348 protein-coding genes, 12 tRNA genes, 1 rRNA gene, 11 pseudogenes and 1 riboswitch (1 of these 373 only partly in view) are annotated in these 413,276 nt (G+C 49.4%); of the genes and pseudogenes, 299 read left to right on the top strand and 73 right to left on the bottom strand.

Annotation, left to right across the window (positions count from 1 at the left end):
• Nucleotides 1–19: 19 nt before the first annotated feature.
• The 14 genes and pseudogenes from LK436_RS16890 (at nt 20) to recJ (ending at nt 8,552) form a co-directional block, all read left to right on the top strand.
• A 23S ribosomal RNA gene (locus LK436_RS16890) occupies nt 20–2,905 on the top strand.
• A gap of 120 nt (nt 2,906–3,025) precedes the next feature.
• Nucleotides 3,026–3,098 (top strand) — tRNA-Asn (locus tag LK436_RS16885).
• Nucleotides 3,099–3,190: 92 nt separating this feature from the next.
• Nucleotides 3,191–3,262: transfer RNA gene (locus LK436_RS16880), tRNA-Glu, on the top strand.
• Nucleotides 3,263–3,270: 8 nt separating this feature from the next.
• Nucleotides 3,271–3,343: transfer RNA gene (locus tag LK436_RS16875), tRNA-Thr, on the top strand.
• A gap of 9 nt (nt 3,344–3,352) precedes the next feature.
• A tRNA-Ile gene (locus LK436_RS16870) sits at nt 3,353–3,426 on the top strand.
• A 54-nt stretch (nt 3,427–3,480) separates the two neighbouring features.
• Nucleotides 3,481–3,554 (top strand) — tRNA-Asp (locus LK436_RS16865).
• Between the two features lie 28 nt (nt 3,555–3,582).
• Nucleotides 3,583–3,655: transfer RNA gene (locus LK436_RS16860), tRNA-Val, on the top strand.
• Between the two features lie 30 nt (nt 3,656–3,685).
• A tRNA-Leu gene (locus LK436_RS16855) sits at nt 3,686–3,771 on the top strand.
• Nucleotides 3,772–3,855: 84 nt separating this feature from the next.
• The gene (locus tag LK436_RS16850) at nt 3,856–4,665 is read left to right on the top strand and encodes a GNAT family N-acetyltransferase (protein ID WP_008399032.1); all 810 of its coding nucleotides are present in this window, start codon (nt 3,856–3,858) and stop codon (nt 4,663–4,665) included.
• Between the two features lie 146 nt (nt 4,666–4,811).
• Nucleotides 4,812–4,885: transfer RNA gene (locus tag LK436_RS16845), tRNA-Arg, on the top strand.
• Nucleotides 4,886–5,060: 175 nt separating this feature from the next.
• Nucleotides 5,061–5,529, top strand: a pseudogene (gene tnpA, locus LK436_RS16840) (IS200/IS605 family transposase).
• A gap of 358 nt (nt 5,530–5,887) precedes the next feature.
• Nucleotides 5,888–6,196: a hypothetical protein gene (locus tag LK436_RS16835; protein ID WP_227910106.1), complete on the top strand. Its 309-nt coding sequence runs from the start codon at nt 5,888–5,890 to the stop codon at nt 6,194–6,196.
• Nucleotides 6,150–6,743 (top strand): M48 family metallopeptidase, encoded by a 594-nt coding sequence (locus tag LK436_RS16830; RefSeq protein WP_021966855.1) that lies wholly within the window; start codon nt 6,150–6,152, stop codon nt 6,741–6,743. Before LK436_RS16835 ends, LK436_RS16830 begins: the two co-directional genes overlap by 47 nt.
• Before the next feature lie 99 nt (nt 6,744–6,842).
• Complete coding sequence (gene recJ, locus LK436_RS16825; protein ID WP_008399028.1) at nt 6,843–8,552, top strand: single-stranded-DNA-specific exonuclease RecJ; 1,710 nt, start codon at nt 6,843–6,845, stop codon at nt 8,550–8,552.
• Nucleotides 8,553–8,711: 159 nt separating this feature from the next.
• Here the strand turns inward: recJ and LK436_RS16820 are convergent, their stop codons facing one another.
• On the bottom strand, nt 8,712–9,941 hold the full coding sequence (locus LK436_RS16820; protein WP_015574561.1) for an argininosuccinate synthase: 1,230 nt from the start codon (nt 9,939–9,941) through the stop codon (nt 8,712–8,714).
• A gap of 270 nt (nt 9,942–10,211) precedes the next feature.
• Between LK436_RS16820 and LK436_RS16815 the strand changes: the two genes are divergently transcribed.
• From LK436_RS16815 to LK436_RS16800, 4 genes are all read left to right on the top strand, one after another.
• Nucleotides 10,212–10,370: a hypothetical protein gene (locus LK436_RS16815; RefSeq protein ID WP_008399025.1), complete on the top strand. Its 159-nt coding sequence runs from the start codon at nt 10,212–10,214 to the stop codon at nt 10,368–10,370.
• Nucleotides 10,371–10,494: 124 nt separating this feature from the next.
• Nucleotides 10,495–11,823, top strand: coding sequence for a substrate-binding domain-containing protein (locus LK436_RS16810; RefSeq protein WP_008399023.1), 1,329 nt, complete (start codon nt 10,495–10,497; stop codon nt 11,821–11,823).
• Nucleotides 11,824–11,966: 143 nt separating this feature from the next.
• Nucleotides 11,967–13,475: a sugar ABC transporter ATP-binding protein gene (locus LK436_RS16805; protein ID WP_008399022.1), complete on the top strand. Its 1,509-nt coding sequence runs from the start codon at nt 11,967–11,969 to the stop codon at nt 13,473–13,475.
• 18 nt (nt 13,476–13,493) lie between these two features.
• A complete protein-coding gene (locus LK436_RS16800; RefSeq protein WP_008399021.1) occupies nt 13,494–15,149 on the top strand; it encodes an ABC transporter permease subunit in 1,656 nt (551 codons plus the stop codon).
• 386 nt (nt 15,150–15,535) lie between these two features.
• Here LK436_RS16800 and LK436_RS16795 read toward each other — a convergent pair whose 3' ends face one another.
• Nucleotides 15,536–16,711 carry an IS110 family transposase gene (locus LK436_RS16795; protein WP_044930339.1) on the bottom strand — a complete coding sequence of 392 codons (1,176 nt, stop codon included), beginning with the start codon at nt 16,709–16,711 and terminating at the stop codon, nt 15,536–15,538.
• Between the two features lie 387 nt (nt 16,712–17,098).
• On the opposite strand from LK436_RS16795, the gene LK436_RS16790 reads away from it, so the two are divergent.
• From LK436_RS16790 to LK436_RS16720, 15 genes are all read left to right on the top strand, one after another.
• Nucleotides 17,099–17,374 (top strand): hypothetical protein, encoded by a 276-nt coding sequence (locus LK436_RS16790; RefSeq protein ID WP_008397206.1) that lies wholly within the window; start codon nt 17,099–17,101, stop codon nt 17,372–17,374.
• A 102-nt stretch (nt 17,375–17,476) separates the two neighbouring features.
• A complete protein-coding gene (locus LK436_RS16785) occupies nt 17,477–18,202 on the top strand; it encodes an AzlC family ABC transporter permease (RefSeq protein ID WP_008397207.1) in 726 nt (241 codons plus the stop codon).
• 33 nt (nt 18,203–18,235) lie between these two features.
• The gene (locus tag LK436_RS16780) at nt 18,236–18,559 is read left to right on the top strand and encodes an AzlD domain-containing protein (RefSeq protein ID WP_008397208.1); all 324 of its coding nucleotides are present in this window, start codon (nt 18,236–18,238) and stop codon (nt 18,557–18,559) included.
• A gap of 107 nt (nt 18,560–18,666) precedes the next feature.
• Nucleotides 18,667–19,533 (top strand): bifunctional 5,10-methylenetetrahydrofolate dehydrogenase/5,10-methenyltetrahydrofolate cyclohydrolase, encoded by an 867-nt coding sequence (locus LK436_RS16775; protein ID WP_021966857.1) that lies wholly within the window; start codon nt 18,667–18,669, stop codon nt 19,531–19,533.
• A 202-nt stretch (nt 19,534–19,735) separates the two neighbouring features.
• Nucleotides 19,736–20,482, top strand: a complete 747-nt coding sequence (locus LK436_RS16770; RefSeq protein WP_227910104.1) for an SIMPL domain-containing protein — start codon at nt 19,736–19,738, stop codon at nt 20,480–20,482.
• Between the two features lie 86 nt (nt 20,483–20,568).
• Entirely contained in the window at nt 20,569–21,003 is a 435-nt protein-coding gene (locus LK436_RS16765; RefSeq protein WP_021966859.1) for a DMT family transporter, read from the top strand.
• A gap of 113 nt (nt 21,004–21,116) precedes the next feature.
• Nucleotides 21,117–21,911 (top strand): helix-hairpin-helix domain-containing protein, encoded by a 795-nt coding sequence (locus LK436_RS16760; protein ID WP_008397212.1) that lies wholly within the window; start codon nt 21,117–21,119, stop codon nt 21,909–21,911.
• Between the two features lie 22 nt (nt 21,912–21,933).
• Entirely contained in the window at nt 21,934–22,632 is a 699-nt protein-coding gene (locus LK436_RS16755; protein WP_008397213.1) for a response regulator transcription factor, read from the top strand.
• 234 nt (nt 22,633–22,866) lie between these two features.
• On the top strand, nt 22,867–23,355 hold the full coding sequence (locus LK436_RS16750; protein WP_008397215.1) for a GNAT family N-acetyltransferase: 489 nt from the start codon (nt 22,867–22,869) through the stop codon (nt 23,353–23,355).
• A gap of 38 nt (nt 23,356–23,393) precedes the next feature.
• A complete protein-coding gene (locus LK436_RS16745) occupies nt 23,394–25,322 on the top strand; it encodes a DUF6320 domain-containing protein (RefSeq protein ID WP_008397216.1) in 1,929 nt (642 codons plus the stop codon).
• Nucleotides 25,323–25,441: 119 nt separating this feature from the next.
• Nucleotides 25,442–26,605: an alpha/beta hydrolase gene (locus LK436_RS16740; protein ID WP_008397217.1), complete on the top strand. Its 1,164-nt coding sequence runs from the start codon at nt 25,442–25,444 to the stop codon at nt 26,603–26,605.
• Entirely contained in the window at nt 26,571–27,050 is a 480-nt protein-coding gene (gene rlmH, locus LK436_RS16735; RefSeq protein WP_021966863.1) for a 23S rRNA (pseudouridine(1915)-N(3))-methyltransferase RlmH, read from the top strand. The genes LK436_RS16740 and rlmH overlap by 35 nt, the downstream gene beginning before the upstream one ends.
• Before the next feature lie 107 nt (nt 27,051–27,157).
• Nucleotides 27,158–28,204, top strand: coding sequence for a DUF4062 domain-containing protein (locus LK436_RS16730; RefSeq protein WP_008397219.1), 1,047 nt, complete (start codon nt 27,158–27,160; stop codon nt 28,202–28,204).
• Nucleotides 28,205–28,264: 60 nt separating this feature from the next.
• A complete protein-coding gene (locus tag LK436_RS16725; protein ID WP_015574551.1) occupies nt 28,265–28,873 on the top strand; it encodes a GDSL-type esterase/lipase family protein in 609 nt (202 codons plus the stop codon).
• Nucleotides 28,874–28,943: 70 nt separating this feature from the next.
• Nucleotides 28,944–30,302 carry an MATE family efflux transporter gene (locus tag LK436_RS16720; protein WP_008397221.1) on the top strand — a complete coding sequence of 453 codons (1,359 nt, stop codon included), beginning with the start codon at nt 28,944–28,946 and terminating at the stop codon, nt 30,300–30,302.
• Between the two features lie 122 nt (nt 30,303–30,424).
• Here LK436_RS16720 and LK436_RS16715 read toward each other — a convergent pair whose 3' ends face one another.
• On the bottom strand, nt 30,425–31,069 hold the full coding sequence (locus tag LK436_RS16715; protein WP_008397222.1) for a GNAT family N-acetyltransferase: 645 nt from the start codon (nt 31,067–31,069) through the stop codon (nt 30,425–30,427).
• Between the two features lie 311 nt (nt 31,070–31,380).
• On the opposite strand from LK436_RS16715, the gene LK436_RS16710 reads away from it, so the two are divergent.
• From LK436_RS16710 to recQ, 11 genes and pseudogenes are all read left to right on the top strand, one after another.
• A complete protein-coding gene (locus LK436_RS16710; protein WP_008397224.1) occupies nt 31,381–32,400 on the top strand; it encodes a transglutaminase domain-containing protein in 1,020 nt (339 codons plus the stop codon).
• A 66-nt stretch (nt 32,401–32,466) separates the two neighbouring features.
• Nucleotides 32,467–33,633, top strand: a complete 1,167-nt coding sequence (locus tag LK436_RS16705; RefSeq protein WP_008397225.1) for an aldo/keto reductase — start codon at nt 32,467–32,469, stop codon at nt 33,631–33,633.
• A 5-nt stretch (nt 33,634–33,638) separates the two neighbouring features.
• Nucleotides 33,639–33,764, top strand: a complete 126-nt coding sequence (locus LK436_RS18395; protein WP_015574548.1) for a hypothetical protein — start codon at nt 33,639–33,641, stop codon at nt 33,762–33,764.
• Between the two features lie 210 nt (nt 33,765–33,974).
• Nucleotides 33,975–34,199: a helix-turn-helix domain-containing protein gene (locus LK436_RS16700; protein ID WP_008397227.1), complete on the top strand. Its 225-nt coding sequence runs from the start codon at nt 33,975–33,977 to the stop codon at nt 34,197–34,199.
• A pseudogene (locus LK436_RS16695) lies at nt 34,192–34,821 on the top strand (N-6 DNA methylase); the annotation flags it as partial. The gene LK436_RS16700 and the pseudogene LK436_RS16695, both read left to right, overlap by 8 nt.
• 418 nt (nt 34,822–35,239) lie before the next feature.
• Entirely contained in the window at nt 35,240–36,520 is a 1,281-nt protein-coding gene (locus LK436_RS16690) for a DUF4272 domain-containing protein (RefSeq protein WP_008397229.1), read from the top strand.
• A 145-nt stretch (nt 36,521–36,665) separates the two neighbouring features.
• Nucleotides 36,666–36,830, top strand: a riboswitch (cyclic di-AMP (ydaO/yuaA leader).
• Nucleotides 36,831–36,981: 151 nt separating this feature from the next.
• Complete coding sequence (locus LK436_RS16685) at nt 36,982–38,115, top strand: ABC transporter ATP-binding protein (protein WP_015574544.1); 1,134 nt, start codon at nt 36,982–36,984, stop codon at nt 38,113–38,115.
• Nucleotides 38,115–39,695 carry a glycine betaine ABC transporter substrate-binding protein gene (locus LK436_RS16680; RefSeq protein ID WP_008397231.1) on the top strand — a complete coding sequence of 527 codons (1,581 nt, stop codon included), beginning with the start codon at nt 38,115–38,117 and terminating at the stop codon, nt 39,693–39,695. Before LK436_RS16685 ends, LK436_RS16680 begins: the two co-directional genes overlap by 1 nt.
• Nucleotides 39,619–40,008: a hypothetical protein gene (locus tag LK436_RS16675; RefSeq protein ID WP_166460498.1), complete on the top strand. Its 390-nt coding sequence runs from the start codon at nt 39,619–39,621 to the stop codon at nt 40,006–40,008. The genes LK436_RS16680 and LK436_RS16675 overlap by 77 nt, the downstream gene beginning before the upstream one ends.
• A 144-nt stretch (nt 40,009–40,152) precedes the next feature.
• A complete protein-coding gene (locus tag LK436_RS16670; RefSeq protein WP_044931070.1) occupies nt 40,153–41,133 on the top strand; it encodes a tRNA dihydrouridine synthase in 981 nt (326 codons plus the stop codon).
• A 44-nt stretch (nt 41,134–41,177) separates the two neighbouring features.
• Nucleotides 41,178–43,193, top strand: a complete 2,016-nt coding sequence (gene recQ / locus LK436_RS16665) for a DNA helicase RecQ (RefSeq protein ID WP_021966235.1) — start codon at nt 41,178–41,180, stop codon at nt 43,191–43,193.
• Here recQ and LK436_RS16660 read toward each other — a convergent pair.
• Together LK436_RS16660 and LK436_RS16655 are read right to left on the bottom strand one after the other, a co-directional pair.
• A complete protein-coding gene (locus tag LK436_RS16660) occupies nt 43,123–44,553 on the bottom strand; it encodes an MATE family efflux transporter (RefSeq protein WP_021966234.1) in 1,431 nt (476 codons plus the stop codon). The genes recQ and LK436_RS16660 overlap by 71 nt on opposite strands.
• Nucleotides 44,554–44,710: 157 nt before the next feature.
• Nucleotides 44,711–45,547, bottom strand: a complete 837-nt coding sequence (locus LK436_RS16655; protein WP_008397237.1) for a MerR family transcriptional regulator — start codon at nt 45,545–45,547, stop codon at nt 44,711–44,713.
• Between the two features lie 426 nt (nt 45,548–45,973).
• Between LK436_RS16655 and LK436_RS16650 the strand changes: the two genes are divergently transcribed.
• The 6 genes from LK436_RS16650 (at nt 45,974) to LK436_RS16625 (ending at nt 51,181) form a co-directional block, all read left to right on the top strand.
• Nucleotides 45,974–47,362 (top strand): replication-associated recombination protein A, encoded by a 1,389-nt coding sequence (locus LK436_RS16650; RefSeq protein ID WP_044931191.1) that lies wholly within the window; start codon nt 45,974–45,976, stop codon nt 47,360–47,362.
• A gap of 62 nt (nt 47,363–47,424) precedes the next feature.
• Nucleotides 47,425–48,507 carry a 16S rRNA (cytosine(1402)-N(4))-methyltransferase RsmH gene (rsmH, locus tag LK436_RS16645; protein ID WP_044931193.1) on the top strand — a complete coding sequence of 361 codons (1,083 nt, stop codon included), beginning with the start codon at nt 47,425–47,427 and terminating at the stop codon, nt 48,505–48,507.
• Between the two features lie 186 nt (nt 48,508–48,693).
• Nucleotides 48,694–49,851: a stage III sporulation protein AA gene (gene spoIIIAA, locus LK436_RS16640; RefSeq protein ID WP_147594695.1), complete on the top strand. Its 1,158-nt coding sequence runs from the start codon at nt 48,694–48,696 to the stop codon at nt 49,849–49,851.
• A complete protein-coding gene (locus LK436_RS16635; protein WP_083794749.1) occupies nt 49,739–50,197 on the top strand; it encodes a stage III sporulation protein AB in 459 nt (152 codons plus the stop codon). Before spoIIIAA ends, LK436_RS16635 begins: the two co-directional genes overlap by 113 nt.
• Nucleotides 50,198–50,375: 178 nt before the next feature.
• Nucleotides 50,376–50,570, top strand: coding sequence for a stage III sporulation protein AC (gene spoIIIAC, locus LK436_RS16630; protein ID WP_008397243.1), 195 nt, complete (start codon nt 50,376–50,378; stop codon nt 50,568–50,570).
• 164 nt (nt 50,571–50,734) lie between these two features.
• The gene (locus tag LK436_RS16625; protein ID WP_008397244.1) at nt 50,735–51,181 is read left to right on the top strand and encodes a hypothetical protein; all 447 of its coding nucleotides are present in this window, start codon (nt 50,735–50,737) and stop codon (nt 51,179–51,181) included.
• A gap of 205 nt (nt 51,182–51,386) precedes the next feature.
• On the opposite strand, the gene spoIVB is transcribed toward LK436_RS16625, so the two are convergent.
• Nucleotides 51,387–52,688, bottom strand: a complete 1,302-nt coding sequence (spoIVB, locus tag LK436_RS16620; RefSeq protein ID WP_044931199.1) for a SpoIVB peptidase — start codon at nt 52,686–52,688, stop codon at nt 51,387–51,389.
• 551 nt (nt 52,689–53,239) lie between these two features.
• Between spoIVB and LK436_RS16615 the strand changes: the two genes are divergently transcribed.
• Nucleotides 53,240–53,821, top strand: a complete 582-nt coding sequence (locus LK436_RS16615; RefSeq protein ID WP_008397246.1) for a 50S ribosomal protein L25 — start codon at nt 53,240–53,242, stop codon at nt 53,819–53,821.
• A gap of 294 nt (nt 53,822–54,115) precedes the next feature.
• Here LK436_RS16615 and LK436_RS16610 read toward each other — a convergent pair whose 3' ends face one another.
• Both LK436_RS16610 and LK436_RS18605 read right to left on the bottom strand, forming a co-directional pair.
• On the bottom strand, nt 54,116–61,426 hold the full coding sequence (locus LK436_RS16610; RefSeq protein WP_227910227.1) for a reverse transcriptase domain-containing protein: 7,311 nt from the start codon (nt 61,424–61,426) through the stop codon (nt 54,116–54,118).
• Nucleotides 61,427–61,600: 174 nt separating this feature from the next.
• Nucleotides 61,601–61,720: pseudogene (locus LK436_RS18605) on the bottom strand (CHC2 zinc finger domain-containing protein); the annotation flags it as partial.
• Between LK436_RS18605 and LK436_RS16600 the strand changes: the two are divergent.
• The 13 genes and pseudogenes from LK436_RS16600 to LK436_RS16540 all read left to right on the top strand — a co-directional run bounded on the left by LK436_RS16600 (nt 61,670) and on the right by LK436_RS16540 (nt 74,319).
• On the top strand, nt 61,670–61,945 hold the full coding sequence (locus LK436_RS16600) for a hypothetical protein (protein WP_008397250.1): 276 nt from the start codon (nt 61,670–61,672) through the stop codon (nt 61,943–61,945). The pseudogene LK436_RS18605 and the gene LK436_RS16600 sit on opposite strands and share 51 nt — an antisense overlap.
• A 19-nt stretch (nt 61,946–61,964) precedes the next feature.
• A pseudogene (locus tag LK436_RS16595) lies at nt 61,965–62,648 on the top strand (IS3 family transposase); the annotation flags it as partial.
• A 112-nt stretch (nt 62,649–62,760) separates the two neighbouring features.
• A complete protein-coding gene (locus LK436_RS16590; protein ID WP_008397252.1) occupies nt 62,761–63,705 on the top strand; it encodes a restriction endonuclease in 945 nt (314 codons plus the stop codon).
• A gap of 79 nt (nt 63,706–63,784) precedes the next feature.
• Entirely contained in the window at nt 63,785–64,135 is a 351-nt protein-coding gene (locus tag LK436_RS16585) for a hypothetical protein (protein ID WP_008397253.1), read from the top strand.
• Between the two features lie 256 nt (nt 64,136–64,391).
• A complete protein-coding gene (locus LK436_RS16580; RefSeq protein ID WP_008397255.1) occupies nt 64,392–65,309 on the top strand; it encodes an AraC family transcriptional regulator in 918 nt (305 codons plus the stop codon).
• Between the two features lie 74 nt (nt 65,310–65,383).
• Nucleotides 65,384–65,623 carry a hypothetical protein gene (locus LK436_RS16575; protein ID WP_008397256.1) on the top strand — a complete coding sequence of 80 codons (240 nt, stop codon included), beginning with the start codon at nt 65,384–65,386 and terminating at the stop codon, nt 65,621–65,623.
• 78 nt (nt 65,624–65,701) lie between these two features.
• Complete coding sequence (locus LK436_RS16570; protein WP_008397257.1) at nt 65,702–66,301, top strand: HD domain-containing protein; 600 nt, start codon at nt 65,702–65,704, stop codon at nt 66,299–66,301.
• Between the two features lie 141 nt (nt 66,302–66,442).
• Nucleotides 66,443–67,246 carry a Cof-type HAD-IIB family hydrolase gene (locus tag LK436_RS16565; protein ID WP_008397258.1) on the top strand — a complete coding sequence of 268 codons (804 nt, stop codon included), beginning with the start codon at nt 66,443–66,445 and terminating at the stop codon, nt 67,244–67,246.
• A 274-nt stretch (nt 67,247–67,520) separates the two neighbouring features.
• A pseudogene (locus tag LK436_RS16560) lies at nt 67,521–67,589 on the top strand (IS200/IS605 family transposase); the annotation flags it as partial.
• A gap of 143 nt (nt 67,590–67,732) precedes the next feature.
• Nucleotides 67,733–69,145, top strand: coding sequence for a Wadjet anti-phage system protein JetA family protein (locus LK436_RS16555; RefSeq protein WP_008397260.1), 1,413 nt, complete (start codon nt 67,733–67,735; stop codon nt 69,143–69,145).
• Nucleotides 69,142–69,783, top strand: coding sequence for a DUF4194 domain-containing protein (locus LK436_RS16550; protein ID WP_008397262.1), 642 nt, complete (start codon nt 69,142–69,144; stop codon nt 69,781–69,783). Before LK436_RS16555 ends, LK436_RS16550 begins: the two co-directional genes overlap by 4 nt.
• A complete protein-coding gene (locus tag LK436_RS16545) occupies nt 69,780–73,097 on the top strand; it encodes an SbcC/MukB-like Walker B domain-containing protein (protein ID WP_008397263.1) in 3,318 nt (1,105 codons plus the stop codon). Before LK436_RS16550 ends, LK436_RS16545 begins: the two co-directional genes overlap by 4 nt.
• A 10-nt stretch (nt 73,098–73,107) precedes the next feature.
• The gene (locus LK436_RS16540) at nt 73,108–74,319 is read left to right on the top strand and encodes a Wadjet anti-phage system protein JetD domain-containing protein (protein ID WP_227910103.1); all 1,212 of its coding nucleotides are present in this window, start codon (nt 73,108–73,110) and stop codon (nt 74,317–74,319) included.
• 153 nt (nt 74,320–74,472) lie between these two features.
• Here LK436_RS16540 and LK436_RS16535 read toward each other — a convergent pair whose 3' ends face one another.
• Together LK436_RS16535 and LK436_RS16530 are read right to left on the bottom strand one after the other, a co-directional pair.
• On the bottom strand, nt 74,473–75,018 hold the full coding sequence (locus LK436_RS16535; protein WP_008397269.1) for an IS110 family transposase: 546 nt from the start codon (nt 75,016–75,018) through the stop codon (nt 74,473–74,475).
• Between the two features lie 5 nt (nt 75,019–75,023).
• Nucleotides 75,024–76,388, bottom strand: coding sequence for an alpha-glucosidase/alpha-galactosidase (locus tag LK436_RS16530; RefSeq protein ID WP_008397270.1), 1,365 nt, complete (start codon nt 76,386–76,388; stop codon nt 75,024–75,026).
• 155 nt (nt 76,389–76,543) lie between these two features.
• On the opposite strand from LK436_RS16530, the gene LK436_RS16525 reads away from it, so the two are divergent.
• A complete protein-coding gene (locus LK436_RS16525; protein ID WP_044931090.1) occupies nt 76,544–77,332 on the top strand; it encodes an AraC family transcriptional regulator in 789 nt (262 codons plus the stop codon).
• A gap of 42 nt (nt 77,333–77,374) precedes the next feature.
• The gene (locus LK436_RS16520; RefSeq protein WP_008397272.1) at nt 77,375–77,782 is read left to right on the top strand and encodes a hypothetical protein; all 408 of its coding nucleotides are present in this window, start codon (nt 77,375–77,377) and stop codon (nt 77,780–77,782) included.
• Nucleotides 77,783–77,993: 211 nt separating this feature from the next.
• On the opposite strand, the gene coaBC is transcribed toward LK436_RS16520, so the two are convergent.
• Complete coding sequence (gene coaBC / locus LK436_RS16515) at nt 77,994–79,211, bottom strand: bifunctional phosphopantothenoylcysteine decarboxylase/phosphopantothenate--cysteine ligase CoaBC (protein ID WP_008397273.1); 1,218 nt, start codon at nt 79,209–79,211, stop codon at nt 77,994–77,996.
• A 222-nt stretch (nt 79,212–79,433) separates the two neighbouring features.
• Here coaBC and LK436_RS18600 point away from each other — a divergent pair, with 222 nt between their 5' ends.
• From LK436_RS18600 to LK436_RS16485, 7 genes are all read left to right on the top strand, one after another.
• Nucleotides 79,434–79,691, top strand: a complete 258-nt coding sequence (locus LK436_RS18600) for a hypothetical protein (RefSeq protein WP_015574526.1) — start codon at nt 79,434–79,436, stop codon at nt 79,689–79,691.
• The gene (locus LK436_RS16510; RefSeq protein WP_416207811.1) at nt 79,654–80,544 is read left to right on the top strand and encodes a site-specific integrase; all 891 of its coding nucleotides are present in this window, start codon (nt 79,654–79,656) and stop codon (nt 80,542–80,544) included. The genes LK436_RS18600 and LK436_RS16510 overlap by 38 nt, the downstream gene beginning before the upstream one ends.
• 321 nt (nt 80,545–80,865) lie before the next feature.
• Nucleotides 80,866–81,234, top strand: a complete 369-nt coding sequence (locus tag LK436_RS16505) for a TnpV protein (RefSeq protein WP_008397276.1) — start codon at nt 80,866–80,868, stop codon at nt 81,232–81,234.
• A gap of 518 nt (nt 81,235–81,752) precedes the next feature.
• Nucleotides 81,753–82,949, top strand: coding sequence for an IS256 family transposase (locus LK436_RS16500; protein WP_008399502.1), 1,197 nt, complete (start codon nt 81,753–81,755; stop codon nt 82,947–82,949).
• A 218-nt stretch (nt 82,950–83,167) separates the two neighbouring features.
• Nucleotides 83,168–84,067: a Fic family protein gene (locus LK436_RS16495; protein ID WP_008397279.1), complete on the top strand. Its 900-nt coding sequence runs from the start codon at nt 83,168–83,170 to the stop codon at nt 84,065–84,067.
• 86 nt (nt 84,068–84,153) lie between these two features.
• Nucleotides 84,154–85,500: a restriction endonuclease subunit S gene (locus LK436_RS16490; RefSeq protein WP_008397280.1), complete on the top strand. Its 1,347-nt coding sequence runs from the start codon at nt 84,154–84,156 to the stop codon at nt 85,498–85,500.
• 123 nt (nt 85,501–85,623) lie between these two features.
• Nucleotides 85,624–86,085 carry a low molecular weight protein-tyrosine-phosphatase gene (locus LK436_RS16485; protein ID WP_044931093.1) on the top strand — a complete coding sequence of 154 codons (462 nt, stop codon included), beginning with the start codon at nt 85,624–85,626 and terminating at the stop codon, nt 86,083–86,085.
• Between the two features lie 128 nt (nt 86,086–86,213).
• Here LK436_RS16485 and LK436_RS16480 read toward each other — a convergent pair whose 3' ends face one another.
• A complete protein-coding gene (locus LK436_RS16480; protein WP_008397282.1) occupies nt 86,214–87,542 on the bottom strand; it encodes a Na+/H+ antiporter NhaC family protein in 1,329 nt (442 codons plus the stop codon).
• Nucleotides 87,543–88,243: 701 nt separating this feature from the next.
• Here LK436_RS16480 and LK436_RS16475 point away from each other — a divergent pair.
• The 22 genes and pseudogenes from LK436_RS16475 (at nt 88,244) to LK436_RS16370 (ending at nt 113,337) form a co-directional block, all read left to right on the top strand.
• On the top strand, nt 88,244–89,521 hold the full coding sequence (locus LK436_RS16475; RefSeq protein WP_008397285.1) for a DNA polymerase Y family protein: 1,278 nt from the start codon (nt 88,244–88,246) through the stop codon (nt 89,519–89,521).
• Nucleotides 89,522–89,618: 97 nt separating this feature from the next.
• Nucleotides 89,619–89,861, top strand: coding sequence for a hypothetical protein (locus tag LK436_RS16470; protein ID WP_015573235.1), 243 nt, complete (start codon nt 89,619–89,621; stop codon nt 89,859–89,861).
• Nucleotides 89,858–90,037: a DUF4250 domain-containing protein gene (locus LK436_RS16465; protein WP_008397287.1), complete on the top strand. Its 180-nt coding sequence runs from the start codon at nt 89,858–89,860 to the stop codon at nt 90,035–90,037. The genes LK436_RS16470 and LK436_RS16465 overlap by 4 nt, the downstream gene beginning before the upstream one ends.
• 112 nt (nt 90,038–90,149) lie before the next feature.
• On the top strand, nt 90,150–91,670 hold the full coding sequence (cls, locus tag LK436_RS16460; RefSeq protein WP_008397288.1) for a cardiolipin synthase: 1,521 nt from the start codon (nt 90,150–90,152) through the stop codon (nt 91,668–91,670).
• Nucleotides 91,671–91,894: 224 nt separating this feature from the next.
• Nucleotides 91,895–92,665: a lysophospholipid acyltransferase family protein gene (locus tag LK436_RS16455; protein WP_008397289.1), complete on the top strand. Its 771-nt coding sequence runs from the start codon at nt 91,895–91,897 to the stop codon at nt 92,663–92,665.
• Nucleotides 92,625–93,752: a prephenate dehydratase gene (gene pheA, locus LK436_RS16450; RefSeq protein WP_008397290.1), complete on the top strand. Its 1,128-nt coding sequence runs from the start codon at nt 92,625–92,627 to the stop codon at nt 93,750–93,752. The genes LK436_RS16455 and pheA overlap by 41 nt, the downstream gene beginning before the upstream one ends.
• A 182-nt stretch (nt 93,753–93,934) precedes the next feature.
• Nucleotides 93,935–95,344: an ATP-binding protein gene (locus LK436_RS16445; RefSeq protein WP_008397291.1), complete on the top strand. Its 1,410-nt coding sequence runs from the start codon at nt 93,935–93,937 to the stop codon at nt 95,342–95,344.
• The gene (locus tag LK436_RS16440) at nt 95,334–96,899 is read left to right on the top strand and encodes an HD domain-containing protein (RefSeq protein ID WP_008397292.1); all 1,566 of its coding nucleotides are present in this window, start codon (nt 95,334–95,336) and stop codon (nt 96,897–96,899) included. The genes LK436_RS16445 and LK436_RS16440 overlap by 11 nt, the downstream gene beginning before the upstream one ends.
• Nucleotides 96,900–96,901: 2 nt before the next feature.
• A complete protein-coding gene (ppk1, locus tag LK436_RS16435; RefSeq protein ID WP_008397293.1) occupies nt 96,902–99,100 on the top strand; it encodes a polyphosphate kinase 1 in 2,199 nt (732 codons plus the stop codon).
• A gap of 345 nt (nt 99,101–99,445) precedes the next feature.
• Nucleotides 99,446–100,150, top strand: coding sequence for a response regulator transcription factor (locus tag LK436_RS16430; protein WP_008397295.1), 705 nt, complete (start codon nt 99,446–99,448; stop codon nt 100,148–100,150).
• A gap of 31 nt (nt 100,151–100,181) precedes the next feature.
• Nucleotides 100,182–101,276 (top strand): sensor histidine kinase, encoded by a 1,095-nt coding sequence (locus LK436_RS16425; RefSeq protein ID WP_347476057.1) that lies wholly within the window; start codon nt 100,182–100,184, stop codon nt 101,274–101,276.
• Nucleotides 101,277–101,371: 95 nt separating this feature from the next.
• On the top strand, nt 101,372–103,867 hold the full coding sequence (locus LK436_RS16420; RefSeq protein ID WP_044931098.1) for a hypothetical protein: 2,496 nt from the start codon (nt 101,372–101,374) through the stop codon (nt 103,865–103,867).
• The gene (locus LK436_RS16415; RefSeq protein WP_008397298.1) at nt 103,867–104,829 is read left to right on the top strand and encodes an ABC transporter ATP-binding protein; all 963 of its coding nucleotides are present in this window, start codon (nt 103,867–103,869) and stop codon (nt 104,827–104,829) included. The genes LK436_RS16420 and LK436_RS16415 overlap by 1 nt, the downstream gene beginning before the upstream one ends.
• Nucleotides 104,807–105,811, top strand: a complete 1,005-nt coding sequence (locus LK436_RS16410; RefSeq protein WP_008397299.1) for an ABC transporter permease — start codon at nt 104,807–104,809, stop codon at nt 105,809–105,811. The genes LK436_RS16415 and LK436_RS16410 overlap by 23 nt, the downstream gene beginning before the upstream one ends.
• Nucleotides 105,804–106,637 (top strand): deoxyribonuclease IV, encoded by an 834-nt coding sequence (locus LK436_RS16405; RefSeq protein WP_015573241.1) that lies wholly within the window; start codon nt 105,804–105,806, stop codon nt 106,635–106,637. Before LK436_RS16410 ends, LK436_RS16405 begins: the two co-directional genes overlap by 8 nt.
• Before the next feature lie 109 nt (nt 106,638–106,746).
• Nucleotides 106,747–107,229 carry a hypothetical protein gene (locus LK436_RS16400; protein ID WP_008397301.1) on the top strand — a complete coding sequence of 161 codons (483 nt, stop codon included), beginning with the start codon at nt 106,747–106,749 and terminating at the stop codon, nt 107,227–107,229.
• A gap of 92 nt (nt 107,230–107,321) precedes the next feature.
• Nucleotides 107,322–108,743, top strand: coding sequence for a uracil-xanthine permease family protein (locus LK436_RS16395; RefSeq protein ID WP_015573243.1), 1,422 nt, complete (start codon nt 107,322–107,324; stop codon nt 108,741–108,743).
• A 123-nt stretch (nt 108,744–108,866) separates the two neighbouring features.
• A pseudogene (locus LK436_RS16390) lies at nt 108,867–109,442 on the top strand (polysaccharide deacetylase family protein); the annotation flags it as partial.
• Nucleotides 109,443–109,659: 217 nt separating this feature from the next.
• The gene (gene spo0A, locus LK436_RS16385) at nt 109,660–110,466 is read left to right on the top strand and encodes a sporulation transcription factor Spo0A (protein ID WP_008397304.1); all 807 of its coding nucleotides are present in this window, start codon (nt 109,660–109,662) and stop codon (nt 110,464–110,466) included.
• 185 nt (nt 110,467–110,651) lie between these two features.
• A complete protein-coding gene (gene glgA, locus LK436_RS16380) occupies nt 110,652–112,097 on the top strand; it encodes a glycogen synthase GlgA (protein WP_015573244.1) in 1,446 nt (481 codons plus the stop codon).
• Nucleotides 112,098–112,317: 220 nt separating this feature from the next.
• Nucleotides 112,318–112,836 carry an HD domain-containing protein gene (locus LK436_RS16375; protein WP_008397307.1) on the top strand — a complete coding sequence of 173 codons (519 nt, stop codon included), beginning with the start codon at nt 112,318–112,320 and terminating at the stop codon, nt 112,834–112,836.
• A gap of 42 nt (nt 112,837–112,878) precedes the next feature.
• Nucleotides 112,879–113,337: pseudogene (locus LK436_RS16370) on the top strand (divergent PAP2 family protein).
• A gap of 29 nt (nt 113,338–113,366) precedes the next feature.
• Here the strand turns inward: LK436_RS16370 and LK436_RS16365 are convergent.
• The 9 genes from LK436_RS16365 to LK436_RS16325 all read right to left on the bottom strand — a co-directional run bounded on the left by LK436_RS16365 (nt 113,367) and on the right by LK436_RS16325 (nt 122,404).
• The gene (locus LK436_RS16365; protein WP_008397310.1) at nt 113,367–114,443 is read right to left on the bottom strand and encodes a tetratricopeptide repeat protein; all 1,077 of its coding nucleotides are present in this window, start codon (nt 114,441–114,443) and stop codon (nt 113,367–113,369) included.
• A gap of 63 nt (nt 114,444–114,506) precedes the next feature.
• Nucleotides 114,507–115,241 (bottom strand): DUF5714 domain-containing protein, encoded by a 735-nt coding sequence (locus tag LK436_RS16360; protein ID WP_044931102.1) that lies wholly within the window; start codon nt 115,239–115,241, stop codon nt 114,507–114,509.
• A 216-nt stretch (nt 115,242–115,457) separates the two neighbouring features.
• Nucleotides 115,458–116,582: a sodium/glutamate symporter gene (gene gltS / locus LK436_RS16355; RefSeq protein ID WP_044931104.1), complete on the bottom strand. Its 1,125-nt coding sequence runs from the start codon at nt 116,580–116,582 to the stop codon at nt 115,458–115,460.
• Nucleotides 116,583–116,722: 140 nt separating this feature from the next.
• Nucleotides 116,723–118,261, bottom strand: a complete 1,539-nt coding sequence (locus LK436_RS16350) for an LTA synthase family protein (protein ID WP_008397314.1) — start codon at nt 118,259–118,261, stop codon at nt 116,723–116,725.
• Nucleotides 118,245–118,628 carry a hypothetical protein gene (locus LK436_RS16345; RefSeq protein WP_044931106.1) on the bottom strand — a complete coding sequence of 128 codons (384 nt, stop codon included), beginning with the start codon at nt 118,626–118,628 and terminating at the stop codon, nt 118,245–118,247. The genes LK436_RS16350 and LK436_RS16345 overlap by 17 nt, the downstream gene beginning before the upstream one ends.
• A gap of 123 nt (nt 118,629–118,751) precedes the next feature.
• Entirely contained in the window at nt 118,752–119,948 is a 1,197-nt protein-coding gene (gene bioA, locus LK436_RS16340; protein ID WP_044931107.1) for an adenosylmethionine--8-amino-7-oxononanoate transaminase, read from the bottom strand.
• A gap of 84 nt (nt 119,949–120,032) precedes the next feature.
• Nucleotides 120,033–120,794: a dethiobiotin synthase gene (gene bioD / locus LK436_RS16335; protein ID WP_008397318.1), complete on the bottom strand. Its 762-nt coding sequence runs from the start codon at nt 120,792–120,794 to the stop codon at nt 120,033–120,035.
• The gene (bioB, locus tag LK436_RS16330; RefSeq protein ID WP_008397320.1) at nt 120,778–121,806 is read right to left on the bottom strand and encodes a biotin synthase BioB; all 1,029 of its coding nucleotides are present in this window, start codon (nt 121,804–121,806) and stop codon (nt 120,778–120,780) included. The genes bioD and bioB overlap by 17 nt, the downstream gene beginning before the upstream one ends.
• 16 nt (nt 121,807–121,822) lie before the next feature.
• Nucleotides 121,823–122,404 (bottom strand): biotin transporter BioY, encoded by a 582-nt coding sequence (locus tag LK436_RS16325; RefSeq protein ID WP_008397321.1) that lies wholly within the window; start codon nt 122,402–122,404, stop codon nt 121,823–121,825.
• A 404-nt stretch (nt 122,405–122,808) separates the two neighbouring features.
• Here LK436_RS16325 and LK436_RS16320 point away from each other — a divergent pair, with 404 nt between their 5' ends.
• From LK436_RS16320 to LK436_RS16305, 4 genes are all read left to right on the top strand, one after another.
• Complete coding sequence (locus LK436_RS16320; protein ID WP_008397322.1) at nt 122,809–123,273, top strand: Hsp20/alpha crystallin family protein; 465 nt, start codon at nt 122,809–122,811, stop codon at nt 123,271–123,273.
• Nucleotides 123,274–123,649: 376 nt separating this feature from the next.
• Nucleotides 123,650–125,041 (top strand): sodium/glutamate symporter, encoded by a 1,392-nt coding sequence (locus tag LK436_RS16315; protein WP_008397324.1) that lies wholly within the window; start codon nt 123,650–123,652, stop codon nt 125,039–125,041.
• 107 nt (nt 125,042–125,148) lie between these two features.
• On the top strand, nt 125,149–126,603 hold the full coding sequence (locus LK436_RS16310; RefSeq protein ID WP_008397325.1) for an amidohydrolase: 1,455 nt from the start codon (nt 125,149–125,151) through the stop codon (nt 126,601–126,603).
• A 23-nt stretch (nt 126,604–126,626) separates the two neighbouring features.
• On the top strand, nt 126,627–127,799 hold the full coding sequence (locus LK436_RS16305) for a M20 metallopeptidase family protein (protein WP_008397326.1): 1,173 nt from the start codon (nt 126,627–126,629) through the stop codon (nt 127,797–127,799).
• Between the two features lie 12 nt (nt 127,800–127,811).
• Here LK436_RS16305 and LK436_RS16300 read toward each other — a convergent pair whose 3' ends face one another.
• Nucleotides 127,812–129,116: a winged helix-turn-helix domain-containing protein gene (locus LK436_RS16300; protein ID WP_044931109.1), complete on the bottom strand. Its 1,305-nt coding sequence runs from the start codon at nt 129,114–129,116 to the stop codon at nt 127,812–127,814.
• Between the two features lie 308 nt (nt 129,117–129,424).
• Between LK436_RS16300 and LK436_RS16295 the strand changes: the two genes are divergently transcribed.
• From LK436_RS16295 to LK436_RS16225, 15 genes are all read left to right on the top strand, one after another.
• Nucleotides 129,425–130,738, top strand: a complete 1,314-nt coding sequence (locus LK436_RS16295; protein ID WP_008397329.1) for a putative ABC transporter permease — start codon at nt 129,425–129,427, stop codon at nt 130,736–130,738.
• A 139-nt stretch (nt 130,739–130,877) separates the two neighbouring features.
• Nucleotides 130,878–131,663 carry an ABC transporter ATP-binding protein gene (locus LK436_RS16290; RefSeq protein ID WP_008397330.1) on the top strand — a complete coding sequence of 262 codons (786 nt, stop codon included), beginning with the start codon at nt 130,878–130,880 and terminating at the stop codon, nt 131,661–131,663.
• Nucleotides 131,650–132,450, top strand: coding sequence for an ABC transporter permease (locus tag LK436_RS16285; RefSeq protein ID WP_008397331.1), 801 nt, complete (start codon nt 131,650–131,652; stop codon nt 132,448–132,450). Before LK436_RS16290 ends, LK436_RS16285 begins: the two co-directional genes overlap by 14 nt.
• A 430-nt stretch (nt 132,451–132,880) precedes the next feature.
• A complete protein-coding gene (locus LK436_RS16280; RefSeq protein ID WP_049932146.1) occupies nt 132,881–135,424 on the top strand; it encodes a hybrid sensor histidine kinase/response regulator in 2,544 nt (847 codons plus the stop codon).
• A complete protein-coding gene (locus LK436_RS16275) occupies nt 135,402–136,262 on the top strand; it encodes a carbon-nitrogen hydrolase family protein (protein WP_008397334.1) in 861 nt (286 codons plus the stop codon). The genes LK436_RS16280 and LK436_RS16275 overlap by 23 nt, the downstream gene beginning before the upstream one ends.
• A 45-nt stretch (nt 136,263–136,307) precedes the next feature.
• Nucleotides 136,308–136,832, top strand: a complete 525-nt coding sequence (locus LK436_RS16270) for a nitroreductase family protein (RefSeq protein WP_008397336.1) — start codon at nt 136,308–136,310, stop codon at nt 136,830–136,832.
• A 298-nt stretch (nt 136,833–137,130) separates the two neighbouring features.
• Entirely contained in the window at nt 137,131–137,598 is a 468-nt protein-coding gene (gene rimP / locus LK436_RS16265; RefSeq protein ID WP_008397338.1) for a ribosome maturation factor RimP, read from the top strand.
• A gap of 24 nt (nt 137,599–137,622) precedes the next feature.
• Complete coding sequence (gene nusA, locus LK436_RS16260) at nt 137,623–138,849, top strand: transcription termination factor NusA (RefSeq protein WP_008397340.1); 1,227 nt, start codon at nt 137,623–137,625, stop codon at nt 138,847–138,849.
• Between the two features lie 66 nt (nt 138,850–138,915).
• Nucleotides 138,916–139,185, top strand: coding sequence for an RNase P modulator RnpM (gene rnpM / locus LK436_RS16255; protein WP_008397341.1), 270 nt, complete (start codon nt 138,916–138,918; stop codon nt 139,183–139,185).
• Nucleotides 139,172–139,507: a L7Ae/L30e/S12e/Gadd45 family ribosomal protein gene (locus LK436_RS16250; RefSeq protein ID WP_008397343.1), complete on the top strand. Its 336-nt coding sequence runs from the start codon at nt 139,172–139,174 to the stop codon at nt 139,505–139,507. The genes rnpM and LK436_RS16250 overlap by 14 nt, the downstream gene beginning before the upstream one ends.
• Nucleotides 139,494–142,481, top strand: a complete 2,988-nt coding sequence (infB, locus tag LK436_RS16245) for a translation initiation factor IF-2 (RefSeq protein WP_008397344.1) — start codon at nt 139,494–139,496, stop codon at nt 142,479–142,481. Before LK436_RS16250 ends, infB begins: the two co-directional genes overlap by 14 nt.
• A 49-nt stretch (nt 142,482–142,530) precedes the next feature.
• On the top strand, nt 142,531–142,923 hold the full coding sequence (rbfA, locus tag LK436_RS16240; RefSeq protein WP_044931212.1) for a 30S ribosome-binding factor RbfA: 393 nt from the start codon (nt 142,531–142,533) through the stop codon (nt 142,921–142,923).
• A 119-nt stretch (nt 142,924–143,042) separates the two neighbouring features.
• Nucleotides 143,043–144,014: a DHH family phosphoesterase gene (locus LK436_RS16235; protein ID WP_008397346.1), complete on the top strand. Its 972-nt coding sequence runs from the start codon at nt 143,043–143,045 to the stop codon at nt 144,012–144,014.
• A complete protein-coding gene (gene truB / locus LK436_RS16230; protein WP_008397348.1) occupies nt 144,014–144,940 on the top strand; it encodes a tRNA pseudouridine(55) synthase TruB in 927 nt (308 codons plus the stop codon). The genes LK436_RS16235 and truB overlap by 1 nt, the downstream gene beginning before the upstream one ends.
• A 2-nt stretch (nt 144,941–144,942) precedes the next feature.
• Complete coding sequence (locus LK436_RS16225; RefSeq protein ID WP_008397350.1) at nt 144,943–145,884, top strand: bifunctional riboflavin kinase/FAD synthetase; 942 nt, start codon at nt 144,943–144,945, stop codon at nt 145,882–145,884.
• A gap of 105 nt (nt 145,885–145,989) precedes the next feature.
• On the opposite strand, the gene LK436_RS16220 is transcribed toward LK436_RS16225, so the two are convergent.
• Nucleotides 145,990–146,517, bottom strand: a complete 528-nt coding sequence (locus LK436_RS16220; RefSeq protein WP_021966324.1) for a GNAT family N-acetyltransferase — start codon at nt 146,515–146,517, stop codon at nt 145,990–145,992.
• A gap of 178 nt (nt 146,518–146,695) precedes the next feature.
• Nucleotides 146,696–147,139, bottom strand: coding sequence for a DUF3842 family protein (locus LK436_RS16215; RefSeq protein WP_008397353.1), 444 nt, complete (start codon nt 147,137–147,139; stop codon nt 146,696–146,698).
• A gap of 283 nt (nt 147,140–147,422) precedes the next feature.
• On the opposite strand from LK436_RS16215, the gene carB reads away from it, so the two are divergent.
• The 5 genes from carB to LK436_RS16190 all read left to right on the top strand — a co-directional run bounded on the left by carB (nt 147,423) and on the right by LK436_RS16190 (nt 153,561).
• Complete coding sequence (gene carB, locus LK436_RS16210; RefSeq protein ID WP_008397354.1) at nt 147,423–150,638, top strand: carbamoyl-phosphate synthase large subunit; 3,216 nt, start codon at nt 147,423–147,425, stop codon at nt 150,636–150,638.
• Between the two features lie 277 nt (nt 150,639–150,915).
• Nucleotides 150,916–151,404: a sigma-70 family RNA polymerase sigma factor gene (locus tag LK436_RS16205; protein ID WP_008397355.1), complete on the top strand. Its 489-nt coding sequence runs from the start codon at nt 150,916–150,918 to the stop codon at nt 151,402–151,404.
• Nucleotides 151,404–152,285 (top strand): RsiV family protein, encoded by an 882-nt coding sequence (locus LK436_RS16200; RefSeq protein WP_008397356.1) that lies wholly within the window; start codon nt 151,404–151,406, stop codon nt 152,283–152,285. Before LK436_RS16205 ends, LK436_RS16200 begins: the two co-directional genes overlap by 1 nt.
• 4 nt (nt 152,286–152,289) lie before the next feature.
• A complete protein-coding gene (locus LK436_RS16195) occupies nt 152,290–152,910 on the top strand; it encodes a hypothetical protein (protein ID WP_044931116.1) in 621 nt (206 codons plus the stop codon).
• 9 nt (nt 152,911–152,919) lie between these two features.
• Nucleotides 152,920–153,561 carry a hypothetical protein gene (locus tag LK436_RS16190; RefSeq protein WP_008397359.1) on the top strand — a complete coding sequence of 214 codons (642 nt, stop codon included), beginning with the start codon at nt 152,920–152,922 and terminating at the stop codon, nt 153,559–153,561.
• Nucleotides 153,562–153,641: 80 nt separating this feature from the next.
• On the opposite strand, the gene LK436_RS16185 is transcribed toward LK436_RS16190, so the two are convergent.
• Nucleotides 153,642–154,973, bottom strand: coding sequence for a hypothetical protein (locus LK436_RS16185; protein ID WP_008397360.1), 1,332 nt, complete (start codon nt 154,971–154,973; stop codon nt 153,642–153,644).
• A 279-nt stretch (nt 154,974–155,252) separates the two neighbouring features.
• Between LK436_RS16185 and dcuC the strand changes: the two genes are divergently transcribed.
• From dcuC to LK436_RS16085, 20 genes are all read left to right on the top strand, one after another.
• Nucleotides 155,253–156,611, top strand: coding sequence for a C4-dicarboxylate transporter DcuC (gene dcuC, locus LK436_RS16180; RefSeq protein WP_008397361.1), 1,359 nt, complete (start codon nt 155,253–155,255; stop codon nt 156,609–156,611).
• Between the two features lie 17 nt (nt 156,612–156,628).
• Nucleotides 156,629–157,753 carry a M20 family metallopeptidase gene (locus LK436_RS16175; protein ID WP_008397362.1) on the top strand — a complete coding sequence of 375 codons (1,125 nt, stop codon included), beginning with the start codon at nt 156,629–156,631 and terminating at the stop codon, nt 157,751–157,753.
• Between the two features lie 7 nt (nt 157,754–157,760).
• The gene (locus LK436_RS16170; protein WP_008397364.1) at nt 157,761–158,936 is read left to right on the top strand and encodes an NAD(P)-dependent malic enzyme; all 1,176 of its coding nucleotides are present in this window, start codon (nt 157,761–157,763) and stop codon (nt 158,934–158,936) included.
• A gap of 376 nt (nt 158,937–159,312) precedes the next feature.
• Nucleotides 159,313–159,960 carry a sulfurtransferase-like selenium metabolism protein YedF gene (gene yedF, locus LK436_RS16165; RefSeq protein ID WP_044931214.1) on the top strand — a complete coding sequence of 216 codons (648 nt, stop codon included), beginning with the start codon at nt 159,313–159,315 and terminating at the stop codon, nt 159,958–159,960.
• A 295-nt stretch (nt 159,961–160,255) separates the two neighbouring features.
• Complete coding sequence (locus tag LK436_RS16160) at nt 160,256–160,639, top strand: GrdX family protein (RefSeq protein WP_021966329.1); 384 nt, start codon at nt 160,256–160,258, stop codon at nt 160,637–160,639.
• A 125-nt stretch (nt 160,640–160,764) separates the two neighbouring features.
• On the top strand, nt 160,765–160,959 hold the full coding sequence (locus tag LK436_RS16155) for a hypothetical protein (protein WP_044931119.1): 195 nt from the start codon (nt 160,765–160,767) through the stop codon (nt 160,957–160,959).
• A 93-nt stretch (nt 160,960–161,052) separates the two neighbouring features.
• Complete coding sequence (locus LK436_RS16150) at nt 161,053–162,333, top strand: glycine/sarcosine/betaine reductase component B subunit (RefSeq protein ID WP_008397373.1); 1,281 nt, start codon at nt 161,053–161,055, stop codon at nt 162,331–162,333.
• A 9-nt stretch (nt 162,334–162,342) separates the two neighbouring features.
• Complete coding sequence (gene grdB, locus LK436_RS16145; protein ID WP_083794752.1) at nt 162,343–163,656, top strand: glycine reductase complex selenoprotein B; 1,314 nt, start codon at nt 162,343–162,345, stop codon at nt 163,654–163,656.
• A 187-nt stretch (nt 163,657–163,843) separates the two neighbouring features.
• Nucleotides 163,844–164,785: a thioredoxin-disulfide reductase gene (gene trxB, locus LK436_RS16140; RefSeq protein WP_008397376.1), complete on the top strand. Its 942-nt coding sequence runs from the start codon at nt 163,844–163,846 to the stop codon at nt 164,783–164,785.
• Between the two features lie 32 nt (nt 164,786–164,817).
• Nucleotides 164,818–165,135, top strand: coding sequence for a thioredoxin TrxA (gene trxA / locus LK436_RS16135; protein WP_008397378.1), 318 nt, complete (start codon nt 164,818–164,820; stop codon nt 165,133–165,135).
• Between the two features lie 150 nt (nt 165,136–165,285).
• Nucleotides 165,286–165,759 carry a glycine/sarcosine/betaine reductase complex selenoprotein A gene (grdA, locus tag LK436_RS16130; RefSeq protein ID WP_083794753.1) on the top strand — a complete coding sequence of 158 codons (474 nt, stop codon included), beginning with the start codon at nt 165,286–165,288 and terminating at the stop codon, nt 165,757–165,759.
• Between the two features lie 177 nt (nt 165,760–165,936).
• A complete protein-coding gene (grdC, locus tag LK436_RS16125; protein ID WP_008397383.1) occupies nt 165,937–167,484 on the top strand; it encodes a glycine/sarcosine/betaine reductase complex component C subunit beta in 1,548 nt (515 codons plus the stop codon).
• A 28-nt stretch (nt 167,485–167,512) separates the two neighbouring features.
• Nucleotides 167,513–168,631: a glycine/sarcosine/betaine reductase complex component C subunit alpha gene (gene grdD, locus LK436_RS16120; RefSeq protein ID WP_008397384.1), complete on the top strand. Its 1,119-nt coding sequence runs from the start codon at nt 167,513–167,515 to the stop codon at nt 168,629–168,631.
• A gap of 316 nt (nt 168,632–168,947) precedes the next feature.
• Nucleotides 168,948–169,041: transfer RNA gene (locus LK436_RS16115), tRNA-Sec, on the top strand.
• Nucleotides 169,042–169,083: 42 nt separating this feature from the next.
• Nucleotides 169,084–170,556, top strand: a complete 1,473-nt coding sequence (gene selA, locus LK436_RS16110; RefSeq protein WP_008397386.1) for an L-seryl-tRNA(Sec) selenium transferase — start codon at nt 169,084–169,086, stop codon at nt 170,554–170,556.
• A 4-nt stretch (nt 170,557–170,560) separates the two neighbouring features.
• Nucleotides 170,561–172,474 carry a selenocysteine-specific translation elongation factor gene (gene selB, locus LK436_RS16105; protein WP_008397387.1) on the top strand — a complete coding sequence of 638 codons (1,914 nt, stop codon included), beginning with the start codon at nt 170,561–170,563 and terminating at the stop codon, nt 172,472–172,474.
• A 153-nt stretch (nt 172,475–172,627) separates the two neighbouring features.
• Nucleotides 172,628–173,716: a YedE family putative selenium transporter gene (yedE, locus tag LK436_RS16100; RefSeq protein WP_008397389.1), complete on the top strand. Its 1,089-nt coding sequence runs from the start codon at nt 172,628–172,630 to the stop codon at nt 173,714–173,716.
• Between the two features lie 46 nt (nt 173,717–173,762).
• Nucleotides 173,763–173,969 (top strand): sulfurtransferase TusA family protein, encoded by a 207-nt coding sequence (locus LK436_RS16095; protein WP_008397390.1) that lies wholly within the window; start codon nt 173,763–173,765, stop codon nt 173,967–173,969.
• 183 nt (nt 173,970–174,152) lie between these two features.
• The gene (locus tag LK436_RS16090; RefSeq protein ID WP_044931217.1) at nt 174,153–174,389 is read left to right on the top strand and encodes a DUF3343 domain-containing protein; all 237 of its coding nucleotides are present in this window, start codon (nt 174,153–174,155) and stop codon (nt 174,387–174,389) included.
• Between the two features lie 98 nt (nt 174,390–174,487).
• Nucleotides 174,488–175,636 carry an aminotransferase class V-fold PLP-dependent enzyme gene (locus LK436_RS16085; protein ID WP_008397392.1) on the top strand — a complete coding sequence of 383 codons (1,149 nt, stop codon included), beginning with the start codon at nt 174,488–174,490 and terminating at the stop codon, nt 175,634–175,636.
• A gap of 256 nt (nt 175,637–175,892) precedes the next feature.
• Here LK436_RS16085 and LK436_RS16080 read toward each other — a convergent pair whose 3' ends face one another.
• Together LK436_RS16080 and LK436_RS16075 are read right to left on the bottom strand one after the other, a co-directional pair.
• Nucleotides 175,893–177,494 (bottom strand): Na+/H+ antiporter NhaC family protein, encoded by a 1,602-nt coding sequence (locus LK436_RS16080; RefSeq protein ID WP_008397394.1) that lies wholly within the window; start codon nt 177,492–177,494, stop codon nt 175,893–175,895.
• Between the two features lie 373 nt (nt 177,495–177,867).
• Nucleotides 177,868–179,589 carry a sigma-54 interaction domain-containing protein gene (locus tag LK436_RS16075; RefSeq protein WP_008397396.1) on the bottom strand — a complete coding sequence of 574 codons (1,722 nt, stop codon included), beginning with the start codon at nt 179,587–179,589 and terminating at the stop codon, nt 177,868–177,870.
• A gap of 465 nt (nt 179,590–180,054) precedes the next feature.
• Between LK436_RS16075 and LK436_RS16070 the strand changes: the two genes are divergently transcribed.
• The 4 genes from LK436_RS16070 (at nt 180,055) to LK436_RS16055 (ending at nt 185,441) form a co-directional block, all read left to right on the top strand.
• Complete coding sequence (locus LK436_RS16070) at nt 180,055–180,852, top strand: SDR family NAD(P)-dependent oxidoreductase (protein ID WP_044931122.1); 798 nt, start codon at nt 180,055–180,057, stop codon at nt 180,850–180,852.
• Between the two features lie 125 nt (nt 180,853–180,977).
• Nucleotides 180,978–182,369 (top strand): aminomethyl-transferring glycine dehydrogenase subunit GcvPA, encoded by a 1,392-nt coding sequence (gcvPA, locus tag LK436_RS16065; protein WP_044931220.1) that lies wholly within the window; start codon nt 180,978–180,980, stop codon nt 182,367–182,369.
• 23 nt (nt 182,370–182,392) lie between these two features.
• Nucleotides 182,393–183,958 carry an aminomethyl-transferring glycine dehydrogenase subunit GcvPB gene (gene gcvPB / locus LK436_RS16060; RefSeq protein ID WP_008397400.1) on the top strand — a complete coding sequence of 522 codons (1,566 nt, stop codon included), beginning with the start codon at nt 182,393–182,395 and terminating at the stop codon, nt 183,956–183,958.
• 352 nt (nt 183,959–184,310) lie between these two features.
• Nucleotides 184,311–185,441, top strand: coding sequence for an ATP-NAD kinase family protein (locus tag LK436_RS16055; protein ID WP_008397401.1), 1,131 nt, complete (start codon nt 184,311–184,313; stop codon nt 185,439–185,441).
• Nucleotides 185,442–185,651: 210 nt separating this feature from the next.
• Here LK436_RS16055 and LK436_RS16050 read toward each other — a convergent pair whose 3' ends face one another.
• Nucleotides 185,652–186,473 carry a YwaF family protein gene (locus tag LK436_RS16050; RefSeq protein ID WP_044931128.1) on the bottom strand — a complete coding sequence of 274 codons (822 nt, stop codon included), beginning with the start codon at nt 186,471–186,473 and terminating at the stop codon, nt 185,652–185,654.
• 412 nt (nt 186,474–186,885) lie between these two features.
• Between LK436_RS16050 and LK436_RS16045 the strand changes: the two genes are divergently transcribed.
• The 3 genes from LK436_RS16045 (at nt 186,886) to LK436_RS16035 (ending at nt 189,276) form a co-directional block, all read left to right on the top strand.
• A complete protein-coding gene (locus LK436_RS16045) occupies nt 186,886–187,734 on the top strand; it encodes a basic amino acid ABC transporter substrate-binding protein (RefSeq protein WP_044931131.1) in 849 nt (282 codons plus the stop codon).
• A gap of 110 nt (nt 187,735–187,844) precedes the next feature.
• Entirely contained in the window at nt 187,845–188,537 is a 693-nt protein-coding gene (locus tag LK436_RS16040) for an amino acid ABC transporter permease (protein WP_008397408.1), read from the top strand.
• 4 nt (nt 188,538–188,541) lie between these two features.
• Entirely contained in the window at nt 188,542–189,276 is a 735-nt protein-coding gene (locus LK436_RS16035) for an amino acid ABC transporter ATP-binding protein (protein ID WP_008397409.1), read from the top strand.
• 259 nt (nt 189,277–189,535) lie between these two features.
• On the opposite strand, the gene LK436_RS16030 is transcribed toward LK436_RS16035, so the two are convergent.
• Complete coding sequence (locus LK436_RS16030; RefSeq protein ID WP_347476059.1) at nt 189,536–190,183, bottom strand: tyrosine-type recombinase/integrase; 648 nt, start codon at nt 190,181–190,183, stop codon at nt 189,536–189,538.
• Between the two features lie 416 nt (nt 190,184–190,599).
• On the opposite strand from LK436_RS16030, the gene LK436_RS16025 reads away from it, so the two are divergent.
• Complete coding sequence (locus LK436_RS16025) at nt 190,600–191,796, top strand: IS256 family transposase (RefSeq protein ID WP_008399502.1); 1,197 nt, start codon at nt 190,600–190,602, stop codon at nt 191,794–191,796.
• 206 nt (nt 191,797–192,002) lie between these two features.
• Here the strand turns inward: LK436_RS16025 and LK436_RS16020 are convergent, their stop codons facing one another.
• Nucleotides 192,003–192,926 carry a tyrosine-type recombinase/integrase gene (locus tag LK436_RS16020; protein WP_008399500.1) on the bottom strand — a complete coding sequence of 308 codons (924 nt, stop codon included), beginning with the start codon at nt 192,924–192,926 and terminating at the stop codon, nt 192,003–192,005.
• Between the two features lie 323 nt (nt 192,927–193,249).
• On the opposite strand from LK436_RS16020, the gene LK436_RS16015 reads away from it, so the two are divergent.
• Nucleotides 193,250–194,890, top strand: a complete 1,641-nt coding sequence (locus tag LK436_RS16015) for a cell wall-binding repeat protein (protein ID WP_021965377.1) — start codon at nt 193,250–193,252, stop codon at nt 194,888–194,890.
• 197 nt (nt 194,891–195,087) lie between these two features.
• On the opposite strand, the gene LK436_RS16010 is transcribed toward LK436_RS16015, so the two are convergent.
• The 3 genes from LK436_RS16010 to LK436_RS16000 form a co-directional block, all read right to left on the bottom strand.
• Nucleotides 195,088–196,473 carry an ATP-binding protein gene (locus LK436_RS16010; RefSeq protein WP_008399498.1) on the bottom strand — a complete coding sequence of 462 codons (1,386 nt, stop codon included), beginning with the start codon at nt 196,471–196,473 and terminating at the stop codon, nt 195,088–195,090.
• 290 nt (nt 196,474–196,763) lie between these two features.
• Nucleotides 196,764–198,395 carry a hypothetical protein gene (locus tag LK436_RS16005; RefSeq protein ID WP_008399497.1) on the bottom strand — a complete coding sequence of 544 codons (1,632 nt, stop codon included), beginning with the start codon at nt 198,393–198,395 and terminating at the stop codon, nt 196,764–196,766.
• A gap of 264 nt (nt 198,396–198,659) precedes the next feature.
• Complete coding sequence (locus tag LK436_RS16000) at nt 198,660–199,121, bottom strand: MarR family winged helix-turn-helix transcriptional regulator (protein WP_008399495.1); 462 nt, start codon at nt 199,119–199,121, stop codon at nt 198,660–198,662.
• Between the two features lie 722 nt (nt 199,122–199,843).
• Here LK436_RS16000 and ftsH (LK436_RS15995) point away from each other — a divergent pair.
• The 4 genes from ftsH (LK436_RS15995) to guaA all read left to right on the top strand — a co-directional run bounded on the left by ftsH (LK436_RS15995) (nt 199,844) and on the right by guaA (nt 207,823).
• Entirely contained in the window at nt 199,844–201,706 is a 1,863-nt protein-coding gene (gene ftsH / locus LK436_RS15995) for an ATP-dependent zinc metalloprotease FtsH (RefSeq protein ID WP_008399493.1), read from the top strand.
• 749 nt (nt 201,707–202,455) lie between these two features.
• Nucleotides 202,456–205,296: an excinuclease ABC subunit UvrA gene (uvrA, locus tag LK436_RS15990; RefSeq protein WP_015573091.1), complete on the top strand. Its 2,841-nt coding sequence runs from the start codon at nt 202,456–202,458 to the stop codon at nt 205,294–205,296.
• A gap of 39 nt (nt 205,297–205,335) precedes the next feature.
• Nucleotides 205,336–205,983 carry a GNAT family N-acetyltransferase gene (locus LK436_RS15985; protein WP_208924446.1) on the top strand — a complete coding sequence of 216 codons (648 nt, stop codon included), beginning with the start codon at nt 205,336–205,338 and terminating at the stop codon, nt 205,981–205,983.
• Nucleotides 205,984–206,281: 298 nt separating this feature from the next.
• Nucleotides 206,282–207,823: a glutamine-hydrolyzing GMP synthase gene (gene guaA, locus LK436_RS15980; protein WP_044931906.1), complete on the top strand. Its 1,542-nt coding sequence runs from the start codon at nt 206,282–206,284 to the stop codon at nt 207,821–207,823.
• Nucleotides 207,824–208,043: 220 nt separating this feature from the next.
• Here the strand turns inward: guaA and LK436_RS15975 are convergent, their stop codons facing one another.
• Together LK436_RS15975 and LK436_RS15970 are read right to left on the bottom strand one after the other, a co-directional pair.
• Complete coding sequence (locus LK436_RS15975) at nt 208,044–208,649, bottom strand: hypothetical protein (protein ID WP_008399485.1); 606 nt, start codon at nt 208,647–208,649, stop codon at nt 208,044–208,046.
• Nucleotides 208,650–208,664: 15 nt separating this feature from the next.
• A complete protein-coding gene (locus LK436_RS15970) occupies nt 208,665–209,195 on the bottom strand; it encodes a helix-turn-helix domain-containing protein (RefSeq protein ID WP_008399483.1) in 531 nt (176 codons plus the stop codon).
• Nucleotides 209,196–209,530: 335 nt separating this feature from the next.
• Here LK436_RS15970 and LK436_RS15965 point away from each other — a divergent pair, with 335 nt between their 5' ends.
• The 6 genes from LK436_RS15965 (at nt 209,531) to LK436_RS15940 (ending at nt 212,908) form a co-directional block, all read left to right on the top strand.
• Nucleotides 209,531–209,719 carry a transcriptional regulator gene (locus LK436_RS15965; protein WP_008399482.1) on the top strand — a complete coding sequence of 63 codons (189 nt, stop codon included), beginning with the start codon at nt 209,531–209,533 and terminating at the stop codon, nt 209,717–209,719.
• On the top strand, nt 209,719–210,810 hold the full coding sequence (locus tag LK436_RS15960) for a site-specific integrase (protein WP_008399481.1): 1,092 nt from the start codon (nt 209,719–209,721) through the stop codon (nt 210,808–210,810). The genes LK436_RS15965 and LK436_RS15960 overlap by 1 nt, the downstream gene beginning before the upstream one ends.
• Entirely contained in the window at nt 210,800–211,135 is a 336-nt protein-coding gene (locus LK436_RS15955) for a plasmid mobilization protein (protein WP_008399480.1), read from the top strand. The genes LK436_RS15960 and LK436_RS15955 overlap by 11 nt, the downstream gene beginning before the upstream one ends.
• Nucleotides 211,125–212,267: a helicase RepA family protein gene (locus LK436_RS15950; RefSeq protein WP_008399479.1), complete on the top strand. Its 1,143-nt coding sequence runs from the start codon at nt 211,125–211,127 to the stop codon at nt 212,265–212,267. Before LK436_RS15955 ends, LK436_RS15950 begins: the two co-directional genes overlap by 11 nt.
• Nucleotides 212,268–212,363: 96 nt before the next feature.
• Nucleotides 212,364–212,597 carry a complexin-2 gene (locus tag LK436_RS15945; protein WP_083794792.1) on the top strand — a complete coding sequence of 78 codons (234 nt, stop codon included), beginning with the start codon at nt 212,364–212,366 and terminating at the stop codon, nt 212,595–212,597.
• Nucleotides 212,598–212,680: 83 nt separating this feature from the next.
• A complete protein-coding gene (locus LK436_RS15940) occupies nt 212,681–212,908 on the top strand; it encodes a DUF5348 domain-containing protein (protein WP_044931899.1) in 228 nt (75 codons plus the stop codon).
• A gap of 411 nt (nt 212,909–213,319) precedes the next feature.
• Here the strand turns inward: LK436_RS15940 and LK436_RS15935 are convergent, their stop codons facing one another.
• Nucleotides 213,320–214,495 (bottom strand): IS110 family transposase, encoded by a 1,176-nt coding sequence (locus LK436_RS15935; RefSeq protein WP_044930339.1) that lies wholly within the window; start codon nt 214,493–214,495, stop codon nt 213,320–213,322.
• 252 nt (nt 214,496–214,747) lie between these two features.
• Between LK436_RS15935 and LK436_RS18595 the strand changes: the two genes are divergently transcribed.
• The 11 genes from LK436_RS18595 (at nt 214,748) to LK436_RS15890 (ending at nt 221,440) form a co-directional block, all read left to right on the top strand.
• Nucleotides 214,748–215,092 (top strand): hypothetical protein, encoded by a 345-nt coding sequence (locus LK436_RS18595; RefSeq protein WP_008399644.1) that lies wholly within the window; start codon nt 214,748–214,750, stop codon nt 215,090–215,092.
• A complete protein-coding gene (locus tag LK436_RS18590; RefSeq protein ID WP_008399646.1) occupies nt 215,089–215,520 on the top strand; it encodes a hypothetical protein in 432 nt (143 codons plus the stop codon). The genes LK436_RS18595 and LK436_RS18590 overlap by 4 nt, the downstream gene beginning before the upstream one ends.
• Nucleotides 215,511–216,176: a hypothetical protein gene (locus LK436_RS18585; RefSeq protein ID WP_008399647.1), complete on the top strand. Its 666-nt coding sequence runs from the start codon at nt 215,511–215,513 to the stop codon at nt 216,174–216,176. Before LK436_RS18590 ends, LK436_RS18585 begins: the two co-directional genes overlap by 10 nt.
• A 17-nt stretch (nt 216,177–216,193) precedes the next feature.
• A complete protein-coding gene (locus LK436_RS15925) occupies nt 216,194–216,571 on the top strand; it encodes a TnpV protein (RefSeq protein WP_008399648.1) in 378 nt (125 codons plus the stop codon).
• A 53-nt stretch (nt 216,572–216,624) separates the two neighbouring features.
• The gene (locus LK436_RS15920; RefSeq protein WP_008399649.1) at nt 216,625–217,086 is read left to right on the top strand and encodes a Fur family transcriptional regulator; all 462 of its coding nucleotides are present in this window, start codon (nt 216,625–216,627) and stop codon (nt 217,084–217,086) included.
• Between the two features lie 33 nt (nt 217,087–217,119).
• Nucleotides 217,120–217,419 carry a hypothetical protein gene (locus tag LK436_RS15915; protein WP_044931946.1) on the top strand — a complete coding sequence of 100 codons (300 nt, stop codon included), beginning with the start codon at nt 217,120–217,122 and terminating at the stop codon, nt 217,417–217,419.
• 103 nt (nt 217,420–217,522) lie between these two features.
• On the top strand, nt 217,523–218,524 hold the full coding sequence (locus LK436_RS15910; protein WP_008399653.1) for a metal ABC transporter substrate-binding protein: 1,002 nt from the start codon (nt 217,523–217,525) through the stop codon (nt 218,522–218,524).
• An 8-nt stretch (nt 218,525–218,532) separates the two neighbouring features.
• Nucleotides 218,533–219,222 carry a metal ABC transporter ATP-binding protein gene (locus LK436_RS15905; protein WP_008399655.1) on the top strand — a complete coding sequence of 230 codons (690 nt, stop codon included), beginning with the start codon at nt 218,533–218,535 and terminating at the stop codon, nt 219,220–219,222.
• 4 nt (nt 219,223–219,226) lie between these two features.
• The gene (locus LK436_RS15900; RefSeq protein ID WP_008399656.1) at nt 219,227–220,054 is read left to right on the top strand and encodes a metal ABC transporter permease; all 828 of its coding nucleotides are present in this window, start codon (nt 219,227–219,229) and stop codon (nt 220,052–220,054) included.
• A complete protein-coding gene (locus LK436_RS15895; protein WP_008399657.1) occupies nt 220,051–220,662 on the top strand; it encodes a hypothetical protein in 612 nt (203 codons plus the stop codon). Before LK436_RS15900 ends, LK436_RS15895 begins: the two co-directional genes overlap by 4 nt.
• A gap of 346 nt (nt 220,663–221,008) precedes the next feature.
• Nucleotides 221,009–221,440, top strand: a complete 432-nt coding sequence (locus LK436_RS15890) for a hypothetical protein (protein ID WP_008399658.1) — start codon at nt 221,009–221,011, stop codon at nt 221,438–221,440.
• 67 nt (nt 221,441–221,507) lie between these two features.
• Here the strand turns inward: LK436_RS15890 and LK436_RS15885 are convergent, their stop codons facing one another.
• A complete protein-coding gene (locus LK436_RS15885) occupies nt 221,508–222,887 on the bottom strand; it encodes a transposase (RefSeq protein ID WP_008394736.1) in 1,380 nt (459 codons plus the stop codon).
• A gap of 134 nt (nt 222,888–223,021) precedes the next feature.
• Here LK436_RS15885 and LK436_RS15880 point away from each other — a divergent pair, with 134 nt between their 5' ends.
• From LK436_RS15880 to tnpC, 6 genes and pseudogenes are all read left to right on the top strand, one after another.
• A complete protein-coding gene (locus LK436_RS15880; RefSeq protein WP_156796975.1) occupies nt 223,022–223,543 on the top strand; it encodes a hypothetical protein in 522 nt (173 codons plus the stop codon).
• Nucleotides 223,544–223,592: 49 nt separating this feature from the next.
• Nucleotides 223,593–223,997, top strand: a complete 405-nt coding sequence (tnpA, locus tag LK436_RS15875; protein ID WP_008397851.1) for an IS200/IS605 family transposase — start codon at nt 223,593–223,595, stop codon at nt 223,995–223,997.
• A 17-nt stretch (nt 223,998–224,014) separates the two neighbouring features.
• Nucleotides 224,015–225,118: pseudogene (tnpB, locus tag LK436_RS15870) on the top strand (IS200/IS605 family element RNA-guided endonuclease TnpB).
• Between the two features lie 425 nt (nt 225,119–225,543).
• On the top strand, nt 225,544–225,900 hold the full coding sequence (gene tnpA / locus LK436_RS15865; RefSeq protein ID WP_015544368.1) for an IS66 family insertion sequence element accessory protein TnpA: 357 nt from the start codon (nt 225,544–225,546) through the stop codon (nt 225,898–225,900).
• Nucleotides 225,901–225,914: 14 nt separating this feature from the next.
• On the top strand, nt 225,915–226,247 hold the full coding sequence (gene tnpB, locus LK436_RS15860) for an IS66 family insertion sequence element accessory protein TnpB (protein WP_083794763.1): 333 nt from the start codon (nt 225,915–225,917) through the stop codon (nt 226,245–226,247).
• 298 nt (nt 226,248–226,545) lie between these two features.
• A complete protein-coding gene (gene tnpC / locus LK436_RS15855; RefSeq protein WP_227910101.1) occupies nt 226,546–228,183 on the top strand; it encodes an IS66 family transposase in 1,638 nt (545 codons plus the stop codon).
• Between the two features lie 594 nt (nt 228,184–228,777).
• Here tnpC and LK436_RS15850 read toward each other — a convergent pair.
• From LK436_RS15850 to LK436_RS15825, 6 genes are all read right to left on the bottom strand, one after another.
• Nucleotides 228,778–229,986 (bottom strand): MFS transporter, encoded by a 1,209-nt coding sequence (locus tag LK436_RS15850; RefSeq protein ID WP_008395591.1) that lies wholly within the window; start codon nt 229,984–229,986, stop codon nt 228,778–228,780.
• Entirely contained in the window at nt 229,979–230,839 is an 861-nt protein-coding gene (locus tag LK436_RS15845; protein WP_044930546.1) for a helix-turn-helix domain-containing protein, read from the bottom strand. Before LK436_RS15845 ends, LK436_RS15850 begins: the two co-directional genes overlap by 8 nt.
• A gap of 125 nt (nt 230,840–230,964) precedes the next feature.
• Nucleotides 230,965–231,813, bottom strand: coding sequence for a class I SAM-dependent methyltransferase (locus tag LK436_RS15840; protein ID WP_008395588.1), 849 nt, complete (start codon nt 231,811–231,813; stop codon nt 230,965–230,967).
• 35 nt (nt 231,814–231,848) lie between these two features.
• On the bottom strand, nt 231,849–232,400 hold the full coding sequence (locus tag LK436_RS15835) for a TetR/AcrR family transcriptional regulator (RefSeq protein ID WP_008395586.1): 552 nt from the start codon (nt 232,398–232,400) through the stop codon (nt 231,849–231,851).
• Between the two features lie 363 nt (nt 232,401–232,763).
• Complete coding sequence (locus LK436_RS15830) at nt 232,764–234,107, bottom strand: MATE family efflux transporter (protein ID WP_008395583.1); 1,344 nt, start codon at nt 234,105–234,107, stop codon at nt 232,764–232,766.
• 33 nt (nt 234,108–234,140) lie between these two features.
• Nucleotides 234,141–234,743 carry an AAA family ATPase gene (locus LK436_RS15825; protein ID WP_008395581.1) on the bottom strand — a complete coding sequence of 201 codons (603 nt, stop codon included), beginning with the start codon at nt 234,741–234,743 and terminating at the stop codon, nt 234,141–234,143.
• A gap of 1,086 nt (nt 234,744–235,829) precedes the next feature.
• On the opposite strand from LK436_RS15825, the gene LK436_RS15820 reads away from it, so the two are divergent.
• Both LK436_RS15820 and LK436_RS15815 read left to right on the top strand, forming a co-directional pair.
• The gene (locus LK436_RS15820; protein WP_008395575.1) at nt 235,830–236,885 is read left to right on the top strand and encodes an inorganic phosphate transporter; all 1,056 of its coding nucleotides are present in this window, start codon (nt 235,830–235,832) and stop codon (nt 236,883–236,885) included.
• 39 nt (nt 236,886–236,924) lie between these two features.
• Nucleotides 236,925–237,548: a DUF47 domain-containing protein gene (locus tag LK436_RS15815; RefSeq protein ID WP_008395574.1), complete on the top strand. Its 624-nt coding sequence runs from the start codon at nt 236,925–236,927 to the stop codon at nt 237,546–237,548.
• 179 nt (nt 237,549–237,727) lie between these two features.
• Here LK436_RS15815 and LK436_RS15810 read toward each other — a convergent pair whose 3' ends face one another.
• Nucleotides 237,728–238,597, bottom strand: a complete 870-nt coding sequence (locus LK436_RS15810) for a phosphoribosylaminoimidazolesuccinocarboxamide synthase (RefSeq protein WP_008395572.1) — start codon at nt 238,595–238,597, stop codon at nt 237,728–237,730.
• A 345-nt stretch (nt 238,598–238,942) separates the two neighbouring features.
• Complete coding sequence (locus tag LK436_RS15805) at nt 238,943–240,148, bottom strand: class I SAM-dependent rRNA methyltransferase (protein ID WP_008395570.1); 1,206 nt, start codon at nt 240,146–240,148, stop codon at nt 238,943–238,945.
• 245 nt (nt 240,149–240,393) lie between these two features.
• On the opposite strand from LK436_RS15805, the gene LK436_RS15800 reads away from it, so the two are divergent.
• Nucleotides 240,394–241,965: a S1C family serine protease gene (locus LK436_RS15800; protein WP_044930544.1), complete on the top strand. Its 1,572-nt coding sequence runs from the start codon at nt 240,394–240,396 to the stop codon at nt 241,963–241,965.
• A gap of 332 nt (nt 241,966–242,297) precedes the next feature.
• The gene (gene clpX, locus LK436_RS15795; protein WP_147594706.1) at nt 242,298–243,821 is read left to right on the top strand and encodes an ATP-dependent Clp protease ATP-binding subunit ClpX; all 1,524 of its coding nucleotides are present in this window, start codon (nt 242,298–242,300) and stop codon (nt 243,819–243,821) included.
• A gap of 552 nt (nt 243,822–244,373) precedes the next feature.
• On the opposite strand, the gene LK436_RS15790 is transcribed toward clpX, so the two are convergent.
• Nucleotides 244,374–246,116, bottom strand: a complete 1,743-nt coding sequence (locus LK436_RS15790; protein WP_008395565.1) for a S8 family peptidase — start codon at nt 246,114–246,116, stop codon at nt 244,374–244,376.
• 42 nt (nt 246,117–246,158) lie between these two features.
• Between LK436_RS15790 and LK436_RS18390 the strand changes: the two genes are divergently transcribed.
• The 3 genes from LK436_RS18390 (at nt 246,159) to LK436_RS15780 (ending at nt 248,363) form a co-directional block, all read left to right on the top strand.
• Nucleotides 246,159–246,290 (top strand): hypothetical protein, encoded by a 132-nt coding sequence (locus LK436_RS18390; protein ID WP_265586101.1) that lies wholly within the window; start codon nt 246,159–246,161, stop codon nt 246,288–246,290.
• Nucleotides 246,291–246,345: 55 nt separating this feature from the next.
• A complete protein-coding gene (locus tag LK436_RS15785; protein WP_008395562.1) occupies nt 246,346–246,807 on the top strand; it encodes a signal peptidase II in 462 nt (153 codons plus the stop codon).
• A 212-nt stretch (nt 246,808–247,019) separates the two neighbouring features.
• On the top strand, nt 247,020–248,363 hold the full coding sequence (locus LK436_RS15780; protein ID WP_008395561.1) for an HlyC/CorC family transporter: 1,344 nt from the start codon (nt 247,020–247,022) through the stop codon (nt 248,361–248,363).
• Nucleotides 248,364–248,532: 169 nt separating this feature from the next.
• On the opposite strand, the gene LK436_RS15775 is transcribed toward LK436_RS15780, so the two are convergent.
• Nucleotides 248,533–248,892 (bottom strand): TIGR04086 family membrane protein, encoded by a 360-nt coding sequence (locus tag LK436_RS15775; RefSeq protein WP_008395560.1) that lies wholly within the window; start codon nt 248,890–248,892, stop codon nt 248,533–248,535.
• A gap of 186 nt (nt 248,893–249,078) precedes the next feature.
• Between LK436_RS15775 and scfA the strand changes: the two genes are divergently transcribed.
• From scfA to LK436_RS15720, 11 genes are all read left to right on the top strand, one after another.
• Complete coding sequence (gene scfA, locus LK436_RS15770) at nt 249,079–249,225, top strand: six-cysteine ranthipeptide SCIFF (RefSeq protein ID WP_008395558.1); 147 nt, start codon at nt 249,079–249,081, stop codon at nt 249,223–249,225.
• Nucleotides 249,226–249,373: 148 nt separating this feature from the next.
• The gene (gene scfB, locus LK436_RS15765; RefSeq protein ID WP_044930402.1) at nt 249,374–250,801 is read left to right on the top strand and encodes a thioether cross-link-forming SCIFF peptide maturase; all 1,428 of its coding nucleotides are present in this window, start codon (nt 249,374–249,376) and stop codon (nt 250,799–250,801) included.
• Nucleotides 250,788–252,980: a protein translocase subunit SecDF gene (locus LK436_RS15760; RefSeq protein ID WP_008395556.1), complete on the top strand. Its 2,193-nt coding sequence runs from the start codon at nt 250,788–250,790 to the stop codon at nt 252,978–252,980. The genes scfB and LK436_RS15760 overlap by 14 nt, the downstream gene beginning before the upstream one ends.
• A 172-nt stretch (nt 252,981–253,152) precedes the next feature.
• A complete protein-coding gene (gene tgt, locus LK436_RS15755; RefSeq protein ID WP_008395555.1) occupies nt 253,153–254,292 on the top strand; it encodes a tRNA guanosine(34) transglycosylase Tgt in 1,140 nt (379 codons plus the stop codon).
• Nucleotides 254,293–254,336: 44 nt separating this feature from the next.
• A complete protein-coding gene (yajC, locus tag LK436_RS15750; RefSeq protein ID WP_008395554.1) occupies nt 254,337–254,609 on the top strand; it encodes a preprotein translocase subunit YajC in 273 nt (90 codons plus the stop codon).
• A 247-nt stretch (nt 254,610–254,856) separates the two neighbouring features.
• A complete protein-coding gene (gene leuB, locus LK436_RS15745) occupies nt 254,857–255,942 on the top strand; it encodes a 3-isopropylmalate dehydrogenase (RefSeq protein ID WP_008395553.1) in 1,086 nt (361 codons plus the stop codon).
• A 216-nt stretch (nt 255,943–256,158) separates the two neighbouring features.
• A complete protein-coding gene (ilvD, locus tag LK436_RS15740) occupies nt 256,159–257,832 on the top strand; it encodes a dihydroxy-acid dehydratase (protein ID WP_021966129.1) in 1,674 nt (557 codons plus the stop codon).
• Nucleotides 257,833–257,857: 25 nt separating this feature from the next.
• A complete protein-coding gene (gene ilvB / locus LK436_RS15735; RefSeq protein ID WP_008395550.1) occupies nt 257,858–259,546 on the top strand; it encodes a biosynthetic-type acetolactate synthase large subunit in 1,689 nt (562 codons plus the stop codon).
• 112 nt (nt 259,547–259,658) lie between these two features.
• Complete coding sequence (serC, locus tag LK436_RS15730) at nt 259,659–260,747, top strand: 3-phosphoserine/phosphohydroxythreonine transaminase (RefSeq protein ID WP_008395549.1); 1,089 nt, start codon at nt 259,659–259,661, stop codon at nt 260,745–260,747.
• Between the two features lie 35 nt (nt 260,748–260,782).
• Nucleotides 260,783–261,946: a phosphoglycerate dehydrogenase gene (locus LK436_RS15725; RefSeq protein ID WP_008395548.1), complete on the top strand. Its 1,164-nt coding sequence runs from the start codon at nt 260,783–260,785 to the stop codon at nt 261,944–261,946.
• A gap of 136 nt (nt 261,947–262,082) precedes the next feature.
• Nucleotides 262,083–263,402, top strand: coding sequence for a uracil-xanthine permease family protein (locus LK436_RS15720; RefSeq protein ID WP_008395547.1), 1,320 nt, complete (start codon nt 262,083–262,085; stop codon nt 263,400–263,402).
• A gap of 123 nt (nt 263,403–263,525) precedes the next feature.
• Here the strand turns inward: LK436_RS15720 and LK436_RS15715 are convergent, their stop codons facing one another.
• Nucleotides 263,526–264,953 carry a M23 family metallopeptidase gene (locus LK436_RS15715; RefSeq protein ID WP_008395546.1) on the bottom strand — a complete coding sequence of 476 codons (1,428 nt, stop codon included), beginning with the start codon at nt 264,951–264,953 and terminating at the stop codon, nt 263,526–263,528.
• Between the two features lie 67 nt (nt 264,954–265,020).
• On the opposite strand from LK436_RS15715, the gene LK436_RS15710 reads away from it, so the two are divergent.
• A complete protein-coding gene (locus tag LK436_RS15710) occupies nt 265,021–265,527 on the top strand; it encodes a PaaI family thioesterase (protein ID WP_008395545.1) in 507 nt (168 codons plus the stop codon).
• Nucleotides 265,528–265,589: 62 nt separating this feature from the next.
• On the opposite strand, the gene LK436_RS15705 is transcribed toward LK436_RS15710, so the two are convergent.
• Nucleotides 265,590–266,444 (bottom strand): MBL fold metallo-hydrolase, encoded by an 855-nt coding sequence (locus LK436_RS15705; RefSeq protein WP_008395544.1) that lies wholly within the window; start codon nt 266,442–266,444, stop codon nt 265,590–265,592.
• A 241-nt stretch (nt 266,445–266,685) separates the two neighbouring features.
• On the opposite strand from LK436_RS15705, the gene LK436_RS15700 reads away from it, so the two are divergent.
• The 3 genes from LK436_RS15700 to LK436_RS15690 all read left to right on the top strand — a co-directional run bounded on the left by LK436_RS15700 (nt 266,686) and on the right by LK436_RS15690 (nt 269,029).
• Nucleotides 266,686–267,171, top strand: a complete 486-nt coding sequence (locus tag LK436_RS15700; RefSeq protein ID WP_008395543.1) for a DUF1700 domain-containing protein — start codon at nt 266,686–266,688, stop codon at nt 267,169–267,171.
• Nucleotides 267,172–267,327: 156 nt separating this feature from the next.
• A complete protein-coding gene (locus LK436_RS15695; protein ID WP_008395542.1) occupies nt 267,328–268,314 on the top strand; it encodes a DMT family transporter in 987 nt (328 codons plus the stop codon).
• A 208-nt stretch (nt 268,315–268,522) separates the two neighbouring features.
• Nucleotides 268,523–269,029: a hypothetical protein gene (locus LK436_RS15690; protein WP_008395541.1), complete on the top strand. Its 507-nt coding sequence runs from the start codon at nt 268,523–268,525 to the stop codon at nt 269,027–269,029.
• Between the two features lie 295 nt (nt 269,030–269,324).
• Here LK436_RS15690 and LK436_RS15685 read toward each other — a convergent pair whose 3' ends face one another.
• A complete protein-coding gene (locus LK436_RS15685; RefSeq protein ID WP_008395538.1) occupies nt 269,325–269,777 on the bottom strand; it encodes a GNAT family N-acetyltransferase in 453 nt (150 codons plus the stop codon).
• Between the two features lie 497 nt (nt 269,778–270,274).
• On the opposite strand from LK436_RS15685, the gene pth reads away from it, so the two are divergent.
• From pth to LK436_RS15670, 3 genes are all read left to right on the top strand, one after another.
• Nucleotides 270,275–270,874, top strand: coding sequence for an aminoacyl-tRNA hydrolase (gene pth, locus LK436_RS15680; protein WP_015545098.1), 600 nt, complete (start codon nt 270,275–270,277; stop codon nt 270,872–270,874).
• Nucleotides 270,875–270,992: 118 nt separating this feature from the next.
• Nucleotides 270,993–274,550, top strand: a complete 3,558-nt coding sequence (gene mfd / locus LK436_RS15675; RefSeq protein ID WP_044930395.1) for a transcription-repair coupling factor — start codon at nt 270,993–270,995, stop codon at nt 274,548–274,550.
• Between the two features lie 84 nt (nt 274,551–274,634).
• A complete protein-coding gene (locus LK436_RS15670; RefSeq protein ID WP_044930537.1) occupies nt 274,635–275,435 on the top strand; it encodes a pseudouridine synthase in 801 nt (266 codons plus the stop codon).
• Nucleotides 275,436–275,622: 187 nt separating this feature from the next.
• Here LK436_RS15670 and LK436_RS15665 read toward each other — a convergent pair whose 3' ends face one another.
• Entirely contained in the window at nt 275,623–276,189 is a 567-nt protein-coding gene (locus LK436_RS15665; RefSeq protein ID WP_008395532.1) for a nitroreductase family protein, read from the bottom strand.
• Between the two features lie 348 nt (nt 276,190–276,537).
• On the opposite strand from LK436_RS15665, the gene LK436_RS15660 reads away from it, so the two are divergent.
• The 5 genes from LK436_RS15660 to LK436_RS15640 all read left to right on the top strand — a co-directional run bounded on the left by LK436_RS15660 (nt 276,538) and on the right by LK436_RS15640 (nt 282,399).
• The gene (locus tag LK436_RS15660) at nt 276,538–278,412 is read left to right on the top strand and encodes a BglG family transcription antiterminator (protein WP_044930392.1); all 1,875 of its coding nucleotides are present in this window, start codon (nt 276,538–276,540) and stop codon (nt 278,410–278,412) included.
• A gap of 20 nt (nt 278,413–278,432) precedes the next feature.
• Entirely contained in the window at nt 278,433–278,837 is a 405-nt protein-coding gene (locus LK436_RS15655; RefSeq protein ID WP_008395530.1) for a PTS sugar transporter subunit IIA, read from the top strand.
• 161 nt (nt 278,838–278,998) lie between these two features.
• Nucleotides 278,999–279,475: a PTS system mannose/fructose/N-acetylgalactosamine-transporter subunit IIB gene (locus tag LK436_RS15650; protein WP_044930534.1), complete on the top strand. Its 477-nt coding sequence runs from the start codon at nt 278,999–279,001 to the stop codon at nt 279,473–279,475.
• Between the two features lie 11 nt (nt 279,476–279,486).
• Nucleotides 279,487–280,719: a M24 family metallopeptidase gene (locus LK436_RS15645; protein WP_008395528.1), complete on the top strand. Its 1,233-nt coding sequence runs from the start codon at nt 279,487–279,489 to the stop codon at nt 280,717–280,719.
• Between the two features lie 42 nt (nt 280,720–280,761).
• On the top strand, nt 280,762–282,399 hold the full coding sequence (locus tag LK436_RS15640) for a PTS system mannose/fructose/sorbose family transporter subunit IID (protein ID WP_008395527.1): 1,638 nt from the start codon (nt 280,762–280,764) through the stop codon (nt 282,397–282,399).
• A 21-nt stretch (nt 282,400–282,420) separates the two neighbouring features.
• Here LK436_RS15640 and LK436_RS15635 read toward each other — a convergent pair whose 3' ends face one another.
• From LK436_RS15635 to rlmD, 7 genes are all read right to left on the bottom strand, one after another.
• Nucleotides 282,421–282,987 carry a prolyl-tRNA synthetase associated domain-containing protein gene (locus LK436_RS15635; protein WP_008395526.1) on the bottom strand — a complete coding sequence of 189 codons (567 nt, stop codon included), beginning with the start codon at nt 282,985–282,987 and terminating at the stop codon, nt 282,421–282,423.
• 472 nt (nt 282,988–283,459) lie between these two features.
• Entirely contained in the window at nt 283,460–284,518 is a 1,059-nt protein-coding gene (locus LK436_RS15630; protein WP_008395523.1) for a PDDEXK nuclease domain-containing protein, read from the bottom strand.
• A 355-nt stretch (nt 284,519–284,873) separates the two neighbouring features.
• Nucleotides 284,874–288,035 carry a type I restriction endonuclease subunit R gene (locus tag LK436_RS15625; RefSeq protein ID WP_008395521.1) on the bottom strand — a complete coding sequence of 1,054 codons (3,162 nt, stop codon included), beginning with the start codon at nt 288,033–288,035 and terminating at the stop codon, nt 284,874–284,876.
• Between the two features lie 55 nt (nt 288,036–288,090).
• Nucleotides 288,091–289,353 carry a restriction endonuclease subunit S gene (locus LK436_RS15620; protein WP_227910099.1) on the bottom strand — a complete coding sequence of 421 codons (1,263 nt, stop codon included), beginning with the start codon at nt 289,351–289,353 and terminating at the stop codon, nt 288,091–288,093.
• Nucleotides 289,343–290,845, bottom strand: a complete 1,503-nt coding sequence (locus tag LK436_RS15615) for a type I restriction-modification system subunit M (RefSeq protein ID WP_008395516.1) — start codon at nt 290,843–290,845, stop codon at nt 289,343–289,345. Before LK436_RS15615 ends, LK436_RS15620 begins: the two co-directional genes overlap by 11 nt.
• The gene (locus LK436_RS15610) at nt 290,835–291,008 is read right to left on the bottom strand and encodes a helix-turn-helix domain-containing protein (protein WP_008395515.1); all 174 of its coding nucleotides are present in this window, start codon (nt 291,006–291,008) and stop codon (nt 290,835–290,837) included. Before LK436_RS15610 ends, LK436_RS15615 begins: the two co-directional genes overlap by 11 nt.
• Before the next feature lie 402 nt (nt 291,009–291,410).
• A complete protein-coding gene (gene rlmD / locus LK436_RS15605) occupies nt 291,411–292,796 on the bottom strand; it encodes a 23S rRNA (uracil(1939)-C(5))-methyltransferase RlmD (RefSeq protein ID WP_008395511.1) in 1,386 nt (461 codons plus the stop codon).
• Between the two features lie 567 nt (nt 292,797–293,363).
• Between rlmD and LK436_RS15600 the strand changes: the two genes are divergently transcribed.
• The gene (locus tag LK436_RS15600) at nt 293,364–293,801 is read left to right on the top strand and encodes a cytidine deaminase family protein (RefSeq protein ID WP_008395507.1); all 438 of its coding nucleotides are present in this window, start codon (nt 293,364–293,366) and stop codon (nt 293,799–293,801) included.
• Nucleotides 293,802–293,809: 8 nt separating this feature from the next.
• On the opposite strand, the gene LK436_RS15595 is transcribed toward LK436_RS15600, so the two are convergent.
• Complete coding sequence (locus LK436_RS15595; protein WP_083794718.1) at nt 293,810–294,550, bottom strand: Crp/Fnr family transcriptional regulator; 741 nt, start codon at nt 294,548–294,550, stop codon at nt 293,810–293,812.
• A gap of 323 nt (nt 294,551–294,873) precedes the next feature.
• On the opposite strand from LK436_RS15595, the gene hcp reads away from it, so the two are divergent.
• The 6 genes from hcp to LK436_RS15565 all read left to right on the top strand — a co-directional run bounded on the left by hcp (nt 294,874) and on the right by LK436_RS15565 (nt 304,402).
• A complete protein-coding gene (gene hcp, locus LK436_RS15590) occupies nt 294,874–296,583 on the top strand; it encodes a hydroxylamine reductase (RefSeq protein WP_044930528.1) in 1,710 nt (569 codons plus the stop codon).
• Nucleotides 296,584–296,780: 197 nt separating this feature from the next.
• Nucleotides 296,781–300,182 (top strand): UvrD-helicase domain-containing protein, encoded by a 3,402-nt coding sequence (locus tag LK436_RS15585; protein WP_008395502.1) that lies wholly within the window; start codon nt 296,781–296,783, stop codon nt 300,180–300,182.
• Nucleotides 300,183–300,351: 169 nt separating this feature from the next.
• On the top strand, nt 300,352–301,056 hold the full coding sequence (locus LK436_RS15580; protein ID WP_015573563.1) for a Maf family protein: 705 nt from the start codon (nt 300,352–300,354) through the stop codon (nt 301,054–301,056).
• On the top strand, nt 301,053–301,841 hold the full coding sequence (locus tag LK436_RS15575) for a Cof-type HAD-IIB family hydrolase (protein WP_008395500.1): 789 nt from the start codon (nt 301,053–301,055) through the stop codon (nt 301,839–301,841). Before LK436_RS15580 ends, LK436_RS15575 begins: the two co-directional genes overlap by 4 nt.
• 45 nt (nt 301,842–301,886) lie before the next feature.
• Nucleotides 301,887–302,885 carry a peptidylprolyl isomerase gene (locus LK436_RS15570; RefSeq protein WP_008395499.1) on the top strand — a complete coding sequence of 333 codons (999 nt, stop codon included), beginning with the start codon at nt 301,887–301,889 and terminating at the stop codon, nt 302,883–302,885.
• On the top strand, nt 302,885–304,402 hold the full coding sequence (locus tag LK436_RS15565) for a glycoside hydrolase family 3 protein (protein WP_008395498.1): 1,518 nt from the start codon (nt 302,885–302,887) through the stop codon (nt 304,400–304,402). The genes LK436_RS15570 and LK436_RS15565 overlap by 1 nt, the downstream gene beginning before the upstream one ends.
• Before the next feature lie 275 nt (nt 304,403–304,677).
• On the opposite strand, the gene LK436_RS15560 is transcribed toward LK436_RS15565, so the two are convergent.
• On the bottom strand, nt 304,678–305,973 hold the full coding sequence (locus tag LK436_RS15560) for a M18 family aminopeptidase (protein WP_008395496.1): 1,296 nt from the start codon (nt 305,971–305,973) through the stop codon (nt 304,678–304,680).
• A 334-nt stretch (nt 305,974–306,307) separates the two neighbouring features.
• Here LK436_RS15560 and LK436_RS15555 point away from each other — a divergent pair, with 334 nt between their 5' ends.
• A complete protein-coding gene (locus LK436_RS15555) occupies nt 306,308–306,805 on the top strand; it encodes a DUF5721 family protein (protein ID WP_021965914.1) in 498 nt (165 codons plus the stop codon).
• 139 nt (nt 306,806–306,944) lie between these two features.
• On the opposite strand, the gene LK436_RS15550 is transcribed toward LK436_RS15555, so the two are convergent.
• Nucleotides 306,945–308,132: a M14 family zinc carboxypeptidase gene (locus tag LK436_RS15550; RefSeq protein ID WP_008395492.1), complete on the bottom strand. Its 1,188-nt coding sequence runs from the start codon at nt 308,130–308,132 to the stop codon at nt 306,945–306,947.
• 337 nt (nt 308,133–308,469) lie between these two features.
• On the opposite strand from LK436_RS15550, the gene htpG reads away from it, so the two are divergent.
• From htpG to LK436_RS15520, 6 genes are all read left to right on the top strand, one after another.
• On the top strand, nt 308,470–310,470 hold the full coding sequence (htpG, locus tag LK436_RS15545) for a molecular chaperone HtpG (RefSeq protein WP_008395490.1): 2,001 nt from the start codon (nt 308,470–308,472) through the stop codon (nt 310,468–310,470).
• 297 nt (nt 310,471–310,767) lie between these two features.
• Entirely contained in the window at nt 310,768–312,393 is a 1,626-nt protein-coding gene (locus LK436_RS15540; RefSeq protein WP_008395488.1) for an ABC transporter substrate-binding protein, read from the top strand.
• Between the two features lie 177 nt (nt 312,394–312,570).
• Complete coding sequence (locus LK436_RS15535) at nt 312,571–313,539, top strand: ABC transporter permease (protein ID WP_008395486.1); 969 nt, start codon at nt 312,571–312,573, stop codon at nt 313,537–313,539.
• A gap of 5 nt (nt 313,540–313,544) precedes the next feature.
• Nucleotides 313,545–314,480 (top strand): ABC transporter permease, encoded by a 936-nt coding sequence (locus tag LK436_RS15530; protein ID WP_008395484.1) that lies wholly within the window; start codon nt 313,545–313,547, stop codon nt 314,478–314,480.
• An 11-nt stretch (nt 314,481–314,491) separates the two neighbouring features.
• Nucleotides 314,492–315,484 carry an ABC transporter ATP-binding protein gene (locus tag LK436_RS15525; protein ID WP_008395482.1) on the top strand — a complete coding sequence of 331 codons (993 nt, stop codon included), beginning with the start codon at nt 314,492–314,494 and terminating at the stop codon, nt 315,482–315,484.
• 38 nt (nt 315,485–315,522) lie between these two features.
• Entirely contained in the window at nt 315,523–316,518 is a 996-nt protein-coding gene (locus tag LK436_RS15520) for an ABC transporter ATP-binding protein (RefSeq protein ID WP_008395481.1), read from the top strand.
• A 63-nt stretch (nt 316,519–316,581) separates the two neighbouring features.
• Here LK436_RS15520 and LK436_RS15515 read toward each other — a convergent pair whose 3' ends face one another.
• Complete coding sequence (locus tag LK436_RS15515; RefSeq protein ID WP_015573574.1) at nt 316,582–316,854, bottom strand: helix-turn-helix domain-containing protein; 273 nt, start codon at nt 316,852–316,854, stop codon at nt 316,582–316,584.
• Between the two features lie 112 nt (nt 316,855–316,966).
• On the opposite strand from LK436_RS15515, the gene LK436_RS15510 reads away from it, so the two are divergent.
• From LK436_RS15510 to LK436_RS15495, 4 genes are all read left to right on the top strand, one after another.
• Nucleotides 316,967–317,389, top strand: coding sequence for a hypothetical protein (locus tag LK436_RS15510; protein ID WP_008395478.1), 423 nt, complete (start codon nt 316,967–316,969; stop codon nt 317,387–317,389).
• 355 nt (nt 317,390–317,744) lie between these two features.
• Nucleotides 317,745–318,797 (top strand): CPBP family intramembrane glutamic endopeptidase, encoded by a 1,053-nt coding sequence (locus LK436_RS15505; protein WP_021965919.1) that lies wholly within the window; start codon nt 317,745–317,747, stop codon nt 318,795–318,797.
• Between the two features lie 141 nt (nt 318,798–318,938).
• Nucleotides 318,939–319,793 carry a DegV family protein gene (locus LK436_RS15500; RefSeq protein ID WP_008395475.1) on the top strand — a complete coding sequence of 285 codons (855 nt, stop codon included), beginning with the start codon at nt 318,939–318,941 and terminating at the stop codon, nt 319,791–319,793.
• Between the two features lie 21 nt (nt 319,794–319,814).
• The gene (locus LK436_RS15495; protein WP_227910097.1) at nt 319,815–321,044 is read left to right on the top strand and encodes a CapA family protein; all 1,230 of its coding nucleotides are present in this window, start codon (nt 319,815–319,817) and stop codon (nt 321,042–321,044) included.
• Here LK436_RS15495 and LK436_RS15490 read toward each other — a convergent pair.
• Complete coding sequence (locus tag LK436_RS15490; RefSeq protein ID WP_008395472.1) at nt 321,026–322,063, bottom strand: TIGR01212 family radical SAM protein; 1,038 nt, start codon at nt 322,061–322,063, stop codon at nt 321,026–321,028. The genes LK436_RS15495 and LK436_RS15490 overlap by 19 nt on opposite strands.
• Nucleotides 322,064–322,340: 277 nt before the next feature.
• Between LK436_RS15490 and LK436_RS15485 the strand changes: the two genes are divergently transcribed.
• From LK436_RS15485 to queA, 11 genes are all read left to right on the top strand, one after another.
• Nucleotides 322,341–323,633, top strand: coding sequence for a galactokinase (locus LK436_RS15485; RefSeq protein WP_021965922.1), 1,293 nt, complete (start codon nt 322,341–322,343; stop codon nt 323,631–323,633).
• Between the two features lie 80 nt (nt 323,634–323,713).
• Nucleotides 323,714–324,418 carry a DNA alkylation repair protein gene (locus LK436_RS15480; protein ID WP_008395469.1) on the top strand — a complete coding sequence of 235 codons (705 nt, stop codon included), beginning with the start codon at nt 323,714–323,716 and terminating at the stop codon, nt 324,416–324,418.
• Nucleotides 324,419–324,487: 69 nt separating this feature from the next.
• Nucleotides 324,488–325,135: an AAA family ATPase gene (locus LK436_RS15475; RefSeq protein ID WP_008395468.1), complete on the top strand. Its 648-nt coding sequence runs from the start codon at nt 324,488–324,490 to the stop codon at nt 325,133–325,135.
• 128 nt (nt 325,136–325,263) lie between these two features.
• Nucleotides 325,264–326,643 carry an MATE family efflux transporter gene (locus tag LK436_RS15470; protein WP_008395466.1) on the top strand — a complete coding sequence of 460 codons (1,380 nt, stop codon included), beginning with the start codon at nt 325,264–325,266 and terminating at the stop codon, nt 326,641–326,643.
• Between the two features lie 184 nt (nt 326,644–326,827).
• Nucleotides 326,828–327,577, top strand: a complete 750-nt coding sequence (locus tag LK436_RS15465) for a glutamine amidotransferase (protein WP_008395465.1) — start codon at nt 326,828–326,830, stop codon at nt 327,575–327,577.
• Between the two features lie 76 nt (nt 327,578–327,653).
• Complete coding sequence (locus LK436_RS15460) at nt 327,654–328,568, top strand: ribokinase (protein ID WP_008395463.1); 915 nt, start codon at nt 327,654–327,656, stop codon at nt 328,566–328,568.
• Between the two features lie 306 nt (nt 328,569–328,874).
• Entirely contained in the window at nt 328,875–331,436 is a 2,562-nt protein-coding gene (locus LK436_RS15455) for an AAA family ATPase (protein ID WP_147594712.1), read from the top strand.
• A 24-nt stretch (nt 331,437–331,460) separates the two neighbouring features.
• Nucleotides 331,461–332,756: an McrC family protein gene (locus LK436_RS15450; RefSeq protein ID WP_008395458.1), complete on the top strand. Its 1,296-nt coding sequence runs from the start codon at nt 331,461–331,463 to the stop codon at nt 332,754–332,756.
• A 115-nt stretch (nt 332,757–332,871) separates the two neighbouring features.
• Nucleotides 332,872–333,696 carry a hypothetical protein gene (locus LK436_RS15445; RefSeq protein ID WP_147594711.1) on the top strand — a complete coding sequence of 275 codons (825 nt, stop codon included), beginning with the start codon at nt 332,872–332,874 and terminating at the stop codon, nt 333,694–333,696.
• Nucleotides 333,693–333,848: a hypothetical protein gene (locus tag LK436_RS15440; RefSeq protein ID WP_008395455.1), complete on the top strand. Its 156-nt coding sequence runs from the start codon at nt 333,693–333,695 to the stop codon at nt 333,846–333,848. The genes LK436_RS15445 and LK436_RS15440 overlap by 4 nt, the downstream gene beginning before the upstream one ends.
• A 3-nt stretch (nt 333,849–333,851) precedes the next feature.
• Complete coding sequence (gene queA / locus LK436_RS15435; RefSeq protein ID WP_008395453.1) at nt 333,852–334,877, top strand: tRNA preQ1(34) S-adenosylmethionine ribosyltransferase-isomerase QueA; 1,026 nt, start codon at nt 333,852–333,854, stop codon at nt 334,875–334,877.
• Nucleotides 334,878–335,100: 223 nt separating this feature from the next.
• Here queA and LK436_RS15430 read toward each other — a convergent pair.
• Nucleotides 335,101–335,172 (bottom strand) — tRNA-Gln (locus LK436_RS15430).
• A gap of 268 nt (nt 335,173–335,440) precedes the next feature.
• On the opposite strand from LK436_RS15430, the gene LK436_RS15425 reads away from it, so the two are divergent.
• From LK436_RS15425 to LK436_RS15385, 9 genes are all read left to right on the top strand, one after another.
• Nucleotides 335,441–336,157 carry an acyl-[acyl-carrier-protein] thioesterase gene (locus LK436_RS15425; RefSeq protein WP_044930391.1) on the top strand — a complete coding sequence of 239 codons (717 nt, stop codon included), beginning with the start codon at nt 335,441–335,443 and terminating at the stop codon, nt 336,155–336,157.
• Nucleotides 336,158–336,262: 105 nt separating this feature from the next.
• A complete protein-coding gene (locus tag LK436_RS15420; protein WP_008395450.1) occupies nt 336,263–337,096 on the top strand; it encodes a S1 RNA-binding domain-containing protein in 834 nt (277 codons plus the stop codon).
• Between the two features lie 94 nt (nt 337,097–337,190).
• A complete protein-coding gene (locus LK436_RS15415) occupies nt 337,191–337,565 on the top strand; it encodes a RidA family protein (protein WP_008395449.1) in 375 nt (124 codons plus the stop codon).
• 296 nt (nt 337,566–337,861) lie between these two features.
• The gene (locus LK436_RS15410; protein ID WP_008395447.1) at nt 337,862–338,656 is read left to right on the top strand and encodes a DeoR/GlpR family DNA-binding transcription regulator; all 795 of its coding nucleotides are present in this window, start codon (nt 337,862–337,864) and stop codon (nt 338,654–338,656) included.
• A 650-nt stretch (nt 338,657–339,306) separates the two neighbouring features.
• The gene (locus LK436_RS15405; protein ID WP_044930517.1) at nt 339,307–340,419 is read left to right on the top strand and encodes an ethanolamine utilization protein EutH; all 1,113 of its coding nucleotides are present in this window, start codon (nt 339,307–339,309) and stop codon (nt 340,417–340,419) included.
• Nucleotides 340,420–340,525: 106 nt separating this feature from the next.
• Nucleotides 340,526–342,043 (top strand): glycerol kinase GlpK, encoded by a 1,518-nt coding sequence (gene glpK / locus LK436_RS15400; protein ID WP_008395445.1) that lies wholly within the window; start codon nt 340,526–340,528, stop codon nt 342,041–342,043.
• Complete coding sequence (locus tag LK436_RS15395) at nt 341,998–343,512, top strand: NAD(P)/FAD-dependent oxidoreductase (RefSeq protein WP_227910226.1); 1,515 nt, start codon at nt 341,998–342,000, stop codon at nt 343,510–343,512. The genes glpK and LK436_RS15395 overlap by 46 nt, the downstream gene beginning before the upstream one ends.
• A gap of 64 nt (nt 343,513–343,576) precedes the next feature.
• Nucleotides 343,577–344,899 carry an NAD(P)/FAD-dependent oxidoreductase gene (locus LK436_RS15390; protein WP_008395443.1) on the top strand — a complete coding sequence of 441 codons (1,323 nt, stop codon included), beginning with the start codon at nt 343,577–343,579 and terminating at the stop codon, nt 344,897–344,899.
• A gap of 3 nt (nt 344,900–344,902) precedes the next feature.
• Nucleotides 344,903–345,259 carry a DUF1667 domain-containing protein gene (locus tag LK436_RS15385; protein ID WP_008395442.1) on the top strand — a complete coding sequence of 119 codons (357 nt, stop codon included), beginning with the start codon at nt 344,903–344,905 and terminating at the stop codon, nt 345,257–345,259.
• Nucleotides 345,260–345,511: 252 nt separating this feature from the next.
• Here the strand turns inward: LK436_RS15385 and LK436_RS15380 are convergent, their stop codons facing one another.
• Nucleotides 345,512–345,667 carry a hypothetical protein gene (locus LK436_RS15380; protein ID WP_008395440.1) on the bottom strand — a complete coding sequence of 52 codons (156 nt, stop codon included), beginning with the start codon at nt 345,665–345,667 and terminating at the stop codon, nt 345,512–345,514.
• 556 nt (nt 345,668–346,223) lie between these two features.
• On the opposite strand from LK436_RS15380, the gene LK436_RS15375 reads away from it, so the two are divergent.
• Nucleotides 346,224–346,799: a biotin transporter BioY gene (locus tag LK436_RS15375; protein ID WP_021965931.1), complete on the top strand. Its 576-nt coding sequence runs from the start codon at nt 346,224–346,226 to the stop codon at nt 346,797–346,799.
• Between the two features lie 79 nt (nt 346,800–346,878).
• Nucleotides 346,879–347,319, top strand: a complete 441-nt coding sequence (locus LK436_RS15370; protein ID WP_008395434.1) for a DUF1284 domain-containing protein — start codon at nt 346,879–346,881, stop codon at nt 347,317–347,319.
• 172 nt (nt 347,320–347,491) lie between these two features.
• Here LK436_RS15370 and LK436_RS15365 read toward each other — a convergent pair whose 3' ends face one another.
• Nucleotides 347,492–349,054, bottom strand: coding sequence for a putative polysaccharide biosynthesis protein (locus LK436_RS15365; RefSeq protein WP_008395432.1), 1,563 nt, complete (start codon nt 349,052–349,054; stop codon nt 347,492–347,494).
• A gap of 151 nt (nt 349,055–349,205) precedes the next feature.
• Between LK436_RS15365 and nifS the strand changes: the two genes are divergently transcribed.
• The 5 genes from nifS (at nt 349,206) to LK436_RS15340 (ending at nt 353,822) form a co-directional block, all read left to right on the top strand.
• Complete coding sequence (nifS, locus tag LK436_RS15360) at nt 349,206–350,387, top strand: cysteine desulfurase NifS (RefSeq protein WP_015545017.1); 1,182 nt, start codon at nt 349,206–349,208, stop codon at nt 350,385–350,387.
• 186 nt (nt 350,388–350,573) lie between these two features.
• Nucleotides 350,574–351,011, top strand: coding sequence for a Fe-S cluster assembly scaffold protein NifU (nifU, locus tag LK436_RS15355; protein WP_008395429.1), 438 nt, complete (start codon nt 350,574–350,576; stop codon nt 351,009–351,011).
• A 5-nt stretch (nt 351,012–351,016) separates the two neighbouring features.
• Entirely contained in the window at nt 351,017–352,096 is a 1,080-nt protein-coding gene (gene mnmA, locus LK436_RS15350) for a tRNA 2-thiouridine(34) synthase MnmA (protein WP_008395428.1), read from the top strand.
• Nucleotides 352,093–353,628, top strand: coding sequence for an N-acetylmuramoyl-L-alanine amidase (locus tag LK436_RS15345; protein WP_008395427.1), 1,536 nt, complete (start codon nt 352,093–352,095; stop codon nt 353,626–353,628). Before mnmA ends, LK436_RS15345 begins: the two co-directional genes overlap by 4 nt.
• Nucleotides 353,629–353,732: 104 nt before the next feature.
• Nucleotides 353,733–353,822: transfer RNA gene (locus LK436_RS15340), tRNA-Ser, on the top strand.
• Nucleotides 353,823–354,119: 297 nt separating this feature from the next.
• Here LK436_RS15340 and LK436_RS15335 read toward each other — a convergent pair.
• Nucleotides 354,120–354,293, bottom strand: a complete 174-nt coding sequence (locus tag LK436_RS15335; protein WP_021966503.1) for a hypothetical protein — start codon at nt 354,291–354,293, stop codon at nt 354,120–354,122.
• A 502-nt stretch (nt 354,294–354,795) separates the two neighbouring features.
• Between LK436_RS15335 and LK436_RS15330 the strand changes: the two genes are divergently transcribed.
• The 13 genes and pseudogenes from LK436_RS15330 to LK436_RS15270 all read left to right on the top strand — a co-directional run bounded on the left by LK436_RS15330 (nt 354,796) and on the right by LK436_RS15270 (nt 368,064).
• Complete coding sequence (locus LK436_RS15330; protein ID WP_008395422.1) at nt 354,796–355,257, top strand: VanZ family protein; 462 nt, start codon at nt 354,796–354,798, stop codon at nt 355,255–355,257.
• Nucleotides 355,258–355,344: 87 nt separating this feature from the next.
• Nucleotides 355,345–356,172: a tRNA pseudouridine(38-40) synthase TruA gene (gene truA, locus LK436_RS15325; RefSeq protein WP_008395421.1), complete on the top strand. Its 828-nt coding sequence runs from the start codon at nt 355,345–355,347 to the stop codon at nt 356,170–356,172.
• 45 nt (nt 356,173–356,217) lie between these two features.
• Complete coding sequence (locus tag LK436_RS15320) at nt 356,218–356,802, top strand: RNA polymerase sigma factor (RefSeq protein WP_008395420.1); 585 nt, start codon at nt 356,218–356,220, stop codon at nt 356,800–356,802.
• A 2-nt stretch (nt 356,803–356,804) separates the two neighbouring features.
• The gene (locus LK436_RS15315; RefSeq protein ID WP_008395418.1) at nt 356,805–358,295 is read left to right on the top strand and encodes a hypothetical protein; all 1,491 of its coding nucleotides are present in this window, start codon (nt 356,805–356,807) and stop codon (nt 358,293–358,295) included.
• 559 nt (nt 358,296–358,854) lie between these two features.
• On the top strand, nt 358,855–359,127 hold the full coding sequence (locus tag LK436_RS15310) for a type II toxin-antitoxin system HicB family antitoxin (RefSeq protein WP_021966506.1): 273 nt from the start codon (nt 358,855–358,857) through the stop codon (nt 359,125–359,127).
• Between the two features lie 93 nt (nt 359,128–359,220).
• Nucleotides 359,221–359,292: transfer RNA gene (locus tag LK436_RS15305), tRNA-Gln, on the top strand.
• A 473-nt stretch (nt 359,293–359,765) separates the two neighbouring features.
• The gene (locus LK436_RS15300; protein ID WP_008395415.1) at nt 359,766–360,875 is read left to right on the top strand and encodes an ABC transporter ATP-binding protein; all 1,110 of its coding nucleotides are present in this window, start codon (nt 359,766–359,768) and stop codon (nt 360,873–360,875) included.
• Between the two features lie 296 nt (nt 360,876–361,171).
• A complete protein-coding gene (locus LK436_RS15295) occupies nt 361,172–362,260 on the top strand; it encodes a PucR family transcriptional regulator (RefSeq protein WP_008395414.1) in 1,089 nt (362 codons plus the stop codon).
• Between the two features lie 317 nt (nt 362,261–362,577).
• Nucleotides 362,578–363,234 (top strand): annotated as a pseudogene (gene ftsE / locus LK436_RS15290) (cell division ATP-binding protein FtsE); the annotation flags it as partial.
• A gap of 311 nt (nt 363,235–363,545) precedes the next feature.
• Nucleotides 363,546–364,454 carry a permease-like cell division protein FtsX gene (gene ftsX, locus LK436_RS15285; RefSeq protein WP_008395410.1) on the top strand — a complete coding sequence of 303 codons (909 nt, stop codon included), beginning with the start codon at nt 363,546–363,548 and terminating at the stop codon, nt 364,452–364,454.
• Nucleotides 364,455–364,466: 12 nt separating this feature from the next.
• Nucleotides 364,467–365,666 (top strand): murein hydrolase activator EnvC family protein, encoded by a 1,200-nt coding sequence (locus tag LK436_RS15280; RefSeq protein WP_021966394.1) that lies wholly within the window; start codon nt 364,467–364,469, stop codon nt 365,664–365,666.
• Nucleotides 365,667–365,776: 110 nt separating this feature from the next.
• A complete protein-coding gene (locus tag LK436_RS15275; protein WP_008395408.1) occupies nt 365,777–367,087 on the top strand; it encodes a S41 family peptidase in 1,311 nt (436 codons plus the stop codon).
• 500 nt (nt 367,088–367,587) lie between these two features.
• Nucleotides 367,588–368,064 (top strand): hypothetical protein, encoded by a 477-nt coding sequence (locus LK436_RS15270; protein ID WP_044930384.1) that lies wholly within the window; start codon nt 367,588–367,590, stop codon nt 368,062–368,064.
• Between the two features lie 191 nt (nt 368,065–368,255).
• Here LK436_RS15270 and LK436_RS15265 read toward each other — a convergent pair whose 3' ends face one another.
• The gene (locus LK436_RS15265) at nt 368,256–369,323 is read right to left on the bottom strand and encodes a threonine aldolase family protein (RefSeq protein ID WP_008395405.1); all 1,068 of its coding nucleotides are present in this window, start codon (nt 369,321–369,323) and stop codon (nt 368,256–368,258) included.
• Nucleotides 369,324–369,480: 157 nt separating this feature from the next.
• Here LK436_RS15265 and LK436_RS15260 point away from each other — a divergent pair, with 157 nt between their 5' ends.
• The 9 genes from LK436_RS15260 (at nt 369,481) to LK436_RS15220 (ending at nt 377,736) form a co-directional block, all read left to right on the top strand.
• The gene (locus LK436_RS15260; RefSeq protein ID WP_008395403.1) at nt 369,481–369,708 is read left to right on the top strand and encodes a hypothetical protein; all 228 of its coding nucleotides are present in this window, start codon (nt 369,481–369,483) and stop codon (nt 369,706–369,708) included.
• Between the two features lie 693 nt (nt 369,709–370,401).
• On the top strand, nt 370,402–371,061 hold the full coding sequence (locus tag LK436_RS15255; protein ID WP_044930515.1) for a DUF3990 domain-containing protein: 660 nt from the start codon (nt 370,402–370,404) through the stop codon (nt 371,059–371,061).
• Nucleotides 371,062–371,071: 10 nt separating this feature from the next.
• Nucleotides 371,072–371,518, top strand: a complete 447-nt coding sequence (locus LK436_RS15250) for a hypothetical protein (protein WP_008395399.1) — start codon at nt 371,072–371,074, stop codon at nt 371,516–371,518.
• Between the two features lie 18 nt (nt 371,519–371,536).
• Nucleotides 371,537–372,031 (top strand): NADAR family protein, encoded by a 495-nt coding sequence (locus LK436_RS15245; RefSeq protein WP_044930382.1) that lies wholly within the window; start codon nt 371,537–371,539, stop codon nt 372,029–372,031.
• 26 nt (nt 372,032–372,057) lie between these two features.
• Entirely contained in the window at nt 372,058–374,049 is a 1,992-nt protein-coding gene (gene uvrB, locus LK436_RS15240; protein WP_008395397.1) for an excinuclease ABC subunit UvrB, read from the top strand.
• 144 nt (nt 374,050–374,193) lie between these two features.
• The gene (locus LK436_RS15235; protein WP_008395395.1) at nt 374,194–374,439 is read left to right on the top strand and encodes a FeoA family protein; all 246 of its coding nucleotides are present in this window, start codon (nt 374,194–374,196) and stop codon (nt 374,437–374,439) included.
• Nucleotides 374,436–376,439, top strand: a complete 2,004-nt coding sequence (gene feoB / locus LK436_RS15230; protein WP_008395394.1) for a ferrous iron transport protein B — start codon at nt 374,436–374,438, stop codon at nt 376,437–376,439. Before LK436_RS15235 ends, feoB begins: the two co-directional genes overlap by 4 nt.
• Nucleotides 376,440–376,546: 107 nt before the next feature.
• Complete coding sequence (locus LK436_RS15225; protein WP_008395392.1) at nt 376,547–377,317, top strand: threonine/serine exporter family protein; 771 nt, start codon at nt 376,547–376,549, stop codon at nt 377,315–377,317.
• On the top strand, nt 377,317–377,736 hold the full coding sequence (locus LK436_RS15220; protein ID WP_008395389.1) for a threonine/serine exporter family protein: 420 nt from the start codon (nt 377,317–377,319) through the stop codon (nt 377,734–377,736). The genes LK436_RS15225 and LK436_RS15220 overlap by 1 nt, the downstream gene beginning before the upstream one ends.
• Here LK436_RS15220 and LK436_RS15215 read toward each other — a convergent pair.
• Both LK436_RS15215 and LK436_RS15210 read right to left on the bottom strand, forming a co-directional pair.
• Nucleotides 377,696–378,655 (bottom strand): DUF5688 family protein, encoded by a 960-nt coding sequence (locus LK436_RS15215; protein ID WP_008395388.1) that lies wholly within the window; start codon nt 378,653–378,655, stop codon nt 377,696–377,698. The two genes, LK436_RS15220 and LK436_RS15215, sit on opposite strands and share 41 nt — an antisense overlap.
• A 1,140-nt stretch (nt 378,656–379,795) precedes the next feature.
• A complete protein-coding gene (locus tag LK436_RS15210; protein ID WP_044930380.1) occupies nt 379,796–380,761 on the bottom strand; it encodes a radical SAM protein in 966 nt (321 codons plus the stop codon).
• Between the two features lie 148 nt (nt 380,762–380,909).
• On the opposite strand from LK436_RS15210, the gene LK436_RS15205 reads away from it, so the two are divergent.
• Together LK436_RS15205 and LK436_RS15200 are read left to right on the top strand one after the other, a co-directional pair.
• Complete coding sequence (locus LK436_RS15205) at nt 380,910–381,659, top strand: AzlC family ABC transporter permease (protein WP_044930512.1); 750 nt, start codon at nt 380,910–380,912, stop codon at nt 381,657–381,659.
• Nucleotides 381,649–381,975: a branched-chain amino acid transporter permease gene (locus LK436_RS15200; RefSeq protein ID WP_008395381.1), complete on the top strand. Its 327-nt coding sequence runs from the start codon at nt 381,649–381,651 to the stop codon at nt 381,973–381,975. The genes LK436_RS15205 and LK436_RS15200 overlap by 11 nt, the downstream gene beginning before the upstream one ends.
• A gap of 100 nt (nt 381,976–382,075) precedes the next feature.
• On the opposite strand, the gene LK436_RS15195 is transcribed toward LK436_RS15200, so the two are convergent.
• Nucleotides 382,076–382,381: a hypothetical protein gene (locus LK436_RS15195; RefSeq protein WP_008395380.1), complete on the bottom strand. Its 306-nt coding sequence runs from the start codon at nt 382,379–382,381 to the stop codon at nt 382,076–382,078.
• A gap of 54 nt (nt 382,382–382,435) precedes the next feature.
• Nucleotides 382,436–382,934 (bottom strand): annotated as a pseudogene (locus LK436_RS15190) (DNA-deoxyinosine glycosylase).
• A 193-nt stretch (nt 382,935–383,127) separates the two neighbouring features.
• Here LK436_RS15190 and ftsH (LK436_RS15185) point away from each other — a divergent pair.
• Nucleotides 383,128–385,227 carry an ATP-dependent zinc metalloprotease FtsH gene (gene ftsH, locus LK436_RS15185; RefSeq protein ID WP_008395377.1) on the top strand — a complete coding sequence of 700 codons (2,100 nt, stop codon included), beginning with the start codon at nt 383,128–383,130 and terminating at the stop codon, nt 385,225–385,227.
• Nucleotides 385,228–385,389: 162 nt separating this feature from the next.
• On the opposite strand, the gene LK436_RS15180 is transcribed toward ftsH (LK436_RS15185), so the two are convergent.
• The gene (locus LK436_RS15180; RefSeq protein WP_008395375.1) at nt 385,390–386,871 is read right to left on the bottom strand and encodes a DUF1846 domain-containing protein; all 1,482 of its coding nucleotides are present in this window, start codon (nt 386,869–386,871) and stop codon (nt 385,390–385,392) included.
• Between the two features lie 270 nt (nt 386,872–387,141).
• On the opposite strand from LK436_RS15180, the gene LK436_RS15175 reads away from it, so the two are divergent.
• From LK436_RS15175 to LK436_RS15060, 24 genes and pseudogenes are all read left to right on the top strand, one after another.
• Entirely contained in the window at nt 387,142–388,452 is a 1,311-nt protein-coding gene (locus LK436_RS15175) for a putative glycoside hydrolase (RefSeq protein ID WP_008395374.1), read from the top strand.
• A 15-nt stretch (nt 388,453–388,467) separates the two neighbouring features.
• Nucleotides 388,468–389,307: a DUF1653 domain-containing protein gene (locus tag LK436_RS18580; RefSeq protein WP_008395373.1), complete on the top strand. Its 840-nt coding sequence runs from the start codon at nt 388,468–388,470 to the stop codon at nt 389,305–389,307.
• Nucleotides 389,308–389,393: 86 nt separating this feature from the next.
• Nucleotides 389,394–391,259 carry an excinuclease ABC subunit UvrC gene (gene uvrC, locus LK436_RS15165; protein ID WP_008395372.1) on the top strand — a complete coding sequence of 622 codons (1,866 nt, stop codon included), beginning with the start codon at nt 389,394–389,396 and terminating at the stop codon, nt 391,257–391,259.
• Nucleotides 391,260–391,380: 121 nt separating this feature from the next.
• The gene (gene hprK, locus LK436_RS15160; protein ID WP_021966411.1) at nt 391,381–392,310 is read left to right on the top strand and encodes an HPr(Ser) kinase/phosphatase; all 930 of its coding nucleotides are present in this window, start codon (nt 391,381–391,383) and stop codon (nt 392,308–392,310) included.
• 108 nt (nt 392,311–392,418) lie between these two features.
• Nucleotides 392,419–393,477 (top strand): UDP-N-acetylmuramate dehydrogenase, encoded by a 1,059-nt coding sequence (murB, locus tag LK436_RS15155; protein ID WP_008395370.1) that lies wholly within the window; start codon nt 392,419–392,421, stop codon nt 393,475–393,477.
• A 3-nt stretch (nt 393,478–393,480) separates the two neighbouring features.
• A complete protein-coding gene (gene rapZ / locus LK436_RS15150; protein ID WP_008395369.1) occupies nt 393,481–394,362 on the top strand; it encodes an RNase adapter RapZ in 882 nt (293 codons plus the stop codon).
• Between the two features lie 2 nt (nt 394,363–394,364).
• Nucleotides 394,365–395,324 carry a DNA-binding protein WhiA gene (whiA, locus tag LK436_RS15145; RefSeq protein ID WP_021966413.1) on the top strand — a complete coding sequence of 320 codons (960 nt, stop codon included), beginning with the start codon at nt 394,365–394,367 and terminating at the stop codon, nt 395,322–395,324.
• 34 nt (nt 395,325–395,358) lie between these two features.
• Nucleotides 395,359–395,613, top strand: coding sequence for an HPr family phosphocarrier protein (locus LK436_RS15140; RefSeq protein WP_044930377.1), 255 nt, complete (start codon nt 395,359–395,361; stop codon nt 395,611–395,613).
• 330 nt (nt 395,614–395,943) lie between these two features.
• The gene (locus LK436_RS15135; RefSeq protein WP_044930375.1) at nt 395,944–399,423 is read left to right on the top strand and encodes a DNA polymerase III subunit alpha; all 3,480 of its coding nucleotides are present in this window, start codon (nt 395,944–395,946) and stop codon (nt 399,421–399,423) included.
• A gap of 66 nt (nt 399,424–399,489) precedes the next feature.
• Nucleotides 399,490–400,464 carry a 6-phosphofructokinase gene (gene pfkA / locus LK436_RS15130; RefSeq protein WP_008395364.1) on the top strand — a complete coding sequence of 325 codons (975 nt, stop codon included), beginning with the start codon at nt 399,490–399,492 and terminating at the stop codon, nt 400,462–400,464.
• A gap of 192 nt (nt 400,465–400,656) precedes the next feature.
• Nucleotides 400,657–400,980, top strand: a pseudogene (locus tag LK436_RS15125) (DUF6145 family protein); the annotation flags it as partial.
• A gap of 146 nt (nt 400,981–401,126) precedes the next feature.
• Complete coding sequence (gene dusB, locus LK436_RS15120; protein ID WP_008395362.1) at nt 401,127–402,086, top strand: tRNA dihydrouridine synthase DusB; 960 nt, start codon at nt 401,127–401,129, stop codon at nt 402,084–402,086.
• A 246-nt stretch (nt 402,087–402,332) separates the two neighbouring features.
• On the top strand, nt 402,333–402,815 hold the full coding sequence (gene greA / locus LK436_RS15115) for a transcription elongation factor GreA (protein WP_008395361.1): 483 nt from the start codon (nt 402,333–402,335) through the stop codon (nt 402,813–402,815).
• Between the two features lie 16 nt (nt 402,816–402,831).
• Nucleotides 402,832–404,334, top strand: a complete 1,503-nt coding sequence (lysS, locus tag LK436_RS15110) for a lysine--tRNA ligase (protein WP_008395360.1) — start codon at nt 402,832–402,834, stop codon at nt 404,332–404,334.
• 239 nt (nt 404,335–404,573) lie between these two features.
• Complete coding sequence (locus tag LK436_RS15105) at nt 404,574–404,795, top strand: DUF6462 family protein (protein WP_008395358.1); 222 nt, start codon at nt 404,574–404,576, stop codon at nt 404,793–404,795.
• An 8-nt stretch (nt 404,796–404,803) separates the two neighbouring features.
• Nucleotides 404,804–405,262 (top strand): DUF6462 family protein, encoded by a 459-nt coding sequence (locus tag LK436_RS15100; protein ID WP_008395356.1) that lies wholly within the window; start codon nt 404,804–404,806, stop codon nt 405,260–405,262.
• A gap of 3 nt (nt 405,263–405,265) precedes the next feature.
• Complete coding sequence (locus LK436_RS15095; RefSeq protein WP_005340582.1) at nt 405,266–405,550, top strand: DUF6462 family protein; 285 nt, start codon at nt 405,266–405,268, stop codon at nt 405,548–405,550.
• A gap of 546 nt (nt 405,551–406,096) precedes the next feature.
• A complete protein-coding gene (locus LK436_RS15090; protein WP_227081570.1) occupies nt 406,097–406,246 on the top strand; it encodes a hypothetical protein in 150 nt (49 codons plus the stop codon).
• Complete coding sequence (locus LK436_RS15085) at nt 406,233–406,487, top strand: hypothetical protein (RefSeq protein WP_083794712.1); 255 nt, start codon at nt 406,233–406,235, stop codon at nt 406,485–406,487. The genes LK436_RS15090 and LK436_RS15085 overlap by 14 nt, the downstream gene beginning before the upstream one ends.
• A gap of 9 nt (nt 406,488–406,496) precedes the next feature.
• Nucleotides 406,497–407,459: a ParM/StbA family protein gene (locus LK436_RS15080; protein ID WP_008395354.1), complete on the top strand. Its 963-nt coding sequence runs from the start codon at nt 406,497–406,499 to the stop codon at nt 407,457–407,459.
• Between the two features lie 8 nt (nt 407,460–407,467).
• Nucleotides 407,468–407,917, top strand: coding sequence for a hypothetical protein (locus tag LK436_RS15075; protein ID WP_008395352.1), 450 nt, complete (start codon nt 407,468–407,470; stop codon nt 407,915–407,917).
• A gap of 5 nt (nt 407,918–407,922) precedes the next feature.
• Complete coding sequence (locus tag LK436_RS15070; RefSeq protein WP_172622380.1) at nt 407,923–408,096, top strand: hypothetical protein; 174 nt, start codon at nt 407,923–407,925, stop codon at nt 408,094–408,096.
• A 235-nt stretch (nt 408,097–408,331) separates the two neighbouring features.
• The gene (locus LK436_RS15065; RefSeq protein ID WP_227910225.1) at nt 408,332–409,120 is read left to right on the top strand and encodes a hypothetical protein; all 789 of its coding nucleotides are present in this window, start codon (nt 408,332–408,334) and stop codon (nt 409,118–409,120) included.
• Between the two features lie 91 nt (nt 409,121–409,211).
• Nucleotides 409,212–413,276: the 5' portion of a SpaA isopeptide-forming pilin-related protein gene (locus LK436_RS15060; protein ID WP_008395347.1), read on the top strand. The gene runs 1,314 nt beyond the window's last position; only the first 4,065 of its 5,379 coding nucleotides appear in the window; it begins with the start codon at nt 409,212–409,214; the stop codon falls past the right edge of the window.

Here is a 413,276-nt window from a genome sequence, read left to right as displayed (position 1 = left end):
CCCGCGGAGGAAGTCAACTGGTTAAGCTAATAAGAGCGCAGGGTGGATGCCTTGGCACTAAGAGCCGATGAAAGACGTGATAAGCTGCGAAAAGCTTCGGGGAGGAGCAAATATCCATTGATCCGGAGATCTCTGAATGGGGAAACCCGGCTGGAAGAACTCCAGTCATCCATACGCCAATCCATAACGTATGGAAGGGAACCCGCTGAACTGAAACATCTAAGTAGGCGGAGGAAAAGAAAGAAACATCGATTCCCAAAGTAGCGGCGAGCGAAATGGGAAGAGCCCAAACCAGCGTGCGTGCATGCTGGGGTTACGGACTGCACAAGTGAGCCGATTTGTTAATGGAACGGTCCTGGAAAGACCGGCCAGAGAGGGTGAAAGCCCCGTACATGAAAGCAATAGGCAGCGGCAGGATCCAGAGTACCACGAGACACGTGGAACCTTGTGGGAAGTCGGAGGGACCACCCTCCAAGGCTAAATACTCCTTAGTGACCGATAGCGCATAGTACTGTGAAGGAAAGGTGAAAAGAACCCCGGGAGGGGAGTGAAAGAGAACCTGAAACCCTGTGTTTACAAGCTGTGGAAGCACGTTAAGGTGCAACCGCGTACTTTTTGTAGAACGGTCCGGCGAGTTGCGGATGCTGGCGAGGTTAAGTACTAAAGGTACGGAGCCGAAGCGAAGGCGAGTCTTAACAGGGCGTCAAGTCAGCATGTGCAGACCCGAAACCGGGTGACCTATCCATGTCCAGGTTGAAGTTCCCGTAAAAGGGAATGGAGGACCGAACGCACATCCGTTGAAAAGGGTGGCGATGAGGTGTGGATAGGGGAGAAATTCCAATCGAACCCGGAGATAGCTGGTTCTCCTCGAAATAGCTTTAGGGCTAGCCTCGTATTAGTTTAGCGGAGGTAGAGCACTGAATTTCCTAGGGGGCGTCAAAGTCTACCGAAGAATATCAAACTCCGAATGCCGCATAAATGATGTACGGGAGTCAGACTGCACGAGATAAGTTGGGTAGTCAAAAGGGAAAGAGCCCAGACCTACAGCTAAGGTCCCAAAGTGTGTGTTAAGTGGAAAAGGATGTGGGATTTCGAAGACAACTAGGATGTTGGCTTAGAAGCAGCCACACATTCAAAGAGTGCGTAATAGCTCACTAGTCGAGAGGTCCTGCGCCGAAAATGTCCGGGGCTAAAACACAACACCGAAGCTTAGGAATCCTAAGGGATTGGTAGAGGAGCATTCTATACGGGAGGAAGCAGTACCGATAAGGAGCTGTGGACTGTATAGAAGAGAGAATGCCGGAATGAGTAGCGAGATGGAGGTGGGAATCCTCCAGGCCGAATATCTAAGGTTTCCAGAGTAAAGCTGATCTGCTCTGGGTAAGTCGGGGCCTAAGGCGAGGTCGAAAGACGTAGTCGATGGACAACAGGTTGAAATTCCTGTACCACATATCATCAGAACTGTGGGGACACAGAACCGGAGGAAAACCCGGGAATGAAAAGACCGGGGCAAGCAGAGGACTGGTCAGGCTGGCAAATCCGCCTGGCAACAGGAGACTGTGACGCGTACCGAACAGAAGTAGGGAAGTTTCCGTAGGGGCTGTCGAGAAAAGCCGCTATTGTGTGATATGTGCCCGTACCGTAAACCGACACAGGTGGATGAGGAGAGAATCCTAAGGCCGGCGGGAGAAGCATTGTTAAGGAACTCGGCAAAATGACCCTGTAACTTCGGGAGAAAGGGTGCCATCGAAAGGTGGCCGCAGAGAATAGGCTCAAGCAACTGTTTAGCAAAAACACAGGTCTATGCAAAACCGTAAGGTGAGGTATATGGGCTGACGCCTGCCCGGTGCTGGAAGGTTACGAGGAGAGGTTAGGGAAACCGAAGCTTTGAATCTAAGCCCCAGTAAACGGCGGCCGTAACTATAACGGTCCTAAGGTAGCGAAATTCCTTGTCGGGTAAGTTCCGACCCGCACGAAAGGCGTAATGATTTGAGCGCTGTCTCGACAATGCACCCGGTGAAATTGAAATACCAGTGAAGATGCTGGTTACCTGCGCCAGGACGGAAAGACCCCATGGAGCTTTACTCTAGCTTGATACTGGGATTCGGTACTGCATGTACAGGATAGGTGGGAGACGAAGAAGACGGGACGCCAGTTTCGTCGGAGTCGCTGTTGGGATACCACCCTTGTGGTACTGGGTTTCTAACCAGCTGCCGTGACCCGGCAGTGGGACAATGTCAGGTGGGGAGTTTGACTGGGGCGGTCGCCTCCGAAAGGGTATCGGAGGCGCTCAAAGGTTCCCTCAGAATGGTCGGAAACCATTCAAAGAGTGCAAAGGCAGAAGGGAGCTTGACTGCGAGACCGACGGGTCGAGCAGGTACGAAAGTAGGACTTAGTGATCCGGTGGTATGAAAGTGGGATTGCCATCGCTCAACGGATAAAAGCTACCCTGGGGATAACAGGCTTATCACTCCCAAGAGTTCACATCGACGGAGTGGTTTGGCACCTCGATGTCGGCTCATCGCATCCTGGGGCTGAAGTAGGTCCCAAGGGTTGGGCTGTTCGCCCATTAAAGCGGTACGCGAGCTGGGTTCAGAACGTCGTGAGACAGTTCGGTCCCTATCCGGCGCGGGCGTAGGATATTTGAGAGGAGCTGTCCTTAGTACGAGAGGACCGGGATGGACTGACCTCTGGTGTATCTGTTAGACTATCAAGTCTATGGCAGAGTAGCCAAGTCGGGACGGGATAAACGCTGAAGGCATCTAAGCGTGAAGCCCCCCTCAAGATGAGATATCCCATACGCAAGTAGTAAGACCCCTTGAAGACGACGAGGTAGATAGGGCAGAGGTGGAAGTGCAGTAATGCATGGAGCTGACTGTTACTAATCGGTCGAGGGCTTAACCAAGAGGTTGGGTAGGAAGGATGGAAGGTAGGAAGAAGAAGGAAAAGCGGAAGTTCAATGTGTGGTTTTGAGGGTATGTATGAATACCCCAGATACCGGAGAGAAAGAATCCGGGGGAAGTAATCCTCCTTAGCTCAGTCGGTAGAGCATGCGGCTGTTAACCGCAGTGTCGTTGGTTCGAGTCCAACAGGGGGAGTTTGATACCTATTGATGATTCGAAGTAGATGAGCGTGAGCGAAATTTACGAGATGTTAGGAGCGAAACAGTGGAAGCTGTGGAGTTAGATAAGGCCCCATGGTCAAGCGGTTAAGACATCGCCCTTTCACGGCGGTAACACGAGTTCGAATCTCGTTGGGGTCATTAAATGTGCCGATGTGGCTCAATTGGCAGAGCAGCTGATTTGTAATCAGCAGGTTATCGGTTCGAGTCCGATCATCGGCTCTTTTATTTGGACCTTTAGCTCAGTTGGTTAGAGCAACCGGCTCATAACCGGTCGGTCCTGGGTTCGAGTCCCCGAAGGTCCACTGACACTGAACTAAAGAAAACAAATAAGTGTAAAACAAAAATACTGAAGATCTGGCCCGGTGGCTCAGTTGGTTAGAGCGCCGCCCTGTCACGGCGGAGGTCGTGGGTTCGAGTCCCATCCGGGTCGCTTGGTGAAAACCAAATATTATTTATCTGGGGTCTTAGCTCAGCTGGGAGAGCATCTGCCTTACAAGCAGAGGGTCATAGGTTCGAGCCCTATAGGCACCATTCATCTGTAAAGAAACAGATGTGGGAAAAGCCGCAGTGGCGGAACTGGCAGACGCACAGGACTTAAAATCCTGCGAGGGTTAAACTTCGTACCGGTTCGATTCCGGTCTGCGGCACGACAGAGAGCTTCAAGTGCAGAGATGCATTTGAGGCTTTTTTTGTATACTTGAGACGCAGATGAATGTTGAGGAGAAGTTCAAATGGTGACAGAGCTGAAAGGAAACGGGCTGAAAAGAGCAGCCGATCTGTTTTGGGGATGGGATGATACCATGATATGGTCCTGCCTGGAGGGGGAAATGGGAAGGGCCTATGCTGTTTTGAGACACGAAGAAAGGAAGAGAAAGAGCCTTGGAGAAAAGCCTTACATAGCCTCTGCTAAGCTGGATATTGCCGATTTTTGCTTTTATGGCGGGGAGGCGAGCGAAGAATTAGTTCTCCACAGTAAAGATATCTATGAGGCAGGCTTTAAGATACTGGTTCCTCAGAATAGGGACTGGGAGCTTCTGATCGAACGGATTTATGGAGACAGGGCGGTCAGGCGGGTCCGATATGCCTTTCAAAAGGACAGAAACTGTTTTTCCATAGAAGAGCTGGTAAAAATGGCAACGAGACTGGAGGAAGGATTCTCTATAGAGGAGATAGGGGAGAGGACCTTCAGGGAGGCGGCCGGGCTGCCATGGGCATGCGACTGGGGCGGACAGTTTAAGGGATACAGGGATTACAAAAACAGAGGAATAGGAGTGGCTGTGCGGTATAAGGGAGAACTGGTGGCAGGAGCTTCTTCATATACTGTCTATTCCGGGGGGATCGAAATACAGATCGATACAAGAAAAGATTACAGGAACAGAGGGCTGGCATCCAGCTGTGGGGCTGCGCTGATTTTAAAGTGTCTGGAAAGAGGACTCTATCCAAGCTGGGATGCGGACAATGAAATTTCCGCCCATCTGGCCAGACGCCTCGGGTACAGGTTTGAGCGGGAATATCCGGTCTACAAAATCGGATTGACGTAAAGGCTTCCGGTTCTCAATGGCAGTGTGCCTTTTCAGGATATGATGAATCGATCAGAGAATAAAAAATTTTTCAAATAGTTGTTGACAATTTGAAAAAACTGGTGTAGAATAACATTCGTTGTTAGGGAAACAAATCACTAACAGATGTGCGTGTAGCTCAGCTGGATAGAGCACTTGGCTACGGACCAAGGTGTCGGGAGTTCGAATCTTCTCACGCACGGACAGAGGCATCTATCTTCGGATAGGTGCCTTTTTTGTATCAGGAAAACCACGCGATAGTCGCGTGGTTCTATAGGAGCTTTAGCGATGTATTCAGACAAAAAAACTCCTAATGTGTATAATAAAAACGTGACCTGCCAGTTACGTAAATAAAAACACATTAGGAGGACTGTATCATGTCAGAACAAAATACAGACGTAAAAAGTTTAGCACATACAAAATGGAATTGCAAATATCACGTGGTATTTGCCCCCAAATATCGGAGAAAGTATTCTTTAACGAAAAGAGAGAGCAATAAGGGACATTATTAGGACGTTATGTCAATGGAAGGGAGTAGAAATCATAGAAGGAGAAATATGCCCAGATCATGTACATTTACTGCTTAGTATCCCACCCAAAATGAGCGTTTCGGGATTTATGGGATATTTAAAAGGGAAAAGCAGTTTAATGATATTTCAGAGATTTGGAAATATGAAGTTCGCATACCGAAACCGCGAGTTTTGGTGTAAGGGATACTATGTCGATACAGTAGGAAAAGACACAGTAGCAATAAAAAAATATATAGCCAACCAGCTAAAACAAGATCAGGAAATGGATCAGTTAAGTCTATTCGATCCGCGTGACCCGTTTACGGGTAGCAAGTAACCCCACGCGTGGCTGGCAGGCCAAAAAAAAGACGCACTTGTGCGTAGCTAGTGGTATTAGGGCTATGCCCGAAAAGGAAAAACCACCCGCTATGCGGGTGGATAATTATTGCATGAACAGACGCTCTTCGTTATTCTGGTCTCAAATCAGAAAGCAGAATGGGACATACGAAGCCGATGCATGCAAAGCTGATGAATACGAAGGTGATTTATATAAATAAAACTGATTCATATGAGAACGATGCATGTATGTCTGGCTGACAGAAAGAACGATGCATTATGCCCGGCTGACAGGAGAGCTGTTAATTGGGAAACCACCTGTAAGAAAGCAGTTTGAGATAGAAAGGAAGGACAGAAAGATGCGGATTGTTGCAGTGAATATGAAGGAGATGCAGAGTGAATCAGAGGTTTTTGATTTTCTGAAAAAAGAACTCTGTTTTCCGGAGGAGTTCGAGGGAAGCATGGATGAGCTGTATGCAGAGCTCCTTGGGCTGGAAGAAAATGTGTGCGTGGAGATTTTGAGGCCGGAGACGGACTCACCTTTATTTAAGTTCGAGAAAGAAATGGAAGGTGTGATGGAGCGTGCTGCGCAGACAGTCGAATTTAAAGAAGACAGAATGTATGCAGTTTTTGCAGATTACCAGTACATCGAGAAGAATCCCTGGTAAGGAGGGCGAAGACAGAATCCCCTGTCTTGTGGTGCGGTCGGACAGGCGCACCATGGCCCTTCAGGTAAAGCCGGACGGGCAGGTGGTAATCCGTGTCCCCAGGCAGGTCAGCGTGGAGCGGGCCATGGAATTTGCAGGAAGAAATCAGGAGTGGATTCTCGAAAACAGAGAGAGGGCCCTTCAGCTGGAAGCTCAGAGACCGGCATACTCAGACCGGGAGATAGAGCATTTCAAGAATCAGCTCCGCCCTGTTCTGGAACAGCGCCTGGCGTATTTCTCCGAACAGATGGGTGTTTCCTATGGCCGGGTGTGCATCAGAGATCAGAAGACGCGGTGGGGAAGCTGCAGCGCCAGAGGAAACTTAAACTTTAACTGGAGGCTCTGTCTGGCGCCGCCGGAGATTCTCGACTATGTGGTGGTGCATGAGCTGGCTCACCGGAAGGAGATGAATCATTCCAGGCGTTTCTGGGACATTGTAGAAAATGTCCTTCCTGACTGCAGGGAGAGAAGAAGGTGGCTCAGGGAGAACGGAAGACGGCTCGGGTAAAAGCCGGCTTGCGGCAGGCAAAGAGGTCTGTGATTCTGAGAGGGATTTATTGCGATTTGAGCAGGCGCAGCTGCCAAAGATACAGAGAGGAGAGCAGGGATGGCAGAGGAAATTTGGATGCTTCAGACGAAACGGGCTGATTTTGGGGTGATTGCCGAGCGGTTTGGAATCGATCCGGTGACCGCCAGAGTGATCAGAAACCGCGGAATCGAGGGGATGGAGAATATAGAGCGGTATCTGTATGGAAATCTGGACGGCCTGTATTCCCCGTGGCTTTTGAAGGATATGAAACCGGCTGTAGAAATTTTGAGGCAGAAAATTACAGCGGGAAAGCGGATTCGGATAGTGGGAGACTACGATATTGACGGCGTCTGCTCTACCTATATTCTGTATACAGCGCTCAGGCGCCTTGGCGCAGAGGCAGATTATGCGATCCCTGACCGCATTAAGGATGGATATGGAATCAATGAATCCATTATCAGGGAGGCCCATGAGGATGGGATCGACACAATTCTGACCTGCGACAATGGGATATCGGCCTTTTCACAGATCAGCCTTGCCAAAGAGTTCGGCATGACTGTGATTGTGACCGATCACCACGAGGTTCCCCTCGACGCAGAGGCGGAGGTGATTCCGCCGGCTGACGCTGTCGTAAATCCGAAACAGAGAGACTGCAGATATCCATTTCCGGAAATCTGCGGGGCCGTGGTGGCATACAAGCTGGTGGAGGCTCTCTATGAGGAATACGGGATTGCGCGGGAGGAATGGCTGGACATGCTGGAATTTGCAGCCATTGCAACAGTGGGAGATGTGATGAGGCTCCAGGATGAAAACAGAATCATTGTCAAATACGGGCTCCGCAGGATGGCAGAAACGAAGAATCTGGGGCTTAAAAAGCTGGCGGAAAAGAACAATCTCGATTTGAGTACAATAACGGCCTACCACATCGGATTCGTCATCGGTCCCTGCCTGAATGCCGGAGGCAGACTTCAGACGGCAAAGCTGGCCCTGTCCATGCTTCTCGCGGAAACGGAAGACGAGGCGGAAGCCCTGGCTCAGGAGCTTAAGAGCTTAAACGATATGAGGAAGGATATGACAGAGCAGTGGACGGCAGAGGCAAAGCTTTTGGCTGACACCCGGTACAGGGATGACAAGGTTCTGGTTGTATTCCTGCCGGAATGCCACGAATCTCTGGCCGGAATTATCGCGGGAAGGCTCAGGGAATACTGCCAGAAGCCGGCGCTCGTGCTGACCAGAGGAGAGGAGGCTGTGAAGGGCTCCGGACGCTCCATAGAGGCTTACCACATGTTTAAAAAGCTGTCTGAGGTTAAGGAGCTTCTTCTCAAGTTCGGAGGGCATCCGATGGCAGCCGGGCTCTCGCTTCTGGAAGAAAACATCGAGCCGTTCCGGAAGGCTCTGAATGAAAATTCCGGCCTGACAGAGGAGGATTTTAAGGCAAAGGTGTGGATCGACGTGCCGATGCCCATTGACTACATAAAGGAGAGACTGGTGGAGGAGCTTAAAATTCTGGAGCCCTTTGGCCAGGGAAATGAAAAGCCCCTGTTTGCCCAGAAAGGGGTTAGAATCAGGAGCTGCCGGGTAATCGGGAAAAATAAGAATGTGGTAAAAATGGTTCTGGAAGGGCAGGGAGGACGGGCCATGGACGGAATGCTGTTTACAGACGGCCTGGCCTTCGAGGAAGAGCGAAATGGGCGGAGAATGCTCGACATCGTATATTACCCTGAAATCAATGAATACAACGGCAGCAGAAATATCCAGGTGGTGATACGCAGGTACAGGTTCTGTTAAGGTTTCTAATAAGATCCTGATAAGATCCTGTGATCTGGGCAGGTGGAGAGAATCACCGTTGAAAAAACGGGGGGAATGAAAGAAAAAAAGCCGGAGGGAACGGTACAGAATGACTCTGTATGCTCCCTCTGGCTTTTCTGTTTCCTGTATTTTTTTATTTTATTTTCCGTTCTGGCCCTCGAGCTCTGCCATCTTCATGGCCCGTACCTTGAGCGGCAGTCCGAACAGAGTGATAAAGCCCTCTGCATCGTGGTGGTCGTAGAGTTCGCCTGTAGTGAAGGAGGCCAGGGACTCACTGTAGAGAGAGTAGGGGGAGGTGGTTCCGGCCTTGATGATATTGCCCTTGTACAGCTTGAATTTTACCTCTCCGGTTACATACTCCTGCGTCTTTTCCACAAAAGCCTGAATGGCCTCACGCAGCGGGGTGAACCACTTTCCTTCATAGACAATCTGAGCGAATTTGTTTCCCATATCTTTTTTGACCTCCATGGTAGCCCGATCCAGCACAAGTTCTTCGAGCTGAGCATGGGCCTCCATTAAAATCGTGCCTCCCGGTGTTTCATAGACGCCGCGGGACTTCATGCCCACTACCCGGTTTTCCACGATGTCGACGATTCCGATTCCGTGTTTTCCGCCCAGCTCATTTAAACCGCGGATAATATCGGAAACCTTCATAGCCTTTCCGTTGAGGGAGGTGGGAACGCCCTTCTCAAAGGTCATAGTGACATACTCCGGCTCGTCAGGAGCTTTTTCCGGTGTCACGCCGAGAACCAGCAGGTGCTCATAGTCAGGCTCGGCAGCAGGATCCTCAAGCTCCAATCCTTCGTGGCTGATGTGCCAGAGATTTCTGTCGCGGCTGTAGCTGGAGTCTGCGGAGAAGGGAAGGTCGATGCCGTGGGCCTTGCAGTAGTCGATTTCATCCTGACGGGACTGCATGGTCCATACGTCTGTCATTCTCCAGGGGGCAATAATTTTCAGATCCGGGGCCAGGGCTTTGATTCCCAGCTCGAAGCGGATCTGATCATTGCCTTTTCCCGTCGCACCGTGACAGATGGCAGAGGCTCCTTCCTTTCTCGCAATCTCCACCAGTTTTTTGGCGATGCCGGGGCGGGCCATGGAGGTTCCCAGCAGATATTTGTTTTCGTAGACTGCACCTGCCTGAACACAGGGAACAATATAGTTGTCACAGAAGTCATCCACAATGTCCTCGATATAGAGCTTTGACGCTCCGGACAGCTTTGCCCTCTCCTCCAGACCTGTGAGTTCTTCACCCTGTCCGCAGTCGATGCAGCAGCAGATCACCTCGTAATCGAAATGTTCTTTGAGCCATGGAATAATAGCGGTCGTGTCAAGTCCGCCGGAATATGCCAGGATTACCTTCTCTTTCATAATCGTTTCCTCCTCATATATGTTCGTCATGTTTTCTGCCTCAGGGCAGACACTGCAATCAGTACGGATGATACAGTCCGGGCAGAAAGGCTGCCGGTATCGGATTGCATAAATATTATATCAATAAACATAAATATACATCTAAAAAGGAATAAAATCAAGAGAAAAATGCATATCCAGGTTAAAAAAAGAAAAGTGCAGTGAATAATATGCATTATTCTGAAGGCGATTCAGAGGCCGAAAAAGTACAGGGATAGGGGAAAGCAGAGAATGGAACAGAAGGAAGAGCAGAAGGAAGAACAGAAGGAGGAAAAGAAAGAAGAACAGGAGGAACAGGAAACAGAACAAAAAGCGAAGGGCCTGAAACGGGAAAAGGGGAGTCTTGGGGATTGTGCACAGATACAGGTGAAAAATCACAGGATGAATTGAATATTAAACAAAAATTGTGGAATATTCTATGTACTTTTTCCCTAAAAGGTTTATAATATAAAACATCAGATGTGTTGGAAATGCACATCAAATCAAGTGAACATTTTCAAGGGAGGAATCAATTATGAAGAAAAGAGTTCTGGCACTGTCCATGGCTTCTTTAATGGCTTTCGGACTTGTAGGCTGCTCAGGCGGCTCATCTGAAACAGCTCAGACAACTGCAGCAGCAGGCTCTGAGGCAGCAGGAGAGACAACTGCGGCAGGAGATACAGGAGCCAAGGCAGATGCTGAGGTGGCAAACAAGGACAAGCCATTAGTATGGTTCAACCGTCAGCCATCCAACAGCTCCACAGGAGAGCTTGACATGAACGCTCTCAGCTTCAACGACTCTACATACTATGTAGGTTTCGATGCAAACCAGGGTGCTGAGCTTCAGGGAACCATGGTTAAGGAGTACATTGAGAAGAACATCGACACAATCGACCGCAACGGCGACGGCATCATCGGATACGTTCTGGCAATCGGTGATATCGGACACAATGACTCTATCGCACGTACAAGAGGCGTTCGTAAGGCTCTCGGCACAGGCCTTGAGAAAGACGGCGCGATTGTCAGCGATCCGGTTGGTATCAATACAGACGGAACTTCCACAGCAGTTCAGGATGGTTCCATCGAAGTAAACGGAAAGACATACGTTGTAAGAGAGCTGGCTTCCCAGGAGATGAAGAACTCCGCAGGAGCTACATGGGATGCAGCTACAGCAGGCAACGCAATCGGTACATGGGCTTCTTCTTTCGGAGATCAGATCGATGTTATCGCTTCCAACAACGACGGTATGGGAATGTCCATGTTCAACGCATGGTCCAAGGACAACAAGGTTCCAACCTTCGGATATGACGCAAACAACGATGCAGTGGCAGCTATCACAGAGGGCTACGGCGGAACAATCAGCCAGCACGCTGACGTTCAGGCTTACCTGACACTCCGTGTTCTTCGCAACGGTCTTGACGGCGTAGATATCGACACAGGTATCGGTACACCTGATGAGGCTGGAAACGTTCTCTCCGACGATGTATATGTATACAACGAGGACGAGCGTTCCTACTACGCATTAAACGTAGCAGTTACAGCTGACAACTACCAGGATTTCACAGATTCCACAAAGGTTTACGAGCCGGTATCCAACCAGTTAGACGCAGCTTCCCATCCGGAGAAGACCGTATGGCTTGACATTTACAACGCTTCTGATAACTTCTTAAGCTCCACCTATCAGCCGCTGCTTCAGAAGTACGATGATCTTCTGAACCTGAAGGTTGACTACATCGGCGGAGACGGACAGACAGAGTCCAATATCACAAACCGTCTTGGAAACCCAAGTCAGTATGATGCGTTCGCAATTAACATGGTTAAGACAGACAACGCAGCTTCTTATACAGCTTTACTGAGTCAGTAATATCTGGTGAAATAAGAGAGGGCAGGCTATTAGGGAGAAGAAATTCTCCCTAATGCTCTTTTAAGACTGGTAATGCCCGGCAGAAAATATAAAAGTAAACGCTGGTCAATCACTATATCAAATACATAACAGGAGTAAGAATAATGGCAGATAAGAAAGATGATATCGTCTTATCAATACGCGGTATGAGCAAGTCCTTCGGCCGAAACAGGGTTCTGGATCACATCAATCTGGATGTGAAGCGCGGAACCGTCATGGGCCTGATGGGCGAAAATGGCGCCGGTAAGTCGACAATGATGAAGTGCCTTTTCGGAACATATCAAAAGGATGAGGGCAATATCTTCCTTGACGGCAAGGAAATCAGCTTTTCCGGACCGAAAGATGCTCTTGAAAACGGTATTGCAATGGTTCACCAGGAATTGAATCAGTGTCTGGAGAGAAATGTAATTGATAATTTATTCCTTGGACGTTATCCGGTTAATTCCTTAGGTGTAGTTGATGAAGGCCGAATGAAAAAGAAGGCATCAGAGCTGTTCAGAAAGCTGGGCATGACAGTGAATCTTACACAGCCCATGAGAAATATGTCCGTATCCCAGAGGCAGATGTGCGAGATTGCAAAGGCTATCTCCTACAATTCAAAGGTAATTGTTCTGGATGAGCCGACTTCCTCTCTGACAGTTCAGGAGGTTGACAAGCTCTTTGAAATGATGAGAATGCTGAAGGAGCAGGGAATTGCTCTTATCTATATTTCTCATAAGATGGATGAAATTTTTGAGATCTGTGATGAGATTTCTGTGCTTCGTGACGGTAAGATGGTTATGACGAAGAAAACCTCAGAGACAGATATGAACGAGCTGATTGCAGCCATGGTTGGCCGTTCACTGGAGAACAGATTCCCGCCGGTGGACAATACGCCAAAGGATGTGATTCTGTCCGTTCAGCACCTTTCTACAAAGTTTGAACCCTACCTTCAGGACGTTTCATTCGATGTCCGGGAGGGAGAAATTTTCGGACTATACGGTCTGGTGGGAGCAGGACGTACAGAGCTTCTGGAAACGATGTTCGGTATCCGTACCAGAGCGGCAGGGCGTGTCTATTTCAGAAACCGCCTGATGAATTTTAACAGCGCAAAGGAAGCCATAGAGCACGGGTTTGCATTGATTACCGAGGAGCGTAAGGCGAACGGGCTCTTCCTGAAGGGAGACCTTACCTTTAACACCACGATTGCAAACCTGGATCAGTATAAGGTAGGTATGGCGCTTTCCGATCAGAAAATGGTAAAGGCTACTGCACAGGAGATTAAGATCATGCATACGAAATGCATGGGACCGGACGATATGATCTCAAGCCTTTCAGGAGGAAACCAGCAGAAGGTCATCTTCGGAAAATGGCTGGAGAGGAGTCCTCAGGTATTCATGATGGACGAACCGACCAGAGGTATTGATGTAGGCGCAAAGTATGAGATATACGAGCTGATTATCAAAATGGCAAAACAGGGAAAGACCATTATTGTTGTTTCCTCTGAGATGCCGGAGATTCTGGGAATCACAAACCGTATCGGAGTTATGTCAAACGGTCATCTTTCTGGAATTGTCAACACAAAGGAGACAAACCAGGAGGAGCTTTTAAGACTCAGTGCAAAATACCTATAATGAGGGAGATTGGTAGATATGGCAGTTGAAAACAGTAAGATACTTACGGCTGAGCAGGAGATGAAGCTGCGCCAGCCAATAGAGGATTATGTCGGCAAAATTCAGGAGAAGATCGACAGCCTCAGAGCAGACGGAACAGATAAGGTCCTTTCCCTTCAGAATGACATGGATGTAGTGAAAAAGGATCGTATCTTCACGAAAGAAGAAAAGGATGCCAAAATTGCCCAGCTTAAAGCTGAACTGGAAAAGGCAAAGGCAGTTGAGGCTAAGAATAAAGATGAGATTTCCAAACTCATCGCAGATGCTGAAGCTTATTTAAAGGAGCATTTTGTCAAGGATTACTATCAGCATGTGGTGGAGAGCTGTAAGCTGGAAAAGGTTCAGGCTCAGGAAAAGTACCGCAGGCATGTTGAAGAGCTTGAGAAGCAGCATAAGGATATTTTATCCAAGATTACAGATCATCAGGAGATTAAGGACGAAAAGTATGTTCATAAAAACAGGCTTTTCGATGCCAAGATGGAGCTTGAGAAAGATTTCCAGCAGATTAAGGACAGAAGACATGCAGCATTTGCATACAGGAATCACCTGATCGACCTTCTGCGTATGTCTAAATTTACCTTCGCAGAGACCATGGCAGAGAAATGGGAGAACTACAAGTACACCTTTAACCGCAGGGCGTTCCTGCTCAGAAATGGTCTGTACATTGCAATCATTTTAATTTTCATTGCTCTGTGCATCATTACTCCAATGGTAAAGGGCGTTCCGCTGCTTACCTACAATAACGTGCTGAATATTCTTCAGCAGGCTTCTCCGCGAATGTTCCTGGCTCTCGGCGTTGCAGGCCTGATCCTGTTAGCTGGTACAGACCTTTCCGTCGGACGTATGGTTGGTATGGGTATGACAACCGCAACCATTATCATGCACCAGGGAATCAACACAGGTATGGTGTTCGGACATGTATTTGACTTCACCTCTTTACCTGTTCCTGTGAGAGTCATCTTCGCGTTATTCATGTGCGTGGTTTTATGTACCTTCTTCACAACGATTGCCGGCTTCTTCACTGCCAAGTTTAAGATGCATCCGTTCATCTCAACGATGGCAAACATGCTTGTAATCTTTGGACTTGTTACATATTCCACAAAGGGTGTATCCTTCGGTGCGATCGAATCCTCAATTCCGGGAATGATTATTCCGAAGATTAACGGATTCCCAACCATTATTCTCTGGGCAGTAGCAGCAGTGATTATTGTTTGGTTTATCTGGAATAAGACCACATTCGGAAAGAACCTGTTCGCTGTCGGCGGAAACGCAGAGGCGGCAGCAGTTTCCGGTATCTCTGTATTCCGTGTGACCGTGGGTGCATTCATCCTGGCTGGTATTCTTTACGGCTTCGGCTCCTGGCTGGAGTGTATCAGAATGGTGGGTTCCGGTTCCGCAGCTTATGGACAGGGCTGGGAGATGGATGCCATCGCAGCCTGCGTAGTCGGCGGTGTATCCTTCACAGGCGGTATTGGTAAGATTTCCGGTGTCGTAGTTGGTGTATTTATCTTCACCGCTCTGACATACTCTCTTACAATCCTTGGTATCGATACAAACCTTCAGTTCGTATTCTCAGGTATCATTATCCTTTCAGCTGTAACGCTTGACTGTCTGAAGTACGTTCAGAAGAAGTAATAGCTGACAGGGACAAAGGGGCTGACAGACAGCCGGCCTGACTGACTGACAATGAAATAAGGAATGTTTAAGGACTGCTGTAAACTCAGACCGGCAGGGCACAGATTGGATTTATAGTTTTTTATGAATCTAAGACGTGTGCTTTGCCGGGCGGGTTGCAGCAGTCTTTTTTATATAGCAGGAAACCACGTTTCCTGCTATATAAAAAACGCTCCGCGAGGATCGCACTGCGGCGAAAAGACTAACTATTAAAAGTCAAGTCTAAAATGAAGACTTTTGAATGAATTGCGGGAACGCATTTCATAGATCGTTGTACCTTGAAAATCGCACGACAAACAGAGCATCGGATATCGGTGCTCTAAAAGAGTGTTATAGGGCAGAAAAAGTTATGCCGTTTTTATGTAAGGTTTGCCGGATTTTTCCATTGCGTAAATTAACCGTACAAGTTTCTTTGCGGCGTGGGTGATGGCGACGTTGTAGTGTTTCCCTTCAGAAATCTTCTTCTGAAGGTATGCACCGAAAGTTTCATCCCATTGGCAGACGTATTTGGTGGCATTGATCAGAGCAAAACGTAAATAGCGCGATCCCCGTTTCTCCATGTGGGAATAAGAGGATTCCATCTGCCCGGATTGATAGGTAGATGGAGAAGCTCCGGCATATGCCAGGATCTTATCCGGCGAATCAAAGCGGGAGAAATCTCCAATCTCTGCCAGGATCATGGCGCCCATGCGGTAGCCTATTCCTGGAATGGTCAGGATGGGAGAATGGATTTCATCCATGATCCGTTTGATTTCGGATTCAATTTCTGAGATTTCGGAATCCAGTTCACCAATTAGCCGGAGTGTGTGCTTTAATTCCAGAGATTTGGCAGGCATGTTGGAACCGATGGAGGCTCTGGCAGCATTCCGTATTTCAATCGCTTTCTCCCGGCTGTAACGGCCTTTTGAAGCGTTTTCCAACCGCTTCGTCAGGTGTGTCAAATGGCAGGAGGCAATCGTTCCGGCAGAAGGAAACTCGGAAAGAAGGGCGTAGATAGAAGCGATATGAAGCGAAGGAACAAGTTTTTCCAATTCTGGAAAGAGAATGGTAACAAGCCTGGAAACAGACTGTCTAAGCTGAGCGCGTTCCTGAACCTTACGAAAACGATAACGGGTGAGTGACTTTAACTCCTCGTTATGGTATGATGTATCTGAGTAGGACTTCAGGTTCACGTCAGACATGAGCATCAAAGCAATGGTTCGGGCATCAACCTTATCTGTTTTCGTCTTTCTAAGGCTGAGACTTTTTCTGTAAAGATTTGTGTGGAGCGGATTGATAACGAAGGTGTGGAGACCTTTGTCAATAAGATAACCGAGCAGGTTGTAAGAGTAGTGTCCAGTGGCCTCCAGTCCTACTTTTATATTGGACACATCTGAAGAAGAGGATTGAATCCTGGAAAAAAGAACATCAAATCCATCCCGGTTATTCTGAATGGTAAAAACCGGAAAAAGGACTTTGCCATCTGAATTGGTGATAAAGCAGTCATGCTTATCCTTAGCGACATCAATTCCAACGTAGATCATAAGAACACTCCTTAGTAATAGATTTAGATACTGTTTAGGACCACAGAGCTCTCTGCGCTTGTAACCTCGTTCTAAATCAACCGTCATGCGGTATCTAACTGATTAACAACGATACAAAGAGACTGTGGTTGGAGCCTTTCCGTAACCATCAAGTGGTAGGAAAATGAAACCAATCCACAGTATCTCCAAACAGTATAGCATACAGACCTTGGAGAGGGTCTATAAACACTACTACTATATAATACGAGGAAAATGTCGCTTTTGCGGCCCGCCGCAGGCGAAGAATCCTGCGGAGCAGGATTCTTTATTATTCCTTCTTCTTGAAATAAACCGGGCGGAAGTGTAAACTGAGAGGGACAGCCGTACAGGAAAAGAGGGAAAAAGAGAATGATTACAAGACAGAGTGTGATGCCGGTCAATTTCCTTAAAAAGGAAAACTTTACAGGGAGCGAGCGGGGAATGAGATACAGGATGGAAAAGGGGGAAGCTGACGGGGAGGAAGCGCTGGTGGTCACGGTATGGCCCGAGCCCTATGGGTTTGATGCCACCCCTGAAGAGCAGAAGACGAGGGCTCAGTTTGCTTTTTCAGAGGAGGGAATCGAGGCTGGCGTGCAGTGGCTCAATGAGATGTGGGCTCAGAAATTCGGCAGCGGGGAAAAATGACAGAGGAGAAAACAGATGCGCTGAGGATTAAGTGTGGACATTTTGAGCGGTTGGCGATATAATACGTACTTATTGAGTATTTAAAGGCGGCTTGAGTGAAATATGAACTGGAAAAGAGATTTTAAGAAAGGGCTGAAAGCCGGAATCCCCATCGGTCTGGGCTACATTCCGGTTTCTTTTACGTTTGGTTTTCTGGCAGTTTCCGGAGGACTTCCCGTCTGGGTGGCAGTGGTGATCTCGCTGACCAATCTCACCAGCGCAGGACAGTTTGCAGGGACGAATCTGATCTTTGCGGGGGCGGGATATTTCGAGGTGGCGCTCACCACCTTTGTCATCAATATCCGGTACATGCTGATGTCGCTTTCACTGTCCCAGAAGCTGGACAAAAAGACAGGGACTCTGGAACGGCTGGTGATGGCCTTCGGAATTACAGATGAAACATTTGTGGTCGGCTCTCTGCAGACAGGGGTTTTGACTGCTCCCTTTATGCTGGGACTTATCTCCATGCCTATAGTGGGATGGAATCTGGGAACGCTTCTGGGAGGCTGCATTTCTACGATCCTTCCCCAGGCACTCCAAAATGCCATGGGAATCGCTCTGTATGCCATGTTTATCGCCCTGATTATTCCGGCGGCGAGAAAATCGTTTCCTGTGCTTTTTGTGATTCTGACGGCAGTGGCTGTGAACTGTGCAGTGAAATATATACCGCTGTTTGCCTTTGTCTCAGACGGGTTCAGAGTAATTATTGCCACAGTGGCGGCAGCGGCGGCCGGAGCCTGGGTATTTCCAAGCAGGGAAGAGGAACATAAGGAGAGGGAGCTCTCCTAGAGAAAGGAATCAGAAATCAGGAGGTAGAGGAAGATGGAGATGGAGAGAGTTCTTATCTGTGTGGCGCTGATGGCTCTTGTGACTTATATTCCAAGGGTGCTTCCAGTTACGATTTTCAGAAAACAGATTCAGTCGCCCTTTATCCGTTCCTTTTTGGACTATACACCTTATGCAGTGCTGGGGGCACTGACGTTTCCGGATGTATTTTTTTCCACAGGGCATATTCTTTCTGCAGCCGGAGGTACGGCTGTGGCAGTATATCTGGGCTACAGGGGAAAGAGCCTGGTGGTGGTAGCGCTTGCCGCTATTTTGGCCGTATATCTGCTGGAACTGGCGGCCGGAGCGGCTGTTCTGTGAAAATGTATGAAAAGCAGGAGGCGGACAGGATACTTTTAAGTGCAGGCTGCCGGGATACAGGCGGGCAAATGTAAATGAGAATGACATCAGAGAGCAGAGGAGAAAACATGATTACATTACGAGGAGCAGAGGTTTCTGAGAAACTGAAGGTACAGGTGCAGGAGGGGCTTTCAGAGCTGGGACGTATCCCGCGCCTTGCGATTGTCCGTGTTGGGGAGAGGCCCGATGATATTTCTTACGAAAAGGGCGCCGTTAAGAAGATGGATGCTTTCGGGCTGGAGGTGGTGAAGTATACCTTTCCGGAGAATATAAGCGATCGGGAGTTCAAGGCTGCCTTTCGGGAGATCAACGAGAACCCGGATGTGGACGGCATCCTCGTCCTGAGACCGCTGCCTGAGCAGATCGTTCAGGAGGATATTGACCGGATGATCCATCCGCTCAAGGATCTGGACGGCATCTCGCCGGTGAACATCGCAAAGGTGTTCAGCGGAGATAACACAGGGTTTGCACCCTGCACGGCTGAGGCGGTTATGGATATCCTCCGCCTGAATGATATTCCTGTAGCCGGAAGGCGCGCTGTGATTGTGGGCCGGAGTATGGTGGTGGGACGGCCTTTGGCTATGCTGTTTTTGCAGGAGAATGCGACGGTGACAGTCTGCCATACCAGAACTGTGGATCTGCCGGAAATCTGCCGGAGCGCCCAGATTCTTGTGGCAGCTGCCGGATGCGCCAAAATGGTGGACAGGACGTATGTGGGAGAGGGAGCTATTGTAGTGGATGTGGGTATCAATGTGGACGAAAACGGCCATCTGTGCGGCGATGTAGATTTCGAGGACATCAGAGAACAGGCGTCTATGGCTACTCCTGTGCCGGGAGGGATCGGTTCGGTGACCACCGCAGTGCTTGCAAAGCGCCTCGTGAACGCGGCTCTGGCACAGGCCCGGGCGGAGAGAGAAACGAATGCAGGCTTATAGAGCTGGGTTTTAGAAATCTGACAGCAAAGCTTAAGAGAAAAGAAAAGCATCTATTCTGTTTTTTTTGTATAATAAATTCAGAATAGATGTCTTTTTATTATGCAGGAGCAGCCGACAGAAGGGAAAGGTGCTTTGAGGGAAGGGGGGAAATGGAGAAGAGGAAAAGACAGATAAGATGAACCATGCAGAGAGGAAGGATTTTATGAAAAAAAGAGGGATGATTGCTGCCGCAGTTCTGGCCGGCGCGCTGGGAATCACTGCCTGCGCAGCGGGAACCGCAGGAGGGACAGTGACCGTGGAGACTGCAAAGTCTCATATTATCAATGTGAACAGTTCAGAGACCGTTACGGCTGAGCCGGATATCGCGCAGATTCAGCTGACGGTCTACTCCCAGGCAGAAGATGCCAAGGCCTGCCAGACGAAAAACAGTGAGGATCTGCAGCGTGTGATTGAGGCGCTGAAAGCCCAGGGGATTGAAGAGTCCTCCATTCAGACAGCCAGCTTTGGGCTGAATCCGGTATATGACTGGGATTCGGGAAAGACTGTTACCGGCTATGAGATGAGTTCCAGAGTAACCGTAAGGGATATCCCCATTGACAATGCGGGAACTGTCCTGAAGGCAGTCGTGGAGGCCGGGGCCAATCAGATTGACTCGGTGTCCTATCTGTGCAGTACCTTTGATGAGAAATACCAGGAGGCCCTGAAGATGGCCATTGAGAGCGCAAAGATCAAGGCTCAGGCCATGGCTGAGGCAGGCGGCTGTCAGCTGGGAGCTGTGATAAATATAAATGAGCTGAGCTCTGATCAGCAGCCGCGCTATACGAAGGCTTCCAACCTTATGATGGAAGCGGAGGAAGCAGGCCTTGCGGCAGATACGGGAAGCATCGATGTGATGGGCGGAGAAATCGAAATCGAAGCCAATGTAAATGTGGACTTTTCCATCCAGTAGTTCATGGCGGGAAAAGCGGGAAACCATACATAAAAATCTCCATGGCGAGGGATACTAGAGGTATCTTAAGCCATGGAGGTTTTTTTATGTGGGGATTAATCGTGGCCCTTGCATCAGGGGCTCTGATGAGCATTCAGGGAGTGTTTAATACAGAGGTGACAAAACAGACGAGTGTGTGGGTGTCTGCCGGATGGGTACAGGCCTCAGCCTTTCTCACCTGTGTGGTATTCTGGCTGTTTTCGGGGCGCGACAGGATTGGCGGGCTCATGCAGGTGACGCCTAAATATATGCTGATTGGTGGTGTCCTGGGAGCTCTTATTACCTACACAGTGATCAAGAGCATGAGCGCTCTGGGTCCGGCGAAGGCTGCACTTCTCATTGTGGTGGCCCAGATCCTTGTGGCGTATGGGATAGAGGTGCTGGGACTGTTCGGCGTGGACAAGGCAGGATTTGAGTGGAGAAAGGCCATCGGGGCAGCCGTGGCGATTGCAGGGATTGTGATCTTTAGGTGGGAAAGCTGACAAACCTGCTTTGAATGGACGATTTAGTGCTTGTGTTTAAACGGGGTTTTAGGTAGAATAGGGGTACAGGCATAACAGTATCTTCCGCCAGACAGACGGGAGGTACGATACATATGAAGAATGGGAAGCTGAGAGACAGGATGAAAGTGATCCTGGCTGTTATATGTGTGCTTGCAGCCGGCATATGCTATATCGGAAGCCGGTATGTCCGGCCGGAGGAGAACCGTGTCCGTGAGGAGCAGTTTGTTCTGGACACAGAGGAGGAAGATACCTTTCTGACAGATGAAGGCGATACCCGAAAACAGGACGACAGCATGTCTGAGAGCCGGAAGGACAGGGATGCCGGGGTTGGGAGTCAGGACAGCGGGAAAACGCAGCAGCCTTGCGGGGAAGAGACAAAGACTCAGGGGAGCAGCAAAGCCCGGGAAGAGTCAGTTTTTGTCCATGTCTGCGGCGAGGTGGTTTTTCCGGGAGTCTATGAGATGCCGGCGGGAAGCCGTGTCTACGAGGCAGTCGAGATGGCTGGAGGCTGTACGGAAAACGGGGCCGCCGATTACCTGAATATGGCTCAGGAGGTCAGCGACGGAATGAAGATTCAGGTTCCGGACAGGGAGGAGGCAAAGCGTCTTTCAGAACAGCAGCCTGGGCTGGGAGCCGGAATTTCAGGCGGCCAGACAGCCGGGACTGGCTCCGGACAGGGCCAGGCAGCCGGGCAGGTAAAGGTCAATATCAACACAGCTTCCAGGGGGGAGCTGATGACTCTGACCGGGATCGGGCAGGCCAGGGCCGACGATATTATCCGTTACCGTCAGGAGCATGGCAGCTTTAAAAGGATTGAGGATATCATGAAGGTCTCTGGAATTAAGGAGGCTGCATTTCAGAAGATAAAGGACAGTATCACGGTATAGGACGTGGTGAAGAGGTGGGAAAATGGCGAAGGTCTTAGTGGTAGATGATGAAAAACTGATTGTGAAGGGAATCCGTTTCAGCCTTGAGCAGGAGGGAATGGAGGTAGACTGTGCATACGACGGCGAGGAGGCAATCGAGATGGCCAGGGAAAAGGAGTACGATATTGTGCTTCTCGATGTGATGCTTCCAAAGCGGGATGGATTTGAGGTGTGCCAGGCAATCCGGGAGTTTTCGGAGATGCCGATTATTATGCTGACCGCCAAAGGCGGAGATATGGATAAGATTCTGGGGCTGGAATACGGCGCAGATGATTATATAACAAAGCCGTTTAACATATTGGAGGTTAAGGCCAGGATCAAGGCCATTATGAGGCGGAGCACACGCCGTTCCAGGAAGGATGCACAGCCCCAGAGCCGGACCATAACGGTTGGGGAGCTGAAGCTGGACACAGACAGCAGGAGAGTTTTTATCGGGGACAGAGAGATTAACCTGACGGCAAAGGAGTTTGATCTGCTGGAGCTTCTGGTCTGCAATCCCAATAAGGTATACAGCAGAGAGGAGCTTTTAGGATACGTCTGGGGAAATAAGGCGGCGGGAGGCGGAGATGTCCGCACTGTGGATGTCCATGTGAGAAGGCTCAGAGAAAAGATTGAGCCCAGTCCAAGCGATCCCAAGTATGTCCACACGAAATGGGGCGTGGGATATTATTTCAGAGCTTAGGCGTCAGAGAGAGGCCTGTGTCCCGATGCTGGATGCAACAGGAGATAGGTACAGCGGAAGTATAAATTTCAAAGGGGCCGGTTTTCCGGCACCTGAGCCCGGCTTTGCCGGGTTTTCTCTCTGTAAGGGGGCTGTTTGGAATGGCGGCAGCCCTGACAGGGGAAGCCATTTTCTGATAGGAGGAAGCAGGATGAGGCCGGAAAAGAGCAGATTCTGCGAAAGAGAGGAGAAACAATGGATATTGTAATAAGGAAGGTAAAACCGGAGGATTTAGAAAGGGTGACTGCAGTGGAAGCAGAATGCTTTCCGGAAGCTGAGGCAGCGGGAAGAGACGCTTTCCGGGCCCGGATCGAGGCATTCCCGGACAGCTTTCTGGTGGCGGAGAAAGACGGACAGCTGGTGGGCTTTATCAATGGATGCGTTACGGACGAGAGAACGATCCGGGATGAAATGTATGAGGACAGCAGTCTTCACAGGCCGGACGGCAGATATCAGAGCGTATTTGGCCTGGACGTGATCCCCCAGGAGAGAAGGAGGGGAATTGCAGAGCTTCTGATGAGAACTCTGATAGAAGACGCCAGAAAAAAAGGAAGGGCGGGAATGATCCTTACATGCAAGGACAGGCTGATTCATTACTATGAAAAGTTCGGCTATGTAAACCAGGGGCTGTCTGAGTCTGTCCATGGGAATGCTGTCTGGTATGATATGCTTCTGGAGTTTTAGGAACTGTTCATCCGTGCAGGAGCCAGAGAGGAGTTTTCATGAGGCGGCACAGAGAAAGAAAGCAGATTCAGGGAGCCGGATGGAGGCGGCTTGACAATACGGGAAAGCTGTTTGCCATGGTAACAGGAGAGGATCTAAGCAATGTGTTCCGCGTCAGCGCGGTTTTAGACAGGGAGATCTCGCCGGAGGGCCTTCAGAGGGCGCTTATGAGAACCCTTCCGGAGTTTGAAGTGTTTCGTGTCAGGCTTCGGCGCGGTTTTTTCTGGTACTACTTTGAAACAAATACGCGGGAACCGTCTGTGGAGCAGGAGACGGCCTTTTTATGTAAATATATTGAACCTCAGGGAAATCAGATGTATCCCTTTCGGGTCAGCTATTTTGGAACCCGGATCAATTTTGAAGTGTTTCATGCCCTCACAGATGGAATGGGGGCCATGAATTTCCTGAAGAGGCTGGTGGAAATTTATCTGGAGGAGGATGTGCCCGGGGAAAAGCCGGGGGCAGGGCCGGAACAATCCAGAACGGCAGAATGCCCGCGAAGCATATCCCGGGATGAGATGTGCACGGTGAAGGAGAAGGCAAGGGGCCGCGCTTCTGACAGCTATCTTCTTCATTACCGGAAACGGGAACACAGAGGGTATGGCGGCAGGAGCGCCTTTCAGCTTCGGGGGAAATGGCTTCCTCTTGGCCAGACCGCTGTCTATCACGGATATGTGGATCTGAACCGATTTAAAACTCTCTGCAGGCATGAGGGGGTCAGCATGACGAAGTACCTGGCTGCGCTGCTCCTCTGGTCAGTCATTCAGGTCTATCTGGAGGGCAGGACAAAAAGGGAGCCGGTAGCTGTTAACCTTCCCATTAATCTGAGGGCATTCTTTGAGTCAGACACGCTGGCCAATTTTTTTGCAGTCACAAATATCTCATTTCCGGAGGAGAGACAGCCGGAAAATTTTAACGAGGTTCTCTCGGAGGTCAGCCGCCAGATGGATGAGAAGATTGTGAGGGAGCGCCTGGAGGAGACCATCTCCTACAATGTTTCCAGGGAGAAGAAGTGGTATGTGAGAATTACGCCGCTGGCCCTTAAAACGCGGATAACCAGGCTGATTTTTCTGAGAAATACCAGAGCCTATACGCTGACGCTGTCCAACCTGGGGGCTGTGGAGATGAAGGAGGGACTCCGGGACAGTATCCGCGATTTTCACGTGATCATCGGAGTCTCAAAAAAGCAGCCGGTGAAGTGCGGAGTGGCCGCTTTTGGGGATAAGGTAGACATAACATTTTCAAGCGCGTCCCAGGACAGAAGGCTTCAGGACTATTTCTATGGCTGGCTGGACGAACAGGGGGTTTTGACAGGAAGGGAGGAGAACGGGGTTGTGGCCTCCCCCTATGCTCGGGGAAATTACCCCGAGGCTGCGGCCGAGACGGGGAGAATCAGAAAGATGATGCCATGGTTTTACGGGACCTTGTTTATCATCGCCGCTGTCACAGGGATTGCCAATGCAGCTACCTATCGCTGGCTGGGGCGGTGGTGGTCTGTGATAACCATTGCAGGAATAGCCTATGCGGCCATGACTGTGCGTTTTTCTCTGCTCAGAAATTCCAATCTGGCGGGGAAAATATTCAGGCAGTCGCTTGGGGCCATTGCAGTTCTTGTGCTGATTGACTGGAACCTGGGATATGAGGGCTGGGCATTTAACTATGCTGTGCCAAGCCTGCTGCTGTTTGATGTGGCGGCTGTGGGCGGACTGATGACAGTGAACCGGCTGAACTGGCAGAGCTATTTTATGTACCAGATTGTCATCACCATTTTCTGCCTCATTCCTCTGGCACTTTGGGGGGCAGGTCTGGTGACGCGCCCATTTCTGTCCCTTCTTACTGCGGGAGCAGCCCTCATTCTGCTTTGCACTACGGTGCTCGCCGGCAGCAGGAGCGTACTGCGGGAGCTGAGGAGAAGGTTCCATCTGTAGAGAGATAAAAGGGAAAAATCAAAAGGGGGAGGACGCTGGCATTTCAGGGGGAGAAGAACATGCAGGAAAACGGAAAGGCAGAGGGATGAACCCGGAAACAGAAAGGAACAGGCGGACTGATGATTTTTGATAATAGAATGGAAAGAAGAGAGGAGAAGGTAAGAAAAGACCGAAAAAGGCGGACGAAGGTAAGCGCTATGGGCAGGCTGACGAGAGAGATGATGAGCGATGTGATGGAGACAGCCCTGAAAAAGCCCATACAGACGGGGGAATTCAGAAAAAATCCGGTGGAGCCGGCCTGGCGGTGTCCGGCGGGCTATGTGTATGAGCTGGTGGAGGCGCCTAACTGCACGATGGAGTATCTGACTTTGGAGCATACGGTGACCGGCCGCGTGGTTCTGCAGCTTCACGGAGGCGGTTACATTGGCCCCATGAAAAATATTTACAGGAGATTTGCCGTCAGATATTCAAAGCTCGGCTACGGGGCAGATGTGCTGAGCGTGGACTACCGCGTTGCCCCGGAATATCCCTTCCCGGCCGCTCTGATGGATGCTGTGGATGGCTACAGGTGGCTTTTAGAGGAAAAGAAGTATGAGCCGGAGAAGATCGCAGTGGCAGGAGACTCCGCAGGAGGAGGTCTGGCTCTTGCCCTGGTTCACTATCTGAAGGATCATGGGATGCCGCTGCCCGGCGGTGTGATCACCATGTCGCCCTGGACCGATGTGACCCTCGGGGGAGAGTCCTACGAAAGCAGATATGAGCTGGATCCGCTGTTTGGAAATTCCAGGGAGAATATGCTGTACCAGTGCAGCTATATCGGAGAGGCAGACCCGGCGGATCCCTATCTGTCCCCGCTGTTTGGAGATTTTTCGGGATTTCCGCCCATGCTGATGCAGGTGGGAGATTACGAGGTGCTGCTCAGTGACACGCTCTCTGTGTCAGAAAAGGCTAAAAAGGCCGGGGTGAGGGTGAGAACTTCTGTCTACAGCGGTATGTTCCATGTATTTCAGATGGGGCTTGACTTGATCCCGGAGAGCCGGGAAGCCTGGGAGGAGGTCGGAGAATTTCTCTGTATTGTATACAAAATTCAGAGGAAGGCCGAAGGCCGGGTGGTTAAGAGAGTCAAAACCCACAGACCAGAAGTGCAGGAGAGGGCAAGGGGACTTCTGATCTCCATGATAAGAGGAGAAATCGGAGGACCGGTGAAAAAAGCGGCAAAAGAGGACAGGAGAAAGGGAGGAAAAGAGTGTGAAAATCACAGTGATTGCTGTGGGGAAGATTAAGGAGCGCTTTTTTGAGGCGGCGATTTCCGAGTATGCGAAGAGGCTGTCCAGATACTGCAAGCTGGAGATCGTGCAGGTTGCAGATGAAAAAACACCGGACAGGGCAGGGGCTGCTGTGGAGGAACAGATCAAGGACAGGGAGGGAGAGCGGATTCTCTCCCACATCAAAGATGGAGCCTATGTGATTGCCCTGGCCATTGAGGGAAAAATGCTGGACTCTGAGGAGCTGGCAGAGAAAATAGACCGGCTTGGCATCAATGGCGTGAGTCATGTGCAGTTTGTGATTGGAGGCTCTCTCGGGCTGTCCGAGCGGGTGATGAAGAGAGCGGATTTCGCACTGAGCTTTTCCAAAATGACATTTCCGCACCAGCTGATGAGGGTGGTGCTTCTGGAGCAGATTTACAGGAGCTACAGGATTATCGAGGGGGCGCCGTACCACAAGTAAAAGCTAAAGTGCTGAGCAGTATGGAGGAAAGCTGAGGGATTGAGAGCTGGAGAAAAGCAAATACGGCTTAGAAGGCCAGAAGATAAAAAGGGGGAAATACACAGATTATGGAGGCAAGGTATCAGGTTTTTGTAAGTTCTACGTATGAGGATTTGAAAGAGGAGAGAAAAGAAGCCGTGCAGGCTATTCTGGAAATGGATTGCTTTCCTGCCGGTATGGAACTTTTTCCGGCTTCCGATAAAAAACAATGGGACATCATTAAAAAAGTCATAGATGACAGTGATTTTTATCTCCTGGTACTGGGAGGAAGATATGGTTCACTGGGGAAAGATGACAGAGGTATGCCTGTGGGCTATACAGAGATGGAATTTGACTATGCCATACGAGAGAATAAACCCGTTTTTGCATTCATTCATGAGAAGCCGGATACGCTACCGGCAGCCAGGGTAGAGCGGACAGAAGACGGCATCGCCCGCCTGAACCAATTTCGGGAAAAGGTAAAGTCTAATGGAACTGTGATGTTTTGGAGCAATAAGGACGATTTGAAGGCTTCAATTTTAAAGACTCTCAATGATAAACGGAAGGAAATAAGAGACGAGGAAGGAAAGACAGAAGGCTGGATCAGATATGAACAGAGATTTGGATGGATTAGAGAGAGAAAGCCTGTCAAAGAGTTTATTGAGAAGGCAGAGAAAAGTATTTTTATTACAGGGAATTCTCTGAATTCCCTGTACGATTCACCTACACTGCTGCATGAGCTTTTAAGCCGCGGACTGGAGGTAAAGCTCATTCTTCTCTCCAATGAAGGCCTGAAGAAAAACTGCATACAGCTTGGGGCAGGATATGATAAAATGAAAAGTATGATCAGGATCACCCTGATGCGGTTAAAGACGTATCAGGAGGAGTTTCTGAATAAAAATCTTATTGTTAAAGAGGTAAAGGAACCCTTGTGGACAAACATCATAGCCAGGGACGTGGACAGAGATAACGGCGTGATCGGGGCGAACCATCTGCTGTTTGATGTGCCTCCTTCGGACTGCCTTTATGTGGAATTCAGGAAGGGGGAGCAGTTCTATGATATCTACAAGAGGCATATGGAGCATCTGTGGGAAATAGGCCGGGAAGTAGATTTTGGAAAGGTTCCAAAGGAGTAGAGAAGTGGCCGGCTGACAGAAGTATTCTTTTTCATAATAAAGGAGAGGGGCAGTCAGATCATGAGACGGATGGTATGCTTTGGAGATTCCAATACATATGGCTATGATGCAGGCTCCAGGCTGGGCCGGCGGCTTGGGGAGGAGGAGCGGTGGCCGGAAATTTTGGCAGCACGCTTTGGATGGGAGACGGCAAATGAAGGGATGAACGGGCGGGAGATCCCGGAAGGCTGGTTTCTGCAGCGCTTTGATCAGCTTATGGACAGGGAACCGCCGTTTGCTCTTCTGGCTGTCATGCTTGGAACTAATGATATTTTTAATTCATTTCGCCCTGACGCCTGCGAAATAGGAAAAAAGATGGAAGTGTTTGTGGAGCATATCCTGAAACATCCGAGGTTCAGGGGAGAGGGAAAGAAGGTGCTTCTCATTGCCCCTGCGCCGACGGATATCGGCCGCTATGGGGAGGAGGAGGCTCTCTATGACAGGGAGGTGCAGGCCCTGGGGCCTGTTTACAGACAGATTGCAGAAAAGTACGGTCTGCGCTTTGCAGATGCTTCCGGCTGGGAGATTCCTCTCGCCCATGACGGCGTGCATTTTACCGGGGAGGGGCACAGAAGGTTTGCCGAGAGGCTTGCACAGAGACTTGCAGAAGAGCTTATGGAATATCCTTGACAATAGAGGCACAGAGACTGATAAAAAGACAGATGAAAAACTGACAGAAAATGTTTAAGGAGGAAACCATATGAAACAGGCAGCAGACAGGACTGCAGTGTTTGAGAACATGCCGGTCCGGCAGGCCGTGTGCAGGCAGATTGTACCTGCGATTGCAAGCCAGATGATAGCGCTGATCTACAATCTGGCGGACACTTATTTTGTGGGAATGTTAAACAAGCCGGATCAGACGGCTGCTGTTACGGTCGTATATTCTTCTTTTGTTATGCTGACAGCTATCTCCAACCTGTTCGGAGTCGGGGGAGCCAGCGCCCTCTCAAGAGCACTTGGAAAAAAGCAGCCGGAGGATGCCAGAAGGATTGCTTCCGTGTCCTTCTGGGGAGGCCTTCTGAGCGCAGTGTTCTTTTCCGCTCTGTTTCTGCTCTTTGCCCATCCGGTGCTGGTGCTCTGCGGAGCGACGCCGGAGATTTATGATATTGCGTTTGGCTATGCCCTGTGGGTGGTGGTGATCGGCGGGCCGGGAACGATTCTGAACACGCTTCTGGCCAATCTCGTGAGAGCGGAGGGAAGCGCGGCAGCGGCAGCGGCAGGCGTTTCCATGGGCGGAATTCTGAACATAGTCCTGGATCCGGTTTTTGTGCTCCCTCAGTTTTTAAATCTGGGGGCTGCGGGAGCAGGCATGGCGACAGCCATCTCCAACATGGCTGCGACACTGTATTTCCTGATTTATATTGCCGGAAAGCGCGGACAGACGGTGGTGAATATCCATCCGGCCAGGCTCCGGTTTGCGGGAAAATACATAAAAAATATTCTCACCATAGGTTTTCCGTCGGCCGTCCAGTATGCACTGACCGTTGTGGCTATCGCGGCTCAGTCCCGGTTTGTTTCTCAGTATGCGACAGAGGCCATGGCTGCGTTGGGAATTGTAAAGAAGCTGGATCAGCTTCCCCTCTACTTTTCCATCGGCGTGTCCAACGGCCTTCTGCCTCTTTTGGCCTATAACCATTCGGCGGGCAATCAGGACAGAAGAAGAAAGGCCTTTCGCCTGGGCTGCCTGGTTTCATTTGGCTTTTCCATGCTGTGTCTGGCCGCCTACGAAGTGTTTGCACCCCAGCTTGCCTCGCTGTTTATCAGCGATCCGGAGACGATCTATTACAGCACCGGATTTCTCCGTCGGATGGTGACGGCTATGCCGATGATGTCTGTCTGCTATCCGATGATTATTCAGTTCCAGGCTATGGGAAAATTTAAGGAATCTCTTATCTGTTCCATACTCAGAAAAGGCGTGCTGGATATTCCCCTCCTGTTTCTGATGAACGGCCTTCTGGGACTCTATGGCTGTATGTGGGTTCAGCCTATTGTTGACACAGTCTCTCTGATTGCAGCAGCCGGATTTTACCGGAGGTTAAAAAAGGCAGAGGGGATTTAATCGGAAAAGAGCTTCTGGACAGATATGGAGGAAAAATACATTAGGGCAATGCAGAGTTTGCCGCCGGCAGAGTATCCCGCCGGGAGGGGATTCTCTGCCAGAAACGGCTGAGCGAAAAGAAGTCAGGAGAGGGAGGCATTGCTTAAAATATAAAATTCCTCCTGGCTTGGCTGGAAGCCCTTCTCCATCTTCTCGAGAGAGTCATCGTACCGCTGTGCCTCTTCCATATCTAAGTCATAGGCAGAGCTCTGGTAGTAAAACCACTTTTTCCCATCCAGGGCTCCGGGCTTCAGCTCTTTTACCAGCATGGCAGCGGGCCAGATATCCCCTTCCAGGCAGACATTGTATTTTTTGCAGCTTTTAAAGCCGCTGCTTACATAGTTGGCAGGGCTTCCGAAGATGACCACGGCCTCATAGCCCATCTGGACAGCCTTTTGGAAGGATACCTCCATCAGCTCTTTTCCATAGCCCATTCTCTGGTATTCCGGAGCTATGCAGATAGGGCCGAAGGTGAGGATCTGTTTTTCGGCTCCATTTTCATCGATAAGCCTGTTTTTTGTATACATGACAGAGCCAATCACCAGGCCGTCCTTTTCGATGACCAGATCAAGCTCAGGGATAAAGTCTTCATGAGAGCGAAGAATATGAGCGAGATAATGTTCATAGCAGCCGGGAACGTATAAATTCCAGAAAGCCTTTCTTATGATCGTTTCTACCCGAAGATAATCTTCCGGCTGTTCCTTTCTGATAATAATTTCACGGTTCATTTGCAGATACCTCCAGTTTTTAATAACAGGCAGGGGCAGAAAAAGGAGGCAGCCGACCGGGCTGCTTTTACTCTGCCTGCCCCTGCAGGGTTATCTCAGTATAGCATAAAAGCTTCCGGCTTTACAAGGGAGAGGGAAGGAGAAAGAGGAAAAGGAGGGATGGGCGGCGAGATGGACATTTGTACTGAGGCATGATAAAATTACCGTAGTAAAGCGAGCCTGATGCCGCACTGGGCCGGCTGTGTGGATGACGGATACCGCCTGTGAAAGGTGTCTGAGTCTGCCAGGCTCCGGGAAAGGCAGAAGAGAAGATGACACAGGATTATTACTACAGACAGATGAGCCGGGATGAGCAGGAGGCCTACAGGAATATGCTTTCCGGCTTTCAGGATATTTCGCCGGAATTTCCGGTGAGGAGGCTGGAAAACAGGGAGCTTTCCGATGTATTTTTCCGTCTCAGGCTGGATCACCCGGAAATCTTTTTTGCGGAGGGTTTTCATTACCGGTTTACGCAAGATTCCCAGTATGTGAGAATGTGTCCGGAGTACATGTTTGAAAAAAAGAAGATAAGGGAGCACCAGAAGGCCCTGGAGGGGAGGGTGAACCGCCTTGTCAGGCAGGCCGGGAATATGACTTTGGAGGAGAAGGAGAGGTTTGTCCATGACTTTATCTGTGAAAACGTCACCTATGACAAGCTGAAAAAGCAGTACTCCCACGAGATTATAGGGCCTCTTCAGCAGGGCGTAGGCGTGTGCGAGGGGATTGCAAAAACCGTAAAGCTCCTCTGCGGCTGCCTGGGAATCGAATGTGTGATCGCTGTCAGCGAGGCCGCCCCGGACAGGGGAATCAGGTACCGCCACGCGTGGAATGTGCTGAAAATGGGAGGGAACTGGTATCATCTGGATGCCACCTTTGACAATTCTCTGGGGCGTTACGGAACAAAGCGTTTTGACTATTTTAATTTGGATGACAAGCGTATATTTAAGGACCACCAGAAACTGGTCTATCCGGTTCCCGCCTGTACAGATTATGACAGGTTTTATTACAAGGAGCAGAGGCTTTCTCTCACAAAGGCAGAGGAGGTGTATAAGCGGCTCCGTGCAGTTGTGAGGAAGAAGCAGCCGTATTTTGTGTTCCACTGGAGGGGAGGGGCGCTAAACCGGGAAATTCTCAGGGAGCTCTACGGAGAAGCCTGCAGGGCAGCGGCGGAAAAGGGGAAATTTGCAAGGCTTTCCGTCAATGCAGCCCAGGCCGTTTTGGAGGTATCTATTCTGGATCGGATGGAGGGCGAGGAGATCTGTGCCGAGGAGGCCAACGAGGGAGAACTCTAAGGGGAAGGATGATACAGGCAGAGGGGCCTTGCGAGGCCGGGCTGCCAGGAGATAAGGAGGGTGTAAATGAAGACAGATATGAGGTACAGAATGCTTGGCAGAACAGGCCTGATGGTCAGCGAGATCGGGCTTGGGGCAGAGTGGCTGGAGCGCCACAGCGCGGAGGAAGTAAAGGCGGTAGTGGACAGGTGTGAGGAGGCCGGAATTAATATCCTGGACTGCTGGATGCCGGAGCCAAAGGTGCGCTCCAACATAGGCGCGGCCATAAGAGGCCGGCGGGAGCGGTGGATCATTCAGGGACATCTGGGCGCCACCTGGCAGAATGGCCAGTATGTGAGAACCAGAGAGATGAAATGGGTGAAGGAGGCATTTGCCGATCTCCTCGCCAGGCTGGAAACAGACTATATTGATCTGGGAATGCTCCACTTTGTAGACGAGGTCAGGGAGTTTCACCAGGTTATGGAAGGGGAATTTTACGCCTATGCGGCTGAACTGAAGGCTCAGGGGGTGATCCGCCACATTGGAATGAGCACTCACAATCCGGAGGTGGCGGCTCTCGCGGCAAAGAGCGGAAAAATAGAGATGCTTCTGTTCAGTGTGAATCCCGCCTTCGACATGCTTCCGGCCAGCGAAGATATGACGGAATATTTCAGAGAAGATTACGGGGAGGGACTGGGCGGAATTGCGCCTGAGCGGGCGCAGCTTTACAGTCTCTGCGAGCAGCTGGGAGTGGGGATGACGGTTATGAAGGGCTATGCGGGCGGAAGGCTTTTTTCAGCTGAAACCTCTCCCTTTAAGACGGCCCTCACCCCGGTCCAGTGTATTCACTATGCCCTGACAAGGCCGGCAGTGGCTAGTATACTGGCGGGCTTTGACACCCCGGAGCATGTAGACAGCGCAGTGGCCTATGAGACAGCCACAGAGGAGGAGAAGGACTATTCGAGCGTTCTCGCCAAGGCTCCTGCCCACGCCTATTACGGCCAGTGCACCTACTGCGGGCACTGCGCTCCCTGCCCCAAGGGCATTGACATAGCCATGGTGAATAAGCTGTGTGATCTGGCCAAAATGCAGCCGGAGGTTCCCGCAGCCCTCAGGGCTCACTATGAAGGGCTGTCTGCCAATGGAGGCGACTGCATTTCCTGTAAAAGCTGTGAGGAGAGATGCCCGTTTGGCGTGCCGGTGTCTGAAAAGATGCGGGAGGCTCACAGGCTGTTTGAGGGAGCTGGGAGGTAGTGTTTATGCAGGTATTGACGGAGGCAAGACCGGGAGAGATCTGTGAGATTAAATGGATGTTCGGGGCGCCGGAGATTCTGGATTTCATGAAAAGGCACCATATTGAGGAGGGAAGCCGGAGTTTCCCATAGTTAAAGATACCACACCCAATATGACGAACCTACGCTTATACAGAACTGCAAAAGATAGAAAGGCTCGATGTAAGTCATAGCTACTGCATTGAGCCGTTTTCTTTTTCGCATTATTCCTAATTCCTGTCTAATATCTATCACGATAAATTGAATTTTTCACATTTTCGTGATACACTATCAAATAGTGATTATCATGGCAAGGAGGACTATATGGCTGTATCATATAAAAAGCTGTTTCACTTGCTGATAGACCGGGGCATCCAGACTTCCGAACTGACCGAAAGGGCAGGGTTCAGCCCTAACATTCTGACACGGTTAAGGCGTGACCAGTATGTGTCATTGGACAGTATCGAGAAGATTTGTTTTGCTCTGGACTGCAAGGTAGATGATATTCTGGAATTTATACCAGCTGAAAAGGAGAACGAAAATGGCTGATGTAAGAAAAGAGCAGGAGCGTGATGAACTGCATCGTGCGATATGGGCGATTGCGGATGAATTGCGTGGGAGCGTTGATGGATGGGATTTCAAGTCTTATGTGTTGGGCATGATGTTCTATCGCTATATTTCTGAAAATCTGACTAACTATATCAATGAGGGTGAAATCGAAGCCGGAAACGATGGCTTTGACAAGTTTGACATTGCCCATGAAGATACGCTGCTGAATCCGCAGCATTGGGATGATGAACCGTTTGAGGTTATCGTTTCAAATCCCCCTTATTCTATCAAGTGGGAGGGCGACGACAACCCTGTTTTGATAAATGACCCCCGCTTCTCTCCTGCCGGAGTGCTTGCACCGAAGTCAAAAGCTGACCTTGCGTTTATCATGCATTCCCTGGCGTGGCTTGCCACCAATGGAACTGCGGCGATCGTTTGCTTCCCCGGCATTATGTACCGTGGCGGAGCTGAGAAGAAAATCCGTCAGTATTTGATTGACAACAACTTCATTGACTGCATTATTCAGCTGCCGAGCAATCTGTTCTTTGGAACTTCCATTGCAACCTGCATTATGGTTCTGAAGCGGAATAAAGCAGACAACAACACGCTGTTTATTGATGCATTGATAAATCATTGAAAATCGCATATACGAATAGTAGTTCATCTGCCATGCGCAGAAGGAGTTCCTAAAGGTGTCTTGCTTAGCAAGGCATCTTTTGCTTTGGCTAAATAATTTTATACTGTCAGCGTCAGGCGGAATTATATATTCACTTTGCGGCCGCTGGGGAACGAGTGGCGCCCTCAAAGCATGTTTCTGTCCGCTGACCCATAGAAAATCAACCGGTATTTTTTCGTGATCAGCAGTTCTTCCGGTCTGGAAGGGGTTCCGGCGGGAAAAGGCCGTTTTCCTGACAGTCCATATGGAAGGAAACGGCAAAAAATTCATTGTATTTCACGCCCCCGCCTGTATAATAGAATGTGGAAAAGAACTGCCGGGATACAGGCGGAGTACATAAGAAAGAGGGGTACGGGAGGACGAGATGGGATTTTTCAGCAGAAGAAGAGGAGCGCGCAGATATGAGGCGGGAGAGTTTCTGTTCTGCAGAGAGATTTTAGGAATACAGATGATCGACAGAATTTTGGAGCTTTTTGAGGAGGAGGCAGAGACATCAGGAAATACCCTGACGTTTCGGCGAAAGGGAATGGAGATTTCCTTTGCAGCTTTCGGCACAGGCGATGAGGGAGAAGCAGGAGTGTATGCCAGAAGGGAACTGGACGGCATCAGGGATTATTTCAGGCAGGTGAGGACTGAAAATACAGATACACTGAGGAATCTGATGTTCGTTCTTGGGAGATGCCAGGGAATTGTCCGGGTGAATTATTCGTTCGAGCTGAGAAATGAGAGGGCGGATCAGGAGAGGATCGCAGCTGCCGAGAACATGATAGCCCAGGTGCTGAGAGGCATGAGCGCAGTGATGACAAAGGGCGGCGAGGCGATTGCCGGGGCTGACGGGAAAGTGATTCTGGACGGAAACGGGGAGAGTGAAGTAAAGTCCTTTCTTCCGCCTCTGGAGGATACATCCCAGGATGACAAGAAGAAGGGAATTCCTGGGGAAGCGCTGGAGAGGAGAAGAAAAAGCGTTATGGAGCTTAGGCGCCGTCAGATCTATGTGCCTTTCTGGCTTCCTGTGCTGGAGACGGAGGCCAGAACCCAGGCACGGACAAAGCGGCAGGTCTGCGGAAGAGCCGCCGCACTTCTGACAGTGGCTCTGTATTCGGAATGCCTTCTGGGGGAGGGCATGAAGCCTCAGCAGGCGAGAGAGTTTGTCAGGGAAATTATCGAGCATTTCCGGGCAGATGAATTTTTCTCCCCAGCCGAGAAGACGTATCTGGAGGACGATTTTTCAGAGGAGGCTGCGAGAATTCACTTCTCCTGGCAGTACGAAAATCTGTACGTCATGGAGTGGGCCCTCGGTATGTTCGACAGCCTTTCCTGGCCGGAGAAAATCTGCGACGTGGGGGAGTGTGTGAGAAAAATGAGGGAGTTTGACAGCTTTTCAGAATTTGAGCAGGCGGTGAAGCTCAGATCCAAACGGGAGCTTCTCGACGCGGCGGACTTTATCTACCGCCTGGACTGGGCCTGCACGGACGCGGGACTCAACGGATTTCCGGCCCCGGGAGGGATTCTTCGTGATGTTGTGATGGAAAGGCACCGGGCTCTTTTCTGGGCAGCAGGGTGCATGACGGCAGACCCAGGGGAAGGGAGGAAAGGCCAGGCGGACAGGAGTGCAGGCTGGGACCGGGTAGATCTGTCCACGTAGAAGGCAGGAAGCAGGTGTCAGAATGCTGAAATTTCAGTCATAAAATCGGGAAACCTGCATTGTAGACTGGATTTTACGTTATAACTCAAAATTTATGTAAAATTCATTGTATTTATTTGTTATTTATAGTATAATAAAAACTAATCAATGCAGAACGTCTAATGCCGTAAGATACGGCAGCGGGAGAACCAATTTTTGGGGTGAATTGCAGCAGGTGAAAGCACGGGTGCGTCCTGGCTTTGAAATTTCTGCCATAGGAAACCTTCTTTTCCGAACCCGTCAGCTAATCTCGCAGACATTGGAAGGATTTGCGTATCTGGCAATACGTCTTAGTTTCTTTATGCGTTTTTTCAGAAACCTTTCACCGCCTGCACTGCAGGCGGTTTTTCTTTTCTGTATTGTATGTTGCTTCAGACAGGCCGGACGGCCTATGGGAACTGGACATGCAGGAGGGTGATCAGATGATTGAATTCAAACATGTTTCCAAAACCTTTCATGGTAAAAAAATAATTGATGACATCAGCTTTCAGATCCCGGACGGGGAGTTTGTGGTTCTCCTGGGAGAGAGCGGATGCGGCAAGACGACTACCTTAAAGATGATTAACAAGCTGATTCTGCCTTCAGACGGAACGGTGGAGATCAACGGGCGGGATATCTCCCATATGGACACCATTGCGCTGAGGAGGCGAATGGGATACGTAATCCAGCAGATAGGCCTGTTCCCCCATATGACAATCAGGGAGAACATCGAGATTATCGCGAGGATGAAGAGTAAGGACAAGGACCGGATGGAGGAGAATGCCATCCGCCTGATGAATATGGTAAACCTGGATCCGGCTACCTTTATGGACGCTTATCCGTCGGAGATGTCAGGCGGTCAGCAGCAGAGGGCCGGCGTTGTGAGGGCCTTTATGGCAGATCCGGAGATTATCCTGATGGACGAGCCGTTTTCAGCTCTGGATCCCATTACGAGAACCCAGATTCAGAACGCCCTGATTGACATGCAGGCGGCGTTAAAGCGGACGATCGTGTTTGTAACCCACGACATGGACGAGGCCATCCGTCTGGCCGACCGGATCTGCATCATGGAGGAGGGGCGGATCACCCAGTTTGACACTCCGGAAAATATTCTGAAGAACCCGGCCAACGATTTTGTGCGCAACTTCATCGGTCCCAAGAGAATCTGGACTTCGCCGGAGTTTATCAAGACAAGGGATATTATGATTTCCGATCCGGTGTGCTGCCATCCGAAGATGCCGATTTTCAAGTGTATTGAGACCATGGGACGCAAAAAGGTAGATACGCTGATGATCACGGATCAGAAGGGAAGACTCTACGGCGTACTGTTTGCAGAGTCCCTCATCGGGGTTCATGAGATCAAACGTCCGGCGGAGGATTTCATGTACCGGGAATTCACCTCTGTCGGGCCGGACAGCTCCATTGTGGATCTGCTGACTCTGTTTGATGAGCACCACCTGTCCACCCTTCCGGTGGTAAACAGCCAGGGAATCATTGAGGGACTGATCACGAGAAGTACCCTGATCAACACCCTGAGCCGCCAGTTTATCGCTGATTCAGGAAAGGAGGAGTCATAATGAAGCTGTTTGCAGATTTGATTGAATATTTCAACTCATCCAGTCAGGAGATTCTCTCCCTTCTGGTGGAGCATATTGAGCTTACGGTGCTGGCTCTTGTGGCGGCCATCCTGATCGGCGTTCCCCTGGGAATCCTGATTGCCTATATACGGCCTGCCAGCAAGCCTGTTCTGGCCTTTGCCAACGTAGTGCAGGCAGTGCCCAGCATGGCTCTTCTGGGACTTGCCATCCCGGTGTTCGGAATCGGTATGAAGCCGGCCATCTTTCTGGTTGTCATCTATTCTCTGCTTCCGATTATCAAGAATACGTATGCAGGGCTTATGAATATCAGTGACCAGATGTTGGAGGCAGCAGAGGGAATCGGACTTACCAAGAGCCAGATCCTGTTTAAGGTAAGGCTTCCCATGGCCCTTCCTGTGATTATGACAGGTGTGAGAATCTCCGCTGTTTCCGCGGTAGGACTTATGACTCTGGCCGCCTATGTGGGCGGCGGCGGACTGGGCTATCTGGTATTCTCCGGAATCAGAACTGTCAGCAATGTGATGATCCTGGCGGGAGCTATTCCGGCCTGTATTCTGGCCCTTCTGGTGGACCGAGTATTCGCGGCCATAGAAACGATTGTGACGCCTGTGAGCCTTCTGGAGGGCAAGAATAAGGACGAGAAGAGGCGCCGCAAAAAGAGGGAGTGCGTGGTTATCGCAGTGGCTGTTGCCCTGCTTGTGGCTCTGTTTTCTGCAAGCCTTTTCCAGGGGAAAAAGACAGCCGATATCAGAATTGCCAGCATGGATTTCTCTGAGAATGAAATTTTTGCCTATATGCTTTCGGAGGCCATCGAGCGGGATCTGGGAATTGACGTGGAAACCATCCCGGATCTGGGAGCCGGCTCTGTCTGCCTGTCATCCATAGAGAGCGGGGAGATCGACGGATATGTGGATTACACGGGAACGCTTTATGTGAATATCCTGAAGAACCCGGCCAGCTCTGACGTGGAGCAGGTCTATACAGACTCTGTTAAGGGAATGAAGGAGCAGTACGGTTTGGATGTGCTCAATTCCCTGAATGTCAATAATACTTACACACTTTCTACGACCAAGGAAATTGCAGAGCAGTATGGACTAGAGACGATCAGCGATCTGAAAAAGATAGGCGGACCTGTCACGATCTGCTCGACTCTGGCATTTATGAACCGCGAGGACGGTCTCCTGGGAGTGGAGGACAGGTACGGAATTAATTTCAACAAGGTGGGAGTGGACGGCTCCGCCAGATACACAGCGCTTATGAGCGGAGAGGGGCAGGTCATCGACGCCTACTCCACAGACGGACTGCTGAAGAAATTTGACCTGGTAATCCTGGAGGATGATCAGGGAGTATTTCCGCCTTACTATGCAGTTCCCGTATTCCGTGAGGAGATCATGGAACAGTACCCGGAGATTGCAGATGTTACAGAGGCCCTGGCAGACGTGCTGTCCACCGATACCATGGCAGAGTTAAACTACCTGGTAGATGAAGAAGGACAGAAGGCAGAGGAGGTTGCCCACAACTTCCTTGTTGAGAACCTGCCGGAATATGCGAGAAAATAGTGGGAGGGAAAACAGGGAGAAGTTTTATTGTTCCAGCAAAGTCACAATAAAACTTCTCCCTGTTTTCTGCGCAAGGGGGATGGCAGCAGGAGAGGGTGTCTCCGGGGAGACTGAAGTGAAATTTTTTACTGTCTTCTGTGGAAGGGACAAAAGGAGATGGAAGAAGGGAAGCGGCAGAAGAGAGGCTGCAAAACGGCAGGGAGTTTACGGAAATTTTATTTTGGGGAGGAATGACACAGGAGGGGAAATAGGGTATAATGACTGCGAAGCAGTCATTATACCTGCGCATGCCGGTTTCAGCATTTACTGCTGAAAACCGGGCGCTAAATTCCGCCGGAGGCTGCCATATCCGGAGGATATGGTATAATGTCCGCAGAGCGGCATTATACCTGCGCTGAGCCGCTGGCGCCCGAAGAGAGCCAAAACACGATTATTAAATGGTTAAGGAGAAGGTTTAGTGAATTACTATTTGGCCCCCATGGAGGGGATTACAGGTTATGTCTACAGGAACGCTTATCACAGGCATTTCGGCCGAATCGGCAAATATTTTACTCCGTTTCTCTCACCCCATCTGAATAAAGCTATGACTTCCAGGGAAAGGAATGATGTGCTGCCGGAGCATAACAGGGGGATTCTGCTTGTGCCCCAGATTCTGACTAATGATGCGGAAGCGTTCTGTTCGGCTATGAGGGGACTCTGGGAGCTGGGATACAGGGAAGTGAATCTGAACCTGGGGTGCCCGTCCGGGACGGTGGCAGCCAAGGGGAAGGGCTCCGGATTTCTCGCTGCACAGCTGAGAGAACGGCTGGAGTGTTTTCTGGATGAGATTTTTGACTGTGCAGAGAACATGGGCATGAGGGTTTCGATTAAGACCAGGCTGGGAAAGGAGAGCTCGGAGGGGTTTGAGGAGCTTCTGGAGCTGTACCTCAGATTCCCCTTAAGCGAGCTGATCATCCATCCCAGGGTGCAGACGGATTTTTATAAAAATACTCCCCACTGGGAGGCGTTCCGGCTGGCTAAGGAGAGAGCCTGCGGAGTGAAGCTCTGCTACAACGGAGATATTTTTACGCCGGAGGAGCTTTCCCGGTTCCGGGCGGAATTTCCGGAGACGGAGTGCGTGATGCTTGGGAGGGGCGTGATTGCCAATCCGGGACTTGCAGAATGGATGGAGACAGGGAAAAATCCTTTGGATGAGAAGCGTTTCAGGGATTTTCATGAGGATCTCCTGAATGGTTACCGGGAGGTGATGTCAGGAAACAGAAATACGCTGTTTAAGATGAAAGAGCTCTGGACGTATATGCTCACCCTGTTTCCGGACAGTGAAAAAGAGGCAAAGAAGATCCGAAAGGCGGGCAGCATGGAGGCCTATCTGGCGGCGGTGGAAGAGCTTCTCGGAAAGAGAATACTGTGTCCGGAGAGAGGATTTCAGGGCTTTTAAGATACCTGGCAGGCCGCATGCAGCGAAGAAGGGAGGAAGAGCGGATGGATGAAAGATGGAAGGAATCCCGGGGAGAATTCTGCGAAGGAGAAGAAGGCAGGGAGGGGCCGGGAGCAGAGAGGGGGACTCCCCTTCAGGCCCTCAAATACTATTTTGGCTATGACTCGTTCCGGGAGGGCCAGCAGGAGCTGATAGACAGCATCCTGAGCGGAAGAGATACTTTTGGAATCATGCCCACCGGGGCCGGCAAATCTCTCTGCTATCAGATTCCCGCCCTTTTGATGGACGGAATTACCATTGTGGTTTCACCTCTTATCTCTCTTATGAAGGATCAGGTTACAGCTCTGAACCAGGCCGGCATCCATGCCGCCTATCTGAACAGCTCTCTCACACAGAATCAGTATTTCAAAGCATTAAAGCTGGCCGGGAATGGACAGTATAAGATTATCTATGTCGCACCGGAGCGGCTGCTGACGGAGAGCTTTCTGGACTTTGCGAAAAATGCTGAGATTTCCATGCTGGCAGTGGACGAGGCTCACTGTGTCTCCCAGTGGGGGCAGGATTTCAGGCCGGGGTATCTGAAAATACCGGAGTTTGTGAGCCGCCTGCCCAAAAGGCCCGTGATAGCTGCGTTTACGGCCACGGCCACCGATGAGGTGAAGGCAGACGTGATCGATCTGCTGCTGTTGGACCGTCCGTTTATGGCGGCTACGGGTTTTGACAGGCCCAATCTCTGGTTTTCGGTGGAGAAGGTTCAGGACAGGTTTGGCGCGGTGAAAAGCTATGTGGCAATGCATCCGAAGGACAGTGGGATTATCTACTGCCTGACGAGAAAGCAGGTGGAGGAGGTCTGCGGGAAGCTCCAGTGGGAGGGAGTCCCTGCCACCCGCTATCATGCGGGCTTGTCTGACGAGGAGCGCCGGAAGAATCAGGAGGATTTCATCTATGACCGGAAGCCAGTGATGGTTGCCACCAATGCATTCGGTATGGGAATTGACAAGTCCAATGTGCGGTATGTGCTCCACTACAGTATGCCGAAAAACATGGAGAGCTACTATCAGGAGGCAGGCAGGGCCGGGCGCGATGGGGAGCCGGCGGAGTGCATCCTGTATTACAGCGGTCAGGATGTTATCACAAATCAGCTCTTTATTGAAAAGGGCGGGGAGAATGAGGAGCTGGACGATATTGCCAGGGAAATTGTGAGGGAGAGAGATTTTGAGCGGCTCCGGAAAATGACCTTCTACTGTTTTACAAATGAATGCCTGAGAGGATATATGCTCAGGTATTTCGGGGAATATGGGGACAATTACTGCGGAAACTGCAGGAACTGTATGACGAACTTTGAAACGGTTGACATAACAGAACAGGCCGGAGCTTTTCTGGGCTGTGTGAAGGCGTGCCGCCAGAGGTACGGAATCCAGGTGATTCTCAATACCGTCCACGGAGGCAGTACGGCGAAAGTCAGGCAGTACCGGATGGAGGAGAATCCGTTTTTCGGGGCGTGCAGAGGTATGGCTCTCCACAGGCTCCGGGATATCTTCAATCACCTCCTGCTGGAGGGATACCTTCGTCTGACGGATGACTCCTACATGATTGTCAAACTGACAGAGAAGGGAGAGGAGTTTCTGGGGGAGTGGGAGAAGAGGAGAGCGTGCGGGAAGGGGAAAGAGAAAGACTGCCATAAAGAGAACGACGGTCTTCGTATGGTGATGAAGCTGGCAAGGGAGGAAACAGGAGAGAGGACAGGCGGAAACTCAGAACGCCGCAGAAAGGGGCGGGGAGAAAGGCAGCGGGAAAAAGTGATTGCTGCCGGACTTAAAAAGGAGGACGAGCCGCTGTTTGAGGAGCTTCGAAGCCTCCGGATGGAGATTGCAAGGCAGGAACAGGTTCCGCCCTACATTATCTTTTCAGATAAGACCCTGGTGGCCATGTGCGCGGTAAAGCCGGCCACCAGGGAGGAGATGCTCTGTGTCACGGGAGTCGGAGAGGTTAAGCTGGAGAAGTACGGGGAGCGGTTTCTTCGGATATTTCGCGGTCAGCAGAGCGGACCCGGCCAATGATCAGGCACACCAGAACGGTCATCAGCTCTGCAAAGGGAGGCGTCAGCCATACGCCGTTTATGCCCAGAAACTGAGGCAGAAGGAAAATACCCGTGGAGATAAAGACAATCCCGCGGCTGGCTGAGATGATCACGGAGGCGAGGGCATCTCCCATGGAGGTATAGTAGCCGGACTGCACAATGTTGAAGCCGTTCATCAGGAAGCAAAAGCTGTAGAGGGCGGCTCCCTGTACCGCCATGGCTGTGACGAACTCGTTGTCAGATACGAAAATTCCCACCATCTGCCGGCTGAACAGATGGAGAACGGTGAAGATCAAAAGACCGATGCAGAAATTGATCATCAGGGCTGCCCTCAGAGTTTTTTTCACGCGCAGGAGGAGCTTCGCCCCGTAGTTGTAGCTGACAAGGGTGCTGATTCCGTCGGAGACTCCGAACATGACGAGCACTACAAAATTTCCGGCATAGTTGATGACTGTAAATGCGGCCACTCCGCTTTCCCCGGCAAAGCCCATGAAAGCTGTGTTGAACAGGTACATGGTCAGGGCGGCGGAAATGCTTGTGATCCCCTCAGAGGAACCGTTAAAGGCAGAGCTTCTCAGAATATCCCAGTGAAAGGTGCCTTCAAACAGGTTCACGATGGATTTTCTGCTCAGGAAGGGGCGCACTACTACGAGAAGGCCGGACAGGTAGGAAAGGCCTGTGGCCGCCGCCGCGCCTACTACGCCCAGTCCCAGAACCTTGACAGCAAGGTAGTCCATGATCACGTTGCAGCTTACGCAGCAGAGCGTGGCAATCAGGTACAGGTGAGGCTTTTCAAGAAGCCTTGCTGTGAATCCGAAATGCATCATGAAGCAGATGGCAGGGATAAAAACTGCCACTGTCCTGATATAGAGTGCTGTCTCATCTAGGAGCACTTCATTGGCCCCCAGGAGGAGAGCCAGGGGACGGGAGAGGAAAAGTCCCGCTGCCATGAGTATCAGAGCGCATGCCGCAAGGGACACGACAGCCGTCCGGAAGATGTCCTTGGCCTTCTGCGGGTTCGTGTTTTCTCCCAGCGTCCGTCCCAGATAGCTGAAGGTTCCGATGCAGATAACCATGGTGCAGCCTGTGATAATCTGCATGTAGGGCCCTGCAATATTGACGCTTGCCATGGCATTGACCCCTGCAAAGCGGCCGAGAAAAATTCCGTCTATCATGCTCTGTGTTCCTGAGATGACCATGGAGATGACCGCAGGAAGAACAAAGAGCAGAAACAGGCGGGGCAGGCGCTCTGTCAGCAGAGTATTATTATGTGAACGATTATCTGAGCTGTTATTTAAGCCATTATTTAAGCTTCTGCTGCCCGAAGTATTTTCTTTCAAATCATTATCCCCCTTAAGTGCTGTATTGGCAGGGCACAGCCAGAAGATCCTTCTGTCAGCCCTGCCTGAACAATATAAACCTTTGTGTTACACAAAAGTCAAGAGAAAAAAGAAAAATCTGCAGCCTGGATTTAGGCTTCCTGGCCGCAGACCTTTGTCAGATGCAGGGGACAAGGGGAAGCTGAACCTCGTACAGCACCTGATCCCTGCACCCTGTGACGGACAAATCGATTTGGGAAATAAAAATGATTTCCCCCTCTGTGCGGTATCCCTGGCTCTGATAGGAGCGGCTCAGCCGTTTGACCTCTGAGAGATCGTCTGTCTCCGGCTGATAGAGGAGGGCAGAGGCGTAAAGGCCCCCTGGAATCCGGCGCACCTCTACCGCCTCGGCGCCGGAGAGATGGGCCGGTTCGTCTGTAAAGAGGAGAAGGGAAGAGCGTTTTTCTCCCGTTTTCAGCACAGAGGCGGGCATCAGAAGACCATAGCGGTTGGCGGCAAAAATAGGAGCCACCTCATTCAGATGTTCTTCCAGATCGGCAAAGCCGTAGCCTATGTCTACATCACTGTCCAGGGGAGTTTTCCAGACCAGGGCCTTCCGCTCCGGAAGGGTCACAAGGCGCGGCGGATCCGAGGCTTTGCGGGACAGAATATCCTCCAGGTGTGAGATCTTAGAGGAAACGGCTGTCTCCAGCTGACGCAGCTTTTGAATTTCTGCCTGCAGGACAAGCTTTCGCTCTGTTAAAAGCTCCAGAGCAGAATGAGGGTTTCGATCTTCAAAGAAGCTTCGGATCTCAGAGAGACTCATGCCCATCTGGCGCAGCTCCAGAATGGTGGAAAGCTGTTCATACTGCAGAATCGAGTAATAGCGGTACCCCGTTGAGGAGTCGGTAAATGCCGGCTTCAAAAGCCCGATCCTGTCATAATGGCGCAGGGTTTCGGCGGTGATGCCCCGCAGGGAAGCAAATTCGCTGATGGTGAGTATTTCTTTTCGCATGGCAGTTTTCTCCGTTTCTGATCTGACCGGGACGGACGGGTCAGATGCTTTCTGCAAGGTTTTGCTTTTCTGGCTCAGGATATACCTCAGGTTATACGTTTCTTTGGACAGTTTATCACGAAAATGCCGGATTGTGGAGAGAAAAACGAAATGTGGGCATCAGGAAATTTCCATGGTTCCGAATACGAAAAGTCAGGACATCAGGAAAACTGACTCTGAATAAGTCCGGTCTGAAAATTTTGGGCATAAAAAATAGGAAATGGGGAGGAAACCGTGTATAATACGCTGCATAAGAGCTTTCCAATACTTCTGCAGTAAAAGGCAGAAAAAGCAAAGCAGAGAAAGCAGGGCAGAAAAATCGTGTCCCGGGACAGGCCGGGTAAACAGAGACGGATACAGGAGGAAAGAAGTTTGAAACAGAGAGATATGGAACAGATATCCATGTTTGACAATGCGCCGGTCTACAGCCCTCTGGCCAGCCGGATGCGGCCGGAGAGCCTGGAGGAGTTTGTCGGGCAGTCCCATCTCCTCGGAGAGGGGATGCTGCTTCGCAACCTGATTGAGCGGGATAAGGTTTCATCCATGATTTTCTGGGGGCCTCCCGGAGTGGGGAAGACAACGCTGGCCGGCATCATTGCTAACAGGACAAATGCCGGCTTTATCAATTTCAGCGCCGTCACCAGCGGGATTAAGGAAATCAGGGAGGTAATGGCGAAGGCGGAGGAAGCCAGGCACAGGGGGATGAAGACTGTGGTATTTGTGGACGAGATACACCGCTTCAACAAGGCCCAGCAGGATGCCTTTCTGCCCTATGTGGAGAGGGGAAGCATCATTCTCATTGGCGCGACTACGGAAAATCCTTCCTTTGAGATAAACAGCGCTCTTTTGTCCAGATGCCGTGTTTTTGTCCTGAAGGAGCTGAGCAGGGAGGAGCTGACGGCCCTTCTTAAACATGCCCTGACCAGCAGCAGGGGATACGGCTACCTCAAGGTGGAGATAGAAGAGGAGCTGCTTGATATGATTGCCCGGTTTGCCGGGGGAGATGCGAGGACAGCCTTAAATGTGCTGGAGATGGCTGTCACCAACGGGGAAATTCATGGGGACCGCACAGTTGTGAGCCGGGAGGTGATAAAGCAGTGCATCGGAAAGAAGAGCCTTCTCTATGACAAGAAGGGGGAGGAGCATTATAACCTGATTTCCGCCCTCCACAAATCCATGAGAAATTCCGATCCGGATGCCGCCGTATACTGGCTGGAACGGATGCTGGAAGCAGGGGAGGATCCCCTGTATGTGGCAAGGCGGCTGATCCGGTTTGCAAGCGAGGATATTGGGATGGCAGACAGCAGGGCCCTTTCACTGGCTGTGGCTGCCTATCAGGCCTGCCACTTTCTGGGAATGCCGGAGTGCGACGTAAATCTTGTCCACACGGTAATCTATCTCTCCATGGCGCCCAAGTCCAATTCTTCCTACAGGGCCTGTGAGGCGGCAAAAAAGGACGTGCGGGAGCTGGAGGATGAGCCGGTGCCTCTGGTGATACGAAACGCCCCCACAAAGCTTATGGCAGAGCTCCACTACGGGGAGGGCTACCAGTATGCCCACAGCACGGCAGAGAAGATGACGAGAATGCAGTGCCTTCCGGACTCCCTGAAGGACAGGATCTACTATGAGCCTACGAACCAGGGGGAGGAAATGGTGACGGGAGAGAGACTTGACGCCATCAGGAGATGGAAGAAGGGCGAAACAGAGGGCGGGAAAGCACAAGAGCGGGAGCAGAAGGCAGGGGCAGAAGAGCAGACAGAGGAGTTTCCATGCTGAAGCCGGAAGAATCTGTTGTAAAAACAGAAAAACCCGTCAGGAAACAGAAAAGGAGAACGCATATGAGTATAGATACAGAGAACAGAAGAGAGGAAGGAAAAGGGACAGAGCCGGTACATAAAAGGCGTGTCCGCTATAAGGGAACCCATCCCAGAAGTTACAAAGAAAAGTACAAGGAGCTGAATCCGGAAAAGTACCGGGATACGGTGGAGAAGGTGATTCAGAAGGGAGGGACGCCTGCGGGAATGCATATTTCCATCTGTGTGAAGGAGATTCTGGACTTTTTTGATATCAGGCCGGGACAGGTGGGGCTGGATGCCACCCTGGGATATGGCGGACACACAAGGGAAATGCTGAAAAAGCTGCAGGGACAGGGGCATATTTACGGCCTGGACGTGGACCCCATCGAGTCGGAAAAGACGAAAAAAAGACTGGCGGACGCCGGCTTTGGGCCGGATATTCTGACGGTGAAGCTCATGAATTTTGCCGACATTGACAAGGTAGCTGAGGAGGCAGGGCCATTTGATTTTATTCTGGCAGATCTGGGAGTTTCCTCCATGCAGATTGACAATCCGGAACGAGGCTTTACCTACAAGTATGAAGGCCCCCTGGATCTGAGAATGGATCCCACCAGGGGGGAGACGGCGGCTGAGAGGCTGAAAGGGATGGACAGGGAGGAATTTTGCGGGATGCTGATGGAAAATTCAGACGAACCCTATGCAGAGGAAATCTCCCATACGGTATTCAGCCGGCTGAAACGGGGAGGAAGGATCGATACCACCACACAGCTTCGGGAGGCAGTGGAGGAGGCGCTTTCCTTTCTGCCGGAAAAGGAGAGAAAGGAGGCAGTGAAGAAGTCCTGCGCCAGAACCTTCCAGGCCCTCCGTATCGATGTAAACAGTGAGTTTGAGGTGCTGTATGCCTTTCTGGAGAAGCTGCCGTCTGCTCTCAAATCAGGAGGAAAGGCTGCTATTCTGACCTTCCATTCCGGTGAGGACAGGCTTGTAAAAAAATCCTTCAGAGAATATAAGAGAGCCGGCCTGTACAGCGAGATCGCGCAGGAGGTGATCCGGCCGTCGGCAGAGGAGTGCGCCAGAAACAGCCGGGCCAAGTCCACGAAAATGAGGTGGGCGGTGAAGGCATAGGCTAAGAAGAACACCGAAATCAGACATAATCTGCCTGTCCCCTCATATATATGGAGTGAGGTGCAGGAGCCCTTTACGATTAAAAGAGAAGGACAGACTGTCAGCAAAAGGAGAAGGGCCAAAGGAGCAGAAAAGCGGCTGTTCCCAAATGGCCCATCACAGAAGAGCCAGAAAGGGGAGCACAGCATGACAGGACAGGCAGAAGAAAATCTTCTTCAGATTTTTTCCAGAGGTCTCAGGGATATTCTGGGGCCTGCGGTGAAACAGTGCACGGAGCTTCAGGAAATCCGGCTCAGAAGCGGGCGTCCCCTCCTCGTCAGGGCAGGGGGAAGGGAGTATGCAGTGGGAGAAGGGGGAGAGCTGCTCTCTGCTGTCTCAGAAACGGGCCCGGAAAGGGGAGGGACTGGCCGGGCTCTCGTGGTATCTCAGAGAGAGATAGAGGAGACCCTTGAATGTGCGGCCAGATACTCTCTCTATGCCTTTGAGGATGAGCTCAGACAGGGATTTCTGACTGTGGCAGGCGGACACCGGATCGGGGTGGCGGGAAGAGCTGTCACTGACGGCAGCAGGGTGAAGGCCATTAAGCCGGTCACCTGCCTGAATGTCCGGGTGGCCCGCCAGATCAGAGGATGTTCTGATTCCGTGCTCCCTTATCTCATAGACAGAGACAGGGGCGAGCTGTATCCGGTGCTCATCCTCTCCCCGCCCTGCTGCGGGAAAACCACCCTTCTTCGCGATCTTGTGAGGAAAATTTCTGACGGCTGTGGATATATGGAGGGGAAAACCGTGGGGATTGTGGACGAGCGGTCGGAAATTGCAGCCTGCTTTCAGGGAATTGCCCAGAATGATGTGGGGATGAGAAGCGATGTGCTGGACGGCTGTCCAAAGGCTCAGGGAATGATGATGCTGATCCGCTCCATGGCACCTCAGGTGCTGGCGGTGGACGAGATTGGCGGAAGGGAGGATCTGGAGGCGCTGCGCTATGCGGCAGGCTGCGGGTGCAGCCTGATTGCCACGGCCCACGGAACCTCCTATCAGGATGTGGAGGCAAAGCCGGCCTTTCGGGAGCTGTTTCGGGACAGACTGTTTGAGCGGATTCTGGTTCTGAGCGGCAGAAGGGGGCCGGGAACGGTGGAACAGATTCTCGACGGGAGGGGGAGAGATGTCTGCTTTAATAAAACTGGTGGGGACAGTCCTTGTGATCACCTCCTGCAGTGCAATGGGGGCAGGGATGGCGGCGCGTCTGTCGGAGCGGCTGGCCCTGTTAAAGCGCATTCGCGTGCTGGTGATCCACCTGAAGGGGGAAATCCTGTATGCCAATGTGCCGCTGGCGGAAGGATTTGACAGAACGGGAAAGCGGGCAGGGAGAGCAGAGGGAGAGCTTTTTAGGCGGGTGTCAGACCGCCTGATGCAGGGCAGCGGGGAGAGCTTTTTTGACATCTGGAAGGAGGAGGCCCATAAATTTCTGGAGACCAGCCCTCTGACAGAGCGGGAGGGAGAGCAGCTCATCTCCTTTGGGGAGCATCTGGGCTATCTGGACAGGGAAATGCAGGAGAGGACGATCCTTTTGTATCTGGAAGAGCTGGAAGAAGAGATTGAGGGGATTTCCAGGGAGATTGCCCAGAAACGGAGACTGTATACCAGCGCAGGAGTCATGGCCGGCCTGTTCCTGGCAGTCATTCTGGTGTAGAAGACTGGGGGACAAAGACCGGCAGGAGGGGCAGGAGAGCGGAGCAGGATCGGAAAGAAAACCAGGGGAAAAACGCTGAACGGAACAGACAGCCGTGGAGAAGGAAGCAGAAGGGGCAGTTTAGCTGAAAAGAACAGTGCGGATGACAGAAAAGCTGTGATTGTGGAAAGGAGAAAAAATGGGAGTCAGCCTGATATTTCGGATTGCGGCAGTGGGGATTCTGGTGTCTGTTATCTGCCAGGTGTTAAAGCACAGCGGAAGGGAGGAGCAGGCGTTTCTGACCAGCCTTGCAGGGCTGGTGCTGGTGCTGTTCTGGATGGTTCCGTATATCTACGAGCTGTTTGAGACGATGAAGGAGCTGTTTGCTCTGTGAGAGAAAAGCAGATGGATGTCTTCAAAGAGAAGGAAAAAGAAGAAAATAAAGGAAAATAAAGGGAAATAAAAGGAAGTTAAAGGAAATAAGAGAAACCAAAAGGAAACAAAAAGAAACAGATAAAGGAAGCAAGGGACATAGTCCAAAACGGACAGGGAGGAACTATGACAGGCAGAGAGCTTAGAGAGCGGGGATTTTTGTATTTTGAAGCCATACGCGAGGGCCTCGATTCTTATGAAAATGAGATCGTCGCAATGGATGGCAGGGAGGCTTTTGAGCATTTTTTAAGATTGAAGGAAAAGTACGGGGAGGACAACAGTTTTCTCGACTTTTACCTGTTCAGTCTGAGTCCTAAGGAAAGAGAAAGGGCAGAAAAGGAGCTTACAGGCCAGGAGATCCGGGAACTGAAGTGGATAGAGCAGAGGGCCGGAGAAAAAAACGGCGTCATTTTTCCCATGGAGGAAGGGCTGCTTCAGGCGGCCGTGAGGCTTAACGAGACAGAGATGCTGTTTTCCACCATGTATTTCAGGGGAACCGATGAAAACGGCAGGGAGAGAGCGGAAACCTGGTGGGGAAATTATGGAAAGCAGTATGTGCGGTTCTGGAAGTGAGAGGAGGACGAAGAGTCAGAGTGCTGAAGAGTCAGGGCAATGAAGAGGCAGAGCGATGAAGAGGCAGGGCGAAGAGTCAGGGCTCAGAAGTCAGAACAGAGAGGTGATGCCAAGAGGCCGAGTGAACCTGCTGAACCGCCTGAAAGGCCATCCGATGAGGCCGGGTTCCACCGGATGTGTGGCCTTTTGGGGCTTTTCACCGGCCTCAGTGCTCCAGCATGTTTTCGATAAAAATTCCATATCCCTTGGTGGAGTCCTGAATAAAAACGTGGGTAACGGCCCCGATTAGCTTCCCGTCCTGGATGATAGGGCTGCCGCTCATTCCCTGAACGATTCCGCCGGTGAGGCTTAAAAGCTCTGGATCTGTCACCTTGATGACCAGGCTTTTATTTTTGTGGGCAGTGGAATAATCGACTTTCTGTATCTCGATGGCGTAGTCGCGGGGTTCACCGGAAATGCAGCTTCTGATGAAGGCGGGCCCTTTTTTGACATCCTGGCGGTAGCCAATGGGGATGGGCTCACGTCCGGGACCTTCCCCCAGCATTTTGTCTATTTCCTTCCACATCCGGCTGTCAATGGTACCGAAAATGCCCTGCTCGGTGTTGGCCTCAATGGTTCCGAGCTTCGACTGGCCGCCGTAATAGATCACGCCAGAGAGGACGCCCGGCTTTCCCATGGAACCCTTTTCAATTCCCATAATCTCCGTGTCGTACAGCTCGCCGCCGCTGGTACTCACCAGAAGTCCCGTGTCGCTGTCGCTGATCCCATGGCCCAGAGCGCCGTATTCGCCGGACTGGGTGACATACGTCATGGTGCCGATGCCCTGGGTGTCATCGCGGATCCAGATGCCCAGCTTGTAATCGCCGTCCTTTGTTTCCACAGGGGTCATCGTGACCTCCATTGTCTGATTATCCCGCCGCACATCCAGCTTGATGGGCGAGCCCTTCGCATTTGCGACGGCTTCAATCATGTCGTCCTTGTCGTGGGCAGGCTCTCCGTTGATGGCTTCAATGTAGTCTCCTGATTTCAGAACACCTTCAGCCGGATCAATGGTTGAGCCATCCTTCGTCTCTACCTGTCCGGTTCCGATCACCATGAGGCCGTCGGATTTCATGTAAATGCCTACCGGCATGCCGCAGGGAATGGCGTACTTCGTGTCTGAGACATCCACTTCAATATCCTTAAAATCAATAATGCCAAACAGCTTTAAATTCAGATGATACGTTCCCTCATTGGAAGAATACAGGGAAAAGGGCTTATTAATCTGAAGATGAATCTGATCAGAGGGGATGTTGGAGCCATTTCTCACAACTACCTCCTCACTCTCGCTTTCCAGCGTGACCTTCACCGGAAGGGGAAAATGGAAGCTCTCCGTTTCATCCACCACCAGGTTCAGCTTATCGGGGATTGCCCTGTTCATGTAAAACCAGGTAAAGACCAGTGAACAAACGAGGCTGATCCAGAAAACGCCTGTCAGCAGGCGGCGAAGTTTTTCTTTTCTAGTCACATCGCTTTCCTCCTTATCACATTTCTTGCCGCAAGTTCTGGAAAACCGCAAAACCCGGTTTTCCGCCAGTCCGCAGAGCGGATGCTTGACTCTTTGTAGTATGTGATGAAACAAAGGAATGCACGCTGTAAATTGCAGGGAGCAGGTGAAAAAGCTGCTGCCCGGAAAGCGGCAGACTGTGCTGTTTAGCGGATGAAAAATGGACAGTTCCATTTTAGGTATTTCCAGAGCGGTTCTGTTTTATTCATAAAAAATATTTTTACAGATCGTTTACGGGAAATCGCTGCCCTATAAACGGAGGAAAACGGCTGAGCTGCCGGAAGATATCAGATAGAAAAAGTGAAGATTTTTTCGAAATTAGCAGATAACCATAAAAAATACCATAAAATAGGAAAAATCAATCTGGAATTTGTGCAAAATTGTCTTGACAGAAGTGTTATAATACAGATGTAACAAAGAAAGAGAGATACTTAACCGAACCTATTTCCAACAGACGAAATTTGAAGGCAGCTAAGCATCCCAGGCAGTCAGTTTGATGGAGGAAAAGATAAATGAATACTTTAAAAGCTGAGAAGAGAAGCATGGATGTGAAGGCCAAGAGGCTTAGACGGGAAGGATTTGTTACCGGAAACGTATTTGGAAAAGAGATTAAAGGCTCCATACCGATTAAAATTGTAAAGGCTGATGCGGAGCGTCTTCTCAAGACAAGCGGACGCGGCAGCCAGATTATGCTGAACGTGGACGGTCAGGACATGGATGTTCTGATCAAGGAAGTTGACTACAATTCCATGAAAGGACAGGTTGAGGAGATCGATTTTCAGGCCCTTGTAAGCGGCGAGAAGGTTCACTCCGTGGCAGAGATTCATCTGCTGAACCACGAGAAGGTTACGACAGGAGTGCTCCAGCAGGTGCTTCATGAGGTTTCCTACAGGGCTCTGCCGTCTGCTCTGGTAGAAAAGATCGAGCTGGATGTGGGAGATATGAGAGTGGGAGATTCCATCAAGGTAAGGGATCTGGCCATCGCCTCCGACAAGGATGTAGATCTGCAGACAGATTTGGACGCTGTGGTTGTGACGGTGTATGCGGTTCACAATACGGAAGCTGAGGAAGAGACTGCAGAGGGAGAGAAGTAGACGGGCTGTCAAAACGTCATTTTTGTGAGTCTCAAGGATGAGGCCTGTGGTTTGATATAAAAGATGCTGTTGCGGAAGGAAAACGCAATAGCAACTTGCAAAAAAATTTCTAAATTAAATAAAAATGAAAATCAGCAAATCGGCTCCCCTGGAAGCATTCAGGCTTCGCTTGGGAGCCGATTTTTTTGCGATATTCTCTGAGAGGGCTATTTTGCTATGTCCTGTTATTCCTGTTATCCGAGAAGAGAATAACTACTCTGCTTTCAATAGGGAGTGATGGTTCAGCCCGTCTGCTCAATTGTTATGTTCCATTTTATCTGTTTCATTTTCCGGAGAAACTGACACCAGAGGAGGAACTGAAATCTGATAATTTTTGTTATTCCCCGCTTTTTCATCTTTATGGTTTACTGCTTCTATAAATTTTGAATAGTCTACTTCCACATAGAGCCAGTCCAGCGCTGTTTCAGGAATCCAGTACCTGGGGAATAGACGATGACAGCGATAGTAATGTCTTCCGCGCTCCGCGAGCCATTCAGAATGGTATTTCCTTCCCAGCTCAGTCAATGTCTCATAAATTATATATGGTTCAGGATCGCTGAAGGACAGCGGAGGCGTTATGTTCTTCCAATTAGTTAAATGCCTGCTAAGGTTCTCGAACATGTTTCTGGTGCTCTGTACAGAGCGTTGTATAGAGCTCTGAATCATTTGGCACTGTTTTTTCCGATCAGATGCCAGAAGGGGAACCTCCTCCCTTGACCAGCAGTACCTCAGGCATTCATTGCTGTAGATGCGTTCCTCCAGAATCGGAATGTGCGCAACCAGCTCAAGAGAATTTTTCATGGACTCTGGATTTGGGCTGCGCTTATCGAGCTCAGGGGTGACGTCGCATACCAGAAGGGCCTGCTCATTCGGGCCGAGAGCGCCCCTGCCAGGCTGACTGGAGGTCTGTTGATAAATTCCAGGAAGAAGTCCATGGTAAATACTTGTCACCTGAAATGCATCCTCCTTCACTCCCATGTTTTTTCTGTCGTCCCAGGAATTCTGACCAATAAAACAGCTTCCTCCCTGAGCCAGTCTGCCTGAACCATTACAGAATACCGTATTGGTTCCTGTGCCAAGGTAGTTAGCCTGCCCGAGTATATAGTAATCAGCCGCCCTGGTTGTGCAGGCAGGTATCAGCAGAATAGACTTACGGCAGACACAGCTGTCTTTTCTGTAGAGAGAAATAGATTCCCCATACAGGCGAATGTCGTCCATCGCTGCCTTGAAGAAGTCATTTTCATTTTTTGCTCGACTTTTTTCAGCGGCATCCCCCAAAGCAGGCTCAGGACACGCATACTGCCGGTAAAGCTGGTAGGAACGGTCTGCAAAGCTCATCATGTTTCCCGGAGATGACAGGGCGAACAGCTCAGCGCAGATCAGCTCTGTCACGTGATCTCTTGCGTCAAAGTAAAGGTGCGGACTTCCTTTTAAACATTCTCCCGTTTGATATTTTTTTTCTGTCCATATTGCTTCGGTGACAGGTTTGTACGGCTCCGTATGAGGAACATAAGTATTAATATCCTCATTCAGTGTAACGGATGGATATTTTTTAAATCTGCGGCAGTAAGCAGCAAAATTTTCGCTTCCCGGAACCTGCATAATAACCGGTAGGACGGCAGAGTGGAAAATGTCCGTTCTTCCTGAGAGTTCTTGGAAGGTGTCGCTGTCAAACTGATAGTTCGGAGGGATTCGGAATGTTCCAGCCCAGATAGAAAAAGTGTAGGAGGAAGGATCCCTTTTATGTTTATTTTCCATTAATTCCCGTAGAAAACGGACAGTTTCCGGGCGTACCGAGTATTCTGGCAGCAGGAGAATGTCAATTTTCAGGGCTTCACAGAGTTCCAGGACCTTTTCCAGAAGCTTTTGCCGGCGAAATTCTTCACAGCTGTATTCCAGCGTATCTGTATCAGCTTCCACTCCCTTGCATGTGCGGGCATATTTGCAGATCTCTGTACAGGGATGATAATAACTGCTCTTTGTGTCAAACTGAAACAGGGCAATCCGGTCATAGTTGGAAAAACGTTTTGTCCGTTTTCTCAGGCTGTCTTTCAGAAGCACCTCCAATTTTTCGGCAGGGTTTGCGCCTTCGGGGGAGACTGGAGAAGACGTTTCGCATTCAGGAGGCTGAGGCGGCTCAGGGGGAGGGCAGGAAACAGAAGCTGTTTCTGCCGCCGTTTTTTCTACCTGCTCCGAAGCCGCCTGCGGAAGCTCTGGCAGGGAGGCGGAATATTTTTCTGCCTGCTCCTCTTCCTGCTTTGCAGGCATCTGTTTCTGCTCTGTACATGCTTTTTCACAGTTCTGAATGATTTTACCCAGACGGATTTCCACGATAGAAATACCGGTAACGGTTCCTCCTCTGACGCTCTGTGTATAAACCTTTTGCCCGCTCTCATCCTCCTCCACTGAAATCAGAGCGTTTGTCAGCTTGCTGAAGGTGAGAAAATAATTTGGCTTTCTCATCATGTTTCCGTCCACTATGACAGATACGAATTTGTTTGCAGCGTGCATATACTGAAAGTCAGTATGCTTTGTCTGGACGGCAGTGCCTGTTTTCTGATCTATCTGACAGCAGCTTTCAAAAAAGGTTTCGGTATTTTCCCTTGTCCAGAGGGAGAGAAAAGACTCCATCTGCTCAAATGGGAAGGGGAGTTCTTGGGGCTTTGTGGAACCATCCTGCGCTGTTTTGGAATCCGCATATCTGGTAAGCCTGCCGCACCAGTCCTTCAGAAAGCCTGTCAGTGTTCCGTCTGCGTCACAGTTGTCAAAATCCAGAAGCCATTTCAGGAGGACAATCCAGCCCAGATGAGTTACTTTGCCGACAGCCCTGTCATGTTTGCGATCGAGCAGATTCTTGACAAGAGGGTATAATTCAGCGTTATAAAACATTAGCGGCTGGGTATCGTCCAGTCCGAGCGCGGAAAGAGGAAGCTCTTCGGACTGTTTCTTTAAATGCTCCATCTGTTCTGAGCTGAAGGATTCCAAAAGCTCCAGGGTTTGCATACGAAGCTGGATCAGAGCGGCGTCAGCTCTGAGTCCACACTCCAGAACCTTAAGTCCGCTGCAGGAATGGCTGCCTTCCGGCAGCTTTGCAGCAAGCTCCATGATTCTGTCAGCTAGGCAGAGATAGCTTAAGGGGACGCGGCGGAGTGCGCAGGAATTTGTTTTGGTACGGCAGGGTTCCTGCTGCGCCAGTTTCATAAGGCGTGTAAATCCGCTTCGAAGATAGGACTTGGCCCAGACCGCAGCAAAATAACTGAATTCCCAGGGAGCTGATAACCCTCCCGCAATATTCATCCGATAGCTGATGAAGGAATCAACGGCAGCATTCTCTTCCAGAAGGACAGCCCGATCTTTCGGGCAGGACAGAAACTGCTCTGTTATAGAGAGCGCCCTGTTGACAGAACATTCGTAGGATAGAAGGCTTCTGTGGGCATTAAGAGCGGCGGCGCTGCTTCCTGTCAGGCGGTTAAAGGTGTATTCCATCATGGAGACCAGCAGTTCGATGTCTGACGTGGGAGCTTCCATATTGAAAAATTTTAACCGCAGGGCGTCAAAACTGCAAATATCCCTCAGGATCCAGCCGACTTTCCACAGAGATATTCCGTCTCCATACAGCGGTTTAAAGGAAAAACGTCCTTTGCCCTGTTCTATCAGGACACCATCGCCGGCTGTGCTTTTTGGAAGCAGGTAGGCGATAGCCTGGATTTCAAAAGGAGAACTACCGGCAGACTTCCTGACAAAAATATGCTTTTTGGAAAGAATAACAGAATATTCTGTATTCGATATGCTGCCTATTTTTGTGGAAGCAATTTTTGCAAGTTTTTTGAACATTTCATATAAAGGTTTGTAAAGCTGAACTAGGCATTTAAACATAATCTGGCACTTGTCGGGTGACAGAGCGTCGTATTCAAAGGCAGGAATCAGTGTATCCAGGGGGACAAAACCTGCCTTAAGGCTGCTTTTATATAAATGATAAGCAGAAGAAGCAGATGAGTTCTTGTCAGGCGCAGTTTCATCCCAGTTTTTGCTAGGTTCTACCATCGGGCTGCTGATAAAATCAGTACGCATCAAGATATAGCTTGCATTTACATCCATGGAAGCCTTTGCCATAATAAGGCCTGGATAACCGACGCCTGGCAGGATAGGGAGACAGTAACTCCAGGCATCCCGTACCTGAAATAAATGATTCTGATATTCTGGAATCAGAGATATAATGTCTGCCTTCACAGAATCCTGTATTATGCCCAGAAGCGTAAGGAGAGACAGAGAGAGGAGTCCTGCATTTCCTTCTGTGTCCGGCGGTGTATCCTGATTGGAGAACCAGCAATTCAGGCATCGGCCTAGCATGGTCGAAGATCCAGTGGATACCGTGCTTTCCGAGCTTTCTCTCAGGCTTGACTGTATTTCTTTAAAGCGCTCCTGAACTGCATTATATTGCTGAATCTCATCAGAAGAAGAATCCTTGCTAGCTTTCTGCGCTTCTTTTGATTCGCGGTCGGGCAGAGAAAGAGCAGAAAGAAGAGAAACAGCATGGTGAAAGTCAGTCAGGGTTTTTTCCTCTGTACACCTTGGAAAATCTGTCTTTAAGGAGCAGGAGGCATGCTCTTCTAGGGCATAGAACCACCTGTAGGTATATTCATTAGGCACATGACCCACCAGCTCGGAGCGAATCTGCGCTCCGGAAACTTGCAGATAAGAGCAAATCTCTGCCAGGCGAAGCAGCAGAATCCATCTGTTTTTAGCTAGAAGCGTCTGCTTCTGCAGTATACAGCTTATGGCAGAGAGGCCGTTCTCCTGGCGAAAGTATTCCGAAATTTTCTTACAGGCATCCTGCCTGGGCTGGTTTCGGAAGCGGAGAGAGAACCTGCTCTTTAAAATTTTCCCGCATCCCTCAATAAAGGCGAAAATTTCGATACCCTCGCTTTGAAAGAGGGAACCTTCGGGACTCTCCTGCCGTCCCAGCTTCCAAAGCTCTGTAAACTGTTCCAGAAGAGTGGGAACGGGATCAGCTGTTGACTCAGGCAAGTGGGAAGAGGATAGTTTTAACAGCAGAATCTCAGAGATTCGCACCATGTCACCGAAACGGATTTCCTCTGTCCGGAACAGAGTCTGGATAAACTGCTTTGTATCAATCTTTTTGGATAAAAGCTCGTCATCGGTAAGATACAGAGAACTCTGTAGCAGTTTGAGAGCGCTTCTTCGGTCAGTTACCTCATAGCCGTCGAGGTCATCTAGCGTGTCGTCCAGAGTATCATCAGGAAAATCGAAGGAAGCAGAAACCCCGAGGCCTCCTTTCTCACTGGTCGTCCATTCCAGGGCTTCCTCCTTGGAAATACTGTCTTCTTGATCAGTTTTGGGACTGAGGGTAAGTCCCATGGAATAGAGCTCATTCAGAATTAAATCCTTTATATGATTCAGATCACGCGCATTGGAGGCTATGATAATCATGTCATCTACATAGCGTGCATAGCGCACTTGGATTGGGCTCTCCGAGTCAGCGGGATTCACTTTTTTTATGTACTGCCTGATTTTTTGATCCATATCAAACAGAATGATGTTGGCGATATAGGCGGAAAGGTTTGGACCCTGAGGGATACCAACTGTTGAATGGTCTTTTTTTCGCCTTTCGCCTGTTTGAGGATCATAGAAATATGGTTCGTACAATTCATCTAGGATCCAGCGGGTGACAGTTTCTGCTTTTTCCTGCAGATCGATACTTTCTTCTGCGCTATTTTTTCCGAAGAAGAGGGAAAATTTATTATTGTCGATCCGGATCAATTCGCTGATAGTTTTAAACAGAACATTTCTCACCGCGTACCTGGGAATATGGTCATAATATCCCCGGATGTCCAGTTTGACCCGGTAGACATTATCGCTGTTTAAACGGGAAATACCGTCCTGGATATATTCAATATACCCCTTCCAGCAGTCATAGTAGTTTCGGAACATTCCGTGTTCCAGATCGCTTTGCCCGGACAGGACATCCATATCAATCTGGTAGGCAAAGCTCAAGGTATCGTCAGTTTCGTCTGTCTGGTTCCAAAAGGTAGTGTACAGACGGCCAGTGCTCTGACTGTAACGGACAGCAGGAACCAGAGCCTCACAGTTTCTGTCATCAGCCCTGAGGAGCTCATTTAGGATATACTGCTGAAGAATCAGTCTTTCGTGGATGTAGACAGATTTCATCCTGTATTCATTCAGCTTTTTGGGGTAGTAAATGCTCAAAAGCGGAATTTTTATATTTCTGTGTTCCTCAAAGGTTTCTCTGAAAAAAGCAAAAAAGGTATCGGCGCAGCTCAGGATTCTTTCCCAGGATGCCTGATCCAGGGGGAGCGATTCTCGGTCGTAGCTTGTTTTTGCAATCTGTAGGGCAGTTTTAAAGTGATACATGGCATCATAGGGAACAGCCGGGACTGCGAAAGCAGTTCTGTCATTTTCACCTACGGAGGAGTCTGTAACATAAGCATGAATCAGACGGTAGAAAAATGCTTCAGAATCTGCAGAGGTATTGCCGGAGCTCTGCATTCCTGAATGGTTCGAATCAGCGATGATACTGCCATATAGGTGGAAGATCTCATCCCATGTGCTGTGCGAAAAGAGGTAGCGGACTCGGCTCAGGCACAGAAGCTTAGCCTCAGTGGAAAGATTCTGATAGGCTGTTCTGACGCTGCTTTTGGAGGTGAGGGGGGACAGGAGGAGTTCATTGTCCGCTGGCAGAAGACAGTATACGATATACTCAAACACAGACAACCTTTTAAAATACTTTTTTGCCCTGCTGCTGCCGGATTTAGAGGAAGCACCTGTGCCGGATGGAGTTTTCAGGGCGGCCTGTATGGCGGCATCGGGATCCTTTTCTCCCAGCGGAACCCAAAAGTCTATATAGTATTTCATGAAATCAGAATATGCCCAGAGACTTTTCAGAGTTTCGAGATTTCCGGTTCTTCCAGCACGGTCAGCATCCATGCAGATATGGATAGACAGTCCGCTGCTGCCGGACAGAACATTTTGAAGCTCCCCTGCCTGAGTCTTAGTCAGACGGTTTCCCAGAACAGCCAGAGCAGAAATATTTTTCTTTTCCAGGGATTCAATGCGCAGGGCGTCAAAGATTCCCTCCACGATAAAAATATCTGTTTTCTGGTTTGCTTTTGCAGCCGAGAGCCGTTTTTTGAGAGAGTCGATCCCATAGAGCAGAGTTTTCTTCGGAAGATTTTTTGAAAACAGATATTTGGGCTGTGTGCCATCAAGGGCGCGCTGAGCGAACCCTGCGAGCTTGCCGGAGGAATCTCTGAGAGGAATAATAATGCCGTCGCGGGAAAAATGATCGCTGTACCTGGGCGCCGTCTGCCTTTCCTGCCAGGGAAGCTTTATGACCAGTTTGCAGTCTTCAAGCTTTAGCCTCTCCTCTATAGTTAAATTTGCATCAGTTGAGTTTTCACTGCGGCAGTAGAGAGAAGACAGCTTATTTTTTGCCGCACAGAAAATAGATTGTTTTTCAAAAAACGGTTCTTCAAAGCCGCGATGACCACAAAATTCCTTTAGCAGGCGCTGTTCTTTATCTGACATATTGGAATACGCCTGAAATGCAATATCATAGCCGCTTTGAAGAGTTTTTTGGGGGAAAACAGGGAAAGTCTTCTTTTGCTTTAAAAGCTCGGGAAAATGTTTTTCCATCCATGAAAGGCGTCCCTGAAAGTCTAAATCCAGCTTTTCACCGATAAACTCCAGATTGTCCCAGCTTTTCTGACAGGAAAAGCAATAAGCTAGGTTTGAGTCGTTATAAAGGTACATAGAGGGAGTGTGATCGTCATGAAAGGGGCAGGAACACCGATCGCCGGAAGTGCCGGAGTAGACAGGGATACCAAGGATACGACAGATGTCCCTGATTTTGACGTTATGTTTGATGTAACTGAGATAAGATTCAGCCATATGGGTTCTCCTTGTCAAAATATTGAAAATATTGTTGTATTATGTCAAATATATCATAAAAAAGATGATAAAACAATTAATTTGGAAAAGGGTATGGGAACCAGAAATGGTTTAGTTTGCAGTGTAAGACGGAATTTAATCAGAAATGTAATTTGAAAAGCAGATTCTACCCAGAAAAGAGAGATATTCACTTTTTATTTTGTATTATGAAGGTACAAAGGCTTCTGAAAAAGTAGTTCGCCGTATTATGAAGCAAGAGAATCTAATAATCAGACGAAAACTCAGACAGAAATACAACTCTTATAAAGGTGAAATAACACCGGCTGTGGAGAATGTTATAGATAGAGGCTTCCGTGCTGCCAAACCAAACGAGAAATGGCTTACTGATATTACAGAATTTTCTATAAAAGCTGGAAAAATATATCTGTCTCCGATAATCGACTGCCTTGACGGTATGCTAGTAAGTTAGACAATAGGTACTTCTCTGAACGCAGAACTTGTAAATACTATGCTGAGGAATGCCATTGCTATACTTAAATCAAACGAGAAAACGATTGTATATTCTGACAGAGGATGCCACTATCGCTGATCGGAATGAATTCAGATAATGTAAGATGCAAACTTCACACGATCTATATCCAAGAAAGGTTGTTCACCAGATAATTCTGCATGTGGGGGTTTCTTTGGTCATTTCAAAACAGAACTGTTTTATGGACGTAATTGGGCTCAATATAGTGTAGAGGCATTTATCCAGGAGATAGACAGTTATATGTATTGGTATTGTAAAGATCAAATCAAATCAACACTCGGAGGACCTAGTCCTCTAGATTATAGAAGGAGTATAGGCATAGCAGTCTAAAAATGTCTGCATGCCACTGATTTCACCCCATTTAAAGACGCTTCAAAGTTTCCTGAGTATATGATATACTTGCTGTATCATCGGGGAGAGAAAAGGACTGGGAGGTGAACTGATGGCGGTGCCAAAATATTTTGAGATGTACCATTCATTTTTAAGGGCCCTGTCAGACAGAAAGGTACATACCCTTAAGGATATTAAGGAGCAGGTGATCCGGGATTTTGAACTGACAGAGGAGGAGATGGCCCAGATGCTGCCCAGCGGCAGGCAGCCGGTGTGGCTTAACCGGCTGGGATGGTGCAGGACGTATCTGAAAAAAGCAGGGCTGATAGAAAGCCCCAAGCGGGCAGAATTCCGGATTACAGAAGAAGGAGAACGGCTTTTTAAGTCGGGAGAGGTCATTGACGATTCTGTACTGGAAAGGTATCCCTCCTTTCAGGAGTTTAAAAGGAGAGAGGGGGAACCTGCGCCTTCCCATCCTCCTGCCCTGACAGGGAAGAAAAAAGAGGCCAAGAGGGAGGATGCCGTCTCAGAGACCCCCCAGGAGATACTGGAGAGGGCTCACGCAGAGATCAACAGCAAGCTGGCAGATGAACTGCTTTCGGCAGTCTGTGAACAGACGCCTGAATTTTTTGAGAAAATGGTGGTCAGGCTTCTGAAGGCTCTGGGATACGGGGAGCCTGCGGCAGGAACCGTGACCCAGTCAAGCCGCGACGAGGGGATAGACGGCATTATCTATGAGGATAAACTGGGATTTAATCTGATTTATATTCAGGCGAAAAAGTGGGCCCCCGACACAACGGTGGGAAGACTGGAGATTCAGAAATTTGTAGGAGCATTAGCCGGTCAGGGCGCCACAAAGGGGCTGTTTATCACAACGGCCCAGTTTTCAAAAGATGCCGCGGCTTACGCCAAAAAGCAGCATACGACAAAGGTGATTCTGGTCGACGGCAGGAGGCTGACAGAGCTGATGATTGAGTACGATTTCGGCGTCACCACAGAGTATGTGTATAAAATAAAAAAGATGGATACGGATTTCTTCGGAGACGAGGGAATATAGGAACACAGGGTACGGTAACAAACAAGTCCCATCCTTCATAAAGTAATATGAACCTATTAATTTTGAAGGAGAATTTATCATGAATAACGATATTTTAAAAACAGAGACTGAGAACCAGACCTGCCCTGCTACGGGCTACCAGAGCGCATCCATCTGCGTTCCTGTGACTATTACTCCCTACGCAGAAGCAGGAGTGACGTACACCAAATGCTGCGGCGAGCCCGTTGTAACTCCGGGAAAGACCTCCTGCAGCGGACAGAAAAACGGAACATGCTCTTTCACTATCACCCAGGACATCTGCGTAGCTGTGCCTGTATCTTTCGGTGCTGCAGCGGCTGTGGGCGATACCTATGTATCCGTGGGCGGCGCATCCTCCAGGGATATCTGCACAGACTGCGGAAAAGAAGAATCGGAAGATATGGATTTTTAAAGAGCAGAGGAGGAGCTTCAAAGCTCTCTCCGGCAGCTTTGAAGCTTTTGGAAACATCACGATCTTCCCGTACAGGCAGGCTCATGAAGTCTCTGAAAACTGTGATTTTAAACCTTTGGCAAAAAATTTCGCCTGGATGATTCCGGCCGGAAATATCAGTCAGGCTTAGAACCCTGAGACAGAAGAGAAGCGGCAATGCTCCTTCAGAGGGGCACTGCCGCTTTTACAGGTCAATCAGCAGGGGGAGGCATCCGAAATGAGAATTACCCGTAATTTAGAATTTATGACAGGCAGCAAAGAAGAAAAGCTGCCGTACCGCACTCTGGATTTCCCATATACCGCATCCCAGGCAGAGCTGGACTATTACCGGGAGCGCTTTGTCCCATGGCACTGGCACAGAGCCATAGAATTGTTTTACATAGAAAGCGGGGAGATACAGTACTGTACGCCTCATAAAACAGCAGTTTTTCCCGCCGGTACAGCGGGCATGGTCAATTCCAATGTCCTGCACATGACAAAGATAAGGTCCCACAGGGAGAAAAATATACAGCTGATTCATATTTTTGATCCCAAGCTGCTTGCGGGCGGTCAGGGAAGTCTGATTGAGCAAAAATATATTACACCGCTCATCACAGCGCCGCAGATAGAGATTCTTGCCCTGTATCCGGATCAGCCGGAACAGTCTGCTCTGATCGATTCCATCCGCGGGGCATTTCTCCTGGCGGAGAGGGACTTTGGCTATGAGATAAACATAAGAGAAGCCCTGTCTAAGATTTGGGTGCAGTTATGTAAAATCAGTTTCGCCCTGCTGCAGGATAACCCCCAGAGGGAGAATCGGACCGCTGACAAAGTAAAGCAGATGATGGTCTACGTGCATGAGCATTACACCGAGAAAATTTCCATTCCGGAACTTGCCGGATGCGTGTTTCTGAGCGAGCGGGAGTGTTACCGGGCCTTTCAGAACTGCCTTCATATGACGCCGGCAGAGTACATAAAAAGCTACCGGCTGCAGATGGCCTGCCAGATACTGGCGGACAGCCAGATGCCGATCACAGAAGCCGGATATGCCTGCGGATTGGGAAATGCCAGTTATTTCGGAAAAGTCTTCCGTGAGTTTGCAGGCTGCACCCCGCTTCAGTACCGCCGCAGGTGGCAGAATTGTGATAAAACGTGACAGGATAAAGATATTATACCTCTATCCCAGGCGCTATAATAATCATAACAGCAGAAGGCTGTCGGGAGGTGCCTATGATAAAAGTATATATTCTGAATCTGAAAGGTTTCTTAGAGACAGTAAACAAATGCAGCGGGCGGGTTATGGTATGTTCTCCAAACGGTCAGAAGACAGACATAACAAGACAGTATCTGATTCAGCGTGAACTGGAGAAGGAATATCAGAAAAACGGCAGTTACCTGCCGCTTTCGCTGACCTTTGATGAGCCCAGAGACTATATGGCAGTCGTAACCTCTTATATAAGCGGGTGTTAGACAGCAGCGGGCCGATTTGCTGCATAAGGGTCTGACGGGTAAGGGTCAGGCCCTTTTGCTCGAGAAAGGAACAGAGTATTGGAACTGAACTGTAAAACTGCAGAGAAAGAATTAGAATGGGCAGGGCGGCTGAATCCGGGGAGGTGGATCGAACACTCCCGCTTCGTTGCTCTTGCCTGCAAAAATATAGCTGCACAGTGTGAGGACTTATCTTCTGACAGGGCCTATTGCTATGGGCTGCTGCACGATATTGGAAGATACGCCGGAGTTACATCGGAAAAGCATTTAATAGACGGCTACCGCTTCTGCATGGAGCGCGGATGGGAGAAGGCGGCGCAAATCTGCATAACCCACGCCTTTATGATACAGGATATTAAAACGTCCATTGGCACCTTCGATATGTCTGAAGAGGATTACCTGTTTATGGAGGGCTTTATTAGGGGAGCTGCCTACGACGACTATGACCGGCTGGTCCAGCTGTGTGACGCGCTGGCGCTTCCAACGGGCTTCTGCCTCCTGGAAAAGAGGTTTGTGGATGTGGCGCTTCGCTACGGGACGCCGCCTTTTACGGTTGACCGCTGGAGAAAAACGCTGGAAATCAAAGAGATGTTTGAGAGAAAAATTGGCGGCTCGATCTATAAGCTGCTGCCGGGAGTGATTGAAAACAGCTTTCGATGAGGGGCAGAGGGTGATCCGCGCCCGGTGCGGCGGGAACAGAAGAAGCCGCCGAACATTCAGGCTCTGACACAGCGGTGTCCTGACAGTGGGCAGTTTGTCTGCTTCAGAAACGAGACAGCACCATAGAAAGGAACGAACCATATGAATCATGATATAAAACTGGTTGCTGTGGACATAGACGGTACGTTTGTCCGCTCTGACTATACGTATGATATTCCCCGCTTTAAGAGGATATTATCCCGCATGGAGAACGCTGGATGCAATTTTGTTGTGGCCAGCGGAAATCAATATTATCAGCTGAGAGCTCTGTTCCCGGGTTACTGTGATGAGCTGTCCTTTGTAGCGGAAAACGGGGCCTTTGTAAAAGACAGAGGAGAGCTGGTCTTTACGGCGGATATGCCGAAAGAAACGGTCGATCGGATCATTGATCTGTGCAGGGAATATCCTGAAATATCAAATGTTCTGTGCGGAGTGGAAAGCGCATACTGTCAGAAGGGAACAGTAAGCCAGGAGTTTTTTGATCTTACTAAAATCTACTATCACCGACTGAAGTGGGCAGACGATTTGAAAGAGGTAAAGGATCAGATACTGAAATTCGCGCCGACGGTTCCGGAGGAAAAAACTTATTTTTACTATGACATGTTCTGTGAACGCCTGAAAGGAAAAGCGGAACCTACAACCAGCGGTCATGGATCCATCGATCTGATCGTACCGGGCTGTCACAAGGCATCCGGCATCAGACGGCTTGCAGAGCGATGGGGAATTTCACCGGAACAGTGTGCAGCCTTTGGAGATGGGGGAAATGATATCGAAATGCTCCAATACTGCCGATACAGCTATGCGATGGAAAATGCTCCGGAAAGCGTAAAACATGCAGCAGAGCATGTATGCCCGTCCAATGAAGAGGACGGCGTACTGATTACGCTGGAGCAGCTGTTTGCGTAGCAGATTTTTATTGGGATACATGAGACTGTGAGATTGTCTTGAAATAAAAAGGCAGGAAGATCCTGCAAAGAGAGGTGCCGGAGTGAATAAGGATTTGGAAAGATTAAGTAAAATCGTCCGCTCCTTCCCGCTGAAAGAGGGAGAAAACAAAACGGAAATTCCCTTTTTGTCCGTTTATCTGTCCAGGGAGAGGAAGATTGACATGCCCCGGGCGTTGAGTTTACCCTCCATGACGTGATATCTGTCCTGCCTGACATAGACGGAGATTTTGCGGAAAGGAAAGTCAGCCCTGATGATGTTCGACCGTCATGCAAATCTAAAGTACAAGTTCGGCAACAGACATACCTGACAGATACGTGTCTGACAGTTCAGGATAAAAATTATCCCGCTGTGAGCCGTGTTGCCCCTTGTACGCTGATGCTGCTGTATGTTATGATAAAAATCAATAGGATACGCACTACTTTTTAGAGGAGATACAGTACATACATGTCTTTTTTTGAAACATTGAACGAGAAATTTTTTAATCCTTTTTGCTGCAGAAATCGGGTGCTCTATTTTGAATGTATCAGCCAGCTGATCGAAAAATCAAAGGAAATCTCTGTTTTGTACGAAACGGACGCCAGAAACACACTGATTCTGTATCTTCAAAATTGCACATACTCCATAGAAACGGAAAATATTGGAGAAGAGATTGCTGGCGGGAAAACTCCTCAGGAGAACGCCTCCACAATTCTCAGGTATTTTCGTGCATGCGGATGGATTACTCCGCAGGAAATCGGGCGCAGCGGGGACAATATCGCGTCCGTATCGGCATACTGCCGTAAGCTGATTGACGCAATCCATAAGATTTTTGATGGAGACGCCAATGGCGCGATTACGAATTATATTTTTTCCATGTATGAAATCCTGAAATTTTCCTTCAGCAAAGACAATGCCCGGTCGATACGTCCGTATCAGAACATCCTGATTCCACTGGTAGAAAATGAATGTGACTTGAAAAATGAACTTCTGATTCTGAAAGACAGTATCCGTGAAATTATGCGTGCAGTTATGAAGATGGCAGACGCCAACAGTTTCGGTCAGTTTTTGATGAAGGATGAACTCCTGAACCGTTTTTTCAATGATTATTTTTTCATTAAGAAAAGTGGTCTGATTCCTTCTTACATTTCGGACATTGACCGGATGCTGAGAAAACTGCGCCACTCGGAGCTTTATGACCGGATGATCCAGGAGTATAGAAAAATAGAAAACACAGACGAGATTCAGGCAAAGGAGAAGATTGACCGTCTGTTTAACGAGCTGGACAGCTTCATTAACCTGGAATATGAGCAGGAGATGTCTTACATTGACCGGAAAATCAACAACTACTACAATCTGTATTCTACCCGGATGATGATGGTACTGAGTGAAAATACCAATCTGGAGCATGAACTGAACCGGATACTTCTGTTTTTGAAAAATCTGAACGAAGAGAACCGGGCGGAAGCACTCTCAAAGCTTTCAGAAACACACCGCCTCATGAGCATGGGATATATCGGAAGAAAGTCTTTTGAACGGCGGAAAAAGCGAAATCCCAATCAAAAAAATGCGGGCTTAGTCTGTGAGGAATTGTCGGAAGAAGAGAAACAGCGGCTGACGGACGAACTTCTGACGGAGACGCCCGATCGGTACAGTATGGACAACGTGGAGAAACATTTCGATGAGATCATGAGAGGCAGAGATCAGATTTCTGTGGAAGAATGCGGAGTACATACCAGGGACGATGCGACGATGATCGCGGCAAGTATGATTTATTCGGGGACGTCAGGGTTTCCTTATGAAGTGGAATTCAGGAAGGGCATGGTGGAGACCGAGGCCGCCAGAATCAGCAATATCAGCATAAAGAGGAAGAAAACATGAGCGATATCAGTTTGCGGATAACGATAAAAGAGGAAAGCGGACATTTGTTCAAACGCTGCATACGAAAACTGCTGGAGTCCACTTTCATACTGCGGGATAAGGATGAAAAACTGTATCAGTTTGCCTCCAGAGAATCCAATCGACAGGATATTTCCGAGTACCTGCGAATGATTGGTTTTGATATGATCGTGGAGGAGAAGACGGGAGTGTGCATGCTGGCTGCCAGCGAAGAGGATGCGGATACAGTAGGCTTGAAACGGGCCAATGTGGTGACGTTTTCGACGCTGCAGTATCATCTGCTGCTGGTGCTCTGGAAAGTATATCTGGAAAATCTCGGTTACAGCGAAGGAAATTTTGTGACGAGAGGGGATCTGATTGACAAGATCAAGTCCTATGATGTTCAGCTGACGCGCACGGAATTTAGCGCAGCGCTTCGCCTGTTTAAAAAATACAGCCTGATCAATTTCAACGATGATGAGGAGGGCGAGGATATGAAAATTCAGCTCTATCCATCGCTGCAATTCGGCTGGGATCTCCCACAGTTTCAGACTGTGGCGCGGGAATATTTAAAAGAAGAACCGGAAGAAGAAGGCCCAGAAGAAATAGTTCCGGATGAATTTGAGGAGGAAGAGGAATGATCCTGCTAAAAAAAGTGCGGCTGATCAACTGGTATGGATTTTCCAATGTGACGGCTCCCATCGGTTTTTTTACGCTGATTGCAGGGAAGAACGGCAACGGAAAATCCGTCATGCTGGATGCAATTAAATATGCCGCTTACGGAGATACGGTATTTAACAAGTCGTCGGAGAGTAAAGGAAGCCGTACGCTGTCCTCCTATACGAGAGGTCTTCTGGATGCCACAGCCGGGACGTACATGCGCCCGGCGGACCGGGTGCCAAACGTGTACAGCCACATTGTGCTGGAGTATTTTGACGATGTGGAGGATAAGTCTTTTTTGCTGGGGACGGTAATTGAGACCAGCGCGTCCAATAATTGCCAGACGTATCGTTACGTGATGGACCGGAGGGTCATGGAGCAGGTGGAACATACTTATGAAGAGAACGGCGTCACGATGCCCTGCAGCGCGTCGTTCCTTCAAAAAAGATACAGACTGACGCTGATGAACCGGGAGCAGGGATTGCCGAAATTTTTGCAGATGACGGGACTGAAGCTGAATCTGGGACAGCTTCCCATCTATCTGCGCAAGCTTCGGGGAATCATGTCATACGATCCGAACGCCAGGATTGACCGGTTTATCCGGGAGAGCGTCCTGGAAGAACGGAACGTGGATTTCGGGAAACTGATTCAGGCGAAGGAGAACATTGAGCGGCTGAACGAGAATTTTGAGATTATCCAGCAGGAGATTAACGAGCTGGATGGGATTCTTGGGGAGTACGATGCATGGGAGAGCGAGAAAAACCGTCTGCTGGCTGATGATATCCGCATCATCTATAAAAAGAGGAAAGATTTGAACCGGGAGATTGAGCGCCAGACAGCTGAACAGGAATTGGCACAGAGAAGAAAGGAAGATCTGGAGAGGGAACTGGAGATTCTGGATGGAAGAAAAAAAGAAATTGACGCTCAGCTGGTGCAGGCCAGAGTCAGTTTGGAGCAGCTGGACAGTACCCGGATGATCGCAGAAGAAAGACGAAAATTAGAGGAACTGGAGGCTGAGAAGAGGACGCTGATGGCTCTGTGCAGAAAGCTGGAGCATTTTCAGGCCGTGGTCAGCGAACTGATGAATCAGTTTTTTGAAAAGGAAAAACGGATGGAGGGTCAGAACGTGCTGGCGTCCCTCTGCGGGCGCGGGCACACGGCTGCGGAAAAGGCGGCGGCAGTATCCAGGTTCAAACAGAAAATAAACGAGTGTTACGACGGACTGGTGATGAGAGCGGCAGATACCGAGAGGGATCTGGCAGAACTGAACCGGAGTCTGGACGTGCAGCACCGGATCATAGAGGATTGTAAAAAACATCGCAATACGTTTGCTCAGATTCCAGAGTATGTGGGGCTGCGTGATGAGATCAACCGTGAATTTGAAAAGAGAAACATCCGGTCGAAAGCACAGTTTGCCTGTGAATACGTGATTGGACTCACAGATGAAAAATGGAGGGACGCCATCGAGGCATTTTTGGGACCGCGCCGGTATACGATCCTGGTGGACCCTCAGTATTATGATATTGCAGATGACGTGCTGAACCGTTCGGAACATCGTTATGCCCATCTGTTCAACACAAAGCTGCTGATGAAGAAAAAAGTACATGTGGAAGAAGACTCAGCGGTATTTAAACTGGAGATCAAAAACCCGGTGGCAAAACAGTATTTTGATTATCAGCTGGGAAGAATGCATGCGGTGGAGCGAAATGCTGTGAAGGAATATGAAAATGCCATTTCCAGGGAAGGCCGCGTGTCCGTAGCTATGGACAGCTATTTTCTGCGTTTTGACAGGCTCCGTTCCTATTATCTTGGACAGAAGACGTTTGAACTGAACCGGCTCCGCGCGGAAAAAGAGATTTCCAGGCTCAACGAGGAGAGGAAAGCAAAACTGGCAGAGAAAAAGGAGCTTGAAGATCAGAAGAACCGTATGGCCCAGAATCGGGAGATGTTTCAGGAGTATGACTATGACGCCCACCGAAAATACCAGGCCGCGTCGGAAAACGCCAGGGCGTCGGAGGCGCAGCTGGAGCGCCTGAAAAAAGCGCAGGAGAATAATCAGGAATATCTGGAGCTGAACGAGCTGGCTGGCCGGCTTTCAGATGAACAGAAAGCGGTGCAGAACGAATATAACGCAAAACTTCAGGAGAAAAGCGGACAGGACACGACCATATCCAGATGCGGAGAGAAGATAGAGGCAAAATCAGGGGAACTGGCCGAACAGGAGAAGCGGTACCGGGAATATCAGACCGGGTACTATACCATCGTGCAGCGGACGGTAGAGGCCTATGAAAAATACCTGAAAAATGGAAAGAAAGGTCCGGGCGGCCTGCTGGCGGAAGATACCAGACGGCGTATAGGAAACAGTATCACGCAGCATGAAAGAGATCTGACGCAGAAGCAGGCGGATTATAACGCAAAACATGCCGGACGCATGCTGCCCAGAGGGACGGAGGGAAGAGAACGGTATGCAGGCAGAAGAGAGCGCATCTGGATGGACAATCTTCAGGAAATCCGTCAGAAACTGGAAGAGCAGACCCGCAGATATGAGGACATATTTAAAAATGAATTTGTGCTGACGATTCTGAAATCCTGTGAGCGTGCCAGAGAAGATTTAAGGCAGATCAACGGAGAACTGGCAAAGCTGAGCTTTGCTGCAAAATATCAGTTTGATGTCCACTATGTAAAGGACGGGTCAGAATACGCAAAGGTGATTGAATACGCCCGATATCTGGACGAGCGGGAGCAGCTGGGAGGCAATGCAGACGGACAGATCGCTTTCGATATGCTGACCTCTGTGTCCGATGAGGAAGGCGAGCGGTTAGAAACAGAGATGAAGCAGATCATCAACCGGATCATCGAAAAGAACAGTGAAGAAACGATTGCCCGTTTTGCCGACTACCGGAACTATATGAATTATGAGATTCTGATCAGCAACCAGATCCTGGACCGGGCAAAATTATCCCGGCAGACTGGTTTCAACTCCGGGGCGGAAGTGCAAATCCCGTATCTGCTGATCCTGTCGTCGGCCCTTTTGCTGATTTACAACCAGCGTACCAATTCCACACGTCTCGTATTTATCGATGAGCCGTTTGCCAAGATGGATCCCGGCAATGTGAAATTGATGCTGAAATTCATGCGGGAGCAGAGACTCCAGGTAATCTTTTGCTCTCCGGATAAGACGGAATCCATCGGGAACGAGTGCGAGGTAATCCTGCCTGCGCTGCGTGTGCGCGCGGACAGTATGCAGCTGGGGATCGTGCAGTTCCATGAAGAAAAGGCGTACAGCAGCCGGTGAGGGGACAGATATGGTGAATTACGAAGAAAAGCTGCTGGCTGCCCTGGCGGATAAATACAGGAAGAGCAAAAAAGACAGGGGGACCAATGTGATTACGAGACGGACAAAACTGAATCCGTCTCAGCTTTATAAGAATTACAGCCGCAACGACGGCGATATGACACAGATTGAGGCAGTGAATCAGGCGATTTTCCGGTGCAGTCAAGAAGGATTTGTGACCTATGAGACAGAGGGATTCAGCAGCGAGATCCAGAGCATTTATCTGGTGGATGAAAAAATCGGCGAGATCGAGGACTATCTGGAAACAAAATATGGATATGAGCCAAAATCTGCGAAACGGAAGTACGTGGAAGGGCTGATTGCCGGGTACAGCGGACGTTCGCCCGCAGCGGAACAGGAGTGTATAAAGCTGCGTCAGGCTCTGGAAAAGAACAGGATTCCGCCCCGATATCATCAGACGGAAGACCTTCTCAAAGCACTTGTCTTTATTGAGAATAATGAGAAAGAACTGTATCTGCGCGAAGCTTCTCTGCTGATCTACGGGGACTCCAAATATCTGGAGGAAAATGTGCTGGGATCCGTTTGCAGGGCACTCCGGGACTGCCTGGGCCGTCCATGCGGCCCAGCAGAGCTGGAAGACGAGATCCTGGAGGAATATCATATTACACGGGAAAAGCAGAAGCTGTGCCTGAAGGGGGATATGACGGTACGCATCCTTGGGAAAGAACTGGAGATTGGGGCGTTTCCCAACGGTATTGAATTTTTTGCTGATGAACTGTATAAGATTGAGCAGATAACGGTCAAAACGGCGGTTTTTACTACGGTGGAAAACTATACCTCCTGGCTGAGGTGTGACAGCTCGAAAACAGCTCTATTTTATCTGGGCGGTTATGCCACCCGTTATCAGAGAGACTTCCTGAAAAAAATATTTTCCGACAATCCAACGCTTGTCTACCGCCATTTCGGAGATATCGACGCTGGAGGGCTTTATATCCATGAGCATTTGTGCCGTGTGACCGGTATCCCGTTTCAGATGTACCGGATGTCGCGCGCGGAATTGGAAGACGTACGCTTTCAGTCCTGCCTGCATCCGCTGACAGAGCAGGATCGAGTGCGCCTGAAGTCTCTGGAAAAACAGGAGATGTACCGGGAACTGGCAGAATATATGCTGGAGCGGGGTGTGAAGCTGGAGCAGGAGATAGTCAGCTATTATGAGCTGTGAAAATCTATGGGATGACCTGCATACCGATATGGAGGCAGATATTATTTGCGAAGAAATACAGGAGTTATGCAGAGGTACAAGATTGAAAATGAAAGGTAAAGGGTATTTATTCCCTTAATCGCATGACAAAGCAGCCACCTTTCGGTGGCTGCTTTAAAAATTGAATTCTGAAAAGTTAAGGTTATGCAGTTGCTGACTTGATCTGATAACCTTGATTTCTCGCAATGATAATTGCCTTCTTGTGACCGCAACGCTTTTTATACGGAGATAACGGTTGCGTATTTCAGGATGCTTTTTGCTGGTAACGACAGCATTGGCACACTGCACCAGCAGTGGCCTGATATAGCATCCGGCCTTGGAAACCCGGACAGATTTTTTCTTTCCTGCGCTTTCATTGTTGGCCGGAGTCAGTCCGGCCCATGAGCATAAGTGTTTCGCCGAAGGAAAAGCCTCCATATTGGTACTGATCTCGGAAATGATCCCGATGGCAGTGAAGTCACTGCGGATACCTGGAGCAGTTTGAAGAATGGAAAGTTCCTGCTGGTAGGGAGCGGCGGGCGCAAGAATGAGTTCTTCAAGCTCTGCTTTCCAGGATTCAAGGTTTTCATAATGAGCCTTGTTCACCTTGAGTTTGCCGGCCTGTTCCACTGTGATATAGCCGTCAATGGCATCACGGAGTTCAGGTAGCTTCTTTTTCAAACTTTTTAATGATACGCGGGTAACCAGTTCCCGTAGGTCTCAATAAGGTCGTCCACCAGCTTGACAATGGTGTCCGGGTCCAGCTCGCTGCCGGTATGGGGATCCAGCATGGCGGCCTGATAGATGTGCTCTTTCTTCCGGGTCACGGCGGCTTCGATGGTCAGCAGCTGCACATTGATGTTGGTCATGTTCATGGCGGCACACTGCACCGGCAGGCGGCCCGCCCGGCAAGGATGTACCCCCATGCCGTCAATGAGGCAGGGCACCTCCACACAGGCGTCGGAGGGCAGGTTTTCAATGAGGCCTCCGGTGTTAAGTACGTTTCCTCCGATTTTGTAGGGTGTGCCCGTGACAATGGACTCTATAATGTAGGAAGCGTATTCCCGAGAACGTTCGTGCTCCAGCTTTTTCTGGGCGCGCAGCTCGTCCCGTTCCTTTTCCCAGCCGGCAATCTGCTCTACGCAGCGGCGGGGGTATTCGTCCAGAGGGATATGGTAGCGGTCAATGAGCTCCGGATATTTGGATTTGATGTAGAACATATTGTATTCGGAGTTGTGCTCGATGGATTCCGTGCAGTAGTAGCCAAAACGGCGGATGTAGTCCAGACGCACCAGGTCATAGCGGGTTTTCTCCACCCAGTCGGGGGCGTCCTGAGTTTCCCCATAGAGGTGGGCGTCCACAGCCAGCTTGGCCCGGCGGCGGATTTCCGGATACAGGTCGTTGCCGTCTTTGTCCCGCAGCTCCAACAGCCAGCTCATGTGGTTGATGCCGGCAATGCGCTCCCGGCGGCCTTCCAGCTTGTCCTCCATGCCCAGTTCCTTCAGCAGGAATTCCGAGCACACCTGGACGCTGTGGCACAGGCCCACGGTTTCGATGCCCGTGTACCGCTGCATGTAGCCGGAGAGCATGGCCATAGGGTTGGTGTAGTTGAGGAACAGGGCATCCGGGCAGACTTCCTGCATATCCCTGGCGAAGTCGTCCATGACGGGAATGGTGCGCAGGGCACGCATGATGCCGCCAATCCCCAGGGTATCGCCGATGGTCTGGCGCAGACCGTACTTCTTGGGTACCTCGAAGTCGATGATGGTGCAGGGGTCATAGAGGCCCACTTGGATGGCGTTGATTACGAATCGGGCCCCCCGGAGGGCTTCCTTCCGATTTTCAACTCCCAGATAGGCGGTGACCTTCCCGTGTCCGCCCTTGGTCCTGTTCATGGCGGAGATGATCTCAAAGCTCTCCTGCAAGCGGACGGGATCGATGTCGTACAGAGCGAATTCCCAGTCCCGGAGGGATTGGGTACACATGCAGTCTCCCAGCACATTGCGGACAAACACGGTGCTGCCCGCGCCCATAAAAGTGATCTTATTCATATAGCATCCTCCTGCTTATGATGATTCCGCCCCCTGGATTTCCAGAGGGCTTTCCTGGCATTATGATACCACCGGGCCGGAGAAAAGCCTATTGCACGGTGTGTGATTTCTTTGGTAAAATGTTAGCAGTATTCTTGCAAATGGGAGGGTGCAGAATGGATAAGCAAATACTGCTGGTGAACCGCCATTGGCACGATATTAACCCGGTGGACTGCGGCTGGGAAGCCTGTGCGCCAGGCCACTCCTTCGGCCCGGCGGCGCGGTTTTACTGGCTTTTGCATTATGTGATCCAGGGCAGGGGAGCCTTTACCGCCGAAGGGAAGGAAAGCCCGGTGCGGGCAGGGCAGATGTTCGTCATTCGGCCCTTTGAAGTCACCTATTATGAGGCCGATCGTCGGGAACCCTGGGAGTATATTTGGATTGGTTTTACCTGCGGCATTCCTCTGCCGGAGTGCCTTTTGCAGGAGGCAGTGGTGAACGCGTCCCGATGCGGGAGCATTTTCAGCTCCATGTTGGAGGCGGAGAACCAGACAGATGGCCGGGAACTGTTCCTCTGCGGAAAGGCGTTTCAGCTGCTGGCGGCCCTGGAGGAAAAGCCCGCCGGCGGCGAGGACTATGTGGAGCAGGCCAGAACTTATCTGGAAGCCAACTATATGCGGGACGTGTCCATTGGGGAACTTGCGGGGAAGCTGAACCTGAACCGCTCCTATTTCAGCACCCTGTTCCGGAAAAAGACAGGGAAATCCCCCCAGCAGTACCTGACGGATTACCGGATGGGGCGTGCCTGCCAGCTCATGACAGAGCACGGGTATTCTCCAGGGAAGGCGGCCCTGTCCACTGGGTATCCGGACATTTTCAGCTTTTCACGGATGTTCAAAAAGCACTTCGGCGTTTTCCCCCGGGAATACAGCAGACGACAAACGGAAAAGGAGGAGTTCCTTTGAAATTCATCCGTACCTTCGACTGGCACCTGGGGCGGATGCTCTATGGCCGCTCCCAACGCCCGACAGTTGCCGGGGTATCTGCCCGTTAAGCAGCTGCGGCTCTATTATCCCAATCTTCTTTCCATCCACAGCCAGTGGATGATGCGCGGCCAGGAGGACGCTGAAATTCAGGCTGCCGACGCCCGCCGGGTCTCCCGGACGGAGATGCTCTTCCGGCTTTTGCAGGACGTCTGTGATACGGAAATCCTACTGGAGAAAACAGCTTGCCAGCAATATCAGGAGGCCAAAGCTCATCTGGTCGGCCTGAACCGGGGCTGGGGCGAAAAATCTCAGCAAAAGAAATCCAGCATACAGGCTGTACAAGTTCCTTTCAGGGAGCAATCACCGACAGGTTTCCATGGACAAGTACGCCCTGAGTATCATGCTGGAGGAGGTTTTGAGCTGCGCTAACCGGTTCCTCATCCGGTTCAGCCGGGACCGCTATACCCTGTGGAGCAGCCAGGAGCGGACTGTCCACAATGCCTGCGGCGGTCTGGATTGGCAACTGCATTGAGGTCTCCCGCCTGCCGGACGGCAGTGCCGACGCGAAGGTGGTCGCCGCGAATAAGGAAAAATAAGGGCGGAGAAGTTTTATTTTGGCTTCTCCGCCTGTGTTTTCCGGTTAGTTTTCCCGGGGGTGATTTTTCAAATCCCGCAGCCTCAGAATCTCCGTCAGCAGGACGTCGGCAGCCTCGTCCTTGCTCATAAGGGACAGAGATTTTTCCCCGTCCCGGGTGATGAGGGTCAGCAGGTTGGTGTCCACGGCAAAGCCCGCCCCGGCTTCCTTTAGGTTATTAGCGGCAATCATGTCCACGTGCTTTTTCTCCAGCTTTTTCCGGGAGTTTTCCACCATATCCCGGGTCTCCATGGAAAAACCGCAGAGGAACTGGCCTTCCCGGCGGTGGTCCCCCAGAGTTTGCAGGATGTCCTGGGTACGCTTCAAGGGGATGCACAGGTCGTTGTCGGATTTTTTCACTTTGTCCTGGGCAACCTGGACAGGAGTGTAATCCGCCACCGCCGCCGCCTTGATGATGATGTCCTGCTCCGGGGCCCGGGCGGTGACTTCCCGGAACATATCCTCCGCTGAAACGATTTCCACGGTCTCCACGAACCGGGGACGCTCCAAAGCGGTGGGGCCGGTAACCAGCGTTACCTGGGCGCCCCGGCGGGCGGCAGCCTTGGCAATCGCGTAGCCCATTTTCCCGGAGGAGTGGTTGGTGAGATACCGCACCGGGTCGAGAGCCTCCTGGGTGGGGCCGGCGGTGACCAGCACCTTCAGTCCGGCCATGTCCTTTTCCCGGGCAATGGTCTGCAAAATCCAGTCCAGCAGCACCTCCGGCTCCGGGAGCTTGCCCTTGCCGCTGTCCCCGCAGGCCAGGTGACCGCTGGCGGGCTCTACCACCTGCCAGCCGTATTCCCGGAGAATTCGCAGGTTGTCCTGGGTCACGGGGTTCTCATACATTTGGGTGTTCATGGCTGGGGAGAGGAGTCTGGGGCACTTGCAGGCCAGCACCGTGGTGGTGAGCATGTCGTCGGCGATACCGTGGGCCAATTTGGCGGCTACGTTGGCGGTGGCCGGAGCCACCATGACTATGTCCGCCTGCTTGGCCAGGGAGATGTGCTCCACGTCGAACTGGAAGCACCGGTCAAAGGTGTCTGCCGGGGCCTTGTTGCCAGTGAGGGTCTCAAAGACCATGGGGGAGATAAAGCGGGTGGCGTTTTGGGTCATGAGCACATGGACGTTGGCGTGCTGCTTCACCAGCAAAGACGCTAGGGAAGCAGCTTTATAAGCGGCAATGCTGCTGGAAACGCCCAGCAGCACGGTTTTTCCTTTTAGCATGGAGGTTCCTCCTTTTTGAAATGTTCTGATAGTCTCAGTATACCACAGGAAAGGAGGAAATCCCAGCCCCCAGTCTGCATGAAAGAGTTGCCAAAAATGAAATTTTAAATTCCACCTCTCCGTTTTCAGTGCTGCTTAAATTAAGAATAGAAAAGGGGCTCTGCCTATGGTATAATTTAGCATATCACGGCAGGGCTCTTTTTGTATGAAAGGAGCATGGACATGAGCGGAAAAAGACGGGACAGACGAAATCGTATTCTCCGCAACGGAGAGAGCCAACACCGGGACGACCTTTCTTTAAGAGAAAAGGAAAAATTGATATTGAAAGATATTGATGATGAAATTGTCCCACGCGGCGGAGAAATGACGGTGGAACAACTGGTTAGAAAGTACCTGTTGCAGAAAACAGGGGTGCGGCACAACACGGAAGCAAATTATAACTTTGTCCTCAATAATTATCAAGAAAGAAGAATTTGGTAAAAGAAGAATTGACAAGGTTAAGTTGTCTGACGCGAAGTGCTGGCTGATAAAATTGCAGAAAGACGGACGGGGTTACAGCTCCATTCACTCTATTAGAGGTGTCGTTAGACCTGCATTTCAAATGGCGGTTGATGATGATTTGATACGCAAAAATCCGTTTGAATTTCAACTTGCTACTGTTGTTGTGAATGACAGTGTGACAAGAGAAGCAATCACAAGAAAGCAGGAAAGGGCTTTCCTTGAATTTTTGGCGAACGACAAGCATTTTTGCAGATACTATGAGGGAATATATATTCTGTTTAAGACCGGGCTGCGTATCTCTGAATTTGTTGGACTGACACTTGCGAATATTGATATGAAGAACAGAAAAATCAGTGTCAATCATCAGCTCCAACGAAAGAGGAACATGGAATATGTGATAGAAGATACAAAGACCACTTGCGGGACAAGAGAAATTCCCATGTCTGATGAAGTGTATGAGTGCTTTGAGCGTATTATCTCCAACAGGAAGAGGCCGCGGGTGGAACCTATGATTGACGGCAAATGTGGCTTCAAATGTGGCTTCTTATATTTGGATAAGAATGATATGCCTATGGCCGCTCTGCACTGGGAGAAATATTTTCAGCATATCTGCGAGAAGTACAACAGTATTTATAAAGTGCAAATGCCGAAAGTTACGCCGCACATTTGCAGACATACCTTTTGCTCCAATATGGCAAAAAGCGGCATGAACCCGAAAACCTTACAGTACCTTATGGGACACTCTGACATCGGAGTAACCTTGAACACTTATACGCACATAGGTTACGACGACGCAAAAGAGGAACTGAAAAGGGTAGTAAATGCCGAGTAGTAAAATGGGGAAACAGCCCTTAATTTACTACTTTTTTTACTACTTTTGAGGGAAAAGATGTGCTGATTTATGCTGCGATATGCCACGGGCAGGAGGAAAGAGCGAACGAGGGAAAGTACCGATAAATCAAGGAAATACAGTAAATTCAAGGAGTTTTAGATAGATGATTAGAATACTTTTCGTTTGCCACGGCAGTATCTTGAAAAGTCCCGGAAAAGCCTGTAAAATCAATGGTTTCCGGACTTCGGAAGGTGTCTACTACACCACTACTACACCAGTGAGTCTCGATGTGACAAAAAATCATGAATCGAGGTTAAACTTATGAAGGACAGAAGAAGAGAAAATGGGATTGATTATGTACTGGTCGGAGATTACTACATTCCGGACTGGAATCTGCCGGAAGAAGAACGACGTATTGGAAAATATGGATGTATGCACCGTGAATATTTGAAAGAAAATAATCCGATGCTGTATAACGATTTGATTTTAAGTTGTCAGCTCTGGACTTATCTTGCAGATGCCAATGAGCAGGCACAGAGTAGGTTACAGGTGATTATCAAACAGATGCAGGAAGCTGAGTCTGTAACTGAGAAGATGAAAGAAGATAATCAGTGGGAATGGATTCAGAGAATGAATAGTATCCACAACCGTGTGGAAGAAATTGTACTGGACGAATTGATTTATAGATAATTGACAATACAGGACATATTCGATTTTGGCATCTAATTATCAGTATATCTCTAAAAAGGGAATTTGGTGAATCCATCATAGAAAATGTTTGCTTCATGGGTACAAGCTGTTTCAGAATAATGGTAGTGTGCTTAGTTTTACTGCAATGAATATGCCGACAGATTGGAAAGCACATTTGAGCGTTTAAATTCAGTTAAATTACATAAAATATTAAAACAGACCTAATCAAGCATATTATGCTCAAACCGATTAGGCTTTCGGCGAAGTGTTACGATAAGCACTTCGCCATTTTGTTTGCCCAGCATGGGCGTTTAATAAAATATGAACACAAAAACGAATGAAGTGTGCGTGATTTTTAATAATCGAAAATTGGTGAATAAATACGTGAATAATAGGACGCTGGCAGATGACGTATAATTAATTTCGCAAAATTAATTTCATAAAAATAGACATGGTCTATAGCCGTTTGGTAAAATTAAGTCACCACAACCAAATCTATCAAAGGAGGCTATAAAACCATGTCTGATAAGATTATACAGCTAAATGAGGATTTAATAAAGCACGATTTAAAGGATCTTGTCCGCAGCAGTGTTGAGGAGACTTTAAATGCCCTGCTTGATAAGGAAGCCGACGAATTAGTTAACGCTGAAAAGTATGAGCGTTCTTCTGATCGCCAGGGATATCGTTCCGGCCATTATAAACGGAATCTCCATACAGCTGCAGGCGAAGTGGAGCTGAAAGTTCCAAAACTCAAGGGCATTCCTTTCGAGACGGCCATTATTGAAAGATATCGCCGCAGAGAATCTTCCGTGGAAGAAGCTCTGATTGAGATGTATCTGGCCGGTGTTTCTGTACGCCGCGTTGAGGATATCACCGAGGCTTTATGGGGAACAAAAGTATCTCCTGGAACCATCAGTAACCTGAACAAAAAGGCTTATGAACATATCGAAACCTGGCGTACCCGTCCGCTTTCTGGAAGCTATCCTTATGTTTACGTAGATGGCGTTTACCTGAAACGCAGCTGGGGCGGCGAAATCCAGAATGTTTCTGTTCTTGTTGCCATTGGCGTCAGCCAGGATGGCTGCCGGGAGATCCTTGGTGCCGCTGAAGGGATGAAGGAAGATCGTGAAAGCTGGCGTTCTTTCTTCGTATGGCTGAAGGAACGCGGGCTTACTGGTGTTCGATTGATCATTGGCGACAAGAACCTCGGCATGCTTGAAACGATTCCAGAAGTCTTTCCGGATGCCAGATATCAGCGTTGTACAGTTCATTTTTACAGAAATATATTTTCTGTTACGCCCCGTAACAAGATGAAAACGGTAGCGCTTATGCTCAAGGCGATCCATGCACAGGAGAGCAAGGATGCTGCTCGTGAAAAAGCGCTCCAGGTATCGGAAAAACTCCGGTCTATGAAGCTTGCCAAAGCTGCCAAAAAGGTGGAGGACGGAATCGAGGAAACCTTGACCTATATGGATTTTCCTACGCAGCATTGGACCCGGCTCCGGACCAATAACGCGATTGAGCGTCTCAACCGTGAGATTAAACGCCGTACAAAAGCGATCGGCGCTTTTCCTGACGGGCAGAGCGCCTTGATGCTCGTATGTGCCAGACTGCGTCATGTAGCAGCAACAAGCTGGGGAGCCAGACGTTACATGAATATGGATCATCTTTTCAATCCAGAAGAGGATCAGCTGTCTGATATCATAGCCGGCTGACTACCGGCTGCCAAACGGCAAGATTTTAATTTTGCGAAAAACTATTGACACAATCCGCTGGCAAAATAAGCCGTGATATGTTTTGATAATTGAAACTTCTGAAATCGGCAAAAACATATTAATAAATGAAAGAGATATTGGATTTGTTGCCGGTAATGTGATATACTATAGTGTAGATTCGTATAGTATTGGATTCGATTGATAGCGGAGGAAAGCAGATGCGATACCTTTCAGTTGCTGAAATAGCAAAAAAATGGAGTATATCGGAACGCAGTGTGAGAAATTACTGTGCTCATGGGCGTGTGCAGGGCGCTTTTCTTACCGGAAAGACCTGGAATATTCCGGAGAACGCCGAAAAACCAGAGCGTTCCAATAAAAAGAAAGAACGTCCACTTACACTGCTGGATATCTTGCAGGAACAAAAAGCAAGTAAATATTCCGGCGGTATTTACCATAAAACACAAATTGATTTAACGTATAACTCAAACCATATTGAGGGAAGTCGTCTGACCCATGATCAGACCAGATATATTTTCGAGACCAATACCATCGGCATAGAGAATGAAGTTCTTAATGTAGATGATGTGATTGAAACGTCAAATCATTTTCGATGTATTGATATGATTATCGACCATGCAAAATCTGCTTTGACTGAGAAGTTTATTAAAGAGCTTCATCTGACTTTGAAAAGCGGAACCAGCGATTCCAGAAAAGACTGGTTTGCAGTGGGGGATTATAAGAAATTGCCCAATGAGGTGGGCGGCATGGATACTGCTCTACCAGAAGAAGTTGCCGGTAAGATGAAAACATTGCTGACAGAGTACAATGCAAAAGAAGAAAAGACCTTTGAGGATATTCTGGATTTCCATGTAAGGTTTGAGCGAATCCATCCGTTTCAGGATGGTAACGGTCGTGTGGGCAGGCTGATTATGTTCAAAGAATGTTTGAAATATAATATTGTTCCATTTATTATTGAGGATAATCTGAAGATGTTCTACTATAGAGGATTGAAGGAGTGGGACAATGAAAAAGGCTATCTGACAGATACCTGCCTGACCGCACAGGATCGATATAAGGCGTATTTGGATTATTTCAGAATCCCATATGAAGTAAGATAATTTTCAAAGTATCAAAAGTTGGTTCCAAAGTGTCAATTTGACACTTTGGAAGAGATAAATTTTTTTGGAGTGTTAGTTCCGATAATTTGCCTTATGAGAAAGTTGGGAAAAATGAGCCTGTATGTATTGCGGACGAGGTTCCGTTTGAGATCCCAGATTCATGGGAATGGGCAAGACTAAAAAATCTTGTTATTAAGGAAATCAAACGTGGCAAATCACCAAAGTATGCATCTGATGGAAGTGTCTATGTATTTGCTCAGAAGTGTAATGTAAAACTTGGCGAGATAGATATTTCATTAGCCAAATTTTTAGATATGCGAATATTTGAAAAATATCCTGTTGAAGAGTACATGGTTGATGAAGATATTATTATAAATTCAACTGGAAATGGTACACTGGGGCGAATTGGAATGTTTCGTGATAGTGATCGGATAAATGATTCTATTATCGTTCCAGATTCTCACGTGACGATTATCCGAGCTTGTAATCAGTTGAAAAAAGATTATTTATTCTATGTTTTGAAATACTACCAGCCTTTCCTTGAAAAATTAGGAGAAGGTTCGACAAATCAAACGGAATTGCGTCCATCAACTATAGCAGAGCTATTTATTCCTATCCCGCCTATTAAAGAACAGGAACAAATCGTTACTAAACTTTTGGAAGTTATACCGATGGTTGATTTGTATGGAAAAAAAGAAAATGCATTGCAAGCCTATAACACTGACTTTCCGACACGACTCAAAAAATCCATCTTACAGGAAGCGATTCAAGGCAAACTTGTTCCCCAAGACCCTGCTGACGAACCAGCATCCGTTCTCCTAGAACGCATTCGTGCTGAGAAAGAGCAGTTGATTAAGGCAGGCAAAATCAAGCGTGATAAGCACGAATCCATCATTTTCAGAAGGGATAATTCTCATTATGAGAAGTTGGACGGAATCGAGCGCTGTATCGATGACGAGATACCGTTCGATATTCCAGATAGCTGGGCGTGGATTAGAATGGGTTCCCTGCTTGCAGTCAATCCAAGAAATGCTGTTTCTGATGACACCGTAGTTGGATTTATGCCAATGCCGCTTTTACAAGATGGCTTTAACAACGACCACACCTTTGAGGAAAAGTTGTGGAAGAATGTAAAATCCGGATTTACACATTTTGCCAACAATGATGTTGTCATTGCAAAAATAACTCCGTGTTTTCAGAATAGAAAATCTGCTGTGATTCACGATCTTCCTAATGGATATGGTGCCGGAACAACTGAGCTTCATGTGCTTCGTGACTACACAAAAACATTGTATATGCCGTACCTTTTGTTACTCTGTAAAACCCACGCCTTTATTCAAGATGGAATACGCCTTTGCTCAGCGCTAGGTGGTACAGGCACCAACATACCTTTTACTTGTCCTAGTTTGATAAAGCGAGTAGTTGTTCCCTGACTGTTCTTTTTAAGATATCCTACATAGATTTATAGAGACTTATGAAAATTTGAAGAAAAACCGAAAGTCCGAAAAACCCAGTAAAATCAAGGGCTTGCAGACTTATGGAGGGATATAGAGATTATGATAAAAGTACTTTTCATTTGCCACGGCAACATCTGCCGCTCCCCCATGGCAGAATTTGTCTTAAAAGACATGGTAAAAAAATTACACAGAGAGCAGGAGTTTTTCATCGCTTCCGCTGCCACCAGCACGGAGGAGATCGGAAACCCCGTCCACCCGGGAACCCGTGAGAAGCTGCGCAGATACGGCATTTCCACAGCGGAAAAATACGCCGTTCAGATGACGCGGAAGGATTACGCTGCCTATGATTATCTTCTGGGCATGGACTCCCGCAATATTTCCAACATGCGCCGCATTGCCGGCGGCGATCCGGATGGAAAAATCTTCCGTCTTCTGGACTTTTCCGCCTCTCCCCGTGACATCGCTGACCCGTGGTATACCGGCAACTTTGATGTCACCTATGACGATATTGCAGAAGGCTGCCAGGCCTTTCTGCAGTACCTGTCTGAAAAGAAACTGTAACGGCATCGGGCCCCGGAGCATCATCTTGACGCTCCGGGACCCGATGTACAGATTTACACTTTCTTTTTTTCTTACCCTGCCTGTCTGTTTCCTGCCCTATTTTCCAGTTTTTAATCATTTCTCTTTTTCTATCTATCCCGTTTTTCCCCTTTTTTGAATCTCCTCTTTCCGATGGCCTCAGTCAGAATCCTCCACCCGGGAAGCAAATAGAGATAAAAGGCAAACAGAAAGCTCATGCTTCCGGCTCCGATGGTTGCGAGAGGTACAGAACCGGCAATGGACCAGGGAATCAGGGCTGCCAGGACGATGACGGAGTCTTCCAGATCCAGAGCCAGCTCCTCCTTGTTATCATATTCTCCTCTGCACAGTTCACAGGTGAGCATGGAGGCCAGTGTCTGGTTGCAGCTGAACATGGAAGTGGCGATTCCGGCAGCGCACATGGCGGGAAAACGGCCGAATTTTTTCGACATGCCTGCCAGTATGCGCTGAATATTTTTGAGAAGTCCTGTTTCCTCCAGAATGCCCAGATAGGAGGAAGAAATCAGAACAATCAGGCCTACGTTAATCATGGAGAACAGGCCGCCGCCGGAGAGAAGCGGCACAAGCTCGCTGTCGCCCTCAGGGGTGAAGCCCGCAAACATGCAGCTGATCACCTCCCTCACCCCCATGTGCTGAACCAGAAGGCAGAGAAGGAAGCTGAGCACAGCGCTGATGGCCATTACCAGCTTAACATCCCATTTCAGCATACAGAGAATGAGAATCACGGCAGCAGGAATGACGACGTACCAGGAGAGATCAAACATCTGGTGAAATTCATCCATTAAGCCGGAGACGCCGGAAGAACTCTCCGCGCGCCCTCCAAGAAGCTGGTACAGAACGCAGGTAAGAAAAAACGGCACAATACAGGAAAGAAACATCCGCCGGATATTGTCATACAGCTTTGTTTCCGTCAGGGAAGCCACCAGGCTGGCGCTGGATGACATGGGAGAACAGCGGTCTCCGAAAAAGATTCCTGAGAGAACAGCGCCGCCTACCAGCACGGGGGAAGCTCCGTTTAATTTTGCCATGATCATGCAGATCACGCCTACTGTGCTGGCTGTACCGAAAGAGGTTCCCATAAGGAAGGAGACAAAACAGCACAGAAAAAATACGGATACCATAAAAAATGGAGGGATAATGAGCTTCATCCCGTAAAATACGATGAAGGGAATGGTTCCGCAGGCCCGCCACAGGGCGGTGAGAAAGCCGATCAGAATAAAAATCATGAGGATATTTTTTGATTTTTTTATTCCCACAGCAAGCAGCATGGCAATGTTCCGGACGCCGATCTTCATATACCGGGCATAGGCGATAAAAAGAACCAGTCCGAAAAGCAGAGCGCATACCAGGGGAAAACCAAATACCAGGCTGACGACAAGTCCGCCGAGAAAGGCTGCCAGTGTTAGATTAGCTACCATAAGTACATCTCCAGATCTAAAAATTTATGTTTCGTTTCATATCTGTGTCCGAGGGGGCAGGAAAGCCTGTCCCGTTTTTTAGCTGCAGGTAAGGCAGAAACTGAGGCGAGCGCTCATCCCTGCCCGGCTTATTTGCTCGGCGGGGCAGACAGAGACAGAAAACCGACTTCCTGCTTCCTGCCGAAACAGAAAGAATCTGCCCTGCCTCATGGAAAAGGCGGAAAGAAAGGAAGTTTCATATTGGCAGACGGTATATATCTAACAGAGAACAGACCTCTGATATGGGAAATTTACCTGAAAATACACATTCTGCCGCAGCTCATTCTAGTATAAGCCATACAGCCAATTCCTGCAAGACAGATGCAAAAAACAATCAGAAAAAGTGATGTCCTGTTCAGGGGGGAGCGTACTGGTCATGAGTTTTCCCTATGGGGGCCTGCAAAAAACAGAGCCCCCTGGCTGCATTTCCCTTCTTTATTTTTATATGCCCTGATTGAACATCTCCCTCTCCTCTGCTATAATTTCAGAAAAGAGAGCAGTAAAGATTTCACTGAAAACGACGCATAGCGAAGGAACCGCGCGGCAGGAGGGGTGCATAGCGAAGAAACCACCCAGCAAGCGGGTTCTATAGAGAAGAAACCGCCCCCGCAAAAATTGTTGTATCATTCTATCAGTTGAGCAGAATCGTGAGGTGAAGAGACTTGAGTAATCCACAGGTAAGGCCGGTTATTTTTCATGTAGACGTAAACAGTGCATTCCTGTCCTGGGAGGCGGTGTATCGGCTGAGGCATCTGGGAGGAACGGTAGATCTCCGGGAGGAGCTGTGCGCCGTCGGGGGCGACAGGCAGTCCCGAAGGGGAATTATTCTCGCAAAGTCTCAGTCAGCCAAGAAGTTCGGTGTGCGGACAGGGGAGTCTATCCTGGAGGCAAGGAAAAAATGTCCCGGTCTGAAGCTGGTGCCGGCCAACTATCAGCTGTACAGAAAGTCGTCGGAAGCCTTTATCAGACTTCTCAGGGAGTATTCGCCCGAGGTGGAGCAGTACAGCATTGACGAAGCCTTTGTAAATATGACAGGCATGGAGAAGCTCTTCGGTCCGCCAAGGCAGGCAGCGGAGGCTATAAGGGAGAGGATTTACAGGGAGCTTGGCTTTACAGTGAATATCGGAGTCTCCTCCAATAAGCTGCTGGCTAAAATGGCCTCTGACTTTAAGAAGCCCAACCTGGTTCACACGCTGTTTCCGGAAGAGATTGAGGAGAAGATGTGGCCTCTTCCTGTCAGGGAGCTGTTTTTCGTGGGAGGTGCTACGGAGCGCAGCCTGAAGCGCCTGGGCATACACACCATCGGGGATCTGGCCAGGACTGATCCGGAGCTTCTGCGCAGTCACCTGAAAAAGCATGGGGAAGTTATCTGGAATTTTGCCAACGGCAGGGATGCGGGAGTGGTGGAAGCAGAGGAGCCGGACAATAAGAATTACGGAAACAGCACGACAATCCCCTTTGACGTGACGGATGCAGGAACGGCCAGGATGGTGCTCTTGTCCTTGGCGGAGACAGTGGGGCGAAGGCTCAGGGACAGCCATGTGAAGGCGGAGGGAATCTCTGTGTCCATCAAGGACACCAGCCTGAAGACCGTCTCCCACCAGAGTGTGTTTGAGACGCCCACAAATATCACCGCAGAGCTCCACGAGGCGGCCTGCCGTCTGTTCGAGGAGCTCTGGGACGGCTCTCCAATCCGCCTTCTGGGAATCTCCACCAGCCGCATCCGGGACGAGGGATGCGCCAGGCAGATGAATATTTTCGGAGGGGAAGACTATGAGAAGCTGGAAAAGCTGGATCATGCGGTGGATTCCATACGGACCAGGTTTGGCAATGATGCGATTATGAGGGCCTCCTTTCTGAAAAAGCCCGTTGAGCACATGGCCGGCCGTGCAGTTCGGGCGGAGAAGAAGCTGGACTATACAGAGATTGAGGTGGAGTAGCAGATTGAGGCGGGGTAGCAGACTGGTTTGGGCGGCAGAAGCAGGCCGGAGCCGCAGGGCAAAGGGCTGCTTGCGTGACTTGTTTGGAGGAATGGATATGAAAAAGGAAATTGTATTTAAAATGGAACGCCCGGGACTGGTGAAGGAGGGGCAGGTAGTGGAGGTCAGTGAGTCGGTGACGCCTTTTAACGTTAACTATATGATAGAGCCGGCTGTGGCCATGTCCGGCCTGTTCCGGTTAAATGACCGGCTGAAGGCAGATCACGGCGTTGTGAAGAAAATTGAGGAGAATGCCAGGGGCTATTACGTCACCGTGGAATTTGAGGAGGAAGAGAAATGAGAATCATACCAAAGGACCCGATAATGTGCCTGAGCTTTGTCAATACAAAGCTTCGCGATTCCTACAGCAGTCTGGATGACTTCTGCGAGGATTTTGAGGCGGACAGGGAGGAGCTTGTATCAAAACTGGCCCGGGCCGGATATACTTATGACAGGGAGAAAAACCAGTTCCGCTGACAGGAAACACTTTGTGAAACGTCCCTGAGGGGATGGACAGCCGCATATTCTGATAGAATAGTCCAATTTCCCTTTTGGCGTCTGGGAGGAGGTGTTCTGAGCCGTGCCTGCCATGGTAGAGATTTTCTGGGAAACTGCCCAGGCTGTGTGTGTCTGGATTTCTGATCATATTTTTTTCGTCAATCTGATTTTGTCCGTCGGCATCGTATTTTTTCAGCGAAGAGATCCGAAGACCGTCTGGGCCTGGCTTCTGGCGCTCAATTTTATCCCTGTGTTCGGGATTATCTTTTATCTTCTGTTCTGCCAGGACTTCAAAAAAAGCCGGATGTTCCGCATCAAGGAGGTGGAGGACCGGCTGAATCTGCCTGCCAGAATCCAGGAAGGCTATATTAAAAGCAGGAATCTGGCTCTGCTGGGAGAGCTGGCGGGAGATTATGAATCCCTTGTGCTCTATAACCTGGACACCTCGGGGAGCGTGCTTACCACCAACAACCAGGTTCGGATTTTTACAGACGGTGAGGAAAAATTTGCCGATCTGAGGAGAGAGCTTGAGGCAGCCAGGCGATATATCCACATCGAGTATTATATTATCAAAAATGATGAAGTGTTCGGCTCCATTGCCCCGATTTTGGAGAGGAAGGCGGAGGAAGGAGTGGAGGTGCGGATTCTGGCAGACGGAATGGGCGGCCGCTTTATGCCGGCAAAACAGTGGGACAGGCTCAGGCGGGCAGGGGTACAGGTGGGCATTTTCTTTCCGCCGGTGCTCGGGCGGCTGAATCTGCGCGTCAACTACAGAAACCACAGAAAGATTGTTGTCATAGACGGGCGGTATGGATATGTGGGAGGCTTTAATATCGGCCGTGAGTATGTGTCTAAGGATCCGAAATTCGGCTATTGGAGAGATACGCACCTGAAATTCTGCGGGGAGGCTGTGCTGGGGCTGCAGATCCGCTTTGCGCTGGACTGGAACTATGCGGCCGGGGAGAATCTCTTTAAGAATGCAGAATATTTTGAACCCCATATTCCCACGGACCGGGAACAGATGCGGGAGGATTCCGGAAAATACTCCTGTGTTCACATACCGGAGGTGGGAGTCCAGATCATTGCCAGCGGCCCCGATACCATGTACCGGCAGATCAGGGATAATTACCTGGAGCTTTTTCATAAGGCAAAGAAGCATATCTATATCCAGACGCCTTATTTTGTGCCGGATGATGCGGTGCTGTCAGCTCTCCAGATAGCGGCCAGATCCGGAGTGGATGTAAGACTGATGATTCCCTGCAAGCCGGATCACCCCTTCGTCTACTGGGCTACCTATTCTTACGTGGGAGATCTGCTGCGGGCCGGGGCCAGGTGCTACACCTATGAGAACGGATTTCTTCACGCCAAGGGCGTCTGCGTGGACGGGAATGTGTGCTGCTACGGTACGGCCAATATGGACATCAGAAGCTTTGAGCTGAACTTTGAGGTCAATGCGGTGATATACAACAGCCAGACCACCCGGGAGATGGAGGATATTTTTGAGAAAGACCTGGAGCAGTGCCGGGAGGTGACCATGGATATCTACCAGTCCAGGAGCCTGACTGTGCGCTTTAAAGAGCAGTGCAGCCGGCTGCTGTCGCCTCTTTTGTAGGGGCGGCAGAAGGAGACGGGAAGAGGGAGCAAAGGACTGGCGGCGGTGCAGAAATGCTGCTCTGACTTGTTGATAAAACGTCATTTGCGGCAGGGATGTTCATTTCTTTTTAAAAACCTTCTGAAAATTCCGTAAAACAGGATTCTGAACAAGTATTTTACACATTTCTGACTTGTATTTGAGTCCTCCTTTCTATATAATAGAACAGACAGAGAGGTGAAAACATGATTAGATTTATACTGGTTGCAGGCTTTCTGATCTGCTTTCTGCTGTTCTCATCAGGCGTCCTCTACCGCTTAAAAAAGCTGGGAGAGAAGGACTGGGAAACAGCGGAGTGGAAGAGCCTGAACATCGTAAAGCGGGCATTTTCTGTGATTTTAAAGGTGTCCGGCGTGAAGGTTACGGTAAAGGGAGCTGAGAATATTCCGGCGGACCGTCCTGTGCTCTATGTGGGCAATCACAGAAGCTATTTTGACATCCTGGTAGGCTATACGACGGTGCCAGGCCTTCTCGGCTTTGTCGCAAAGAAGGAAATGATAAAATGGCCGTTCTTGTCCCAGTGGATGGTGCAGGTAAACTGCCTGTTCATGGACAGGGAAAATGTGAAAGAGGGACTCAAGACAATCCTTCAGGGAATCGAAAAGATCAAAAGAGGCGTTTCCATCTGGATTTTCCCGGAGGGGACGAGAAACAGAAATGCGTTGGAGACAGAGCTTTTGCCCTTTAAGGAGGGAAGCCTGAAGATAGCCGAGAAATCGGGATGCCCCGTTATCCCGGTTGCTATTACGGGAACTGCCGATATTTTCGAGAAGCATATCCCGATTATCCGGCCGGCCCATGTAACCATTGAGTTTGGGGAGCCCTTTATCGTAAAGGAGCTTTCGCCGGAGCAGAGAAAATTCCCGGGAGCCTATACGCGGGAGCGAATACTTGAGATGTTGGAGAGAGAGCAGCATGGACTTACAGGAAATAAGGAAGAAGCTGGACAAAATTGACGGCGAGATCGTCAGGCTGTTTGAGGAGCGGATGAAGCTCTGCGCCGATGTGGCCCAGTTCAAGATACAGACAGGAAAGGCTGTCTATGATCCCCAGAGGGAAAAAGAAAAGATAGAGACTGTCACCGCCATGGCGGATGGAGAATTTATGAAGCAGGCGGTGGGAGAACTGTTCCTGCAGATGATGACGCTGAGCCGCCGCTACCAGTACCGGCTGATGCAGAATGGACAGACGGCCCTGGATTTCGGGTTTCAGAAGGTGAAGGACATTGAAAAGAAGGGCGTCCGGGTCGTGTACCAGGGGCTGGAGGGAGCCTACAGCCATGCAGCGGTGCTCCGGTATTTCGGGGAGGGAGCAGACATGTTCCATGTGCGCCGGTTCGAGGATGCAGCAAAGGCCGTGTATGAGGGCGATGCAGACTATGCAGTCCTTCCCATCGAGAACTCCTCGGCAGGAGCTGTGACGGACAATTATGATCTCCTTCTCAAGTATGAGAATTACATTGTGGCAGAAGTGTTTGTGCCGGTCTGCCACTGCCTGTTAGGCACCGGGGACGCAGAGCTTTCCGACATCCGGACCGTGTCTGCCCACCCCCAGGCCCTGATGCAGTCGGCAGAGTATCTGAATGCCAGAAGAGACTGGAAGCAGGTGAGCGTGGAGAACAATGCCGTGGCGGCAAAGCGGGTAAAGGATGAGAATGACCGCACCCAGGCTGCTGTAGCCAGCGCCGAGGCAGCGAAGATCTATGGACTTAAAATTCTGGCGGAGGGAATTAATTCCAGTCAGAATAATACCACCCGCTTTCTGATTCTGTCCAGAAAGCCCGTTTACCGGGAGGCGGCCAATCGGGTGAGCATCTGCTTTGAGCTGCCCCACGAGAGCGGCACTCTCTATAACATGCTGAATCACTTTGCGTTCAGCCATCTGAATATGCAGATGATTGAATCCCGCCCGATTCCGGGAAGAAACTGGGAGTACCGGTTCTTCGTGGATATTGAGGGAAATCTGGACGATCCTGATATGATTAATGCCCTGCGTTCTGTGGCCGGGGAGGCCAATCATATGAGGATACTGGGTAATTATTAAGAGTGTTTACATATTCTGATTCTGCGGCCGGCAGCCAGACCGCAGAAAGCGTCCCCTTAGCCTCTCTGAGAGGGGCCATGAGGAAGCTGCTTTAGAGAAAATAGAATCAGATAGAACCAGACGGCAAAAACGGCCGGTGATGAGACGAGGAGCGCCCGAAGCAAGGCAGGCATTTTTGCCGGATGATGCAGGCTGAGGGAGGCTCCTCGTTTTGTAAAATTCCGGTAAATGGACGGAAAAAATCAGGTAAAGGCCCGGGAAGGGAGAGGAAGAGCAGGATGAGAAACAGTCTGATACTATACAGAAATTTAAAATACGGAGAGCTGTTCCAGCGGATGGGCAGCCTTCTGGAGGAAGAGAGAGGAGAAGGATTCACAGAGGAGTCCGCCTGGTGTGCAGGAAGCCTGATTGAGCTGGCTGATGCGTACGGGTTTGAGGGAAACCTGTGGCACTGTTTTCTGGCTCTCTGCCTGGCCATTGACGAAAATGCCTACAGTGTGGCATGTGAAATCCGGGGGGAGGCAAAAGGAAGCCTGAGTGAACTGGCACTTTACGATTTTGCTGTATTCAGACGGCTGTTTTCCTATGATCTGAGGCTCCTTGACCAGAGAAGCGAAGAGGGAGAGGATTTTGGCTTGTGGGCAGTGATTGGCAGCTACCGCGGCCGCTCCCAAAAAGGCCGCTGTTTCAACAGCCGTATCCGCAGCCGGATTGTGGAACTCTCCAAGGCTCTGGGAAAGGCCGGAAGCGATGAGGAATTTCGAAGCAGGACCGCTGAATTTTACCGGGAATTCGGCGTGGGAAAATTCGGACTCAACAAGGCATTCCGCGTCACCGGGGAGGAAGGCGATGTGACAATAGAGCCCATCACCAGCGTGGAGCATGTGTACCTCAGAGATCTGGTGGGCTATGAGCGGCAGAAGAAAAAGCTGGTGGAAAATACGGAGGCCTTCATCGAGGGGAGAGAGGCAAACAACGTGCTTCTCTTTGGAGACAGCGGCACCGGAAAATCCTCGAGCATTAAGGCGATTCTCAATGAGTACTATGACAGAGGCCTGCGCATGATTGAGGTCTACAAGCACCAGTTTCAATGCCTGTCCGATATTCTGGAACAGATCAAGGACAGAAACTATAAATTTATTGTATACATGGACGATCTCTCCTTTGAGGAGTACGAGATCGAATATAAATATCTGAAGGCCATGATCGAGGGCGGACTTGGCAGAAAGCCGGACAATGTGCTGATCTATGCCACCTCAAACCGCCGCCATCTGATTCGCGAGAAATTCAGCGACAAGAGAGAGCTTGATGACGATCTCCATAAAAACGACACCGTTCAGGAAAAGCTCTCCCTGGTGGCCCGGTTTGGTGTTACCATCTACTACGGAGCACCGGACAAGAAAGAATTTCAGAACATCGTCAGCGTTCTGGCTGAAAAATACCATGTAGAGATTCCGAGAGAGGAGCTCCTGCTCCTCGCAAACCAGTGGGAGTTAAGCCACGGCGGCCTGTCGGGCAGGACGGCGGCACAGTTCATCACGCACCTTCTGGGAACAGGAATGAGCAATAAGGAGGGAAGCTATGGCAATTAAAATGTTTGCGGCAATCGACGTGGGTTCCTTTGAGCTTGAGATGGGAATCTATGAGATCTCCCAGAGCTTCGGCATCCGGGAGGTAGATCACCTGCGCCACGTCCTTGCTTTGGGAAAAGATACTTACAATGATGGAAAAATCGGCTACGGCCTGGTTAAGGAGATGTGCCAGGTTCTGAGAAATTTTACAGAGATCATGAAGAGCTACCGGATCACAGAGTACCGGGCCTACGCCACCAGCGCCATGAGGGAGGCGAAAAACAGCCAGATTGTGCTGGATCAGATTCAGGTCCGTACAGGCCTGATTGTCAAATCCATCAACAATTCCGAACTGAGGCTTATGAGCTATAAGGCGGTTGCGTCCAAGGATGCGGCTTTCCAGAAAACCGTTCAGAAAGGTACGGCAATCATCGATGTCGGCTTCGGAAGCACGCAGATCTCCCTGTTTGACAAGGATATGCTGGTATCCACCCAGAATATTTTTCTGGGGGGACTGCGCATGAGGGAGATGATTTCCCGCTGGAATCTAAGTGCAGGCGAGGTGGTTCCGGTGATGGAGGAGCTCGTGGACAATGAGCTCTATCCCTTTAAGCGCATTTACTTAAAGGAGCGGGAGATCAAATGCCTGATTGCCACAGGCGAGAGCATCCTGTTTATGGCAAAGAGCGGTATCCGCCATATGGAGTCAGACCGTGTTTCGGCTGAGCAGTTCAGGAGCTTCTACAATCGGCTGCTGTCCATGAGGCCGGAGGAGATTGAGGATTATTACGGAGTGGACCGGGAGTACGCATCGATCCTTGTGCCCAGCGCTATCATCTATGGAAGAGTACTGGAGATGACAGGGGCTGAAACCGTATGGATTCCCGGCGTCAGCCTCTGCGATGGGATAGCGGCTGAGTATGCCCAGGAGAAAAAGCTGGTGAAGCTGCGCCATGACTTTAACGGGGATATTCTGTCGGCTGCCAGAAATATGGCAAAGCGCTATAAATGCCATGGAGCCCATATTCAGGAAGTGGACCGCATGGCCTCAGAGCTTTTCGATGTGACGAAAAAATACCACGGCCTGGGAGAGAGGGAGAGGCTTCTCCTGAGGATAGCGGCGATTCTCCATGACTGCGGAAAGTTTATCAGCTCCAGCAGGGAGACCCAGAGCTCCTACCAGATTATCATGGCCACAGAGATCATCGGAATCTCCCATCTGGAGAGGGAGATTGTGGCCAATGTAGTCCGCTACTGCAATCAGGAATTTGCCTACAACGGGGTACATCTGGAGTCGGATCTGTCCCAGTATGAGGGAAGGGGCCTGACAAAGCGGGCTGTAACCATCCTGATTGCCAAGCTGACTGCGATCCTGCGCCTGGCCAATGCCCTGGACAAGAGCCAGAGGCAGAAGCTGGCCGGCGCGTCTCTGGCTGTGAAGGACGGGAAGCTGCTGATTACTGCCACCTGCCAGGAAACCATTATTCTGGAGCGGGCGTCTTTCGATAATACGGCAGAGTTTTTTGAAGAAATTTTTGGAATTCAGCCAGTGCTGAAACATAAAAGGAGGGTATAACAATGGCCGCAAATGACGAGAAATTCTGGGATCCTAAAAATTATGTAAACCGTGAACTGAGCTGGCTGGACTTTAACTACAGAGTGCTGGGAGAGGCAAGGGACAAGTCTACGCCTCTGTTTGACAGGCTGAAATTTTTAAGTATTACAGCCTCCAACCTGGATGAATTTTTCATGGTGCGAGTGGCGTCGTTAAAGGATATGATCCACGCCAACTATACGAAACCGGATATTGCCGGCATGACTGCATCAGAGCAGCTTGCGGCCATCGGAATCAAAACTCATGAGCTGGTGGAGGAGCAGTACCGGATCTATAACCGCTCCCTTCTCCCTGCGCTGCGCCAGAACGGCCTGAAGGTGATCACTTCCCATGAGAACCTGACAAAACAGGAAGCTGCTTTTGTGGACCGGTATTTTGAGGAGATGGTTTACCCGGTGCTGACTCCCATGGCCGTGGACTCCTCAAGGCCGTTTCCCCTTATCAGAAACAAGTCCTTGAATATCGCCGCCCTGGTGAAGAAGAAAAAGGGGGATTCGGAGATCGACTTTGCCATGGTGCGTGTTCCCAGCGGCCTTCCCCGCGTGGTGGTTATCCCGCCGGAGATGGAAGAGAAGGATGATGAGGAGAAAAGTGAGAGTGCAGGAAAGGAACAGACAGGGAAAAATGCACCGGGCCAGGCATCGATTATCTTCCTGGAGGAAGTGATTGAGAGGAACATCGAGAAGCTGTTTTTGAACTATGACATTATCTGCTCCCATCCCTTCCGCGTCATGAGAAATGCGGATCTGAGCATTGACGAGGACGAGGCGGAGGATCTGTTAAAGGAGATTGAGCGCCAGCTCAAGAAGCGCCAGTGGGGAGAGGCCATCCGCCTGGACATTGAGGAGAAGGCGGACAAGAGGCTGTTAAAGATTCTGAAAAAAGAGCTGAAGGTGACAAACGACGAGATCTACGAGATCAGCGGGCCCCTGGATCTGACTGTGCTGATGAAGGTATACGGCCTTCCGGGATTCGACCGCTTCAAGGCTCCCGGCTATACGCCTCAGCCGGTTCCGGCTCTGATGAACGACGACGATATTTTCACAAACATCAGGAAGGGCGACATCCTGTTAACCCATCCCTTTGAAACCTTTGAGCCTGTGGTAAACTTCATAAAGAAGGCGGCCAGAGATCCGGAGGTTCTGGCCATCAAGCAGACACTCTACCGGGTCAGCGGAAATTCTCCGATCATTGCGGCCCTGGCCGAGGCTGCGGACAATGGAAAGCAGGTGTCGGTGTTAGTGGAGCTGAAGGCCCGCTTTGACGAGGAGAATAATATTAACTGGGCCAAAATGCTTGAGAAGGCCGGCTGCCATGTTATCTACGGCCTTCTGGGACTCAAGACCCACAGCAAGATCACGCTGGTTGTCAGAAAGGAAGAGGACGGAATCCGCCGCTATGTTCATCTGGGAACGGGAAACTACAATGATTCCACAGCCAAGCTCTACACAGACTGCGGCCTCTTCACCTGCAGCCGCCAGATCGGCGAGGACGCCACAGCCGTGTTCAATATGCTGTCCGGCTACTCGGAGCCTCTTGGCTGGAACAAGCTCTCCCTGGCGCCTCTCTGGCTGCGGGGTAAGTTCCTGCGCCTGATCCAGAGAGAGATCAAGTCTGCCAGGGAGGGAAGACATGCCAGGATAGCAGCCAAGATGAATTCCCTCTGCGATAAGGAGATTATCGCAAATCTTTACGAAGCCTCCTGTGCAGGCGTAAAGATCCAGCTGATTGTCAGGGGAATCTGCTGCCTGAAGGCGGGAGTGCCGGGACTCAGCGAGAATATCGAAGTGCACTCCATTGTGGGCAATTTCCTGGAGCACAGCCGCATCTTCCTGTTTGAGAACGGCGGAAACCAGGAGGTCTATATGGGAAGCGCAGACTGGATGCCCAGGAATCTGGACCGCCGTGTGGAGATCCTGTTCCCGGTGGAGGATGAGAGGTTAAAGGAACGTCTGATCCATATCCTGGACGTGCAGCTTGCAGACAATGTGAAGGCCTATCTTCTGCAGGCCGATGGAACCTACGTCAGAAAATCTCTGAGGGGACGCCAGAAGGTCAATGCGCAGGAACAGTTCTGCGAGGAAGCCATTCAGGCCGCAAAGGCCGTGGAGGAGTCCGCGGATCCTGCCAACAGACGCGTATTCATTCCGAGAGAGCAGTAATAAAAGAGAGAAAGCCCGCCGTCAGACACAGCCCAGAGTCAGGGCCTGTCTGGCGGCGGGCTTTCCTTCTTTTCCCACTTTTCCCATCTGAAAGAAGAGGTAAGGCCGGATTTTCCGCTGGAAATGTCTGCCTCCAAGCCGTGCCGGCGCGAAATGCAGGCAAGCTTCTCGCTCGTGAGGGAGGGGAGCTGATGCGGGTCTGCCATCTTTGCTCAAATGTAAGAGAAAAGTAAAGCAATTTTTCCGCTCTTATGGTAAACTGTTGTTAAAGTCGGCTGCGATCGGAGGAAGCGGGAGAGCAGAAAGACGCGGAAGGCTCAGCATACAGACAAGGGAGGTTTTTTCATGGCAGAAATTAATATACTGGTAGTGGATGACGAGAAGGAGATCGCAGATTTGGTAGAGATCTATCTGGTCAGCGACGGATACAGGGTTTTTAAGGCGGAGAATGCAAAGGAGGGTCTTGACATTCTCGACAGGGAGAACATCCACCTGGTGCTTCTGGATATTATGATGCCGGGAATGGACGGCCTGGAAATGTGCAGGAAGATCCGGGAAACAAACAATATCCCCATCATCATGCTGAGCGCGCGCTCCACCGATCTGGACAAAATTCTGGGACTGGGGACAGGGGCCGACGACTATGTGGTAAAGCCCTTCAACCCTCTGGAGCTGACGGCCAGGGTGAAATCCCAGCTGCGCCGCTACACGCAGCTGAATCCGCAGAGCAGCGCGCTGCAGGGCGCGAAAAATGAGATTTCCATCAGGGGCCTTGTCATCAACAAGGACAATCACAAGGTCACCGTGTATGACGAGGAGATTAAGCTCACCCCGATCGAATTTGACATTCTCTATCTGTTAGCCTCCAATCCGGGCCGTGTGTTCAGCACAGATGAGATTTTTGAAAAGGTCTGGAATGAAAAGGTCTATGAGGCCAATAATACGGTCATGGTACATATCCGCCGCCTCCGGGGCAAGATGAAGGAGGACACGCGGCAGAACAAAATCATCACTACCGTCTGGGGGGTAGGATACAAAATTGAAAAATAGTGATATGAGCAGGCGCTTTCGGGCGCGCACAGTGACAAATATAGTTTATGCCACACTTCTCACCTGCCTGATAGAGATTTTTCTGATTGCAAATGTGAGCATGGTGGCGGAATATCTCAGACGGATGGAATCAGATTCGTTCCTTCTGGAACTTATGAATCTGGGACCGATCATGGCTCTGCTCTATGTGCTGGCAGGGATCGGGATCTTTTCTCTGATTTTTCTGAGGCTGCAGGAAAAGCATCTGAAGTATCTGTCCAGGATTTCCACTGCAATCCGTGATATTTCCGAGGGAGATCTGAACACGAATATCGAGGTAAAGGGAGATGATGAATTTACGGCCATGGCTGTCAACCTGAACCGTATGGTGGAAGACATCCGGCGGCTGATGGAAAAGGAGAGGGAGGCTGAGCGGACGAAAAATGAGCTGATCACCAATGTGGCCCACGATCTCAGGACGCCCCTCACCTCCATTATCGGATATCTGGAGCTTTTATCGGGAAAAACCGAGCTTCCGCCTGAGATCCAGAAGAAGTACATCGATATCGCCTATGCGAAAGCCAAAAGGCTGGAAAAGCTCATCGAGGATCTGTTTGGATTTACCAAGATGAATTACGGCAAGCTCTCGATGCATGTGGGAAAAGTGGATATTGTCAAGCTGCTGGGACAGTTGCTGGAGGAGTTCTATCCCAACTTTGTAGACAGAAACCTGTCCTATGAGCTGCACAGCAATGTGCCTGCCAAGGTGATTGACGCAGATGGAAACCTTCTGGCCCGGCTGTTTGACAATCTGATCAACAATGCCATCAAATACGGGGCAGACGGAAAGCGGGTACTGGTGCAGATTCACGCAGGCGATGAGGTCGTGTCTGTCTCTGTAACGAACTACGGATACGTGATTCCGGCTGATGAGCTGCCTTTGATATTCAACAAATTTTACCGTGTGGAGCAGTCTCGCTCCACCCATACCGGGGGCACAGGGCTTGGACTCGCCATTGCCAAGAGCGTGGTGGACATGCACGGAGGGACAATCCAGGTGAAGAGCGATCTGGACGGGACGGTATTTACCGTCAAGCTCAAAGTGCATTTTGACGTCAATAAAGAAAACTTCGAGGTAGCCCAGTAGAAGGCCGGGCAGACAGCAGGGAAACTTTCCGGGCGGGGAAGTGTGAAAAAATAATACATCAGGAATTGATGGAAAATCGGGAGGCGCAAAAAAAGATGGGCAAAGCGACAGCGGAAGGGAAAGGCAGCAGAAAAAAACGAGAAAAGGGAACATTTTTTGCCCTTTTCCTGCTCTGTCTCATTCTGGGCCTGTCCGCTCCAAAAGCCGGCCTGACAGCTTACGCCTCAGGGGCTTTCACAGAGGGGGGCAGCCAGGTAACCGTAGAGGCGGACTATGGCTTTGGAGGCGAGGCCAGGGAAGGAAGGTATCTTCCCATAGAGGTATCCTATTCCAACGAAAAAGGGAGCGCATTCACAGGCACTCTCAGAATTCTTACCCTGGAATCCAACATGGAGGTATACCAGTATGAGTATCCGGTGGAGTTAAAGCCGGGAGAAAAAAAGACAGAAGAGTATTACGTTCCTCTGGGTGTGGAGAATGATCAGATTTTTCTCTCCCTTCTGGACTGGGAGGAAAATGAGGTTGTCAGAAAGAGACTGAAGCTGGATATTTCCTCCGAATCGGCTGTGATGTTTGTGGGAGCCCTCAGCGACGATCCGGACAGTCTGGATTATCTGGACGATGCCGGATTCAATTACGGGACGCTGAGGACAAGGCTTGTTCCGCTGACAGCGGAAAAGATCCCGGAAAATGAGCTGGGACTTGATCAGTTTGACCTGGTTGTGGTAGATGATTTTGACTGGAATACTCTGACACAGGAGCAGGAGGAGGCTGTCTTTTCCTGGGTGGAGGAAGGGGGAACCCTTCTTTTCGGAACAGGAGCTCAGCTTGAGAAGAATCTGGGAAGACTGGGAAGCAGGTTTCTGGAAGCGGATGCTGGAAATATCAGCAGCAGGGAAATAGAACTGAGCGGTCCCGAGGAGGACAGCCGGGCTGTCATGGTGTCTGCTGACTGTGTGGATTTTGGGGTAAAGGAAGGACGTGTGGTCCTCTCAAGCGGCAGTACCTCTGTTGTGACAAAAAAGAATCAGGGAAACGGGCAGATTGTGTTCACCGCCTTTGGGCTGGCGGATATTGCAGAAGTGTGCGCGCAGAATCCTGTTGTCCTGGAGGGGCTGTTTCAGCAGATCATGGGAAAGGAAACAATTCAGTATTTGGCTCAGGACCAGTATTACAGCCTGTCCAACCTGTATTACTCCATTCAGTCACTGATTAATACGGGGAATGTGGCGCGCCTGCCGAAGGTAGGCCTCTATACGGCGGTAATTCTGGTGTATATTGTCCTGATTGGCCCGGTCCTCTATCTCTATCTGAAACGGAAGTCCTGCCAGAATTACTACATGGTGAGCGTGGCTGTGCTGGCAGTGATATTTACAGGGGTGATTTACGCCATGGGGGCAAAAACAAGGTTTACGGCTCCGTTTTTTACCTATGCGACGGTGGAGAGCTATGGCGATGATGAGGTGGAGCGGGAAACCTATATTAATGTGCGGAGCCCCTACAATACGCCGTATACAGTAGAGCTGAATCCGGAATATACGGTGCGCCCTGTCACCAAAAACTATTTTTATGAGTCAAATAAGCCGGCTGTATTCACAGGAAGGGAGAGATATCAGACTGCTGTTTCCCTGGATGAGGCTAAGACAGAGATCCGGGTGAGGGATTCTGTGGCTTTTGAGCCCGGATTATTTGTCCTGAAAAAGAAGGAGGGGCTGGAAAACAGGGCGCCTTCCAGCTCAGTCACCTTTTACGACGGAAAGATTTCCGGCACCATTGTGAATCATTCTGACATGAGGATAGAAAACGCCATGCTGCTTCTCTATGGGAAGGCGGTTTTTCTGGGCGATATGGAACCGGGTGAGAAGAAAGAGCTGGACGGACTGGAGGTACTGACATTTCCTGTCTCTTACAAATATGCCCTCGCAGAGATGGTCACAGGAGCAGACCAGTACAGCCGGGCGGATATATCGGATGAAAAATATCTGGAGTCACAGGATAAGTCTAAGCTCCTTACGTTTTATCTGGATTCTGATATGAACGAATACTTTTCAGATGCCAGGCTGATCGCGTTCCATTCGGAAGAGGAGAAGCCTGATTTCCTGGCGTCAGACACTTTTGAGACAGAGGGACTCACATTAACCACAGCCAGGATTCCCGTAAACCAGAAAGCGGATGGAAGGACCTACCGCTGTGCTCTGGAGCAGTACCCGAAGATTCGCTCCGGCAGCTATGACCAGAGGGGAAATACAGTGTATGTGGGAGAACCCTCAGAGCCTCTGGTGCTTGAGTATTTCCTGGGAAGCAATCTGGAAATCGACAGTCTGACGATGGACTGGATTTCACCGGAGTTTGTGGATAATCCAAGGTATCAGTATCTGGAAAAGTTTGACGGCTCAATGTACTTTTACAACTACGAAACGGGAAGAAATGACAGGATGGATCTGACAAAGACCGTGTACACGAAAGAGGAGCTGAGGCCCTACCTGTCACCGTCTAATTCCATCACAGTCAGATATTCGGGAGAGGCAAAGAGCGATACGGCCTGGAACATGATACTCCCGGTACTCTATGTCACAGGGAGGGAAAGTTAATGCTGGAAATCAGAGATCTGCGCAAGAAATACGGAAACTTTCAGGCCCTGGACGGCCTGAACATGACGATAGGGAAGGGGGAGCTGTTCGGCTTTGTAGGGCCCAACGGAGCCGGAAAGACCACTACAATTAAAATTATCACCGGACTGCTGGCGCCGGACAGCGGCAGCATTGTCATAGACGGAATGGACGGGATACGGGAACAGAGATGCCTGAAGGAAAAAATGGGTTATGTGCCGGACTCCTTCGGTGTCTATGATAACCTGAAGGTATCCGAATATATGGAATTTTTTGCTTCCTGCTACGGGCTGGAGGGAATGGGTGCCAGAAGACGGTGTGAAACACTGCTGGAGCAGATGAAGCTGGAGGACAAGGCAGATTTCTTTGTGGACGGCCTTTCCAGGGGAATGAAACAGAGGCTCTGCCTGGCAAGAGCTCTGATCCATGATCCGGAGCTTGTGGTGTTAGATGAGCCGGCCTCCGGCCTCGATCCCAGGACAAGGCTGGAGTTCACCGGAATTTTAAAGGAGCTGCGGGAACAGGGAAAAACGCTTCTCGTCAGCTCCCATATTCTCTCTGAGCTGTCTGAGATGTGCACAAGCATTGGGATTATTGAACAGGGGAGAATGGTGCTTACCGGAAGCATGGATCAGATCCTGGAAAAGGTCAATTCCTCCAATCCGCTGCTGATTTCCATATACAGAGGACGGGAAACGGCTATGGCGATTCTGCGGAGCCATCCCTGTGTTCAGACCATTTCTTTAAAGGGAGAGGAGATCAAGGTGGGGTTTAACGGGGACAGGCAGGATGAGGCCCTGCTTCTCCAGCAGCTTGTGGACGCGGACGTAATGGTGAGCGGCTTCATGCGGGAGAAGGGGAGCCTGGAAACCATCTTTATGCAGATTACAGACCATGCAGGTGAAAAGGCGGTGCTGATACATGAAAATGAACCCGGTTTATAAAAGAGAGCTGAAGGTGAGCAGCAGAAGCATCCGTATGGCCATGGTTCTGCTTATTTTTAATGGAATCCTCAGCGCAGTTGCGCTTTTTAATATGTATTCCGTGGTGGATCAGGTGAAGATGACGGCGGAGATCCAGTATTCGAGATTTCTTGAACTGTATGTGTTTGTGGCTTCCATCGAGTTTGCCATGCTCATGTTCATTATGCCGGCCATGACCTCCAACAGTATCAGCGGAGAGAGGGAGAGGCAGACCCTTGATTTGATGCTGACCACAACTATGAAGCCCGGGGAAATTGTGCTGGGCAAGCTGGCCGCGGCCTTTACTTCCATGCTGCTTCTGGTGCTGTCCAGCTTTCCTGCCCTTGCTCTGGTATTTGTGTACGGAGGAATTACTGTGACGGACATGGCCCTTTTGCTCCTGTGCTTTGTCACGGTAGCGCTGCTGTCAGGGGGCATCGGAGTGTTTTTTTCCTCTCTGTTTAAGCGCTCCACCATGGCAAATGTATGCTCCTACGTCACCATTGTGTTTCTGGTAGCTGGTACCTATGCCGTCAATGTGTTTACCTATCGGATGTCCCAGAATGAGATCAGCAGCTATATGACTGCCGTTGACAGTGTGACAAGACAGGCCACATCAGGGGGAAGCCTTTATCTGCTTCTTATGAATCCGGCTGTTACTTTTTACGCGATGATCAATAAACAGGCAGGAAACAGCGACGTGGCGGGGACACTGGAGCAGCTGTTTGGCTCTCACCCTGAAAATTTTATTATTGAGCACTGGACAGGGCTCAGTATTTTTCTTCAGATCGCTGCGGCAGTGATTCTCATTGCCATAGCGGTGTCGGCTGTAACGCCGATCCGGGGAGCAGGGCGGACAGGAGGCAGAGGGAGAGCAGGAAAGCAGGAACTGCAGGACAGAGAAAACGGCAGAGAAAATCACAGAAAAAATGACAGGAGAAAAGGAGGAAGAGACCATGCTTAGAATCGGGTGCCATCTCTCATCGGCCAAAGGGTATCTGGCGATGGGAAGGGAGGCAAAAAAGATTGATGCCGGAACCTTCCAGTTTTTTACAAGGAATCCCCGGGGAGGAAATGCAAAAGAAATCGACCCGGAGGACGTGAGGGCATTTCTGGAATTTTCACGCCAGGAGGACATTGTTCCCCTGCTGGCCCACGCCCCCTATACCCTCAACGGCTGCTCGGCAGATGAGAGCATCCGGGTGTTTGCCAGAAACACCATGGAGGATGACCTGAGAAGGATGGAGTTTACACCGGGAAACCTCTACAACTTCCATCCAGGCAGCCATGTGAAGCAGGGAGTGGAGACAGGGATTGAATACATTGCCGGCATGCTCAACGCGATTCTGAAGCCGGAGCAGACCACCACCGTACTTCTGGAAACTATGGCCGGCAAGGGGAGCGAGGTGGGAAGGAGCTTTGAGGAGCTTCGGGAAATCCTTGATCGGGTAGCGCTCAGTGAAAAGATGGGCGTCTGCCTGGACACCTGCCATGTCTGGGATGGGGGATATGACATTGTAAACCATCTGGATGAGGTGCTGACAGAATTTGACCGGGTGATCGGCCTTTCCAGGCTTAAAGCCATCCATCTGAATGACAGCCAGAATCCCCTGGGTGCCCACAAGGACCGCCATGCCAGAATCGGGGAGGGACAGATAGGGCTGGAGGCCCTTGTGCGGGTGATCAACCATCCGGCGCTTAAGCGCCTGCCCTTTTATCTGGAAACACCAAACGATCTGGACGGCTATGCCAGAGAGATCGCCCTACTGAAGTCCCGTTATCAGGATTAAAGGTCAAAAATTTCAGGCGTGCCTCAGGCCGGATTCCATATCTGAAACGTTCTAGGGGAAATAAGAGCTGCGTAACATGGTAATAACAGCTTTTTGCCGAGGAAAAACAATGAGGTTTTTATTTTTCAGGGACAGTGAGAGGAAAAGCAGACGCAGCAGCAGAAAGAAAGACGCCGGCGGGCCAGGCCGTCTGATGCCGCTTTCCGGGGAAACAGGGAAGCCGCTGCGGCAGAAAACGGCCGGGGATTCAGAGCAGAAGGGCCGACAGAGAAACAGGCGGCTCAGCCTGCCGTGCCTTCCGGAAAATGCGCTGTTCTGGGTATTTCTTGTTCTTCTCTCCATCGGATGCATCACACGGCTCTATGAAAAGGCAGCCCTTTCTCCGGCCTCGTCCGGGCAGATTTTTTCCGCAGGAGGGCAGGGCAGGGACTATCAGGTAAAGGACAGAAAGCTTCCTATTTACTGCGTGGAGACAGAGAAGCCTCAGGTGGCTCTTTCCTTTGACGCGGCATGGGGAGGGGCAAGGATGCGGCTGTGCAGGGCAATTTATAAGCAGTTCATAGAAAATCCCATTATTAAAATTAATGAATAAAATAAAGCTCCTTTGTGTACATGGAAAGAGAAATACGGTATACTGTTAAGGCTGTGTTAAGAAAACGTAAAAATTCAAAGGAGAAAATGAGAATGAGTGAAAAGGAAACAAAGGGAGCTGAGTATGACTTTTATGGGAAGCTTCCCCTCAGAAAAGCAATTCCTCTCGGACTTCAGCACGTACTGGCAATGTTTGTCGGAAACCTTACCCCTCTTCTGATTATCACAGGTGCCTGCGGCCTGGCCAATACGCAGGAATTTGCCGGCCTTCAGGTGGATCTGCTTCAGAATGCCATGCTGGTGGCGGGAATCGTGACACTGGTTCAGCTCTATGCCATCGGCCCGGTGGGCGGAAAAGTTCCAATTATCATGGGAACCAGCTCCGGCTTTATCGGCGTATTTAACAGCGTCGTGGGTGTGATGGGAGGAGGAATTCTCTCCTATGGGGCGATCATGATGGCCTCGATTCTGGGCGGAATTTTCGAGGGAATCCTGGGTTTTTTCCTGAAGCCTCTTCGCCGGTTTTTCCCGGCACTGGTGACGGGAACCGTCGTGCTCTCCATCGGACTGTCCCTGATAGCTGTAGGCGTCAATTCTTTTGGAGGAGGGGATAAGGCGCCGGATTTTGGAAGCCTTGAAAACCTCTTTCTCGGAACCCTGGTTTTAGTTGTGATTATTGTTTTAAAGCATGGGACAAAGGGCATGACAAGCTCCTCTTCCATTCTGATCGGAATCATCGTGGGCTATGTTGCATCAGCGATTATGGGACTTATGCTTCCAACTGTCGGTGTCACGGCTGAGGGCGTGGAGTACACGAAGGCCTGGGTTCTCAACTGGGACAAGGTAGCTGAGGCCGGCTGGGTGTCCATCCCCAGGCTCATGCCTGTTAAGCCTGTGTTTGACTGGCGTGCCGTAATTCCGGTGATGATTATGTTTATCGTGACGGCAGTTGAGACAGTGGGAGACATCTCCGGCGTGACAGAGGGAGGAATGGGCCGCGAGGCCACAGACACAGAGCTGTCCGGCGGAATTATCTGTGATGGCCTTGGCTCCGCTTTTGCAGCTCTCTTCGGCGTTCTTCCCAACACCTCCTTCAGCCAGAATGTGGGGCTTGTGACCATGACAAAGATCGTAAACCGCTTTGCCCTTGCCACAGGAGCTGTTTTCCTGATTCTGTGCGGGCTTCTCCCAAAGCTTGCGGCCCTGATTTCCATTATGCCTCAGAGCGTGCTGGGCGGGGCAGCCGTCATGATGTTCTCATCCATTGTCATGAGCGGAATTCAGCTTATCACAAAGAAGCCTTTAACGCCAAGGAGCATTACGATTGTATCTGTGGCTCTTGGACTCGGATATGGCATCGGAGCCAACAGCGGGGTGCTCTCCCATCTTCCCCAGGGAGTGCAGCTTATTTTTGGAGGCTCTGGAATTGTGCCGGCGGCTCTGGTTGCCATTCTGCTGAATGTGCTCCTTCCAAATGAGAAGGGGGAGGCTGAAACGCAGACAGACAGAAAGTAAAAACAGAATAGCCATACGAAAGATAAAGCCCCGTCAGGGAGCGGACAAACCGCTTTCTGGCGGGGCTTTTTGCGGTTACAGGACTGCCGCAGGTAACCGCTTCCATGGGGAAACGAGGATACCAGACAGATAATGGACATTCTGGCAAAGCACAATGTGAAGGTTACGTTCTTTATGACAGGGGGATGGGTAGAAAAATTTCCGGAGGATGTAAAGTACATAGCCAGCCAGGGCCATGACCTTGGAAACCACAGTGAAAACCACAAAAACATGAGCCAGTTAAGCGAGACAGAGATTCAGAGTGAAATTCAGAAGGTGCATGACCGGGTGAAGGAACTTACAGGGACAGATATGACACTGTTTCGGCCGCCCTACGGGGATTACGACAACGAGGTAGTTGCTGTTGCTGATTCCATGGGCTATTACCCCGTACAGTGGGATATTGACAGTCTGGACTGGAAGGACTACGGTGCAGACTCCATCGTAGATAAGGTAGTAAATCACAAACACCTGGGAAACGGCTCCATTATCCTTATGCACAATGGGGCAAAATATACACCTCAGGCACTGGAGGCAGTGATCACAGGACTTCAAAGCAAGGGATATGAGCTGGTTCCTATTTCAGAGCTGATTAAAAAGGACAATTTTCACATAAATCACGAGGGAAGGCAGATTTCGGACGAAACAGCACAGCATTGAGAAGCCGGAAACAGATACAATAGGAAAAAAAGGAGCTTTCACACGGCCTGCCCTGAGAACAGAGGCAGGCTTTTGCGGGAGAGCTGCCGAAACGGGAGGAGGAAAGGAACATGAGATACGGGTAGAGCTGTCGAAATTTGCGTCTTAATATCATTGCAAGGGCAGTTTTTACAAGCTTATAATCGTTACGGAGAAAAAGTTAGGAGGAGTATGAAGCATGGCAGAATTAAACATTGCGATTGCGGATGATAACAGGCAGACTTTGGAGCTGCTTGGCGAAATACTGGAGGGAGAAAAGGATTACCATATCGTCGGAAAGGCGGATAATGGCAACGAAGCGTACAACATGATTTTGAAGACCAGACCAGATGTCGTATTAATGGATATTGTCATGCCGGGAATGGACGGAATATCTGTCATGGAGAAAATCAAGAGCAATACGGAGATGAAGGACAGCACATCCTTTATCATGGTAACAGCCGCAGGCAGTGAAAATCTGACAGCGGAGGCGTTCAAGCTGGGCGCCAGCTACTATATCATGAAACCGTTTACAAAAGAGATCATACTCGATAAGCTGCGAAGGCTGACGGGATATAAGAATAAAACGACAATGCTGTCGGGAAGCAGAAAAGTGAAGCCTTATGTCAATAAGGCGGAGTACATGGAGCAGAATCTGGAAAACGACGTAACCCAGATGCTCCACGAAATCGGTATCCCCGCCCACATTAAAGGGTATCAGTATCTGCGGGATGCCATTATCATTTCAGTGAAGGATCAGGAGATGTTAGCTTCTGTCACGAAGATCCTGTATCCGACCATTGCAAAGAAGCATGCGACCACGCCGAGCCGTGTAGAGAGAGCCATCCGCCATGCCATCGAAGTAGCATGGAACAGAGGGGAGATGGATACCATCAATGATCTGTTCGGCTATACTGTAAGCACCGGGAAGGGAAAGCCGACAAATTCCGAATTTATTGCGCTGATTGCCGATAAAATCCGGCTCGATTACAAGCGGATCTCGTAGTCAGAAGGCGGGCAGGACGGCAGCTTTGAGAGGAGAGCTGCAGGCCTGTTTCAGAAAGAATCAGACAAAAAATCATAATACTACCTTTCTAAATGTATAAATCTATTGTATAATAGCAGTATATCTGGACAAGGGGGCTCAAATTGGGGATTTGTCCGGCAATGAGATGAATGGGAGGTAGCAGGATGAAAAAAATTCTTTTTATAGCTTCAGAAGCGGTTCCTTTTATCAAGACAGGGGGTCTGGCGGACGTAGTCGGCTCTCTTCCGAAATGCTTTGACAAGCAGTATTTTGATGTAAGGGTTATGATTCCCAAATATCTCTGTATCAAGGAATCTTTCCGAAATGACATGAAATATCTGAACCATTTCTATATGGACTATCTGGGACAGAGCCGCTATGTAGGGATTCTTGAGTATGTCTATGAAGGAATCACCTTCTATTTTATTGACAATGAGAGCTATTTCTGCGGCTCCAGGCCTTACGGCGACTGGTACTGCGATCTGGAAAAATTTGCATTTTTCTCAAGAGCCGCCCTCTCAAGTCTGCCGGTGATCGGTTTCCAGCCGGATGTGGTGCACTGTCATGACTGGCAGACCGGCCTGATCCCTGTATTCTTAAAGGATAAATTCCATGAGGGCGAATTTTTCAGGAATATGAAGTCTGTTATGACTATTCACAACCTGAAATTCCAGGGTGTCTGGGATGTCAAGACGATCCAGCGGCTGTCCGGTCTCCCGGATTATTACTTCACTCCTGACAAGCTGGAAGCGTACAAGGACGGAAATATGTTAAAGGGCGGTCTCGTCTATGCAGATGCCATCACCACCGTAAGCAATACCTATGCAGAGGAGATCAAAACCCCGTTCTACGGAGAAGGGCTTGACGGTCTGATGCGGGCCAGGGCAAACAGCCTGCGGGGCATTGTGAACGGCATTGACTACGACGATTTCAATCCGGAGACAGATCCGATGATTGTCCAGAATTACAATGCGAAAACCTTCCGTAAGGAAAAGATTAAAAATAAGAGAGCGCTGCAGCAGCAGCTGGGACTTGAGCAGGATGATAAAAAATTTATGATAGGCGTGGTATCCCGTCTGACAGACCAGAAAGGCTTCGACCTGATTCAGTGCGTGATGGATGAGATCTGTACAGATGATGTGCAGCTTGTCGTGCTGGGAACAGGGGACGAGAAATATGAGAATATGTTCCGCCACTACGACTGGAAGTACAATGGACGCGTCTCCGCCAATATCTATTATTCTGAGGAGATGTCACACCGTATCTATGCGTCCTGCGACGCCTTCCTGATGCCGTCCCTTTTCGAGCCCTGCGGTTTAAGCCAGCTTATGGCTCTGCGCTACGGCACGGTGCCCATTGTCAGGGAAACAGGAGGACTTAAGGATACCGTGTGGCCCTACAATGAGTACGAGGGAACAGGAACCGGTTTTTCCTTTGCCAACTATAATGCCCATGAGATGTTGGATACCATCCGCTATGCAAAGCATGTGTATTACAACAGAAAACGCGAGTGGAACAAGATTATTGACAGGGGCATGGCAGTTGATTTCTCCTGGAAAACATCAGCTCTCAAGTATCAGGAACTCTATGACTGGCTGATCGGCTACTAAACAGGAAAACGTCCTTTGATTTACAGTGGACAGATGATATAATTTCTGCTACAATACGGGCAGAGAAGCAAATGGATAGAGCATCAGAGAATTCGCCGGGGGCACAGGTTTCAGTATCCCCGGCGAAAGCCGTCACCCGGAAAGGACATAGCTGCCCAGGCTGGGCTGCAGCCCCAGGGAGGGGAATTGGTCGGCAGTCAGGAAAGGAAGGAAAGAGAAAATGAGGCGCACAGGGCGTTTCGCAGGAGAGCAGCTGAGAGAATGGTACAGGGATCAGGGGTATCTGGAATGTGTGAGGGACATTTTAGAGCATCCTGCGTTTCAGTCCATGGATCAGTATATCCAGCATGGAGGGACAACGTGTCTGGAGCACTGTCTGCGTGTTTCGTACATGAGTTATCTGATCTGCAGAAGAAAGGGGCTTCACTTCTGTGAGGCGGCCAGAGGAGGCCTGCTTCACGATCTGTTTCTCTATGACTGGCATGTTCATGGAAGGGAGACCGGAGAACATTTTCATGGCTTCACCCATCCCAGGACAGCTCTTGAGAATGCTGAGAAATATTTTTCATTGACAGAGAGGGAGAGAAATCTGATTCTGCGCCATATGTGGCCCCTTACACCTCTGCCTCCCAAATACAGGGAGGGCTATGTTGTCATATATGCCGACAAGCTGTGCAGTCTGGAAGAAATCTGGCTGTCGGTGAGAAAAAAGCTGGGAGCTGCTCTGAAGGCCGCATGACAGAGCCTTTAGCATTTTTAGACAAGTGAACAGGAGACAGGAATGACAATTTATCAGGAAATAACGGGAAACCAGGTATTGATGAGCGGTGTGATCGGCTGGATCGTGGCTCAGGTATTAAAGACAATTATTGACATTGCCCTGAACAGGTCTTTTAACCCGGAGAGACTGACGGGCTCAGGGGGAATGCCCAGCTCCCATTCCTCAACGGTGTGCGCGCTGACGACTGCCTCTGCCTACTGCTATGGCTTCGGCAGCTTTGAGTTTGCCATCAGCTTTCTGTTCGCCATGGTGGTGATGTATGATGCCATCGGCGTCCGCCAGGAAACAGGAAAGTAGGCAAAGGTACTCAACAGCCTGCTGTTTGAAAATCTTCTGAAGCTGGATTCTGTGGTGCTCCAGGAAAAGCTCAAGGAGTATGTGGGGCATACGCCTCTCCAGGTGTTCGCAGGAGCTGTGCTGGGAATCGCGATTGCAGTATTTATGAACCAGTTCTATTAAAAAGGCGCAAAAGGCGGGAGCTTATGGGTCTAACTCATAAGCCCCGCCTCATTTTCGCTCTCCCTCACTTTAAAAAGGAGCTCACGGCCGTTTTCCGCTCCGGCATAGGCCAGCAGCATACTGCAGTCTATATCAAAGATGACGGAGGAAAGCAGGTATTCCTCCCCCTCCCATTCCATGCTGGCCGGATAGCGTCCCTCGTCAAGCTGGCGCTTCTGGGCAGCCAGCCAGGTCAGATCCATTTTGGAGAGAGCTGCCTCGTTCATGCGGAATACGCAGTTGATCTCCTGGGCATCTGACCAGTACCGAAAGCTGCAGTAGGGACAGTCCGCCTTCCATCCGGCAGGAGAGAACAGCTCCTTTATCTGGGCCAGGGCTTTTTTGTCGCAGACAATCCCAGCCACAGAGAGCTTTTTAAAATAATCGTCATCCATAAGCCCGTTCTGGAGATCCTGATCACACGCAGGATCAATGTAGTGAAACTCCATTTCCTCCAGGGAACGGCCCTCCTGTATCTCTCTTAGCAGAGTGAGGAATTCGTAGTCTCCAGGCTCCAGGAGAAGCCCCTGCCGGACGGCTTCCAGAGCCTCCTTCTTACGGCCAAAGTGGCATCTCAGCTTGGCAAGCTGAAGAAATCCCCAGGGATACTTGGGATCCTCCAGGACGCCCTTTTCAGAAATGCCCAGGGCCTCCTCCAGGCGCCCGCAGTACATCAGGCAACAGGAGTAGCGGTAATACCAGGCTCCGCAGCCGGCTGCGTTTTGCTCTGAGGAGGGCATCCACTGGGCCGCCATGTAATAGTGCTCGTAGTCGTCGAGATTGTTGCAGGCATAGGCGTACCAGAGAGCAATCTCCAGATCAGCGCGCGCCTCCTCCTCTGTAAAACGGCCGCTTTCAATTCCTTTCTCGATAAAATTCTCCAGATATTCCAGCATTTTCCCAAAATATCCCTGAGTGCCCTCACAGAAGCCCTCCAGGGTCTTAATATCCTTTTTAGACAGCAGGGAGGAGGGCTTTTTTGCTGGGCGTGTCTTCTTTCCTTTTTTTTCTTTATTTGCTGCTGGGGCCTCTTTCTGTTTCCCGCCGCCGTTTTCCTGTTTTTTCATTGACAAATACCACCTTTTCGTTCATTTCAGAGGAAGAGTCTCCGGGCAGTCCCTTCAGGCAGCTCAGTTTTCCCCTGTTCGTTGGCTGTTATAGGGGCAGGACGCCCCAAGGCACTGTTCATTTCTGCCAGACATGTGACAGATAATGGACTCCGGCGCCTCCAGATCGATGTGGAAATGTTCACGGATGAATTCTGCGGCTGTTATCAGCGCCGTATAGGAATCCCGCTTGCAGCACCGGGGACCTCCGATGGCTCCGATAGCGGAGAGGCACCTGGCCGTCATCTGGTTGGCCAGGCCCCATTCACGGCCTGACAGGGGGGTGGCCTCTGTCAGGATGCTCACAGTGATGCCTGCGCTTATGCCGGCTCCGCAGGAGCCCCACTGGCCGCAGATTCCGCCGGGAACCTGTGAACCGCGCTCACGCATGGCAAGGAGAGCAGGCTCCAGTTCAAAGCCTGCCCCGCAGTTTTTGCAGGCTGCCAGCAGAGCAGAGCCTACCAGGACATGATGTTCCGGCCCATGCATATGGATCTGGGGGAAGCGGATCAGCTCCTGCATAATAGCTACAGGATTTTTCTGCTTTGTGTGAAGACAGAAACTGTAGATGACCTGCAGAGCGTCCTTCTCGTGGCAGGAGTCGCAGATGTAGTGTCCGTTTTCGCAGCGCGCATTGGATAGGAAATGGCCGTGGCAGAGGACGCACTCAACCGGCTCCATCTGCCGGGTATATACCAGAGGGGCGCCGCAAATCAGGCACCCGGATGGTGTGTGGGACGTGTTGTCTGATGCTTTCATTTTAAAAATCTCCTGTTTTTTTACTATTTTGGATGGAAAAAGAGGAAAAGTCAATAGGAACTGGCAATATGGCTAAACTGTTACAGAATATGGTTGCAGACAATATGGGCAGGGAGACGGGAAAATGCAGTAGCAGGGAAAAAAGGGGACACCGGCGGCCGTATAGCGGCCGCCGGTGTCCCGGCATGTTCATGTTCAGAAAATTTGATCCGCCTGCTAGTGCAGAACGTTCATGAATGTGGTCAGAACCATGGAGTTGCAGAAGTCGATGAAAAGGCTTCCTACTAACGGCACGATGAAGAATGCGCGCGGCGCAGGGCCATAGTGCTCTGCAAGGGCTTTCATGTTAGCCATAGCGTTAGGCGTAGCGCCCATACCGAAACCGCAGAAAGCGCTGGTCATAGCCGCTGCCTCGTAGTCGCGTCCCATGATATTGAAGATAACGAAGTTTGCGTACAGGAACATGATGAATGTCTGAACCAGAAGGATGACAATCATCGGAAGAGCCAGAGCAGCCAGCTGCCACAGGCAGAGGTTCATCATGGCCATGGCCAGGTAAAGGTTCAGGGAAAGGCCTCCCAGAGTATCGATCTCATCCATCGGAAGATCATGGCCGGAAACATCCCAGATATTTCTGATGGCGGCTGCACAGAGCATGGCTCCGATATAAGCCGGCATGGTAATGTGAACCATGTCAAAGCCGCTCATGATCAGGGTGCCGACGCCGATAGCGATGGCTAAGAAAACAGCTGCGGTTGTGAACTTCTGGCTGTCGATAGCGACAGCTGTGTCAGCCTGCGCATTTCCCTCTTCAGCTGCTGTGGATTTCAGATGAAGTTTTTCAACTCTGCGGCGGGCAATCGGGCCGCCCATCATACTTCCAGATACAAGTCCATATGTAGCTGCCGCCAATGCGACGGTGAGAGCACCGGAAACACCGTAGGTTTCCTCAAGAAGAGGACCGAAGGAGCCGGATGTTCCGTGACCGCCTACTAACGGGATGGAGCCCATGCACAGTCCAAGGAGCGGATCCAGACCGAAGGCAGCTGCCAGACCGCTTCCGACTGCATCCTGAATAACACACATTAAAATGGAGAGCGCCAGGAAAATAAATACCTGGATGCCGCCCTTCTTCAGGAGACGGAAGCAGGCGGTAAAACCGACGCTGCAGAAGAATACGGTCATCAGAATAGTCTGAATGGTCGTATCGAAAGCGAACTCCAGAATACCGGCGCTGTGAAGAGCCAGATGAAGAAGAGCGAAAACAAGTCCGCCGGCCACCGGAGCCGGGATCCAGGAGGAAAAAGAGAGGCGTACGTTCCGGAGAAGATCCGGGCTCACCGCCGGCGGACATAAGCTGGGCGAGTGGCTGAACTAAACAGGACAGAAAAGAATACGGAAAAATAAGAAAAAGGTAATTTTTTTGCTTCGCAAATTGCGGGAGATAAAAAAATTACCTTTTTCTGTCCTTACAGGATTCTCTATTTCTCTTCCGCTTCCTCTCCGTACAGAAGAACGCTGTCGTAAAATTCTGACTTCATGTTGAGCTGGGAGATGACCTCCTCCTGCCCGAACTCATCCACGATGGTGCCGCGCTCAGAAAACAGGTTTGTGCCAAGCCCCAGCCGGTCGCCCTCAATTTCCACACCCATGGCAGCCAGCGTCGTTGGAAAGAGATCCATGGTGCAGGCTGTGTGATTCCTGTCAGCGGGAACGGCGGCCGGGTTGATAAAGCAGTAGTATACGCCTCTGTCATAGGAGCCGTCGTCGGGGGCGTAGCCGGAAACCATGGTGGCGTGATCGCCGGTAACGACAACGGTGGTGTTCTCATACCAGGGCTGCTCCATGATCCACTGGACAAACTGTACGGTCTGGCGGCTGGAACAGTGGAGGACGTTGCTGTACTGGTCTTCAAACTCGTCATCGCAGAGGCGGCATATGTAGCCGTTGGGATTGTGGGTATCCACCGTCAGCATGGTAAAGTTAAAGGGCTGTGAACCGGCGGCAAGCTTGGAGAGCTCCTCCTTTGCATATTCAAAGAGCTTTTCATCCTCAATTCCCCACCAGCCTATATCGTAGTCGTCGGGAACCTTGTCAAGCCGCTTGGCAGTGCCGAAATCCCAGATTTCATAGCTGCCGTGATCCTTAAAATACTGATCTCTTCCGGCAAAGCTGGCGTAGGAGCCCACCATCAGCATGTTCCGGTAGCCGGCATCTTCCAGCACCTCCCCCAGGGTGACTGCCCCGGGAAGAAAGGAGCCATATTTGCTCATGGAATTTTTCTCCACGGGAATCTTCAGGGGAAGTCCCGAGGTCTGGGCAACCATGGCGGCGATGGTCCAGGTGGAGGTCAGGGGAAGGATGCCCTGGCTGCCGTCCGGACCGAGCTGAAAGGTCACATTCTGCTTTGCCAGTTCTGTCAGCTCCGGTATGGCATTTTCTTCCATGTTTCCGCCGTTTTCTCTGTCCTCAAAGGTCTTCTCCATGGATTCCAGATAAATGTAGACGAGATTTCGCTTCTTTTCCGGGAAGGACAGCAGGGAGGATTCCGGTTTTACATACTGCTCCTCGATAAAGGAGCTCTTGTGAAACTGGTTGTAGAGATAATCTCCGATGTTCAGCATACTGTCTGTGCCGGCAGCCATGAATACGAGGCCGAACACGAGAAGCAGAGCCATGGCCCTGGAAAAGGCCCGGTCAGTCAGCTCCAGAAGCCACCGTTTCTGTCCGAAGCGGATGTCCAGGCAGGTGTAGGTTTTTTTGCGGCGCAGATACAGGCAGCATCTTCCGAATACGGCAGCAGCGATGACAAAAACCACCAGAGCCGGCAGCAGAGCAGTTTTCAGATAGCTAAATATGTACTCTGTGTTGACCCCGTCCAGGGGGACATTCAGGTGGAAAACAATTTCCTCCATGCTGATGCTGCCGTAGGTTCTCACCGCCCACCAGGCAGAAAAGTAGCACAGGAGGGTGAAAAAGCACAGGAAGGACAGACTCAGTTTTTTAGCTCTCACTCTCATTTTTATCCACCCTCTTCTTCTGCTCTACGCTGATACTTAAATTAAAAGACACAACCTTGGCGGCCACGGCCAGGACGATGGCCGTTATGCAGGCCGTTATCAGATAGCGGACAGACAGAATATTGTCGCCGAAGCGTCCGCCGGAAGCCATCCGGTTAATGGGGATAAAGATGGAGCCCACGGCCATGGCCGCGGCGTTTACCACCCCTGTAAAGGCAAGATACTTGAGCAGAAGGTTTACCAGCCACTCCGGGCTTCCCTCACGCCTTCTGTTTTCGCAGACAAAAGCCGCCCGCTTGAACTCCATCCGTTCATAGATGAGAAGAGCAAGGGCGGGCGGACAAAACAGATAAATAAATGAAAACACTTCAATTCCTCCATTTTACCGTCGTTTTACTCTGATTTGACATAATACGACATGATTATAGCGGAAAATGAAGGGTTTATCAATGGAGAAAACAGGGGAAAGCAAAGGTTTTTCGCCTGTTTATTAATGAAACCTGGAAAACCACTCCTTCATTGTGTCAAAAATCTGTATCAGCTGGGAATCTTCTATTATATAAGGCACCATTGTATACATATAGCTGAGGAATGGCCGGCTGAATACTCCGTGCTGATACGCGAATTCCTGAAAGCCGTCAAGGACGTCCGGAGAGACGGTCTCCACACAGGTACAGCCCCCCATGATCCGGATTTCGCGAATCAGAGGGGAGGATAAGTCTTTGAGCTCTCTTCTGGATACTTCCTCAATATGGGCAATTTTCTCCATATAGTTTCCTGATTCAAACAGTTCTATGGAGGCTAAAGCTGCGCGGCAGGCGAGGGCATTTCCCATAAAGGTGGGGCCGTGCATCAGCGCAAGAGCCGGATCATCCCCGTAAAAGCCCTGGTATACTTTTGCGCCGGCCACGGTAACGGCATGGCCGATATAGCCTCCGGTGAGAGCTTTTCCCAGAACCAAGATGTCCGGGCAGACCAGATCAGATACAAACCGATGCCCGGTCCGTCCAAATCCGGTGGCCACCTCGTCAAAAATGAGGAGCACCCCATACGTATCACAGAGCTCTCTGGCCTTTTCCAGGAAGGAGATATCGTACATTCTCATTCCGCCTGCACCCTGCAGAAGCGGCTCCACGATAAAGCAGTAAAGTTCTCTGTGGAAGCGGAGGAAGGCATCCTCCAGGTCCTGGATTCTGGTAGGGATATGGATGACGTTTTCTTTCTTTTTAAATGCAAAGTGGTAATCCTCATCGTCACCGACCTCCATGGCCTTAAAGGTATCTCCGTGGTAGGAGTGAGTCAGGGAGAGAACCTTCGTCCGTCCTTCCTCTCCTTTATTTACATAATACTGAAAAGCCATTTTCAGCGCCACCTCCACTCCCACACTGCCGGAGTCGGAAAAGAAACAGTAGTTCAGGTCTCCGGGAAGCCACTGGCGGAGTCTGGCGGCAAGCCGTTCTGCCGGTTCGTGGGTCAGGCCTCCCAGCATCACATGAGAAAAATGGTCGGCCTGAGATTTAATGGCTTCTGTGAGAACCGGATGCTTATAGCCATGTATCACGCTCCACCAGGAAGATACCGAGTCAATTAAGCGGGCGTCCTCCGTATAGAGATAGACGCCTTCGGCATCGACGATGGAATAGGGCGGCTTCATGGTTTTCATCTGCTGGTATGGATACCAGATCATAAGTTTTTCCTCCTTATTTGGAAAGTATAAAAGATTATAAATTGATGGCATGGCGACAGAGCGGACAGCGGCAGGCAGGCTCTGTCAGGATTTCTCGTACAGGGAAAGCAGTACCTCTGGTTCTATGGAAAGCTCTGTATCGCCGGGCTTTACACAGGCCAGAACGGGAAGCCCGGTGACAGCTTCGCACATCCTTCGGTTATCCTCCTCCATCACGTCTCCCGGGTGAAACCGGTTCAGAATGATTCCCTTTACAGGAATTTTGTGCTGCTTCAGATAGAAAGCAGTCAGTCCCGCTGCGTTGATGGTTCCAAGGCCTGCGTCGGCCACAAGGATGCAGGGCAGGTTCAGAGCCTTAATCAGATCCTCCAGAAATATTTTCTGGCTGTCAAAGCGAAGGGGGCAGAGGATTCCTCCGGCTCCTTCCACGGTGACGCAGTCAAAGGAGGAAAGGAGAGAGGAAAACTGCGCCTTCACATTCGGGAGAACCAGAGGATTTCCCTCAAGGCGGGCAGCCAGATGGGGAGAAAAGGCCTGCTCATAGACGTAGGGGCACATGGTCTCAAGCGGCTGGCTGATGCCGGAAAACTCCTTTACAAATGCAGCGTCTCCCGGAATCAGAAGGCCGTCTTTTCTTTCGTTTCCGCTGACCGCGGCTTTAAAATAGGCCGCATGTCTGCCCAGCTGCCGGAGCTTTTTTACAATCAGGGCCGTTACATAGGTTTTTCCCACATCCGTTCCCGTTCCGGTGACGAAGAGGGAACGCCCGGAAGGGATACATGCTGTATTGTTTTGTCTTTCTGTATTTTGCTTTTCTGCTGTTTTTGTGTTAAATCTGCCTTTCATCTCTCACCTCATAGCCAAGACGGCGGATCAGTTCTCTGTCTGTCTCAAAGGAATATCCGGAGGTGGTGAGCATATCCCCGCTGATGGCGGCATTGGCTCCGCTCTGGAAGCATGCCTCTCCCTTGTCGGCGAGAAGCCCCCGTCCGCCAGCCAGACGGATGGAACCGTCCGGGATGAGAAAGCGAAAGATGGCGACGGTGCGCCTCAGCTCATCATTGCTGAGAACGGGATTGTGGGCAAAAGGAGTTCCCGGGATCGGATTTAACAGATTGACCGGAACAGATTTTACGCCAAGGCTGCGGATCGAGAGAACCATATCGATCCGATCCTCCATGGTTTCCCCCAATCCTATGATTCCCCCGGAACATAGTTCAAGGCCGGCCCTCCTGGCCGCCTTCAGTGTCTCTGTTTTTTCCTGCCAGGTGTGGGTGGTGCAGACAGAGGGAAAAAAACGCTCAGAGGACTCCAGATTGCAGTGAACGCGGGAAACGCCTGCCAGGCGAAGCTTTGTAAACTGAGCCTCATTTAAAAGCCCGAAGGAAACACAGACGCGGATATTGGTCTGCCGTCTGATCTGGCGTATGCTTCCGCAGACATTGTCGATCTCGGCATCGGAGAGCCGCTTACCGGAAGTAACTATAGAATAGCGTAGGACTCCGTGGGCGGCATTGAACCGGGCCTGTCTTACCAGCTCTTCTGATGAGAGGAGGGGATATTCCTCCGTGCAGGAGGTATGATAATGGACACTCTGGGCGCAGTATCTGCAGTCCTCCGAACAGCGCCCGCACTTTCCGTTTACAATGGAGCACAGATCAAAGTTATTTCCGCAGAAATGGGAGCGTATTTCATCGGCAGCCTGGCACAGCTCAAAAAGAGGCTCGTCTGCCAGCAAAACTGCATCCTCCCGGGAGAGAAGTTCTCCGTCAAGCACCCGCCTTTTGGCAGAGTTCAGGAAAGAACTGCCGCAGGGGGATGAGATGCTTTTGGTATTTTTGTTTTCAGCAGAATTCATAGTTTTACCTCACATTCTAAAAAGTTGACAAAAACAGCGGCCTCAGGCGGAAATAGAGGACTGCGGCCAGAATACACAGGCAAATATCTCCGGGAACGGCCAGGATGAAACAGTAGAGGAACAGGGGCCAAAGGCCAATGGGCGTCTGTATAACATAGTTGGAAATGAGATAGTAATACAGCATGCCGATTCCGTAGACGATAAAAAGGCCTGCAAAGTTACATAAGAGGATGAAACGGAGGGAAGGGATTTTCCGGCTCCAGGCCAGTTTTCCGGTCACATAACTGGCGAGGAAGAAGCCGATCAGATAGCCGAAGCTGGGCTTTCCAAGATACCAGATTCCTCCTCCCTCGGCGAAAATAGGGAGCCCCATAAGACCTAAAAGGATATAGGCCCCCACACAGAAGGCCCCGTCTCTTCCGCCCAGAAGCAGGCCTGCAAGCATGGTGAATAAAAGCTGGAGAGTAAAAGGGACAACCGGTACAGGTATCCTGATAAAAGCTCCCGCAGAGATCAGCGCTGTGAACAGGGCGCACAGGGTAAGCCTCAGGGCTCTGGAGCCCTGTCTTCGGGACATTTGAAGATCATTCTGAAACATAGTTTTCTCCTTTGCTGTGTTGAAATGTAAAGGTAGTATATCTGGAAAAAGAATAATTGTCAACTATATAATAAAAATAGTTTACAATTAAAAATCACTCAGGGAAAGGGAGGTATGGGAAAAAATAGCGCGGCTATAGGCTGCTTAAGACAGATAATATTTTAAGATTACAGGGATTTTACAAAAAAGACACAGAATTTTCACAAAAAATTAGCACTCGACTATTGACAGTGCTAATAATAGTGCTATAATAAGGGCGTAAAGAGAAAGAGGGATGAAGAGAGACGGAAAGAAGTGAAGAGCTTCTGAAAAGACGGCTCCCATCAGAAGGAATCCCTCAGGTAGCTTTCAGAACAGCATCCTGAACGGTTACATAGCATAGATATTTGAAGGAGGCATGACTTATGTTATATGTACCAAGCATTTTCGGAGAAAATTTAATGGATGACTTTATGGATGATTTTGGATTCGGTTTTGACGACAGTTTCTTTGGAAGAAAGAATCCTCTGTACGGAAAGCATGCGAAGAACATGATGAAGACCGACGTAAGAGAAAAGGACGACGCTTATGAAGTGGCCGTAGACCTGCCGGGCTTTAAGAAGGATGAAATCCATCTGGAACTGAAGGATGGATATATAACCATCAGCGCCGCCAAGGGGCTTGACAAGGACGAGAAGGACAAAAAAGGCCGTCTCATCAGGCAGGAAAGATATGCAGGCAGCATGAGCCGCAGCTTCTATGTAGGCGAGAATCTGAAACAGGAGGATATCAAGGCCAGATTTGAAAACGGCGTGCTTACCCTTGATTTCCCGAAGGCAGAGATGAACAGACAGGTTCCGGAGAGCCAGAGGATTGCCATCGAAGGATAATGGCCGGAAAATACAGGCGTTGATGAAACAGAAGATTCCAACTGAATGCTCTCATATCTTATATGTACAGAAAAAGAACTCTCACGGGGAACTCCCGCGGGAGTTCTTTTTCTGTATAGAAAGATGCGCACGCTCTGAACAGAAGAGCCTTTAAACTGTATTTTGTCAAATGCGGTTTAAAGGCTCTATTTTTATATATAATAGCAAAAAAATAAAAAAAGAGCAATATTTTTCGGAAATATACAAAAATATTCAAAAAGGCGACAGAACGCCTTTACAGTAAAATTTATAAGTGTTATAAATTTTTTATAAATAGGACATAAAAATTTTATGTCCTAAAATGGACGTCCAACTATCTTAAAAAGGAGAGAGTGCTATGACAAACGCAATGCTTACAGATCTGCTGCAAAGCCTGGGCCTTCTGGGTGTGTTTCTGCTGATAGGGGTTTTTCTGAGAGCGAAGCTGAAAATTCTTCAGAAAACCTTTATTCCGGCTTCTGTGATCGGAGGGTTTCTGCTTTTGCTTTTAGGACCTCAGTGTGCAAATGTTCTGCCTGTTCCAGCGTCCTGGTTTGATACATATTCTCTGCTTCCCGGCATCCTGATCGTTCCGGTTGTGGCTGCCGTCCCGCTGGGACTGAAGATAGGAGGCGGAAAGGCTGACGGCGTGGATCCGGATGTCCTTAAAAATGTGTTCCCTCTTATCGGTATCGGACTGGCGGCAGCTATGTTCCAGTTTGCAGTGGGATACGGAACTCATGTGCTGTTTTCCGGAGAGGATCTCTATGACGTGTTTGGAATTGAGCTGGCTATCGGATTTGTCGGAGGACACGGCACAGCCGGAACTCTGGGAAATATGCTTTCCGCGCTGAACCTGCCTTACTGGGAGACCTCTCAGGGCGTGGCGACCACGACGGCTACGTTCGGAATCGTGGGCGGCATCCTGATTGGCATTATGATGATCAACTGGGCGGCCAGACACGGTCAGACAGCGATGTTGAAAAAACCGGCAGATATTCCGGAGCCTCTGCGTGTCGGCTTTGAGAAGGATATCAAGAAACAGAACTCAGTAGGCCGTGAGACTACGATGTCTTCCTCGATTGACACTCTTGCTTTCCATGCTGCTCTGATTTTTGTTGCCTGCGGTCTGGCGTATCTTCTTTTAATGGGAGCTGAAAAATTCCAGATTCCTGTCCTGAAAAGTATTTCCGTCTGGGCCTACGGCATGATTGTGATGTTCGTCATCTGGGGAATTATGTGCAAGCTGAAGCTGAACTACCTGGTAGACGACAAGATCAAGAGCAAGGTTTCCAGTTCTTTCACAGAATTCGCCGTAATTGCGGCAATCGCAAGCCTTCCGATTCAGGCGGTAGCGTCATACATTGTCCCGATCCTTGTGATGGTGGCAATCGGATATGTGGTAACGACAGGCGTTCTCTTTATTCTCAGCAAGCGGCTGTTAAAGGGATTCTGGTTTGAGCAGATGATTGGAACCTATGGCATGAGCACAGGAGTATTTCTGACAGGAGTTCTGCTTCTCAGAATCTGCGATCCGGATCTGGAGAGCCCGGCTCTGGCCAATTACTCTTTATCCTACACGATCACGAGTATTATTTATTTTGCCATGCTGAATCTCTTCATCGTACTTCCTATGAGCTCCGGAGCGGGCGTGACCGCTTTGGCAGCTTTGGGTCTTGGTATTGCAGCCGTGCTGTTTGCCATAGTGAGCAGCCGTATTTCCTTCGGAAGCCAGTTCAAGGGAAATTAAGATGGCTGAGGCAGGGAGAGAGCCGTTCAATGTTTTCGGCCCTGTGAGGAAGATTCGTTCTTTCCGGACGAAAATCCCAGGAAAAGCAGGTGATTGAGGTGAGAAAAATGCAGAATTATGAGGAACTTCTCGAGAAGCTGAATGCCAGAATATGGGACTGTGCAGAGCTGAAATTTGAAGAATACCAGTCGGCAGAGGCTCTCATGAATGTGATGGAGGAGTATGGCTTCTCTGTGGAGAGCGGGCTGGCAGGGATGGAAACGGCATTCAGAGCCACAACCGGAAAAGGGCGTCCGGTGATTGGCCTACTGGCTGAGTATGACGCCCTGTCCGGCCTCAGCCAGAAGGCAGGCCAGACAAAGCCGGTTCCCAGAGAGGAAACAGAAAACGGTCATGGCTGCGGCCATTGTCTTCTGGGAACGGCTGCGGCCGGAGCCGCGCTGATGGCAAGGGACTATCTGCTTGAAACCGGCAGGGAGGGAACTGTTGTGCTGATTGGATGCCCGGCTGAGGAAGGCGGATCCGGAAAAGCTTATCTGGCCCGGGCAGGCGTGTTTGACGGCCTGGATGCAGCCCTCACCTGGCATCCGGCCGGAGGCAATGCTGTTCTGACAGGCTCCCTGCAGGCAAACTGCCAGGCTTATTTCCGGTTTCACGGCGTTTCCGCCCATGCGGCGGGAGCGCCTCACCTGGGCAGAAGCGCTCTGGACGCAGTGGAGTTGATGGATGTGGGTGTAAACTATATGAGAGAGCACATGGAGCCCACCGACCGGATTCACTATGCGATCACGGACACAGGGGGCAGCTCTCCCAATGTGGTACAGAATCATGCAGAGGTTCTCTACCTGATTCGCTCCACTGACACAGAAAAGGTTAAAAAGCTGTATGAGAGGGTAAAAAATATCGCCAGAGGAGCTGCCCTGATGACGGAGACGAAGGTGGAGGTGGTTTTTGACAAGGCCTGCTCCAATATTCTTTCTAACAGCGTTCTGGAACAGCTTCTCTACGATTGTATGAAAACAGTTCCGCTTCCGTCCTACACGGAGGAGGAGCTGGCGTATGCGGAAAAAATAAAGGAAACTATCACAGACGCTGACATTGCCAGCGATATGTCTCTGATGATGGCCCAGGGGGCAGAAAAGAGAAGGCTGGCTTCCCGCTACCGGGAGCTTCCCATGGCCGATTTTGTGGTGGAACACCGTCACCAGGAGCTGTTTCTGCCAGGCTCTTCGGATGTGGGAGACTGCAGTCATGCGGCGCCCACGGCTCAGTTTGTGGGTGCCTGTTTCGTGCCTGGAACACCGGCCCACTCCTGGCAGATGACAGCCCAGGGAAAAGAAAAGACTGCGGTGAAGGGGATGTTTTACGCAGCGCAGGTACTCTCTGAAGCCTGCCGCCGCCTGCTTGAGGAGCCGGAGCTTGTGAAGCAGGCCAGGAAGGAATTTGAGGAGACCACGGAGGGAAAACCATATGAGTGCCCTATTCCGGCAGAGATCCTTCCCAATGCAAACGGAAAAAGGGAAAACGCCGGCCTGACAGTGGACAGGAAGGACAGAAAATAGACAGATACAGGAGGCGATGGAAGATGACAGTTGCTGAATCGGCAAAGGCCATAGAGGAGCATTTAAGGCAGCTTCGGAGAGAGTTCCACAGACATCCGGAAACTTCAGGCAACGAGAGAGAGACAGCCGCCAGAATCGTGAGAGAGCTTGAGGATATCGGCGGATTTGAGATCCGTGAGGGCGTGGGAGGAAACGGGGTAATCGCAGAGCTTTCGGGAGCTCTGCCCGGTCCCACTACAGCTCTCAGGGCAGACATGGACGCGCTGCAGATTGAGGAGCAGACAGGGCTTTCTTTCTGCTCGGAAAACCGGGGAGTTATGCATGCCTGCGGCCATGACAATCATATTACCATGGCTCTGGGTGCAGCCCGTCTTCTGGCTCAGAGGAAAGACGAGCTGAGAGGAAGGGTGAGAATGATCTTTCAGCCCTCAGAAGAGCTGTCCCCTCAGGGGGGATCGAGGAAAATGATTGAGGAGGGAGCGCTGGAGGGAGTTGACGCCGTATTCGGAATGCATGTCTGGCCGGATCTCCCGCTAGGGAAAGTGGGAGTGAAGGCGGGGCCTCTGATGGCTGCCTCCGATCATTTCACAGTCACCATCAAGGGAAAGCCAAGCCATGCCGCAAGACCCAACGAGGGAATTGACGCCCTGGTGGCAGGGGCCCAGTTTGTAACAGCAGCCCAGACGATTGTCAGCAGAAATGCGGATCCGATGAAGTCGATCGTCATAACCATCGGAAGGCTGAATGCGGGAACCCGTTATAATATTATAGCGGGAGAGTGCGTGCTGGAGGGAACCTGCCGCACCTTTGACCCGTCTGTCCGCGATCTGGCAGAGCGCAGACTGTCCGAGGTGCTGTCCGGAGTCTGCACTGCTTCAGGCTGCACGGGGGAGCTGCACTATGAGAGAGGCTACATGGCAGTGGTGAATGATGAGAAAATGGCGGACTATGTGAGGGAGTCGGCCGACAGGATTCTGGGAAACGGCACGGCTGTATCAGTGGAGCCGGCCATGACTGCTGAGGATTTTTCCTTCTACCTGGATAAAAAGCCAGGAGCCTTTGCCTGGATCGGGACAACGCCGCTGGGTGAGACTGTATGGCCTCTGCACAGCAGCCATTACAGCCCCGATGAGGGAGTGCTCTGGCGGGGAGCTGCCCTGCTTGCAGGACTTGCCCTTGGACTGCGGGAGAGATAGGAAGTTCTGTTATCAGAAAAAGGTTGAGAGACAGGCCTTCTCGTTAAAACAGTAGGTTTTAACGGGACGGCCTTTTTCCATAGGGCCCTCTGTATGCATCTGGGTCAGAAGCCCGGCAAGACAGAGCTTCTGTATGATGCGGTTGCAGCTTCTCGGAGTGATATTCAGCCACTCTGACAGGAGGGAGGAGTTGAGAAACTGCCTGGGATTTTTCAGGAAAAGGCCGATAATTTTCTGCAGATTGCCCTCGTTGATCCCATTGGCTTTGGAAAATATCAGAATTTTTTCATTGTCATAGGAGACATGGAGCGGATCCTGAACGGACAGAGGGCCCATCAGGCGAAGCTGCTCATTGATCAGAAAGCCGTCATTTTTTCCATAGTGGACTGACTCATTCAGAGCCTGCTCTGCCTGCTCCAGGCTGTTGGAAAGGGAGGCGGAAAGGCCTGCGCCCAGACGAAAGGAAATTTCACCGTGGGCGTTCAGATACAGGATCAGAGAGCGCAGAAGAGAAGGAAGCTGTCCGCCGTCCTCAAGCTCCCAGGTGATCTGAAAATAGGTGACAAAGGTCTGGACGGAAAAGCTGACTCCCTGCTCCTTTCTAAAGTCCATCAGAGCCTTCAGAAGCGTAACCTTCTGGTATTCCAGCTCGATACCCGCAAGATTGTCCGGATAGACAAGCCGAATGAGAATACTGGCCTTCTGCACGACGGAGTTGAGGCGGAGTTTTGCCGTAGACACTGCGCTTCGAATAGAATCGGCAATGGTATTGTCATCGGGAAAAATGTACAGGTAGGGGATGTGTGCGTCCTCATACCGTTTCAGGCTGTTTGTTGAGCGCACAAAAGCAATGTCGATTTTCCCCTCATCCCACAGCTTTTTCGCTGTGCGAAACAGCGTCTCATAGCTGAGCACTGGATCTGTACAGCAATGAGGCATCAGCTCAGGGCGGAGGTAGCGGTGCAGCTCCAGATAATTATTGCTTGGTATCAGGAAGTCGCAGTAGATCCGGTTGAGGGGGATGTCCGGATGGGTCTGCACAAAGTCCAGGGCGATTGCCAGGAAATGCTTTGTCTCATAGGACACAAAGGCACAGGGCTTTTCGATATTGGGGATGTTCATAAGCTGGTAGTAGCCGAACTCGCCGCTGCAGAAGATAATATCGCAGTGATCCTTGCATTTATAATAGATATCCTGGATTTCCTCCAGGGTGTGGTAAACGTATTTGTGAAAAATGCAGCCGAAATCATTCTGTTCAATGACACGGTTGATGGCCTGAAGAGATACCTTCGGGCTGATAATGCTGACAGTGATCATATGATTTTTGATTCTCCGTTTCCGATAGTTGGCAGTGGAACACAGGAACTGACACCCTGAGCAAAGGAGCCGGTTCTGTTCCATTCCCTGTATAATAATGTACTATAGCTACCCTGAGGGAGTCAATATGTTCCTGGCGCGCATCCGGTGCGGCCTTGGAGCCTTAGCTGAAAACTATGCTGGAATCCCTGGAATTTGTGTGGTAAAATAGCTGAATTATACCAGCCGCTTTCACAGGGCTTTTCATCAGTATCAGCTGTCAGAGATCCGAAAAAGCGGGAGGAGGAAGTGATTTGAAGTACACAGGGATGGAATTTTTGTGGCTGTTTTTAGTCTACTCATTTTTAGGATGGGTTCTGGAGACAGCTGTGGGTACCATTAAGAGAAAACGGTTTACCAACAGGGGATTTACCACAGGCCCCTTCTGCGGCGTATATGGAACAGCGGCTGTGCTCATGGCAGCCGTCCTTCAGGAACTCAGGGAAAACCCGGTGTTCCTGTTTTTAGGCTGCGCCGCGGTGGCGACGGCGGTGGAATGGATAACTGGAAAAACCCTTGAGCGGCTGAACCGGAAAAAATGGTGGGATTATTCGGAAAAACGCTGGAATTTCGACGGGTATATCTGCCTTTCGTATTCCGTGCTCTGGGGAATCCTCGGCTTTGTGGCTGTCCGGTGGGGAGACGACTTTTTTATCTGGCTGTACCATGCCCTGCCGGGATTTGCGGCAAAGACAGTCACCTTTGCGGCAGCAGCAGTTGTGTTCTGTGATACAGCGGCATCTCTTGCGACAGTGCGCTATGTCAGGCAAAGAAGCCTGAGGGTTCTTAAGACTGCCGGGGAAAGTACGCCGGTCAGAAAGTTTCAATACAGGACCGCCGTTCTGACAAGACGCCTGGGTAAGGCTATAGAGGCAGGAGTGGAAAGGCGAATGGAAAAGGCCTATCCTCTGATTTTTGAGGCAGCGGAGCAGATAACAAAACGAAAAGTCTTTGCGGAGGGCTGCGGATTTTATAAGCTGTTCTGGCTGTTTCTCATCGGCGCTGTCCTGGGAGATTTGGTGGAGACTGTATTCTGCCGCCTGACCGCAGGCGTCTGGATGAGCCGCAGCAGTCTGGTCTGGGGGCCCTTCAGCATTGTCTGGGGACTGGCCATAGCGGCGGCAACCGCCCTGCTCTATAAGGATCGGGAAAAGCCGGACCGTCACCTCTTTTTCATCGGCACGGTACTGGGCGGGGCCTATGAATATGTGTGCAGTGTCTTTACAGAGCTTGTATTTGGAACTGTTTTCTGGGATTACAGTGAGATTCCCTTTAACCTGGGCGGAAGAATCAACCTGCTCTACTGCTTTTTCTGGGGAATAGCCGCCGTAATCTGGATCAAGGGGCTGTATCCGTTCTTTTCCGGGTGGATTGAAAAAATACCTGTCCTCTGGGGATATATCCTGACCTGGGTGCTTGTTGTATTTATGGCGTCCAATATTGTCGTGTCGTCCATGGCTCTGATTCGCTATGACAGGCGCTCGGAGGGAATGCAGGCGGACAATGTGATAGAAAAGCTGCTGGATGAACACTTTGACGATGAGCGGATGGAGCGTATTTATCCCAACGCCCTCGCCAGGTAGAAACCATCTCTCCCTCATCAGTTCTCTCTTTATTCTTTATTCTACGGCAGCAGGCATAACGGCTGCCGTGCCTTTTCACCTCTCAAAAATTTTTTCCATATAATAAATCAACAATTACAATGCATTGGGAGGAATATGAATGATTTCCAAGCTGGAAGTCACAGGGCTCAGCTATTCCTATCACTCTATGGATGGGGAGACGCAGGCCCTTTCAGATATATCCTTTCAGGTTGAGGAAGGGGAGTTTATCGCTGTAGTAGGGCCGTCAGGCTGCGGAAAATCCACACTTCTGTCTATTATCTGCGGCCTGATTAAGCCGGATCAGGGGGCGGTGCGGATCGATGGAGAGCCGGTGGAGAGAACCAGCCCCAAGCTGGGATACATGCTCCAAAGGGATCATCTGTTTGAGTGGAGAAGCATATTTTCCAACGCTTCCCTGGGGCTGGAGATACAGAAGAACCTGGATGAAGAGCACAGGGCTCTGGTTCTTAAGCTGCTCGGGGATTACGGCCTTCTGCAGTTTAAGGATGCCAGGCCGTCAGAGCTGTCGGGCGGGATGCGCCAGAGGGCGGCGTTAATAAGGACACTGGCTCTTGAGCCGGAGATTCTGCTGCTGGATGAACCGTTTTCTGCTCTTGATTATCAGACAAGGCTGGCTGTCTGCGATGACATCAGCTCTATTATCAGGGAAACGAAAAAGACGGCTGTGTTAATCACACACGATTTGTCGGAGGCAGTCAGCGTGGCGGACCGGATTATCATTCTCTCAAAACGTCCGGGAAGGATTAAGGCCATTCTCCCTGTGAAATTTTCCAAGCCGGGGCTGGGCCCCTTAAGCCGGCGCAATGCTCCCGAATTTTCCGGGTACTTTAAACAGGTATGGAATATTCTTGAGAACAGGGAGGAGTCCCATGAGCAGGTATGAAAAATATGAAACCCTGGCCCAGCAGGTCTTTGTGGCAGAACAGAAGCGATACAGGAGAAGGATAGCGGCAGGGCGCTTCCTGCTCCTTTTTCTTCTTCTGGCACTCTGGGAAATCAGCGCCGATACCGGGCTTCTAAATGATTTTATTTTCAGCTCCCCGTCGCGGATGCTGTCCTGCTTCGTTTCCATGACGGCGGACGGGAGCATATTTGTCCATATGGGAGTGACACTGTTTGAAACCCTTGTCAGCTTTGTCCTGGTGGTGCTTTTAGGGCTCTCCGGGGCCATGCTTCTGTGGGCCAGCCGTACGGTTTCCGATCTGCTGGAGCCGTACCTTGTGATGCTCAACAGCCTTCCGAAGTCGGCGCTGGCCCCGATTCTCATTGTGTGGCTGGGAAACAATATGAATACGATTATAGTGGCCGCCGTTTCTGTAGCCGTATTCGGATCCATTCTGACCCTGCACAATGGTTTTTCCACCATGGATCCGGAACAGATTAAGCTAATCTACTCCCTGGGCGGAACCAAGAAGGATGTGCTGAGAAAGGTCCTTCTTCCGGGCTCCCTGCCTCTGATTATCAGCAACATGAAGGTGAATGTGGGACTATGCCTGGTGGGAGTCATCATCGGTGAGTTTCTGGCGGCTGACAGGGGACTTGGCTATCTGATTATCTATGGCAGTCAGGTATTCAAAATGGATATGGTTGTCATGAGCATTGTTATCCTGTGTTTTATGTCAGCCCTGCTGTACCAGGCCATTGCAGTTCTGGAGAAAAAAATCAACTGACCAGCGATTTTGGATATGCTGCGGGGAAAAGCGTTCAGAAGAGACGGAGCAGACAGGCAGGCTCTGGACAAAATGGGATAAAACAAGTGTAAAAGCAGATAGGTTCTTGTCATTCCTGAAAAAAGGAATTATAATGAAAGCCAGGAGAAAACGGCCCGGATTGGGCAGAGGGGCTGCTGCATCAGTCAGACTCCGGTATATTGATGTGCTTCAGGGCTGAGAGTCAGATTGGAGGCCTGGGGCAGGCTTTTCGAGATGCGTTCAATATATCCAGTCACAGGATGATGCAGCGGCCTTTTTCAGCTTTCATTAAATTTCTGCGGATTTTCTGTAAACTAAAAAGCCCGCACGGATGTGCAGAGTCTGACTGCCTGCACATCCACGGGATATGACTGCGGACTGCGCAGTCAGGACAGGAGGGAGCATTAATATGAAAAGGCGCAGGGCAACGCCAACCTATCTGATTGTCATATTAGCTATTTTCGTTATTGGGATATTCATCTGTATCATTGGAATGAACAAGGCTATTCTGAGCAGCGCACAGCTTTCAGGCGTAGAGATTGCCAGGAGGTTTGCAGCGAATGAGATGAATTACAACAAAGAAAACGAGGCGGTGTTGAATACACTGGAGATCGGCCTTCGCCCAGGCAACCGGCCGGAGGATATCCCCTCCTGGCTTCGCGAATATCTGGAATATCTCTGTGATGCCACAGGAATCCAGAATGTGGAGGCCTACGCCTCTATCGACGGAAAAATCGTGGCTGCTACATACTGGGAGGGGGGCGCCTCCTTTGAATCAGAACAGACGGAGTGGTATCAGAAGGCGATAGAGGCAGACGGGGATGTGATTTACACAGATGCATACACAGACGTCCGCCTCCAGAGTACAGTGGTAACCATGGCGAAGCAGATAGAGGGAACAGAGGATGTGGTGGCCCTGGACATATATCCAGGGCAGATGAATGCCAGTCAGAAGATTGAAAATATGCCTGAGAGGTGCAATTATTTTCTCTGCGATTCTAAGGGCACTCTCGTCTACTCCATCATTCAGAATGGCTCCCCTGAGGATGCGCAGTGCTGGTTTGACGGGCTGTTCGGCGAAATAAAAAATGGAGTTCATGACGACTGCCGATCCTACACAGTGGGAGTTGACGGCCTGAAAAGGGGCGTTTATTACTACCAGCTGGACAATGGCATGTATTCCGTTATAACGATTCCCTATGAGGAGCTTTTAAAGGGGACTGTAAACATCCAGAGAATGTTTGCGTTCATGCTTATCGTGTTTGTGGGAGTGGTGGCAGCCTTCCTCATACGTGACCAGCTGAAAGCCAGAAAGGAGCGCCTTTATGATGATATTGTGAGGGTACTGGGAAATTCCTATTATGCCCTCTACCTGATCGACTTAAAAACAGACGAGTATTCTATGCTGAAGGGCTCCGACTTCGTGAGAAAAGAGCTGGAACAGACCGGCAGGTACAGCGATCTGCTCCGGGTGGCATCAATGATAGTGGATGAGGATTCCTACAAGGATTTTACAGAGTCCTTTGCCATAGAAAACATGAGAGAGCTTGTCCAGAAGAGAGTCCGCGACTTCGGCGGGGACATCAGGCGCAAATTTAACCATGAATACCGCTGGGTACATGTGCAGATGCTTTACGATGAATCCCTTCAGAATGATAAGGTTGTACTGTGCTTTAAGGATGTCAATGAGGCGAAAGAGCGGGATCTCTCGAGAATGAAGCTGCTGAGGGAGTCTCTGGAGTCTGTGGAAAAGATGGCCAAATCGAAAAATATGTTTTTTTCCAATATGTCCCACGACATGAGGACACCGCTTAACGGAATTATCGGACTGGCCAGGCTGTCCCTGAGCCGGGAGGAAAATGAAGAGCACATGAGGGACTCCATGAATAAGATTCTGGCACTCAGCAGCCAGCTTCTGGAATTGATTAATGACATTCTGGAGATCTCAAAGATAGAGCAGGGAAAGCTGGAGATCAGCGGCTACGACTTTAATCTGCAGGAAAGCCTGGAGGAGCAGATTGAGGTATTCAAAATCCAGGCGGGAGCGGAGCACAAAAATTTTTCAGCGTCACTCGACATAGAGGACGCCTGCGTCAGGGGCGACTGGAGAAGAACGCAGCAGGTGTTAAACAACCTTCTGTCAAATGCATTCAAATTTACAGGAAAAAACGGAACGATCTCCCTGTCTGTCCATGAAATCAAGGAGGTAAACGGCCGTTACAGAAAATACCAGTTCATTGTCTCCGATACCGGTATAGGCATGAGCCGGGAATTTCTGAAGAAGGTTTATGAGCCCTTTGAGAGGGAGACACGGTTCGGCGCCGCCAATGTGGCGGGAACGGGTCTTGGAATGGCCATTGTCCACAACCTGGTGATCCAGATGGCCGGCACCATAGAGATTGACAGTGAGCTGGGAAAGGGAAGTACAATTACTGTAACACTGCCGTTCCTTCCCGGGACAGAGAAGAAGCCGGAGGAAAAGAGAGAGCAGCCCCTGGAGACGGCGGACCTTTCCGGATACCGGGTTCTCCTGGCAGAGGACAATGAGATCAACATGGAAATATCCACAGAGCTTTTGAAAATGTACGGCCTGGATGTGACGCAGGCCTGGAATGGAAAAGAAGCCGTGGAGCTTTTCCGGGAGATGGGGGAGGGATTTTTTGACATTATCCTGATGGATATGCAGATGCCGGTGATGAACGGCTGCGAGGCGGCCAGGCAGATCCGCGCCATGAAGCGGCCGGATGCCGCCACAATCCCAATTATCGCCGTGACGGCAAACGCCTTTTCAGAGGACATAGCAGCCACGAGAAATGCAGGCATGAACGCCCATATCTCAAAGCCCATTGACTTCGAGATATTCCGAAAGACCGTTGAAAGCCTGTTGAAGGATAGAAAAAACAGCAGAACAGGAAAAGAGGAGAACAGCAATGAAACAGATCAGAAAATATGAGGCAGCTCTCATCCAGATGGATACCCAGAATGACAAGGGAGAAAATCTTAAAAAGGCCCGCCGCTTTATAGAGGAGGCCGCCGCCCACGGGGCAAAGCTCATCTGCTTTCCTGAGGTGATGAACCTGATTGGAAAGAATACAGGAGAGGGAGGGGGCAGGGAGGAAGTTCCCGGCTATACTTCAGAGATCCTGTGTGAGGAGGCGAAAAAGCACGGAGTTTACATCCATGCGGGCAGCATCACAGAGCAGGTGCCCGGGCAGAAGCGATCCAGAAATCTGAGCTTTCTCATTAACCCGGAGGGAGAGATTATCGCCGGTTACCGCAAGCTCCATATGTTTGACATCACCCTTTCGGACGGAACTCCGTTCAGGGAGTCGGATCGGGTGCAGGGGGGAGAGGAGATTGTCACGGCAGAGACAGAGCTGGGCGTGTTCGGAATGTCTGTCTGCTATGACGTGAGGTTTCCGGAGCTCTACCGCCTGATGGCTCTTTCAGGGGCTCAGGTGATTTTCGTCCCTTCCAGCTTTACCATGCCTACCGGCAAGGATCACTGGGAGCCGCTTCTCAGAGCCCGTGCCATTGAAAATGGCTGCTACATCATAGCTGCCGGACAGACAGGGACAAAGCCGGCCTATACAGCCTACGGAAACAGTCTGGTGGCAGATCCATGGGGAACTGTTATTGCCAGAGCCAGAGATGAGGAATGTATTACCTATGCCCAGATCGATCTGGACTATCTCGATAAAATCAGAGAGCAGCTGCCGTCCCTGGAAAACAGGCGCACAGATGTGTATGAGGTGATTTACAAAAAGGGCAGTGCTGCGAAGGACAGATAGCTGCAGAAGCAAAAGGAAAGCAAAAAAGGAGAAGGAGGGGTCAAGATGAACGTACTGGAAGCCATAAAGAAAAGAAAAAGCTACAGGGATGTGTTTAAGAAAGAACCTGTGCCGAGAGAGGATTTGAGAGAGATCCTGGAGGCGGGGACAGCCGCACCGTCCGGCTGCAACCTGCAGACAACACAGTTTATCGCAGTGGACGAGCCGGAGCTTGTAAAAAAGATCGGCGAAATCTATGGCCGGGCGTGGGCCATGACGGCTCCGGCGGCCATTCTGGTGCTCACCAAGTACACGATGGCGCCCAGCGGCGCCTCCTACCACATTCAGGACTACAGCGCGGCGGCGGAAAATATTCTCCTGGCCATCACGGCCAAGGGGTATGCCACCACCTGGATCGAGGGCCAGATTCTGGGACGGCGCGCAGAGGAGATCGGGAGACTTCTGGGGGTTCCGGAGGATATGCAGGTCGTTCTCTATCTGCCTGTGGGAATTCCCGAAAAGCCGTTTAAATCTGTGGCCAGGCTGCCCTTTGAGAAGAGGGCCTGGTTCAACCGGTATGGGCAAGATTAGGACTGCGGGGGCTATGGTTAGGACTGCGAGTGCAGAAATGAGAATCAGAACGCCCCAGGAGAGGGCAGAGGTTTTAATGGAGAAACAGGGGATATAAAATGTAAAAATCCCTCAAAAACCCTCGACGATCCCCTTGCACTCCGCTGCAAAAGGTGCTATACTTATTGCGATAACATAATAGACTGACTAGAAAGAGTGGACCAAAAGTCCACTCTTTCACTTTGTTTTGCAGGAAGCAAAATTGTGTTTCCTGCATGGCAGAATGCTCTGGCAGGACACAGAGAAAGGCGGTGTTTGAATGGCAAAAAGAGAAGAATATGAGTCAAAGGTAGAAGCGTGGCTGCTTCCCCTTCTTGAAAAGTACAAATTTGAACTGGTAGATGTGGAGTACGTGCGTGAGGCCGGACTCTGGTATCTGAGAGCCTATATCGATAAGGAAGGCGGCATCACGGTAGACGACTGTGAGGTGGTGAGCAGGGAGCTGGGCGACTGGCTTGACAAGGAGGATTTCATCGCCGACAGCTATATTCTGGAAGTAAGCTCACCGGGACTGGGCCGCCCTCTTAAAAAGGAAAAAGACTTTGCCCGCAGCCTTGGAAAGGCTGTGGAGGTAAGACTTTACCGCCCGATTAACAGACAGAAGGAATTTACAGGAGCCCTGAAAGCATACGATGCAGATACAGTGACACTTTCCATGGAGGATGAGAGCGAACTCGTCCTTGAGAAATCAGACATTGCGTTAATACGCCTGGCCTTTGATTTTTAAACGATAGGAGGATAAAAAAAGAAAATGAGTAAAGAGTTGTTCGAAGCGTTAAACGTGCTGGAAAAGGAAAATAATATCAGCAAGGAGGTGCTTTTCGAGGCCATCGAAAATTCCCTTCTCACAGCTTGCAAGAACCACTTCGGCAGGGCAGATAATATCAAGGTTTATATTGACAGGGAAAAATGTGATTTTGCTGTCTACGCTGAGAAGGAAGTGGTTGAGAACGTGGAGGATCCGCTGACTCAGGTAAGCCTTGCAGAGGCAAAGCTGATGGATCCCAGGCATGTGTACGGCGATATTGTCCGCGTAAACATCAACTCCAAGGAGTTCGGACGAATTGCCACCCAGAACGCTAAAAACGTAATTCTCCAGAAAATCCGCGAGGAGGAGCGCACCGCTTTATTCGATCACTGGTACTGCCGCGAAAAAGATGTGGTGACAGGAATCGTTCAGCGCTATGTAGGCCACGACGTGTACATTGACCTTGGAAAGATTGACGCAGTCCTCAAGGAGAGCGAGCAGGTGAAGGGGGAGGAGTTTAAGCCGACCCAGCACATCAAGCTCTTTATCCTCGAGGTGAAAAATACGAAGAAGGGGCCGAGGATTACTGTATCCAGAACCCATCCGGATCTGGTAAAGCGCCTGTTCGAGTCCGAGGTGGCTGAGGTGAAGGACGGAACCGTGGAGATCAAGGCCATTGCCCGGGAGGCAGGCTCCAGGACAAAGATTGCAGTGGCATCCAACGATCCGAACGTGGATCCGGTGGGCGCATGCGTGGGTTTAAACGGCGCGAGAGTTAACTCCGTGGTAAGCGAGTTAAACGGCGAGAAGATTGACATTATCAACTGGGATGACAATCCTGCCCTCTTAATTGAGAATGCGCTGAGCCCGGCCAAGGTGATCTTTGTAGCTGCCGACGAGGAGGCGAGAGAGGCTCAGGTGATCGTGCCTGACTACCAGCTCTCCCTGGCTATCGGCAAGGAAGGCCAGAACGCAAGACTTGCAGCAAGGCTTACAGGCTTCAAGATCGACATTAAGAGCGAGACCCAGGCCAGAGAGTCAGGGCTCTTCGACGAGATGGAGATGGGCTACGAGCAGGGCTTCGAGGAGGGACTTCCGGAGAGCACGCAGGCCGATGACTTCTCCGATTACACGGAGCCTCAGGACGCAGAGGACAGTATGGAGGAACAGGCAGAGGAAGCTTTGGAGAGCGGGCTGGAGAGCGGCGCCGTCTACAGTGACGGGCAGTAATTCCGGCATCGATCCGGTCTTTAAAGCGCAGCAGAAAACCAGATTGGGAAGTGAGAGAAATTGGGAATGAAGAAGATCCCGCTCAGACAGTGCATCGGCTGCGGCGAGATGAAAAGCAAAAAGGAAATGATCCGCGTGCTCAAAACTACTGAGGATGAGATCGTCATCGACGCCACCGGACGCAGGAACGGACGCGGAGCTTATATCTGCCCTTCCATGGAATGCTTTAAAAAGGCCGTAAAGAGCAGGGGGCTGGAACGCTCCCTGAAGATGGCCATTCCAAAGGAAGTGTATGAGGCATTGGAAAAGGAGATGGAGCAGATTGGACAGCAGTAAGAAGGCGCTTAATCTTCTGGGTCTTGCTACCAAGGCAGGGAAAACAGCAAGCGGAGAATTTATGACAGAAAAGGCCGTAAAGGAGGGCAGAGCCTTCCTGGTACTCGTTTCAGAGGAGGCCTCAGACAATACCAGAAAAATGTTTACAAACATGTGTACTTATTATAAAGTCCCACTGTATTTTTTCGGAACGAAAGAGGAACTGGGCCACTCCATGGGCAAGGAGATGCGTGCATCGGTTGCCGTACTGGACAGCGGTTTGGCGAAAGCACTCGTGAAACAGTTGAATCAGAATGGAGGCGGTAAGCATGAGAGTCAATGAGTTGTCCAGGGAGCTGGGCAGAACCAATAAAGAGGTGCTGGATTTGCTGAGGGCGCAGGGTTATGAGGTGAAAAGTCATTCCTCTAATGTGAGCGGTGAGCAGATCGACGCAGTGCGGAGAGGCTTTGCCGGAAAGCCCGCCAGGGCAGAGAAGGAGCCGACGCCGGTTAAAGGGATGGGAGAATCTGAGGGCAGAGCGCCTTCCAGAGAGGAACAGGACAGCTCGAGAGTCAAATCCCAGGAAAACCGGGAGAATTGGGAACAGGTACAAAAGGAAAGAATAGGAAAGGCGGAAGCAGCGAGAGTGGAAGAGATTAAGAGAGAACCAGTAAAGACAGAAGCAGACGGAAACGGAACAGCCGAGCCGCCGAAGAAGAGGATTACGGCTGTATACCGTCCGCAGAACAGTACAATGAAGAGCAGCAAACCATCCGGCGGACAGAGACAGGGCCAGGGACGCTCCCAGGGAGGAAACGGCCAGGGACGTCAGGGAAACCAGAACGGCCAGGGAAATCAGGGAAGCCGTGAGGCAGGCCAGGGAAACCGCGACGGAGGAAGAAGCTTTAACCGTGACGGCCAGGGAGGCCGCGACGGAGGAAGAAGCTTTAACCGTGACGGCCAGGGAAGCCGCGACGGAGGAAGAAGCTTTAACAGAGACGGCCAGGGAGGCCGCGATGGAGGAAGAGGCTTTAACCGTGACGGCCAGGGAGGCCGCGACGGAGGAAGAGGCTTTAACCGTGATAACCAGGGAGGCCGCGACGGAGGAAGAAGCTTTAACCGTGATAATCAGGGAAGCCGCGACGGTCAGGGAAACCGTGACGGAGGAAGAGGCTTCAACCGTGATAATCAGGGAAGCCGCGACGGAGGAAGGGGCTTTAACCGTGACGGTCAGGGAGGCCGCGACGGAGGAAGAGGCTTTAACCGTGATGGTCAGGGAAGCCGTGACGGAGGCCGCGGAGGCTTTAACCGTGACGGTCAGAGAGGCCGCGGAGGCGACAGAGGCGGCTTAAGCATCCCGAAGCCATCCTTTGACGGACCGGTTGTTCAGAAGCAGCAGAATACAAAGCAGAGCAAGAACAACTATAAGAACGATTACAAGAACGACAAGTACAGCAGGCCTGACCGCGAGGAGGAGCTTCGCACAAAGCCGGGCAGAGGAGGAAAGCCCGGAAAGGGAGCCTTCATCATGCCTCAGAAGAAGGAAGAGCCTAAGAGAGAGGAAGTAAAGACCATTATTCTGCCGGAGGTTATCACCATCAAGGAGCTGGCTGAGAAGATGAAGATGCAGCCGTCCGTGATTGTAAAGAAGCTGTTCCTTCAGGGAACCGTTGTCACCATCAACCAGGAGGTTGATTACGACAAGGCTGAAGAGATCGCCATGGAATTTGACATCCTCTGCGAGAAGGAGGAAAAGGTCGATGTGATCGAGGAGCTCCTCAGAGAGGATGAGGAGGACGAGAAGGATATGGTGGAGCGTCCGCCGGTTGTATGTGTTATGGGACACGTTGACCACGGAAAGACCTCCCTTCTCGATGCCATCCGCCAGACGAATGTGACGGCAAAGGAGGCCGGAGGAATCACCCAGCATATCGGTGCCTATGTGGTTGAGAAGAACGGCCAGAAGATCACCTTCCTGGATACACCGGGACATGAGGCGTTCACAGCCATGCGTATGCGCGGCGCCAAGTCCACAGATATCGCCATTCTTGTAGTAGCTGCAGACGACGGCGTGATGCCCCAGACCATCGAGGCCATCAACCACGCCAAGGCGGCAGGCGTTGAGATCATTGTGGCGGTCAACAAGATTGATAAGCCAAGCGCCAATGTGGAAAAGGTAAAGCAGGAATTAATCGAGTATGAGCTGGTTGCCGAGGACTGGGGCGGAAGCACAGTGTTCGTGCCGGTGTCCGCTCACACCAAGGAGGGAATCGAGGAGCTTCTGGAGATGATCCTCTTAACTGCTGAGGTGAAGGAGCTGAAGGCAAACCCGAACCGCCGCGCAAGAGGCCTTATCATCGAGGCAGAGCTTGACAAGGGCAAAGGACCGGTTGCCACTGTCCTGGTACAGAAGGGAACCCTCCATGTAGGCGATCCCGTTGCCTGCGGTTCCTGCTACGGAAAGGTCCGTGCCATGATGGACGACAAGGGCCGCCGTGTAAAAGAGGCAGGACCGTCCACACCGGTAGAGATTCTGGGATTAAATGACGTCCCCAACGCCGGAGAGGTATTTGTGGCTACAGAGAATGAGAAGGAGGCGAGAAACTTCGCAGAGACCTTCATCTCTGAGGGCAAGAACAAGTTAATTGAAGATACAAAGGCAAAATTATCACTGGATGATCTGTTCTCACAGATCAAGGCCGGAAATGTGAAGGAGCTTCCGATTATCGTGAAGGCAGACGTGCAGGGCTCCGTGGAGGCTGTAAAGCAGAGCCTTACCAAGCTCTCCAACGAGGAGGTTATGGTAAAGGTGATCCACGGCGGCGTAGGCGCAATCAACGAGTCCGACGTAAACCTGGCGGCAGCATCCAACGCGATTATCATCGGTTTCAACGTGCGTCCTGATGCGACAGCCAAGTCCATCGCAGAGCGGGAGAAGGTTGATGTGAGACTGTACCGCGTCATCTACCAGGCAATCGAGGATGTGGAGGCAGCCATGAAGGGTATGCTTGACCCGATCTTCGAGGAGCAGGTAATTGGCCATGCAGTTGTGCGCCAGACCTTCAAGGCCTCCGGCGTGGGAACCATTGCCGGTTCCTATGTGCTGGACGGAAAGTTCCAGAGAGGCTGCAAGGCGAGAATCACCCGCGACGGCGAGCAGATTTTCGACGGCAACCTGGCATCCTTAAAGCGGTTTAAGGATGATGTGAAGGAGGTTGCAGCAGGCTACGAGTGCGGTCTTGTATTTGAGAAATTCAACGATCTCCAGGAAGACGATATGATTGAGGCATATGCGATGGTGGAGGTTCCGCGCTAACAGGCGCGGGATGCCGCCGGACGTGCAGCAGACTGGAAAGCGAGGAAATATGCGAAAAAACAGCATTAAGAATACAAGAATTAACAGTGAGGTTCAGAGAGAGTTAAGCGAGATCATCAGCCGTGAGATCAAGGATCCGAGGATTCACCCCATGACCACCGTGGTGGCTGTGGAGGTGACGCCGGATTTAAAATACTGCAAGGCGTATATCAGCGTTCTCGGAAGTGAGGAAGCCGGTAAGGAGACCATAAAGGGCTTAAAAAGCGCCGAGGGCTTTGTGCGCAGACAGCTTGCATCCAGGATCAATCTGAGGAACACGCCTGAGATTACCTTTGTGCTGGATCAGTCCATCGAATACGGCGTCAATATGACACACCTGATCAATGAGGTGACGAAGGATCTGGATACAGACGAACCGGAAGCAGATGAGGATGAGCTGTAGGGCCGGCAGTGCCGTTTCACACAGACAGCAGTCTCAGGCTGCTTGACAGGATTTGAAGCCTATACACAGAAAGGGCGGCAGGAACGCCGTCCTTTCAGCTTATCAGGAGATGAAAAACTATGAATCAGTTATTAGAACATGCGCTGAGCGCAGCAAAAACAGCTGTTATACTGGGGCATCTGAATCCGGACGGCGACTGTGTCGGCTCAGCTCTGGGGCTTTACAATTATCTGACTGCACAGTATCCCGGGCTGTCCGTTGACATTTATCTGGATCATCCGTCTGCCAAGTTTTCCTATCTGAAGGGATTTGATAAGATTCTCTGCGAGTATGAAGAGGGAAAAAGCTATGATCTGTGTATCACCACAGACAGCAGCGACAGGGAGCGGCTGGGCGTGTTTCTCCCCTACTTTGAGAGCGCCGGGTCAACCATCTGCATCGATCACCATGTAACAAACAGGGGATTTGCAGAAGAAAATATCATCTGCCCTGAGGCCAGCTCTGCCAGCGAGGTGGTTTATACCCTGTTGGATGAGGAGAAGATCGATCTGGCTGCGGCGGAATGCCTCTACACGGGAATTGTCCACGATACAGGCGTATTTAAGTACAGCTGTACTTCGGGAAAGACCATGGAAATTGCGGGAAAGCTGATGGATAAGGGGATCGACTGCACGGAGATCATAGACGGCAGCTTTTACAGAAAAACGTATGTCCAGAACCAGATTTTAGGGCGCGCCCTTCTGGAGAGCATTCTGTTTATGGATGGAAAATGTGTGTTCAGCGCAGTCAAAAGGAAGGAGATGGACTTCTACGGCGTCACAAACAAGGATCTGGATGGGATTATTGACCAGCTCAGGCTGACAGAGGGCGTGGAGGTTGCCATTTTCATGTACGAGACAGGCGTCAGTGAGTTCAAGGTAAGCCTGCGCTCCTGCCGCTATGTGGATGTCAGCAGAATCGCCGCCTACTTCGGCGGAGGCGGTCATGTGCGAGCGGCAGGCTGCACCATGTCAGGCGGCATCCACGATGTGCTGAACAATCTGGCGCCCCATATCGAGCAGCAGATTCTGGCGTGGGAGGCAGAGCACTGATGTACCATGGAGTGATAAATATTTACAAGGAGCAGGGCTACACCTCCCACGACGTGGTGGCAAAGCTCAGGGGAATTTTAAAGCAGAAAAAAATCGGCCACACAGGGACTCTGGACCCGGCGGCGGAGGGAGTTCTCCCGGTCTGCCTGGGACGGGGAACCAGACTGTGCGACATGCTGACGGACCGGAGCAAAACATACCAGACGGTGATGCTTCTGGGCGCTGTCACGGATACCCAGGATACCACAGGAACCATCCTGAATGAAAACCGCGGGATGGCTGAGACGCTGGACGAGGAGAAAATCAGAGACATTGCGGAAGGGTTTGTGGGACCCTACAGCCAGATCCCGCCCATGTATTCTGCCCTCAAGGTAAACGGCAAAAAGCTCTACGAGCTTGCCAGGGAGGGAAAGGAGATTGAGCGAAAGGCGCGCCCGGTGGAGATTTTCAGCCTGACTGTTGACCGGATCGAGCTTCCGAGAGTGACCATGACGGTTCACTGTTCCAAGGGAACCTATATCCGAACCCTCTGCCATGATATAGGGGAAAAACTGGGCTGCGGCGGCTGCATGGAGTACCTTCTGAGAACTCAGGTGGATCGGTTCCTTCTGAAGGACAGCCTGAAGCTCTCTGAAGTTGAGGCTCTTGTAAGGGAAGGCAGGATAGAGGACGCGGTTATCCCGGTGGATCAGATGTTTTCCGGGCTTCCCGAGATTGTCTCTGAGAGCGGGACTCTTGACCGTCTTCTGGCCAACGGAAACTTCTTTGCAGAGAACCAGGCGGGAAGGGGTTCGGCAGTCTCAGGCGCAGAGGACGGCAGTCTCTGCCGCGTCTATGACAGCAGGCGCCGCTTTATCGGCGTTTATGAGTACCGGGCCCGTGAGAAGCGGTGGAAGCCAAAAAAGATTTTTCTGGGAGGAGAATAGACATGGAGTACATCAGAGGAACCAGAGAATTTCAGATCGGGGAGCCGACGGCGGTGACACTGGGAAAATTTGACGGCCTTCACCGGGGCCATAAAAAGCTCCTCGAAGAGCTGTTCAGGTTCCGCGGGAAGGGATACAGGACAGCGGTATTTACCTTTGAGACGGCGCCGGGTACCCTGATTCGCAGAAAACTCCAGACTATGATCACCACCAATGAGGAGCGATGCGAAAATCTGAGGGCGGCAGGCGTGGATTATCTGGTGGAATACCCCTTTAATGACCAGGTGGCATCCATGACTCCGGAGGACTTTGTAAGAAAGGTTCTGGTAGAGCAGATGAATGCGAAGGCTATAGTGGCCGGAACAGATTTTCACTTTGGATGCAGGAGAAGCGGAGATGTGGAATTTTTAAGAGCCCATGCCAGAGAGCTGGGATATGAGCTGGTTGTTGTGGAGAAGGCCATGGACGGCAGCCGGGAGATCAGCAGCACCTATATCAGAGAGGAGCTGGCAGCCGGGCAGATTGAGAAGGCCAATGAGCTTCTGGGCTATACTTACAGCGTGCAGGGACGGGTGGTGCATGGAAAGCACCTCGGCACCGGTATGGGATTTCCCACGGTCAATCTTCTTCCGCCGTCCCAGAAACACCTTCCGGCGTTCGGCGTCTACTACTCGGAGGTGGTGATAGACGGAAAGGTCTACCCGGGAATCACGAATATCGGAAGAAAGCCCACGATCAAGGGGGAGCATCCGGCGGGGGTTGAAACGTATATCTATGACTGGAAAAAGGATATCTACGGGAAGAATATCGAAGTGAAGCTGCTGTCCTTCCTGCGGCCGGAGCGGAAGTTTGAATCAGTGGAGGAGCTGAAGAGACAGGTTCTGAGCGATAAGGAAGAGGGGAGAAGGTGGCATGAGGAGCGGGAGGGGCGGGAACGGGTGTAAGTTTCCGGTTCCAGCGAAGTCACCGGAAACTTACACCCGTTCCCTGGGAGAGAAGTGGCTGAGGGCTTAGACTCGCGTTTCCTGGGAGAGAAGGAGCTGAGAAGCTTATATTTGCGTTTCCTGGGAGAGAAGTGGCCTCTGCAGAGATGTTTTGCGGGTGTACATTCGGATGGGAACAGGGAAGGCGTCTGGCTCTTCGGTCTGTACGGTGCACAGAAACTGCCAGCCATAGCGCTCGTAAAATGAGGTGTGGTCTGTGACGAGATACAGGGTATCAATGCCTTTCTGGAGCATGTCATGGCAGATAAAGGAGAGAAGGAGGCCGGCGATTCCCTGGCATCGGAAGGGTTCCTCCACGTACAAGGCACAGAGGTTTGGCGACAGGTCTTTTCGGCTGTGGAAATCATTCTCTATGATGCCGGCGCCGGCAATGATGCTGTCCTCCTCCGTGATGACGTACCACTGGGGAATGGGGGACGACAGGTCCAGGCTTTCTTCCATGCTTTTGATATATTCCTCGGCCGGAACACCCCATTTCGAGTGAAACCAGCCGGCGGCCTCATGGATCAGCTCAGGGCAGTCGGATATTTTTCTGATTTTGCGGGAATTTTCCGCAGGCTTCTGTATATCCATCAGATGGGCTCCTTTCTGAAAACTGTAAAACTGTATATTTTGGCATCAGCCGGACAAAATAAGGGACGGATGCTGATGCAATAAAGCGGACAGCTATTTTCTCACGGTGGAGAAGAAAACTGCCCGCTTATTTTATTATGTAATAATATTATGTGATAACTGAATCCGGCCAGCTTGGTCAGAGGGGGAGGTTCTCCTCCCGCTCCCTCAGGATTTCTTCTACCTGTTCACAGACCAGGCGGATGTATTCGGAGAGGGGAAGCTCTTCGCAGCCGACTATGGTATGGCTGCACCGGTGGCTTACGGGGATGAAGATTTTGCAGGCCGGGCTTTTGCCCACGGCTGCCGCCATGGTCTCTGTCACCTCGCCGAGGAGGGAGTCTGCGATGACAATGCCGATTGGCCCGATAATCAGATCCGCGTTTCTGCTGTTTACCACAACGGGATTTTCACCGGTAGCCCCCTGGTCGGCTCCGGCCTTTAACATGGCAGCGGTGGCAATGCTGTTTGTCCCGATGGCGGTCAGAGGAAGGGAGGGGAAGCGCTTCTTTAACTGTTCCACAATCCCTCTTCCCATGCGGCCGCCCTGGCCGTCGATAACCAGTACCTTTGGCTGTTTCATGAGTATCCCCCCTTAAAAGCTGTCTGCCGAAAATAATACCCCACTATATCCTTGTCAGTATAGCACAAAATCTGAAAAAATGTAAGACAAAATTCTACATCAAAACGCAAATTTTTTATTTACATCGCCCGCATTTTTTATTATAATGCTGATAATGGTTTACTAGGGCCTGAATCCAGGAGCTGCGGCGGCTAAAGGGAGTTACAGCCGTCCTGCGGCAGCCGGAAAGCCCGGTAGGCAAGAAGAAGTAAACGTAAACTGGTGACAATGAGAGGGAAAAAACATGAGAAGAAATGACATTCACAAAGTAATGATTATTGGCTCCGGTCCAATCATTATCGGACAGGCATGTGAGTTCGACTATTCTGGAACTCAGGCATGTAAAGCTCTTAGAAAGCTCGGCTATGAGATTGTGCTGGTAAACTCCAACCCGGCTACCATCATGACAGATCCGGAAACTGCTGATGTTACCTATATCGAGCCTCTGAATGTAGACCGTCTGACACAGATTATTGAAAAGGAGCGTCCAGACGCGCTGCTCCCGAACCTGGGCGGACAGTCCGGACTGAACCTGTGTTCTGAGCTGGCAGCAGCAGGCGTTCTTGACAAATACAATGTACAGGTAATCGGCGTTCAGGTAGATGCCATCGAGCGCGGCGAGGACAGAGAGGAATTCAAGGAGACCATGGCAAGTCTTGGAATCGAGATGGCCAGAAGCGAGGTTGCCTACTCTGTGGAGGAGGCTCTGGCTATCGCTGACAAGTTAGGCTACCCGGTAGTTCTCCGTCCGGCCTACACCATGGGCGGCGAGGGCGGCGGCCTTGTGTATAACGTGGAGGAATTAAAAACTGTCTGCGCCAGAGGTCTTCAGGCAAGTATGGTCGGCCAGGTTCTGGTTGAGGAGTCTATCCTCGGCTGGGAAGAGCTGGAGCTGGAGGTTGTCCGCGATTCCAAGAACAACATGATTACCGTGTGCTTCATCGAGAACATCGACCCGGTAGGCGTTCACACAGGTGATTCCTTCTGCTCCGCACCGATGCTCACCATCTCTGAGGAAGTTCAGAAGCGCCTGCAGGAGAAGTCCTACAAGATTGTAGAGGCGATTCAGGTTATCGGCGGAACAAACGTACAGTGGGCTCATGATCCGAAGACAGATCGTGACATTGTCATCGAGATCAACCCGAGAACATCCCGTTCCTCCGCTCTTGCATCCAAGGCAACCGGCTTCCCTATCGCTCTCGTATCTGCCATGTTAGCTACAGGCATGACGCTGGATGAGATTCCATGCGGAAAGTACGGAACCCTCGACAAGTACGTTCCGTCCGGCGATTATATTGTCATCAAGTTTGCGCGCTGGGCATTTGAGAAATTCAAAGGCTCACAGGATAAATTAGGTACTCAGATGAAGGCTGTAGGCGAGGTTATGAGTATCGGAAAGACCTACAAGGAGGCCCTTCAGAAGGCGATCCGAAGCCTCGAGAGAGGACGCTACGGCTTAGGCCATGCAGGCTTCCAGAAGAAGACGAAGAAGGAGCTGCTCTCTATGCTCCACACGATTTCCAGCGAGCGCCAGTTCATCATGTATGAGGCTTTAAGGAAGGGAGCCACAGTGGAGGAGCTTCACGATCTGACACAGATCAAGAGCTACTTTATCGCTCAGATGAAGGAGCTTGTGGAGGAGGAGGAGGCAATCCTCAAGTACAAGGGACAGGTTCCTCCGGTTGAGGTGCTTCGCCAGGCCAAGTTAGACGGTTTCGCAGACAAGTATTTAAGCGAGCTTCTGGAGGTTTCCGAGGAGGAGATCAGAAACGCCAGGACAGAGGCCGGAATCGAGGAAGGTTGGGAGGGCGTTCATGTAAGCGGAACAGAGGATTCTGCATACTACTACTCCAGCTACCACATTAAGGATCAGAGCCCCTGCAGCGACAACAAGAAGATCATGATTCTCGGCGGCGGCCCGAACCGTATCGGACAGGGTATCGAGTTCGACTACTGCTGCGTACACGCTGCATTAGCCCTCAAGGAGCTGGGATTTGAGACAATTATCGTAAACTGCAATCCGGAGACTGTTTCCACAGACTACGATACCTCTGACAAGCTGTACTTCGAGCCGCTTACACTGGAGGACGTGTTAAGCATCTACCATAAGGAGAAGCCCCTTGGCGTTATCGCTCAGTTCGGAGGCCAGACACCGCTTAACCTGGCAGCTGATCTGAAGAAGTACGGCGTAAACATCCTGGGAACCACACCGGAGACCATCGACATGGCTGAGGACAGAGATCTGTTCCGCGCTATGATGGATAAGTTAAATATTCCGATGCCGGAGTCAGGAATGGCTGTCAATGTGGAGGAGGCCCTGGAGATTGCCAACAAGATTGGCTATCCGGTAATGGTTCGTCCTTCCTACGTATTAGGCGGCCGGGGAATGGAGGTCGTACACGACGACGAGGCTATGTCATTCTACATGCAGCAGGCTGTAGGCGTGACTCCGGACCGTCCAATCCTGATTGACCGCTTCCTGCACCACGCCACAGAGTGTGAGGCAGACGCCATCAGCGACGGAGAGAATGTGTTCGTTCCGGCCGTTATGGAGCACATCGAACTTGCAGGAATCCATTCCGGTGACTCTGCATGTATCCTTCCGTCCAGAAATCTGACCATGGATCAGGTGGAGACAATCAAGGACTACACAAGCAGGATCGCAAAGGAAATGCACGTAGTGGGACTTATGAATATGCAGTACGCCATCGAGGACGGCGAGGTTTATGTGCTTGAGGCTAACCCGAGAGCGTCCAGAACCGTGCCGCTGGTATCCAAGGTATGCAACATCAAGATGGTGAAGCTGGCAACAGACATCATGACATCCCACCTGACAGGACGTCCGTCTCCGGTGCCGGAGTTAAAGGAGAAGAAGATTCCTCACTACGGCGTGAAGATGCCTGTATTCCCGTTCAAGATGTTCCCTGAGGTTGACCCGGTATTAGGACCGGAGATGCGCTCCACGGGAGAGGTTCTTGGCATGTCACCGAACGTGGGAGAGGCCATCTACAAGGCACAGGAGGCCACACAGACAAGACTTCCAAGTGAGGGTACTGTCCTTTTAAGTGTCAACGATATGGACAAGCCAGAGTTAATCGAGGTTGCCAAGGGATTCTATGAGTGCGGCTTCAAGCTCATGGGAACAGGCAGAACCTACGATATCATGAAGGCAGCAGGCCTTCCGGCAGAGAAGGTGGCCAAGATCGACGAGGGACGTCCGAACGTACTGGACAAGATCACAAACAAGTCTGTAAATATTATCATCAACACTCCTCTCGATAAGAAGGGACTTGGCGATGACAGCTATATCAGAAAGGCAGCCGTAAAGGGCAAGATTCCTTACTTTACCAACATGGCTGCAGCAAAGGCTACCGTTCAGGCTCTGAAGACTATCAAGAAGAACGGACATCTGGGTGTGAAGTCCTTACAGGAGTTCCACAGCGAGATCAAGGAGCAGTAAAATAAGCAGCCGTCTGGGCGGCAAAGACAGACAGAAAACGGGGGCAGCTCTCTGCGAGAAAAGCAGGGAGCTGCCCCCGTTTTCTGTCTGTTAAAATCTCTGTTTTTTACCGGAAGGCAGCTTCTGTCTCCCGGAAGGCAGCGCTTCCCCTGATATGAGCTGTGAAACAGAAGAAAAAAATAAAAAAACGTCTCATCTGAAACTTTTGGAGGGGTAAACTTATCTATATAAATAGAAACAGATAATTACTGATAACATTTGAGGCAGAGGGGTACCCATGAAACAGACGCTGTATGAGCTGCTGGTCAGCTATATTGTAGAAAATCAGAATAAATTTTACCGGGTGGCATACAGCTACGCCAGAAACCAGGAGGATGCTCTGGACATTGTTCAGAATGCGGTCTGCAAGGCTCTCGAGTCCTACAAAAACTTAAGAAATGCCGATGCAGTGAAAACCTGGTTTTACCGGATATTGATAAATGAAAGTCTGGCAGCGATAAAGCAGAGAAAAAAGGAACTCCTGTCAGACGATAATCCTCAGAAAGAGGAGGCCTACTATGAAAAAGGTTATGAACAGCAGGATGACATCAAAGAGGAGCTGGACAGACTGGAAGAAGATATACAGACAATTATCAGGCTGAGGTTTTTTGAGGAGCTGTCATTAAAGGAAATTTCAGAGATTACAGGCCTGAATCTGAACACAGTGAAAACAAAGCTATACCGGGGACTTAAGCTTCTCCGGGAAAATATTCAGGAGGTGAGCTGATGGGAAGATTAGAAAATATGAAGTCAGAATATGACAATATACCGATTCCGAAAGAGCTGAATGCCAGAATTCAGAAGGAAATTGAAAAATCAGAGAAACGTCTGGCTCAGGAGAAGAAGGTTCTGAGGCTCAGGAGAAGAAGCGGGCTCAGAAAAGCAGCCGCTGCTGCAGCCGCCGTCTGCGTCGTATTTACAGCGGCACTTAACACAAGCACAGCTTTCGCTGAGGAGGCGGCACAGCTTCCTGTCATCGGGACACTGGCGAGAGTGCTGACGTTCCGGACTTATGAGTCTGAAAAAGATGGAATTGGAATTTCCGTGGAAGTTCCTACATTAGATATGATTCAGACAGATACGGGAATTAAGGTTGATGAAGTGAACCAGGAGATCTACAATCTTTGCAGACAGTATGCAGACGAGGCTGTATCCCGTGCCGAGGAATACAGAAAGGCGTTCCTGGATACAGGAGGAACGGAGGAAGAGTGGAAAGCTCACAACATACAGATTCAGGTGGGCTATGAGATTAAATCTCAGACAGACCAGTATCTCTCCTTCATCGTAAGAGGAACAGAGAGCTGGACGACCGCCTACAGCGAGGCAAGGTATTACAATATTGATGTCAATACAGGAAAGATGGTAACTCTTGAGGATCTGCTGGGAAGCGATTATATCAGAATCGCAGATGAGAGCATAGGGCAGCAGATAAGCAGCAGACAGGAAGCCGGAGAGGTATTCTGGTCGGCAGAGGAAGGCGGATTCACAGGTATTTCAGAAAATGCGAAATTCTATATCAATGAAAATGAAAATCCTGTAATTGTCTTCGAAAAATATGAGATCGCACCCGGTTCATCCGGTGAGATAGAATTTGAAATTGGAGGATGAAAAAATGAGAAAATCGAAATTTACGGCAGCAGCAGTGATTATGGGGATCGCGGTAACAGGTCTTGCCATTACAGGATGTGCAGGAAAGACAGAGCCTGCTGAGACAACTGCTGCACAGGAGACAGCAAAGATGGAGGAGCTTCAGCCTGCAGAGACAGCAGAGAGCATGGAAGAGACAGAGGCGAAAACAGAGGCAGCTGGGGAGGAGACTAAGAGCGAAAACACTGAGACAGCTGAAAAGCCCCAGGCAGAGGCTCAGGCTGAAAACGGCAGCGCCGGCGGATATGAGGATAACTTTGCCGTTGACAGCGCAGCGGCAGCCGAGTTTGCAGCTCAGATCAAGGAGGCAGTGGCAGCAAAGGATCTGGACGCTTTAGCAGAGCTTACAGCGTTCCCGGTTTACGTAGGCCTTCCTGATGTGGGAGCTGTGGAAACGAAGGAGGACTTCCTGGCTCTGGGTGCTGACGCAGTGTTTACCGACGAGCTCGTAGCCTCTGTGGCAGATGCAGATACAGAGAATATGCAGCCCAGCATGGCAGGATTTTCTATCTCAGACGGAGGCAAGGCAAATATTAACTTTGGCGTGAGAGACGGAGCTCTGGCAGTGAGCGGAATCAACTACTAGGAGGAGGCCATGAGAAAGAGAAGAGCAGTCCTTCCGGCGATGGTTCTGACTGCTGCGCTGTTAGCAGGCTGCAGTGCAGAGCCGGCAGGAGCGGAATCTGCAGGGACTCAGGCAGAGTCAGCGGCCTCCGTGTCTTCAGAAGCTCAGACCGAGACAGTCCCTGAGACAGGGGCTGCCGGATCAGAAGCCCGTACGGAAACAGACAAGGCCCAGGCTGAGGAAGCCGGTCAGGCAGTCAAGCTGGAAGAGCTTGTGGAAATCCTCGGCACGGATGATGAGGAGACGAAGGATCTGTTCGGAGGCGGCACAGAGAACTGGACGGAGGACAGGAGCTTTTATATCGGCCGTATCTACCAGATTACCCTGGGAGAGGATGAGGCCTCCCTGTACACAACCTGTGACGAGAACAAGAAGATCACATCCCTGTCTGTCAAGTTCCATGGCGGTGAAGAGGATCATCAGACCATGACAGAAAAATGGGTGGAAAATCTGACAGAGTTCGTGGGACAGGAGCCGGAATTTGACGGCAAGTCATCAGAAGCCGGCAGCCAGAACTGGAAATGGAAGAAGGATAACACATTTATCACACTCTACTCCCTGGGTGAGAATCTGTCCATAGGCATGAATCCGGCTGTGGGAGAACTGAAATAGGAAAAGGAAAAAGGTTAAAGGATTAAAAACAGCGGGGAGGGGGAGCTGCAGTCTATGGCAGCTTCCTCTCCCCGCTGTTTTTAATCGATCTGGATCCGTATGCGGTATACTTTGCTTGGACGTCCCTTGGTATTGGTCTGGCGGGAATAGAGAGGCTCGGCCAGGTTATACTTGACGAGAACGGAAATCAGCCGGTTTACACTTCTGATGGTAATGTGGAGGATCCTTGCCAGCTCCGGCGTGGTTACCTCCTCTGTACCGGTTATGCGGAAGGCGCTGATCAGTTTCTGGATAGTCAGCGTGGAAAGGCCGGTCCGGTCTGACAGCTCCCTTATGTAGGGGGTGACAGAGCCCTGGATGGAAAAATCATTTCCGGAGCCGAAGAGCCCGATCTGCTCCCGATCCTCGCCGAACAGATAGCTGGTCTTGTTTCCGTTGATCTGTGACTCTCTCGCAGCGTCGATGGCATTCGCCTGGGCCTGGCTGATGACCCGCCCGAGCCCGTACCCTATGGCCAGGGAAAGGTTTCCGTTTTTTTCCAGGTATTCTCTCAGATGGCAGGCCGTAAAGCCGTCGGTGATGGTTTCTACCGTCTTGTGGCTGGTGGAAATACGGAAGCCGTTTTTTGTCTCATGGATGATAAAGTCGCACATATACCTTTTGTTGAAGGCTTTTAAAAGCCGTTCCAGCACATCGCGCTGCTTTGAATCTGCAGACTGCTTCCCGGCGCCGGAGAAAAGAATTTCAATGGATGCCGTCTGGCTGTCCTTCAGCTCGCCCATGAGAATTTCCTGAATCAGCTGGCGGAAACAGAGGACGATGTCGTCATAGCTGAAAGAAATATAGTGACAGTCCACACCTGCCTCGAGAATCTGAGGCATAATGGGACTCATTCGGGAGAGGGAGTACTTAATCTTTCCCTCCTTCCAGAGCCTGATATGCTTTTCCAGCTTTCTCTGGGTGGACTCCTGCATCTTTTCAACGGTCATGTTGGTCATATAGCGGTTGTTTCTGTCCAGCCAGCTGCCGAAGGTGCCGTTTTTCAGGTGCTCGATGAGAGAGGACTCCTGATCAGGGCACAGGTAGTCGCAGAAGTCAAAATATCCGTATTCAAAGTTCCAGTCCTGATATTTGTAGATGACCTCGAAAAAGGTTTTGTAGTAATTGCTTTCAGAACACAGAAAAAAGCTGATGGGGCGGCAGTTGGGAACGCTCTTTTTTACTGTCTGCATGGGGACGGGACCGGTGGTGATAAAGCCGTCGAATCTGTCCTCCAGCTGCCTGTATAAATCTACAATATGAACATAATTATAGTAAATAAAAATCTCAATCTCACATCCGAGATCTAGTTTTTCAACAGCCTCTGTCAAATAATCCTTTAAATATTCAGTAGAAAGAACTGCGATTTTCATTCAAATTTCCTTTCGGTCGATGCTTGTATTTTTCTGATAATCAAGTATATCAAAAAAGAATGGGGAAGGCAACCACACACCGGGGAGGGACTTAACTGCAAGGGCGTTTCATCAAAAAAGAGAAATTCTTTTGTTATTTATTACTAAATTAAGGACAAAATATTTTTGCAAAATGATGAAAAATTAATTATGTATTGACTGCGGTTAATAATAGACATATAATCAGCAATACAAAAAGACGTCTTTAATTTATCCTTAAATACGAATGGAGGAGAAATCATGTTTAGCATTCTAACAGCGCTTGCAGTGACGTTGGTAGTAGGATACTTCATCTTAAAAAAATTCAAGCCGCAGACCGTGCTTTTTGCAGGCGGTATTTTCCTGATGATTCTGGCATCTTTATTCCATACAGGAGAGATCCTGGCTCTGGAGGATCAGACAGGCTTCTGGTTCTTTGACATCTTCGAGTACATAAAAAATGTGTTTAAATCCGATTCAGCCGGTACCGGCCTTATCATCATGGCCGTAGGCGGATTTGCCATTTACATGGACAAAATCGGAGCCAGCTCCGCTATGGTAAGTATCTGTATCAAGCCTTTAAAGAAGATTAATGCGCCTTATCTGGTTCTGGCGCTCAGCTATGTAGTAGGCCAGTTCCTCAATGTTTTCATTCCGAGTGCAGCAGGACTGAGTGTTCTGTTAATGGCTACCCTGTTCCCGGTACTTGTAGAGCTGGGAGTGAGCCGTCTGTCCGCAGCAGCTCTGATCGGTACGGCAGCCTGTCTGGATTTAGGACCGGCTTCCGGTGCATCCAATATGGCCGCTCAGACAGCAGGGTTAGATCCTATGGTATACTTTGTGAACTATCAGCTCCCTGTTTCTGCCATGGTTGTTCCCACAATCTCTGTACTTCATTACATTGTCCAGAAATACTGTGACAAAAAGATGGGCTTTAAGTCAGGTGAAACACAGGAAGAGAAAAAGAATACAGAGGCTGCACCGAAGATCTATGCGATTCTTCCGCTGCTTCCCCTTATCTTCCTGTTTGTATTCAGCAAGCTGATTATCAGCTCCATTTCCATGGATGTTATTACGGCGATGCTTTTAGGAACCACCATTGCACTGATTTTCGAGCTGGTGCGCAAAAAAGGACATGCAAAAGAAGTATTCAAGAGCATTCAGATTTTCTTCGACGGTATGGGACATCAGTTTGCCACTATTGTTACACTGATTATTGCAGGCGAGGTCTTTGCAAAGGGCTTGCAGGCTATCGGAGCAATTGATATCATCATAGAGAGCTGTAAAGCCACAGGATTCGGACCGGTTCCGATGACAATCGTGATGGTGCTTATCATCACAGTCTGCTCCATCGTTATGGGTTCCGGAAATGCTCCATTCTACGCATTTGCCGCTCTGGCACCTACTGTGGCCGCCGCTTTTGGAGTTTCAACAGTTCTGATGGTTATGCCTATGCAGCTGGCAAGCGGTATCGCGAGAAGCGTTTCTCCGATTACCTCCGTTATCGTGGCGGTCAGCGACAGCGCAGACCTGTTCCCGGTTGATGTAGTAAAACGAACAGCCATCCCGATGATCGGAGGACTGGTTGTGCTGATGGCAGCTACCTTCCTGATGTTTTAGAAGAAAAGGAGAGTATTATGAGATTTGAGCTTGACGAGTACTTAAAGGAGCTTGAGACCCTGGTAAACACAGACAGCGGAAGCCGGGTAGAGGGTGGACCCGGGCTGATCGCCGATTACTTCGAGGAAAAATACAGGGCTCTGGGGCTTGATATCAAGAGAGAGGCAGGCCCGGAGGGTATCGGCCCATTCATGGAAATCCGGAATAAGAAAGAAAAGACAGACGTACTCTTCCTGGGACATATGGATACGGTATTTCCAAAAGGAGAGGCTGCAAAGCGTCCTTTCCGCATCGAGAGAAATCTGGCATACGGCCCCGGTGTAATGGATATGAAGGCCGGCCTGCTTTTCATTTACCACGCAGTGAAAAACCTGGTGGAAAGCGGCACGGATCTGGGATTCTGCGTTGCCCTGAACAGCGATGAGGAAATTTCCTCCGTTCATTCTCAGAAACGGATTCAGGAGCTGGCAAGCCAGGCAAAATATACATTTGTTCTGGAGCCGGGAAGGAAAAACGGGGCCTATGTATATGAGAGAAAGGGTCTGGCCCGCTACAAAATGACGGTAAAGGGAATTGCGGCCCACGCCGGTGTGGCTCCCTGGGATGGAGCCAGCGCTGTCAACGAGGCAGCCCGCGCAGTTCTCAAGATGGAGGGGCTGAATCACTACGAGATCGGAACCAGCGTAAATGTGGGAAAAATTTCCGGCGGAACTACGGCAAATGTTGTGTGCGACCATGTGGAAGCCATGATTGATACCAGGTTTGAGACCATCGAGGAAAATCAGAAGATCGAGAACGCATTCCGGGAAATCATGGAGAATCCTTTCGACAGGAGAACATCCATTACAATCGAAAGAGAAGGCTTCCGCCCTCCTATGAGAAAGACAGAAAAGACGGAGAAACTTATGGCTCTCATGGAGGAGCAGGGAAAAGAGATGGGAATGGAGATCCTGTGGGCAAAGACCGGAGGCGGCTCAGACGGAAACTTTGCAGCCTTTGCCGGAAGCACAGTAATTGACGGTGCAGGACCTGCAGGCGACGGAGCTCACAGCCAGAACGAAACCCTTCAGATTGACACAATCAGACCGCGTTTTGAGCTGCTTTTTAAAACACTGGCCAAGCTGAGTGAGGAAAAGGAGTGAAGAACAGATGAATTATAATGAAGAAGCCTTAAAGATGCATGAGGAAAACCATGGAAAAATCCAGGTGGCAGGAAAGGTGGAGATTAATTCCAGGGATCAGCTGTGTATCGCATATACACCCGGTGTTGCAGAGCCATGCCGGAAAATCCATGAAAACAAGAAGGATGTCTACCGCTATACAGCTAAGGGAAACCTGGTAGCTGTGGTGTCAGACGGTACGGCAGTGCTGGGACTCGGCAATATAGGCCCTGAGGCAGCGATGCCTGTTATGGAGGGAAAAAGCCTTCTGTTTAAACAGTTTGGAAATGTAGATGCATTCCCGATTTGTCTGGATACTCAGGATACAGAGGAAATCATTAAGGCTGTCAAGTGGATTGCGCCGTCCTTCGGCGGAATCAACCTGGAAGACATTGCTTCACCGAAATGCTTTGAGATCGAGAGAAGGCTGGAGGAAGAGCTGGATATTCCCGTATTCCACGACGACCAGCACGGAACAGCCATCGTGGTGACGGCAGCTCTCATGAATGCAGCCAGACTGACAGGAAAGAAGCTCCAGAATCTGAAGGTGGTTTTAAACGGACCGGGGGCGGCGGGAACAGCCATTATCAAGATGATTATGTTCGCCGGCGTAAAAAACGTGATCGCCTGTGACGAGTTTGGAATCCTCTGCAGAAAGAGAAAAGAAGGCGTAGAGGGACACAAGGCAGAGCTCTGCGAGATTACAAATCTGGACGAGCAGCTGGGAACCCTGGCTGATGCCGTAAAGGACGCCGATGTATTTATCGGCGTGTCAGTAGCCAATGCCCTGACTCCCGAAATGGTTCATACGATGGCGCCGGATCCCATTGTCTTTGCCATGGCAAACCCTGTTCCGGAGATTTCCTATGAGACGGCTATGGAAGCAGGCGTAAAGGTAATGGGAACCGGAAGAAGCGACTGCCCGAACCAGATTAACAATGTGCTGGCATTCCCTGGTATTTTCAGAGGAGCCCTTGACGCAGGTGCCAGAGACATCAACTATGAGATGAAGAGGGCGGCAGCAGAGGCCATAGCCGGACTGGTAACTGAGGAGGAGCTTAAGCCGGAATACATTATTCCGTCTGCCTTCGATAAGAGGGTGGTAGAGGCCGTAGCTTCCGCAGTGAAGGAGGCAGCCCAGCGAAGCGGTGCTGTGAGAAAGTAGAAAAACGGAAGCCGGATGGAGAAGCTCTCCCCGGGTGAACCTGAATGTGAAGCAGCTGGTGTGCAGCTGCTTCATGTGTTTATGCCCCTTTTGACATTGGCAGAAAACAGACAGCCATTGCGGCAGGAAACCATGAAACAGACCGGTCAGCAGCCGGAAATGGGAGAAAAACCTAGAGTTTTTTTGAATAGTTACAGGAAATATATAGAAAAATCCAATAATTCCAGGCGTTTTACAGGAAGGGTCTGTAATTGACACGGCCGGCTCCGCTGTCTTATAATAGGAAAAGCTGGTATAAAATATGCCGTGTGACCGTCTCAGGGACTGGAACAGGCCGGATAAGCCCAGAAATTTACGAAAACAGGAGGCAAAAGTGATGAAGCAGCTTGACATGAGGGGAAAAGCATGCCCGATGCCGGTAATCGAGACAAAGAAGATTTTAGAGGAAGTCAAAAAGGCGGAAGAAGTAAGGGTTCTTGTGGACAACGAGATTGCAGTTCAGAACCTGACTAAGCTGGCCGGACACGAGGGAATGAAGGCCTTAAGTGAAAAACATTCTGACAAGGAATTTGAAGTGACCTTTCTCCCGTCAGAAAGCGGAGCGGATGGGCCGAATGTGCCGGCAGAGAAGATCCTGGCTGACTGCGCTGACTGCAGTGTGCCGACAGAGCCGGAGAACGGGATCGCCAGAGGAAGAGTGGTTGTCATTGCTTCCGACCGGATGGGAGAGCCGGAGGAGGAGCTTGGAAAAATTCTCATTAAAGGATTTATCTACGCAGTGAGCCGCCAGGAGCCTCTGCCTGAAACTGTTATTTTTTACAACGGCGGTGCGAAGCTGACGGCTGAGGGAAGCGAATCCGTGGAGGATCTGAAGTACATGGCAGAGCAGGGCGTTGAGATCCTCACCTGCGGAACCTGCCTCAAGCACCTGGGCCTGGAGGACAAGCTTCAGGTAGGAACTGTCTCCAATATGTATGAAATCGCAGAGAAGATGACAGGCGCCAGAGTAGTTATAAGACCTTAGAAGGATAAGGAAAAATAGAAATTTACAGTGCCGGTTCATCTTCCTTTGGAATAAAAAGACTGTCGGAATTTCAAATCAGCCATGGTTTGACAATTTTGGCAGTCTTTTTTGACGTGTTTGTGTGAAAATGCATGAATCTTGAGCCAAAAGCGCCGGAAACAGTTGTGTGAAAGTTAAAAAAACATAAAAAAAGTGCTTTATTATTCAGCTGATTTGACGTATAATAGAGCTTGCTAAACAGCGAAAGGACAGGCTGTCCGAAGGCTGAAAACAAAAGGACAACAGGAGTATGGAGATGTATTTGCTAGTTACAAATAACCGTCTGTGTTTTGAAAAATACAGGGATAGAGTCAGGGTAGACTATCTGGAGGATGGATCCTATCTGGATGTGCTCGTGAGAGCCAGAGACTATGTCCAGAAAGGCAGCAGGATAGAGACGCATCCGATGGCTGGAAGCATCAAGCCGAATCAGACGCCGTTCCGCTCTGTACTTTTGTCTGACAGAAAAATGGATGGCGATGAAGTCATTGAAAATGAACTGATGATTGAGGATGCGGTGCTTATGACAAAAAAATTCCTCAGTGATCGTCCGGTGAGAAAATGGGATGAGTCGATTGTAAACGATTTCAGACAGGTCGATTTGGAACTGATCAGCGGGGCCATTGACCGGGTTGTCTGATCGGGCAGGCCGGGTTCCACGGGCCTGTGCTGAAAAAATGAAAATGGCTGAAAGCAGGCTGACAGAGGATTTGTCACTGGTTGACACGATAATTGCCAGGGGATTTGCCATTTGCCAGAGGGAAATTGACAAACAGGAACGCCAAAACTGTCAAAGATGACAAAGAACCCACTGAAAAGACTGCGGGAGAGCTCAGAAAAAAGTTTTGCAGCAAAAATTTTGGAATGGGAAATCCTCGAAAACAGCCGAAAAATGCAGGTAAAAACACAGGGTTTTACTGTAATAAAAAAATGTTTTTACTAGCATTTATGGATTTTTGAAAGTATGGCATGTTACTTGCTATATTTATAAAGCGAAGAGAAATTCTTCTGCCGCAAAAATACAAATTTTAAAGAAAGGGAGGTCAGGCATTCATGAAACTTGAATTAGGGATTATTCCCGTAAAAGACATCCAGTTTGGTCCGGAGTCCAAAGTGGAGAATGGAGTTATCTATGTGAATGCAGATGAGTTAAAGGCTCTTCTTCTTGAGGATGAGAACCTGAAATCTGTAGAGCTTGACATTGCGAGACCAGGTGAGAGTGTCCGCATTATGCCTGTAAAGGATGTTATTGAGCCAAGAGTTAAAGTAAGCGGAGAGGGAGCTATGTTCCCGGGTATGATTTCCAAGGTTGCCACTGTTGGAAGCGGAAGGACAAACGTTCTTCGCGGGTCCGCTGTTGTCACAACAGGAAAGATCGTTGGTTTCCAGGAGGGAATCATCGATATGTGCGGAACTGGCGCAGAGTATACGCCATTCTCCAAGTTAAACAACCTGGTTGTTATCTGTGAGCCGGCTGACGGAATCGAGAAACACGCTCACGAGAAGGCTGTCCGCATGGCAGGATTAAAGGCTGCTGACTATGTTGGAAAGCTGGCTAAGGACATCGAGGCTGAGGAGATTGAGACATATGAGACAGAGGACGTTAAGGAAGGAATCGAGAAGTATCCGAACCTGCCGAGAGTCGCATATGTATTAATGCTTCAGAGCCAGGGACTTATGCACGACACCTATGTATACGGTGTTGACATGAAGCAGTCCCTGCCGACTATCATCAATCCGACAGAGACCATGGACGGCGCTATCTTAAGCGGTAACTGTGTATCTGCATGCGATAAGAATACATCCTACCATCACTTAAACAATCCGGTTATCAAATCCTTATTTGAGCAGCACGGAAAGACTTTAAACTTCGTAGGTGTTATCATCACAAACGAGAACGTATACCTGGCTGACAAGATGCGTTCCTCTGACTGGACATCCAAGCTGTGCAAGTGGTTAGGCGTTGACGGCGCTATCGTTTCCCAGGAGGGATTCGGAAACCCGGATACAGACCTTATCATGAACTGCAAGAAGATCGAGGCTCAGGGCGTTAAGACTGTTATCATCACAGATGAGTATGCAGGACGCGACGGCGCTTCCCAGTCCTTAGCAGATGCAGACGCAGCAGCTGATGCAGTTGTTACAGGCGGAAACGCAAACATGGTTATCACACTGGAGCCGAAGGACAGAGTTATCGGATATCCTGAGGTTGCAGATATTATTGCAGGCGGATTCGACGGAAGCCTTCAGGCTGACGGCTCTATCGTAGCAGAGCTTCAGGTTATCACCGGAGCAACCAACGAGATGGGCTTCAACAAGTTAAGCGCTAGATAGGAGGAAATCATGGGAAAACTGAAATTTGTTCATTATATTAATCAGTTTTTCGCAAATATCGGCGGCGAGGAGAAAGCTGACTACCAGCCAGAGGTAAGAGACGGAGCTGTAGGCCCTGGTCTTGCATTCAATCAGGCATTTGGTGAGGAAGCTGAGATCATCGCTACAGTTATCTGCGGAGACTCTTACTTCAATGAGAACGTAGACGCAGCAACAGAGACTGTTCTCAATATGATCAAGGAGAAAGCACCGGACGGTGTTATCTGCGGTCCTGCATTCAACGCCGGACGTTACGGTGTTGCCTGCGGTACAGTTGCAGCAGCCGTTAAGGAGAAACTTGGACTTCCTGTTGTTACAGGTATGTACAAGGAGAACCCAGGTGCTGATATGTACAAGACAAAAGTATATATCTGCCCGACAAAGAACAGCGCAGCAGGCATGAGAGATGCTGTTAAGAAGATGGCTCCTCTGGCTCTTAAGCTGGTTAAGGGCGAGAAGATTGGTTCTTCCAAGGAAGACGGATATATGCCGAACGGCATCCGCGTAAACTTCTTCGAGGACAAGCCAGGCGCACAGCGTGCCGTTGAGATGCTTGTAAAGAAGTTAAACGGCAAGGAGTATGAGACAGAGTATCCGATGCCGAGCTTCGACCGTGTGGCTCCAGGACCGGCAGTTAAGGATATGGCTCACGCAAAGATCGCTTTAGTAACCTCCGGCGGTATCGTTCCGAAGGGCAACCCGGATCACATCGAGTCCTCCAGTGCTTCCAAGTACGGACAGTACGACATCGAGGGCGTTATGGATCTGACAGAGGAGACATACGAGACAGCACACGGCGGATACGATCCGGTATACGCTAACCAGGATGCAGACCGTGTTCTTCCGGTGGACATCGTTGAGGAGTTCATCAAGGAGGGCAAGATCGGAAGCCTTCACAAATATTTCTATACCACAGTTGGTAATGGAACAGCAGTAGCAAATGCAAGCAAGTTCGCTAAGGAGATCGGACAGAAACTGGTTGATGACCATGTTGACGCGGTTATCCTTACCTCTACCTGAGGTACCTGTACACGTTGCGGTGCAACGATGGTAAAAGGCATTGAGTCCTATGGAATTCCTGTAGTTCATATTGCGACAGTAGTTCCGATTTCTTTAACAGTTGGAGCAAACAGAATTGTTCCGGCCATTGCTATTCCTCATCCACTTGGAAACCCTGCTCTTTCCCACGAGGAAGAGAAAGAGATTAGAAGAAAGATCGTTGGAAAGGCTCTGGAAGCGTTACAGACTCCGGTTGACGGCCAGACGGTTTTTGAATGGAAGTAATCTGAGAGCGGAACGGTACGCTTTCTGATGAAGATAATTTGCAGCTTAGTAAAAGGTGCTGCAAAGGTTGTTTGAGAATTCATCCCGCCCGAGATGTCAAGGGGCTTCGGCTCTGCGGCATCCCGGCGGGGCGAAATAAATTACCGCAAATTTGCGGCAGCTTTAAGCTGCGAAGGGAGAAATTGACATGGGCAAGATTTATGACGTAATCATTTTAGGTGCTGGTCCGGGAGGACTGGCTGCCGGTCTGTACTCTGGAAGATACCGCCTGGACACTCTCGTGATTGAGAAGGCAAAGGACGGCGGACAGATCGCCATTACAGACGAAATTGAAAACTATCCTGGACAGATGGTAGATGGAGAGAGCGGCCCATCCTTAATCGAGCGTATGACAAAGCAGGTTGAGAAGTTCGGCGCAGAGCGCGTGACAGACACTATCAACAAAGTTGAGCTGGAAGGCCCGATTAAGAAGCTTTATGGAACCAACGGCGAATACGAGTGCAAGTGCCTGATCATTGCAACCGGCGCATATCCGCGTCCAATCGGCTGCAAGAGAGAGGGCGAGTTCGTGGGCAAGGGAGTTTCCTTCTGCGCTACTTGTGACGCCAACTTCTTCGAGGACTTTGAGGTATTCGTAGTAGGCGGCGGAGATTCTGCCGTTGAGGAGGCTATGTACCTGACAAAGTTTGCCAGAAAGGTAACCATCATCCACAGAAGAGACGAGCTGCGCGCTGCCAAGTCCATCCAGGAGAAGGCATTCAAGAATCCGAAACTGCACTTCATGTGGGATACAGTTGTTGACGGTCTTGAGGGTGACGGACTTCTGTCTGCCATGACTGTAAAGAACGTGAAGACAGGTGAGATCACAAGAATTGAGGCAGATCCGGATGACGGAATGTTCGGTGTATTCGGATTTATCGGATACATACCGAGAACTGATCTGTTTGAGGGTATGCTTGACATGGAAAACGGCTATATTAAGACCGATGACAACATGCATACCAATATTCCGGGCGTTTTTGCGGCAGGAGATGTCCGGGTTAAGTCATTAAGACAGGTAGTAACAGCAGCTGCTGACGGTGCCATCGCTGCCCAGCAGGCTGAAAAATATATTTCCGAGATGGAATGATCACTGGAATATCTCAGAGAGGGTGAAAGAAAATGGTTGATTTAACTAAGGAAAACTTTGAAGAAGAAGTTTTAAAGGCAGAGGGAACTGTTTTAGTTGATTTCTACGGCGACGGCTGTGTTCCATGCCAGGCTTTAATGCCACATATCCACGCTATGGAGGATGTTTACGGAAAGGACATTAAGTTCACTTCCCTGAACACAACAAAGGCACGCCGTCTGGCTATCGGCCAGAAGGTATTAGGTCTTCCGGTTATCGCTATCTACAAGGGCGGCGAGAAGGTTGCTGAGTGCGTAAAGGATGACGCAACACCAGAGAATGTGGAGGCAATGATCAAGGCTAACCTGTAAGTTCAGAAGCCTGCTTGCAAATACATTGAAAAAACTGCTTTTTCAGAGCAGGACGATCTGGGCAAACTGCCTGGGTTGTGATATAATTAGTCCGCTAGAAACCGCACAGGCGGTGTCTATAAAAAATTTAGAGAAAAGGAGGAATCGGAAATGGCAATTTTAAACGGTAAAAAAGCCATTATCATCGGCGACCGTGACGGAATTCCGGGCCCGGCTATTGAAGAGTGTGTCAAGACAGCCGGAGCTGAGGTTATTTATTCCTCTACGGAGTGCTTCGTCTGAACGTCCGCAGGTGCCATGGATCTGGAAAACCAGAAGAGAGTAAAAGATTTCGCAGAGCAGTATGGTCCGGAGAATGTAGTAGTAATTCTCGGAGCAGCAGAGGGTGAGGCAGCAGGCCTTGCCGCTGAAACTGTAACAGCAGGAGATCCGACTTTCGCAGGTCCTTTGGCAGGAGTCCAGTTGGGACTTACCGTATACCACATCTGTGAGGATGAAATCAAGGCAGAAGTAGATCCTGGTGTTTACGACGACCAGATCAGCATGATGGAGATGGTTATGGATGTCGATGATATCCACAACGAGATGTCTTCTATCCGTGATCAGTATTGTAAATACCTCTAATTGAGTGCGCGCAGGCGCTCTCATAAATTTCCCGGCGGGCTTTGTTCTGCCGGGAAATTCTTAAATACGGGAAAATTTCCCTTGCGTTCTGCAGGTTCTTATGGGCGCAGAAACAGAAGAGAAAAAGTATTAGCTAGTATAAAATGATTATAAACTATCATATATGAGGTGAATGACATGGGCGGATATCCTGTTTTAAAAGGTGCAAGCTATGTGCTTGCAGTCGTTCCGGATATGGTTCTTGAGAATGGAACAACACAGACTACAGAGAAGATTGTGAATCCTGATTCCGAATACTTAAAAGAGCTTCCTAAGCATTTAAGAAGCTATGAGGATGCAGTTTCCTACCTTCCAAACCAGATTTATATTGGAAATGAGAAGCCGGAGGCACTCAGAGGAATCGAGTTCCCATTTTTCAACACAAAGTGGGAGAATGCAAAGAGAGACGGCAAGTACGGCCAGATTATGCCGCAGGACGAGTTCTACGGACTGATGCAGATCTGCGATGTATTTGAGCTTGTATATCTTGAGAAGAACTTTGCCGCTTCCGTTAAGGAGAAATTAGCTGCTCAGGATCTCCTGACAGAGGAGCAGCTTGCTTTATTAGACAGAAACGAGAGCACAGAGGAAGACATCAAGGCTTTAGTAGAGAACGAGCACTCCGAGGGACTTTACGACGGCGGCAAGCTGGTAGGAGCTGTAAAGAGGGCTCACGATGTGGACGTAAACCTGTCTGCTCATACGATGCTCGAGAACATTGTTGCAAAGGCATCCAGCGTTCTGGCTCTGATCGAGTTAGTGAAGAAGGCCGGCGTGAATCCAGAGGATGTAGACTATGTCATCGACTGCTGCGAGGAGGCCTGCGGCGATATGAACCAGAGAGGCGGCGGAAACTTCGCAAAGGCAGCTGCTGAGGTAGCAGGCTTTACAAACGCAACAGGTTCCGACGTGAGAGGCTTCTGTGCAGGACCGGCCCATGCCATTGTCCATGCAGCAGCTCTGGTACAGTGCGGCGCATTCAAGAATGTAGTCGTAACAGCCGGAGGATGTACAGCTAAGCTGGGTATGAACGCTAAGGATCATGTGAAGAAGGGTGTTCCGGTACTGGAGGACTGTGTTGCAGGCTTCTCCGTATTAATCAGCGCAAACGACGGTGTGAACCCGGTTATCCGTACTGATATTGTCGGACGCCACACAATCGGAACAGGCGCTGCTCCTCAGAATGTAATTTCTTCCCTGGTAACAGCTCCTCTTGAGGCTGCCGGGCTGAAGATCCTGGATATTGACAAGTACTCACCTGAGATGCAGAATCCGGATATTACAAAGCCGGCAGGTGCAGGCGATGTTCCGGAGGCAAACTACAAGATGATCGCTGCTTTAGGCGTAAAGAAGGGCGAGCTTCAGAGAACAGAGATCGCATCCTTCGTTAAGGATCACGGTATGGTAGGCTGGGCTCCGACACAGGGACATATTCCGTCCGGCGTTCCGTACATGGGTCCGTTAAGAGACGAGATCCTGGCAGGCGAGACAAAGCGTGCCATGATTATCGGAAAGGGAAGCCTCTTCCTTGGAAGAATGACAAACCTGTTCGACGGTATTTCCTTCGTAGTAGAGACCAATGACGGTTCCGGCGCTGACGAGGGACAGGCTGTCGACGAGAAGCAGATTAAATCCATGATCGGCCAGGCCATGAGAGAATTCGCAAAGGGACTTCTGGAAGAGTAGGAAAATATCTTGGAAAGGACGAAGAGCTATGTCTGAAGCAAAGATTAAGAAAATGATTGCAGAGACCTTTCTGGAAGTTGCGGACGCTCTTGAAACAGGCCGTTATGGTAAGAAGGCAGTTATCGGCTTCGCGTGCGAGGGAAGCGAGCACGGCCAGGAGAACATTGACAGAGCCTTTGAGCTGGCAGTGAGGAAGGGACTCACTCCCTATATGATCGAGGGAGAGGATACTCATAAAAAGATGGAGGAGCTGCTGGAATCCGGCGAGATTGACGCCGCTGTTACCATGCACTATCCATTCCCGGTAGGCGTTTCTACTGTTGGAAAAATTATTACCCCAGGAATGGGAAAGGCCATGTATCTGGCCACAACCACAGGAACTTCTGATACAGACCGTGTCTGCGCCATGGTGAAGAATGCCATCTACGGCATTATTGCAGCTAAGGCAGACGGAATTGAAAATCCGACCGTCGGCATCGCCAATATCGACGGCGCAAGGCAGACAGAGAAGTACCTGATCCAGTTAAAGGAGAACGGCTACGATATTCATTTCGCTGACTCTGCCCGCGCAGACGGCGGAATCGTTATGAGAGGAAATGACCTTTTGTCTGCATCTGCAGACGTTATGGTTATGGACTCCCTGACAGGAAACCTGATGACAAAGATCTTCTCCGCCTACACGACAGGAGGAAGCTATGAGTCATTAGGCTTTGGCTACGGCCCAGGTATCGGTCCGGACTTTGACAAGCTCATCATGATCGTGTCCAGAGCATCGGGAGCTCCGGTGATTGCAGGAGCCATGGAGTTTGCCACAAACCTGATCAACCACGACTGGAAGAAGATCGTGAAGGATGAGTGGAAGAAGGCTGAGAAGGCCGGACTCAGAGCGATCCTTGACGAGATCAAGAAGGCAAACACAAAGAAGGCAGACGCAGACGAGGAAGTGGCCATGCCTCCAAAGGAGATCTGTACTGAGCAGATTCCTGGAATCGAGGTTATGGATCTGGAGGATGCAGTTAAGGTTCTCTGGAAGAATGGAATCTACGCTGAGAGCGGCATGGGCTGCACAGGCCCAATCGTGAGAATGGCTGCAGACAAGAAAGAGAAGGCGGTAGAGCTTCTCACCGCAGCCGGATACATCGGGTAAGGCGTAAGGGGGGGGGCGGGAAAGAGAACGAGAGTTTTCTGTTCCAGCGAAGTCACATAAAACTCTCGTTCTCTTCCCTTACCACTGCTTACGGGGGAGAAAAAACAGAGGGAAGAAGGGCATGATGGGCAGCTTCTCCCCTCTCACCCGGGAAGAGTGTAAAGTGGATAAAGGTCGGGAAAGGATGCAGTTTTTTTGTGACTTTTCTGGAACAAAAAAACTGCATCCTTTCCCGACCGCCCCATTTACAAAATTCCCTAAAATTCTTGACAGAAAACTGAATATATGATAGTATTTTACATGCTATGCAGAATGAGGAGGCAGATAGGTTGCTGGTGTGCCTCGCGGTCTTCAAAACCGTTGTGGGGAGTTAAGAGCTCCCCGGGTGGGTTCGATTCCCACCTCCTCCGTTTCTTTTTCATCTGGTAGTCATAAGGAAGGATAATATTGCTATGGGAGAAAAACAGGTTTTACTGCGTAAAATCCCTAAGATTGATGAGGTGCTGCGAGATGAGCGCCTTATTTTTTTTATGGAGAAAATGCCGCGCAGTGTGATTGTGGAGGCTGTGCGCGAACAGATTGACGCGCTGAGAGCCGGAATTTTAGAAGGAAAAACAGACAGAGTGATGAGCCGGGAGCAGGTGGCTGACGAGGCGCTGAAGCTGATCCGGCTGCGCCAGAAGAGGAATTTAAGACGGGTAATCAATGCCACAGGGATTGTGCTTCACACGAACCTGGGGAGGGCGAATCTGTCTGAGAGAGCCATTGAGGGAGTCTGCGAGGCCGCGGCTCATTATTCCACTCTGGAATACGATTTGAAGAAGGGGGCCAGAGGTTCCCGACACAGCCATGTGGAGGAGATTATCAGGAAGGTGACAGGCGCGGAGGCTGCCATGGTGGTGAACAACAATGCAGCTGCCACCATGCTCTGCCTGTCAGCCCTCGCAAGAGGAAAGGAAGTAATTGTGTCCAGAGGAGAGCTGGTGGAGATCGGCGGCTCCTTCCGCATTCCGGAGATTATGGAGGAGAGCGGCGCAATTTTAAGGGACATCGGGACGACAAATAAGACGAAGGTTTCTGACTACCGGAATGCTTACACGGAGGGCGTCACAGGAGCACTCTTAAAGGTCCACACGAGCAATTACAGGATTATCGGATTTACCCAGGAAACCACAGTTCCCGAGCTGGCGGAGCTTGGAAGGGAGTGGAACATTCCTGTTATCTACGACCTCGGCAGCGGACTCATGAATGACCTTGGGGAGTTCGGCATTGACGAGCCGACGGTCCAGGGCGCTCTGAAGGACGGAGCAGATGTGGTGCTGTTCAGCGGAGACAAGCTTTTAGGCGGACCGCAGGGCGGCGTGATCATCGGAAAGAAGGAACTGATTGACAGAATGAAGGCCCATCCCCTTGCCAGAGCATTCCGGGTGGACAAGATGACGCTTTCTGCCATGGAGGCTACTTTCTTCGAGTATCTGGACAGGAGTACGTGCAGGAGAAACGTGCCGATTCTCCGGATGCTTACCATGGGAAGGGAGGAGCTTCTTGAGAGAGCCGGCCGCCTGAAGGCGCTTCTGGAGGAGCAGACAGAGAGCTTTGTCTATGCTGTGGAGGCCTGCGAGGATCAGGTGGGCGGCGGTTCAGCGCCGGGTGTGATGCTTCCTGGCTATGCAGTTTCCATCAAAAGTGATACGATCTCAGAGGCAAGGCTGGAGCGTCTTCTCAGGAAGGCAGAGTTGCCTGTGATTACCCATGTATTCCACGATGCAGTGTATCTGAATGTCCGCACAATCGAGGATGATGAGTTCCAGCGGATTGCAGAGGCTCTCTGCAGAGCAGAGCACAGCAGCGCTGAGATGGAAAAAGAGGAAACGGGAAGGACAGCAGCCCGCCCGGCAGAGACAGAGGCGGACAGGGAGGAATAGCAGGATGCAGAATGTGATTGTTGGAACTGCGGGACATGTGGATCACGGCAAAACCTGTCTGATCAAGGCTCTCAGCGGAATTGACACAGACAGGCTGAAGGAGGAGAAGAAGCGAGGAATCACCATTGAGCTGGGCTTTGCAAACCTTCTGGATACGGACGGTGTCCACATCGGAATTATCGACGTTCCGGGCCATGAGAAGTTTGTCAAAAACATGCTTGCAGGAATCGGAGGCATTGATCTTGTACTTCTCGTAATCGCCCTGGATGAAGGGGTCATGCCCCAGACGGTGGAGCACTTTGAGATCCTGAAAATGCTTCAGATCCGCCAGGGAATCATTGTTCTCACAAAATCTGATACGGTGGACAGCGACTGGGCGGATATGGTTGAGGAGGATGTGAATGAGCTGGTGGAGGGCAGCTTCCTGGAGCAGGCCCCCCGCATCCGAGTGTCATCCTACACCGGGGAGAACATTGAAACGTTAAAGCAGATGATCATTGACATGGCAAAGAAAACCGGAAAGCGCAGGGAGGAGGCCGAGCTGTTCCGCCTTCCCATTGACCGGGTGTTTACCATGGAGGGCTTTGGAACCGTTGTCACAGGTACTCTGATCGAGGGAATGTGTGAAACGGGACAGGAGGTGATGGTCTATCCTCAGGAAAGGCTCTTAAAGATCAGGGGAGTTCAGAGCCATGGCCAGAAGGAGGAAAAGGCTTTTGCAGGGCAGAGGACAGCCATCAATCTGGCAGGCATCAAGAAGGAGGAGCTGAGCCGCGGGGAGGTGCTGGCCTATCCTGGTTCCCTGGTAAACAGTACCATGGTGGATGCGACGCTGAGACTGTTTGGCTCCACACAGAGGAAACTCAAAAACGGCGACCGGGTACATTTAAGCTACGGCTCCGCCCAGGTGATAGGAAAGGTGATCCTGTTGGACGCCGACGTAATCGAGGCGGGGCAGGAGGCCTTTGTTCAGCTTCGCTTCGACGAGCCAATCTGTGTCAAGAGAAATGACAAATTTATTGTCCGCTTCTATTCTCCGGTGGAAACCTTCGGAGGAGGAACCGTGCTGAATCCGGCAGCTGATAAGCACAAGAGGGGCCAGGAGGCGGTGATCGAGTCTCTGCGCCTGAAAAAGACGGGCACAGACATCGAGGTACTGGAACAGATGGTGGACGAGGAGAGCCGCCGATTCCCGGAGCCGAAGGAGCTGGCTGCGTGGATGGATCTGACGGTATCTGAGGCGGAAAAGCTGCTGGATACACTCAGGAATAAAAAGAAGATCCTTCACCTGAACGACGGAAGCTTTGTGGGAAAGGCCTACTGGGAGCGCGTCGCGGAGACTGCAAAGGAGATTCTGGCCCAGTTCCACCGGGAAAATCCCATTGTAGGAGGCATGGATCGGGAAGAGCTTAAGAGCCGTCTGGCGGAGAGACTGCATCTTCAGAGCATGAAGAAAGCGGAGACTCTGATGGCAGAGCTGGAGAAGCGGAAGGTGATTTCCATCCAGGGAAGCATTGTCTCCGTGGCAGGATTTACGGTCAGCTATTCAGACGAGGCGTCGAGACTGGTTACCGATCTGGAAAATATATATAAAAAGGCGGGAATCGAGGTCCCATCCACAGAGGAGCTGGTGAGCGCCTATAAGGATAAAAAGCAGGCCAAGCAGGTGCTGGCAGAGCTTACCAAGCAGGGGGTTCTCGTAAAGGCCGGAACAGGGGTTCTGATGCATAAGGAACACTGGGATCGGGCTCTGAGCGTGCTGAGAGACTACCTGAGCTCCCATCCTGAAATTACTCTGGGAGAATTCAGGGATCTTTTAGGCACCTCAAGAAAATACGCAGTGATGCTGCTGGAGACCTACGATCAGATGAAGATCACGAAGAAGGTGGGGGACGCGAGGATTCCGGGAGGAAAATAGGAACCCTTGGTTTTTTGCCTGGAGCAGCCAGCAGGGAGGCCGCAAAAAGCTATGCATTCCAGGTGAAAAAGAAGGGGACAGGGGAGGTAACCTGTCTGCCCTTCCTTTTCACCTGGTTCATAGAATATACATCCTATAAGGGGGAGATAAGAAATGAATAACAGTAACTTGACAACAAGGCTCGGCCTGGGAGCGATCCTGGGAATTGCGGCAGCGGCGCTGGCGCTTCTGGGGAACCCGGCCAACATGGCGCTCTGTATTGCCTGCTTTATCCGGGATACAGCAGGCTCTATGAAACTGCACTCTGCAGCGATTGTCCAGTATTTCAGACCGGAGATCGTGGGGATTGTGTGCGGAGCGTTTCTGATTTCCATTGCCACGAAGGAGTACCGTTCCACATCTGGCTCCTCACCGATGATCCGTTTCCTGCTGGGCGTGATTATGATGATTGGCTCCCTGGTATTTCTGGGCTGCCCGCTGCGTCTGCTTCTCAGACTTTCAGCCGGAGATCTGAATGCCGTGGTAGCACTTCCAGGCTTTGTGCTGGGAATTTTTACCGGTACTCTTGCCCTTAAGAGAGGATTTTCGCTGGGCAGAGCTTATCCGACCAAGGAATCCAGCGGATTTGTGATCCCGGCACTTCTGGTATTTCTGTTTGTGCTGTCGCTTACAACGACTCTGTTTGTGTCCAGTGAGTCCGGCCCGGGAAGCATGCATGCTCCGGTGGCGGCATCCCTGATCGCAGGACTTGTATTCGGAGCCGTGGCGCAGAAAAGCCGCACCTGCTTTGCAGGAGGTTTTCGCGATGTAATCCTTATGAGAAATTTTGACCTTCTCAGCGTGCTCGGCGGACTGTTTGTTGTAATGCTGGTATTCAACCTGGCCACAGGCGGATTTAAGCTCTCCTTTGCAGGACAGCCGGTAGCTCACTCCCAGCATATCTGGAATTTCCTGGGAATGTATGCAGTGGGATTTGCTGCTGTGCTTGCGGGCGGATGTCCGTTAAGGCAGCTCGTCCTGACAGGACAGGGCTCCTCCGATGCAGCAGTGACCTTTCTGGGACTGTTTGTAGGAGCGGCTTTCTGCCATAACTTTGGTCTGGCGGCTTCGGCGGCGGCAGCGGCTACTGAGACAGCGGAAGCTGTAGCAGGCGGTCCGGCCATGGCTGGAAAGGTGGCGCTGGTGATTGCCATCGTGGTGCTGTTTATGATTGGTTTTTTGCCTTCCAAAGGGAAAAAATAAAAGTGCAGCAGAAAAGTGAAAGATCATGAATGAGAGGTGACAGAGAATGTACGAGGTAGATGCAAGAGGGCTTTCCTGCCCGGAGCCGGTAATGATGACAGCCGATGCCATTAAAAAACATGGAAGTGAAACCATTCGGGTGCTCGTCAGCGAAGTCCATACAAGACAGAATGTGGAGAAATACGCAAAGAGCCAGGGAAAAAATGTTTCTGTCAGAGAAAATGGCGAAGACTTTGAACTGATTATTGAATAAAAAGCAGCAGTTCGGCTTTCGGGATCCCCCGGTGCTTTCGCGCAGAATGCATGAAAGCGCCGGGGGATCCCGTGCCAAACTGCTGAAAACAGAAGTTTATACGTATCGCAAAACGTGTCAGCGGTCCGGATGCCGCCCCAGAGCGGAAGACTGGACCGTTGCAGCATAAATGAAAGAGAGAATATGAGAAAAAAAGAACCGACACTGATTATTACATTCCACACAACAGCCGATGCCATTGCTCTGGAAAAGGCATGCAAGGAGGCCGGAAGGCCGGGGCGCATGATCCCTGTGCCGCGGGAGCTGTCGGCCGGCTGCGGTCTGGCCTGGTGTACAAGCCCGGAACATGCAGAGGTATTTAAAGATTTTCTCCGGAAAAAAGGGCTTGAGTGGGAAGATTTTGCGGAAATTCTGTATTAGAACTGGTAAGAAGTATGATGGCATATTTGTCAAATTTGCCATTTGCAGCTGTCAAACCATAAAACGGTTTTGCAGCAGATTGGAAAGGCGGATACAGTATGATATATTTTGACAATGCGGCTACAACTATGAAGAAGCCCGCCCAGGTAGCAGACGCCGTGTCCAGGGCTCTCATGAATTTTGGAAATTCAGGAAGGGGAGCCAGCGAGGCGTCCATGGACGCCTCGAGAATTATTTTCAGCACAAGGGAAAAAATCGCCCGCCTGTTTCATGCGGGAGAGCCTAGGCAGACGGCGTTTACCTGCAATGCGACAGAGAGCCTCAATACAGCCATCTGCGGGCTGATCGGGCCTCAGGATCATGTGATCACGACAGTCCTGGAGCACAACTCCGTTTTAAGGCCTTTGTTTCATCTGGCAGAGCAGGGCACCGATGTGTCCTTTGTCACCTGCGACAGCCTGGGAAGGCTGAAATATGAAGAATTTGAGGCAAATCTCAAGAAAAACACCAAGGCGGTGATCTGTACCCATGCTTCCAATGTGACAGGAAATGTGGTGGATCTGAAGAGAGTGGGGGAGTTCTGTAAAAAACACGGCCTTCTTTTTATCGCCGACATTTCCCAGACAGCAGGAGCCTATCCGGTGGATATGGAGGTATTTCAGGCGGATGTCCTGTGCTTTACCGGGCATAAGGGTCTGATGGGACCTCAGGGAACGGGAGGCCTCTGTGTCCGGGAGGGAGTGGATATTGCACCTCTCAAGCGGGGAGGCAGCGGAGTCCACAGCTTTCTGAAAGAACACCCTTCCGAGATGCCGGTGAGGCTTGAAGCGGGAACTCTCAACGGCCACGGAATTGCCGGCCTTAATGCAGCCCTGGACTTTATCGATAAGACAGGCGTGGAGAATATCCACAGCCGGGAAAACGCTCTTCTGATGCAGTTTTATGAGGGTGTAAGAGGCATACCCGGTGTCAAAGTCTACGGCGATTTTGAGGACAGTCTGAGCCGTTTCAGGAGGACGGCTGTGGCGGCCATTAACATTGGGGAGTACGATTCCTCGAGAGTCAGCGATGAGCTGGAAACGGTCTATGGAATCGCCACGCGGCCGGGAGCCCACTGTGCTCCTCTGATGCACCAGTCTCTGGGAACTGTGGAGCAGGGAATCGTGAGATTCTCCTTCTCCTGGTTTAACACAGAGGAGGAAATTGAAGCAGGAATCAGAGCTGTGAGAGAGATGGCCAAAGAGTAAAAAAGAAAACTGCAAAGAGATGCGGGAGGAATGTGAGAGTTTTGTGACTTTACCGGAACAAAATCCTCACATTCCTCCCGTTTTATGTCTGTTTTCTTACAGGAGAGAGTCATGAAAAGAAAATGGAGCGGGAAGAGAGCAGAAGTTCAATAAAAAAAGAAGCTTTACGGCTTTTGCGATGCTGCCGTAAAGCTTCTTTTTTATTCAATTTTCTTTTTTTTCACTCTGTGCTTTTTGCACAGCCCCTCGTACAATTTTATTTTGCTACCACATGATCTTCTGTCATGGTCTTTGAGTAGTTTGGATCAATTCCATACTTCTTCATGAAGATGTTATGTAAGATAATCTGTAAGAAGTACAGCGCCACAAGTCCGACCGGAATCAGAATAACCGGGGAGAGGCGGAAGAAGCCGTACAGTACATACAGAACTGCGATAACTGCGCCAACGGTACAGGTGTAAGGAATCTGCGTACCAACGTGGTCGATGTGGTCTGCGCCTGAGAACAGGGAGGCCATAACGGTGGTATCAGATACCGGTGAGCAGTGGTCGCCGAAGATAGCTCCTGATAATACGGCGCCGCACATACCAACGGAGAAGTGCACATCGTTTGTGATCATGTAGGCCAACTGGATAGCCAGAGGAGTCATGATAGCCATGGTTCCCCAGGAAGTACCGGTTGCGAATGCAACTAACATGGAGCAGAGCAGTACCAGAACAGGAAGAAGTCCTGTCGGGATGTTGCCGCCTACATAGTGAGCAACGAACTCTCCAAGTCCCATACTCTTTGTAACCTCAGCCAGTGACCAGGCCATAACCAGAATAGCTCCTGTAAGGGCCATCAGCTTGAAGCCGTCTACGATAGTAGACATGGTCTCGTCGAAGGTCATGATCTTGGAAACAAGGGCGATTACGATACCTGTAACTGCCATTCCGAAGGAGCCCCAGTAGAGAGCCAGCTGAACATCGCAGACATTTAAGATGTCCATAAGTCCGGAACCGGTACGATCCGGGCTGGTCCATCCTGTGTAGATGATACCGAAAATGATGATAGCGAATGTAATAACAATCGGAAGAACGAAGGAGCGGATCATCGGTTTTGTCTGCTTTGCCTCTCCAAGTTCGCTTCCTACATCAAGCATTGGCTTTGCACCTGGACGTGTAAACTGTCCAGTCTCCAGACAACGGGCCTCAGCCTTTAACATTGGACCGTAGTCGCGTCCTGTGTACATCAGCATTCCCACGAAAAGCAGGGTGAAGATAGAGTACATATTGAACGGAAGAGTCTGGAAATAAGCGCCTACAGGAGTAAGACCTGTGATTCCTGCTGCGTCAAGTCCCTGGCCAATCATACCGATCTGGTAAGCGATCCAGTCGGAAATGAAGAATGCAGCTGCCGGAGCGGCTGTAGCGTCGAGAACGTAGGAGAATTTCTCAGATGAGATACGGTACTCTTTACAGATATCGCGGAATACGTTTCCGTCGATAGCAGCTGCCAGACAGTCGTTAACGGAGCAGCACATACCGAGTCCCCAGGTTCCCAGGCAGACAGAGCGGCGCTTTTTGAAACGCTTCTTGGCAGCAGCTGCCAGAGCGAAGCTTCCGCCCAGCTTCCAGATGAAAGAGATGCCGACGCCCATGAACAGGGTGAACAGGAGCAGGACAATATTCCCGGACATATTCACTGCAATCTGATCCAGAGCGTAAGCACAGGCTGCAAACGGGTTCCAATTAGAAATAATCAGACATCCGGCAAACAAACCTGCAAACATAGAGATAAGTACCTGTTTCGTCGCGAAGCAAAGCGCAATCGCAATCACAGGCGGTACGAGGGCTAAAATGCCATAACCAGTTTCCATATAGTTTCCTCCTCTTTTATGAAATTGTTGTCTAACTAAAAAGCAAGAAAGATGCCAAGAAAATAAAATGTGCGAAAAAGATATAAAAAATACATTATAGTTTGATAAAAAAACGCTGAAAAAAGGGCTTTTTGTCGTCAGTTAAAATTTTGTAAAAGGAGTGAAATAGGTTTTTTGATAAGGCCGGAAGATGCAAAAAAACAGAAAGTATGAAGATAAATTGACAGCTGAATCTGTCATAAAAGGTGTCAATGGAATGTCAAATTTGACAAATATCTTAAAAAACAATTAAAATTTCTGGCTGGAAAGGCAGAGATTTTCTGCCCGGCTTCCAGCCAGTCTTTCCTAAACATATAGCAAATCGATAATTAAGTTAAAGCTGCATCTGATTCAGCTTGCGGTAAAGAGTTCTCAGGCTGATTCCGAGGGCAGCTGCAATTCGTTTCTTGCCCTCAAGTGTATGGCCGTAGGTTGCCAGAAGCTCCTGAATCTGCTTTTCCTGGGAATCGGGAAGATGAGCGGAGCGGGGTTCCTGCTTTTCACTGAATTCCAGATTCAGCCTTGAAATCAGATGTTCCGGCAGATCGGAAGGATTCAGTGTGTCCCCGTCGCAGAGGTTGGCCGCATACTCAATAACGTTCTGAAGCTCTCGGATATTTCCGGGCCAGGGATAATTGAGGAACAGCTTCTCTGCCTCAGACGAGATTTTTCTGAGGGGAGTGCTCATGCGGCTGTGCAGCAGCTCCAGATAATTTTTGCTGATGGGTATAATGTCATCTTTCCGCTCCCGGAGAGGGGGCAGCTTAATATTAATTACGCTGATACGGTAGAAGAGATCCTCACGAAATTTACCCTCTTTGATCATATCAGCAAGATCACGGTTGGTAGCTGCCACAATTCTAATGTCCAAATGGATTTTTTTGGTGGAGCCTACCCTCTCCAGCTCATATTCCTGCAGGACGCGCAGCAGCTTTGGCTGGACAGAGAGGGGCATTTCCCCCAGCTCATCGAGAAACAGGGTTCCGCCCTGAGCCAGCTCAATTTTTCCCATTTTTCCGCCCTTTTTTGCTCCCGTAAAGGAGCCTTCCTCGTAGCCGAACAGTTCGCTTTCGAAGAGGTTTTCAGGGATACTGGAACAGTTGATAGCTACAAAGGGATATTTTGCCCGGCGGCTCTGCTCATGGATGGACCGGGCTACCAGCTCTTTTCCCGTTCCAGTCTCCCCGGTAATCAGGATGGGGGTGGGGCTGTCAGCCACACGCTTGATCATCTTTTGTATATGAGAGAATTCCTTGCTGGAACCGATGAGCTTCTGAAAAGAGCCGGATTCTGCCTGGCTTTCATAAAACTCGTTTGAAATTCTCACAAGGATCGAGTGGATGTGATCTCCGGAGTAGATGGAGCGGGTCGTCACCTTGGCGGTATTCTCGCCGATAGATACTTTCTTTTCGTACAGATCATTGCCGGAGGTGATTTTTCTGGCAGTGTCCTCGGAAAAGATCTGGCGCAGGCTGGTGGCTGACACATTGCAGAACTTGAGAATTTTTGCCGCCAGGCTGTTGTAGCGCAGGACGACGCCGTTGGGATCTGTTAAGAGCAGCGGCTGTTCGTACAGCGCCATCAGATTCTCAATGAGGTTTATCGTGTCTGCAGCGGATCCGTCGTCTGAGAGCTGCTGAAGGTATTCGCCGATCAGGCTCGAGAGCTTTGTAATGGCATTCAGGTAGATATCCGTATGCGCGGAAACGCGCTTTTGTCCTTCTTTTGTAAAGGCGGTAAAGGAGATAACCCCGGCCACCTCTGTTCCGCTGTGGATGCAGCAGAGGATTTCCATGGTAGCGGGGCAGTGCTCGTTAAAACGGCATCCGATGCAGGCAGGCATTTTGCCAGGCTCTGTGACAAGGACATTGCCATTGACAATGACATCCTGGATGAACGCGTAGTGGACTGCATTGCCCTTTTTCTTCAGATAGGTGGGAGTGCAGAAAAACAGGTTGCTCTCATTGTCAAAAACGGCGGCTTCCACGCGGAAGGCCTCAGCGGCTGCTGAAACAAAGTGCTCGACAGCAGAGCGCATATCTTCTAACTGAGTCATAATTGTTCCCCCTATGATTGATCGTATTTTATAATATAATAGGATGTACAGTTTGACAGCTAGATTATAACACACAGGAAAAATGATGACAATATCTTGAAAAAAGATGACAAACTATTGACATTTGCCATCAAAACCTGGAAAATATGACAAATCAGGTGACATTAAAATGGCAAAAAGCCTTTGCAGACAGCCATCACAAAAGAAAATAAAAAAACAAAAAGCGGCATTTTATTCAGGAAAAAGGCCGTTTTTACTAATAAAGAGGGAATAAAATACAGATAAATGAAAAAGTTCTGCTTTTTTTGGCATGAGCCTTGCTTTAATAAATGGGTGAAAAAAGGATACGGCTTTTAAAAGCAAAACAGAAGAGAAAGAAAAGGCTGAAAGAGCAAAAGCGGCTTCTGTTTTAACCGGTAACCTGTACGCATTAATAATGAACATATATAAAGGAGGATGACATTTATGATCACAAAGAAAGATCCATTAAACCTGACTGGCAAGGTAGCAGTTGTTACGGGCGGAAGCTCAGGAATCGGACTGGGAGTTGTTGAGATTCTCTCCGCTTACGGCGCAAAGGTAGCTATGGTAGATATCAGCCCGAAGGGTGAGGAGAAAGCTGAGGAGCTTCGCCAGGCAGGCAGAGATGTGACATTCTTCAAATGTGATGTTACAAACGAGGAGCAGGTAAAGGCAACGATTGACGGCGTTGTAGCAAAATATGGAAGAATTGATATCCTTCACAACAATGCAGGCGTTACAGTAAGAAAGACTATCGCAGACCTGACAGAGAAGGAGTGGGATTTCGTTCTGGATGTAGGCTTAAAGGGACTGTTCCTGTTCTCCAAGTACACAATCCCGGTAATGGCAGCAAACGGCGGCGGAAGCATCATCAACACAGGTTCCGGCTGGGGCTTAAAGGGAGGCGACCTGGCAGCTGCTTACTGCGCAGTTAAGGGCGGTATTGTAAACGTAACAAGAGCTATGGCTATTGACCACGGTCATCAGAACATCCGTGTCAACAGCGTAAACCCAGGCGACACAGATACAGCAATGCTCCGCGATGAAGGAAAGCAGACAGGCGTTGTCAAAGAGGGCGGCGAGCAGATGGATTCTTATCTGGCAGACTGCGGAACTGGCAGACCTCTTGCAAGAATCGGTATGCCGGAGGATATCGCAAATGCAGTTCTCTTCCTGGCAAGCGACTTATCAAGCTGGATCACAGGTGCAGCACTGGTAGTAGACGGCGGCGGAATCGCATAATCAGCCGTTCTGGAAGCTGCTCTCAGGCAGCACAGACTGCATGAAGGAAGAAATGAAGGGAAATGGGGCAGAACGCCTCATTTCCCCGGAATATAAAACCCGAAATTAAAGGAGGAATTATAAAAATGAAAGGATATGCAAGCCATCCTTACATACCGAACTCAGTTCCTGAGATTCAGGAGGAGATGCTCCACGAGATCGGAATGAACTCTCTGGAGGAGCTTCACAAGAACGTTCCAGAGATTTTAAAATTAAAAGAGAATATGAACCTGCCGAAGGCATTTGGTTCTGAGTATGAGCTGAGAAGACACGTGGAGAAAGTTCTCTCCAAGGATACAGACTGCCACAAGAACTTAAACTTCTTAGGCGCAGGCTGCTGGCAGCATTACGTTCCGGCTATCTGCGACGAGATCAACGGAAAGGGCGAGTTCTTAACAGCATACGGCGGCGAGCCATACAACGATGAGGGACGTTTCCAGTCTCTGTTCGAGTATGCCAGCATGGTTGCTGAGTTAGTAGATATGGACGTTGTAAACGTACCTACTATGGACTGGGCACAGGCTGCCGCTACAACAGTAAGAATGGCACAGAGAATCACAAACCGCTCTGTTGTTCTGGTTCCTGAGATTATCGATCCTCAGAAGCTGGCCGTTATGAAGAACTACGCAGAGAGCGTAATCAAGTTCGAGAAGGTAAAGGCAACCGCTCAGGGAACCATTGATTTAGATGACTTAAAGGCAAAATTAAACGACGATGTAATCGGTATGTATTTCGAGAACCCGAACTACTTAGGCGTGATTGAACCAAACGGACAGGCTATCTCCGATGCAGTACATGCAGCAGGCGGATTAAGCCTTGTAGGTATTGATCCGATTTCCTTAGGCGTTCTGGCTACACCTCCGACATACGGTGCAGATATTGTCTGCGGTGACTTACAGCCACTGGGCATTCATATGTTCTACGGCGGCGGCCAGTCCGGATTTATGGCTACAACAGATGATGAGAAGTTCGTTATGGAGTTCCCGTCCAGACTGTTTGGTATCGCTCCGACTTCCGAGCCAGGCGAGTACGGCTTCGGTGATGTTGCCTACGACAGAACTTCTTTCGGACACCACAGAGAGCATGGTAAAGAGTACGTTGGTACACAGTCTGCACTTTGGGGAATCACAGCAGGCGTTTACCTGGCTACTATGGGACCTCAGGGTATGGCAGAGGTTGACGAGTTAATCATGGCAAATGCACAGTACGCTGCAAAGAAGCTCTCCGAGATTCCTGGAATCAAGGTAAATCCATTCGGAAGCGTATTCTTCAAAGAGTTTGTCATTGACTTTACAGAGACAGGAAAGACTGTTGAGGAGATCAACAAGGCTCTCCTTGTAAAGGGCATCTTCGGAGGAAAAGACTTATCCAAGGAGTTCCCGAATCTGGGACAGTCTGCTCTGTACTGCGTGACAGAGGTTCATATGAAGGAAGATCTGGATACACTGGCAGCAGCAATCGCTGAGGTTATCAAATAGGCTGCGCGGAAAGGAATGATATTGTGAAAAGAATAGATAGATCATCAAAGGTCAGAACAAAATTTCACCAGGCAAAATGGGATGAGCCGATCATTTACGAGTTAAGCACCCCAGGTGAGAGAGGTATTTTAGTAGGTGCTCCTGAGGAAGAGGTTGCCAAGGAAGTAAAAGGTACAGCAGCTATTCCGGAGGGCATGAAGAGAAGCACAAAGTTAAACCTGCCGGAAATGTCCCAGAGCCGTGTTCTTCGCCACTATGCAAGACTGGCACAGCAGACATTAGGCGCTGATGTGAACATCGAGATCGGCCAGGGAACCTGTACAGTTAAGTACAGCCCGAAGGTAAACGAGCAGTTATCTGCCCTGATCCGCGACTACCATCCATTACAGGATCCGTCCACTGTACAGGGTATGCTGGAGATTTTCTACAATACAGATAAGTATATGTGCGAGATTTCCGGAATGGATCACTTCTCCTTCCAGCCAAGCGGCGGTTCCCAGGGTATCATGACCATGGCTTCTGTTATCCGCGCTTACTTCAAGGACAAGGGAGAGGACAGAAACGAGATCATCACAACCATTTACTCCCATCCGTCTGATGCGGCAGCTCCTGCAGTAGCTGGATTTAAGATTATCTACTTACAGCCAGACCCAGTGACAGGACTTCCGACCTTAGAGCAGTTAAAGGCAGCATGCTCTGAGAAGACAGCAGGCTACATTGTAGCAAACCCAGAGGATACAGGCGTTTACAACGGCCATGTAAAAGAGTTCGTTGACTACGTTCACTCCATCGGCGGTCTCTGCGCTTACGATCAGGCAAATGCAAACGGCCTCTTAGGAGTTACAAGAGCAAGAGATGCCGGATTCGATATGTGCTTCTTCAACCTGCACAAGACATTCTCCACACCTCACGGATGCGGCGGCCCAGCCTGCGGCGCTACAGGTGTTCAGAAGGATCTGGTTAAATTCCTTCCGGCTCCGATCATCGACTACGACGGAGAGAAGTACTTCTTAAACTATGACATCTGCGCAAATCCAAATGCAGTTGGAAAGGTCAGAGAGTGGTACGGCGTTGCTGAGGTTGTATTAAAGGCATACTGCTGGATCAGAAGCATGGGTCCGGACGGATTATACCAGGTTGCAAAGACCTCTGTATTAAACAACAACTACCTGTTCAAGAAACTGATGGAGCTTCCGGAAGTTTCCGCATACTACCAGGACGGCAACAACCAGAGAGTAGAGCAGGCAAGATACTCCTTAGAGAATCTGGAGAAGGAAACAGGAATCGGAACACTGGATGTTCAGAGAAGAATGATGGATTTCGGTATGCATTACTGGACTTCCCACCATCCATTCTATCTGCCTGAGCCGATGACCTTAGAGCCGACAGAGACACCATCCAAGAAGGATATCGACGAGTACATCGAGACTCTGAAATACGTATTCAAGGAGGCTCACGAGAATCCGGAGATCATCAAGACCGCTCCTCACAGAAGCGTAACACATCAGGTAGACGAGTCCGGCATGGATGATCCGGCAAGATGGGCAACCACCTGGAAAGTATACCAGAGAAAATACAACGAAGACTAATTTTGTGCGGAACGCAGAAGGTTAGCCGCTGCCCGAACGGAGCGAAGTTTGGGTTTCCCTAAGTAAAGATAAGTGTTTTTTCTAAAAGAAGAGCTGCTGCCGCACCTCTCCGAAGCGTATGCAGGAGAAGTCACAGCAGCCTTCTTTTTCTCTGTCTGTTTCAGGAACTGGAAGTTTGAGGATCAATATCTCTGAAATTAGAAATCAATCTGTGGGGAAAAATTTACTTTTCCGCATTAGCAGAACAGGGGGAATTATGATATAATTTTTTGTGACTTTACCGGAATAAAAAATTATATCATAATTCCTCCGTCACCCCTGCACAGTTATAGAAAAAGGAGTAAATACAACCATGAAAAAATTAGGCCTAATTATTAACCCGGTGGCCGGAATGGGAGGCAGTGTGGGCCTCAAGGGCACCGATCATATGGTGGAAGAAGCGCTCAGGCGCGGTGCCAAGCCCAGGGCCAATGAGAGGGTGCGCATTGCCCTCGCGGAGCTTCTGGAACTGAAGGATGAAATAGAAATTCTCACCTACCCCGGCGATATGGGGGCGGAGGCAGCAGAGGAGCTGGGATTTAAGACCGCTGTTCTGATGCCTGAGGGGGGAAAGGATCTGAATGCCCTTCTCGACAGCTCACGGGCTGATACTCTCTCCCTGGCAAGGCGTCTGAAAGAGGAGGGAGTGGATCTCCTGCTGTTTGCAGGCGGAGACGGAACGGCCCGCGATATCTACGAGGGAGTGGGAACGGAGCTTCCTGCTCTGGGGATCCCGGCAGGAGTAAAAATTCACTCTCCTGTTTATGCCAAAAATCCTCAGAGCGCCGGAAGTCTTGCAAAGCTGTGGCTGTCAGGAAAGGTGACAAAGACGGCGGAGCAGGAGGTACTGGATATTGACGAGGATCTCTACCGCCAGGAAATTATCAACACAAGGCTGTACGGCTACCTTTCCGTCCCCTTGGAGCACGTATTTACCCAGAACAGAAAGGCGCCGACTCCTCTCTCGGAGACAGCTGCCATCGAGTCCATCGCCCATGAGATTGTGGAGCATATGGACCCAGACACCTACTACCTGATCGGAGCAGGAACCACCACCAGGGGAATCATGCAGATGCTGGGGCTGAAAAATACGCTGATCGGCGTTGATCTGATAAAGAACCGGGAACTGGTGGCAAATGATCTCTACGGGGATAAAATCCTTGACTATATCAGAGGCAAGAAGACAAAGCTGGTTGTGACAGTGACGGGAGGGCAGGGCTTCCTCTTTGGTCGTGGAAACCAGCAGATTACGCCGGAGGTGATCCGGGAGATTGGCAGGGAGAATATTATAATTATCGCTACCAAGGCGAAGATCGCGGAATTTCATCATCAGCCGTTCCTGGTAGACACACCGGATCAGAAGCTGAACCAGGAGCTGTGCGGCTATTACCGCGTGGTGACGGCATATGGTGAATTCACTATGTGCAGAGTAAGTGAAAATTAGAGACTGCCATTGCGGCAGAGTGCCGGCTTTAATTAATGAAGGAATGTTTCATAATGAAGGAATATTTAATAATGAAGAAATATTTTGCAATGAGAAATATTTCATAAAAACAAAATAACTTTGAGGTGAAGGATGGCTGCTGCGGGCAGCCGTCCTTTTATCTTACAGACACCGGGGGATTATGGAGATTTTTACTCGTGCTGTTCTGTGTTACAGAAGCTCATGCCGTGTCATTTTGACGCTTTTTTTGCGATGCTTTGACACTGCACCTGAAATCTCCTTCATCAGAAAGGCTCCCGCTATAATTGCGGCCAGGTAAGCAATATTTCCTGCAGAAATACCAAAGCGCTCGGCAATCTGGTGGAAAACAATCTGTGTATTTGGATAAAATGGGGATATGTAAAACATGTCCGCATCCTGCCAGGGCGGCAGGGCAACCTGCCGTGACAGGACGTTGATTCCCGCAGCAATGGCACAGCAGGAGAGAAAGAGGGCGGTGGTTTTCAGGAATACATCATTTCCAGACGAGGTACGGCCGGAAAACAGGATGAAAAAGCCGATGAATACGAGAATTCCATGCCAGAAAAAGCCGTGCAGGGTCAGCGTCCAGTAGGGATGCATCAGCCCGCTGGGCTCTGCAAAAACCAGCAGGGCGCCTAAAAGGTTGTACTGGTACATGAAGGTGAAGAGCAGAGCCCTCTTTCTGGCTGTGAGAAAGGGGAGGAACAGGCAGAGGTACATGGGAAGGCTGCACAGCTGAAAGGGGAAGTACCACCAGTTGTAGTGGCCGTTATTTTCAATATAGTAGATAAAGAGCTGTTTATACAGTTCGCAGCAGAAGAGAAGTATTCCCAGTCCGGTCAGAAGCCGTATGGCCTGCGGTTCACCCAGATGGCGCAGTTTCCAGGCCAGGAGGAGGGCCAGGGAAATCAGAATAAAACTGAGAGACAGGTGAAAGACAGAGCCGGGAGCAGGAGGCTCCATCGGCCAGGCGGTCGGCTCTAAAATATAGTTTAAGAGCAGGTATTTCATAAAATAACCTCTTTTCGTATGGTAATCGTTCGTTTCGGCAGATTCAGTATAGTCCTTTCCAGGGAAAAAGACAAGCAGCTGTGAGGGTGCGGCTTCTGTAAATGATAAAATATTCATGAAACGTGTATAAACCAGTATTTTAGATGTTTTGAATGAATAAATAAACAACTACAAGTTTTATTTATACAAAAAAACAGTTGACTATTTACAGAAAATGCGTATAATAATGATATATCAGAGAAATACAGGGAATACATAAATATTCAAAAGAATAAGAGAAATGGATTCTCTGTACTGCCAACGGAAAAGGACAGCAAGGTTTTGACTTTCAGCCCAGGGTCAAAGAGATCCATGGGCATATAAATGGAAACTGTAAACGAAAATGAAAAGAAGGTAAATGGAGGAGTCTATTATGAAAAAGAAATTTTTAGCATTATCTATGGCAGCAGTTATGGCAGCAGCTCTGGCAGGCTGCTCATCAGGAGGCAGCACAGCAGACACCACAGCTGCGGCAGCTGAGGAGACGACAGCAGCAGGTTCTGAGGCAGTTGCAGAAGGATCGACGGCGGCCGAGGATGCTGAGGCAGCGGAGGAGACTGCAGGCGGCACATTAATTATGGGAACAAATGCAACCTTCCCACCATATGAGTACTATGACGGCGATGCGATTGTGGGAATTGATGTTGAGATTGCAGAGGCAATCGGAGAAAAGCTGGGAATGGATGTACAGGTTGAGGATATGGAGTTTGACGCTCTGATTCCTGCCCTGGTCAGCGATAAGGTAGACTTTGTTGCAGCAGGAATGACTGTGACACCGGACAGAGAGGCATCTGTAAACTTTACAGACACATACGCGACAGCGGCTCAGGTGATTATTGTCAAAGAGGGAAGCGACATTGCCTCCGTTGATGACCTGGCCGGCAAGGTAGTGGGCGTTCAGCTGGGAACGACAGGAGATCTTCTCGTGAGCGAGATTGAGGGCACAACAGTTGAGCGTTACAATAAGGGATTTGAGGCAGTTCAGTCTGTGACTCAGGGTAAGATTGACGCAGTGGTAATCGACAACGCTCCTGCCAAGAACTTTGTTGCGCAGGATGAGGGGCTGGTAATTCTCGAAGAGGCATTATCTTCTGAGGACTATGCTATGGCAGTGAACAAGGATAACACAGAGCTTTTAGAGCAGATCAACGGAGCCATTGCAGAGCTGAAAGAAGAGGGAACTCTTGACGCCATTGTTGACAAATATATCCCGGCAGAGTAAACTTAATGGAAACAGAAAATCGACGGCTGCACCTGTGACTGAATAGGTGCAGCTTTCCTGTGGTAAAAGGACAGGAATGCGGATCAAAAAAGTGAGAGAGAACAGGGAATATGTGGAATCAGTTTGTGGATACGTTTACCAGAAATTTTATTAATGGGGATAACTGGCATTACATTGCAGACGGCCTTGTGACAACCATTCAGATTACATTTTTTGCAGTGCTGGTGGGTATTGTAATCGGCTTTATTGTGGGAATCATCCGGTCGACCTACGATAAGACGCACCGCTTGAAAATTCTGAATTTCATCTGCAATGTCTATCTGACTGTTATAAGAGGAACACCAGTGCTGGTGCAGCTTTTGATTATTTACTATGTAATTTTTGCCAGCGTCAGAATCGACAAGGTGCTGGTGGCAGTTCTGGCCTTCGGAATTAACTCAGGCGCCTATGTGGCGGAGATCTTCCGAAGCGGAATCATGTCCATTGACAATGGACAGTTTGAGGCGGGAAGAAGCCTTGGCTTTAACTACCCGCAGACTATGTGGTATATTATCATGCCGCAGGCGTTTAAAAATGTGCTTCCGGCTCTCTGCAATGAGTTTATCGCCCTTCTGAAGGAGACCTCCATTGCCGGATACATCGGGCTTCAGGATCTGACCAAGGGCGGAGACATTATCAGAAGCCGTACCTACAGTGCATTTATGCCGTTGATTGCAGTGGCATTGATTTATCTTGCGATTGTGCTTATCTTTACGCAGCTTATCAAGATTCTGGAAAGGAGGCTTAGACAGAGTGAGCACTAACAGAATGGAAGAGCCTTTAATCCAGGTGAAGCATCTGGGAAAGAGCTTTGGATCCCTTCAGGTTCTGAAGGATGTGACAGTTGATATTTATAAAGGAGATGTTGTCTGTGTCATTGGAGCCTCCGGTTCAGGAAAAAGTACCTTTCTGAGGTGTCTGAACCTTCTGGAGGAGCCGACAGAAGGACAGATTCTGTTTGAGGGAACGGATATCACGGACAAGAGGACAGACATTAATAAGCACCGGCAGAAAATGGGAATGGTGTTTCAGCAGTTTAACCTGTTTCCGCATATGACGATTCTGGAGAATCTGACACTGGCGCCCATTAAGCTCCAGGGCAAGAAAAAGGAAGAGATTGAGCCGGAGGCCATGAAGCTTCTGGAGAGGGTAGGACTTGCCGACAGGGCAAACGCGTATCCGAGCCAGCTCTCGGGAGGCCAGAAACAGCGAATCGCCATTGTCCGCGCTCTGTGCATGAAGCCGGATGTGATGCTGTTCGATGAGCCCACCTCAGCTCTCGACCCCGAGATGGTAGGAGAGGTGCTGAATGTTATGCGGGATCTGGCAGAGGCGAAAATGACCATGGTGGTAGTTACCCATGAGATGGGCTTTGCCAGAGAGGTGGCCACCCGCGTAATGTTCATGGACGGAGGAAATTTTGTGGAGGAGAATGAGCCGAAAGAATTTTTCTCAAATCCAAAGAATGAAAGACTGAAAGCCTTCCTGAGCAAGGTTCTCTGACAGAGGGAGAGCAGGGGAGGACATATAAAAAGGGGCAGCTTGGCTGCCCTTTTTTCGTATTGTAGGAAATTCTTCCGAATTTCCTATAATACGAAAAGCCCTGCCGGGCGGGATGCGCACGCCGCGCAGAGGAAAAAGGCTGTTTAAAGCAGCCGCGCGGCGGCGCGAAAAAGCAGGCAAGCCCCTCATGATTGAGGGAGTGGAGAGCTGAGGCGGGCCTGCCTGCTTTTTCATGGAAATTCCGTCAGATTTTTTGCTGCTACCAGGTAATGATTCTGTCCAGAAGCTCCTTTTGCTCCACGCTTGAGCGGGTCAGGTAGATTCTGGTGGTTTCAATGCTGTCATGGCCCATCAGGTCTGCCAGAAGAGAAATATCATTGAATTTCTTCAGAAAATTTTTGGCAAAGCGGTGGCGGAAGGAATGGGGATAGACGGTGCCGGGATCGATCCGGTACCGCACGGCAAGCTGTTTGAGCTGGACTGCAATTCCACGGGCTGATATAACCTGGCCATGATGATTGAGAAAAATAAAACCGCTTTTCATTCCCCTGGATTCAAACCACGGCAGGGCCTCGTCGCAGAGCCGACGGGGCAGGTAGAGCCGGCGGATTTTTCCGCCCTTGGAATAGAGATCCAGATGGCCGCTTTTCAGGTTCTCCACCTTGATCTGCAGCAGCTCGCTGATTCTGGCGCCTGTCGCCCCGAGAAAGCGGACTACAAAATACCAGTAATAGTTATTGTCCTTTTTCAGGCGCCTTTTTAATTTCTCATAGTCCCGTTCAGAAATGACGGTGTCAAGATACGTTTTCTGCTGCTTTTTTACGGGGTTCAGCTTGAAGCTGTTTCCGTCAGAGGGGGCGGGGAGTGAGCAGGGATATACAGACTCAGTAGAAGGTGAATATCCCAAAGAAGAGGTTAAGGCAGAGGGGGCAGATTCGGCAGGGGGATATTCACACTGGAATATCTGGGAGTTTGAATATATTTTTTCAGGGGAAGGGGAGGCCTTCAGCGGTTCCAGGCGGAAGGCGGTGAGGGAAGAAACTGCAGATTCGGAATGAAAAGCTTCCTTATTTATATAGCTTTCACTGCTGCCGTGGGGGCTTTCGCCGTCGGCGGCAGAGAGACATTCAAGAAAGCGGTTGATACCGTGGATGCGGGTGTTGACTGTATTGATCCTGTAATGTGACAGAAGATATTCCCGGTAGGCATGGATGACGTATAATTAATTTCGCAAAATTAATTTCATAAAAATAGACATGGTCTATAGCCGTTTGGTAAAATTAAGTCACCACAACCAAATCTATCAAAGGAGGCTATAAAACCATGTCTGATAAGATTATACAGCTAAATGAGGATTTAATAAAGCACGATTTAAAGGATCTTGTCCGCAGCAGTGTTGAGGAGACTTTAAATGCCCTGCTTGATAAGGAAGCCGACGAATTAGTTAACGCTGAAAAGTATGAGCGTTCTTCTGATCGCCAGGGATATCGTTCCGGCCATTATAAACGGAATCTCCATACAGCTGCAGGCGAAGTGGAGCTGAAAGTTCCAAAACTCAAGGGCATTCCTTTCGAGACGGCCATTATTGAAAGATATCGCCGCAGAGAATCTTCCGTGGAAGAAGCTCTGATTGAGATGTATCTGGCCGGTGTTTCTGTACGCCGCGTTGAGGATATCACCGAGGCTTTATGGGGAACAAAAGTATCTCCTGGAACCATCAGTAACCTGAACAAAAAGGCTTATGAACATATCGAAACCTGGCGTACCCGTCCGCTTTCTGGAAGCTATCCTTATGTTTACGTAGATGGCGTTTACCTGAAACGCAGCTGGGGCGGCGAAATCCAGAATGTTTCTGTTCTTGTTGCCATTGGCGTCAGCCAGGATGGCTGCCGGGAGATCCTTGGTGCCGCTGAAGGGATGAAGGAAGATCGTGAAAGCTGGCGTTCTTTCTTCGTATGGCTGAAGGAACGCGGGCTTACTGGTGTTCGATTGATCATTGGCGACAAGAACCTCGGCATGCTTGAAACGATTCCAGAAGTCTTTCCGGATGCCAGATATCAGCGTTGTACAGTTCATTTTTACAGAAATATATTTTCTGTTACGCCCCGTAACAAGATGAAAACGGTAGCGCTTATGCTCAAGGCGATCCATGCACAGGAGAGCAAGGATGCTGCTCGTGAAAAAGCGCTCCAGGTATCGGAAAAACTCCGGTCTATGAAGCTTGCCAAAGCTGCCAAAAAGGTGGAGGACGGAATCGAGGAAACCTTGACCTATATGGATTTTCCTACGCAGCATTGGACCCGGCTCCGGACCAATAACGCGATTGAGCGTCTCAACCGTGAGATTAAACGCCGTACAAAAGCGATCGGCGCTTTTCCTGACGGGCAGAGCGCCTTGATGCTCGTATGTGCCAGACTGCGTCATGTAGCAGCAACAAGCTGGGGAGCCAGACGTTACATGAATATGGATCATCTTTTCAATCCAGAAGAGGATCAGCTGTCTGATATCATAGCCGGCTGACTACCGGCTGCCAAACGGCAAGATTTTAATTTTGCGAAAAACTATTGACACAATCTAGGCATGAAGATTATCCACATTCAGTTCGCTGTAGAGAGAGTAAAAAAGGCGCAGGGAACACAGGTAGGAGAGGATTGTGTTAGAGCTCTTTCCCTGCTTTCTGAGATAAAGTTTAAAATATTCCAACTGTTCTTCAAAATTCATGTTCATTACCAGTCCACTACTTTATTGATGATATCGTACTGTTCGCTGCTGGAACGGCGCAGATAGATCCTCGTTGTCTCAATGTTGCGGTGTCCGAGGAGATCAGATAATAAGGAAATGTCCCCACATTTTTCGATAAAGCTTTTGGCAAAGCGGTGACGGAAGGAATGGGGATAGACTACATCAGGGTTGATGCCGTAGTTGAGAGCCAGAACCTTCAACTGCCCGCGTATCCCGGCTGGGGTAATGCGTTTGCCGAAACGGTTCAAAAAAATATCGCCTGACTGGATCTTAGAAGCCTCCAGCCAGCGAAGGGCATCCTGATGAAGGGCTTTAGGAATATAAATACGTCTGACCTTGTTTCCCTTGGAGTAGAGATCCTTGTAGCCGTTTCTGATATCCTCAGCCTGAAACTGAATGACTTCACTGACCCGGGCTCCGGTAGCGGCCATGAAACGGATAATAAAGTAATAGAGGTATTTCTCATCTCTCAGAAGACAGTTTTTCAGGTACTCGTAGTCTGCCTCGCTGATTACGTTTTCAAGGTAGTTCCTCTGCTGTATTTTTACCATGGAGAGCTTCTGGGATTTGGCCCTTGTAAACTCCAGATAAGAATTCAGTGCCCGAATACGCAGGTTGACTGTCTGCGGCTTATAGTGTTCCAGAAGAAAAACTTTATAAAGGTGAAGGTTGGAAAAGTCAACCTGGCGATAACGACATAAAAACTGCCGAAGAGCATAGGAATAGACATGGATCGTGTTAGACGCCATATTTTTTGTATGCAGATATTGGCAAAAACCCTGGATTGCAGAGTCAATCTCTTTCATTCGTTCGGCGATTTCCTCTTTGTCGGAAGCCTCCAGACGGCGGTTCTCGGAATATACAGAATGTGGTTCAGGAGCCTGAAACTGATTGACAGACAAAGCCATGAGAAACTCTCCTTGATTATGAATGCATAAATATAAATAGTTGCAAAAATGTCTAAAAATGGAAATATTATCCAATTCTAAGAATCACCGTTTAACTATAACATTCGACAGACTGAAAAGCAAGATAATATTGAGAGAAAAATAAAAAAATGGTGGAAAAACAGGAAAAATAGACAAGAAATTGGGGAAAACCAGATAAATACAGCCGTGAACCGGGGACAACTTGCGATAATTTCCCTTATCCGAAGTATAATAGCCACGTAATGCAGTTAGGAATTTCGAAAAAAATGATTTCAAGAAGAAAAAAGGAGAGTGCATTCATTATGAGAAAGCAGACTAAATTAGTTGCAGTTCTTTCTGCAGCAGCTTTACTCGCTGTAGGCGCTTCCATGACATCTTTCGCAGGTTGGGAGAAGGATGAGGATGGTATCTGGCACTACTATGACAGCGATGATGAGATGGTAACAGACGAGTGGAGAAAAGACGGCTCCAAGTGGTTCTACCTCGATGAGGATGGAAACATGCTGACAGATTCCTGGGTAGACGATGAGTACTATGTAGGTTCTGACGGTGCTATGTTAAAGAATCAGTGGGTTAAGACAACAGCTGATGAGGATGTAGATGATCCAGAGGATGACGGTGATCACTGGTACTACTTCTCTTCCAATGGTAAGAAGGTAGAGGAAGATTCCAAGAAGATCAACGGCAAGACCTACTACTTCAACGAAGACGGTGAGATGAGATACGGCTGGCATCAGGATGGTGAAGACGTATTCTACCTTGGCGGCGAGGACGAAGGCTGGAGAGCAGAGAGCCAGTGGTTATGGCTTGCATTACCAGATGAGGATGAGGTTGACAGAAACGGTGTTGACTTCGACTCTGACGAGTGTGAAGACTGTGATGAAGAAGGTTGGTACTACTTCGGATCCAATGGTAAAATGTACCAGAAGGCAGACAAGAAGAAAGTAAACGGAAAATATTATTTCTTCAATGAGCATGGTCAGATGGTATACGAATGGATCAATAACCAGAAGTATGTTGTAAATAAGAACACAACACCATCTGGTGCAGAGTTAGAGACTAATGCATCTGCAAGCAATGCATTAGATGGAAATGCTGTAGCTGACGGTGAGGAAGGCGCTGGATATATCTACAACATGCAGTATTCTAATGTTGTAGAAGATGGTTCCAGAGCAAACGGTTGGTATGAAATCGACGGTTCCTCTGACACAGGTACAGATGGAGATACAGATTGGTACTACTTCGATGATGGAGAGCCAGAGAGAGCAGATTCTAGCAGAGATCTTTTAGATATTGCAGATGGAGATGGAGCTCCTGTTTACAGAGCAAAAATCAAAATTGACGGAAAATACTTCTGCTTCAACGAGATGGGTCAGATGCAGACAGGGCTTCAGTACATTCCAAAGGACAAGGCATTCTACTACTTTGACGACAACGGCTATATGCAGACAGGTAAAGAGAGCAATGTAGAGGATGACGATGACTCCTTCAATTACTACTTTATCACCAAGAATGGCAAGAACGGCCAGGGACAGAAGGGCGAGAAGGATGGTTACTTATACTTCGAAGGAAAACGCATCGAGGCAGATGATGACTACAGAGTTGTTTACTACGAAGGTGCTTACTATCTTGTAAATAATAAGGGCAAAATCCAGGACTCCAAGTCTAAGAAATATGATGTGGAGAATGGAAATGGTCTTACAGATGTACAGTTCACCTTCAGTGGAAATAAGATTACCGGCATTGTAGAAATTGATGGAGAAAAGGCTACAGATGAGGATTGGGCTGACTTAAGAGAAGCAGCAACTATCCCTTACGTTTCCTTATATGATGGATACTTTACATACGAGATTGAGACGGAGGGAAGCGGAAATAGCGCAGACATTCCAGGAACTGGTCTTAAGTGGTTTACAGCAGACAAGGCTCCAAGCTGGGTAGATTAATATCTGGGTAGCCTATTTCAGGTAAACGATTGATTAATTAAAAAAGGCGCTGGCAGACAGATTTGATTATTCTTCTGTCGGCGCTTTTAGAGCCTATGTCAATAGCTGGGGCGGGATTCAAACGAGTCCCGTCCCAGCTATTGACATAGAGCCCAGACCTGCTGCCATATGATTTCAGCCTTGATTCTCGCTCATTATTACATTTCATCAAACGTAATCAGATGTATATTTTTACTCTTTTCTGCATAGTCTATGCAATCTTTTGTGAAGGCCGTTTTTGCAAAAACATAAAACCATTTTTCCTGAATGTAAAATAAATTCCCCTGAAGAATCAAATCCCTTAGTACATCAACTCCTACCGGAGCATTCTGCCATTTGCATTCCCCCAACAGGATATGGCTCTCATCGAGCACCACTATATCAATTTCTTCCTGGCGCTTTTCGACAGGATTATTTCCCCACCATCTTCCGCATTTGCTGTACAGAAACGGGGCAGAAGACAGGTTCTGCGGAAGATACAGATACTGCTGGCAAATTTCTTCAAATACAAATCTCATGAAATGGCTGAGCTGAGGCCGGATTTGCTTTTCATAGATTTCAGCCCCTATTCCCCGGACAATTCCGCTGATATTTGGAGCCACAAAGCGGTACCAGAACCGAAACATCTGATCCTGCAGCAGATAAATAGTCTTCCGGCTTCCAGCTTTTTCTGTAACGGGAATTTCCTTTCGGACGTTCCCCAGCTCTATGAGGGAAACCAGCAGGTTGCTTGCTGCTCCTGTCTCGATTCCTGTCTTAACCGCTATATCATTGAGGCGGCTTGCACCAGAAGCGATTGCCCCAATAACGGAATTGTACGTAGACGGATCCCTCAGTTCCTGCTTCAGAAGATTGGAGGGTTCTTCATAGAGTCTTCCGCTTTCCGTAAAAAACAGATCAATAATATTTTCATCCAGAGAAACAGAGGGGCGAATACGGCTTAAATACTCTGGAATTCCTCCTGTTATGCCATAAATGATGGCCTGCTCTTCCTTGGAAAAATCCTCCAGAAGACGTCTGGACTCGAAAAATGTAAATGGATGAATTTTAAATTGCGCAGTTCTTCCCCCATAGAGAGGGCTTTTATACCCCAGAACCTGATGTTCCATGAAGATCATGGAAGAACCGCATAAAATCAGAAACAGCCTGCTGTTTTTCCATTTCTGGTCAATATGAGCCTGCAGCAGGGAAGAAACTGCCTTGTAGCTGGCCGCCAGATAGGGAAACTCGTCAATTGCCAGGATAATCCGCTCCTGACTGCATATATTGTCTATATAGGAAAATAATTCGTCATAACTTCTGAAAGAAGGAAATGTCAACCCCGGCATTGTGGCCTGAAAGACAGCTTTCGAGAAAAGTTCCAGATTTTCCTGGCTGGCTGCCTCAGATGCAACGAAAAAAATTGTCTTTTTATTCTTGCAGAATTCATTGATGAGGGTTGTCTTACCTACCCGCCGTCTGCCGTAAAAAACGGCAAACTCAAATTGATCACTTTCATACATCGATTCCAGCTTCTGCAGTTCCCGTTCTCTTCCTACAAACATAATTAGCCCCCTTTAATTATTTTTACTAATTTTAAAATTAGTAATTTTATTAAAAGTAATTTTATAATATATGTCAATGTTAAATATTGAATTGAAAAATAATAGAGGGGATATATCGATAAAAGCGTGGAAAAGAATAAGTTTATACTTATAGTTTCATATTTTCTAAATATTAAGTGTAATTATCGATGGATTTTTAAATTTTAGAATGTAAAAAAGAGGATACTATCCTCCTGCGGTTTCCCGCAATTAAGATAGCATCCCCTTTTAAATTCATGATTTACAGGTTATCAATTATTATTTCTTGCGAAACCATTGTACTGATCTTCTGTATACCATCCTAAAACATCTCCGTCATCATATGTAAAGTATCCATCATACAGAGCAATCTCTGGGATTTCCGCATCTTTCTTCCACTCAGTTGCCGGAACTTCGACATCATCGACATATACCTTAGAAATACCGCCGTTGTTCTTGAAAGTAAACTTAGCGTCTGTCATGCCGTTTCCATTCTCCACATCGTACTTCTTGGACTTGGAATCCTGGATTTTACCCTTGTTATTTACCAGATAATACTCCCCATCAAGGAAGTAGATCTTGTAGTCATCATCAGCCTCAAGGCGTTTTCCACCAAAGTAAAGGTAGTTGTCCTTCTCTCCCATCTGTCCCTGGCCGTTCTTGCCGTTCTTGGTAATGAAGTAGAAGTTGTAGGAATCATCATCATCCTCTACATTTGTTTCCTTGCCTGTCTGCATATAGCCGTTCTCATCAAAGTAGTAGAATGCCTTGTCAGCTCCGACGTACTGAAGACCTGTCTGCATCTGACCCATCTCGTTGAAGCAGAAGTACTTTCCATTGATCTTAATCTTTGCTCTGAATACCTTTGCTCCATCGCCGTCTACAGTAACAAAGTCTTTTCCGGCATCTGCCCTCTCTGGCTCGCCGTCATCGAAGTAGTACCAATCTGTATCACCATCTTCGCCTGTATCAGCAGAACCGTCGATCTCGTACCAGCCGTTTGCTCTGGAACCATCTTCCACTACATTGGAGTACTGCATATTCCAGATCTGGCTTCCTCCCTTATAATCAGCATTGTCATCTAAGACGCCGTTGCTGGAAGAAGCAGCACCTGGTTTCTGGTATGTAGTGCCTTTTTCATCTGTACCGCTTACAAGATCAGAGCTACTGCTTACATTGTACTTCTGGTTGTTGATCCACTCATACAGCATCTGGCCGTGCTCGTTAAAGAAGTAGTACTTTCCATTTACTTTCTTCTTCTTAGAATCTCTGTACATTTTGCCGTTGCTTCCGAAGTAGTACCAGCCCTCTTCATCACAGTGTACTTCGCATTCTCTGTCGTCATCACAGAAGCTAACGCTGTTTCTGTCAACCTCATCCTCATCCGGTAATGCAAGCCATAACCACTGGCTCTCGGCTCTCCAACCTTCGTCCTCGCTGCCAAGATAAAATACATCGCCGTTGGCATCCTGGTACCAACCATATCTCATCTCGCCGTCTTCGTTGAAGTAGTAGGTCTTGCCATTGATCTTCTTAGTGTCATCCTCTACTTTCTTACCATTGGAGGAGAAGTAGTACCAGTGATCACCGTCATCCTCTGGATCATCTACATCCTCATCAGCTGTTGTCTTAACCCACTGATTCTTTAACATAGCGCCGTCAGAACCTACGTAGTACTCATCGTCTACCCAGGAATCTGTCAGCATGTTTCCATCCTCATCGAGATAGAACCACTTGGAGCCGTCTTTTCTCCACTCGTCTGTTACCATCTCATCATCGCTGTCATAGTAGTGCCAGATACCATCCTCATCCTTCTCCCAACCTGCGAAAGATGTCATGGAAGCGCCTACAGCGAGTAAAGCTGCTGCAGAAAGAACTGCAACTAATTTAGTCTGCTTTCTCATAATGAATGCACTCTCCTTTTTTTCTTCTTGAAATCATTTTTTTCGAAATTCCTAACTGCATTACGTGGCTATTATACTTCGGATAAGGGAAATTATAGAAGGTTGGCATAGAGAGCCCACAGGAAGGGCTGTAAGAGAAAAATGAGAAGTTTCAAATGTATACCGGGGGTCGCTTTTAGAGTACAGAAAATTTTAAAAAATGAAAGTGCCTGCTGTTTTAGGAACAATCAGCAGACACTCTGGGAATAAAAAGAAATCAGCGGACTAGCAGCCGTCCGCATTAAATTTTTCCATTAATTTCGTCAGGCGGCACAGGCAGTGATCCAGCTCTTCCAGCTCGTCTTCACTGTATGCTGACAGTGCCGCTGTGGTGCTTTTAAGCATGGACTGCTTCAGCTCATCCATCATTTCAAGGCCATGCCTGGAGATCCGTATATATACTCTTCGCCTGTTTGCGGTGTCGTGGATTCGTTCCACCAGCTCCTTGGCCTCCAAATCATTAATGAGCCTGGACAGCTGCTGTTTGGCGATCTGCAGCTTGTCTGCGAGATCGGACATCGTATAATTTTCATCTGCCCAGTTTTCCAGTGCAACTAAAGTGAAAAAGCCTAATGAATTTACTTTCACATCATTCGCCTGCTGGTACTGGCACTTGGTCAGGCTTAGAAAGGCGATGGCAAACTGCAGAAAGTGTTTGCCGGCCGTGTTTATATCAGTACTCATCATGTAATTGCTCCTTTTTTATATATTTTAATGTTTTCTCAGAACCGGGCATCAATCAAGTGTATTGTGAATTTCCTCAGATGAAGTTCTTAAAATGGATGAGGCCATATTATGAATGAAGCTATATTATGAATAAGGCCATATCAGGTGAAACCTCTGCGGAAAGATTTATATATCGGTATTGCAGAAGTTAGATGCCCGGTGTCTGATATACAGGAACCAAACGCTCCTGCGATGTTTTAGGGAAGCGGGATTTAATGTTTCTAATCGAATCATATCATATAAGCGATGATAAATCAATAATTATTAAAAGTAAATAAATATTTACTATAAACCATTGACAAAAGTAAACAACAGAGTTATTGTTATTTGCGTAAGATCAAATTGTATTTTCTGCTCACAAGCAGTGTCAGCTCATCTGTGCCTTTGCTACTGACAGCGGATTGCCTGTCTGCAAAGTATAATATTTTCAGGAATGTCAATGATTTATACAGAGTGAAAAGTCAGTCAGGAAAACTGACTGAAGAGAAACTGCAAGAAACTGCTGAGATTAAGGGAAGCGAAAAGGAGGAATAAAATCTCCGCTTAAGCAGAAGCAAATATTACTGTAAGAGGAAGGAACGGCAGGACTTCGATAAAGATCAGAGACCCTGAACTGAAGCAGAAAATATAATAGAGTGAACCCGTAAGGAAAGAAGAAAAAAGATCAAAAGGAGAGTAAATCTATGGAGAATAAGGATACAGAACAGAAGAAACCGCCAAGACGTTCGTTCCTGTATTACTATGGAATCGTCATGTTGGTTTTGCTGCTGTTAAATATTTTTGTATTTCCGTCTCTGATGGATCGGACGGTGGAAGTGCGGTACGACCAGTTTCTCACCTCTCTGAACGAGGGGAATATAGAGGAGGTCTATGAAACTACCAATGAAGAGGTTATGTATACACTGAAGGACGATGAACACAGGCTTGTGCGCAAGACAGGACTGCCGACCGGAGAAAATCTGGCGGAGCGTCTGGAGGGTACGGATGTGAAGTTCAGCAAGGAGATTCCGACACAGGCATCCCCCCTTCTGGATGTGCTGATTACCTGGATTATGCCCCTTGTATTTTTTGTTCTGATTGGCCAGATTATGGGCCGGGCTATGATGAAGCGGATGGGCGGGCCAAATGCGATGACGTTTGGAAAGTCTAATGCCAAAATTTATGCAGAATCTGAGACGGGAAAGACATTTGCCGATGTGGCCGGGCAGGAGGAAGCGAAGGATGCCCTGAAGGAGATTGTGGATTTCCTGCACAATCCGGGAAAATATGCGGAAATCGGAGCGACCCTTCCCAAGGGCGCATTGCTTGTAGGCCCTCCTGGAACAGGAAAGACACTTCTGGCAAAGGCGGTGGCCGGAGAAGCCCATGTTCCGTTTTTCTCCATTTCCGGTTCAGAGTTTGTGGAAATGTTTGTGGGAATGGGAGCTGCCAAGGTGAGGGATCTGTTTAAGCAGGCAAATGAGAAGGCTCCATGTATTGTCTTTATCGACGAGATCGATACCATTGGAAAGAAACGCGACGGAAACATGGGAGGCAACGATGAGAGAGAACAGACGCTGAACCAGCTTCTGACAGAGATGGACGGCTTTGACGGCCGCAAGGGTGTTGTGATTCTGGCGGCGACCAACCGGCCGGAGTCTCTTGACAAGGCACTTTTGAGACCGGGACGGTTTGACCGAAGGATTCCTGTGGAGCTTCCCGATATGAGGGGGCGTGAGGCCATTCTCAGAGTTTCCGCTAAAAATGTGAAAGTGGATGAAACAGTGGATTACAATGAGATTGCCCGTGCCACCAGCGGCGCAAGCGGAGCGGATTTAGCAAATATTGTCAATGAAGCTGCCCTTCGGGCTGTGCGGATGGGAAGAAAAACCGTTTCTCAGCAGGATTTAGAGGAGAGCGTGGAGGTTGTCATTGCCGGTTATCAGAGGAAGGATGCCGGAGTTTCCATGGATGAGAAGAAGATTGTCTCTTACCATGAGATCGGCCATGCCCTGGTGGCTGCCATGCAGAGCCATTCTGCTCCCGTCCACAAAATCACTATTATTCCAAGGACCAGCGGGGCGCTGGGATATACCATGCAGGTGGAGGAGGATCAGCGCTTCCTCATGAGCCGTGAGGAGGCGTTCAACAAGATTGTGACCTTCACAGGAGGCCGTGCGGCAGAGGAGCTTGTCTTCCATTCCATTACCACAGGCGCCTCCAACGATATTGAGCAGGCCACAAAGATTGCCCGCGCCATGGTGACACGGTATGGTATGAGTGAGCAGTTCGGCATGGTTGCACTGGAAACAGTGACCAACCAGTATCTGGGCGGGGACGCCTCTCTGGCCTGCTCGGAGCACACGGCCATGCGGATTGACGAGGAGGTAATCGATACTGTGCGCAGGGCCCATGACAGAGCGGTCCAGATCCTGAAAGAAAACGAGGAGAAGCTCCATGAGCTGGCTGCCTACCTGCTTGAGAAGGAAACCATAACAGGAGAGGAGTTTATGGAGATCCTGAAGGCAGATTCTGCAGGAAAGCAGCAGGAGAGTCAGCAGAATTAAGAATTCGGCAATGGAGCAGAGGAAGGAAAAACAGCAGATCAGTACGAAAAAATAACGAAACAGGAAGAGAAAACAGAAAGACAGGAAGGAAAAACAGAAAGGAAAACAGGAAACAGACAAGAGCGTTTCATGTCATAATCTGACAGATGAAAAGAGCCTGAGAACAGCAGTTTGTCCGTGAGAAGGGCAGTCCATAAGTAAGTTGCGAAAGCGGGAAAGGAAAAGACGCTGAGGCAATGAACTGGGCTGGGGATCAGCGGATGAAGCGTGAGTTCTCAGGCTTTTTATCTCTGCATGAAAATTTAACAGCCAGACAATCGAACAAATGTTTGCAAAGGGAGATTGCATGTGATATAATGAAGCTAAAACAAAAACCGAAAGAAAAAGCGGTTCCGGCTGCTTTTTAGAACCGCGGCGCAGTTGGATACGGCGCGGCGTGAGGAAACATACAGTGGTGAATTTTGTCTAAAAATATTGCAATTTCCATACCGCCGCACGTGGGGTTATAGTATAATGAGCTCAGACTGGCCGTATGCCTGCAGGCGGCGGTACCGGGCATCATCAGATTCAGAGACAGGAGGCGAATGTCAAATTTTGCCGGGGAGTTCTGGCCGAAAGCCGGATGTCTGAGAGGAAGAATAGATAAAAACAGATGAAGCTGCAGACGAGGCAGTCAGTTTGCGGCGGCAGATGTAAGGGTCTGGCCGAAATTTTGTGAAAATGTGAAAACAGTGAGGGAGTTTAAAAATATGGCAAAACAGTACATTAAAATACGAGGTGCCAATGAGCACAACCTGAAAAATATATCAGTGGATATTCCCAGAAATGAGCTGGTTGTTCTGACGGGGCTTTCCGGTTCCGGTAAGTCCTCTCTGGCCTTTGACACGATCTATGCGGAGGGGCAGAGGCGCTATATGGAGTCTCTGTCGTCCTATGCAAGGCAGTTCCTGGGACAGATGGAGAAACCGGATGTGGAGAGTATAGAAGGCTTATCGCCGGCTATTTCTATTGATCAGAAGTCCACGAACAGGAATCCACGCTCTACAGTGGGAACTGTGACGGAAATCTATGACTATATGAGGCTTCTCTATGCCAGAATCGGAATCCCTCACTGTCCGAAGTGCGGCAGAGAGATTCACCGCCAGACCGTGGACCAGATGGTGGATCAGATTATGGAGATGCCGGAGCGGACGAAAATTCAGCTTCTGGCCCCGGTGGTCAGGGGAAGAAAGGGAGAGCATGTGAAGGTGCTTGAGCAGGCGCGAAAGAGCGGCTATGTCCGTGTCAGAATTGACGGAAGCCTCTATGAGCTTTCTGAGGAGATCAAGCTGGATAAGAATATCAAGCACAATATCGAAATTGTGGTGGACCGCCTTGTTGTGAAGCCGGGAATCGAGAAGCGTCTGACAGATTCCATTGAAACCGTCATGGAGCTTACAGGCGGGCTGATGACGGTGGAGATACCGGAGCAGGGGACTATGAATTTCAGCCAGAATTTTGCCTGCCCGGACTGCGGCATCAGTGTGGACGAGGTGGAGCCGAGGAGCTTTTCCTTCAATAATCCATTCGGCGCCTGCCCGGAATGCTTTGGACTGGGATACAAGATGGAATTTGATGAGGATCTGCTGATTCCGGATAAATCCCTGAGCATCAGCCAGGGGGCGATTGTGGGAATGGGCTGGCAGTCCTGTACGGACAAGGGCAGCTTTACCAGAGCCATTCTCGACGCGCTGACAGAGGAGTATCATTTCAGCCTCGACACCCCCTTCCAGGATTATCCCAAGGAGATTCACGATGTCCTGATCCACGGAACAGGAGGAAAGGTACTGAAGGTCCGTTATAAGGGGCAGCGGGGAGAGGGCGTCTACGACGTTGCCTTTGAAGGACTGATCCAGAGCATGAACAGAAAGTACAGGGAAACCTTTTCTGACGCTATGAAGGCAGAGTATGAGACCTTTATGCGGATTACTCCCTGCCCTGCCTGCCGCGGACAGAGACTGAAGAAGGAAGCCCTTGCCGTTACAGTGGGAGAAAAAAATATCTATGAAGCTACCAATATGTCCATTGTCAAATACAGGGAATTTATTGACGGACTGAGCCTGACTCCCATGCAGGAGGCCATCGGAGCGCCGATTCTGAAGGAGATCCGCGCCAGAGTCAGCTTCCTCATTGATGTGGGACTGGATTATCTGACGCTCTCCCGCGCTACGGGAACCCTGTCAGGAGGAGAAGCTCAGAGAATCCGCCTTGCCACCCAGATCGGCTCCGGTCTGGTAGGAGTTGCCTATATCCTGGACGAGCCCAGCATCGGTCTTCACCAGAAGGACAATGACAAGCTGCTGAAGACACTTCTGCACCTTCGGGATCTGGGAAATACGGTGCTTGTGGTGGAACACGATGAGGATACCATGCTTGCCGCAGACTGTATTGTGGATATCGGTCCGGGAGCAGGAGAGCACGGCGGAAATGTGGTGGCAGTGGGTACAGCCAAACAGATCATGAAATGTAAGGATTCCATCACAGGGGCATATCTGAGCGGCAGGATTAAAATTCCGGTTCCCGCAGAGCGCAGGAAACCTACTGGATGGATTACCGTGCGCGGTGCAGCGGAAAATAATCTGAAAAATATTGACGTCTCCTTCCCGTTGGGAGTGATGACCTGCGTAACCGGTGTGTCAGGCTCCGGAAAGAGCTCTCTGGTCAATGAGATTCTCTACAAAGCCCTTGCCAAAAAGCTGAACCGGGCCAGAACCATACCGGGAAAGCACAAGACCATTGAGGGAACCGAGCAGCTTGACAAGATTATTGCAATTGATCAGTCTCCCATCGGCCGCACTCCCCGTTCCAACCCTGCCACCTATACGGGAGCCTTTGATCTGATCCGCGACCTGTTTGCATCGACCCCCGACGCCAAGGCGAAGGGCTACAATAAGGGGCGTTTCAGCTTCAATAAGAAGGGAGGCCGCTGCGAGGCCTGCAGCGGCGATGGAATTATCAAGATCGAGATGCACTTCCTGCCGGATGTGTACGTGCCCTGTGAGGTCTGCGGAGGAAAACGCTATAACAGAGAAACTCTGGAGGTTAAATACAAGGGGAAGAGCATCTATGATGTGCTGAATATGACAGTGGAGGAGGCTCTCCATTTCTTTGAAAATGTGCCCTCGATTTACAGAAAGATTGAGACTCTGAATGATGTGGGACTTTCCTATATCCGTCTGGGACAGCCCTCCACAGAGCTGTCGGGAGGCGAGGCTCAGCGAATCAAGCTGGCCACGGAGCTCAGCAAGAGGGGGACGGGAAAGACGATCTATGTGCTGGACGAGCCGACCACAGGCCTCCACTTTGCAGATGTGCACAAGCTGATTGAGATACTGCGCAGGCTTTCAGACGGAGGAAATACGGTGGTTGTCATTGAACACAACCTGGATGTGATAAAAACGGCAGACTATCTCATCGACATTGGCCCCAATGGAGGGGATAAGGGAGGTACAGTCATTGCCAAGGGGACACCGGAGGAGGTAGCACAAAATCCGGCTTCCTATACAGGAGAGTATGTAAAAAAATACCTGGAGGCAGCCGGAAGAAATTAGAGGCAGAAAGGTTTGAACGTGAAGCGGATGAGGGATGAGATGGACAGGAATTATCGGCTGGAGCCGGCAGGGGAAGGGCAGGTTTCCAGTTTTATCGCAGTTATAAAAGAGCGCATTGCCTGGATGGAACAGATGGGAATGCATCAGTGGAATGATGAGGAGTATCTGGATTTTTATTCAGAGGAATATTTTGCTGAGCATGCCAGGAATGGAAGGCTGTTTTTCCTGATGAGGGGAGCGGATATAGCAGGAGCGGCAGCGCTTCTGGAGAGTGATGAGAGGTGGGATGGAGACAGGGCATACCTTTATGTCCACCACCTTGCCACGAGAACCGGCCTGGCGGGAAAAGGAGCGGGACAGGCCTTTTTAAAGGCGATTGAGGAATATGCCCGAAAACAGGGCAAAAGAGGCGTCCGCTTAGACTGCCAGGCAGAAAATCAGGCTTTAAACCGCTTTTATGAAAAAAGCGGGTACCGATCTGTCGGGGAAGCGTTTACAGCTGGAGATTATGTGGGGATCCGAAAGGTTCTGGAATTTGCGGAGGAAAATGGGAAGAAGGAAGTGGGAGGGGGAATAAAAAGGCAGAACGAAAAGACAGGTAATGGAAAGAACGAAAGAGAAGGATGGAAAGAAAAGCCAGGAAGAAAAGACAGGAAGAAAACTGCAGAGGAGTATTACGGCTTATAAAGGTAAACTGCGAAGAAACTGCAAAAGCGATAAAACATATAAAAAGCTATGAAGAATACCAAAAAATACTGTCAAGTCTGCATCTGTGCCTGCTGATTTTGTCCTCATTTTATATATCAGGGCTTGGATATTCACTTTGACGTTCACGTTGCAGCGCAGTCCGGGCACAGTTTGGGCATGGTTTGATGCAAAAACAGGTTGCCAAGAGGTGCGGCGTATCTTATAATAGATTGTAGACTGCGGGAGTTTTACCTTTTGCAGGTTGATACAACAGTGAAAATTTATAGGAGGAATACTCGTGGAAAAAGAAATGATTATTGTATTGGACTTTGGCGGTCAGTATAATCAGTTAATTGCCAGAAGAGTAAGAGAATGCAACGTATATTGTGAAGTTCATCCGTACAGTATGCCGATTGAAAAAATTAAAGAGATGAATCCGAAGGGAATCATTTTTACCGGCGGACCTAACAGTGTATATGGGGACGATTCTCCTCGCTGTTCAAAAGAAATCTTTGAACTGGGTATTCCTGTTTTGGGAATCTGCTATGGCGCACAGCTGATGGCATACCTGCTGGGCGGAAAGGTGGCAACAGCCCCTGTCAGCGAGTACGGAAAGACAGAGGTGGATGTTGACACGGCCTCCAAGCTGTTTGCGGATGTATCTCCAAAGACGATCTGCTGGATGAGCCATACAGATTATATTGAGAAGGCCCCGGAGGGCTTTGCTGTGACAGGCCATACTCCTGTCTGCCCGGTAGCAGCTATGGAAATGCCGGAGAAAAACTGGTATGCCGTTCAGTTCCATCCAGAGGTAATGCATACCCAGGAGGGAACGAAGATGCTTTCCAACTTCGTTTACAGCGTCTGCGGCTGCAGCGGAGACTGGAAGATGGATGCCTTTGTGGAAAAATCTATTAAGGAAATCAGGGAAAAGGTTGGCTCCGGCCGCGTGCTGTGTGCGCTGTCCGGCGGCGTTGACTCTTCTGTTGCAGCAGTTATGATGGCAAAGGCAGTGGGCAAGCAGCTTACCTGCGTATTTGTGGATCATGGCCTTCTGCGCAAAAACGAGGGCGACGAGGTAGAGGCGGTATTCGGTCCCAACGGTCCGTATGACTTAAACTTTATCCGTGTCAATGCTCAGCAGCGTTTCTATGATAAGCTGGCCGGTGAGACAGATCCGGAGAAGAAGAGAAAAATCATCGGTGAGGAGTTTATCCGTGTATTTGAGGAAGAGGCAAAGAAAATCGGTGCAGTTGACTTCCTGGTACAGGGAACCATCTATCCGGATGTTATTGAGTCCGGCCTTGGAAAATCTGCCGTGATCAAGTCTCACCACAACGTGGGAGGACTGCCGGAGCACGTAGATTTCAAGGAAATTATCGAGCCTCTCAGAATGCTGTTCAAGGACGAGGTGAGAAAAGCCGGACTGGAGCTTGGAATTCCGGAGCATCTGGTATTCCGTCAGCCGTTCCCGGGCCCGGGTCTTGGCGTAAGAATCATCGGTGACATTACGCCGGAGAAGGTAAGAATCGTGCAGGATGCCGATGCGATCTACCGCGAGGAAATTGACAAGGCCGGAATCGCCAGAAACCTGGGACAGTACTTTGCAGCCCTGACAAACATGAGATCCGTTGGATGCATGGGAGACGAGAGAACCTATGATTATGCCATAGCGCTGCGCGCCGTGCTGACCAGCGACTTTATGACTGCAGAGTCAGCAGAACTTCCGTGGGAAGTACTGAGCAAGGTGACAAGCAGAATTGTCAACGAGGTGAAGGGCGTGAACCGTGTGCTGTATGACTGCACGGGGAAGCCGCCGGCTACGATTGAGTTTGAATAAACAAAAATGTTTAGGAAATCCAGCGTTTATGCGGGTTTCCGGCATTTCAAAAAGTCTTTTGATAACAATTTGATAACAGTTGCATGAAAGCCATTATTCTTGTAATCCAGTGGTTTTGGAGTTGGAGAATGATAGAATGGTGGCTGTGCAACGAATAATCCATATTCAGAAAGCCCTTAGCTGTGGGTAGTAACTCATAGCTAAGGGCTTTTTGTCGTCTTTATGCAGCCTGTTCAAAAATTTGTTTTTGCATATTCAAATAGTATTTTAAATCAGCAGAGGTTTTTTTATGAAAATATTTTGGTCGGTTTATGGAGCGTGTACTAATATTGTTAGCTTCTGCCAAACGTCTGGTGAAATCAAATATGCAATTTATTAAGTCACTGAATTGAGCGGCAGAAATATTGAGGTTAATAGACTTCTTTGGATTATTTTTTTCGATTGCTTCGATGGAGTTAATAAGATTATCCAAAATGTCAATATTTAAAGCTCCGTTACGGGCAGAATCTACGTACTCCTGTAAAGCTAATCCAAATTGCATGTCAAGTTTTCTTTGCTTACGATGTGCGATGTAACCAACAGTACCAGCAACTGTACCGCCTACGACAAGGACACCGCTTATTATAAAGGTTTCCTTTTGGTGTAATCGAACAAAGTCAATAGCTTTGGATGCACCTTCTTTGGCAGCATCAGTTATGGTAGGAATATGTTTAGCTATTCTTTTATTGTCAACGTTTTTGGCTAAACCGTATAGCTCTAAGGCACCTGATTTGACACCTTCATATGTTTTATCGTCTATATTGAGATAAATAGGAACAATAGGCATTTTATATTAACTCCCTTATTTGTTGGAATCTTGCTCATTGAGCATTTTGACCAGAGCGTCGCTGAGTTCCTGGGACGGAACTTTTGCCCAGATCTGTGTGGTATCGAACTCCGGATAGTGATAACGCCAGCTATCATATTCGTCTTTGCTGATTTCACCGGAAGACAGCTTGTCAGCCTGTTCTTTCCATGTATACAGCATTTTCAGCAGTTCGTGAGCTTCTTTTCCTTTGGAGGTATCGACTTTCAGACAGATTTCCTCATCTGCTTCGCTGACAGTCAGACCGTACACATCTTCCAGGGTAAATAAAGTGTGCATCAGACCGACATAGCTGTCAATGTCAGGCACATCGAGGGCATGAGGGGAAACATCCAATGCCTGTGCCAATGCTGCGGTAAGTTCTGCTTTGGGTTTCCGTGTTCCGGTTTCATATTGTGCTAAGCGTACATCGGCACTTCGCTCCGGAAAGCCGACAATCGTACCCAGATATTTTTGTGTCATTCCACGCAAAAGGCGGAAAAAATGGATTCTCTCTCCAATCGCCATAACAGTATTCACTCCTTACACATGATATACATGGAGTATAGCAGATATGTTTAATGAAAGTCAATATAATATAAAACAAAAAAGTTTAATATTTTCCGGAAAGCCACTTGACACAAACAAATATGCTTAGTATAATGAGATTAAAATTAAACAAATAAGTTTAATAAAACTGAATGACCGTCCGAACAGCACAAACCGCCAAGACCTTGCCAGAAAGCAAGCGAGCACCTGATCTGCTGCGGCAGATTGGGACAGCACAGCACCGAACAGGGGATGCCTGCTGGAACTTCCTTCGGATAGAACGGCAATAAAAAATCAAGGAAAGGGATGATAAGATGAACAACAAATTTATTTGTGCCGAAGAAGTGGCACAGGAACTGAGCGTATCAAAGCCGTATGCCTATAAGCTGATTAAACGGCTCAACGATGAGCTGAAAGAAAAAGGATTTATTACGATTTCCGGACGAGTGAACCGCCAGTATTTCAACGAAAGACTCTACGGAATGGGAAAGGGGGAGCAGTGATGCCGGTATTTAAGAACGAAAGCAATGGAACATGGTATGTGATGTCCAGATATGTCAACTGGAAAGGCGAGCGTAAGCAAAAATGCAAGCGTGGATTTGCTACCAAGAGGGAAGCACAGGAATGGGAGCGAATATTTCAGTTGCAGAACTCGTCAGACATGGACATGAGCTTTGAAGCATTTACGGAACTGTATATCCGGGACATGAAAAGCCGACTGAAAGAAAACACATGGATGACCAAGGAGCATATCATCCGCACAAAGATTTTGCCATATTTCGGAAAGCTGAAAATCAGCGAGATTTCCACAAAAGAGGTTATCGCATGGCAGAATGAAATGCTTGCTTATCGGGACGATAAGAGAAAACCGTATTCCCAGACCTACTTGAAAACGCTGCATAATCAGTTGTCAGCTATCTTCAATCATGCTGTGCGTTATTACGAGCTGCGTTCCAATCCAGCTGCTAAAGCAGGAAACATGGGGAGTGAGGAACATAAGGAAATGCTGTTCTGGACGAGAGAGGAATACAAGAAGTTCTCCTTCGAGATAATGGACAAGCCAATTTCCTTTTATGCGTTTGAAATGCTTTACTGGTGCGGCATCCGGGAAGGAGAATTGCTGGCACTGACCGCAGCTGATTTTGATTTTGAAAAAGAAACCGTCAGAATCAATAAATCTTATCAGCGGTTACACGGAGAAGATGTGATTACCACACCGAAAACAAAGAAAAGTAATCGTACCATTAAGATGCCGAAGTTCCTCTGTGAAGAAATGCAGGAATATTTGCAGATGCTCTATGGATTGAAGAAGAAAGACCGCATTTTTACCATCACAAAAAGCTATCTTCATCACGAGATGGACAGAGGGGCGAAAGCCGCAGGGGTAAAACGTATCCGTATCCATGATTTAAGACACAGCCACATCAGTCTGCTGATTGATATGGGATTTTCGGCAGTGGCGATTGCAGATCGTGTAGGACACGAAAGCATTGACATCACTTATCAGTATGCTCATCTGTTCCCGTCCAAGCAGACGGAAATGGCAGATAGATTAGATGACGTAGGGAAAGGAGAGTTTGAAAATGTCAGCTAAAAACAGAGATAACAAAAACCGTTGGAGAAACATCACGGTGGGATTCCGGGTATCACCCGAAGAAAATGAACTCATCAATAAGGCAGTTGCTTTATCAGGACTGCCAAAGCAGGAATACTGCTACCGCCGCTGCCTGAATCAGGAGATTGTGGTACAGGGCAACCCGAGAGTGTATAAGGCACTCAGAACGGAGCTTGCAGAAGTTCTTACAGAATTAAAGCGGATTGAAGCCGGAAACAGCGTGGATGAGGAGCTGCTGAATGTGATTGAGTTGATTGCCATTATTCTTGGCGGTCTGAAAGGAGAGGATGAGAATGGAAAATAAAAAAGAAAAGACTGCCCCGGATGTATCTGTTGGCGCAGATACGGAGCAGCCACTTTTCAAAAACACTACCAGTAGTATATCCGAGTATGAGGGAAATATCAAGAGTTTTGAGGAAATGCAGCGAGAAATGCAGTTGAGCTTAGACCCATCCTATCTCAAAACTGTTTCCATGAACGAGCTGTTTGATACGCAGTATGGGAGCAAGCAGCCGTTGATTGACGGTCTGCTTTATCCCGGAACTTATATCTTTGCAGGTTCGCCAAAACTGGGAAAGAGCTTTCTGATGGCACAGCTTGCCTATCATGTCAGCACAGGAACACCGCTCTGGAATTATACAACCCGGAAAGGAACGGTGCTGTACCTTGCTCTGGAGGATGATTACCGCCGTTTGCAGGAGCGTTTGTACCGGATGTTTGGAACAGAGAGTACGGATAATCTTTACTTCTCTGTTTCTGCCAAACAGCTTGGAAAAGGACTGGATGAACAGCTTACAAGATTTGTGGCAGAGCATACGGACACGAAGCTGATTATCATTGATACGCTTCAGAAAGTGCGTGAGGTTGGAGGAGATAATTACAGTTATGCCAATGATTATCAGATTATGGCGAGACTCAAAAGTTTTGCGGATGCTCACTGCCTTTGTATGCTGCTCGTACACCACACACGAAAGCAGAATGCGGATGATAAGTTTGACATGATTTCCGGAACAAGTGGACTACTGGGAGCGGCAGACGGAGCCTTTCTCCTTCAGAAAGAAAAGCGGACGGGCAATGCAGCAACGATGGAGGTATCCGGCAGAGATCAGCAAGACCAGAAGTTATATCTGGTTCGCAATACAGAAACCCTGTTGTGGGATTTACAGAGGGCAGAAACGGAATTGTGGAAAGAACCGCCGGAGCCTTTGTTGGATGAGATAGCGGAACTGATTCTGAAAGAAAATTCTTATTGGGAAGGTTCTGCAACAGAGCTGGCATCGTTGGTCAAGGTTGAAGTTCAGCCTCATGTGATTACAAGAAAATTGAATGTTCTTGCAGGAAGATTGTATGCAGAGCATGGGATTTATTTTAGAAGCGAGCGTACCCATGAGGGACGAAAACTGAGGTTCTGGAAAGACGTTACAGACAAAGCGTGACAGTTCGTGACGGTTGTGACGGTATTTTTGACAGCGGAGCCGGTATCAAAATAACCGTCACTGCTGTCACATACCGTCACGGAAAGGATGGATGGAATGAAAAATGTGCAAATATCACAGGAATTATTCATGCAGTTACTTCGGTTTCATTTAATGGAGGATGTAGATTGCGAGAACGAAATCAAACAGGAATTAGAGAAAAAACTGGACAAGATGGTAATGCGTGACCTGTATGGAAAGTTCAAAACTGCTCCGACAGAGGAAGAACGGGAGCAGGCGAGAAAAGAATATCTGGACAGGCGTGGAGTGCCGGAGAGTTTTCGATGGTAATTTTTCCTTGATGATAAGGACAGGAGCGTGGCACGCCCCTGTATATAGCAGACAAGAGAAAATTTGGAAAGGAGAACCGTGTAATGAGAGAAGGAAGATTAGGTTACAACTGTGAAAATGGCAGATATGGATTGCTGTCCATGGACTTATGGGTAGATACAGGCTTTCACTGCGGAGAGTGCATGGAAGTGCTGGTGGATGATAAGTGGGTAAAGACCAGAATGGAGATGAATCCAGCAATGGAATGGTATCTGGTGGGAACACCGTATTGCGGCGATCTGGAGTACGTCCGGGCAAGAATACCGGAGTGATCTAAAAAGAAAAACAGCCCGGATACGGGCATATAAAATGGGCGGATACGCCCAAGATGAAAAGCATAAGCCAGGCAGCTACGGCTGACCAAAGCACTTACAAAAGCCCTCGGCGTTTGAGAGCGAAATACACCCATCGCACAAATCTGACGATTTATGCTCAGCGTATTTCGCCCTGCCGGGAGCTGTGCCGCCGATAGGCGGATAAGTTCGTAAACAGGTGCCTATGCACCTACTCACAGCAAAGCAGGCGAGAACCGGAAAGACTAACTATTAAAAGTCAAGTCTAAAATGAAGACTTTTGAATGAATTGCGGGAACGCATTTCATAGATCGTTGTACCTTGAAAATCGCACGACAAACAGAGCATCGGATATCGGTGCTCTAAAAGAGTGTTATAGGGCAGAAAAAGTTATGCCGTTTTTATGTAAGGTTTGCCGGATTTTTCCATTGCGTAAATTAACCGTACAAGTTTCTTTGCGGCGTGGGTGATGGCGACGTTGTAGTGTTTCCCTTCAGAAATCTTCTTCTGAAGGTATGCACCGAAAGTTTCATCCCATTGGCAGACGTATTTGGTGGCATTGATCAGAGCAAAACGTAAATAGCGCGATCCCCGTTTCTCCATGTGGGAATAAGAGGATTCCATCTGCCCGGATTGATAGGTAGATGGAGAAGCTCCGGCATATGCCAGGATCTTATCCGGCGAATCAAAGCGGGAGAAATCTCCAATCTCTGCCAGGATCATGGCGCCCATGCGGTAGCCTATTCCTGGAATGGTCAGGATGGGAGAATGGATTTCATCCATGATCCGTTTGATTTCGGATTCAATTTCTGAGATTTCGGAATCCAGTTCACCAATTAGCCGGAGTGTGTGCTTTAATTCCAGAGATTTGGCAGGCATGTTGGAACCGATGGAGGCTCTGGCAGCATTCCGTATTTCAATCGCTTTCTCCCGGCTGTAACGGCCTTTTGAAGCGTTTTCCAACCGCTTCGTCAGGTGTGTCAAATGGCAGGAGGCAATCGTTCCGGCAGAAGGAAACTCGGAAAGAAGGGCGTAGATAGAAGCGATATGAAGCGAAGGAACAAGTTTTTCCAATTCTGGAAAGAGAATGGTAACAAGCCTGGAAACAGACTGTCTAAGCTGAGCGCGTTCCTGAACCTTACGAAAACGATAACGGGTGAGTGACTTTAACTCCTCGTTATGGTATGATGTATCTGAGTAGGACTTCAGGTTCACGTCAGACATGAGCATCAAAGCAATGGTTCGGGCATCAACCTTATCTGTTTTCGTCTTTCTAAGGCTGAGACTTTTTCTGTAAAGATTTGTGTGGAGCGGATTGATAACGAAGGTGTGGAGACCTTTGTCAATAAGATAACCGAGCAGGTTGTAAGAGTAGTGTCCAGTGGCCTCCAGTCCTACTTTTATATTGGACACATCTGAAGAAGAGGATTGAATCCTGGAAAAAAGAACATCAAATCCATCCCGGTTATTCTGAATGGTAAAAACCGGAAAAAGGACTTTGCCATCTGAATTGGTGATAAAGCAGTCATGCTTATCCTTAGCGACATCAATTCCAACGTAGATCATAAGAACACTCCTTAGTAATAGATTTAGATACTGTTTAGGACCACAGAGCTCTCTGCGCTTGTAACCTCGTTCTAAATCAACCGTCATGCGGTATCTAACTGATTAACAACGATACAAAGAGACTGTGGTTGGAGCCTTTCCGTAACCATCAAGTGGTAGGAAAATGAAACCAATCCACAGTATCTCCAAACAGTATAGCATACAGACCTTGGAGAGGGTCTATAAACACTACTACTATATAATACGAGGAGAATGCTTATAGGCAGACATTCATTTATCAGACAAAGCAAGCTGTCCGATGTGGCAGGGAGAATAGATTATATTTCCAATCCGAAACGACAGGAGCATTTATATGCGACCTACCAGACGGATGGAGTAACACAGGAGTTCTGGAAGAATCTTGCCAGAGAGAATCAGTTGGATTTTAAGGCAAGCGGAACAACCGGAACATGTATTGAAGGGCGTGAATTTATCATTGCACTTCCAGAGCGTTTTGTAGAGTACGAGCCTGATGATGTGGTCAGACTTTTTACAGACAGCTTTCAAAAAGATATGATGTGGAATGCAGTGCAGCACTTCATCACAATAAGAAAATGACCAATTATCACATTCATCTGGTATTCAGTGAGCGGAAAATCCTGGAGCATCCCGAAGTGAAAATTGCTACCAGAAATATGTTTTATGATGAACAGGGCAAGCATAGACGGACGAAAAAAGAAATTTTAGATGAGCAGGGAAACATCCGGACAGGGTGCAGCATTATCCCAAAAGGAGAAGTCTACGAAAGCCATATCTTCACGAAGAAAGAGGAGTGGTTTAAGAGCAAAGCATTTACAAGAGAAGTCAAAGAAATGTTCACGGAGATCATCAACTGTCATGTGAAAGAAGAATCAGAAAAGCTGTCTGTTTTTCAGCAGGGCGGTGTGTATCTGGCAACGAAGAAATCGGGAAGAACAACCCGAAGGAAGCTGAGATACGAGCCGACAATGCAGCAAGGCAGGAATGGAACCGGACAGTGGATGTAGCATTGGTGGAAGGTGTCCCGGAAGAAGATATTCTGAAAGTAAAGCAGGAAGAAATCACAGCCAAAACGGTACAATCTATAAGGACACACGGCTGGCTGCCAGATAGGCTCCGACAGATTATCCGTGGGGCGAAAGACATTTTGCAGGAGATGATTTTCAAATTTAAGCTGCCGCCGAAGCCAGTACCGAAGATTGATTTGCAGGAATGGAATGATATGTGGATATTGATGGAGACGATCCAGAAGCAGTCACAGGAAATGAAACACACACAGCAGGAGATTTCTTCTCTGAAGAAACAGCTTTCCGAAACAAAGGGATTTTTCAAAGGAAAAGAACGGAAGTCTTTAGAAAGTAAAATTGAACAGGCAGAGAAGCAGGAGATGCGGATACACACGGATATGGAGCAGAACGTAAAACAGGCAGGTTATCCAGATGTTCAGTCCTTTACAAAGGCGTATCACAAATCAGAGGAGCTGGTCAGGGAATATAACAAGGAGCTGCGGGAGTGGAAAAATCAGACAGCACAGAAAAAAGAACAGACATCAGAACCGCCGACAAAGGCAAGTGTGTTGAAAAAACTGCACAGCTATCAGCAGGAAGGCAGACAGCAGCCGAAGCGGTCAACAAAGAAGAAGTTCAAGGATATGGAGCGATAAGAAAGGTGGAACAGATTATGAAGAAAACAATTTTTGAAGAAATGGGCGGCACTTATATCAGATATGGGGATTATTTTATCCCCTGCCTTACCTTGCCGAAGGAGGAAGAACAGAGATTTGTTGGTGTATGGGGACAAAGACATTTGAAGTATTTGAAGGAATACCGTAGGAATGTATATCTTGATTTGCTCATGAGTGGCAGACTGAACAGCTATCTGGCAGATATAGAGGAACAGGCACAAGAGCGATTTGAAGGGATCATAGAGCAGATGAAGCAGGCACAGGGAATCACAGAGCAGATGAAAGCAGAAAATGCCTGGGAATGGGTAGGTAGAATGAATAACATACAGGCGTGTGCGAGGGAGATTGTGGATAGAGAACTTATTTATCAATAATAAAATGAAAATGATTTCCAAATTATATTGACAAAAGGAAATAATATGATAAAATGAAAATGGTTTTCAAATTGAAAGGCGAGGTGATGGATTTGGCGAAAGCACCCTATAAGACAAAGCAAATGACCGAATTACTTACCTTTTTGAAATCAGTTCAAGGCAGCCATGTTACCGTAAATGACATTTGTGAATATTTTCAGACAAAGGGGATATCCATTGGAACCACAACTGTTTATCGCCATCTGGAAAAAATGGTCGGAGAAGGTCTGGTTGCTAAATATGTTGTAGACGGAACCAGTAGTGCCTGTTTTGAATATATAGGCAGCCATGAAAAAGAAAATCAGATGATATGCTATCATTGTAAATGTGAAAAATGTGGAAAGCTAATTCACTTGCAGTGTAATGAAGTGGAAAGTCTGAAACAACATATGATGGAACATCATGGTTTTGAGATGGATTCTCTGCGTACCGTATTTTATGGAATATGCAGTGAATGCAAGAAAACACAAAATTAAAAACACAGTGTGATTGTGGGAAAGGAGAAACAAATGAATACGAAGAAAAAAAGAGTATTTTCAATGGCAGTATGCATTTTATTCTTATTTGTTACATTTGCTTCTCTTTTCTATATTGTAAAAGAAGAAAATCATCACTGTACAGGCGAAGACTGTCCGATTTGTGCCAATATTCATCAGGCAGAGCAGACATTAAAAAACATAGGGAACGGTGCAATTACGATTGTGACCGTAAATCCTGTGTGTATATTGTTTGCATTATTGATAGTAGGTCAGTTTTTACTTGTTTCTGATACATCTCTTGTAAGTCAAAAGGTAAGACTAAACAATTGAATAAAACTTTTTTATAAGGCGGAAAGGGTAGTCCTAAGGGTGTACCTTTCTGTTTTTGTACCCTTTTTTAGAAAAGTTAAGATAAAAACGGAGGTTTTATTCAATGAAAAAATATATTTCTATTCTTTTAGCGGCAGTTATGGCAGTGTGCTGTCTTTCTGCTTGCGGTCAAAATAATTCCAATACCAATACACAGGCAAAAGATAATAATGATAAGCAGGTTAAAGTTGTTACAACCATATTTCCAGAATATGACTGGGTGAAAGAGATTGCAGGAGATGAAGTATCTAACATGGATCTTACGATGCTTCTTGACAATGGAGTAGATTTGCATAGTTATCAGCCTACTGCGGATGATATTATGAAAATTTCTGATTGTGACCTTTTTATTTATGTTGGCGGGGAGTCAGATGCATGGGTAGAAGATGCATTAAAGGAAGCTGTTAATAAAGACATGAAAGTCATAAATTTATTAGATGTGCTTGGAAGCAGTGTAAAAGAAGAAGAGGTTGTTGAAGGCATGGAAGCAGAGGAAGAAGAGGAGAAAGATGGAGCCGAGGAAGAACCAGAATACGACGAGCATGTATGGCTTTCTTTAAGAAATGCAAAAGTTCTTTGCAAGGCAATCGCTGATGATCTTGCTGAAATAGATACTGAAAATGCGGATACTTATCAGAAAAATGAAAAGGCTTATACAGATAAACTGGATGAACTGGATAAGAAGTATCAGGAAACAGTAGATTCAGCTTCACAGAAAACACTGTTATTTGGGGACAGATTTCCGTTCCGATATATGGTAGATGATTATGGATTAAATTATTATGCAGCTTTTGTTGGATGCTCAGCGGAGACAGAAGCCAGCTTTGAAACAATTACATTTTTAGCAGGAAAGACAGATGAACTTGGATTGAAAAATATTATGACAATCGAAAAGTCTGACCAGAAAATTGCGAAAACAATTATTGAGAATACCAAAGAAAAAAATCAGGGTATTTTAACATTAGATTCTATGCAGTCAACGACATCTGATGATGTGAAAAAAGGAGCGACTTATTTTTCAATTATGGAAAATAACTTAAATGTTTTGCAGGAGGCATTGCAGTAGGAGGAGCTATGGAACAGATTATCTGTCAAAATCTGGCGATTGGATATGATGGCAGAGTGCTGCTGCAAGATATCAACTTTTCTGTGAAAGATGGAGATTATCTTTGCATAATCGGAGAAAATGGCTCTGGTAAATCAACCTTGATGAGAACATTGCTAAACTTGCAACAGCCCATTCATGGAAAGATCACGTTTGAATTTGGAGTAAAGAGCGATGAAATCGGATATTTACCACAGCAGACGATAATACAAAGAGATTTTCCAGCATCCGTGAGAGAGATTATTCTCTCCGGATGCCAAAATCGTGTGGGCATGCGACCATTTTATAATAAGTCAGAGAAAAAACGTGCAAGTGAAATGATGGAAAAGTTGCAGATTACAAATCTTAAAAGCCGATGCTATCGGGAATTATCAGGAGGACAGCAACAGAGGGTTTTGCTTGCAAGGGCATTATGTGCAACCAGAAAAATATTATTATTAGATGAACCGGTATCTGGTCTTGATCCGAAAGTAACGGATGAGATGTATCGTATTGTTGAAAAAATAAACAGGGAAGATAAGATTACGATTATTATGATTTCTCACGATATAAAAGCAGCCATGAAATATGCCAGCCATATTTTACACATTGGAGAAAAAGTATTTTATGGAACGAAGCAGGAATATGAGAGAATGAGAGAAGGTGTACTGTTTGATTGATAAAATGATTTTTTATTTTCAGTACCCATTTGTGAGGTATGCTTTGATTGTTGGTGTGTTGATTGCACTCTGTTCTTCTTTGCTTGGTGTTACTTTGGTATTGAAGCGTTTTTCTTTCATAGGAGATGGTTTATCTCATGTGGCATTTGGAGCTATGGCAGTAGCATCCGTTTTGAATTTTACAAATAATATGATATTTATTTTGCCTGTAACGGTTATTTGTGCGGTTTTGTTATTGCGGACAGGACAGAACACAAAGATAAAAGGAGATGCAGTGATTGCTATGATTTCGGTAGGAGCGTTGGCAATCGGTTATCTGCTGATGAATCTGTTCGCTACAGGGCCAAATCTTTCAGGAGATGTGTGTAGTACATTGTTTGGCTCAACGTCCATATTGACATTGACAAAAGAACAGGTGTTATTATGTAGCGTCTTGTCAGTTATTGTAGTGGCTGTTTTTGTTATATTTTACAATAAAATTTTCTGTGTTACATTTGATGAAACATTTGCAAAAGCTACGGGAATGAAAACCGATTTTTACAATCTGCTAATTGCTGTTATTACAGCAGTGATTATTGTTCTTGCAATGAATTTAGTCGGTTCGTTGCTGATTTCTGCACTGGTGATATTCCCGGCATTGTCTGCAATGCGAGTATACAAGACATTTTTTAACGTTACGATATGCTCTGTTATATTATCGGTAATCTGTGCAGTGATTGGGATTTTACTGTCTATTCTGGCAGGAACTCCGGTAGGATCAACGATAGTGGCAATCGATATTGTAGCATTTATGGTTAGTTGTGCTATTGGAAAAATAGGAGGACGCTCATGAAAAAGTTGATTAAATATATGATGCTGTTCTTGTGTATTTTACTGATGACTGGATGTAGTAATAAAAAGAGTGTTGGTGGGAAAAATATCACTACGGCAAATTCTGTTGATAAGATAATAAACGAGCAGATAAATAATGAAAATAAAGACAAAACAACGGACAATAAGAATCTTTTGTCCAGTAACGATTCAAGTAAGGGAACGGAAAATACTATAAAAGATACAGAAGGTACGCAAAAAACGAAGGGAACTGTTGATTACGACCTTACGCAAATGAGTAGTGATCTGGTATATGCAACAGTATACCAGATGATGGTTACACCTGAAGAATATGAAGGAAAAACGTTCCGAATCGATGGAAATTTCTATGCTACATATTACGAGGCTACAAAAAAATATTACTTTTATTGCGTTATTCAGGATGCAACTGCCTGTTGTGCTCAGGGAATGGAATTTGTATGGGGAGATGGTACACATATTTATCCAGAGGAGTATCCGGAAGATAATGCAGAGATTGTAGTTGAAGGAATCTTTGAAACATATAGGGAAGAAGGAGAGGACAATCTGTATTGCAGATTATCTGATGCAACATTACAGAACGAAAATTAAAAATATGTTGATTTTCTAAGCAAAGTTGCTTATAATTTGTATCGGAACATATTGCTATTATCCACAGTTGCTTGAGTTGTGTTATCAACAGCGATAACAAAATGATAACATTACCTTATACAGGCAGGATAATATGGATAGGTCAAATAATCAAAAGAAAGACAACTATGATAGCAAATAATCCCTAAACAAAATTGATTAGTAGTTGTCGAGTTTGAATAATTGAATATTTTACACGGGTTATTTTATATGACAGGTATTCCATAGGATTACCTGTCATATTTTCAATATATTAACTTTAAACTTTTGGATTGTTGTCAAGCAGTATTAAAAAGAGGGTAGAGTAATGAATTTTTATGAGGTTTTTACGCCAGGCGGAGTGCCAACGTATACGTATAATCCGAGAGACAGTTATAATTTAGAAGTGAAAATAATGCGAGCAAAAAGGAACCTTTGTAAATTGATGATTGTTACAGGACAGACTAAAATGGGAAAAACTGTTTTAGCCGAAAAAGTATATAATCGTGGAAATGATAGTATATGGGTTGATGGTGGAGAAATATCTGATGAAGAATCATTTTGGGATAACATTGTTTCACAATTAGAATTGCCTACACAGTATGAAGATCAAAATACGTCTGGTGTAAATTTTGCTGTTGAAGCAGGAGCGGAAGGGCAATTGAAATTTTGTTTTTCAGAGGCGAGGCCCCAAGGTAGTGTAAAAATTGAACATGGTAGACTAAAAGGTGTAGTATCTACAAGTAAAATGAGTAACTAAAACTTCCCATACCTAAAATGGGATTCGTTCCTTGAAAATTCAATATTTCAGCTAACAAAATAGCGATTTATGCCGCTGCAGCTTCCAAATGGAGTGCTTTTCTCAGATATTCCGGCAATCTTGCTTCAAAATCAGCGGTAAAAGCATTCAGTTGCTCATCGCTTAGTTTAAAGATTCCCTGAAGACTTGCCATCAAGGCTTCCATCAGGATGCAAAGTGACCTGTTGAAAGTAATGTCTGCCATTTCATCAACAAGGAAGAAGAACAGTTCACCAAGCGTTCTCTGATCTTCATTTTGGCGCTGCTCCATTGCAAGTAACATATATCGGGTAAACACGATCGCCACATGGGCTGTCAGTGCATCATAAGATAAACTGTGGCATTCTCCAACCAGATTCAGCATGGATTTGCAGGTTTTGAAAAAGACCTCGATCTGCCAGCGCTTTCCATAAATACGGATAATCTCTTCCTCGGAAAGTGTTGTAGCTGTACAGATAAAAGCAAGCCAGTCCTTGCGGTTTGCCTTGTTCCTTACGCATACGATTTTCGCCGGAATTGGATTCGCCTTTCCTACCATAACATCAACAGAAAGCAGATACTTTGATCTGCCACGGCGCTTTTTGTTCCGGGAATAGATTTCTTTGATATTCAGCTGTTCACCACCGTACGAATATTTGATCCGGCTACTTTTCTTAATCATGGCAATCACATCCATGCCTTTTGCATGGATGGCTGTGACCTGTGCTGGATTGGAAAACCAGGAATCAAACAGGACATAATCCGCTTTCAGCCCTGCACTGAGGGCTGTATTCAGTAAAGTCATCATTGCCTCTGGTGCTTTTGTTTGGGCTAGCGCACGTCTTTTTCCTGCAAGGGTTCTGTTGTCAAAGTCCTTTACCGGGCCGATGATATTTGTATTCTTTGCAGACGCTAACAGGCAGCTGTTTACAGGGATCAGTGTGTTTCCATCACTCCAGCTTAAAGTAAGCATCCTGAAGCCCTTTTTGAAATGCATATCCGTGTGGTCAAAAACTTTTGATCCCAGTTCCGTTTTCTTACAGCTGGTACGGTTGAAAAGGCTGTCATCAATGATAAAGACATTTTTTCTTTCCGGATCTGTCAGATCACGAATGTCATGATTGACAATATCAGCTGCAAGAAGAGAAGTAAAACGAAGCCAGTTTGTTTTTGAAGAATTAAGGAAACGGTAGAAAGTGTTCTTGGAAAACGCCTCCTTAAAAGAGCCAGTCCGCTGCTGCATATACATACTTCTTCCGACAAAAATGTTGCTGAGTTTATAACGAAGCAGGGAAACAGATGAAACACCTTTTTCCTTCATTCCATTACATCTGGCAAGGAGCCTGCCAACATGATGTTTGGAAAAAAATCTCTGAACACAGTCAATTAAGTCGTTCTCAACGAAATAGTTTTGTGGTATACTGGACATGGCATAAATCTCCTTTGTAAAGATGGTTTCTAGTCAATTCCATTATACCAAACGGAACAGATTTATGCTTTTTTTATTGGCTGAAATATTGAATTTTCAAGGATCAACGCACCAATATGGTGTGGGAAGTTTTAGTGAGTAATAAAATGGCGAGCATTAAATATCTTACGGATAATAATATACCTTTAATTGTCGATGACTTTCATTATATAAAAAGAGATATACAGACTCAACTCGTTAGAGCATTAAAATCTCCAATAATGCATGGATTACCTGTAATTTTCATTGCAATTCCAAGTAGAAAATTTGATGTATTGAAGGTTGAGCGAGAAATGACCGGACGGATAGAAATGTTTGAAATTCCTGCATGGTCAGATGAAGAATTGATGGAAATAGCTAATAAGAGTTTTAAAGAGTTACATGTTGAGGTGCCTTTTTCGGTAATAATGAAAATGGCAAAAGAGGCTATGGGGAGTCCACATTTAATGCAAGAGTTTTGTAAAAAGATTTGTGAAGAATATAAAATAGAAAAGAAATCGTTACAAAGAATCAAATTGGGAGATGATATTGCATTAAGTACAATATTTAAAGAAATTGCCAAAATCAGTGGAAGAGAACTTTTTGAAATAGGGCTACCGCAATCCCATTGGCTTTAGACGGTGGGTTAAGGTAGCCAAAAGTGGTGGCTCGTGCTATACTTGTGTTATGGGAACGTGGAAATCAAAAAACAGACACAAGTATTTGTTACAGTATCATATTATTTTCGTATGCAAGTATAGAAAGAAATTGCTGATGCCAAAACAAATAGCAGATGATATAAAGCAGTTTTCTTATGAGATATGTCAAAAGCACAAAGCCGTTATTAGATACATGGAGACAGATAAAGACCATATTCATTACATGATAGAAACAGAACCAACGATGTCCATTAGTAAAATAGTAAATCTGATGAAGAGCTATACAACATATCATATTTGGGAAAGATATCCAAGTTATTTACGAAAACATTTCTGGAAAGAGCATACTTTTTGGACGGACGGATATTTTGCTTGCAGTGTAGGAAATGTTTCAGAAGAAATGCTCCGAAAATATATAGAAAACCAGGGATAGAAAGGTGATGACAGTCAATGCTAAAAGCATATAAATACAGGATATATCCGAATAGCAAACAGAGAACACAGATTGCAAAAACATTTGGCTGTTGTCGTTTTGTTTATAACCGTACACTGGTATATCGGAAAGAAATATATGAGAAAGAGAAAAAGTCTGTCAGTAAAACAGATTGTAATAATTACTGTAACAGAGAATTAAAGAAAGACTATGAATGGCTAAAGGAAGTGGACAAATTTGCTCTGACTAACGCAATTTATAACATGGACTCTGCATATCAGAAATTTTTCAGGGAACATGCAGGATATCCAAAATTCAAGAGCAAACATGACAGCCATAAATCCTATACAACCAATTATACAAATGGAAATATAGCAGTAGACTTTGAGAATGGTAAGGTAAAACTGCCTAAATTAAAAGATGTAAAAGCAAAGTTACACAGGGATTTTAGAGGACAGATTAAGTCAGCGACAGTTTCGCGGGTTCCTAGTGGAAAATATTATGTGTCCATACTTGTAGAAACTGAGCATAAGGAACTGGCACATACAAAGGATAGCATAGGAATAGATTTAGGAATCAAAGATTTATGCATTACTTCCGATGGTAAGATATATGAGAATCCAAAAATCATAAGGAAATACGAAAGATAACTGGTAAAGCTACAAAGGCAACTGTCACATAAAGAAAAGAGAAGTAAAAATTACTATAAAATCAAGAAAAAAATAGCATTATGCCATGAGAAAATAACAAATACCAGAAAAGATTATCTGCATAAAGTTTCACATGAAATTATCAGCGAAAACCAAGTGGTAGTTTCAGAAAATTTACAGATAAAAAATATGGTAAAGAATCATCATCTGGCAAAAGCCATAAGTGATGTATCGTGGTACGAGCTGACGAGACAGTTAGAGTATAAGGCAAAATGGAATGGCAGGAAATATATCAAAATAGATACATTTTATGCCAGTAGTCAAATATGTTCTGTTTGTGGGTATCAGAATCCGGATATAAAAGATTTGTCAGTGAGAACGTGGATATGTCCGGAATGTGGAGCAGAACATGACAGAGACATCAATGCCGCAAAAAATATACTGGCAGAAGGATTACGGCGAATAGCATAAAGAAATATATAGGGCAGGGACTGCCCGAATTAACGCCTGTGGAGATAGTAGGTTACGAGGTCGATGAAGCAGGAAGCCCATTGGCTTTAGACAATGGGTAGTTCACAAATTAGCTAGAGGACCTCGTCGATGTTCAGATAGGATACATAGACAGCTGAAAAGCGGAAAAAAGACAGATATATATGGTGTAGTTATGGAGGAATTAAAAAGTATGAAACCAGGGGTCGTTTCTATAAATTATGTAAGCGCTTTATAACCAACCGGATAGTCAAACTCCAACTTTTGTGAGATACTTCAGATACTTGGAGTAATTCACTTCCTATCCGGTTCTCGGAGTTGCAAAAGCTATGCTTTAATCTCACATCTTGAGTCGCTTTTGTTGTACCTGATTACTCCAAAATCTCACGTTGGAGGAGATGAATCAAATGAGTACAACTTTAAATGATGAACATTGGTTAAATCTGATCACCCAGTGCAGATCCAGCGGGCTTACCGACCGCCAATGGTGCATAGAAAACGGGATCCCTGTCAGCACATTTTACTACCACGTCCGGGCTTTACGCAAAAAAGCCTGCGAGGTTCCGGAAGCAGTGGATGCTGCCGCACAGAAACAGGAAGTTGTCCAGATCCCACTCTGGGAAAGGGAACAGCATTCAGATACCGCAGCTTTCCATACGCCCTCGATCTGTCTGGAAATGCAGGGCATCCGTATCGAGATCCATGAACAGGCCGGGGCGGATGTGATCCGCAATACTCTTCTTGCCCTGCGGCAGCTTTGTTAGGTGAACTGTCCGGTGTGGCCAGATTTTTCCTTGTGACAGGCTATACCGACATGCGAAAAAGTATTGATGGCCTGATGGCAATCGTTCGGGATACCTATGAATTAGATCCCTACAGCAATTCCCTGTTTCTTTTCTGCGGCAGACGCTGTGACCGGATCAAAGCGCTCCATTTTGAAAAAGATGGCTTCTGCCTCTATTATAAACGTTTAGATGATGGGCGATTCCAGTGGCCCCGGGATTCTTCCGAAGTAAGGAATCTTAGCCGGCAGGAATACCGCTGGCTTTTAGAGGGGCTTTCCATCGATCAGCCTAAGGCAATCCGGCCTGCCCGGAAAAAGGACTTCTGACCTTTGTGCAAAAGGGAGAAATTTTTTCTTCCCTTATAGGGCGGAAAAAACGCTGCTGATGGGTTATCCACATAACAATGGAACCGCCGGGAGATTAGGGGGATAACGATTTCCATTTTTCCCGGGTTACTGTTCGTGTGTGGAAAACCCAACGTTTTTCATAGGGAATATCCCGCCGATGCTATGTGTTTTCCACATGTTCCTTTCGTCAAAATGACGACGGCAGTACGGCGGAAAATTCGCTTTTCTGCTGGATTTCCGGTATAATAGGAACCAGCAAAAAGAAAGGTGGTTCCCTATGCCGCAGTCAGAGATGGAAGCGCTCATACAGCTTCAGAAAGAGACCATTGAATCCCTTCGTCAGCTGGTGGACAGCCAGCGTCATACAATCGAGCAGATGACCAAAAGCCATGAGGAGCAGACCGCACAGCTGAACCAGACGATCGCAAATCTCAATGAGACAGTCGAATATCTGAAGAAAAAGCTGTTCGCATCTTCCAGCGAAAAAACAAAAAAAGAGGCATTTCCAGGACAGATGGGTCTGTTCAATGAAGCAGAAGCCACTGCAGATCTTTCTGTCCCGGAACCAGCTCTTGAGGAGGCTGTTGGTGGTTATAAACGTAAGGCAAAGAAACCAAAGGCCACCAGGGAAGAGATCCTTGCAGGGCTTCCTGTAGTGGAAGTTCCCTGCACCGTGCCGGATGAGGACAGGAACTGCCCCTACTGCAATGCTCCGATGGAGGTTATCGGGAAAAAGGTCGTGCGGGAAGAACTGCGGATCATCCCTGCAAAAGTGGAACGGATCCAGTGTGTCCAGGAAGTGCTTGGCTGTCCAGAATGTAAGAAAGACGGCGCTTCTGTTATCGTTGGGGCTGAAACACCAAGCCCGCTGCTGAAGCACAGCCTGGCATCTCCGTCCACGGTTGCTTACGTAATGTATCAGAAATATGGGAACAGCATCCCTCTTTACCGCCAGGAGGCGAACTGGAAACAGCTGGGAGTAAAGCTCCCCAGAGCGACACTGGCTAACTGGGTCATCAAATGCGGCATAGATTATATGGAGCCGGTGTATGAACAGCTTCACCAGCACCTGCTGGAGAGGGACATCATCCATGCAGATGAAACACCCTGCCAGGTACTGAGGGAAGAAGGGAAAACGGCACAGTCCAAGTCCTATATGTGGCTGTATGGCTCCGGGAACGATGGGCTGCCGCCGATCCGCCTGTATGATTACCAGCCCAGCCGCGGAGGATATCATGCGGAGGAATTTCTAAAAGGATTCTCCGGTTACCTTATCTGCGATGGCTTCAGTGGCTGCAATAAGCTGAAGGGTGTCATCCGCTGTGGCTGCCTTGCCCATATGAGGCGGTACTGGAATGAAGCGCTTCCCGGAAAATCCAGGAAGTCTTCCGATAAGACCCCTGCAGAAATCGGTTTAAACTACTGTAACCAGTTATTCGAACTGGAAAAGGAGTATGCGGATCTGGATGCCGACACCCGGAAAGCTAAGCGCCTTGAGACAGAGTCTGCCATCTGGGAGGCTTACTGGTCATGGCTTGAAACAGTGAAGCCAGCTGGCGGAAGCCGTCTGGCCAAAGCGGTGACCTATGCGAAAAACCAGAAGCCATATATGGAGAACTACCTATTGGATGGGCGGTGCTCCATATCGAACAATATCGCAGAAAATATCGCCCGCCCCTATGCAGTAGGGCGGAAAAATTTCCTGTTCCACGATACCGTAAAAGGTGCCCGTGCCAGCTCTATCATTTACAGTTTAGTAGAAACTGCAAAACTCAACGATCTGAATATCTACGCATATCTGGAGACCGTACTGCTCTATATGCCGGACTACAAAAATGAGCCCGAAGGGATAGAAGAGCTGATGCCATGGTCTGACATGATACAGCAGAGATGTCGGATCAAATCGAAAAGTTGAAGTTGGAGTATTTTACTTCAACTATAGCGGAATACCTTATGGGAAGATAGCCATTATTTTATTGAGCGCTTACTAAATTATGAAGAATTTAGAAGTTGTTTAAAAGAAATAATAGATGATGTCCCTCAGTTGCATGAGATTTCTAGAGTTTTAGAAAAGATTGCGGAAATATCATATGATGCAGGTGCGTCTACGCCGGTAATTGATTGGGATAAAGATGAAGCTATGTTAACCATAACAGATCCATTCTTTGCTTTTTATTTAAGATGGTGCTCAGAATAAATAATATGGCAACATTTTGGCAACGGAAAATCAGCAAGCCAGAATAATTGATGTAATTGAAGTAAAAAATGGTGTGTATTTGCATAAAAACTAAACAAATATAGTTAAGATTGGCAAGGAACACGCCGAGTTCGAGTAGCGGACAGAACCCTGGAAATGCTGATAAAATGGGCATTTCCGGGGTTGATTTATGTGTCTCTATGTGATAGTGTCAAGTTTTGGACCTGTTGACAAAATCCCCGAATACTCTATTCCCATGGCTTAATGGCAGCAAAAGAGGTGATGGAGCATAATGGGACGGAAAAGTGGACTCTACCCTTCCTCCACCATCTCCCCCGCCGCGATTCCCCCTCCCATTAAAATCAAAACCACTCCGGCCCCGGCCATACTCCACTGCAATGGCATCCAGTCTGCCATCAGGCCGAAAACCGCCATGCCTGCAGGATAGCACACGGCATACATTGCGCCCATAAAGCCGAATACCCGCCCCTGCATGGAGCTTTCTGTATGTTCCTGAAGGGAAGTGGTGATGGTTGTCTGCACAGCCGTCAGCGCCACCCCGTAGACAGCCATTAAGACAAGGTACAGTGCGAAATCTTTTGCGGCGGCCATGCCCACTGCCATTGCGCCGAATATTGCCATGGAGACAGCCAGGGTTTTTCTGCACTTTTGAGAGCCGCCCTGGACGCTCATCAAAAGTCCGCCTGCCATCATCCCGCCGAAGCCGCATAACTCAGTGGCCGTCAGATACCAGTAGGTATCGCCGTAGACTCTGCTTACGAGCAGTCCTGAGAGATAGCCTGCCGGGACGCATAAGAAGGTAAAGAGCCCATATATCATAAGGAATCCGCCGATGATTTTCTGTGAGAGGGCATACTGGATGCCGGCCTGGATATCAGAGAATGCGGAAGCAGGTATCACTTTTTTCTCCTGCTCAGACAGCTGTAAACAGGCAAACAGCCCGATGCCGATGACTGCCGTAAAAATATCAATCAGCAGTATGGAACGCAGGGATCCCATGCCAAGCGCTGCGCCTGCCGCAGCAGGAGCGGAAAACTGCACGGCAGACTGCATGGAGGCGTTAATGCCGTTATACCGCATGAGATGCTCTTTTGGGACAAGCTGGGGGATGACTGCATTTACAGAAGGGGATTGGATGCCTGCCCCGATTGAGCGGAGAACCGACAGCGCCAGCAGCATGTGAAGCAGCATGCTGCCCTGAGAAATATGAGGAAGGAGGATGAACATTCCCAGGGTGACAGCCGCTGTTCCCGCATCTGCACAGATAATGAGATGCTTCCGGCTGTACCGGTCTGCCCAGACACCTCCCCAGAAGGAGATGAAAAACTGCGGCAGATAGGAGCATACCGAAAAAGCTGCCACCCAGACTCCGCTTGCTGTGTGGAGCGTTACATACCAGACGACTGCCATCTGGACAATCTGCGAGCCAAGCAGAGTGACACTCTGACTGACAAGGAAAAGGATGGTCTTCCTTCTCCAGTTATTCTGAGCTTCAGGCATTGGCTGTTTCCTCCTGATCCTTATAGTTTTGCAAAAGTACCAGGCGCTGGGTCGGATAACCGTACTCTGTCAGCAGTTCTTTTTCCGAAAAGCCGAGACGCAGATACTCCTTCCGGTATCCTGTATCTGCCTTATCGCCCTCCCGGTATGTGGTCAGGCTGATTTCCTGTCCCTGAGGCAGCTCCTCGGCAAGCCTGCGAAGAAAAATCTGTTCCATGCCCAGACCGCGGTACTGGGGATGAATGGCCCAAAACTCAATCCTTCCGGTGTCAGCCGAAAATGCCATGATGCCGGCCGCCATATCTGCACGTTCCAGGATAAATGCCTGCCTCTCGGAAATATGGCGGTACAGGTTGTTAAGATATTCCCCTTCCCTCAGGCAGGGGTATCCGTCAACGGAAAGGCGGACCAGCTCCATCCAGCTGTCTATATCCGCTGATGCGGCAAACCGTATATCGTCTTTTGAAAAGTCCGTCTTGATGGGCCCTCCAGTCAGACGAAGTTCCAGCTGCAGTGGGTAAAATGCTCCGGCTGCTCTGTATTCGCCGGGCGTCATCTTATACATGGACTTAAAGCTGCCTGCAAATGCCTGCTGGCTTTCGTATCCGCTCATAAGGGCGATCTCAATCACCGGTTTTTTGGAAAACACCAGAAGCCTTGCCGCCTCTGTCAGCTGCCGTCTCCGGACGTAATCATGGATAGTCAGTCCGGCTGTCTTCGCAAAACTCCGGTGAAGATGGTATTTGGAGCAGTGCAGGGCTGACGCAACCGTCTGCAGATCCAGCCGGCTGTCCAGATTTTCTTCAATATAGAAGAGTGCCTCAGAGACAATGGGAACACTCTGTCTGTGCATTTCGCTTCCTCCTTTCTGCTGCAATCCACTGATGGCTGTTCTTCCTGACAGCCGGTAAGGGATGTTCCATCCCACTGCCAGATGCCAGAGAGGAATTATAACACAGAGAGAGGAGGATGTTTTCATCATTCTTGCTGTCTTTTCTGAAGAGCCTCCGGAAAGAAATTCCCTGACTGTTTTTGGAAAATATCCAGGGCATGGCTTGTGACACCGGACAAATCTTCACGCTCGCAGGTGGCAAAGTGATAGCTTAAGAATAACTGAAACATCTCCTCATCCATAGCATCAATGGCCTCCCGCATGAACAGAGCACAGCCGTCTGATGCCACATAGTGAAGCCTGGTTACAGGGAATACAGACATCAGATCATCGATATCCTCTTTCCGGACAAGCTCAAATATATCCTTTGGCTCTGACTTGGCTGCAAAGGTTTCCGGATCCAGCAGTCCGTTTTTTACATACTCCGCCACATGGATGTTCTGACGGTGAAATCCCTCGTCCAGCAGGCACCCGTCAGAAATCACATATGCGGCAAAAATGATGCCGCCTGTTTTTGCGACGCGAAGTGCCTCCCTCACAGCCTGCCGCTTGTCCTCTATGCTGTACAGATGGTAAAGAGGGCCCAATAACAGGGTGATATCATATTGGCCGTCAGGGAACATTGATAAATCTAAGGCATTGCCCCGGGTAATGGATACGTTCTCATCAGGCGTTATATGGCTGCGGAATATTTCTATATTATGGTCGACTAATTCCACCGCATCAACCCGGTATCCCCGGTGTGCCAGCGCATGGGAATACCGTCCTGTTCCTGCACCGATTTCAAGAACACGGTCACCGGGTTTGATGTACTTTTCCATATAGCGCATCGTCGTGAGGAATTCAACCGTGCCGTGTTTGAGCAAAAGCCGGCGTTCCTCATCATAGCGGCTATAAAAATCTGTTAAATACTCAGCTATTTTGGCTGCTTTCATAAGACACCTCCGTTTGAACTGAAAAACAGCAGCTGTCAGCAGACTTTCTCTGCATGTTCCTGATTGATTAATGCGGATAAGAAACGCTGCACCATATCTTCGATTTTATCTCGCTGGAGAGACAGCTTTCCGGATGCAGTCAGGACAGCGATGCCGTGGCTGTAAAGAAACAGGTCCAGGAAAATTCTTTTAGCCGTTTCTAAATCCACTCCAATCATTTCAGAGAAGGTCTCAGCCTTCTGTTCATTGCCGATCTCTGTATAGAAATCATTTGCATCCTTCATATCTAAGTCCATATCTGTCACAAACAGGAGCTTGAACAGAAAGGTTTCTTCACTGGCAAATGCAATATAAGAAAGCGGGAGAGATAAGCAGGGATTTCCACCGGCAGTCTGGCTGTAATGTTCTGCATACCGACTGTAAAAGTCAAAAGCATAATCTAAAAATTCTTTTTTCAGTTCTTCCATATTTTCATAGCAGGTAAAAATAGGGCGTGTTGAGCACTGCAGTTCATGGGCGATACTTCTGGCATTTACTGCTTCAAAACCCGTCCTGCGTGTAATGCTTAAAACAGCTTTCAAAATCATATCTCTTGTAATTTTTGGCTTCGGCGGCAAAACACAGTTCCTCCAGTCTTTTTATGCAACTGATGTAATACGACAAAAGTGATAAAATTAATACAACGAATGTAACATAACATATGTAATATAACTGATATAATACAACAAATGTAATATAATATATGAAGGAAGTCAAGCACAAATCTGTAGATGCCGGTTTTTTTTATGTGAAAATCTGTGGACGGCTGCCGAAAAATAAAAAGCCCATGAGCCGTGAGGCTGACAGGCTCCCCTCGCAGCAGACAGATTCAATCATAAAACTGATAAAACTGTCGCTGTAAGGAGGAGTCTGTCAGCTCACTCACAACTCATCGGCTATAGGTTAGTGTTTTACCGGGCCGCTTCTCTCATTTCCTTTTGCTCAAACCGGTTCAGGATGAAGAATGCCAGAATCGCTGCCAGCAGAGAAGTTGCCGGGACATTGAGCCACAGTCCGTTCAGGCCCATAGGCCAAAGTACTGCGATAATCAGCAGAGGGAAGACCACTGCCGTGCAGACGGAGATGATCATAGCGGGAACAGGCTTTTCCACTGCGGACATATAACTCTGGGTGGCAAAGGAAAACCAGCGGATTAAATAGGCTGAACTGAAAAGCTTCAGCGCGGGAACCGCCATGTCGAGCAGCGCCTGGTCGGCGTTCTGGGTAAACAGGCTGGCAATGGGAATCGGGAAGCAGAAGATGACCACGGCGGAAGCGATGGAAAGGATGGCCCCGGCCGTAAAACAGCGCTTCTCAATATCTTTCACCCGCTTGAGAGCTCCGGCTCCCCAGTTATATCCCACAGCAGGCTGCAGGGAATCGCACATACCGTAAAGGAGAGGCTGCACGAAGCCGTCGGCAAACATGAGGATACCGTAGACGGAAACCGCCGTCGCGCCGCCCACACGCAGAAGAATCATATTCATAATGATGGAAGTGATTCTTCCTGCCACGTTATTTAAAAAGTTGGGGCTGCCGCAGGTGACGATGGTTTTTATCATAGTTCGGTTCAGTCTGGGGCGGACAAATCTCAGCTGCATTTTTCTGCCAAAAAACGGGTACAGCGCAGCCAAAGCGCACAGGAACATACTGGTACAGGTGGCCAGAGCTGCAGCCCAGATTCCGAAGCGGAACACAAACAGGAAAATAAATTCCAGCACGGCGCTCAGAACGGACATGACAATATTCAGGGCCATGCTGCTGCGGACCCTGCCGCAGATTTTTAAGTAGTTATCCATGGCAAAGACGATGGTGGTAACGGGGGAGCACAGGCAGTATACACGAAGATACTGAACGGCCAGCCTGGCCAGCTCTCCCTCAGCGCCCATGAGGCCGATTAACGCGGGAGCGGCCAGGAACATGGCCAGTCCCAGAATCAGACCGGTAATGACAATCATCAGGCAGGCGCTGGTAAAAATATTGTTGGCCTCCGCTTCCTTCTTTTCACCGAGGCGGACGGAAATGGGAACGGCGGATCCCACGCCGATCAGGTCAGCCAGGGAAAAGTTGATAATGACTAAAGGCATGGCCAGGTTTAGGGCAGCAAACGCATTCCCCGACAGAATCCGTCCCACCAGCACGCCGTCGATGGTCTGATAGAGGGCCGAAGCCAGCATGCCGATGGAACCGGGAATAGCCGCCGTAAAAAACAGCTTTGTGGGCGGCGTTTTTGAGAACAGCTCCTTATAATTCATAAAATGATAACCTCCAAATTCATAAACCGGCGCTTACCGGAAAAATTCAGACAAAAGAGCGCAGGCACGCTCCATGGATATTTGGGCAGTATTGATGCAGAGATCATAAGACCGCTTGTCTCCCCAGACCTTTCCTGTGTAGAGACCGTAATATTCAGAACGGCTTTTATCGATCCTTCGGATATTGGAAAGTATTTCACGGTCCGTCATCTGTTCGTCAGAGGCTGACCTCTGGCGGCAGCGCGTGAGCTTTGCCTCCATATCTGCGTAGACGAAGACACGGAGAGGATTCATTTCCTGAAGGATGTCGTCTGCACAGCGCCCTACGATCACACAGTCAGATTTCTGAGCCATTTCCCGGATAATGGAGGACTGTTCCCGGAAGATGGAAAGGTTTAAATCCCATGGGGAGTTCTGCATATAGTGAAAGCTCCTTCCGATATGGAGCGGGAAGGAAAACACAGGTTTTTTCTCGGACATTTTCCGTATATACTGTTCTGAAAGCTCTGTTCGTTTGGAAATTTCTGTAATGATTTCCTGGTCATAATAGGCGATGCCAAGTTTTTGAGACAGCCTAAGACCCAGTTCCCGTCCGCCGCTTCCAAATTCCCGTCCGATGGTAATAATTCTGTTCATTGAAAATCTCCTTTCTGGCAGGTTTAAGCCGATAAATCAAAAAAAGCTGGATAAGAACAGACATTTCAGTCCGTGCCTTATCCAGCTTATCATTTCTGACGAATGATAGACCCTCGCGCAAGCCCTTTTATTATATAGGATACATCTGATTTGTCAAGAAATTTTCAGTTAAAATTTGCGGCGGCAATAGGAGCGGAAGCAGTAAGGGCAGAGCCGGCGGAAAGGCCGGACTATCCGAATCTGCCATCCCATCTCTTCCCTCCAGAAAAGCCTGAGGAGAAAAGGGTATCTGACTATGAAGTTTTCTGCTGGAAATGAGAGGAAGAAGATTATCCTGGCAGATAAGGCTTCCAAGATGCAGAAGGGTCAGCAGGCTCCGCTGTGCTGCGGGACCGCCTCCGGTGCAATGGGAGAAACAAAATCGCAGAGGTAAAAAATAGAAAAGCTCTTCAAAAGTTATATTGACAGCTCGTATTTTTGATGATATGTTTTATTTGTCGAAAAGAAGGGAGGAAAATGATGGAACGGAAAGGAAGGGCTGCTGCCGCGGCTTTTTTTATTGTTCTGGTGCTTATTTTTCTCCCTATTTGTCTGCACGCAGAGCAGCTGGAACAGAATATTTGGCTATGCGGCCAGCCAGGGCTCTGGAATCAGACCGTCCTCTGGAATCAGAAGGAAGGCGCAGGCCAGATGGAACCGGGTTGGGTGCGTGGAGATATGAGTGATAATGAAAGCGCAGGGGATGCTGAAGGAGCTTGGAAAAGCCGGCCGGCTGTATATCATAGCGGACTTTCCGCTGTGAGAATGCCGCCGTGTCTTAGTATTCTGATAGGGATTGCCGCAGCATTTGCACTGGCAGCGTATGGGACAGGATGGACCGCCCCGTGTCTTCCGCCTGCACTGCCCCGCAGAAAGCGTTTTTTGTGTGAGCTTTCGGTTTTGCTTGAAGCTGACGGAAAGAAATGACAAGATACGTGCCGGCCGCTTTTGTTTTATAGGCTGCATGCCGGCATTCTATAAAAATAAGAGCAGTCACAGACAAAAAATGTACCAAATAAATACTGTACATTTCAGAAAGGAGCTTTTATGGAGGTATCATTTTCATACTTCTGGCAGGATATGGCAGGAAATCCCATTCTCTGCATTATGGTTCTCTTCACGCTGGGGGTTATTTTTGTAAACGGCTGGACAGATGCGCCGAATGCGATTGCCACCTGCGTGACAACTCGCTGCCTCAGCGTGCGGGGAGCTATTTTGATGAGCGCTGCGTTTAACTTTTTAGGAGTTTTTATCATGACGCAGCTGAACAGCGCTGTTGCGTCGACCATCAGCAATATGGTGGACTTCGGAAATAATACACATTATGCGATGATTGCCCTGTGCGCTGCGCTGCTGTCGATTGTAGTTTACAGCGTGACGGCATCCTTCTTTGGAATCCCCACCAGTGAGAGCCACAGCCTGATTGCAGGACTTTCCGGTGCGGCTATTGCGCTGCAGCATGGAACTGCCGGAATTAACGGATCCGAGTGGATTAAGGTTATCTATGGACTGGTTCTCAGCCTGGCCCTTGGCTTTTTTACCGGATGGCTGATCTGTAAAATAATTACGATTCTCTGCCGGGAGCTTGACAGGAGAAAGGCTAACCGCTTTTTCCGTGTGGCCCAGATTATCGGAGCCGCAGCTATGAGTTTTATGCACGGCGCTCAGGACGGACAGAAATTTATCGGCGTTTTGTTTCTGGGAATTGCCTTTTCAAATGGACAGAGCTCTGTGAGCGGCATGGAAATTCCCGTCTGGCTCATGCTTCTGTGCAGCATTGTCATGGGACTTGGAACCAGCGTGGGAGGAGAGAAGATTATCAAGTCAGTGGGAATGGATATGGTTAAACTGGAACGGTATCAGGGCTTCTCGGCAGATCTGGCCGGAGCTATGTGCCTTCTCTTTTCCAGCCTGTTCGGTATTCCCGTGTCCACAACCCATACAAAGACCAGTGCGATTATGGGTGTAGGAGCTGTGAAGAGGATTTCAGCCATCAACTTTGGAATCGTAAAGGACATGATGCTGACATGGATTTTTACGTTTCCGGGCTGCGGCCTGATCAGCTTTGTGATGGCTAAGATTTTTATGTACGTGTTTGGATAGAGTGAGGAAGTGAAGGTTAGATAACAGGGAGGTACTAGGATGTCAAAGAAACAGGATGCTTTTTATTTTGATAATTTTGTTGCATGTGCGGATTATTCTGTCAAGGCGGCACGTCTTCTGAAGGAGATTCTTTCCGATTACAGGCCGGATGAGATTTCCGGGCGTCTGGATGAGATGCATGAGCTGGAACACCAGGCTGACGGTCAGAGGCACAAAATAACTGATAAGCTGGCTAAGGCTTTTATAACCCCCATTGAGAGAGAGGATATTGCTGCATTGAGCCAGTTGATCGACGAGGTTACAGACAAGGTAGAAGAGGTTTTAATCCGCATTTATATCAATAATGTGCAGACAATCCGTCCCGAGGCCCTGCCTCTGGTGGATGTGATGAGCCGCTGCTGTGAAGGAGTCTACAATCTTCTGAAGGAATTCGCCGACTTCAAGCATTCATCGAAGCTGAAGCAGGAGATTATTAATATCAACTCTCTGGAGGAGGAGGCCGATTCCCTCTATATTTCCAGCATGAGAAAGCTCCACACAGAGGAAACGGATGTGCGCCAGATTATTGCCTGGAGAGAAATATACGATTACCTGGAAAAATGCGCCGATACCTGTGAGCATGTGGCTGACACAGTGGGCAGCGTGGTTATGAAGAATTCATAGAAGAGCGCAGAAGGCAGAGAGACGTGCGAAGAATGCAGTGATTTTTGTAAAGCTATTTTGGACTGGCCGCCGGGCCAGTCCTTTTTGTTTATATAACAGGAAACTGAAAAAAGTTCCGCCGTTTTTGTTCCGCAGACAGCGGTGGAACAAAAACAGGCGGAACTTCTGCAAGTCTTCTTTTATGCCAGCTTCTCTCCGGTCAGCATCTCATAGCTCTGGAGGTATTTGTCAATGGTTTTCTGAACTACATCCTCGGGAAGAGTCCAGTTATTTCCGGGATTCGCCTTGAGCCAGTCGCGGGCGAACTGTTTATCAAAGGAAGGCTGTCCATGTCCCGGCTCATATCCGTCAGCAGGCCAGAAGCGGGAGCTGTCCGGTGTGAGCATCTCGTCGCCCAGAACGATGGTTCCGTTCTCGTCGAGACCGAATTCAAACTTGGTATCAGCGATAATGATTCCGCGGCTTAACGCATAGTCAGCACATTTCTTATAGAGGGCAATGGTGTAATCGCGCAGCTTGGCGGCGTACTCCTCACCCTTTCCCGGGAAGTACTTCTCCAGATGGGCAATACTCTGCTCATAGGAGATGTTCTCATCGTGATCTCCGATCTCAGCCTTGGTGGAAGGGGTGTAAATCGGCTCCGGCAGCTTGTCAGACTCCTTTAAGCCCTCCGGCAGGCGGATTCCGCATACGGTGCCGTCCTTCTGATAGCTGGCCCAGCCGCTTCCAGTAATATATCCGCGGACAATGCACTCGATGGGGAGCATGTTGAGCTTTCTGCACATCATGCTGTTTCCGTCAAACTGGGGCTGCTGGAAAAATTCCGGCATGTCCTTCACATCAGCGGAGATCATGTGGTTTGGAAGGATGTCCTTTGTCATATCAAACCAGAACTTGGACATCTGAGTCAGTACAGTTCCTTTTTTTGTCACAACATTATTCAGAATTACATCGAAACAGCTGATTCGGTCAGTGGCAACCATAATTAAGCTGTCGCCGTTGTCATAAATCTCGCGGACTTTTCCCTCTTTGATCGGTTTCATTTCCATACCTCACTATCTTTTATTTAATAAGTATTATATATAATAGATAAGCAGACTTTCGGAGAAAAAGCAATACCTTTTTGCGATTTTCTGGATATTTTTTTGAAACACAGGGAAAAACAGGGGAAAAATGGAGGAAAAGGGAAGAAATCTAATATACTTATATAATTTATACTTATAAATTGAGACTGGCTGGAATATTCCAGAATCTTTCTTCCTCCTGCCTGCCGGAGGGCTCTTTCCTTTTGATTCCCCGGCCTTCCCAGCCAAAACCAGTCAAAAGAGAAGGTCTCTCCCTTTCGGCAAAGCCGCTGAGACGCCTTCTCTTTTTCTGCTGCACCTTCCGCTGTGCTATTTCTCTTCGCACACCTGGAAAATATAAAATTTCAGATAATAGGACTCGTCTGCCGCCCAGAGAATGGGATGATCGGCAGCCTGAGTCCGGTACTCCACCTGCCTGAGCCGTTTGTGGACATTTCCTGCGGCCTCGCGGATGGTTTTGGTGAACAGCTCCGGAGTCATAAAGTGGGAGCAGGAGCAGGTAGCCAGATAGCCGCCGTCCTTTACGAGCTTCATGCCCCGCAGATTAATTTCACGGTAGCCCTTGACTGCATTTTTCACAGAGCTTCTGGATTTGGTGAAGGCCGGAGGATCCAGGATGACTACATCGAACTTCTCACCCTTTTTCTCAAGCTCCGGAAGCAGTTCAAATACGTCGGCGCAGACAAAGGAAACACGGTCAGAGACCTGGTTCAGTCTGGCATTCTCCCGGGCCTGACTGACGCCAAGCTCCGAGGCATCCACGCCCAATACCTCTGAGGCCCCGGAAACGGCGGCGTTGAGGGCAAAGGAGCCGGTGTGGGTGAAGCAGTCCAGCACGCGCTTTCCTCTGCACAGCTTCTGAATGGCCAGGCGGTTATATTTCTGATCCAGGAAGAACCCTGTTTTCTGTCCGTCCTTTACATCCACCAGATAGCGGACGCCGTTTTCCACGATCTCCACCTTGGTGTCAAACTCCTCTCCGATGAAGCCCTTTGTGCGCTCCATTCCCTCCTGGAGGCGCACCTTGGCGTCGCTTCTCTCGTAGACGCCGCGGATACGGATTCCATCCTCTGCCAGGATACGTTTCAGAATTTCCACGATCAGGGGCTTCAGCCGGTCAATTCCAAGGGCCAGGGACTCTACCACCAGCACATCTGAAAATTTGTCGATGACAATACCCGGCAGGAAGTCCGCCTCTCCAAAGATAATGCGGCAGCTGGAGGTGTCAACGGTGGCCTTCCTGTACTCCCAGGCATTTCTCACGCGCATCTCGAGAAACGCCTCATCGATGACGGCATCCTTTCTGCGGGACAGCATTCTCACCGTAATTTTCGAGCGCGTGTTGATAAAGCCGTATCCCAGGCAGTAGCCGTCAAAATCCAGCACAGTGACAATATCCCCATTTTCAAACTCACCCTCGATCCGGTCAATCTCATTGTCGTAGATCCAGGCTCCGCCCGCCTTCAGGGCGCGGGCCTCTCCCTTTTTAATATGTACAACTGCGTTTGTGTTCATGATTTTCTCCTTTTCTTCTGCCTGTCCATTTTACCGGAAGCTCCGTTTTGCAGCATCAGAATAATATTTCCCAACTGCCCGGTCACAGAGCGGCAGTTTCCGTTCAGAACAAGTATATCAGATTCAGCGGCAGCAGAAAACACAATTTCTCTATAATTTTTTCACAGTTCTATCACAAATCCCTGTTAAACTATCGCTGTAAGATAAAAAAGAAGAAAACAGAATCCAGAGAGGAGTGTTTTTTTATGTATAATGAATGGGAAAAAAACCAGAAAAATATAGATTCAGAAAATGATGTGGACATGACAGAGGGGTCCTATGTAGACAGCACCCATTATGAGAGAACCCAGGAGAACCGGCAGGCGGACAGAAACAGAGAGGCAGGACAGGAGAGAGAAAGTCAGGCCGGCAGCCGAAGCCAGTCAGGGACAAGGCAGATGTACGGAAGGATCAGCAGCCAGGACAGCGGCCGTCAGAGCTACGGCTCCTATGAGTACGCAAGTCAGGAGAACCAGAGAAACACGGAAAATACCGCCCATATGGACAGCCGGGGGAATGAACCGGAGAGGCGCAGAAGAAAGAAAGGGAAATTAGCCAAAACAGCGGCCGGGGTGGCTGCGGCAGGAATCCTGTTCGGCTGTGTGGCAGGAGGCACCATGGCCGGAATCAATTATCTGGCCGTAAAGCTTGGAGGACAGCCGGAGCTTTCGGCAGAGGCGGGAACACAGGAAAGCACAGAGATCCAGACCCAGGCAGCCGAGACATCAGGTACAGTGGTGCAGGCCAGCACGGGAAATGATGTGTCTGCCATTGTGGAGAAGGCTATGCCGTCCGTTGTGGCCATTAATAATAAGACCCTCTACACCACCCAGGACTGGTTCTTCGGAACGCAGCAGTATGAGGTTCCAAGCGCAGGCTCCGGAATTATCGTGGGACAGAGCGACACAGAGCTTCTCATCGCCACCAACAGCCACGTGATTGAAAATGCAGAGGAGATGAATGTGGTATTTATCGACGGTAGCTCTGCTCCGGCGGCGCTCAAGGGAACTGATACTGAGGCGGATCTGGCTGTAATCGCCGTTCAGCTCAAGGATATCCCTGAATCCGCCCTCTCACAGATTAAGGTGGCAACTCTGGGGGATTCGGACAGTCTGAAGCTGGGAAATGGAGTCATTGCCATAGGAAATGCTCTGGGCGAGGGACAGTCTGTTACGGTCGGATATATCAGTGCGCTTAACAAGGAAGTGGATATTGAGGGTATTACGAAGAACCTGATTCAGGTAGATGCGGCAATCAACCCGGGAAACAGCGGCGGAGCCCTTCTCGATATGAATGGAAATGTCATCGGAATCAACGAGGCCAAATTAGCCAGCACAGAGATTGAGGGCGTAGGCTATGCAATCCCGATCTCCTACGCAAAGGATATTATCGATGATCTGATGACCAAGACAACGAAGGTGGCTGTGGACGAAGATGAGCAGGGTTATCTGGGCGTTCAGATTCAGAATATCAACAGCCAGATGGCCGAGGCCTACGGAATGCCTGAGGGAATCTACGTCTACAAGATTGTGGAAGGCCAGGCAGCCGACAACTCCGACCTGAGAGAGCGCGACATTATCACGGCAGTCAACTGCGAGACCGTGAAGACGGCAGAGGATCTGCAGAAGATGCTCACCTATTATAAAGGAGGAGAGACCGTGACCCTGACTGTACAGTCTCTGGACAATGGCTCCTATGTGGAGAGACAGGTTCAGGTGACATTAGGCTACAGAAAGGACATGGCTGACAGCGCGCAGGATCAGGGCCAGGGGAACTGACAGAGCGAGAAGATGAACAGGAGCAGAAGGAAAACAGGAGCCTTTGAAAGAGGGCTCCTGCTTTCTTATTCAATAGGAAATTTCATTTCCTGTTGAATAAGAAACGCTCCGAGGGGATCGCACTGGGTTGGAAAAGAAAATGCCGCTTCTGCGGCCCGCCGCAGGCGGAGAACCCTGCTTCGCAGGATTCTTTATTATTGATTACCCTGTTAAAATATAGTATGATGGTTTTGTGCAGTCCGGAGGGTGCTCTGCAGGATTTCAGGCCTCACGGCGGCCGGAGAGGGGGCAGGACAGCGCGTTGCAGAAAACCAGCCAGAGAAGAGGAGAATATGTTGGACGACAGAGAAAAAGATAAAACAGAAAATGTTTCAATAGAAGATTTAATAGAAGATTCAATAGAAGATTCAATAGAAGATTCAATAGAAGAAAATGAGAGGGCAGAGGACAGCCAGACGGCAGCTCCTGCGAAGCCGGACAGGAAGGACAGCTCTGATGATGAGTATGAGAAGATCTGCTATGTGTGCCGCAGGCCGGAGAGCAAGGCCGGCCCTATGATCACCATGCCTGGGGGAATGAATTTCTGCCATGACTGTATGCAGAAGGCCTTCGACACAGTGACAAACAGCGGCCTGGACCTGAGCAAGCTGCAGAATATGCCCTACATGAATCTGAATCTGAGCGATTTTTCAAACCTGCAGAATCTGAATACAGAGATTCCGAAAAAGAACAAGGTGAAGAAAAAGAGTCAGGACAAAAAAGGAGGGAAGAAGGAATTTTCCATCAGGGATATTCCGGCGCCCCATATCATCAAGTCAAAGCTTGACCAGTATGTGGTCGGCCAGGAGCAGGCCAAAAAGGTGATCGCAGTGGCTGTTTACAATCATTACAAGAGAGCCTTCTGCCAGACAGCAGAGGGGGAGGACGGCTCGCAGGATGAGGTTCAGATTGAGAAATCCAATATCCTGATGATCGGACCGACTGGAAGCGGAAAGACTTATCTGGTCAAAACCCTGGCAAAGCTTCTCGACGTGCCCTTAGCCATAGCCGACGCCACGACTCTGACAGAGGCCGGCTATATCGGAGATGACATAGAGAGTGTGATTTCCAAACTTCTGGCAGCGGCTGACAATGATGTGGAGCGGGCGGAAAAGGGGATTATCTTTATCGACGAGATCGACAAGATTGCGAAGAAGAAGAATACCACAAGCCGCGATGTCAGCGGTGAATCCGTGCAGCAGGAGCTCTTAAAGCTTCTGGAGGGCAGCCAGGTGGAGGTTCCGGTGGGCTCTAACCAGAAAAATGCCCTGACGCCCATGACGACCGTAGACACCAACAATATCCTTTTTATCTGCGGAGGAGCCTTCCCGGATTTGGAGAATATTGTGAAGGAAAGGCTCAACAAGTCCAGCACCATGGGCTTTGGCGCTCAGCTTAAAGGCAAATATGACGATGACCCGAATCTGCTTGGCCATGCCACCACGGAGGATCTGAGAAAATTCGGAATGATCCCGGAGTTTCTCGGAAGGCTTCCCATCACCGTGACCCTCCAGGCCCTCACAAAGGACCTGATGGTGCGCATTCTCACGGAGCCGAAGAACGCCATCTTAAAGCAGTATGAAAAGCTCCTGGCCATGGATGAGGTAAGGCTTGTGTTTGAGGAGGACGCCCTCTCCTGGATTGCCGAGGAGGCCATCAGGAAGGAGACGGGGGCGAGGGCTCTTCGGGCCATTATCGAGGAGTTCATGCAGGACATTATGTACGAGATACCCAAAGATCCCAATATCGGCTCCGTGGTAATCACCAGGGCTTATCTGGAGAAGAACGGCGGGCCGATGATTGAGATGAGAGGGTAAGAGGACGGGACTACGGGAGCCTTTTTTGAAACAGCCCGGGCTGTGCCGTCTGAAAAAGAAGGAGGATGGAAAGGATTTCCGTATCCGTCAGCGTCATATAGAGCCGGCAGTGATAAGAGAAGTAACGGAAAAGCAGCATAAGAATCCCATATAAGACGAAGCCGGCCAAAACGGCGAGGACAATCCTTTTCCAGGAAGCGTTGGGATTCCTCATAATAAGGTACAAGAAGGATAAAATAAAAATACATTTAAAAAACAACTCCACAGCGGCGGCAAGCTTCACCGCTCCGTCAGCAGAAAAATCCGCCCAGTAATCTTCGGAAAACGAGCGGAAGGACGGATCGAGGACATAAACATTATAATTGCATATAAGCTCATATAGAAAGAAGAGCTGAAACAGCAGTATCATTGCTGGCAGGATATTTTTTCTGATTTTTGTCATGGATGCCACCTCCGGAAAAAGTAAGTTTTTTAAGACTGTATGAAATTATAGTTACTATATCATTGCCGTTTCCAAATTACAAACGGATTTTTCCCGGACGGCCAAAGACTCTACTCCCTCATCCGCAGAAAAGCATTATAGAGATTCAGCGTCCCATATCCCCACTCCCTGTTGGGATAGGTGAATACAGGATTTCTTTCTGCGCCGCGGATCAGGAAGGTCTTGGCGATGGAGGTATTCATATAGGAAAAAGAGCCGTTTCGGAAAGCCCAGGACAGAAGGTTTGCGGCTGCTCCGGCTGCATGGGCGGCCGCCGCAGAGGTGCCGGTTATGCGGATAGGGGAAAGCCCGGAGCTGGAGGGAATCTCCACGTCCACACCGGGTGCTGCCAGATCCGGTTTGACTCTCCCAAGTCTGGTATAGCCGCGGCTGGAGTGAATGTAGATTCCGCCGCTGCGGTGGTTGTAAGCGCCTACGGTGATGGGAAGGGAGGCGTTGCCCGGCTCGGTGATGACTGTGTCCGGGTGAGGGCGCAGAAAGAAGGTGTCCTCTGACAGAAAGCCGTGGGCGGGAAGCCAGAGATGGTAGGCTCCCTTCAGGTACAGGGAATTATAGACCCGCAGTCTCCAGATCCCCGGAGTGGGGCGGACGAAGCGCATGACAATGAGCTGGCTTCCTGTCTCAAATTCCGCCACCTGGTAATTCAGATAGATAACCGTGTCCTCCAGGAGAAAGGTGATCCTCTGCTCCATGGGAGAGTTGTTTGGAATCCGTCCGATGAGCTCTCCGGTGGGGGAGAGGAACCCGACGGAGAAGAGTTCCGGCTCCTGGGTCCACATTTCCATGGTAAAGCCCTCCTCGCCGGAGGCTATCCGCAGCTCCACATCTTCAAATTCTTCATCTGCCTCCACTGTCCCGAAGTAGTGGTGGCTGTAGCCGGTCTCATTTCCGGCGGCGATGACGGTGACGACGCCGGGAAAGGCGCTGACGGTGTCAAGATATCTGGCAAGAGGCGAGGTCCCCTCATGGCTTCCCATGTTTGTTCCAAGACTTATGAGAATGGTCAGGGGCAGCCGGTGCCGTCTGGCCACCAGAAGAAGGTATTTTATGCCCATCATAATGTCATTTTCCTGATAGGCTTCAGAGGAGGAGGGGATGAGGTAATAATCCCTGAGATACTGTTTGGCCTGCTTCAGCTTCACCACGGCAAGAAATGCCTCAGGAGCAGCTCCGGTGAAGGAAGCAGAGTCGGTCTCGTTTCCAGCTGCAATTCCCGCCAGCAGGGTTCCGTGCTCGCTTTCATCCCGGGAGGGGACGACGGAAAAGGGATCTTCTGCTTCCAGAGCCCGATTGATCTCCTCCCGGGTATATTCCCTGCCGTAGGGAATATCCTCGAGAATATTTCCCATCATAATTCCAGGTCCCTCCTCCGTCTGATCCCAGAGCCCCAGGATTCTTGTGGAGCGGTCAGAGCCGAGGAAGATAGGATTTCTGTAATCAATTCCGGTGTCCACAATACCGATGAGCGTCCCGCGTCCCCGAAGGGCCAGGGAGGGCTGGGCAAAAGCTGTCAGGATGCCGGAGCTTTCCATGCTGGACGTGTCAAGAAGCGTGTAGAGTTTGGGAATGGATGGATAGGAAAAACGGTTCAGCGTCAGCGGCAAAGTTTCCGCAAGAGGCATATGGTAGACGGCATACTGACTGCTGATAACAGAAAAACAGCTCTCCTCTGTCTGTCCCTGAGAAAATCCGGGGGCAGACGAATTGAAGGTCAGTGCAGTCTGAGAAAAGGAAAAATAGCGTATAATAAAATCAGAGTAATCCTGTGAGAGATCTGGCTGAATGCAGGGCATGGAGGACTCCGGCAGTTTTTGCTTTAATATATGCAGGAAAAGATGGGAATATTAATAGGAGAAGTTCCGGAAAGAGAGCAGAAAATGGCCGGCGGAGCTTTACCGGCCAGCAAAAACATGGTAGGATGGAGACAGAAAGAATGGAGCCAGAAAAGCCAGCCGGAGGGTTCATAGCCCTCTGACATAGCTGAAACTGGAAAATTTCGGGAGAGGGAAAGAGAGGAATTGTATGGGGATTTTAGGACTTGTGGCAGCTCTGTTTGGGCTTGACCAGTATCTGAAGCAGAAGATAGAAAACCAGAGCCCGGACAGCTTTCCGAGGATGATGGAGGGAACGGGAGGGATGATTAAGCTTTACAGAAACCACAACAGCGGGTTCTGTTTTGAGTTTCTCAGGCAGAAGCCGGAGCTGGTGCGCATGCTTCCCGTCTGCTTTACCAGCGCGGCGGCCGGGGTTCTCTGCTTTCTCATGACAAAGAAGGGACACAGGGCAGAAAAAGCGGGCTATGCTCTGATTGTCTCGGGCGCGCTCAGCAATCTCTGCGACAGGCTTAAGAGAGGATATGTGGTGGATTACTTCAGCTTCCAGCCGGGATTTCTGAAGAAGGTAGTGTTCAATATCGGGGATCTGTGCATTGCGGCAGGGGCGGTGATCCTGGCAGCCAGAAGCCTGCTGGGAAAAGAAGACTAGAACTGCCTCAGAGTTTTTGCCTTTCGTCTCCGGGCCTTCGCTCAGACGGGCAGCAGGTTCCCGGTGGAGCCTGGAGGGAAGGGAAAACCTGACGCAGAAGACGGATACCCCCACAAAACAAGGATTGACAGAAAAAGGGGATTCGTGTAAAATTACCAGTAAAAACAGTCTGGCCCGGGGATACGCCCCAGGCAGCAAAAAGAAAGTAGAGGTTGATTTTTTTGGAGTCGAGTGACGCCATACAATTATTGGTAATTCTTATTTTAGTTGCCCTCTCTGCATTTTTCTCATCGTCAGAAACGGCTCTTACCACTGTAAACAAAATCCGGATGAGGACGCTTGCGGATGCCGGAGATACGCGGGCCGCCATGGTTCTCAAGGTTACGGGAAATCCTGGTAAGATGCTGAGTGCGATTCTGATTGGAAACAATATCGTAAACATGTATGCTTCTTCCCTTACAACCCTTTTGTCCTCCAAGCTGTTCGGCAATGAGGCGGTCGGTGCTGCCACAGGTGTGATCACGTTCCTGATTCTTATTTTCGGCGAGATTACCCCTAAGACGTCAGCGACGATTTCCTCCGAGCGAATGTCGCTGCGATGCGCGGGGGTGATTTTTGTTCTGATGACTGTTCTGACTCCTGTGATTTTCGTGATCAATAAGGTATCCATGCTGGTACTGCAGCTGCTCGGGGTGGATCCGAACAAGAAGTCAGAGTCCATCACAGAGGATGAGCTGCGCACCATCGTGGAAGTGAGCCATGAGGAGGGAGTTATTAAAACGGAAGAGAAAAAGATGATCAACAATGTGTTTGACTTCGGCGATTCCGTGGCAAAGGATGTTATGGTTCCCCGCATCGACATGGCCTTTGTGGATGTAAATGCAACCTACAGTGAGCTGATTGAGATATTCCGGGAGGAGAAGTACACCAGGTTCCCGGTCTATGAGGACACGACGGACAATGTCATTGGCATTTTAAATATCAAGGACATTCTGCTGGCAGGGGAGAAGGAGGGATTTTCCGTCCGCGATTACCTGAGAGCGCCGTACTACACCTATGAGTTCAAGAAGGTTTCCGAGCTCATGGTGGAGATGAAGAAGGCGAATGTCAATATCATCATTGTTCTCGACGAGTATGGGGCGACAGCAGGACTTATCACGCTGGAGGACATGCTGGAGGAGATCGTGGGAGAAATCCGCGACGAGTACGATGAAGACGAGGAAAACGAGCTGGTGGAGGTTGCACCGAACGAGTACGTGGTGGAGGGTTCCATGAAGCTCGACGATCTGAATGACCGGCTGGAGCTTAAGCTGGAATCAGAGGACTATGACTCCCTGGGAGGCCTTGTCATCGGCCTTCTCGACCACCTTCCCGAGGAGGGGGAGGATGTGGTTTTTGACAATGTCCGTCTGGTGGTAGACCGGGTGGAAAAAAACCGGATTGACCGAATCCATATGTACATTCTGAACCCGGTTCAGGCTGTATCTGCCCGCCTCAAGGAAGAGGAGGAAAAGCGGGAAGATAAGAAAAAAGAAGAGAAAAAAGAACGCTCATAAAAATCCGGAATCCAGACAGCCAAAAGGCAGAGCTGGAAGCCGGAATAAAAAAGACGATCGGAGAAGGGGAGACGCCTGCCGGAGTGCGGGCGTTTCCCCTTCTCTTCGTGATGCAGCTGATACAGATACAGATGTCCTGGAGAAAGCAGAAAATGGCCGGGAGAGAGAATCAGCTGAGCATCCCTCCCAGAGTTCCGCTGCCTGCGCACATGAGAAACACCGTCATAAGCTCCTTTGTGTCAGAGCCCAGAGTACGGTTCATGGCAAAGGAAACGGCCAGAAGGATCAGAAAGTAGAGGGCCCCGGAGAGAAGTCCCCAGACAAAGCGCCTCTGGCGGATGGCCTTTCCGGCCAGAATGCCGCCGATCAGGCAGGCGATAATGTAAATCACATTGATGCCCAGGCTGATCTGAGCCTCTTTAAGGCGGAACCGGTAGAGCAGAAAAGCCAGAACAGCCAGAAATATGGCAGTAAGCAGGTAGGAAGCCAGAAGCGATCGGAGCATGGCCTGCAGTTTTGATTTTCCCATAAAAACCCCTCATTTTGATTTGATCTGTTTCATGTATATTCCGGCTTCGCGAAAAGTATGCGGACAGGTAGCTTTGCCGGCTTTTTCCGGTGCCGCTGCATCTGCGCTTGTGCTTGCGCTGAGGGAAAACATGTGATATAATCTCTACGAAATTATATCGAAATCCATGATAGGAGGGCATACAGCATGAAGCACGTTAAGACTTTAAGCACAAACACATTAAAGAATACAATGAAAAAGGGCGGCTGCGGCGAATGTCAGACATCCTGCCAGTCCGCATGCAAGACTTCCTGTACAGTAGGAAACCAGAGCTGCGAGAACAAGGATCGCTAGTTTAAGGAAACAGTGCCTGAATGTCAGGCAGTCATAAGGCAGCTTGATGCCCCTGCAATTTTCACCGGTTGCAGGGGCTCTAGTTTGTCCGCACGGGGGTGTGCCCCGGGGGACAGAAATGTTAAACGATTAGACAAGGAGAAAATCTGTGATTCATCAGTATATTAATAACGGTTACTATATCGTAATGGATGTGAACAGCGGCTCTGTCCATGTGGTCGATCCGCTGCTCTATGATATGATCGCACTTCTTTCTGAAACGATCGATAACCTGACCGAGCCTCAGAAAATCCCGGAGGAGGCAAAGCAGGAGATCTGCAGAAAATTAGAGGGAAAATACCGGCAGGAGGAGATGGAGGAGGCATTTTCCGACATTCAGGAGCTGATCGACCAGGAGCAGCTCTTCACTGCCGACATCTATAAGGACTATGTAATTGATTTCAAAAAGAGAAAGACCGTGGTAAAGGCTCTGTGCCTGCATATTGCCCATGACTGCAATCTGGCCTGCCGGTACTGCTTTGCCGAGGAGGGAGAGTACCACGGCAGAAGAGCCCTTATGACCTACGAGGTGGGAAAGAAAGCCTTAGACTTCCTGGTGGCAAACTCCGGCAACCGGATTAACCTGGAGGTAGATTTCTTCGGCGGAGAGCCGCTGATGAACTGGGACGTGGTAAAGCAGCTGGTGGCCTACGGCCGTTCCCTGGAGAAACCCCACAACAAGAAATTCCGTTTCACTCTCACCACCAACGGAGTTCTGTTAAACGACGAGATCATGGAGTTCTGCAATAAGGAAATGAGCAACGTGGTTTTAAGCCTCGACGGCCGCAAGGAAGTCAATGACAGAATGCGCCCCTTCCGAAACGGAAAGGGAAGCTATGATCTGATCGTCCCGAAATTCCAGAAATTTGCGAAGCTGCGCGCAGACAGGGATTACTTTGTGCGCGGAACCTTCACGAGAAACAATCTGGATTTTGCAGACGATGTGCTGCACTTTGCCGATCTGGGCTTTGAGAAAATGTCCATCGAGCCGGTTGTGGCTGCCCCTGAGGAGCCCTACTCCATCCGCGAGGAGGATCTCCCGAAGATCATGGAGGAGTACGACAAGCTGGCTAAGGAATATGTAAAGCGCCATAAGGAGGGAAGGGGCTTTACCTTCTTCCACTTTATGCTGGATTTAAACCAGGGACCGTGCGTGGCCAAACGCCTGTCCGGCTGCGGTTCAGGAACTGAATACCTGGCTGTCACCCCATGGGGCGATCTCTATCCGTGCCACCAGTTCGTGGGAATTGACAAGTTCCTTCTGGGAAATGTAGACGAGGGCATCACACACCCGGAAATCTGCAATGAGTTCAAGCTCTGCAATGTCTATGCCAAGGACAAGTGCAGGGACTGCTTTGCCAGATTCTACTGCAGCGGCGGCTGCGCAGCCAACTCCTACAACTTCCACGGCTCTATCACAGACGCTTATGATATCGGATGCGAGATGCAGAAGAAGCGTATTGAGTGTTCTATCATGATAAAAGCGGCGCTGGCCGATGAAAATGAAGTAAAGGAGAATTGCAATGAAGAACAGTAAAGGAAGAGGTCTTTTGAGGCTGGCACTCCTCCTGCTCCTTGTGGCTCTGGCCGGATTTTTCGGCTACGGCTATATGGATGACATCAAGCTGGGCCTTGACCTGGCCGGAGGCGTGAGCATTACCTACCAGGCAAAAGAAGAGAATCCTTCTGCGGAGGATATGAAAGACACGATCTACAAACTCCAGCAGAGGGTGCAGAATTACAGCACAGAAGCGGAGGTTTACCAGGAGGGAAACGACCGCATTAACATCGACATTCCAGGCGTTTCCGATGCGAACGCAATCCTGGCGGAGCTTGGAAAGCCGGGATCCCTGATATTTATGGATTCTGAAGGAACAACTATCCTCACCGGAGATCAGGTGTCGGCTGCCCAGGCAGGTATGGTAGACGGCACCACAGGAAAGGAATATGTGGTATCCCTTACCTTCACAGAGGAGGGAACGAAGGCCTTTGCCGACGCCACAACCAACGGTGTCGGAAAGCCTATTTACATTATCTACGACAACGAGGTAGTCTCCGCTCCGGTTGTTCGGGAGGCTATCACAGGAGGCCAGTGTACGATCGACGGAATGGCGAGCTTTGAGGAAGCGGAGAACCTGGCTTCTACCATCCGCATCGGTTCCCTGTCCCTGGAGCTTGAGGAGCTTCGCTCCAATGTGGTTGGCGCCAAGCTGGGACAGCAGGCCATCACCACAAGCCTGAAGGCCGGAGTGGTAGGATTTGTCATCGTGGCGGTGTTCATGATCGCCGTTTATCTGATTCCGGGACTGGCTTCTGTCATTGCCCTCTGCCTCTATGTGGGACTGATTCTCATTCTCCTGGTGTCCTTCAACGTGACGCTGACCCTTCCTGGCGTGGCGGGAATCATTCTCTCCATCGGTATGGCTGTGGATGCCAATGTTATCATCTTTACAAGAATCAAGGAAGAGATCGGGGCAGGAAAATCTGTTAAGACAGCCATTGAGAATGGCTTCCAGAAGGCTCTCTCCGCCATTGTGGACGGAAACGTGACAACTCTGATTGCCGCTGCTGTCCTGTTCTGGAGAGGCTCCGGTACAGTAAGGGGCTTTGCGTCCACGCTGGCCATCGGTATCGTCCTCTCCATGTTCACAGCTCTCTTTGTGACACGGTTTGCCCTGAACGCGATGTTTGCGATGGGAATCCAGAATCCCAAGTTCTATGGAACGAAAAAGGAGAAACCGGCAAAGCCGTTCCTTAAATACAGAAAGATATGCTTTGCTCTGTCTCTGGCAGCGATCGCGGCGGGCTTCGTGTTTATGGGAATCAATAAATCCTCCACAGGGGACATCCTGAATTACAGCATGGAGTTTAAGGGCGGAACATCCACCAACGTCACTTTCAACGAGGAAATGTCCCAGGAACGCATTGAATCTGAGGTTGTGCCGTTAGTGGAGGAGATTACAGGGGACGCTGATGTACAGACCCAGAGAGTCAGCGGCAGCAATGAGGTGATCATCAAGACCAGAACTCTGAATATGGAGGAACGTGAAGCGTTCGAGAAGGCCATGGAGGACAGCTTCGGCGTAGAGAAGGAAAAGATTACAGCGGAAAGTATTTCGGGAGCAGTGAGCCAGGAGATGAAGCAGGATGCGTTTGTGGCTGTAGTCATCGCGACGATCTGCATGCTGATCTACATCTGGTTCCGGTTTAAAAATATTCGCTTTGCCGCCAGCTCCGTTCTGGCGCTGATACACGACGTGCTGGTTGTGATTGCCTGCTATGCGGCATTCAAGTGGCCGGTAGGCTCCACCTTTATCGCCTGCATCCTCACCATTGTGGGATATTCCATCAATGCGACAATTGTTATTTTTGACCGTGTAAGGGAGAACCTGAAGGAGAAGCGCCATGACCAGACCATTGAGGAGATCGTAAACCTGAGTATTACTCAGACCTTTACGAGAAGCGTAAACACTTCTCTTACCACCTTTGTGATGGTTCTGGTACTTTATATCATGGGAGTTTCCTCCATCCGGGAGTTTGCCCTTCCGCTGATGGTCGGCATTGTCTGCGGAACCTACTCCTCAGTCTGCCTGGCAGGCTCCCTGTGGTTTGAGATGAACCGCAGAAGGGAAAAAGCACTTGCAGCCGCTAAGGAGGAGGCAAGGGCCAGAGAGAAGGAAGCCAGGGAAAAAAAGAAAAACAAAAAGAAACAGTAAATAAAGAGAGAAAATAAAAAAGAAAACAAAAAGAGAAGCAGCGAAGGGGAGCGCAGATCAGCCTGCCGGGGCGAAAGCAGCGCTTCCCTGCTTTTCTTTTTGGCTGATATGGCATAATTCACTTTGATGTCTGAGAAACTGTCAACTGAAGCAAAAAGTCAGGAGAAAGAAGATGGAATACAAGATTCTGGCAAAGGACGGGCGCGCAAAGAGAGCGCAGATGAAAACCGTCCACGGAACAATACAGACGCCTGTGTTCATGAATGTGGGGACTGTGGCGGCGATCAAGGGAGCCGTCTCCACAGACGATTTAAAGACAATCGGGACCCAGGTGGAGCTTTCAAATACGTACCACCTGCATGTGAGAACGGGGGATAAGCTGATCAAGGAGTTCGGCGGCCTTCACAAATTTATGCACTGGGATCGCCCGATCCTTACCGATTCCGGTGGATTTCAGGTTTTCTCCCTGGCAGGGCTGCGAAAAATCAAGGAGGAGGGAGTGTATTTTAACTCCCACATTGACGGCAGGAAGATCTTCATGGGACCGGAGGAGAGCATGCAGATTCAGTCAAACCTGGGCTCCACGATTGCCATGGCTTTCGACGAGTGCCCGCCCAGCAAGGCCAGCCGCGAGTATGTACAGAATTCCGTGGAGCGCACCACCAGGTGGCTTAAGCGGTGCAAGGCTGAGATGGAGCGGTTAAACAGCCTTCCCGATACGGTAAACAGAGAGCAGCTTCTCTTCGGAATCAACCAGGGAGCTGTCTATGAGGACATCCGGATTGCCCACGCAGAGGAGATAGGGGCTCTTGATTTAGACGGGTACGCAGTGGGAGGACTGGCAGTGGGGGAGAGTCATGAGGAAATGTACCGGATTCTCGATGCCGTCGTTCCCCACCTGCCGGAAAACAAGCCAACCTATCTGATGGGAGTGGGAACACCTGCCAATATTCTGGAGGCAGTGGACAGAGGCGTAGACTTTTTTGACTGCGTTTATCCGTCCAGAAACGGCCGCCACGGCCATGTGTATACCAACCACGGAAAGCTCAACATGTTCAATGCCAAATACGAGCTGGATCCGAGGCCGATCGAGGAGGGCTGCCAGTGTCCGGCCTGCCGTTCCTACAGCCGGGCATATATCCGCCATCTGATGAAGGCAAAAGAAATGCTCGGTATGCGATTATGTGTCTTGCATAATTTATATTTTTATAATAAAATGATGGAGGAGATTCGCGACGCAATCGACAATCACTGCTATGCAGAGTACAAGGAGAGAAAGCTCTCCGGCATGGCAGCGGGAGAGAAAAATTAAGATTTCGCAGCGAGGCGGCGGATCTGGATTAAGGAGGAAAAAACATGGGCACAGCAGGATGGATAGTGTATTTTGTCTTTCTTATTGGACTTATGTACTTTATCGCTATCAGACCTCAGAAAAAAGAGAAGAAAAAAATGCAGGAGCTTCTGGCCAGTGTGGCAGTCGGCGACAGCGTTTTAACATCCAGCGGAATGTACGGTGTGATCATCGACATGACAGATGACACTGTAATCGTGGAATTCGGAAGCAATAAGAACTGCCGCATTCCGATGCGCAAGGATGCGATTGTACAGGTTGAGAAGCCGGAGCTGTAATTTTAAACAGACGCAGTCACAGAGAGGAGCCGTTTCCAGGCATTTGTCTGGATATGGCTCCTTTTTGCGTACGCCGGTATTTATGGAAGAGAAATAACTTCAGGTTATACGATAAATTCCAAATTCCTATAGGTATTTCTCTGCAAACAGCCGTCCTGCAGTTGAAAAATGCGGATAAATAAGATATTATGGAAAGAAGCACGAAAAATATCGCTCGAAAAACCAGGTAGTAAAGGAGAGAGGCAGGATGAATTACAACATTGCAGTGATTCCGGGTGACGGGATCGGACCGGAGATTGTCAGGGAGGCGTGCCGTGTACTGGACAGGATTGGAGAGGTCTATGGGCACAGTTTTGACTACACAGAGGTTCTGATGGGAGGCGTTTCCATCGACGCGCACGGAGTGCCGCTGACGGATGAAGCCCTTGAAACGGCAAGGAAGAGTGATTCCGTCCTGTTAGGAGCAGTGGGAGGAAATGTGGGCAATTCCAGATGGTATGATGCGGCACCGAACCTGCGCCCGGAGGCGGGACTCCTGGCCATCAGAAAGGGCCTGGGCCTGTTTGCCAATATCCGGCCGGCCTGCCTTTACGGGGAGCTTGCAGGAGCCTGTCCGCTGAAATCCGAGATCATCGGTGACGGCTTCGACATGGTGATTATGCGGGAGCTTACAGGAGGACTCTACTTTGGCGAGCGCTACACGAAAGAGGTCGACGGAGTCACCACAGCTGTTGACACCCTGGTTTATAATGAAAATGAGATCCGCAGAATAGCAGTAAAGGCATTCGATATTGCCATGAAGAGGAAGAAGCATGTGACCAGCGTAGATAAGGCCAATGTGCTGGACTCTTCCAGGCTCTGGAGAAAGGTAGTGGAGGAGGTGGCCGGGGATTATCCGCAGGTAACCCTGACACACATGCTGGTTGACAACTGTGCCATGCAGCTGGTGATGAACCCGGGCCAGTTTGACGTGATCCTCACTGAGAACATGTTCGGCGATATTCTGTCTGATGAGGCCAGCATGATCACAGGCTCCATCGGGATGCTGTCCTCTGCCAGCATGAATGAGGGAAAGTTCGGACTCTACGAGCCCAGCCATGGTTCAGCGCCGGACATTGCGGGAAAGGATATTGCAAACCCCATCGCAACCATTCTCTCAGCGGCCATGATGCTGCGCTACTCCTTTGACCTGGATAAGGAGGCAGAGGCTGTGGAAAAAGCCGTAAAGCAGGTGCTGAAAGAGGGATACAGGACAGCCGACATTATGTCAGAAGGCTGTGTCCAGGTGGGAACCGGACAGATGGGAGAGTTGATCTGCCAGCGGATTCGGTAGACGGCTGTAAGCTGCTTGCAGCGACAGCATGGAGAGACGTTTTACACTGAAACAGCACGCTGCCAGGGGACCTGAGAGCCCCTTGGCAGCATTTTCCATAAATCGGGAGGGAGCCGCGGACAGCCGGAGTGCTGCACAGAGAGGCAGAGACGGTTGAACAGCGCTTCCAGTATCATTCCAGTAATTGAAAATATGAGAGAAAAGGAGACAACAGATATGAAGAGTGACGCAGTGAAAAAGGGATCCCAGGCAGCTCCCCACAGATCCCTTTTAAATGCTCTCGGCATGACACCGGAGGAAATGAAAAAGCCCATGGTGGGAATTGTCAGCTCCTACAATGAAATTGTGCCGGGACATATGAACCTTGACAAGATTGTGGAGGCAGTGAAGCTGGGTGTGGCCATGGCAGGGGGAACTCCCGTGGTATTTCCCGCGATTGCGGTATGTGACGGCATTGCCATGGGGCATGTGGGCATGAAGTATTCCCTGGTGACCAGAGATCTGATTGCCGATTCTACGGAGTGTATGGCTCTTGCCCACCAGTTTGACGCTCTTGTGATGGTTCCCAACTGTGACAAAAATGTGCCTGGCCTTCTGATGGCCGCCGCCAGGGTTAATGTGCCCACTGTGTTTGTCAGCGGCGGTCCTATGCTGGCAGGCCATGTAAACGGGAAGAAGAGAAGCCTTTCCAGCATGTTTGAGGCAGTGGGAGCCTATGCAGCCGGAAAAATCACAGAGGAGGAGCTGACCGAGTACGAGAATAAGGTCTGCCCTACCTGCGGCTCCTGCTCCGGCATGTATACGGCCAACAGCATGAACTGTCTGACAGAGGCTCTCGGAATGGGACTTCGCGGAAACGGAACGATCCCGGCTGTCTATTCTGAGAGAATCAAGCTGGCCAAGCACGCCGGCATGAAGGTCATGGAGATGTATGAGAAAAACATCCGGCCAAGGGATATTATGACGGAGAAGGCCTTCTTAAATGCCCTGACTGTGGATATGGCCCTGGGATGTTCCACAAACAGTATGCTTCATCTTCCGGCCATTGCCCACGAGGCAGGCATTGATCTGAATATGGATCTGATCAATGAGATCAGTGCAAGGACTCCGAACCTGTGTCACCTGGCTCCGGCTGGCCCCACCTATATCGAAGAGTTAAACGAGGCCGGCGGCGTCTATGCGGTCATGAATGAGCTGTCTAAAAAAGGCCTGCTGAATCTGGACTGCATGACTGTGACAGGAAAGACGGTGGGAGAAAATATCGAGGGCTGCGCAAACAGAGATCCGGAGGTAATCAGGCCTGTTGACAACCCCTACAGCAAGACAGGGGGAATTGCAGTTCTGAGAGGAAACCTGGCCCCTGATACAGCCGTTGTAAAGCGGTCTGCGGTGGCCCCGGAGATGCTCAGGCACGAAGGCCCTGCAAGGGTGTTTGACTGCGAGGAGGATGCCATTGCCGCTATCAAGGGAGGAAAGATTGTGGCAGGCGATGTGGTGATTATCCGCTATGAGGGTCCAAAGGGAGGACCCGGCATGAGAGAGATGTTAAACCCTACCTCCGCCATCGCAGGGATGGGGTTGGGAGAGAGCGTCGCTCTCATCACAGACGGAAGATTTTCAGGCGCCTCCAGAGGAGCGTCTATCGGGCACGTTTCGCCTGAGGCGGCTGTGGGAGGCCCCATTGCCCTGGTAGAAGAGGGAGACCGGATCTCCATCGACATTGACAATCACTCCCTGAATGTGCTTGTATCCGATGAGGAGCTGGAAAGAAGAAGGGCAAAATGGCAGCCAAGGGAGCCGAAGGTGACCACCGGCTATCTGGCCCGCTATGCGTCCATGGTGACAAGCGGGAACAGGGGGGCTGTGCTGGAGATTCCAAAAAGCAAATAAGACAGGGAACAAAAAGGAGAGGCAGATGAAAAAGTTAAATGGATCAGAAATTGTCATCGAATGCCTGAAGGAGCAGGGAGTGGATACAGTTTTCGGGTATCCGGGCGGCTCTATCCTGAATATCTACGACGCGCTCTACAAGCATCAGGATGAAATTACACATATACTGACATCACACGAACAGGGGGCGGCCCATGCGGCTGACGGCTATGCCAGGGCAACAGGCCGGGTGGGCGTCTGCCTGGCCACCTCAGGCCCGGGGGCTACGAATCTGGTGACGGGAATCGCCACCGCCTATATGGACTCCATCCCCATTGTAGCCATCACCTGCAATGTAGGGGTGAATCTGCTGGGCAAGGACAGCTTCCAGGAAATCGATATTTTAGGCGTAACAATGCCTATCACGAAATACAATTTTATTGTAAAGGATGTGACAAAGCTGGCCGGCGTGATCCGGAGAGCTTTCCGGATCGCAAGGAGCGGCAGGCCGGGCCCGGTTCTGGTGGATATCACTAAGGACGTAACCTCTGCAGAGTGTGAGTATGAGAGGCAGGAGCCGGAGGAGGTGAAGCCTCAGTCTGATACGATCACGGAGGAAGATCTGGAAACGGCGCTTACCATGATACGGGAGTCCAAAAAGCCTTTTATCTTTGTAGGAGGAGGAGCCGTTTCCGCCAATGCTTCCGAGGAGCTGAGAGCCTTTGCCCACAAGATTCAGGCTCCGGTGACAGACAGCCTTATGGGAAAAGGGGCCTTTGACGGTACAGATGAGCTCTACACCGGCATGATCGGAATGCACGGGACAAAGACTTCTAATTTCGGCGTGGCAGAGTGCGACCTGTTAATTGTAGTGGGCGCCAGGTTCAGCGACCGGGTGGTGGGAGATTCCTCCCGCTTTGCAAGGAAGGCCAAGATCCTTCAGCTCGATGTGGATCCTGCGGAGATCAACAAGAATATCAGGACTAACGCCAGCGTGATCGGGGATGTGAAGGTGATTTTAAGGAGGCTGAACGCAAGGCTGGATCCCATGAACCATGATGAATGGATCGCCCACATCGAGCGCATGAAGGATATGTATCCGCTGCGCTATAATAAAGAGGTTCTGACAGGGCCGTATGTTATCGAAAAGATCTATGAGATAACAGAGGGGGACGCTATTATCACCACAGATGTGGGCCAGCACCAGATGTGGGCTGCACAGTACTATAAATTCAAAAAGCCCAGAACCTTCCTCTCTTCCGGCGGCCTGGGGACCATGGGATACGGCCTGGGCGCCTGCATCGGCGCAAAGATGGGCTGCAGGGATAAGACGGTTATCAATATTGCAGGTGACGGCTGCTTCCGGATGAACATGAACGAGGTGGCAACGGCAACCCGCTACAATATTCCGATTATCCAGATTGTGCTGAACAACCATGTTCTCGGAATGGTGCGCCAGTGGCAGACACTGTTCTACGGCAAGCGCTATTCCCAGACGGTTCTGGACGATCAGGTGGATTTTGTGAAGGTTGCGGAGGGGCTCGGCGCAAAGGCCTTCCGGGTGACGAAGAAGGAAGAATTTGAACCGGCATTTCGGGAGGCTCTGAAGCTGAACATACCGGTGGTCATCGACTGCCAGATCGGAAGCGACGACAAGGTATTCCCCATGGTTCCGGCAGGCAAGCCCAATGAGGATGCCTTTGACGAGATCGATCTGAGAATCGAGGCAAGATAAGGGGCCGGGAAAAATAAGGCAGAGGAAGGAAACGGCAGAAAAGGGAGAGCCGTCTGAAATGCCAGGGAAATTCCCCAAATGAGTATGAAAAAGGATAAGAGGAGGAGCGAATATGAGCAGAGTCTACAATTTTTCGGCAGGGCCGGCAGTTATGCCTGAGGAAGTGTTGAGAGAAGCGGCAGCAGAGATGATGGATTACAGGGGCTGCGGGATGTCAGTGATGGAGATGAGCCACCGCTCCAGGGATTTTCAGGATATTCTCGACGAGGCAGAGAAGGATCTGAGAGAACTTATGAATATTCCCGACAACTACAAGGTGCTGTTTATCCAGGGCGGCGGCCATGTGCAGTTTGCCATGGTTCCCATGAACCTGATGAAAAACAGAGTGGGAGACTACATTATAACAGGCCAGTGGGCCAAGAAGGCATGGCAGGAGGCGAAGCTCTACGGGACGGCCAATGCCATTGCGTCCAGCGAGGACAAAACCTTCAGCTACATTCCCGACTGCTCGGATCTTCCGGTGGATGACAAGGCAGACTATGTGTATATCTGCCTGAACAATACCATCTACGGAACCAAGTTTCACGAGCTTCCCGGCACCAAGGGAAAGCCTCTGGTGGCAGACGTTTCGTCCTGCTTTCTCTCTGAGCCCTTGGACGTTTCAAAGTTCGGGATCATCTGGGGAGGCGTTCAGAAGAACGTAGGGCCCGCCGGTATGGCCATTGCCATAGTCAGGGAGGATCTGATTACCGAGGACGTTCTGCCGGGGACACCTACTATGCTGCGCTATAAGACGTACGCGGACAATGACTCTCTCTATAATACCCCGCCTACCTACTGCATCTATATGTGCGGAAAGGTTTTCAAGTGGCTGAAAAAGCAGGGCGGTCTTGAGGCTATGAAGGAGATAAATGAGAGAAAGGCAAAGATTCTCTATGATTTCCTGGATGAGAGCAGACTGTTTCGCGGAACCGTGGAGAAGAAGGATCGCTCTCTGATGAATGTGCCGTTTGTGACAGACTCTGAGGAGCTGGATGCGAAATTCATCAAGGAAGCAAAGGAAGCCGGATTTGTCAATCTGAAGGGACACAGAACGGTCGGAGGAATGAGGGCAAGTATTTACAATGCCATGCCTGAGGAGGGAGTGGCAAAGCTGGTGGAATTTATGAGGGATTTTGAGGCCCGGAATCAGAATCTGTAGAGCAGACAGAAGAAAAGGCGCAGGGAGGACGAAACATGAGAAAGATTCATTGCCTGAACCCGATTTCCAGATACGGGACAGAGCTTTTTACAGATGGATATGAGATGACGGATCGGATGGAGGAGGCAGACGGCATTCTGGTCAGAAGCGCTTCCATGCACGGGATGGAGTTCCCCGAAAGTCTCAGAGCAGTGGCAAGAGCCGGAGCCGGGGTCAACAATATTCCATTAGACGAGTGTGCAGCCCGGGGGATTGTGGTGTTTAACACCCCGGGAGCCAACGCCAACGGCGTCAAGGAGCTGGTGATTGCCGGGATGCTTCTGGCTGCCAGGGACGTGACAGGAGGCATCGGCTGGTGCCGCGAAAATGCCGGCAATGAAAATATCGCAAAAGATATGGAAAAAGCCAAAAAAGCGTTTGCGGGGACAGAGATCCGGGGAAAGAAGCTGGGTGTGATCGGCTTGGGAGCCATCGGAGCGGAGGTGGCCAATGCGGCAGCATCCCTCGGAATGGAGGTGCTCGGCTATGATCCGTTTATCTCTGTCAGTGCAGCCTGGATGCTTTCCAGGGATGTGCGCCATATCACAGATATTGACGCCATCTACAGTGAGTGCGACTATATTACCGTCCATGTGCCGCTCCTGGATTCCACCAGAGGGATGATTGGAAAAGAGAGCATCGGAAAGATGAAGGACGGTGTGGTGATCCTGAATTTTGCTAGGGATCTGCTGGTAAATGACGCTGATATGAAGGAGGCGCTGGCCTCCGGAAAGGTAAAGCGCTACGTGACGGATTTCCCAAATCCCGCTGTTATGGAGATGGAGCATGTGATTGCGACTCCCCATCTGGGCGCATCCACGGAGGAGTCGGAGGACAACTGCGCAGTGATGGCTGTAAAGGAGCTGATGGACTATCTGGAAAATGGAAATATCCATCATTCCGTTAACTATCCCGACTGCGATATGGGCGTGTGCGCTTCCGTGAGCCGGGTGGCTCTCCTCCACAGGAATATTCCGAACATGATTGGCCAGATTTCAGCTATCCTGGCCGCAACGGATATGAATATTGCCAACATGGTCAACAAGAGCCGCGACAAATATGCCTATACGCTGATCGATCTGGAGACAGAGGCAGACAGCGAAACCATCGAAAAGCTGAAAAAGATCAGCGGAATGAAGCGTGTCCGGGTGATCCGGTAGGATTTTCAGTCAGGAGAGGGAAGCTCAGAGGGGTGTTAAGATACTGTTAAATCCATGGACAGGTCTGTTGACAGAGCAATTTGCGTGTGATATTGTCCACTGTGGAAATTTGAGGAAAGTGGATAGGTAAAACACGATGGAACAGAAGAAAAATGCAGAGCTTTTCAGACTCGACGGAAAGCCGTCCTTCGGACTTGCGTTTCCCCAGGCCATGCAGCATGTCCTTGCCATGCTTGTGGGAAACATTACTCCCCCGATGCTGATTGCGGGGACCCTGGGCCTTCCGCCAGAGGAAGAGATTATGCTGACGCAGGCTGCCATGATTATCGGCGGCATCACCACCCTGCTTCAGCTCTACCCTGTCTGGGGATTTGGAATGGGGCTTCCAAGTGTAATGGGCGTTGCCTTTGCCTATATGCCGATCCTGACGATGATAGGAACTCAGCACGGAATTGCCGCTATTTTCGGCTCACAGCTTGTGGCTGGATTTCTGTCAATTTTTATCGGCATGTTTATGGGAAAACTGCGGAAATTTTTCCCTCCCATTGTCAGCGGAACCGTTGTTTTAAGTATCGGTCTGTCTCTCTATAAGACAGCCATCACCTACATGGGCGGCGGTTCCGGAGCGCAGGCAGACGGAACCTTCGGCTCCGGACGGTTCTGGATTCTGGCGATAGTGACACTGGCGGTCACTCTTGCATGCAGCCTTCTTGGAAAGGGCTACGTTAAGGTATCGGGAATGCTGATAGGAATTGCCGTGGGCTATGTGATTGCCCTGGCGATGGGAGATATGGTCAGCTTCAACCAGGTGGGACAGGCGGGCTTCTTTGCTCTGCCGAGGCCGTTTTACTTTGGGCTTGAGTTCCCGCCGGATGCCATTATTATGATGGTTCTGATGTATGTGGTTCAGGCCGTACAGACGATCGGCGATGTGTCCTCCACCGCTATGGGCGGCTTTGGAAGAGAGGCCACGGATCGGGAGCTGGGCGGCGCGATTAAGGGACAGAGCATCTGTGGTATGATCGGAGCCTGCATCGGCGGTCTGCCTACAGATCCGTACAGCCAGAACGTGGGACTTATCTGTACCACCAGGGTAGTGGCAAAAAAGGTGTTCCTGATTGTGGGCGTGATTATGCTGGCAGCCGGTTTATGCCCCAAGTTCAGCGCGCTGATGGCGACAATTCCGCAGCCGGTGTTAGGCGGAGCTACGGTGACTGTATTTGCGGCCATTACCATGTCAGGAATTCAGCTTTTGGGAGAACAGCCTTTAAATTACAGGAACAAGATGATTGTGGGGATTGCCCTGGCCATCGGCATCGGAATTGACAGCGTGCCTTCCATCCTTCAGTTCTGTCCGCAGCTGATTAAAAACATTTTCGGAAGTTCCCTGATGGTATCCTTCCTGATTGTATTCTTCCTGAATCTGATTGTCCCGGAGGATAACAGTGCCGAGTAGGCAGCTTCGTGAAGAGCGTACAGAGCCGGGCAGGAACCGGGGCCAGGATGCAGCTTCATGATTAGGCTTCTGGGTAAGAGCCGGTGCATGGTGATTGTGAGATCATCCATGCACCGGTTCTTTTCAGTCTGACGGCCCGTTTTCCACTCCGGACTGGATGGCAGTGACTGAAGGGTCCTTCATATCGTAGACCCGGGACCACTCCTTCGTGCCCTCTACTTTTGCAGCCTCAGAGCGGTTGATGGACAGGAATTTCATCAGTTCATAGCAGTCCACCCAGATTTCATTGTTCCCTTCTTTCTGAGATTCGTCAAAAATAAGCTGAAGGCCAAAGTGGAGATGCGTCTTGTCAATATTGTTGGTATTTTCCGAAGCGCTGTAGCCGGTGCGCCCCATATACCCGATCACGTCTCCGGCGGTCACAATGCTTCCCTCGCTCAGTGTGCTCTGGTAGGGGTAATCCTTGCGCAGATGGGCGTAATAGTAGTACCGTTTCTTGTCGAAGCTGCGGATTCCGATTCGCCAGCCTCCGTACTGGTTCCAGCCCAGGGATTCCACATAGCCGGATTCCACCGCAATAATGGGAGTTCCCGTCTGCCCCATCATATCGTGGCCCAGATGCTTCCGGCTGTAGCCGTAGGAGCGGGAAACGCCAAAGTCATTGTAGTCGGAGTAGGGGAAATTTTTGGCAATGGGAAGGAAGGCTTTCAGGCCGTATTTTGTCACCCACACCTTTTCGGGCGCTGGGCTCTGGGCGCTTTCACCGCCTGACTGTGTCTGCCCGGCTGCCGGATTCGATTCATAGATCTGAGCGTCTGCCAGGGCAAAGGGAGGAGCCTCGGAGGCCGGTATTTCGATTTCGTAATAACCAACCATTCCGCCGAGGACTGCCGTGTAGGCTTCCAGGTAATAAGGGTAGTATTTCATGGAGGCGGTGAGCTGTTCCATGGAAGCTCCGCTTTGAAGACTTGATGCCACCGCATCCATATCGGCCTCCCTGTAATTGGAAAAATTGCCTCCGTATTTTGCCCCGAGATAGGCCAGAAGCTCAATCCAGTTCAGATGGATCTGCTGCTGGCAGGTGTCCACATCATAGCGGAAGGCCTTAGTCAGCGCCGCTTCCGGCACGTCAAAATCTACCCATTTGATGAAATCCTTCTCCTTGCCCTCTTCTGAGCCCTCCGTGCCGGGGAGCAGGGAGAGGAGACTGGAGAGGGCAGGGGAAGCGGGATTTGATTTGAGGTACCAGCCTCCCATCAGGATACAGAAGGCCAGAATCTCGGCTGCTATGAGAAGCCTGGTGCGTCTGCGGTAAAAGAAAAGCAGAATCCGTTCATAAGTATCAGAAATTCGTTTCCATGCTCTGTGCAAGGACATCCCTCCAATAAAAGAGCCGGAAAACGCTTCGTCCGGCCGAAAATGCTTATTATAATCATATGAGGACATGGCTTCGCTTATGACAAAACGTGACATTCGTTTTTCTGAAGGATGAAGGATGTGGTACAATAACTGCAGAGCGGTCATTATACCTGCGCATACCGGTTTCAGCATGTACTGCTGAAATCCGGGCGCTAAATTCCGCCGGAGGCTGCGAGGACAGATAAAGGAGATAAAAGAAATGGAACTGATCAGAGATCATTACAACGATTGCACAGAAAAGGGAAAAAACACAGAAGGACAGGGGAAAGAAAACAGAGGTGCAGAGCAGAAGACAGACTCTGCAGGTTTTAGAGATGCTCTTGGAATTCGGATTGTCGAGAGGGGCGAGGGGTTCGCCAGGGGAGAGATGGAGGTAAAGGAATGGCATCTGAATCCCCTTGGAATCATTCATGGCGGCTGTCTGTTTTCCCTGGCAGACACAGTGTCAGGGGCTGCCATCATGGGCCATGGGCACAGAGTGACTACAGTAAATGGCTCCATTAATTTTCTGCGCCCGGGAAAGCCCGATGGAAAGATGACAGCAGAAGCCAGAGAGGTGAAATATGGGAGGACCTTTTCCGTCTGTGACTGCCAGATTTTTGACGACAGGGAAAAGCTGGTAGCCACAACCACCATGACCTTCTATCATCTTGTGGATCGAAAGATCGATCAGGGGGAACAGCAGAAGGAGAGCAGAGACAAGTAAGGGTGGGTGCCTGCGTCATATGCTGGGGCAGGTCCTGACGGGATAAAACCGGTGAAGGAGCCCTAAAGCTTCAGAATCTCCCCGTCATCAGGCACAAACAGGTTTCCGCTGTAGTAGTTTCTTCCCTCCGCTGTGTAGAGAATTTTGCGGCGGCTGAGGTTCTTCTCCTCGGTGTGCCAGAGCACAAGATTTGGGATATGCAGCCGTTCAGCCAGCTGGCAGGCTTCTCTGACTGTGCTGTGATGTTTTTCGTAAGGAGAAAACTGCTCTCTCTCACTGTAGAGACAGAAGGCCTCGTGGAGGAGCCAGAAGCTGTCTCTGACATAAGGCTCGCACAACTCGCTTAAGGGTTCATCTCCGGTGCAGGTGAGCTTTTTTCCGCTTTTAAGCACGAAAGTAAAGCCAAACTGCCTGGCTTTCGTAGAGTGGATGTCAAAAAAAGTGACCGGATAGCCGAGAATTTCCCGTGTTTCCCCGTCACTCACTGGAATCAGAAGGATTCTGTCGCCTATTAAATCATAGAACTTTTTCTGCAGGGTCAGGCGGCAGATGGTCTTTATGGTTTCCACAAGGCCGTCATGGCAGTAGATGGACAGCGTTCCCTCATAACTTCCCTTTTTCATCTGCGTGCCGATCATGCGCACCATCCAGACAATGCCTAACAGATGATCGGTGTGTTCGTGGGTGATAAAAATATGATGGATGTGAAAAAGAGATACATTCATGCGCTCCAGAATCCCGAAAATCCCGTTTCCGCCGCCTGTGTCCACCATGAAAAATTCTTCCCGGGAGCCGCTGCCAGGCACATAAGTCTCAGTCCGGATCGCAAAACAGGTATTGTAGCAATGGGTGACTGCGGCATTTCCTGTGCCGAAGACGTACAGCTCCTCAGAGGGAGAGATGGCTTCAGTAATCATATGGTTTCCTCCTTGGTTGTAATTTAGAAGCGGCAGTTTCAGAAACTCTCTGCCTTCGTTTCTGCCGGCTGTCCGGCCCTGCCCTTCATAGGGGTTTATGCCCTCTATTATAGCAGGACAGCAGGGGAGAGGGAAGATACGGTTTACAGCATTTTCAGGGCTGGCTAAAAAAACTGATTTGTGATACTATTATTCTGTCAGAAAAGCAGTGTAACGGCAAAATATTAGGAGAAGCATATACATGAGAAAAGCAGAATTTTTAAAGGAGCTGGAGGCGTCACTGAAGGGGGAAATTCCGGCAGGGGCAGTTTCCGATAACCTCCGCTACTATGATAACTATATTTCCCAGGAGGTGGCGAAGGGGCGCTCAGAGTCTGAGGTGATTGAAGAGATAGGGAGTCCCCGTCTTATTGCAAAGACGATTATCGATACCAGCGGAGCCGGTGAGTATGAGAGCCAGGAAAGTTCCTATTCCGGATACGGCTCCCAGGGATTTGGCCGGGAGTATGATACAGGCTATGACAGACAGGAAAAACAGCGCACAGGCTTCCACTATTTTAACTTGAACAAGTGGTACTGGAAATTCCTGATTTTTGCAGTTGTGATACTGGTGATGATCTCTGTCCTGTCTATTATCGGAGGTATTTTTGCCCTTCTGTTCCGCTATGCCACTCCGATTCTGATTATCTTACTAATCTGGTCACTGTTTCGAAATTCGAGAAGGTGACACAGGCCTTCAGAGAAAGGAGCCGGCGGAAAGTTTTTTTCCCATCTGAAAGAGGAAATCTTTTGCGGCAGGGAGTTTAAACAGACAAATAAAATAGAGAAAGACTGGCCGGCGAAGAAAGCCGGCCATTTTTTCAGAGAGGAGATAACGGAGAGTATGGCTCAGTTGCAATTAACAAAAGAGACAGAGAGGGAGAGAGAAAGGACGGCACAAAGACAGGGGTCTGCCTTTCAAAGACCGGTGATTTTAGGCGTCTTGGCAGTCTTTTGCTGTGCACTCTGGGGGAGCGCGTTTCCGGGAATCAAAATAGGATACCAGCTGCTGGAGATCCCTTCCGACGCACAGGGCAGCCAGATTGTGTTTGCGGGATATCGTTTTTTTCTGGCAGGACTTCTGGTTCTGATATTCGGAAGCCTTGCTGAGAGAAGACTTCTTGTCCCCTCCTCGAAAGCTGTGCCAAAGATCGTGAAGCTGTCCATGCTTCAGACAGTGCTTCAGTATACGTTTTTTTATCTGGGCGTGGCAAATACCAGCGGCGTTAAGGGCTCGATCATTGTGGGAGCCAACAGCCTGTTTGTCATATTGATTGCGGGACTTTTATTCAGGCAGGAGAAGCTGACGGGAAATAAGATTCTGGGCTGCGCTGCAGGCCTGGCAGGCGTAGTAGCCGCAAATCTGGGACAGGGGGGAATGGAGTTTTCCTTCCGGCTCTCAGGGGAGGGTTTTGTGCTCTGTTCTTCTCTGTCATATGCGTTCTCAACAGTTTTTATGAAGCGGTATTCGAAAGAAGAGGATCCGGTTATGCTCAGCGGATGGCAGTTCCTGCTTGGAGGTCTGATCCTCACAGCATTTGGTTTTCTGCTCGGGGGAAGACCGGGGAACTTTCACGCTGCATCTGCGGGAATTCTCATTTATCTTGCGTTTGTGTCGGCTGCGGCTTATTCTGTCTGGGGCATTCTCCTCAAGTATAATCCTGCCTCAAGAGTGGCAATTTACGGCTTCATGAATCCGGTCATAGGCGTTCTTCTGTCAGCTGTTTTCCTCCATGAGGGAGGGCAGGCGTTCAGTCTGAAAAACCTGGCTGCTCTTATTCTGGTATGTGCCGGGGTAGTGATTGTCAACGGAAAAAAGGAGGAGGCATAAGGCATCGGTCTGTCTGGAGAGCCGTGTATTTCCATTCAAATCATGCTCTTAAGAGTTCTTACGGTTTTTTTAAACGGAGCTGATTTCATTGACACCGGGATAAGAATTGTGTATAGTGTCATTACCGGTAACAAAAACTGAAAATATCTGAATTAATCAGAAAATATTTGTCAAACTGGATATCCGTGACAGAGAAAAGAGGAAAACGATGAGAAAATTACTTTTACTGACAGGAGCCGCTGCTATTTCCCTGAGCCTGGCTGCCTGCTCTGGAAAGAGCAGCCAGGTACAGGGGCCGGAGCCTTCCGAAGAGATAGAGATTAGTACTGATGCAGGTGAAGAGACAGATACAGAGACACAGGGGGATGAGGAAGAAGACATGACAGAAGCGCTGTTCCGCTCCTCAGCCTCTGTGGTTCAGATGGAGATAACCACAGGACTCACCACAGAATATCTGGATGGGCTTTTGAACTATCCGGTGCGTGTGAATTTTGAGGAACCGGTGGAACTTAAGGGGCTAAAGGACCTGGACGCGCTTGGACTGGATAAGCTGTACACAGATGAGCTGCTGGAGGCGGTGGGTTCCTGTGATGTGGACTCCCTTGCAATTGAAGACGGGAAGATGACGGTTGGAGATCCAGACGGTGCGAATGTGGTTCTGTCTGAGGATGAAAACGGAAATATAGGAATCTGTGAATTCAATTACGGACTTTAACAGGCATATTGCAGGGATTCTGCTGCGGCCCTTCAAACGTTTGTCTTTCTGCTGCTGCGGGATCTATTAGGGCAGTGTTACGGAAAAATGCGCCTGCCGTATATTTTTTTAAAGTTCTGAAAATCAAAGGAGAGGGAGTTCCACAGTGTCAGACTCTGTGGGATGCCCTCTTTTGATTTTCTTCTCCGGTTTGCCGCAGTTTCAGTACCTTTTTTTATCCTGCTCTGAAAACTCAGAGAAAAGAACCACGACTCCTGTATATTGCAAAAGTCATATTCAGCTGCGGAGGCGGCTGCTATGCGATTTTAAGTACCATAACCCGCTCGTTGCGCATATCCCTCTCCCCGGTGTAGGCAAAGCCAAAGTGATGGTAGAGGGCTGAAGCGGTCTGATTATCATCTGTGACGCTCAGATAAATATGTTTGCGGTGGTATTTTTTCCACAACCTTTTCAGAAGATCCATAAGGGCTGCTTTTCCGTATCCCATACTCTGATAACGGCGGTCAATGAGAAAGCGGTTAAGCCACAGACGTCCGAATGGAAGATATTCCCAGAACAGGCCGTACATGGCAAAGCCAATAAGGACATTTCCGTCATAGATGCCCACCGCATGCCAGCAGGAGTGGGAATCTGCCTCAGACAGACAGTTCTCTATCGATTCGATAAATTTCTTCTGGTCTTCCCTGAGCTCAAGGCTCAGGATTTCCTTCCGGTTTTTCTCATTGACCGGTTTAAACTGTAGTTCCATAATTCCTCCTGTACAATCATTTTGCGGAAAAATTCTGTATGCGGATTTCCGGCAGCAGAAGCGGGAGCCTCTGCCTTCTGGAATCATCCGACAGCAACTATCAATATACAAGACAATTTAGAATATTGCAACCGAAATCTGACGGCTTTACAGAATTGTAACAGGGTATCCAGGCGAAGGCTGAAAGAAACATCTGTGTTCTGGAGAACTGTCTCTCAATACACAAAAAGGGGAGCAGGACAGGGGAATGTTTTCCTTTACAGAGGAGAAAATAGCTGTTAGAATGAAGCGGTATGAGCGTCAGATAGCTCCGGGAAGGGAAATCTGGCGCTTAAAGGCGTGTGCTCCGTGAGGAAACGAAAAAATCAGAAAATAGGATATCCGCTCCTCCTGTCTGATGGCAGGAAAACGGACAGCAGATAAAGAAGCAGGACGGCGGTGTCTGAGGAAAGGAAGAGTCAGACAGAAACCGTCATGGGACAAGGAGAATGAAAAGTATGTATATTATAGCTGGACTGGGAAACCCCGGGGAAAAGTATGACAATACCCGCCACAACGCAGGCTTTCTGACGATTGATGCCCTGGCGGATCGCTACGGAATTGACGTGAGGGAGAAGGCGCACAAAGCGCTGATTGGCAAGGGAGTGATTGAGGGGCAGAAGGTAATTCTTGCCAAGCCCCAGACCTACATGAATTTAAGCGGGGAGAGCATCCGGGCTCTGGTGGATTACTACAAGGTAACACAGGAAGAGCTGGTGATTATTTTCGATGATATCAGCTTAGAGCCGGGACAGCTGCGCATCCGCAAGAAGGGAAGCGCAGGAGGCCACAATGGAATCAAGAGCATTATCGCCCATCTGGGAACCCAGGAATTTACAAGGATCAAGGTGGGAGTAGGGGAGAAGCCGCCGAGGATGGATCTGGCAGACTATGTGCTGGGCCGTTTTGCAAAGGAAGAGCAGGACACCATGAAGGAGGCCTTCGAGACTGCCGCCAAGGCGGCCGTCGCTATTATGACAGAGGGAGCAGACGCGGCTATGAACCAGTATAATGGTTCTAAAAAGAAGAAAGAAAAGGCAGAGGCAAAGGAAGAATAAGCCGCAGGGCCGCAGCGGCAGGAGAACAGGCTGCCCAAACGGGCAGGGGCTGTGAAGGCGTGCAAAAAGCGGGCCATGGAAACACGGCGTATCAGGCAGAGAGTCAGGAGGGATGAAAATGGGAGTGATATTTGCAAATCCGCTGGAAGAGCTGGTGGAGTTTCAGGAGATGAACCGGGATCTGGAACAGGGAAAGGGGCCTCTTCAGGTCAGCGGGTGCGTGGATTCCCAGAAGGTTCACCTGATCAGCGAGACGGCGGGAAGCCTCAGGTGGAAGCTGATTGTGACCTATGACGATTCCAGGGCCAGGGAGATCTATGAGGACTACAGGACCTTTGATCCGGCAGTGTTCCTCTATCCGGCCAAGGATCTGCTGTTTTACAGCTCCGATATCCATGGAAATCTGCTGACACGCCAGAGGATGCAGGTATTCAAGCATCTGATGGAGGACGAGGCGGGAACGATCGTGACAACGGTGGACGGGCTGATGGATCGCCTTCTGCCGCTTTCGGAGATCAGAAACAGCCGGATTGCCGTTGTTTCCGGGGAGAGCCTGAAAACGGAGGAGATGAAGGAAGCGCTGGCAGGGCTGGGCTACGAGAGAGTCGGACAGGTGGACGGAATGGGACAGTTTTCCGTGCGGGGCGGAATCATCGACATTTTCCCGCTGACCGAGGAGCTTCCCGTGCGAATCGAGCTGTGGGGGGATGAGGTAGATTCCATCCGCAGCTTTGATCCGGAAAGCCAGCGTTCAGTGGAGGAGCTGGAGCGGGTGGAGATCTGCCCTGCAACAGAGCTGCTGCTTGAAAAATCCCGGGTGGAGAAGGGGCTTTCAAAGATCGAGAAGGAAATGAAAAAGTATGGGAAGGCTCTGAGAGATCAGATGAAAAATGAGGAGGCCCACCGGATTGAGGGGCTGGTGAGGGAGCTGTCCGAGGAGATCAGAGAGGGCTTTAAGGTACATGGCCTGGGCGGCTTCATCCAGTATTTTGCCGAAAAAACCGTTTCCTTCCTGGAGTATTTCCCCAAGGAGGAGCTGGCTGTATTTCTCGATGAGCCTCTGAGAATCAGGGAGAAGGCTGAAGCGGTGGAACTGGAATTTCGGGAGAGTATGGCCCACCGGCTGGAGGGAGGATACCTGCTTCCCGGGCAGACAGACTTTCTCTATTCGGCAAAGGCCACAGCCGCTATGATGTCAGGAAGCCATACGCTTCTGGTGTCAGGGCTTGATCAGAGGATGACAGGCTTTTCTGTGAAAAAAAAGTACAGCATTGAGGCCAAGAGCATGGGCTCCTATCAGAACGGCTTTGAGATGCTGATCAAGGATCTGACCAGGTGGCAGAAGGAGAAATACAGAACAGTCCTTCTGACTGGTTCCAGGACAAGGGCCAGCCGTCTGGCCGGCGATCTGAGGGAGTACGGGCTGAAGGCCTATCTGCCGGATGAGGACGGCGGACAGGTGAAGGCCGGAGAGATTATGGTCACCTACGGAAACCTCCACCGGGGCTTTGAGTACCCGCTTCTGAAATTTGCTGTCATCACAGAGGGCGACATGTTCGGAAGCGGTCAGGGAAAAAAGAGAAAGAAGAAAAAGACGGCCTACGAGGGAAGGAAAATCCAGAGCTTTTCCGAGCTCTCCGTGGGAGACTATGTGGTACATGAAAACCATGGCCTTGGAATCTACCGGGGAATCGAGAAGATCGAACAGGACAAGGTGGTAAAGGACTATATTAAAATCGAGTACGCAGACGGCGGAAACCTCTACCTTCCGGCCACAAAGCTGGAGGGAATCCAGAAGTATGCGGGAGCGGACGCCAAGCGGCCGAAGCTGAACCGTCTTGGAGGAAGCGAGTGGAATAAGACGAAGACCCGGGTGCGGGGAGCGGTAAAGGAGATTGCCAAGGATCTGGTAAAGCTCTATGCCGCAAGGCAGGAGCAGGAGGGCTTCCAGTACGGCCCTGACACAGTATGGCAGAGAGAATTTGAGGAGATGTTCCCCTACGAGGAGACAGAGGATCAGCTGGAGGCCATTGACGCAGTCAAGAGAGACATGGAGAGCAGGAAGATCATGGATCGGCTGATCTGCGGGGATGTGGGCTACGGAAAGACGGAGATTGCCCTGAGGGCAGCCTTCAAGGCCATCCAGGAGGGAAAGCAGGTGGTTTATCTGGTTCCCACCACGATCCTGGCCCAGCAGCATTACAATACCTTTGTCCAGAGAATGAAGGATTTTCCGGTCCGGGTGGATATGCTGTCGCGGTTTCGCACGCCGGCAGAGCAGAAACGGACCCTGGAGGATCTGAAAAAGGGCTTTGTGGACGTGCTCATCGGAACCCACCGGGTGCTGTCAAAGGACGTGGAGTTCAAGAGTCTGGGACTCCTCATTATCGACGAGGAGCAGCGGTTCGGGGTGGCCCACAAGGAGAAGATTAAAAAGCTGAAGGAAAACGTGGATGTCATCACCCTGACGGCGACGCCGATCCCCAGGACACTCCACATGAGCCTTATCGGAATCCGCGATATGAGTGTTCTGGAGGAACCTCCGGTGGACCGTCTGCCGATCCAGACTTATGTGATGGAGTACAACGACGAGATGGTGCGGGAGGCCATCAACAGGGAGGTGGCCAGAGGCGGGCAGGTGTACTATGTATACAACCGGGTCAACAACATTGAGGAGATCGCAAACCATGTGGCCTCCCTGGTGCCTGACGCCCAGGTGACCTTTGCTCACGGGCAGATGAGGGAGCACGAGCTGGAGCGGATTATGCTCGACTTTGTCAATGGCGACATTGACGTGCTCGTTTCCACCACGATTATTGAAACGGGGCTGAATATCCCCAATGCCAACACGATTATCATTCACGATGCAGACCGCCTGGGGCTTTCACAGCTCTATCAGATCAGAGGGCGCGTGGGACGTTCCAGCCGTACCTCCTATGCCTTTCTCATGTACAGAAGGGATAAGCTCCTCCGGGAGGAGGCGGAAAAAAGGCTTCAGGCTATCCGGGAGTTTACAGAGCTGGGCAGCGGAATCAAGATTGCCATGCGGGATCTGGAGATCCGGGGAGCCGGAAACATCCTGGGGGCAGAGCAGCATGGCCATATGGAGGCCGTGGGATATGACCTCTACTGCAAGCTGTTAAACGAGGCCGTTCTGGCCTTAAAGGGAGAGACAGAGGAGGGGGCAGAGTTTGAAACCACGGTGGACTGCGATATTGACGCCTACATTCCTGCCTCCTATATTAAAAATGAGTATCAGAAGTTAGATATTTACAAGCGGATCTCAGGCATTGAGTCTGAGGAGGAATACATGGATATGCAGGATGAGCTGATCGACCGCTTCGGAGAGATACCGGGGCCGGTGGAAAATCTGCTGCGGGTGGCTGCCCTGAAAGCTCTGGCCCACAGGGCAGGGGTGACGGATGTGTTCATCAACCGGCAGGAGGTAAGGCTTGTGATGTTTAAAAAGGCAGAGATCGATGTGACAGGAATTCCCGAGCTCATAGGAAAATACAGGGGCGATCTGAAGCTGCGCCCCGGCGATGCTCCGGAGTTTCTCTACCAGGATCAGAGGAGCAGGAATAAGGACTGCATGAAAATGACAGAGAAGGCAAAGGAGCTTCTGACAGAGCTCTTCAGCCTGTGCGAGAGGGCCAGGGAAGGCGTGAAGAGATAGAGCGCGCGAAGAAACAGAGAGAAGCGCCGGGAGATGGAGAAAAGGCGTCAGGAGAGACAAGAGGCACGAATGGGAGGATACGGAATGGAAAAGGGAACGCAGGAGATCCGGCTGAACAAATTTCTCAGTGAGTCAGGATTCTGCTCCCGCCGGGAGGCGGATCGCCTGATTGAGGCGGGAGAGGTCCTGGTGGACGGAGCTGTGGCATCTATGGGGATGAAGATCAGGGAAGGGCAGCAGATAGAGGCGGACGGGACTCTGATTTCAGGAAAAGACAGGCCTGTAGTGCTGCTGGTCAATAAGCCCAGGGGGATTGTCTGCACCACCTCTGACCGGGACAGGGCAGAGAATATTGTGGATTTTATCGGCTATCCCCTGCGGGTGTACCCGGTGGGAAGGCTCGACAAGGATTCAGAGGGACTGATCCTGATGACCAACCAGGGGGAGCTGGTGAACCGGATTCTGAAGGGAAGATACGGACACGAGAAAGAGTATCTGGTGAGTGTGGACCGGGAGATCACAGAGCAGTTTCTGAACCGGATGAGGAAGGGAGTAAAGATTCTCGACACGGTGACAAGGCCCTGCACCGTGGAAAAAACAGGAGAAAAATCCTTCCGCATCATACTGACTCAGGGGCTGAACCGGCAGATCAGGAGGATGTGTGAGGCTTTAGGATACCGGGTGAGAACTCTGAAAAGAGTGAGGATTATGAACCTTCGTCTGGACGGCCTGAAGACAGGAGAGTACAGGGAGATTACCAGGGGAGAGTGGAAGGAGCTGACAGAGCTTCTGGAAGGAAAAGGAGAGCGGAGAAAAGCGGACCAGAAAAATGCAGGGAAACACAGTGAATTGGGACAGAGAGAGCCGGAAAAAGGCGGGAGATAGGCTGCCAGGGCCGGCCCGGGGCATTGAATGAAAAAGAATAAAGCCGCAGACGCGTGGACGAAAGGAGCTGAGCCATGCGCCTGCGGCTTTTCCTGTTTTGCCGGTATCTTTTTTCAGCAGTTCCCGCTTCTGAGAAACGGCTCCGGATTCAGCAGCGTCTGCATCCGCCCCAGGAAAGACGGGCTGTTTACCGGTCAGAGTCCCAGCTGTTGTAGCTGACAATGGAAGAGAGTTCTTTTCTCTGCTTTCTGCGGGGAGCGCCCGGGTTGGCCGGATAGCCCACGGTGATGATCAGGCGGGCTGTGGTGTCAGAAGGAATATGAAAGGCACTGTGCAGCCGTTCCTGGTTCATGGTGCAGATCATACAGGTTCCGAGTCCCAGGGAAGCGGCCTCGCAGCAGAGGGACATGGCGGCCATCCCTATATCCATCTGGGCGAAATGCTGGGAGCCGTAATGCTCGGCAACGCCAGGCTGAAGCTTTGCCTTCTCCTCGCAGATGATAAAGAAAGCGGGAACCCTGTTTCCCCACGGACAGCCGTTTAATCCCCCGTCCTCCAGACATTCGGTCAGCCGTTTTTTCGCCTCCGGCTCGTCAACGATGAGAAAATGCCAGGGCTGGGAGTTGCAGGCGCTGGGGCTTAAACGGGCCACATCTGCCAGGTGGGTGAGAAGCTCCCTGGAAACAGGAGCGTCGCTGTATACGCGGCAGCTTTCGCGGGTGTTCTGAAGTTCTTCAAATGTGTGAAAGTTCATACGAAATTCTCCTTTTTTTAAAATAGAATAGCGGCAAGTTCCGAAGACGGACAGGGCGCCGCCGGGAAAACAGGATGGATTACTTTTATTGTACTCCCGGCGCGGGAGATTTGCCATAGGATTTTTTCGAGGCAGCCCCGACGGACGTGCGGGGAGGAGGATGAACTGCTGTTCGGCTGTTTTGATGGCTTATAGGCTCCGGAATCAATGGTAAAATAAAACATCTCTGTCGGGATAATGCTGTTTACCTGAGTCCACATTAATATGGACAAAACATGGAATGGCCATCTGTTTCTATTTACAAACAAAGTTGTTACAATAAAGAAAATAATAGATAGAAAGGGAGAAATGAGAGAAAGACACGAAAAATTTATAAAATTACTGATAGAAAAAGAACAATTTATTCCCCTTCACATCTGCGCCGGAGAGCTGGGAGTATCGGAGAAAACCTTAAGGCGCGATATGGAGAGCCTGAACCGGGAACTGGAGAGAGATGGAGCATTTATTGAGAGGAGAGCAGGAGTCGGCATCCGTCTGAACCTGGATGGGGCTGACAGGGCTGCATTTTTTAATAATATGGCTCTCTGGGAGGCAGGGAAGGCAGAACGCCAGGGGATTGTCTGGGATCGAAATTCCAGAAGAATGGATCTGGCTTTGAATCTGCTTTTGTATACAGATGAGCCTGCCTCGCTTTCCGATCTGGCCTACAAATATTATGTGAGCAGGAGCAGCATTACCAAGGATTTAAAGGCAGTGGAAGAGTTTTTCAGCCGTCATGGCCTTCTGCTTGTTAAGGCGAAGAAGGGGGCGAGGGCAGATGGACCGGAGCAGAACATCCGGAAGGCTCTGACAGAGCTGATTGTCATGCTTCTGGACGCATCCGGGAAGGAAGCAGAGGAACCTGCGGTGGAGTCAGACATGATGATGACAATTCTGGACTGTTTTTCGGAAGATGATCTGATCTGTGTGGAGAAAATTCTGAGAAGGATAGAGGAGAGGCAGAACTACTATTTTGATGAGCTGGAGTATGGCCGCGTATCAGTGGGGCTGCTGGTCACGATATACCGTATCAGGGAGGGATTTTCTATTCCGCCAAAAGAGACGGGAGAGGATGGGAAGCACAGAGGAATCTACAGGGATCTTGCAGGGAAGATTGCCGATGGGCTCACAGAGGACTATGGTATGGAGATTTCTGCCACAGAACAGGCTGCCATGGCAGCTCTCCTGGAAACCACCCACCTGTCGGACTCTCTTGCAGATTCCGGCCAGGAGGCAGATACAGAGCTGTTCGACGCCTTTGGGAGTGACTTTATCGACGCCTTTTCTGTCATCATGGAGGTAAATCTGCGGGAGGAGTCGGGGCTTTACCAGAATATTATGGCTCACATTGCCCTGATGCTGAGGCGTGTGAAGGCGAATACAACGGCCAGAAATCCCCTGACTGCACAGATTATGGAAGAGTATATGGGAACGATCAATGTATGCCAGGTTATCTGCTGGATTCTTTCCAGAAAATTCAGGCTCCCGGATATCAGCATGGATGAGATCTGTTATCTGACTCTCTATATACAGGGAGAGATCCTGGAGAAGGAGGAGAAGGCGAAGGTGCTTCTGGTGTCGAACCAGCAAAAGGGCATTGTCAACCTGATGCGGCATAAGCTGCTGACCCGCCATTCCAAGTGGGAGATTACAGAATGCAGCTATTATGGCTTTTTTGAGAGAGAGCAGGAGACCTATGACTTTGTCCTGTCCACGCTCTTTCTGGATCCGAAGGAGTGCAGGATTCCCTATGCGTTCGTGTCTCCTATGCTGAGTGCAGAGGACTGGAAGCATATAGAAGCAATATCACGCTATGCAAAAGAATTTCCTCAGAGGTATCTGCAGAAGCTGGCAGGGACGGTGAATGATCTGAGAGACATTGGCTGTGAAGTAAGAACCGTGGGCAGAGAAAAAACATTTTTGCCGGATCTTCAGTCAGTCTGCATTGAAGGGCAGAAGAAGATACGCTATCACTACCTGTTCCGGCCTGGAGGAGGAAACAGATGCCGTTTCGTGGCAGACTGTCCGTCCGGGAAAATCAGAGCTGTGGAATTTGAGATGGATAACTGGGATTTTATGCTGTTTGCCTCAAAGCTGATTTACCTGCTGGGAAGCTGCAGGGATGATATTCTGGACGAATTTTATAACTATCTGCTGCATGGCTCGGGGGAGGAATCCCTGTGACCACAGAGGGGAGGAGAAGGATGTATAAAATTATTATTTTTACCCATGATGTGCTGTCGAGGGGACTTCTTGAGACGTCCCGCATTGTTATGGGGGAACAGCCGGACATCGAGACGTATTCGGTGACCCTTGGCTGTGATCTGGAGGAGCTGAGAGCGTGTGTGAAAAACTCGATTGAACATTCTGAGAGGGAGGGGCAGGAGGTGCTTGTTCTTACGGATCTCATGTACGGCACACCGTTCAATATGATGGCAGAGCTTCAGGAAACCCACTGCTTTTCACATATTACAGGGGTCAATCTGCCCATGCTTCTGGAAGCCATCAACAGGCGGCAGGAGCCCCTGTCTGAGAGCACCAACGGAGAGCTGGTGAAGGCAGCTAAAAACAGCATTTTTGACTGCCGAAAGTTCTTAGGTACAATCTGAATCCGCGGCAGAGCGGAGGAAGGGTGAATACTGCAAGGCAGAAGAATGAGAAGGGAGAAGGAAGGCAGGGAAGAGGAAGAGCAGGGAAAAGGAAGAGCAGGAGAAAAACAGATAACAGGAGTAAAAGGAAGAAAAGAAAGAAAAGAAAGGTGAAGGGAAGAATGAGAAACATTGTGCTTACAAGGATTGACGATCGTCTGATCCACGGGCAGGTTGTGACCGCCTGGATCAGAAGGTATCCGATCAACAGAATTTTGATTGTGGATGACGAGCTGTCAAAAAACAGGCTGATGGAGCGAATTTACAGGGCGGCGGCCCCGGTCGGGACGGAGGTGCTGATAAAGCCGGTGCAGGAGGCGGCAGCCTTTCTTCGGGAGGACGGGGAGAGAGGAGAAAACATTCTGATTCTGGTGAAGGTTCCTCAGGTGATAGAAGCACTCCTGGAAGGGGAGGTGGAAATAAAAAAGGTGATACTGGGAGGAATGGCAGCAGGAAAGGGACGGAAAACCTTTATCAGAAATGTGTCAGCCAGCAGGGAGGAGATAGAGTGTATGAGGCACATTTCAGAGAGAGGAATCGAGCTGAGCTATCAGCTTGTGCCGGATGAGAAGGAGACGGATCTGAAAAAACTGCTGTAGAGGAGGAAGAGATGGGGGATAAAAGTTATTTAAAATCATTTTCCAGAGAGGAATATCTGACCCATGTAGGAAAGCTGCAGAGGCGCATGGAGGAGGAGGGACTTGACCTGCTTTTACTGTCATCGCCGGAAAACATCTATTATGCCACAGGATACCGCTCCTGGTACACCTCAAGCCTGTTCCGGCCGGTATTTGTCTTTGTGCCGGTGAAGGGGGAGCCTGGGATCTATCTGAGAATTCTTGAGAAAACCACGGTGGAGAATACAAGCTGGTGTCCGAACATTTACTGCTCCGGCTCCCCGGAGAGGAGGCTGGGAAAACTAAATGACGCAGATCCGAAGGATGCCCTGAGACAGTTTATCTGCTCCCTTGACTGCACGGTAAAGCGTGTGGGCCTGGAAGCCGGGGACGGCCTCCACTACTTCTGGTCTTTGAACCTTCTGAAGGAGTTATCAGAGGAATTTCGGGGACAGCTTGAATTCTGTGACGGAACCAGGGCAATTCAGAGGGCGAGGATGATCAAGACAGACTGGGAGACAGAGCGGATCCGGACAGCGGGCTATGTGACAGAGCGGGCTATAGTGGATGCGTTCCGGGAGATAAGGGCAGGCATTACAACGGAGAAGGAGATTGCCAGGAGCATTGCATCGAAAATGGCTGCCGGGGGAGTTGACCGGATTTCCTATCTGACGGTCAATTCAGGAACAGACAAGTACAGTACCTTTAACAGCTACGCTACAGACCGGGTGGTGAGAGAGGGGGAGATTGTGCTTGTGGATATCAGCGGGCACATCGACGGCTATGCCTCGGATCTGACGAGAACCATGTTTTTGGGAAAACGGCCTCCTGAAATCTACCTGGAGATGGCAGAAATTGCCAGAGAATGTGTCCATGAGGGATTCCGTGCTCTGAGGCCGGGAAGGCCGGTGAGAGAGGTCAGTGATGCGGTGGAGGAGTATCTGAGAAATGCCAGGTATGGAAGGGAAGTGCTGCACACAAGCGGCCATGCCATCGGGCTGAATGTGACAGAATATCCCAATATTACAGGCTCTGAGGAGGAGACTGTACAGCCGGGAATGGTATTTGCCATCGAAAACGGTGTGTACCCCTATGACAGGGAGCAGGGAGCCTCCTCGATCTGGATCTCATTCCGGATGGAGGACGAGGCCCTGGCCACAGAGGGGGAGGCGAAATGGCTCTCCGGCCCCGGGCATGCCCTGTATACATATGAGGACTTTGTGTAGCAAGAAAAGCCGCGGAAAAACAAAGAGAGGGAGGGTTACTGGATGATTATTATTAAGGCGCTGCTGCTGGCTGTCACGGCCAATCTGGCCAGCGGAAGGGTTTGGAGCCCGATTACATGGCCGTTTTGTTACCCGTTAATTAATGGAACTGTAGTGGGATTTATTTTGGGCGATCCGCTCTTGGGACTTATGGCCGGAGCCACCATCAACCTGGCCTATATCGGCTGGATCTCTGCAGGGGGAACGATGCCGTCCAACATCGGAATCGCAGGCGTGTACGGGACAGCTATCACGGTGCTTGCCAAGGCGTCGCCGGAGCTGGGCATCACACTGGCCATCCCCATCGGCCTTCTGGGAGTCCTTCTGTGGAATCTCCAGATGACGCTCAACGTGTTCTGGGTGCACAGACTTGACAGCAATGCAGAAAAGGGAGAGATAAACAAGATTTTCTTTAACGCCTGGCTGTTTCAGCAGCTTACCTGTCTGGCAATCAACGGATTTCCGGCCTTTATCCTGATGTTCTTAGGCGGAGATTTCTTTACAGAGCTTCTGGGAAGGATTCCGGAGTCCTTTGTCAATGCCCTGAGTGTGACGGGAAATATTCTCCCGGCAGTGGGAGTGGCCATGCTGCTTAACTATCTGGGAAAGAAAAAAATGTTTCCGTTTTTTGTCATCGGCTTTTTCCTTGCAACCTATCTGAATCTGCAGATTATGCCGATCGCTATTTTCGGAGCCTGCCTGGCACTCTTAAGCTACTATGGAGGCCAGGGAAATAAGAATTTAACAGAAACGAGCTGGGCGGCGGAAGAGACGGATACGGAGGGAGACAGCAAAGAAAAATCAGGAAAAGAGGGACTGTCGGTACGTCTCAGGCGTTCGGATCTCATCAAACACTGGCTTATCGGACTGGGAGCTGAGGTAGGATATAACTATGAGAGGATGCAGGCGTCGGGAAATGTTCTGGCCATGGTTCCCATTATCAGGAGGCTGTATAAAGATCCCAAGGATATCAGCGATGCCCTGAAGCGTTACCTCGTATTTTTCAATACAGAGCCGTCTTTCATCGGCAACGTGATTCCCGGCATCTGCGCTTCTCTGGAGGAGGAAAGGGCGAACGGAGCTGAAATTTCAGATGAGATGATCAATGGGCTGAGGACAGGCTTGATGGGACCTCTGGCAGGCGTCGGAGATAGTCTGGCAGGCGGCGTGATTTACCCCATTGCAGTGTCTATGGGCTGTTCCATGGCTTTAAACGGAAACTTTGCCGGCCCGGTGCTGTTTTTCGTAATTTTTACAGGGATTATGCTTGTGGTGGGTTATAATCTGTATTTTATGGGATACAGGAAGGGAAGTCAGGCCGTGATGGCTCTTCTGGGAGAAGGAGGAAATTCCATCACAAGGCTGACAGACGCCTTCGGTATTTTGGGACTTATGGTAATAGGAGCCATGGGAGCGCAGAAGGTTCTGGTGTATGTGCCGGCTGTATTTTCTGTGGGGCAGACCTCCGTTGTCATCCAGGATGTGCTGAACGGGGTAGTCATGAATATTCTTCCCTTTGGAATTATCATTGGAGCCTGGATGCTTCTGAGAAGGAAGGTATCCCCGATCCTTGTGGTTCTGCTTTTGATGGCAGTGGGGATTGTGGGCTATTATCTGGGAATCCTGGGACTGGCCGTGTAGAAAGCACAGAGGGCAGCTTTGCTATTCCAGCCAGGGGAGATCTACAAGCGTATACTCGTGCCCCAGAGCGGGAAGGATTTTATCCAGCAGATCACAGGTTCTGATTTTCAGGCTGGAAGTGTTGATACAGGGGTGACAGCCGAAGTATCCATCCTTCAGCACATCTCTGTCAATCGCCAGCCTGACACGGTTTTCTGTATCGTTCATCAGCCCCAGAACACTGACGGAACCGGGGGTGATGTCGAGAAACTGTTCCATAAATTCAGCAGATGCAAAGGACAGTCTGGAGCAGCCCATCTGTTTGGAAAAAATGGCTGTTTTGAACTTTTTTTCACCCGGCATCAGCAGAAGGTAAAAGTTTGTCTTCTGGGCATTGCACAGGAACAGGTTTTTACAGATACGGATCTGCAGCAGAGCCTCGACTTCATGGCAGACCTCGATGGTATCTGTGGGATCGTGATCCATCCTCTGGTAGGAAACGCCGAGGCTGTCTAAGAAGTCATAGGCTCGAAGTTCTTTGGGAAGGCGGCCCTCCTCAAAGGAGGGCCGGCCGGTGTATATGGTTTTATCGATGAAAAGGTTGGTCATTAGTTAGAGCTCCTTTGTCAGTATAGTTGGTAATTGGACTTTGGGGTACAGTGGGGGAACGGCGGCTCGAATATGCAGGCAAAGGCCAGCGAAGCAATATTAATTTGAATCCGCGCTCCCGGGCAGGGAGCGACAGCAATTTTTTGTAAATAATTTCCCCGTTCTTTCAGAACCATTAAGCAATTATACTTGATGGATTTTCCCAGTGCAAGCCTGCATTCTGTTTTACCCATGAAATACAAAAATGGTATCGGTATTCAGGTGCGAATCTTCCGGGAAATCTATATGTGCCTGGTATTCGCACCTGTTTTCAAATTTTTCTATTTTCTTATTTTCTCCAGTTTCACCACACACTCGCAGTGTGTTGAAGCTGTGTTTCTGATTCCCCAAAAGCAGAATTCCCTCTTGGCGGAACCCTAAATTACAGCCATTGAGTACACAGGTTGTAATTGTGCCACAGCCTGTGGCACAATTACTCCAGCTCTTTTTCAATTTCTTCAATGGACGGAAGACTGCTTCGCAGTTCCTCCGGCAATGACTTGGCAATCTGATTTTTCCATTCTGCTACACCAATCGGATTCTGGTATCCGGCCAGAGAATACTCCACTACGGTTTCATTTTTCCCTTTGACCAATAACAGACCAATTGTCGGCTTATCATCTGGATGTCGTAAAACATCATTAACTACGTTTTGATACATATTTAACTGGCTGATAAATCCCGGCTCAAAATCACAGGCTTTCAGTTCAATCACAACGTAGCACCGCAATTTCAGATGATAAAACAAAAGATCAATATAGAAATCGTCACCGCCAACTTCCAGATGCACCTGTCTGCCCACAAAGGCAAATCCCTGTCCCAATTCCAACAGAAAACTTTGAATATGTTCTGTCAGCTGTCGTTCTATTTCCACCTCTCTGCGAGGCATATCTGTTCCAAGAAAATCAAACAGATATGGATCTTTGAACGCCTGATTTACCATATCAGAGTCCACCGGCGGAAGCGCTACTGGGAAATTGTTCACACTTCTGCCCGATCGTTCCATAAGTCTACTCTGAATCTGCAGTTCCAGAACATTACTGCTCCAACCGTTTTCTATTGTTTTATGCGCATACCACTTACGGCTTTCTTCCGAATCCAATTTATCCAACAACATTCGATTTGTTCGCCACGGAATTTGTGCCACAACCTGTTGCACAAATTCAAAATCAGGCCAGCATTCGGCAAATTTCCGCATATATTTGATATTTCTCGGAGAAAATCCAGACATATCGGGGAATGCGTCCTTCAAGTCTTTAGCCATGCGGTCGATAACTTTCGCTCCCCATCCGTCCTTCTCCTGCTTTTTTATAATAGCTTTGCCAATGTTCCAGTAAAGACAAATCATACTGGAATTTGCATTCAATACGACCGCGATCCGCTGCTTTTGAATCTCTGCTTTTATTTCTTCTATAAATTTCAAATAAGTATCACTTATCTCGGAAAGATTTGGAGCGACAGGAAATATCACCCCGTCTCTATTCTTTCCCATACGCTTTCTGTTATCCAATTTATCGCCTCGCAATTTTTCACATTTCTATGATTTTAAAAAATGTACTTCTTTCAAAGTATTAATATTTCCGCTTTAAAACTATCGGTTCAATCCAAAATCAGGGTATTATTTTTTCGCATTCTTCTCTAATTCCCGCATACACTTGTCAAAATCAGACATGCTGTCCTGAACGCCACGATACCTTTCAAATTCTGTCTCATCTTTTGGATCAGCCATATATTCCCATAGTGCATTTCAATGCTGTCCGACTGGTCACCTGCAGCGGCGATATGGGGCTGATATTCTGCCTGTGTATCAAAAGATTGCCTTCACATACATCCATACTGCACCTCCATTACTTCTTTTCTCCATAAGGAAACGTAGTCTCTGCCACCATGCCCAGTTCTGTTTCAGATACATATTTATAGAGCTTTGCCTCTTTTTGGGGATCAACATTATCTGTCCAAAGCTCGCACTGGCTGATTACTGTGCTTATTGCAAAATCGTAATCTTCCGGCGGGTACTTATATTTCTTAAGAAGCCGCTTAACCATCTTTCGCATCTGCGCTCTGGCTGTTTCTTTCTTTTGCCAATCGATGGTTCGATTCTTGCGGAGCATTTCTGTAAGTTCTCTTGTCAGAGAAATCAATTCATCATTCTTGTAAAAATCCTTGATATGCTCTGGTTTTGTAAGGGCATCATAGAATGCAAGCTCTTCTTGTGAAAGCCCCAGTTCCTTACCGTTCTTATAAAGATTTGCAATTTCCTCCGCTGTTTTTAATAGTTCTTTTATGACCTCTTCATTGGTAATAAGGCCGTTATAATAAGAATTCATCAGCTGTGCTATCTTTTCAGAGAATTTCTGTGACTGCACCACATTTGTTTTCTTGTAGAGAGCTACCTGCTCTGCCATGAGTTTTTTCAAAATTTCGACAGCTATATTCTTTTCCTTCATTCTGGAGATTTCATCCAGAACTGCCGGATCAAACAAGCTGAAATTTTCACCGCCGTTCTTGCTGCTATCAAATAAGCTGATAACACCTTCGCTCTGTACTGCTGCCTTCAGAAGTTCATTGATCTGGTCATTGATCTCAGTAAGTGACAGGCTCTTTCCACCGGTGCCACCATAAGTAATCTTGATAATCGTGGAACGTAAAGCTTCCATATAAGCCGCTTCATGCCTTTCCTGCTCCGTTGTCATACTGGAGCAAAGCGAATGGGACTGCTTCAAAAGCATAGCTTCCTTCAAAAACATATCTTTTCTTTCTGGTACACTTGCATCGAGAATAAAGTTCACACCACCCGTGATGAGCTTAGCCATTGTAAGCGGAGAACCTCCTATAAATCCGCTGAAATCAAAGCCATGCATTAAATCTTTACAAACCTGCAGCTTTTCTTGAAACTTCGGATATGCCATCTTTGCAATGTTCATGTCACCGTATTTAGATTGATCACGCTTAGTATATTCTTTCATTGCTGCCTTTAGGGCTGAAGCAATTCCAACATAGTCTACGATCAATCCACCTTCTTTATCCTTAAATACACGGTTAACACGGGCAATGGCCTGCATCAAGTTGTAACCACGCATTGGCTTGTACACATACATGGTAGCTAAAGAAGGTACATCGAATCCGGTAAGCCACATATCTACAACGATGGCTATTTTCATTGGATCATTATTGTCTTTAAACTTCCTTGCAAGTTCTTCTTTATGTGCCTTTGTCCCAATAATCTCTTTCCAATCTTCAGGATCGTTATTGCCCCCAGTCATAACTACACCGACTTTGTCCGCCCATGTAGGTCTCATTTCCAAGATACGGCGATAGATTTTCATTGCAATCGGACGGGAATAAGCTACAATCATTGCTTTGCCCGTAAGAAGGTTTGCTCTGTATTTTTCGTAATGGTTAATAATGTCGTCACAAAGTGAATCAATAGTGGAGTCAGCACCCAAAACACTTTCCATCTGACCAAGCATTTTTTTACTCTTCTCAATAGCTGCGGCATCAGACTGTTGCTCTAAGACATCGTAGGTAGAATCGATTAACGCCAGTGTATTCTCATCCAACTTCAAATGAACAACTCGACTTTCGTAATAAACAGGTCTTGTGGCGCCATCTTCCACTGCCTGTGTCATATCATAAACATCAATATAATCACCGAAAACTTCACGGGTATTTCTGTCTTTAACTGAAATTGGTGTGCCGGTAAATCCGATAAATGTAGCATTGGGTAATGCGTCATGAATAATGCGTGCATTACCAATTACGGTATGGGCTTCCTTTTCACCATTTTCATTCTCTGACATAACGATTTTCTCATCAAAACCATACTGACCACGATGCGCTTCGTCTGCCATAACAACAATGTTCCTGCGTTCCGAGAGAGCTTTCTCTCCACGCTCAAACTTAAACATCGTAGTAAATATAATTCCATTAGCACTCCTGCCCTCCAGAAGCGATTTCAAATGTTCCTTGCTTTCTGCCTGTACCGGCGTCTGGTGCAAGAAATCGGCACACTGCGAAAACTGTGCATAGAGCTGATCGTCCAGATCAATACGGTCTGTCATGACGACGATGGTTGGGCTCTCTAATGCTTCCTGCAGTAAATGTGCATAGAAAACCATAGATAATGACTTACCGGATCCCTGTGTATGCCAGAACACACCGCCCTTGCCATCGGTCTTAGTAGCTACTTTTGCTTTCTCAATAGCTTTGCGAACTGCAAAATACTGATGGTATCCTGCTAGCACTTTAAATCTTCCAGTGCTTGTACCAGAAAATAGAATAAAATTTTTTAATATATCCAGTAGACGCCCTTTCTGGAACATTCCTTCATAGAAAGTTTCAAATCTGGCAAATGAAGTATCTTCATAATTGCCATCTTTCGTCTTCCACTCCATAAAGCGGTCAAGCCCAGAAGTAATTGTTCCTGCTTTATTTGTAGACAAATCGCTAATTACACAGATTGCATTGTAATAGAAAATAGACGGAATATCTTTCATATAGTTGCGAATCTGATTATAGGCATTTTCCGCACCAACCTCGTCTTTTGCCGGACTTTTCAGTTCCATCAAAACTAGCGGTAATCCATTTATAAATAAAATAACATCTGGACGTCGATTATTTCCATTTTCAAGGAAAGTAAACTGATTTACTACATAAAAGGTGTTATTCTTCTCATTCTCATAATCAATAAGACGCACTATCGAAGAATACTCTTCACCTTTCACAAAAAATTTCACGGTAATACCATTTTGCAAATAGTCCATAAAAATAGTGTTTTTCTGCAAAAGGCTTCCTGTTTCAAAATTTCTAAGTTTAGATAACGCCTCATCTATAGCTTCCAGAGGCAGACCACGGTTGATACGTACCAAACTATCTCGCAGAATAGAGTCCAGAAATGGACTGGTATAATCTCTATCTAAATCCGGAGCGTAGAGATGGTCATAGCCCATGTTTTCAAACAATTCGATGATTGCTTGTTCATATGTATCCTCTGTAAATATATTTGGCATATTCAACCTCCTGTATTTTTCGCTATATTTCTATGGTAAACGATAATTTAGTAGCTTAGAACTGGATGTCGGAGACATCGATCTCGCCGGACATCAATCTAGGCAAAAGAGTGTCTCGGAGTTGTGCCAATCGCTGATTTTCAAGCTGATTACTTATAATGGCTTCAAACATCGGAAGTGTTATCTCAGAAAAAGCCGTATTTACTTTTTCAGATGGCAAAATAGTTCGAGAAGCCTTAATTTCAGCAGATGACAGATTAACTTGAACGCCACTATTGGCTCTACTGCGAAGGTCAATAAGAAAATCTTTGCTGTTTGTGAGTAAATAGATAAATGGATATGTAATTCCTTTATACCCATTTGTCCTCAAGAGTCCAACTCGTTGATTGACAATGTATTCATTATCTATCGGCATAATAGCCGTGTTTCCCAATATTGCGACATTGTCTTTCATATCAGTCATTGCCATAAGTATATCGCCTTTTTTTAAGACAAATTTTCCCAATTTTGAAGCAAGCCTCTTCGGATACCAGCTTTTTGTTCCATCGGGAATAAACCCACCACCACGAGCAATATGCCCTTGTTTGAAAACCTGGTAGCAATCAGAAGATGGTTCGTTAAGAAGTTCTTTGCTCTTAAAGGCATAACCGTTTTGGAAGTCAACAATTTTTTCAAAAGGAACAACTTCCAACTCTGATGGCATAGTTCCATTAAAAGGTTCAAAATCAACGAACCACGACTTAAATAACAGCTGAGCTTGCCGCTCTAAATTATCGTTTATCTTTTTGTTTATTTCAATTTTCTCTGAAAACGCAAAATAATAATCCCCAATTATTTTTTGGATTTCCATTGAAGGTATTGGTATCAATAATTGGTCAAAAAAACTTTTCTTGAAATGCGGTATAACATCCCCAACACTTGTCTGTTCTATCTGTTTTTGAATTTTTACACTTCTTAAAACAGATAGCAAATATTTGTTATAAACTTTTGCATCATTTACTCTCAACGCTACCATATCCTGGGCAATACAAAAATCAATAGGATCAGGAACCATACACACTCGTCCTGGAGTACCTTTGCATACAAATAAAATATCGCCCGGTTTTGGATGTGCCCGAAACCAATTTTGATATGTTTCCTCGCTTAAATATCGAATTTTTTCATATGATGGATATAAACTTTCATTTCTCACACAATTCGTAGCAATTAGAATATGTCCACTATGTGTCGTTGGCACAGTCTTTCCTCTATTATCAACAATAAATGATAATATTTCCGGCAATGGTTTTTTCTCAAAACTCCAAATATCAAACTTCATACCCAATCGCCCCCAATTTCTTACGAATTTCATCTTCTAACTCGTGGGACTTAGCAAACATATTCGACAACTCAGATGTAAGACGTGTCATCTTTTCTTCAAATGGCTCATCGTCCTCTTCCTGTTCCTCGATGCCTACATAGCGACCAGGTGTAAGAATATAATTTTGTTTCTCAATTTCAGCTGTATCTGCAACAGCACAAAAGCCTTTGATATTTTCAAGTGTTCCATCAACAAAAGCTTCATAGGTGTCTGAAATCTTATTGATGTCCGCATCTGTCAACTCACGAAGTTTTCGATTCACCATCGTTCCCATCTTGCGAGCATCAATAAATAAAGTCTTTCCTGATTGTTTCTTTTGCTTATTGATAAACCATAGGGAAACTGGAATCTGCGTTGTATAGAAAAGCTGAGTGGGCATTGCAACAATACATTCCACCAAATCAGCATTGATGATATTCTTACGGATTTCACCTTCTCCACCTGACTGGGAAGAAAGTGAACCATTCGCCAATACCATGCCAATACGACCTGCAGGTGCAAGATGGTAAATCATATGCTGCAGCCAGGCAAAGTTGGCATTTCCTGCAGGCGGTGTTCCATATTTCCAGCGCTGATCTTCTTTTAGTTTATCCAATCCCCAATCGGAAAGGTTAAAAGGAGGATTAGCCATAATATAATCTGCCCGCAATGTTGGATGGCAATCCTTCAAAAATGTATCTGCAGCATAAGGTCCGAGATCCGGTTCAATTCCTCGGATAGCAAGATTCATTTGTGCCAACTTCCATGTAGTAGGATTTGAGTCCTGACCGTAGATAGAGATATTGCTGATGTTGCCACTGTGATTCTCTACAAATTTTGCAGACTGGACAAACATACCACCAGAGCCACAACAAGGATCATATACTCTGCCCTTAAAAGGCTTTAATACTTCTACTAAGGTACGTACTACACAAGATGGTGTAAAGAATTCACCACCACGTTTACCTTCTTGTTCAGCAAACATAGAAAGGCAATACTCATAAGTACGGCCCAGTATATCTTTTTCGCTCCCATGCTCAATCATCTGGATATTAGTGAATAAATCCACCACATCTCCCAGTCTGCGTTTGTCTAATTCCGGACGCGCGAAATTCTTAGGAAGAATATCCTTTAGTCGTTTATTTTCTTTTTCGATGGCACGCATGGCATCATCAATAACTGTACCGATTTCCGGTGTATGTGCTTTCGCTGCAATATCTCTCCAACGTGCACCTGCTGGTACAAAGAAAATACCTTCCGATGTATATTCATCAATATCTTCCTCGAATCCGTCTCCTTCTTCTACTAAAGCCTTATATTTTTCATCAAATCGGTCTGAAATATATTTCAAAAAAATCAATCCTAGAACCACATTTTTATATTCTGATGCATCCATGTTTCCTCGAAGAACGCAAGCAGCATCCCATATTTGTTTTTCAAAGCCAATTGCAGCTGTATTTTTATCTGGCATCTTCGTTTTCCCCCTCTGTTAGCTTATCTGGAATAAATTCCATAATATCGGAAACATCGCAGTTCAATTCATTGCAAATCCTTACCAAAACATCGGTAGTAACATTTTCATCATTGGTAAGCTTGTCTAAAGTTGATGAACTGATTTTGGCATCTTTTCTCAAGTCAGATTTTTACATCCTGCAGCTGTTCCTGAAACATAACAAAATCTACCCTGCAAAATATTAACCATAGCCTAAGCTCATATTCACAAGACAACGTTTCCCTCTTTAAGTTGGAAGTATTTTGAAATAGTATATCAGTTATATGTCCCTTCGTCAAAATTTTCATTCGCATTAAGGACATTTCTCCACTTAAAAGAAATTTTTCTGTGAAGCAGATATACCGACAAGAGTTTTGATCTTACAACATCTGACATTACTGTAAAATATTAATTGGCAAATAAAACAGGGAAGAAGGATGATCCCTCTTCTCAACATACAGTTTTTTAATTGTCCAGAAAAACACATAAAGGAGAATTACTGTTTCCTTGCACATATCTTCCATTATTTTGTAGTGTCCGATAACTAAATTCTTCCCTTCCTCTCCAGTTTCACCACACACTCGCAGTGTCCAGTCCACGGAAACAAATCCACCGGCCATGCCTCTCTGGCCTTATACCCCTTTTTCTCAAATACCCTCAAATCTCTGGCCAGGGTCTCCGGCCCGCAGGAGATGTAGACCACGGTTCTGGGCCCTGCCTGTGCTGCAGCCTGGATGAACTCCTCTGTGCTTCCGCTTCTGGGAGGATCCATAAATACCACATCCAGCCGTTCGCCGTCTGCTGCCATCCGGCTCATAAACCGCCCTGCATCATTGCAGTAGAATTCGATATTTTTGATTTCATTTCTCTTTGCATTCTGCACAGCGTCCCTGACAGCGTCACGGTTTAATTCCACACCGATTACCCGGCCGGCTCTGCCGCTGGCAGTGATCCCGATGGTACCGATTCCGCAGTAGGCATCCAGCACGGTTTCCCGTCCTGTCAGGCCGGCCAGTTCCATAGCCTTATTGTAGAGCTTTTCTGTCTGAACCGGATTTACCTGGTAGAAAGAGCGGGAAGAGATTCTGAATCTGTGACCGCAGAGAATATCCTCAATATAGCCCTTTCCCCAGAGGACATGCTCCTTCTCACCGAGAACCATGCTGGTGCTTCGGCCATTTACATTCTGGATAATGGTGGTAATCTCCGGATGCTTCTCCCTGAGAGCTTTGACAAAGTGATTCTTGGATGGAAAAACGGGGGAAGCGGTTACGAGAACCACCATGATTTCCCCTGTTGCAAAGCCCCGCTTGACGAGAACGTGGCGAAGCAGTCCGTAGCCTGTATCCTCATCAAAGGTGCGGATCTTAAAGGAGCGCAGCATCCCGCGGATGGTTCCGATGATCTCATCCGCCTTTTCATCCTCAATGAGGCAGGTCTCCACAGGAACCAGCTCATGGGTGCCCTCTTTATAGACGCCGGAAACCGCATTGCCCCTTCTGTCATGGCCGAAAACAGCGTGCACCTTGTTTCTGTAGTGGTACGGATTTTCCATTCCGATAATCGGTTTTACAGGGCACAGTCCCTTCAGGAGCCCGTTTATCATCTCCTGTTTGACTGCAAGCTGTTTTTCGTAGGAGAGGTGAAGATACTGGCAGGCGCCGCATTTTTTGTACACGGGACAGGCGCTCCGGCTTTTGCCGGAGGATTTTTCCCCGGTCTCAGACGGGATACGGGAGGACTTTCCGTCTGGAATCTGCCTGTCCGGGCGTTTTCTGTCTGAAAATCTGTCAGAAGACAAGCCCATGCCGCCGTTTTTCCTGCTTTTCTGAGAGGGAGCGGACCTCCTTTCACCGGACTTTCCAGGGCGATCTCCAATTTTCGGTCCTGCCGTCTCGGTTCTGCTGTTTTGTCTATGTGTAGGTTTCATATTTCGTTCTCCTTCTATGTTCTTTCATTCATTTTCCTGTCTGATTCAGTTCGGCAGATTCAGAAAAACTGTATCAGCCCGCCTCGGTTCTGTCTGGGGAACCGGCGTTTTTTCTGTACGGTTTTCTTTACTCTGCGCGTGGGTTTCTGTTCCGGGCTTTATCAGCCGGTTTTAGCTGTATGGTAATTATAAAAGATCTCCTGACCGCGATCAATCCCTATAAAATAACTGCGTCCCCAAGAGGAACCGGATAGTTCCTCTGCCGGATAAAGGGGCGTTTTCGGCGTTTCCTGTGGAACCATAAAACTATTTCATGATATAATGAGCGCAAGCGAGCCTGTGGGAGCTTGCTCACACGAGACGAGCGGCGAATGACGATCACAGGCTGTGCCTGTGATATAATGACCGCAGGGCGGACATTATATCTGTGCCGAGCCGCTGGCTCCCGAAGGGAGCCTGAATACTCCTGCGGCGAGTGCGCATCCCTCGGAGAGATACATATCCGAAGGATATGATAATAATGAGCTGCGATAAAGGATCAATTCCATTTGAAGGGGGAAGTATGTGATGGATATATGGGAAAAGTTATATATCAGAGCAAAAGAACAGTACCATCCAGAGGACGTGTCACCTTTTATCTATGCACATCATGTGGTCTGTGCCTTAGAAAGTGAGAACGGGGAAATTTACACGGGATTCTGTATTGAAAGCTGCTGCGGCGTTCTCGATCTGTGCGCAGAGAGAACTGCGGCGCTGAATATGTATATGAACAGCGGTCAGACGGTTGTGAAACGGCTGATTGCATTCAGAGACAAAGCGCCCTTTGGTGAGGGAAGCGGAATGCCCTGCGGCGCATGCAGAGAGCTTTTTATGCAGCTAAACAGTAAGAATGAAGAGATGGAAATCATGGTTGACTATGACAGGAGAAAGACAGTCCGGCTGAAAGAATTGCTGCCCAACTGGTGGGGATGGGACCGGTACAAGAACAGTGAAGGGAACCAGTAAGCCTACGCTCAGTCAGATTTTTTCTGCTCCGTTTCATTCAGATGGAATACATTTCGTTTGAAATCAAGCACGCCTTCCCGCTTCAGCCGGCCAAGCTCCGAAGAGAGCGCGCTCCGGTCTGTGCAGAGGTAATCGGCAAGCTGCTGCCTGTTGAATGGGATGGAAAAGGAGCTGGAGCCTGCCTGGGCGGAAACATCCGACAGGTAGGCCAGGAGCTTTTCACGGATAGAGCGGCGGGACAGCTGCTCCATCTTTTTCGTGAGCATCAGATTTTTCCCGGCAAGAGCGGAGAGCACATTCCGGATCAGCGTCTGGTGGAAGGGGCAGGAAGAGGGGCAAACGTCAAGAAGCCGGCTGACATTGACAAACAGCAGGGAGGAGTCCTCAGCTGCCAGGACGCTGACTGATAGGGGAGTTCCCGGAAGGCTGGCATAAGCCTCGGCGAAAAAGTTCCCTTCCCCGGCTTCCGACAGCAGATGCCTCCTGCCCCAGAAATCTTCTTTTACAATGTGCACAGATCCGGACAGCACGATTCCCATGGAAGAAACAGGTTCCCCGCTGTGATAAATAAATTCATTTTTCAGAAAGGTTCTTTTTCTCGCATCCAGACAGCCTAAAAGCCCGGTAAGCTCCCCGGCGTCAATCCCTGAAAACAGGGTACAGCCAAGCAGAGCCTTCAGCTCCCGGCCGGAATACCCCTTCGCTGAATTCTCAGATACATGATTAGTTTCTCCTGATATTCTGTCCATGTCCATGTTTTCTCCTGTCATTTTGATTTTATTCAAGCGGTTTTATTCAATCAGTTTTACCCCAAACGGTTCTGCCTCAAACGTCCTGAGCAGGCTGAAGCTTCCCCTGAGCCGGTTTATGGCGGAAATAACTGCTGTTTTTGTTGTAAATACAACAGAACTTTATTCCTCATTATAGTATAGTATCCCCAGACAGTCAATGGCGCCCACTGGTGCGTCTGTGCTGCCTTAAAAGAATGGAGATCACATCTTGCTGAAAAAGACAGAAAATGGTCTTCAAATTCATGGAAACAGAGAGAAAAGCGCCAGAAAAGGAGGATACAATGGCTTACAAAATGTTTTGTTATCAGTGTCAGGAAACGTCAGGGTGCAGCGGATGCACTCAGGGAGGGGTCTGCGGAAAGACGGCCAGGACAGCAAATCTCCAGGATCTGCTTGTCTATGCGTCAAAGGGGCTTGCCGCCGTCCTGTACCTGTCCGGTGAGAATGGGGAGGGCGCGGGAAGGCTGCCTATTAAGGAGGACAGCAGGCTGCTTCGCGACAACCTGTTTGCTACCATCACCAATGCGAACTTTGACGATGAGAAGCTCGTCTGCCGTATCTTTGCGACACAGAAGAGAAAGGAGGAAGCTCTGAGAAAACTGAACAATCCTGACGCCATCCTGGCGGGAGCCTGCGAGAGCCTGAAAGATGCCGTTCTCTGGATGCCTGGGACGAAGGAGGAAATCCTGGATCTGGCCGGGGACAGAGGAGAGAAAGAGAGTTCTGTTTCAGAGATATTCGGAATCCTGTCTGCAGGAAATGAGGATATAAGAAGCCTGAGAGAGCTGATCACCTATGGACTGAAGGGAATGGCCGCTTACCTGAAGCATGCGGACGTTCTCGGAAAGAGGGATGAGGAAACGGAGAACTTTATGATCCGCGCCCTCTCCGCCCTGGCTGATGACAGACTGTCGGCGGAGGAGCTGCTCTCCTTAGCCATGGAGACAGGGAAATTTGGCGTTTCTGCCATGGCACTTTTAGACAGGGCCAATACGGAGCGGTACGGCTCACCGGAGATCACAGAGGTGGAGCTGGGAGTCAGAAAGAATCCGGGAATTCTGATCTCCGGACATGATCTGAGGGATCTGGAAATGCTTCTTGAGCAGACGGAGGGGACGGGAGTGGATGTGTACACCCATTCGGAAATGCTCCCCGCCCACTATTATCCCGCATTTAAGAAGTACAGCCACTTTGCGGGAAATTATGGCAATGCCTGGTGGAAGCAGACGGAGGAGTTCGAGGCCTTCAACGGCCCGGTGATCCTTACCACAAACTGTCTGGTTCCGCCGAGAGCTTCCTACCGGGATCGCGTTTACACAACAGGGGCCGTGGGCTTTCCGGGCTGCCGTCATATTGAGGGAGATAGTGGAGAGAAAAAGGATTTCAGCGCAGTGATCGAGCAGGCCAGACACTGTGAGCCGCCGAGGGAGCTGGAGAGAGGGACAATCACAGGAGGTTTTGCCCACAGCCAGGTGCTTGCGCTGGCCGATAAGATTGTGGAGGCAGTGAAAAAGGGAGCTGTCCGTAAATTTGTGGTGATGGCAGGATGTGACGGCAGACAGCAGGGAAGGAGCTATTATACGGAATTTGCAGAAGCTCTTCCAAAGGATACGGTGATCCTCACTGCCGGCTGTGCAAAATACAGGTACAATAAATTAAATCTGGGAACCATCGAGGGAATCCCCAGAGTGCTTGACGCAGGACAGTGCAATGACTCCTACTCTCTGGCTGTCATAGCCATGAAGCTGAAGGAGGTCTTCGGTATGGAGGACATCAATGACCTTCCGATTGTCTACAATATTGCCTGGTATGAGCAGAAAGCCGTGATTGTGCTGCTGGCCCTTCTGCATCTGGGAATTAAAAATATTCACCTGGGGCCCACCCTTCCGGCCTTCCTCTCCCCGGGAGTAGCCCGGATTCTGACAGAGAAGTTTGGAATTCAGGGAATCACAGAGCCGCAGAAGGATATGGAGAGAATGGAGATTTTGTAAAGAAAATCGTGGAGCTTAAAGGCTTATAAGAGAAGGCAGAAAAGCCGAAGAAAAGGAAAAGCCATGGGGCAGGTTGCTATTTTCCCTTTCTGGATTATAATGGAAGCAGAGCGAAAACCTGCTCCCGGGATAAATAAGGGAGCAGGGCGGGCAAAGGAACGACTGATAAGAGATAAAAGATGCAAAGGAGAACCCATATGTATATTGCCGATCTGCACATCCATTCCAGGTATTCAAGGGCAACGAGCCGTGATCTGACGCCGGAACAGCTTGACTATTCTGCAAGGCAGAAAGGAATCAGGCTGCTGGGGACGGGAGATTTTACCCATCCGGCGTGGAGGGAGGAGCTGAAAGAAAAGCTGGAGCCTGCTGAGGATGGACTCTACCGCCTGAAAAGAGCGTACAGGAGGGAGGAGGAGCTGGCGTCCGGAGAGGAGGAAACACGTTTTGTGATATCTGGAGAGATCAGCTCCATCTACAAGCAGGACGGAAAGGTCCGGAAGGTTCACAGCCTCATCCTGCTTCCGGGACTGGAGGAGGCCTGGAAGCTCTCGGCCAAGCTGGAAACCATTGGAAACATCCACTCAGACGGCCGGCCGATTCTGGGGCTTTCCTGCCATGATCTCCTGGAAATCATGCTGGAAATCTGCCCGGAAGGGATGTTCATACCGGCCCATATCTGGACGCCCCATTTTTCCATGTTCGGGGCCTTTTCCGGCTTTGACCGGGTGGAGGACTGCTTCGGGGAGCTGACACCCTATATCCATGCGGTGGAGACAGGACTCTCCTCCGATCCTCCCATGAACTGGCGGGTCTCCGCCCTGGACCGGTTCCAGCTCATCTCAAACTCGGATGCCCACTCTCCGTCTAAGCTGGGGCGGGAGGCAAATGTGCTGTCCTGCGAGCTGTCCTATGAGGGGCTGAAACGGGCCATTGAGACAGGAGAGGGACTTTGCCGCACCATCGAGTTTTTCCCGGAGGAGGGAAAATACCATTTTGACGGGCACAGAAAATGCCATATCTGCTTAAGCCCTGCCGAGGCAGAGCAGTGTGAGGGGATATGCCCGGTCTGCGGAAAGAGGATGACCACAGGCGTTTCCCACCGGGTAGAGCAGCTTGCAGACCGGCCGGAGGGCTTTCTTCCAGAGAAGGTCAAACCCTTTGAAAGTCTGGTTCCCCTGCCGGAGGTGATTGCCGCGTCCACAGGGCGGTCGGCGGCGGGAAAGAAGGTGCAGGAAGAGTACGGGAAAATGGTGCGAGAGCTGGGCACGGAATTTGCTATTCTCAGGGAAATCCCCACAGAGGATATTCAGAAACATTCCGGCCGCCTGATCGCAGAGGGAATCAGGCGGCTCAGGGAGGGCAGAGTTACACGGCTTCCGGGCTTTGACGGGGAGTATGGAACCATACGCCTGTTTGAGCCGGACGAGATAGAGAACACGGACGGACAGATGAGCATGTTTGACATGATGGGACCAGGTGATTTCACGGAGTCTGCCGCCGGGCCGGAAAAAACAAAAGACCTGAAACAGGAGCCCCAGAGAGAAAGGGATGCAGAAGCCGGAGAGGAAAGGGGCATAAAGGCAGGGGACAGAGAAGAAAAGAACGGAAAAGAGGAGAATGGAGAAAAAAAGAACGGAGAAAAAGAGAACGGAGGAGAGAAATTCGGAGGGGACAGGGCAGAAAACGGAAGCGGAACGGATCTTTCCAAGCCGGAGAAGTTTTTAGAGCGTCTGAACCCGGAGCAGAGGCGGGCGGCTGCGGTGCCTGCCCGCTCCATGGCCGTCATAGCAGGGCCTGGAACAGGAAAGACCGGGACTCTGACAGCCAGAATCCGCTGCCTTCTGGAGGTAAGGCGGGTCAGGCCTTCGGAGATCACGGCAGTGACCTTTACAAAACGGGCGGCAGAGGAGCTTCGGGAAAGGCTTAAACGGGAGATGCCCCGCCACCGGACGATTTCCCGGATACAGACGGGAACCTTCCACTCTCTCTGTTATTCCATGCTGCGCCAGACCGGAGTGGAGTTTGAACTGGCGGACAGCCTGGAGCTAACGGAACTGGCCTCGGATGTGCTGAAGGAGAAAAAACTGAAAATCCGTCCGGCAGAATTTCTGAGGGGAGTGTCTGCAGAAAAATGCAGAAGGTGGGAGACAGGAGATGCAGCCTGCGGGAAGGAAGCCTGCAAAGAGGAAAAGAACCTTTTACCTGAAAAGCAGGAGGAAGCCTTTGAGCTGTATCAGAGACGCCTCAGAGAAGCGGGACTTTACGATTTTGACGATCTGCAGATAGAGGCGCTGCGCCTTCTGGAAGAGGACAGGGAGGCAGCGGCAGGCCTCTGCTCCCGTTTCCGGTATCTGCTGGTGGATGAGTTTCAGGATATAAGTCCCATCCAGTACCGCCTCATAAGAAACTGGAACCAGGAGGGAAGGGAGCTGTTTGTGATAGGAGATCCGGATCAGTCCATCTATGGGTTCAGGGGCTCCGATCCAGAGTGCTTTCGCAGACTTTTAGCGGAGTTTCCTGAGACATGCACGGTCCGCCTGGAACAGAACTACCGCTCCTCCTTACAGATCACAGAGGGAGCCTGCGCCATGATTTCCAATAATCCGGGGGGAGAGAGAAGACTCATCTCCGCAGCCGGTGAAGGGCTTCCAATTCGGATTGCAAAGGCGGCGGGAAGGCTCTCAGAGGGGATCTTTACCGCCAGAGAGATCAACCGGATGATCGGCGGAATCGATATGCTGGATGCTCAGGAGAGAGAGGCGGTTCAGGAGAAAAAAGTCAGGAGCTTTTCCGATATTGCCGTGCTGTGCAGAACCCACAGACAGGCAGAGGAGATAGAAGAGTGCCTGAGAAAAGAGGGGATCCCCTGCATTGTAACGGGAAGAGGGGAATTTCTGGAAGCGGAGACCGTGCGGGAGGCCACGGGCTTTTTCAGAAGTCTCTTGCATGACAGCTCAGATACGGAAAAGGCCCAGCAGCAGAGCAGAGAGATTCCGTTTATGAAAAAGCGTCTGGGAGAGAGTGTCTACGGCGGTCTCAGGGAGAAATACGAGCCAATGATGAAGAAGAAACCGGCAGAGCTTATCAGAAGCTACAGAGAGGACAGAGGGCTTTTGGAGGATGAGCCTCTTGAAAAGCTCACAGGGATGGCTCTGTTTCACAGGACGATGAGGGAGTTTCTGGACAACCTGGCCTTCGGGGCAGACGGAGATCTGAGAAGATGCGGGGAAAAGCGCTATACAGCAGATGCTGTTTCCCTGATGACGCTCCACGCCGCCAAGGGCCTGGAATTTCCTGCGGTTATCATAGCGGGGGTGAGAAAATACTCCATTCCCATGGAGCCGGAGCAGAAAAAAAGAGAGGAACCGGGCAAGATAACGGCTGAGTCTGAGGAAGACCGGTTAAAGAAGGAGGAGGAGAGGCGTCTGTTTTATGTGGGCATGACCCGGGCAAAAGAGGAGCTGATTCTGGTAACTTCCGGGACAGAGTCGGAATTTCTCGGTGAAATTCCGGAGCGCCTGGCTGTGAGGGAAGAGACAGGCGGAAAAAAGACCTTTGCACCGAGGCAGCTCAGCCTGTTTGATTTTATGAAGTAACAGAAGAAGAGAGAAAAGGCGGGCCTTGGGAGCACGCCGTTTAAACGGAGGTTTGCCAGACCTCCGTTTTTGTGGTATAAAAGAGGGGATACTATTATATAAGTATACTCCCTGTGAGCAGCAGCGGACCGGGAGTGTGAAGCACCTGAGGAAAGAGAAGCATACGAAGATGAAGCATACAGGAATAAAGCATACAGAATATGCGGAAAGTACAGAAAGCAGACAGGGAAAAAAACTGCCGTATCCGGTGATCCTGGCCTCCGCCTCGCCCAGGCGAAGGGAGATTTTAAATCAGATCGGCATAGAGCCCACTGTGATGCCGGGAAATCTTGAAGAACAGGTGACATCGGAAAGACCTGATGAGGTGGTGATGGAGCTGTCAGCCCAGAAGGCAGAGCATGTCTATAACATGTGCAGAAAAGACAGGGAAAACGGCAGTTTCATTGTCATTGGCTCAGATACGGTCGTGGCTGCCGGAGGAAAGATCCTGGGAAAGCCCGGGAATGAGGAGGAAGCGAGGGAGATGATTCGCCTCCTGTCCGGAAACGTCCACCAGGTCTATACAGGCGTCACCCTGATCCGGGGGGATAGGAAAATCACCTTTGCGGAAAAGACGGAGGTTTCAGTCTGGCCCATGACAGAGGAGGAGATAGAGGACTATATCGCCTTTCATGGTTCAGAGGACGATGGCGAGTCCGAAGAGAATCCCGGAAAGCCGCGGCATGAGTGGGAAGACAAGGCCGGCGGATATGGAATACAGGGCAGTTTTGCAAAATTTATCAGGGAGATTCACGGAGACTATTATAATGTGATGGGCCTTCCGGCCAGCAGGACGTATCAGGAACTTAAAAGGATTTCGGAGGAGAGGCTATGATTAAACTGATTGTGTCAGACATTGACGGAACTCTGGTGCGTGATGGGGAAAACCAGTTAAACACAGAGCTGTTTGATGTGATTATGAGGCTGAAAAAGGAGAAGAAAATCCACTTTGCGGCTGCCAGCGGCAGGCAGGTGGCCAGCATCGAGTATACTTTTGCGCCTATAGGGAAGGAGATTTTCTATGTGGCGGAGAACGGGGCCTATCTGGGATGCCTGGGCAGAAACCTGTTTCTCTACCCTATGGATCAGGCTGCAGCGGCAGAGCTGATTGAGGATATAAGAAAGAACCCTGTGATGGACATGGTGGTGAGCGGTGCAAAGCACGCATACATGGAAACGAAGGATCAGGCGTTTACGGACTGGGTGAAAAACGGCTACCACTTCGATGTGGTTCCGGTAGACGATGTGACAAAGGTGGACGATGTGATCATCAAGGTAGCTGCTTATAAAAAGTCCGATATTCAGAAAGAAGCGGGATTTTTCTTTGATAAATACGGCAGCAGAATGAAAATCACTATCTCCGGAGACATGTGGATGGACTGCATGCACACGGGCGTCAACAAGGGGGAGGCAGTGAAAACACTTCAGGAGAGCCTGGGCATTCTGCCGGAGGAGACCATGGTATTTGGAGATCAGCTGAACGATATTGAGATGCTGAACCGGGCCTACTACAGCTTTGCCGTGGGCAACGCCAGAAAAGAGGTCAAGGAGGCTGCCAGATTTCAGGCAGATACCAATGTGAACGACGGTGTTCTGAAAATTTTAAAACGCCTCCTTTAACAGGGGCAGTCCCGCCGTAGGGAGAAGAACAGAAGGAGAGATGGAATGGAGAGTAAAAACAGAAGGAGGGCCTGTGGGGCCAGACTGACGGCAGCTGCGCTTTTGGGCGCTGTGCTTCTGACCGGCTGTCAGAAGGCAGAATCCATGCTGGCCGGGATCACCAGCGAGCAGGGGTATGACCTTCCGGAGATCATGATCGTGGCAATGTCCCAGAAAAATACGTACGAGGAAATCTGCACGGATCAGATCTGGAGCGTGCAGGTGGATGATTCTGGTCAGACCTTTGAGCAGTATACAAAGGATCAGATAAAGAGCTTCATGGACGAGATGAAAACCATGACCCTGCTCGCAGAGGAGAGGGGAGTGGAGCTGACCAGTGAGGAGAGCGCAGCCATGGACGCGGCTGCGGCCGAGTATGTGGCTGCGCTGACACCGGAGGATATCGCCTATATGGGAGTGGATGAGGAGACCGCCGAGACCGTGTTCCACGATTACTGTCTGGCCAATAAACTGGTGGGCGAGCTGACAGAAGGAATGGATATGGAAGTCAGTGACAGTGAGGCGAAGGTGATCGACATTACTGAGGCAAGGGCTGAGGATCAGGAGACCGCTGAGCGGATTCTGGCCGGCATTTCAGAGGGCTCTTCTCTTGAAAAGGCCGCCTCTGCCGAGGGACTTACAGTCTCTGAGAGAAAGCTGGGAAGAGCCGAGGAGAGTGAGGATTTTGAGTACGCTGCCTTTGGTCTGGAAACGGGACAGGTGAGTGAGGTAGTGGAGGATAACGGACAGTACTGCGTCATCCGCTGTGACAATGACTATGATGAGGAAGCCACGGCTGAGAGAAAGGAACAGATCTATGAGGCCAGACGGGAAAAGGCCTTCCAGGACATCTACGGCAGCTTCAAGGAGGGCATTGCCCTGAAGGATTCGGAGAAGATCTGGGAAGGCGTAAGTCTCAGCGGAGAGCCTCACGCTGTCAGCGCTGACTTCTTTGAGATATACAAAAAGCATGCAGGCGCTTTTGAAACGCCGGGAGACAGATAATGGACAAGGACAGTTTGGACAGAACAGAGGGACTGGAGATCATAAGGAGACGAGGGGACGCAAAGAGGGAAATCCCCGCTGCGCAGGATAGGACAGGACAGAGGGAAAGGGAAGAGAAGCCCCGCTCCAGAGACAGGAGAAGCCGGAGGCGCCGCAGGAGAGGGAGAAACAAGGGCAGGATAGCTGCGGTTATTCTTATTGCTCTCCTCTGTGCTGCGGCATTGGCCGGAGTATTCTGCTTTGCAGGAAAACGAAGAGCTGAGGCTGGCAGAGAGGAAGCCGGAGCGATCCGTCCGGAACGGATTCCGGGGGATGACACAGGGACGGGGCTTGGCGGAAAGGCTTCAGAAGCTCATACGGCGGCAGAGTCCGGTGAAAAGGCCCCGGGAGAGGAGACTGGGCAGTCAGGAGAAGGCGCACAGGCGGAGGGCCGCTCTGAGGCGGAAAAGAAGGCAGAAGAGATTTTGGATTCTATGACCCTGGAGGAAAAAATACTGCAGCTTTTTATGGTAACTCCTGAGGCTCTCACCGGATATGACGAGGTGTATGCTGCCGGAGAGGCCACGAAGGCTGCCATTGAACAGTATCCGGTAGGCGGCATTGTCTATTTCAGCCAGAACCTCCGGGATGAAGCCCAGACAAAGGACATGCTGACACGCACGAACCAGTACGCGAAAGAGCGGACAGGGCTTCCCATGCTGCTGGCTGTTGATGAGGAGGGAGGACAGGTCGCCCGCATCAGCGGCAGGGAGGGCTTTGCCCTTGACGCTTTTCCGGATATGAGCGATATTGGAGCTCAGGGTGATTCGGAGAAGGCCTACGAGGTGGGGGACGCCATAGGCGCTTACCTGGCAGAGCTTGGATTTAACATGGATTTTGCCCCGGTGGCCGATGTGCTGACAAACCCCGACAATACGGTGGTAAAAAGGCGTTCTTTCGGAAGTGACGCAAAGACCGTGGCCAACATGGTGGTGCGGGAGACGGAGGGTCTGAAAAAACATGGAATCAGCCCGGTTCTCAAGCATTTTCCGGGTCATGGCGGCACGGCAGAGGACAGCCATGAGGGAGCAGCAGTGATCCACAGGACGGTGGATGAGCTTTTGGAAAATGAGCTGATTCCATTTTACACAGGGATTGAGGCAGGCGCCGACTTCGTCATGGTGGGGCATATCAGTGATCCGGAAGCCGTGGGGGATGACCGCCCGGCCGTGTTTTCCAAAACTCTTGTGACAGAGGTGCTGAGAGATACCCTGAAATTTGACGGGATCATTATCACGGATGCAATGAATATGGGAGCCATTACCGAGTCCTGCAGCAGCGGCGATGCGGCAGTAAAGGCGCTGGAGGCAGGAGTGGATATGATCCTTATGCCGGAGGATTTCAAAGCTGCCTGTCAGGGAGTGGAGGAAGCTGTGGAGGCGGGAACCATTGGCGAGGATCGGATCGAGGAGTCGGTTTTAAGGATCCTCACTCTGAAGGCAGAAAAGCAGCTTGGCGCGTCAGAAAACCAGGAGTGAGACAGCACAGAAAGGCGTCTTGCGGCTTCAGGTCAGAAAAAAGATACAGAAGGAAAAATAAAAGAAGGGGAAGTAAATAAAAAAAGAGGAAATAAATAAAAGAAGAGGAAATAAAAGAAGAGAACACAGAAGAGAAAATACTGACAATGAGCGAAAAAGGAGACAGAGCAGCCCAGGCAGCCCTGCCTCCTTTTTCGCTCTGAATTAAGATGTTTTCCAGGTGTATTCCCTGTGACCTGATCTTTAACTGCCGTTTTTCCGGCAGGATGTCCGGATTAAGCCAACAGGCAGCGGGCCAGCTCAGCCAGAGCCCACTGATCCTTTACCCCCATCATCTCGCGGGCAGAGTGCATGGCAAGGATTGCCACACCTGCGTCCACTGCCGGCATGGTGAGCAGGCAGGAGGAGATGCTTCCGAGGGTGGAGCCGCCCTTGATGTCAGACCGGTTGGAGAACTTGCGGTAAGGAATGTGGTTCCTGCGGCAGATTCCCTCGATGACGCTGACGTGGGAGGCGTCGGTGGCGTAAGCCTGGCTGACTGCCAGCTTCAGCCCCACGCCGCCGTTTAAAGGAACCCGATCCTTAGGATCGTATTTCTCCCCCTTGTTGGGGTGGTAAGCGTGAGCCACATCCAGGGAGAGGAGGAAGCCTCCGAACAGGGAGTCTAAAAATTCACTTCTGCTGTAGCCAAGGCTTAAGTAAATTTTTTCCAGAATCCTGTCTGTCAGAGGAGAGGCAGCGCCCTGCTTCGTGCTGCTTCCGATCTCCTCATTGTCATAGAGAGCTGCAACGCTGATTCCGCTCTTTCTGCTGCTGTTTATAAGGCCGCTCAGGCAGGCGTGGACACTTGTCAGGTTGTCCAGGCGCGGGGAGGATAAAAATTCATTGTTTATGCCGAGAACCTGAGGCTCGTCGCAGTTGTAAATGTAGAATTCGTAGTCTAAGATATCCTCCTTCTTCACCTTTAATTCTCCGGCCACCAGCTCCAGGAAGAAGTCGTCTCTGTTCAGACTTTCATCCAGCATGGCGATAATCGGCTGCATGTCGATCTGCGGATTCAAGGCAACGCCGCTGTTCACCTCCCGGTTAAAATGGATAGCCAGGTTCGGAACCGTTAAAAGGGGGCGCTTAAAATCTACGAGATGCACGTTGGGGCTGAACGGATCGTCGGACACAGTGCAGACCTTTCCGGCCATGGAGAGGGGGCGATCCATCCATGTACTTAAAATAGGGCCTCCGTATACGGCTACATTGAGCTTTGCGTAGCCCTCAGAAGCGATCTCGGGAGACGGCTTGACCATCAGGCAGGGCCAGTCCGTATGGGAGGAGGCGATGCGGAATTTCGGGTGGTTTTCTGCATCCTCTCCCACAGTAAAGCCTACAAGGGTTGTGTCAAAGGCGTTGACGAAATAGCCCTTTCCGGCCTCGATGGACCACGGCTCGTCCAGCTTAAGTTCTGTAAATCCGCGGCTCTCAAGAAGCTCCATGGAGTAGCGGATCGTATGAAGCGGGGAGACTCCTGCACGCAGGAGCTCCATCAGCTCGTTTAAATCATTTGTATACTGTTCCATTACAGTTCCTCCTATTTTGCAGTCGTGCCCTGCAGCTTAGAACCAGTTCCCGGCCGGGGCCTGCTCTGAGCGGACAAAAGCACACATAAGAGTATAAATAAAAGTGATGTTTTTTGCAACGGAAAGAAATGAGAAAAGAAGAAAGGCGCAGGCAGGCTGCGGTTTCATCTTGTAATGACAGGGCGGTTCATAGTATACTTGTGTTATCTCTTTGCAGCCGGGAGACCAAAGCTGGCGTGAAACGGAAACTGGCAGAAAACTGAAAGCAGCCGGTAAGCCGGAAGCTGACAGCAAGCCTGGCATGAACAGAGGGGAAATATTTGGAGGAATGAAAATGGTAGCGCTGCAGACAGACGAGTTAAAGGAATTTACAAGACAGCTTTTTATTGGAGATACATTTGACCATTTCCTGGTCAGGGAGGTAAAGATCGTGACCTTCAACAGCTTTCAGATAGACGGGCGAATCCGCCCCGGCTATTATTCCAGCGATGAGGCACAGGTTCGCCGGCTGGAGGACTTTTCTGCGTGGAGCGCCCTTCGCCCGTTCTGCTTCTCACTGATTAAGGGCAGGCATCTGCCGGAGAGCTTTCACATTGTGCTGCAGCTGTCGGACAGTGAGAAGGAGGCGTTTGTGAGCGGGAGAGCCTCCGGCTTTGCCCCCTCTGAGGTAAATGGGCTCTATCTGAACATCCGTTATGAGGACAGAGCCCTCACCTGCATCACAGGAACCTCTGTGAGCCGCTTCACCCTGGACCGCTCGCTGGAACAGGAGTGGGACGGGGCAGTAAAGGAATTTCTGAAAAAGAAAGGGCTGGCCTTTTTTGAGGTCTAGGCCCGGACACAAAAATGAAATCGGACGGACTCTTCTGCAGGAAGGTCCGTCCGGTTTTTTCTTTATTTTTTAGCATGTGATTTGGAGGCAGCAGCCGGTGTCAGTCCGGCAGCGTCTGCTCCGGGAGTTCCATGACCCTTTAATGGGTGAGAACATACTCGATGACAATGCCTGGAACGGCCCGGTTCTGTTTCCAGAGTGTTTCGTACTCAGAGAAATTCACAGGGCAGGTAGATTTTCCCACTTCAATGGTAATGCCTGGGATTGCGTTCTCTCTCTTCTGGATCCAGTCTTTATAGCCGCCGACGCCCTTGCTTCCTAGAATCTGGTAGCCGTTATTTTTAGAAACCAGCTCTGCCAGCTCCCTGGAGGCCGTCTCTTTCCTGTTATTCTCCGTATCCCAGTAGATTACCTGGCCCATGGCGTGATAGCTGATGCAGGCGGCAAAGGGATACTGATCCGTGAGGGCCGCTAACGCCCTGGACTCAGGCTCGGAGAGGGGACTTTCGCCCTTATAGTCGGTGGAGGACGGATGAGCCACTGTGTTCAGGCCGTCCCAGCCTGCGTCAAAGTTGTGGTTTAAGTCAACGCCGCGGCCGTTGCTCTTCCAGCGCCTTAAGTAGGAGTCATAGTCAGCTGTGGTGCGGCCGTCGGCCTTGTCAGCCTCGTAGGCTTTCTGTATCTGAGCCCTGAGCTCTTCGGAGCGGATGCCACCCTCCCCGTTCTGGCTGATAGAGGCGCCGTCAGGGTTTGCCAGGGGGACAAAGTGTACAGCCACCTGGCCAAGCATATCGGACAGGTTTCTGCCCTGGAAGGTTCCTGTATTCTGGTAGGCGAGAAGGTATTCAAGCTGCTGCATCATCAAAGGCACGTTGATATATTCCCTCCCATGTATGGTTCCCTGGAATAAGATGTGCTTGGAGGCGGATGGATTGCCGATGATGATGTGGTACAGGTTTCGTCCGTCTGCCGACTGCCCCATAATATTGACATTCATCTGGTTTGGATAGCGGTTTTTCAGGGCGTTTATATCCTGCTCCATCTGCTCGTAGCTGTATTTATCCACAGGCTTTACTATGGGATCAGAGAGGCGGCCGTTGTAATAGTTGGACGCGCTTAAATCGGCTGCCGGTCCAAGTGCTGCCGGTACAGACGGTTCGTCAGAAGAAACGGTGGCTTCCTCTGCCGGCCCTGCGAAAGCCGGAAAGGCCAGGGTCTGTGAGACAGACAGGGCCAGGGCCAGGACGCCGGCGCAGAGAGAGAGGCGGGAACGGCGGCGAGAGCCGCCGGATTTTGCTGTGTTCCGTAAATGCGGTGTGTATTTCATGTGAGATCCTCCAAAATGGCGTGTCAGTATCGCTTTTCAGTATCGTTATAAAGAACAAAACGGCGGAACAGATACAGACAGGGCTGTCCCAGACGCCGTATGAAATCCATTATAGGAAGCCCGCAGGCAAAAGTCAATGAAGAGAAGGACAGGCAAAAAAATTGTAAGAAATGGACCCGGGATATATGGATTATTAGCACTCAATCAAAATGAGTGCTGATTTTCTATTGACATCTGCTAAAAGGAATACTAAAATATAGAAGGAATTTGAGAGAAGAGACAGGCAGAGGAATGTCTGTTCAGAACTATACAGAATCAGAAAAAAGGAGTGTTATCTATGGCAAAGTCAGGCAGTTTATCCATTAACAGCGAAAATATTTTCCCAATTATTAAAAAGTGGCTCTATTCCGACCACGACATTTTCTACAGAGAGCTGATCTCCAACGGCTGTGACGCTATCACGAAGCTGAAGAAGCTGGAGATGATGGGCGAGTGGGAAAAGCCGGAGGATATGGAGTTTAAAATCCAGGTGACAGTAAACCCGGAGGAAAAGACCATCGTTGTGGAAGACAACGGTATGGGTATGACGGAGGATGAGGTAGACGAGTACATCAACCAGATCGCCTTCTCCGGAGCCCAGGATTTCCTCAACAAATATAAGGACAAGGCAAACGAGGATCAGATCATCGGTCATTTCGGCCTTGGCTTTTACTCTGCCTTCATGGTGGCCGACAAGGTGACTATCGATTCCCTCTCCTACAGAAAGGACGCAAAACCGGTTCACTGGGAGTCAGAGGGCGGTACGGAATTTGACATGAAGGACGGCGACAAGGAGGGCATCGGTACAAGGATTACCCTCTATTTAAACGAGGACAGCACAGAATTTGCCAATGAATACCGGGCCAGAGAGGTCATTGAGAAATACTGCTCCTTCATGCCGGTTCCGATCTATCTGACCAATGCGAAGGCTGAGCCGGAATACGAGACAATCGAGAAGGATGAGTTAAATGAAAAGGACACGATTGTAGAGACGATCGTGGAGGAGGCCAAGACAGAGGAGAAGGAAAAAGAGGACGGTACCAAGGAGGTTGTGGAGGTTTCTCCTGCCAGAGAGAAATACAAGATTTTAAAGAGGCCGGTATCCTTAAGCGATGTAAACCCGCTCTGGAACAAGCACCCCAATGAGTGCACAGAGGAGGAGTACAAGTCCTTCTACCGCAAAGTATTTATGGACTTTAAGGAGCCCCTGTTCTGGATTCACCTGAATATGGACTACCCCTTCAACTTAAAGGGAATCCTCTACTTCCCGAAGATCAACATGGAGTATGAGAGTATTGAGGGAACCATCAAGCTCTACAATAATCAGGTATTTATCGCCGACAACATCAAGGAAGTAATTCCGGAATTCCTGATGCTCTTAAAGGGCGTTATCGACTGTCCGGATCTGCCGTTAAACGTATCCAGAAGCGCCCTGCAGAACGACGGCTTTGTGAAGAAGATTTCCGATTACATCACAAAGAAGGTGGCAGACAAGCTGTCCGGCATGTGCAAGACAGACAGAGAAAACTATGAGAAATACTGGGATGACATCAGCCCGTTTATCAAGTATGGCTGCCTGAGAGACGAGAAGTTCGCCGAGAAGATGGAGGACTTTATTATCTTCAAGAACCTGGACGGAAAGTATGTGACTCTCAAGGATTACCTGGAGGCAGCAAAGGAAAAGCATGAAAATAAGATATTCTATGTGACAGATGAGAAGGAGCAGAGCCAGTACATCAACATGTTCCGCGAGGAGAAGCTGGACGCTGTCATCCTGACACACAATATCGACAATCCCTTTATCACCCATGAGGAGCAGAAGCACGAGGGAGTGAAGTTCCTGAGGATTGACGCCGATGTCAATGAGATGTTCAAGGAAGAAGTGAAGGAGGAGGACAAGGAGACTCTGGAGCAGGAGGCCAAGACTCTGACCGAAACCTTCCGCAGGGCCCTTGGAAACGATAAGCTGGAGGTGAAGGTGGAGAAGCTGAAAAACGAGTCCGTTTCCTCCATGATCACAGTGGCTGAGGAGACCCGCCGTATGCAGGAAATGATGAAAATGTACAATATGTACGGCATGGATCCGTCCATGTTCGGCGGCACAGGTGAGGTTCTGGTGTTAAATGCCAACAACAGCCTTGTTAAGTACGTGTTAGAGCACGGAGAGGGAGAGGAAACGCCGGTAATCTGTGAGCAGCTCTATGACCTGGCCCTCTTAAGCCACGGCAGTTTAAGCCCGGAGAGGATGACAAAGTTTATTGCAAGAAGCAATGAGATTATGGCAAAGCTCGCAAAATAGAAAATAAACGAAATACAGGGCAGACAGGAGCAGAAGAGATCCGAAGGAGATTTCTTCTGCTCTTTTTGTTTGCGGGAGACTCCGCTTTCTGTGAGAGGCGGATTTTCTGCCGGCCGGGAGCGTGTCTGGCCAGACCTCTTTTCCGGTCTGCCGCATTATGTTGCGTTATTGCATATTTCGATAAAGACGGGTCTGTATGGGATTTTTGAATTTGTCTCACAGGGGGATGGGTTATATAATGCACCATAGACTGTTAAAAGACAGAACAGAGAAAATGAAAAAAGATGGAGGAACGACATGAGAAAGAGACTGCTGAGCTTTGCTCTGTGCGCAGCTATGGCGCTGACGGCCATGACTGGATGCGGGGCAAAAACAGAGGACACGGCAGCTTCGTCAAAAGGTGCGGAGACAGGCTCTGAGGCTGCCAAAGCAGAAGAGGAAGAGACAGAAGCCGCCAGGGAGGCTGACGGAGAGGAGAAGGGACTTGTGATTCCCAGCGCCAGCTGTGTGGCCAACTTAAACCCGCTGCTTGAGAGCTACAAGGAGGGCGTGATTATGTTAAATCCCCTCTACGATCCGCTCTATGTGATTGATGTAAATGAGACAAGGTATTACCTGGCTGAATCCTATGAGGTTTCCGAGGACGGAACTTCCGTTACCCTGAAGCTGAAGGATGGGCTGAAGTGGCATGACGGGGAGCCGATTACGGCAGACGATGTAATTTTTACCATGGATGTCAATGCTGACACAAACAACGGAGCAGGAAACACGAACGTGGTAATTTTAAATGACCAGCCAGTGAAATATGAGAAGGTGGATGACCTGACGGTAAAGATTACCCTTCCCATGGCGTCCGCATCCTACCCGGCCCTTCTCGGAGAGCTGACTCTGATTCCGGAACACGTGTATGGAGGCAATACGAGCATCGTGGGAGCGGAGGCAAATATGTCAGGCATTGGCTCCGGCCCTTATAAATTAAGAGAGTTTAAGCAGGATCAGTACCTGATTCTTGAGAAGAATGAGGATTACTACATGGGTGCGCCGGATATCGACACAGTAACCTTCCGGATTATATCTGATATCTCTGCCCAGGAGGTTGCTCTGATGAATGGGGAGATCAACCTGATGGAGCTTTCCAGCGCCCCGGCAGTTGCAAAATATTCTGAGGATCCGAACTACACGGTGGTTATGTATCCGGAGGGACGTGTCAACTACCTGGCAGTCAATAAGTTCTGTGAGACCGTTCAGGATCCGAAGGTAGTGGAGGCAGTGTTCGCAGCCTTAGACGCCCAGGAGATTATCGACGGCGCTTACGGCGAGGGAATGGCAGTTCCGGCCAACACGGTTCTCAGCAATATGACAACCTTCTATGACGAATCCGTGGAGGGCTACAGCCAGGATATTGAGAAGGCAAAGCAGCTGGCAGCCGAGACAGGCATCGAGGGGTCAACCATGACGCTCTATTTCAACTCAGAGCGCGCCTATATGAAGGAATCTGCCCAGGTGATCCAGCAGCAGCTCAAGAACGTGGGCATCAATCTGGAAGTAATTCCTCTTGAGTCCACCGGCTTCTTTGAGAAGGTGTTCGGAACAGACGGAGATTATGAGTTCTACCTGAACGGCTACGCTGCAGTTGGAGATCCAGATACTGTGGTTGCGGGAATGTATGACGGAACCTGGGGAGTAAATCTGGCTGTCAGCGACGAGCTCTTAGGACTCTGGCAGGAGGCCCGCTCCGTGTTCACTGAGGACGAGAGAGCCGCAATCTACAAGGAGATTCAGGAGAAGACAAAAGAGGAGATGAGCTGCTATCCGATAGCATATCCGAACTATGTATTTGTCACAACAGGCAATGTAAAGGGAACGGATACGATCAAGCGCACTCCGATCTTTGAGGATTACACAAAGCTGACTATTGAATAAATGCAGGTTCAGCCGGCCCTGAAACAGGGCTTTCTGCAGGGCTGCCGCAAAATGAAACAGCTCATATGAGAATGTCCTTAAAGGACTGTATGAGAGTACCGTTTTGCGGCGGCCCTTTGTGCTGATAAAAACAACGGCCTGATAGGATAAGGGCCCTGAAGGAAAGGAGAGACAGCCTTGAAGCAATTTATAGTAAAGCGTCTGGCCCAGATGCTCTTTGTATGGATTCTGGTCTCCATGTTTTCCTTTTCCATCATCTACTTTGCTCCGGGAGATCCCCTCTACATCTACATGACGCCGGGAGCTACGGGACACAAGATGACGGATGAGGAAATGTACCGGATGAGAGAGTCCCTGGGCTTAAACGGAAACGTGGTGGAGCAGTATGTGAGCTGGGCAAAAAAGACGGCCCACGGAAACCTGGGAATCTCCATCAGCAACCGACAGCCGGTGTTAGACCAGATACTGGAAAAGCTGCCCTGCACAGCCGGGCTGATGGGAGCGTCCCTTCTGCTGTCACTGGCGATTTCAATCCCTCTAGGGCTTCTGGCGGGAGTCTATAAGAACAGACTGCCCGATCATATCATCAGCGGTTTTACCTACCTGGGAATCTCTGTGCCTGCCTTCTGGCTGGGTATTATGCTGATTATTATTTTCTCCATGAAGCTCAAAATACTTCCCAGTTCCGGTATGCGCACCATCGGAGTGGACAGCGCCTGGGATCTGATCAGGCATGGGATTATGCCGGCTATTGTCCTGGGCCTTAATAACATGGCTGTCTTTGTCCGCTATATTCGTGCCAACACCATTGTACAGCTGGAGGAGGAGTATGTACAGACAGCTATATCCAAGGGACTTTCAAAACGCGGGATTCTGTACGGCCAGGTGCTTAAAAACTGTATGCTCCCGGTGATCACCACCGTCGGCTCCCGGCTGGGAACCCTGGTGACAGGTTCCTTTATCATAGAGTCCGTTTTCGCATGGCCGGGGCTGGGAACCCTGGGAATGTCTGCCATCAACAACCGGGACTATCCGATGATTATGGGCATCACCATGTTCTCCTGCACCATTCTGCTTTTGGGGAACTTCCTGGCAGATCTCCTCTATGGCTTTGCAGATCCGAGAATTAAGCAGGGAAGGGGGTAAAAGGTATGGCGAAGTTAATATCACCCTTAAACCAGGCAGCTCTCCGGGCGGAGGATTTTGCCCGGGCAGAGCTCGGGGGAGAGGAAAAGGCGCCGGACTGCGGCAGAGGACTGGGACATCAGCTGAAAAAAGCCTTCTGGGAAAATAAGATGGCAGCTGTCAGCCTGGCGATTCTTATCCTGATCGCTGCGGGAGCACTTGCGGCCCCGTTTCTGCCCCAGGATCCGGATTACATGGATGTGCTTAATAAGATGGCTCCTCCCAGCGGGGAGCACTGGCTGGGAACGGATGAGCTGGGGCGCGATACCTTCACGAGAGTCCTCTACGGCAGCAGAATTTCCCTGTTAGTCGGTATTGCCACCATGATTGTGTCAGTGGTGGCGGGAACTCTGGTGGGAACCATAAGCGGCTACGCAGGGGGGAAAACAGACGCGGTTTTAATGCGGATTGTGGATATGTTTCAGTCCGTGCCGAGCCTTCTGATGATCATTGTCATCTTTTCCTTTATCCCCAACAATATGGTGACGCTGGTGTTTATGCTGGCCCTGTTTTCCTGGACCGGAGTTGCGAGGATTGTCAGGGCCCAGACGCTGACCCTGAAGGAGAGGGATTTTGTGGCAGCTGCCAGAACTCTGGGGGTGGGCCATACCACCATCATCATGAGACACATTATCCCGAATATGTCAGCCCAGATTATTGTGGCTGCCTCTTTGAGCATTGCGGGGGCGATCCTGGACGAGTCGGCTTTAAGCTTTCTTGGATACGGCGTGGCTCTCCCCATGTCCTCCTGGGGCAGCATGCTCCAGAACGCACAGCAGTATATTCTGTATGATCCGCTGCTGGCACTGGTTCCGGGACTGTTTATTCTTCTGACAGTTCTTTGTCTGAATATTCTGGGAGACGCGCTTCAGTATGCCCTGGATCCGCGTCTGCATAAATAGGAGGTGGCTTTATGGGAAAACTTCTGGAGGTAAAGGAACTGAGAATTTCCTTTTGCAGCTACGCCGGGGAGGTGCAGGCTGTGCGGGGAGTGTCGTTTTCCGTGGAGGAGGGCGAACCGGTGGCCATTGTAGGCGAATCCGGCTGCGGAAAGTCCGTGACGGCAAAGGCAGTTATGGGGCTGATCCGGCCGCCTCAGGGAGAGATCAAGGCGGGAAGCGAGATCATTTTTGATGGAAAAAACATACTGGAGCAGACGGCAAAGCAGTGGCGGGAGTACCGGGGGAAGGACTGCGCCATTGTCTTTCAGGATGCACTGGCGGCCTTAAACCCCACCCTCACCGTAGGGCGCCAGATTGTGGAGAAGCTGCTGGTTCACACAGATATGACCAGGGAGGAGGCGCGGCGCGAGGCAGTGCGGCTCCTGGAGCAGGTGGGAATCCCGGAGGCGGGAAGGAGGGTAAGGCAGTATCCTCACGAATTTTCCGGAGGAATGAGACAGAGGGCGATGATAGCCATCGCTCTGGCCTGTCAGCCGAGGCTTCTCATCGCCGACGAGCCCACCACGGCTCTGGATGTGACGATTCAGGCAGAAATTATAGAACTCCTCAAACAGATCCAGAAAGAGACGGGGATGGCGGTCATTATGATCACCCACGATCTGGGAATTGTGGCAAATATTGCAAAAAAGATCGTTGTCATGTATGCGGGAAAGGTGGTAGAGACCGGCAGCAGCGCAGATATTTTCTACAGCGCCAGACATCCCTATACCAGGGCACTTCTACGGGCGGTTCCGAGGCTTGATCTGGAGAGCGGGCAGGAGTTAGAGTCTATTGAAGGTGCTCCGCCCAGTATGCTCTGCCCGCCGCCAGGCTGTGCCTTTGGCACCCGCTGCCAGAACTGTATGAAAATCTGTACAGAGCAGGAGCCTCCTCTCTATGAGTTTGAGCCAGGCCATACGGCCAGGTGCTGGCTTTATCACCCCATGGCAGGGGCCGCAAAATGAAATTACAGGGGAAGGGTTAGATTAAGAAAGGTGAAAGCATGGAACAGAAGGAACACGCAGAGAAAATACTGGAGGTCAGCCATCTGAAAAAATACTTCCAGTCAGGAAAGAAAACCTTAAAGGCTGTGGACGACGTGACATTTTCATTGAACCGGGGCGAGACTCTCGGAATTGTAGGTGAGTCCGGCTGCGGCAAGACTACCTGCGCCAGAACCTGCATCGGCATCTATGACAGGACGGAGGGCCAGGTTCTCTATCGTGGAAAGAATGTCCATGAGCTAAGAGGGGCCGCAAAGAAGGCATTTACGAAGGAGGTACAGATTATTTTCCAGGATCCCTACTCCTCTCTGGATCCGAAGATGAAGGTACATGACATTATTGCTGAGGGCTTGAGAGCCCATAAGCTGTGCAGAAGCAGGGAGGAGGAGAGGCAGAGAGTAAAGGAGCTTCTCCTCACTGTGGGGCTGAATGTGGAACACGCCGCCCGTTTTGTCCACGAATTTTCGGGAGGACAGAGGCAGAGGATCGGGATTGCCAGAGCTCTCGCCGTGGATCCGGAGCTTATCGTCTGCGATGAACCGATCTCCGCTCTGGACGTATCCATCCAGGCACAGATTGTAAACCTGCTTATGCGGCTTCAGAGAGAGAAGGGCCTTATCTACCTGTTTATCGCCCATGATCTGGCTATGGTGCGCCACATTTCCGACCGGGTGGCAGTCATGTACCTGGGAACGGTGGCAGAGCTCACCAGCTCTGAGTCTCTTTATAAAAAACCGCTGCACCCGTACACGAAGGCGCTGCTGTCCGCGATCCCCATTCCGGATCCGAAGGTGGAGGAGGAGAAGGAGAGAATCCGTTTGACAGGAGAGATACCAAGTCCCATTGACCCTCCTCCCGGCTGCCGCTTTGCAGGCCGATGCCGTTTTGCAGCAGACAGGTGCAGAAGGGAACGGCCAGAGCTTCTTGAGGTGGAGGAAGGCCATTTGGTAGCGTGTCATCTCTATGAAAAAAGCGGAAAAAAGAGCGGACAGTAAGAGCAGAGGCAGATGAGAGTACAGAAAAATAAAACCGTCTTTGGTGCGAAACCAAAGGCGGTTTTATTTTTCTGTACCTTCCGATTCTGTGTGGGGCTCAGCCGGAGAAAACTCATTTTCCGGCTCACCAGGACGATCAGGGATAAATGTGGCAATATCTGAGATGTCAGAGCACTGAAGGATATTGCACAGCATATCCAGCGTACTGGTATATACGACCTGATTATGTTTTAATCGGTATATCTGAGCTCTGCTGATATTATAATATTTATATAGCCGGTTCTGAGATATACCCTTGTCCTTGAGGGCAATCCACAATTTATCATAGACAATCATAAAAATGTCCTCACAAAACTCATCTGTAGCTTGCAATAATTGTATTATCTCATTAAGATAGAAAATAAATAAGTTTCCGAGTTCGGAAACTGCTGGGAAAGGGGAACGGGGAATGAAGGAAAGGAAACTTCTGGGGGCGCTTGAGCCGGTACAGAGAGAAATAAAATGTTTTATGGAGCAGTATGGCACAGCAGGATGGCAGATTATCCTGAATGGGGAGCAGGATGCAGACAGCTATCTGCGCTCCGAGGTAGTCTGGGAGCTCTTTGACAAAATCACGCGGGTCAGTGAGCTGATCGGCTACCTGGACAGAGAGGTGTCAGAGGAGGGCAGCCTGAAAACAGAGGCAGATGGTTCTATCAGCCTGAATGATGCCGGGCTGAAGCCGGGCCAGGAGGTAGAGGTTTACGTCTATGAACCGCTTCTTCAGAAAATGATCTGGACAAGGGTCAAGGTGAGTGCAGGGAAAAATCAGAAGCTGATAGGAATTGACAGAGGAGTGAAAATAGACGGGCTGAGGGCGCGGATACGGTAACGGACATTTTCCTGGGCTCCATACAGGCTGCAGCCTCTGTCTTTATTTCCGGAATCTCCGGAATCACGGAAAAAGAACACTGCGGCCGCCTGCAGAAAAGGGGGCTGCGGCTGAGGATGGCTTCTTACAGATTTATGAAGGCCGCCTAAAGGCTCCTGCCTGCTGAACTTTATAAAAACTGCCGCGAAAACAGAAGGTACGCTTATAGAAGGTGGAGGAATACTGTCCGGCAGATATATTACAAAATATTAAAAACCCTTAAACCGCCACACAGAAAGCAGATTTTATGGTAAAATATTGGAAACCATTTTGTCAGTCTCTGAAATGGATATACCGAAGAAAGGAAATCATGCTTATGGAATACACAGGAATGAACGAGGAGCAGGAGAGAGTACAGAGGGAAAGCCGGGAGAACGGCGGGATGGGCACACCGGGCAGATATCTTGGCTCTGTGAGAAAGCAGTGCTCACGTCTTGGCTTCGCCCTCATTATAATCATAGCTTTCTCCTACATATCCTCTTTTGCCTGGAAGCAGCTTGTGGCCTTGATGGCCGCTTCCGGAAGCAGTGCAGGACAGGAGGCGGTACATTTTCTGACTGACCGAGGGGCGGTCATTGCGTTATCGTCCCTCTGCGGGTATCTGGTATCCCTTCCGCTGGCAGCACGGTTTCTGAAGCCTTTTCCAGAAGAAAAGTCTCTGAAAATGAAAATGAGAGCCGGGAAATTTCTGATGCTTCTGGTGCTTGCCATGGGACTTGGCTATATCGGGAGCTTTGCGGGAAATCTGATTAATATGCTGATTTCTGCCGCTACAGGAAAGTCGCTATTTGAAATGAACCCGGTGAACCAGATGTTGAATATGCTGAGCTGGCCCAATATTCTCATGATTACGGTAATGGCGCCCCTCGTTGAAGAATGGATTTTCAGGAAGATGCTTTTAAACAGGGTCCGCTTTCTGGGAGAGCAGAGAGCCATCGTGTTCACTGCGCTGCTGTTTGGCCTGATGCATGGAAATATAAGTCAGACGATCTTCGCCACCATAATCGGACTGGTTCTGGGGTATGCAGCTGTAAAGACAGGAAGAATTGTGCACTGCATTCTGATTCATATGATTGTGAACAGTTATTCAGTTCTGGCCTCTCTGCTCACGAAATGGACAGGAGAAGGAAGCTCCCTTTCCGTGTACGCAGGATACGGCCTACTGACGCTGTTTGGTCTTTCCGTCTTCGTATTTATGATTGCGGCTGTGGTTATTTTGATCCTGAAATGGAATAAGGCAGTATACAGGAAGGGGAGTGTTCCGGACGGGATTGGGGGAGGCGCCCTTTATCGGGCAGTTTACCTGAATCCCGGAATGATCCTCATGTATCTGTACTGCATATGGGAAACGCTTCAGTACATTCTGTAACGGGCAGCCAGTGCCGCAGAAGCCCGGGCAGACGGAACTGTTTTCTGCACCGTCCATTCTTGACTTTATGTAATGTGATTACTATAATAAATAGTAATGAATACCACATTATATAGAGAATACAGTTTCAGGAGGAAGCCTATGACATACAAAATTATTGGGGACAGCTGCATGGACCTGACGGAAGAGCTTAAGAGAGATCCGCATTTTCACACGGTTCCCCTTACACTGCAGGTAGACAGCCGTCAGATTCGCGATGATGAAACCTTTGACCAGAAAAACTTTCTGGAGCTGGTAAGGCAGGCAAAGGAGTGCCCGAAGACTGCCTGCCCGTCTCCGGAGGATTTCAGGGAGCAGTTTGAGGGGGAGGCGGAATGGATTTTTGTAGTCACTCTCTCCCACCATCTGAGCGGCAGTTATAATTCCGCCTGTCTGGCAAAACAGCTTTACGAGGAGGAGCATGGGGCAGATGGAGAGAGTGGGGGAAAACGGATTGCCGTGATTGATTCCCTGTCTGCCTCCGCCGGAGAGCTGAGCATAGCCCTGCAGATACGAGAACTGTGTGAGTCGGGACTGGATTTTGACTCTGTGGTGGAACAGACAGTCGGGTACAGGGATCGGATGGGAACTTACTTTGTCCTGGAATCCCTCGACATTTTGAGAAAAAACGGCAGACTTTCAGGGCTTCAGGCCTTTTTTGCCACCGCTCTGAACATAAAGCCCATCATGGCCGGCGACAGAGGAGTGATCGTCAAGCTGGAACAGGCGAGGGGGATAAACCGCGCTCTGGGCCGCATGGCGGATCTGGCTCTGAAGCAGGCAGGCAGGACAGAGGACAGGCGTCTGGTGATCGCCCACTGCAACAACAGGGAGAGGGCAGAGTATGTGAGAGACCTTCTCTGCGGCAGGTCACAGTTTAAAGAAGTAGTCATCACGGACACAGCCGGAGTTTCTACTGTCTATGCAGGGGACGGAGGCATCGTCCTGACATTGTAAATGGAAAGGAAACAGACAAAGATGAGGAGACGATCACATGCCTGGCTCCTGATTTTGGCAGGCTTGTTCCTGACAGCGCTTTTGCTGCTGCTTGGAGTCAAGCAGATTTTAAAGGAAAGAACGGGAAACCCTGTATACCGGGAACAGGAGGCAGGGACAGAAGCGGAGGAAGAACTGGAGGCAGAGAAGGAGGACATATCCCGTCCAATCCTGCAGATTAATACAGAGGAAGGAGCGGATACGGCCGGTCCGGGAGGCCGGAATCCGGAGGAGCAGGCCATGGACGGTGAGGCATCAGGCAGCCGTTCGGTGAAGCTCCTCTTCGGCGGAGATATTTATCTGTCAGATCACGTGCTGAACGCCTGGCAGAGAGGAGGCGGACTCGAAGGGATCCTGGATGACGGCTTCAGGCAGGAAATTGGGCAGGCCGATATTTTTATGGCCAATCAGGAGTTTCCCTTCAGCAACAGGGGCACTCCCGAGACGGACAAGCAGTTTACCTTCCGGCTTCCGGAGGATAAGGTATCTGTCCTGCAGGCCATAGGCCCTGATATTGTGGCGCTGGCCAACAACCATGCTCTGGATTACGGGGAGGAGGCGCTTCTCGATACCTGCCGCGTGCTGGACAGCGCCGGAATCTTTCATGTAGGTGCGGGAGAGGACCTGGATGCGGCGAAAAAGCTGGAGGTGATTGAGGCGGGAGGAAAGAAATTCGGCTTTCTGGCAGCCTCCCGCGTATTTCCCAAAGGATATTGGGCGGCAGGGGAGGAACATGCAGGCATGCTGACGGCCTATGACTCCACCGTGCTGCTGGAGGAGATAAAAAAGGCGAAGGAGATCTGCGATTTTCTGACCGTATATGTACACTGGGGAATTGAGAAAAGTACAAAGCCGGAGAGCTATCAGAGAACGCTGGGGCAGCAGTATATTGATGCGGGAGCGGATCTGGTAATTGGAAGCCATCCCCATGTGCTGCAGGGAATTGAATACTATAAGGGAAAACCCATTGTATACAGCCTGGGAAATTTTATATTTGGAAGCAGTATTCCAAAGACCATGCTGCTTTCCGTCACAGTGCCTCCGGAGGGAGAACCGTCCCTGTCCATGCTTCCGGGAACCTCCTCTGCCGGGTATACGAGAACTCTGACAGATGAGGGGGAGAGGCAGGCCTTTTATCAATATATGGAAGAGATTTCCTTTGATATAGCTGTGGACAAAGACGGCACGGTCATTCAGACCCACTCGCCCTGATAGGCGCCGGTCTCCCGCAGAGCCCTGGCGATGGAGTTTAAGACAAAACGCTTGTTTGCGCTCCACTCAGGGGCAATGAGGAGGCGTTTGGGCCCGTCGCCGCTGATCCGGTGAATGACGATATCCTGGGGCAGAAGACGGATGCAGTCTGCGATCAGGGAAACGTATTCCTCCGGCTCCATGACAGGAAAGGACTCCCTCTCATAGAGACGGGCCAGCTCCGTGCCCTTCAGTATGTGGAGGAGCTGCAGCTTGATGCCGTCGATGTGATCGGTTCCCGGCGCTTCAGCGCTCAGGGCAGAGCCTGCAGGAAGCGACGGAGTCTGCAGCCCTCCGGCGCGGAGGCTTCCGAGAAAGCGGACTGTTTCCAGCATATCGCTTCGGCTCTCTCCGGGAAGTCCCAGTATCACATGGACGATGACGGAGAGCCCGGCTGTCTTGAGCCTCTCAAAGGCGTCCAAAAAACAGGGAAGCTCATAGCCCCGGCGGATGAGGCGGGCAGTTTTTTCGTGGATGGTCTGCAGCCCCAGCTCCACCCACACCGGCTTGATTTGATTCAGCCGTGAGAGAAGGGCGACTGTCTCCCCGGAGAGACAATCCGGCCGTGTCCCTATGGAGAGGGCCTCCACATCCGGATGGGACAGGGCGGCAGAGAACAGCCGCTCCAGATAGGAGACGGGAGCATAGGTATTTGTATAGGACTGGAAATAGGCGATATATTTCCCGTCCTTTATTTTTGCCGAAACCCGCTCCTTTGCCTGCTCGATCTGTGAGAAGACGGCCTGCGTCAGCTCCGGGCCGTCCTGCCTGAGACCCGGGCCGGCCTTCTGTGCAAAATCTCCCGAACCGCCCTCGCTGCAGAAAATGCAGCCTCCCGTTCCGAGGGTTCCGTCCCGGTTAGGACAGGTCATTCCTCCGTCCAGGGCCAGCTTGTAGACCTTGTGTCCAAAGGTTTCCTTTAGGTAAAAATCAAGAGAATAGTAGGGCTTTTCTCCCCATCTGCGTCTTGTTTCGTTCATGCTGCGACGTCCTTTCCGGTTTCATATTCCAGTAGTATATCATCAAACCGCCTGCCTGTCACGGCAGAGCAGGCGGCTGTGCTTCAAAAAATCCGTGGCGGCTGCAGCTTTGCCGGGGGCTTCGGGCGGCTTTGCAGTATTGATTTTTGCACGTATTTTTGGAAGATATCGTATTGAGGTTCAGCGTCTAAAATGGTATACTGAAAGCAAAAAAACAAACAAAAAATTTGCGATGTATTCAGAGAAAAACGATTACATCCAGGCGGAGGAGATAGTTATGACTGTGAATGAGACACTGCAGAAACTTGATACAGCAGAAGCTGGCAAACTGATGGAAACGCTTTACGGCGCGGCCCAGGCTTCCGAGAATACAGAGCGCTACCGCCATGTGACAGAGGGCTTTTTAAGAGAGTACGGAGATAAGGACATTCTCTTATTCAGCTCACCGGGACGCACAGAGATCAGCGGAAACCACACAGATCACAACCACGGAAAGGTTCTGGCAGGAAGCATCAACCTGGACTGCGTGGGAGCGGCTGCGAAGAACGGCACTGACACGGTAAGGATTTTAAGTGAAACCTTCCACCAGAAGTTCATTATTAATTTAAAGGATTTAAAGCCCAGCAAGGACATGGCCGGGACGATTGATCTGACAAAGGGAATTCTCCAGGGCTTTAAGGAGAGAGGGTTTGAGATCGGCGGCTTTGACGCGTTTATCACCAGCAATGTTATCAGCTCAGCCGGCGTCAGCTCTTCCGCCTCCTATGAAATGTTAATCTGCGCCATGATCAATACATTTTTCAACGATGGAAAAATGAATGTGGTGGACTATGCGCACATTGGAAAATACTCCGAGAACAAGTTCTGGAACAAGGCATCCGGCCTTCTGGACCAGATGGCCTGCGCGGTAGGCGGCCTGATCACGATTGATTTTAAGAACCCGGAAGCTCCGGTCGTTGAGAAGATCGATTTCGATTTCGGTGCCCAGGATCACAGCCTGATTATTGTAAATACAGGAAAGGGACATGCAGATCTGAGCGCCGACTATTCCTCCGTGCCCAACGAGATGAAGAAGGTGGCGGAATTCTTTGGAAAGGAAGTCTGCGCCGACATTGAGGAGAAGGATGTGATTGAAAACCTGGCGAAGGTCAGGGAGTTTGCAGGGGATCGCTCTGTGATGAGAGCCTTCCACTTCTTCGAGGAAAACAAGAGAGTGGAGGCGCAGGTAGAGGCTCTGAGAAACGGTGATTTTGCCACCTTCCTGACAAAGATCACAGAGTCCGGCAATTCCTCCTGGAAGTGGCTGCAGAACTGCTACACGACTGCAGACCTGCAGGAGCAGGGAATCTGTATTGCCCTGGCTCTCACAGAGATGTTTATCGCTGAGAAAAAGCGCGGCGCCTGCCGTGTTCACGGAGGCGGCTTCGCGGGCGTTATTATGGCTATGCTGCCCAATGACCTGGTGGACGAGTATGTGGCATATATCGAGGCAGCTCTCGGAAAGGGAAATGCCTACCGCATGAGCATCCGCCCATACGGGGCCGTGTGTGTCAATGAGCTGATGAAATAGAGTGAGATAAGTGAAAGAAAGCGCTGAACTCAAATCCGGACACAGGGGAGAACGGGCGCTGAAAGGATGGAGGCAGGACAATGGATATAAAAGCAGAGCTTTCGGCCCTCTCCGATGAGGAATACAGAAAATTTCACAGCCGGCTCCTGCCCGGGACGGAGCATATCCTGGGCGTCAGAGTGCCGGAGCTGAGAAAGCTTGCAAAGCGCCTTGTCAGGGAGGAGGGGCTGTCCTGCCTGGAACGCCTGACAGACGATACCTACGAGGAGCTTCAGCTTCAGGGGCTTGTGATCGGAGGCCTCAGGGAGGATCTGGAGACAAAGCTTTCCAGGATTGGCAGTTTCGTTAGGAAAATCGACAACTGGGCAGTCTGCGATGTATTCTGCGGAGCGTTGAAATTTACCCAAAAGCACAGGGAGGAGGTTTTGAACTTCCTCCGGCCCTATCTTACCTCAGAGAGAGAGTTCGAGGCGCGTTTCGGCGCGGTGATGCTTCTGAGCTATTTCGTGGACGACAGGTATATCGGGGAGACGCTCAGGCTTCTCGATCAGGTGAAGCAGCCAGGCTACTATGCCAGAATGGCTGTAGCCTGGGCAGTTTCCGTCTGCTATGTGAAATTTCCTGCTCTGACAGAGCAGTATCTGAAAGAGGGAAATACCCTTGAGGACGATACCTACAATAAGGCGATACAGAAAATTCTGGAATCTAACCGCGTAGGAGCAGAGGAAAAGCGCCGCCTGAGGTCCTGGAAGCGCAGGCCTGCTTTGGGGGAAACGGTTTCGTGATTTCTGACTGGAAATAAAAGATTTGAAAGACGCCTCTTGAGAAGGGCGAGAGAGGAAGGGAGGCTTATTATGGGAAATAAAAATCTTGTAATTACGATTGAGCGGGAGTATGGAAGCGGAGGCCGTATTGTAGGCCGCAGACTGGCAGAGGAGCTGGGAATCCATTTCTATGATGATGAAATTTTAAAGCTCACCTCTGAAAAGAGTGCCATCGGTGAGGAGTACTTCCGCCTGGCGGACGAGAAGGCGGGAAACAACCTGCTTCACAGAATTGTGGGGAGAAAGCTTGACTTTACGGAGGATCCGGTGCTGAGCGGAAATGTGACCGCGCCTGAAAATCTGTTTCGGTTTCAGTCCTCTGTGATAAGGGAGCTGGCCAGGGAAGAATCCTGCATCATAGTGGGCCGGGCTGCCGGGTATGTGCTGGACCAGGAGGAGGATCTGGAGCGGCTGATCCGGATCTTTGTCTGCGCTGACAAGGTGAGAAGAGTGCAGAGGGTCATGGAGGTAGATGCCATTGACGAGGATCGGGCAAAACGCCGCATTAAGAAGATTGAGAAGTCCAGGAGGGAATACTACAGGTATTTTACAGGAAGTGACTGGCATAATATGAAAAACTATGATCTTACGATCAACACCACAAATTTTGATCTGGACCAGACCGCAGAGCTGGTGAAGACTTATATTCGCCTGAAAGGATTTGACAAAGAGGCATAAATCTGGTAAAATCTGCTGGATTAACTTTTAAAAGAATATGACTGCCGGAGGCTATAGATTTTCCTGTTTCTGATTTTTAAACAGGGAGTCATAGCCTCTTTTTTTGACAGAAAGGAGCTGACTGATTAATGGAAGAAAGAGAAAATACCATGGGCAGCCGGCCGGTGTTCCCGCTTTTAATGTCCATGTCTGTCCCGCCTATGATTTCCATGCTGATCCAGTCCCTCTACAATATTGTGGACAGCATTTTTGTGGCGAGAATCAGTGACAAGGCCCTGACGGCGGTGTCCCTGGCCTATCCCCTTCAGAACCTGATCATAGCCGTGGCGGTGGGATACGGTGTGGGGATCAATGCCTGCATCGCCAGGAGCCTGGGGGCCAAGAGGCAGGAGGAGACCAACCAGACGGCGGCCCACGGAGCCCTCGGGACGGCCCTCCACTGCATTCTTTTCATCCTTGTTGGAGTATTTCTGACGGAGCCCTTCCTTAGGCTATTTACAGATGATCCGGAAATTTTCTCCATGGGCTGCAGTTACACCTATATTGTGGTATGCTTTTCCTTTGGAAGCCTTTTCCATATCTACATTGAGAAAATGTTCCAGGCCACCGGAAACATGGTAATGCCTATGATCCTGCAGGGAGTGGGCGCGCTGATTAATATCATTCTGGACCCGATTATGATTTTCGGGCTGTTCGGATTTCCCGCCATGGGGGTGACCGGAGCGGCAGCAGCCACCGTGGCAGGCCAGATACTGGCCTGTATTCTGGCGGTGACTCTGTTTAACCTGAAGGAAAAAAACATCAGAGTGAGCTTTCGGGCCTTTCATTTTGACAGAAGGATATTCTTTCGGATCTACTCCATCGGGATTCCTTCCTGCATCATGCTCTCGCTGCCGTCCCTGCTGGTAGGCATTCTGAATTCCCTTCTGGTAGGGCTTTCTTCTGTGGCTGTGGCAGTGTTCGGCCTTTACTTTAAGCTTCAGAGCTTTGTCTATATGCCGGAAAACGGAATTATCCAGGGAATGCGCCCTATTATCAGCTACAATTACGGGGCGGGGCATCTGGACCGGATGCGGGAGACCGTCAGGTGCAGCATGATCTCCTGCGGAGCGATTCTGGCAGCTGGAACTCTGCTCTTTCTGGCAGTGCCGGACTACATCATGATGATGTTTGGAGCTGAAGGGGAGATGATGGAGATGGGAATGTCCTGTCTGAGAATCATCAGCCTTGGCTTTATATTCTCGGCGGCAGGCACCGTGTTTTCAGGATGCTTTGAGGCGATTGGGAGAGGTCTTCACTCTCTGGCAGTGTCCCTGGTCAGACAGCTGGTTGTGATCCCGCCTCTCGCCTTTCTCCTTGCCGAAACCATGGGCGTGACTGGCGTGTGGATCGCTTTCCCGGCAGCTGAGATTTTAGCTGCCCTGCTTGGGCTTGTGCTGTACAGAGGACAGATGAGGAAGGTGAAGCTGGAGCTTTTAGGCTCTCTGAAAAAGGAAGAACGGCGCTGAGGACAGAATAAAACCTCCAGGGACAGCGGAGAAATAAGACAGAAGGAAACAGGCGAAAGATAAACAGACGAAAGATATGCAGGTGAAAGATAAACAGACGAAAGATAAACAGGCGAAAGACAGACAGAAAAAAGGAAATAGATAAAAGGAATAATTCAAAACAACAAAACCAGGAGGAAAGACAATGGGAAAGAAGATTTTGCTTGCAGGGGAATCATGGATGAGCTATACCACACATGTGAAGGGATTTGACACCTTTTACACATCTGTCTATGAGACAGGTGAAAAGTATCTGAAGGCGGCTATGGAGAAGGGCGGCTATGAGTTTGTATTCCTTCCGAATCATCTGGCTATGGAGGAGTTCCCGTTTACCATGGAGGAGCTGAAGGAATACGATCTGATCATTCTCTCAGACATTGGAGCAAACACCCTGCTGCTTCCCACAGCTACCTTTACGAGAAGCGAGATGAGGCCTAACCGGTGCAATCTGCTCCGGGACTATGTGCTGGAAGGAGGAGCCCTTCTGATGGTGGGAGGCTATATGACGTTTTCCGGTGTGGACGGCAAGGGAAAATGGCAGGATACGGCGGTACAGGAGGTACTTCCGGTTCAGGTGCTTCCCACAGACGACCGCATGGAGCACTGCGAGGGCGTAAGACCTGTGACGGTACAGGATCACCCGGTATTAAAAGGGCTTGACAGGGAGTGGCCGAGAGTTTTAGGATACAATAAGACGATTTTGAAGCCGGAGGCAGTAGAGGTGGCTTCTGTCTGCGGTGATCCGTTTATCGCCCTTGGCGAATACGGAAAGGGACGGTCTGCAGCCTTTACAACAGACTGTGCGCCTCACTGGGCTCCGCCGGAATTCTGTGAGTGGAAGGGATACGACATACTGTTCCAGAATCTGGCCAGATGGCTGATGCGGGAGGAGTAGGAAGACGCAGACGGCGGAATGCTCCCATAAAAGAGGCGGACTGTCCCGGACAATAAATGACAAGGTGGTTAAACAGATGAAGGTACTGAATTTTGGATCGCTGAATATTGATTATGTGTACAGCCTGGATCACTTCGTGCAGAAGGGAGAGACGATCTCCTCAGAGCGGCTCGATATATTCAGCGGAGGAAAGGGATTGAACCAGTCCGTGGCTCTGGGGAGAGCGGGGGCCGAGGTGTACCACGCGGGAGCAATCGGACAGGACGGAGAATTCCTCATAGAGCTTCTCTGCGAGGCTGGAGTCAGGACGGAATTTGTCAGAAGGCTTGAATCCGTCCGCACGGGAAATGCCATTATACAGAGAGATAAGGCAGGAGATAACTGCATTATCCTCTACGGCGGGGCGAACCAGAACATTGAGCGGACACAGGTAGATGAGACCATTGGCTTTTTTGAGGCAGGGGATTACATTGTGCTGCAAAATGAGATCAATGAGATGGCCTACATTATGGAAAAGGCCCATGAGAAGGGTATGAAAATTGTGCTGAACCCTTCGCCCATGGATGAAAAAATTCTCGCTCTCCCCCTCTCCTTCGTAGATCTGTTTATTCTGAATGAGATTGAGGCCTGCCAGCTTCTCGGGCTTTCCGGAGAGGAGAGAAGGGATGCCGCATCCAGAGGGGAGGAGCTTTTAAGAAAACTCTCTGAGCGGTTCCCACAGGCGATGATCGTTCTGACGCTGGGAGAGATGGGGTCGGTCTGCATGGACGGGCAGGAGACGGTGAAACAGCCCATCTACAAAACCAGGACAGTGGATACCACAGCGGCAGGAGATACGTTTACAGGATATTTTGTGTCCGGTCTGATGCGGGGGCTTTCTGTGAAGGAGTCCATGGATCTGGCTTCCAGGGCTGCGGCGATTACAGTGTCCGGCCTGGGGGCAGCTCCGTCCATTCCAGCCCTTGTACAGGTGATGGAGAGGGAGTTTTAGATCCAGGAACGGGCCGGGAATGGAGAAAATGATCAGGGGATGAAAACGAAAACAGAATAGGAGACAGGGCGGACAGGCAAAAAACAGGAAAAGGCACAGGCAGGGAGAACTCTCCCTATCCTGTGCCTTTTCCTGTTTTGCCTGCGAAGCAGCGCCTGTTCACGCTGCCTGGCCTGTACCAGTCATGAAAGATTTCCCCTTCCGGCAATACCCTGAAATGGCAGTGTGGCAGAATTCCTGCAGAAGGTGCTATAATGAAACCAGCAGAAACTGGTTTCTGCGGAGAGTGACCTGGGAGGAATGAGAATGTTTGATCGGGATGGATATATGGCTTTCGTGGGAGAGAAAAGCAGGAATAGCTATGCCAGCGGCCTTAACAGAATAGAAAATTTATACGCAGCAGATATTGATGAGCAGTATCAGAGGGACTGCTGCCGTGCTCTGCTGGAGCAAATCGAGGAGGATAAGAAACGCACTGATTTAAGCCGCCAGGAACTGAAAAGCCGCAGTGACATGGCGTCCCACCTGAGACGGTATATAGCGTTTAAGGCTGGAATTATCCCGGCAGCCGGCTCCACGCAGCCGGCTGCCCCGGATTCAGTGAACGAAAAAATCCGTATGGTTATCGAAAAATATAAAACTGAGTTTGCAGAGACAGACAGTAAGGAACGCTACAAATGGGAGGGAATCGGCTGGTACAAATCTCATTGGAATATAGATGCCCCCGATTTTGCAGAAATGGTTGAACTGGCGTTTCGAAAGATGGCGAATTTGCTGACCTCCGGTATGTACTACCCCTACAAGATGCTGGTGGAATACGCACAGGCAGAGCCGGAAGCGGTCAGGGAACTGTTTCGCATGCTCTACAATGAGGAGCTTCCCCTGGCTCAAAGATATACTGCGTTCAGGGAGGGGTTTGAGAACTACATAAAACAGAGAAGGAAACAGGAGACGGATCAGAACAGGACCTTACAGCATTTTCAGGATCTGCGTGCCGTTATGGTATATCTCACATGCGAATATCCGGCAGCATACTATCTGTTTAAATCCAGAGTGTTTGCAGCTTTCCGTGATCGGATCGGCTATGCGGAAGAAAAACCAAAGCAGAAATCGGTGGTCTGGAAGGTGGAAAGCTATACCCGGATGTGCCGGCTGATCCTGGAGGAAATTCAAAAGGATCCGGAGCTTATGGAAATGAGCCGCTCCCGCTTAGACGACAACTGCTATCAGGATGAGGCATACCATCTGCTTACGGCAGACATTGTATTCTTTGGAAGCGTATATATGTCGGAAGAGGAGTTTAAGGGAGGAGACAGGGAGACTCCCGCAGCGGACGCCTGTCCTGATTCCGGAAAGGAAGCCGCAACAGACGTTGGCCTGAACACCATTCTTTACGGCCCTCCCGGAACCGGAAAAACTTATCACACAGTGATTTATGCCGTGGCAGTTATTGAAAACAAGGAACTGGCCCAGGTGGAACAGGAGGCGAAGAACAATTACCCGGCTGTTCTGGGACGCTACCGTTGGTACAGGGAGCAGGGACGGATTGAATTTACAACATTTCATCAGTCCTACGGGTATGAGGAATTTATCGAAGGGATCAGGCCTGCGGTTGCTTCCCCGGACGGTACAGAGGGGGAATCCGGCGAGATCCAGTACGGTGTGGAGCCTGGCGTGTTTAAGAGGTTCTGTGAAAAGGCCCAGCGTCCAGGCCCTTCAGGAACGGAGGATTTTGGCTTTAACGAGTATCCCAGCATCTGGAAGGTATCCCTGTGGGGAACCGGCGATAACCCGGTCCGCTCAGAGTGCCTGGAACAAGGCCATATCCGTATCGGGTGGGACGGATATGGAAAGGATATTACGGATGAAACAGACTTTGCCGATGGCGGAAGCGCAGTTCTGAATGCGTTTATGAACCGTATGAAGATCGGAGACATCGTATTTTCGTGCTACAGCTCCACCACCATCGATGCGGTCGGTGTTGTGACAGGTGAATATGAGTGGCACGACGAGTACGGCACCATGAAACGGCTGCGGAAAGTCAAATGGATTGTGAAAGACATCCGGGAAAATATCCTTTCCATCAATGGAGGCGTTACCATGACACGGGCGTCTGTCTACCGGCTTGGGAAGGTGTCACTTGACGATGTATACCAGATTATTGAGAAATATCATCCGGCGCCGGCCGCTCCCATGGCAGAAAGCCGTGAAAATTATGTTTTCATCATTGACGAGATCAACCGCGGCAATATCTCGAAAATTTTCGGCGAACTGATTACCCTGGTGGAACCGGCAAAGAGATGGGGGAGGCCGGAAGGCATGAAGGTGATGCTGCCCTATTCTCAGAAAGCCTTCGGCGTGCCTGAAAATGTCTATCTCATCGGCACTATGAATACGGCTGACCGTTCTATCGCAGCCATAGACACAGCGCTGCGCCGCCGTTTCTTTTTCAGGGAGATGCTGCCTAATCCGGATGTCCTGTCCGATATTTTTGTAGAAGATTTGTCTGTTGCGGAGATGCTTGACCGCATGAACAGGAGGATCGCGGTTCTGTATGACAGGGAGCATACCATCGGTCATGCCTACTTCATGCCCCTGAAGAAAAACCCGACGATAGAGGTTCTGGCAGGCATTTTTGCAGACAGTATTCTTCCCCTTCTGCAGGAATATTTCTATGAGGACTATGAGAAAATCAGGCTGGTGCTCGGCGATAACAGAAAGACAGATGCAGAGGAACAGTTTATCACGGTTAAGCCCAACGACTACGGGGAGCTGTTCGGTGATACAGAGGTTGGCCTGGATGACGGGTGCAGTTATGAGGTGAACGATTCTGCATTCGGCAATATAGAGGCTTACCGTTCCATCTAAGGGAAAAAGAAGCGAGGTGCGGCAGTGAAGCCGGTTTATCAAATTAAAGAGTATGGTTCGTTTATTTCCGAAAAAGAGGCTGCCGGCTATGAGACTCTGCCGGAATATATCTTCAGGCAGCTGGAAGATTTCATTCTGACAAGCCGCAGCAGCGATACGGATGCTCTGGAACTAATGGGGATTTCCGCAAAGAAGGGGATTGGCAAGGTTATCACAGCGAAAAATTATGTCGGAATCATCACATTGAAAGATGGGGCGGTTATTGAAATTCTTCCGAAGATTCACTCCTCTATCCGGGATGACGCATGGAATACCAGAACAAAGAAGGTATTAATCAATATGCTGAAAACCCTCCGCGAAGCGCCGTATAAGTCTCTGCAGACTTCCAGTGTGAATGTGGAGAAGATGAATCTTTTTGAAGTGTTTATCCGGATGTTTGTGGATGAGGTTTTCTCCATCGTTAAGCGAGGACTCAGATGCAGTTATGAGCTGACAGAAGAAAACACCTCTTTTTTTAAAGGAAAGCTGCTGTTTTCAGAGCAGATCAGGCACAACTATTCCCACAGAGAGCGAAGCCATGTGGAATATGGTGATTTTACCGCCAACCGACCGGAAAACAAACTGCTGAAAGCCACTCTGCTTCGCCTTTACAGACAAACTTCCTCACAAAAAAACAGAAGCGATATAAAAATTCTGCTGACCGCATTTTCCGGGGTAGAGGCCTCCACCGACTGTAAGGGAGATCTTGTCAGGTATATTCCTGACAGGAATATGAAAGGCTACCGCACAGCACTGATGTGGTGCAGGATCTTTCTGACGGGAAAGAGCTTTGCCTCCTTCGCCGGTTCGGAGCAGGCGCCGGCATTGCTGTTTCCGATGGAAGTTCTGTTTGAAAGCTATACAGCAGCCTTGCTTAAGAAAAAACTTGACGGGAGCCGGTTTGCCGTGCTGGTTCAGGACAAAACACATTACCTGTTTGATGAGCCGGGAAAGAAATTTTTGCTGAGGCCGGATATAGTGGTAAAACGAAAATCAGACGGAGCGATCTTTGTGCTGGATACGAAGTGGAAGGTGCTGGACTTAGGCAAGACAAATTATGGCATCTCCCAGGCAGATATGTACCAGATGTTTGCCTATCAGAAAAAATATGGTGCAGAACACATGACCCTGCTCTACCCGGAAACAGAAAAAGTGCCGCCGGACAGACGGATTGAATTTCGGGCAGATGACGGGGCGGCAGTTCTGGTGAAATTTATTGACTTATTTCATCCGGAAGAAAGCCTGACAAACGTGATACAGTCATTTGAAGCCCCCTGCTGATACTTCTTTCCTAAAAGGAAACCAGCTGCCGCCGTATGGGAAACGCCTGTGCGGCGGTTGCTTTTTAAACAGTATTTTGCTAGAATAAATCGAGATGAAGACAGGAGGCGGTGAAATGGGCAGAAGCAGGAAGAGACGCTCCGGCGGGCCGCTGTCAGACCAGGAGCTCAGAAGGTACGGCTTATTTCTGACAGTTCCGCTCATAATCCTGGTGCTTGCAGGGGTGCTGCTTGCAGCAGGCCTTATAAGAGAGCGGGGGCACGGGCCAAAATCAGAGCCGGAAACAGTAGATAACCTGGACAGTATCGGTGAGGAGCAGGATGTGGTGATTGAGCCGGATACGAAGGAATATCATTATAATTTTGGCGGCAGCATTCTGGAGAAGGATGCGCACCATGAAATCAACCAGCTGATGGAGGAGTATTTCCGCTCTGTGTCCTCCTGTGATATGGATACTTTCCTGAATCTGTTTACCTCCCAGGATACCTCTCAGGAGGAGCAGTTCAGAGAATCCTTTGAAAAGCAGAGGGCGTACATAGAGGGATATGAAAATATTTCCTGCTATACAGCAGATGGACTTACGGAGGATGCCTATGTGGCTTATGTATCCTACGATGTAAGATTTTCCGGAGTGGCGACGCCTGCGCCGTCTCTGATTGCCGTGTATGTGGAAAAATGCAGCGACGGCCAGTGGCGCATTTTCGACGGAGAGCCGACGCCGGAGCTGTCTGCCTATCTGGATGCAGTGGCAGCCAATGAGGATGTGGTGCTGCTGGGAAAACAGATTGATGATGCCAAGGAGGCAGCTATGGCCGCTGACGAGGATTTGAAAAACAGGATTCTGTTTATGGAAAACGGCCCGTCCCACATCGAGGAGTCCGAAGTCTCCCTGGAGGAAGCAGGGGCAGAAGAGGAAGCAGGGGCAGAACAGGGACAGTGAGAGAAGAGAAGGAGAGGCCAAAGGCTCTCCGGCAGGCAAAGAACCGATACGGTCATGAGAAGCCGGAAAAGACAGGCCCTGTCAGGACAGGGCAGGCGGGGGAGAAAGACAACGCCGGAATAGCCGGCAGAGATTCACAGAAAAGAGGATAAGAAATGGATGTAAAGGACTTTTATTTTGATTTACCGCAGGAGCTGATCGCCCAGGATCCGCTGGAGGACCGGGCTTCCTCCAGGCTTTTAGTGCTCGACCGCAGCACGGGAGAGGTGGAGCACAGGAAATTCAGGGACATTTTAGAGTACCTGAATCCCGGGGACTGCCTTGTAATCAATGACACAAAGGTCATTCCGGCAAGGCTCATCGGAAGCAAGGAGGGAACAGATGCCAAGATAGAGGTTCTGCTTTTAAAGAGAAAGGAAAACGATATCTGGGAAACCCTTGTAAAGCCTGGAAAAAAGGCAAAGCCGGGAACGGTGATCCGGTTTGGCGACGGCATATTGAAGGGGACCGTTGTGGATGTAGTGGAAGAGGGAAACCGTCTGATCCAGTTTTCCTATGAAGGAATTTTTGAGGAAATCCTCGATCAGCTCGGCCAGATGCCCCTTCCCCCCTATATTACCCATCAGCTGAAGGACAAAAACCGCTATCAGACCGTCTATGCAAAGCATGAGGGCTCAGCGGCGGCGCCGACGGCAGGCCTTCATTTCACAAAGGAGCTGCTTCAGGAAATTGAGGACAGAGGGGTAAAAATCGCCCATGTCACCCTCCATGTGGGGCTTGGAACTTTCCGTCCGGTGAAGGTGGAAAATGTCCTTGACCACCACATGCATTCAGAGTTTTACGTGGTGGAGAAATCAGAGGCAGAAAAGATCAACAGCACGAAGCGGGAAGGCGGGCGCGTGATCTGTGTGGGAACCACAAGCTGCCGGACCATAGAATCTGCCAGCGATGAAAACGGAGTTTTGAAGGCAGGAAGCGGCTGGACTGATATTTTTATTTACCCGGGATACCAGTTTAAGATTCTGGACTGTCTGATCACGAATTTCCACCTTCCGGAGTCCACTCTGGTGATGCTGGTTTCTGCCCTTGCGGGAAGGGAACATGTGCTGGCCGCCTACGAGGAGGCTGTAAAGGAGAGATACAGGTTCTTCAGCTTTGGTGATGCCATGTTTATTCACTAGGCACAGACAGCTGCCTGCTGAAATATCTGTCTGTCATGGAGGAGAAATGGCCTGAACGTGCCGGCAGACGGTAAGTCTGTGGGACACTTCAGGCTATTTTTTGTTGTGGAGGAAAAGTGGCAGTGGTTTCTGGGAATATGAAGCTGTAAAAGTTGCCATACAGAATACAAACAAAAAATGCCTGACAGACCATGCAGCCTGTCAGGCATTCCAGTTATAAAAACTGGGGTACAAGGATTCGAACCTTGAAATGACGGAGTCAGAGTCCGTTGCCTTACCATTTGGCGATACCCCAACAACGAGTGCTATTATACGACATAACATCCATATCGTCAATACTTTTTTTAGAAAAAATTCAAAAAAATTTTATGGAAAAATCCCCCTCACCCGTTCGAACCACATGGACAAGCAAGAGCGGATCATTTATAATGAAGAATAGCTGAGCACACGGGAGTGTGCGAAGCTATTCGCTGCTCAAACGGAACGAAGAGAAGTTTGAGGAACCCGAGAGAGCACACGGGAGTGTGCGAAGCACAGACATCTGCCCGAAAGAGGTGAGGAGTATGTACACATTTGAGAGCAGAGTCCGCTACAGTGAGACAGACGAATCGGGAAGGCTGTCGGTTACCGGGATCATGAATTATTTTCAGGACTGTTCCACCTTTCAGTCGGAGGATCTCCATATGGGTCTTTCCCATCTGGAACAGGTGAGGAGAGCCTGGTGGCTGAATTCCTGGCAGATTGTGGTGAGCCGATATCCGGCTCTGGGAGAGAGGATCCGCATATCCACCTATCCCTATGGATTCCGGGGAATTTACGGATACCGCAATTTTCTGCTTCAGGATGAAGCCGGAGAGTGTATAGTCAGGGCTGATTCCAGATGGGTGTTCTATGATTTGGAGCACGAATGTCCGGCCAGGGTGACACAGGAGGAGATCAGGGGCTATGGGGAGCTTGGCAGTCCCCTTTCCATGCCGGAGACACAGGGAAGGCTCTGCCTGCCTGAAAACTGCGGGGAAAAAGAGCCGGTAACGGTTTCCAGACATCATCTTGACACGAATTTTCATGTAAATAATGCCCGGTATGTGGAGATAGCAAGAGAGTTTCTGCCCGAAAATTTTGAAATAGAGGAGCTTCTGGCAGAATACAGAAAGGCAGCAGTTCTGGGAGATGTGATGATCCCGAGAATCTGCAGAACAGAGGACGGATATATGGTTTCACTGACAGAACAGAGCGGCCGTCCATTTGTCAATATGAAGCTCAAAGGAAGGCTGAAATGAGACTTTCAGAACCTGGAGCGAAAATTCCGGTGACAGGACAAATTCTGTAAAAAGACGGGCCTGAAGAAGGCTATTCAGATCATACAAAAAGAGAGGACGAAGCACATGATTGAATTAGGAAAAAGACAGGAGCTGGAGGTACTCAGAGAAAAGGAATTTGGCGTATACCTGGGGGAAAAAGAGCGCCCGGAGGCATCGGTGCTGCTCCCCAGAAAGCAGGTTCCGGAGGGAACGAAAATCGGTGACAGGCTTACGGTATTTATCTATAAAGATTCAGAAGACCGCCTGATAGCCACAACGGCGGTGCCAAAACTGGAGGCAGGAGAGGTAGCGCTTCTGAAGGTAAAGGAGATTACAAAAATCGGTGCTTTCCTGGATATGGGACTTGAAAAGGATCTGCTTTTGCCCTTTAAGGAGCAGACCGGGAAGCTGAGAGAGGGGGAAGAATGTCTGGCCGCCCTCTACATTGACAAGAGCAGCCGTCTGGCCGCCACCATGAAGGTATATCCCTATCTCAAGACAGCAGACGGGTATAAAAAAGAAGACAAGGTCAAGGGCCATGTCTATGAAAACAATGAGAGATTCGGTGTTTTCGTGGCTGTGGACGATCAGTATTACGGGATGATTCCGGTCCGCGAGGTATTCAGAAATTTCCGCATCGGGGAGCTGGTGGAGGCCCGTGTCACCAAGGTTCGGCCGGATGGAAAGCTGGATCTGAGCTGCCGTGAGAAGGCATATCTGCAGATGGACGAGGATGCAGCCATGATTTTAAAGGTGTTAGATGAGTTTGACGGCGTTCTTCCGTTTAATGATAAGGCCTCACCGGAAGTGATAAAACGGGAGTTCAATCTGAGCAAAAATGCGTTCAAGAGAGCTGTGGGCCATCTGCTGAAAGAGGGGAAGATTGAGATCACAGAAACCTCCATTATCAGGAAATAAGAGGCTGAGATAAGAAAATCAGAAAAACAGAGACCCTGTCAGAGACAGATAATCAAAAAATTCATATACTCAAATTTAAAGGAGGAACCTGAACATGAAACAAGTAATCAGCACATCCAATGCACCGGCGGCTATCGGCCCCTATTCACAGGCCATTGAGGTAAACGGAATGGTCTACACTTCCGGCCAGATTCCGGTAAATCCTGCCACCGGTGAGATCGCAGACAGCATCGAGGGACAGGCAAGACAGGTCATGGAGAATGTGAAAAACCTTTTGGAGGCTGCGGGAACCAGCATGGGAAATGTAGTAAAAACCACCGTTTTCATCAAGGACATGAATGATTTCGGAAAAATCAATGAGATTTATGCCGAATATTTCGAGGGAGCCTGCCCGGCCAGATCCTGTGTGGAGGTGGCCAGACTTCCGAAGGATGTTCTGATGGAGATGGAGGCTGTAGCTGTAAAATAAAAGCTCAGATGCCTTGGGACAGACGAAGATATGATACAGAGAAAGGTGCGGAATTCAGGTTCTGCACCTTTTTTCGCGGAAAAACGGATCCTGCAGTCCTCTCTTCTGAAAAAGCTATGAAAGAAAGTGCTGTTTCTTTTATTGGCAAACGAAGCGGCGGGGATTATAATGGATGTAGGCCCGGACCGGGGAGGGTTTGAAAGCCGGAGTAAGGGTTCAGGGAATTGGAATGTCCGGGAAAAGTCAGAACAGAACAGCTGAAACAGGGACCAAGATGGTAAGAGAGATTAGAGCAGATGGCAGAAGGGGATAGAACCATGCTTCAGAGCAGACGCGAAAAAATTATGGAAATGATACAGGCAGAGCGCATGATCAAAGTCAGCGATCTGATAAAACAGTTTGGAGTTTCGATTGAAACAATCCGGCGGGACCTGGAGTTTTTGGAAAAAGAAGGTCTGCTGACCCGGGTATACGGGGGCGCTGTCCTGAATCAGAAAAAGGCCGCAGAGCCTCTCTATGAACACAGAGAGGTAAAGAACTACGAGGAAAAAGCAGCCATTGCCAGGCGGGCAGTGGAGCTGATAGAGGACGGGGATGTGCTTGGAATCGATATTGGGACAACAGCCAGGGAGTTTGCAAGAGCGCTTTTGGGAAAAAGGAAGGTGATTGTGCTGACAAACTCCATGCCGATCGCTGAGATTCTGAGCGGGGACGATGATATAAGGGTGATTATGCTGGGAGGCGAGGTGAGAAAAGGAGAATTCTCCGTTTCCGGTTTTGTGGCGGAAAATATCATGCAGCATTTTAACCTGGATAAATATATCCTGGGGATTGGAGGAATTACCGTGGAAAACGGGATCACCGACTATCACATCGAAGAGACCAACCTGAGACGCGTGATGCTGTCGCGGGCCCAGAAGGTGATCGGGCTGGCAGATTACAGCAAGTTCGGAGTCATTGCCATGAATACAGTCTGCCCGCTGAGCAGGATGGACGTGCTGGTGACAGACGGAAGGGCCGATCGGAGCATCATCGCGAGAATGCATTCCATGAAGACGGAAGTGATCCAGGTGGAGACCGAAGAAAGGTAAGGGCGCATTTCAAAGGGCCGGAAGCAGATTCAAAGCCTGGTAAAGACTGGCCTGTATACACTGATACTGCAAAAGGGCTGGAAGCCGTAGGACTTCCGGTCTTTTTTTGTGGAAGCGCCTGTAAACCCCCTCATTTTTTCCGTTTCCAGAGGGACGAAATCTTTTGCCTCATCCTTTCCGGTTGCAGTTTCTTGTATTTTTCATCGATTCAGCAATAGAAGAGCCGCCCATGACAGAGCAGTTCCCCTGTCTGCCGTTTTACAATCTTTGGGGAGGAGGAAGGGGCAGGGTGAAAAGCCCTGTTTTCTCTTCATTTTCAATGTGCAGTTCTTTTCGGACGAGTTCGGCAATAGAATGTTTTAGAAAACAAGGATGTGCATTTTATTGTAGTTTGAATAAAAAACACAATTATTACGTAAAAGTGCACAAAAATTACCTGAAAAAATAGGATATTTTGTGGTATTGATTTTAAAATAAAAAAGAATTACAATTAACTACAACAAAAAGCACAAAAAATGTGGATTTTACAACATGAAAAAAGTGTACGGAAAAACAGATGGGACAAGAAAAAAATGAGAGAAATGAGAGAAAAGAGAGGGAAGGAGGAAAGAAAAAAATCTGCAGCAACCAGTGAAAACGGGAGGAAGGATATGACATTTGATCAGATTATTTTATGGGTAATGGCAGCAGGGGTGATAATCGGAGCTGCCGATAAGATTTTTGGAAACCGCCTGGGGCTTGGGGAGAAATTTGACGAGGGGTTTAACGCAATGGGACCTCTGGCTCTGGGGATGGTGGGAATTGTCTGCCTGGCGCCGGTGATCGCGGATCTTTTAGGACCTGCGATTATTCCGCTGTTTGAAGCCCTCGGCGCAGATCCGGCTATGTTCGGAGCGATTCTCGCTAACGATATGGGAGGCTATCCTCTGGCCATGGAGCTTGCAAAAAACCAGGAGGCAGGGCTTCTGGCTGGAAACATTGTGGCATCGATGCTGGGATGTACGCTGGTATTTTCCATTCCGGTGGGTCTCGGGCTGATTGAGAAGGGAGACAGGCCGTATTTTTCCAAGGGACTGTTAATCGGGCTTGTGACGATTCCGGCAGGAAGCCTCATTGGAGGACTCATTGCCGGCTTTGGCCCTGGAATGGTGCTTAGGAATACGGTGCCGGTAATTATACTGGCCGTACTTCTGGCTCTGGGACTGAAATTTATCCCGGAGGCTATGGTAAAGGGCTGTATGATTTTCGGACAGTTTATAACCATTGTCATCTACATAGGACTGGCAGCGGCAGCATTTGAGCATCTGACCGGGGTGGTGATCATACCCGGAATGGCCGATATTATGGAGGGAATGAACGCCATCGCCGGAATCGGCATTGTGCTTCTGGGAACCTTCCCGGTGCTTACGATTCTCACGAAAATTCTTGACAAACCTCTGAATGCAGTAGGGAGGAAGATTGGACTTGACAAGACCAGCGCAGCGGGACTTGTGTTCACCCTTGCCAATTCCGTTCCTGTCTATACCATGATGAAGGACATGAACAAAAAGGGAATCATTGTGAACACAGCATGGCTGGTTCCCGCTACGGCAGCTCTGGGAGATCATCTCGGATTTACGGCAGGCGTCCGTCCGGAAATGATCACTCCTGTTGTCATCGGAAAGCTGGCAGCAGGTGTGCTTGCTGTTCTACTCGCCCTGTTTATCTGCAGGAATATGAAGGAGCCTGAGAAGACAGCGGCCCCTGAGACAGAGGCAAAATAGGGGGATACAGAAGAAAAGGGGCAGAAAACAAAGGCAGAAGCAGAAATATCAAAGAATAAGATAAATGGAAACATGATGGGTCAGGCGGCAGGAAAGCCGCAAATTTATGGCAGGAGGAGGAAATTTTGTGGAGAAGTATTATTTAGGGTTAGATCAGGGGACCACAGGGACGACTGCACTCATTTTTGATTCCCAGTGGAATCAGGTGGCAAGGGGATACAAGGAACATACCCAGTATTATCCTCAGCCGGGCTGGGTGGAGCATGATCCCATGGAGATATGGGGGAGCATTCTTGAAACCATTGATTCGGCTGCAAAAGAGGCTGGCATTCAGGTGGCAGATCTGACCTGTATGGGACTGGACAATCAGGGCGAGACGGTGATGCTCTGGGACCGCTTCACCGGTGTGCCTGTATACAATGCCATTGTGTGGCAGGATCGGAGAACTGCGAAAATGGCAGATGAGATTGCAGAGCAGTATGGCGACATGATCCGCGAGAAAACAGGGCTTGTGGTGGATGCCTATTTCAGTGCCACGAAGATTCGCTGGATTATGGATCATGTGGACGGAGTCAGAGAAAAAATTGAAAACGGCCATGTGATAGCAGGAACACTGGATACCTGGATGATCTGGAAGCTGACTCACGGCCATGTCCATGTAACGGACTACTCTACGGCTTCGAGGACCATGCTGTTAAATATCCACACCGGAGAGTGGGATGATGAAATTCTGGAGGCTCTGGGAATCCCTAAACAGATTCTTCCGGAAATTCATGACAGTGCCGAAGTCTACGGAACCACAGATCCTCTGGACTTTTTCGGGGCAAAGATCCCCATTTCCGGTTCCGTGGTCGATCAGCAGGCAGCACTTTTCGGTCAGGCCTGCTTTAAGCCGGGGACAGTAAAGACCACCTACGGAACGGGCTGCTTTATGCTGATGAACACAGGAGATAAGCCGGTATATTCGGAAAACGGGCTTCTGACCACGGTAGGGTGGGGGCTGAACGGAAAAAAGATTACCTTCGCCCTGGACGGAGGCATTTACATATCGGGAGCGGCAGTTCAGTGGCTGCGGGATAAGCTCCATCTGATTGCCACTGCGGCTGAGACAGAGGAGCTGGCGAAATCGGTGCCTGATACGGGAGGTGTATATTTTGTGCCGGCCTTTGCCGGACTTGCGGCCCCTCACTGGGATCAGTATGCAAGGGGAACCATCGTGGGCATTACAGGAGGGACGACCAAGGAACAGCTGGTGAGAGCGACCCTCGAAAGCATCGCCTATCAGGTAAAGGACAATCTGGATGTTATGGTGAAGGATTCGGGGATTCCCATTGAGGTCATGCGTGTGGACGGCGGGGCTGTGGTCAATACGTTTCTGATGCAGTTTCAGGCAGATATTCTGGGGATTCCGGTGGATGTTCCGGTGATTACGGAAACCACGGCTCTCGGAGCTGCCTATCTGGCCGCCTGCGGAATCGGAGAGTTCCACGATTTATCGGAGCTTGAGAAGAACTGGAAGCTGTACCGCCGCTATGAGCCTCATATGGAAGAGGACGTGCGCCAGGAGCTTCTCAGAAACTGGCACAAGGCAGTAGAGAGGGCGAAAAACTGGGCAGAAAGCTAGGAACTGACAGGAAAAATAGGAGGAAAAAGATGCTGAAAACAGATGTGGTAATAATCGGAGCAGGAGCAGTAGGCTGTGCCATAGCCAGGGAACTGTCAAAATATCAGATTGATGTGACAGTGGTAGACAAGAATGAGGATATTGGAGGAGACGCGTCAAAATCAAACAGCGCCATTATCCACACCGGCTACGACGCCTCGCCGGGAACACTGGAGTCAGAGCTTGTGGTGGCTGCAAACCCTATGTATGATGAGCTCTGCCGTGATTTGGACGTTCCCTTCAGGCGGATCGGCGCAATCCTTCCGGCCATTACACAGGAACAGTATGAAAAACTGCCGGAGATCAAGGCCAAGGCCTTTAAAAACAGGGTGTACGATGTAGAGTACAAAACGGGAAAAGAGCTCCTTGAGATGGAGCCGAACCTGAACCCGGAGGTGAAGGGCGGGCTTTACATACCGAGGGAGAGCATTATCGATCCCTTCATCCTGGTGCAGGCTCTGGCGGAAAACGCCAATGAAAATGGGGTTTCCTTCCTCTTAAACACAAAGGTGACAGGAATCCAGACAAAAGAAGGGCGCGTCACGGCGGTGGAGACAACGGCAGGCGTGATCGAGACAGAGTATGTGATTAACGCAGCGGCTCTGTACTGCGACGAGATCGCGGCAATGGTGGGTAAGGCGGACTACAAGGTCGTGGCAAGAAGAGGACAGTTCTATATTCTCGACAAGAATACCAGCTGCAAGGTAGAGCACATCGTGCTTCCGATTCCGACGAAGGTGACAAAGGGAAAGCTTATGTGTCCCACAATCCACGGAAACATGCTGGTGGGCCCCACTGCGGAGGATCTGGACAACAAGACGGACAAGAGCGTGACAGAGGAAGGACTTTTAAGTATTGTGGAGGATGTGAAGAGGCTGGTTCCGGAGGTGAATGTGAGAGATTCCATTACCCAGTACAGCGGACTTCGCCCCAACAGGAATCCGGAGGGACTCCACGTAGACATGTGGGATGATCTGAAGGGATTTGTCAATCTCTCCGGTGTCCGCTCCACAGGACTTACCCTCTCCGTGGCCATGGGAAAATATGTAGCCCAGCTTCTGCTGGATCACGGCTGCCAGCTTGTGTTTAAAGAAAATTATAAGAAAACGCGCAAGGGGATTGTGCGCTTCCATGAGCTGAGCAGAGAGGAAAAGGAGCAGCTCATAGCAGTAAATCCAGCGTACGGAACAGTGATCTGCAGGTGCGAAACCATCACCGAGGGAGAGATTTTAGACTGTATCAGGAGGCCTCTGGGCGCCAGAAGCATGGATGCTGTAAAGCGCCGTGTCAGAGCCGGGATGGGACGCTGCCAGGGAGGCTTCTGCGGCCCGAAGGTGCTGGAAATCCTGGCAAGAGAGTGGAAGGTTCCGGTGGAGCAGATCAATAAAAACAATGAGGGCTCCTATATGGTGACAGGAAAGATGAGATAAGCCGGGCTGAAAGATGACGGCAGGATAATCAAAGCTTAAACAGGGACAAAAGGAGAGGGAAAGCATGTATGATATTTTCTGTGATGTAGCGGTGATCGGAGCAGGCCCGGCAGGCCTTTCGGCAGCTGTTGCGGCAAAAAAGGAGGGGGCAGAGCGCGTTCTCCTGATAGAGAGAGATGAAAGCATTGGCGGAATTCTGCAGCAGTGCATTCACCCGGGATTTGGGCTCACCTATTTTAAGGAGGAGCTGACAGGACCGGAGTATGCCAGCAGATTTGAGGATGAGGCGAAGGAGCTGGGAGCAGAGGTTCTCTTAAATTCCATGGTACTTGAGGTGGACCCACGGGAGCCGGCTGTCTACTGCGTCAACGCCCAGTACGGTATGACGAGAGTGAAGGCGGGGAGCATTGTGCTGGCCATGGGCTGCAGGGAAAAGACGAGGGCGGGAATCCAGATCCCAGGAACACGCCCGGCAGGAATCTATACGGCAGGCGCTGCCCAGAGACTTCTGAACCGTCAGAACACGATGGTGGGAAAGGAGATTGTGATTCTGGGTTCCGGCGATATCGGAATGATCATGGCCAGGAGAATGAGTCTGGAGGGAGCACACGTAAAGGCAGTTGTGGAGATTATGGACTTCCTGGCAGGCCTTACCAGAAATAAGGTGCAGTGTCTGGATGACTTCGGAATTCCTCTGATGCTCTCACACACGGTAACCAGGATCGTGGGAAATGAGAGAGTGGAGGGCGTGTACGTGGCCCGGGTAGATGAAAATAAAAAGCCTGTTCCGGGGACAGAGGAGTTTCTCTCCTGCGATACCCTGCTCCTGTCTGTGGGTCTGATACCGGAAAACGAGCTGACAAGACAGGCAGAAATCGAACTTTCACCTCTCACCAACGGGCCCATGGTAAACCAGTATATGCAGACCTCAGAACCTGCTGTGTTTGCCTGCGGAAACGTGGTCCATGTCAATGATCTGGTGGACAATGTGACAGCAGAGAGCATGAGAGCCGGTACCTTCGCAGCCCGGTATGCCATGAAACAGAAAGAGGAGGGAGCGCCGGAAGAAAGCAGAACCGGAGCCCAGGAAAAACGGGAACATTCAGTAAAAACCGTTCCCGGCAGCAATGTGCGCTATCTCTGCCCCCAGTATATCAGGACAGACAGCGCCCTGACGGCTCAGGGTCAGGAGGAGTCTGAAAAGATACAGCTCTTTTTCCGTGTCCTTCATCCGGACAGGAAGGTGAAAATTACTGCCAGGTGCGGCGGGCAGGAGATTGCAGTAAAACGTGTTCTTCGCGTAAGCCCGGGCGAAATGGAATCGATTGTCATTCCTGCCGCAGCTGTGACAGGGGCTGTGACAGTAGAGGCAGAGAAGGAGGTGTAGGGAATGAAGAAGGAAATTATCTGTACCGTTTGTCCCATGGGCTGTCATATCACGGTAGAAGGGGAGGCAGACCAGATACAGTCCATATCTGGTTACACCTGTAAGCGAGGCGAGGAATACGGACGCCAGGAATTTATCAGCCCGGTCCGGATTCTCACCACAACCGTCAGGACAGATGACAGAAAGCAGGAGCTTCTTCCTGTGCGCTCCAACCGTCCGGTGCCGAAAGATCGGATCATGGACTGCATGGAGATTATAAAAAAGGTAGAGGTCAAGGGACCGGTAAAACGGTATGATGTGATCGTGGAAAATATCTGCGGCTGCGGGGCAGACATTGTGGCTTCGGGGGAACTGAAGTAGAGTATACAGCAAAAGATAAGCGTTCAGTCCCAAAAGTTCTGAAAGTAAAAAATTAAAAGACACTAAAACAAAGCAGACATAAATTCTCAAAAGTATGTGGGGATTATGTCTGCTTTATATTGTGATGATTTGTCGATTGTGGTTATTTATTAAATAGATATCTGCTTAAAGTGCGATTTAGCTGTCCCATCATAGAATCCACTGTCTTTGTGGAGAGAACCGTTACTTAAGAGATACCGGCGTGAGAATAGTCTAGCGAACCTTTTTCCCCTCAGACAGCCAGTTTTCCAGCTCCCTGTGGCTGAGAGCAAGAACCATCTGGAGATCCTGCTGCTTTTTCAGTAAGAAGGCCATACCGGCGATAATGGCGCACAGGCAAAAAATAATAGCAATTCGTATGTCTTTCATGTTGGTTATACCTCCGTTTCAAATAATTATAATCAATTAATGGATAATATTCAACCTGTAAATCACAGGATAGTCTTTGCTTTTTTTTATATTTTCACTCGCCAGTTAAAAAATCAGGAAACAGTAGCCCCGAATTCCGCCTGAAAATAGACAGACTCGGAAGCAGAGGCAGAATGATAAACGGCAGGAATGAATCTGTCCCAGACGATACAGAGCTTCAGGCTGCTTTCCGGACAGTGTGCAGGGAAATTAGGCAAATTTTTTTGAATGGCAGGCGAACGGATACAGACTGGAACGGATACAGACTGCAGTTTGAGTATCACAGGTGAGAAACAGACTTGTCTGCTGCCGTCTGCGAGACTGATTGAAAACGGAATGTAAACTAAAAAATAAAAATAGTTGACAAACAAAAGAGACAGATCTAAGATAGACACAGACAGAGGATAAATGATCGGGCTGTCTGTTTCTTAGGCAGAACTGTGTGCAGAAAATCTGCGGCAATGAGAAGATAAACAGAAAAATTTTGGGAAAGCCAAAAATGAAAAGGAGAGGGAACATGGAGAGAACAGCGGAGCAGAAAGCAGGACGCAGAGCAGGGGTGAGAGATCTCACCTACATTGGAATAATGGTTGCTTTTATGGCGGTATGTTCATGGATTTCCATACCAACGGCAGTGCCGTTTACCATGCAGACGTTTGCGGTATTTCTGGCAGTAGGCGTATTTGGAGGCAGGAGAGGAACGATGGCCGTGCTGGTATATATTCTGCTGGGAGCCGTGGGAATGCCGGTATTTGCCGGATTCTCAGGCGGCATCGGAGTTTTGGTGGGCCTGACGGGAGGCTATATAGCGGGATTTGTCTTAACTGCCCTGATTATGTGGGGGATGGAGCGGGCCTTTGGAAGAAAAACTGCTGTTTTCTGGTGTTCCGCCGTGCTGGGGCTTATGGCATGCTATGCCTTTGGAACCTTCTGGTATCTGTTTATGTATGCCAGAACGGCTGAGCCGGTGGGCATTATGACGGTTCTGGGATGGTGTGTGATCCCGTTTGTCATCCCCGATCTGCTGAAAATCACACTGGCGGCAGCTATGAGCAAAAGACTCGGAAAGGCTGTAAGAAGCATGGAAGCCTAGGAGCGGTCAGAAGTAGACTGACTGAGATTCTGCAGAAAAAGGAAAGAGGATTGAATCGGAAAGAGGATTGAATCGAGAGATGACGAATACAGATAAAAGGACAGAAAAAAATCTGCCGCTGAGACTCAGACCCCACCACGGACTCTGTATTTACTATTTCAGAGGAAGCGGGTACAGCGAAGAATTTACAGAGCACATGAAAGAGGTAATCCGCAGTCTGAAAGATAACCCGAGGATTATTCTGACAGTCGGGGAGGACGAGGTCTGCTCCTCCTGTCCCAACCGGACTCCCCGGGGATGCAGCGAAAGGCAGAAGGCAGAATCATACGACAGAAAGGTGCTGGAGCTCTGCGGCCTCTTCGGCAGTCAGAATGGGCCGGGAGGCTCAGAAAATGAGCTGCGCTGGGAAGAGTTCAGGCAGGCGGTAGTAAGCAGGATTATCAGAGCCGGAAAGAGAAGGGAAGTCTGCGGGAACTGTGAGTGGGACGGACTGTGTGAGAGAATCGCAGAGAAGGCTTAAGAGACAGAAGTTCAGGCCGGTTAGAGTCAGAGACTGAAAGAAAAGAAAAAGCGAAAGAACGGAGCGCGTGAGGCGTTTTGTCCTTCCGCTTTTTTTATTATAACAGGAAACTTCGTTCCCTGTTATAGAAAAACGCTCTGCGGGGATCGCACTGCGGCGAAAAGGACTCCTTTTACTCTTTCTCTCTTTTTCCCTCATGCACCACCCAGAGCATCCCTCCGTATGCTGCACAGATCACGCCTCCCTTTGCCGCCAGCTGCACGAACCCGTTCATCTCCGAGGCTTTCATCCAGGCAGTCACAGGCTCCAGAGCATACAAAATTCCCACCGCCACGGCCAGGCACAGGCAGGGCTTTACAATCATCTCACCGGCTCTCATGGGAACTTTCACCTCGCCGTTCAGGCACACAATGTGCAGAAGGGCCAGCAGAAGCTCGCTGAGCAGGAGCCCATAGAAGTAAGCTCTCATTCCCATATGGGGAATCCCAAACACCACAAAGGACAGATTGAGAAGCATGGAAACTGCGTTGTGAACGAAGACGGAGGAGGTTTTTCCGAGGCCGTTTAAGATACTGCCCATGGTGGTGGAGATGTACATGAACGGGCAGAGCCAGGCCAGAATGCGGATATAGTCCCCGGCAGCGGTGTTCTGGAACACGGTCATTCCAAGCTCCGGCCCGAAGAGGACAAAAAGTCCTACACAGAGAATTCCCATGTACAGGCTGTAGCGCAGAGCCATGTAGATTGTTTTTTCAATCCGGGCCGTGTTTTCCTGAGCCTGGGCTTCGGCTACAGTGGGGAGCAGGACGACGGAAAGAGAGTTGGTGATGGCAGAGGGAAAATAGATAAAGGGGAGAGCCATTCCTGTCAGAACGCCGTACATACTCAGGGCATCTGAGTGGTTCAGCCCAAATTCAATCAGTCTGTTTGGGACAAAGATTGCTTCCAGGCTCTGAAGGCAGTTTAAAATCAGCCGGTTTCCCATGAGAGGCACTGCCATGGCCATGAGGGGGACCGCTGTGGCGAGAAAACCGGCTGAGGGGACAAAAGAGGAAGATTCGCTTTTATGTCGCCTTCTCTTTGCATGTTTCTGAGCCTGCGGCCGTCTGCCGTTATTCCTGTCTTTCACTGCATAAACCAGATAGCTGTACACAGCCGATCCAGCTTCGCCGATAAACATGCCCCAGACCGCCACAGACACCGTTACAGGCTCTCCGTTTGCCGTCAGGACCTGTACCATCAGAAAGACGGCGCTCATGCGGATGACCTGCTCGAACATCTGGGAGAGTGCCGGAACGGCAGTGCGCTTCATACCATAATAGTAGCCGCAGATGCAGGCGTGGATGGAGGAAAAGGGAATGGACAGGGCCATGACCGGCAAAAGCGGCTCGCAGGCCGGCTCTAAGAGGACAAAGCGGGCGATAAACGGAGCGAACTGCCAGATAAGTCCTGCAAGAAGCCCTGATAAAGACAGGGAAATGATAAGTCCTGTCCGGAGAGAAGCCTTTCCGGAGCCGGCATCCCTGGCCACCAGACGGGAGATTGAGGTCTGGATAGCCCCGCAGCACAGGGCAAATGCAACCGAATGGACAGGAAATACCATCTGATAAATGCCGAGTCCCTCGGCCCCTACGGCCCGTGAGAGAAAGATCCGGTAGAAAAAGCCGAGAATCCGGCTTAAAAAGCCGGCAGCCGTCAGCAGGAGAGTGCCGGCAATCAGTGGATTTTTTTTCATAAAAGCTCCGAACCTGGGGAATTAATAGTATTATATTTTTATAAACAAGAATTATTACTACTTGTGTTTCGCAAAATTTCCTTTATAATAGTAAACGTAGATGAAGCTTTTACCTTTATTCCTACAAAATAAGACGAAAGGCGGATTTAAAATGAAACAGTTGATTTATCTCGACAATGCGGCCACCACAAAGACCAGGCCGGAGGTAGTGGAGGCTATGCTTCCCTATTTTACAGAGCAGTATGGAAATCCATCCTCTGTCTATGATTTTTCCTCGGGCCCTAAGAAGGCGATTGCCCACGCAAGGGAGACTATCGCGAAGGCTCTGGGCGCAAAGACGAACGAGATTTATTTTACAGCAGGGGGAACCGAGTCCGACAACTGGGCGTTAGTGGCTACGGCCGAGGCCTACCGGGCGAAGGGAAACCACATTATTACTTCAAAGATTGAGCATCACGCCATTCTCCACACCTGTGAGTACCTGGAAAAGCGCGGCTTTGAGGTGACATACCTGGACGTGGATGAGAATGGCGTTGTAAAGTTAGAGGAGCTTAAAAAGGCAATTCGGCCGGAAACTATTTTAATCTCCATCATGTTTGCGAACAATGAGATCGGAACCATTGAGCCTGTCCGCCAGATAGGCGCCATTGCCAAGGAACACGGAATTCTGTTCCACACAGATGCTGTCCAGGCTTTCGGCCATGTTCCGATTGATGTGGACGAGTGCGGCATAGATATGCTGAGCGCCAGCGGACACAAATTTAACGGGCCGAAGGGAATCGGATTTTTATATATCAGAACCGGCGTGAAATCGCGCTCTTTCATTCACGGAGGAGCACAGGAGAGAAAGCGCCGCGGAGGCACAGAGAACACACCCGGAATTGTGGGACTGGGAAAGGCCTGCGAGCTTGCCATGGCTTCCATGGAAGAGCGCACCAAAAAGGAGAAGGAGATGAGGGACTACCTGATCGCCAGAGTGATGAAGGAAATCCCCTACACAAGGCTTAACGGGCATCCCACAGAGCGCCTCTCCAACAATGCGAATTTTGCCTTCCAGTTTATTGAGGGAGAATCTCTTCTGATTATGCTGGATATGGATGGGATCTGCGGCTCCAGCGGTTCTGCCTGCACCTCAGGCTCCCTGGATCCGTCTCACGTGCTTCTCGCCATCGGCCTGCCTCACGAGATTGCCCACGGCTCTCTGAGGCTCACCTTAAACGACGAGATCACAAAGGACCAGATTGACTATACCGTGGAGAGCATCAAAAAGATTGTGGAGAGACTGCGCTCCATGTCCCCGCTCTACGAGGACTTTGTCAAGCATCAGAGATAGCGGCGGGAGAAACAGGCAGCCGGGAAACCGGCCTGTCAGGCACGGTCTGGCCAAGCTGCTTTGGCCTTAGAAAAATTTCAGCCTGCTGCAGCACAGCCTGACAGAGAAGGACGGCAGACTGCAGCAGAAACGTGAATTTATGCAGAAACACGAAAACAGTATGACAGAAAAGACAGGAGAAATACTATGTATTCAGAGAAAGTTATGGACCACTTTCAGAATCCCAGAAATGTGGGAGAGATAGAGAACCCCAGCGGAATGGGAACCGTTGGAAACGCCAAGTGCGGAGACATTATGAGAATTTACCTGGACATTGACGAGAACCAGATTATCCGGGATGTGAAGTTTAAGACCTTCGGCTGCGGAGCAGCCGTTGCCACCAGCAGTATGGCCACAGAGCTTGTGAAGGGCAAGAGTATTAAAGAGGCCATGCAGGTGACAAACAAGGCCGTTATGGAGGCGCTTGACGGGCTTCCGCCGGTGAAGGTTCACTGCTCCCTGCTGGCAGAGGAGGCTATTCACGCCGCACTCTGGGACTATGCTGAGAAGAACGGAATCAAGATCGAAGGCCTTGAGAAGCCAAAGTCTGATATCGGTGAAGAAGAAGAGGAAGAAGAGTACTAATCACCATGGAGAAAAAGAAGGTAGTGGTAGGCATGTCAGGAGGAGTTGACTCCTCCGTGGCTGCCTGGCTTTTGAAAAAACAGGGGTATGACGTGATCGGCGTGACCATGCAGATCTGGCAGGATGAGGAACCGGAAGCTGTGGAAGAGAACGGCGGCTGCTGCGGACTCAGCGCGGTGGACGACGCCAGAAGGGTGGCGGAGGATCTCGCCATCCCCTATTATGTGATGAACTTTAAAAAAGAGTTCAGGGAGAACGTCATGGATTACTTTGTGGCTGAGTACTTAAGAGGCCGCACTCCAAATCCCTGCATTGCCTGCAACCGGTTTGTGAAATGGGAGTCCCTCTTAAAACGGAGTCTGGAAATAGGAGCGGACTACATTGCCACAGGCCACTATGCCAGGATTGAGAAGCTGCCAAATGGCCGCTATGCCCTGAAAAAATCTGCCACAGCAGCCAAGGATCAGACCTACGCCCTCTATAATCTCACTCAGGAGCAGCTCGCCCACACACTCATGCCTGTGGGCGAGTACACGAAGGACGAGATTCGGAAGATGGCGCAGGAGCTGAACCTGAGAGTGGCCCACAAACCCGACAGCCAGGAGATCTGTTTTATCCCTGACAATGATTATGCCAAATTTATCAGGGAGGACATAGGAAAGGAGCTTCCGGAAGGAAATTTTGTGGATCTGCAGGGAAATGTTTTAGGACGCCACAAAGGGATCACTCACTACACGGTGGGCCAGAGAAAGGGCTTAAACCTTTCCATGGGCCATCCTGTTTTCGTGGTCGAAATCCGTCCGGAGACCAACGAGGTGGTGATCGGGGAGAACAGTGATGTATTTTCCAGAACGCTGCGGTTTAACCGGATCAACTGGATGGCAGTGGACGGGCTTCACGGAGAGGAACACCGCTTCATCGCCAAAATCCGCTATGGCCACAAGGGAGCACCCTGCACAGTGAGGGAAATAGGCAGTGACCTGGCGGAATGTGTATTTGACGAGCCTCAGAGAGCCATCACGCCGGGACAGGCCGTTGTGCTGTACGACGGGGAATATGTGGCTGGAGGAGGTACCATCCTATGATTCAGAATCAGAGTGAAAAGCAGAGAGGAAGATCCCGCCGCAATGTAAAAAATGCAGAGAGGAAAAAAGGAGGCGCCAGATTCCCTGTGCAGAAGCTGGAAGCCCTCCGCAGCCTAATTTCTGACAGGAAGTCAGGGCTGGGAAGCAGGCCTTCAAAGAGTCTGAGCCTTGGCCGGCCGGCCGCTGCAGGGCGGACGGCGAACCAGGGGCGTAAGGTTAAAATTATGCAGGGGGCAAGGCCCGGACGAGGCAAAAGACCCAAAAGAGATTTGGCATATGGCCTGGCAGCAGCAGCTCTGCTTGCTGTCTGTCTCTGCGCCGGAGGGTTTTATCTGGGAGAGGGCTTCAGGATTTTTTCAGATAAAACGGAGGTACTGAAGGAGGCACAGGCAGAGACTACTGCAGAACTTATGGCAGCCGAGGCTGCAGAAGGGCAGGAAAAAGAAGGAGAGAAGCAGGAGCTTTATCTGAGCGACGCAGTTGCGGGCGGAGCCGGCAGCCAGGCAGAGGGTCAGGCTGTTTCCGGGGACGGAGAGCCGCAGATTGATCAGCTGGACAGCGCCCTGACTACCTCCAATGGTTTTGCGGATACAGAGGATCTGGTGACCGTTCAGGAAAACGGAGTTAATCTGAGGGCGGAAAGCCAGACGGGAAGCCGTATCATTACGCAGCTTCAGGCAGGAGAGGTGCTTGAAAGGACCGGAAAAAATGAAGAGTGGAGCCGTGTACTCTATGACGGAAGGACCTGCTATGTGGCGTCCCAGTATGTGAAGGTTCAGGAGCCGGAAAAAATCGTACAGGAGCCTGTGCCGGAGGCTGATGCGCCGCAGGGAAGAGCTGTGCCGGCCGACGCGGCAGTTATGGCGGCCTCTGACGGGACGGTGATCCCAGTCTCCAATGGGCGGATTGTTGTGCTGGACGCAGGCCATCAGGGAAAGGAAAATACCTCAAAGGAGCCGGCAGGGCCGGATTCTTTCTCCCAGAGGCAGAAAATGCCGGCCGGAGCTGTGGGAAATTCTCTGGGACTCAGAGAGTGTGATGTGACGCTGTCGATCGCCAGGAAGGCGAAGCAGATTCTCACAGAGAGAGGTTATACAGTCATTATGACCAGAGAGAGCAATGACATCAACCTGAGCTGCGCGGAGAGGGCGGAGATAGCCAACCGAAGCGGTGCAGGAGCCCTTGTCCACATCCATACTCACAGCCAGGAGAGTACATCCGTATCAGGTATCCTTGCCACCTGTCAGTCATCGGGAAATCCCTACAACAGCGGCATATACGGCAGAAGCTACGCTCTTTCCAGAAGCATCTCGGGCAGCGTCAGCCAGGCTACAGGAGCCAGAAACCGCGGTGTACAGCAGACAGATACACTCAGCGAAATAAACTGGAGCCAGGTTCCGGTTACGGTTCTGGAGGTTGGATTTCTGAGCAACCAGCAGGAGGAGCTGCTTTTATCTCAGGAGGAGTACCAGGACAGAATCGCTCTGGGAATTGCCGACGGCCTTGATCAGTTTTTCAGCTCCGGAGAGTAGAGAAGACAGAAGAAAAAGGCAAAAAAGCTGTAAAACCAGGTGACAAACCGGGAAAAATTTTGTATAATACAAAAGATGCCGCTGGAAGGCCAGCGGTACAGACTGGAGATGTAGCGAAGAGGCCGTAACGCGGCGCACTCGAAATGCGTTTGTCGGTTCATCCCGGCACGTGGGTTCGAATCCCACCGTCTCCGCTTGAAACCCTTGATTTTTCAGGGGTTTTTCTTGTATTATAGGAAATTCCTCCGAATTTCCTATAATACAAAAAGCCCTGCCGGGCGGGATGCGCACGCCGCGCAGAGGAAAAGGCTGCTTAAAGCAGCCGCGCGGTTCTATTATGTATTCCCAATAAGCAGAACTGGCGGCGGGAAGATAGAACCGGGAGAAAAGAAAATACCGCAGCCAGAACCAGGCTGCATGCAGGCCCGGTACTGGCTGCGGTATTCTGAGCGGAAACAGTTTAAAACAGGAAGCTGTTTCACGCCTGTCTTTTATTTATTTTCCAGGTTGTAGAGCAGGGAGATGTCTGTCAGTTCTCTCTCTAAGGTATCCTCAGCCGGGTGTGCGTGTGCATCCTCTTCCTTTTTTGTATCTGTATTAAAGCTGTAAAGAGAAGCAGCTACGTTTACCTCATGAACTAAATCCTTTTTCTCATTGTTGGACATGATAATCATCCTTTCGCTTTTAATATTATGCTGTTTTTGCAGAGGGAATCCCTCAGCTTTTCTAAGTTTTATCAAAGGCACGTTCCCTTTGATTGCCCTCAGTATAGCACCCTAAAATAAATTGTCAATAACGGAAACCATATTTTTTGTACCTTTTCAAAAACAATTTTTCGTCTATAAACAGGGGATAATACGATGTTTCATCGGGTGTTTATGAGCTCCGTCAAAAGGACGAAATGAGGCTGAAAAAAGAAAAGAAATTTGTGAGAGAAGACGATTTGACATTTTTGAGCAGATAAACGGAATTTGATCAAAAGATAAGAACGGCTGAAGAATAGAATATCCAGAAAATGGGGCATATAGCAAAATAAAATTAAGAGGAAGCGGGAAGGAGCAGCTCCACAGATTCTTTACAATCGAAAGTGCCTGTACTATAATGAAATTTTAAGATAAGAGTATCCGCACAGCCAGAAGCAGGCGGAGAGAAGGGAAGAACGATGACATGAAGAAAACTCGTATCTGGCACATAGTCCTTGTATGCTATGTGCTGTTTATATATTCCAATTCCATGACCCCGGCTGCTATTTCATCTCAGGAGAGCGGTTTTGTCCTGGAACTGGTTCACGGCCTGCTGGACAGTGCGGGGATCAGCGCTTTGTGGCTGACAGACCATATTATCAGAAAATGTGCTCATTTCTGTGAGTACACACTCCTGGGAGTTCTATTGACACAGAGTCTGAATCAGGTGCAGGGCTTTGGAAGATGCCGGGTTCTGCTTCAGCTTTTCCTCAGCGTCTTTCTGCCGTTTGTGGACGAGACAATCCAGCTTTTCACACCGGGGCGCTCCGGGCAGATCAGCGATGTGTGGCTGGATATGAGCGGTGTGCTGTTTGGAACTGCCGCCGCCGTCTGCTTTTTCAGGGCAGCGGCATATCTCATGAAAAAGGGAGAAAGAGAAGGCTGAGGATAATTTGGAAAATACAGGGAAACATAACAACAGGCGTCAGGCAGCCTTAAAAGAGGGCTCCGGCGCAGGCAGGGAGAAACGGCAGTGTACAGAAATATAAAAATCGTTCTTCAGTATGACGGAAGCCGATATGACGGCTGGCAGAAGCAGGGCAATACAAAAAATACCATCCAGGGAAAGCTGGAAGCAGTTCTGGAGAAACTGGCAGGCGAACCTGTGGAGATTCACGGTTCAGGGCGCACAGACGCAGGCGTTCATGCTCTGGGACAGGTAGCCAACTTCCGGTTAGAGGAACGCTGTCTGGAAGAACTTGTGGATAAAACACCGGAAAAGAAAGAAAATGGAGGAAAAGCATCAAGCGTATCCGCCGCAGTGATGGACTATCTGAACCGTTATCTGCCGGAGGATATTGCAGTCATCAGTGCCATGGAGGTTCCGGAGCGGTTTCACAGCCGCCTGAACGCAGTGGAAAAGACGTATCTCTACCAGATCGAAACGGCCGGCCGGAAAAATGTGTTTGAGAGAAAGTATATCTATGGCCTGGGAGAGGAGCTTGATCTTTTGGCAATGAAAGAGGCAGCGAAGCTCCTTCTGGGAAGCCATGATTTCAGGGCGTTCAGTTCGGCAAAGAGGATGAAGAAGTCCACAGTCCGGGAACTTCGAAAAATCGAGATTCACAGGGACGGAAGCCGTGTGCTTCTGGAGTTTACGGGAAACGGCTTTCTCTATAATATGGTGAGGATTCTGACGGGAACGCTGATAGAGATCGGACTTCACAGGAGAACTGTCGATTCCGTGAGGAAGGCGCTTGAATCGCAAGACAGGGAAAACGCCGGTTTTACGGCTCCGGCGGAGGGACTGCTGTTAAAAAGCGTGAGATATGATGAAAAAAGTTTACAGCTCATGCAATAATAAACGGTTCTGGTGCATTAAACTAATAGAAAGGAAACAAAATCCATGTTTTTGATGGGGATGTTTGCCGCCCTGGAGGGGCCTGACGATTATGGGAGGCTGAGTGACGAGAAGCTTCTTTTAAAGATTGCCGGAGGCGATCAGGAGGCATTCCGCCAGTTATATCAGAATACGGATAAGTCCATGTACAGCTTTATTCTTTCTGTTGTGAGAAATCCTCAGGACGCGGAGGAGATCATGCAGGAAGCCTATCTGAAGGTGTGGACCTCAGCGGGCAGCTACCAGTCCCAGGGAAAACCCCTGGCCTGGATGTTTACGATAGCCAGAAATCTCTGCTATATGAGATTCAGGGATCAGAAGCATGAGTCGGACATGGGGCTTTCTGATCTTTCAGAGATGGAGACAGGTGAATTCTGTCCTCAGATAGAAGATGCCGCCGATAAGCTGGTGCTCTACGGGGCCCTGAAAATCCTGAAGGAAGAGGAGCGGCAGATTGTACTGCTACATACGACAGCAGGATTGAAGCACAGGGAGATCGCGGCAGATTTGGGTATGCCGTTAGCCACTGTGCTGTCAAAGTACAGCCGCGCCATGAAGAAATTGAAAAATTATTTGAGAGAGGAGGGATAACATTGGCCGATGCACATGAAAAATGGAATAATGATGAGATTGCCAGCCATTTGAAATCGGCGGTGGAAGCCCTGACTCCCAATGTATTAGACAGGATCGATCTGGACACCCCGCAGCTTCGGTATATAGAGCAGCCAAAACGTCTGAAGGTATACAGGAAGATGAGAAGAGCGGTTACGGCGGCTGCAGCCTGTCTCTGTGTGGCAGCCCTGTACGGCGGCGTGATGCATTATCAGAATACACGGGTGGATTCGGTTATCGGGCTGGATGTAAATCCAAGCATTGAAATTTCAGTAAACCGTAAGGACAAGATACTCGAGACAGAGGCACTGAATGAGGATGCCGTCACAGTTCTGGCGGACATGGACTTGGAAGGGGTTGACCTGAATATAGGAGTCAATGCCATTATCGGTTCGATGGTTCGATGCGGCTACCTGGACGAGCTGGACAACGCGATTCTGGTTACCGTTACCAATGAGGATACGGAGAAGGCCTCCGTGCTCAGGAAGGATGTGGTGACTGACATTGAGACCTCCCTGGAGGCCCATAAGGTCAATGCGGTGGTCTATGATCAGCAGGCGACGGATACCCAGGAGATTGGCGAGATTGCAGATCAGTACAATATTTCCTATGGAAAGGCATGCTTCCTGTATGAGCTGGTAGAAGAAAACGGATTGTCTGAAGCGGAGCTGGAGGCTTTTGCAGGAATGACCATGGAGGAGATTGCCAGGGAAATTGCGGAGCGTTCCTATCAGATAGGCGGCACTGCAGAAACGGAGGAAGCATCTTCACAGAACACAACCTCTGCAGCCGAGACAGAAACTTCACAGATACAGACAGAAAGCTCTGAGGAGAGTCAGAGTACAGAGAGTGTGAGCACCTCTCAGCCAACTGCGACGGCTCCCCCTGTCTCTACAGCCGGAACTCCTGAAACAGAGGAGCAGGAGGAAGAGGCAGAAAGCGGAAAGAAGGCCAGAATCGACTATGTAGATTACTACGAGGGCATTTTAGATGTGACCTTTAAAGAACGGGTGAGATGGAAAAATCCGACTATTTCTGTGCAGGACTCAAACGGCGGAAGCTATTCAGCCAAGATCACAGATACGGGTCCTGACTCCTGCGCCATCGAGATAGAAGGCCTGGAAGGAGGAGAATCCTATGTCTTTATCTTAAGCGGCGTAAAGCCCAGAGAGGGAGGCTCCTACGGAACGGTGAAGGGCTATTTTGATACTCCTGACATCAGCGACGGCGCCATGGGCAATGGAGACGAAGAAAGCCCGGATGACCCGGACGAAGATGACGGAGATACAGAGGAGGAGACTGAGGAGAGCGAAGGAGAGCAGGGCAGCCAGGAAAACGAAGGATCAAAGGGTGAAAGCCAGGAGGGCACAGAAACCTCGGATGCAGCCGCAGCAGAACTGCCTGCGCTGACTGAGCCTGCAGAATCCAGGTCTGTTCCGCCTAAGGAGCAGGGAACGGAAATACAGGTCTGATGTTAAGTGCGCGTGTGACTTTTCGGACAGTGCGAAAGAGGCGAGCGGCATGCCAGTCACTCTGCCCGCCCCAAGCGGAGAGTGGAGACCGGGTGAGGAGACAGAATACTGCATGGACAAAAGCGGGCGGGACGGAAGCTATTGATAAAGACACAGAAAACAGACAGAGATTAAAACAAACGGAATTTTAATAAAAGAAAACCAGACAAAGCGAATCTGCACAGAAAAGAGGAGAGAAATCTTTGGGAGGCAGATCCGCTTTGTCTGTTTTACGAAACGGCGTTTCCTGTTTGCCACGCAGCTGTTTTTATGATATAATAGCGAGAAAAATGCATGCCATGCTTGCATGAGCATGCATTTGACTAACGTCCCGATGGGACCCGAAGGGAGCCAAAACACCACTGCGGCGAGTGCGCATCCCCCGGAGAGAGTAGCATATCCAGAGGATATGGCATTATGTTTGGGCTGGCAGTGATGCCTGCATTCCCGGATCATGCTGGAGCTGAAGCACCGACATGCCATCGGGAAGGGAAACTAACTAAAGGCAGGAGGAATGATCATGAAATTTGCATATCCGGCAATTTTTATTCTGGATGAGAATGGAAGATATAAAGTTGTATTCCCTGATTTGGAGGGATGCGTGGCTGAGGGAGATAACTTTGAAGAGGCCCTTGAGAGAGCCAAGGAGGCTGAGGAGGCATGGATTCGTGTGGAGCTGGAGGACAGCTGGGAGCTTCCTGGAATCAGCCATGAAGCAGATTTGGAACTTCCGGAGGGCGGTTTTATCAACACAGTGGCTGTCCGCATTAAGCTGGTAGATGACTATGATTGATGCTGAAGAAAAAGCTGATTTGGCAGAAAAATAAAAAAAATTAAAAAAACTATTGACGGACACGAAACCATATAGTATAATGACATTCGTTGTTGGGGTATCGCCAAATGGTAAGGCAACGGACTCTGACTCCGTCATTTCAAGGTTCGAATCCTTGTACCCCAGTTATAAACTGGAGAGAGCATCAGTTATCTGCGAGAGCAGAAGCTGGTGCTTTTTTTCTGCAGAATTTTTCTGTTTTCAGAAAAAGACGTGTTACATAGACTTACGTTCTGTTTGCCTCCTCTGCTTAGAATTCTCTGACATTTATGCAAAACACTCTCACATTCCCCGAAAAGAGGCGGTACCTATTGTGAACTTTTCACAGAAATATTCGGCACTTTTGAAGCAACATGGGATTCGTAATGATTTTATATGGAATTGGGAGAAAAGAGAGTGTAATATTTGGCAAATTGAACAGTTTTTTTCCGACTTATTACAACATATACAAAAAATAAGGCTTTTTTTGGCAGTTGAGACGATAGTTCAGCGTGGATGTTTCAAGGTATAATGACTGCAAAGGCTGGCGATGAAATTTGTCTGGTTCCGTATCAAGATATGATACATATAAACGAAAGGGTTATCTAGGAGGAGAAGAAATGGCTGGATTGTCACTGAAGAACATCACAAAATACTATCAGAACGGACATGTAGTTGTAAAGGATTTTAATCTTGAGATAGAAGATCATGATTTTGTTGTGCTTGTGGGGCCGGAAGGCTGCGGACGATCCACTGTGCTGCGTATGATAGCAGGACTGGAGGATATTTCTTCGGGGGAGCTTCTGATAGACGGACAGAGGGCAAATGAGGCAGGACCCAGAGAGCGGGAGATTGCCATGATTTTTCAAAACTGTACTCTCTATCCCCAGATGTCTGTCTATGAAAATATGGCTTTCGGACTTAAACTGAAACATCTTCCGCAGAAGGAGATTGACTGCCTGGTGAGAGAGACAGCAGAGATTCTGGATCTGGCAGAGGTGCTTGACTGTATGCCGGAAAAGCTGACAGAGGCCCAGAGACAGCTGGTGGCAGTGGGGCGTGCCATTGCCAGGAGGCCCGGAATTTTTCTGATGGACAAACCCTTTTCCAGTCGGGATGAAAAGACCAGGGAGGATATGCAGAACGAGCTGCTGAAGCTGTATGAGAGAATGCAGACCACGGCGATCTATGCGACAGGCGATCCCATGGAGGCTCTCAAGATGGGAAAAACGGTCGTTGTAATGAAGGATGGCACCATTCAGCAGGCAGATTCGCCGAGAAATATCTACTGCTGTCCGGTCAACCGCTTTGTGGCGGAATTTGTGGGTAATCCTGGCATGAACATGATGGATGGCACTGCAGTCAGCGAAGGCCCTCAGGTATATGTGGAATTAGAGAAAGGCCGCATCCTGCTTCCAAAGGAGCTGGGAAGAAAGATAAAGGAGCTGGGGTACGACGGAAAGGAAATCACCGTAGGAATCCGTCCGGAGGATGCCTGTCTCGGGGCAGACCGAGAGCATCCTGAGAATGAGGTGTTCACGGTTCCGGCAGAGGCGTGTGAACTGTCCGGGGACGGGAAGCTGCTGTCCATGAACAGAGAGGAGGGGGCCTTTGTGCTCCGCCTTGCAGAGCCTCTGGGAGAACTTTCGAAGGAAACAGTATCCTTCCATGTGAAAAAGGAGAATATGTGTGTGTTTGACAAGGAGAGCGGACGCAATATCCTCAGATAGCTTTCAGATAAGCATTCAGATGGTCTTCAGAGCGGAGGTCTTAAGACCTTTGTCTGCAGCTTAAAAAGTTTCCCGATTGGCAGGCTGTTTTCGCACAGTCTGCCTTTTTTGCGCTGCAGGAAAGACCTTGCTGCCTTGGCAGTGACTGGGAATTTTTAACAGCTTCCTGTCGGAATCGAATCAGAATCGAAAAAAATTTGCGTTTTTTTGTGAAGAATTAATAATTACTCTTTCATTTTTCGGCGTTTTGCATTAATATAGTAATCAGGGAAAATTTTTGAAAAGGAGAGAAGGCTATGATATCAAATCAGATACTCCAGACAAATATTGAGGGGTTAAAAGGGATTACAAGAGTTGATCTGTGTATCTGCGATACAGAGGGAAAGATTCTGGCCTCCACTTTTTCCGGTGCGGAAGAGTACGAAAATGCAATTCTGGCATTTGTGGAGTCACCGGCTGACAGCCAGGTGCTTCAGGGGCATCAGTTCTTTAAGGTATTCGATGAGCATCAGCTGGAGTACGTTCTGCTGGCAAGAGGCGGAAGCGATGATGTATATATGGTTGGCAAGATGGCGGCGTTTCAGATACAGAACCTGTTGGTTGCCTATAAGGAGAGGTTTGACAAGGACAACTTTATCAAGAATCTTCTGCTCGACAACCTGCTTTTAGTAGATATATACAACCGCGCAAAGAAGCTCCACATTGAGACCAATGTGAAGCGTGTGGTATTCATTATCGAGACACAGATGGAGAAGGACGGAAACGCCCTGGAAACTGTGAGAAGCCTGTTTTCCACAAAGACGAAGGACTTCATTACGGCAGTAGACGAGAAAAATATTATTCTTGTCAAGGAGGTAAAGCCGGGTGAGACCTACAGCGATCTGGAAAAGACGGCGAACATGATTCTCGACATGCTGAACACGGAGGCTCTGTCGAAGGTCAATGTGGCATTCGGAACCATTGTCAATGAGATTAAGGATGTATCCCGCTCCTACAAGGAGGCCAGGATGGCCCTGGATGTGGGAAAGATTTTCTACAGCACAAAGAACGTAGTGGCCTACAGCAACCTGGGAATCGGACGTCTGATCTACCAGCTTCCGCTGCCCCTGTGCCGTATGTTTATCAAGGAAATCTTCGATGGAAAGTCACCGGATGACTTTGACGAGGAGACCCTGACCACGATCAACAAGTTCTTTGAGAACAGTTTAAACGTATCAGAAACGTCCAGACAACTCTATATTCACAGAAACACTCTGGTTTACCGCCTGGATAAGCTCCAGAAGAGCACAGGTCTCGATCTGCGGGTGTTTGAGGACGCGATTACCTTTAAGATTGCGCTCATGGTTGTAAAATATATGAAGTATATGGAAAATCTTGACTATTAATCCCGATGGCAGGGCGATAAATTTTCTGGCGGCTTCGCAGCCGATTCAGAGAAAAGCGGGGAGCGCTGTCCGGGGAAGGTTTTGAGGAATACTGTCCGGGAAGTTTTGGGGAATGCTGCCCGGGAAAGCTTTAAGAAACCAGGACTGGTGTGCACGGCTGAAAATAGTGAGTGCCTGCGGCGGTACTGTTCAGGACCGCCGGGCCAGTGTGAAAAGAAATATAAGCAGAAAGCGGACTGCTGCAATATGTGGGGGAGCAATTGTGCAGAAATGGGGCCCATGTGTTGCAGCAGTTTACATAATCTGAGGAGAAGAGCATGATAGAGATCATCAATCTCAATAAGACATATGACAATAAGAATAAGGCTCTGAAAAATATCAACATACGCATCGAGGAGGGAGAGTTTGTTTTTATCATGGGGCGCAGCGGTTCCGGCAAATCTACCCTGATGAAGATTCTTTTAAAGGAAGTGGAGCCAACATCCGGAAAGGTTATTGTAAATGATATGGAGCTGGGAAAGATGCCCCGGCGCTATGTGCCGAAATACAGAAAAATGCTGGGAGTCGTGTTTCAGGATTTTCGTCTGCTGAAGGACATGACCGTATACGAGAATGTGGCCTTTGCCCAGCGGGTTCTCGGAATACCCACAAGGAAGATAAAGGAAAATGTTCCCGCCATCCTGCGGCAGGTGGGACTTTCCTCAAAATATAAGTCCTATCCGAACCAGCTCTCAGGAGGAGAACAGCAGAGAGTGGCCATCGCAAGGGCGCTGATCAACAATCCGGCGGTTCTTCTGGCCGATGAGCCCACAGGAAACCTGGACGCTCATAATTCCATGGAGATCATGGGACTTCTGGAGCAGATCAACCGGCGGGGGACTACGGTGGTGGTCGTTACCCACAGCCATGAGATTGTGGAAAAAATGGGAAAACGGGTGATTACCATTGACAGAGGCTGTGTCGTCAGTGATGAGGTTATGGAGCCGTGGGATTACGGGGAGCTGCAGGTGGAAGAGATTCATTCCAGGCGGGGACCTGTCGTAAAAGAGTCGGAGAGCACAAAAAGAGCAGTCAGGGATGAAAGAGAAAAGTATGAGAGAAGTGTCCGCAGTCAGGCAGAGAGCCGGAGCGGCCGCGGCTTGGGCCGTGAGGAATATGGTTCTGGCGCAAAGAGTTATGGAGGAGCCATGGAAGTGCCTGTGGACAGCCAGTCTGCGGACAAAACTGTATCCTTCAGCCAGGTAAGAGAGCAGAGAGGACGGGACAGAGGAAGAGGAAAACAGATATGAGAGTAGGCACATTTTGGTACTGCCTGAAGGAAGGCATAAAAAATATAGGAAAAAATATTTGGTTTTCGCTGGCCTCTGTGGCTGTTGTATCCGCCTGTATCTTTTTGTTCTGCATTTTTTTCTCCCTTGTGGCGAATGTGCGCTACATGGTGAAAAATGTGGAAACTACGGTGGGAATCACAGTTTTCTTTGATGAAAACCTGACACAGGAGGAGATTCAGGCTATTGGAGCTGAGATAGTAAAACAGCCGAATGTGAAGGAATGCGTCTACACCTCGCCGGAGGAGGCCTGGGAATCGTTTAAGGCGGACTATTTTGCGGGTATGGAGGATTTGGCAGAGGGGTTTGAACAGGATAATCCCCTGGCAGACTCTGCTTCTTATGAAATTTTCCTGACGGATCTGACGAGCCAGGAACATATGGTGTCGTGGCTTCAGTCCCTTGACGGAGTGCGGAGAGTCAACTACTCCAAGGATGTAGCTGCAGGGATGACGGATTTTAACAAAATACTGGGGAGCGTGTCTCTTGGGATTATTATTCTTCTTCTGGCCGTGTCTATTTTCCTGATCAGCAATACCATCAGGACAGCGGCTGCCTTCAGGAAGAATGAGAACAGAATTATGAGGCTGATCGGCGCCACAAATTTTATGATCCGATCCCCGTTCGTGGTGGAGGGAATTATTATCGGTCTGGTGGGAGCTGCCATTCCTCTGGGGCTGATCTATATGGTTTACAGACAGGTGATATCCTATCTGGGAGAGCATTTTGAGATGCTTTCCAATATTGTTGTGTTCATTCCGCTCCACGTTATTTTCCCGTATATGGTGGGAGTGGCCATGTTGCTGGGAGTAGGGATTGGCTTTGTGGGAAGCTTTTTTACAATCCGCAGGCACCTTAAGGTTTAGGAGATGAGGCACATGGGAAAACGCAGTATAAAAACTGGATTGATTGCGCTGGCTGCGGTTCTGGCCGTTATACCGGTTCAGGCGGCGGGAAAGGGTGATATTGACAGCGCAAAGGACAAAATATCTTCTCTGGAGGAGGAGAAGAAAAAGACGGAGGAAACGATACAGGAGCTGGAGAAGCTGAAGGCAGATACGGAGAGTTATGTGAAGGAGCTGGACGGGGAACTGGCCCGGTTAGATGATGAGCTCTCTTCCCTGGACAGCCGGATTACAGACAAGGAAGCCGACATTGAGGAGACGAAGGCTCAGCTTGAGGAGGCTAAAAAGACGGAGGAAGAGCAGTATGCCTCCATGAAGCTGAGGATAAAATATATGTATGAAAAAGGGGATACAAGCTATCTCGATCTGCTTTTGGAATCCGGCTCCATGTCTGAGATGCTGAACAGGGCAGAGTATATCCAGCAGATTTCATCCTATGACAGAAAAAAGCTCACCGAATACGGAGAGATAAAGGAGAAGATAGCTGACGATGAAGAGAAGCTGGAAGCAGAACATGAAGAGCTTCTGACCCTGCAGGAGCAGACAAAGGCCAAGCAGGACTCTGTGGAGAAACTGGTGGGAGAAAAGTCGAGGGAGCTGCAGAAATACCAGAATCAGATTGCAGCCAATGAATCGCAGCTTGCCTCCTATCAGGAAGATATAGAGGCCCAGGAAAACAGAATTCAGCAGATAGAGGCAGAGCTGAAACGCCAGGAAGAGGAGGCAAGGAAGAAGGCCCAGGAGAAGGGAGAGGAGTATAAAACGGTAAGTATTGGGAATATTAGCTTTATATGGCCGTGCCCTTCCAGCAGCCGTATCACCTCCGGGTTTGGCGGGAGAAGCTCACCGACGGAGGGAGCTTCCAGCAACCACAAGGGAATCGATATAGGGGCATCGTCGGGAAGTGATATTGTCGCAGCTGCCGACGGAACAGTCACTATCTCTACATACAGCTACTCGGCCGGAAACTACATTATGATAAACCATGGAGGCGGGGTATCCACTGTATACATGCACTGTTCCAAGCTTCTGGTATCTGTGGGTGAGACAGTTAAGAAGGGGCAGGTTATAGCCAAGGTTGGCTCTACCGGATATTCAACGGGGCCGCACCTTCATTTCGGAGTCAGAGTGAATGGGGCATACGTCAACCCTTCACAGTATGTGAGCCCATAGAAGGCTGAAGTAAAAACTGGCATAAAATACCGCATAATAGAGAGTTCGGCTCCATTTTCTGCAAACAGGCAGGGGGCAGATTTGCTCTGCGGCTGGTGAGGAGGCTAATTATGGACAATAAAAATAAATTTTGGAAGGGTGTAATGGTGGGCGTGTTCGCCACAGCATTTGTCTGCCTGGTGACGGTGGGGGCTTCCATTGGAATCTATATGTTCGGACGTCAGATTCTGCTGAGAGCAGGAAGCGGCCAGGGCGGCTCCGGGCAGGAGGCAAGCTCGGACGAAGCAGCTTCCCTTGATATGAACCAGGTCACCGGGAAACTGGGAGTCATTCTGGATTTGATTAATGAGGTCTACCTGTTTGACACGGATCCGGCCATTGAGGAGGCGGGAATCTACAAGGGGCTTATGTACAGCCTGGGAGATCTCTACGCCGACTACTATACCCCGGAGGAGATGACCGCCATGATGGAGGAAACAAACGGGGAATACTGCGGAATCGGTGCCATGATCTCCCAGGACAGGATGACAAATGTTTCCACAATTATCAAGGTTTACAAGGATTCGCCGGCTGAGGAGGGAGGACTTCTTCCGGGCGATATTCTCTACAAGGTAGACGGGCTTGATGTGAGCGGCATGGATCTCGACACCGTTGTCAGCCAGTATGTGAGGGGAGAAGAGAATACTTCTGTAACGCTCACGGTTTACCGCGACGGGGAAGAAGTAGAGGTTACTATGAACCGCCGTAAGCTGGAGGTTCAGACAGTAGAGTACCAGATGATGGACGATGGTAAGACAGGATACCTGCTGGTGACAGAATTTGACACCGTGACGGCAGAGCAGTTTAAGTCCGGAATCGACGGGCTTCTCAGTCAGGGAATGGAGCAGCTCATTCTGGATTTCAGAAATAATCCGGGAGGTGAGCTGAACGCCGCTGTGTCCATGGTTGACTACCTGCTCCCGGACGGACAGACAATTGTTTCCATTGCAGATCGAAATGGAGTGGGGGAAACCTACACATCAGAGGATGGACATGAGCTGGATATTCCCACAGCAATTCTCGTAAACGGAAATTCCGCCAGCGCTTCCGAGGTATTTACAGGAGCCATGAAGGATCATGACAGGGCAACGATCGTCGGAACTACCACATTCGGAAAGGGAATTGTGCAGTCTCTGTACACTCTGCAGGACGGAAGCGGAGTCAAGCTCACAACGGAGCATTACTATACGCCGGACGGAACAGATCTCCACGGAACGGGAATAGAGCCGGATGTGACGGTGGAGCTGAACGAAGATCTGGCGACGATGATAGAAATACCCAAGGATCAGGACAATCAGCTCACCGCTGCTCTCAATGTGCTGAATGGGGAAGAGGCCAATACCCAGGAAGACAGTACTGAGGCAGGAGATGAGGCAGCCTGATAAGAGAACCTGAAATAAAAAATACGTCTTGCTGAAGAGTTTTTCTCTAATGCAAGGCGTATTTTTTGTGCAGTTTTTCAGCAGGCGGTTTCAGAAGCCCCAGAAAAGTACCCTGGCGAGACAGAATTTGAATATCCTGAATGTATTTTATCGCTTTCTGCTATGCTCCAAAGGCTGTCTCCCAGAAACAAAGAGTTTAAACAGCAAATAAAGGGTGTGGATAGAAAACAAAGAGTTTGGATAGCAAATGAAGGGTGTGAATAGAAAATAGAGAGTTTGAATAGAAAATGAAGGATGTGAATAGAAAATAGAGAGTTTGAATAGGAAATAGAAAGTTTGAACAGAAAATAGAAAGATGAATAAAAAGACAGAAATAAAAACATAAGACAGCAATAAAAACTAAAAAAATAAATGAAATATTGAAATACACTGATTTAATTGGTAGAATAAAAGATAACAGGAAGTTCACTGGTTCAAAAGAGAAAGGAAAGGGTATGGGTATGGAAGAAATGAAAAAAGTCAAAACAGGTTCGATTATTGTGCTTGTCCTCAGCATTATCACCATTGTTGTGATGCTTATAGGCATGGCTGCCGTCGGTCTGGTCGTAAGCGGTATGGCAGGAGCAGCGGGGGCAAGCGGAGCGGTAGTTGGCGGGGTGATGGCTGCGGCCACGGTTATTGCTCTGGTGATGAACGGAGGGATTCAATTCCTGTTTAGTCTTCTGATTCTGATCAAGAGCAAAAATAAGGAAAAAGCGGGTCTGTGCTTTGGATTTGGGATTGTGATCCTGATCATTTCCGGCTTCTGGTGCCTGACCAGCCTTACATCCTTTAATTTTATGACAGTAGTAATGGCCGGAGAGGTAATTGCCGCTGTGTTTATCATTGTCAATGCCAATAAGGCCAGGAAGGAACTGGCCGTGCAGAGAGGGGACAGCGGAACAGAGGATGATGGAGCGGAGAAGATGGACAGCTAATAATGAACAGCTAAAAACGAACAGATGAAAACAGATTATCACCCCCTGGCAGGTCTGCATTTCTGCGCCCTGTCAGGGGGTGTTTTATGCCAGATATGCCGGACAGAACAAAAGCAGAGCAGAAGCTCCAGCCAGAAGCTCAGGCCGAAATGTTCAAGACGGCTGGGCAGTGCTGCATGGGCATACGGAAGCTATACCATCGCTTTCAGCTCCCGGACAAACTCCTGGGCAGCTTCCCGGGGAGTTGCCCAGGATGTGACAAAACGGATGGCCGTATGCGTGTCATCTGTCTTTTTCTCTGCGTTGGCTCCGTACAGTCTCATCAGCTTTTCAGCCAGGCTGTCATCGACGATGGGGAAGAGCTGGTTTGAGGCAGAAGAAGATAAGAAGGGAATCTGGCAGTCCTCAAATCCCTTTCTCATGATTTGTGCAAGTTCATTGGCTTGGGCAGCCATTTCATAGAAAAGTCCGTCTGTAAAGAGTGTTTCAAACTGGATTCCCAAAAGCCATCCCTTTGCCAGCATAGCGCCGTTCTGCTTGATCATATAGCGAAAATCTTTCTTGATGGAATCGTTGCGGATGACAAGGGCCTCGCCAAACAGGGCGCCGTTTTTCGTTCCTCCGATATAGAAGGCATCTGTCAGGTCAGCCAGATCCGCCATGGTCAGATCATTGATGGGACTCGTGAGGGCGGAGCCGAGTCTTGCGCCGTCGAGGAAGAGATAGAGTCCTTTTAAACGGCAGAGACGGCTGAGTTCTTCCAGCTCTTTTTTAGTATACTGTGTTCCCAGCTCTGTGGTATTGGAGATGTAGACCATTTTCGGCTGAACCATGTGCTCATCCCTGTGGGCGGAGAGCACCTTTTCAACGGCGCTGGCTGTCAGTTTTCCGTCCTCACCCGGAACAGCAATCACCTTGTGGCCGGAGGCCTCAACAGCTCCTGTTTCATGGACATTGATGTGACCGGTGGAGACGGCGATCACAGCCTGGTATGGCCGGAGAGCCGCGTCGATGACAATCCGGTTGGTCTGTGTCCCGCCCACAAGGAAGTGAATATCCAGATCCGTTCGTATGGTTGGATGACTGTCTGCGCCAGAGGCTATGTGACTGCACTCGCGGCAGATCAGCTCTGCCGCCTTCTGGCAGTGTTCATCCATCCCATAACCGGTGTGCTGAGTAAGGTTTGTATTCATGAGAGCTTCCAGAATCCGTGGATGGGCCCCTTCGCTGTAGTCGTTTGTAAATCTGTGATGCTGCATGGTTCAATCCTCCTGTTTTGTAAGTGATGTGCAGAGCAGACGCGTTTCTGCATACCGGCCGCCCTCGCAGCCGGCTCTGGGACGGGCTTCTGTTCTGGCTTTAAATTTGTCTGATTTGTTTCTATTTTGATGGATTGGCAGGGAGTTGTCAAGGAAAATGAGAAGAAGGGAAGAGGGCATTCTCACCGTTATGCCCTTTACGCTGCTTCTATTTGGAATATTGGATGGTTTTAGTCTGGAGGCAGCCTTTCTGCTCCTGTGTTCTCTGAATTATTTCAGAGATTATTTTTATCCGCTTCTTGAATTTTTCGTCCAAAGTGAGGAAGCAGATGGAAGAAAGGATAAAAGAGCGGATAAAAAGAGGATGAAGGCTTTGGAGCGATAGGAGAAATTTTGGTGTTATAAGGCTGGAAAATCAACTGCGGGAAAGGCAAAAATTAGCCCTGCATAGTCAAAATCCCTGAGCGCAGGGAAAGGTATACCCTCAGGACATCCTGGAATCCAAATTCCTTCGGGGCTGGCGCGCTCTGTACGAAAAAGTACAGCAAAAAAGAACAGATGTTCTGTTTGCTGGCTATACTTTTTTTACTATTCATGCTATAATTTGTCTGACTGGCAGAAAAGCAGGTATGCTTAAAGGGAGCATTAACTATTGCCGATCTGGCAGCGAAGAGCCGAGGTTCTGAGGCTTACAGAATCTGCGAAGTGAATTCTGAGATGTTTGATGCTGTTTATGCACCAGAATCGTGTACTATATGACTGTATGGGCAGATAAAACAGGTGGCTTAGGTAAAACAGGTGACCTTCATTCGCAAAGATACATACAAGGAAGAAAGAAGCAAACGAGACATTATAGCAGAGAGAGAGCTTTGTGCCTGCTTCAAGTATTCCCCGAAATTTTATCATTGCTGGCAAAGGCAAGGGAGAAACTTGTCAATATACTGGAAGAATCAGAAAATGATGGTATGTCTTTATGAAGAGTAGCAGCGAGACAGATGACAGCTCCTCAAGAGATTAGGACACTGATGACGAAAAGCGATATAAGAAGAACCTATAAAATTTGAATGGGGTATATAAAGTGGAGAACAATAAAAAGGAAATTATTTTATATCACGGAAGTCCGAACAAAGAGGTTGTTCCTACATACGGATTGGGAAACGATAAGCACGATTACGGCAGAGGATTTTATCTGACGGAAAGCCCGGCATTGGCATCCGAGTGGTCTGTCTGCAATCCGGTAGAAAAGAATGGTTGGGTGCATAAATTCATATTAGACACCAGTGATTTAAAAATACTGGATTTTGAAAAACGTGATATTTTGTCATGGTTGGCGGAACTAATGAAGCATCGCGATGCTGATACGGGACGAAGATACAAAGTGCTGGCACCGAGGTTTATTGAAAAGTACCAGATCCCTACAGAGGACTATGATGTAATTAAGGGATGGCGTGCAAATGCATCTTATTTTTATATTGCAAAATGTTTTGTCAGAGATGAAGTGGATATCAGTATTCTTCCAGATTTATTAAAACTGGGTGATCTGGGGATTCAGTATTGCTTAAAATCAGAAAAAGCGTTTCAGGCCTTAAAAGAAGAGCATTCGGCTTTGAAGGAGGTTGAATTTTCAAAAGCAAATCCTCAATATATTCAGCGTGACAGAACGGCGAGAGAGGCCATGTATGCTTTGATTAATTCCGATGAAAATAAGATAGACAAGGTATTCAGCAAATTGATATAAGAGGTAGAAAATGGACGTGTTCAGCAAAAGTTATTTAGAAGAAGTAGTTGAAAATCAGGGAAAGCTGTTTGAATATGCACAGGATAATTACCCGGAGATGGACATCGAAAATTTTATTGAAACATATATGAAAAGTCATACCCGGGCAATGATTGATAAAGGACAGGCTTATGTATGTACCATGGATGCGGAATCGCTGTTTCATTATTTTCTTTCAAATGATCACTATGAAATCAAAAGAGGAGAGTCTAACGGCGGATTTGCACCTAACTGGATCGGGCAGTTCTATGCGCTGTTTCAATGGACTTACCAGCTTACCAGTAAAGATGTAGTGGAGTTAATTCCGGTTCATTTTATGTTTGAAGGTTATCCAGGACTGCATGATCTTGATCTTCAGACAGCCGTCTACAAAGTTGGAAATCAATGCGGTTTGAAAGAGCCAAAAGAGGACAGATGATTTTGGGAGGGAAAACCATTGATATGTTTTCATAATCCGGAAGAACAAAACGGGTATTTGAGTAATTGGTACCGTTCCGCGTTTACGGTTGATGAAATCACGTTTTCATCAATGGAACAGTATATGATGTTTAAAAAGGCAATTCTGTTTCAGGATCAGAGGACAGCGGAAAAGATTTTGGAGACGGGTGATGTGGCCGAGATAAAGGTTTTGGGCAGAATGGTGCAGCATTTTGATGAAAAAATCTGGAGGGAGAAGAGAGAAGCAATCGTCCATAAAGGGGTACTCCAGAAATTTCTTCAAAATCCTGAACTGGCTGAAAAACTTCTGGAGACAGGAGAACAGATGATTGCAGAATGTGCAGTAAAAGACCGAATCTGGGGGATTGGTCTTTCTATGCAGGATGAGGAACGATTTTGTGCGGATAAATGGAAGGGTCAGAACCTTCTGGGGAAAATTTTGATGCAGGTGAGGGCAGAAATATCTGTGCAGAACCAGAATACAGAAAAATAGTATAATTGTGATTGAAGGAGTAAATTATGGACCATTTCGAACTAGTATCCGAATACGCCCCCACCGGCGACCAGCCCCAGGCCATCGCCGAACTGGTTAAGGGCTTTAAAGAAGGAAATCAATTTGAAACGCTGCTTGGCGTTACCGGCTCCGGCAAGACATTCACCATGGCAAACGTCATCCAGGCCTTAAACAAGCCTACGCTGATCATTGCCCACAATAAGACCCTTGCGGCTCAGCTCTACAGTGAATTTAAGGAATTTTTTCCCAACAATGCAGTGGAGTATTTTGTCTCCTACTACGACTACTACCAGCCCGAAGCTTACGTCCCGTCCACGGACACCTATATTGAAAAGGACTCATCCATCAATGACGAGATCGATAAGCTTCGCCACTCGGCTACCGCAGCCCTCTCCGAGAGAAGCGATGTCATTATCGTGGCTTCTGTCTCCTGCATCTACGGTCTGGGAAGCCCTATCGACTATAAGGAGATGGTGATCTCCCTGCGCCCCGGCATGATCAAGGACAGGGATGAGGTGATACACAAGCTCATCGACATCCAGTACACGAGAAACGACATGGATTTCAAGCGCGGTTCTTTCCGTGTCCGCGGCGATGTGCTGGAAATCTATCCCGCCTATTCCGGCGGCGATGCCTACCGGATAGAATTCTTCGGGGATGAGGTGGACCGGATTACAGAGATCGATACCCTGACCGGGGAGATCAAGGCGCAGCTGGGACATGTGGCTATTTTCCCCGCGTCCCACTATGTCATTCCAAAAGAGAAGATGGAGCTGGCAGCTAAAAACATTCTGGAAGAGCTCAAGGAGCAGGTGGCCTGGTTCAAGAGCGAGGACAAGCTCCTTGAGGCGCAGCGCATCTTGGAGAGAACCAACTTCGATGTGGAGATGATGCGGGAAACAGGATTCTGCTCGGGAATTGAAAACTACTCCCGCCACCTGACGGGCTCTGCGCCGGGGGAGCCGCCCTGCACCCTCATCGACTATTTCCCGGAGGATTTCCTTATTATAATAGACGAGTCCCATATTACCCTGCCCCAGATCAGGGGAATGTACGCCGGCGACCGATCCAGAAAAAAGACCCTGGTGGAGTACGGCTTTCGCCTCCCGTCAGCTCTCGATAACCGTCCTCTGAATTTTGAGGAGTTCGAGTCGAAAATCGATCAGATGCTCTTTGTCTCTGCCACTCCTTCTGACTATGAGGAGGCCCACGAAATGCTCCGGGCAGAGCAGATCATCCGTCCCACCGGCCTTCTCGATCCGCCCATTGATGTGCGCCCGGTGGAGGGGCAGATTGATGATCTGGTCAGCGAGGTCAATCGGGAAATCAAGAAGAAGGGAAAGGTGCTCATCACCACTCTGACGAAGCGGATGGCTGAGGATCTGACGGATTATATGAGGGATGCCGGCATCCGCGTGAAATATCTGCACTCCGATATTGACACGCTGGAAAGGGCAGAGATCATCCGTGATATGCGCCTTGACGTATTTGATGTTCTGGTGGGCATCAACCTTCTGAGAGAGGGACTGGATATACCGGAAATCTCCCTGGTGGCGATTCTCGACGCAGACAAGGAAGGCTTCCTGCGCTCAGAGACTTCCCTGATCCAGACTGTGGGAAGGGCAGCGCGAAATTCCGAGGGGCATGTAATCATGTATGCCGACACGATCACCGATTCTATGCGCGTCGCCATCGAGGAGACGAAGAGGAGGAGAGAGATTCAGCAGGCCTACAATGAGGAGCATCATATTACGCCGACGACGATCAAAAAGGCAGTACGGGATCTGATCAGCATTTCCCAGGCGGCAGAGGGCGTGACCAACGAGGTGACAAAGGATCCGGAGTCTATGGATGAGAAGGAGCTTAAGAAGTTGGTGAAGGAGCTGACAAAGAAGATGCACCAGGCAGCTGCAGAGCTGAATTTTGAGGAGGCGGCCATCCTCCGCGACCGGATGGTGGAGATCAAAAAAATGCTCCTTCAGCTGGAAGAAGATTAGGAAAGACAGTGGAGAGGCATGGCAGATACCAGACATTGACAATGAATGCGTATTCTATTAAAATAAACGTGCAGTTCAGAATGAGGAGGAGGCCCGGAAGGCTGCCTCTGGAAATTAATGTCTGGACGAAGGACGGAGAGAGATATGAAACTATATGAAGGAATAAAAGGAGAGAGCTACCTTGTCAGAGAGGTGATGGTAGCCGACCGTCTGACCAGGCGTCTGGAAGCCCTTGGCGTCAATGAAAAGACAAAAATTACCATTATGAATAAAAAAAAGAGCGGGTCCCTGATTGTAAAGGTGAGAGGCACCCGGCTGGCTCTTGGGCGCGGCATTGCAGAGGGAATTGAAATCCAGCCCTTGGACGGAAGGGAGGGAACGGCACAGTGAGCGGACAGAATCAGGAAAAACAGATAACCGTTGGCTTTGTGGGAAATCCAAACTGCGGAAAGACTACGCTGTTCAACGCATTTACAGGAGCAAAGCTCAAGGTGGCCAACTGGCCAGGCGTGACAGTCGAGCGGGTGGAAGGGGAGACAAGCTACAAGGGGCGCCCCATCCGGGTCATCGACCTGCCGGGAATCTACAGCCTGACCTCCTATACTATCGAGGAGCGGGTCACGAGAAAATGTATTGAGGAAAATGAGGTGGATGTCATCATCAATGTTGTGGACGCCTCATCTCTGGAGAGAAATCTCTATCTGACCCTGCAGCTTCTGGAGCTTAAAAAGCCGGTAATCCTGGCCTTAAACATGATGGATATTGTGGAGGAGAGGGGAATGGAGATCGATCTCCACCGCCTTCCCGAGATGCTTGGCGGCATCCCGTGTATCCCTGTATCGGCCAGAAAAAGAACAGGTCTTGATGTGCTGATGCATGCAGTGGTTCACCACTACGAGGAGGGGCCTCATGGCATTGTCGTCCGCTATCAGGAGCCTATTGAGAGGCTTATTGAAAAGACGGAGGTGGTCCTGAGAGCCAGGTTCGGCGAGATGGAAAACCTTCGCTGGCATGCGATAAAAATGCTGGAATACGATGAAACCGTGTGTCAGGAGCACCCGGTGGATCTGAGCAATATTATCGACAGAAGCTACGAAAAGGACATTATCAATGAGAAATATGACTACATAGAGGAGATTATCTCTGAGTGCCTGGTCAACAAGGAGAGCAAGTCAGAGCGGACCGATCAGATAGACCGGCTTCTGACACATCCGGTTCTGGGAATTCCGGTTTTCCTTGGAATTATGGCGCTGGTATTTTTCTTCACCTTTACCGTAGGCGATTTTCTGAAAGGTTATTTTGAGGCAGGGCTGGACTGGTTCTCTGCCTCGGCCCAGGCGTTTCTGACGGGTATTCACGTGGCCGGCTGGATGGAGTCTTTAATTGTCGATGGCATTATTGCGGGAGTAGGCGGTATTTTGACCTTCCTCCCCAACATTTTCATCCTGTTTCTTGCGCTGGCCTTTTTGGAGGACAGCGGCTACATGTCCCGTGTGGCCTACGTTATGAACGAAACCATGGGAATGGTGGGCCTGTCGGGAAAGGCCTTTCTCCCCATGCTTCTGGGATTTGGATGTACGGTTCCGGCGATTATGGCGACCAGGGCACTGGAAAGCCAGAAGGACAGGCGGCGCACCATTCTTGTGACCCCCTTTATGTCCTGCTCCGCCAGACTTACGATTTACGTTCTGTTTGCAGAACTGTTCTTCCCGGATCATGCCCTTCTGGTAGCTTATTCCCTCTACCTGATCGGCCTTGCAGTGGCGATTCTGGTGGCATTTATCGTATACCGTTCCTCAAAGGAGGAGTATGAGAATATACTCCTGATTGAGCTTCCGGAGTACAAGACGCCCAATGGGCGTACGGTGGCGATCTATGTCTGGGACAAGGTGAAGGATTACCTGACAAAGGCGGGAACCACCATTTTTGTGGCTTCCATCATTCTCTGGTTTATCTTAAATCTGGGGCCGTCTGGTCTGGTGACAGATGTATCGGACAGCTTTGCCGCAATGATTGGCCATTATATTTCCTTCCTCTTAGTTCCGGCAGGACTTGGAAGCTGGCAGATTGTCGTTGCCCTCATCTCAGGGATCTCGGCAAAGGAGGTTGTGGTTTCCAGCTTTTCCGTGCTCTACGGAATCGGAAACATCAACTCGGCAGGAGGCATGGCACAGCTTGGCACAGCGCTGTCGGCCTCTGGCTTCGGACCGGTCAATGCTTATGCGCTGATGATTTTCTGTCTGCTCTATACCCCATGCGCGGCCACGATTGCCACGATCAAGCGGGAAACCCATTCCTGGAAGTGGACCTGCGGCATGATGGCATTCCAGCTGATCGTGGCCTGGGTAGCTGCCGTGGCGGTCTACCAGGTGGGAAGCCGGCTTTTCTGACAGGACAGAAATCAGAGAGCGATTCTGAAACAGTTCTGCAGAGCGGATGAAAGATATTCCCCGCAATCCGAAATTTGCGGCCTGGAGGAGTTAAAGGAGTACGACGAATGAAAGACAGAGTGCTGGTAGATATGGCGGCGCTGGCAGGTGAGATTATGCTGGTCAGCGGAGCGGAAATTTACCGGGTGGAAGATACAATTATCCGTATTCTCCGATATTCGGGAGCAGCGGAGACAGAGGTGGTTGTAATGGCCACCGGTATTTTCATTACTTTAGCGTCCGCTGAGGGGGAACCTCTCAGCGTGGTGCGCAGAGTCAGGAAGCGGGCGACGAATATGAACCGTGTTTACCGGGTAAACGATGTATCGAGAAGGTTCTGCAGGGGAACGCTTTCCCTGGAGGATTCTGGAAAACAGCTGAGGGAGATTGCAGGGGAAATCCAATATGGCAGAAAGCTGCGCATCCTCGGCTATACGCTCACGCCGGCCGCCTTCGCCATCATGTTCGGCGGCGGCTGGCTGGAGGTTCTGGCAGCCGGGGCCTTCGGAATGGTGATGGCTCTCCTTGAGATTCTGATTGGACGGGTGCGGCTGAATGATTTCTGTTCCAGCGCCTCGGAGGCTTTTATCGCGGCGTTTCTCTCCCTGGCTGTCCAGGCTGCTTTTCTGCCCTCTCTCAATATCGATGCAGTGATTATCAGCGACCTGATGCCGCTTGTGCCGGGGGTAACCTTTACCTCGGCTATCAGAGATACTTTAAATGGAGATTACACATCTGGAATAGCGAGGATCCTTGAAGCCATTGTGGTTGCCCTGGCGGTGGCTTCCGGCACAGGAGCGGCCATGATGCTTGGCGGAATGTTGGGAGGTGCGGTGTAATGGCGGCTCAGGCAGTAGCTTCGTTTATCGCGATTGTGGGTTTTGGAATTCTTTTGGAAGTGCCGGCGAGGCATGTGATCCATGCAGGGATTGCAGGTGCTGTCTGCTGGCTTTCCTATCTTCTGGTGCAGGAGATGGGCTATTCCCTTATTGCTGCAGCATTCTGGTCAAGCATACTGGTGGCTTTGCTGAGCCATATTTTTGCCAGGGTGTTTAAGGCGCCTGTTACAGTGTTCCTTGTATCGGGAATTCTCCCGACTGTACCGGGGGCTTCCATTTACCGCTGTGTCTATTACATGATACAGGGGGATCCGGCTCTGTCCAATTCCTATTTCATAGAAACTCTTCAGATTTCAGGTGCAATGGCTATGGCGATTTTTATTGTGGATTCCATTTTCCGTCTGATGCAGAAACAGTAAGGGGCAGGGAAATCCGATCACAGGAGGCCTGATAATAATAGACATGATCAGACAGCTGCTCTTCGGCAGAAACCTCAAGCCGGTTGATCTCGCAGATCATCTGATTAGTTTCTTCAACTGTGAGGCTCTTGTTCACAGGGCTTAAGAGGACTTCGTGGATGCTTGATGGGAGGATGAACAGATCATCCCCTGTAAGCGCTGCGAAGTCTTTTAATATGTCCGGATAAAACATACAGGCAGCGCCGTAAAGTCCTGCTGAATTTGTCAGAATATAGAGGTTTACAGGCGAAGCCTCCTCAAAAAGACAGGTGAGCGCTTCCTTGTCGAGAACCTGTGTGAGAGTATTTTTGGGAACAGAGAAGAGAAAATTTTCGATGGGCTCGATTTTGGCAGGAAGGAGGCGGGGAGTGTTTTGTTCTGCCAGGCGATAAAGCTCTCTGGAGTCCGTGCCCCACAGGCTTGCATGTTCGTTGCGGATCAGAACGGTCATCTGTCCGTCCTCCTTCTGTTCCAGGATCAGATAAAAAATCAGAGCCAGATCCAGAAAACGGATATGTGGTACAGAAGAGAGAAGAGCTTCATTCTTCCGGCTGGAAACGAGACGGAAAGCTACTTTTTCTGACACCTGTGAGAAATCGTAAATCCATGTGTCAAGCTCTGGGCTAAAGGCTCTCCTGTCTGCAGATGCCTCCAGAATCGAAGAGGCTATCTCAGAGACAGGGGTGCCCTTCAGAGCTTCCTCATAGTAGGACTCAAGATAGACTGCCGGGGCAAAGGGGGAATCCTTTTCCCGGATGCACAGCCCGTCCATCTCGATTCCGTTGTTTTTCAGGACTTTCTGGATACTGACGGACACTTCCGGGCCGGCCTGTGCCTTCACAGCTAAAAGAATTGCAGATAGAAAATTTTCGTATGTCATAGAATCTCTCCTTCAGATTAAGAAAATGTGTAAAAGTGGAAAAATTTCAGGGATAATCAGAAAAGGCGCAGGCGCCGTTCAGAATTATCAATGAGATTAAAAGAAATTAAAAGAAATCAAAAAGTTTAAGAATGTTAAGAGCAGCTTCAGAGGCGAAGGCTTACAGCCAGACGGGAGCAAACAGATAGGAAGATATCTCAGGCTGCCGGTCAGAGCATAAAAATAGAGTGCGTAAGAGCTGAAACCGGTACAGAAGGCAGATGGAAATAAGCTGCAGACCAGAAAACAGAACTTAAACGATAGAGAAAAACAGAAGAGAAACAGAATCTGGAAAGATGGAAATATTATACCGAAACAGAGAGGAAATTACAAGGACTTTTCAGAAGAATTGCAGAAGATTTCCTAAAAGAATGAAAAATCTGCCCTTGAGTAGGAGCATAAGTAAGAGCAGGATTGGGGGGACCGCCGGTGCCGGTGCCGGAAGAAAGCAGACCGTCCCCTGAAAGAGAAACAAAAAAGACTGAAATTAAATATATAATACAAAAAATATCTATAAATATTAAAATATAAACATTGATAACAAAATAAAATGGGATAAAGTCCTGTATAAAATAAATAACAATAAAAAACAACAAAAAAGTATTGACAAAATCAATTTTAATGTATATAATAAAGACAACAAAACAAAAGAACTTAACCACTAATCCAAAGGAATTTTCCAAAAGGAAAAAGTCCAAAGGAAATCTCAGATAAGGAGGTACAGACCACCAGGAGAATCAATTTAGTCTGATACATTTCAAATAAATGAATCAGACAGAGGAACCCCCTAAAACCTTTATAGAAGAGGAGGCCGAAAAAATATCTATTAAAAATTCGAAAGAGTCGGCTTAGTAATATGACGAGAAAGTATTATTAGGAAGAACGGTTCGCAGCGAAATAGGTAAAGGAGTGAACGAAAAAGATTCGGCAGAGAAAAATAAAGGAAAGGGGAAAAGAAAACTTCATATAGATAAACTAATGAAACGAGGTACAAACCCATGGATGAGATAGTTTAAAGCGGGTATTGATGAATAAAATAACATCAATACCCGCTTTTTCTGCGGTAAAATCCTGGCTCGGCTGAAGGAGCAGGTGACCGGTTTAAATTCCCTGCAGCTCAAACGGCGGCGTATACTCTTCCTTTGCGCTGCTTTTTTCCTGCATAAAACCGCTGTCAAGCCCGAGAGCTATGGCATGGTCGACTACTTTCTCATATTCATAGGTGGTGATGCGGCGGTTTATTTCAGGATAGTCCTGGCTTTTATAGAAGGGGGTGTACTGGCTCATCAGGCTGATGAGGAACTGTTCTCTGGGAAGAGACCGGCTGATCCAGTCCAGCAGCCGTATAGAATCTTCCTTCTGGCCGGGCAGAACCATATGGCGGATAATGGTGCCTCTTTTCATCAGGCGGCAGGTCTGCTGGCCGTCGGAAAAATCCTCGAAGACAAGAGGGCCGGTCTGACGGATCATGAGTTTGACAGCCTCAGATGCAACCTCAAAATAGTCAGGGGCCGCAGAGTAGCGCCGGGAAAGGGAGCTGTCCATGTATTTCAGATCCGGCAGCCAGATGTCTATATACGGCTCAAGGGTGCGGATGGTTTCCAGACTTTCATATCCGCCGCAGTTGTAGACGACCGGGATGGTGAGCCGCCCTTTGACGCGGTCAAGGGCCTGTATGACAGAGGGCACATACTGAGTGGCTGTGACCAGGTTGATATTGTGCGCGCCCTGCTCCTGCAGTTCCAGAAAGATATCGGCAAGACGGGAGAGGCTGATTTCCCGCCCAAATCCCTCACTGCTGATTTTATAATTCTGACAGAAACAGCAGCGCAGAGTACACCCGGAGAAAAAGACGGTGCCGCTTCCGTTTATGCCGCTGATGCAGGGCTCTTCCCACTGGTGCAGAGCAGCCCGGGCTGCTTTTGCGACAGGGCCGCAGCCACAGAAGCCAGATTCCCTGTACCTGTCGACGCCGCAGCTGCGAGGACAGAGGCGGCAGGACTTGTAGGCGTCCATAAAGGATAAACTGTTATAATCTGAAGTTATATCTGATGTCTGATAATTCATATCTCCCCCGATTGACATGGCTGACAGAAGCCTTTAAAATAATTTAACATATCAGTCTGCCGCAGGGCAGTTTTCTGTGACTGCTGCCGGCCCGGAAAACTCCTCTGCAGACAGATTCGACAATAAGTATAGCAGGAGCAGGGGAAAAATGGCAAGAAAAAAACGGACGGACAGCCCTTTTATGCAGGCATTTCCCAAAACAGTACCCGTGATGGTAGGCTATCTGTTTTTAGGGATCGCTTATGGAATTCTGATGAGTGTGAATGGTTTTGGCGCCATATGGGCTGTGCTGATGAGCATTATCGTGTATGCCGGAAGTCTGCAGTACGTGGGCATTAATCTTCTGACAGCAGCCGTGAGCCCGGCAGCTGCTTTTCTGATGGCTCTGATGATCAATGCACGCCATCTTTTCTATGGAATTTCCATGTTGGGAAAATATTCCGAAATGGGAAAATGGAAGCCCTATCTGATTTTCGGACTGTCAGACGAAACCTTTTCCGTCGTCTGCGCTGAGCCCCGGCCTGAAAACCAGACAGAGAAGAGAAAATTTTTCTGGATCACATTTCTTGACCAGTGCTACTGGGTGGCAGGAACCCTTTTAGGCTCTGCTGCCGGAGAAGTGATTTCTTTCAATACGGAAGGGCTGGATTTTGCCCTGACTGCGCTTTTTGTAGTAATTTTTACAGAACAGTGGCTGTCGGCTGACAGTCACGTTCCGGCGCTGACGGGAGTGATCTGTTCTGTCATCAGCCTGGCCCTGTTCGGTGCAGACCGGTTTATCATTCCGGCTATGCTCCTGATCCTGGCTGCGGTCTCGGCCCGTTACAGGAAGAATGCGTCGGAATTAAAGGGAAAAGGGATAACAAAAGAGAAGGGAGAAGAGTTTAATGGACAATAGATATATGCTTATGATTCTGGCAGCCCTGACAGCGGGGACGGTGATAACCAGGTTTCTGCCCTTTCTTCTGTTTCCCCAGGGCAGGAAAATGCCCAGATACGTGGAGTATCTGGGCGGGACGCTTCCCTATGCCACCATGGGGCTTTTAGTTGTCTACTGCCTGAAGGGAGTGGATATCCTTCAGGCTCCCTTTGGGATTCCGGAGATTTTGTCCTGCGCAGCTGTGGCGCTGCTCCATGTGCTGAAAAGAAATTCTCTTTTGAGCATCGGGGCGGGGACTGTGCTCTATATGGTTCTGGTGCAGGCCGTATTTTAGGCGGGCACCTGGAACAGGGAACAGAAGGCAGAGCAGAGTCCTTCTCTGACCGGACATAAACTGATCAGCCAGAGGGAAATTAGTCCCCGCATACTGCGACTTAAGGGGTGTCCGTGGCGGAAGGAATTTTGGGAAGCATGTGGTGAATATCATCATATGCTTCCCTTTCTGCTTCCGACTGGGGAAGGGAGGGAATCAGTCCGGTGCAGTCCGTGGCGGAGCAGGTATCCAGATCCGATATATCTGAAAAGCGGGGAGGATTCCTGTCCATAGCCCGCAGCTCTTTTTCATACCGTCTCCGCAGTTCATCCGCGGTCATTTTCCGGATGGGAGGATTTTTTTCCGGATGCATCCTCTCCCCGTTTCTGCTGTAATTGCTGTCATCACTTTCATGGATAGATTTCATATGATCACCTCATCCTATAATGTGTTCCGCAGATGAAAAAATATGCGCTTGCGTTTACGCATCCTGCAGAGCAGTTCTGACAGCATTCCAGGCTGTGACAAGGCGGTCGAGAGACCAGGCGGCATTGGCAGGGCTTGTGGAAGGAAGGCAGAGGGCAGGTCTGCCGGTATCGTTCAGACAGTATTTGTCGTAGAGCCTGCCGGCGGTTCTGCCGTTTGTAAAAATCTGGCACACAGGGGCGGCGCAAAGGATGCGGTTCAGGTTATTTGGAACTGCATTCCGGATGGAACTGTCGCTGGACCCCGTTATCTCGCAGCTTTCTATGACGTCCCACAAAGCGATATGGTTTCTCAGCAGAAATTCCTTTTTTTTCAGCAATGTCTGACGGAAGCGGCTGGCCGGTTACGGCTGCCAGCACACGCCAGAAACGATTCTGGGGATGGCCGTAAAAAAACTGGCTTTCCCTGGATTTGACGGAGGGAAAGGAACCCAGAATCAAAATTTTGGAATGGCTGTCAAAAACAGGGGGAATCGTGTGTATTTCTCTTGACATAAGTGCTCTCCTTCGCAGATTTTTTCAAGCGTACCACAAAAAAGCCGGGTGCGCAACCCGCCCCAGGGGGAGAAGGGACGGCTGATCTTTATAACATTTTAATATTTTCAGTTCTTGATTTATGGGGAGATGGACACTATAATGGTATAGAATAGGTGGAGCATAATCTATTCAGAATGGAGAACTTACATTTATGGATAACAACAGTAAGAATGGCAACAATCAGAAAGAGCCGAAGAGAGGGAACATTACGGTTTTTGTCATTACCATGATCTTTACATTAATCTGTGTCATGGGCATGAACTCACTGCTGAACCGGACGAATACGGAAAAGCTGCCGTACAGCGAGTTTAACGACATGCTGGAAAATGGTGAGGTAGAATCGGTAGTCATTAACGGAAATAAGATTACGATTATTCCAAATGAGAAATCTGACAAGTACACAGCCAGCAGAGATAGATGGGGAAACCTGATTGGAAAGGAGTATTATACAGTACCGATCTACGATCCGGATCTGTTGAATAAGCTGGAACAGGCGGGAGTGGAGAGATACGAGGAGGCTGAAGCTGATGCCAGCGCCCAGGTTATGGCTTTCCTCATGAGCTGGATTCTGCCGGTTGCGCTACTGTTCCTGCTTTTTAACTTTATGATGAAAAGGATGGGCGGCGGAAACGGAATCATGGGTGTTGGAAAGAGCAACGCCAAGGTCTATGTCCAGAAGGAAACAGGCATTACCTTCAAGGACGTGGCAGGTGAGGACGAGGCCAAGGAGTCGCTGAAGGAGATTGTGGATTTTCTTCACAACCCCGGAAAGTACACGAAGATTGGCGCAAAGCTGCCCAAGGGCGCGCTGCTGGTAGGCCCTCCGGGAACCGGAAAGACACTGCTTGCCAAGGCTGTGGCAGGAGAGGCGAAGGTGCCGTTCTTCTCCCTGTCTGGTTCTGACTTTGTGGAGATGTTTGTGGGCGTGGGAGCCTCCCGTGTCCGCGACCTGTTTAAGCAGGCTCAGGAGTCTGCGCCGTGTATTATTTTCATTGACGAGGTGGACGCCATCGGAAAAAGCCGTGATTCCCGTCTGGGAGGGAATGATGAGAGGGAGCAGACCTTAAACCAGCTTCTCTCGGAGATGGATGGTTTTGATTCCTCCAAGGGACTTCTCGTTATGGCTGCCACTAACCGTCCGGAGATTCTGGATCCGGCTCTTCTGCGCCCCGGCCGTTTTGACAGACGGGTGATTGTAGATAAACCGGACTTAAAGGGAAGAATCAATATCTTAAAGGTTCACTCAAAGGATGTAAAGCTGGATGAAACCGTAAACTTTGAGGAGATTGCGCTGGCTACCTCCGGCGCCGTAGGCGCGGATCTGGCCAATATGATGAATGAGGCCGCCATCACAGCCGTCAAGCACGGCCGCAGTGCCGTTTCACAGAAGGATCTGTTTGAGGCGGTGGAGGTTGTTCTGGTAGGAAAAGAGAAAAAGGACAGGATTCTCAGCAAAGAGGAGCGCAGGATTGTATCCTACCACGAGGTAGGCCATGCGCTGGTAAATGCCCTTCAGAAGGATGCAGAGCCGGTTCAGAAGATTACCATTGTTCCGAGAACGATGGGTGCTCTGGGCTACGTGATGCAGGTTCCTGAGGAGGAAAAATACTTAAATACAAAGAAAGAAATCCATGCCATGCTGGTAGGCTTTCTGGCCGGCCGCGCGGCAGAGGAGATTGTCTTTGACACGGTAACCACAGGAGCAGCCAACGATATTGAACAGGCCACAAGAATTGCCAGAGCTATGGTGACCCAGTACGGAATGTCTGATAAGTTCGGACTGATGGGGCTTGCCACCAGAGAGGATCAGTACCTGAGCGGACGAACCGTGTTAAACTGCAGCGACGAGACAGCGGCAGACATTGACAAAGAGGTCATGATGATTCTCAAGGAGGCTTACGACGAGGCGAAGCAGATGCTGTCAGAGAACAGGGATGCTCTTGACGCCATAGCGGCCTTCCTGATTGAGAAGGAAACGATTACCGGCAAGGAGTTTATGAAGATCCTTCGCGAGATCAAGGGGCTGCCTGAGCCGGAGGAGGGCAGCAGGGAAAGCCGTCTGGAGGAAAAGAAAGAATCGCCAGACAGAGGCGCCCTGCAGGAGACTGAAAGCTCCGCTGCTGAGGCGGCGGAAGAATCTGAGGCTGACTGTTTGCCCTCCGGTGCACCGGCAGATTCAGACACAGGGGACAGCGGGAATGTGACTGTGAAAGAAAGCGGAGCGGATAAAAAAACGGACTCTGAAGAATAGGAACACCCTAAGAAACTGAGAAAATAAATGGAAAAGCAGGCCGCTTCGGCGGCAGCAAAAAACGCCTGTGCAGATGGAAAGTATACATGAATGTGTCTTTCTCCTCTGCACAGGCGTTTTTTAACAGTTTTTCCGGGGCCGTTTCTGCGGCTCCCGAAACGTCTAGTGGTAGAGCTTTTTATGCTCGTAAACGGGTTCACAGGTCAGCTCCACGCCGAGCTTCTTGAACACCTTAATGTCCACATCGGAGAGCATAACAGAGGTGTGAACCTGGCAGCCCTTCAGCTTTGGAAGCTGCTTCATAGCCTTCTGTGCAACCTCGTCGGAGGCTGCGCAGGCGGAGAGAGCGATGAGGATTTCATCTGTATGGAGGCGAGGATTGACACCGCCCAGGTAATCCACCTTCAGCTTCTGGATTGGCTCAATAGAGGCCGGGGAGATCAGATGGCGCTCATGGGGGATCCCTCCCAGAACCTTTACTGCGTTGAGCAGGAGGGCGGCAGATGCACCCAGCAGGTTGCTGGTCTTTCCTGTAACGATAGTTCCGTCCGGCAGTTCAAGAGCAGCAGCCGGAGCACCTTCTTTTTCAGCCAGCTCATTGGCGGCAGGAACGACGGCTCTCATGTCTGTGGAAATTTTGGCCTGTTTCATCAGGAGCTCAATCTTGTAAACCTCGTTCTTAGCGCCTGGCTGCTCCTTGACTACACGGCTTAATGCCTGATAATAGCGGCGGATAATCTCCTGTCTGGAGGCCTCACAGCAGGCTTCGTCATCACAGATGCAGTTGCCGGCCATGTTTACGCCCATATCGGTGGGAGACTTGTAGGGGCAGCTTCCGTAAATGCCCTCGAAGATAGCATTGAGAACAGGGAAAATTTCAATATCCCGGTTGTAGTTGACAGTAGTTACGCCGTATGCCTCCAAGTGGAAGGGATCGATCATATTTACATCATTCAGATCCGCCGTGGCCGCCTCATAGGCCAGGTTGACCGGATGCTTGAGCGGAATATTCCAGATAGGGAAGGTTTCAAACTTGGCGTAGCCGGCCTTGATCCCTCTCTTATTTTCGTGGTAGAGCTGGGACAGGCAGGTAGCCATCTTTCCGCTGCCGGGGCCTGGAGCAGTCACGATCACCAGCGGCTTTGTAGTTTCAATGTACTCATTCTTTCCATATCCCTCGTCGCTGACGATAAGGGATACATTGGATGGATACCCCTCAATGATATAGTGGCGGTAAACCTTGATTCCGAGATTCTCCAGCTTCTTTTTAAAGAGATCAGCGCTGGACTGTCCTGAATAGTGAGTAATCACAACGCTTCCTACGTAAAGACCCTTATCCGTGTAGGTCTGAATCAGGCGGAGAACATCCACGTCATAGGTAATTCCGAGATCGGAACGGACTTTGTTTTTCTCAATGTCTGCCGCGTTGATGGCGATGACGATTTCAGCCTGATCTGCAAGCTGAAGAAGCATGCGCAGCTTACTGTCAGGTGCAAAGCCCGGGAGCACCCTTGAAGCATGGTAGTCGTCAAACAGCTTCCCGCCGAATTCCAGATAAAGCTTGTCACCGAACTGTCCGATTCTCTCGCGGATGTGATCGGACTGCATTTTCAGATACTTGTCATTATCGAATCCTGTTCTCATATTTTACCGTCCTTATCTAATCTGTAAATTTTGTACCACTGTAAATTTTCCTATCTATTATGCTACAAAAAATGGATTTTGAGTAGAGGGAAAATCAATTTTTTTGGAAAAACTTTCTCTGAGGCGGTGAAACGGAGGATGCAGAAGGGTCAGGAGAGAAAATCAGAGCTGCTATTTTTCTGCAGGTGAAGAGGGATTTTGACTGGCACAGGCGGGTGGAAAATGATATAATAGCCAGGATAAGAAGGGATAAAAGAAAAGAGAAAAGTTATGTTTGAAAATAGAGGAAAGAAGAGAGCGCTGCTTGCTGCGCTTTTGCTTGCCGCAGCTTTGCCCCTGGCAGGCTGCACAAGATATACGCCTCCGGAAATGGAGAGCGGGGAGGCTGTACCGGAGAGCGGGAGGGCTGTCCAGGAAACAGCGGAAACTGATGAAGGCCAAGCGGCGGCCGAAGGAACAGCTTCCGGTAAATCGGGAGAAGATGAGAGCACTGTGAGGGCAGAGGCTGCCGGGCCTGTGATTGAAATTTACGACGATGCCTGGAGCACAGACAGCCCCAGGGAACCCGTAAAAGTAAAAGGGATCTATATCTCGGCTTATGCAGCGGGAAGCAGGGAGAGGATGGCCCGGATTATCGAGGAGATCGACAGGACAGAGCTGAACGCTGTGGTGATTGATTTTAAGGATGACAACGGAAATATCACGGCAGAGGTGGAAAGCCCGATGCTTCAGGAGCTGGGGGTCTGCAGGCCCTATATCAGTGATCTGCCCGGACTCCTTTCGGAGCTCAGGGAACATGGCATTTACACCATTGCCAGAGTAGTCTCTCTTCGGGATCCGAAGATGGGTGAGACAAGGCCCCAGTGGTGTTTTCAGTCAGAGAGCGGAGAGGTTCTGAGAGACAGTGATAAAATGGCCTGGCTGGATCCGTACAATGAGGAGGTACGGGAGTACCTGGCGGAAGTCGGAAGGCAGGCGGCGCTGGCAGGATTTGACGAGGTGCAGTTTGACTATATCCGTTTTTCTACAAATAACAGTCTGCAGAAGGCAGCTGCGAAAGCAGCGGGAGAAAGCTCAAAAACAGACATTATCACGGAGCTTGCAGGATATATATATGATGAGCTGAGCAGTGAGGGAGTGTATGTGTCGGCGGATGTATTTGGAGCGATTATCTCCAGCAGCGGCGATGCCCAGGCAGTGGGACAGGACTATGCCGCTCTGGCCTCCAGCCTGGACTATATCTGTCCTATGATTTATCCGTCCCACTATGGAGATGGAAATTTTGGACTGGACCATCCGGATCTGCATCCCTATGAAACGATTATGGGGGCCCTGGCAGACTCAAAGACGGCTCTTGACACGGCAGGAGCTGAAACGACACAGAAAACGGCGGTGGTGCGGCCGTGGCTTCAGGATTTTACGGCTTCCTGGCTGAAAAATCACATTGCCTACGGCGGCGAGGAGATCCGAAGCCAGATCCAGGCGGTTTATGATGCAGGCTATGAGGAATGGATCCTGTGGAGCGCATCGAACAAATACCATTACGGCGCATTGGAATCAGAGGAAGAGCAGCAGAATTAAAGGACGGAGGCAGATATGATGGACAGAATCCCAAAACCGGGAGAATTTTACCGGCATTTTAAAAATAACATGTATCAGGTACTGGCAGTTGCAGAACACTCAGAAACAGGGGAGCAGCTTGTGATCTACCAGGCACTTTACGGTACGTTTGGAATCTATGCCCGCCCCCTGAGCAGCTTTGTGAGCCCGGTGGACAGAGAAAAATACCCCGATGCGGCCCAGCACTACCGCTTTGAGCGGGTAGAGCTCAGAAAACCGGGAGCAGTCACAGCTGCCGCCTCACCTGCTTCTCAGCCGGCGCCGTCCGGACAGGAGGAAAAGGCGGGAGAAGGGCCAGGCGCAGACAGCCGGTCAGAAAAGCTGCAGGGCCTGCAGGAACCGGGAAGAGGCAGCCAGAACGGGGAGGCGCAGCCCGGGGAGGAAACAGGGGAGAAGAATTCAGAAGCTCCGTCAGAGGAGGAGCGCTCCCGCATTTATGAGAGGGCAGCCTATGAGAGGGAGACTTATGGGAGAGACAGCGGTCTTGCAGGACGGGGGATTGTATCGTCCCAGAGAGCCGGAGGCTACGGCTTTTCTCCGATTGAGCCGGTTCCGGATCAGCCAAATCCCTTTCTGATTGAATTTCTCGATGCCGAGGACATAGAGGATCAGCTGGCCATACTCCGCAAGATGGAGGGCTGTGTGGGAAAGAGGGAGCTGGACAGCATCTGCGTGTACCTGGATATCAGCACCCGCTATGGCAGCCTTGAGGAGCAGACAGAGGGAATCCGAAAGTACCTGAAAATGCAGCTGAAGTATGACGCATCACGGCTGCGCAGGGGTTATCAGGAGCCGATGGGGAGAGGCCGGGACTAGGACAGACCGGGTGAGGCAGCGAACCGGGGACAGGGCAGACAAGATGAAAAAAGCGTGAGAACAGCAGAAGGTGGAGAATCAGCCCAATGTTTAATATAGAAGAGGAACTGAAGAAGCTCCCGGCCCAGCCGGGGGTTTACATTATGCACGACGACAAGGATGAGATAATCTATGTGGGAAAGGCCATCAGCCTGAAAAACAGGGTGCGCCAGTATTTCCAGAGCAGCAGGAACAAGACGGCGAAGATTGAAAAGATGGTTTCCCGGATCGCCAGATTTGAGTACATCCTGACTGACTCGGAGCTGGAGGCTCTTGTGCTGGAATGCAATCTGATCAAGGAGCACAGGCCGAAATACAATACCATGCTCAAGGACGACAAGACGTATCCTTACATTAAAGTGACGGTCTCCGAGGCTTTTCCCAGAATCCTGTTTTCCAGGACAATGAAAAAGGATAAAAACAAGTATTTCGGCCCCTTTACCAGCTCCGGGGCAGTGAAGGATATGATTGACCTGCTCCATAAGATTTACCGGATCAGAACGTGTTCCAGAAACCTGCCGAGGGACATCGGAAAGGACAGGCCCTGTCTTTACTACCATATCAGGCAGTGCGACGGGCCCTGCCAGGGATTTATCTCACAGGAGGATTACCAGAAGCAGATTAAAGAGGTTCTGGATTTCCTGAGCGGAAAATACGATCCGGTGACAAAGCTCCTGACAGACAGGATGTACGCGGCCTCAGAGGAGATGGAGTTTGAGAAGGCGGCGGAATACAGGGACCTGTTAAAGAGTGTGCGCCAGATTGCCCAGAAGCAGAAGATCACGAGCCAGAGCATGGATGACCGTGATATTATCGCTATGGCCAAGGATGAGCGGGATGTGGTGGTACAGGTATTCTTTGTCAGGGACGGAAGACTGATCGGCAGAGAGCATTTCCATGTGGAGGCTGGGACGGCGGAGACAAACAGCCAGATTTTAAACGGCTTTGTCAAGCAGTTCTATGCGGGGACGCCCTTCATCCCCCATGAGATCTGGTGCCAGGAGGAGCTGGAGGACGCAGAGGTAATATCCAGCTTTTTAAGCGGCAGAAGAGGGCAGAAGGTGAAAATCCTCGTTCCCAAGAAGGGGGAGAAGGAGAAGCTGGTAGAGCTTGCCAAGAAGAATGCCAAGATGGTGCTTGACCAGGACAAGGAGAAAATCAAGAGGGAGGAGCTGCGCACGACAGGCGCCATGAACCAGATAGGAGGCCTCATCGGGCTTTCCAGGGTGAGGCGGATTGAGGCTTATGATATTTCCAATATCAGCGGCTTTGAGTCAGTAGGCTCCATGATTGTCTATGAGGATGGAAGGCCAAAGAGGAACGACTACAGAAAATTCCGCATAAAGACGGTCCAGGGACCCAACGACTACGCATCCATGAGGGAGGTTCTCACCAGGAGATTTTCCCACGGGCTTGCGGAGCGGGAGGAGATCCTGGAGGGAGGCGGGGATCTCTCCATGGGAAGCTTTACCCGTTTTCCGGACCTGATTATGATGGACGGCGGCAGAGGCCAGGTCAATATTGCCCTGGAGGTGCTTGAAGAGCTTGGAATCGCCATCCCCGTCTGCGGAATGGTGAAGGATGACAGCCACAGAACCAGGGGGCTTTACTACAACAACGAGGAGGTTCCCATTGACAGGTATTCAGAAGGGTTTAAGCTCATCACAAGGATTCAGGATGAAGCCCACCGGTTTGCCATAGAATATCACAGAAGCCTCAGGGGAAAGACGCAGGTGCGCTCGGTGCTGGATGACATCAGGGGGATTGGCCCTGCCAGAAGGAAGGCGCTTATGCGCTATTTTAAGACCATTGAGGCGGTCAGAGAGGCAGGCGTGGAGGAGCTTCTTGAGGTCCCTCAGATGAATCAGGCAGCGGCGGAGGCCGTTTACAGCTTCTTTCACAGTCAGGGGTGACAAATAGCAAAAAAGATGGTACGATCAGAAAATATGAAGACACAGGACGCGGAAGGAACGAACAGAGGGAAAAACCGCGGGAAACGTGAAAAAAGAAAACGCAGAAAAGGAGAAACATGCCATGTATGGAGTAACGATCAAAGAGCTGATTGAGAAGATGGATCTGAAAAATATGACGCCAGAGCTGGATACGGAGAAAACAGTGCTGGTTCACCCGGATGTAAACCGTCCGGCTCTGCAGCTTACCGGCTTTTTCGATCATTTTGACAAGGAGAGGGTTCAGATCATCGGGTATGTGGAGCAGGCCTATCTGGATACGCTCACCAGCGAAAGACGGCGTCAGGTCTACGACAAGCTGATTTCCAGCAAGATTCCGTGTCTGCTTTACAGCCGCGGGATGCAGCCGGACGAGTGCGTGCTGGAGCTGTGCAATTATTACGGAGTTCCCTGCATGGTGTCTAAAAAGCCTACGTCCAATCTGATGGCAGAGGTGATCCGCTGGCTGAATGTAAAGCTGGCCCCTATGATCAGCATTCACGGTGTTCTGGTCGATGTGTTCGGCGAGGGCGTGCTGATTATGGGAGAGAGCGGAATCGGAAAAAGCGAGGCTGCCCTGGAGCTGATTAAGAGGGGACACAGGCTGGTCAGCGACGATGTGGTAGAGCTCAGGAGAGTCAGTGACGACACTCTGATCGGCTCCGCACCTGATATTACCCGCCATTTTATCGAGCTTCGGGGAATCGGGATCATCGATGTGAAGACGCTGTTCGGTGTGGAGAGCGTGAAGGATACCCAGTCCATCGACATGGTAATCAAGCTGGAAGAGTGGGATAAGGACAGAGAGTACGATCGCCTGGGAATGGAAGATCAGTATATCGAGTTTTTGGGAAATAAGGTAGTGTGCCACTCCATTCCCATCCGTCCCGGCAGAAACCTGGCGATTATTGTAGAATCCGCCGCCGTCAATTACAGACAGAAGAAAATGGGCTACAATGCGGCAAAGGAGCTCTACAACCGTGTTCAGGCCAATCTGGCTGTAAAAAACGATTAAGGGACTGAGAACAGTTTTTTTGCCGGAAGAACGCTTCGCCTGCAGAAAGGCACACTTGACCTGCTCAGGACGGGAGCGGTGGAAAAATGGAAAGGATAAAGACAGCTTATGCGTGATTTTTATGAGAGTCTCTGTGAGGCAGCAGGGGGAGAGGCCGTAAGGGCAGACGAGCCCATGGCTGCCCACACGACCTTCCGGACAGGAGGAAAGGCCGCATTTTTTGCGGCTGTGCAGAATGAGGCAGCGCTGCGGCGTGTGACGCTTCTGTGCAGGGAGCGGGGGGTACCATTTTATCTTCTGGGAAACGGAAGCAACCTTCTGGTGGGCAGCAGGGGCTATGACGGGGTGATGATTAAGCTGGAGGGAGAGTTCCTTGGCTGCAGCCTGGAAAAAGACAGGGATGCCGTCTGCGAGAAGGACGGAAATAAAGGCCAGGCAGCAGGAGAGAGGCTTCCCCTCCGGACTGCGGAGGACGGCAGCGTGACTGTCTGCGCCGGAGCCGGGATTCTTCTCTCCCGAATCGGACGTCTGGCTATGGAAAGCGGGCTTACAGGCTTTGAGTTCGCAGCGGGAATCCCCGGAACCCTGGGAGGGGCCGTGGTGATGAACGCCGGGGCCTACGGCGGCGAGATGAAGGACATTCTGAGCTCTGTACGGGTGATGGAGAGGGAGGGGCAGATCCGCGAGCTTCCTGCACAAGAGCTTGCCCTGTCCTACCGCCACAGCTGTGTTCCGGAGAGGGGACTGACCGTCCTCTCTGCAAGGCTGACTCTCAGAAAAGGGGAGGAAGGAAGGATACGGGCCAGGATGGAAGAGCTTTCCGCAGCCAGGCGGGAAAAGCAGCCCCTTGAATACCCCAGCGCGGGAAGCACATTTAAAAGGCCGGAGGGCTATTTTGCAGGAAAGCTCATCCAGGATGCAGGGCTTAAGGGGTACTCTGTGGGAGGAGCCCAGGTTTCTGAAAAGCATGCCGGCTTTGTCATCAACAGAAATCAGGCCACACCGGAGGATATAAGAGCACTGATAGAGGAAGTACAGAAGAGAGTATGGGAGACGTCAGGCGTTTGCCTTGAGCCTGAGGTAAAGTTTCTGGGCTTTGAAAATGAAAACAGACAGCAGGAGCTTTTCAGGGGCAGGCAGGAGGCAGACGGTGCAGAGAAGGAGTAGATTATGCGTCTTGTCATCGTAACGGGAATGAGCGGAGCCGGAAAGACGGCAGCCCTTAAAATGCTTGAGGATATGGGATTTTACTGTGTGGATAACCTTCCGATCCAGCTGGTGGGAAAGTTTGCGGAGCTGATAAGCGCTGGAAGAGGAGAACACAGCCGGGCGGCCCTGGGAATTGACATCAGAAGCGGGGAATCTCTGGAAGAGCTGGGAGCCGTTTTGAAGGAATGGGATCAGAAGGGATTTTCCTATGAAATCCTGTTTCTGGACGCCAGCGACGAGGTTCTCATCAAGCGGTATAAGGAAACCAGGAGAAGCCATCCCCTGGCAGGCCTGGAGCGGATTGACCGGGGGATTGAGAGGGAGCGAAGGAGGGTGGCTTTCCTGAAAAAGAAGGCCGACTATATCCTGGATACCAGTATGCTCCTGACTAAGGAGCTTCGGATGGAGCTGGAAAAAATCTTTGTGTCCAATGAGGATTACAGGAGTCTGTTTGTGACCGTGCTCAGCTTCGGTTTTAAGTACGGCATACCGGTGGATGCGGATCTGGTGTTTGATGTGCGCTTTCTGCCCAACCCCTACTATGTGGATGAGCTGAAAAATCACACGGGCAATGAGGCGAAGGTACAGGAGTTTGTCATGGGCGGAGGGCTTGCAGAGGAATTCCTGAAAAAGCTCTACGATATGGTTGTCTTTCTCCTTCCCCACTATGTGGAGGAGGGAAAGAACCAGCTTGTCATCGCGGTGGGATGTACCGGAGGAAAGCACCGCTCTGTCACCATCGCCAATCAGCTCTATGAGAGGCTTTCCTCTGAGGAGGATATAGGTCTTAAAATTGAGCACAGAGATATTGAGAAGGACAGCAGGAGAAAGCAGGAGGGTTAGATTTGTCTTTTTCTTCACATGTGAAAGAGGAGCTGTCTAGGCAGGTGAGCCCTGCCAGACACTGCCAGATAGCGGAGACAGCGGCTATTCTGAGCCTGTGCGGGAAGGTTCATATTACGGAGGACAACAGCTACACCATACGGATCCATACGGAAAATGTGGCTGTTGCAAGAAAATACTTTACTTTACTGAAAAAAGCATTTAATATTAGAGCGGATGTGGCAATCCGCAGGAATGCATTTTTGAAAAAAAACAGAACGTATACAGTGGCAGTCAGGAAAAATGAGGATGCGGTGAGAGTGCTGCAGGCGGCCCGGCTTCTCTGCGAGGACGGGGACGTGTATGAGAACATGTCTGTTGTCAAAAACCTGATCATCCAGAATTCCTGCTGTCGTAGAGCCTTTATCCGGGGGGCCTTTCTAGCCGCTGGATCTATCAGTGATCCGGAAAAATTTTATCATTTTGAGATTGTCTGCGCGTCCATGGAGAAGGCGGAGCAGCTGAAAGAGATCATAGCGACTTTTTCCGTTGAGGCAAAAATAGTTGTCAGGAAGAAGTATTATGTGGTATATATTAAAGAGGGCAGTCAGATCGTGGAGATCCTCAGTGTCATGGAGGCTCCTGTAGCTCTGATGGAGCTTGAGAACATCAGAATTCTCAAGGAGATGAGAAACAGTGTGAACCGCCAGGTCAACTGTGAAACTGCCAATATTAATAAGACAGTGTCCGCTGCCGTCAAGCAGCTGGAAGATATTGAGTATATCAGGGACACAGTCGGACTGGACTATCTGCCTGAATCACTAGCTGAGATCGCCCAGGCGAGATTGGAACGGCCAGATGCAACTTTGAAGGAACTTGGAGAAGCCCTCAGTCCGCCAGTGGGAAAATCAGGAGTCAACCACCGGCTGAGAAAGGTCAGCGCCATTGCTGAGAACCTGCGGGGGCAGAGAGAACAGCAGTAGGGAATTGTTCCTTAAAAGAATGAGGAGGAAAGTTATGAGAAGTAAGGAAATCACTATCGAACTGGCATCAGGTCTGGAGGCGCGCCCGGTTGCCATGCTGGTACAGGTGGCGAGTCAGTATGAAAGCCGTATTTATATGGAATACGCAAATAAAAAGGTAAATGCCAAGAGCATTATGGGAATGATGTCCCTTGTACTTCCGGTAGGCGAAAAGGTGTCTGTCACAGCAGACGGAAGCGATGAGGAGCTGGCGATCGAAAATATCGAGAGATACCTGTCTGCACAGTAGGAAGCTGTATGTCCGGCTGCTGTGGAAAGGCAAGATATAGATGGACACGGAGGGAGCAGGTCAGCTGTTTCCCTCTTTTTTTGTCTGTTTTTGCCCGGACGGGAAGCAGACGGAAGGCAGAGAAGCTGCCCCACAGAGGGCACCGCAATTTTGCAGGCCGGGGGAGGATAGAGGTCGCCAAAAGAGGATTTTTGTGATACACTATCGTCATGGGACATGGAAAACCCAAATCAGAACCAAGGTATCGTTCAAAAGATAGATTCAAGAGATAGATTTATAGAAGAAACAGAAGAAAGAGATAAAAGAGAGAATAGAAGAAAAGGAGAATACATGGCTTTTACACATCTTCATGTGCATACAGAATACAGCCTGCTGGACGCGTCGTCCAAGATAAAGGAACTGGTGGCGAGGGCGAAGGAGCTGGGCATGGACAGTCTGGCAATCACCGATCACGGCGTCATGTACGGAGTGATTGACTTTTACCGCGCCGCCAGGGAAGCCGGAATTAAGCCTGTTCTGGGCTGCGAGATCTACGTCGCCCCGGGCTCCAGGTTCGACCGGGAGATCGGCGCGGGAGAAGATAAGTACTATCATCTGATTCTGCTTGCAGAGAACAATGAGGGATATCAGAACCTGATGAAAATTGTGTCCACGGGCTTTGTGGAGGGATTCTACTACAAGCCCAGGGTGGACTTTGAGACTCTGGAAAGGTACAGCAGGGGACTTATCTGCCTTTCTGCGTGTCTGGCAGGTGAGGTGCAGAGAAATCTGGCCCGCGGCATGTACGAGGAGGGAAAAAAGGCGGCTCTCAGGTACCAGAGCATTTTCGGGGAGGGAAACTTCTTCCTGGAGCTTCAGGATCACGGAATCCCCCTGCAGAAAACCGTAAACCAGGGACTTCTGCGCATGAGTCAGGACACGGGCATCCCTCTCGTGGCCACCAATGACTGCCACTATATCTACAGGGAGGACGAGAAATCTCATGACATTCTGCTCTGCATCCAGACGGGGAAAAAGGTGGCAGACGAGAACCGGATGCGCTATGAGGGAGGCCAGTATTATCTCAAGTCCGAGGAGGAGATGAAGAGTATCTTCCCCTATGCCCTGGAAGCCCTTGAGAACACCCATAAAATTGCAGAGCGCTGCAATGTGGAGATTGAATTCGGCGTCACGAAGATCCCCCAGTTCGACGTGCCGGGAGGAAAGACCTCCTGGGAATACTTAAATGAGCTGTGCGAGGAGGGATTCCGGACACGGTACCCGGACGACGACGGCACTCTGAGAAAGAGGCTTGACTATGAGCTGTCCGTAATTCAGTCCATGGGGTATGTGGACTATTTCCTCATTGTCTGGGACTTCATTCACTTTGCCCGCTCCCACGATATTATGGTGGGGCCGGGGCGGGGCTCTGCGGCTGGAAGCATTGTGTCCTACTGCCTCAGGATTACAGACATTGATCCCATCCGCTACAACCTGCTTTTTGAGCGCTTTCTGAACCCGGAGAGGGTGTCTATGCCGGATATTGATATAGACTTCTGCTTTGAAAGGCGCCAGGAGGTCATCGACTATGTGGTTCAGAAGTACGGCAGGGACCGGGTGGTTCAGATTGTCACCTTCGGTACCCTGGCAGCCAAGGGTGTGGTCAGGGACGTGGGAAGAGTGCTCGACATGCCCTATGCAAAGTGCGACGCAGTGGCCAAGATGATACCGGGCGATCTGGGCATGACCCTTGACAAGGCTTTAAAGACACCGGAGCTTCGGGAGGCCTATGACAGCGATCCGGAGATCAAGTATCTGATCGACATGAGCCGAAGGCTCGAGGGACTTCCCAGACATACGTCCATGCATGCGGCCGGCGTCGTGATCAGCCGGAATAAGGTAGATGAGTACGTGCCTCTCTCCAGGGCTGCAGACGGCTCCATCACCACCCAGTTTACCATGACTACCCTGGAGGAGCTGGGGCTTTTAAAGATGGACTTTCTGGGGCTTCGCACCCTCACGGTGATTCAGAATGCCGTGCGCCAGGCGGAAAAGACACACCATATTAAAATCGACTTAAACAAGATTGACTATAATGACAAGGCGGTGCTGGAATCTCTGGGAACGGGGAAGAATGACGGCGTGTTCCAGCTGGAGAGCAGCGGAATGAAGAGCTTCATGAAGGAGCTGAAGCCGGAGAATCTGGAGGACATTATCGCCGGAATCTCCCTGTACCGCCCGGGTCCTATGGATTTTATCCCCAAGTATCTGAAGGGAAAGAACGACAGGGCCTCCATCACCTACGACTGCCCTCAGCTGGAGCCTATTTTGAGCCCCACCTACGGCTGTATCGTCTATCAGGAGCAGGTAATGCAGATCGTGCGGGATCTGGCCGGCTACACCCTGGGACGAAGCGACCTGGTACGCCGTGCCATGTCAAAGAAGAAGGCGGCTGTTATGGAAAAGGAGCGTCAGAATTTCGTCTACGGAAATCCGGAGGAGGGAGTGAAGGGCTGCATCGCAAACGGAATTGATGAAAAGACGGCCAACATCATCTACGACGAGATGATCGACTTTGCAAAATACGCCTTCAACAAGTCCCACGCCGCGGCCTATGCGGTGGTTTCTTACCAGACAGCGTATCTGAAGTATTACTATCCGGTGGAGTTTATGGCGGCCCTTATGACATCCGTGAAGGATAATGTGTCCAAGGTTTCCGAGTATATTCTCACCTGCCGCCAGATGGGGATGAAAATCATGCCCCCCGACATCAATGAGGGAGAGGGAGGCTTCTCCGTATCAAACGGCGCTATCCGCTACGGCCTGTCGGCGCTCAAGAGCATCGGGCAGACTGTGGTGGATGAGATTGTAAAAGAGAGAACAGAGAGAGGACCCTTTGTATCCCTGGCAGACTTTATTGACCGGATGAGCAATAAGGAGGTAAATAAGAGGACCATCGAGAGCTTTATCAAATCGGGAGCCCTCGACAGTCTTCCCGGCACAAGAAAACAGAAATTCCTGGTGTCGGCCGCCCTTCTGGAGCAGAAAAACAAAGAAAAGAAAAATTCCATGGAGGGGCAGATGTCTCTGTTCGACTTTGTGGAGGAGGAAGAGAAGGAGCAGTTCCAGATTACATTTCCGGATGTGGGAGAGTACACCAAGGAGGAGCTTCTGGCCTTTGAGAAAGAGATGCTGGGCGTGTACGTCAGCGGTCATCCCCTGGAGGAGTATATGGACCTCTGGAAAAAGAACGTCACCGCCGTCTCCTCGGACTTTATCGTAGACGAGGAGGAGGGACATGCCAAGGTGAGAGACGGCTCCTATGTGACAATCGGAGGCATGATTACGGAAAAAACGGTCAAAACTACCAGACAGAATAAGATGATGGCCTTTATCACCGTGGAGGATCTGGCGGGAACCGTGGAGGTGCTGATCTTTCCGAAGGATTATGAGAAAAAGAGGGATCTCCTGATTGTGGATGAAAAGGTATTTGTCCAGGGAAGAGTTTCCATCGGAGACGATCCGGTGGGAAAGGTGATTTGTGAAAGAATTATCCCATTTTCCATGGTGCCCAAGGAAATCTGGCTGAAATATCCAAACAAGGAGGCCTATTTCGGGGCGGAGCAGGAGCTTCTCGAAATGCTCCGGCTCAGCGAGGGTCATGACCAGGTTGTGATTTATCTCGAGGCAGAGCGGGCGAAAAAGGTGCTTCCGGCCAACTGGAATGTGAGCGCCGACGAAACCCTGCTCAGAAACCTTTCTGCAAAACTTGGTGAAAAAAATATCAGAGTCGTGGAAAAAACTATTGAAAAGATAGGGAAAATGAATTAGAATGGACACGATAAAATACAGAAACATTTGTGTTTTGATAGATGTAGCAAATGGAGGTAGAGGAAGATGGCAAAAGAAGTTAAGACAATCGGCGTTCTCACCAGCGGCGGCGACGCACCGGGAATGAATGCGGCAATCCGCGCGGTAGTCAGAACAGCAATCAACAAGGGGCTGAAGGTAAAGGGTATTATGAGGGGATACGCCGGACTTCTCCAGGAGGAGATTGTGGATATGAACGGACTCAGCGTTGCCGATATTATCGGTCGCGGAGGCACAGTGCTGTACACAGCCAGATGCCCTGAGTTTACCACTGCTGAGGGCCAGCAGAAGGGCGCGGAGATCTGCCGCAAGCACGGCATCGACGGCCTTGTGGTAATCGGAGGAGACGGTTCCTTTAAGGGAGCCGGAAAGCTGTCTGCCCTGGGCATCAACACAGTGGGCCTTCCGGGAACCATTGATCTGGATATTGCCTGCACGGACTATACCATCGGCTTTGACACCGCAGTGAATACGGCCATGGATGCCATCGACCGCGTGCGCGATACATCCACATCCCATGAGCGCTGCAGCATCATCGAGGTAATGGGCCGCAACGCCGGATACATCGCCCTCTGGTGCGGTCTTGCAAACGGAGCGGAGGACATTCTGCTTCCGGAGAGATATGACGGCAATGAGCAGGAGCTTATCAGCCGCATTATCGAGAACCGCAAGCGCGGCAAGAAGCATCACATTATCATCAATGCCGAGGGAATCGGACACTCTGCTTCCATGGCGAGAAGAATTGAGGCTGCCACAGGAATCGAGACAAGGGCTACCATCCTTGGCTACATGCAGAGGGGCGGAGCGCCTACCTGCAAGGACAGAGTATACGCATCCATCATGGGCGCCAAGGCTGTGGAGCTTCTGTGCGCCGGAAAGAGCAACCGGGTAGTGGCATATAAGAACGGAGAGTATGTGGACTATGACATTCAGGAGGCTCTGAACATGAACAAGGATATTTCCGAGGAGCAGTACAATATTAGCAAGATGCTGGTTCGCTAAAGGCAGGCAGAAAGCCGCCCTTCGGAAAGAGAAAAGATGACAGTTCAGAAAGAGACATCAGGACGTGGAGAGACGTCCTGGTGTCTTTTTGTACGGACAGGAGAGGCGAAGACATATAAGAGGCTTCGGAGCCCCAAAGCGGCGGACCGGAGCAGATAAGGCAAAAGAAGAGAAAGGGGATGACAGAGGAAGATGGAAGAAACTATGGTGCTCTGCGGAGCCAACTCCTATGTGGAAAAATACTATTTTAACGAAAAATTCAAGGGCCTTCCTGAAGCAGTGAAGGAGGAGCTTCAGATTATGTGCGTCATGTTTACGGAGGATGTGGGAGGCGTGCTGACACTGGAATTTACGCCGGAGGGAGAGCTCCAGTTTAAGGTGGCATCTGCTGATACGGACTATCTGTTTGACGAGATCGGAAGCGCGCTGAAAATCAAGCAGTATCAGAGGGAAAAGAGAGAGCTGCTGGAATCACTGGAACTCTACTACCGTGTATTCATCCGCGAGGACGGGGAGAAAATTGCAAAGCTTCTGAAGAAGGCTGAGGAGATGGAGGCGGCAGAGAAGGCCGGAAAGGAAGGAATAGAGGAGCCGGAGACCAGAAAGGAGAAGGCCGGGCTTCAGGAAGAGAGGACGCAGGAGAGCGGGAAAGGGCAGGACAGATGAAGCTGAAAATCGGAAATGTGGAGCTTGACAGCCCGGTGGCCCTGGCGCCCATGGCGGGAGTGACGGATCTGCCCTTTCGCATCCTTTGCAGAGAGCAGGGATGCGGTCTGATGTGCACGGAGATGGTCAGCGCCAAGGCTCTTCTCTACAAGAACAGAAATACGAAGCCCCTTCTGGAGACGAAGCCGGAGGAACGGCCTGTGGCAGTCCAGCTTTTTGGCTCTGATCCGGAGATCATGAGTGAGATGGCCTTGATGCTGGAGGAAGGGCCTTATGATATCATTGACGTCAATATGGGCTGCCCGGTTCCGAAGATTGTGAACAACGGGGAGGGCTCAGCCCTGATGAAAAATCCCAAGCTGGCAGGAGAGATCCTCTCGGCCATGACGAGAAAGCTGAAGAAGCCTGTGACAGTCAAGTTCCGAAAAGGGTTTAACGATGAGAGCGTCAATGCCGTGGAGTTTGCAAAGATGGCGGAGCAGAGCGGAGCGGCGGCTGTGGCAGTCCATGGGAGAACCAGGGAACAGTTTTATTCCGGAAAGGCTGACTGGGACATTATCCGGCAGGTGAAGGAGGCAGTGAGTATTCCGGTCATCGGAAACGGGGATATTTTCACACCCCAGGATGCCGGGAGAATGATGGAGGAAACCGGCTGCGACGGGGTGATGGTGGCCAGAGGAGCCAAGGGAAATCCGTGGATTTTCAGCAGGATTGACCATTATCTGAAAACAGGGGAGGTGCTGCCAAAGCAGGGGCCGGAGGAAGTGAAGCAGATGATCCTGCGCCATGCAGAGCTGCTTGTCGCATTCAAGGGCGAGTATACGGCCATGCGGGAGATGAGAAAGCATGTATCCTGGTACACGGCCGGATACCCCCATTCGGCAGCCCTCCGAAATGAAATCAACCTGGTGGAAACCATGGAGGAGCTTACGGAGCTGGTGCTGGAGCGGATGTAGAAAATGCAGAGAACGGAGGCGGCGCGTCAAGCCCTCTTTCGGTACTTTTATGACACCCCGAAAACCCTGTAAATATGAGCGTTCAGGGGGATCTATTCTTGACATCGCCGGTCAATTCAGTTATAATATTGCGTTGCAGAATAAAGAATAGAGAAAAAGAGAAAAACAGGTGCCAAAGTAAGGTGCGGCACAGGAATAGAAGGGATGATTTCCCTATAAAATGTATCCGAAAGGAAGGAAAGTATCATGGCAGATAAGAAACACATTCTCACTTACACAGGCTTAAAGCAGTACGAGGACGAGCTGCAGGATTTAAAGGTGAACAAGCGCCAGGAGATCGCCCAGAAAATCAAGGAAGCGAGAGAGCAGGGCGACCTGTCTGAGAACGCAGAGTACGACGCTGCTAAGGATGAGCAGAGAGATATTGAGGCAAGGATTGAGCAGCTGGAAAAGCTCTTAAAAAATGCGGAGGTTGTTGTTGAGGAGGAGATTGACCTTGAGAAGATCAACATCGGCTGCCGCGTAAAGCTCCTCGATGTGGAGGAGGATGAGGAGATGGAGTTCAAGATTGTGGGCTCCACAGAGGCAAACAGCCTTCAGAACAAGATTTCCAACGAGTCGCCGGTGGGCCATGCGCTGCTTGGCAAGAAGGTGGGCGACGTAGTGGATGTGGAGACACAGGCAGGAATGATCCAGTACAAGGTGCTGGAGATCCAGAGAGTATCATAAATAACCGCACAAAGGAGTGAAGACAGTGGCAGAGCAGCAGAACAACAGAGAAGAGCAGGAGTTAAACCATTTATTAAAGGTGCGCCGTGAGAAGCTTTCCGAGCTTTGCGAGAGCGGCAGGGATCCGTTCCAGATCACGAAGTACGATGTGACAGCGCACAGCATGGAAGTAAAGGAAAACTACGAGGAGATGGAGGGCAAAGAGGTATCCCTGGCAGGACGAATGATGTCCAAGCGTGTCATGGGAAAGGCGTCCTTCTGCAACCTCCAGGATTTGCAGGGAAATATCCAGTCTTACGTTGCAAGGGATGATATCGGCGAGGAGGCCTACAAGGATTTCAAGAAGCTGGATATCGGCGATATTATCGGTATCCGCGGAGTGGTGTTCAAGACTAAGACAGGTGAAATTTCCATCCATGCAAAAAGTGTTGAGCTGCTCTCCAAGAGCCTTCAGATCCTTCCGGAGAAGTTCCACGGCCTGACCAACACAGACATGCGCTATCGTCAGAGATATGTGGATCTGATCATGAATCCGGAGGTAAAGGATACCTTTATCAAACGCTCCCAGATTGTAAAGGAGATCAGGAATTTCCTGGACGGCAGGAACTTCATGGAGGTGGAGACACCGGTTCTCGTAGCCAATGCAGGCGGCGCCAACGCAAGACCGTTCCAGACTCATTTCAACGCTCTGGACGAGGATGTGAATTTAAGAATTTCCCTTGAGCTCTACTTAAAGAGACTGATCGTCGGAGGAATGGAGCGCGTTTACGAGATCGGACGTGTATTCAGAAACGAGGGAACAGATACAAAGCACAATCCGGAGTTTACCCTTCTGGAGGTTTACCAGGCATTCACCAACTATGAGGGAATGATGGAGCTGACAGAGACCATGTTCCGTGAGGTAGCCAGAAAGGTGCTGGGAACCCTTCAGGTAGAGTACGACGGTGAGATCATCGATCTGGAGAAGCCCTTTGCCCGTATCACCATGATCGATGCCGTGAAGCAGTACAGCGGCGTGGATTTCAGGGAGATCCATACAGACGAGGAGGCAAAGGCAGCTGCCAGGGAGCATAACATCCAGTTTGAGGCCCGCCACAAGAAGGGCGACATCCTGAACCTGTTCTTTGAGGAGTACGTGGAGGATAAGCTGGTTCAGCCTACCTTCGTCACCGATCACCCGGTAGATATTTCCCCGCTTTCCAAGAGAAAGCCTCAGGATCCGGAGTATACAGAGCGCTTTGAGCTCTACATTACCCGCAGGGAGTTTGCAAACGCTTACTCTGAGTTAAATGATCCCATTGACCAGAGAGAGAGATTTTTAGCCCAGGAGGCTTTAAAGGCAGCAGGAGACGACGAGGCCTGCTCCATGGACGAGGACTTTATCAACGCCCTGATGATCGGCATGCCGCCGACAGGAGGCCTTGGAATCGGCATCGATCGGTTCGTTATGCTGCTGACCAACTCCTACGCTATCAGAGATGTGCTGCTGTTCCCGACAATGAAGAGCTTGGATAAATAAACCTAGTGTTTATGCGGGATTGAGGCATTTGAGTACGTCAAAGGACGCATTAAAAGACGTATTTTGGCATAGTCATTTACATCAGTATGAAAGAGTACACAATCTGAAAAGAATAAGACTCAATCGAATATGAACTACTAAGAGGACATTTTCTAAAGAAATTTAGAAGATGTCCTCTTTTTTGCGTTATGGAGAAAATACGTCATTTGTTATGAAGTCAAAGTGAAAGGAGCACAGCAATGGATGAATCAAAGAAAAAAGATAGATATGAGGATGCAAAAAAGTTTGTAAGATATTCAGATGGTGCAAAGATGTACAGTATGGGAATGACAAAATTTCAAGAAGTGGCTAAGGATGCCAAGGCTTGTTATAAGATTGGTCAGCTTGTACTTGTTAATACAGAAATATTGGATAAGTATCTTGAAACTTTTCATATTACAGATTCTGAGTTTTATAAGTAGGTGATGTTATGGTAAATACATTGAGTGGTTCAGTTAGTGCCTATAGAAAAGAAATTGTAAAACCAAGATTTATTCGTATTGATGAAGTAATGGCTTTATTAGATGTAACACGAGATGAGGCAATGGATATAGCATTAGCTGCTGGAGCAAGATATCAGCTTGCAAAGATTATATTAGTACATAAGGAAAGGTTGATGAAATTTATGAAACATTTTGCAAGAGTGCCTAGTTCAAACAAAATCGTAGAAAAGAAGTTTGTAAGAATTGGGGAAGCTTCAATGACATATAGCATAGGGCATCATAGATTTATTGAAATGGCTAGAGCAGCGGGTGCTGTATATAAGATTGGAACAGCTAAGGGAAATACTATATTAATAAATTTGGAAATTTTTGATGATTATATGGAGCAATTCAGAGAACCGCCAACAGAAATGAAACATCCATTGCCAAATGTGAAAGGAGACTGATGAATGAGTTACTCATATAAGTGCTATTCAGATACAAAGGATTTTATGAAAAAATTTGTCAATGCAGAGGAAGGAGCGATTATTTATGGGATAAGTAAATCTAGAATCATAGTAATTGCGAGAGAGGCAGGAGCAGTCTATAAAGTCGGTAATTCAGCATTAATCAATACGGAATTATTTGAAAAATATCTTGAACGATTCAGAGAGCCGGCAAGAGAACTGCCTAAGCATACATGGAACAAATTAAAGGAAATGACAAATACACCAAAAACTGGTGAAAATTCGTAAAAATACACCAGTGGTGTCACTTCCGTAAAATTAAAGTGCATTGTAGAATATCAATTGTCCAAGAGAGATTGGACATAACAATTGAATAATCAGTTACAGATTTGCAAAGTAGTTTGCACTGCAGAGTATCTGTAGGTAGTAAATTTACGGGGTATGTACCTGGAGGATGAAAGTCACAGCTATCATATTAGTAGTCTGATGGATCGAAAGATGAAGGGCGAGAAGCTGGATGGAAATCTGGTAAAAGGAATAGGCATGTTGCGTAAGGATAATTAACCACAGAGGGCGAGAAGTTCGTCCTTATCCTCAAAAGGCTAAAAGAGGAGATAGTGCTTCTGATAATTCAGAAGGGCGTCGTGAAACACATTTTGTGGCTCGTCTGTAACTCCCGGAGGTGAGAACACCTCTTTGTACACGGGGCGATATAGGAGTCTAGAAGACTGGCGTGTACCTACATGCTTAGCGTTAAGCATAGCCATGTAGACTATATCACTTCCAAATTCAAATTCTGTCTATATGGCAACTAATTTGAAGGAGGATAAAGTGGTGATGGGATTTAGCATAGCATTAATAATTATTGTTCTTATCGTATTGTATTCGTTAGCTAGGACGGCAGGAGAGTCGGACAGGACAATGGAACAGATAAGAGAGCAATCACTCCTTGGAAGGGAGGAGAGCTCTGGTGGGAACAGTTGAAAAAAGAGATAAGCATAAGAAACGCAGGTTTGTATCTTCAGAAGAAAAGCTTGAAAGAGAATTAAAAGATTGTATGCATTGTAGATTCTTCTGGGGACATAACAACAGATGTGCCAATGGAACATGTTGTAAACCATCTAAGAAAAAGGAACAGAAACTTCCGACGGAATGTGTCGGATGTCCATATTATCGAGGGAATGGTTATTGTTTTCCTTGTATGCGAAAGCTGATAGGAAAGTAGGTGGTTAAGATGTTCAAGTGGCTGTTTAAGAAGAAAGGATGTGCAAAACACATGAATAACAAGTTAGAAGTAATCGGCATTGATCATGGATGGTCAATGATGAAAACAATCTCTCAGGTATTTGTCACAGGTGTTAAGGAGATTACAACAACTCCGGCACTTTTCGGCGATGTACTTGAGTATGAAGGAAAGTTCTATAAGGTTGGAGCTGTGAGGCAGGAAGTAAAGGATACAAAGATCGAAGATGACAGCTTTTATCTTCTCACTCTTGCAGCAGTTGCTAAGGAACTTAAAAGAAGAGGTCTTGCAGAGGCAAAGGTATTTCTTGCTGTAGGACTTCCACTTACAAGATTTGGAGCAGAGAAGAATGATTTTATCAAGTACCTGACAAAGAATAAGCGTGTAAGCTTCAAATATGAGAATGAGTCATATCATATTGAAATTGATGATGTGGCAGTATTTCCTCAGTGCTATGCAGCAGTAGTGGACAAGATTCCTGCTATGGCAAAGAAAACACTGATAGTAGATATTGGAAGCTGGACAATCGACATTATGCCGGTAATCAACAAGTCACCGGATGAATCAAAGTGTGTGACGATTCCAAAAGGTCTTATTACCTGTATGCGTTCTATCAATGAGCAGTGTGTAAGACAGCTTAACGGAGAGGTAGACGAGTCAGAGATACAGAACATCATGCGATATGGCAGGTCAGATATTGATGATGAATACTTTGCCATTATCAAGGCTGAGATAGAGGATTTTGTTGATAAGGTATATAACTCAATCCGTGAGTTTGGGTATAACTTAAAGACTACACCGATTGTATTTGTCGGTGGCGGGGCAGTTGTGATGAAAAACTTTGGGAGCCACGATGCCAAGAACATTTCCTATAACCTTGATGTAAAGGCAAATGCAAGAGGATATGAGCAGCTTGCCACAATGGGACTTAAAAGCACTAAGCGATTATCATAAGGAGGCAGATGATGGGAAGAAGACTTGAATATGAAGTAAAAACTTCTGTCCGCCTCAACATGAGCAATCCCCAGCATGTGAAAATCAATGATGTGATTCAGAACCTTGATCCGAAGATTTTCAAATCTAAGAACCAGTTCATTATAGATGCGATTCAGTTCTACATTGATAATTATGGAAAGGAAACCTTTGTTATCAAGAAGAAGGAAAAAGAGAGGGCTGAATATATCCGGTCAGAAGATATTGATGACATTAAGGAAGAAGTCATTGAAGCAGCAACCAATGAGGCTAGAAAAGAGGTAATAAAGCTGTTAGGCGGAGTGATATCCGGGATGAATGTTGGTCAGCCGGTAATTATGCAGGCAGCCAATAGTGAAGCACAAGAACTTACAGAAGATGTTATGGACGATGCAGATGTTGCAGGTCTTGCAATGGGATGGATGTCGAAAGGAGACTGATTATTATGAGAAGAGTTATGGGAGCCGTAGGAACAGTGATTTTAGAGATACTCAAGTGGATATTAAGGATAATTCTTGGAGCTTTGAAGCTGGTCTTAGGACTTGCCAGAATAATTCTTCTTCTATTCGCAATGGTGGCAAGGGTATTTCTTTCATTCGTAAGAATGGGCACATTCTGAGAGGAGGTGAGCGTATGCAGGTAAAGGGTTTATTCTTAAATTATAAGAAAAACAGAAGACTTATGCAGTATTTCTTTAAAATAAGAGAGCTGGTATAATGAAAGGAGTTTAAGATGCACAGAATACGGGACAGTCCTATGTGTCCCGTGCATTACAGATAAATAGTTCACTGCAAGGGTGGATGGCACGGAACACAAAGCCCGTCCCTCTTGCGGAGAAGGGATGGGTGATTACTATGAAGAAGATAAGTATTATCTTATTATCCGCAGTACTGGTCTTTTCAATGGCTGCCTGTAATGGTGGTAAGGAAAAGGCTGATAATCAGACAGAGAAACAGACGGAAAGCGTAAAGCCAACTGAAGAAGCAGAAATGGCAACGGAAGCTGTCACAGAGGTCACAACCGAAGCTGGAAGTGATGAGACAGAGAAAGATATTGCCGAGGCTAAAGATTCAGAAGAGAGGACTGATAAAGAAGATAACCGATCCGCAGATAATGAAACTGCTTCAAAGCAGGAAGAAAAGCCAAAGCAGAATGACGAGCCGGAACAGAAAGCTCCTGTAAATGATAATGAGGAAGCTGGCGGAAATCAGAGTAATGCAGGTAATGGTGGTCAGACTACAGACAGTCCGAAAGACAATGTGAGCAACCCACAGCCTGCATCCGTGGCATACAGTCCACAGAATGTTGTGTCACTTGCAACAGCAAAGTGTCAGGCAGGAGGAATGATTACCACACAGCAGAATTTACAGAACCATTTGAATGATGGCAGTATCACGCAGGAAGAGTACAATGAGTATTATCCTTACGATGGTATGGAAGGCTCTTATTATAGTGTGTTTGTAGAGACAGACCTTAACAAAGCAAGTACCATTGATGGACAGCGGTTATCATCTGAGGATGCAATCGCAGAATATATTGCAAGTATGTTACTTTTGGAAACAGATCCGGTATTCTACATCAGTTATGATGGAGTTTACACGACAGGCGGCACAGACTATTACGAGTTTCGGTGTCACAGATAAATAAAAACGAATAGAAGCAGAAGGAAGAAAGATGTAAGCCATAAACTTATGTCTTTCTTTTTTTATGCGTTAATTAAGGAGGAAAGAGCACATGAAACAGAAACTAAAGCGTTTTATGGCAGGATTTATGGCTATGCTCACACTGGTTGGAACACTCTTTACGAATGGTACAACAGCATTTGCAGCCAGTCCGCAGGCAAATATTGCGTTCTGGAATGCATCAGTCAAAAATTCCGGAGAAGTAAGTGAGCTGAAGCCCGGATTTAATCATGGCAAGATTCTGTATTCAATTCTTGACGGAAATTCGGCATATTGTATGAATTTCGGATTAAGAGCAGATGGCGGTCAGCTTATGAACAGCTACGATGATGCAAGCACATCAATGTCAGCACAGCAGAGAAAGCTTTTAAGTTACTGCCTTTATTATGGGTTTAACAGTACACAAAAGGCGGCACCAAGCAACAGCCAGTGTGATGAGTATATCGCAACTCAGGCAATGGTATGGGTTATTGTAGCAGATATCTTTGGAACCGGAAGTGGTGATTCGGCAGCAAGAAAGCTCTGTAACACAGCACCAAGTCCTGATTCTTCATACAGCTATTATGAGAGACTCAGGGACAATATCAACAGTTCCTACAATGCAACGCTTCCAAGTTTTGCATCACGCAGAACCAGTGAGGCACCAACTTATGAATTAAAGTGGAATGAGGGAAGTCAGAGATTTGAAACAACATTATCTGACAGCAATGGTGTTTTATCGGATTTTGATTTTGGCATCAGCGGATATTCTGTTGATAAGAATGGCAACAGTATTACAATCTCTTCAACGAGCGTGAATACTACAGCTACAACAGGAACATTCACATCCAATGCTGGCAAGGTTGAGACAACATCAAGCTGTGTATTCTGGCTTACAGGAAAGAGCGGATATCAGGAGTTTATTTCTGAAAGACCGACAGCAGATCCTGTCAAAGCCTATATCAAGGTCAAGACAGAGAACATCGGATATGGTGAGCTTACAAAGACAGATGAGTCAAGCGGAGTGAAGCTTTCCGGTGCAGTTTATGGAATCTATTCTGACAGCGGATGCACAAACAGAGTACAGACCATGACAACAGATGGAAACGGATATGCAAAGTCAGCTGCACTTGTCGCAGGCACTTATTATGTAAAAGAGATTACCGCACCAAAGGGATATGTCCTTTCCGGTACAGTTCATACACTTACTGTAAAAGCAGGACAGACAACGGGAATCTCTGCAACAGATAAAGAGCAGCTTGGAGCAATCACAATCTATAAAGAGGGTGAGGTGCTTAGCTCATGGAATGGAAGCAATTTCACTTATGAGAAAAAGAAGCTTTCCGGAGCAACCTTTAAGGTAACTGCCGGAGCAGATATCTATAAGGCAGATGGTACAAAGGTGTATAGTGCTGGCGATGTTGTGGCAGAAAGCCTTACAACAGGAACTGACGGACAGGTGGTATTATCTGACCTTCATCTTGGAACCTATGTGGTAACTGAGATTAAGAGCATTGACGGGTATACAATCAATACCACACCTCAGACAGTAGCAGTTGAGTATAAGGACCAGACTGTGACAGTACAGTATGAATCAACTACGATTGAGAATACAAGACAGAAAGCGGATGTATCTGTTGTAAAGAAGGACTCTGACACAGAGAACCCTCTTGATGGTGGCAAGTACACACTTTATGCCGGAAATGACATCAAAAACTATACCGGACAGGTTATTGTCACAAAGGGTACAGCTCTTGAGACAGTAACTACAGGTGAGGACGGAAAGGCAAGCTACAGCGTGGATCTGCCAATCTCTAACGGATATTATATCCAAGAGACACAGGCACCATATGCGTATATCAGAAACAGTAAAGATGTTTACAGCTTCAATTTCAATGTATTACCTGAAACACAGGCAAAGGCATCATTCAGTCACACATTTGTGAATGACAGAACTACAGCAAAGATTCATATCTACAAGGTAGACAAGGAATCAGGCAAGGCAGTAGCCCAGGGAGATGCAAGCCTTGAAGGTGCAGTTTATGGTCTTTATGCGAGAAACGATATCGTGCATCCGGACGGAGCAACAGGAGTCGTATTCAAAGCAGGAGACCTTGTAGCAACACTTACAACAGATAAGAATGGCGAAGCAGAGGTCAATAACCTTTACCTTGGAAACTATTATGTGAAAGAAATCACACCATCAGAAGGCTATCTTCTTGATGAAGAGGAGCATGATGTAGTATGCGACTACGAGGGAGACTTAGTAGCAGAGGTATCAAGAAGTACAACTTCCGCAGAGCAGGTCATCAAGCAGCCATTCCAGCTTATCAAGGTATCGGACAATGGCGATGATACTGAAGCAGGACTTCTTGCAGGAGCAGAGTTTACAGCTTACTTAAAATCATCTTTACCTGTAAAGGCAGATGGAAGCTATGACTTTGATAAGGCTACTCCTGTGGTAATCGGGGAAAACGGAGCAACAACAATCGCATCCGATGACAAGGGACATGCAGTTTCTATTGCAATTCCTTATGGAACCTATGTGGTAGTTGAGTCAAAGACTCCGCATAACATGAAAACAATCAAGCCATTTGAGGTAAAGATAAAGGAGAATCATCCAACAGAGCCTCAGACATGGAGAGTATTTCTTGACAGGGAGTTTACTGCAAAGCTTCGTGTAATCAAGAAGGATTCTGATACAAAGCAGACAGTACTTGTACCAAACGCAGAGTTTAAGATCTTTAATATTGATAAGAACGAATATGTAAAGCAGTACACAACTTATCCGTCAAAGGTAGAGCATACTTCATTCTTTACTGATGAGGACGGAGATTTAATCTTACCGGAGGCACTGAAAATCGGTAACTACCGCATTGAGGAAGTGTCTGCACCATTTGGCTATGTTGTAAATGATAAGTATGTCAGCATCTCTGTTGATACTGACACAGCATTTGAGACAGATGGTGATACAAATGATGCAATCATTACTGTGGAATATTCCGATGCCCCTGCAGTCGGAGAGCTGACTGTAGAAAAGAAGGGAGAGGTACTTGACGGATTCAAGGGTGGACTTCTTGCAAGCTCATATGAGAAAGAGTTTGTTTATAAGGAAGGCTCACTTGCCGGAGCAAAATTCAAAGTTTATGCTGCCGAGGATATTTACACAGCAGACAACCAGAAGGATGCAGACGGAAACCGCATTAAGTATTACAGCAAGGGAGACCTTGTGACAACTCTTACAACTGGCAAGGATGGAAAGGCAACAGCTAAGAATCTTCCTCTTGGACAGTACAGAGTTGTGGAAGTGGAAGCTCCATACGGATATGTATTAAATCCGAATGAGCAGAAAGTGACATTCACATATGTGGATGATAAGACACCTGTTATCAAGGAAAGCCTTACTTTCTCAGATGACAGACAGAAGCTTGATATGTCAGTGACTAAGCTTGATTCAGAAGATAATACACCGATTGCAGGTGCAGTATTTGGTCTTTATGCAGACGAGGATATCAAGAATGTAGATGGCAAGGTAATTATCGAGAAAGGCACACTTCTTGAGAAGACAACATCTGATGAGAATGGAAAGATTGCTTTTGTTAAGGATTATCCATTTGCAAAATATGTTGCAAGGGAGCTTGTAAAGCCTGCCGGATATGTGACAAATGAGGAAGCAGTAAACTTTGATACAAAATATCAGGGACAGGATGTTAAGACTGCTGTATATAACAGCGAGTATAAGAACACTCCGACAACCTTTGAGTTTACAAAGATAGATATCACAAGCGGTGCAGAGCTTACAGGTGCAACACTTACTGTACTTGACAAGGATGGAAATGTGGTAGACACATGGACATCTGATGCTAAGGAAGCACATGTGATCAAGAGACTTGTCGTAGGAGAGACTTACACTCTTCGTGAGGAATTTGCTCCTTACGGATATCTCAAGGCAACAGATATTCAGTTTACTGTAGAGGATACAGGAGATGTGCAGCATGTAGAAATGAAGGATGAGGTTCCGACTGGTTCTATCGTGATCAACAAGGATGGCGAGTTTGTAACAGATACCACTCTTATGAAGGGACACTGGTATGATTTCATTTTCAATTACTTCAAGGACAGTCTTGCAGGAGTAACC

It is taken from the genome of Clostridium sp. M62/1, from assembly GCF_020736365.1.
Classification (GTDB): Bacteria; Bacillota; Clostridia; order Lachnospirales; family Lachnospiraceae; genus Otoolea; species Otoolea saccharolyticum_A.
Note: the sequence above shows the minus strand (reverse complement) of the source record. Positions and strands in the feature narration are given on the sequence as shown.

Excerpts from the sequence above, each read along its gene's own strand:
- tnpC (WP_227910101.1), top strand. The coding sequence starts at position 226,546 with ATGCCGCAGTCAGAGATGGAAGCGCTCATACAGCTTCAGAAAGAGACC.
- LK436_RS16520 (WP_008397272.1), top strand. The coding sequence starts at position 77,375 with ATGGCCGCTCCCAACGCCCGACAGTTGCCGGGGTATCTGCCCGTTAAG.
- LK436_RS15495 (WP_227910097.1), top strand. The coding sequence starts at position 319,815 with ATGAGGAGACGATCACATGCCTGGCTCCTGATTTTGGCAGGCTTGTTC.
- ilvD (WP_021966129.1), top strand. The coding sequence starts at position 256,159 with ATGAAGAGTGACGCAGTGAAAAAGGGATCCCAGGCAGCTCCCCACAGA.
- LK436_RS15365 (WP_008395432.1), bottom strand. The coding sequence starts at position 349,054 with ATGAAAAAAAATCCACTGATTGCCGGCACTCTCCTGCTGACGGCTGCC.
- LK436_RS16080 (WP_008397394.1), bottom strand. The coding sequence starts at position 177,494 with ATGGAAACTGGTTATGGCATTTTAGCCCTCGTACCGCCTGTGATTGCG.
- LK436_RS15785 (WP_008395562.1), top strand. The coding sequence starts at position 246,346 with ATGGGGATTTTAGGACTTGTGGCAGCTCTGTTTGGGCTTGACCAGTAT.
- LK436_RS15465 (WP_008395465.1), top strand. The coding sequence starts at position 326,828 with ATGGGAAAGAAGATTTTGCTTGCAGGGGAATCATGGATGAGCTATACC.
- LK436_RS15915 (WP_044931946.1), top strand. The coding sequence starts at position 217,120 with ATGAATACGAAGAAAAAAAGAGTATTTTCAATGGCAGTATGCATTTTA.
- LK436_RS16600 (WP_008397250.1), top strand. The coding sequence starts at position 61,670 with ATGAAAGGGGCAGGAACACCGATCGCCGGAAGTGCCGGAGTAGACAGG.
- rbfA (WP_044931212.1), top strand. The coding sequence starts at position 142,531 with ATGCGAAAAAACAGCATTAAGAATACAAGAATTAACAGTGAGGTTCAG.
- LK436_RS15215 (WP_008395388.1), bottom strand. The coding sequence starts at position 378,655 with ATGACATACGAAAATTTTCTATCTGCAATTCTTTTAGCTGTGAAGGCA.
- LK436_RS16565 (WP_008397258.1), top strand. The coding sequence starts at position 66,443 with ATGAATCATGATATAAAACTGGTTGCTGTGGACATAGACGGTACGTTT.
- trxB (WP_008397376.1), top strand. The coding sequence starts at position 163,844 with ATGGGCAAGATTTATGACGTAATCATTTTAGGTGCTGGTCCGGGAGGA.
- LK436_RS15515 (WP_015573574.1), bottom strand. The coding sequence starts at position 316,854 with ATGATTGTCTATGATAAATTGTGGATTGCCCTCAAGGACAAGGGTATA.
- LK436_RS16375 (WP_008397307.1), top strand. The coding sequence starts at position 112,318 with ATGAGGCGCACAGGGCGTTTCGCAGGAGAGCAGCTGAGAGAATGGTAC.
- LK436_RS15695 (WP_008395542.1), top strand. The coding sequence starts at position 267,328 with ATGGCTCAGTTGCAATTAACAAAAGAGACAGAGAGGGAGAGAGAAAGG.
- LK436_RS15180 (WP_008395375.1), bottom strand. The coding sequence starts at position 386,871 with ATGAGAACAGGATTCGATAATGACAAGTATCTGAAAATGCAGTCCGAT.
- LK436_RS15710 (WP_008395545.1), top strand. The coding sequence starts at position 265,021 with ATGGAACTGATCAGAGATCATTACAACGATTGCACAGAAAAGGGAAAA.
- LK436_RS15175 (WP_008395374.1), top strand. The coding sequence starts at position 387,142 with ATGTTTGAAAATAGAGGAAAGAAGAGAGCGCTGCTTGCTGCGCTTTTG.
- LK436_RS16400 (WP_008397301.1), top strand. The coding sequence starts at position 106,747 with ATGAGGTTTTTATTTTTCAGGGACAGTGAGAGGAAAAGCAGACGCAGC.
- spo0A (WP_008397304.1), top strand. The coding sequence starts at position 109,660 with ATGGCAGAATTAAACATTGCGATTGCGGATGATAACAGGCAGACTTTG.
- LK436_RS16070 (WP_044931122.1), top strand. The coding sequence starts at position 180,055 with ATGATCACAAAGAAAGATCCATTAAACCTGACTGGCAAGGTAGCAGTT.
- LK436_RS16815 (WP_008399025.1), top strand. The coding sequence starts at position 10,212 with ATGGAACAGAAGGAAGAGCAGAAGGAAGAACAGAAGGAGGAAAAGAAA.
- LK436_RS15455 (WP_147594712.1), top strand. The coding sequence starts at position 328,875 with ATGTTTGATCGGGATGGATATATGGCTTTCGTGGGAGAGAAAAGCAGG.
- tnpA (WP_015544368.1), top strand. The coding sequence starts at position 225,544 with ATGAGTACAACTTTAAATGATGAACATTGGTTAAATCTGATCACCCAG.
- LK436_RS15805 (WP_008395570.1), bottom strand. The coding sequence starts at position 240,148 with ATGAACACAAACGCAGTTGTACATATTAAAAAGGGAGAGGCCCGCGCC.
- LK436_RS16310 (WP_008397325.1), top strand. The coding sequence starts at position 125,149 with ATGCAGAATTATGAGGAACTTCTCGAGAAGCTGAATGCCAGAATATGG.
- LK436_RS16365 (WP_008397310.1), bottom strand. The coding sequence starts at position 114,443 with ATGAAAAAACAGGAAAACGGCGGCGGGAAACAGAAAGAGGCCCCAGCA.
- LK436_RS18600 (WP_015574526.1), top strand. The coding sequence starts at position 79,434 with ATGAGCGGAAAAAGACGGGACAGACGAAATCGTATTCTCCGCAACGGA.
- LK436_RS15065 (WP_227910225.1), top strand. The coding sequence starts at position 408,332 with ATGAAGAAGATAAGTATTATCTTATTATCCGCAGTACTGGTCTTTTCA.
- LK436_RS16430 (WP_008397295.1), top strand. The coding sequence starts at position 99,446 with ATGGCAGAAATTAATATACTGGTAGTGGATGACGAGAAGGAGATCGCA.
- scfA (WP_008395558.1), top strand. The coding sequence starts at position 249,079 with ATGAAGCACGTTAAGACTTTAAGCACAAACACATTAAAGAATACAATG.
- LK436_RS16710 (WP_008397224.1), top strand. The coding sequence starts at position 31,381 with ATGACACAGGATTATTACTACAGACAGATGAGCCGGGATGAGCAGGAG.
- LK436_RS15620 (WP_227910099.1), bottom strand. The coding sequence starts at position 289,353 with ATGAAGTTTGATATTTGGAGTTTTGAGAAAAAACCATTGCCGGAAATA.
- recJ (WP_008399028.1), top strand. The coding sequence starts at position 6,843 with ATGGCAGAGGAAATTTGGATGCTTCAGACGAAACGGGCTGATTTTGGG.
- LK436_RS16325 (WP_008397321.1), bottom strand. The coding sequence starts at position 122,404 with ATGTTTCAGAATGATCTTCAAATGTCCCGAAGACAGGGCTCCAGAGCC.
- LK436_RS15140 (WP_044930377.1), top strand. The coding sequence starts at position 395,359 with ATGAGAAGTAAGGAAATCACTATCGAACTGGCATCAGGTCTGGAGGCG.
- LK436_RS15555 (WP_021965914.1), top strand. The coding sequence starts at position 306,308 with ATGGTAGCGCTGCAGACAGACGAGTTAAAGGAATTTACAAGACAGCTT.
- LK436_RS15280 (WP_021966394.1), top strand. The coding sequence starts at position 364,467 with ATGGGAAAACGCAGTATAAAAACTGGATTGATTGCGCTGGCTGCGGTT.
- LK436_RS16270 (WP_008397336.1), top strand. The coding sequence starts at position 136,308 with ATGAACGTACTGGAAGCCATAAAGAAAAGAAAAAGCTACAGGGATGTG.
- LK436_RS16290 (WP_008397330.1), top strand. The coding sequence starts at position 130,878 with ATGATTTCCAAGCTGGAAGTCACAGGGCTCAGCTATTCCTATCACTCT.
- nifS (WP_015545017.1), top strand. The coding sequence starts at position 349,206 with ATGAAACAGTTGATTTATCTCGACAATGCGGCCACCACAAAGACCAGG.
- rimP (WP_008397338.1), top strand. The coding sequence starts at position 137,131 with ATGGCAAAAAGAGAAGAATATGAGTCAAAGGTAGAAGCGTGGCTGCTT.
- LK436_RS16740 (WP_008397217.1), top strand. The coding sequence starts at position 25,442 with ATGATTTTTGATAATAGAATGGAAAGAAGAGAGGAGAAGGTAAGAAAA.
- LK436_RS15525 (WP_008395482.1), top strand. The coding sequence starts at position 314,492 with ATGGGAAAACTTCTGGAGGTAAAGGAACTGAGAATTTCCTTTTGCAGC.
- LK436_RS16770 (WP_227910104.1), top strand. The coding sequence starts at position 19,736 with ATGAAAAAAAGAGGGATGATTGCTGCCGCAGTTCTGGCCGGCGCGCTG.
- LK436_RS15470 (WP_008395466.1), top strand. The coding sequence starts at position 325,264 with ATGGAAGAAAGAGAAAATACCATGGGCAGCCGGCCGGTGTTCCCGCTT.
- LK436_RS16415 (WP_008397298.1), top strand. The coding sequence starts at position 103,867 with ATGCTGGAAATCAGAGATCTGCGCAAGAAATACGGAAACTTTCAGGCC.
- LK436_RS16780 (WP_008397208.1), top strand. The coding sequence starts at position 18,236 with ATGGAGATGGAGAGAGTTCTTATCTGTGTGGCGCTGATGGCTCTTGTG.
- LK436_RS16725 (WP_015574551.1), top strand. The coding sequence starts at position 28,265 with ATGAGACGGATGGTATGCTTTGGAGATTCCAATACATATGGCTATGAT.
- LK436_RS16675 (WP_166460498.1), top strand. The coding sequence starts at position 39,619 with ATGAAGAAGGACAGAAGGCAGAGGAGGTTGCCCACAACTTCCTTGTTG.
- LK436_RS16190 (WP_008397359.1), top strand. The coding sequence starts at position 152,920 with ATGAGAAAGAGAAGAGCAGTCCTTCCGGCGATGGTTCTGACTGCTGCG.
- LK436_RS16760 (WP_008397212.1), top strand. The coding sequence starts at position 21,117 with ATGAAGAATGGGAAGCTGAGAGACAGGATGAAAGTGATCCTGGCTGTT.
- LK436_RS16360 (WP_044931102.1), bottom strand. The coding sequence starts at position 115,241 with ATGAAAGCATCAGACAACACGTCCCACACACCATCCGGGTGCCTGATT.
- LK436_RS15570 (WP_008395499.1), top strand. The coding sequence starts at position 301,887 with ATGGAGAGTAAAAACAGAAGGAGGGCCTGTGGGGCCAGACTGACGGCA.
- LK436_RS15715 (WP_008395546.1), bottom strand. The coding sequence starts at position 264,953 with ATGCTGAAACCGGTATGCGCAGGTATAATGACCGCTCTGCAGTTATTG.
- LK436_RS15380 (WP_008395440.1), bottom strand. The coding sequence starts at position 345,667 with ATGAAAGACATACGAATTGCTATTATTTTTTGCCTGTGCGCCATTATC.
- LK436_RS18390 (WP_265586101.1), top strand. The coding sequence starts at position 246,159 with ATGGGAATATTAATAGGAGAAGTTCCGGAAAGAGAGCAGAAAATGGCC.
- LK436_RS15105 (WP_008395358.1), top strand. The coding sequence starts at position 404,574 with ATGGATGAATCAAAGAAAAAAGATAGATATGAGGATGCAAAAAAGTTT.
- LK436_RS16225 (WP_008397350.1), top strand. The coding sequence starts at position 144,943 with ATGGAGTACATCAGAGGAACCAGAGAATTTCAGATCGGGGAGCCGACG.
- LK436_RS16590 (WP_008397252.1), top strand. The coding sequence starts at position 62,761 with ATGGCGGTGCCAAAATATTTTGAGATGTACCATTCATTTTTAAGGGCC.
- LK436_RS15475 (WP_008395468.1), top strand. The coding sequence starts at position 324,488 with ATGGGAAATAAAAATCTTGTAATTACGATTGAGCGGGAGTATGGAAGC.
- LK436_RS16350 (WP_008397314.1), bottom strand. The coding sequence starts at position 118,261 with ATGAGAGTGAGAGCTAAAAAACTGAGTCTGTCCTTCCTGTGCTTTTTC.
- LK436_RS15985 (WP_208924446.1), top strand. The coding sequence starts at position 205,336 with ATGGACAGGAATTATCGGCTGGAGCCGGCAGGGGAAGGGCAGGTTTCC.
- queA (WP_008395453.1), top strand. The coding sequence starts at position 333,852 with ATGGATGTAAAGGACTTTTATTTTGATTTACCGCAGGAGCTGATCGCC.
- LK436_RS15460 (WP_008395463.1), top strand. The coding sequence starts at position 327,654 with ATGAAGGTACTGAATTTTGGATCGCTGAATATTGATTATGTGTACAGC.
- LK436_RS15960 (WP_008399481.1), top strand. The coding sequence starts at position 209,719 with ATGCCGGTATTTAAGAACGAAAGCAATGGAACATGGTATGTGATGTCC.
- leuB (WP_008395553.1), top strand. The coding sequence starts at position 254,857 with ATGAATTACAACATTGCAGTGATTCCGGGTGACGGGATCGGACCGGAG.
- cls (WP_008397288.1), top strand. The coding sequence starts at position 90,150 with ATGGTAGAGATTTTCTGGGAAACTGCCCAGGCTGTGTGTGTCTGGATT.
- LK436_RS15225 (WP_008395392.1), top strand. The coding sequence starts at position 376,547 with ATGAAAGACAGAGTGCTGGTAGATATGGCGGCGCTGGCAGGTGAGATT.
- LK436_RS15660 (WP_044930392.1), top strand. The coding sequence starts at position 276,538 with ATGAGAGAAAGACACGAAAAATTTATAAAATTACTGATAGAAAAAGAA.
- LK436_RS15540 (WP_008395488.1), top strand. The coding sequence starts at position 310,768 with ATGAGAAAGAGACTGCTGAGCTTTGCTCTGTGCGCAGCTATGGCGCTG.
- LK436_RS15890 (WP_008399658.1), top strand. The coding sequence starts at position 221,009 with ATGAATTTTTATGAGGTTTTTACGCCAGGCGGAGTGCCAACGTATACG.
- LK436_RS16200 (WP_008397356.1), top strand. The coding sequence starts at position 151,404 with ATGGGAAGATTAGAAAATATGAAGTCAGAATATGACAATATACCGATT.
- LK436_RS15910 (WP_008399653.1), top strand. The coding sequence starts at position 217,523 with ATGAAAAAATATATTTCTATTCTTTTAGCGGCAGTTATGGCAGTGTGC.
- LK436_RS15830 (WP_008395583.1), bottom strand. The coding sequence starts at position 234,107 with ATGAATTATAAGGAGCTGTTCTCAAAAACGCCGCCCACAAAGCTGTTT.
- LK436_RS15075 (WP_008395352.1), top strand. The coding sequence starts at position 407,468 with ATGATGGGAAGAAGACTTGAATATGAAGTAAAAACTTCTGTCCGCCTC.
- LK436_RS15625 (WP_008395521.1), bottom strand. The coding sequence starts at position 288,035 with ATGCCAAATATATTTACAGAGGATACATATGAACAAGCAATCATCGAA.
- yedE (WP_008397389.1), top strand. The coding sequence starts at position 172,628 with ATGAATAACAGTAACTTGACAACAAGGCTCGGCCTGGGAGCGATCCTG.
- carB (WP_008397354.1), top strand. The coding sequence starts at position 147,423 with ATGAGAAGAAATGACATTCACAAAGTAATGATTATTGGCTCCGGTCCA.
- LK436_RS16395 (WP_015573243.1), top strand. The coding sequence starts at position 107,322 with ATGAGTGAAAAGGAAACAAAGGGAGCTGAGTATGACTTTTATGGGAAG.
- LK436_RS15640 (WP_008395527.1), top strand. The coding sequence starts at position 280,762 with ATGATTATTATTAAGGCGCTGCTGCTGGCTGTCACGGCCAATCTGGCC.
- LK436_RS15565 (WP_008395498.1), top strand. The coding sequence starts at position 302,885 with ATGGACAAGGACAGTTTGGACAGAACAGAGGGACTGGAGATCATAAGG.
- LK436_RS15925 (WP_008399648.1), top strand. The coding sequence starts at position 216,194 with ATGAAGAAAACAATTTTTGAAGAAATGGGCGGCACTTATATCAGATAT.
- LK436_RS15200 (WP_008395381.1), top strand. The coding sequence starts at position 381,649 with ATGGACAATAGATATATGCTTATGATTCTGGCAGCCCTGACAGCGGGG.
- LK436_RS16175 (WP_008397362.1), top strand. The coding sequence starts at position 156,629 with ATGAGATTTGAGCTTGACGAGTACTTAAAGGAGCTTGAGACCCTGGTA.
- LK436_RS16625 (WP_008397244.1), top strand. The coding sequence starts at position 50,735 with ATGACAGGCAGAGAGCTTAGAGAGCGGGGATTTTTGTATTTTGAAGCC.
- LK436_RS16575 (WP_008397256.1), top strand. The coding sequence starts at position 65,384 with ATGATAAAAGTATATATTCTGAATCTGAAAGGTTTCTTAGAGACAGTA.
- LK436_RS15840 (WP_008395588.1), bottom strand. The coding sequence starts at position 231,813 with ATGAAAGCAGCCAAAATAGCTGAGTATTTAACAGATTTTTATAGCCGC.
- LK436_RS16075 (WP_008397396.1), bottom strand. The coding sequence starts at position 179,589 with ATGACTCAGTTAGAAGATATGCGCTCTGCTGTCGAGCACTTTGTTTCA.
- LK436_RS15900 (WP_008399656.1), top strand. The coding sequence starts at position 219,227 with ATGATTTTTTATTTTCAGTACCCATTTGTGAGGTATGCTTTGATTGTT.
- trxA (WP_008397378.1), top strand. The coding sequence starts at position 164,818 with ATGGTTGATTTAACTAAGGAAAACTTTGAAGAAGAAGTTTTAAAGGCA.
- LK436_RS16315 (WP_008397324.1), top strand. The coding sequence starts at position 123,650 with ATGACAAACGCAATGCTTACAGATCTGCTGCAAAGCCTGGGCCTTCTG.
- LK436_RS15575 (WP_008395500.1), top strand. The coding sequence starts at position 301,053 with ATGATTAAACTGATTGTGTCAGACATTGACGGAACTCTGGTGCGTGAT.
- LK436_RS15375 (WP_021965931.1), top strand. The coding sequence starts at position 346,224 with ATGGAGAGAACAGCGGAGCAGAAAGCAGGACGCAGAGCAGGGGTGAGA.
- LK436_RS16150 (WP_008397373.1), top strand. The coding sequence starts at position 161,053 with ATGAAACTTGAATTAGGGATTATTCCCGTAAAAGACATCCAGTTTGGT.
- LK436_RS15800 (WP_044930544.1), top strand. The coding sequence starts at position 240,394 with ATGTATAATGAATGGGAAAAAAACCAGAAAAATATAGATTCAGAAAAT.
- ppk1 (WP_008397293.1), top strand. The coding sequence starts at position 96,902 with ATGGCCGCAAATGACGAGAAATTCTGGGATCCTAAAAATTATGTAAAC.
- LK436_RS15210 (WP_044930380.1), bottom strand. The coding sequence starts at position 380,761 with ATGAATTATCAGACATCAGATATAACTTCAGATTATAACAGTTTATCC.
- LK436_RS15760 (WP_008395556.1), top strand. The coding sequence starts at position 250,788 with ATGAAGAACAGTAAAGGAAGAGGTCTTTTGAGGCTGGCACTCCTCCTG.
- LK436_RS16095 (WP_008397390.1), top strand. The coding sequence starts at position 173,763 with ATGTACGAGGTAGATGCAAGAGGGCTTTCCTGCCCGGAGCCGGTAATG.
- LK436_RS16275 (WP_008397334.1), top strand. The coding sequence starts at position 135,402 with ATGAAACAGATCAGAAAATATGAGGCAGCTCTCATCCAGATGGATACC.
- LK436_RS15950 (WP_008399479.1), top strand. The coding sequence starts at position 211,125 with ATGGAAAATAAAAAAGAAAAGACTGCCCCGGATGTATCTGTTGGCGCA.
- LK436_RS15850 (WP_008395591.1), bottom strand. The coding sequence starts at position 229,986 with ATGCCTGAAGCTCAGAATAACTGGAGAAGGAAGACCATCCTTTTCCTT.
- mfd (WP_044930395.1), top strand. The coding sequence starts at position 270,993 with ATGGGAGTGATATTTGCAAATCCGCTGGAAGAGCTGGTGGAGTTTCAG.
- LK436_RS15295 (WP_008395414.1), top strand. The coding sequence starts at position 361,172 with ATGATATCAAATCAGATACTCCAGACAAATATTGAGGGGTTAAAAGGG.
- glgA (WP_015573244.1), top strand. The coding sequence starts at position 110,652 with ATGAAAAAAATTCTTTTTATAGCTTCAGAAGCGGTTCCTTTTATCAAG.
- bioA (WP_044931107.1), bottom strand. The coding sequence starts at position 119,948 with ATGATCTGGTATCCATACCAGCAGATGAAAACCATGAAGCCGCCCTAT.
- LK436_RS15205 (WP_044930512.1), top strand. The coding sequence starts at position 380,910 with ATGGCAAGAAAAAAACGGACGGACAGCCCTTTTATGCAGGCATTTCCC.
- LK436_RS15665 (WP_008395532.1), bottom strand. The coding sequence starts at position 276,189 with ATGAACTTTCACACATTTGAAGAACTTCAGAACACCCGCGAAAGCTGC.
- LK436_RS16680 (WP_008397231.1), top strand. The coding sequence starts at position 38,115 with ATGAAGCTGTTTGCAGATTTGATTGAATATTTCAACTCATCCAGTCAG.
- ftsX (WP_008395410.1), top strand. The coding sequence starts at position 363,546 with ATGAGAGTAGGCACATTTTGGTACTGCCTGAAGGAAGGCATAAAAAAT.
- LK436_RS15405 (WP_044930517.1), top strand. The coding sequence starts at position 339,307 with ATGACATTTGATCAGATTATTTTATGGGTAATGGCAGCAGGGGTGATA.
- LK436_RS16500 (WP_008399502.1), top strand. The coding sequence starts at position 81,753 with ATGTCTGATAAGATTATACAGCTAAATGAGGATTTAATAAAGCACGAT.
- tnpA (WP_008397851.1), top strand. The coding sequence starts at position 223,593 with ATGGGAACGTGGAAATCAAAAAACAGACACAAGTATTTGTTACAGTAT.
- LK436_RS15485 (WP_021965922.1), top strand. The coding sequence starts at position 322,341 with ATGACTGTGAATGAGACACTGCAGAAACTTGATACAGCAGAAGCTGGC.
- LK436_RS16235 (WP_008397346.1), top strand. The coding sequence starts at position 143,043 with ATGAATCAGTTATTAGAACATGCGCTGAGCGCAGCAAAAACAGCTGTT.
- LK436_RS16295 (WP_008397329.1), top strand. The coding sequence starts at position 129,425 with ATGGAATTTTTGTGGCTGTTTTTAGTCTACTCATTTTTAGGATGGGTT.
- LK436_RS15330 (WP_008395422.1), top strand. The coding sequence starts at position 354,796 with ATGAAGAAAACTCGTATCTGGCACATAGTCCTTGTATGCTATGTGCTG.
- yajC (WP_008395554.1), top strand. The coding sequence starts at position 254,337 with ATGGGCACAGCAGGATGGATAGTGTATTTTGTCTTTCTTATTGGACTT.
- LK436_RS16035 (WP_008397409.1), top strand. The coding sequence starts at position 188,542 with ATGGAAGAGCCTTTAATCCAGGTGAAGCATCTGGGAAAGAGCTTTGGA.
- mnmA (WP_008395428.1), top strand. The coding sequence starts at position 351,017 with ATGGAGAAAAAGAAGGTAGTGGTAGGCATGTCAGGAGGAGTTGACTCC.
- LK436_RS16090 (WP_044931217.1), top strand. The coding sequence starts at position 174,153 with ATGAGAAAAAAAGAACCGACACTGATTATTACATTCCACACAACAGCC.
- LK436_RS16195 (WP_044931116.1), top strand. The coding sequence starts at position 152,290 with ATGAGAAAATCGAAATTTACGGCAGCAGCAGTGATTATGGGGATCGCG.
- LK436_RS15720 (WP_008395547.1), top strand. The coding sequence starts at position 262,083 with ATGGAACAGAAGAAAAATGCAGAGCTTTTCAGACTCGACGGAAAGCCG.
- LK436_RS15500 (WP_008395475.1), top strand. The coding sequence starts at position 318,939 with ATGACATACAAAATTATTGGGGACAGCTGCATGGACCTGACGGAAGAG.
- LK436_RS15420 (WP_008395450.1), top strand. The coding sequence starts at position 336,263 with ATGATTGAATTAGGAAAAAGACAGGAGCTGGAGGTACTCAGAGAAAAG.
- LK436_RS15250 (WP_008395399.1), top strand. The coding sequence starts at position 371,072 with ATGGACGTGTTCAGCAAAAGTTATTTAGAAGAAGTAGTTGAAAATCAG.
- LK436_RS16765 (WP_021966859.1), top strand. The coding sequence starts at position 20,569 with ATGTGGGGATTAATCGTGGCCCTTGCATCAGGGGCTCTGATGAGCATT.
- LK436_RS16550 (WP_008397262.1), top strand. The coding sequence starts at position 69,142 with ATGAGCGATATCAGTTTGCGGATAACGATAAAAGAGGAAAGCGGACAT.
- tgt (WP_008395555.1), top strand. The coding sequence starts at position 253,153 with ATGGAATACAAGATTCTGGCAAAGGACGGGCGCGCAAAGAGAGCGCAG.
- LK436_RS15690 (WP_008395541.1), top strand. The coding sequence starts at position 268,523 with ATGAGAAAATTACTTTTACTGACAGGAGCCGCTGCTATTTCCCTGAGC.
- LK436_RS16420 (WP_044931098.1), top strand. The coding sequence starts at position 101,372 with ATGGGCAAAGCGACAGCGGAAGGGAAAGGCAGCAGAAAAAAACGAGAA.
- LK436_RS15655 (WP_008395530.1), top strand. The coding sequence starts at position 278,433 with ATGTATAAAATTATTATTTTTACCCATGATGTGCTGTCGAGGGGACTT.
- LK436_RS18590 (WP_008399646.1), top strand. The coding sequence starts at position 215,089 with ATGACCAATTATCACATTCATCTGGTATTCAGTGAGCGGAAAATCCTG.
- LK436_RS16410 (WP_008397299.1), top strand. The coding sequence starts at position 104,807 with ATGAAAATGAACCCGGTTTATAAAAGAGAGCTGAAGGTGAGCAGCAGA.
- LK436_RS15905 (WP_008399655.1), top strand. The coding sequence starts at position 218,533 with ATGGAACAGATTATCTGTCAAAATCTGGCGATTGGATATGATGGCAGA.
- dcuC (WP_008397361.1), top strand. The coding sequence starts at position 155,253 with ATGTTTAGCATTCTAACAGCGCTTGCAGTGACGTTGGTAGTAGGATAC.
- recQ (WP_021966235.1), top strand. The coding sequence starts at position 41,178 with ATGGATGAAAGATGGAAGGAATCCCGGGGAGAATTCTGCGAAGGAGAA.
- LK436_RS15080 (WP_008395354.1), top strand. The coding sequence starts at position 406,497 with ATGTTCAAGTGGCTGTTTAAGAAGAAAGGATGTGCAAAACACATGAAT.
- LK436_RS15505 (WP_021965919.1), top strand. The coding sequence starts at position 317,745 with ATGGAATACACAGGAATGAACGAGGAGCAGGAGAGAGTACAGAGGGAA.
- LK436_RS16540 (WP_227910103.1), top strand. The coding sequence starts at position 73,108 with ATGGTGAATTACGAAGAAAAGCTGCTGGCTGCCCTGGCGGATAAATAC.
- LK436_RS16280 (WP_049932146.1), top strand. The coding sequence starts at position 132,881 with ATGAAAAGGCGCAGGGCAACGCCAACCTATCTGATTGTCATATTAGCT.
- LK436_RS16465 (WP_008397287.1), top strand. The coding sequence starts at position 89,858 with ATGAGAATCATACCAAAGGACCCGATAATGTGCCTGAGCTTTGTCAAT.
- LK436_RS16320 (WP_008397322.1), top strand. The coding sequence starts at position 122,809 with ATGTTATATGTACCAAGCATTTTCGGAGAAAATTTAATGGATGACTTT.
- LK436_RS16220 (WP_021966324.1), bottom strand. The coding sequence starts at position 146,517 with ATGGATATACAGAAGCCTGCGGAAAATTCCCGCAAAATCAGAAAAATA.
- pth (WP_015545098.1), top strand. The coding sequence starts at position 270,275 with ATGTATATTATAGCTGGACTGGGAAACCCCGGGGAAAAGTATGACAAT.
- LK436_RS15975 (WP_008399485.1), bottom strand. The coding sequence starts at position 208,649 with ATGCCTATTGTTCCTATTTATCTCAATATAGACGATAAAACATATGAA.
- LK436_RS16505 (WP_008397276.1), top strand. The coding sequence starts at position 80,866 with ATGAAGGACAGAAGAAGAGAAAATGGGATTGATTATGTACTGGTCGGA.
- spoIIIAA (WP_147594695.1), top strand. The coding sequence starts at position 48,694 with ATGACAGGACAGGCAGAAGAAAATCTTCTTCAGATTTTTTCCAGAGGT.
- LK436_RS16610 (WP_227910227.1), bottom strand. The coding sequence starts at position 61,426 with ATGTCAGATAAAGAACAGCGCCTGCTAAAGGAATTTTGTGGTCATCGC.
- truB (WP_008397348.1), top strand. The coding sequence starts at position 144,014 with ATGTACCATGGAGTGATAAATATTTACAAGGAGCAGGGCTACACCTCC.
- LK436_RS15920 (WP_008399649.1), top strand. The coding sequence starts at position 216,625 with ATGAAAATGGTTTTCAAATTGAAAGGCGAGGTGATGGATTTGGCGAAA.
- infB (WP_008397344.1), top strand. The coding sequence starts at position 139,494 with ATGAGAGTCAATGAGTTGTCCAGGGAGCTGGGCAGAACCAATAAAGAG.
- LK436_RS15415 (WP_008395449.1), top strand. The coding sequence starts at position 337,191 with ATGAAACAAGTAATCAGCACATCCAATGCACCGGCGGCTATCGGCCCC.
- LK436_RS16750 (WP_008397215.1), top strand. The coding sequence starts at position 22,867 with ATGGATATTGTAATAAGGAAGGTAAAACCGGAGGATTTAGAAAGGGTG.
- rlmD (WP_008395511.1), bottom strand. The coding sequence starts at position 292,796 with ATGAAACCTACACATAGACAAAACAGCAGAACCGAGACGGCAGGACCG.
- LK436_RS16835 (WP_227910106.1), top strand. The coding sequence starts at position 5,888 with ATGCGGATTGTTGCAGTGAATATGAAGGAGATGCAGAGTGAATCAGAG.
- LK436_RS16525 (WP_044931090.1), top strand. The coding sequence starts at position 76,544 with ATGGATAAGCAAATACTGCTGGTGAACCGCCATTGGCACGATATTAAC.
- LK436_RS15220 (WP_008395389.1), top strand. The coding sequence starts at position 377,317 with ATGGCGGCTCAGGCAGTAGCTTCGTTTATCGCGATTGTGGGTTTTGGA.
- htpG (WP_008395490.1), top strand. The coding sequence starts at position 308,470 with ATGGCAAAGTCAGGCAGTTTATCCATTAACAGCGAAAATATTTTCCCA.
- LK436_RS15725 (WP_008395548.1), top strand. The coding sequence starts at position 260,783 with ATGAGAAAGATTCATTGCCTGAACCCGATTTCCAGATACGGGACAGAG.
- LK436_RS15530 (WP_008395484.1), top strand. The coding sequence starts at position 313,545 with ATGGCGAAGTTAATATCACCCTTAAACCAGGCAGCTCTCCGGGCGGAG.
- LK436_RS15600 (WP_008395507.1), top strand. The coding sequence starts at position 293,364 with ATGGATATATGGGAAAAGTTATATATCAGAGCAAAAGAACAGTACCAT.
- LK436_RS15895 (WP_008399657.1), top strand. The coding sequence starts at position 220,051 with ATGAAAAAGTTGATTAAATATATGATGCTGTTCTTGTGTATTTTACTG.
- LK436_RS15790 (WP_008395565.1), bottom strand. The coding sequence starts at position 246,116 with ATGCCCTGCATTCAGCCAGATCTCTCACAGGATTACTCTGATTTTATT.
- nusA (WP_008397340.1), top strand. The coding sequence starts at position 137,623 with ATGAGTAAAGAGTTGTTCGAAGCGTTAAACGTGCTGGAAAAGGAAAAT.
- LK436_RS15615 (WP_008395516.1), bottom strand. The coding sequence starts at position 290,845 with ATGCCAGATAAAAATACAGCTGCAATTGGCTTTGAAAAACAAATATGG.
- LK436_RS16700 (WP_008397227.1), top strand. The coding sequence starts at position 33,975 with ATGGCTGTATCATATAAAAAGCTGTTTCACTTGCTGATAGACCGGGGC.
- LK436_RS16300 (WP_044931109.1), bottom strand. The coding sequence starts at position 129,116 with ATGATCACTGTCAGCATTATCAGCCCGAAGGTATCTCTTCAGGCCATC.
- LK436_RS15955 (WP_008399480.1), top strand. The coding sequence starts at position 210,800 with ATGTCAGCTAAAAACAGAGATAACAAAAACCGTTGGAGAAACATCACG.
- LK436_RS15135 (WP_044930375.1), top strand. The coding sequence starts at position 395,944 with ATGGCTTTTACACATCTTCATGTGCATACAGAATACAGCCTGCTGGAC.
- LK436_RS16850 (WP_008399032.1), top strand. The coding sequence starts at position 3,856 with ATGGTGACAGAGCTGAAAGGAAACGGGCTGAAAAGAGCAGCCGATCTG.
- ilvB (WP_008395550.1), top strand. The coding sequence starts at position 257,858 with ATGAAAAAGTTAAATGGATCAGAAATTGTCATCGAATGCCTGAAGGAG.
- LK436_RS16440 (WP_008397292.1), top strand. The coding sequence starts at position 95,334 with ATGGCAATTAAAATGTTTGCGGCAATCGACGTGGGTTCCTTTGAGCTT.
- LK436_RS15845 (WP_044930546.1), bottom strand. The coding sequence starts at position 230,839 with ATGCACAGACAGAGTGTTCCCATTGTCTCTGAGGCACTCTTCTATATT.
- LK436_RS16685 (WP_015574544.1), top strand. The coding sequence starts at position 36,982 with ATGATTGAATTCAAACATGTTTCCAAAACCTTTCATGGTAAAAAAATA.
- uvrC (WP_008395372.1), top strand. The coding sequence starts at position 389,394 with ATGTTTAATATAGAAGAGGAACTGAAGAAGCTCCCGGCCCAGCCGGGG.
- LK436_RS16160 (WP_021966329.1), top strand. The coding sequence starts at position 160,256 with ATGTATTTGCTAGTTACAAATAACCGTCTGTGTTTTGAAAAATACAGG.
- LK436_RS15275 (WP_008395408.1), top strand. The coding sequence starts at position 365,777 with ATGGACAATAAAAATAAATTTTGGAAGGGTGTAATGGTGGGCGTGTTC.
- rnpM (WP_008397341.1), top strand. The coding sequence starts at position 138,916 with ATGAAGAAGATCCCGCTCAGACAGTGCATCGGCTGCGGCGAGATGAAA.
- grdC (WP_008397383.1), top strand. The coding sequence starts at position 165,937 with ATGGGCGGATATCCTGTTTTAAAAGGTGCAAGCTATGTGCTTGCAGTC.
- LK436_RS16545 (WP_008397263.1), top strand. The coding sequence starts at position 69,780 with ATGATCCTGCTAAAAAAAGTGCGGCTGATCAACTGGTATGGATTTTCC.
- LK436_RS16805 (WP_008399022.1), top strand. The coding sequence starts at position 11,967 with ATGGCAGATAAGAAAGATGATATCGTCTTATCAATACGCGGTATGAGC.
- LK436_RS16705 (WP_008397225.1), top strand. The coding sequence starts at position 32,467 with ATGAAGACAGATATGAGGTACAGAATGCTTGGCAGAACAGGCCTGATG.
- LK436_RS16020 (WP_008399500.1), bottom strand. The coding sequence starts at position 192,926 with ATGGCTTTGTCTGTCAATCAGTTTCAGGCTCCTGAACCACATTCTGTA.
- LK436_RS16470 (WP_015573235.1), top strand. The coding sequence starts at position 89,619 with ATGAAAAAGGAAATTGTATTTAAAATGGAACGCCCGGGACTGGTGAAG.
- LK436_RS16480 (WP_008397282.1), bottom strand. The coding sequence starts at position 87,542 with ATGGTAGCTAATCTAACACTGGCAGCCTTTCTCGGCGGACTTGTCGTC.
- LK436_RS15345 (WP_008395427.1), top strand. The coding sequence starts at position 352,093 with ATGATTCAGAATCAGAGTGAAAAGCAGAGAGGAAGATCCCGCCGCAAT.
- LK436_RS16455 (WP_008397289.1), top strand. The coding sequence starts at position 91,895 with ATGATTAGATTTATACTGGTTGCAGGCTTTCTGATCTGCTTTCTGCTG.
- LK436_RS16690 (WP_008397229.1), top strand. The coding sequence starts at position 35,240 with ATGGGATTTTTCAGCAGAAGAAGAGGAGCGCGCAGATATGAGGCGGGA.
- LK436_RS16445 (WP_008397291.1), top strand. The coding sequence starts at position 93,935 with ATGATGCAGGCTGAGGGAGGCTCCTCGTTTTGTAAAATTCCGGTAAAT.
- LK436_RS16485 (WP_044931093.1), top strand. The coding sequence starts at position 85,624 with ATGATAAAAGTACTTTTCATTTGCCACGGCAACATCTGCCGCTCCCCC.
- LK436_RS16025 (WP_008399502.1), top strand. The coding sequence starts at position 190,600 with ATGTCTGATAAGATTATACAGCTAAATGAGGATTTAATAAAGCACGAT.
- LK436_RS15195 (WP_008395380.1), bottom strand. The coding sequence starts at position 382,381 with ATGAAATCTATCCATGAAAGTGATGACAGCAATTACAGCAGAAACGGG.
- LK436_RS16010 (WP_008399498.1), bottom strand. The coding sequence starts at position 196,473 with ATGTTTGTAGGAAGAGAACGGGAACTGCAGAAGCTGGAATCGATGTAT.
- selB (WP_008397387.1), top strand. The coding sequence starts at position 170,561 with ATGCAGAATGTGATTGTTGGAACTGCGGGACATGTGGATCACGGCAAA.
- LK436_RS16775 (WP_021966857.1), top strand. The coding sequence starts at position 18,667 with ATGATTACATTACGAGGAGCAGAGGTTTCTGAGAAACTGAAGGTACAG.
- LK436_RS15335 (WP_021966503.1), bottom strand. The coding sequence starts at position 354,293 with ATGTCCAACAATGAGAAAAAGGATTTAGTTCATGAGGTAAACGTAGCT.
- LK436_RS15385 (WP_008395442.1), top strand. The coding sequence starts at position 344,903 with ATGAAGAAGGAAATTATCTGTACCGTTTGTCCCATGGGCTGTCATATC.
- LK436_RS16820 (WP_015574561.1), bottom strand. The coding sequence starts at position 9,941 with ATGAAAGAGAAGGTAATCCTGGCATATTCCGGCGGACTTGACACGACC.
- LK436_RS16050 (WP_044931128.1), bottom strand. The coding sequence starts at position 186,473 with ATGAAATACCTGCTCTTAAACTATATTTTAGAGCCGACCGCCTGGCCG.
- LK436_RS16580 (WP_008397255.1), top strand. The coding sequence starts at position 64,392 with ATGAGAATTACCCGTAATTTAGAATTTATGACAGGCAGCAAAGAAGAA.
- LK436_RS15595 (WP_083794718.1), bottom strand. The coding sequence starts at position 294,550 with ATGGACAGAATATCAGGAGAAACTAATCATGTATCTGAGAATTCAGCG.
- LK436_RS16205 (WP_008397355.1), top strand. The coding sequence starts at position 150,916 with ATGAAACAGACGCTGTATGAGCTGCTGGTCAGCTATATTGTAGAAAAT.
- LK436_RS15825 (WP_008395581.1), bottom strand. The coding sequence starts at position 234,743 with ATGAACAGAATTATTACCATCGGACGGGAATTTGGAAGCGGCGGACGG.
- LK436_RS16755 (WP_008397213.1), top strand. The coding sequence starts at position 21,934 with ATGGCGAAGGTCTTAGTGGTAGATGATGAAAAACTGATTGTGAAGGGA.
- gcvPA (WP_044931220.1), top strand. The coding sequence starts at position 180,978 with ATGAAAGGATATGCAAGCCATCCTTACATACCGAACTCAGTTCCTGAG.
- uvrA (WP_015573091.1), top strand. The coding sequence starts at position 202,456 with ATGGCAAAACAGTACATTAAAATACGAGGTGCCAATGAGCACAACCTG.
- LK436_RS16000 (WP_008399495.1), bottom strand. The coding sequence starts at position 199,121 with ATGATGAGTACTGATATAAACACGGCCGGCAAACACTTTCTGCAGTTT.
- rsmH (WP_044931193.1), top strand. The coding sequence starts at position 47,425 with ATGAGTATAGATACAGAGAACAGAAGAGAGGAAGGAAAAGGGACAGAG.
- nifU (WP_008395429.1), top strand. The coding sequence starts at position 350,574 with ATGTATTCAGAGAAAGTTATGGACCACTTTCAGAATCCCAGAAATGTG.
- LK436_RS16800 (WP_008399021.1), top strand. The coding sequence starts at position 13,494 with ATGGCAGTTGAAAACAGTAAGATACTTACGGCTGAGCAGGAGATGAAG.
- serC (WP_008395549.1), top strand. The coding sequence starts at position 259,659 with ATGAGCAGAGTCTACAATTTTTCGGCAGGGCCGGCAGTTATGCCTGAG.
- LK436_RS15550 (WP_008395492.1), bottom strand. The coding sequence starts at position 308,132 with ATGAAATACACACCGCATTTACGGAACACAGCAAAATCCGGCGGCTCT.
- LK436_RS15520 (WP_008395481.1), top strand. The coding sequence starts at position 315,523 with ATGGAACAGAAGGAACACGCAGAGAAAATACTGGAGGTCAGCCATCTG.
- LK436_RS15685 (WP_008395538.1), bottom strand. The coding sequence starts at position 269,777 with ATGGAACTACAGTTTAAACCGGTCAATGAGAAAAACCGGAAGGAAATC.
- LK436_RS15970 (WP_008399483.1), bottom strand. The coding sequence starts at position 209,195 with ATGGCGATTGGAGAGAGAATCCATTTTTTCCGCCTTTTGCGTGGAATG.
- LK436_RS15650 (WP_044930534.1), top strand. The coding sequence starts at position 278,999 with ATGAGAAACATTGTGCTTACAAGGATTGACGATCGTCTGATCCACGGG.
- LK436_RS15310 (WP_021966506.1), top strand. The coding sequence starts at position 358,855 with ATGAAATTTGCATATCCGGCAATTTTTATTCTGGATGAGAATGGAAGA.
- pfkA (WP_008395364.1), top strand. The coding sequence starts at position 399,490 with ATGGCAAAAGAAGTTAAGACAATCGGCGTTCTCACCAGCGGCGGCGAC.
- LK436_RS15100 (WP_008395356.1), top strand. The coding sequence starts at position 404,804 with ATGGTAAATACATTGAGTGGTTCAGTTAGTGCCTATAGAAAAGAAATT.
- LK436_RS16215 (WP_008397353.1), bottom strand. The coding sequence starts at position 147,139 with ATGAAACAGCCAAAGGTACTGGTTATCGACGGCCAGGGCGGCCGCATG.
- LK436_RS16585 (WP_008397253.1), top strand. The coding sequence starts at position 63,785 with ATGAATAACGATATTTTAAAAACAGAGACTGAGAACCAGACCTGCCCT.
- bioB (WP_008397320.1), bottom strand. The coding sequence starts at position 121,806 with ATGAATTCTGCTGAAAACAAAAATACCAAAAGCATCTCATCCCCCTGC.
- dusB (WP_008395362.1), top strand. The coding sequence starts at position 401,127 with ATGAAGCTGAAAATCGGAAATGTGGAGCTTGACAGCCCGGTGGCCCTG.
- clpX (WP_147594706.1), top strand. The coding sequence starts at position 242,298 with ATGTTGGACGACAGAGAAAAAGATAAAACAGAAAATGTTTCAATAGAA.
- LK436_RS15645 (WP_008395528.1), top strand. The coding sequence starts at position 279,487 with ATGGGGGATAAAAGTTATTTAAAATCATTTTCCAGAGAGGAATATCTG.
- LK436_RS15965 (WP_008399482.1), top strand. The coding sequence starts at position 209,531 with ATGAACAACAAATTTATTTGTGCCGAAGAAGTGGCACAGGAACTGAGC.
- LK436_RS15630 (WP_008395523.1), bottom strand. The coding sequence starts at position 284,518 with ATGGGAAAGAATAGAGACGGGGTGATATTTCCTGTCGCTCCAAATCTT.
- LK436_RS18580 (WP_008395373.1), top strand. The coding sequence starts at position 388,468 with ATGATGGACAGAATCCCAAAACCGGGAGAATTTTACCGGCATTTTAAA.
- LK436_RS15945 (WP_083794792.1), top strand. The coding sequence starts at position 212,364 with ATGAAAAATGTGCAAATATCACAGGAATTATTCATGCAGTTACTTCGG.
- LK436_RS15445 (WP_147594711.1), top strand. The coding sequence starts at position 332,872 with ATGGGCAGAAGCAGGAAGAGACGCTCCGGCGGGCCGCTGTCAGACCAG.
- LK436_RS15810 (WP_008395572.1), bottom strand. The coding sequence starts at position 238,597 with ATGGAAATGAAACCGATCAAAGAGGGAAAAGTCCGCGAGATTTATGAC.
- LK436_RS16650 (WP_044931191.1), top strand. The coding sequence starts at position 45,974 with ATGGAACAGATATCCATGTTTGACAATGCGCCGGTCTACAGCCCTCTG.
- LK436_RS16730 (WP_008397219.1), top strand. The coding sequence starts at position 27,158 with ATGGAGGCAAGGTATCAGGTTTTTGTAAGTTCTACGTATGAGGATTTG.
- grdD (WP_008397384.1), top strand. The coding sequence starts at position 167,513 with ATGTCTGAAGCAAAGATTAAGAAAATGATTGCAGAGACCTTTCTGGAA.
- LK436_RS15585 (WP_008395502.1), top strand. The coding sequence starts at position 296,781 with ATGTATATTGCCGATCTGCACATCCATTCCAGGTATTCAAGGGCAACG.
- LK436_RS16795 (WP_044930339.1), bottom strand. The coding sequence starts at position 16,711 with ATGATCTACGTTGGAATTGATGTCGCTAAGGATAAGCATGACTGCTTT.
- LK436_RS16495 (WP_008397279.1), top strand. The coding sequence starts at position 83,168 with ATGCGATACCTTTCAGTTGCTGAAATAGCAAAAAAATGGAGTATATCG.
- LK436_RS15580 (WP_015573563.1), top strand. The coding sequence starts at position 300,352 with ATGAAGCATACAGGAATAAAGCATACAGAATATGCGGAAAGTACAGAA.
- LK436_RS15390 (WP_008395443.1), top strand. The coding sequence starts at position 343,577 with ATGTATGATATTTTCTGTGATGTAGCGGTGATCGGAGCAGGCCCGGCA.
- LK436_RS16055 (WP_008397401.1), top strand. The coding sequence starts at position 184,311 with ATGAAAAAATTAGGCCTAATTATTAACCCGGTGGCCGGAATGGGAGGC.
- LK436_RS15070 (WP_172622380.1), top strand. The coding sequence starts at position 407,923 with ATGAGAAGAGTTATGGGAGCCGTAGGAACAGTGATTTTAGAGATACTC.
- LK436_RS15320 (WP_008395420.1), top strand. The coding sequence starts at position 356,218 with ATGTTTTTGATGGGGATGTTTGCCGCCCTGGAGGGGCCTGACGATTAT.
- LK436_RS15705 (WP_008395544.1), bottom strand. The coding sequence starts at position 266,444 with ATGATTACTGAAGCCATCTCTCCCTCTGAGGAGCTGTACGTCTTCGGC.
- LK436_RS16305 (WP_008397326.1), top strand. The coding sequence starts at position 126,627 with ATGACAGTTGCTGAATCGGCAAAGGCCATAGAGGAGCATTTAAGGCAG.
- LK436_RS15560 (WP_008395496.1), bottom strand. The coding sequence starts at position 305,973 with ATGGAACAGTATACAAATGATTTAAACGAGCTGATGGAGCTCCTGCGT.
- LK436_RS16015 (WP_021965377.1), top strand. The coding sequence starts at position 193,250 with ATGAGAAAGCAGACTAAATTAGTTGCAGTTCTTTCTGCAGCAGCTTTA.
- greA (WP_008395361.1), top strand. The coding sequence starts at position 402,333 with ATGGCAGATAAGAAACACATTCTCACTTACACAGGCTTAAAGCAGTAC.
- LK436_RS16785 (WP_008397207.1), top strand. The coding sequence starts at position 17,477 with ATGAACTGGAAAAGAGATTTTAAGAAAGGGCTGAAAGCCGGAATCCCC.
- LK436_RS15935 (WP_044930339.1), bottom strand. The coding sequence starts at position 214,495 with ATGATCTACGTTGGAATTGATGTCGCTAAGGATAAGCATGACTGCTTT.
- yedF (WP_044931214.1), top strand. The coding sequence starts at position 159,313 with ATGAAGCAGCTTGACATGAGGGGAAAAGCATGCCCGATGCCGGTAATC.
- LK436_RS15235 (WP_008395395.1), top strand. The coding sequence starts at position 374,194 with ATGAAACTATATGAAGGAATAAAAGGAGAGAGCTACCTTGTCAGAGAG.
- LK436_RS16810 (WP_008399023.1), top strand. The coding sequence starts at position 10,495 with ATGAAGAAAAGAGTTCTGGCACTGTCCATGGCTTCTTTAATGGCTTTC.
- LK436_RS15490 (WP_008395472.1), bottom strand. The coding sequence starts at position 322,063 with ATGAACGAAACAAGACGCAGATGGGGAGAAAAGCCCTACTATTCTCTT.
- LK436_RS15370 (WP_008395434.1), top strand. The coding sequence starts at position 346,879 with ATGACGAATACAGATAAAAGGACAGAAAAAAATCTGCCGCTGAGACTC.
- LK436_RS16790 (WP_008397206.1), top strand. The coding sequence starts at position 17,099 with ATGATTACAAGACAGAGTGTGATGCCGGTCAATTTCCTTAAAAAGGAA.
- spoIIIAC (WP_008397243.1), top strand. The coding sequence starts at position 50,376 with ATGGGAGTCAGCCTGATATTTCGGATTGCGGCAGTGGGGATTCTGGTG.
- LK436_RS15265 (WP_008395405.1), bottom strand. The coding sequence starts at position 369,323 with ATGCAGCATCACAGATTTACAAACGACTACAGCGAAGGGGCCCATCCA.
- ftsH (WP_008395377.1), top strand. The coding sequence starts at position 383,128 with ATGGATAACAACAGTAAGAATGGCAACAATCAGAAAGAGCCGAAGAGA.
- rapZ (WP_008395369.1), top strand. The coding sequence starts at position 393,481 with ATGCGTCTTGTCATCGTAACGGGAATGAGCGGAGCCGGAAAGACGGCA.
- LK436_RS16555 (WP_008397260.1), top strand. The coding sequence starts at position 67,733 with ATGTCTTTTTTTGAAACATTGAACGAGAAATTTTTTAATCCTTTTTGC.
- LK436_RS16045 (WP_044931131.1), top strand. The coding sequence starts at position 186,886 with ATGAAAAAGAAATTTTTAGCATTATCTATGGCAGCAGTTATGGCAGCA.
- LK436_RS15820 (WP_008395575.1), top strand. The coding sequence starts at position 235,830 with ATGGAGGTATCATTTTCATACTTCTGGCAGGATATGGCAGGAAATCCC.
- LK436_RS16085 (WP_008397392.1), top strand. The coding sequence starts at position 174,488 with ATGATATATTTTGACAATGCGGCTACAACTATGAAGAAGCCCGCCCAG.
- bioD (WP_008397318.1), bottom strand. The coding sequence starts at position 120,794 with ATGAAAGGCAGATTTAACACAAAAACAGCAGAAAAGCAAAATACAGAA.
- LK436_RS15835 (WP_008395586.1), bottom strand. The coding sequence starts at position 232,400 with ATGATTTTGAAAGCTGTTTTAAGCATTACACGCAGGACGGGTTTTGAA.
- selA (WP_008397386.1), top strand. The coding sequence starts at position 169,084 with ATGGGAGAAAAACAGGTTTTACTGCGTAAAATCCCTAAGATTGATGAG.
- LK436_RS16530 (WP_008397270.1), bottom strand. The coding sequence starts at position 76,388 with ATGAATAAGATCACTTTTATGGGCGCGGGCAGCACCGTGTTTGTCCGC.
- LK436_RS16005 (WP_008399497.1), bottom strand. The coding sequence starts at position 198,395 with ATGAGAAAGCAGACTAAATTAGTTGCAGTTCTTTCTGCAGCAGCTTTA.
- LK436_RS15425 (WP_044930391.1), top strand. The coding sequence starts at position 335,441 with ATGTACACATTTGAGAGCAGAGTCCGCTACAGTGAGACAGACGAATCG.
- LK436_RS15510 (WP_008395478.1), top strand. The coding sequence starts at position 316,967 with ATGAAGGAAAGGAAACTTCTGGGGGCGCTTGAGCCGGTACAGAGAGAA.
- LK436_RS16040 (WP_008397408.1), top strand. The coding sequence starts at position 187,845 with ATGTGGAATCAGTTTGTGGATACGTTTACCAGAAATTTTATTAATGGG.
- LK436_RS16715 (WP_008397222.1), bottom strand. The coding sequence starts at position 31,069 with ATGAACCGTGAAATTATTATCAGAAAGGAACAGCCGGAAGATTATCTT.
- LK436_RS16170 (WP_008397364.1), top strand. The coding sequence starts at position 157,761 with ATGAATTATAATGAAGAAGCCTTAAAGATGCATGAGGAAAACCATGGA.
- murB (WP_008395370.1), top strand. The coding sequence starts at position 392,419 with ATGCGTGATTTTTATGAGAGTCTCTGTGAGGCAGCAGGGGGAGAGGCC.
- glpK (WP_008395445.1), top strand. The coding sequence starts at position 340,526 with ATGGCAGGAGGAGGAAATTTTGTGGAGAAGTATTATTTAGGGTTAGAT.
- LK436_RS15410 (WP_008395447.1), top strand. The coding sequence starts at position 337,862 with ATGGCAGAAGGGGATAGAACCATGCTTCAGAGCAGACGCGAAAAAATT.
- LK436_RS16830 (WP_021966855.1), top strand. The coding sequence starts at position 6,150 with ATGCAGTTTTTGCAGATTACCAGTACATCGAGAAGAATCCCTGGTAAG.
- LK436_RS15700 (WP_008395543.1), top strand. The coding sequence starts at position 266,686 with ATGAGAAAAGCAGAATTTTTAAAGGAGCTGGAGGCGTCACTGAAGGGG.
- LK436_RS16635 (WP_083794749.1), top strand. The coding sequence starts at position 49,739 with ATGGCGGCGCGTCTGTCGGAGCGGCTGGCCCTGTTAAAGCGCATTCGC.
- LK436_RS16720 (WP_008397221.1), top strand. The coding sequence starts at position 28,944 with ATGAAACAGGCAGCAGACAGGACTGCAGTGTTTGAGAACATGCCGGTC.
- uvrB (WP_008395397.1), top strand. The coding sequence starts at position 372,058 with ATGGACCATTTCGAACTAGTATCCGAATACGCCCCCACCGGCGACCAG.
- LK436_RS15775 (WP_008395560.1), bottom strand. The coding sequence starts at position 248,892 with ATGGGAAAATCAAAACTGCAGGCCATGCTCCGATCGCTTCTGGCTTCC.
- LK436_RS15885 (WP_008394736.1), bottom strand. The coding sequence starts at position 222,887 with ATGTCCAGTATACCACAAAACTATTTCGTTGAGAACGACTTAATTGAC.
- LK436_RS15480 (WP_008395469.1), top strand. The coding sequence starts at position 323,714 with ATGGATATAAAAGCAGAGCTTTCGGCCCTCTCCGATGAGGAATACAGA.
- LK436_RS15670 (WP_044930537.1), top strand. The coding sequence starts at position 274,635 with ATGGAAAAGGGAACGCAGGAGATCCGGCTGAACAAATTTCTCAGTGAG.
- hcp (WP_044930528.1), top strand. The coding sequence starts at position 294,874 with ATGGCTTACAAAATGTTTTGTTATCAGTGTCAGGAAACGTCAGGGTGC.
- pheA (WP_008397290.1), top strand. The coding sequence starts at position 92,625 with ATGGACTTACAGGAAATAAGGAAGAAGCTGGACAAAATTGACGGCGAG.
- hprK (WP_021966411.1), top strand. The coding sequence starts at position 391,381 with ATGTATGGAGTAACGATCAAAGAGCTGATTGAGAAGATGGATCTGAAA.
- LK436_RS15260 (WP_008395403.1), top strand. The coding sequence starts at position 369,481 with ATGAGAAGAAGGGAAGAGGGCATTCTCACCGTTATGCCCTTTACGCTG.
- LK436_RS18395 (WP_015574548.1), top strand. The coding sequence starts at position 33,639 with ATGCAGGTATTGACGGAGGCAAGACCGGGAGAGATCTGTGAGATTAAA.
- LK436_RS16185 (WP_008397360.1), bottom strand. The coding sequence starts at position 154,973 with ATGAAAATCGCAGTTCTTTCTACTGAATATTTAAAGGATTATTTGACA.
- LK436_RS18595 (WP_008399644.1), top strand. The coding sequence starts at position 214,748 with ATGCTTATAGGCAGACATTCATTTATCAGACAAAGCAAGCTGTCCGAT.
- ftsH (WP_008399493.1), top strand. The coding sequence starts at position 199,844 with ATGGAGAATAAGGATACAGAACAGAAGAAACCGCCAAGACGTTCGTTC.
- LK436_RS16745 (WP_008397216.1), top strand. The coding sequence starts at position 23,394 with ATGAGGCGGCACAGAGAAAGAAAGCAGATTCAGGGAGCCGGATGGAGG.
- LK436_RS16655 (WP_008397237.1), bottom strand. The coding sequence starts at position 45,547 with ATGCGAAAAGAAATACTCACCATCAGCGAATTTGCTTCCCTGCGGGGC.
- LK436_RS16615 (WP_008397246.1), top strand. The coding sequence starts at position 53,240 with ATGAATACTTTAAAAGCTGAGAAGAGAAGCATGGATGTGAAGGCCAAG.
- LK436_RS15270 (WP_044930384.1), top strand. The coding sequence starts at position 367,588 with ATGGAAGAAATGAAAAAAGTCAAAACAGGTTCGATTATTGTGCTTGTC.
- LK436_RS15635 (WP_008395526.1), bottom strand. The coding sequence starts at position 282,987 with ATGACCAACCTTTTCATCGATAAAACCATATACACCGGCCGGCCCTCC.
- LK436_RS15940 (WP_044931899.1), top strand. The coding sequence starts at position 212,681 with ATGAGAGAAGGAAGATTAGGTTACAACTGTGAAAATGGCAGATATGGA.
- LK436_RS15815 (WP_008395574.1), top strand. The coding sequence starts at position 236,925 with ATGTCAAAGAAACAGGATGCTTTTTATTTTGATAATTTTGTTGCATGT.
- LK436_RS16405 (WP_015573241.1), top strand. The coding sequence starts at position 105,804 with ATGCTTAGAATCGGGTGCCATCTCTCATCGGCCAAAGGGTATCTGGCG.
- LK436_RS15300 (WP_008395415.1), top strand. The coding sequence starts at position 359,766 with ATGGCTGGATTGTCACTGAAGAACATCACAAAATACTATCAGAACGGA.
- LK436_RS15095 (WP_005340582.1), top strand. The coding sequence starts at position 405,266 with ATGAGTTACTCATATAAGTGCTATTCAGATACAAAGGATTTTATGAAA.
- coaBC (WP_008397273.1), bottom strand. The coding sequence starts at position 79,211 with ATGCTAAAAGGAAAAACCGTGCTGCTGGGCGTTTCCAGCAGCATTGCC.
- LK436_RS16285 (WP_008397331.1), top strand. The coding sequence starts at position 131,650 with ATGAGCAGGTATGAAAAATATGAAACCCTGGCCCAGCAGGTCTTTGTG.